Origin of the sequence: Brachybacterium sp. NBEC-018 (assembly GCF_024860185.1) — a bacterium.
Lineage (GTDB): Bacteria > Actinomycetota > Actinomycetes > Actinomycetales > Dermabacteraceae > Brachybacterium > Brachybacterium rhamnosum.
Genome location: NZ_CP100650.1, coordinates 901,595 through 1,360,077, shown reverse-complemented (window position 1 = coordinate 1,360,077; position 458,483 = coordinate 901,595). Strand labels below are relative to the sequence as shown.

General features: G+C 73.4%; 380 protein-coding genes, 2 tRNA genes, 1 other RNA gene, 1 pseudogene and 1 riboswitch (1 of these 385 cut by a window edge). Of the genes and pseudogenes, 178 read left to right on the top strand and 206 right to left on the bottom strand.

All coding sequences use genetic code 11. The features are described from left to right. Positions 1-6: 6 nt before the first annotated feature. The 4 genes from NLU66_RS06020 to NLU66_RS06005 all read left to right on the top strand — a co-directional run bounded on the left by NLU66_RS06020 (position 7) and on the right by NLU66_RS06005 (position 3,390). A complete protein-coding gene (locus NLU66_RS06020; RefSeq protein ID WP_259362039.1) occupies positions 7-735 on the top strand; it encodes a cell division protein CrgA in 729 nt (242 codons plus the stop codon). Between the two features lie 170 nt (positions 736-905). Next, positions 906-1,991 carry a FeoB-associated Cys-rich membrane protein gene (locus NLU66_RS06015; RefSeq protein ID WP_259362038.1) on the top strand — a complete coding sequence of 362 codons (1,086 nt, stop codon included), beginning with the start codon at positions 906-908 and terminating at the stop codon, positions 1,989-1,991. Between the two features lie 140 nt (positions 1,992-2,131). Further along, a tRNA-Arg gene (locus NLU66_RS06010) sits at positions 2,132-2,204 on the top strand. 244 nt (positions 2,205-2,448) lie between these two features. Beyond that, a complete protein-coding gene (locus NLU66_RS06005) occupies positions 2,449-3,390 on the top strand; it encodes a sulfite exporter TauE/SafE family protein (protein ID WP_259362035.1) in 942 nt (313 codons plus the stop codon). Positions 3,391-3,500: 110 nt separating this feature from the next. On the opposite strand, the gene NLU66_RS06000 is transcribed toward NLU66_RS06005, so the two are convergent. The 7 genes from NLU66_RS06000 to NLU66_RS05970 form a co-directional block, all read right to left on the bottom strand. Continuing rightward, the gene (locus NLU66_RS06000; protein WP_259362034.1) at positions 3,501-4,745 is read right to left on the bottom strand and encodes a Gfo/Idh/MocA family protein; all 1,245 of its coding nucleotides are present in this window, start codon (positions 4,743-4,745) and stop codon (positions 3,501-3,503) included. Next, positions 4,735-5,514, bottom strand: coding sequence for a ThuA domain-containing protein (locus NLU66_RS05995; RefSeq protein ID WP_259362033.1), 780 nt, complete (start codon positions 5,512-5,514; stop codon positions 4,735-4,737). Before NLU66_RS05995 ends, NLU66_RS06000 begins: the two co-directional genes overlap by 11 nt. A 310-nt stretch (positions 5,515-5,824) precedes the next feature. After that, positions 5,825-6,262 carry a hypothetical protein gene (locus NLU66_RS05990; RefSeq protein ID WP_259362031.1) on the bottom strand — a complete coding sequence of 146 codons (438 nt, stop codon included), beginning with the start codon at positions 6,260-6,262 and terminating at the stop codon, positions 5,825-5,827. A 10-nt stretch (positions 6,263-6,272) separates the two neighbouring features. Continuing rightward, positions 6,273-6,878: a histidine phosphatase family protein gene (locus NLU66_RS05985; protein WP_259362030.1), complete on the bottom strand. Its 606-nt coding sequence runs from the start codon at positions 6,876-6,878 to the stop codon at positions 6,273-6,275. Positions 6,879-6,894: 16 nt separating this feature from the next. After that, positions 6,895-8,607, bottom strand: coding sequence for an FAD-binding oxidoreductase (locus tag NLU66_RS05980; RefSeq protein WP_259362029.1), 1,713 nt, complete (start codon positions 8,605-8,607; stop codon positions 6,895-6,897). Beyond that, entirely contained in the window at positions 8,604-9,410 is an 807-nt protein-coding gene (locus NLU66_RS05975; RefSeq protein ID WP_259362028.1) for a lysophospholipid acyltransferase family protein, read from the bottom strand. Before NLU66_RS05975 ends, NLU66_RS05980 begins: the two co-directional genes overlap by 4 nt. 2 nt (positions 9,411-9,412) lie before the next feature. Then, entirely contained in the window at positions 9,413-10,189 is a 777-nt protein-coding gene (locus NLU66_RS05970; protein ID WP_259362027.1) for an SDR family NAD(P)-dependent oxidoreductase, read from the bottom strand. 152 nt (positions 10,190-10,341) lie between these two features. Between NLU66_RS05970 and NLU66_RS05965 the strand changes: the two genes are divergently transcribed. Continuing rightward, a complete protein-coding gene (locus NLU66_RS05965; RefSeq protein ID WP_259362026.1) occupies positions 10,342-12,615 on the top strand; it encodes an HAD-IB family hydrolase in 2,274 nt (757 codons plus the stop codon). Positions 12,616-13,033: 418 nt separating this feature from the next. Here NLU66_RS05965 and NLU66_RS05960 read toward each other — a convergent pair whose 3' ends face one another. The 9 genes from NLU66_RS05960 to NLU66_RS05920 all read right to left on the bottom strand — a co-directional run bounded on the left by NLU66_RS05960 (position 13,034) and on the right by NLU66_RS05920 (position 23,904). Next, the gene (locus NLU66_RS05960; protein WP_323374491.1) at positions 13,034-13,912 is read right to left on the bottom strand and encodes an amino acid ABC transporter ATP-binding protein; all 879 of its coding nucleotides are present in this window, start codon (positions 13,910-13,912) and stop codon (positions 13,034-13,036) included. Next, positions 13,912-14,889, bottom strand: a complete 978-nt coding sequence (locus NLU66_RS05955; RefSeq protein WP_259362025.1) for an amino acid ABC transporter permease — start codon at positions 14,887-14,889, stop codon at positions 13,912-13,914. The genes NLU66_RS05960 and NLU66_RS05955 overlap by 1 nt, the downstream gene beginning before the upstream one ends. After that, entirely contained in the window at positions 14,886-15,818 is a 933-nt protein-coding gene (locus tag NLU66_RS05950) for an ABC transporter substrate-binding protein (protein ID WP_259362024.1), read from the bottom strand. Before NLU66_RS05950 ends, NLU66_RS05955 begins: the two co-directional genes overlap by 4 nt. Before the next feature lie 174 nt (positions 15,819-15,992). Next, complete coding sequence (locus NLU66_RS05945) at positions 15,993-18,077, bottom strand: ABC transporter ATP-binding protein (protein ID WP_259362023.1); 2,085 nt, start codon at positions 18,075-18,077, stop codon at positions 15,993-15,995. Continuing rightward, the gene (locus NLU66_RS05940) at positions 18,077-19,813 is read right to left on the bottom strand and encodes an ABC transporter ATP-binding protein (protein ID WP_259362021.1); all 1,737 of its coding nucleotides are present in this window, start codon (positions 19,811-19,813) and stop codon (positions 18,077-18,079) included. Before NLU66_RS05940 ends, NLU66_RS05945 begins: the two co-directional genes overlap by 1 nt. 234 nt (positions 19,814-20,047) lie before the next feature. Then, the gene (locus NLU66_RS05935) at positions 20,048-20,719 is read right to left on the bottom strand and encodes a DUF6318 family protein (RefSeq protein ID WP_259362020.1); all 672 of its coding nucleotides are present in this window, start codon (positions 20,717-20,719) and stop codon (positions 20,048-20,050) included. Positions 20,720-21,018: 299 nt separating this feature from the next. Further along, a complete protein-coding gene (locus NLU66_RS05930; RefSeq protein WP_259362019.1) occupies positions 21,019-21,930 on the bottom strand; it encodes a class I SAM-dependent methyltransferase in 912 nt (303 codons plus the stop codon). Next, on the bottom strand, positions 21,927-22,709 hold the full coding sequence (locus tag NLU66_RS05925) for a hypothetical protein (RefSeq protein ID WP_259362018.1): 783 nt from the start codon (positions 22,707-22,709) through the stop codon (positions 21,927-21,929). The genes NLU66_RS05930 and NLU66_RS05925 overlap by 4 nt, the downstream gene beginning before the upstream one ends. A gap of 139 nt (positions 22,710-22,848) precedes the next feature. Beyond that, positions 22,849-23,904 (bottom strand): zinc-binding dehydrogenase, encoded by a 1,056-nt coding sequence (locus NLU66_RS05920; RefSeq protein WP_259362017.1) that lies wholly within the window; start codon positions 23,902-23,904, stop codon positions 22,849-22,851. Positions 23,905-24,164: 260 nt separating this feature from the next. On the opposite strand from NLU66_RS05920, the gene NLU66_RS05915 reads away from it, so the two are divergent. Next, positions 24,165-25,091, top strand: a complete 927-nt coding sequence (locus NLU66_RS05915) for a helix-turn-helix domain-containing protein (RefSeq protein ID WP_259362016.1) — start codon at positions 24,165-24,167, stop codon at positions 25,089-25,091. Here NLU66_RS05915 and NLU66_RS05910 read toward each other — a convergent pair. Then, positions 25,076-26,008, bottom strand: coding sequence for an aldo/keto reductase (locus tag NLU66_RS05910; RefSeq protein ID WP_259362015.1), 933 nt, complete (start codon positions 26,006-26,008; stop codon positions 25,076-25,078). The two genes, NLU66_RS05915 and NLU66_RS05910, sit on opposite strands and share 16 nt — an antisense overlap. Before the next feature lie 79 nt (positions 26,009-26,087). Next, positions 26,088-26,924 (bottom strand): aldo/keto reductase, encoded by an 837-nt coding sequence (locus tag NLU66_RS05905; RefSeq protein ID WP_259362014.1) that lies wholly within the window; start codon positions 26,922-26,924, stop codon positions 26,088-26,090. 74 nt (positions 26,925-26,998) lie between these two features. On the opposite strand from NLU66_RS05905, the gene NLU66_RS05900 reads away from it, so the two are divergent. Then, complete coding sequence (locus NLU66_RS05900; RefSeq protein ID WP_259362013.1) at positions 26,999-27,955, top strand: LysR family transcriptional regulator; 957 nt, start codon at positions 26,999-27,001, stop codon at positions 27,953-27,955. Here NLU66_RS05900 and NLU66_RS05895 read toward each other — a convergent pair whose 3' ends face one another. Beyond that, positions 27,956-28,468, bottom strand: coding sequence for a DUF456 domain-containing protein (locus tag NLU66_RS05895; protein WP_259362012.1), 513 nt, complete (start codon positions 28,466-28,468; stop codon positions 27,956-27,958). 79 nt (positions 28,469-28,547) lie between these two features. Continuing rightward, the gene (locus tag NLU66_RS05890) at positions 28,548-29,540 is read right to left on the bottom strand and encodes a beta-ketoacyl-ACP synthase III (protein ID WP_259362011.1); all 993 of its coding nucleotides are present in this window, start codon (positions 29,538-29,540) and stop codon (positions 28,548-28,550) included. A 133-nt stretch (positions 29,541-29,673) separates the two neighbouring features. Between NLU66_RS05890 and NLU66_RS05885 the strand changes: the two genes are divergently transcribed. Continuing rightward, entirely contained in the window at positions 29,674-30,351 is a 678-nt protein-coding gene (locus tag NLU66_RS05885) for a VanZ family protein (protein ID WP_259362010.1), read from the top strand. A 51-nt stretch (positions 30,352-30,402) separates the two neighbouring features. On the opposite strand, the gene NLU66_RS05880 is transcribed toward NLU66_RS05885, so the two are convergent. Together NLU66_RS05880 and NLU66_RS05875 are read right to left on the bottom strand one after the other, a co-directional pair. Beyond that, positions 30,403-30,729: a branched-chain amino acid transporter permease gene (locus NLU66_RS05880; RefSeq protein ID WP_259362009.1), complete on the bottom strand. Its 327-nt coding sequence runs from the start codon at positions 30,727-30,729 to the stop codon at positions 30,403-30,405. After that, positions 30,722-31,639 carry an AzlC family ABC transporter permease gene (locus tag NLU66_RS05875; protein ID WP_323374481.1) on the bottom strand — a complete coding sequence of 306 codons (918 nt, stop codon included), beginning with the start codon at positions 31,637-31,639 and terminating at the stop codon, positions 30,722-30,724. The genes NLU66_RS05880 and NLU66_RS05875 overlap by 8 nt, the downstream gene beginning before the upstream one ends. Positions 31,640-31,713: 74 nt before the next feature. On the opposite strand from NLU66_RS05875, the gene NLU66_RS05870 reads away from it, so the two are divergent. Next, positions 31,714-32,193, top strand: coding sequence for an Lrp/AsnC family transcriptional regulator (locus NLU66_RS05870; protein WP_259362008.1), 480 nt, complete (start codon positions 31,714-31,716; stop codon positions 32,191-32,193). 18 nt (positions 32,194-32,211) lie between these two features. On the opposite strand, the gene NLU66_RS05865 is transcribed toward NLU66_RS05870, so the two are convergent. The 3 genes from NLU66_RS05865 to NLU66_RS05855 form a co-directional block, all read right to left on the bottom strand. Continuing rightward, a complete protein-coding gene (locus NLU66_RS05865; protein WP_259362007.1) occupies positions 32,212-35,340 on the bottom strand; it encodes an AAA family ATPase in 3,129 nt (1,042 codons plus the stop codon). Next, on the bottom strand, positions 35,337-36,494 hold the full coding sequence (locus NLU66_RS05860) for an exonuclease SbcCD subunit D (RefSeq protein ID WP_259362006.1): 1,158 nt from the start codon (positions 36,492-36,494) through the stop codon (positions 35,337-35,339). The genes NLU66_RS05865 and NLU66_RS05860 overlap by 4 nt, the downstream gene beginning before the upstream one ends. Before the next feature lie 65 nt (positions 36,495-36,559). Next, positions 36,560-37,387, bottom strand: coding sequence for an HAD family hydrolase (locus NLU66_RS05855; RefSeq protein ID WP_259362005.1), 828 nt, complete (start codon positions 37,385-37,387; stop codon positions 36,560-36,562). Between the two features lie 77 nt (positions 37,388-37,464). Between NLU66_RS05855 and NLU66_RS05850 the strand changes: the two genes are divergently transcribed. The 3 genes from NLU66_RS05850 (at position 37,465) to NLU66_RS05840 (ending at position 40,695) form a co-directional block, all read left to right on the top strand. Further along, the gene (locus NLU66_RS05850) at positions 37,465-39,030 is read left to right on the top strand and encodes a dihydrolipoyl dehydrogenase family protein (protein ID WP_259362004.1); all 1,566 of its coding nucleotides are present in this window, start codon (positions 37,465-37,467) and stop codon (positions 39,028-39,030) included. Between the two features lie 149 nt (positions 39,031-39,179). Beyond that, positions 39,180-39,875, top strand: coding sequence for a hypothetical protein (locus NLU66_RS05845; protein WP_259362003.1), 696 nt, complete (start codon positions 39,180-39,182; stop codon positions 39,873-39,875). A 73-nt stretch (positions 39,876-39,948) separates the two neighbouring features. Then, entirely contained in the window at positions 39,949-40,695 is a 747-nt protein-coding gene (locus NLU66_RS05840) for a class I SAM-dependent methyltransferase (RefSeq protein WP_259362002.1), read from the top strand. A gap of 4 nt (positions 40,696-40,699) precedes the next feature. On the opposite strand, the gene NLU66_RS05835 is transcribed toward NLU66_RS05840, so the two are convergent. From NLU66_RS05835 to NLU66_RS05815, 5 genes are all read right to left on the bottom strand, one after another. Beyond that, positions 40,700-41,359 carry an SRPBCC domain-containing protein gene (locus NLU66_RS05835; protein ID WP_259362001.1) on the bottom strand — a complete coding sequence of 220 codons (660 nt, stop codon included), beginning with the start codon at positions 41,357-41,359 and terminating at the stop codon, positions 40,700-40,702. Position 41,360: 1 nt separating this feature from the next. Then, entirely contained in the window at positions 41,361-41,720 is a 360-nt protein-coding gene (locus tag NLU66_RS05830; RefSeq protein ID WP_259362000.1) for an ArsR/SmtB family transcription factor, read from the bottom strand. A 38-nt stretch (positions 41,721-41,758) separates the two neighbouring features. Continuing rightward, on the bottom strand, positions 41,759-43,078 hold the full coding sequence (locus tag NLU66_RS05825; RefSeq protein WP_416232183.1) for an APC family permease: 1,320 nt from the start codon (positions 43,076-43,078) through the stop codon (positions 41,759-41,761). A 66-nt stretch (positions 43,079-43,144) separates the two neighbouring features. Continuing rightward, entirely contained in the window at positions 43,145-45,841 is a 2,697-nt protein-coding gene (locus NLU66_RS05820) for an ExeM/NucH family extracellular endonuclease (protein ID WP_259361999.1), read from the bottom strand. 108 nt (positions 45,842-45,949) lie between these two features. After that, complete coding sequence (locus NLU66_RS05815; protein WP_259361998.1) at positions 45,950-48,502, bottom strand: 5'-nucleotidase C-terminal domain-containing protein; 2,553 nt, start codon at positions 48,500-48,502, stop codon at positions 45,950-45,952. Between the two features lie 466 nt (positions 48,503-48,968). On the opposite strand from NLU66_RS05815, the gene NLU66_RS05810 reads away from it, so the two are divergent. After that, positions 48,969-50,351 carry an NAD(P)/FAD-dependent oxidoreductase gene (locus tag NLU66_RS05810; protein ID WP_259361997.1) on the top strand — a complete coding sequence of 461 codons (1,383 nt, stop codon included), beginning with the start codon at positions 48,969-48,971 and terminating at the stop codon, positions 50,349-50,351. Positions 50,352-50,684: 333 nt separating this feature from the next. Here NLU66_RS05810 and ribH read toward each other — a convergent pair whose 3' ends face one another. The 8 genes from ribH to NLU66_RS05770 all read right to left on the bottom strand — a co-directional run bounded on the left by ribH (position 50,685) and on the right by NLU66_RS05770 (position 57,139). Then, on the bottom strand, positions 50,685-51,152 hold the full coding sequence (gene ribH / locus NLU66_RS05805; RefSeq protein ID WP_259361996.1) for a 6,7-dimethyl-8-ribityllumazine synthase: 468 nt from the start codon (positions 51,150-51,152) through the stop codon (positions 50,685-50,687). Then, positions 51,149-52,630: a GTP cyclohydrolase II gene (ribA, locus tag NLU66_RS05800; protein WP_259361995.1), complete on the bottom strand. Its 1,482-nt coding sequence runs from the start codon at positions 52,628-52,630 to the stop codon at positions 51,149-51,151. The genes ribH and ribA overlap by 4 nt, the downstream gene beginning before the upstream one ends. After that, positions 52,627-53,262: a riboflavin synthase gene (locus tag NLU66_RS05795; RefSeq protein ID WP_259361994.1), complete on the bottom strand. Its 636-nt coding sequence runs from the start codon at positions 53,260-53,262 to the stop codon at positions 52,627-52,629. The genes ribA and NLU66_RS05795 overlap by 4 nt, the downstream gene beginning before the upstream one ends. 106 nt (positions 53,263-53,368) lie before the next feature. Then, on the bottom strand, positions 53,369-54,538 hold the full coding sequence (gene ribD, locus NLU66_RS05790) for a bifunctional diaminohydroxyphosphoribosylaminopyrimidine deaminase/5-amino-6-(5-phosphoribosylamino)uracil reductase RibD (protein WP_323374470.1): 1,170 nt from the start codon (positions 54,536-54,538) through the stop codon (positions 53,369-53,371). 107 nt (positions 54,539-54,645) lie between these two features. Beyond that, positions 54,646-54,773, bottom strand: a riboswitch (FMN riboswitch). Positions 54,774-54,948: 175 nt separating this feature from the next. After that, entirely contained in the window at positions 54,949-55,317 is a 369-nt protein-coding gene (locus tag NLU66_RS05785; RefSeq protein WP_259361993.1) for a DUF202 domain-containing protein, read from the bottom strand. After that, on the bottom strand, positions 55,314-55,676 hold the full coding sequence (locus NLU66_RS05780; protein ID WP_259361992.1) for a YidH family protein: 363 nt from the start codon (positions 55,674-55,676) through the stop codon (positions 55,314-55,316). The genes NLU66_RS05785 and NLU66_RS05780 overlap by 4 nt, the downstream gene beginning before the upstream one ends. Then, a complete protein-coding gene (locus NLU66_RS05775; protein ID WP_259361991.1) occupies positions 55,673-56,653 on the bottom strand; it encodes a formylglycine-generating enzyme family protein in 981 nt (326 codons plus the stop codon). Before NLU66_RS05775 ends, NLU66_RS05780 begins: the two co-directional genes overlap by 4 nt. A gap of 120 nt (positions 56,654-56,773) precedes the next feature. Then, the gene (locus NLU66_RS05770; RefSeq protein WP_259361990.1) at positions 56,774-57,139 is read right to left on the bottom strand and encodes a VOC family protein; all 366 of its coding nucleotides are present in this window, start codon (positions 57,137-57,139) and stop codon (positions 56,774-56,776) included. 92 nt (positions 57,140-57,231) lie between these two features. On the opposite strand from NLU66_RS05770, the gene NLU66_RS05765 reads away from it, so the two are divergent. Then, on the top strand, positions 57,232-58,239 hold the full coding sequence (locus tag NLU66_RS05765) for a helix-turn-helix transcriptional regulator (RefSeq protein ID WP_259361989.1): 1,008 nt from the start codon (positions 57,232-57,234) through the stop codon (positions 58,237-58,239). A gap of 65 nt (positions 58,240-58,304) precedes the next feature. Here the strand turns inward: NLU66_RS05765 and NLU66_RS05760 are convergent, their stop codons facing one another. Genes NLU66_RS05760 through NLU66_RS05750 form a run of 3 tightly spaced genes read right to left on the bottom strand, consistent with a single transcriptional unit; the run spans position 58,305 to position 63,249 of the window. After that, entirely contained in the window at positions 58,305-60,869 is a 2,565-nt protein-coding gene (locus tag NLU66_RS05760; RefSeq protein ID WP_259361988.1) for a DUF3488 and transglutaminase-like domain-containing protein, read from the bottom strand. Further along, a complete protein-coding gene (locus NLU66_RS05755; RefSeq protein WP_259361987.1) occupies positions 60,866-62,197 on the bottom strand; it encodes a DUF58 domain-containing protein in 1,332 nt (443 codons plus the stop codon). The genes NLU66_RS05760 and NLU66_RS05755 overlap by 4 nt, the downstream gene beginning before the upstream one ends. Beyond that, entirely contained in the window at positions 62,194-63,249 is a 1,056-nt protein-coding gene (locus NLU66_RS05750) for an AAA family ATPase (protein ID WP_259361986.1), read from the bottom strand. Before NLU66_RS05750 ends, NLU66_RS05755 begins: the two co-directional genes overlap by 4 nt. A gap of 130 nt (positions 63,250-63,379) precedes the next feature. On the opposite strand from NLU66_RS05750, the gene NLU66_RS05745 reads away from it, so the two are divergent. The 3 genes from NLU66_RS05745 (at position 63,380) to NLU66_RS05735 (ending at position 66,839) form a co-directional block, all read left to right on the top strand. Continuing rightward, the gene (locus tag NLU66_RS05745; RefSeq protein ID WP_259361985.1) at positions 63,380-64,516 is read left to right on the top strand and encodes a hypothetical protein; all 1,137 of its coding nucleotides are present in this window, start codon (positions 63,380-63,382) and stop codon (positions 64,514-64,516) included. Between the two features lie 51 nt (positions 64,517-64,567). Next, positions 64,568-65,164, top strand: a complete 597-nt coding sequence (locus NLU66_RS05740; RefSeq protein ID WP_259361984.1) for a MarR family winged helix-turn-helix transcriptional regulator — start codon at positions 64,568-64,570, stop codon at positions 65,162-65,164. A gap of 85 nt (positions 65,165-65,249) precedes the next feature. Next, a complete protein-coding gene (locus tag NLU66_RS05735; RefSeq protein WP_259361983.1) occupies positions 65,250-66,839 on the top strand; it encodes an SDR family oxidoreductase in 1,590 nt (529 codons plus the stop codon). Here NLU66_RS05735 and NLU66_RS05730 read toward each other — a convergent pair. Beyond that, entirely contained in the window at positions 66,822-68,984 is a 2,163-nt protein-coding gene (locus tag NLU66_RS05730) for an MMPL family transporter (RefSeq protein WP_259361982.1), read from the bottom strand. The genes NLU66_RS05735 and NLU66_RS05730 overlap by 18 nt on opposite strands. Before the next feature lie 216 nt (positions 68,985-69,200). On the opposite strand from NLU66_RS05730, the gene NLU66_RS05725 reads away from it, so the two are divergent. From NLU66_RS05725 to NLU66_RS05665, 13 genes are all read left to right on the top strand, one after another. After that, a complete protein-coding gene (locus NLU66_RS05725) occupies positions 69,201-69,713 on the top strand; it encodes an Asp23/Gls24 family envelope stress response protein (RefSeq protein ID WP_259361981.1) in 513 nt (170 codons plus the stop codon). A gap of 55 nt (positions 69,714-69,768) precedes the next feature. Then, positions 69,769-69,945 (top strand): hypothetical protein, encoded by a 177-nt coding sequence (locus NLU66_RS05720; protein ID WP_259361980.1) that lies wholly within the window; start codon positions 69,769-69,771, stop codon positions 69,943-69,945. Position 69,946: 1 nt separating this feature from the next. After that, the gene (locus NLU66_RS05715; RefSeq protein WP_259361979.1) at positions 69,947-70,321 is read left to right on the top strand and encodes an Asp23/Gls24 family envelope stress response protein; all 375 of its coding nucleotides are present in this window, start codon (positions 69,947-69,949) and stop codon (positions 70,319-70,321) included. Further along, positions 70,318-70,866 carry a DUF6286 domain-containing protein gene (locus tag NLU66_RS05710; protein WP_259361978.1) on the top strand — a complete coding sequence of 183 codons (549 nt, stop codon included), beginning with the start codon at positions 70,318-70,320 and terminating at the stop codon, positions 70,864-70,866. Before NLU66_RS05715 ends, NLU66_RS05710 begins: the two co-directional genes overlap by 4 nt. Positions 70,867-70,877: 11 nt before the next feature. Further along, positions 70,878-71,519, top strand: a complete 642-nt coding sequence (locus NLU66_RS05705; protein ID WP_259361977.1) for a hypothetical protein — start codon at positions 70,878-70,880, stop codon at positions 71,517-71,519. Beyond that, the gene (locus NLU66_RS05700) at positions 71,516-72,094 is read left to right on the top strand and encodes an RNA polymerase sigma factor (protein WP_259361976.1); all 579 of its coding nucleotides are present in this window, start codon (positions 71,516-71,518) and stop codon (positions 72,092-72,094) included. Before NLU66_RS05705 ends, NLU66_RS05700 begins: the two co-directional genes overlap by 4 nt. Positions 72,095-72,099: 5 nt before the next feature. After that, entirely contained in the window at positions 72,100-72,606 is a 507-nt protein-coding gene (locus tag NLU66_RS05695) for a hypothetical protein (RefSeq protein WP_259361975.1), read from the top strand. Next, the gene (locus NLU66_RS05690) at positions 72,599-72,928 is read left to right on the top strand and encodes a hypothetical protein (protein ID WP_259361974.1); all 330 of its coding nucleotides are present in this window, start codon (positions 72,599-72,601) and stop codon (positions 72,926-72,928) included. Before NLU66_RS05695 ends, NLU66_RS05690 begins: the two co-directional genes overlap by 8 nt. A gap of 43 nt (positions 72,929-72,971) precedes the next feature. Then, the gene (locus tag NLU66_RS05685; RefSeq protein WP_259361973.1) at positions 72,972-74,372 is read left to right on the top strand and encodes a PQQ-like beta-propeller repeat protein; all 1,401 of its coding nucleotides are present in this window, start codon (positions 72,972-72,974) and stop codon (positions 74,370-74,372) included. Between the two features lie 71 nt (positions 74,373-74,443). Next, on the top strand, positions 74,444-75,001 hold the full coding sequence (locus NLU66_RS05680; RefSeq protein WP_259361972.1) for a YdeI/OmpD-associated family protein: 558 nt from the start codon (positions 74,444-74,446) through the stop codon (positions 74,999-75,001). A gap of 182 nt (positions 75,002-75,183) precedes the next feature. Further along, on the top strand, positions 75,184-76,860 hold the full coding sequence (locus NLU66_RS05675; RefSeq protein WP_259361971.1) for a polysaccharide deacetylase family protein: 1,677 nt from the start codon (positions 75,184-75,186) through the stop codon (positions 76,858-76,860). 43 nt (positions 76,861-76,903) lie between these two features. Then, positions 76,904-77,944: a patatin-like phospholipase family protein gene (locus tag NLU66_RS05670; RefSeq protein WP_259361970.1), complete on the top strand. Its 1,041-nt coding sequence runs from the start codon at positions 76,904-76,906 to the stop codon at positions 77,942-77,944. Positions 77,945-78,096: 152 nt separating this feature from the next. After that, complete coding sequence (locus tag NLU66_RS05665; protein WP_259361969.1) at positions 78,097-79,806, top strand: sensor histidine kinase; 1,710 nt, start codon at positions 78,097-78,099, stop codon at positions 79,804-79,806. A 59-nt stretch (positions 79,807-79,865) separates the two neighbouring features. Here NLU66_RS05665 and NLU66_RS05660 read toward each other — a convergent pair whose 3' ends face one another. After that, positions 79,866-80,423, bottom strand: coding sequence for a DJ-1/PfpI family protein (locus NLU66_RS05660; protein WP_259361968.1), 558 nt, complete (start codon positions 80,421-80,423; stop codon positions 79,866-79,868). 149 nt (positions 80,424-80,572) lie between these two features. Between NLU66_RS05660 and NLU66_RS05655 the strand changes: the two genes are divergently transcribed. After that, the gene (locus tag NLU66_RS05655; protein WP_259361967.1) at positions 80,573-82,465 is read left to right on the top strand and encodes a glycosyltransferase; all 1,893 of its coding nucleotides are present in this window, start codon (positions 80,573-80,575) and stop codon (positions 82,463-82,465) included. Positions 82,466-82,476: 11 nt separating this feature from the next. On the opposite strand, the gene NLU66_RS05650 is transcribed toward NLU66_RS05655, so the two are convergent. The 3 genes from NLU66_RS05650 to NLU66_RS05640 are packed head-to-tail and all read right to left on the bottom strand — an operon-like array spanning position 82,477 to position 84,412. Next, on the bottom strand, positions 82,477-82,845 hold the full coding sequence (locus NLU66_RS05650) for a response regulator transcription factor (RefSeq protein ID WP_259361966.1): 369 nt from the start codon (positions 82,843-82,845) through the stop codon (positions 82,477-82,479). A gap of 47 nt (positions 82,846-82,892) precedes the next feature. Then, positions 82,893-83,633, bottom strand: coding sequence for a FadR/GntR family transcriptional regulator (locus tag NLU66_RS05645; RefSeq protein WP_259361965.1), 741 nt, complete (start codon positions 83,631-83,633; stop codon positions 82,893-82,895). Then, on the bottom strand, positions 83,630-84,412 hold the full coding sequence (locus NLU66_RS05640) for an SDR family oxidoreductase (protein WP_259362546.1): 783 nt from the start codon (positions 84,410-84,412) through the stop codon (positions 83,630-83,632). The genes NLU66_RS05645 and NLU66_RS05640 overlap by 4 nt, the downstream gene beginning before the upstream one ends. Positions 84,413-84,486: 74 nt before the next feature. On the opposite strand from NLU66_RS05640, the gene NLU66_RS05635 reads away from it, so the two are divergent. Beyond that, positions 84,487-85,275, top strand: a complete 789-nt coding sequence (locus NLU66_RS05635) for an SDR family NAD(P)-dependent oxidoreductase (protein ID WP_259361964.1) — start codon at positions 84,487-84,489, stop codon at positions 85,273-85,275. Positions 85,276-85,291: 16 nt separating this feature from the next. Here the strand turns inward: NLU66_RS05635 and NLU66_RS05630 are convergent, their stop codons facing one another. Beyond that, the gene (locus NLU66_RS05630; RefSeq protein ID WP_259361963.1) at positions 85,292-86,335 is read right to left on the bottom strand and encodes a hypothetical protein; all 1,044 of its coding nucleotides are present in this window, start codon (positions 86,333-86,335) and stop codon (positions 85,292-85,294) included. Between the two features lie 104 nt (positions 86,336-86,439). Here NLU66_RS05630 and NLU66_RS05625 point away from each other — a divergent pair, with 104 nt between their 5' ends. The 4 genes from NLU66_RS05625 (at position 86,440) to NLU66_RS05610 (ending at position 92,292) form a co-directional block, all read left to right on the top strand. After that, complete coding sequence (locus NLU66_RS05625) at positions 86,440-87,936, top strand: glycosyltransferase family 4 protein (RefSeq protein ID WP_259361962.1); 1,497 nt, start codon at positions 86,440-86,442, stop codon at positions 87,934-87,936. Positions 87,937-87,971: 35 nt separating this feature from the next. After that, entirely contained in the window at positions 87,972-89,666 is a 1,695-nt protein-coding gene (locus tag NLU66_RS05620; protein ID WP_259361961.1) for a heparinase II/III-family protein, read from the top strand. A gap of 333 nt (positions 89,667-89,999) precedes the next feature. Next, positions 90,000-91,253 (top strand): UDP-N-acetyl-D-mannosamine dehydrogenase, encoded by a 1,254-nt coding sequence (gene wecC, locus NLU66_RS05615; protein WP_259361960.1) that lies wholly within the window; start codon positions 90,000-90,002, stop codon positions 91,251-91,253. Positions 91,254-91,446: 193 nt separating this feature from the next. Then, a complete protein-coding gene (locus NLU66_RS05610) occupies positions 91,447-92,292 on the top strand; it encodes a prolyl oligopeptidase family serine peptidase (protein WP_259361959.1) in 846 nt (281 codons plus the stop codon). 21 nt (positions 92,293-92,313) lie between these two features. Here the strand turns inward: NLU66_RS05610 and NLU66_RS05605 are convergent, their stop codons facing one another. The 14 genes from NLU66_RS05605 to NLU66_RS05540 form a co-directional block, all read right to left on the bottom strand. After that, entirely contained in the window at positions 92,314-93,753 is a 1,440-nt protein-coding gene (locus NLU66_RS05605) for a polysaccharide pyruvyl transferase family protein (RefSeq protein WP_259361958.1), read from the bottom strand. Positions 93,754-93,766: 13 nt separating this feature from the next. Further along, a complete protein-coding gene (locus NLU66_RS05600) occupies positions 93,767-96,304 on the bottom strand; it encodes a glycosyltransferase family 4 protein (RefSeq protein WP_259361957.1) in 2,538 nt (845 codons plus the stop codon). A gap of 4 nt (positions 96,305-96,308) precedes the next feature. Further along, complete coding sequence (locus tag NLU66_RS05595) at positions 96,309-97,199, bottom strand: hypothetical protein (protein WP_259361956.1); 891 nt, start codon at positions 97,197-97,199, stop codon at positions 96,309-96,311. After that, positions 97,192-99,852, bottom strand: a complete 2,661-nt coding sequence (locus NLU66_RS05590) for a glycosyltransferase (protein ID WP_259361955.1) — start codon at positions 99,850-99,852, stop codon at positions 97,192-97,194. The genes NLU66_RS05595 and NLU66_RS05590 overlap by 8 nt, the downstream gene beginning before the upstream one ends. Further along, a complete protein-coding gene (locus NLU66_RS05585) occupies positions 99,849-100,343 on the bottom strand; it encodes a hypothetical protein (RefSeq protein ID WP_259361954.1) in 495 nt (164 codons plus the stop codon). Before NLU66_RS05585 ends, NLU66_RS05590 begins: the two co-directional genes overlap by 4 nt. 70 nt (positions 100,344-100,413) lie before the next feature. Beyond that, positions 100,414-101,586: a non-hydrolyzing UDP-N-acetylglucosamine 2-epimerase gene (wecB, locus tag NLU66_RS05580; protein WP_259361953.1), complete on the bottom strand. Its 1,173-nt coding sequence runs from the start codon at positions 101,584-101,586 to the stop codon at positions 100,414-100,416. A 42-nt stretch (positions 101,587-101,628) separates the two neighbouring features. Continuing rightward, positions 101,629-102,663 carry an ABC transporter ATP-binding protein gene (locus NLU66_RS05575; protein WP_259361952.1) on the bottom strand — a complete coding sequence of 345 codons (1,035 nt, stop codon included), beginning with the start codon at positions 102,661-102,663 and terminating at the stop codon, positions 101,629-101,631. After that, on the bottom strand, positions 102,644-103,540 hold the full coding sequence (locus NLU66_RS05570) for an ABC transporter permease (protein ID WP_259361951.1): 897 nt from the start codon (positions 103,538-103,540) through the stop codon (positions 102,644-102,646). The genes NLU66_RS05575 and NLU66_RS05570 overlap by 20 nt, the downstream gene beginning before the upstream one ends. Then, positions 103,530-105,137 (bottom strand): glycosyltransferase family 4 protein, encoded by a 1,608-nt coding sequence (locus tag NLU66_RS05565; RefSeq protein WP_259361950.1) that lies wholly within the window; start codon positions 105,135-105,137, stop codon positions 103,530-103,532. Before NLU66_RS05565 ends, NLU66_RS05570 begins: the two co-directional genes overlap by 11 nt. A gap of 493 nt (positions 105,138-105,630) precedes the next feature. Continuing rightward, complete coding sequence (locus tag NLU66_RS05560) at positions 105,631-107,064, bottom strand: bifunctional dTDP-4-dehydrorhamnose 3,5-epimerase family protein/NAD(P)-dependent oxidoreductase (protein WP_259361949.1); 1,434 nt, start codon at positions 107,062-107,064, stop codon at positions 105,631-105,633. After that, positions 107,061-108,062: a dTDP-glucose 4,6-dehydratase gene (gene rfbB / locus NLU66_RS05555; protein ID WP_259361948.1), complete on the bottom strand. Its 1,002-nt coding sequence runs from the start codon at positions 108,060-108,062 to the stop codon at positions 107,061-107,063. The genes NLU66_RS05560 and rfbB overlap by 4 nt, the downstream gene beginning before the upstream one ends. After that, positions 108,062-108,949 carry a glucose-1-phosphate thymidylyltransferase RfbA gene (gene rfbA, locus NLU66_RS05550; RefSeq protein ID WP_259361947.1) on the bottom strand — a complete coding sequence of 296 codons (888 nt, stop codon included), beginning with the start codon at positions 108,947-108,949 and terminating at the stop codon, positions 108,062-108,064. Before rfbA ends, rfbB begins: the two co-directional genes overlap by 1 nt. A 60-nt stretch (positions 108,950-109,009) precedes the next feature. Beyond that, positions 109,010-110,047, bottom strand: coding sequence for a YdcF family protein (locus NLU66_RS05545; RefSeq protein WP_259361946.1), 1,038 nt, complete (start codon positions 110,045-110,047; stop codon positions 109,010-109,012). A 31-nt stretch (positions 110,048-110,078) separates the two neighbouring features. Then, positions 110,079-111,197 carry a hypothetical protein gene (locus NLU66_RS05540; protein WP_259361945.1) on the bottom strand — a complete coding sequence of 373 codons (1,119 nt, stop codon included), beginning with the start codon at positions 111,195-111,197 and terminating at the stop codon, positions 110,079-110,081. 146 nt (positions 111,198-111,343) lie between these two features. On the opposite strand from NLU66_RS05540, the gene NLU66_RS05535 reads away from it, so the two are divergent. From NLU66_RS05535 to NLU66_RS05525, 3 genes are all read left to right on the top strand, one after another. After that, positions 111,344-112,063, top strand: a complete 720-nt coding sequence (locus tag NLU66_RS05535; protein ID WP_259361944.1) for a GAP family protein — start codon at positions 111,344-111,346, stop codon at positions 112,061-112,063. A gap of 80 nt (positions 112,064-112,143) precedes the next feature. Further along, positions 112,144-113,214 carry an adenosine deaminase gene (locus NLU66_RS05530; protein WP_259361943.1) on the top strand — a complete coding sequence of 357 codons (1,071 nt, stop codon included), beginning with the start codon at positions 112,144-112,146 and terminating at the stop codon, positions 113,212-113,214. Between the two features lie 117 nt (positions 113,215-113,331). After that, the gene (locus NLU66_RS05525; RefSeq protein ID WP_259361942.1) at positions 113,332-115,596 is read left to right on the top strand and encodes a potassium transporter Kup; all 2,265 of its coding nucleotides are present in this window, start codon (positions 113,332-113,334) and stop codon (positions 115,594-115,596) included. A 557-nt stretch (positions 115,597-116,153) separates the two neighbouring features. Here NLU66_RS05525 and NLU66_RS05520 read toward each other — a convergent pair. The 13 genes from NLU66_RS05520 to NLU66_RS05455 form a co-directional block, all read right to left on the bottom strand. Next, positions 116,154-117,449, bottom strand: a complete 1,296-nt coding sequence (locus NLU66_RS05520; RefSeq protein WP_259361941.1) for a glycosyltransferase family 4 protein — start codon at positions 117,447-117,449, stop codon at positions 116,154-116,156. Next, positions 117,446-117,832, bottom strand: coding sequence for a PRC-barrel domain-containing protein (locus NLU66_RS05515; protein ID WP_259361940.1), 387 nt, complete (start codon positions 117,830-117,832; stop codon positions 117,446-117,448). The genes NLU66_RS05520 and NLU66_RS05515 overlap by 4 nt, the downstream gene beginning before the upstream one ends. An 83-nt stretch (positions 117,833-117,915) precedes the next feature. Beyond that, a complete protein-coding gene (locus tag NLU66_RS05510) occupies positions 117,916-118,821 on the bottom strand; it encodes a TetR/AcrR family transcriptional regulator (RefSeq protein WP_259362545.1) in 906 nt (301 codons plus the stop codon). Between the two features lie 2 nt (positions 118,822-118,823). Continuing rightward, entirely contained in the window at positions 118,824-119,942 is a 1,119-nt protein-coding gene (locus tag NLU66_RS05505; RefSeq protein ID WP_259361939.1) for an aspartate-semialdehyde dehydrogenase, read from the bottom strand. Next, entirely contained in the window at positions 119,939-121,306 is a 1,368-nt protein-coding gene (locus NLU66_RS05500; RefSeq protein WP_259361938.1) for an aspartate kinase, read from the bottom strand. Before NLU66_RS05500 ends, NLU66_RS05505 begins: the two co-directional genes overlap by 4 nt. 255 nt (positions 121,307-121,561) lie before the next feature. Continuing rightward, complete coding sequence (locus NLU66_RS17700; protein WP_323374445.1) at positions 121,562-122,248, bottom strand: metal-dependent transcriptional regulator; 687 nt, start codon at positions 122,246-122,248, stop codon at positions 121,562-121,564. Positions 122,249-122,293: 45 nt separating this feature from the next. Then, positions 122,294-123,643, bottom strand: a complete 1,350-nt coding sequence (locus NLU66_RS05485; protein ID WP_259361937.1) for an Nramp family divalent metal transporter — start codon at positions 123,641-123,643, stop codon at positions 122,294-122,296. A gap of 136 nt (positions 123,644-123,779) precedes the next feature. Next, the gene (locus NLU66_RS05480) at positions 123,780-124,442 is read right to left on the bottom strand and encodes a DedA family protein (protein WP_259361936.1); all 663 of its coding nucleotides are present in this window, start codon (positions 124,440-124,442) and stop codon (positions 123,780-123,782) included. A 170-nt stretch (positions 124,443-124,612) separates the two neighbouring features. After that, on the bottom strand, positions 124,613-125,458 hold the full coding sequence (locus tag NLU66_RS05475; RefSeq protein ID WP_259361935.1) for a metal ABC transporter permease: 846 nt from the start codon (positions 125,456-125,458) through the stop codon (positions 124,613-124,615). Further along, positions 125,455-126,315: a metal ABC transporter ATP-binding protein gene (locus tag NLU66_RS05470; RefSeq protein ID WP_259361934.1), complete on the bottom strand. Its 861-nt coding sequence runs from the start codon at positions 126,313-126,315 to the stop codon at positions 125,455-125,457. The genes NLU66_RS05475 and NLU66_RS05470 overlap by 4 nt, the downstream gene beginning before the upstream one ends. Beyond that, on the bottom strand, positions 126,312-127,253 hold the full coding sequence (locus NLU66_RS05465) for a metal ABC transporter solute-binding protein, Zn/Mn family (RefSeq protein ID WP_259361933.1): 942 nt from the start codon (positions 127,251-127,253) through the stop codon (positions 126,312-126,314). Before NLU66_RS05465 ends, NLU66_RS05470 begins: the two co-directional genes overlap by 4 nt. 174 nt (positions 127,254-127,427) lie before the next feature. Next, positions 127,428-129,713, bottom strand: a complete 2,286-nt coding sequence (locus tag NLU66_RS05460; RefSeq protein WP_259361932.1) for an NAD(+) synthase — start codon at positions 129,711-129,713, stop codon at positions 127,428-127,430. A gap of 408 nt (positions 129,714-130,121) precedes the next feature. After that, positions 130,122-131,339, bottom strand: a complete 1,218-nt coding sequence (locus tag NLU66_RS05455) for an LLM class flavin-dependent oxidoreductase (protein WP_259361931.1) — start codon at positions 131,337-131,339, stop codon at positions 130,122-130,124. 154 nt (positions 131,340-131,493) lie between these two features. Here NLU66_RS05455 and NLU66_RS05450 point away from each other — a divergent pair, with 154 nt between their 5' ends. The 11 genes from NLU66_RS05450 (at position 131,494) to NLU66_RS05400 (ending at position 144,931) form a co-directional block, all read left to right on the top strand. Then, on the top strand, positions 131,494-132,504 hold the full coding sequence (locus NLU66_RS05450) for an LLM class flavin-dependent oxidoreductase (RefSeq protein ID WP_259361930.1): 1,011 nt from the start codon (positions 131,494-131,496) through the stop codon (positions 132,502-132,504). 126 nt (positions 132,505-132,630) lie between these two features. Next, positions 132,631-133,866 carry an LLM class flavin-dependent oxidoreductase gene (locus tag NLU66_RS05445; protein ID WP_259361929.1) on the top strand — a complete coding sequence of 412 codons (1,236 nt, stop codon included), beginning with the start codon at positions 132,631-132,633 and terminating at the stop codon, positions 133,864-133,866. Next, positions 133,863-135,236, top strand: coding sequence for an NtaA/DmoA family FMN-dependent monooxygenase (locus tag NLU66_RS05440; RefSeq protein WP_259361928.1), 1,374 nt, complete (start codon positions 133,863-133,865; stop codon positions 135,234-135,236). Before NLU66_RS05445 ends, NLU66_RS05440 begins: the two co-directional genes overlap by 4 nt. A gap of 10 nt (positions 135,237-135,246) precedes the next feature. Then, positions 135,247-136,809 (top strand): MFS transporter, encoded by a 1,563-nt coding sequence (locus NLU66_RS05435; RefSeq protein ID WP_259361927.1) that lies wholly within the window; start codon positions 135,247-135,249, stop codon positions 136,807-136,809. A gap of 146 nt (positions 136,810-136,955) precedes the next feature. After that, positions 136,956-138,035 (top strand): PLP-dependent cysteine synthase family protein, encoded by a 1,080-nt coding sequence (locus NLU66_RS05430; protein ID WP_259361926.1) that lies wholly within the window; start codon positions 136,956-136,958, stop codon positions 138,033-138,035. Positions 138,036-138,076: 41 nt separating this feature from the next. Continuing rightward, positions 138,077-138,931 (top strand): DUF1684 domain-containing protein, encoded by an 855-nt coding sequence (locus tag NLU66_RS05425; RefSeq protein ID WP_259361925.1) that lies wholly within the window; start codon positions 138,077-138,079, stop codon positions 138,929-138,931. Between the two features lie 532 nt (positions 138,932-139,463). Next, on the top strand, positions 139,464-140,327 hold the full coding sequence (locus NLU66_RS05420; RefSeq protein WP_259361924.1) for a carbohydrate ABC transporter permease: 864 nt from the start codon (positions 139,464-139,466) through the stop codon (positions 140,325-140,327). A gap of 11 nt (positions 140,328-140,338) precedes the next feature. Then, on the top strand, positions 140,339-141,178 hold the full coding sequence (locus NLU66_RS05415; protein ID WP_259361923.1) for a carbohydrate ABC transporter permease: 840 nt from the start codon (positions 140,339-140,341) through the stop codon (positions 141,176-141,178). Between the two features lie 116 nt (positions 141,179-141,294). Next, positions 141,295-142,632, top strand: a complete 1,338-nt coding sequence (locus NLU66_RS05410) for an extracellular solute-binding protein (protein WP_259361922.1) — start codon at positions 141,295-141,297, stop codon at positions 142,630-142,632. A gap of 116 nt (positions 142,633-142,748) precedes the next feature. Beyond that, entirely contained in the window at positions 142,749-143,825 is a 1,077-nt protein-coding gene (locus tag NLU66_RS05405; RefSeq protein ID WP_259361921.1) for an ABC transporter ATP-binding protein, read from the top strand. Then, positions 143,825-144,931, top strand: coding sequence for an ABC transporter permease (locus tag NLU66_RS05400; protein ID WP_259361920.1), 1,107 nt, complete (start codon positions 143,825-143,827; stop codon positions 144,929-144,931). Before NLU66_RS05405 ends, NLU66_RS05400 begins: the two co-directional genes overlap by 1 nt. Before the next feature lie 69 nt (positions 144,932-145,000). Here NLU66_RS05400 and NLU66_RS05395 read toward each other — a convergent pair whose 3' ends face one another. The 3 genes from NLU66_RS05395 to NLU66_RS05385 form a co-directional block, all read right to left on the bottom strand. Beyond that, complete coding sequence (locus NLU66_RS05395; RefSeq protein ID WP_259361919.1) at positions 145,001-146,680, bottom strand: hypothetical protein; 1,680 nt, start codon at positions 146,678-146,680, stop codon at positions 145,001-145,003. A gap of 33 nt (positions 146,681-146,713) precedes the next feature. Next, a complete protein-coding gene (gene recR, locus NLU66_RS05390) occupies positions 146,714-147,307 on the bottom strand; it encodes a recombination mediator RecR (protein ID WP_259361918.1) in 594 nt (197 codons plus the stop codon). A gap of 114 nt (positions 147,308-147,421) precedes the next feature. After that, on the bottom strand, positions 147,422-147,811 hold the full coding sequence (locus tag NLU66_RS05385; protein ID WP_259361917.1) for a barstar family protein: 390 nt from the start codon (positions 147,809-147,811) through the stop codon (positions 147,422-147,424). Positions 147,812-148,038: 227 nt separating this feature from the next. Between NLU66_RS05385 and NLU66_RS05380 the strand changes: the two genes are divergently transcribed. Further along, the gene (locus tag NLU66_RS05380; protein ID WP_259361916.1) at positions 148,039-148,569 is read left to right on the top strand and encodes a GyrI-like domain-containing protein; all 531 of its coding nucleotides are present in this window, start codon (positions 148,039-148,041) and stop codon (positions 148,567-148,569) included. A 69-nt stretch (positions 148,570-148,638) separates the two neighbouring features. Here NLU66_RS05380 and NLU66_RS05375 read toward each other — a convergent pair whose 3' ends face one another. Next, the gene (locus tag NLU66_RS05375) at positions 148,639-152,124 is read right to left on the bottom strand and encodes a DNA polymerase III subunit gamma and tau (RefSeq protein ID WP_259361915.1); all 3,486 of its coding nucleotides are present in this window, start codon (positions 152,122-152,124) and stop codon (positions 148,639-148,641) included. 158 nt (positions 152,125-152,282) lie between these two features. Between NLU66_RS05375 and NLU66_RS05370 the strand changes: the two genes are divergently transcribed. Genes NLU66_RS05370 through NLU66_RS05360 form a run of 3 tightly spaced genes read left to right on the top strand, consistent with a single transcriptional unit; the run spans position 152,283 to position 154,724 of the window. Continuing rightward, positions 152,283-153,698, top strand: coding sequence for a hypothetical protein (locus NLU66_RS05370; RefSeq protein ID WP_259361914.1), 1,416 nt, complete (start codon positions 152,283-152,285; stop codon positions 153,696-153,698). Between the two features lie 31 nt (positions 153,699-153,729). Continuing rightward, on the top strand, positions 153,730-154,143 hold the full coding sequence (locus tag NLU66_RS05365; protein WP_259361913.1) for a VOC family protein: 414 nt from the start codon (positions 153,730-153,732) through the stop codon (positions 154,141-154,143). After that, positions 154,140-154,724 carry a bleomycin resistance protein gene (locus NLU66_RS05360; protein ID WP_259361912.1) on the top strand — a complete coding sequence of 195 codons (585 nt, stop codon included), beginning with the start codon at positions 154,140-154,142 and terminating at the stop codon, positions 154,722-154,724. The genes NLU66_RS05365 and NLU66_RS05360 overlap by 4 nt, the downstream gene beginning before the upstream one ends. A gap of 56 nt (positions 154,725-154,780) precedes the next feature. Here NLU66_RS05360 and NLU66_RS05355 read toward each other — a convergent pair whose 3' ends face one another. Then, entirely contained in the window at positions 154,781-156,412 is a 1,632-nt protein-coding gene (locus NLU66_RS05355; RefSeq protein WP_259361911.1) for an ABC-F family ATP-binding cassette domain-containing protein, read from the bottom strand. Between the two features lie 238 nt (positions 156,413-156,650). After that, positions 156,651-157,175, bottom strand: a complete 525-nt coding sequence (locus NLU66_RS05350; protein WP_259361910.1) for a CGNR zinc finger domain-containing protein — start codon at positions 157,173-157,175, stop codon at positions 156,651-156,653. Between the two features lie 25 nt (positions 157,176-157,200). On the opposite strand from NLU66_RS05350, the gene NLU66_RS05345 reads away from it, so the two are divergent. Both NLU66_RS05345 and NLU66_RS05340 read left to right on the top strand, forming a co-directional pair. Further along, on the top strand, positions 157,201-157,869 hold the full coding sequence (locus NLU66_RS05345; protein ID WP_259361909.1) for a LysE family translocator: 669 nt from the start codon (positions 157,201-157,203) through the stop codon (positions 157,867-157,869). Positions 157,870-158,356: 487 nt separating this feature from the next. After that, positions 158,357-158,593: a type II toxin-antitoxin system Phd/YefM family antitoxin gene (locus tag NLU66_RS05340; protein WP_259361908.1), complete on the top strand. Its 237-nt coding sequence runs from the start codon at positions 158,357-158,359 to the stop codon at positions 158,591-158,593. 112 nt (positions 158,594-158,705) lie between these two features. On the opposite strand, the gene NLU66_RS05335 is transcribed toward NLU66_RS05340, so the two are convergent. Then, positions 158,706-159,212, bottom strand: coding sequence for a hypothetical protein (locus tag NLU66_RS05335; RefSeq protein ID WP_259361907.1), 507 nt, complete (start codon positions 159,210-159,212; stop codon positions 158,706-158,708). Positions 159,213-159,288: 76 nt separating this feature from the next. Then, positions 159,289-160,350 carry a hypothetical protein gene (locus tag NLU66_RS05330; RefSeq protein WP_259361906.1) on the bottom strand — a complete coding sequence of 354 codons (1,062 nt, stop codon included), beginning with the start codon at positions 160,348-160,350 and terminating at the stop codon, positions 159,289-159,291. Between the two features lie 187 nt (positions 160,351-160,537). Here NLU66_RS05330 and NLU66_RS05325 point away from each other — a divergent pair, with 187 nt between their 5' ends. The 4 genes from NLU66_RS05325 (at position 160,538) to NLU66_RS05310 (ending at position 164,980) form a co-directional block, all read left to right on the top strand. Beyond that, entirely contained in the window at positions 160,538-161,995 is a 1,458-nt protein-coding gene (locus NLU66_RS05325) for a dicarboxylate/amino acid:cation symporter (RefSeq protein WP_259361905.1), read from the top strand. Between the two features lie 105 nt (positions 161,996-162,100). After that, positions 162,101-162,571 carry an OsmC family protein gene (locus NLU66_RS05320; RefSeq protein ID WP_259361904.1) on the top strand — a complete coding sequence of 157 codons (471 nt, stop codon included), beginning with the start codon at positions 162,101-162,103 and terminating at the stop codon, positions 162,569-162,571. Then, positions 162,568-163,473 carry an EamA family transporter gene (locus tag NLU66_RS05315; protein ID WP_259361903.1) on the top strand — a complete coding sequence of 302 codons (906 nt, stop codon included), beginning with the start codon at positions 162,568-162,570 and terminating at the stop codon, positions 163,471-163,473. The genes NLU66_RS05320 and NLU66_RS05315 overlap by 4 nt, the downstream gene beginning before the upstream one ends. Before the next feature lie 181 nt (positions 163,474-163,654). Then, positions 163,655-164,980: an MFS transporter gene (locus tag NLU66_RS05310; protein ID WP_259361902.1), complete on the top strand. Its 1,326-nt coding sequence runs from the start codon at positions 163,655-163,657 to the stop codon at positions 164,978-164,980. 40 nt (positions 164,981-165,020) lie between these two features. On the opposite strand, the gene NLU66_RS05305 is transcribed toward NLU66_RS05310, so the two are convergent. Both NLU66_RS05305 and ffs read right to left on the bottom strand, forming a co-directional pair. Then, positions 165,021-166,403: a TIGR01777 family oxidoreductase gene (locus tag NLU66_RS05305; RefSeq protein ID WP_259361901.1), complete on the bottom strand. Its 1,383-nt coding sequence runs from the start codon at positions 166,401-166,403 to the stop codon at positions 165,021-165,023. 111 nt (positions 166,404-166,514) lie between these two features. Then, positions 166,515-166,611: signal recognition particle sRNA small type (ffs, locus tag NLU66_RS05300), an RNA gene on the bottom strand. Positions 166,612-166,916: 305 nt separating this feature from the next. Here ffs and NLU66_RS05295 point away from each other — a divergent pair. Next, entirely contained in the window at positions 166,917-168,452 is a 1,536-nt protein-coding gene (locus NLU66_RS05295; protein WP_259361900.1) for an alanine/glycine:cation symporter family protein, read from the top strand. A gap of 81 nt (positions 168,453-168,533) precedes the next feature. Here the strand turns inward: NLU66_RS05295 and NLU66_RS05290 are convergent, their stop codons facing one another. Continuing rightward, on the bottom strand, positions 168,534-169,538 hold the full coding sequence (locus tag NLU66_RS05290; RefSeq protein WP_259361899.1) for an aldo/keto reductase family protein: 1,005 nt from the start codon (positions 169,536-169,538) through the stop codon (positions 168,534-168,536). 118 nt (positions 169,539-169,656) lie between these two features. Here NLU66_RS05290 and NLU66_RS05285 point away from each other — a divergent pair, with 118 nt between their 5' ends. The 4 genes from NLU66_RS05285 (at position 169,657) to NLU66_RS05270 (ending at position 172,705) form a co-directional block, all read left to right on the top strand. Beyond that, on the top strand, positions 169,657-170,133 hold the full coding sequence (locus NLU66_RS05285; protein ID WP_259361898.1) for a DUF779 domain-containing protein: 477 nt from the start codon (positions 169,657-169,659) through the stop codon (positions 170,131-170,133). Between the two features lie 154 nt (positions 170,134-170,287). Continuing rightward, positions 170,288-170,857 carry a dihydrofolate reductase family protein gene (locus tag NLU66_RS05280; RefSeq protein ID WP_259361897.1) on the top strand — a complete coding sequence of 190 codons (570 nt, stop codon included), beginning with the start codon at positions 170,288-170,290 and terminating at the stop codon, positions 170,855-170,857. Positions 170,858-171,012: 155 nt separating this feature from the next. Continuing rightward, positions 171,013-171,801, top strand: a complete 789-nt coding sequence (locus tag NLU66_RS05275; RefSeq protein ID WP_259361896.1) for a phytanoyl-CoA dioxygenase family protein — start codon at positions 171,013-171,015, stop codon at positions 171,799-171,801. Between the two features lie 7 nt (positions 171,802-171,808). Further along, complete coding sequence (locus NLU66_RS05270; RefSeq protein WP_259361895.1) at positions 171,809-172,705, top strand: AraC family transcriptional regulator; 897 nt, start codon at positions 171,809-171,811, stop codon at positions 172,703-172,705. A 61-nt stretch (positions 172,706-172,766) separates the two neighbouring features. Here the strand turns inward: NLU66_RS05270 and NLU66_RS05265 are convergent, their stop codons facing one another. The 4 genes from NLU66_RS05265 to NLU66_RS05250 all read right to left on the bottom strand — a co-directional run bounded on the left by NLU66_RS05265 (position 172,767) and on the right by NLU66_RS05250 (position 178,873). Then, positions 172,767-173,936, bottom strand: coding sequence for an FAD-dependent oxidoreductase (locus tag NLU66_RS05265; protein WP_259361894.1), 1,170 nt, complete (start codon positions 173,934-173,936; stop codon positions 172,767-172,769). A gap of 89 nt (positions 173,937-174,025) precedes the next feature. Beyond that, the gene (locus NLU66_RS05260; protein WP_259361893.1) at positions 174,026-176,062 is read right to left on the bottom strand and encodes an ABC transporter ATP-binding protein; all 2,037 of its coding nucleotides are present in this window, start codon (positions 176,060-176,062) and stop codon (positions 174,026-174,028) included. After that, on the bottom strand, positions 176,059-177,834 hold the full coding sequence (locus tag NLU66_RS05255; protein ID WP_259361892.1) for an ABC transporter ATP-binding protein: 1,776 nt from the start codon (positions 177,832-177,834) through the stop codon (positions 176,059-176,061). Before NLU66_RS05255 ends, NLU66_RS05260 begins: the two co-directional genes overlap by 4 nt. A gap of 208 nt (positions 177,835-178,042) precedes the next feature. After that, positions 178,043-178,873, bottom strand: a complete 831-nt coding sequence (locus tag NLU66_RS05250; protein ID WP_259361891.1) for a hypothetical protein — start codon at positions 178,871-178,873, stop codon at positions 178,043-178,045. 940 nt (positions 178,874-179,813) lie between these two features. Here NLU66_RS05250 and NLU66_RS05245 point away from each other — a divergent pair. Beyond that, positions 179,814-180,347, top strand: a complete 534-nt coding sequence (locus NLU66_RS05245; RefSeq protein WP_259361890.1) for a GNAT family N-acetyltransferase — start codon at positions 179,814-179,816, stop codon at positions 180,345-180,347. Positions 180,348-180,442: 95 nt separating this feature from the next. On the opposite strand, the gene NLU66_RS05240 is transcribed toward NLU66_RS05245, so the two are convergent. The 3 genes from NLU66_RS05240 to NLU66_RS05230 all read right to left on the bottom strand — a co-directional run bounded on the left by NLU66_RS05240 (position 180,443) and on the right by NLU66_RS05230 (position 184,087). Then, on the bottom strand, positions 180,443-180,979 hold the full coding sequence (locus NLU66_RS05240; RefSeq protein WP_259361889.1) for a pyridoxamine 5'-phosphate oxidase family protein: 537 nt from the start codon (positions 180,977-180,979) through the stop codon (positions 180,443-180,445). Between the two features lie 106 nt (positions 180,980-181,085). Continuing rightward, positions 181,086-182,675: an AbgT family transporter gene (locus NLU66_RS05235; protein WP_259361888.1), complete on the bottom strand. Its 1,590-nt coding sequence runs from the start codon at positions 182,673-182,675 to the stop codon at positions 181,086-181,088. A 50-nt stretch (positions 182,676-182,725) separates the two neighbouring features. Then, entirely contained in the window at positions 182,726-184,087 is a 1,362-nt protein-coding gene (locus NLU66_RS05230; protein WP_259361887.1) for a M20 family metallopeptidase, read from the bottom strand. A gap of 248 nt (positions 184,088-184,335) precedes the next feature. Between NLU66_RS05230 and NLU66_RS05225 the strand changes: the two genes are divergently transcribed. From NLU66_RS05225 to NLU66_RS05180, 10 genes are all read left to right on the top strand, one after another. After that, positions 184,336-185,169 (top strand): PTS sugar transporter subunit IIA, encoded by an 834-nt coding sequence (locus tag NLU66_RS05225; RefSeq protein ID WP_259361886.1) that lies wholly within the window; start codon positions 184,336-184,338, stop codon positions 185,167-185,169. Positions 185,170-185,214: 45 nt separating this feature from the next. Beyond that, a complete protein-coding gene (locus tag NLU66_RS05220; protein WP_259361885.1) occupies positions 185,215-186,792 on the top strand; it encodes a PTS ascorbate transporter subunit IIC in 1,578 nt (525 codons plus the stop codon). Between the two features lie 235 nt (positions 186,793-187,027). Next, on the top strand, positions 187,028-188,674 hold the full coding sequence (locus NLU66_RS05215; protein ID WP_259361884.1) for a sodium-dependent transporter: 1,647 nt from the start codon (positions 187,028-187,030) through the stop codon (positions 188,672-188,674). Positions 188,675-188,711: 37 nt separating this feature from the next. Beyond that, a complete protein-coding gene (locus tag NLU66_RS05210) occupies positions 188,712-188,822 on the top strand; it encodes a methionine/alanine import family NSS transporter small subunit (RefSeq protein ID WP_259361883.1) in 111 nt (36 codons plus the stop codon). 257 nt (positions 188,823-189,079) lie between these two features. Continuing rightward, on the top strand, positions 189,080-190,165 hold the full coding sequence (locus NLU66_RS05205; protein ID WP_259361882.1) for an ABC transporter substrate-binding protein: 1,086 nt from the start codon (positions 189,080-189,082) through the stop codon (positions 190,163-190,165). After that, complete coding sequence (locus NLU66_RS05200) at positions 190,162-191,070, top strand: ABC transporter permease (protein WP_259361881.1); 909 nt, start codon at positions 190,162-190,164, stop codon at positions 191,068-191,070. The genes NLU66_RS05205 and NLU66_RS05200 overlap by 4 nt, the downstream gene beginning before the upstream one ends. Then, entirely contained in the window at positions 191,046-191,840 is a 795-nt protein-coding gene (locus NLU66_RS05195) for an ABC transporter ATP-binding protein (RefSeq protein WP_259361880.1), read from the top strand. The genes NLU66_RS05200 and NLU66_RS05195 overlap by 25 nt, the downstream gene beginning before the upstream one ends. Further along, a complete protein-coding gene (locus NLU66_RS05190; protein ID WP_259361879.1) occupies positions 191,837-193,258 on the top strand; it encodes an LLM class flavin-dependent oxidoreductase in 1,422 nt (473 codons plus the stop codon). The genes NLU66_RS05195 and NLU66_RS05190 overlap by 4 nt, the downstream gene beginning before the upstream one ends. Before the next feature lie 5 nt (positions 193,259-193,263). After that, complete coding sequence (locus tag NLU66_RS05185; RefSeq protein ID WP_259361878.1) at positions 193,264-194,403, top strand: LLM class flavin-dependent oxidoreductase; 1,140 nt, start codon at positions 193,264-193,266, stop codon at positions 194,401-194,403. After that, positions 194,393-194,968, top strand: coding sequence for a flavin reductase family protein (locus NLU66_RS05180; RefSeq protein ID WP_259361877.1), 576 nt, complete (start codon positions 194,393-194,395; stop codon positions 194,966-194,968). Before NLU66_RS05185 ends, NLU66_RS05180 begins: the two co-directional genes overlap by 11 nt. A gap of 54 nt (positions 194,969-195,022) precedes the next feature. On the opposite strand, the gene NLU66_RS05175 is transcribed toward NLU66_RS05180, so the two are convergent. After that, entirely contained in the window at positions 195,023-195,370 is a 348-nt protein-coding gene (locus NLU66_RS05175; protein ID WP_259361876.1) for an ArsR/SmtB family transcription factor, read from the bottom strand. A gap of 173 nt (positions 195,371-195,543) precedes the next feature. Between NLU66_RS05175 and arsB the strand changes: the two genes are divergently transcribed. Both arsB and NLU66_RS05165 read left to right on the top strand, forming a co-directional pair. After that, the gene (gene arsB, locus NLU66_RS05170) at positions 195,544-196,593 is read left to right on the top strand and encodes an ACR3 family arsenite efflux transporter (protein WP_259362543.1); all 1,050 of its coding nucleotides are present in this window, start codon (positions 195,544-195,546) and stop codon (positions 196,591-196,593) included. Between the two features lie 26 nt (positions 196,594-196,619). Next, entirely contained in the window at positions 196,620-197,048 is a 429-nt protein-coding gene (locus NLU66_RS05165; protein ID WP_259361875.1) for a low molecular weight phosphatase family protein, read from the top strand. Positions 197,049-197,069: 21 nt separating this feature from the next. Here NLU66_RS05165 and NLU66_RS05160 read toward each other — a convergent pair whose 3' ends face one another. The 4 genes from NLU66_RS05160 to NLU66_RS05145 are packed head-to-tail and all read right to left on the bottom strand — an operon-like array spanning position 197,070 to position 202,418. Beyond that, entirely contained in the window at positions 197,070-197,888 is an 819-nt protein-coding gene (locus tag NLU66_RS05160) for an energy-coupling factor transporter transmembrane component T family protein (protein WP_259361874.1), read from the bottom strand. Next, a complete protein-coding gene (locus NLU66_RS05155; protein WP_259361873.1) occupies positions 197,888-199,672 on the bottom strand; it encodes an ABC transporter ATP-binding protein in 1,785 nt (594 codons plus the stop codon). The genes NLU66_RS05160 and NLU66_RS05155 overlap by 1 nt, the downstream gene beginning before the upstream one ends. A gap of 35 nt (positions 199,673-199,707) precedes the next feature. Further along, positions 199,708-200,634, bottom strand: a complete 927-nt coding sequence (locus NLU66_RS05150) for a cell division protein FtsQ (protein WP_259361872.1) — start codon at positions 200,632-200,634, stop codon at positions 199,708-199,710. A gap of 47 nt (positions 200,635-200,681) precedes the next feature. Further along, positions 200,682-202,418 carry an HAD-IA family hydrolase gene (locus tag NLU66_RS05145; RefSeq protein WP_259361871.1) on the bottom strand — a complete coding sequence of 579 codons (1,737 nt, stop codon included), beginning with the start codon at positions 202,416-202,418 and terminating at the stop codon, positions 200,682-200,684. A gap of 175 nt (positions 202,419-202,593) precedes the next feature. On the opposite strand from NLU66_RS05145, the gene NLU66_RS05140 reads away from it, so the two are divergent. The 8 genes from NLU66_RS05140 to NLU66_RS05105 all read left to right on the top strand — a co-directional run bounded on the left by NLU66_RS05140 (position 202,594) and on the right by NLU66_RS05105 (position 210,329). After that, positions 202,594-203,595 (top strand): LacI family DNA-binding transcriptional regulator, encoded by a 1,002-nt coding sequence (locus NLU66_RS05140; protein ID WP_259361870.1) that lies wholly within the window; start codon positions 202,594-202,596, stop codon positions 203,593-203,595. 162 nt (positions 203,596-203,757) lie between these two features. Then, complete coding sequence (locus NLU66_RS05135; protein ID WP_259361869.1) at positions 203,758-204,315, top strand: flavin reductase family protein; 558 nt, start codon at positions 203,758-203,760, stop codon at positions 204,313-204,315. Positions 204,316-204,424: 109 nt separating this feature from the next. Continuing rightward, positions 204,425-204,509, top strand: a tRNA-Ser gene (locus NLU66_RS05130). A gap of 369 nt (positions 204,510-204,878) precedes the next feature. Continuing rightward, positions 204,879-206,135 carry a hypothetical protein gene (locus NLU66_RS05125; RefSeq protein ID WP_259361868.1) on the top strand — a complete coding sequence of 419 codons (1,257 nt, stop codon included), beginning with the start codon at positions 204,879-204,881 and terminating at the stop codon, positions 206,133-206,135. 208 nt (positions 206,136-206,343) lie between these two features. Next, on the top strand, positions 206,344-207,510 hold the full coding sequence (locus NLU66_RS05120; RefSeq protein WP_259361867.1) for an LLM class flavin-dependent oxidoreductase: 1,167 nt from the start codon (positions 206,344-206,346) through the stop codon (positions 207,508-207,510). Further along, positions 207,507-208,232 (top strand): CE1759 family FMN reductase, encoded by a 726-nt coding sequence (locus NLU66_RS05115; RefSeq protein ID WP_259361866.1) that lies wholly within the window; start codon positions 207,507-207,509, stop codon positions 208,230-208,232. The genes NLU66_RS05120 and NLU66_RS05115 overlap by 4 nt, the downstream gene beginning before the upstream one ends. A gap of 194 nt (positions 208,233-208,426) precedes the next feature. Further along, entirely contained in the window at positions 208,427-209,194 is a 768-nt protein-coding gene (locus tag NLU66_RS05110; protein ID WP_259361865.1) for a sugar phosphate isomerase/epimerase family protein, read from the top strand. 64 nt (positions 209,195-209,258) lie between these two features. Next, a complete protein-coding gene (locus NLU66_RS05105) occupies positions 209,259-210,329 on the top strand; it encodes a LacI family DNA-binding transcriptional regulator (protein WP_259361864.1) in 1,071 nt (356 codons plus the stop codon). 3 nt (positions 210,330-210,332) lie between these two features. Here NLU66_RS05105 and NLU66_RS05100 read toward each other — a convergent pair whose 3' ends face one another. Beyond that, positions 210,333-211,427, bottom strand: coding sequence for a substrate-binding domain-containing protein (locus NLU66_RS05100; protein ID WP_259361863.1), 1,095 nt, complete (start codon positions 211,425-211,427; stop codon positions 210,333-210,335). Positions 211,428-211,617: 190 nt separating this feature from the next. Here NLU66_RS05100 and NLU66_RS05095 point away from each other — a divergent pair, with 190 nt between their 5' ends. Beyond that, a complete protein-coding gene (locus NLU66_RS05095; RefSeq protein ID WP_259361862.1) occupies positions 211,618-212,937 on the top strand; it encodes an ABC transporter substrate-binding protein in 1,320 nt (439 codons plus the stop codon). Positions 212,938-212,941: 4 nt separating this feature from the next. Here the strand turns inward: NLU66_RS05095 and NLU66_RS05090 are convergent, their stop codons facing one another. Next, the gene (locus NLU66_RS05090; RefSeq protein ID WP_259361861.1) at positions 212,942-213,922 is read right to left on the bottom strand and encodes a LacI family DNA-binding transcriptional regulator; all 981 of its coding nucleotides are present in this window, start codon (positions 213,920-213,922) and stop codon (positions 212,942-212,944) included. Between the two features lie 41 nt (positions 213,923-213,963). After that, positions 213,964-216,219, bottom strand: a complete 2,256-nt coding sequence (locus NLU66_RS05085) for a glycoside hydrolase family 3 C-terminal domain-containing protein (RefSeq protein ID WP_259361860.1) — start codon at positions 216,217-216,219, stop codon at positions 213,964-213,966. A gap of 149 nt (positions 216,220-216,368) precedes the next feature. On the opposite strand from NLU66_RS05085, the gene NLU66_RS05080 reads away from it, so the two are divergent. Then, positions 216,369-217,109, top strand: coding sequence for a siderophore-interacting protein (locus NLU66_RS05080; RefSeq protein ID WP_259361859.1), 741 nt, complete (start codon positions 216,369-216,371; stop codon positions 217,107-217,109). A 1-nt stretch (position 217,110) separates the two neighbouring features. Here NLU66_RS05080 and NLU66_RS05075 read toward each other — a convergent pair whose 3' ends face one another. From NLU66_RS05075 to NLU66_RS05065, 3 genes are read right to left on the bottom strand one after another with little or no spacing between them, the layout of a single operon-like run. Beyond that, positions 217,111-217,959: a sugar phosphate isomerase/epimerase family protein gene (locus tag NLU66_RS05075; protein WP_259361858.1), complete on the bottom strand. Its 849-nt coding sequence runs from the start codon at positions 217,957-217,959 to the stop codon at positions 217,111-217,113. Continuing rightward, positions 217,956-219,212, bottom strand: a complete 1,257-nt coding sequence (locus NLU66_RS05070) for a dihydrodipicolinate synthase family protein (protein WP_259361857.1) — start codon at positions 219,210-219,212, stop codon at positions 217,956-217,958. The genes NLU66_RS05075 and NLU66_RS05070 overlap by 4 nt, the downstream gene beginning before the upstream one ends. 5 nt (positions 219,213-219,217) lie before the next feature. Beyond that, positions 219,218-220,387, bottom strand: a complete 1,170-nt coding sequence (locus tag NLU66_RS05065; RefSeq protein ID WP_259361856.1) for a Gfo/Idh/MocA family protein — start codon at positions 220,385-220,387, stop codon at positions 219,218-219,220. A gap of 180 nt (positions 220,388-220,567) precedes the next feature. Here NLU66_RS05065 and NLU66_RS05060 point away from each other — a divergent pair, with 180 nt between their 5' ends. Together NLU66_RS05060 and NLU66_RS05055 are read left to right on the top strand one after the other, a co-directional pair. Further along, positions 220,568-222,076, top strand: coding sequence for a hypothetical protein (locus tag NLU66_RS05060; protein ID WP_259361855.1), 1,509 nt, complete (start codon positions 220,568-220,570; stop codon positions 222,074-222,076). Positions 222,077-222,306: 230 nt separating this feature from the next. Next, positions 222,307-222,759 carry a diadenosine tetraphosphate hydrolase gene (locus tag NLU66_RS05055; protein WP_259361854.1) on the top strand — a complete coding sequence of 151 codons (453 nt, stop codon included), beginning with the start codon at positions 222,307-222,309 and terminating at the stop codon, positions 222,757-222,759. Between the two features lie 16 nt (positions 222,760-222,775). Here NLU66_RS05055 and NLU66_RS05050 read toward each other — a convergent pair whose 3' ends face one another. Then, positions 222,776-223,465 (bottom strand): HAD family hydrolase, encoded by a 690-nt coding sequence (locus NLU66_RS05050; protein ID WP_259361853.1) that lies wholly within the window; start codon positions 223,463-223,465, stop codon positions 222,776-222,778. A gap of 101 nt (positions 223,466-223,566) precedes the next feature. Here NLU66_RS05050 and NLU66_RS05045 point away from each other — a divergent pair, with 101 nt between their 5' ends. After that, entirely contained in the window at positions 223,567-223,734 is a 168-nt protein-coding gene (locus NLU66_RS05045) for a hypothetical protein (RefSeq protein WP_259361852.1), read from the top strand. Positions 223,735-223,760: 26 nt separating this feature from the next. On the opposite strand, the gene NLU66_RS05040 is transcribed toward NLU66_RS05045, so the two are convergent. The 10 genes from NLU66_RS05040 to NLU66_RS04995 are packed head-to-tail and all read right to left on the bottom strand — an operon-like array spanning position 223,761 to position 235,662. Continuing rightward, positions 223,761-224,684 (bottom strand): alpha/beta hydrolase family protein, encoded by a 924-nt coding sequence (locus NLU66_RS05040; RefSeq protein ID WP_259361851.1) that lies wholly within the window; start codon positions 224,682-224,684, stop codon positions 223,761-223,763. Then, positions 224,681-226,039, bottom strand: coding sequence for a pectate lyase family protein (locus tag NLU66_RS05035; RefSeq protein WP_259361850.1), 1,359 nt, complete (start codon positions 226,037-226,039; stop codon positions 224,681-224,683). Before NLU66_RS05035 ends, NLU66_RS05040 begins: the two co-directional genes overlap by 4 nt. A gap of 29 nt (positions 226,040-226,068) precedes the next feature. Continuing rightward, positions 226,069-227,583, bottom strand: a complete 1,515-nt coding sequence (locus NLU66_RS05030; protein WP_259361849.1) for a pectate lyase — start codon at positions 227,581-227,583, stop codon at positions 226,069-226,071. Beyond that, positions 227,580-229,622 (bottom strand): pectinesterase family protein, encoded by a 2,043-nt coding sequence (locus NLU66_RS05025; protein ID WP_259361848.1) that lies wholly within the window; start codon positions 229,620-229,622, stop codon positions 227,580-227,582. Before NLU66_RS05025 ends, NLU66_RS05030 begins: the two co-directional genes overlap by 4 nt. A 50-nt stretch (positions 229,623-229,672) precedes the next feature. Then, complete coding sequence (locus NLU66_RS05020; protein WP_259361847.1) at positions 229,673-230,596, bottom strand: carbohydrate ABC transporter permease; 924 nt, start codon at positions 230,594-230,596, stop codon at positions 229,673-229,675. Next, entirely contained in the window at positions 230,593-231,045 is a 453-nt protein-coding gene (locus NLU66_RS05015; protein WP_259361846.1) for a hypothetical protein, read from the bottom strand. The genes NLU66_RS05020 and NLU66_RS05015 overlap by 4 nt, the downstream gene beginning before the upstream one ends. Beyond that, positions 231,042-232,340 carry a glycoside hydrolase family 28 protein gene (locus NLU66_RS05010; protein ID WP_259361845.1) on the bottom strand — a complete coding sequence of 433 codons (1,299 nt, stop codon included), beginning with the start codon at positions 232,338-232,340 and terminating at the stop codon, positions 231,042-231,044. The genes NLU66_RS05015 and NLU66_RS05010 overlap by 4 nt, the downstream gene beginning before the upstream one ends. Positions 232,341-232,388: 48 nt before the next feature. Next, a complete protein-coding gene (locus NLU66_RS05005) occupies positions 232,389-233,927 on the bottom strand; it encodes an extracellular solute-binding protein (protein WP_259361844.1) in 1,539 nt (512 codons plus the stop codon). 44 nt (positions 233,928-233,971) lie between these two features. Continuing rightward, positions 233,972-234,616 (bottom strand): YesL family protein, encoded by a 645-nt coding sequence (locus tag NLU66_RS05000; protein ID WP_259361843.1) that lies wholly within the window; start codon positions 234,614-234,616, stop codon positions 233,972-233,974. Positions 234,617-234,642: 26 nt separating this feature from the next. After that, positions 234,643-235,662: an ABC transporter permease gene (locus NLU66_RS04995; RefSeq protein ID WP_259361842.1), complete on the bottom strand. Its 1,020-nt coding sequence runs from the start codon at positions 235,660-235,662 to the stop codon at positions 234,643-234,645. A gap of 338 nt (positions 235,663-236,000) precedes the next feature. Between NLU66_RS04995 and NLU66_RS04990 the strand changes: the two genes are divergently transcribed. After that, the gene (locus NLU66_RS04990; RefSeq protein WP_259361841.1) at positions 236,001-237,566 is read left to right on the top strand and encodes a glycoside hydrolase 43 family protein; all 1,566 of its coding nucleotides are present in this window, start codon (positions 236,001-236,003) and stop codon (positions 237,564-237,566) included. Next, entirely contained in the window at positions 237,566-239,554 is a 1,989-nt protein-coding gene (locus NLU66_RS04985; protein ID WP_259361840.1) for a DUF6807 family protein, read from the top strand. The genes NLU66_RS04990 and NLU66_RS04985 overlap by 1 nt, the downstream gene beginning before the upstream one ends. 14 nt (positions 239,555-239,568) lie before the next feature. On the opposite strand, the gene NLU66_RS04980 is transcribed toward NLU66_RS04985, so the two are convergent. Next, the gene (locus NLU66_RS04980; protein ID WP_259361839.1) at positions 239,569-240,435 is read right to left on the bottom strand and encodes a phytanoyl-CoA dioxygenase family protein; all 867 of its coding nucleotides are present in this window, start codon (positions 240,433-240,435) and stop codon (positions 239,569-239,571) included. Positions 240,436-240,490: 55 nt separating this feature from the next. Here NLU66_RS04980 and NLU66_RS04975 point away from each other — a divergent pair, with 55 nt between their 5' ends. Beyond that, positions 240,491-241,333 carry a helix-turn-helix domain-containing protein gene (locus NLU66_RS04975; protein WP_259361838.1) on the top strand — a complete coding sequence of 281 codons (843 nt, stop codon included), beginning with the start codon at positions 240,491-240,493 and terminating at the stop codon, positions 241,331-241,333. 34 nt (positions 241,334-241,367) lie between these two features. On the opposite strand, the gene NLU66_RS04970 is transcribed toward NLU66_RS04975, so the two are convergent. The 4 genes from NLU66_RS04970 to NLU66_RS04955 form a co-directional block, all read right to left on the bottom strand. Then, complete coding sequence (locus NLU66_RS04970; RefSeq protein WP_259361837.1) at positions 241,368-243,056, bottom strand: HNH endonuclease signature motif containing protein; 1,689 nt, start codon at positions 243,054-243,056, stop codon at positions 241,368-241,370. A gap of 393 nt (positions 243,057-243,449) precedes the next feature. Continuing rightward, on the bottom strand, positions 243,450-244,295 hold the full coding sequence (locus NLU66_RS04965) for a DUF1206 domain-containing protein (protein ID WP_259361836.1): 846 nt from the start codon (positions 244,293-244,295) through the stop codon (positions 243,450-243,452). 111 nt (positions 244,296-244,406) lie between these two features. Next, entirely contained in the window at positions 244,407-245,912 is a 1,506-nt protein-coding gene (putP, locus tag NLU66_RS04960; protein WP_259361835.1) for a sodium/proline symporter PutP, read from the bottom strand. Positions 245,913-246,022: 110 nt separating this feature from the next. After that, positions 246,023-246,871, bottom strand: a complete 849-nt coding sequence (locus NLU66_RS04955) for a sugar phosphate isomerase/epimerase family protein (RefSeq protein ID WP_259361834.1) — start codon at positions 246,869-246,871, stop codon at positions 246,023-246,025. Positions 246,872-247,085: 214 nt separating this feature from the next. Between NLU66_RS04955 and NLU66_RS04950 the strand changes: the two genes are divergently transcribed. From NLU66_RS04950 to NLU66_RS04940, 3 genes are read left to right on the top strand one after another with little or no spacing between them, the layout of a single operon-like run. Continuing rightward, complete coding sequence (locus NLU66_RS04950) at positions 247,086-248,339, top strand: DUF3500 domain-containing protein (protein WP_259361833.1); 1,254 nt, start codon at positions 247,086-247,088, stop codon at positions 248,337-248,339. Next, positions 248,339-249,799, top strand: coding sequence for a HupE/UreJ family protein (locus NLU66_RS04945; RefSeq protein ID WP_259361832.1), 1,461 nt, complete (start codon positions 248,339-248,341; stop codon positions 249,797-249,799). Before NLU66_RS04950 ends, NLU66_RS04945 begins: the two co-directional genes overlap by 1 nt. After that, complete coding sequence (locus NLU66_RS04940; RefSeq protein WP_259361831.1) at positions 249,796-250,449, top strand: VOC family protein; 654 nt, start codon at positions 249,796-249,798, stop codon at positions 250,447-250,449. Before NLU66_RS04945 ends, NLU66_RS04940 begins: the two co-directional genes overlap by 4 nt. 63 nt (positions 250,450-250,512) lie before the next feature. Here NLU66_RS04940 and NLU66_RS04935 read toward each other — a convergent pair whose 3' ends face one another. Both NLU66_RS04935 and NLU66_RS04930 read right to left on the bottom strand, forming a co-directional pair. Then, complete coding sequence (locus NLU66_RS04935) at positions 250,513-251,508, bottom strand: SDR family NAD(P)-dependent oxidoreductase (protein ID WP_259361830.1); 996 nt, start codon at positions 251,506-251,508, stop codon at positions 250,513-250,515. A gap of 128 nt (positions 251,509-251,636) precedes the next feature. Beyond that, positions 251,637-252,098, bottom strand: coding sequence for a MarR family winged helix-turn-helix transcriptional regulator (locus tag NLU66_RS04930; RefSeq protein ID WP_259361829.1), 462 nt, complete (start codon positions 252,096-252,098; stop codon positions 251,637-251,639). 109 nt (positions 252,099-252,207) lie between these two features. Between NLU66_RS04930 and NLU66_RS04925 the strand changes: the two genes are divergently transcribed. Next, positions 252,208-253,689, top strand: a complete 1,482-nt coding sequence (locus NLU66_RS04925) for an MFS transporter (RefSeq protein ID WP_259361828.1) — start codon at positions 252,208-252,210, stop codon at positions 253,687-253,689. Between the two features lie 72 nt (positions 253,690-253,761). Here the strand turns inward: NLU66_RS04925 and NLU66_RS04920 are convergent, their stop codons facing one another. Continuing rightward, entirely contained in the window at positions 253,762-254,259 is a 498-nt protein-coding gene (locus NLU66_RS04920) for an SRPBCC family protein (protein WP_259361827.1), read from the bottom strand. Next, positions 254,256-254,642: an ArsR/SmtB family transcription factor gene (locus NLU66_RS04915; protein WP_259361826.1), complete on the bottom strand. Its 387-nt coding sequence runs from the start codon at positions 254,640-254,642 to the stop codon at positions 254,256-254,258. The genes NLU66_RS04920 and NLU66_RS04915 overlap by 4 nt, the downstream gene beginning before the upstream one ends. A gap of 147 nt (positions 254,643-254,789) precedes the next feature. Between NLU66_RS04915 and NLU66_RS04910 the strand changes: the two genes are divergently transcribed. Together NLU66_RS04910 and NLU66_RS04905 are read left to right on the top strand one after the other, a co-directional pair. After that, positions 254,790-255,815: a LacI family DNA-binding transcriptional regulator gene (locus tag NLU66_RS04910; protein ID WP_259361825.1), complete on the top strand. Its 1,026-nt coding sequence runs from the start codon at positions 254,790-254,792 to the stop codon at positions 255,813-255,815. Positions 255,816-255,989: 174 nt separating this feature from the next. After that, positions 255,990-257,648 carry an alpha-N-arabinofuranosidase gene (locus tag NLU66_RS04905; protein WP_259361824.1) on the top strand — a complete coding sequence of 553 codons (1,659 nt, stop codon included), beginning with the start codon at positions 255,990-255,992 and terminating at the stop codon, positions 257,646-257,648. 106 nt (positions 257,649-257,754) lie between these two features. Here the strand turns inward: NLU66_RS04905 and NLU66_RS04900 are convergent, their stop codons facing one another. Further along, positions 257,755-259,272 carry an alpha-N-arabinofuranosidase gene (locus NLU66_RS04900; protein WP_259361823.1) on the bottom strand — a complete coding sequence of 506 codons (1,518 nt, stop codon included), beginning with the start codon at positions 259,270-259,272 and terminating at the stop codon, positions 257,755-257,757. A gap of 141 nt (positions 259,273-259,413) precedes the next feature. On the opposite strand from NLU66_RS04900, the gene NLU66_RS04895 reads away from it, so the two are divergent. The 4 genes from NLU66_RS04895 to NLU66_RS04880 all read left to right on the top strand — a co-directional run bounded on the left by NLU66_RS04895 (position 259,414) and on the right by NLU66_RS04880 (position 263,578). Further along, on the top strand, positions 259,414-260,481 hold the full coding sequence (locus NLU66_RS04895; protein WP_259361822.1) for a LacI family DNA-binding transcriptional regulator: 1,068 nt from the start codon (positions 259,414-259,416) through the stop codon (positions 260,479-260,481). Positions 260,482-260,499: 18 nt separating this feature from the next. Then, on the top strand, positions 260,500-261,303 hold the full coding sequence (locus tag NLU66_RS04890) for a thymidylate synthase (protein ID WP_259361821.1): 804 nt from the start codon (positions 260,500-260,502) through the stop codon (positions 261,301-261,303). Continuing rightward, on the top strand, positions 261,303-261,878 hold the full coding sequence (locus NLU66_RS04885) for a dihydrofolate reductase (protein WP_259361820.1): 576 nt from the start codon (positions 261,303-261,305) through the stop codon (positions 261,876-261,878). The genes NLU66_RS04890 and NLU66_RS04885 overlap by 1 nt, the downstream gene beginning before the upstream one ends. Positions 261,879-262,102: 224 nt before the next feature. Next, the gene (locus NLU66_RS04880; RefSeq protein WP_259361819.1) at positions 262,103-263,578 is read left to right on the top strand and encodes a glycoside hydrolase family 43 protein; all 1,476 of its coding nucleotides are present in this window, start codon (positions 262,103-262,105) and stop codon (positions 263,576-263,578) included. Between the two features lie 69 nt (positions 263,579-263,647). On the opposite strand, the gene NLU66_RS04875 is transcribed toward NLU66_RS04880, so the two are convergent. The 10 genes from NLU66_RS04875 to chvE all read right to left on the bottom strand — a co-directional run bounded on the left by NLU66_RS04875 (position 263,648) and on the right by chvE (position 275,432). After that, a complete protein-coding gene (locus NLU66_RS04875) occupies positions 263,648-264,586 on the bottom strand; it encodes a carbohydrate ABC transporter permease (RefSeq protein WP_259361818.1) in 939 nt (312 codons plus the stop codon). Next, the gene (locus NLU66_RS04870; protein WP_259361817.1) at positions 264,583-265,548 is read right to left on the bottom strand and encodes a carbohydrate ABC transporter permease; all 966 of its coding nucleotides are present in this window, start codon (positions 265,546-265,548) and stop codon (positions 264,583-264,585) included. The genes NLU66_RS04875 and NLU66_RS04870 overlap by 4 nt, the downstream gene beginning before the upstream one ends. A 25-nt stretch (positions 265,549-265,573) precedes the next feature. Beyond that, entirely contained in the window at positions 265,574-266,875 is a 1,302-nt protein-coding gene (locus NLU66_RS04865; protein WP_259361816.1) for an extracellular solute-binding protein, read from the bottom strand. A 264-nt stretch (positions 266,876-267,139) separates the two neighbouring features. Continuing rightward, entirely contained in the window at positions 267,140-268,147 is a 1,008-nt protein-coding gene (locus NLU66_RS04860) for a glycoside hydrolase family 43 protein (protein WP_259361815.1), read from the bottom strand. Beyond that, entirely contained in the window at positions 268,144-268,998 is an 855-nt protein-coding gene (locus tag NLU66_RS04855) for a carbohydrate ABC transporter permease (protein ID WP_240811230.1), read from the bottom strand. Before NLU66_RS04855 ends, NLU66_RS04860 begins: the two co-directional genes overlap by 4 nt. After that, positions 268,995-269,990, bottom strand: a complete 996-nt coding sequence (locus NLU66_RS04850) for a carbohydrate ABC transporter permease (RefSeq protein ID WP_259361814.1) — start codon at positions 269,988-269,990, stop codon at positions 268,995-268,997. Before NLU66_RS04850 ends, NLU66_RS04855 begins: the two co-directional genes overlap by 4 nt. Then, on the bottom strand, positions 269,987-271,249 hold the full coding sequence (locus NLU66_RS04845) for an ABC transporter substrate-binding protein (RefSeq protein ID WP_259361813.1): 1,263 nt from the start codon (positions 271,247-271,249) through the stop codon (positions 269,987-269,989). The genes NLU66_RS04850 and NLU66_RS04845 overlap by 4 nt, the downstream gene beginning before the upstream one ends. Before the next feature lie 227 nt (positions 271,250-271,476). Then, positions 271,477-272,658: a multiple monosaccharide ABC transporter permease gene (gene mmsB, locus NLU66_RS04840; RefSeq protein ID WP_137769642.1), complete on the bottom strand. Its 1,182-nt coding sequence runs from the start codon at positions 272,656-272,658 to the stop codon at positions 271,477-271,479. A gap of 9 nt (positions 272,659-272,667) precedes the next feature. Next, positions 272,668-274,209: a multiple monosaccharide ABC transporter ATP-binding protein gene (gene mmsA / locus NLU66_RS04835; protein ID WP_259361812.1), complete on the bottom strand. Its 1,542-nt coding sequence runs from the start codon at positions 274,207-274,209 to the stop codon at positions 272,668-272,670. A gap of 71 nt (positions 274,210-274,280) precedes the next feature. After that, positions 274,281-275,432 carry a multiple monosaccharide ABC transporter substrate-binding protein gene (gene chvE, locus NLU66_RS04830; protein ID WP_259361811.1) on the bottom strand — a complete coding sequence of 384 codons (1,152 nt, stop codon included), beginning with the start codon at positions 275,430-275,432 and terminating at the stop codon, positions 274,281-274,283. A 358-nt stretch (positions 275,433-275,790) separates the two neighbouring features. Between chvE and NLU66_RS04825 the strand changes: the two genes are divergently transcribed. The 6 genes from NLU66_RS04825 to NLU66_RS04800 all read left to right on the top strand — a co-directional run bounded on the left by NLU66_RS04825 (position 275,791) and on the right by NLU66_RS04800 (position 283,497). Continuing rightward, the gene (locus tag NLU66_RS04825) at positions 275,791-276,813 is read left to right on the top strand and encodes a LacI family DNA-binding transcriptional regulator (protein ID WP_259361810.1); all 1,023 of its coding nucleotides are present in this window, start codon (positions 275,791-275,793) and stop codon (positions 276,811-276,813) included. 87 nt (positions 276,814-276,900) lie between these two features. Then, the gene (locus NLU66_RS04820; RefSeq protein WP_259361809.1) at positions 276,901-278,550 is read left to right on the top strand and encodes a xylulokinase; all 1,650 of its coding nucleotides are present in this window, start codon (positions 276,901-276,903) and stop codon (positions 278,548-278,550) included. Positions 278,551-278,630: 80 nt separating this feature from the next. Beyond that, positions 278,631-279,386, top strand: a complete 756-nt coding sequence (locus tag NLU66_RS04815; RefSeq protein WP_259361808.1) for an L-ribulose-5-phosphate 4-epimerase — start codon at positions 278,631-278,633, stop codon at positions 279,384-279,386. Positions 279,387-279,391: 5 nt separating this feature from the next. After that, positions 279,392-280,900, top strand: coding sequence for an L-arabinose isomerase (gene araA / locus NLU66_RS04810; protein ID WP_259361807.1), 1,509 nt, complete (start codon positions 279,392-279,394; stop codon positions 280,898-280,900). A 1-nt stretch (position 280,901) separates the two neighbouring features. After that, the gene (locus NLU66_RS04805) at positions 280,902-282,173 is read left to right on the top strand and encodes an FAD-binding protein (RefSeq protein ID WP_259361806.1); all 1,272 of its coding nucleotides are present in this window, start codon (positions 280,902-280,904) and stop codon (positions 282,171-282,173) included. A gap of 1 nt (position 282,174) precedes the next feature. Next, complete coding sequence (locus NLU66_RS04800; protein ID WP_259361805.1) at positions 282,175-283,497, top strand: glycoside hydrolase family 27 protein; 1,323 nt, start codon at positions 282,175-282,177, stop codon at positions 283,495-283,497. Positions 283,498-283,538: 41 nt separating this feature from the next. On the opposite strand, the gene NLU66_RS04795 is transcribed toward NLU66_RS04800, so the two are convergent. Beyond that, entirely contained in the window at positions 283,539-285,833 is a 2,295-nt protein-coding gene (locus NLU66_RS04795; RefSeq protein ID WP_259361804.1) for a glycoside hydrolase, read from the bottom strand. Positions 285,834-286,091: 258 nt separating this feature from the next. On the opposite strand from NLU66_RS04795, the gene NLU66_RS04790 reads away from it, so the two are divergent. Next, positions 286,092-288,089: a glycoside hydrolase family 43 protein gene (locus tag NLU66_RS04790; RefSeq protein ID WP_259361803.1), complete on the top strand. Its 1,998-nt coding sequence runs from the start codon at positions 286,092-286,094 to the stop codon at positions 288,087-288,089. A gap of 36 nt (positions 288,090-288,125) precedes the next feature. Here the strand turns inward: NLU66_RS04790 and NLU66_RS04785 are convergent, their stop codons facing one another. From NLU66_RS04785 to NLU66_RS04765, 5 genes are all read right to left on the bottom strand, one after another. Further along, a complete protein-coding gene (locus NLU66_RS04785; protein WP_259361802.1) occupies positions 288,126-289,409 on the bottom strand; it encodes an ROK family transcriptional regulator in 1,284 nt (427 codons plus the stop codon). A gap of 61 nt (positions 289,410-289,470) precedes the next feature. Beyond that, complete coding sequence (locus NLU66_RS04780) at positions 289,471-292,116, bottom strand: beta-galactosidase (RefSeq protein ID WP_259361801.1); 2,646 nt, start codon at positions 292,114-292,116, stop codon at positions 289,471-289,473. Then, positions 292,116-293,024, bottom strand: coding sequence for a carbohydrate ABC transporter permease (locus NLU66_RS04775; protein ID WP_137769630.1), 909 nt, complete (start codon positions 293,022-293,024; stop codon positions 292,116-292,118). The genes NLU66_RS04780 and NLU66_RS04775 overlap by 1 nt, the downstream gene beginning before the upstream one ends. Next, on the bottom strand, positions 293,021-293,995 hold the full coding sequence (locus NLU66_RS04770) for a carbohydrate ABC transporter permease (protein WP_259361800.1): 975 nt from the start codon (positions 293,993-293,995) through the stop codon (positions 293,021-293,023). Before NLU66_RS04770 ends, NLU66_RS04775 begins: the two co-directional genes overlap by 4 nt. Before the next feature lie 7 nt (positions 293,996-294,002). Then, positions 294,003-295,175: an ABC transporter substrate-binding protein gene (locus NLU66_RS04765; RefSeq protein WP_259361799.1), complete on the bottom strand. Its 1,173-nt coding sequence runs from the start codon at positions 295,173-295,175 to the stop codon at positions 294,003-294,005. 439 nt (positions 295,176-295,614) lie between these two features. Between NLU66_RS04765 and NLU66_RS04760 the strand changes: the two genes are divergently transcribed. The 5 genes from NLU66_RS04760 to NLU66_RS04740 all read left to right on the top strand — a co-directional run bounded on the left by NLU66_RS04760 (position 295,615) and on the right by NLU66_RS04740 (position 301,017). After that, positions 295,615-296,925, top strand: a complete 1,311-nt coding sequence (locus NLU66_RS04760; RefSeq protein ID WP_259361798.1) for an ABC transporter substrate-binding protein — start codon at positions 295,615-295,617, stop codon at positions 296,923-296,925. A 227-nt stretch (positions 296,926-297,152) separates the two neighbouring features. Further along, on the top strand, positions 297,153-298,466 hold the full coding sequence (locus tag NLU66_RS04755) for an extracellular solute-binding protein (RefSeq protein ID WP_259361797.1): 1,314 nt from the start codon (positions 297,153-297,155) through the stop codon (positions 298,464-298,466). A gap of 4 nt (positions 298,467-298,470) precedes the next feature. After that, entirely contained in the window at positions 298,471-299,418 is a 948-nt protein-coding gene (locus NLU66_RS04750) for a carbohydrate ABC transporter permease (RefSeq protein WP_259361796.1), read from the top strand. After that, the gene (locus NLU66_RS04745; RefSeq protein WP_259361795.1) at positions 299,408-300,343 is read left to right on the top strand and encodes a carbohydrate ABC transporter permease; all 936 of its coding nucleotides are present in this window, start codon (positions 299,408-299,410) and stop codon (positions 300,341-300,343) included. Before NLU66_RS04750 ends, NLU66_RS04745 begins: the two co-directional genes overlap by 11 nt. Further along, positions 300,340-301,017, top strand: a complete 678-nt coding sequence (locus NLU66_RS04740) for a hypothetical protein (RefSeq protein ID WP_259361794.1) — start codon at positions 300,340-300,342, stop codon at positions 301,015-301,017. Before NLU66_RS04745 ends, NLU66_RS04740 begins: the two co-directional genes overlap by 4 nt. Before the next feature lie 14 nt (positions 301,018-301,031). Here the strand turns inward: NLU66_RS04740 and NLU66_RS04735 are convergent, their stop codons facing one another. From NLU66_RS04735 to NLU66_RS04675, 13 genes are all read right to left on the bottom strand, one after another. After that, on the bottom strand, positions 301,032-301,823 hold the full coding sequence (locus NLU66_RS04735) for a sugar phosphate isomerase/epimerase family protein (protein WP_259361793.1): 792 nt from the start codon (positions 301,821-301,823) through the stop codon (positions 301,032-301,034). Between the two features lie 80 nt (positions 301,824-301,903). Beyond that, on the bottom strand, positions 301,904-303,970 hold the full coding sequence (locus NLU66_RS04730) for a hypothetical protein (RefSeq protein WP_259361792.1): 2,067 nt from the start codon (positions 303,968-303,970) through the stop codon (positions 301,904-301,906). Positions 303,971-304,043: 73 nt separating this feature from the next. After that, entirely contained in the window at positions 304,044-305,336 is a 1,293-nt protein-coding gene (locus NLU66_RS04725) for an ABC transporter substrate-binding protein (protein WP_259361791.1), read from the bottom strand. Between the two features lie 32 nt (positions 305,337-305,368). Then, entirely contained in the window at positions 305,369-306,430 is a 1,062-nt protein-coding gene (locus NLU66_RS04720; RefSeq protein WP_259361790.1) for an alpha/beta hydrolase, read from the bottom strand. A 20-nt stretch (positions 306,431-306,450) separates the two neighbouring features. Further along, positions 306,451-306,810, bottom strand: coding sequence for an L-rhamnose mutarotase (locus tag NLU66_RS04715; RefSeq protein ID WP_259361789.1), 360 nt, complete (start codon positions 306,808-306,810; stop codon positions 306,451-306,453). Then, positions 306,807-307,565: a rhamnogalacturonan acetylesterase gene (locus tag NLU66_RS04710; RefSeq protein ID WP_259361788.1), complete on the bottom strand. Its 759-nt coding sequence runs from the start codon at positions 307,563-307,565 to the stop codon at positions 306,807-306,809. Before NLU66_RS04710 ends, NLU66_RS04715 begins: the two co-directional genes overlap by 4 nt. Further along, positions 307,562-310,216, bottom strand: a complete 2,655-nt coding sequence (locus NLU66_RS04705) for a Tat pathway signal sequence domain protein (RefSeq protein ID WP_259361787.1) — start codon at positions 310,214-310,216, stop codon at positions 307,562-307,564. The genes NLU66_RS04710 and NLU66_RS04705 overlap by 4 nt, the downstream gene beginning before the upstream one ends. Before the next feature lie 9 nt (positions 310,217-310,225). Beyond that, complete coding sequence (locus tag NLU66_RS04700) at positions 310,226-312,265, bottom strand: rhamnogalacturonan lyase (RefSeq protein WP_259361786.1); 2,040 nt, start codon at positions 312,263-312,265, stop codon at positions 310,226-310,228. Positions 312,266-312,333: 68 nt separating this feature from the next. Beyond that, the gene (locus NLU66_RS04695) at positions 312,334-313,212 is read right to left on the bottom strand and encodes a carbohydrate ABC transporter permease (protein ID WP_259361785.1); all 879 of its coding nucleotides are present in this window, start codon (positions 313,210-313,212) and stop codon (positions 312,334-312,336) included. A 9-nt stretch (positions 313,213-313,221) separates the two neighbouring features. Beyond that, positions 313,222-314,220 carry an ABC transporter permease gene (locus tag NLU66_RS04690; RefSeq protein ID WP_259361784.1) on the bottom strand — a complete coding sequence of 333 codons (999 nt, stop codon included), beginning with the start codon at positions 314,218-314,220 and terminating at the stop codon, positions 313,222-313,224. Positions 314,221-314,257: 37 nt separating this feature from the next. Further along, the gene (locus NLU66_RS04685) at positions 314,258-315,793 is read right to left on the bottom strand and encodes an extracellular solute-binding protein (protein ID WP_259361783.1); all 1,536 of its coding nucleotides are present in this window, start codon (positions 315,791-315,793) and stop codon (positions 314,258-314,260) included. Positions 315,794-315,882: 89 nt separating this feature from the next. After that, positions 315,883-316,602 carry a DUF624 domain-containing protein gene (locus NLU66_RS04680; protein ID WP_259361782.1) on the bottom strand — a complete coding sequence of 240 codons (720 nt, stop codon included), beginning with the start codon at positions 316,600-316,602 and terminating at the stop codon, positions 315,883-315,885. Next, on the bottom strand, positions 316,603-317,262 hold the full coding sequence (locus tag NLU66_RS04675) for a YesU family protein (protein ID WP_259361781.1): 660 nt from the start codon (positions 317,260-317,262) through the stop codon (positions 316,603-316,605). Positions 317,263-317,752: 490 nt separating this feature from the next. Between NLU66_RS04675 and NLU66_RS04670 the strand changes: the two genes are divergently transcribed. Continuing rightward, entirely contained in the window at positions 317,753-318,751 is a 999-nt protein-coding gene (locus NLU66_RS04670; RefSeq protein ID WP_259361780.1) for a LacI family DNA-binding transcriptional regulator, read from the top strand. A 15-nt stretch (positions 318,752-318,766) separates the two neighbouring features. Here the strand turns inward: NLU66_RS04670 and NLU66_RS04665 are convergent, their stop codons facing one another. Beyond that, entirely contained in the window at positions 318,767-320,074 is a 1,308-nt protein-coding gene (locus tag NLU66_RS04665) for an MFS transporter (protein ID WP_259361779.1), read from the bottom strand. Between the two features lie 190 nt (positions 320,075-320,264). On the opposite strand from NLU66_RS04665, the gene NLU66_RS04660 reads away from it, so the two are divergent. The 5 genes from NLU66_RS04660 to NLU66_RS04640 all read left to right on the top strand — a co-directional run bounded on the left by NLU66_RS04660 (position 320,265) and on the right by NLU66_RS04640 (position 327,487). Continuing rightward, positions 320,265-321,596 carry an MFS transporter gene (locus NLU66_RS04660; protein ID WP_259361778.1) on the top strand — a complete coding sequence of 444 codons (1,332 nt, stop codon included), beginning with the start codon at positions 320,265-320,267 and terminating at the stop codon, positions 321,594-321,596. A 41-nt stretch (positions 321,597-321,637) separates the two neighbouring features. Then, positions 321,638-322,816: an L-rhamnose isomerase gene (rhaI, locus tag NLU66_RS04655; protein WP_259361777.1), complete on the top strand. Its 1,179-nt coding sequence runs from the start codon at positions 321,638-321,640 to the stop codon at positions 322,814-322,816. 2 nt (positions 322,817-322,818) lie between these two features. After that, a complete protein-coding gene (locus NLU66_RS04650) occupies positions 322,819-324,861 on the top strand; it encodes a bifunctional aldolase/short-chain dehydrogenase (RefSeq protein WP_259361776.1) in 2,043 nt (680 codons plus the stop codon). Further along, positions 324,858-326,375: a rhamnulokinase gene (locus NLU66_RS04645; protein WP_259361775.1), complete on the top strand. Its 1,518-nt coding sequence runs from the start codon at positions 324,858-324,860 to the stop codon at positions 326,373-326,375. Before NLU66_RS04650 ends, NLU66_RS04645 begins: the two co-directional genes overlap by 4 nt. A gap of 122 nt (positions 326,376-326,497) precedes the next feature. Continuing rightward, on the top strand, positions 326,498-327,487 hold the full coding sequence (locus NLU66_RS04640; protein WP_259361774.1) for an FUSC family protein: 990 nt from the start codon (positions 326,498-326,500) through the stop codon (positions 327,485-327,487). On the opposite strand, the gene NLU66_RS04635 is transcribed toward NLU66_RS04640, so the two are convergent. Together NLU66_RS04635 and NLU66_RS04630 are read right to left on the bottom strand one after the other, a co-directional pair. After that, positions 327,435-328,484 (bottom strand): lysylphosphatidylglycerol synthase domain-containing protein, encoded by a 1,050-nt coding sequence (locus NLU66_RS04635; RefSeq protein WP_259361773.1) that lies wholly within the window; start codon positions 328,482-328,484, stop codon positions 327,435-327,437. The genes NLU66_RS04640 and NLU66_RS04635 overlap by 53 nt on opposite strands. Beyond that, positions 328,477-329,148, bottom strand: coding sequence for a GAP family protein (locus tag NLU66_RS04630; protein ID WP_259361772.1), 672 nt, complete (start codon positions 329,146-329,148; stop codon positions 328,477-328,479). The genes NLU66_RS04635 and NLU66_RS04630 overlap by 8 nt, the downstream gene beginning before the upstream one ends. A gap of 142 nt (positions 329,149-329,290) precedes the next feature. Between NLU66_RS04630 and NLU66_RS04625 the strand changes: the two genes are divergently transcribed. Further along, positions 329,291-330,610 (top strand): amidohydrolase family protein, encoded by a 1,320-nt coding sequence (locus NLU66_RS04625; RefSeq protein ID WP_259361771.1) that lies wholly within the window; start codon positions 329,291-329,293, stop codon positions 330,608-330,610. 70 nt (positions 330,611-330,680) lie between these two features. Further along, positions 330,681-332,228, top strand: coding sequence for an SLC13 family permease (locus NLU66_RS04620; protein WP_259361770.1), 1,548 nt, complete (start codon positions 330,681-330,683; stop codon positions 332,226-332,228). A 7-nt stretch (positions 332,229-332,235) separates the two neighbouring features. Here the strand turns inward: NLU66_RS04620 and NLU66_RS04615 are convergent, their stop codons facing one another. Continuing rightward, a complete protein-coding gene (locus NLU66_RS04615; protein WP_259361769.1) occupies positions 332,236-333,243 on the bottom strand; it encodes a LacI family DNA-binding transcriptional regulator in 1,008 nt (335 codons plus the stop codon). Between the two features lie 71 nt (positions 333,244-333,314). Beyond that, entirely contained in the window at positions 333,315-334,610 is a 1,296-nt protein-coding gene (locus tag NLU66_RS04610; RefSeq protein WP_259361768.1) for an ABC transporter substrate-binding protein, read from the bottom strand. A 227-nt stretch (positions 334,611-334,837) separates the two neighbouring features. On the opposite strand from NLU66_RS04610, the gene NLU66_RS04605 reads away from it, so the two are divergent. Then, complete coding sequence (locus NLU66_RS04605; RefSeq protein WP_259361767.1) at positions 334,838-337,165, top strand: glycoside hydrolase family 78 protein; 2,328 nt, start codon at positions 334,838-334,840, stop codon at positions 337,163-337,165. 33 nt (positions 337,166-337,198) lie between these two features. Here NLU66_RS04605 and NLU66_RS04600 read toward each other — a convergent pair whose 3' ends face one another. After that, positions 337,199-338,188 (bottom strand): LacI family DNA-binding transcriptional regulator, encoded by a 990-nt coding sequence (locus NLU66_RS04600; RefSeq protein WP_259361766.1) that lies wholly within the window; start codon positions 338,186-338,188, stop codon positions 337,199-337,201. 278 nt (positions 338,189-338,466) lie between these two features. On the opposite strand from NLU66_RS04600, the gene uxaC reads away from it, so the two are divergent. Then, positions 338,467-339,894: a glucuronate isomerase gene (gene uxaC / locus NLU66_RS04595; protein WP_259361765.1), complete on the top strand. Its 1,428-nt coding sequence runs from the start codon at positions 338,467-338,469 to the stop codon at positions 339,892-339,894. Positions 339,895-339,979: 85 nt separating this feature from the next. Here uxaC and NLU66_RS04590 read toward each other — a convergent pair whose 3' ends face one another. The 6 genes from NLU66_RS04590 to NLU66_RS04565 all read right to left on the bottom strand — a co-directional run bounded on the left by NLU66_RS04590 (position 339,980) and on the right by NLU66_RS04565 (position 348,528). After that, a complete protein-coding gene (locus NLU66_RS04590) occupies positions 339,980-342,580 on the bottom strand; it encodes a glycosyl hydrolase (RefSeq protein WP_259361764.1) in 2,601 nt (866 codons plus the stop codon). Positions 342,581-342,630: 50 nt separating this feature from the next. Next, complete coding sequence (locus NLU66_RS04585) at positions 342,631-343,863, bottom strand: Gfo/Idh/MocA family protein (protein WP_259361763.1); 1,233 nt, start codon at positions 343,861-343,863, stop codon at positions 342,631-342,633. Beyond that, positions 343,860-345,221, bottom strand: a complete 1,362-nt coding sequence (locus NLU66_RS04580; protein ID WP_259361762.1) for a Gfo/Idh/MocA family protein — start codon at positions 345,219-345,221, stop codon at positions 343,860-343,862. The genes NLU66_RS04585 and NLU66_RS04580 overlap by 4 nt, the downstream gene beginning before the upstream one ends. Positions 345,222-345,286: 65 nt before the next feature. Then, complete coding sequence (locus tag NLU66_RS04575) at positions 345,287-346,210, bottom strand: carbohydrate ABC transporter permease (RefSeq protein WP_259361761.1); 924 nt, start codon at positions 346,208-346,210, stop codon at positions 345,287-345,289. Beyond that, positions 346,203-347,141, bottom strand: coding sequence for a carbohydrate ABC transporter permease (locus tag NLU66_RS04570; RefSeq protein ID WP_259361760.1), 939 nt, complete (start codon positions 347,139-347,141; stop codon positions 346,203-346,205). Before NLU66_RS04570 ends, NLU66_RS04575 begins: the two co-directional genes overlap by 8 nt. Before the next feature lie 64 nt (positions 347,142-347,205). After that, positions 347,206-348,528 carry an ABC transporter substrate-binding protein gene (locus NLU66_RS04565; protein ID WP_259361759.1) on the bottom strand — a complete coding sequence of 441 codons (1,323 nt, stop codon included), beginning with the start codon at positions 348,526-348,528 and terminating at the stop codon, positions 347,206-347,208. A gap of 375 nt (positions 348,529-348,903) precedes the next feature. On the opposite strand from NLU66_RS04565, the gene NLU66_RS04560 reads away from it, so the two are divergent. From NLU66_RS04560 to NLU66_RS04545, 4 genes are read left to right on the top strand one after another with little or no spacing between them, the layout of a single operon-like run. Continuing rightward, a complete protein-coding gene (locus tag NLU66_RS04560; protein ID WP_259361758.1) occupies positions 348,904-349,536 on the top strand; it encodes a DedA family protein in 633 nt (210 codons plus the stop codon). Next, positions 349,533-350,594 (top strand): Sir2 family NAD-dependent protein deacetylase, encoded by a 1,062-nt coding sequence (locus NLU66_RS04555; RefSeq protein ID WP_259361757.1) that lies wholly within the window; start codon positions 349,533-349,535, stop codon positions 350,592-350,594. The genes NLU66_RS04560 and NLU66_RS04555 overlap by 4 nt, the downstream gene beginning before the upstream one ends. After that, positions 350,591-351,349: a LamB/YcsF family protein gene (locus NLU66_RS04550; protein WP_259361756.1), complete on the top strand. Its 759-nt coding sequence runs from the start codon at positions 350,591-350,593 to the stop codon at positions 351,347-351,349. The genes NLU66_RS04555 and NLU66_RS04550 overlap by 4 nt, the downstream gene beginning before the upstream one ends. Beyond that, complete coding sequence (locus NLU66_RS04545) at positions 351,346-353,331, top strand: urea amidolyase family protein (protein WP_259361755.1); 1,986 nt, start codon at positions 351,346-351,348, stop codon at positions 353,329-353,331. Before NLU66_RS04550 ends, NLU66_RS04545 begins: the two co-directional genes overlap by 4 nt. On the opposite strand, the gene NLU66_RS04540 is transcribed toward NLU66_RS04545, so the two are convergent. Beyond that, positions 353,312-354,001, bottom strand: a complete 690-nt coding sequence (locus tag NLU66_RS04540; RefSeq protein WP_259361754.1) for a hypothetical protein — start codon at positions 353,999-354,001, stop codon at positions 353,312-353,314. The two genes, NLU66_RS04545 and NLU66_RS04540, sit on opposite strands and share 20 nt — an antisense overlap. 113 nt (positions 354,002-354,114) lie before the next feature. On the opposite strand from NLU66_RS04540, the gene NLU66_RS04535 reads away from it, so the two are divergent. Next, complete coding sequence (locus tag NLU66_RS04535) at positions 354,115-354,606, top strand: NUDIX domain-containing protein (protein WP_259361753.1); 492 nt, start codon at positions 354,115-354,117, stop codon at positions 354,604-354,606. Positions 354,607-354,702: 96 nt separating this feature from the next. Beyond that, positions 354,703-356,064: an MFS transporter gene (locus NLU66_RS04530; RefSeq protein WP_416232182.1), complete on the top strand. Its 1,362-nt coding sequence runs from the start codon at positions 354,703-354,705 to the stop codon at positions 356,062-356,064. 262 nt (positions 356,065-356,326) lie between these two features. Here the strand turns inward: NLU66_RS04530 and NLU66_RS04525 are convergent, their stop codons facing one another. Beyond that, positions 356,327-359,869, bottom strand: a complete 3,543-nt coding sequence (locus NLU66_RS04525) for an efflux RND transporter permease subunit (protein ID WP_259361751.1) — start codon at positions 359,867-359,869, stop codon at positions 356,327-356,329. A gap of 182 nt (positions 359,870-360,051) precedes the next feature. On the opposite strand from NLU66_RS04525, the gene NLU66_RS04520 reads away from it, so the two are divergent. From NLU66_RS04520 to NLU66_RS04495, 6 genes are all read left to right on the top strand, one after another. Beyond that, a complete protein-coding gene (locus NLU66_RS04520; RefSeq protein WP_323374444.1) occupies positions 360,052-361,434 on the top strand; it encodes an MATE family efflux transporter in 1,383 nt (460 codons plus the stop codon). A 130-nt stretch (positions 361,435-361,564) separates the two neighbouring features. Further along, on the top strand, positions 361,565-362,641 hold the full coding sequence (locus NLU66_RS04515) for an ABC transporter substrate-binding protein (protein WP_259361750.1): 1,077 nt from the start codon (positions 361,565-361,567) through the stop codon (positions 362,639-362,641). After that, entirely contained in the window at positions 362,638-363,693 is a 1,056-nt protein-coding gene (locus NLU66_RS04510; RefSeq protein ID WP_259361749.1) for a FecCD family ABC transporter permease, read from the top strand. Before NLU66_RS04515 ends, NLU66_RS04510 begins: the two co-directional genes overlap by 4 nt. Continuing rightward, positions 363,690-364,451, top strand: coding sequence for a heme ABC transporter ATP-binding protein (locus NLU66_RS04505; RefSeq protein WP_259361748.1), 762 nt, complete (start codon positions 363,690-363,692; stop codon positions 364,449-364,451). The genes NLU66_RS04510 and NLU66_RS04505 overlap by 4 nt, the downstream gene beginning before the upstream one ends. Positions 364,452-364,520: 69 nt before the next feature. Next, positions 364,521-365,741: an alpha/beta hydrolase gene (locus tag NLU66_RS04500; RefSeq protein WP_259361747.1), complete on the top strand. Its 1,221-nt coding sequence runs from the start codon at positions 364,521-364,523 to the stop codon at positions 365,739-365,741. A gap of 85 nt (positions 365,742-365,826) precedes the next feature. Then, positions 365,827-366,438: a short chain dehydrogenase gene (locus NLU66_RS04495; protein WP_259361746.1), complete on the top strand. Its 612-nt coding sequence runs from the start codon at positions 365,827-365,829 to the stop codon at positions 366,436-366,438. A gap of 28 nt (positions 366,439-366,466) precedes the next feature. On the opposite strand, the gene NLU66_RS04490 is transcribed toward NLU66_RS04495, so the two are convergent. Beyond that, entirely contained in the window at positions 366,467-367,318 is an 852-nt protein-coding gene (locus NLU66_RS04490) for a PHP domain-containing protein (protein ID WP_259361745.1), read from the bottom strand. A 114-nt stretch (positions 367,319-367,432) separates the two neighbouring features. Continuing rightward, entirely contained in the window at positions 367,433-369,055 is a 1,623-nt protein-coding gene (locus NLU66_RS04485) for a GTP pyrophosphokinase (RefSeq protein ID WP_259361744.1), read from the bottom strand. 272 nt (positions 369,056-369,327) lie between these two features. Here NLU66_RS04485 and NLU66_RS04480 point away from each other — a divergent pair, with 272 nt between their 5' ends. Beyond that, positions 369,328-370,233 carry an endonuclease domain-containing protein gene (locus tag NLU66_RS04480; protein WP_259361743.1) on the top strand — a complete coding sequence of 302 codons (906 nt, stop codon included), beginning with the start codon at positions 369,328-369,330 and terminating at the stop codon, positions 370,231-370,233. Between the two features lie 324 nt (positions 370,234-370,557). On the opposite strand, the gene metE is transcribed toward NLU66_RS04480, so the two are convergent. The 4 genes from metE to NLU66_RS04460 form a co-directional block, all read right to left on the bottom strand. Next, complete coding sequence (gene metE / locus NLU66_RS04475) at positions 370,558-372,891, bottom strand: 5-methyltetrahydropteroyltriglutamate--homocysteine S-methyltransferase (protein ID WP_259361742.1); 2,334 nt, start codon at positions 372,889-372,891, stop codon at positions 370,558-370,560. Beyond that, positions 372,888-373,841, bottom strand: a complete 954-nt coding sequence (locus NLU66_RS04470) for a methylenetetrahydrofolate reductase (protein ID WP_259361741.1) — start codon at positions 373,839-373,841, stop codon at positions 372,888-372,890. The genes metE and NLU66_RS04470 overlap by 4 nt, the downstream gene beginning before the upstream one ends. Before the next feature lie 193 nt (positions 373,842-374,034). Next, on the bottom strand, positions 374,035-375,102 hold the full coding sequence (locus tag NLU66_RS04465) for a transglycosylase family protein (protein ID WP_259361740.1): 1,068 nt from the start codon (positions 375,100-375,102) through the stop codon (positions 374,035-374,037). 308 nt (positions 375,103-375,410) lie between these two features. Next, a complete protein-coding gene (locus NLU66_RS04460) occupies positions 375,411-376,841 on the bottom strand; it encodes an MFS transporter (protein WP_259361739.1) in 1,431 nt (476 codons plus the stop codon). A 182-nt stretch (positions 376,842-377,023) separates the two neighbouring features. Between NLU66_RS04460 and NLU66_RS04455 the strand changes: the two genes are divergently transcribed. Next, a complete protein-coding gene (locus NLU66_RS04455) occupies positions 377,024-378,862 on the top strand; it encodes a M48 family metalloprotease (RefSeq protein ID WP_259361738.1) in 1,839 nt (612 codons plus the stop codon). 91 nt (positions 378,863-378,953) lie between these two features. Here the strand turns inward: NLU66_RS04455 and NLU66_RS04450 are convergent, their stop codons facing one another. After that, positions 378,954-380,408: an aldehyde dehydrogenase family protein gene (locus NLU66_RS04450; RefSeq protein WP_259361737.1), complete on the bottom strand. Its 1,455-nt coding sequence runs from the start codon at positions 380,406-380,408 to the stop codon at positions 378,954-378,956. 73 nt (positions 380,409-380,481) lie between these two features. Here NLU66_RS04450 and NLU66_RS04445 point away from each other — a divergent pair, with 73 nt between their 5' ends. Beyond that, positions 380,482-381,555: a TlpA family protein disulfide reductase gene (locus NLU66_RS04445; RefSeq protein ID WP_259361736.1), complete on the top strand. Its 1,074-nt coding sequence runs from the start codon at positions 380,482-380,484 to the stop codon at positions 381,553-381,555. A gap of 85 nt (positions 381,556-381,640) precedes the next feature. Here the strand turns inward: NLU66_RS04445 and NLU66_RS04440 are convergent, their stop codons facing one another. After that, positions 381,641-383,287 carry a choice-of-anchor G family protein gene (locus NLU66_RS04440; RefSeq protein WP_259361735.1) on the bottom strand — a complete coding sequence of 549 codons (1,647 nt, stop codon included), beginning with the start codon at positions 383,285-383,287 and terminating at the stop codon, positions 381,641-381,643. Between the two features lie 342 nt (positions 383,288-383,629). On the opposite strand from NLU66_RS04440, the gene NLU66_RS04435 reads away from it, so the two are divergent. After that, positions 383,630-384,199, top strand: coding sequence for a hypothetical protein (locus NLU66_RS04435; RefSeq protein WP_259361734.1), 570 nt, complete (start codon positions 383,630-383,632; stop codon positions 384,197-384,199). On the opposite strand, the gene NLU66_RS04430 is transcribed toward NLU66_RS04435, so the two are convergent. From NLU66_RS04430 to manA, 3 genes are read right to left on the bottom strand one after another with little or no spacing between them, the layout of a single operon-like run. Beyond that, positions 384,162-385,340, bottom strand: a complete 1,179-nt coding sequence (locus NLU66_RS04430) for a hypothetical protein (RefSeq protein WP_259361733.1) — start codon at positions 385,338-385,340, stop codon at positions 384,162-384,164. The genes NLU66_RS04435 and NLU66_RS04430 overlap by 38 nt on opposite strands. After that, positions 385,337-385,645: a PqqD family peptide modification chaperone gene (locus NLU66_RS04425; RefSeq protein WP_259361732.1), complete on the bottom strand. Its 309-nt coding sequence runs from the start codon at positions 385,643-385,645 to the stop codon at positions 385,337-385,339. The genes NLU66_RS04430 and NLU66_RS04425 overlap by 4 nt, the downstream gene beginning before the upstream one ends. Next, entirely contained in the window at positions 385,642-386,844 is a 1,203-nt protein-coding gene (gene manA, locus NLU66_RS04420; RefSeq protein WP_259361731.1) for a mannose-6-phosphate isomerase, class I, read from the bottom strand. The genes NLU66_RS04425 and manA overlap by 4 nt, the downstream gene beginning before the upstream one ends. A 69-nt stretch (positions 386,845-386,913) precedes the next feature. Between manA and NLU66_RS04415 the strand changes: the two genes are divergently transcribed. After that, the gene (locus tag NLU66_RS04415; protein WP_259361730.1) at positions 386,914-387,804 is read left to right on the top strand and encodes a nucleotidyltransferase family protein; all 891 of its coding nucleotides are present in this window, start codon (positions 386,914-386,916) and stop codon (positions 387,802-387,804) included. Positions 387,805-387,850: 46 nt separating this feature from the next. Here NLU66_RS04415 and NLU66_RS04410 read toward each other — a convergent pair. Together NLU66_RS04410 and NLU66_RS04405 are read right to left on the bottom strand one after the other, a co-directional pair. Then, positions 387,851-388,039 (bottom strand): annotated as a pseudogene (locus tag NLU66_RS04410) (VanZ family protein); the annotation flags it as partial. Between the two features lie 239 nt (positions 388,040-388,278). After that, positions 388,279-389,778 carry a sugar transferase gene (locus tag NLU66_RS04405; protein ID WP_259361729.1) on the bottom strand — a complete coding sequence of 500 codons (1,500 nt, stop codon included), beginning with the start codon at positions 389,776-389,778 and terminating at the stop codon, positions 388,279-388,281. 326 nt (positions 389,779-390,104) lie between these two features. Here NLU66_RS04405 and NLU66_RS04400 point away from each other — a divergent pair, with 326 nt between their 5' ends. Genes NLU66_RS04400 through NLU66_RS04385 form a run of 4 tightly spaced genes read left to right on the top strand, consistent with a single transcriptional unit; the run spans position 390,105 to position 393,881 of the window. Then, entirely contained in the window at positions 390,105-391,076 is a 972-nt protein-coding gene (locus tag NLU66_RS04400; RefSeq protein ID WP_259361728.1) for a glycosyltransferase family 2 protein, read from the top strand. Continuing rightward, entirely contained in the window at positions 391,073-392,035 is a 963-nt protein-coding gene (locus NLU66_RS04395; protein WP_259361727.1) for a glycosyltransferase family A protein, read from the top strand. The genes NLU66_RS04400 and NLU66_RS04395 overlap by 4 nt, the downstream gene beginning before the upstream one ends. Beyond that, the gene (locus NLU66_RS04390) at positions 392,032-393,042 is read left to right on the top strand and encodes a glycosyltransferase family 1 protein (protein WP_259361726.1); all 1,011 of its coding nucleotides are present in this window, start codon (positions 392,032-392,034) and stop codon (positions 393,040-393,042) included. Before NLU66_RS04395 ends, NLU66_RS04390 begins: the two co-directional genes overlap by 4 nt. Next, the gene (locus NLU66_RS04385) at positions 393,039-393,881 is read left to right on the top strand and encodes an alpha-1,2-fucosyltransferase (RefSeq protein ID WP_259361725.1); all 843 of its coding nucleotides are present in this window, start codon (positions 393,039-393,041) and stop codon (positions 393,879-393,881) included. Before NLU66_RS04390 ends, NLU66_RS04385 begins: the two co-directional genes overlap by 4 nt. Before the next feature lie 12 nt (positions 393,882-393,893). Here the strand turns inward: NLU66_RS04385 and NLU66_RS04380 are convergent, their stop codons facing one another. The 12 genes from NLU66_RS04380 to NLU66_RS04325 are packed head-to-tail and all read right to left on the bottom strand — an operon-like array spanning position 393,894 to position 408,924. Further along, entirely contained in the window at positions 393,894-395,741 is a 1,848-nt protein-coding gene (locus NLU66_RS04380; protein ID WP_259361724.1) for an ABC transporter ATP-binding protein, read from the bottom strand. Further along, the gene (locus NLU66_RS04375) at positions 395,738-396,868 is read right to left on the bottom strand and encodes a glycosyltransferase (RefSeq protein WP_259361723.1); all 1,131 of its coding nucleotides are present in this window, start codon (positions 396,866-396,868) and stop codon (positions 395,738-395,740) included. The genes NLU66_RS04380 and NLU66_RS04375 overlap by 4 nt, the downstream gene beginning before the upstream one ends. Then, positions 396,865-397,824 (bottom strand): glycosyltransferase family 2 protein, encoded by a 960-nt coding sequence (locus tag NLU66_RS04370; RefSeq protein WP_259361722.1) that lies wholly within the window; start codon positions 397,822-397,824, stop codon positions 396,865-396,867. Before NLU66_RS04370 ends, NLU66_RS04375 begins: the two co-directional genes overlap by 4 nt. Then, positions 397,821-398,879 (bottom strand): glycosyltransferase family 4 protein, encoded by a 1,059-nt coding sequence (locus tag NLU66_RS04365; protein WP_259361721.1) that lies wholly within the window; start codon positions 398,877-398,879, stop codon positions 397,821-397,823. The genes NLU66_RS04370 and NLU66_RS04365 overlap by 4 nt, the downstream gene beginning before the upstream one ends. Then, a complete protein-coding gene (locus tag NLU66_RS04360) occupies positions 398,876-400,024 on the bottom strand; it encodes an ABC transporter permease (RefSeq protein WP_259361720.1) in 1,149 nt (382 codons plus the stop codon). Before NLU66_RS04360 ends, NLU66_RS04365 begins: the two co-directional genes overlap by 4 nt. After that, positions 400,021-401,121, bottom strand: a complete 1,101-nt coding sequence (locus tag NLU66_RS04355; RefSeq protein ID WP_259361719.1) for a glycosyltransferase — start codon at positions 401,119-401,121, stop codon at positions 400,021-400,023. Before NLU66_RS04355 ends, NLU66_RS04360 begins: the two co-directional genes overlap by 4 nt. Then, on the bottom strand, positions 401,112-403,358 hold the full coding sequence (locus NLU66_RS04350; RefSeq protein ID WP_259361718.1) for an N-acetylneuraminate synthase family protein: 2,247 nt from the start codon (positions 403,356-403,358) through the stop codon (positions 401,112-401,114). Before NLU66_RS04350 ends, NLU66_RS04355 begins: the two co-directional genes overlap by 10 nt. Further along, positions 403,355-404,065: a cytidylyltransferase domain-containing protein gene (locus NLU66_RS04345; protein ID WP_259361717.1), complete on the bottom strand. Its 711-nt coding sequence runs from the start codon at positions 404,063-404,065 to the stop codon at positions 403,355-403,357. Before NLU66_RS04345 ends, NLU66_RS04350 begins: the two co-directional genes overlap by 4 nt. Continuing rightward, positions 404,062-405,216: a hypothetical protein gene (locus NLU66_RS04340; protein ID WP_259361716.1), complete on the bottom strand. Its 1,155-nt coding sequence runs from the start codon at positions 405,214-405,216 to the stop codon at positions 404,062-404,064. The genes NLU66_RS04345 and NLU66_RS04340 overlap by 4 nt, the downstream gene beginning before the upstream one ends. Continuing rightward, positions 405,204-406,250, bottom strand: coding sequence for a CgeB family protein (locus tag NLU66_RS04335; protein WP_259361715.1), 1,047 nt, complete (start codon positions 406,248-406,250; stop codon positions 405,204-405,206). Before NLU66_RS04335 ends, NLU66_RS04340 begins: the two co-directional genes overlap by 13 nt. Continuing rightward, complete coding sequence (locus NLU66_RS04330) at positions 406,247-407,203, bottom strand: glycosyltransferase family 2 protein (RefSeq protein WP_259361714.1); 957 nt, start codon at positions 407,201-407,203, stop codon at positions 406,247-406,249. Before NLU66_RS04330 ends, NLU66_RS04335 begins: the two co-directional genes overlap by 4 nt. Further along, the gene (locus tag NLU66_RS04325; protein WP_259361713.1) at positions 407,203-408,924 is read right to left on the bottom strand and encodes a polysaccharide biosynthesis tyrosine autokinase; all 1,722 of its coding nucleotides are present in this window, start codon (positions 408,922-408,924) and stop codon (positions 407,203-407,205) included. Before NLU66_RS04325 ends, NLU66_RS04330 begins: the two co-directional genes overlap by 1 nt. Positions 408,925-409,300: 376 nt before the next feature. On the opposite strand from NLU66_RS04325, the gene NLU66_RS04320 reads away from it, so the two are divergent. Continuing rightward, positions 409,301-410,251 (top strand): amino acid oxidase, encoded by a 951-nt coding sequence (locus NLU66_RS04320; RefSeq protein WP_259361712.1) that lies wholly within the window; start codon positions 409,301-409,303, stop codon positions 410,249-410,251. 87 nt (positions 410,252-410,338) lie between these two features. Here the strand turns inward: NLU66_RS04320 and NLU66_RS04315 are convergent, their stop codons facing one another. From NLU66_RS04315 to NLU66_RS04305, 3 genes are all read right to left on the bottom strand, one after another. Next, positions 410,339-412,081, bottom strand: coding sequence for a pyruvate dehydrogenase (locus tag NLU66_RS04315; protein WP_259361711.1), 1,743 nt, complete (start codon positions 412,079-412,081; stop codon positions 410,339-410,341). Positions 412,082-412,142: 61 nt separating this feature from the next. After that, the gene (locus NLU66_RS04310; RefSeq protein WP_259361710.1) at positions 412,143-413,462 is read right to left on the bottom strand and encodes a hemolysin family protein; all 1,320 of its coding nucleotides are present in this window, start codon (positions 413,460-413,462) and stop codon (positions 412,143-412,145) included. Positions 413,463-413,630: 168 nt separating this feature from the next. After that, the gene (locus NLU66_RS04305; protein WP_259361709.1) at positions 413,631-414,575 is read right to left on the bottom strand and encodes a serine hydrolase domain-containing protein; all 945 of its coding nucleotides are present in this window, start codon (positions 414,573-414,575) and stop codon (positions 413,631-413,633) included. A gap of 324 nt (positions 414,576-414,899) precedes the next feature. Here NLU66_RS04305 and NLU66_RS04300 point away from each other — a divergent pair, with 324 nt between their 5' ends. The 3 genes from NLU66_RS04300 to NLU66_RS04290 are packed head-to-tail and all read left to right on the top strand — an operon-like array spanning position 414,900 to position 418,008. Then, complete coding sequence (locus tag NLU66_RS04300; protein ID WP_259361708.1) at positions 414,900-416,027, top strand: efflux RND transporter periplasmic adaptor subunit; 1,128 nt, start codon at positions 414,900-414,902, stop codon at positions 416,025-416,027. After that, entirely contained in the window at positions 416,024-416,803 is a 780-nt protein-coding gene (locus tag NLU66_RS04295; RefSeq protein WP_259361707.1) for an ABC transporter ATP-binding protein, read from the top strand. The genes NLU66_RS04300 and NLU66_RS04295 overlap by 4 nt, the downstream gene beginning before the upstream one ends. Continuing rightward, complete coding sequence (locus tag NLU66_RS04290; protein ID WP_259361706.1) at positions 416,800-418,008, top strand: ABC transporter permease; 1,209 nt, start codon at positions 416,800-416,802, stop codon at positions 418,006-418,008. The genes NLU66_RS04295 and NLU66_RS04290 overlap by 4 nt, the downstream gene beginning before the upstream one ends. Before the next feature lie 64 nt (positions 418,009-418,072). Here NLU66_RS04290 and NLU66_RS04285 read toward each other — a convergent pair whose 3' ends face one another. The 3 genes from NLU66_RS04285 to NLU66_RS04275 are packed head-to-tail and all read right to left on the bottom strand — an operon-like array spanning position 418,073 to position 421,715. Next, positions 418,073-419,710 carry an extracellular solute-binding protein gene (locus NLU66_RS04285; protein ID WP_259361705.1) on the bottom strand — a complete coding sequence of 546 codons (1,638 nt, stop codon included), beginning with the start codon at positions 419,708-419,710 and terminating at the stop codon, positions 418,073-418,075. Positions 419,711-419,766: 56 nt separating this feature from the next. After that, the gene (locus NLU66_RS04280; protein ID WP_259361704.1) at positions 419,767-420,729 is read right to left on the bottom strand and encodes a carbohydrate ABC transporter permease; all 963 of its coding nucleotides are present in this window, start codon (positions 420,727-420,729) and stop codon (positions 419,767-419,769) included. Next, a complete protein-coding gene (locus NLU66_RS04275; protein WP_259361703.1) occupies positions 420,726-421,715 on the bottom strand; it encodes an ABC transporter permease in 990 nt (329 codons plus the stop codon). Before NLU66_RS04275 ends, NLU66_RS04280 begins: the two co-directional genes overlap by 4 nt. Positions 421,716-421,975: 260 nt before the next feature. On the opposite strand from NLU66_RS04275, the gene NLU66_RS04270 reads away from it, so the two are divergent. Together NLU66_RS04270 and NLU66_RS04265 are read left to right on the top strand one after the other, a co-directional pair. Next, positions 421,976-422,998, top strand: a complete 1,023-nt coding sequence (locus tag NLU66_RS04270; RefSeq protein ID WP_259361702.1) for a LacI family DNA-binding transcriptional regulator — start codon at positions 421,976-421,978, stop codon at positions 422,996-422,998. A 19-nt stretch (positions 422,999-423,017) separates the two neighbouring features. Beyond that, the gene (locus NLU66_RS04265) at positions 423,018-424,484 is read left to right on the top strand and encodes a sulfatase-like hydrolase/transferase (RefSeq protein WP_259361701.1); all 1,467 of its coding nucleotides are present in this window, start codon (positions 423,018-423,020) and stop codon (positions 424,482-424,484) included. A gap of 42 nt (positions 424,485-424,526) precedes the next feature. Here NLU66_RS04265 and NLU66_RS04260 read toward each other — a convergent pair whose 3' ends face one another. The 3 genes from NLU66_RS04260 to NLU66_RS04250 all read right to left on the bottom strand — a co-directional run bounded on the left by NLU66_RS04260 (position 424,527) and on the right by NLU66_RS04250 (position 426,975). Next, complete coding sequence (locus NLU66_RS04260) at positions 424,527-424,763, bottom strand: hypothetical protein (RefSeq protein ID WP_259361700.1); 237 nt, start codon at positions 424,761-424,763, stop codon at positions 424,527-424,529. Between the two features lie 102 nt (positions 424,764-424,865). Continuing rightward, positions 424,866-425,774, bottom strand: coding sequence for a sigma-70 family RNA polymerase sigma factor (locus NLU66_RS04255; RefSeq protein WP_259361699.1), 909 nt, complete (start codon positions 425,772-425,774; stop codon positions 424,866-424,868). An 88-nt stretch (positions 425,775-425,862) separates the two neighbouring features. Beyond that, positions 425,863-426,975: a type II CAAX prenyl endopeptidase Rce1 family protein gene (locus tag NLU66_RS04250; protein WP_259361698.1), complete on the bottom strand. Its 1,113-nt coding sequence runs from the start codon at positions 426,973-426,975 to the stop codon at positions 425,863-425,865. Between the two features lie 256 nt (positions 426,976-427,231). Here NLU66_RS04250 and NLU66_RS04245 point away from each other — a divergent pair, with 256 nt between their 5' ends. The 3 genes from NLU66_RS04245 (at position 427,232) to NLU66_RS17695 (ending at position 430,753) form a co-directional block, all read left to right on the top strand. Then, complete coding sequence (locus tag NLU66_RS04245; RefSeq protein ID WP_259361697.1) at positions 427,232-428,494, top strand: sensor histidine kinase; 1,263 nt, start codon at positions 427,232-427,234, stop codon at positions 428,492-428,494. Continuing rightward, positions 428,479-429,255, top strand: coding sequence for a response regulator (locus NLU66_RS04240; RefSeq protein WP_416232181.1), 777 nt, complete (start codon positions 428,479-428,481; stop codon positions 429,253-429,255). The genes NLU66_RS04245 and NLU66_RS04240 overlap by 16 nt, the downstream gene beginning before the upstream one ends. 82 nt (positions 429,256-429,337) lie before the next feature. Further along, positions 429,338-430,753 (top strand): hypothetical protein, encoded by a 1,416-nt coding sequence (locus tag NLU66_RS17695; RefSeq protein WP_323374443.1) that lies wholly within the window; start codon positions 429,338-429,340, stop codon positions 430,751-430,753. Positions 430,754-430,784: 31 nt separating this feature from the next. On the opposite strand, the gene NLU66_RS04230 is transcribed toward NLU66_RS17695, so the two are convergent. Continuing rightward, positions 430,785-431,777 (bottom strand): aldo/keto reductase, encoded by a 993-nt coding sequence (locus NLU66_RS04230; RefSeq protein ID WP_259362540.1) that lies wholly within the window; start codon positions 431,775-431,777, stop codon positions 430,785-430,787. Between the two features lie 143 nt (positions 431,778-431,920). Further along, entirely contained in the window at positions 431,921-432,451 is a 531-nt protein-coding gene (locus NLU66_RS04225) for a hypothetical protein (protein WP_259361695.1), read from the bottom strand. Between the two features lie 201 nt (positions 432,452-432,652). On the opposite strand from NLU66_RS04225, the gene NLU66_RS04220 reads away from it, so the two are divergent. The 3 genes from NLU66_RS04220 (at position 432,653) to NLU66_RS04210 (ending at position 434,715) form a co-directional block, all read left to right on the top strand. Next, a complete protein-coding gene (locus NLU66_RS04220) occupies positions 432,653-433,114 on the top strand; it encodes an acetyltransferase (protein ID WP_259361694.1) in 462 nt (153 codons plus the stop codon). 93 nt (positions 433,115-433,207) lie between these two features. Further along, the gene (locus tag NLU66_RS04215; protein ID WP_259361693.1) at positions 433,208-433,774 is read left to right on the top strand and encodes a DUF2087 domain-containing protein; all 567 of its coding nucleotides are present in this window, start codon (positions 433,208-433,210) and stop codon (positions 433,772-433,774) included. 47 nt (positions 433,775-433,821) lie between these two features. Further along, positions 433,822-434,715, top strand: a complete 894-nt coding sequence (locus NLU66_RS04210; RefSeq protein WP_259361692.1) for an ornithine cyclodeaminase — start codon at positions 433,822-433,824, stop codon at positions 434,713-434,715. 43 nt (positions 434,716-434,758) lie between these two features. Here the strand turns inward: NLU66_RS04210 and NLU66_RS04205 are convergent, their stop codons facing one another. Then, on the bottom strand, positions 434,759-437,425 hold the full coding sequence (locus NLU66_RS04205; RefSeq protein WP_259361691.1) for an FAD/NAD(P)-binding protein: 2,667 nt from the start codon (positions 437,423-437,425) through the stop codon (positions 434,759-434,761). A 157-nt stretch (positions 437,426-437,582) separates the two neighbouring features. On the opposite strand from NLU66_RS04205, the gene NLU66_RS04200 reads away from it, so the two are divergent. From NLU66_RS04200 to NLU66_RS04165, 8 genes are all read left to right on the top strand, one after another. Further along, entirely contained in the window at positions 437,583-438,686 is a 1,104-nt protein-coding gene (locus NLU66_RS04200) for an amino acid ABC transporter permease (RefSeq protein WP_259361690.1), read from the top strand. Continuing rightward, a complete protein-coding gene (locus NLU66_RS04195; protein WP_259361689.1) occupies positions 438,683-439,621 on the top strand; it encodes an amino acid ABC transporter ATP-binding protein in 939 nt (312 codons plus the stop codon). The genes NLU66_RS04200 and NLU66_RS04195 overlap by 4 nt, the downstream gene beginning before the upstream one ends. Further along, a complete protein-coding gene (locus NLU66_RS04190; protein ID WP_259361688.1) occupies positions 439,618-440,628 on the top strand; it encodes a transporter substrate-binding domain-containing protein in 1,011 nt (336 codons plus the stop codon). Before NLU66_RS04195 ends, NLU66_RS04190 begins: the two co-directional genes overlap by 4 nt. Then, positions 440,625-441,644: an LLM class flavin-dependent oxidoreductase gene (locus NLU66_RS04185; protein WP_259361687.1), complete on the top strand. Its 1,020-nt coding sequence runs from the start codon at positions 440,625-440,627 to the stop codon at positions 441,642-441,644. Before NLU66_RS04190 ends, NLU66_RS04185 begins: the two co-directional genes overlap by 4 nt. Continuing rightward, entirely contained in the window at positions 441,641-443,011 is a 1,371-nt protein-coding gene (locus tag NLU66_RS04180; RefSeq protein ID WP_259361686.1) for an LLM class flavin-dependent oxidoreductase, read from the top strand. The genes NLU66_RS04185 and NLU66_RS04180 overlap by 4 nt, the downstream gene beginning before the upstream one ends. Positions 443,012-443,135: 124 nt before the next feature. Continuing rightward, on the top strand, positions 443,136-444,488 hold the full coding sequence (locus NLU66_RS04175; RefSeq protein WP_259361685.1) for a hypothetical protein: 1,353 nt from the start codon (positions 443,136-443,138) through the stop codon (positions 444,486-444,488). Between the two features lie 54 nt (positions 444,489-444,542). Next, positions 444,543-445,457: a LysR family transcriptional regulator gene (locus tag NLU66_RS04170; RefSeq protein ID WP_259361684.1), complete on the top strand. Its 915-nt coding sequence runs from the start codon at positions 444,543-444,545 to the stop codon at positions 445,455-445,457. 25 nt (positions 445,458-445,482) lie between these two features. Next, entirely contained in the window at positions 445,483-445,980 is a 498-nt protein-coding gene (locus NLU66_RS04165) for a hypothetical protein (RefSeq protein WP_259361683.1), read from the top strand. A gap of 29 nt (positions 445,981-446,009) precedes the next feature. Here NLU66_RS04165 and NLU66_RS04160 read toward each other — a convergent pair whose 3' ends face one another. Continuing rightward, positions 446,010-446,297: a YciI family protein gene (locus tag NLU66_RS04160; protein WP_259361682.1), complete on the bottom strand. Its 288-nt coding sequence runs from the start codon at positions 446,295-446,297 to the stop codon at positions 446,010-446,012. A 139-nt stretch (positions 446,298-446,436) separates the two neighbouring features. Here NLU66_RS04160 and NLU66_RS04155 point away from each other — a divergent pair, with 139 nt between their 5' ends. Continuing rightward, positions 446,437-446,988 (top strand): hypothetical protein, encoded by a 552-nt coding sequence (locus tag NLU66_RS04155; protein ID WP_259361681.1) that lies wholly within the window; start codon positions 446,437-446,439, stop codon positions 446,986-446,988. Between the two features lie 34 nt (positions 446,989-447,022). Here NLU66_RS04155 and NLU66_RS04150 read toward each other — a convergent pair whose 3' ends face one another. Next, positions 447,023-447,808 (bottom strand): alpha/beta hydrolase, encoded by a 786-nt coding sequence (locus NLU66_RS04150; protein WP_259361680.1) that lies wholly within the window; start codon positions 447,806-447,808, stop codon positions 447,023-447,025. 187 nt (positions 447,809-447,995) lie between these two features. On the opposite strand from NLU66_RS04150, the gene NLU66_RS04145 reads away from it, so the two are divergent. The 10 genes from NLU66_RS04145 to NLU66_RS04100 all read left to right on the top strand — a co-directional run. Beyond that, a complete protein-coding gene (locus NLU66_RS04145; protein ID WP_259361679.1) occupies positions 447,996-449,480 on the top strand; it encodes an alpha-amylase family glycosyl hydrolase in 1,485 nt (494 codons plus the stop codon). Between the two features lie 72 nt (positions 449,481-449,552). Then, complete coding sequence (dhaK, locus tag NLU66_RS04140; protein ID WP_259361678.1) at positions 449,553-450,551, top strand: dihydroxyacetone kinase subunit DhaK; 999 nt, start codon at positions 449,553-449,555, stop codon at positions 450,549-450,551. A gap of 10 nt (positions 450,552-450,561) precedes the next feature. Next, entirely contained in the window at positions 450,562-451,206 is a 645-nt protein-coding gene (dhaL, locus tag NLU66_RS04135; RefSeq protein ID WP_259361677.1) for a dihydroxyacetone kinase subunit DhaL, read from the top strand. Further along, the gene (dhaM, locus tag NLU66_RS04130; protein WP_259361676.1) at positions 451,203-451,628 is read left to right on the top strand and encodes a dihydroxyacetone kinase phosphoryl donor subunit DhaM; all 426 of its coding nucleotides are present in this window, start codon (positions 451,203-451,205) and stop codon (positions 451,626-451,628) included. Before dhaL ends, dhaM begins: the two co-directional genes overlap by 4 nt. A gap of 137 nt (positions 451,629-451,765) precedes the next feature. After that, on the top strand, positions 451,766-452,935 hold the full coding sequence (locus NLU66_RS04125) for a Fic family protein (protein ID WP_259361675.1): 1,170 nt from the start codon (positions 451,766-451,768) through the stop codon (positions 452,933-452,935). Between the two features lie 10 nt (positions 452,936-452,945). Then, positions 452,946-453,293, top strand: a complete 348-nt coding sequence (locus tag NLU66_RS04120) for a hypothetical protein (protein ID WP_259361674.1) — start codon at positions 452,946-452,948, stop codon at positions 453,291-453,293. A gap of 206 nt (positions 453,294-453,499) precedes the next feature. Beyond that, positions 453,500-455,410 (top strand): ABC transporter ATP-binding protein, encoded by a 1,911-nt coding sequence (locus NLU66_RS04115; protein WP_259361673.1) that lies wholly within the window; start codon positions 453,500-453,502, stop codon positions 455,408-455,410. Next, on the top strand, positions 455,407-457,224 hold the full coding sequence (locus NLU66_RS04110) for an ABC transporter ATP-binding protein (RefSeq protein WP_259361672.1): 1,818 nt from the start codon (positions 455,407-455,409) through the stop codon (positions 457,222-457,224). The genes NLU66_RS04115 and NLU66_RS04110 overlap by 4 nt, the downstream gene beginning before the upstream one ends. Before the next feature lie 204 nt (positions 457,225-457,428). Then, positions 457,429-457,941: a lamin tail domain-containing protein gene (locus NLU66_RS04105; RefSeq protein ID WP_259361671.1), complete on the top strand. Its 513-nt coding sequence runs from the start codon at positions 457,429-457,431 to the stop codon at positions 457,939-457,941. Positions 457,942-458,143: 202 nt separating this feature from the next. After that, a protein-coding gene (locus NLU66_RS04100; RefSeq protein ID WP_259361670.1) for a cation:proton antiporter crosses the window boundary here: on the top strand, positions 458,144-458,483 show its 5' portion. 1,292 nt of this gene lie beyond the right edge of the window; only the first 340 of its 1,632 coding nucleotides appear in the window; the start codon lies at positions 458,144-458,146; its stop codon lies beyond the right edge, outside the window.

The window sequence follows — 458,483 nt, the reverse complement described above, 5'->3', positions numbered from 1 at the left end:
CGCCCGATGGCGAGGAGCACGAGGAAGCAGTCCGCCCGCGCGAAGGCGAAGGCGAGGACCGCCGCCCCGGCGCCGGAGGAGCAGGACGCCCTCACGGCCGACGCCGAGGACGCTGCCGCGGGCGCTGCCGACGGCGGCGCCGAGGGCGCGGGCGCGGGCGGCGAGGCGAGCACGACCTCCCCTGCCTCCACCGCCGCCTCCGCCAAGGATCCCGTGCGCCGCGGCCGCCGTCGTGCGACGGTCGCCGAGGACGCCGCCGGCTCCGACGACACCGTCGACACTGCTGCCCCGGCCGCCGATGACGTGGACACCGACGAGGTGGACGACCTCGCCGAGACGGACGAGGACGCGGAGAAGGACGCCGCGACGGGGACGGGCGCGAAGGCCGCGAAGTCCACGGGGGCGAAGAAGGGCAAGGGCGCGAAGAAGGCCAAGGACCGCGCCCCCGTCCCCGAGGTGCCCGAGGAGGCGAAGGACGCCACGCGCTCCTCCTCGCCCCGCCGCAGCGCCGCCGCGGAGACCGCCCGCACGAACCGACGCCGCGTCGCCGCCGTGGCCCCGAACCCGGTGTGGCTCGCGCCGACGGCGGTCGTCCTGCTGATCCTGGGCCTGCTCTACCTGGTGGTCTACTACCTGTCCTCGGCGACACTGCCCCTGCCGATCGGCGACTGGAACCTCGCCGTGGGCTTCGGCGTGATGCTCACCGGCGGCGGCATGCTCATGTTCTGGAAGTGATCCCGGGCGCTCAGGGTCCGGCCCTCCGCGGCCGGCCCGGGGCCCTCTCCGTGGACACCTGTCCATGATGGGGAGTTCTCCCCAGGGCGAAGTGGCGCGTCTCTCGCTAGGCTGAGGCTGCGGCCGCCGCTCGGCGCGTCCGTGCCGACACCTTTCCCCAGGGGCTCCTCATGCACACCCTCACCTCACGCAGGCGGTGGCTGGCCGCACTGCTGATGCTGCCGTTCCTCCTGCTTCTCGCCGGCTGCGGCAAGATCGACGCGACCTTCGACGTCAAGGACGTCGACACGATCGACGTCTCGATGGACCTCGCGATCAACACCGACGTCATCCAGGAGTACTACTCCTCGGCGGAGGAGTTCTGCGCGAGCTCGGAGTCCGAGGAGTCCGGCGGCTTCGGCACCGCGACCTGGGAGCCGTACGAGAAGGACGGCATGTGGGGCTGCACGATCGAGGGCACGCTCACCCGTGACGACTTCGGCTCCGACTTCGAGCTCACCGAGGAGAGCGGCGAGCTGCACTTCGTCATGAGCCAGGCCAGCGGCGGCATCACCGAGGAGGACCTCGCGGTCTTCCCCGAGGCGGACCAGCTCCAGGTGAACGTCGTCTTCTCCTTCCCCGGCGAGGTCACCAGCTCCCAGGGCGGCACGATCGACGGCAACACCGTCGTCTACACCGACATCGTCGACCTCTCGCAGGGCGTGGACATCACCGCGAAGTCCGGCGGCTTCCCGTGGTTGGTCGTCATCATCATCCTGGTCGTGCTCGGCTTCCTCGCCCTGCTCGTGATCGCGGCGATCGTGTTCTTCGTGGTCCGCTCGCGCCGCAAGAAGAACGGCGGCGGCAACGGCTCCTCGCAGGCCCCCGTGGCCCCCGCGGCCTTCGGCGCCGCCGCCTACCCGGGCGCCCCCGCCGCCCCGGGCTCCCCGGCCGTGGGCCAGGGCTCGGGCCAGGGCTCCGCACCGCAGGCACCGCAGGGTCAGCAGCCGTGGGGGCAGCCGCCGCAGCAGGGCGGTCAGGACCAGTTCGGCCAGCAGGGCGGGCAGCAGCCCGGCCAGCAGGGTGGCCAGCAGCCGTTCGGCCAGCAGCCCGGCCAGCAGGGTGGCCAGCCCTGGCAGCAGCAGGGCGGCCAGCAGTCCCCGCCGCCGGCCCCGCAGCAGCCGTGGCAGAACCCGCCCCAGCCGGGCCAGGGCGGCGACGCCCCGGGCGGGAGCGGTCAGCAGGGCGGGAACGGCCGGGGCACCTGGGGCTCCTGAGCCCCTCGGCCGCCTCCTGAGCGGTCCCGACGACGCGTCGGGACCCGGGCGGCGCCGCGGATGTGAGCCGACTCATGGCCGCTCAAGTGGCGCCGCCCCGGGCGGGCCGGTAAAGTGTTCCAGGTCAGCGCAGCTGGCAGGCGCCCGTAGCTTAACGGATAGAGCATCTGACTACGGATCAGAAGGTTGGGGGTTCGAATCCCTCCGGGCGCACCGAAGGAGAGCCCGGGACATCGGCGACGATGTCCCGGGTTCTCTGCATTCCAGGTTCTCTGCATTCCAGGCTCTCTGTATTCCGGGTCCTCTGCTCTTCGGGCCCGCTCCGCACGCGAGGCGCCGCGCCGCACGCCCCCATCAGCGTTCTTTATGACGCGCCATGTCTGCACTATTGTCCTATCGGGCCGCATCGAGGAGACTCCCTCGAGTGGACAGCTCTCGCCCCGGAAGGACCTGATCGATGAGACGACTCATCCTGCTCGCCCTGGTAGGGCTCGGCGCCCAGCTCGTGGACGGCAGCCTCGGCATGGCCTACGGCGTCACCTCGACCACGCTGCTCCTCGCGATCGGCACCAATCCGGCCTCCGCCTCCGCGACGGTGCACCTCGCGGAGATCGGCACCACCCTCGCCTCCGGCCTCTCGCACTGGAAGTTCGGGAACGTGGACTGGAAGGTCGTGCGCCGCATCGCGCTGCCCGGCGCGATCGGCGCCTTCGCGGGCGCCACGTTCCTCACCTGGCTGTCCACCGAGGTCGCCGCCCCGGTCATGTCCGGGATCCTGCTCGCGCTCGGCGTCTACGTGCTCGTGCGCTTCACGTTCAAGGGGCTCGACCGCAGCAACCTCGGCAAGCCGCTGCGCCGGCGCTTCCTCGCCCCCGTCGGCCTCGTCGCCGGCTTCATGGACGCCACCGGCGGCGGCGGCTGGGGCCCCGTCGGCACCCCGGCGCTGCTCGCGAGCGGCCGCATCGAGCCCCGCAAGGTGATCGGCTCGATCGACACGAGCGAGTTCGTCATCTCGGTCGCCGCCTCGCTCGGCTTCCTCGTGGGCCTCGGCACCGCGGGCATCGACCTCACCTGGGTGCTCGCGCTGCTCGCGGGCGGCCTCGTCGCGGCCCCGATCGCCGCCTGGCTCGTGCGGCTCGTCCCGCCGCGCGTGCTCGGCTCCCTCGTCGGCGGCATCATCGTGCTGACCAACGTCCGCACGATCCTCCGCAGCGACCTCGTCGACGCGCCGGACGACGTGCGCCTGCTGTCCCTCGGCCTGATCGTCGTGCTCTGGGCCGCGGCCGTCGTGCACTCGGTGCGCGCCTACCGCCGTGAGCTCGCCGCCGCCCCGCCGGCCGACGCCCCCGGGGCCCCGGCAGACGAGGACCGCGAGAAGGCCCTCGCGACCGAGGGATGAGCACCGCGCGTCCCCGACGCGCTCTCCGTACCGCACGCGGGCCGGGACCCCGAGAGGTCCCGGCCCGCGGCCGTCGGGAGGCGAGACGCAGCCCGCGCCCAGCAGTTCCGTCAGCGGGCCGTGAGCGCCTCGCGCACCGATCCCCAGCCCTGCATGATCGCCCGGGCGTCCGGATCGACCTCCGCGGCGATCGCCTCCGCGCGGGCCTCCTCGAGCAGCTCGTCGATGACCACGCGGGTGCCGCGCTCCACGGAGGCCACCGCCGCCTCGACCATCGCGAAGCTGAGGATGTTCTCGTGCACCTCGCACAGGGGCGTGCGGCCCTCCCGCAGGGCGGTCGCGAACTCGATGATCGAGGCGTCGATCTGGTCCGGCTCCGGGGTCGCGAGCGCCTGTTCGAGGGCGGCCTGCAGCTCGCGCGTGCGCTCCTCGTCCTCCGTGCCGAGCACGGGCGCACCGGTGCCGTCCCAGGTCGCGGATCCGTGCTTCGCACCGATCCGCCACTCGCTGTTCCAGTAGGTGGGCAGGCCCCGCGCGTTCCACGACCCGTTGTAGACGAACAGCGAGCCCGTGCCGTCCTCCCCCGCCATCTCGAAGGTGCAGGTGACGGTCGCGTCCCCGGCGTAGACGCTCCACGACGGGTTCGCCCCGTGCGCGGTCACCGCGACCGGGTCGGTGCCGGTGATGTAGCGCGCGGTGTCGAAGGCGTGGATGCCCATGTCCCGCAGCAGCGGGTGCTGCTGCTGGGCGCGGAAGCCCTCGTGCTCGGTGAACAGCGAGAAGAACGCGCTCGTGAGGACCGTCGGCCCGTGAGCGGCGACGAAGCGGCGCAGCTCGCGCACCTGCGGGAAGAAGCGTCGGGACTGGGAGACCATGAACGGCACGCCCGTGAGCTCGCTGTGCGCCATGAGGCTCAGCGCCTCCGGGAGCGTCTCGGTGACGGGCTTCTCCCCCAGCACCGGGATGCCCGCGTGGAGGGCCTTCACGGTGACCGGGTGATGGGCGACGGGGACCGTGGGGTTGATGAGGACGTCCGCTCCGACCTCGAGCGCGAGGTCCACGCCGTCGGTGCCGACGGCGACCGCGGAGGTGTCCGGGACGCCGGACTGCGCGATCGACTCCTCGGGCATGCCGGGGACGAGGTCCGCGACGCCCACGAGCTCGGTCATGGGGCTGTCGTGGATGACGCGCGCCCACCATCGGCCCATGCCGCCGGCGCCGACGACGACCGCGCGCAGCGGCTCCTGCCCCGCGGCGGCGGCGAGCGCGGCGTTCGGATCCGCCTCGGCGGAGCGGGTCGACGTGGGGGCGGCCGCCCCGACGCGGGCCGCGTGCGCGGTGCTCTCAGATGACACGGGTGGTCTCCTCGTCGCGGTACCAGTCGCGCGGCGCATTGGCGATCTTCACGGGGGCGATCTCGCGGGGCTCGGGGCGGGCCCACTGCACGGCGTTGGCGAGCACGCGCTGGATCTCCGCCTGGTGGTAGACGGGGTACTCCTGGTCGCCGGGGCTGAAGTAGAAGACCTTGCCCTTGCCGCGGCGGAAGCAGCAGCCCGAGCGGAACACCTCGCCGCCGCTGAAGGAGGAGACGAAGACGAGCTCGTCCGGGGCGGGGATGTCGAACATCTCGCCGTACATCTCCTGCTCGGGGATGACGATCGGGTGCGGCACGCCGCGGGTGATCGGGTGGGAGCCGTTCACGGTCCAGACCCGCTCCTCGTCGCCGTCGTTGCGCCACAGCAGGTTGCACGAGGTGCCCATGAGGAGGCGGAACACCTTGGAGTAGTGGGCGGAGTGCAGCGGGACGAGCCCCATGCCCTCGCGCACGCGGCGGGCGACGCGCTCGGCGATCTCGTCGGGCACGTCGTCGTGGGCCATGTGGCCCCACCAGGTGAGGACGTCGGTCCGGGCGAGGGCCTCCTCGGAGAGGGACTCCTCGATGTCGTCGAGCAGGGCCACGCGCACCTCGGCGTCGACGCCGTCGGCCGCGAGGGTGCTGCGCAGCGCCTCGGCGATCGTCGTGTGCATGCCGTCGGGATAGAGCTCCTGGACGCGCGGGTCGACCTTCTCGTGCCGGTTCTCGCCGAAGACGGCGACGCGCAGGGTGGTGCTGCCCTGAGTCATGGGGGATGCCCTTCGTGATGGGGTCCGGGGCGCGGCATGCCCGCGCCGATGCGGTCCGATCCATCGTAGGGGCGGGCGGCGCCGCGGCGCGCGACACGCCGGGGCGGATTCCCACGTGCACCAGAAGTCGGGACCCGGGGCGCACGACGACCGGGGAGGATGGACGGGCCGCCCTTAAATGACCAGGTGGTAACGGAAAACGTGACCGTGGTGTGACCTGGTTCGCATCGATCCTGGTCTATGGTCATCCGGAGGTTCCCTCAATGGCGAGGGAACCTCTTCCTCTTCCCCGGGCGCTCGTCCCGGACACTCAGCCCTCGCGGCGCACCCGCACCAGCAGCCCCTGCTCGCGGAGCGCGGCCTCCAGCTCCTGCGAGAGCTCCGCGTGGGCGTGCGCCGCACGGGCCCGGCCCAGGGTGCCGCCCAGCACGAGACCGGCTCCGGCGCCCCAGCGGTGCTCCACGAGCGTGCCGCCCTCCCCCGCCCGGGTGCCGATCCTGGCGCTCAGGTAGAAGGCGCGGCCCGCGAGGGAGCCCAGGACGATCGTCCGGCCGCGGCTGCCGCGCTCGAGCAGCAGCTCCTCCCCCGGCGGGTCCGTGACCCGCCAGCCGCGCTCCGCGACGAAGGCGGCGATGCGAGCGCGCACCTCGTCCACGTCCCCGCGCACCACCAGCAGGGCCCGGCCCGCACCGCCCGCGCCGCTCCCACCGCCGCTCGCAGCTCGACCGGCCGGCGTCGGCACGCTCATCACCGCGGGCTCACGGTCGCGCCGGCGCGTCACCCGGGACCGGACGCGCCATGCCCAGCTCCCGCAGCTCGGCGTTGCCCAGGTGCGGCACCTCGCGATGCTCGTGCGGGTCCCGTCCCTCCCCGAGGGCGAGGGCGATCTGGAGCACGTCCCCGTGGGCCACGAGCACCACGGAGCGGCCGTCGGCGGCGAGCGCATCGGCCTCCGCGAGCACCGCGCCCACCCGGCGGGCCACCGACGCCACGGGCTCGACCCCGTGCTCGCCGCTGCGGCCGGCGGCGTCCGCCGCCCAGATGTCGTCGTAGGCGGAGGCGGGCCCCTCGTCGAAGGGCCCGAAGTCCCGCTCCCGCAGCCGCGCATCGATCCGCGCCCCGCGGGCGCCGAGCTCCGCGGCGAACACCGCGGCGGTCTCCGCCGCACGGGCGAAGTCGCTGCTCAGCACGATGGTGCCGGCGTCGAGGCCCGCATCGCGGGCACGTCGGCCGGCCTCCGCGGCCTGCTCACGGCCGCGGCGAGAGAGCCCCACCTCGGTGAGCGCGCGCGCCCCCGGGGAGGAGACGATGACGCCCTCCACGTTCGCCGTGGACTCGCCGTGCCGCAGCACGAGCACGCTCATCGCCGGGCCCCCGCGCTCAGGACGCGACGATCTTGCCGGGGTTGAGGTTCCGCCCCGGGTCGTTGTCCGCGAACAGGCCCTCGACCATCCGCACGCCCACCTCGCCGATGTCCTCGGTGATCCAGGGCCGGTGCTCGACGCCCACCGCGTGGTGGTGGGAGACCGTCGAGCCGAGGTCCACGAAGGTCTGCTGCACGGCCTCCTTCGCGCGGTAGTACTGCTCGAGCGCCTGCTCCTCGCTCGAGTAGGGGAACGCGAAGGTGAAGTAGAGGCACGCGCCGGCGTGGTAGCTGTGGGACATGTGGCAGAACATGAAGCCCGGCAGGTCCTGGGCGCGCTGCACCTCCTCGAAGGCCTCGTAGACCTTCGTGTGGACCTCATTGATGCTCGACCAGGTCGCCCCGGTGTCGCACACGTCGCCGAAGACCTGGTGGCCCAGCAGGAAGTCGCGCAGGTAGGGGGTGTCGAACTTCTTCTGGTCGTAGACCTTGCCGACGCTCGCGCCGAGGGTCACGCCGCCGTTCGCCTTGACGATCCTCTTGACGATCGACTTCTGCTGCTCGACGGAGGCCTTCGATCCCTCGAAGCAGACGTAGCTCAGGCACATCTCCTCGGACGTGTCCCAGCCCTGCGAGCGCAGGTAGGCGAACAGGCCGTCCTGCACCTTCGCGGAGACCTTCGCCTTCGTCGTCGTCGGCGTCTTCGAGGAGAGGGCGAGGGAGAACTTCGTCTCGGGCCCGTCGGAGAGCCGGGTGAAGGTCGGGGTGACGTCGGTCGAGCGGGCGATCGCGTGCATGCCGCGGATCCCGTGCTCCCAGTCCGGGTACATGTAGCCGATCACCTGGCGCACCGGCGCGGAGCGGTGCACCTGCACGGTGACCTCGGTGATCACGCCGAGGCGACCCTCCGAGCCGAGGATCATCTCGTGGACGCTGGGGCCCGAGTCGCGGCCCGGGATCGCCTTCGTGACGGCGACGCCGTCGGGGTGCACGAGCCGCAGCCCGCGCGCGATGTCCTCGATGTCGCCGTACTTGTCCGACTGCATGCCGGAGGAGCGGGTCGCCGCCCAGCCGCCCACGGTGGAGAAGGTGAAGGAATCCGGGAAGTGGCCGACGGTCCAGCCCTTCTCGTTGAGCTCCGCCTCCATGTCCGGCCCGTACATGCCGGCCTGCACCCGCGCGAGGCCCGAGGTGTCGTCGATCTCGAGGATCCGGGAGAGCCGGCCCAGGTTCATCGTGAGGATCGGGCGGTGCTCCTCGGCGTCGGGGGTGACCGAACCGGAGATGCAGGTGCCGCCGCCGTAGGGGATGAGGACGAGGTCGTGCTCGAGGACGATCCGCAGCACCGCGGCGACGTCCTCCTCGCTCCCCGGGTAGACCACGGCGTCGACGAGGCGCTCGAAGGCGCCCGTGCGCACGCGGAACAGGTCCGGCAGCGAACGGCCGAAGGAGTGCAGCACCCGGTGCTCGTCGTCGTCCCGGATCGCGTCCTCGCCGAGGGCCTGCGCGAGCTGCTCGCGCACCGCGCCGGGGAGCCGCGTCGCGGGCACCTCGTGGTCCGTGAGCACCGGCGCCACCGGGTCCGGCGCGTTCGCGAGATCGATGCCGATCTCGTTGCGCGCGAGGTCGATGAAGGCCGGGCGGTTCGTCACGGAGAAGGCGACGTCGTCCTGCCCCCATCCCCACCACTTGTGTCGGGTGACGTCGGCGGCGGCGATCGGTGCGGTCATGCGGACTCCTCTGTCCCCGGGTGCGGATGCCCCAGGATCTCCTCGTAGTTGTCGTCGTACAGCGACTGCACCCGGTCCCGGATGCGCGCGGTGAACGCGACGGCCGACTCGCCCTCCTCGGCGAGCATCGGCTCCCCGTAGACCACGCCGACGGGCGGGCGGCCGGGGACGGGCCAGCTGCGCCCCTTGGGCATGGCCTCGTAGGCGCCCACCATCGCGGCGGGGATCACGGGGACCCCCACGCCGATCGCGAGCGCGGCGCCGCCCGGCTTGAAGGAGCCGATGCGGCCTGTCTGCTGGCGCGTCCCCTCGGGGAACACCAGGATCGGCACCCCGGAGCGCAGCAGGCGCCGGGAGAAGCCGGAGTTCTTGCGCGAGCCGTCGCGGTCGATCGGGAACGCGTTGAACAGCGCGCGCACGAAGATCCGCCGGTACCAGACCCGGAAGAAGTAGTCCGCGGCGACGCCGGTGGAGAGGTAGCGCGCCTGCGCCCAGGGCAGCCCCTGGGCGAGCATCGGCGCGTCGGTGTGGCTCGAATGGTTCGCGACCAGCACGAACGGGCCGCGCACGGTGCGCACGCGGCGGTGGACGATCGTGCGCGGCGTGATCGCGGCGCCCACGACGAGGCGGAACACGCCGCGCTGCAGCACGAAGCGCAGGGCCGAGCGCGTGCGCGAGCGGTACTTGGCGATGTCCCCCTCGGGGGCCTCCCAGCCCTCGCCGCGGGAGCGGGCGGAGAGCGAGGCCAGCAGGCCCGGCTTCCGCTCGCCGCGGGGGTCCTGGCGCGGGCCCTGCTCCGCCATGCTCAGCGCTCCTTGTTGCGGCGGTGGGTGAGCAGCGAGCTGAGGTTCGCCACGAGGCCGCGCGGGGTGGTGCGCAGCACGGCGACGATCGCCTTCCACCGGCGGCTCGGGATCGAGACGGGGCGCCCCCGCGCCACGTCACGCAGGCACTGCTCGACGAGGTAGTCCGCGTCCAGCCACAGCGGCCCGGGGATCGAGGAGCCCTTGATGCCGGCGCGCGAGTGGAACTCCGTGCGCACCCAGCCGGGCATGAGGCAGGTGACCTTCACGCCGGTGCCGGCCAGCTGCACGCCGAGGGACTCGGAGTAGTTGCCCACCCAGGCCTTGATGGCCGAGTAGTTGTTCTGCGTGACGAGCGAGCTCACGGAGCCGACGTTGATGATCCAGCCGTGGCCGCGAGCGCTCATGCCGCGGCCCGCGGCGCCGCCCAGCTTGAGGACCGCGCGGATCATGACCTCGAAGCCGAGGTCGTGCTGCGAGAGGTCCTCGTCGAGCAGGGAGGAGCGCACGGAGAAGCCGGCGTTGTTGACGAAGACGTCCACCGGATCGGCCGCGGTCTCGAGGCGATCGGCGACGCGCTGCTGCGCGTCGCGATCGGAGAGATCCGCGGCGATGGTCTCGACGTGCACGCCGTAGGTCTCGGTGAGAGAGGCGGCGGCCTCCGCGAGCCGATCGGGGTGCCGGGCGACGAGGACAAGGTCCGTCCCGCGCGCCGCGAATGCTCGTGCGAACGCGGCCCCGATGCCTGCGGTGCCGCCGGTGATCAGGGCCCTGTGCATGGCGGCTACGATACACTAGACCCGCCCTGACCTGCGCAGGGATGACCTGCACCAACGCTTCTGACGGGCGTGTGAGGGCGCAGGACCGCCGCCCCCGGGAACGCCGGGTGGCCGCCGCGCCGCACACGTCCCACCGTCCACCGAGGGAACCCATGCCGAACACCACCCCCGCCCCCGCCGCGACCGCCACGGCCGGCGATCCGACCACCGGGAAGCGGAGGATCCTGCTCACGGGTGTCACCGGGTTCCTGGGCCAGGCCGTGCTGCGCAGCCTCCTCGAGTCCACCGAGGACACGCACGTCACCGCCGTGATCCGCCCTAAGGGCTCGGTCCCCGGCGCGAAGCGTCTCGAGGGCCTGCTGCGCAAGCCCGTCTTCGCCACGTGGGTGGAGAAGGTCGGCGGCGGTGACCGCGAGAAGGCCGCCGAGGTCTTCCGCTCGCGCGTGGACGTGCTCGAGGGCGACCTCACCGACATGCCCGCGATCGACCGACCGCTCGACGTCGTGATCCATTCCGCGTCCTCGGTCTCCTTCGACCCGCCGATCGACGAGGCGTTCCGCACGAACGTGGGCGGTGCCCGCAACCTCTACGAGGCGCTCCTCGCCTCCGGCCAGGACCCGCACGTCATCCACGTCTCCACCGCCTACGTGGGCGGCGCGGCCAAGGGCCTGCGCCAGGAGGGGAGCCTCGACCACACCGTCGACTGGCGCACCGAGTTCGACGCCGCCCTCGCGGCCCGCGAGCGCGTCGAGGCGGAGAGCCGCCGGCCCGAGACGCTGCGCAGCCAGATGCGCAGCGCCCGCCTGCGCGACGGCCGCATGGGCCCCAAGGCCGTCGCCTCCGCCGCGGAGGACGCCCGCAGCGCCTGGGTGGACGAGCGGCTCGTGGACTTCGGCCGCACCCGCGCCCAGTCCGTGGGCTGGACCGACATCTACACCTTCACGAAGGCCATGGCCGAGCGCGTGGCCGAGGAGCTCTGGGCCGGGAACGGCCACCGCCTCTCCGTGGTGCGCCCCTCGATCATCGAGTCCGCGCTGCGCAGCCCCCACCCGGGCTGGATCGACGGCTACAAGGTCGCCGACCCGCTGATCATGGCCTACGGCCGCGGCATGCTGCCCGAGTTCCCGGGCCTGGCCGACTCGATCCTCGACGTCATCCCGGTGGACTTCGTCGTCAACGTGATCGTCGCCCTCGCGACGCAGGACGTCTCCCGCCGCGGTGACGACGCCTATTACCAGGTGGTCTCCGGCGCCTCGAACCCGCTGCCGCTGCACGTGATGTTCTCCGCCGTGCGGAGCTACTTCCTGGAGCACCCCCTCGAGGACGAGAAGGGCGAGAAGATCGCCGTCCCCGAGTGGAGCTTCCCCGCGGTGGAGATGATCGAGCAGCGCTTCCGGATCAAGGAGCTCAGCGCCAAGGCGGGAGCGGCGGTCGTCGCCCAGCTCCCCGCCACGACGCGGACGCGCGCCTGGACGACCCAGCTGCACAAGGCCACCTCGGGCCTGACCACGCTGCGCAAGTACATCGAGCTGTACCGGCTGTACACGAAGACCGAGATGGTCTTCGACGACGCGAACACCCGCGCGCTGCGCGAGGAGCTGCCGGCCGACTTCCTCGCCGAGCACGACTTCGACGTGCACGACATCGACTGGTCGGACTTCTTCCGCAACCACCACCTCCCCGCCATCACGGAGCTCACGAAGGCGTACTCGCGCCGCAAGGCCGCCCTGCGCAGCCGTGCGGGCCGCCCCGTCGAGATCACGGTCAAGCCGGGCGCCCTCGCCGTCTTCGACCTCGACGGCACGGTCATCGCGTCCAACGTGGTGCGCCAGTACGTCGACGTGGTCCGGGCGACCCGCCCGCGCCGCGAGTGGCCCGGAGAGATCGCGGCCGTGCTCGCCTCGGTGCCGGGGTACCTGCGCGCGGACCAGCGTGACCGCTCCGAGCTGATCCGCATGGTCAACCGCCGTTACAAGGGGTACCGCGCCGAGGAGCTGCGCTCGCTCATGCAGGGCGAGCTGGGCACCCGCATCCGGGCCTCGATCCGGCCCGAGGCCCTCGAGCTCATCGAGCGTCACCGCGCCGCGGGCCACCGCACCGTGCTCGTCTCCGGCGCGCTCGACCTGCTCGTCGAGCCGCTGCGCGACCTCTTCGACGACGTCATCGCCACCCCGATGGACGCCGACGCCGACGGCGTGCTCACCGGCTACCTCGCCACTCCCCCGCTGGTCGACGAGGCCCGCGGGAACTGGCTGCTGAAGTACGCCGACGGGCAGGGCGCGGATCTCGCCGTCTCCTCCGGCTACGGCGACTCCCTCGCGGACGCCGCCTGGCTCGAGCTCGTGGGCACCCCCACCGCCATCAACCCGGACCTGGGCCTGTTCTCGCTCGCGAAGAAGAAGCGCTGGCAGATCCTCGAGTGGTGACCATCGGGGCCTGAGAGGCCGACGGGTCGAGCTTCGGCTCCCGGCCACCGGTCCCGACCGCCCCGGTCCCGATCTCCCCGACGCCCGCCGTCGGCCCTCCGCCTCGCAGCGGCGGGGCCCGCGGCGGGCGTCGTGCATCCGCCGCCGCCCACCCCAGGGCGGGGCGGTCGGAGAGGGCGGGAGAACAGGGACGGCTCGGGGCGGCGCGGTGCCGAGCGCGATGCCGTCGGCCGGACGGGGCCTCCCCCGAAAAAGCGGGTCATCATGTACATGATGACCCGCTTCTCGAAAACACGTGCCGGCCTCGGGCCGGGTCGTGACGCGGCTGCGTCCAGGGCGGAGACCGGTCGACACGCGGCGGGGGTCCAGGGCGGAACCCCGCGGCCGACGCGCGGCGCGGCCCCGTCGGAGGATCGTGTCAGAGGACGGAGGCGAGGAAGCCCTTCAGGCGCTCGGAACCGGGATGGTCGATGACCTGCTCCGGGGTGCCCTGCTCGACGATCAGGCCGTCGTCCATGAACACCACCTGGTCGGCGACCTCGCGGGCGAAGCCCATCTCGTGGCTCACGACGATCATCGTCATTCCACCCTCGGCGAGCTCCTTGAGCACGGAGAGCACCTCCGCCACGAGCTCGGGATCCAGCGCCGAGGTGGGCTCGTCGAAGAGCATCAGCTCGGGCTCCATCGCCAGGGCGCGGGCGATCGCGACGCGCTGCTGCTGACCGCCGGAGAGCTCCGAGGGGTAGTGGTCCGCGCGGTCGCCGAGGCCCACGCGGTCCAGGAGCGCGAGCGCCGCCTCCTTCGCCTCCGCCTTCCCCCGGCCCAGCACCTGGATCGGCGCCTCCATGACGTTCTCGAGCGCCGTCATGTGCGGGAAGAGGTGGAAGCGCTGGAAGACCATGCCGATCCGCGAGCGCTGCCGGGCGATCTGCGCGGAGGGGAGCTTCTGCCAGCGGCCGTCCGCGAGGGGCTCCTCGGCGTAGCCCTGGGTCACGCCGGCGATGCGGACACGGCCCGCGGTGGGCTCCTCGAGCTGGTTGATGCAGCGCAGCAGCGTCGACTTGCCGGAGCCCGAGGGGCCGATCAGCACCGTGACCTCACCGGCCGCGACCTCGAGGTCGCAGCCCTTGAGCACGTGCAGGTCGCCGAAGGCCTTGTGGATGCCCTCGAGGCTGATCAGCGGGGTCGGCGTGATGCTCGCCGCAGGGGTCGCCCCGGCGGCGGGAGCGGTCCTCGCCCCGTCGGCCGACGGGGACGGACCGTTCGAGGACGGGGTGTTCTGGGGCGCGGTCGTCATCAGAGCTCCACCTCCGGGAGCGAGTCCTTGGGGGTCGTGCCGGCGCGGTTCACCGCGGACTGGCGGGAGCGCTTCGCGGCGGGTGAGCCGGTGCGGTCGTCGAAGCCGCGGCCGAAGTACCGCTCCAGGAAGTGCTGGCCCACCATGAGCACGCTCGTGATCGCGAGGTACCACAGGGCCGCGACGATGAGCAGCGGGATCGGCGCGTAGAGCTTGTTCGCGATCGCGTTCGAGGCGAAGGTCAGATCCAGCGTGAAGGGCACCGCGAGGACGAGCGAGGTCGTCTTCAGCATGCCGATGGTCTCGTTGCCCAGCGGCGGCACGATCACGCGCATGGCCTGCGGGATGATGATGCGCCGCAGGATCTTCCCGTTGCTCATGCCGAGCGCCTTGGACGCCTCCGTCTGCCCCTTGTCCACCGAGTTCAGGCCCGAGCGGATGATCTCCGCGAGGTACGCGCCCTCGTTGAGCGCGAGGCCCACGACCGCCGCCCAGAAGGCCGGGAAGTAGTCACGGGTCGAGAACGAGAACAGCTCCGGGCCGAAGGGCACGCCGAGCGCGAGCTTGGGGACGATCACCGTGAACAGACCCCAGAACACGAGCTGCGTGTACACGGGGGTGCCGCGGAAGACGAATATGTACGCCCAGCTCACGCCCCGCAGCACGGGATTCTCGCTGCGGCGCATGATCGCCGCGGTGAGCGCGATCGCGGTGCCGAGGATCATCGACAGCACGGTGATCAGCAGCGTCCAGCCGACGCCCTGGACGACCTTGACGTCGAGGATGAAGGTCGCGACGGTCCCCCAGTCGAAGACGGGGTTCGTGACGAGGAAGTTCGCGAGGCCCAGCACGAGCAGTGCGACGATCACGGCGCTGATCCAGGTGCCGGGGCGCGGCGGCCGCTTGGCGCGGATCTGGCCCGGGATCGGATCGGCGGGGCGCCGGGCGGCGGGGGCGGCGGGGGTCTGTGTGCTCACTGCTGCGGGTCCACTTCCGAGGTCTCGATCATGCCGGTCTCGTTGCCCCAGGCCGCGAGGATCTCGCGGAGGGCGCCCGAGTCGATGAGGTGCTGGACGGCGCCGCGGATCGCCTCGGCCAGCTCGGGCTGGTCCTTGGCGACGACGATGCCGTTGAGGGCGGCGTCCTCGATCTCGCCCACCTGCTCGAGGGTGCCGCGCGAGCGGTCCACGGCGTAGGCGACGACGGGCGAGTCGCCGATGAGGACGTCGGCCTTGCCGCCGGCGACGGCGGTCGCGGCGTCCGCGTTGCCGACGTAGGGCTGGTCGACGATGCCCTTGCCGCCGCCGTCGCGGCACTCGGCGTCCCGCTCGACGACGACGTCGTCCATGTAGGTGCCGACCTGGTGGGCGACGCGCGTGCCGCACAGGTCCGGAGGGGTGATCCCGTAGGGGTTCCCGGTCCTCACCGCGTAGCTCATGCCGGCGGCGAAGTAGGACACCATCGTCACCTGCTCGAGGCGCTCGGGATTGATGGTGAAGCTCGAGATGCCGACGTCGTACTTCGAGCCGATCGAGGGGATGATCTGCGCGAACACCGCGGACTCCGTGCGGGTCGTCAGGCCCAGGACCTTGCCGACCGCGGCGAGGACGTCCATGTCGTAGCCGACGGCCTGCCCGTCGGAGCCGACGAACTCGCCGGGGGCGTAGTTCAGCGCGGCGCCGTTGACGAGCTCGCCGCGCTCACGGATGGCGGAGGGGACGAGCTCGGCGAGGTCCTGCTGCTCCTCGATGCCCGAGAGGTCGATCGAGGGGATCGCGTTCGACTCGGCGTCCAGGCGCACGGAGGCGTCGGTGCAGGCGGCGAGCGCAGGCGCGAGGGCCGCGCCGCCGAGGGCGAGGGGCAGCGCGCGGAGGAGGCTGCGCCGCCGGGGTCGAGTGGGGATCACGGATGGAACCTTATGCATAAGGGTGCATGACGACAAATCCGTGAGGCCTGTGCCTCACGGCCCGACGTCGCGCGGGGACGGCCGACGCTACCGTCGGCCGTCCCCGCCGTCCGGCGCTCCCCCGCGCCGAGACCGCACCGTGATCCGTGACCGGGTGCGCCCCCTCCCTGTCGCTCAGAGCGCGGGCGCGATCCCGCCGGTCGTCGTCGGCACCTCGCCCGTGACCGGGGCCGGCTCCGTCGCGCCCGTTTCCCCCGTGACCGGGACCTCCGCGTCCGGATCCGACGTCGCTCCCTCGAACTGCGAGCGGTACAGACGGGCGTACGCGCCGCCCGCCGCGAGCAGTTCCTCGTGGGAGCCCTGCTCGACGATGTCCCCGCTCTCCATGACGAGGATCAGCTCCGCGTCGCGGATCGTCGAGAGGCGGTGCGCGATGACGAAGGAGGTGCGACCCTCCCGCAGGCGGTTCATCGCGTTCTGCACGAGCACCTCGGTGCGCGTGTCCACGCTCGAGGTCGCCTCGTCGAGGATCAGCAGGCTCGGCCGGGCGAGGAACGCGCGGGCGATCGTCAGCAGCTGCTTCTCGCCCGCGGAGAGCGACGTGCCGTCGTCGTCCACGACCGTGTCGTAGCCCTCCGGCAGCTGCCGCACGAAGTCGTCGACATGGGTGGCGCGGGCCGCCTCGAGCACCTCGTCGTCGGTCGCGTCGAGCCGGCCGTAGCGGATGTTCTCCCGGATCGTGCCCTCGAACAGCCACGTGTCCTGGAGGACCATGCCGGTGCGGGAGCGCAGCTGGGCGCGCGTGAGATCGCGGATGTCGACGCCGTCGATCGTGATCCGGCCGCCGTCGATCTCGTAGAAGCGCATCACGAGGTTCACGAGGGTCGTCTTCCCCGCGCCCGTCGGCCCCACGATCGCGACCGTGTGCCCCGGATCCGCGACGAGGGACAGGTCCCGGATCAGCTCACGCTCCGGCGTGTAGGAGAAGCGCACGTGCTCGAACTCGACGCGGCCCTCGCGGATGCCGGCGACGGCGCGGGGATCCGCGGTCTCCGGCTCCTGCTCCTCCGCGTCCAGCAGCTCGAAGACCCGCTCCGCGCTCGCGACGCCGGACTGCAGCATCGTCGCCATCGAGGCGACCTGGCTGAGCGGCTGCGTGAACTGGCGCGAGTACTGGATGAACGCCTGCACGTCGCCGAGGGTCATCTGCCCCGAGATGATGCGCAGGCCGCCCACAATCGCGATCGCGACGTAGGACAGGTTCCCCACGAACAGCATGAACGGCATGATCAGCGAGGAGACGAACTGGGCGCCGAAGGTCGCCTTGAACAGGCGGCCGTTGGACTGCTCGAACTGCTCGGCGACCTCGCGGCGCCGGCCGAACACGGTGATCAGCTCGTGGCCCGTGAAGGCCTCCTCGACCTCGCCGTTCAGCGCGCCCGTCGCGTCCCACTGCTGGGCGAAGAGCTTCTGCGCGCGCTTGCCGACGACGGCCGTGATGAGGAACGCCACCGGGATCACGGCGAGCGCGATGAGGGTGAGCCGCCCCGAGATCGTCAGCATCATGACGAGCACGCCGATCACCGTGAGGATCGAGTTCACGAGCCCCGTCACGGTGTTCATGAGGGTGTTCTGGATGTTGTCGATGTCGTTGGTGACGCGGGAGAGGATCTCGCCGCGCTTCATCCGGTCGAAGTACGCGAGCGGCAGGCGGTGCAGCTTCTCCTCGACCTGACGGCGCAGCCGCGAGACCATCCGCACCAGCAGCCGGTTCAGTGCGACGCCCTGCAGCCACATGAGCAGCGAGGCCGCGATGTACAGGCCGGTCGCGAGCGCGAGCACCTGGTAGAGCGCCGTGAAGTCGATGCCCTGCCCCGGCGTGAGCGTCATGCCGGAGAGCATGTCCGCCATCTTCTCCTCGCCCGAGGCGCGCATCTGGGCGATGACCTGCGCCGGATCGGCGCCTGCGGGGAGTTGCCTCGAGATCAGCCCGGAGAAGATGAGGTCCGTCGCGCGGCCCAGGATCTTCGGTCCCACAACGTTCAGCGCCACGGAGACGACGCCGATGGCGATCGCGAGGACGAGGTACTTCCGCTCCGGTCCGATCTCCCGGACCAGGCGCTTCGCGGAGGGCCAGAAGTTCTTCGCGCTCTGCCCCGGGCGCAGCCCGCGCGAGGCGTCCTTCTCGCTCGCGATCTCCGCGGCGACCTCGGCCTCGTCCCCGGCCGCAGGGGCGGATGCGTGCTTCTGCTCGCTCATCACGCCACCTCCTCCTCGACGCCCTGGGAGCGCACGATCTCGCGATAGGTCTCCGAGCCCTCGAGCAGCTCGGCGTGGGTGCCCTGCGCGACGACCCTCCCGTGCTCGAGCACGAGGATGAGGTCGGCGCCGGTGATGGTGGTGACGCGCTGGGCGACGATGAGCACGAGCGCGTCCCGGGTCTCGGGGGCGAGCGCGGTGCGCAGGCGGGCGTCCGTCGTGAGGTCGAGCGCGCTGAAGGAGTCGTCGAAGAGGTAGATCGACGGCTTCGCGGCGAGCGCGCGGGCGATGCACAGCCGCTGCCGCTGGCCGCCGGAGACGTTCGTGCCGCCCTGGGCGATCGGCGAGTCCAGCTCCTGCGGCATCGCGGCGACGAAGTCGCGGCCCTGGGCGACGGTGAGCGCGTGCCAGAGCTCCTTGTCGCTCGCCTCCGGGCTGCCGAAGCGGAGGTTCGAGCCGACGGTGCCGGAGAACAGGTAGGGGCGCTGCGGGACGAGGCCGATCCGGTCCCAGAGCACCTGCGCGTCGAGCTCGCGGATGTCCACGCCGCCCAGCAGGACCCGCCCGGAGGTGACGTCGGACAGCCGCGGGACGAGGTTCACGAGCGTCGTCTTGCCGGCGCCGGTGCCGCCGATGATCGCGACGGTCTGCCCGGCGCGGGCGCTGAAGGAGATGTTCTCGAGCACCGGGCGCTCGGCCCCCGGGTAGGTGAAGGAGACGTCCTCGAAGGTCAGCTCGAGGGGGCCGCTCAGCTCGCGCACGCCGTCCTCCCGCTGCACGACGGTCGTGGTGGTCTCGAGGACCTCGCCGATGCGCTCCGCGGAGACCATCGCGCGCGGCACCATCATCGTCATGAAGGTCGCCATCATGACCGCGATGAGGATCTGCATGAGGTAGGCGATGAAGGCGGTGATCGAGCCGACCTCCATCTGCCCGGAGTCGATGCGCGGCGCCGCGACGAGCAGCACGACCACGGTGGACATGTTGAGGATCAGCATGATGATCGGCTGCATCGTGATCATGAGCAGGCCGATCCGGCGGTTCAGGTCCGTGACCTCGTCGTTGACGACGCCGTAGCGCTCCCGCTCACGGTCCTCGCGCACGAAGGCGCGCAGCACGCGGATGCCGGTGATCTGCTCGCGCAGCACCCCGTTGATCTGGTCGATCACGCCCTGCATGCGGCGGAACAGCGGGGCGGCGCGCGCGATGATGAACCCGACGGCGAGCAGCATGACCGGCACCATCACCGCGATCAGCCACGCCATCCCGGGCTCGACGCGCAGCGCGAGCACCACGCCGCCGATCCCCGTCACCGGCGCCTGCACCAGGAAGTTCAGCGAGAAGAAGACGAGCATCTGCACCTGCTGCACGTCGTTCGTGGAGCGGGTGATGAGCGAGGGCGTGCCGAAGCGGTCCATCTCGCGCGGGGAGAACGTCGCGACCTGGCCGAAGATCTTCCTGCGGAGGTCCTGGCCCACGCGCATCGCGGAGCGGGCGCTGAAGAAGTTCGCGGCGACGAGCGCGACGATGTAGCCCAGCGAGATCACGAGCATGATCCGCCCGAGCTCCCAGATCCGGTCGACGTCGGCCTTCGCGACGCCGTCGTCGATGATGTCGGCGTTGAGGGTGGGCAGGTAGAGCGAGGCGAGCACGCCGATGATCTGGAAGACGACCACCAGCGCGATCCAGAGCCAGTAGGGGCGCAGCGAGCGCAGGACGAGACGGAGCAGCGGCACAGGGGTTCCTCTCACGCGTCGTGCGTGCGCACGCACGACCCCGCCGAGCCTACTGACATCCGCGTGCGCTCGCTGAGGGAGCGCTGGGGATTCGAGACAGGTGTCCGGCGGAGGCCGTCGGAGGGAGGACGGGGCGCGGCCGACGGGGCGGGGTCGACCGGGGCGGCGTCGACCGGGGCGGGGGCCGACCGGGGCGGGGTCGACCGGGGCGGTCGCGGCCGGCGGGGGTGGGGCTCAGCCGGCGGAGCCCGCGTCCGACGCGCCGCCCGCGTCGGAGGCGGCGGAGTCCTCGTCCGGGGTGAGGGACATGTCCGCGACGCGCCAGCTGCTCCCGTCCCAGACCAGCTTCGCGCTCAGCTGCCCGGAGACCGACTCGAGCGAGTACGGCACGCGGGAGGGGTCGTCCACGAGGGTGCTCTCCGCCTCCTCGAAGTCTGCGACGACGGTGCCGCTCGCGGGCGGCTCCCCGGTGCCCTCGAAGGTCGTGCCATGCACGGTGAACTCGCCGCCCACGAGGTAGCCGTCCTGCTCGTGCAGGGTGGTCGCGTTGTCGAGGAAGGACGTGCACACCGAGCAGTCCTGGTCGATCGACGCCTCCCAGAGCGACGTGTCCCCCGTGGTCATCATGTACGTGTACGAGTCCAGGAGGTAGGTGAGCGTGGCCTGCGCGCCCTCGGCGGTCTGCTCCTTCATCACCGCGGGCGCCTCGGGCTTCGCGACCTCGGGCCGCGGGGTCTGATCCGCCGGGTCCATGGTGGGGCGCGGGTCCTCGGTGGTCGCCGTCGCGGTCCCGGCCGTGGGATCGCCGTCGCCGCCCGTCAGCTGCCCGATGCCGAGGATCCCGGCGGGGATCACGAGCAGCAGGGCGAGGACGACGATGACGATGCGCTGGAAGGGACGGTTCACGCGGGCCAGGGTAGCGGGCCGAGCCGTGCGCGCCCTCCACGGCCCCGGTCGGGCCGGACCGGCCCGCCCGCCGGGAGCGCCGTCCGCCGTCCCGCCGTCAGCCCGTGTCCGATTGCGCACCTGAGTTCCACGAACGGAACGGGGGCGCGCAATCGGACAGGCGGAAGGTGCGGGGCGGGGATGGCGACGGGACCTCTTCGCGCACATCCCTCGCGATTCGAGGACTTCAGCGCGAGGACGTCCCGTGCCCCCCGGGGCGGCCGCCGCCGGCGCGCGGGCCGACGGCGCGCGTGCGGGGCTCAGGCCACGCGGTAGAGGAAGAGGTCGGTGCGATAGGGCAGGCCCACGGTGCTCCCCCGCTCGTGGCCCAGGTGCTCGTGCACGTACCAGTCGAGGTTCGCGAGCACCTTCTCCCGCCGCTCCTCCTCCGCGGTGATGACGTAGCTGCGGGTGCGGGCGAGGTCCACGAGGTCCGTCGTGGTCATCGGGTCCTCCCAGCGCAGGTCCGCGCGCTCCACGAGGGTGAGGCCGCCGGTCACGGGCGGGTCGAAGTCGTCGCGCTGGACGTCCCCGGCGTGCATGATCCGCGAGTAGCGGTGCACCCAGGGGACCTGCACGTCCAGGGTGTTCCACAGCAGGGCGAGCACCCCGCCGGGGCGCAGCAGGCGTCGCACCTCCGCGCTCGCGGTGTCCACCTCGAACCAGTGCCAGGCCTGCGCGGCGGTGACGAGATCCGCGCAGGAATCCGGCAGGCCGGTCGACTCCGCGGTCCCCACCACGCGCTCGACGCCCGGGTCCCGGAGCGCGTCGAGCATCGAGGCGGCGGGGTCCACCGCGGTGACGGCGAGGCCGCGGGCGGCGAGGGCGGCGGAGAGCTTGCCGGTCCCCGCGCCGAGGTCCACCGCGGTCCGGCGCTCGACGGCGGCGCCGGCGGCTCCGGCCGGCAGTTCCTCTGGGGCGGACGGGGTGGTCGCCGCGGCGGCCTCGGGCGCGGTCGGGGGCGCAGGTGCAGCCGGAGCCGCGGCGGGCAGGGCGGCGAGGATCGCGTCGAGCGCCGCCTCGGGATAGGCCGGGCGCAGCCGGTCGTAGTCCGCGCCGGTGCGGGTGAAGGCCTCCGCGAGCTCCGCGCGCCGCTCGCGGGAGCGGAATCGCGGCTGGGAGCGGCGGGACACGGGCGGGACCGGCGGGTGCTGGGGGTCGTCGGTGCTCACGCGGGAGAGCCTAGGTGACGTGCTCCGCGCTCGACGGCGCGGTCGCCGCGCCCCCTCTCGCTGCGCTCCCCCTCGCTGCGCCCTGCCGCGCCCCGCCCGCCACGGGCGAGGTAGCCGATCGCGACGGGCGCGAGCACCACGGGCCAGGCGGCCGCGGCGAGATAGCAGGCCAGGCAGAGGAGGGACCAGGCGTCGGCCGGCTGCCCCGCGAAGGGGTCCACGCGGTCCCAGGCGAGCACCGAGAAGACGACGATCGCGGCGAGCAGGAGGGCGCCCAGCAGGCCGACCCCGCCGATCAGCCTCGGGAGCGCCCGCCCGAGCCGGGGGCCCAGCAGGGACGGCGTCACGCGGCGCACGTCCACGGCGAGCAGCAGGCAGCAGGCGGCGGCCGCGAGCTGCACCGCGGAGAGTCCGAGGACGTAGCCGGTCCCCTCCCCCGGCAGGTGCTGGAGGGCGCGCCACGCCTCCGGCGTGCCCAGGTCGAGGCCCAGGCCCGGCAGCGCGCGCCAGATCACCGTGGGCAGGGCGAGCAGGAAGGCGAGGAACGCGCCCGCGGCGATCGGCCACGGCATCCACCGCCGCGTCACCGGGCGGGCCGGCGAGGACGGCGGGGCCGACGCGGGCGGGAGGCCAGCGGTGGCGCGGCGGGAGGCGGCCGGTGCGGCGGTGGCGGCCGGCGCGACGGAGCCGACCGGCGCGACGGCGGCGGCCGGTGCGCCGGAGGCCGGCGCACCGGCGGGGGCGACGGGCGAGGAGGGGACGGGAGATGAGGTGCTCATGACCCCGAGCCTCCCCGCCCGGGCCGTGCCCGGCATCCGCCCTCCCGCCATCGTCCCTCCCCCGCGCGGGGGACGGGACGGGCGGGCGGATGACGCGGCGGAGCGATCCGGCGGCGAAGCCTCCCCGTCGCCTCTCGGCTCAGAGGCGCGGGTCCACCATCACCTTGAGCACCTCGCGGGCGTCCATCGCCGCGTAGCCCGCGGGCACGCCGTCCAGGCCCACGGTGCGGTCGAACACCTTGCCGGGCTCGATCTCGCCGCGCAGCACCTGGCCGATCGCCTCCTCCTGATAGGCGCGCACGGGAGCGGGGCCGCCGGCGAGGCGTGCGTTCTTCCCGAACAGGGAGCCGAAGCCCACCGGCGCCTCCTCGTACTGCGGCACGCCCACGCGGGAGATGACGCCGCCCGCGCGCACCACGCCGTAGGACTGCTCGTAGGCGGGCATGTGGCCCACGGCCTCGAGGACCGCCTCGCTGCCGAGGCCGCCGGTGAGCTCGAGGACCTCCGCCACGCCCTCCTCGCCGCGGGCGGAGACGACGTCGGTCGCACCGAACTCGCGACCCAGGTCGGTGCGGGCGGTGTGGCGGCCCATGAGGATGATCCGCTCCGCGCCGAGCTGCTTCGCGGCGAGCACCGCGGAGAGGCCCACGGCGCCGTCGCCCACGACGGTGACCGTCTGGCCGGGGCGCACCTGCGCCATGTACGCGGCTTGATAGCCGGTGAGGTAGACGTCGGAGAGGGTCAGCAGGGAAGCGAGCAGCGACTCGTCGGCCGTATCGGCGTCCACGTCGGGGACGGGGACGAGGGAGCCGTCGGCGAGGGGGATGCGCGCGAACTCGGCCTGCAGGCCGTTCGTCTCCGGCGTCGCGTAGAAGCCGCCGTGCGGGCAGGCGGTCTGGAAGCCGTCGCGGCAGATCTCGCAGGTGTTGTCGGAGAAGGAGAAGGGCGCGACGACGAGCTGGCCGGGGCGCAGCGAGGTGACCTCGGCGCCGATCTCCTCGACGACGGCGAGGGACTCGTGGCCCATCGACTGGCCGTGCTCCTGCGCCTCCATCGAGTGATAGGGGTGCAGGTCCGAGCCGCAGACGCAGGTGCGGACGGTGCGCACGATCGCGTCGGTGGGGCGGAGGATCGTGGGCTCGGGGACGTCCTGGACGCGGACGTCGCCCGCGCCGAACATGAGGGTGGCCTTCATGGCGGATCTCCTGTGAGGTCAGGGTCGGGACCCGTCGGCGGGACTCTGCCGGCGGGGACCTCACCAGCGTGCGGTCACCGGCCGACGCCCGGGAGTCCGGGGCGAGAGGTGTACTGCGAGAGCCCCCCAAGGACGAGGATGACGGGGACGGGGACGACGGGGACGAGGCCGACAGGGACGGGGCCGACGGGCCCGGGGCATCGGTGCGGGGTACTCACGAGACCTCCCTCGCCGTCGCCGGCGCCCCTACGCTCGGAGGCATGAGCCAGAAGGACGAGGTGCGCGAGTTCCTCATCAGCCGCCGTGCGAAGGTGACCCCCGCGATGGTGGGCCTGCCCCCGGGCGGTCCACGCCGCGTGCCCGGGCTGCGCCGCGGGGAGGTCGCGGTGCTCGCGGGCGTGAGCGTCGAGTACTACACGAAGGTCGAGCGCGGTGACCTGCGCGGCGTCTCCGACGAGGTGCTCGGTGCGATCGCCACGGCGCTGCGGCTGGACGAGGCGGAGCAGACGTACCTCATGAACCTCGCGCGGGCCGCGAACGCCGGCCACCGCGCCCGGGCGCCGCGCCGCCAGGAGCAGGGGATCCGGCCCAGCCTGCTGCATCTCGTGGACTCGATCTCCGAGGGCGCGGCGGTGCTCGCGAACCCGCGCAGCGAGATCCTCGCGACGAACCCGCTGGCCCGGGCGCTGTACGACCCGCTGTTCCGCTCCCAGGGCGAGCGTCCCGGCTACGGGCGCTTCATCTTCCTGGACCCTGCGGCGCGGCAGTTCTACCCCGACTGGGAGATGATCGCCGACGCCAACGTGGCGTCCCTGCGCACGGTCGCCGGGCGGAACCCCTTCGACCCCTCGATCACGGAGCTCGTGGGCGAGCTCTCCACCCGCTCCGAGGAGTTCCGCCGGCGCTGGGCCCGGCACGACGTGCGGCTGCACATCGAGGGTCTGAAACGCCTGAACCATCCCGTCGTGGGACTCGTGGAGCTCGAGTACAACGTGCTGGACCTGCGGGCCGACGACGGCGCCGATCTCACCGTCTACACCGCCGCCCCGGGCTCCGAGAGCGAGGAGAAGCTGCGGCTGCTCGCGAGCTGGTGGGCCTCGGAGCGTGCGGCCGACGCCGCCTCCCCCGCCCCGGGGAGCGTACTGCCCGGGGCGGGAGGGGCGGTGCGGGATCAGGGGACGGTGTAGCCCGCCGCCCGGAGGATCTCGTACCACTCGGCGCGGGTGAGCGGCAGGTCCGATCCCGCCGCGGAGTCGGTGACCCGCTGCGGGGTCGTGGTGCCGAGCACCACCTGCATGTTCGCCGGGTGCCGGGTGATCCAGGCGACCGCGATCGCGGTGGTCGTGACGTCGTACTGCTGCGCGAGGCGGTCCAGCACCGCGTTCAGCTCGGGGTACTTCTCCGACCCCAGGAAGGGCCCGTCGAAGAAGCCCGCCTGGAAGGGGGACCAGGCCTGCAGCGTGATGTCGTGCAGGCGGGCGTGGTCGACGAGGCCGTCGTCCCGGCTGATCGACTGGTCGAGCCCCTGCATGTTCGCGGCGACGCCCTGGGCGATGAGCGGCGCGTGCGTGATCGAGAGCTGCACCTGGTTCGCGACGATCGGCTGGCGCACGTGCTTCCTCAGCAGGTCGATCTGCCGCGGCGTGTGGTTCGAGACGCCGAAGGAGCGCACCTTGCCGGCCTCGTGCAGCCGGTCGAAGGCGTCCGCCACCTCCTCGGGCTCCACGAGGGCGTCCGGGCGGTGCAGCAGCAGGATGTCGAGGTAGTCGGTGCCGAGCGCGGCGAGGGACTCCTCGACGGACTCGACGATGTGCTCGGCGGAGAAGTCGAAGTACGGGCCGGGGTGGCGGATCCCGGTCTTGGTCTGCAGGGTGATCTGCTCGCGCTCGGACGGGGTCAGCCGCATGGCCTCCGCGAAGCGCCGCTCGCAGCCGTGGGTGGAGCTGCCGTAGACGTCGGCGTGGTCGAAGAAGTCGATGCCGGCGTCGCGGGCGGTGCGCACCAGGGTGCGGACCTCGTCGTCGGACTTGTCCTGGATCCGCATGAGACCGAGGACCACGTTGGGCGCGGTGATCTCCGTGCCGGGGAGGGTGAAGGTGCGCATCGTCGCTGCTCCTGTGCTGGGGTGAGGGGGCGGAGGGCCGGCGGCGTGCGTCGCCGGCCCTCCGGTCGTGGGGTGGGGGTCAGTTGACGTCGAGCGGGTGGGAGCCCACGCGGCCGGAGCCGTCGCCCGGGTCGAGGGCGTCGATCGCCGCGACCTCGGCGTCGGTGAGCTCGAAGCCGAGGACGTCGAAGTTCTGGGCCTGGCGCTCGGGGCTCGAGGACTTCGGGAACACGATGAAGCCCCGCTGGAGGTGCCAGCGGATGACGACCTGGGCGGGCGTGACCTCGTGCGCGGCCGCGGCATCGGCCACGGCGGGGTTCTCGAACAGCGGGTACTTCCCCTGGCCGAGCGGGCCCCAGGACTCGATGAGGGTGCCGTGGGCGGCGGCCCACTCGAGCACGTCCCGCTGCTGGAGCGCGGGGTGGAGCTCGATCTGGTCGACGGCGGGGACCACGCCCGTGGCCTCGACGATGCGGTCCAGGTGCTCGGGCAGGTGGTTGGAGACGCCGATCGAGCGGGTCAGGCCCTGGTCGCGGATCTCGACGAGCTTCTCCCACGCGTTGACGTAGGTGTCCTTCTCCGGGGTGGGCCAGTGGGTGAGGTAGAGGTCCACGTACTCCAGGCCCAGCTTGTCCAGGCTCTCCCGGACGGCCTCGTGCGGCTGCTCGCCGCTCTGGCGGTCGTTCCACAGCTTGGTGGTGACGAAGAGCTCCTCGCGGGGGATGCCGCTCGCGGCGATCGCGGCGCCGACGCCCTCCTCGTTGCGGTAGATCGCGGCGGTGTCGATGTGGCGGTAGCCGATCTCGAGCGCGCTCGAGACGGCGGCCTCGGCCTCGTCGGCCGGGACGAGGAACACGCCGAAGCCGAGCTGCGGGATGGCGTGGCCGGAGTTCAGGGTGAGGGTGGGGATCGTCATGGTGCGACGATAGGACGCGCTGTTTCAGAATTCCAACAGCATGGACCGATGTGCGTCATGAGGAGGACCGATCAATGGATCTGCGGCAGATGGAGTACGTGCTCGCGCTCTCCGAGGAGCGCCACTTCACGCGGGCCGCGGCCCTCACCGGGGTGTCGCAGTCGGGGCTGAGCAGCGCCATCCGCAGCCTCGAGTCGGAGCTCGGCACGCCGCTGTTCGACCGGACCACGCGCCGGGTGGAGCTCACCGCCGCCGGGGAGGCGCTGCTGCCGCACGCCCGGGCGATGGTCGACGAGGCGGCCCGTGCGCGTGACGCCGTGGTGCGCTCGACCCGGACCGTGAGCGGCTCCCTGCGGGTGGGGGCCGAGCAGTGCCTGGGGCTCGTGGACGTCTCCACACTGCTCGAGCGCTTCCACCGCCGCTACCCGGGCGTCGCTACCGAGTTCGCGCAGTCCGGCTCCCACGAGCTCGTCGACGCAGTGCGCGGCGGGACCCTCGACGTCGCCTTCGTCGCGACCACGCGCCCGCCGACCTCCCTGCGCCACCAGCCCCTGGGCGGGGAGCCGCTCGTGCTCGTCGTCCCCGCGGACAGCGACCTCGCCTCGCGCACGCCCCTGCGCTGGGGCGACCTCGCGGGCCGCGACTTCGTGGACTTCAGCCCCTCGTGGGGTGTGCGCACCCTCAACGACGAGCTGCTCGCCGCGCATGCGGTGACGCGCCGTGTGCGCTGCAGCGTGAACGACGTCCACACCCTCCTCGACCTCGTCACCCGCGGCCTGGGCGTGGCGATCGTCCCCCAGCACGTGGCCGCCAAGCCGCAGGCGGCGACGCTGCGCACGATCCCGCTGCCCGGAGCGGAGTCCCCGGAGTGGACGGTGGGCGCGGTGAGCCCGATCAGCCCGCGCGCCGACGTCCCCGCCGTGCTGCTGCTCGAGCTGCTGGGGACCCCCTCCCCCGGCACGGCCGAGGCGGAGGCCGGGACCACGGCGCCCCCGCTCCCGGGGGCGCGGCCGCTCGTCCCGCTGGGGTGATCAGCGGGTCACGAAGTGGACCGTCACCGCGATCGCGAAGGTGATCGTGGAGAGCATCGCGAGCGAGAACTCCACGAGGATCCCCGTACCCAGGGCCTTCACGGCGACCCAGGCGCTGGTCAGGCCGCGGCGTGCGTCCTTCAGACGCAGCGCCTCGGAGACGTACAGCCCGACGATGAAGCCGATCGGCAGGCCCAGGAACGGGATCACGAAGATGCCGACGATGCCCGCCGCGATGCCGACGAGCAGCGGCCAGGTGGGCACCTCGTGCGCCTTCAGCCTCCGTCCCGTGAGCACGTAGCTGCAGGTCATCCCGATCGCGCCGAGCACCAGCACGATCGCGAAGGCGACCCAGGCCGGCCAGCCGCCGATGACGATCGCCCAGACGAGCGTCGAGATGACGATGAGGATCGTGCCCGGCAGCACCGGCACGATGATCCCCATGAGCCCCACCGAGTAGGCGAGGGCGACGAGCACGGTCACCACGACCTGGACGGTCAGCGAATCGACCACGGGGACCTCCGGGTGCGGGGACGGACGGGCGAGCAGCAGGCGGGCGCCATCCTATGCGGCCGCCCCGGACGTACCCGGCTCAGGGCAGGCGCACGACCTGACCGGCCCAGGAGAAGCCGCCGCCGAAGCCGACGAGCAGCGCGGTCGCCCCGGAGGGGATCCGGCCGGCCTCGCGGAGGCGGGAGATCGCGAGCGGGATCGTCGCGGCGGAGGTGTTGCCGGAGGTGACGATGTCGTCCGCGACGATCGCGTCCTCCCGCAGGTCCAGCGCGGCGGCGAGCGGCTCGATCATCCGCAGGTTCGCCTGGTGGGGCACGAACACATCGATGTCCGACATGGTCAGGCCGGCGGCCTCGACGATGCGGCGGGAGATCTTCGGGGCCTCGCGCAGCGCCCAGCCGAGCACCTTGCGCCCCTCCTGCGCGAAGGCGGGGCCCTCGCCGTTGATGGTGACGGCGTCCGCGAGCTCGGGGACGCTGCCCCAGACGACGGGCGAGATGGTGGGCTCGTGGCTGGGGCGCAGGACCATCGCACCGGCGCCGTCGGCCGTGAGGATGCACGTGGTGCGGTCGGTGTAGTCGGTGACCTGGGAGAGCTTCTCCGCACCGATGACGAGCGTGGTGGTCGACGTGCCGGAGCGGATCGACATGTCCGCCACGGCGAGCGCGTGCTCGAAGCCGGAGCAGGCGGCGCCCACGTCGAAGGCGGCGGGGTCGGTGAGGCCGAGCAGCTGGGCGACGCGGCCCGCGGCGCTCGGGGAGCGCTCGAGGTTCGAGCAGGTGGCGACGATGACCTGGGTGACCTCGGAGGGGTCCACGCCGGCGTCGGCGAGGGCCATCCGGCCGGCCTCCGCGGCGAGGTCCGCGACGTCCTGGTCCTCCGCGGCGATGCGGCGCTCCTCGATGCCGGTGCGCTGGACGATCCACTCGTCGCTCGTCTCGACGAGCTTCTCGAGGTCCGTGTTCGTCATGACGCGCTCGGGCCGGTAGTGGCCGGTCCCGACGATCCGGGAGCCCGCCGCGGGGGCGGGGTGGGCGAAGGCGCGCGGGGCGGCGCCGGGCGTGGTCGTCATGGTGGCTCCTGCCGTCGGGGGGACGAGGAGATCGTAGAACCCTGCGCGCCCGGGCGGGCGGGGACGCCCACCCGGTGTGAGCTACCTCGGGCCTGCGGGACAGTTCCCAGCGGGCGGCCGTAGCGTGCCCGGCGTGAACGAGCTGGCGCGACTGGCCCTGGTGGGCGTGGTGGGCGGCCTCGGGGTGTTCGTGCTGATCAGCCCCGTGGCCGTGCTGCTGCAGCGCCGCCGGTTCGGCCGCTGGCGCCCCCTGCGTCTGATCGGCGTCGCCGCGATCTGCGTGTACACGATGGCGCTCGCGGGTCTCACCGTCGCCCCCGCCTACGAGGTCGCGGTCACCTGCAGCCGGCGGGTGGGCGGGGAGCTGCGCGCGGTCCCCTTCGACGCGATCGCGCAGATCCTCGACGCCTACCGCGCGGGCGCGACCGGCATCGGCCTGCTCATCGCCTGGCCCACGCTGCAGCTGATCGCCAACATCGTGCTGTTCGTGCCGCTCGGCGCGATCCTGCGGGGCGTGTTCCGCCTGGACGTGACGACGGCGCTCGCGATGGGCGTCATGCTCTCCGTGCTCATCGAGGCGACCCAGTACACGGGCGCCTGGGGCCTCTACCCCTGCGGGGTGCGGATCGCGGACATCGACGACGTCTTCTCGAACTCGCTCGGCGCATGGATCGGCGCGATGCTCGCCCCGCTGCTCACGCGGCTCGGGGTGCCGCTGTTCGGCCGCGAGGAGCGGCACTGGTCGCGCACCGGCGAGATCGACGTCCTCGAGGACATCGCCGGGCGGGACGACTCCGGGCGCCGGCGCTGACCTGCCGACCGTCGGAGCCGACGGCCTGTCGGGTCGCGGGCCCGTCGCCGCTCAGGTCAGGTTCGCGAGCAGCACGAAGGTCGCCGTCCCGGCGCCGACGCTCAGCAGCGTGCGGCGCCCGCCGATCAGGTGCACGAGGACCGTCACGGCCGTCGCGACGGCGGCCGGGAGCACGTGCGCGAGGTCCGCGCCGATCGAGCTGCGCAGGGTCGACACGGCGAGGATCGCGAGGATCCCCACCGGCATCCAGCGGGACATCTGCGCGACCAGCGGCGAGTCGCGCAGCGGCTGCAGGATCACGAAGGGCACGGCCCGCAGGGCGAAGGTGATGCCGAAGCCGATCACGATCACGGCCAGGAGGTAGGTGGTCTCAGACATGCGCGGCCTCCGGGTCCGACGGGTCCTGCAGGTCGTGCGCGGCCGACGGGGCGGGGCCGCCGCGGCGCCGCGCGAGCAGGGACCGCAGCAGGAGCAGCACCATGAAGCCGGTGAGCGCGGCGAAGAGGGCGGCGCCGGGGACCAGCACGAGCGCGAGGGAGAGGGAGAGCCCGGCGAGCAGCAGGGAGGGCACCTGCGCCCGGGAGCGGCAGGCGTCGAGCGTGAGGGTGAGGAACAGGGCGCAGAGTGCGAACTCGAGCCCCTCGACCGGGCCGGGGAGCACGGAGGCGAGCAGCACGCCGATCAGCCCGCCGCCCACCCAGTAGGCGTGGAAGGAGACCTGCAGGCCCAGCAGCCGCTTCGCCGTCCAGGTGCCCGGGCTCGAGGCGGTCACCGCGTACGCCTCGTCGATGAGGGCGTGCACCGCGTAGAAGCGGGCGAGCGGGTGGCGCACCACGTGCAGCGGGAAGGAGAAGGCGTAGAACACGTGGCGCAGGTTCACCAGCAGCACGGTCACCGCGATCGTCGCGAGCGGCGTCGCGGCCGCCATGAGCCCCACGAGCAGCAGCTCGACGGAGCCGGCGAAGACCAGGGTCGACAGGCCCGGGGCGACCCACCAGGGCAGCCCGGCCTGGACCACGAGCATGCCGAAGGCGACGCCGATCGGGATCATGCCGAGGCCCGCGGCGAAGGAGAGCCGCATGCCGGTCACGAACTCGCCGCGCGGGCTCGTGGCCGGCGGAGCGGCGTCGGGCACGGCGACGGCGGCGGCCTCGGGGACGACGGCGGGATCGAGGACCGGATCGGGATCGGTGTCCGAGGCGACGTCGAGGGAGGTGTCGCAGGAGGCGGCGCCCGGGGCGTCGTCGGGGGCCGACCGTCGGCCCACCGAGTTCAGCATCTCTGTCATACCGGCAATCATTCCAGCGGAGGCCTGCGCCGCGATTGCTTAGTTCGCTGCGCCGGAGCACTACAGTGCAATGTATGCAGCTGGATGAGACGAATCGCGCAATCATCGATCATCTGCGCCGGGACGGGCGGCTCTCGAACGTCGCCCTCGCCGACGCCGTGCACCTGACGCCGGGCCCGTGCCTGCGCCGCGTCCAGCGGCTCGAGGCGGAGGGCGTCATCCAGGGCTACACCGCGCAGGTGGACCCGGGGGCGCTGGGCCAGGGCTTCGAGGTGATCCTCGACGTGGAGCTCACCGCGTACGACCGCGGGACCGTCGAGCGCTTCGAGACGACGATGCAGGGCTTCGACGAGGTGGTCGAGCTGTACCGGCTGTTCGGCTCGCCCGACTACTACGTGCGGGTGGCCGTCGCGGGCCTCGAGGCGTACGAGCACTTCCTCACCGAGGAGGTCATCACGATCCCGGGCGTCTCGAAGATCTCCTCCCGCTTCGCGATGAAGGTGCTGAAGAGCTGGCGGCCCACGGCGGCCGCCCCTGCTACCGCGACGCGCTGAGCGGCAGACGCCCGCCGCTCAGGCGGTGATCGTGAGCGTGGAGCGGCTGCCCTCCCCGCGGCGCACGTGGATCTGCTCGGCGATCTGCGCCTTCATGTCGCCGACGTGGCTGACGATCCCGATGGTGCGGCCGCCCTCCGCGAGGCGCCCGATCTCGCGGACCACGGTCTCGAGCGTCTCGGGGTCCAGGGAGCCGAAGCCCTCGTCGATGACGAGGGTCTCCATCTGCACGCCGCCCGCCTCCCCCATGACGATGTCCGCGAGGCCCAGGGCGAGCGCGAGGGAGACGAAGAAGGTCTCGCCGCCGGAGAGGGTCTCGGGCACGCGCACCTGATCGGTGCGGCGGTCCATGACCAGCAGGTCCAGGCCCGTCTTCCGGGCGCCGCGGGCGCCGGTGTCGCGCAGCAGCTCGAGCTCCGACCCGGAGAACAGGGCCAGGCGCGCGTTGGCCGCCTCGACCACGGCGTCGAGCCGCCACTTGAGCACGTAGGTGGACAGCTGCACGCGCTCCCCGTCGGCCGAGCGGCCGGTCGCGAGATCGGCGACGCGCACGATCACGCCGGCGCGCTCGCTCACGCTGCGCACCTCGTCGATCGCGCGGTCCAGGGCGGCGCGGGCGGTGCGGCCGCGCTCGGCGACCGCCTCGAGGCGCGCCGCGGCGGCGCCGTCCTCCCGGGCGGCAGCCTGGGCGGCGGTGAGGGCCTGCGCGGTCGCGGTGACCGCGGCCCGCGCCTCCTCGAGGGCGGCGTCGGTCGTGGGAGCGCCCGCGACACCCTCCTCGGCGAGGCCGTCGGCGAGGCGGGCCTCGTCCACGGCGCGGGCCTCGAGGAGCGTCGCGAAGCGCTTCCGCTCGGCGGGCTCGAGCACGGCGGCGCGGGCCTGCTCGTCCGTGGCGATCGCGGCGGCGGCGAGGGTGCGGGCGACCTCCTCCTCCGCCTCGCGGGCCCGCTCCTCGGCCTCGGTGCGGGCACGCAGGGCGTCGCGCAGCGTGGTCGCGGCGGCGGCGCGCGCGAGGTGCGCGCGGCGCCGGTGGCCGACACTGCCGTCCTCCCCGCGGGCCTCGGCGATCCGCTCCCGGTCCGTCCCGATCGCGGTCGCGGCGGCCTCGAGGGCCGTCTCCGCACGGGAGAGGGCGAGGGCGTCCGCCTGGCCGCGCCGGGTGAGCTGCTCGGTCTCGGCGTCGTGGGCGGTGATCCGCTGCTCGAGCCGGGCGGCCGTCTCCTGTCCCGCCTGCGCGACCTCCACCCGGGTGGTCGCGGTCTCGACGGCGGCGCGGGCGGCATCGGGCTCGAGCCCACCCGCGGCCTCGCGCAGGCGCGCGAGCTTCTCCTCGGCGAGCGCGTGGGCCTGCTCGGCGCGGGACCGTGCGGCCTCCGCCTCGACCCGGGCGGCCTCGGCGGCCTCGACCTGCTCGGGGCTCACGGCATCCTCCGCCGGATCCGCCCGGTGGGGATGCTCGAGGGCGCCGCACACCGGGCACGGGTCGCCGTCCTCGAGGGCGACGGCGAGCTCGGCGGCGATCCCGGCGTAGCGACGGCGACGCAGCTCGGCCTCCGCCTCGGCGGCGGCGGAGGCCGTGGCGAGCGCCGCCTTCCGGGTCTCGAGGGCGGCCTGGATGGCGGCGGCCTGCTGCTGCGCGGCGCGGGCGGCGGTCGCCTGCTCCGTCGCGGCGGACTGCGCGAGCCGTGCGTCGGCGAGGTCGGCGGCGCGGGTGCGGGCCTCGTCCCGCGCGGTGACGAGCTCCTCCCGGGCGGCGGGCCGCGTCTCGAGCAGAGCGGTGGCCGAGGCCAGGGCGGTGCGGGTGGCGGCGACCCGCTCGCGCTCCTCGTCGAGGGCCTTCTCCCGGGCGGGGAGCCCCGTCTCGAGGGCGACGAGATCGGCGAGGGCGCCGGCCGCGGTGGTCGACTCCTGGACGGCGGCGGCGAGGGCGGCGTCCGCCTCCGCGGCCCGGGAGCCGTCGGCCGTCCCGTCGGCCCCGGCAGCGCCGTCGGTCCCGGCGGCGCCGTCGGGCAGCAGCGCGAGCAGGTCGGGGCGCTCCTCGCCGGTGCGGGAGGCGAGGTCGGCGAGCGACTCGATCGCGCCGGCGGCGCGGGCACGGGCCTCCTCGCGACGCCCGAGCGCGGCGACGACCGGGCGGGCCGCCTCGTCGCGGGACAGCGCGGTGCGTGCCCCGTCGACGGCGGGCTCCTGCTCCTCGAGCCGTGCGGCGAGCGACTGCAGCTCGCGGCGGCGGTCGATGCGGCGGGCGGCGAGGGCGGCGGCCTCGGCGGCGGTGCGCGCCGCCTGCTCCGCCTGCTGCGTCGCGGCCGCGCGGGTCGTGGCCTCCTGCGCGCGCGTCGTGACGCCGGCGAGGGCGGCGTCGGCCCCCTCGGCGAGCGCCTCCGGGCGCAGGGCCTGCGCCTGACCAGTGAGGGCCGCCTCCTGCTCCCCCTCGACGCCGGTCGCCTCGACGAAGCGCGCGAGCGCTCGACCGAGCGTCTCCCTCGCGGCGGTGACCTGCTTGTTCGCGTCGACGCGCATCTCGGCGAGGCGCTTCTCGACCTGCTCGTACAGCTCGGTGCCGAAGACCCGCTGCAGCACCTGCTGGCGCTCGGCCGTGCCCGCGCGCAGGAACCGGGCGAACTCGTTCTGGGGCAGCAGGACCGTCTGCGTGAACTGCTCGCGGCTGAGGCCCACGGCGCGCTGGATCTCGCGGCCCACCTCGTCCATGCGGGTCGCGACGACCTCGAGGCCCGCGCCGGCGCCGGCGGAGTCCGCGACCACGGCGGGGATGAGCTCGGGTGACCCGATCCGCCAGAGCACGGCCTTGGCCTGCTCCTTCGTGGTGCCCGTCCCGCGCTGCTTGGGGCGCTGGAACTCGGGGCTGCGGCGCACCCGGAAGATCCCGGCGCCGGTCTCGAACACGAGGTCCACGACGCTCGGCTCGGTGGGGCCGGCGAACTGGGAGCGGATGCGGTCGGTGCTCGTGGCGCTGCCGGCGACCTGGCCGTAGAGGGCGTAGACGATCGCGTCGAGGATCGTGGACTTGCCGGAGCCGGTGGGCCCCTCGAGCAGGAACATGCCGCTCGCGCCGAGGGCGGCGAAGTCGACGTCGACGGTGCCGGCGAAGGGACCGATCGCGGTGAGGCGCAGGTGGTGGAGCTTCACGAGGCGGCCTGCTCCTGTCGCACGTGCGCATAGGCCTGCTCGAGCACGTCGTGCTCCGCGGGGCTCGGGGCGCCGCCCGTCGCATCGGCGAGGAACTGGTCCATCACCTCGAGCGGATCCGCCTCGCGGCGCACGACGGGGGCGGCGGCGCCCTGCTCGCGACCCTCGGGCGCGTACTCGGTGAGCAGCAGCTCGGGGAACGCCTCCCGCAGCCGCTCCTGCAGGTGGGCGGGGCGGGCGGGGTCCGTGACGACGGCCTTGACCCAGTCCCCGCCGTGCTCCTCGCCCTCGGCGAGGATCTCCTCGAGCGTGCCGCGCAGCTCGGTGAGGCGCCGCGGCACGGGGGTCGCGAGGCGCTCGACCTCGACCTGTCCCCGCTCCCCCAGCTTCACGAGCAGCACGGCCTTGCGGTGGCGGCGCTCGGAGAAGGAGAAGGCGAGCGGCGACCCGGAGTACCAGGCGGGGGCGCCGACGGTCGCCGTGAGGTCCTGGCAGCCGTGGAGGTGGCCGAGGGCGAGGTAGTCGATGCCGCTCAGCACCCCGGCGGGCACGGAGTCCACGCCGCCCACGGAGAGGTCGCGCTCGGAGTCGCTGCCCTCGCCGCCGGTGACGAAGGTGTGGGCGAGGACCACGGTGCGCGCCCCGGGGTGCGCGGCCGCCCGCTCCCGCACCTGGTCCAGGGCCGCGCGCGTGACGGCCTCGTGGCTGCGGGCGAGCGGCGCCTCCTCCTGGCCGACGAGCGCGGTGCGGGCGACGTCCGGCTCGAGGTAGGGCAGACCGAAGAAGAGCACCTCGCCGTGCTCGTCCTCGACGCTCACGGGGTGCTCGATGCCGGGGAGGTCGGTGAGCAGGTGGATGCCCCCGCGCATGAGCTCGCGGCCGAACCCGAGGCGGTCCGCGGAGTCGTGGTTGCCGGGCGTGATGATCACGGTGGTGTGCTCGGCCAGGCGTGCGAGCGCCCGGTCCAGCAGCCGCACGCTCGAGACGGCGGGGACCGCGCGGTCGTAGACGTCGCCGGGGACGACGACCACGTCCACGGCGCGCTCGACCGCCGTCTCCACGAGCCAGTCCAGGAACGCGGCCTGGTGCTCGTGCAGGTCGACCTTGTGCAGGGTGCGGCCCAGGTGCCAGTCCGAGGTGTGCAGGATCCTCATGACCCCGAGCCTACGAGCGGGGGCCGACGACCGAGGACCACGGCGGCCGCTGTGGACGGCCCGTCTCAGCGCCCGAACGCGCCGCCGACCAGCAGGCGCTCGAGGACCCGCGCGACGCCGTCGTCCTCGTTGCTCGCGGTGACCTCCGCCGCGACCTCCCGCACCTCGCCCGCGGCGTTGCCGACGGCCACGCCGTGCCCCGCCCACGCGACCATGTCGCGGTCGTTCGGGGCGTCGCCGAAGGCCAGCACCTCCTCCCGCGCCACGCCCAGCGCGTCGCACAGCCGGGCGAGCGCGGCTCCTTTCGTGATCCCGGCGGGCTGCACCTCGAGGAACGGCGCGCCCGAATGGGTGAGCTCCACGCCCTCGACGCCCAGCGACCGCGCCGCCTCGAGCAGGGCGTCGGCCGGCAGCGCGGGGTGGCGGGCGAGGAACTTCAGGCTCGCCGTGCCGGTGACGAGGTCCGCCCCGGCCGGGATCATCGTCGCCGGGTCGCGCTTGTGGTCGGCGTAGCGGACGCCGGCGATGTAGTCCTGCTCGGCGACGAACACCTCCCCCCGGTCCCGGACGCTCGCGAACAGCACGCCGGGGACCGCCCGCCGCAGGGCGTGGGCGAGCTCGAGCTGCGCGGCCACGGCGACCGTCTCCTCCCAGAGGGTTTCCCCCGTGCCCAGGTCCACGCACAGCGCCCCGTTGCTGCACAGCACGCGGCCCTCGAACCCCGCCCCTGCCGCGATCGCCCGCACGCCGATCGGCTGCCGGGCCGTCACGGGGATCACCGCCGCGCCGGCGGCGCGCACCGCGTCGAGAGCGGCCCGGGTGCGGGGCGCCACGGACCCGTCGTCGCGGAGCAGGGTGCCGTCGAGGTCGGAGGCGACGAGTCGGAAGGTCACCCTCGGAGAGTACCGGCGTGCGATGTCCCCCTCTCCCCGCCCCACCACGGGCCCGCCGGCGCGCGTAGCGTGATGCCATGAGCACCGCCGCGCAGGGCCCGTCCACCACCGCTACTGAGAACGCCATCCCCGGGGAGCACCCCGACCCGCAGGCCGTCACCGCGGACGTCGTCGTGATCGGCGGCGGCCCGGTGGGCGAGAACCTCGCCCAGTACGCGATCGAGGGCGCGGACCTCACCGCGGTGATCGTCGAGCGCGAGCTCATGGGCGGGGAGTGCTCCTACTACGCGTGCATGCCCTCCAAGGCCCTGCTGCGCCCGATCGACGTGGCCCACACGGCCGCGCACCTGGACGGGCTCACCACCCCGCGGATCGAGCCGGCGGGTCTGCTCGCCCGGCGTGACGCCTGGGTCTCCGGCTACGACGACGCCGGCCAGGTCTCCTGGGCCGAGGGCGCCGGGATCCGCGTGGTGCGCGGGCACGCCGTGCTCACGGGTGAGCGGGAGCTGCGGGTCGGCCCCGGCGAGGGTCCGGCGGCCGATGCCGATGCGGTCACCGTGCGCGCCCGGCGCCGGGTCGTCATCGCGACCGGCTCCGTCCCCAGGATCCCGGAGGCCTTCACGGGTCTCGAGCCGTGGACCTCGCGGGATGCGACGGGCGTGGTCGAGGTGCCCGCCTCGCTCGCGATCGTGGGCGGCGGCGTGGTCGCGGTCGAGGCGGCGACCTGGATGGCGGCGCTCGGCAGCGAGGTGACGGTGATCGTGCGGGGCGAGGGCCTGCTCGGCGCGGAGGAGCCCGTCGCGGGCGTCCACGTGCGCGAGGCGCTCGAGGCCGCGGGCGTCACCGTCCTCACCGGGACCACCGTCGCGTCGGCACGGCGCGACCGGGCGGAGGCGACGGGCCTGGGCCGCGTGCACGGCGGCGAGGTGACGCTCGAGCTGAGCGGCCGCGGCACGGCAGGCGAGGCGCGCACGCTCACCGCCGCGGAGGTGCTCGTGGCGACGGGCCGCCGCCCGCGGCTGGACGACGTGGGCCTGGACGCCCTCGGCCTCACCCCGCAGGACGTGACCTCCGGTGGCCTGCCGGCGTGGCTGGCGGCCGTGGGCGATGCGAGCGGGGAGGCGCCGCTGACGCACTGGGGCAAGTACCGCGCCCGCGTGCTCGGCGCCGCGATCCGCGCGGAGGCGCTGCGCGAGCGGGATCAGCCCGACGGGGTCGACGGAGCCGACGGGGTCGGCGGATCGGACGGGGAGGAGCCGGTCCCCGAGGCGGTCCCCGTCCCGCAGGTCGTCTTCACCGACCCGCAGGTCGCCCGCGTGGGGCTCACCGAGCGGGCCGCGCGGGAGGCGGGCCACGAGGTGGTCACGGCGCAGGTGCCCTTCACCGGCGCCGCCGGCACGGCCCTGCTGCGGGACGACGCCGCCGGGACCGCGCAGATCGTCGTCGACGCCGCCACCCGGACCCTGCTCGGGGCGACGCTCGTGGGCCCCGAGGCCGGGGAGCTCATCCACGCCGCGACCGTCGCGATCGTGGGCCGGGTGCCGGTCGCCGTGCTGCGGCACGCGGTCCCCAGCTACCCGGCGGCCTCGGAGATCTGGCTGCGCCTGCTCGAGGAGCTCCCCCGCGAGTACCGGGTGCGCTGAGGGGCGACCAGGGTCGGTGGCGGCGGCTGCGCCGTGTCCGACCTTCGGACAGGATGCCCGCGTGGCACTGGCCATCGGCGGCGCGACCGGGTGGGATGGGAGCGGCCCTCCCCCCCCCGGGACCTCGCCCCCACCATCGGAGCACCTCCATGTTCGACAATCACCGCCGACGACGCCGCGAGCGCCGCGTGCGCCCCGGGGACGGCCGCGCGCTGAAGCCCTTCCGCACCTGGCAGCTGCTGCATCGGACCCTGTTCCGCCTCGACCTCGAGGAGCCCGACGGCGCCGTGCACCGCTACGAGGTGGACGTGCACCACCTCGCGGACGAGCTCTCCGGGAGCCTGGACCCCGAGGAGAAGGACCCGACGCCCCCGATGGCGCTGTACCGCGACGGCCGCCGCACCCACGTCGCGAATCCGCCCGCCGCATTCCCCGTGCCCGGCGGGGTGATCGAGGTGGCGCGCACCAGCTACGGCCTCTCCCGCATGCACCACGTGCCCGACGGCGGCGAGGCGCGCCTGCTCACCCCGCACCCGCGCTCGGCCGAGGGGCTGCGGGCGCGGCTGGGCCGGCGCTTCCCGCTCGCGAGCCGGGTCCTCGGCGCCATCGCGATCGTCGTGCTGCTGGTGAGCCTCGCCGTCACGATCCCGCAGATCGTGGAGCTCGTGACCTCGGTCGAGGTGATCGCGGCGCGCGTGGGCACCTTCACGTCCCCGATCAGCCTGAGCGCCGAGCTGAACACCGCGCTCGTCATCGCGGGCGCCCTCGCCGCGACCGAGCGGGCGCTCACGCTGCGCAACCACTGGCTCATCGACGCGGACACCACCTGGACGAGCTTCACCTGACGTGGGCCGTCCACAGCAGCGCGGCCCAGAAAACCGCTGGTCACCTGCCGGGCGGGCACCCTAGCCTCGCCCCATGAGCACCGCCGCCCCGGATCCCGCACCGGATCAGATCTATGCCGACCCCCGACTCGCCGCCTGCTACGACACCTTCGACGGCGAGCGCGACGACCTCGACCACTACGAGGCGCTGATCGACGAGCTCGGCGCCCGCACGATCGTGGACGTGGGCTGCGGGACCGGCTCGCTCGCGGTACGGCTCGCCGCGCGGGGTCTGACGGTGACCGGGGTGGACCCGGCCGCCGCCTCCCTCGACGTCGCCCGTTCCAAACCCCACGCCGAGGCGGTCACCTGGATCCACGGCACCGCCCCGGACCTCCCGCCGCTCGGCGCGGATCTCGCGGTGATGACCGGGAACGTCGCCCAGGTGTTCCTCACGGACGAGTCCTGGCTGCGCACGCTGCGAGGGATCCGCGCCGCCCTGCGCCCCGGCGGATGGTTCGTCGCGGAGTCCCGCCGGCCGGAGCGGCGGGCCTGGGAGGAATGGCAGGCGGACACGGATCCGCAGGTGCACGAGGTGCCCGGCGTGGGCCACGTGCGCAGCCGAGCGCGGTTGGTCGAGGTGGCGCTGCCGCTGGTGACCTTCACGGATGACTTCCGCTTCGAGGACGGCGCCACGCGCTCCTCGACCTCGACCCTCCGCTTCCGGACCGAGGTGGAGCTGCGCGCCTCCCTCGCGGAGGCCGGGCTCGAGGTCCGGGACATCCGTGAGGCGCCGGACCGGCCGGGCCGCGAGTACGTGCTGCTCGCCCGCGCAGTCTGAGCTCTCAGGCCCCGGTGCCCGTGTAGAAGCCGTAGGTCGCGTCGGCGTTGCGCTGGGCGACCTCGGGCTCCTCGCCGGAGGCGGTGTGGGCGACGGCCCAGCCGTCGGCCGCGCCGCGATAGAAGGAACGTCCCTCCTCGGTGCCCGCCCAGGCCTCCGCCTCCGACGGGGCGAGCGAGCCCTCGACGGCGCCGAGGTGCAGGGCGAGGCCCAGCAGACCGCCGTCCCAGCCCACGCCCGTGGCACCGGGGCCGAAGGTCTCCCACATCTCCGCGGGGACGTCGGCGACCTTGCTGCTGTGCTCGAGCTCGAAGCGGGTGGACTCCTCGGAGACCGCCTCGAGGCGCACGGTCACCCAGGAGACGCTGCCCATGGCCTCCCAGCTCACGGAGTAGGCGGCGGCGCCGTCGGCCGGGGGCTCGCAGCTGAGCACCTCACCGCCGGCCTGCCCCTCGAACTGGTAGCGGCCGCCCTCGCGCAGCTCGCCGGAGATCGGGAGGAACCATCGGGCGATGCGCTCCGCGGTCGTGACGGCCTCCCAGACGTCCGCGAGGGCGGCGGGGTAGTCCTGCTCGAGGGTCTGGACGTGCTGGGGCTCGCCGTCGCGCTCCTCGACGCGGTAGGCACGGGTGACGGAGGTGAGCTGGGTGGGGACGTCGACCATGTCAGGTCTCCTTCTCGTGGGGTGGGGTCGCGAGGCGGCGCTGCCGCTTCCCGCGGGCGATCTCGGTGCCGAGCGCGTCGAGCTTCGGGAGCCAGAAGCGTTCGAATGGGGTGAGCCACTGCCGGGCCTCGGCGGGCCCGCGCGGGTCCACCGCGTAGAGGCGGCGCCTGCCCTCGGGGCGGACGCTCGCGAAGCCGTGCTCGCGCAGGACCTTCAGGTGCTGGGAGACGGCGGGCTGGCTGATGGCGAACTCCGCCTGGACCACCTCGCCGATCTCGCCCGCGCTGCGCTCCCCGTCCGCGACGAGGAGCTCGAGGATCCGTCGCCGCACGGGATCGCCGAGGACGTCGAGCGCGTGCACGCGGCCATCCTGCCCATCCGCGTCATATAAGTCAATGCTTATTCGGTACGGGAGCGGACCAGCAGCCGCACCAGGATCCCGGTGGCGACGACGCCGAGCCCCGCGAGGAGCGTCAGCCGCGGGAGCGCGGCGACGAGCAGCACGCAGCCCGCGAGCCCCACGATCTGCAGCCCCCGCGGGAACATCCGGTCGCCGCCCCTCTGGGTGAGCGCCGCCGCGTTCGCGACCGCGTAGTACAGAAGCACCCCGAAGGACGAGGCCGCGACGGCCGTGAGCGCGCTCGGCACGAGCAGCACGAGCGCCACCACGATCGCCCCGACCGTCACCTCCGCCCGCCACGGCACCCCGAAGCGCGCCGAGACCGCCGCGAGCGGGCGCGGCAGATCCCCCTCGCGCGCCATCGAGAGCATCGTGCGGGAGACCCCGGCGACGAGCGCGAGCAGGGAGCCCGCCGCGGCGGCCGTCGCCCCGACCGTCACGACGAGCGTCCATGCGCCGCCCGCCCCGACGGCGTCGAGCGCGGTGACGAAGGGCGCCGGGCCCCAACCGGCGGCGTCCGGAGCAGGGCCGACGAGCACGAGCAGCACCGCGAGCAGCACGTACAGCGCGAGCACGATGCCGAGGGCCAGCAGGATCGCCCGCGGGATGGTGCGGCGCGGCGCGGTGACCTCCTCCCCCAGCGTCGCGACCCGGGCGTAGCCCGCGAAGGCGAAGAACAGGATCGCCGCGGCCTGCAGCACCGCGAGGACCACACCGAGCGAGCCGTCCGGCACGTCCGCGAGCGGTCCCGGGACCGCCGCCGCGAAGCCCGTGGCCGCGCTCCCGCCGGTGGCCACGGCGTCCCCCTCGGCCGCTCCCCCGATATCGCCCGCCCCGTCGGCCCCGACCACGGTGCCGGGGACGACACCCACGGCGAGGCGGACCGCGGTGAGCAGCAGGGCACTGAGCGCGACGGCGACGAGCACCCGGGCCAGCGCCGCCGTGCGGGTGACGCCCACGAGGTTCACCGCCGTGAGCACGAGGACCACCCCCGCGGCGACGGGCCGCCGCCAGGCCTCCTCCGGCACCAGGTACGCCGCGACCACGAGCGCCATCGCCGCGCAGGAGGCCGTCTTGCCGATGACGAAGCACCAGCCGGCGAGGAAGCCCCACCCGTGCCCCAGCTGCTCACGCCCGTAGACGTAGCTGCCGCCGGAGGTCGGGTAGCGAGCGGCGAGCTGGGCGGTCGAGGTGGCATTGGCGAGCGCGACGACGGCCGCGAGCAGCAGCGCCGCGAGCACGGCGGGACCGGCGAGATCCGCCGCGGCGCCGAGCGAGACGAACACGCCCGCGCCGATCATCGCGGCGAGGCCCACCACCACGGCATCGGCCAGGCCGAGGCGCCGCGAGAGCGCCCCGGCCTCAGCACCGGTCGGGGTCAGGGCTCAGCCCTGCCGGCCCTTGCCCTTGCCGATGCCGCTGTTGCTGCCACCGGGGGTGCCGTTGTTCTTCCCGGGCCCCTTGTTGTCGTTGTCCCGGCCGTTCCCGTGGCCGTTGCCGTTCCCGTTCCCGCCGCCGGAGGCCGGGGCGAACTCGGCGTCCAGGCCGGTGATCATCGGGTTGTGGTCCGAGGAGGCGAAGGGGCCCTCCTGGCACAGCTCGGTGACGTTGGTGTTCGCGCGGCTGTACAGCGCGAGCGGGGACTCGGCGCCGTTGATCGACCAGTCCGTGGCGCCGGTGATCCGCTCGCGGGCGGAGTCGTTGGCGAGCACGTGGTCCAGGGAGCCGGTCATGCCGTCGAAGCTGTAGGACCAGCCGTCCTCGTCGAAGGTGGAGCCGAGGTCCGTGTAGCCGGCCTCGTAGAACACCTGCAGCGGATCCTCCTGCGTGTAGGCGTTGAAGTCGCCGCCCAGCAGCACGTCCTCGACGCCGAGCGCCTCCTGCTGCTCCTGCACCCATGCGTTCAGGGCGTTCGCCTGCGCGAGGCGGGAGGTGCGGGAGTTGCCCTGCACCGGATCCGCGGGGAGGGAGGCGTCCGCGGCGTCCTTCGAGCCCTTGGACTTGAAGTGGTTCACGGCGAAGAAGAACGGCTCACCCTGCACGGCGCGACCCTCGCTGTCCTCGCCGACGGGCGCGAACACCTGGCCGAGCGGCTCACGGGCGTTGGCGAAGGCCGGGTCCTCGGCGAGCACCACGGCATCGCCCTGCGGGGCGGCCGCGGCGGGCTTGTAGATCAGGGCGCTCGAGATGACGTCCTGGCCGGCGTCGGATCCGGCGGCCTCGTAGGCCGCGGCGGTGGGCACGTACGCCCAGGTGCCGGCGCCGTCCTCCTCGTTCAGCGCGGCGACGAGGGTCGCGGTGGCCTCGTCGGCCTCCTCCCCGAGGCGCGCGGAGTTCTCGATCTCCATGAGGCCCACGACGTCGAGGCCGGAGGTGGAGATCGCGTCGACGATCTTCGACTGCTGGCGGTCGAGGTCGTCCTGGCCCCAGGCGCCGCGCGGGTCGCAGCCGCCGCGCACCGAGGTGCCCTCCCCGGCGCGGTCGGTGTACGGCTCGCAGCCGGGGGTGTCCTCGCCGAGGGTCGTGAAGTAGTTGAGCACGTTGAAGGTGCCCACCTGGAGGTCGCCGCCCACCTCGTCGGGCGTCGCCTGGCGGGTGTCCTCGAAGCTGATGCCGTCGGTCGCGGAGGACTCCCACGGGGTCGTGGGCTGGAGGCGCCAGGTGTCGAAGGAGTAGGAGAGCACGACGGGCTCCTCGAAGCCGACGCCGGCGCCCACGCGCACGGGCTCCTCGGTGGAGAGGTAGGACAGCGGCACGTCCGTCGCGGTGGAGAAGTTCGTGGTCCTCCCGTCGTCCAGCAGGATCATGTCGTCGAGCTGCTGCTGGCAGAGGGCGGTCGCCTCTGCGCCGGGGCGCAGGGTCTCCGCGGGCTGGCGGTAGGCCTGGTCGCCGATCGCGAGGCCCACCTCGCCGTACTTGTTCGTCTCGTAGACATCGGTGACGGTGAGGTCGCCCTCCGCGGGCAGGATCAGCATGCTCTCGAGCCGCTCGCGCTGCTCGGGATCGGTGGGGAACCCGCCGGTGAGGACGGCCGGCTCGACGGGCGCGAGCTCGGCGTCCGGGGTGGTGAGGCCGCCCGCGGCGACGGAGATCTGGGTCGCCTCGTAGTACTCGGAGACCTGACCGGTGACCTTCACGCCCTGGCCGATCTCGACGTCGCCGACGGTGGCGGGCGAGTGCACGAACAGGCCCTGCGAGGCCTCCGCGGTCGCCGGGTCGATGTCGCCGCCGGTGCCGCCGGTCTGGATGACATAGCCGTTCAGGCCGCCCGTCGCGTAGACGGCGGTGACGACACCCTCGGTGGTGACGGTGGTCCCCGCGAGCGGGGAGGCCGCGCCGGTGCCCTGGATCTCCGCGATCGGGACGACGGCGCCCGGCTCGACGGGGCCCGTGGGATCGGTGGGGTCCGTCGGATCGGTCGGGTCCGTCGGATCCGCCCCGGAGGACTGCGGGGTGGGAGCGCCCGCGGTGAAGTCCGCGGCGTTGTCCCCGGTCTCCGCGGTGCGGGAGACGGAGGTGGCGTTCGTGGTCGCCGCGGCGGGGGCGGTGCCCGCGAAGGTCGCGGCGCCGCCCCAGCCGAGCAGGTCGACGACGGCGGTCTCGCCCGCGCAGGTCTCGAACTGGCAGGTGAGGGTGCCGCTCGCGTTCGACAGCGCGACGACGCCGCCGGTGCCGGAGAGGGCGAGGCTCCCGGTCTGGTCCGGGGTGGGGAGCGCCTCGGTGCCGCCGCTGCCCTGGGCGAGCTGGACGAGGAAGGTGCCGCCCGCGGGGACGGTGCCGGTCAGCTGGAGGGTGTTCCCGGTGGAGAAGGCGCCGGCCTTCGCGGCGTACTGCAGGGACCAGCCGTCGAGGCTGATCGGCGCGTCGGAGGTGTTGCGCAGCTCGACGAAGTCGTGGGTGTAGGTGGCGCCGGAGTTGCCGCCGCCGCCGTAGACCTCGCTGATGCGGAGGTCGCCCGGGGGCAGCAGATCGGCGGCGCGGGCCGGGGCCTCGAGGGCGGGCACGAGGCCGGCGCCGAGGGCGAGGGCGGCCGCGCCGCGGGCGAGGCGGCGCAGCGGGAGGACGGTGCGGGCGGGGCTCATGGGGGCTCCTAGCAGGGACGACGCAGCGGAGGGGAGGTGGCGTGACGCGAGGAGGGCTCCCGGGGGCGGGCCGGCATGGCGGCCCGCCCCCGGGAGCCGGGGCGGAGGTCAGTCCTCGACGTACTCGATGCCGGCGTCGTCCATGCGGTGCATGAACGCGGCCATCGCGTCACGCTTCATGGGGCTCAGCGGGCGGTACGTGCCGTCGCTCCAGCCGGTCGAGATGCCGGTGGACTGCAGCCAGGCGATCTCCTTGGCGTACTTCCGCGACGCGGAGACGTCCTCGAAGGGGCCCTTCACCGGGTCCGAGTAGCGGGGCTCGCCCGCGTAGCGGTACAGGAACGCGGCCATCGCGTCACGGGCGATCGGGGTGGTGGGGCGGAAGGTGCCGTCGCTCCAGCCGGTCGTGATGCCCTGCTGCTGCGCCCACACGATCGCCGTGTAGTGCTGGTCCGTGGGCGTCACGTCCGTGAACGGGGACGTCTTCGGCAGGGTCACGGCCGGCTCGCCCGCCATGCGGTAGAGGAAGGCGGCCATCGCGTCGCGGTTCACGTCCTGCAGCGGCCGATAGGTGCCGTCGCTCCAGCCGGTGACGTAGCCCTGGGCGGCGGCCCAGGTGATGTCCTCGGAGAACTGCATGCCCGCGGGCACGTCGGAGAAGGAAACCGGCTCCGTCTCGAGCGTGATCGGGAAGGTGATCGAGGTGCCGGTCACCGGGACGGCGGTGACGGTGCCCTCGTGCTCCCCGGCGGGGAGGGTGACGCGCACATCGGCGCCCCACTGGCCGTCCTTGTTCTGCTTGTACGGGGCGGAGAAGGTCTCGCCGTCGATCTCGAGCGTCGCCGTGCTGATCTGCGGGGCGCCGAGGGAGCGGGACTCGAGGCCCGTCAGCCGCACGATCGAGGATCCGGTGCCGGCCGTGATCTGCACGCCGATGCCGCGCTGGGAGTAGTCGGCCTTGAGGCCGCGGTGCTTGCCGAGGTAGCTGATCCACGCGTCACGGTCCAGCAGGCCCGTGTCCTTGGTGTTCGTGCCCTTGGCGAAGGTGTGGAAGTTGTCGCCGCCGGCCACGAGGAAGCTCGCGGCGACGAGGCTGTAGGAGGCCTCCGGGTCCAGGGGCTTCCCGTCGATGCTCACCGAGGTGATGTGCTCGCCCTGCGCGGCGGACTCGTCGAAGGTGTAGTCGACGTTGCCGGAGAGGCCGAGCTGCAGGTACCCGCGGGAGGGGACGTTGCCGTCCGCGTCGAGCTGCCACTGCTCCTCGAGGAGGTCCTTGAACTGGGCGCCCGTGAGGGTCGTGGTGGAGAGGTTGTTGACGAAGGGGACGATGTTGTTCGCCTCTCCGTAGGTGACCACGCCGTTGCCCTCGTCGCCGGAGGGGGCGTAGGCGAGGTTGTCGCGCACGCCGCCGGGGTTCATGACGCCGATCGTCGCGCGGTCACCCGAGTAGGAGTCCTGCTGGGTGGCCCAGACCATCGAGTCGGCGAGCTCGTCGGAGAGCGCCGAGGAGCTCCCGCGGTCGTCGCCGCGGCCGGTGTAGCCCGTCTTCTTCGTCCAGACGCCGTCCACGTACTCGGCGCCGTCGGGCGCGTAGGCGGTGGTGACGTCGGTGTCGATGTCGCCCACCTCCTTCTTCGCGGCCTCTTCGCCGGCGGCGGCCGCGTCGTCCGCGATCGTCGCGGCGGAGTCGTAGGCGGCGTCGCCCGCGCAGGCGTCGAGGTCCGCACCCTCGGTGGGGACGAGCGCGGTGGCGTCGGCGACGACGTCCCAGTCGCCGTCGGAGGCCTTCTCGAGGGTGACCTTGCCGAGGTTCTCGCCGTAGGAGCCGGTCTGCACGACGGGGCGGGTCTCGCCGGACTCGCCGGGCACAGCCGCCTGGTAGACGTAGGACTGGTGCGTGTGGGCGGTGAAGATGACGTCCGCCGCGGCGGAGGTGTCGTCCACGAGGTGCGTGAAGACGGGCGTCGGGGTGGGCGCGCTGCCGGCGTCGGAGGAGCCCGACGAGCCCTCGTGGTACTCGACGGCGAGCACGTCGTACTGCTCGCCGGAGGCCTGCAGCTCCTCGATCGCGGCGTTCACGCCGTCCACCGGATCGCCGAACTCGACGCCCTGCAGGCCGGCCGGGGAGGTGAGCCCCGGGGTCTCCTGGGTGACGGCGCCGACGACGGCGACCTTCACGTCACCGGCGTCGACGATCGCATAGGGATCGGTGGTGGGCGCGCCGTCCTTGGTGACGTTCGCGGCGAGGTAGGGCCAGTCCGCCCGCTCCTGCACGCGGTTCGTGAAGTCGTCGTAGCCCTTGTCGTACTCGTGGTTGCCGGCGGCCGACGCGCCGAGGCCGAGGGCGTTCAGGTAGTCGATCGTCGGGTTGTCGTCGTCGATGTAGGACGCGAACTCCGAGGCGCCGATGTTGTCCCCCGCGGAGAGCAGCGCCGAGTTCGGCGCCGCCTTCTCCTCGGTGACGACCGTGCACGCGAGGTCCTTCGCGGTCGAGGAGATCCGGCCGTGGAAGTCGTTGATGTTCAGCAGCGTCACCTGGTCGCCCGTGCCCGCGGCGAGGGCGGGGACCCCCGCGCCGAGGAACGTGGTGAGGGAGACGGCGGCGATGCCGAGCCCGGCGGCGGTGCGGCGGGCGAGTCGGCGCGAGACCGAGGGGGTCATGGAGAGGCTCCTGGCGCGGGGAGAGACGGGGACGGAGGGGTCGGCACCACGGCGGCTGTGGCATGGGCCTCGTCCATTCAAGCCGCCCCGGGGTCGCCCCGGATCCGTTCGCCGAGGTGGTGACCGGAGCGTTATCAAACGTTCGCCCGGATGCCGCCTTCACGACAGCCGGGTGTCGCGGTCGGCGCCCGCCCGGTCACCCCGCGGGCCCGCCGCGTCCGGAGCGCCGGGCATCGCCGGCCCTCCGCTTCCGTCTCCTCAGCCACATCGCGGGCCTGCGAGGATGGGCCCGGGAGCCCGGATTGGGTAGCATCGATGCGACTTCCCGCGGAAGGGCGTCCGGCGCCCCGTCCGCGGTGCTCCAGACCGCCGTCCCGCCCTACCGACCGTCACCCCCTCGACGATGGGCCCGCCCGACGCGGCACGCTCGGACCGGCTCCCGCCGTCATCCCGAAGGAGCTCCCCCATGGTGTTGCCGTTCCTGGCACGTCGCCCCACCGTCCCCGCGAAGGACGGCGGGAGCTGGCCTCACGTGGTGATCATCGGAGGCGGCTTCGCAGGGGCCAACGCGGTGCTGGGCCTGCGGGACGCCCGCGTGCGCGTCACGCTCATCGACCGCAACGTCTACAAGACCTTCCAGCCGCTGCTCTACCAGGTGGCGACCGCGGGCCTGAACCCGGGCGACGTCACCATGTTCCTGCGCGGCCTCTCGCTCAAGGTCCCCAACATGCGCTACCGCCAGGGCGAGGTCATCGGCGTGGACCCCGAGCAGAAGGTCGTCACCCTCGACGAGGGCCAGCGCGGCGAGAAGCGCCTGCGCTACGACTACCTCGTGCTCGCCAACGGCGCCACCACCACCTACTTCGGCACCCCGGGCGCCGAGGAGCACGCGATGCCGATGTACACGCGCTCCCAGGCCCTCGCGATCCGCGACCGCGTGTTCTCCGAGCTCGAGCGCGCGAGCCGCGCCCGCGACGGGGACCTGCTGCACGTCTCGATCGTGGGCGGCGGCCCCACCGGTGTCGAGATCGCCGGCGCGCTCGCGGACTTCCGCCAGCAGGAGCTCGACATCCTCTACCCGGAGATCGACCCGGGCACCCTGCGCATCCGCCTCGTGCAGCGCGGCGACGAGCTCATCAAGGAGTTCCGCGAGGAGTTCCGCGAGTACGCGGCGCACGAGCTCGAGGACCGCGGCGTGCACCTGTGCCTCGGCCACGGCGTGAAGTCCGTGGGCTACGACTACGTGACCCTCGACGACGACACCGTCCTCGAATCCGACATCACCATCTGGGCCGCGGGCGTCGCCATCGCCGACGTCGTGAAGACCTGGGGCCTGCCCCAGGACAAGCGCGGCCGCCTCGACGTCGACGAGAACCTCGAGGTCAAGGGCTTCCCGGGCGTGTTCGCCGCGGGTGATATCGCCGGCGGCGACGACGCCCTCCCCCAGCTCGCCCAGCCCGCCATCCAGGCCGGCCGCGCCGTGGCCCGCGCGATCGCGGCCGACGTCGCCGGCAAGGCCAAGAAGCCGTTCCGCTACGTCGACCTCGGCACCATGGCGACCATCGGCCGCCACGCCGCGATCACCGAGATGCCGGAGCTCCCGGGCGTCGGCTCGATCGGTCTCAACGGCACCGTCGGCTGGTTCGCGTGGCTCGGCGTCCACGTGACGAAGTTGCTCGGCCACCGCAACCAGCGCGCCGTCGCCATGAACCTGCTGTCCCTGTACAGCGGCACGCGCGCCACCCACCAGCCGAACCCGGTGGTGGGCGAGGTCGACTCGCTGCGCGCGGCCCGCGAGTTCGAGGAGCAGGCCCCGCACCGCAAGTTCGGCGCCGACCACCAGGCCTGAGCGCCCCACGACGGGGGCGGGAGCCGGGGCAGATGCCCTGGCCCCGCCCCCGTTCGCATGCCCGGGGACCGGAGACCGGTGAGCGGTGCCCGGGGCTCGGTGCCCGGTGCCGCCCGCCCGTTGGGCCTGGACCTGGACCTGGACCCAGGGTCCTGGCCTGGGCCTCGGTCCCGGGTCCACCTGGATGTCCGTTTGCGCGCCCCAGTTCCAGAAGGGGAACTCAGGCGCGCAATCGGACAGCGGCTCCCTCCCGGACCATGTCCGATTGCGCACCTGGCTTCCGAAAATGGAACTCAGGCGCGCAATCGGACAGGGAAGAACGCGCCCGGCGGCTCAGGCGGTGGGGGCCGGGAGCGCGGCGAGCAGGGCGATGACGGCCTCCGCGGCCTCCGCGCCCTTGTCCTCGCTCGAGCCGGGCAGGCCCGAGCGGTCGAGCGCCTGCTGCTCGTCGTCGCAGGTGAGCAGCCCGAAGCCGACGGGCTTGCCCGTGCGCAGCGAGACGTCCATGAGCCCCTGGGTCGCGGCCTGGCAGACGTACTCGAAGTGCGGGGTGCCGCCGCGGATCACGGTGCCGAGGGCGACGACGCCGTCGGCCCCCTCGGCCGCGCGGAGGGCGCCGAGCGGCAGCTCGAAGGAACCGGGCACGCGCAGCAGCTCGTGGGTGGCGCCGGCGGCGTCGAGGGCGCGCTGCGCACCGGCGACTAGGGCATCCATGATCGTGTCGTGCCAGCTCGCGGCGACGATGACGACGTGACGGCCGTGGCCGTCGGGGGTGAGGGCGGGGGCTCCGGCCTTGCTCATGAGTGGGGTCCTTCCGTGGGGGTGGTGGTGTCGGGAGTGGTGGTGTCGGGTCGAGGGGTGTCGGGGGTGGTGATGTCGGGGGTGGTGGGGCTCGAGGGTCCGGTGGGGCTCGAGGGTCCGGTGGGGCTCGAGGGTCCGGTGGGGCCGAACAAGTCGGGCGGGAGGCGGTGGCCCATCTCCTCGGCCTTGGTGCGCAGGTAGGCGGCGTTCTCGGGGACCACGCCCACCACGAGCGGCGAGACCTGCTCGACGCCCACGCCGTGCTCGGTGAGCTGCGCGGCCTTGTCCGGGTTGTTGGTCAGCAGGTCCACGCGGGTCGCGCCGAGGTCCTGCAGGATCGCGGCGGCGGCGCCGTACTCGCGGGCCTCGGCGGGCCAGCCCAGCTCGAGGTTCGCGCTGACGGTGTCCCGCCCCTGGTCCTGCAGGGCGTAGGCGGCGATCTTCTCGGCGAGGCCGATCCCGCGGCCCTCGTGGCCACGCAGGTAGACGACCGCGCCGCCGTCGCGGGCGATCGTGGCGAGGGCGGCGTCGAGCTGGGGGCCGCAGTCGCAGCGCAGCGAGCCCAGCGCCTCCCCCGTCAGGCACTCGGAGTGCACGCGCACGGTCGTGACGGCGTCGGGTCCGATCTCCCCGGCCACGAGGGCGAGGTGCTCGGCGCCGGTGCGGCGGTCGCGGTAGGCGTGCACGGTGAGCGCGCCGTGCCGGGTGGGCAGCTGGGCGGTGGCGACGCGGTGCACGCGCGGGGCGGGCTCCGCGGCGCCGGGCACGGGCACGGCGGCGCGGGTCGCGGCGGTCGCCCGGGCGTCGAGGTCCGCGGCGAGATCGGCGATCGTGATGAGGGCGAGGCCGTGCTGCTCGGCGAGGCGCTCCGCCTCGGGCAGGCGCATGACCTCGCCGTCGTCCCGCACGAGCTCGCAGATCATGCCGATGGGCGGCAGGCCCGCGAGGCGGCACAGGTCCACGGCGGCCTCGGTGTGGCCGGGCCGCTCGCGCACCCCGCCGGCGACCGCGCGCAGCGGCAGCACGTGACCGGGGCGGATGAGGTCCTCGGGTCCGGCGTCGGCCGCGGCGAGGGCGCGCAGGGTGCGGGTGCGGTCCGCGGCGGAGATCCCGGTCGTGACGCCCTGGGCGGCGTCGACGCTCACCGTGTAGGCGGTGCGCAGCGGGTCGCGGGTGCGCGGGACCATGAGCGGCAGCTCGAGGCGGTCGGCGAGCTCCGCGGGCAGCGGCGCGCACAGGTAGCCGGAGGAGTGCCGGACCGTCCAGGCGACCCAGTCGGGGGTGGCGAGGGCGGCGGAGAGGATGACGTCGACCTCGTTCTCGCGCTCCGCGGAGTCGGCGACGAGCACGGGGCGGCCCTCGCGCAGCTCGGCGAGGGCGCGGGCGATGCGGGCCGAGCGCTCGTCGTCCACGGGCCCGGGGGCGGGACCTCCGACGGGGGCGCCGTCGGTGGGGCGGGTCGTGCCGTGCTCGGTCATCGTCCCTCCCCCTCCGCGGCGCCGTCGGCGGTGCTGCTGGTGAAGCCGGTGAGGCGGGCGACGTAGCGGGCGATGACGTCGACCTCGAGGTTCACGGCGTCGCCCTCGCGGAGCGTGCCGAGGGTCGTCGCCTCGAGCGTCGCGGGGATGAGGGAGACGCCGAAGGAGTCCGCCCCGGCGGAGGTCACGGTGAGGGAGACGCCGGAGACGGTCACGGCGCCCTTCTCCGCGACGAGCGGCGCGATCTCCGCGGGCAGGGAGAACAGGAGGTCCTCCCAGCGGCCTTCGCCGCGGCGGGAGAGGAGGCGGCCCACGCCGTCGACGTGCCCCTGGACGATGTGGCCGCCCAGGCGGGAGTCGGCGCGAAGGGAGCGCTCGAGGTTGACGGGGGCGCCGGCGGCCTTCTCGCCGAGCGCGGTGCGGCGCAGGGTCTCCGGGACGGCGTCCACGGCGAAGCTGCCGTCGCCGGGCAGGTCGACGACGGTGAGGCACACGCCGTCCACGGCGATCGAGTCGCCGAGGCCGGCGTCGGAGGCGGCGAGCGGGCCGGTCAGGAGCAGGCGGGCGGAGCCGTCGGGCTGCGGGGTGAGGGAGGTGAGGGTGCCGATCTCCTCGACGATGCCGGTGAACATGGGGTCTCCTTCGGTGGGGTCGGGCGGGGTGGTGGTGGGGCGAGCTGTCGGTGGTGGCGGATGGCGGGGCCGACGGGCCGGTCGGACCCGACGGCGGCGCGGGGTGTCAGGGGTGGCCGGCGGCGGGGTCGCCGGTCGCCGTGCGGGCGATGAGCAGCACGTCCTCGCCGAGGCGCTCGACGTGCTCGGTGCGCCAGCGCAGCGCCTCGCCGATCGTGGTGACGCCGAGGTCGCCGACGGCGGCGGCGCCCGCGCCGAGGTGCACGGGGGCCAGGTAGGCGTGGAGCTCGTCGACGGCGCCCGCGCGGAGGAAGGCCGTCGCGAGCTGCGGGCCGCCCTCGAGGACGAGGCGGCGCACGCCGCGGGCGGCGAGGTGGGCGATCACGAGCGCCGGGTCGTGCGTGGTCACCTGCAGGAAGCGGCCGTCGGATCCGCGGATCCGCGCCGTCGCGGGCACGGGCCGGCGGCCGACGGCGACTCTCAGCGGCCGGTGCGGTGCGTCGGGCTCACCGGACGGCAGGGCCGACGGTGAGCCGGGGGCGATACCGGGCTCCCCGGTGGGGCGGGCGGTGAGGGCGGGGTCGTCGGCGAGGACGGTCCCGGTGCCCACGACGATCGCGTCGACGCCCGCGCGCACCCGGTGGGCGTGCTCGCGGGCGGCGGGGCCGGTGATCCAGCGGCTCGTGCTGTCCGCGGCGGCGACGCGGCCGTCGAGCGTGGTCGCGGTCTTGAGGATCACGTGCACGGCAGGCCGGGCGGCGCGCGCGTACCAGGGGCCGATGAGGTCGAGGGCCGATTCTGCGAGCTCCTCCCCCACGGCCGCGGGGCCGCCGGCGACGTCGATGCCGGCGGCGGCGAGCTCGGCCCCGCCGCCGCCCTCGGCCGCGCCCGGATCGGGCAGGGCGAAGACGACGCGGGCCACGCCCGCCTCGCGGAGGGCGCGGGCGCAGGGGCCGGTGCGGCCGGTGTGGCGGCAGGGCTCGAGGGTGACGACGGCGGTGCCGCCGCGGGGGTCGTGGCCGCGGGCGGCGGCGTCCGCGAGGGCGTCGGCCTCGGCGTGCGGGGTGCCCGCGCCGCGGTGATGGCCCTCGCCGAGGGTCGTCCCGTCGGGGGCGAGGAGCACACAGCCGACCTGCGGGTTCGGGGTGTCGGCGGGGCCGCGGGCGGCGAGCTCGAGGGCGCGCCGCAGCGCGGCGTGCTCGGCGGCGGGCAGCACGGTGGCGGGCAGCGGCGCGGTGCCTGCGGCGGCGGGCTGCGGAGGGTGCGGGTCGTGCACGGTCGTCCTCCCGGAGTGCGGTCCGGGGAGATGGCCTGGAGCGTGCACAGGGCCATGGACGACGCCGGGGGTCGACGCAGGGTGCACCAGGCGTCGCCTGGGCGACGCCACATCTCCTCCCATCCGGACTTTCACCGTCGGTCCTGGAGTTCCACCAGGTCAACCAGTTCCCGAAGGAGCTGGGTCGCGGACTGTCACCGCCGGCTCAGAGTTTCACTGACCCCGGAGAATGTGGTTCATTCGCCGGACACGTTAGCACCGGCCGGGAGCCGGCGTCGCGGCGGTGTCGGCCGATGAACATCCGATCGCCCGCGGGCGGGCGGGACGACCCGCGGAACAGGGCCGACGGGGCCGCCCGCGGACCGGCCCCGATCGCGACCGGGCACCGTGCCCGCGCGGGACGGCGACGCTCAGCCGCCGAGGCCGCCGTGCACCAGGAAGGCGGCGCCCATCGCCCCGATCGCGAGCACCGCGAGGGTCGCGAGCAGCATCGGCAGGCCGCTGCGGGTCAGCGCCCCCTGCGCGGTGAGCGAGCGGTGCGCGCGGCGGTACCCGGTCGCGGCGAGCAGGTAGGCGAGCACCGAGAGGGCGGCGCCGAGCACACCGCCCACCACGGCGAGCGGGCCCAGCGCGTCGAGCGCGAAGCGCATGGCGACGAGGCTGCCCACGGCGAAGGAGAGGCAGGTGCGGCGCCAGGCGAGGAGGGTGCGCTCGGGCTGCAGGCCCGGGTCGAAGACGGCTCCCGCGGCGTCCCCGGGAGCGTCGCCGCTCCTGGTCACACCCACATCCCGAGGGCGACGAGCGCGGCGGCGAGCACGACGCCCGCGACGAGCACGCCGCCCGCGCCGAGCCCCGGCAGCGGGAGGCCGCGGCGCAGGGCGCGTTCCGTCTGCCGCCATCCCCACCAGGCCTGCAGCGCGGCGATCGTGCCGAGCACGAGGAACACCGCGGCGGCGGAGGCGCGCCACACCATCGGCTCGGGGATCGCGAGCGCCTCGAGGGCGAAGGCCCCGGCGTAGAGCGCGAGGGCGGTGCGCACCCAGGCGAGGAAGGTGCGCTCGTTGGCGAGGCTGAAGCGGGGATCGGGCTCCTCCCCCTCGCGGTACACGGAGGCGGGGAAGCGGCGCTGGTCGGTCATGAGTCCTCCCTGCTGGGGGCGTCGGTCGGGCGGAGCGCGACGGTGCGGAACCCGGCGTTGCCCATCGAGGAGTCCGGGGTGTTCCGGGAGCGGGCGGCGTTGCGGTACCGGTTGCAGTAGGAGTCGTGGCAGAGGTAGCTGCCGCCGCGCAGCACGCGCTCCTCGCCGTCCTCGGGGCCGGTGGGGTCGACGATCTCCCCGCTCTGCCCGGGCCGGCGGTAGGTGGCGGGGTGGAAGCGGTCCTCGCACCACTCCCACACGTTGCCCACGGGCTGCCAGAGCCCGTAGCCGTTGGGCTGGTAGCTGCGCACGGGGGCGGTGGTGAGGTGGCCGTCCTCGAGGGTGTTGATGCGCGGGAACTCGCCCTGCCAGATGTTGGCGCGCCAGCCGCCCTCGTCCACCTCGGCGTCGCCCCAGGGGTACTTCGCGCCGTCGATGCCGCCGCGCGCGGCGTACTCCCATTCCGCCTCGGTGGGCAGGCGGCGCCCGGCCCAGTCGCAGTAGGCCCGGGCGTCGTTCCAGCTCACGTGCACGACGGGGTGGTCCTCGAGGCCGTGGAGGCTCGACCCGGCGCCGCCGGGACGGCGCCAGGTCGCGCCGTGGACACCGCGCCACCAGGGGGTGCCGGCGGCGGGCGGCATGAGGTCCTGCTCGGGCGCGGTGATCGCGAGGTGGAAGACGGCGGAGTAGCCGAAGACCTCGGCCTCGGTGCGGTACCCGGTCGCGTCGACGAAGCGGGCGAAGTCCGCGTTGGTGACGGTGGTGGCGTCGATCTCGAAGCCGCTCAGGCGCACCTCGTGGCGGGGCACCTCGCCGTCGGCCCGGTTCCGGTCACCCGAGGAGTCGCCCATCGTGAAAGTCCCCGCAGGAACGGTGGCCTGCGCGATCCGATGGCGGCCCGGGGCGGGGGTGCCGGAGGGGGCGGCGGCCGACGGGGGCCTCTCACCGATGCCGAGGGACTGCTCCCTCGACGGCATGCCGCAGCCGCATCCGCATCCTCGCGTGTCCTCCACCTGCACCGTGCTCCGTCCCTCGCGATTCGTCACGCCGCAGACTACTCGGCGCGGCGGCTCCCGCGAGGGACGGCGGAGCCCTGGTCAGTCGATCGGGCTCACGCGGATGAGGTTGCCGTCGGGGTCCGCGACGACGAAGGTGCGGCCGAAGACCTCGTCGGTCGGGGGCTCCACGCTGCGCACACCCTGGGCGACCCACCGCTCGTGGAGCTTGTCGATCTCCGCGGCGGGCCCGGGCAGCATCAGCCCCACCTCGCTCGTGCGGGGCGTGCCCGGGACGGCGTGCTCGCTGCGGCCGGTCCAGAGCGCGAAGAGCACGCCGGGCGTGACCTCGAAGGCGACGTAGCGGGGGCTCGTGAAGACGGGCTCGATGTCGAGCAGGTCGCGGTAGAAGGCGGTGGACCGCTCGGCGTCGCGGACGTAGAGGAGGAAGAGGTTGGGGGCCGTCATCGGGTGCTCCTGTGGTGTCGGGTTCGGTGCACGGCCCACAGCACCACGGAGAGATGACAGTTCCTGTCTCCTTCTGCGGGAGGATCGTCGCCATGAAGTCCTCCCGCCTCATGTCGACGCTGCTCCTGCTGCAGACCCGCGGGTCCATGACCGCCGAGGAGCTCGCGCAGCGGTTCGAGGTCTCCCGCCGCACGATCCTGCGGGACGTCGAGGCGCTCTCCGAGGCCGGCGTCCCCGTCCACACGGAGCGCGGTCGCGGCGGCGGCATCGTCCTGGACCGCCGGGCACGGCTCGACCTCAGCCGGCTCGAGCCCGCGGAGCTGCAGCTCCTCGCCGCGGCGGGACTGGATGCGCGGCAGCTGGACGCGGTGGGGCTCGGGGACCTCGGCACCCGCGCGCAGGAGAAGCTCGAGGCGGCCATGCGCGGGCCGCTCGCGCCGGCCGTGCCGCTCGCGGACGTCCTGCGGATCGACTCCGCAGGCTGGTTCACGGCCAGGTCCCACGGCGGATCCGACGGTGGGTCCGACGGTGGTCCCGACGCCGATCCCGGCACCGACCTCACCGCGCTGCTCGACGCGTGCCGTGGGCGCCGACGGGTCGAGCTCGCCTACCGGCGCAGCGGGGAGAGCGCCGCCCGGCGCCTGACGGTCGATCCGTACGGTCTCGTCAGCAAGGCCGGCTCGTGGTACCTGATCGGCGACGTCCAGGGCACGGCGCGGATGTTCAACGCCGCGCGGATCCGGTCGCACACCGCGCTCCCCGAGCCGGCGCTGCTGCGGGACGGTGAGACGCTCGCGAGCGTGTGGACGGCGCTGCTCGAGCAGTTCTCCCCCGCCCCGGCCCTCGAGGTGCGGGCGCTGCTGCGAGCGAATCGGCTCGACCTCGCCCGGCGCATCCTGGGCGCCCGGCTCATCGGCGTCTCGGAGCCGGAGGGCGATCGGGTCACGATCACCGTGGCCTGCGAGGAGCTCGAGGGCGTGCGCCAGCTCCTGCAGTTCGGGGACCACCTGCAGGTCGTGGACCCGCCGGAGGCCGTGCAGCGCGTGCACGAGCTCGCGCAGCAGCTGGCGGCGGCGCATGCGCCGGCGGCGGAGGGCTGACGGGTGCCGTCGCTGCCGGCCGGCACCTGAGCACTCGCCGGCGGCCGCCCCCCTGCTCGCGCGCCCTACCGCGCCCGTCGCACGAGCTCGACGAGCAGGTCGCGGTCCGGTCGCAGCGCGCGCCGCTCGACCTCGCCGGGAGCCGTCCCCTCGGCGGCACCGCCGTCGTCGACACCGCCGTCGGCCCCGCCGCCGTCGGCCCCTCCCCCGGTTCCCGGGGACTCCTCCCACAGCGCCGGGTCCACGGGCACGGCGTAGCGGGCGTCGGAGACGGCGTCGCCGATCCGCGCGGCCGCCTCGCGGTGCTCGTCCGTGACCTGGGCCCAAGAGCCGGTCTCGATGTCGTCGAGCAGCGCGTCCAGGGCGGCGGCGGGCGGGCGGGCCGGGTCCAGGCGCAGGTGCAGCGGCGGCCGGCCCCAGAGCCCGGTCCAGCCCAGCCAGCGCACCGCGGCGGCCCGGCCGCGCAGCTCCGCCTCGAGGTCCTCCCAGGCCACGAGCCCGGAGGCGCGGCGCCACAGCTCGCTCTCGGCGGGCCCGCCGCGCACCATGTCCCCGGAGGAGACGCCGTCCGCGCGCGCCAGCTCGAGCATCCGCTCCCAGCGGGCGGTGCGGCGCGCGTCCCGGCGGCGGCGCAGCAGCACCACGGCGGCCGCGGCGAGCAGGCCCGCGACGAGCGCCGCGCCCACGAGCACGGCGACGGTGCGCAGGAGGTCCCCGGCCACCTCGGCGCCGGTGCGGGAGACGCCGCCGGTGCCGGCGTCGGAGGCCGTCTGCGACTCCTCCGGCGTGGTCGTCTCCTCCTCCGTGGTGGTCTCCTCGGTGGTGGGCTCCTCGGTGGTCGTCTGCGCGGCGCTCGGCTCGGAGCTCGGCGCGGTCTCCTGGGACGCGTCGGTCACGGAGGGCACGTCGATGCCGTTGTTCGCGGCCGACGGCGTGGGCTCGAAGCGCACCCAGCCGTGCTCGGGGCCGAACCACACCTCGGGCCAGGCGTGCGCGTTCGTCGAGGAGACGACGCGCTGGTCGCCGTCGACGTCCCCGGCCGTGAAGCCGATGACGACGCGCGTGGGATAGCCCTGCGAGGTCATCATCAGCGCGAACACGGAGGCGAACTGCTCGCAGTAGCCCACGCGGTCCGCGAGGAAGGACTCGAGCGGGTCCTCCCCGGGAGGGGTGGAGACGGTGAGCGAGTAGTCGAAGGAGTTGTGGAAGTAGTCCTGGAAGGCGACGGCGGTGTCGAAGGCGTTGCTCGCCCCGGAGCTCTCCACGAGGGAGTCGGCGAGGTCCGTCGCGGCGGCGGGCACGTCGCTCGTGCGGAGGTAGCCGGAGTCCAGCGGCTCGGAGAGCACGGAGGGGTCGACGTCGCGCAGCTGCTGCGCGGTCGCGGGGTTCTCCTCGGCGACGACCTGGTAGTCCATGCCGGTGAGCAGTCCCGAGCTCTCCCCGGCGCTGATCTCCCCGCTCGTCGCGTCCACGGCGATCCGGGAGTCGAGGGAGGCGTCGGTGCTGCTGACCTCGCGGACGTCCGCCGGGGCGGGGAGGCGGTCTCCCGCGAGGTCGGTGACGGTCACGGAGTACTCGGAGAGCAGGGAGTCGTCCCCGCTCACGGCGTTCCCGTCGTCGCGGCCGTCGGAGAACGCCTCGGAGCCGGAGGCGGCGGTGTCCGGGTCGCCCTCCGCGAAGGTCTCGCCGTCGAAGCGGGTGAGGGTGCGCAGGCGCAGGTAGGAGGGGTCCTCGGCGTCGGTCGTGTAGCGGAGCACCTCGACCGGGTCCTGCTGCAGGAGGGAGCGGCGCACGGAGACGGAGTCGTCGACCATGACCGAGCCGAGATTCGCCTGGTCCTTGTTCCGCCAGGCGTTGACGACGTCCATGTCGAGCGCGACCCTGCTGGGCGCGACCTGCGGCAGCAGCAGCGAGGCGGGCACGGTGAGCACGGCGACGAGCAGCACCACGAGGCTCGCGGCGAGCGCGGTGCGGCCGGCTCCGGCGAGCGGCCCGGCCTGGGGCCGCGGGTCCCGCTGCGCGAGCACGGGATCGGCGTGGAGGGTGCGGGAGGCGAGCACGATCGCCCCGGCGAGGATCGGCAGGGCGACGGTCCACCAGGCGCCGCCCGAGGGCTGCTGCAGCGCGGGCACCACGATGAGGCCCATGAGCACGAGCGCGGTGGGTGTGTGCCAGCCGAGGTCGAGGTACATGATGTCCAGCAGCAGGGCGACGAGCGCCATGAGCAGCACCACGAGCACCGTGCCGCGGGCGCCCACGGTGACGGGCGCGAGCGAGGCGGTCAGATCCGCGACGGCGGTCGGGAACAGCCGCACCTGCTCGGTGACCAGGGAGGCGGGGCCGCCGGAGAGGTCCACGACGCCCTGACGCAGCTCGACGACGATCACGGTCGCGATCACGACGAGCACCTGCACGGTGGGGACCAGCGCGGGCAGCGGCAGCAGCTTGCGCAGCACGATCCCGGAGAGGATCACGGGCGCGGCGCCGATCAGGGTGAGGGTGAACCAGTCCGTGCCGGTGATGAGGATCGACAGCGGCGTGACGGCGAGCATGAGCGCGACGAGCAGCAGCACGCCGCGCACGGCCGCGTGGCCGGCGGGGAGGGAGGGACGTCCCAGCAGCGGGCTCATCGCAGGCCTCCGTCGTCCGCGGCGGCGGCGAGCAGCTCGCCCACGGGCTCCGCGCTCGTGCCCCGCACGAGGGTCCAGGCACCGAGGCGGGAGACGGCCGGGGCCGCCTCTCCCTCTCCCCCGCCCTCCCTCGCGCCGTCGCCGGCGCAGCGGAGGGCGAGGGCGGTGCGGTGCGCGGCGCGGCCGGCGAAGCGGTCCAGGTCGAGGCCCGAGAAGGGGTCGCCGTCGTCGGCGCCGAGGGCGATCGCGAGGGCGGTGTGGCCGGCGGCGTGGTCGCGGCCCGCGGCGAAGGAGGCGGGGTCGTCGTCGAAGCCGACGTCGGCGAGGGCGAGCAGGGCGGCGCGGCGGGCGCCGGCATCCGCCTCGAGGCCCAGCGGGGAGGCGCCGAGGGTCGCCATGCGGCGCTCGGTGCGGGTGATCTCGTCGCCGCTCGCGTCGAGCAGGCGCACCTCCCAGCCGTGCGCGCCGAGCGCCTCGAGCACGGAGGCGGCGTGGGAGACGAGGCGGTCCTCGAGGGCGGTGCGCTGCGGCTCGGCGATGCCCTCGCGGCGGCTCGTGTCGAGCACGAGCACGGCGCTGTGGCCGCCGGCGGGCTCCTCCTCGCGGGTCATGAGGCGGCCGGTGCGTGCGGAGGCGCGCCAGTGCACGCGGCGGATGTCGTCGCCGGGCTCGTAGACCCGCGCCATGGCGCCGATCTCGCCGATGCCGCCGGTGACGGCCCGCCCGGCGCCCTCGCGGCTGATGCCGGCCGCGGCGAGCGCGAGCGGCTCCACGGTCTCCACGCGGGGCAGCCCGGCGATGCGGGCGCCGTCCTCCGCGGTGACGGTGAGGCGGAACATGCCCAGCACGTCCTCGACGACGATCGAGAAGGGGCCCAGCGCGTGGGCGCCGCGGCGGGGGACGGCGAGGGTGTGGGGCATGCGGCGGGCGAGCGGGAGGTCGCGGCGGCCGCCGAGGGCCTCGGGCAGGTGCTCGCGCAGCACGCCCCGGCCCAGCGGCAGCGCCGGGAACAGGGCGCCGTCGGCGAGGCGCACCTGCACGCGGGCAGAGCTGCCCAGCGGCACGGCGTCGTCGATGAGGCTGCGCCGGGCCCGCAGGCCGATCCCGCACAGCAGGATGCACACGATCCCCGCGAGGAGGCACAGCAGCAGGCCCGCGGCGAGGGAGCGGGCGGGGGTGAGCTCGGTGAGGTCGCCGATCACCCACAGGAGCACGGCGGCGAGGGCGACGACGATCCCGCGCGCGGTGGGGCGCAGCCGCCGGCCCGGGGCGGGCGTCCGCTCGGTGCCGCGGCGCCGGTGCCCGGCGGGCGGGGAGGGTGTGGTCACGACAGCGGGGTCGCCGCGAGCACCTGGTCGAGGACCTCCCCGGTGCTCGCGCCGCGGGAGAGGGCCTGCGGGGTGAGGTGCAGGCGGTGGCGCCAGACGGGGCCGATCACGGAGCGGATGTCCTCCGGATGGGTGTGGGGGCGGCCGTCGAGCGCGGCGCGGGCCTTCGCGGCGCGCACGAGGTGCACGGCGGCGCGGGGCGAGGCGCCGAGGGCGACCTGCTGGTGGGAGCGGGTCGCGGTCGCGAGGCGCACCACGTACTCGAGGAGGCCGGGGGCGATGTGCACGCGGCGGGTGGCGCGCACGTGCGCGGCGATCCGCTGCGGGGTGGTGCGGGCCCGCACGGCGTCGATGACCTCGCGGGCGCCGCCCTGGACGGGGCCGGTCTGGGCGGCGAGCATGCGGGCCTCCGCGCCGGCGACGGGGTAGCCCATGGAGGTCTGCGCGAGGAAGCGGTCCCGCTGCGCCTCGGGGAGGCGGTAGGTGCCCTCCATCTCGACGGGGTTCGCGGTCGCGACGACCATGAACGGCTCCTCGAGCGGGTAGGTGACGCCGTCGACGCTCACCTGCCGCTCCTCCATCGCCTCGAGCAGGGCGGACTGGGTCTTCGGGGAGGCGCGGTTGATCTCGTCGGCGAGGAGGACCTGGGTGAACACGGCCCCGGGTCGGAACTCGAACTGGGAGGTGGCCTGGTTGAACACGCTCGCGCCGGTGACGTCGCCGGGCAGGAGGTCCGGGGTGAACTGGATGCGGTGGCGGGTCGCGCCGAGCGCGGCGGCGAGGGACTTCGCGAGCATCGTCTTGCCGACGCCCGGGATGTCCTCGACGAGGAGGTGGCCGCCGGCGAGGAGGACGAGCAGGGCGAGGTCCGCGACCTCGGGCTTGCCCTCGACGACGGTCGCGATCTCGGCGGTGACGGCGCGGGCCTCCTCGGCGATCTCGATCGCCTGGGCCTCGGTGAGCGGGCCGGTGGCCTCGGAGGCGGCGGGATCGTCGGAGGTGGTCCCGCCGGGGAACTCCTGCGCCGCGAGGGGCGTCTCGTACTCTGACATCGGATGCTCCTCGCCGTGGGCCGGTGACCGCTCTCACCGACTGCCCGCCCCGGAACGTGACCTGGGCGACGTCGCTCCACGCGGTCGTTCCCTAGAGTATGGCGGGTACCCCCGTCCCCGAGGAGCCTCTGTGCCGATCCGCCTCCCGACGATCTCCGTGCGCCTGCTGGCCGCGGCGATGCTCGTGGTGACGGCGAATCTCGCGCCGGGGGCCGTGATGGCGGACCCCTCGCCCGGCACCGCGGAGACCCAGGAGGGCGTGTGCCGCTCGCCGAAGGTGAGCGCGAGCCCCTCCGAGGTCGCACCGCAGGCGCAGGTCAGGGTGACCGGTTCCTGCCTCGCCACGACGCGCGGGAGCGTGACGCTGCAGGTGGGCAGCGAGCCTCGCGGCTCCGTGACGACCGGGGCGGACGGCGAGTTCAGCACGAGCCTGGAGGCGCCGGCGGAGGAGGGCAGCGCGGTCATCGCGGTGATCGACGACGGCCGCACCGTCGCCTCGACGACGATCACGGTCGTCGAGGAGGACGCCCCGACGGAGGATCCGACGTCGGCGCCGACGGAGGATCCGTCCTCGCCCGCCGAGGAACCGCCGACGGACCGGACGAGCGATTCGACGTCGGCCCCGTCCTCCACCACGTCGCGGGCACCCTCCGCGGAGCCGACCACCGCTCCTGCGACGAGCCGCAGCGCGGATCCGTCCCCGAGCCGCTCGCAGGAGCCCACCGCGTCCGCGACGCCGAGCGAGGAGCCGACGGCCGGCGGCTCGACCTCGTCCTCCGGCTCCACCGGCGATGGCACGACCCGCACCGCGACCGCCCCCGAGGAGCCGACCCGCTCCGCCGGTGACGATGCCTCCCGCGGCACGGGCGGCTCGGGCCGCACCGGTCAGGCGGAGGAGCCGGGGCCCGGCGCCTCGACGACGCCGAGCCGCGCGGGTGAGGAGGCCACCGCGAGCGCCACGCCGACGACCCCTGCCGCGCAGTCGCCCACGACGGACGGCCCGACGACGGAGATCAGCACTCCCAGCACCTCCGCCTCCGCCACCGCCGCGGACCCGGCGGATGAGAGCACCCCGGCGAAGGACTCGGCGAGCGGCACCGCGGCGGCCAGGGCCGCCTCCGACGGCGGCGAGGGCGAGCAGCAGGCCACCTCCCGCCCGGCGGCCGGCGGCGCGATGGTCACGGCCGTGGGCTCCGTGTCCGCGGTCGCGCTGCTGGGCACCGCGGGCGTCGTCCTCCTGCGTCGCCGCGGCGACGGTGGCGGCTGATCGGCCGCTGCGCTCCACCGGGCACGCCTGCGCCCTCGGTAGAGTGATGCCATGACGCGTCCCTCCGACAGCTCGCCCCGCGCGGCATGGAGGCCGTTCGACATCGACGCGAACGACCCGCACGGGGAGCTCGTGGACCGCTCGTCGCTCAGCTCCGAGGAGATCAGCGAGATCGATGCCCTGATGGCCGCCCTGGTGGGGCTGCGGCAGGTGGAGGAGCAGCTCTCTCGCGCGTCCCAGGAGTACATGAAGCTGAACTCCACGGACATGCGAGCCGTCCATTTCCTCATGATCAGCGAGAACCGGAGCGAGTTCACGACTCCGGGCATGCTCGGCGCCCACCTCGGCCTGTCCTCGGGCGCCACGACCAAGCTCATCGATCGGCTGGAGGCCTCGGGCCATGTCCGCCGCACTCCCCATCCCCACGACAGGAGGAGCCTGGCTCTGACGGTCGAGCCTGCGACGCGGGAGGCGGCGATGTCCACCATGGGACGGCAGCAGGCCGGCCGCTTCCGGGCGGCCGCGGCACTGTCCGGCGAGGAGCGCTCGACCGTCACCCGCTTCCTGCTCCACATGGCCCAGGAGATCTCGCCCGCGTCCCAGGAGTGGGCCGACCCGCGGGTTCGGGGCGAGACCGGCCGAGCATGAGCTCCGCGGTGCGCGCGCAGGGACCGCTCGGTTCGCAAGCGCCTCACCGGTGGCGCCCGCGTGTCCCGTGAGCGACGATGTCGGGGTGATCTCGACCCAGGATGAGGAAACACGGATCTCCGACGAGCGGAATGATGCCGAGCGCGTGCTCGTGACGGGGGCGACCGGTTATGTCGGCGGTCGGCTCGTCCCCGAGCTGCAGGCCGCGGGAGCACGGGTGCGCGTGTGCGGGCGGGATCCCCGGCGGCTCGCGGCGCAGTCCTGGGCGGGGGAGGTCGAGGCCGTCACCGCGGACCTCTCCGACCGCTCGGCGGTGCGCCATGCTCTGGCGGAGGTCCAGGTCGTCGTCTTCCTCGTCCATGCGATGGGCGGCGGCTCCGGCTTCGAGGAGCGGGAGGCGCGGATGGCGCGCGTCATGGCGGAGGAGGCTGCACGCGCCGGCGTGCGGCGCATCGTGTACCTGTCGGGCCTGCACCCCGACGACGAGCCCCTGAGCACCCACATGCGCTCGCGCGAGCGGGTGGCGCAGATCCTGCGGGAGGGCGAGGTGCCGGTCGTCGTCCTCGAGGCGGCCACGGTCATCGGAGCCGGGTCGGCGAGCTTCGAGATCATCCGCCATCTCTCCGAGCGGCTGCCGATCATGCCGGCGCCGCGGTGGGTACGACATCGCATCGAGCCCGTCGCCGTGAGCGACGTCCTCCACTACCTCGTCGCGGCGGCCACCGCCCCCGGCGAGGTGTCGGGCACCCTCGCCGTGGGCAGCGGCGAGTCCGAGCTGCGCTTCGCCGATCTGCTGACGATCTACGCGGAGGTGGCGGGACTGTCCCGGCGCCGTGTGCTCGCCCTGCCCTTTCCCGCGCCCGGGCTCTCCGGCCTGTGGATCGGCCTGATCACCCCCGTCCCCCGGGCGATCGCCGCACCCCTGGCCCACTCCATGCAGCATGATGCCGTGGCACGGCGCCCGCTCGCCGCGGAGGTCCTCCCCCCGCCTCCCTCCGGCCCCACGTCCTATCGCGCGGCTGTGCGGACCGCCCTCGATCATCAGCGCGAGGGGGAGATCGCCACGAGCTGGGAGGCGGACGTGCGCCGGGACCTCGCCCCGGAGGCGCCCCTGCCGGAGGACCCTGACTGGGCGGGGCAGACGGTGTACACGGACGAGCGGGAGCTCGTGGCGACGGATGTCGCCCCGCCGGAGGTGTGGCGCGTGATCGAAGGGATCGGAGGAGCATCGGGGTGGTACTCCACCCCACTGCTCTGGACGCTGCGCGGCCTGGCCGACCGGGCGGTGGGCGGTCCGGGCCTGCGACGAGGACGCCGTGACCCTCGGCGGCTGCGGGTGGGCGACGCGGTCGACTGGTGGCGAGTGGAGAGCATCGAGGAGGATCGGGTCCTCACGCTCCGGGCCGAGATGCGCATGAGCGGGCGCGCCTGGCTGCAGCTGCGCGTGGACCCGGCTGAGGAGGGCGGTTCCCGCTATCGCCAGCGGGCCGTGTACTTCCCGGACGGACTGCCGGGACGGCTCTACTGGTGGGCGATCTCCCCCTTCCACGCCCTCGTCTTCCCTGCGATGGCCCGCAACATCCTCGCAGCCGCCCGGCGGGGCGAGAATGCCCCGGCGGCCCGCGCCGCGGGCGGTTCCGCGGCGAGGGGGAGCAGCTCAGCCCCAGGGGTGTGACCCGCGGGACAGCCTCGAGGGCCACCAGATGCGGTCACCGATCATGGTCGCGAGGGCGGGCACCAGGAAGGTGCGCACCACGAGCGCGTCCATGAGCACTCCGAGCGCCACGATGATCGCGAGCTGCAGAAGGAACTGGATCGGGATCACGAGCAGTGCGGCGAAGGTCGCGGCGAGCACCACGCCCGCGCTCGTGATGACGCCGCCGGTGAGCGACAGGCCGCGCAGGGTCCCCTCCCTGGTGCCATGACCGAGCGACTCCTCCCGCACCCGGGTCATGAGGAAGATGTTGTAGTCGATCCCCAGCGCGACGAGGAACACGAAGGCGTAGAGCGGCACCGACGGGTCGGAGCGCTCCTGGCCGATGAGGTGGAAGACGATCGCGCTGACGCCGAGCGCCGTGCCGAAGCTGAGCACGGTGGTCAGCAGCAGCACCACGGGCGCGATCAGGGACCGCAGCAGCAGGGCGAGCATGAAGGTGATCGCGACGAGGACGATCGGGATGATCAGGGCGCGATCGTGGGCGGATGTCTCGTTCGTGTCGAGATCCACCGCGGTGGAGCCGCCCACCTGGGCGCCCTCGGGGCCGACGGCGTCACGCAGGGCCGTGACGACGCGCTCGGCCTCGAGAGAGTCCGAGGGCGCGTCGAGGGTGACGGAGAACAGCAGCTCCCCGCCGATCTCGGTGGGTTCGACTCCCGCGAAGGGTCCGGCGGTCGCCTCGGGGGTGGTCTCCCCGTCGGCGCCGACGGGGATGCTCCCCGACGGCGAGTCCTGGGAGACGAGGGCGAGGGCGTCGACGCCGTCGGTCGCCGCGATGCTCCGGGCGACCTCGGCGCGGCGGTCCGCCGGGGCCAGGACGTAGGTGGGGGAGCCGGAGCCTCCCGCGAAGTGGCGGTCGAGGGCCTGCTGACCGTCGCGGGCCTGGCTCGCGCCGAGCACGAACTCGCTCTGGGGCACACCGTCGGCCTGGAGGAGCACGAGCCCGCCGCAGCCGATCACGAGCAGCGCGACGACCGTGCCGGCGACCCGGCGCGGGGCGGAGGCGACGAGGCGGCCGGCGCGGGCGAAGGGACCGCGGGCGTCAGCTCCGATGAGCTGGGGGTGGGGGCTCCCATGGCGGGGAGCGCGGGGCCAGAAGGCGGCCCGCCCGACGAGCGCGAGCAGCGCCGGGAGGAAGGTGAGCGAGGTGAGCATCGCGCACAGGATGCCGATCGCAGCCACCGGCCCCAGGGCGGCGTTCGATCCGAGGTCGGAGAGCAGCAGGCAGAGCAGGCCGACGATGACCGTGCCGCCCGAGGCGAGGATCGGTTCGAGCACTCCGCGCAGTGCACGCCAGGAGGCGCGGGCAGCAGAGGCGTGGTCGCGCAGCTCCTCGCGGAATCGGGTGACGAACAGCAGCGAGTAGTCGGTGGCTGCGCCGATCACGAGGATGAACAGGATGCCCTGCACCTGGCCGTTGATGGTCACCAGACCGGCCTCTGCGAGGCTCACGTTGAGGAGGATCGCTGCGCACAGCGCGGTCATCGAGCTGAGGAGCACGAGCAGCGGCAGCAGCGGCGAGCGGTAGACGATCACGAGGATCAGCAGCACCACGGCGAGCGCAACGACCAGCAGGATTCCGTCGATGCCGGCGAAGGCCGCCTGGAGGTCAGCCGTGAAGCCGGCGGGGCCGCTCACCCAGGCGCCGAGGCCGGGCGGGAGATCCTCGAGTCCTGCCTCGAGGGCCTCGACGGCGCCGCCGGCGTCCTCGCCGGACGGGATGGACACCACGACCTGGGCGGCCTCACCGTCCTCGGCGGGGATGACCGGGGAGGCGGTGGCGCCGGGAACGGCATCGCCAGCGTCCCCGACGAGATCCTCGAGCGCGGTGAGATCAGCGTCCTCGAGACCGCCGTCCCGCTCGATCACGAGGATCGCGGGGACCGCGTCCGAGCCGGTGAACTCCGCGATGCGGTTCTGGACCGCGGTGGACTCAGCGCTCGCGGGGAGGAACGAGGCCCGGTCATCGGTGGCGACGTCGCCGATCCGGCCGAAGCTGGCGCCTCCCGCGCCGAACACCGCGATCCAGAGCACGACGAGCAGGGCGGGCAGCAGGGTTCGCAGCAGGAGCGGAGGGCGGAGGAAGGGTTCTCGAGTGGCCACGAGCCAACTCTCTCTTCAGGAAAGAAGAAAATCAAGTGAGAGATTCGGCCTTGTCCGACGAGGGCCCCTCGTCACGAACTGTCCGACCACCCGTCGGGCGCGAAGTGACACAGATCACTCTCCCGTGCTCGTGAGGACAGGCCCGCTCGCGTCGTCTTCCTCGTGTCCGCATCGAATGGCACCGGCTTCGGACCGGGCACGAACGAAGGAGCACCCATGACCAACGCATCGATCCCGCAGACCGGTCGTCAGAAGGACGCCGAGTCCGCACGCGCCGCCGAGCAGCACGACGAGCTCGCCGTCTCGCCGGCCCCCCGCGGGCCTCTGCAGACCGACCACGGCGTCACGACCCTCGAGGAGACCGTCGTCGCGAAGATCGCTGGCATGGCCGCCCGCGAGGTGCCGGGCGTCTACGACATGGGCAACGCCGTCCGTCGCGCGCTGAGCGCCGTCACCGGCCGCATCCCCAGCAGCCAGACCAACGTCACCGGCGGCATCAGCGTCGAGAAGGGCGAGACGCAGGCCGCTATCGACGTGGTCGTGGTGGTGGAGTACGGCGCCTCGATCGTGGAGGTGGGCAATGCGATCCGCCGCAACGTGATCGAGCAGGTGGAGAGCACGACCGGCCTCGAGGTCATCGAGGTGAACATCAACGTGGCCGATGTCCACCTCCCCGGCGAGGACGACGAGACGTCCTCGCCGGCACCTCGCGACACCGACCTGAAGTGACCCGCCCGGGCGCGGTGCTCTTGACGACATCGCGCCCCTCCCCCGAGGAGTCCGCATGAAGACATCACAGTTCGCCCTGTTGGTGGGCCTGCTCCTGGGCGCTGCCCTGGCGTTCGGGTCCTTCGGCCAGTTCTTCCTGGTCCTGCTGTTCGCCGCGATCGGCCTCGCCGTGGGCCTGACGATCGACGGACGCATCGAGATCAGAGGCCTCACCGACCGCTGGAGGCGCTGAGATGACAGCCTCGACCGTCACGCCCGAGCACCGGGGCACGACGAGCATCCCCTCATCCGCGGTCGCACGCATCGCCGCGCAGGCCGCCTCGGAGGTGCCCCACGTCGGGTCCGATGCGGGTGGAGTCCTCGGCATGGGGGCCCGCCGGGACTTCGACTCTCGCCCCGGCGCGAGCTGCGAGCTGTACGGTCGCAGCGCCGTCCTCCACCTCGACGTCGGCGCGGAGTTCCCCGCCCCGCTGCCGCCGATCCTGCGGGCGCTGCGGGAGCATGTGCAGCAGCGGGTCGAGCAGCTCACCGGCCTCGAAGTGGGAAGGCTCGACGTGAAGATCTCCTGGCTCCATCCGGCCACGAACGGACGGAGGGCCGTGCGATGACCTCCACTCCTCGTCGGCTGGACCGGCGGCCCTCCCGCACCGTCCCCGCGTCCCTCCTGGCGCTTTTCCTGCTCGTGCTGGGTTTGCTGGGCATCGGAGTGCTCGGCGCGCGGATGGTCGACGGTGCCTGGCCGGCATGGACCGCCCCGTCGATGGACGCGGCGGGCGATCTCCGGCTGGACTCCGCCCCCGTCGCGACCGCCGCCGCGGTGCTCGTCATGGTGGGCGTCCTCCTGCTGCTCGCCGCCGCGCTGCCCGGCCGCGCGGCGCGGCGCCTGGTCCTCGCCGACGAGACCGTCGGGGAGACCGCCGTCTCCCAGCGCGATCTGGGCCGCCACGTGAGGCGCCGCGTCGAGCGGGCCGACGGCGTGCAGTCCGCCCGTGTGCATGTCACGCCCCGCCGTGTGGAGGTGGACGTGCTCTGCCCCCTGGACGATCCTGAGCCCGTGCGGCTCCACGTCGAGCAGGCCGCCCGCGACGCCGTCGACACCCTCCATCCCGTCCCCGCTCCCCGTGTCCGCGTGCGGATGCGGAGGGCACGCTGAGAGGAGACACCATGCGTTCGATCTCCGGAGCCAGGAACCGCCTGGTGCTGATCGTCGCCTCCGTGGTGGCGCTCGCCGCCGCCGCGTGGCTGGGCGTCGCCGTCCTCGACCTCACCGCTCGGTGGCCGCAGGCGGAGGCGCTGCTGCCCCATGCCGACTCGACGCTCGCGGCGATCGCAGCCCATCACCGACAGTGGTTGCTGCCCGCCGCCGTCGCCGTGAGCCTGCTCGCGGCGGCGGTAGGGATCGCGCTGCTGCTCGCCCAGGTGCCCTCGCGGCCCGCGGCCACGACGCTGCGCATCCTCGATGCCGATGGCACCGAGCTGGGGTCGCTCGAGCCCGCCGTGCTGGAGCGGGTTCTCGTCGAACGCCTCGAGGCGCTCGCCGGGATCACCGACGCCTCCGTGCGGATCGGTGGCGCGGCGAGCTCGCCATGGCTGCAGGCCAGGGTGACACTGGCCGACGATGCCGAGGTCGAGCGCGCCGCCGGGGAAGCCCGGCGGATGCTCGCCGAGGACACCTCCACGGTGCTGGGCACTGCCGTGCAGCGGGTGGACCTGCTGCTGCGTTTGGGCGGTACCGCCGCTCCGGCTCACACCACGGTGGAGCCCGCCGCCCCGGGGACTGCCGCCGCGGAGCCGGCACCGGCATGACCGATCCTGTATCGATCGATGAGCGCACGCTCGTCCTGCGCGCCCAGGACGGGGACGTCGCAGCCTTCGAGCAGCTCGTGGACCTCCACCAGGGCCGGCTGTTCCGGCTGGCGTACATGATCCTCGGCGACCGCCAGGACGCGGAGGACGTGGTGCAGGAGTCGCTCGTGCTCGCCTGGAAGCGGCTGCACCTGCTCGAGGACCCGTCGTCCTTCCGGGCCTGGACCTCTCGGATCTGCACCAACGGGGCCACCGACGTGGGGCGGCGCCGCTCCCGGCGCCGCACCGAGGTGGCCGAGGACCTCGCCCTCGAGGACCGACGGGCCCAGGCCGTCGGTGCGGGTCGGGCCGACGACCCGGCGCACGAGGCGCTCGTGAACGCGCAGCTGCAGGCGCTCAGCAGGATCCTCGCCGATCTCGAGCCCGGTCTGCGCACCTGTTGGGCGCTGCGGGAGATCGACGGCATGTCCTACCTCGACATCGCCCGGGCGGTCGATGCGACAGAACCCACGGTGCGCGGCCGGATTGCCCGGGCGCGCACCCGCATCGCCCAACGCATGCAGGAATGGAGGTGAGAGCGATGAACGAGAGCACGAGTCCCCGGGACCCGCTGGACGGCGCCGCCACGGCGGCCTACCTGGACCTGATCCGCTCCGTGCACGAGGAATGGGACCGGCTCGAGGTGAGCGGTGACGGGTCTGTGCAGATGTCCGCGGGAGCCCTGTCCACCATCAAGGAGTCGGTACGGGCGGATGCCCGCCATGGCGCGCCGGTTCAGTTGCCCCCCACACCTGCCGGCCCGTTCACGATCACGGAGCTGGCCCTGCGCACCCTGGTGCGGGCCACCGTCGACGCCGTGCCCGGAGCGCGAGCGCTGCGGACCGCCGTCACCTTCGCCGGGGCCGGGATCCCCCGCACCCGTGGCCTGCCCATCCGCCTGAACTGCCGCGTCTCCGCAGCCCGGTCCACGCGCAGCCTGCCGGCACTCGCGGAGAAGGTGCGCGAGGACGTGCGCCGTGCCTGCCGGATCGAGCTGGGGCTCGAGGACCTCCCCATCGACATCCACATCGAGGATCTCCATGACTGAGCGCCCCGTCCCTGCACCGGTCCCCGTCACAGCAGCCGACCTCGTGGAACTGGTGCGCGCCGTGCCCGGCGTGGCCGGGATCGAGCCCGGCATCGGCACCACTCTGCGGACCATCGACGCGCGGCTGCGTCGCTCCGGCACGGCCGCCGTCAGCTACGGCCTGCACGTCGACCCCAGCACGGGGGACGTGGTCGTCGAGATCGCCCTGAATGGGCCCCGTCCCGTGCGCGAGGTGGTCGAGCAGGTCCAGCGTGCGGTGCTCGCGGCCCTCGGAGGGCCTGGGGGCGTCGTGCTCGTGCGCGTCCAGTCCCTCTCCCGCTGAGGACGGCGCACCCTCGGCACCCCGCTCTGCCACACTGACGCGCATGGACCAGGAGGAGAGGGCCGGCTGGGCCCGACGCAGGCGGCGCCGCCGCGCGCTGATCGCCGGCTCCGTCGCGGCCGCGGTGCTCGTGGCCGGCGGCGTCGTGGTCGTGGCGCGCAGCGAGTGGGTGGACTGCCGGCGCGACAGCACCGCCTCCCGCGAGACGGTCATCGACTACCGCACCGACGGCCCCGCGGGACGGACGGAGCTCGCCGCCTCCCTCGGCGCGCTGCCGGGCGTGGGCGAGGCGCTGGGCTCCGCCTCGCTCGACGGCGACGTGCACCTCGCCGCGGGAGCGGGCGGCTCCCTGCTCATCGCGGACGACCCCTACGTCGCCGACGTGTCCGTCGACGCCCTCGAGGCGCTGGACCCCGCGACCGGCGAGGCCCTCTGGACCCGCCACCAGGCCGGGCAGGCCGCCGCCCCGGCGCTCGCGGGCGAGTCCGTGGTCTCCGTCGCCGCGGTGGAGGGCGGGCACTACCGGGCGACCCTGCTCGACGCGGGCAGCGGCCGGGTGCAGCGCTGCCTGTCCGTGCCGCGCGAGGACGACGACGGGATCGGCCGCGCCGCCTCCCTGCTCTCCCCGGGCGGTGAGCAGATGCTGATCGCCCGCCGCGCCGGGAACGGGACCGAGCTGAGCGCGCTGCCGCTGAGCGGCGGCGACGGGGCGTGGACCGCGGAGCTCGACGGGCAGGTCGCCGTGCTCGTCGCCGCCGGGGACCGGGTCATCGCGGGCGGCGTGGACACCTCCGCCGGCACGGCGGATCTCGGCGATCCGGGGCCGCGCTGGCAGGGCGGGGACCGGGTGTCGCTGCGCGCCGTCGACGCCGCGACCGGCGCCGCCGCCTGGACCTGGCCGGCGGACGTCTCCGACACCGCGACCCCGCAGGTCGCCGCCGTGGTCCCCGCCGTCCCTGCAGCGGACGGGGAGGCGGCCGCGGCGCCGCCGCTCGTGATCGCCTCCGTGGTCGCCGCGACGGACGATGCCGACGGGCGGACCTCGGCGCTCGTGGCCCTCGACCCGGCGACCGGCGAGGAGGTGTGGCACTTGGACGCCCCGACGACCGTGCGCGCGGTGACCGTCGAGAACGTGATCCTCGCGGACGACGGCGAGCGCACCGGCGCGGTCGACCTCGCGACGGGGACCTGGCGCTGGAGCGTGCCCGCGCAGCCGGAGGACCTCTCGCAGCGCCTCGAGATCCATCGGGCGCTGCCCTTCGGCGAGGACCTGCTCGTCCCCACCCGGGACGGCGGCCTCAGCGTAGTCGACGCGGCCACCGGCGAGATCGAGGGCCATGCCGCGAGCCCGGACGGCGCCCTCGAGCCGGCCCTCACCGCGGGCGCGCTCGCGGTGACCGTGGCCGGGGAGGAGCTGCTGGTCATGGGCCGGGAGGGCGCCTGACCGGAGCCCGGCGCCCTGCGCCGCTCCCTCTACGCTGTCTATCCCCACCCCCTCCCGCGAAGGAGCCCCTCATGGCATCGAAGACCCCGGTCACGATCTCCGGCACGGCGACGGTGCGGGAGATCGGTGAGCGCCTGATCCTGCTGCTTCCCGAGGAGGCGAGCGCGCAGCTCCCCTCCCGCGGGCAGGTCGCGGTGACCGGCGCGCTCGGCGAGCACGAGCTGTCCACGGTGCTCGAGCCGGACGGCCGCAAGGGGCACTGGGTCTCCCTGGATAAGGAGGCCCTCGCGGGGCTCCGCTCCGCCGATCTCGCGTGGGACGGCGCCGAGGTCACCTTCCAGCTCACCACCGCCGCATCCTGGCCGGAGCCGGAGATGCCGGAGGATCTGGGCGCGGCGCTCGAGGAGGCCGGGGACCTCGACGAGCAGTGGGCGAGGATCACGCCGATGGCCCGCTGGGAGTGGGTGCGCTGGGTAGGCGCGACGAAGAGCGAGGCGACCCGGGCGAAGCGCGTGGACGTGTCGATCGACAAGCTCCGCAAGGGCTCGAGCCGGCCCTGCTGCTTCGACCTGTCCTCGTGCACGGACCCGGAGCTCGCGAAGAGCGGGAAGCTCATCGGCCTGGAGTGACGGAAGGGCCGTCCACCTGCCGGGGGACCCGTCGGCCGCCACCCTCCGTCGAAAGTCGGATCCCGGGTCCGCCGGTCGTCGATGACCAGCCCTTTTGGTGCGCCCTTGACTCCACATTGGTCGTAGTCTGACCCAGGCGCGGCACGAGCCCGCCGATCCGTGCGGAGAGGGCAGATCGACTGATGCGGCAGGACCACGAGGGGCGCACCCGCCACCGTCACCTCAGCAGGGCGGAGCTGCGGCGCCGCCGATTCCTCGCCGGGGGGATCGCGGCGCTCGGGCTGGGGGGCCTGGGCGTGGGCGGCGCGGCCCTCCTGCATCCGAGCGGCCCGCAGGGGCCCGCGGGTCACGGGCGGGATCGCGGGCACCGCGCGCACGGCCCGCTCACCGACCTCCCGGACCTCGCCGCGCACGTCCCCCAGGCGGCGATGCAGAAGCTCACGGCGCTCGCGCCGGCCACGGTGGAGATCCCGCACCTGCCCACCGCGCCCGGCCTCGACGCGGCGATCGGCATGAGCCTCGCGAAGCTGCTGCGCGAGCGCGCCGTGCGCGGGGAGGACGCGACGCTGCAGGTCGCCGGGCGGATCATCGCGAGCTCCCCGCACGCGCTCGGGGTGCTGCTGGACGTGCACGAGGAGGAGGGGGTCTCCACGGCGCTGCTCTGGTACCGGGCCGAGGGCGACCGCGCCTTCACCTCCCCCGGCCTCGTGGATGCCGAGCACTGGCGGGCCTTCGTGAGCGCCGTCCGCGAGCTCGCGGGGCAGGAGCGGGGCGTGGACGTCGAGGAGGTGACGGCGCTGCTGCAGGAGCAGCCGCGGCCGTGGGGCAATGGTCCCGCGCTGCTGCCGCGGGCCGACGGCAGCCTCGACGTGCTCCTGCCGACGGTGGGCCGCGGGGACGACGCCCGCGAGCTGCTGCTCACCGTGCCCGAGGACACGGCCGGCGCGCTGCTGGGCGAGGACGGCCTCGCCGTGCGCGCGGCGATCGCGGAGCCCTCCGACCACGACCCCGAGGCCGTCACCGTTCCCGATCCCGGCGGCTCCGTGACGACGACCGAGCACCCGGGCACGGGCGGCGCGGCCCGGGCGGCGGCCGCCCGCGGGCCGCGCACCCAGCTCGCCCCGCTCGCACCGGAGGGTGAGCGCCCCTCGCCCGTGACCGCGCCCGATGCGCGGCTGCTGCGGGCGATCGCGCTGACCTTCGACGACGGCCCCAGCCCGACGCTCAACGCGACCCTGCGCGAGCAGCTGCTCGCGGAGCGCGCGGCGGCGACCTTCTTCATGATCGGCCGCAGCGCGCAGGGCTCCCCGGCGCTCGTCGCGGCGACCGCGGCGGCGGGGCACGAGATCGGCAGCCACTCCTGGTCCCACCGGGAGCTCTCGACGCTGCAGGGCTCCGCCCTGGGCGACGAGGTGGACAAGCCGGCGACCGCGCTCGAGCAGGCGATCGGGAGGGCGCCGTCGATCATGCGACCGCCCTTCGGCGCCCGGAACCGCACCACGGACCGCGCCGCCGGGGCGCTCGGCGAGGGCGTGGTGCTGTGGGACGTGGACACGCTGGACTGGAAGACCCGCGACGCCGCGAAGACGCTCGCCGCCGTGCAGGAGAATGCGCATCGCGGCTCGATCATCCTCATGCACGAGATCCACGAGCAGTCCGTCGCGGCGGTGCCGAGCGTGCTCGCCTGGCTCCGGCAGGCGGGGCTGACGACGCTCACCTGCCAGGAGATCGCGCAGAACAGGCTGCACCCGGGCCAGCGGATCTCCCACGGCGCGGAGCGGGACGGCGCCGCGTCCGCGCAGGGCACGGGGGCGGCGACGTCGGGCGCGGCGGCGCAGCTGCGGGGCGCCGCCCGCTGACACGGCCCGTCGGGGCGTGGGCGCCCGCCCCTACGGTGGGGCGATGACCCCTCCCCCGCCGATGCTCCCCGCCGATCCCCCGCCCGCCGATCCGTCCCGCCGCGTGGACCTCGTGCTCGAGGGCGGCGGGGTGAAGGGCATCGCGATCGCGGGCGCCCTCGAGGTGCTCGCCGAGCGCGGCTACACGGTGAACCGGGTCGCGGGATCCTCCGCCGGGGCGATGGCGGGGGCGCTCGCGGCGGCCGGGGTGCCGGCGAGGACGCTCGTGGAGATCCTGCGCGGCACCGACTACCGCGCCTTCCAGGACGGCGGCTGGTGGACTCGGACCCTGCCGGGGATGGCGCTCGCGATCGCGCTGCGCAACGGCGTGCACCCCGGGAAGCGGCTCGAGTCCTGGACGCGGGAGCAGCTCGAGGCGCACGCCCCGAAACCGGTGCGCACGTTCGCGGATCTCGCCTATGCCGATCCGGACGGCGAGGAGATCGCCGGCCCCGCCACGCGGCTCACGGTGACCGCCTCGGACCTCTCCGCGGGGCGCCTGCGGTTCCTGCCGGAGGAGGCCGACGCCTACGGCCAGGAGCCCGGGGCGATGGACGTGGCGCAGGCGGTGCGGGCCTCGGCCTCGATCCCCTTCGTGTTCCGCCCCGCCCGCTTCACCGACGCGTTCGGCCGGGCGGCGTGGCTCGTGGACGGCGGGCTGCTCTCGAACTTCCCCGTGGAGGTGTTCGACCGTCCTGGCGGCCGCGCCCCGCGCTGGCCCACCTTCGCCGTGAAGCTCTCCGAGCGACCCACCGAGGCGGCGGGCCCGGTGCATCGGATCCGCGGGCCGCTGAGCTTCGCGAAGGCCGTGGCGGGCACCGTCACCGGCTTCTACGACCGGATGCACATCGAGTCCTCGCACGCGGTGGCGCGCACGATCTTCATCGACACCTCCGCCGTGAAGCCCACCGAGTTCGACCTCTCCGAGGGGCAGCGGGAGCACCTGTACGCGGAGGGGCGGGAGGCGGCGATCCAGTTCCTGGACGGGGACGCGACACACACGGCCTGGGACTTCGCACGCTACGTGGAGCGTTTCCGCTCCTGAGCCGGGGAGATGGCGGCCGACGGCGCGCGATCACGGTGGCGGAGCCGGCTTGCCAGACCCGTCTGACGGCACCAGACTGCAGTCGGTGGAGCACAGCGGGGGCCTTGCTCCTCTGCCCCCAGTCGTCGGAGGCCCCGGAGAAGGATGTGGCCGTGGACGTCGCCGCTTCGCTGTCCCGTCGGCTCGCGAAGGTGGTGTCCCCAGCCTCCGGCACTGCGGAGAAGCAGTTCTACTTCCTCGCCTTCTTCCTGACATTCACCGTCGTCGTGGCGATCTCCGGGGAGTCGTTGGTCCTCGCGCCGACCTATCTCACGGCGCTCATGCTGCTGCTGGTCGCGACCGTCCTCGCCTATGTGGTGCCGTGGGAGCGGGCATCTCCCCTCTGCGTCGTGGTCGTACCGCTGCTCGACATCGCGGCGATCGGTCTGGTGCGCGACCTGATGCGTGAGGTGGGGACGGCCACCTCGCTGCTCACACTCATCCCGGCGCTATGGCTCGCCGCCCGCCTGAGAGCCCGCGGCGCCGTCATCGCGACCGTGAGCGTGGCGTCGGCGATCACGGTGCCGACACTTCTCCGTGCCGATCCCATCGACTCCGTCACCCTCGCCCACGCGGCGCTGCTCCCCTTCACGGTGCTTCAGGTGGGGCTCCTCGTCACCGGCGCGCTGTCGGTGCTCGATCGACAGTCCGATCGCGTCAGCACCACCCTTGCGGAGAAGGAAGCTCTGCTCGACGCGGCCGACATGTGGAAACGGCGTCTCGAGAACATCATCGACAGCGTCGACTCGGGCATCGTGGTGGTCGATCGGGACGGGCACGATCTTCTGATGAACCGGGCGCAGCGGAGCATCCACATGAGCGCCTCACCACCCGGCCTCGACGATCCGGACGAGTCACAGCTGCTGCTGCACTACTCGGGAACCGCACAGCCCATCCCACCCGATCGCAGGCCGGTACGGCGCGCCGTGCAGCAGGAATCCTTCAGCAACTACGTGATCTCCGTGGGGCCGGCGGGGCCCGGGGGAGCCGCCTACTCGACCTCCGCACGTCAGATCATCGACGTCCGCGGGGAGCGGGACGGCGCCGTGGTGGTGTTCACCGACGTCACTCAGTACATCGAGTCCGCACGGACTCAGGATCAGTTCGTCGCCACCGTGTCCCACGAGCTGCGCACGCCGCTCACGTCAGTGATCGGCTACCTGGAACTCGCCCGTGACGACCTCGACCTGTCCCGCGAGACCGCCTCCTTCCTCGACGTCGCGAATCGCAACGCCGATCAGCTGCTCACGATCGTCGAGGAGCTGCTGCGGGATCAGGCCGCGAGGTCGAGCTCCGGCCTCCTCGCCCTACGCGCGGGACGCATCTCGGATCTCCTGCGCGAGTCCGTCGAGTCCGTCGCCCTCCGCGCCGGCGAGCTCGGGCTGACCATCGAGCAGGACCTCGAGGAGACGCCTCTGCAGCAGATCGATGCCTCTCGGATGAGGCAGGCCATCGGGAACCTGATGTCGAACGCACTGAAGTACACCCCGCGCGGCGGGACCGTGCGCGTGCACACGTGCTTCGCCGAGGGCAGCGTCGAGCTGGCCGTGACGGACTCGGGGATCGGCATCTCGGATCAGGAGCAGACGGATCTCTTCACCGACTACTACCGCACCCGGACCGCACTGGAGAGCGACATCCCGGGCCACGGGATCGGCCTGGCCCTCACACATCGCATCGTCCTGGCCCACGGCGGTCAGATCAGCGTGGTGTCGAGCCCGGGAGCGGGGTCCACCTTCACGATCAGGCTTCCGATCGGCGAGATCGCCGACGGTCTCCGTGCGTCCGCTCCCTCCACGTCGGGCGGGAGCGCCTCGGCCTGAGCCACCTCGACCCGGGGCGGGATGCGCGTCGCGCGAATGCACCGGACACGCAGAACGGTTCAGGCGAGGTGCTCCCCGATCGCAGCGGTGAACTGCTCGAGGTCCTCCGGCGTGCGTGAGGTGATGAGGGTGAAGGACCCCGTGTCATCCACCGCGACCGGCTCGTCCACCCAGCTGCCGCCCGCGTTGGAGATGTCGGTGCGGAGGGAGGCGTAGGAGGTGAGGGTCCGCCCTTCGACGAGGTCGGCCTCGACGGCGAGCCAGGGCCCATGGCAGATCGCGGCGATCGGGGTCCCCGCCTCGGCGAAGCCCTTCACGAGGCGGAGCGCGTCGGCGTCCAGTCGGAGGGAATCCGCGTTGAGGGTGCCGCCGGGGACGACGAGCACCGCGTGCCCTTCCACGTCGACGTCCGCGAGGGTCGAGGTCGCAGGGACGGTGGGCCCGGGGTCCTTGTCCGAGACGAGGGTCCGGATGTCCTCCCCGTCGGGGGTCGCGACCGTGACGGCGTATCCGGCGCCTTCGAGGTACCGCTGCGGGGCGAGGAGCTCATTTGCCTCCACCCCGTAGGACGTCGCGATGATGAGGGCGCTCTTCTGGTCAGCGTTCTGCTCGTTCATGACAGGGCCTTCCTTCCGGTTCGATGTCCGTCGACTCTAGGAGAGCGCCCCGATCGCGCAACCCCCGGCCTGCACCGAACGCACGGCAGCCCGCTCTGGGCTACCATCGCGCGAGGGCACCGGGCCCTCTCGGCGGAAGGGATCCCCCCGTGAGGTCTGCTCTGATCATCGTGCTGGCGTCGGCGTACGGCCTTCTCGCCGTCTTCGTGTTCGGCATGTCCGGGGCGTTCACGCGGTTCGGCACCATGCTGTGGAAGGACGTCGCCGTCCTGCTGCTGACGGTCGTCGCCGCCTGCGCTCTCACCTACGTGTCCTTGCTGCTCATGACCTTCCTGCGCGAGATCCGCGCACCCCGCAGCACGGCCGGCGATCCGGATGCGCTCTCCTGGCACCTGCTGGTGCCATGCCGCGACGAGGAGAACGTCATCGCGGAGACCGTCTCCGCCGCGCGGACCTCCTTCCCGGGCGCCCACGTCTGGGTGATCGACGACGCGAGCGAGGACAGAACGGCGGCGGTGGTCCGAGACCTCATGGTGTTCGACCAGAAGGTCCATCTCGTCTCCCGGGTCGCGCCCGAGGCGCGCACGGGCAAGGGCGACGCCCTGAATGCCGCCTACCGGATCGTCTCGGAGCACGTCGGCGATTCCCCCGCGGACCGTCACCGGACGATCGTGGGCGTGCTGGACGCCGACGGCTTCCTCTCCGACAACACGCTGACGCTGCTGGCCGGGCCGGAGTCCTTCGGCGATGACGAGATCGGCGCGGTCCAGCTCGAGGTGTGGATGAAGAACCGAGGGGACCGCCGCCCGCGCCCCGAGGACGGGCGGCTGGCGAACCTCGTGGGCAGGGTGCTGGTGCGCATGCAGGACCTGGAGTTCCGCACGACCAACTCGGCGATGCAGGTGCTGCGGGTGCGCACGGGGACCGTCGGCATGGGCGGCAACGGCCAGTTCACCCGGCTCACGATCCTGGACACGCTCGCCGAGGAGCACGGACGCCCCTGGGGCAAGAAGCTCTGCGAGGACTACGAGCTGGGCCTGAACATCCTCACGATGGGGATGCGGAACCATTACGTGCGCGATGCGCACGTCTCGCAGGAAGCGCTGCCCTACACGCGCCGGCTCATCCGCCAACGCACCCGCTGGGCGCAGGGCAACATGGAATGCGCCTCGGCGCTGCCCGTCCTGCGGAGGAGCCGGAAGCTGAGCGCCGCCGGGCTGCTGGAGATCCACTACTTCATGCTGCAGCCGCTGGTGATGATGCTGAACCTGGTGCTGGTGCCGCTGCTGCTGGCCGTGGGGGTCGCCCAGGGGGGTGCGGGGTTCTGGCGGAGCACGGATCTCGTGCTGGTGCTGTGCGCCGCGGTGTTCTTCCTGATCCTGCCCTATGCCGTCTGGGGGCTCGTGTACCGGCGGGTGAGCGGTGGCGAGGTCTCCGTGGCGGGGGCGCTGGGCCTGGGCCTGCTGAACCTCGTGTACGTCTACCTCACCTACGTCTACTACGCACAGGCGGCGTGGCGGGCCGTGACCGGGCGGACGGGGTGGGCGAAGACGCAGCGCAACGCCGATGGTCGGGTGCTCGCACCGGTCGAGCTGAGCCCGGAGCTGCAGGCGCTCGCGCTGATCCTCCCCTCCCGGATCGAGGATCTCGTCGAGGAGCTCGAGGGCCGCTCGGACCTGGGCATGGACTTCGTCTCGGGCTGGGCGATCATGTGGCCGACCCGGCAGTCGCGTCTCGAGCGCGCCGTGGCGGCGGAGGTCCTGGCTCCCGCACGGGACGCGATCGGCTCGATCAAGGTGTCCTCCTCGATGGTGGGCGCCGAGCGTCTGGAGCGCGCCGCCGCGCAGCTGGAGGCGGCCCTCGTCGACCGCGACATGGAGGCGGCGCGCGCGCTCGTGCCCGTGGTCACGGCGATCGGCCGGGACAGCGTGGACGTGTTCCGCCAGGAGATCTCGTTGCGCCGTGCGCTGCAGAGCACGGCGCACACGGTGGAACCGGAGACCGTCACCGAGACGCAGATGGTGCCCGTGCGGCGCCGGTGATCGGCCGCGGGCTAGGCAGGGTCTCCGCCGCCGAGGATCCGGCGGAGGTCCTTGCGCAGCTGCAGGGGTCGGAACGGCTTGGTGAGGTAGGCATCCGCCCCGACATCCAGGCCTGCCTGGATGTCGGCATCCTGGGTGCGGGCGCTCAGCATGACGATGCGACCGGAGATCTCCGCACGTGCGCGGCGCACCACCTCGTAGCCCTCCATGTCCGGCAGGCCGACGTCGACCAGGGCGAGATCGGGCAGGGCGGTCGTGAGGGCGGCGATCCCGTCGGTGCCGTTCGCGGCGGTGGTGACGGTGAAGCCCTCCTGCTGCAGCACCACCTCCAGGAGGCGACGGATGTCGTCATCGTCCTCGATCACGAGCGCAGCGGGCATGGTTGTCCTCCCCCGGAAGTCGACATCGGTCGGGATCGACCGTCTGCTCACACCCTAGTTGTCTGGTCTGTCCCCGCGGGCGGCTCCGTGCGATCCACGATCTCCGCCATCGCGACGCGGGCCGGCGTCTCCTCCCCCGCGATGATCGCGCGGGCGACCTCGCGGTGCAGGGCGAGGTCGTGAGGATCGGGTGGGAGGTCCGCCCGCTCATGGAGGGCGCGGCTTCGCAGGGCCTCCTCGATCACGCCGCCCAGGCGCACGAACATGCCGTTGCCAGAGAGGGCGAGCACGGCGGCGTGGAGGGCGCGGTCCGCGGCGAGGAAGCCGCCGGGGTCGTCGGCCCCGGCCGCCGCCGCCATCGCCTGCGCGGCGGCGAGCGCCGCGACCTGCTCCTCGTCACGGCGGCCGACGGCGCCTGCGGCGGGCGCTGCTCCGTCGCGGCCGACGGCGCGTGCGGCGGCGGCCGCGGCCTCCGGCTCGACGGCGCGGCGCAGGGCCCGCAGCTCCTCCACCTGGACGGCGCGGTCCGGCCCGTCGAGCCGCCAGCGGATGACGTGCGGGTCCAGCAGCTCCCAGTGCTCCTGGCCGAGCACGCGCAGGCCCACGCGCCGGCCGGCGCTGAGCATGCCGAGCGCGGTGAGCACGCGCGTCACCTCGCGCACCACGCTGCGGGAGGCGCCGGTGCGGGTGACGAAGCCGTCCACCGTGTCCGCGTGGCCGGCGGGCAGGTCGCCGCGCGCGATCGCTCCGCCCAGCTGGTCGAGGGCGCGGGCGAAGGCGGTGCTCATGCCTGGGAGACGGGTGAGATCACGAGCTCGTCCACGCGCACGTGGGCGGGGGCGTCGAGCACGTGGAGCACGGAGGCGGCCACGTCCTCCGGGGTGAGCATGACGGCGCGGGCCTCGGCGCCGGGCACCTCGGGGCGCTGCTCGAGGAAATCGGTGGCGACGTCGCCCGGGCACAGGTGGCAGGCGCGCACGCCGTGGTGGGCCTCCTGCTGGTTCAGCGTGCGCACGAGGGAGCCGAGCGCCGTCTTGCTCGCGGAGTAGGCGACGCCCGCGCCGGGCTGGAAGGACCAGCCGGCGTAGGAGGAGATGACCACGGCGATCCCGGCGCCCGCGGCGCGCAGGTGCGGCAGCGCCGCGTGGAGGGCGCTCGTGACGGCGCCGAGGTTCGTGGCGAGCACGGCCTTGACCTCACCGAGGTCCTGGTCCTCCCAGCGGCGGCGGGGCGTGTTGAGCCCGGCGGCGAGCACCACGCCGTCGAGGCGGCCGCAGCGCTCCACGACCTCCGCGGCGGCGCGGACCACGGCTGCGGCGTCGGTGACGTCGAGCGGGAGGGCGGTCGCGATGCCGCCTGCCGCCTGGATCGTGGAGACGACCTCGGCGAGCTTCTCCTCGCGGCGACCGGAGACGGCGACGGTCCAGCCGCTGCGAGCGGCGGCGATCGCGGCGGCGGCACCCATGCCGCTGCCGCCGCCGGTCACCCAGAGCACGCGGGCGGGGCTGTCGCCGATGGAGGCTGCGTCGGGCACGACGGTGGGCTCGGGGGCGGGGCTGTTCGTCATCACGCGGCCAATAGTATGCTTTTTCGCGGGGCGGTCACCAGGGCGCTCCGAGGCAGCCGACGGAGGGTGGAGCGATGGAACTGGATCTGCGGGACCGGGTCGTGGTGGTGACGGGCGCGGCCCGCGGGATCGGCGCCGTGATCGCCGGGCGCTTCGCCGCCGAGGGCGCACGGGTCGTGGCACTCGACCTCGCCTTCCCCGAGCCCGCCGCCGGCGCGGAGCTCTCCGAGGTGGGTGCGGATGCCGCGCACGTCGAGAATCTCACCGTGGACGTCACGTCGCCGGAGTCGGTGCAGGCCGCCGTCGGCACGATCGTCGAGCGCCATGGCACCATCGACGTGCTGGTCAACAACGCCGGCATCAACGTCGACGGGCCCGTCGCCGACCTCGGCTGGGACCGCTGGCGCGCCTGCTTCGACGTCAACGTGGGCGGCGTGTTCCTCATGAGCCAGGCCGTCGCGGAGGTCATGAAGACCGCCCGACGCGGCCGCATCATCAACGCCGCATCGTTCGCCGCGATCGTGCCGAGCGTGGGCAGCGCCGCCTACGCGGCGTCGAAGGCCGCCGTCGTGCAGCTGACCCGCGTGCTCGCCTCGGAGCTCGGCCCGTACGACGTCACCGTCAACGCCTACGCCCCCGGCATGGTCCCCACCGCCATGAACGGCTTCGCCGAGATGCCGCCCGAGGCGCAGGACCGCCTCTTGGACACCCTGTCCCTGCGACGCTGGGAATCGGCCGACGACGTCGCCGACCTGCTCATCTTCCTCGCGAGCGACCAGGCGGGCTACATCACCGGCACCCTCGTGGACGTCTCCGGCGGCAAGCTCGCCACCCAGATCCCCGCGCGGGCGTACGGGCGCTGAGCGGGGCCGCGCCGGCTCACGCCGCGACGACGAGGGAGGAGTTCGAGCGGTGCACGACGAGCGGCGCCGGGCCGTCGTTCGTCACGGCGACGTTCACCCGCACCGTCGTCCCGCAGGGCTTCTGCGGCACGGCGATCTCGAGCTCCACGGGGATCAGCCGGTGGTGGCGGTACTCGTCGATGTGGTCCGGCTTCGTCGTCGCCGTGTCGAGCTTCTGGCACACCTCGCCGCTCGCGTCGAGCAGCTGCGCCGTCGCGGTGAGCTGTACGGTGCTGCCGGCCTCGTCGAGGTCCGCCTCGTCGCACCATGCGCGGCCGTCCTCCCGGGAGCCGTTGACGATCGTGCAGGTGGTCAGGTGCAGGGAGGTGAGGGCGCGGAGGTCGGCGCCGGCCTCCACCGGCGCCTCGGTGCTCAGGACCGCCTGGGCCGGCCCCGGATCCACCGTGCGGGGCAGGCCGTCCGTGGAGGCCTCCCGGGCGTCCGCCCCGGCGACCGTGGCGCGCCAGGTGCCGTCCACGTCGAAGGTGGTGCCGTTGGAGGCGACGTCGTCGTACGGGGCGGAGAGCTTGATGCTGCAGTCCACGGGGCCGTCCTCCGCGACGGTGACGAGGCCCTGGTTGCGGTAGGTCGTCTCCTCACCGGTGAGCATGTTCTGGGTCCCGCCGGCGGTGATCCCGGGCCCGCCCGCCTGCGGTGAGCAGCTGAGCGTGACGCCGAGGTACATGGCGTTGCCGCCGCTGCCTTCCGGCTTCTCACTCGTGACGTCGACGGTGACGAGGTACTCCTGGCCGGCGCGCGCCCAGAAGGTGCCCTCCGCGAAGCGGGGCTCCTCCGGGACGGTGAGCCTCGCGTGGCCGGAGACCGAGGCGGGCGCCTCGGGGAACGGAGGCGGCGTGGGGGCGGCGGTCGTCGGCGCAGGCGACGGTGCCGTGGGGGTGTCCTCACCGCCTCCGCGCAGGGTCACGGCCGCCACGATCACGGCGAGCACGAGCAGGAGGCCCAGCCCCGCCAGCAGGAGGGGTCGTCGGGACGACGATCGCGGGGAGGTCTCCTCGGGCATCGCGGTCCTTCACTGCAAGCGTGGTCCTGGCCACCGCCACAGTACCGAGACTGCGCAGACCCTAGGATGAGCCCGTCCCCGCCGCCTGCCTGGAGGTCTCCCTCGTGCCCGATCCGCTGTCCTCGAGCGTGACGACTCTGCGGAAGGCGCTGTGGCACCTCCGCCACGGCGGCATCGCCGAGCTGCGGCTCTGGTGGAGCCGGCAGGAGTCCCGACGCGCGAAGCCCTCGACGCTCACGCACACTCCGCAGGCGCCCTCGGCACCCACGAAGCCAGGCGAGAAGAAGGCCCCCAAGCCGGTCGTGGTCCGCAACTCGGATCTCGCCCGGGACGGCTTCCCGCTCCCGTCGATGCGAGACGAGCCGGAGTATCAGCCGCGCCGTGACCACGTGCTCTACCTCCTGCACAACGCACTCCCCCACCACTCCGGCGGCTACGCGACGCGCACCCACGGGCTGCTCACCGAGCTGAACCGCAACGGCTGGGACGTGGACGGCGTGACCCGCCTCGGCTACCCCTACGACATGCCGAAGATGGCGGACGTCCCGGACCTGCCCGAGCAGGAGCTCGTGGGCGAGGTGGACTATCACCACCTGCTCACCGGGCGGCAGATCGAGAAGAAGAACCCGATGCACGACTACGTCGCGCGCTACACGGATGCGCTGCTGCCGCTCGCCCGCGCCGAGCGCCCGGCGATCCTGCACGGCGCCTCGAACCACTGGAACGGCCTCGCCGCCGTGCAGACCGGCCGTCTGCTCGGCATCCCCTCCGTGTACGAGGTGCGCGGCCTGTGGGAGGTCACCCGCGGCTCCCGCGACCCCGAGTGGGCCCGCAGCGACCAGTACCAGTACATCGCCCGCATGGAGGCCGACGCCGCCCGCGGCGCGACGAAGGTCCTCGCGATCACTCAGGCGCTCAAGGACGAGCTCGTCACCCGCGGCGTAAACGAGGAGAAGATCGTCCTCGTCCCCAACGGCGTGGACTCCGAACGCTTCACCCCGCTCCCCCGCGACGAGGAGCTCGCCGTGCAGCTCGGCGTCACCGGCAAGACCGTCATCGGCTACGTGGGGACCGTCGTGGACTACGAGGGGCTGGACCTGCTCCTCGAGGCCGCGCGCACCCTGCGTGCGACGCGCGAGGACTTCCACGTGCTGATCATCGGTGACGGCGCCAAGCTCGAGGAGCTGCAGGCCCTCGCTGCGGAGCAGCAGCTGGGCGATGTCGTCACCTTCACCGGCCGCATCCCGCATGAGGAGGTGGAGCGGTACTACTCGATCATCGACGTCACCCCGTTCCCGCGGCTCCCGCTGCCCGTGTGCGAGATGGTCTCCCCGCTCAAGCCCTTCGAGGCGATGGCCATGGGCAAGGCCGTCATCGCCTCCGACGTCGCCGCGCTCGCGGAGATCGTCACCCCCGGGATGAACGGTCTGCTGCACACCAAGGGCGACGCCGCCTCGCTCACCGAGCAGATCATCACGCTCCTGGACGACCCCGAGCTCGCAAGCCGCCTGGGCGTCCAGGCCCGCGACTGGGTGGTCGCCGAGCGCGACTGGAAGCAGCTCGCCGCGGTCGTGGCCGGCGTCTATGCGGAGATCGCGTGAACATCTCAGGGTCAGGCGACTCAGAGAGTCGCCCCGTGCCCAGGGGGCTCGATATCGAGGCCGCACGCCGCCAGACGTTTCAGCACTCCGTCAACACCGGGGAGGTAGGACGCCTCCTCGAAGGTCGGCTGACCATGCCCCCTCACGCCGAATGGCAGCTTCCCCACGAGCCGACCTGGACGGAGGACCCGTTCCAGGATCGGAACTGGTGCTTCCAGTTCCACACGCTGCGCTGGCTCGAGCCGATCCGCCGGGCCGCGGCGAAGGGCGACGCGGCGGCGCTGTCGATGTGGCTGCATTACACCGAGGACTGGACGACGAAGAACCCCCGCAGGAACCCCGCGTCGACCTGGGCATGGGTCGACATGGCCGACGGTCTCCGTGCGCAGCAGCTCTGCCTGGGCATCCCGCTCGTGTCGGAGCACGCTCCTGAGCAATTGCCGTGGCTCGAGTATTCGATCCGAGACCATGCCGAGCATCTCGCGGACCCGAAGCACGTGGGCAAAGCGAACCACGCGCTGCATCAGGCGGAGTCACTGTTCGTGTGCGGGAGGGTGCTCGGAGCAGAGTCACACTGGGAGCTCGCCGCGCGAAGGATGAGTTCACTCCTGAAGGAGCAGTACGACGAGCAGGGGATGAACGCTGAAGGCGCGACCGCCTATCACTACAACAACTTCCTCTGGTGGGAGAGGGCACTTCGTCGCTTCGACGCCGAAGGGCTGCCGCGGCCCGACGGCGCGGAGCGCCACCTGAACGCCCCTGAACAGATCGCCCACGCCACGAAGCCTGACGGCTATCTGGTCTCCATCGGCGACACCGACACGCAGAGCCCCCAGAAGATTGCACACCAGCACACGGACTACACGACGAGTAACGGCACTCGAGGCGCCGCCCCCGAGCAGGCCGTCGCGATCTACGACGCCGGGTACGTCTTCGCGCGCAGCGGCTGGGGCGACGATGACCGGCCCTACTCGGAGCAGACCTACTTCACACTGCGGTTCGGTCCCTCTCGTCGGGTGCACGGGCACCAAGACGGCACGTCGATCACCTATTCCTCCTCCGGGGTCAACTGGCTCGTGGACCCAGGGAAGTACGAGTACGGAAGCAGCACACCCCGCCTGCACGTGATCTCTCGTGCAGCTCACAACGTCGTGACCGTCGAGGGGCGGCGATTGCTCAAGGACTCCGACGTCGAGCTCCTCCGGCGCGACATCACGCCACGCCATCACGACTACGTGCTGGCGGACCCGAGCTTCGACCGGGTCTCGCTCACTCGGCGCGTCATCCACTCCGTCCGGGGTGAGTATCTGGTGGTCATCGACGAGATCTCCGGTCCTCGACGCCTCACCGCTGAGCAGCGATGGCAGCTGGGGCCCGAGGTCGAGGCGGAGGCCGTCAACAGGAGCGTGGCGCTCTCCTCCGGCAACCAGCACGCGATGCTGTGGTTCGACGGCGAGTCCGCCGACGTGAGGACTGTACGGGCACAGGACGACCCCTTCGACGGCTACGTCTCGGTCGGGTGGAAGAAGCTGGCCCCGGCCACGGCGGTCATCGTCCGGAAGAAGGGAGCGCGGCTCCGGTTCCTCACGGTCGTCGCCACGGGCGGAGAGTCACAGCCTGCGGTGGAGCGCGTGCAGACCGTCTCTCGGGATGATGTCGGGTTGCTCGTCACCACCTCGCACGGCACGGAACAGATCACGATCTCACCGGACGACGTCGTCTTCCCCTGACACCGCCATCGGTGACGACGCGCTGGGAACGCCTCGGCGCGTGACTGCATGCGGGGCCTATGCACATGGCAGCGCGTCCGCGGTGAACGGACTGTGCCACCGCCAGAGCCCGACCTGGCCATGCCGGTCCGCAACGGAGCGTGAACGGCGAGTGACCGCAACTTCAACATCGCGCGCCCGCAACTGCAATTTTCGTGGCATGTGACAAGAACTGCGCCCTGCAACGTCACGACGGGTGATCAACCGTCGCGACCGAATGGTCGTACCCGCTACCGTAGGACCGACCTCGACCGCCAGGTCACATACTTTCCCCTCCCCCTCAGGAGTCCCCGGATGAGCCCCAATGTCCCCCTCGACACCGTCGCCGTCATCGGCCTCGGCTACATCGGCCTGCCCACCGCTGCCGTGCTCGCTCAGGCGGGCAAGACCGTCATCGGCGTGGACGTGAAGCAGTCCAACGTCGACGCGATCAACGCCGGCACCGTCCCCTTCGTCGAGGAGGGCCTGGAGACCGTGGTCGCCGGCTGCGTCGCGCAGGGCAAGCTCTCTGCGCAGATCGAGACCCCGGAGGCGGATGCGTACATCGTCTCCGTCCCCACCCCCTTCAAGGGCGACCACGACGCGGACCTCTCCTACATCGAGGCGGCCGCGAAGGGCATCGCCCCGAAGCTCTCCGGCGGCGAGCTCGTGGTCCTCGAGTCCACCTCTCCCCCCGGCGCCACCGAGTTCATGGCGGATGTCATCCTCGGGATCCGCCCGGAGTTCACCAAGGAGCCCAACCTCCCGAACTCCCTGTACTTCTCCCACGCCCCCGAGCGCGTTCTGCCGGGCCGCATCATGATCGAGATGGTCGAGAACGACCGCATCATCGGCGGGCTCTCCGACGAGGCCGGCGAGCTGAACCGCGCCCTCTACGCGAGCTTCTGCTCCGGCGAGCTGCTCGTCACCGACGCCCGCACCGCGGAGATGGCCAAGCTCACCGAGAACGCCTTCCGCGACGTGAACATCGCCTTCGCCAACGAGCTCTCCATCATCTCCGAGCGCCAGGGCATCGACGTGTGGGAGCTCATCGAGCTCGCCAACCACCACCCCCGCGTGAACATCCTCCAGCCCGGCCCGGGCGTGGGCGGCCACTGCATCGCCGTGGACCCGTGGTTCATCGTCTCCGCGGACCGCGAGTACTCGAACCTCATCCGCACCGCCCGCGAGGTCAACGACTCCAAGCCGGAGCTGGTCCTCGAGAAGGTCCTCGAGAAGGCGGACAAGCTCAAGAGCCCCGTCGTCGCGGCGCTCGGCATCGCCTTCAAGGCGAACATCGACGACCTGCGCGAGTCCCCCTCCAAGGACATCGCCGTGGCGCTCACGGACCGCCTGGACCACGGCACCGTGCTGGTCGTGGAGCCGAACATCGAGGAGCTCCCCAAGGAGTTCGCCGGCAAGTCCAACGTCGAGCTCGCCGAGCTCGAGGACGCCGTGGAGCGCGCGGACATCGTGCTGCTCATGGTGGACCACGACCCCTTCAAGACCTTCGACCGCGAGAAGCTGCAGGAGAAGGTCGTCATCGACACCAAGGGTCTGTGGCGCTGACGAGGTCTGCCACGTCCCGTGCCGGTGGCGCTGCCCGCCGGCACGCAAGGACAGGACCGTGATCGCTGCCGTGTCCCGGAGATCTCCGGGACACGGCAGCTCCTGGTCAGAGCGCGAGATGCCGCGGCCGTGCTCTAACACCCATGGCTGGACACACCAAGCGACCGCCGCCAACGTCGTCGGAGGAGAATGCATGAGACGCCCACGCCGTGAGAACCCGGCGGCCCACGATTACGCGTCACTCGATGCCCTCATCGGGGTCGATCACGTCCCCGAAGGAGACCTCACGATCCACCACCGCGGTCTCCCGATCGACGTGAGGGTCGAGTCCCGCGGCTTCGACGCCACGACGATCTTCTTCCATGCCGCACTCACCTCGTCGAAGGTCCCCTACCCGACGTTCGCCGGGGTCGCGCTGTCCGAGGACCTGCCGACGAATCGGATCCACATCTCCGACCCGAGTCTTCATCTGGACAGCGCGCTCGCCGTCGCATGGTTCGCCGGCAATCGACATCAGCCTGATCTGCAGGACACGATCATCGCGATCCTGCGCCGGCTCCTCCCCGACGGGCAGCGCCCCGTCTTCTTCGGAGCCTCAGGCGGCGGATTCGCGGCGCTCCGCTACGCCGCCGAGTTCGCCGGGTCGACAGCGATCCCCGTGAATCCTCAGACCGACATCACGCGATACACGCCCGCCCATGTGGAGCGGTACGCCCGAAAGGCGTGGGCGCTCTCCTCCGCGGACGAGCTCGACTCGCTCCCCGCCGTCACCGACGTATCCACCATCTACCGGGCCCCCGTGCCGAACCGCGTGCTCTACCTGCAGAACACGGGCGACACCTCGCACGTCGACGACCACATGACGCCGTTCGTCGACGCCCTCCACCCCGCGAACGACGCCACCCTTCTCCAGCTCGATGCCGGCAGCGGGCACGTCCCACCGCACAAGTCGGTCATGAAGGAAGTGCTGTTCCGCGCCATCACCGATCAGCCGCCCCCAGGGGCCGAGGATCTCGCCGCCCTGCAGCTGTCCTCCTGAGGACGTCCTCGCGTCGAGCTGTCAGGCGTCGGTCGCGGGCTCACCCTCGGGCAGATCATCGTCCGCGACAGCCGCACGCACCTCGTCCACCTGATGCGACAGCTGGGTCACGGCAGCCGTGAGCTCCCGAAGGCTGTGGTCCGTGGAGAGGTCGAGTGCCCGTGACACGAGAACCGCCTGAGCACGGCTCCTCACAGGATCGAGGGCCGTCTGGGGGCGGGGCCCTGCCTCCAGGGCCTCCCGCAGCCAGCGCCTGGTCAGGGTGCGCAGCGAGCGAATCCTCGTCCTAGTCTCCTCGATGCTCTCCACGACGCCGACCATGGCCTCCCGAACCTCGGCGGCGACGATCGTGGGGTCGCGTTCGTCGAGACGGATCGCCCCGTCCGGGATCCGCAGCAGGTCGAACAGACCGGGCATCTTGTGCCCGTGCGAGGACGAGTACACGCCGACGGCGGGAACGCCTTGGGCAGAGGCGAGGATCACCGCGTGGAAGCGTGAGGTGACCAAAATCCGCTGAGCGCGCAGGGCCGCGAGGAAATCCCGCATCCGCGCCGGGTCATCCAGAATCACGCGATCGTCCCCGAACTCAGCAGCGAGGCTTCGGTGGAGGGCCTGGGAAACCTCTCGGTCCGCCCGCGTCTGGACGATCACCGTGACGGTGGACGCGCCGTCGAGCAGTGCAGTGCACGCGACCTCTCTGAAGAGGGAGAACGCCTGCGACTCCTGGAAATCGGACCCCTGGTGCTTGCGCTGGACGAAGGCGCTGCGCTGTGCTCCAGGTCGCAGGCCCACATCCTCGAGGCGCATCACGATACCGATGCTCCCCGCACCGCGCTCGGCCTCCTCAGCAGCCTTCAGGCCAGGAGTGAAGAATCCCGGGTCCAGGACGGTGCGGAGCCGTCTCACCGCGTCGGACTGGGCAAGCGCACCGGACTCGGTCTCCCTCAGCGCGGAGGTCGCCGGGTCGAAGGCGATGAGCTCCTCGATCTCGGCACCAAACGGCGTGCGGAAGGGCCCGAGGGTGACCGGAAGACTGATGACCTGTTTCCCCAGCTCGATCGCAGCCAGCGCAGGCAGGATCCTCCAGATGAGGTCGAGGGTGTTCTCCCCGCGGCTCGTCTCGAAGAGATGCTCGCCGGAGTTGAGGACGACGACGTCGAACTCCTGCATTCCCACTTCGTGGGCGAATCGTCGAGGATCCGCGAGGTAGGAGCTCAGCAGTGCGATCTCCTCTCGCCCGCCCTTCGGCACGTCGTCCAGCTGGAGCGAGAGAGGGCGCAGGCCCTTCATCGTGCTCGCGGCCTGCCGGGAGAATGCCTCGGAAGCCCTGAGCGTCACCACAGCGGACCCCTCGAGGTCGATCCCGGCCTCCCGGAAGAGCGCGATAGCGCCCGCGTTGATCGCGAGGTCACCCCAGTTCGAGGCCACATGGCCGTAGCAGAGCAGAGCTCGCAGAGTCATCGGTCGTCCTCCTTCAGCGTTCATCAGCAGCGCCCACCGCGTCGTGCAGCGCCTCCTCGATCTGTGCGGAGAAGGCCTGGCCGACGGCCGCCCAGCTGCGCTCCTCCTGCACCCATCGCTGGCCTCGTTCCCGCATCGCCTCCGTCGTCTCCGGCCGCACGAGCGTCTCCTCGAGAGCCTCGGCGAGGCCCTCGACGGATCCCGAGGCGAACACGCGGGCACGGTCTCCGCCACCGGCGATCTCCACGAGTGCCGGCACGTCGGAGACCAGCACGGCCTTGCGCGAGGCGAGCGCCTCGAACGGTTTCAGCGGCGAGACCGCGACCGTCGCAGGCGTCAGGCGTCGAGGGTAGGCGCAGACGTCGACGAGCGAGTAGTAGCGCGCGACGTTCTCATGCGGGACCCTGCCGGTGAAGTGCACGTGCGCGTCGGAGAGCCCCAGCGAGGCCGCGAGATCACGGAGCCGCGCCGACTCGGCGCCGTCGCCGACGAGAAGGGCACGGTACTGGAGCCCGCGGTCACGCAGGGCGGCGAGCGCGCGCAGCAGGATGTCGAGGCCTTCGTACTGGACGAAGCTCCCGACGTAGCCGATCACGGGCACCTCCGGCGGCCAGCCGAGCTCCGAGAGGAGGCTCTCGTCCTTCTCGAGCTCGTGGAAGGTCCCGACTTCGACCGCGTTCGGGACGATTCTCACCGGGCGACGGAGTGCTACCCGCTCCTGGATGATGTCGCCCATCGCAGAGGTCAGCGTCGCCACAGAGTCTGCGGCAGCGAGCACGGCGTTCTCCAGCCGGACCGTCCGGGCCCTGCGACCCTCCATCCGCGCCGCGTTCGCCGCTTCGTAGACGAGCTCCCACATACCCGACACTTCGTAGACGACAGGGAGTCCGAAATGCTTGGCTGCGATCAGGCCCGGTAGCGCGGAGACATAGGTCGACCTCAGGTGCACCACGCTCGGCTTCTCCCTGCGTATGACCTCGAGGTATCGATCCAGGGACTCCAGCATGTAGCCGTACTCCCCATCAGCCCGTTGGCTGCTCGTGCCGATCCGGCGATAGTCGATTCCCCCGTGGGGGACGACGGTGGTCTCACCCGGCGCGAGATCGAGCACTCCGTCCGGGAAACCGGGACGCGTATAGGGGACGACATCGAAACCGTGCGCCGCCAGCTGCACGAGGACGCTGTGGGCGCGCACCGCGTAGCCGCCGCTCTGGTCGGGCTCGCTCGCATGGAGGATCGACAGGATGCGGCGATCCACGGACTCGATCTTCTCCTCGGGGTGATCCACCACCTGGTCGAGTCGTCGCAGCAGCGTCATCGCGGCCTCGGCTTCGGCGAATTCTGCCCGCTCAGACTCGTACGGCTTGGCCCGGAGCCCAGTGTCGAGAAGCTCCTCAAATCGTGCGGTGCCGAATCTCGCCCGACCGAGATGGACAGCGTGCGCACGGGACCTGGATGGGCCGGGCACACCGTTGAGGACGGAGTACGCCTCCTCGAAGAATCCGACCTTCACCAACAGCCCGCCCAGCTCCAGACGGAGCGGGGCCGTACCGCGAGGAGTGCCTCGGAAGCGAAGCGCGCGGTCGATGGCCCCGCCCGCGGACTGCAGCGGGAAGAGCTCCGAGTTCTCGTTCCGGAACGCACCGACGACTGCAGTGCGATGGGATGCCAGCGCAGGGGCCGTGACGACCTCAAGCAGTCCGAGCGCAGCGGTGGAGGAGGCGAGTGAATCGCCGTGCAGCGCTCCGGAGGCTTCGACGTCCTCGAGGGCGCCGCCGCCGGAGGACAGGAGGCTGAGCACTCCCTCGGCATCTCGATGGACGACGAGAGGTCGCACATCTCGCAGGTGTGCGGCGTCCGCGGCGGTCAGGAGGCGTACTCCGTGATCGACGCTGTTGAGGACCACGGCAGGGGTGACCGGCAGCAGGCGGGCGACGAGGAGGATCCGCTCCAGGTCCGCCCACTCGGCGTCCTCGGCGACCTCAAGGATCAGAGCATCACGGTGGATCCCGACACCTTCGGTCTCCAGGTCCGACACCAGTTCCTCGAGCCATGCCCCATCCGGGCTGTGGGCCGCGCTGACGTGATCGGTGCCCCGGCCGCGGGAGCGCACGCCGTCCGAGCTGAGCTCGAGGAGATGAGCGTGCCGCTGTCCGATCGGCTGCGGAGACGTGACCTGGGCGCTCTTCAGCTCCCCGAGACGCCGTCGCTGCCACGGCTGCATCGTGGACTCGAGCGCCTGCTCTGCGAGGAACCTCGCCATCCACCGCTCGCCTTCGCGGGACAGCACCTCCGCGACGAAGCGCGAGCGGGTCGGGCTGTTCTCGACGAGAGCGAGCTTGAAGTACAGGCGCTTGACCAGCGCGCTGGAGGCGAGGTCCCTGAAGACCGTGCTGAGGCGCGCGGAGGTCCGCGCCGGTCCATCGCCGTCCGTGAGCACGGCCAGTGCCTCCTCGAGGGCCGCTGCGATCTCCCGGGCCCCGGGCGTCGTCCTGCCGACGGCCCCCGCCGCCGGGGAGCTCACCTCGTCGTGTTCCTCGGTCGCGGTCATCGGTTCACTCCAGACTGTCGAGGGCACGGTTCACTTCGCGCACGCTGCGAGGACGGGACAGGGGCATGTGCCCTGCCTTCTTGTCGTAATAGGCCGCGACCTCGATGCGGGGAACGGCCGCCGCTCCGGCGACGCGCCCCAGTCGCTCCAGAAGCGCTGGAGCCTGCAGAGCGAGATCGTTCTGGCTCCCGGTGTTCAGCAGGTACCGGACCTGCGGAACATGATCGAACTCGGCGAAAGCGTCGACGACCGACACCCGATGCGGCGTCTGCTCCGTGATCTCCTCCGGAGTCTTCCCTCCGAAGGCATGACTGCAGATCGTGTTGACGTACGGGGTGAAGTACCGCGTCCAGTCGATCTGAGCGTTGTTCACGAGAACCTGCGACCCTGCGTCGCGCGCCGCCACCTGCAGGGCCTGGAACCCTCCAGCGCTGCTGCCGTAGTACAGCCGTTTCGACGACGCGATGCCCAGCTCCCGCGCGACGAACTGGGCCGTCGCAGCCATCGCGGGGAGCGCGAACGCGCCTTCTGTGCCCTGTCCCCATCCGATGGAGATCCGATTGTGCGGCTGGAGCGTCGGATCGGCGATGAACAGTGCACTTCCACGGAAGTCATCGACCCAGGTGCGGCGCTGAAAGGTCTCCAACGGAGACTTCGTCGCCCGTCGGGCGACCGCACCGTTGAACGCGACGAGGAGCTTCTCCGGGAAATCCGGGTGCACCCGGAGTAGTGCCGGCACGACCACGGTCCCGACCAGAAGATCGAAGCGCAGGAGGTCCCCTTCACGGGCCTTCAGGGACGCCCCCGCGGTGAGGACGCCGAGACGCTGGAAAGGGTCCTCCGTCTCGACGCCCTCGGGGGCTTTCCCACCGTCAGGGATCACCTGCTCATTCATGCTCGCGCCCCTCGGCGAAGAACGCGGTCAGCTCGGGGTCGTTCCAGGACTCCTTGTCGAACATCGCGACGAGCTGCCCGATCAGCTGACGGCACCGCTCGGCGTCCTCCGGCGCGACCTGCGCGAGCTTCTGGACGTACCACCCCTTGACGAAGCGCTCGAGACGACGCTCGTTGTAGTCCTCGAGCAGGCCCACGGACCTCAGCCACGCCGAGCGGTCCTCCTCCAGCGGAAGGTACTTCTCGTAGAACCGTGGGCTGATCGCGTTCACGGTCGAGTTGGCCACACCGGCGTAGTAGGTGTGGATCGGAAGCTTCGTGATGGCGATCTTCGTCGCGTGATACAGCATCTGCTGGAAGAAGTAGGAGTCCTGGCCCACTGCCCCCACCGGCTGATAGATCCCGATGTTGCGGAGCCACGCGGTGTCCGCCACCAGCGCCTGGATGCTCATGGGCTGGTAGTTGACGAGGGAGAGGGCATTCTCCTCGAGCGATCCGTCGTCGTGGACCACGTCCTTCAGGACACGATGGTTGTGGATCGTCGCCCGCTTCCACTTGAAGCGGATCATGTCGCCGATCGCGAACTCGAGACCGCCCTCCCTGACGGTGTTCAGCAGGACCTCGAAACCGTCATTGGTGAGTTCGTTGTCGGGGTCGAGGTATGTGATGTACGGGGCTGTCGCCATCTCGAGCCCCTTGTTCCGGGGCCGTGAAGCACTGCCCGAGCCACCCTCGGGGAAACGATGCACCCGCACGTTGGAGTACCTGGCGTCAAGCTCGTCGACGATCCAACGTGTCTCGATGTCCGTCGATCCGTCGTCGACCAGGAGGATCTCCGCATGGTCGAACACCGATGAGCGCCGCAGCGATTCGAAGCACTTGAACTTCAGATGACGACCGTTGTTGTACACCGGCACGACGATGGAGATCTCAGGCTCCCAGTCCTCATGCCGTCCGACGATGACCGTCTCACGCGAGGAAGTCTCCACCTCGCCGGCGATCAGCAGCCCGCGGCCACCGTCGACGGAGGCGTCGTGGACAGGCCGGTCCGCCTCCACCCAGCTCGCACGGACAGCGCCCGGCGCGGATCCTGCCGTCGCGTACTCGTAGAGCGGATCCGCGTGGTCGATCCCGTGGACCGTCACTGCATCCACGTCGGCGTACCGGAACGCATTGACCACGTCGCGCACGAGGTTGGGGCCGATCTCGCCGGCGCCCTGCGGAAGGTCGATGACGATGTCGCCGTCGGCGGAGGCGCGCGTCTGGTCGCCGTCCGTCTCGTCGATCCGGTGCAGCCCGGTCGTGTAGGTCTGCGCCGCGGAGAACTTCCGGAACTCCTCCTCCGAGAGGCCCCGGACGTGCACGGCGTGATGGTCCGCCTTGTCGCCGAGTCCGACGGCGCTGACGATGGTGTCGATCCGGTCGAAGGCCGTGTTCTCGGAGAAGGCGCTCCGGATGCCCGCCACCTGGGCGTCGCGGATGCTGTGGCGCGTGAGCGACTCGTAGAACTGCTGGGCGTCGAGTCGGCTGTCAGGGATGACGATCTGGGGGAACAGCGAGTTCACGCCGGCGCTGTAGTTCGAGAGCATAAGGGTTCCCATGGCCTGCATCTCGATCACACGGTTCGCGAACATGGTCTGGCTGCTGCCCACTGAGTTCAGGTTGATCCCGACCGGCAGAAGGCGCTGCATCCCCAGGAGAGTCTCGTGGTCGACGGGTCCGTGCAGGTGGGGCAGATAACGCTCCGGGTACAGGTACCTCGATGCCTGCGAGAACTTCGACTCGTCGATGTCGAGGTTCCGGTCGATGATCGTGAGGTCGGCGCCGGCATCCAGGAGTCCGTCGAAGATCTTCTGCGCCGCGACTCGCCTGTCGACGTACTTGTGCTCGAACCACGACCCGGCGAAGACGAACTCCCGCCCCTCGTGCCGCATGCTCCCGAGAGGATTGTGATGGCGGTAGTTGACCGCGAAGGGCAGAACTCCCACGGGCACGTCATCGCCGAGGAGATCGTGGTATTTTGCCACGCTCTCGATCGCCGACGTGAAGACGAAGTCCGCGAGCTTTGCCAGTCCGGAGAACTTGGCGAAGTTCGGCGGGTCCTCCTTGGAGTAGAAGACGACCGGGACGTCGTTCCTTCGAGCGGCAGGGAGGATCCCCTCCTCGAGGACTTGCCGGGCCGCGGATCCCTGGTCCGCGATGTTCAGCCATTCGTCCTCGAGCCCACGCCAGGCGGAGGTCACGAGGAGGATGTCGATGTCCCCGATCTGCTCCTCGTACCTCGAGGGGTGGAGCGGGACCAGATGAGCAGCGGCTTCGAGGCTGTCGAAGAGGAAACGATCGGCGATGATGCCGATCCGCACGTCCCGGCGACGGTCCCAGCGCTGGCTCTCGACGACAGGAAGCGTCGACGACTCCTCGATCAGGGATGCGACGCGGTCCGCGACGGGCGCGGCGTAGTGCGCATGGCGCTCGAGGTACGTCGCACGGTCCTTGGCCAGAGTGACGTAGGGCCCGTTCCCGCTCAGCGCATCGCGGAAGTAGTCCGAGCGCACGTGGTTGTGGTACTTCCGGTAATGCCCTCGAGTCGCCTTGATCTCGGCGATCCGCTCCGCGATCTTCTCCTCGCGCTTCAGGATGTCCTTTTCCTTCACGATCCCTCTCCATCCCTCGTCCCGGAGGAGCGCCCGCGACGGCGCAGATCCCAGTACACGCGCTGTGCCTTCATGACCTTCGTGCCGAGCAGGCGCTCGAGTCGCTCCGTGAGCTCAGCATTCTGCTTCTCGAGCCGTGCAGTCTGCGACGCGAGCCGGGAGCGGTCCCGCTTCGCCTCCTTCAGCAGCTGCTTCAGCTTGTCGATGTGGTTCCCTCGCCCCTCATACACCGTCCGGGTCTGCTCGATCAGCGCCTCGAGGTTCGCGACGCGAGTCTGCAGCGCCTTCACACCCTCGGGGTCCCCCGCCTGCTCGAGAAGCGACTGCCGGAGCTCCGCGATCAGGGCCTCCCGCTTCCGGATGCCGCTCAGGAGCCGGGCTTCGCGCTCGTAAAGTCCGATCAGATCGGATGCGAAGACATCCACCGCGTCGGTCAGTTCGTCGACGAGCTCGATCGCGCGCTCGTGGACGAGGGCGTCGACCCTGGTCACCTCGGCGCTCTCCGCGGCATCGTCGGCCGTCGCCGACGGCGTCGTCATATCGTTCCTCTCCACGGCGCGGTCAGCTCGCGTGCCCGCCGAAGTCCTCGGGGCGCGTTCCCCCGGCGAACTTCCAACGGATCGCGGCGACGGTGCGCTCGGCGGCCTCGCCGTCGCCGTAGGGGTTCACGGCGTTAGCCATGCCGGTGTAGGCCTCCTCGGAGTCCAGCAGCAGGGAGACCTCGTCGACGAGGCGCTGCTTGTGGGTGCCGATGAGCTTCACGGTGCCGGCCACGACAGCCTCGGGCCGCTCGGTGTTCTCGCGCATGACGAGCACGGGCTTGCCGAGGCTCGGGGCCTCCTCCTGGACACCGCCGGAGTCGGTGAGGACCACGTCGGCGAGGCTCAGGGCGCGGGTGAACTCCGCGTAGGCGAGCGGCTCGATGAGCAGCACGTTGTCGAGCCCCTCGACGGCGGGCCGGATCGCGGCGCGCACCTTGGGGTTCTTGTGGATCGGGAAGACGATCGTGAGATCCGGGTACTTGGCGGCGATCTCCGCGACCGCGGCGCCGATGTCCTCCATCGCGGAGCCCAGGTTCTCGCGGCGGTGCGCGGTCACGAGGAGCACACGACCGGCGGTGCCGGCCTCCTTGGCCTTCTGCAGGGTCTCGAGCCGCTCGTCCTCGAAGTGCACCTCGAGGTTCGCGGTGGCGAACATGAGGGTGTCGATCACGGAGTTGCCGGTGATGACGATGTCGTTCTCGCTGACGTCCTCACGGGTGAGGTTCGACTTCGAGGTGTCGGTGGGGGCGAGGTGCAGCGCGGCGATCTGGCTGGTGAGCTTGCGGTTCGCCTCCTCCGGGAAGGGCGAGTTGATGTCGCCGGAGCGCAGGCCCGCCTCGAGGTGGATCACCGGGATCTGGCGGTTGAACGATGCGACCGCGGCGCCCATGACGGTGGAGGTGTCGCCCTGGACGATGACGGCGTCCGGCTTCTCGTCCTCGAGGATCTGGTCCACGCCGGAGATCACCTTGGCGACGATCCCGTTGAGGGTCTGCCCGCTGGCCATGATGTTCAGGTCGTGATCGGGGACGATCTCGAACATCGTGTTCACCTGGTCGAGCATCTCGCGGTGCTGACCGGTGACGACGGTGATGCTCTCGAGATCCTCGGCGGCCTCGATGGCCTTGATGATCGGGGCGACCTTGATCGCCTCGGGGCGGGTGCCGTAGATGGTCATGATGCGCAGTGCCATGGGGAGACTCCTGTCGTCGGGTGGGGAGGGGGAATGGGGGGGTCATCTGTCGGAGTCGGCTGGGAGGACCGCTCCGGGGAACTGTTGGGCCTTCATGTCGCGATCGAAGATCTGGGCGAACGGGTCGGGCTCGAGCTCCGGGATGCCGTCCGGAGGAGGGGGCGCCTCCGGCTCGGGGAGGGTCAGCATCGCGTTCGCACGCTGCGCGGCCCCGTCCATGATGCATTCACGCAGGTGGGCGGCGGCCTCCTCCTCACGTTCCTTGGCGAGGAGGTAGGCGAAGGATCGATATCGGCTCGACACTTCTTTGGTGTCGCCGTCGAGGACGATGCGGCCCTTCTCCATCCAGATGACCCGTGAGCAGATGTTCTCGATCGTCCTCGGAGCGTGGTTGACCATGAAGACGGTGCCGGCGCCCTCCAGCAGCTCGTCCATCTTCTTCGTGGACCGCTCCGCGAACGCGGCATCGCCCGTGGAGAGGGCTTCGTCGATCATCAGGATCTTCGGGTCTGCCATCACGGAGATGGCGAACTTGAGCCTCGCGGACATGCCCGATGAGTACGTCCGCATCGGCAGGTCGACTGCGTCGCCGAGAGCTGACAGCTCGGCCGCCTCCTCGAACTTCTCGTCCGCCTCCTCCGGGCTCATGCCGAGAGCGAGGAATCCCAGCCGGATGTTCTCCGCGCCCGTCAGATCGCTGAGCAGCGCGGCGCTCACCCCGAGCAGCTGGGGCCGGTGGCTCGCCAGCACGAGCCCCGAGGTCGGCGGTTCGACACCGGCGAGCATCCTCAGGAGCGTCGACTTCCCCGACCCGTTGCGTCCGATGATGCCGACGAACTCTCCCTGGCGGACCTGAAGGTTCACGCCGCGGACGGCGGACACGGAGACCATGTGCTTGCGCGGGAGGAGCTTCCCTGCGAGCCCATGCCGAGGCGCCCGATCCGTGCGGGGCGCCTTGTAGCGCATGCTGACGCGGTGCGCGACGACGGAGAGCGGTGACGTCTCGGGGGCGACCCAGAGAGTGCTCTCGGCCGGGTCCTCGGACGGCGAGGTCGTCTCAGCGAAGCTCTCGGCCATAGCTCTCCTCCCCTCGCCAGAAGAAGAGGAACCCGACGAGCGGAAGCAGGACCGCCCACGCGGTGACGACGACCCAGGAGGACAGTGCCGGGACCGACCCGTCGATCAGAGCGACGCGGGCCATGTCGATGATCTGGTAGAGGGGATTGAAGGTGACGATCGCTCCGATGATCGGGTTGTCGATGAACTGCGTGATGGGAAAAATGACCCCGGATCCGTACATGAGGAATCGAGTGACCATGTTCATCATGTTCGACAGGTCGGGGAAATGAAATCCGATCCGAGCGGTGATGAAGGTGACGCCGAGATTGAGCAGCGTCTGCAGGAGGAAGATGGGGATGATGAGCGCCCACGTCACCTGAGGGAGCGCGTGCGGCGGGACGATGATGATCGCGATGCACATCGCCAACATGGTGAAAACAGCGGTCAGGGCACTCTGGAGGACATTCGATATCGGCACCGCGGCCCTGGGGAACGAGAACGCACGGAGCATCGCCTTGCTCGCGCGCATCGAACCGACACCCGCTGAGATCGCTCCGTTCGTCGACCGGAACATCAGGACCCCGATGAGGAGGAACGCCGGGAAGTTCGGAAGACCCCGGTTGACTCCGAGGAGAAGCCCGAAGATCACGTAGTACATCGCGGCATCGACCATCGGCCGGAGCATCAGCCACACGTTGCCGAGCCGATTGCGGGAGTTCTGCGTCGCGGCACGGCGCTGCGAGTCGAACCAGATGAAGTGCCGGCGCGACCAGAGCTGCTCGATGTAGAGCCTCAGTGGCGGGCGCGTCCCGATGACGGAGAGCTCGCTCGCGTCCAGTTCGCGTGACTCGAGCGCATGTCGGAGATCGCTGACGCTCTTCACCTCATTCGCCATGTCCAGGCCCTTCGGTCGCATGCGCCACGGCGGCACGGTACAGGAGCTCATATCGCCGCATCAGCGTCGTCCAGCTGCGGTCGATGACGGACGCGCGTGCGACCTCCGCCGCTCGGTTCCGTGCCTCCGAGTCCTCGAGAAGGCTCCCGAGGGTCGACGCGAGAGCGTCGGCGTCGTCAGGTGGCACGAGCACGCCGAGCAGTCGACCGTCCTCGGCCGTGACCGTCTCCCTCAGCGCGGGGAGGTCGCTGACCACCACCGGGCGCCCCAGTGCCATCGCCTCAGCAGGCTTCTGCGGCGTCACGGTCCGGGAAACCTCGCGGTCTCGCCGTGGGACGACGACGACGTCCAGAGCCTGAACCCAGGCGCGAGCGCTCTTGGGGGCCACCGCTCCGGGCATCACGAGACGGTCCTCGATTCCCAGTTCACGTGCGAGCTCCGACAGCGCCGGCGCCGCCACCCCGTCACCGACCAGGAGCACGCGCAGTCGCGCCTTCACGCCCGGCGGAGCGCCCGCATCGGAGATCAGCGCCGCCACGGCTCGGAGGAGCACGTCGAGCCCTTCGTAGTCGACGATCGCCCCGACCGCACCGACGACGAGATCGTCGGCATCGAGCGGAGCTCCGATCTTCGCGCGGGCCTCAGCGGGTGTGAGCCGCTCCTCGAACAGCACCGGATCCACCCCGTTGGGCACCAGCGTGATCCGCTCCGGATCGACGCCCCTGGAGACGAGGACATCCGCCATAGTCCGGCTCAGCGTCACGACCTCGTCAGCCTCGCGGGCGAGCGAGGACTCCGCCGCGATGATCCTTCGGGTCCTCTCGGAATCCGCCGCGATCCGTCGCGAGGTCTCACTGCGATGCGAGGCGATCCACGTCTGCTCCATGAGACCTCGGACCTCGAAGACCCACGGGATGCCGGTCGCCCGGCTCACAGCCTGGGCGACGAGAGCGTTGCGGTAGTCGGTCGTCGCGTGGAGGACATGGGGGCGGAACTCGTCGACCAGACGGAGCGCCTCGGAGACCTCCTGGTCGAGCCTCTCCTCCGGGGTATCACCGAGAGAGCGCGGGAGTGTCCGCCGGTACCTGATCCCGTCGACCAGATCCTCGTCCTCACACAGCGCCTTTCCCACCATCACCGGATAGCCCGTGCGTGTGAGCGCAAGAGACTCCACCCCGGTCGAGGCGAGAGTGGTGAGGATGTTATGTGTCCGCAGCGCGTATCCGGACTGCGTATGCGGAAGAGAATTCGTGATCAGGTGGAGCACACGGAGCCGGTCCCCGGGCGGGTCCCCCTTCCGGATCGCCCCACCCTCCGAGGTGGACACGCGCAATCGACGCCCCTCTTCGAGGAGTGCGAGCTCGCTCCGGAGGCGGCGTGCCTGAGAGGTCTGCGCTCGGCCGTGGTCCTCGAGGATCCTCACAGCCTGGGAGAGATCGCCGCGAGCCCACAGCGCCCGAGCACGGGTGCTCGCCGGCGTCGATGAGCTGAGGTACTCCTCCTGGTCGAGCAGCACGGCGACCTCACCTGCGATCCGCGACGCTGACGCGCCCTCGGCACCGAGGTGCTCTCTTGCACCCGACTCGTCTCCGGCCATGAATGCTCCGAGGGCTGCGATGCCTCGCCCTCCCAGAGCTCGGGAACCGGCGCCCTGCAGGACCTGCCCGATGCGTCGTCGCGCGCCGATCGGAAGTCGTCGACTCACCTGGATCACTAGCAGCGCCGGATCATCACGCAGGTGCTGCGCCGCGGCCTGCGCGAGCAGACGCGCGTTGCGGACCAGGCGCGGCGATCTCGGCACGATGCTCCGTTCGGGGTGACTAGTTTGAGTATCAGGACCTCCGGAAGGATACCTATCCCCCGCAGCCCGTGCCCCTCACGGCCTCCTGCACCGAGCGTCTCGCCACATCACCTACGGATCCGTCACCGAACCGCCGTGGTGCCGCTACCCCACGTTCACCTGTGAGAACGCATGCACGTGACACCCCGAGCGTGACCTCACCGCGGATGCGCGATCTCAGGGAGGTGCCTCGCGCTTCCGACTCCTTGCCGCGTGAACATTTACTGCCAGCCGCCGGGCCGACCCGCCCTCAGCCCTCCAGGTACTCCCGCAGCGCCTCGTCCTGGTCGCGCACCGCGAAGCCGGTCGCCTCGATGCGCGCGAGGTCGAGCACGGAGCTGCGGGGGCGGGGGGCGATGCTGCCGTCGCCCTCGGCCTTCCCCTGGCCGGCGTAGTAGTCCGCGGTCGCGACGGGGGTGACGCGGGCGGGGTCGTGGCCGGTGAGCGCGAAGACGCGCTGGGCGATGCCGGCCCAGGAGCGGGCCTCTCCCCCGGCGCTGAGGTGGTACACCCCGGCCTCGGGGCGCGCGTCGAGCAGGTGCTCGATCGCGGCGGCGAGGTCGCTCGTGAAGGTGAGGCGGCCGGTCTGGTCGTCCACGACGCTCGGGTCGATGCCGCGCTCGGCGAGGCTCGCCATGGTGCGCACGAAGTTGCCGCCCTCGCCCACGACCCAGCTGGTGCGGAGGATGTAGTGGCTGGGCAGGGTCGCGACGATCCGGTCGCCGGCGGCCTTGGTCTGCCCGTAGACGCCGAGCGGGCTCAACTGCTCGTCCTCGGTGTGCACGGCGGTCGCGCCGTCATACACGTAGTCGCTCGAGACGTGCACGAGGGTCGCGCGCTGCGCGCGGGCGGCCTCGACGAGGCGGGCCACCCCGTCCACGTTCACGGCCCACGCCTGCGCGCGCCCCTCGGGGGTCTCCGCGGTGTCCACGGCGGTGTACGCGGCGGCGTTGACGATGGTCCCGTAGGGCGAGAAGTCGAAGGCCTCGACGGAGGCGGCGTCGGCGAGGTCGAGCCGGTCGCGGGAGACGAGGTCCACGTCGGCCCGCTCCGCCCAGCGCGCGCCGAGCGCGCGGCCCAGCTGGCCGTTCGCGCCCACCACGAGGGTGCGGCGCGGCGGCACGGGGGTGACGTCCGCGAGGCGCGGGTGCGCCACGTCCTTCGCGGAGAGCTCCGCCTTCTCGAGCGGGATGGGCCACGGGATCGCGACGGTCTCGTCGGCCAGGTTGAGGAAGGTGTACTGCTCCTGCGCCCCCTCGGACCAGTGGTCGTTGACGAGGTACGTGTACGCGGCGGGCGCGCTGATCGTCTGGAAGGCGTTGCCCACGCCGCGGGGCACGAAGATCGCGGTCTCCGGGGTGATCTCGTGCCAGTAGGCGGTGCCGAAGCTGGGCCCCTCGCGCAGGTCCACCCAGGCGCCGAACACGGCGCCGGTCGCGACGGAGATGTACTTGTCCCACGGCTCGGCGTGGATGCCGCGGGTGACGCCCTCCGCCTGGTTGAAGGAGATGTTGTTCTGCACGGGGCCGAAGTCCGGCAGCCCCGCGGCGGTCATCTTGGCCCGCTGCCAGTTCTCCTTGAACCAGCCGCGGTTGTCCCCGGGCACGGGGAGGTCGATGACGAGCAGCCCCGCGATCGGGGTCTCGTGGACGACGAGCGTGCGCTGCTGGCCCGCCGCGGTCACTGGCCCACCTTCGCGTACTTCGCCTCGGTGGCCGCCTTCTGCGGGCGCCACCAGGCCTCGTTCTCGCGGTACCAGTCGATGGTCGCGGCGAGGCCCGCCTCGAAGTCCTGGAAGGAGGGCTTCCAGCCCAGCTCCTCGCGCAGCTTCGTGGAGTCGATCGCGTAGCGCATGTCGTGGCCGGGGCGGTCGTTGACGTGGTCGTAGTCGCCGGCGTCGTGGCCCATGAGCCGCAGGATCGTCTCGACGACGTCCTTGTTGGACTCCTCGCCGTCCGCCCCGATCAGGTAGGTCTCGCCGATCCGGCCGGAGTCGAGGATCGTGAGCACGGCGGAGGAGTGGTCGTCCGCGTGGATCCAGTCGCGCACGTTCAGGCCTGCGCCGTACAGCCGCGGCTTCACCCCGTCGATGAGGTTCGTGATCTGGCGGGGGATGAACTTCTCCACGTGCTGGCGGGGCCCGTAGTTGTTCGAGCAGTTCGAGATCGTCGCCTGCACGCCGAAGGACCGCGCCCACGCCCGCACCAGCAGGTCCGAGCCCGCCTTGGTGGAGGAGTAGGGGCTCGAGGGGTTGTACGGGGTGTGCTCGGTGAAGCGCGCCGGATCGTCCAGCTCGAGGTCGCCGTACACCTCGTCGGTCGAGATGTGGTGGTACCGGGTCCCGTGCTTGCGGACCGCCTCGAGCAGCGTGAACGTGCCGAAGAGGTTGGTCTGCAGGAAGGGGCTCGGGTCCTCGAGGGAGTTGTCGTTGTGGGACTCCGCGGCGTAGTGCACCACGGCGTCCGCCTGCTCCACGAGCGGGTCGACGGTCGCGGCGTCCGCGATGTCGCCCACGACGAGCTTGACGCGATCCTCGGGCAGGCCGGCGAGGCTCGCCTCGTTGCCCGCGTAGGTCATCTTGTCCAGCACGGTGACGGTGTCATCCGTGTGCTCGACGACGTGGTGCACGAAGTTGCTGCCGATGAAGCCGGCGCCGCCGGTGACGAGAAGGTGACGGGACATCAGTGGGTTCCTCCGGGGGTGGTCTCACGGTCGAGGACGTCGAGCAGGTAGCGGCCGTAGCCGGACTTCACGAGGGGCTCCGCGCGCTCGCGCAGCTCGTCGTCGGAGAGGTGGCCCATGCGCCAGGCGATCTCCTCCGGCGCGCCGACGGACAGGCCCTGGCGCTTCTGGACGGTGCGGATGAACTCGCTCGCCGCGGCGAGGTCGTCGAAGGTGCCCGTGTCCAGCCATGCGGTGCCGCGGGTGAGCACCTCGACCTGGAGCGTGCCGTCCTCGAGGTAGGTGCGGTTCAGGTCGGTGATCTCGAGCTCGCCGCGGGGCGAGGGCGTGAGGGCCTTCGCGCGCTCGGGGACGGTCTCGTCGTAGAAGTACAGGCCGGGGATCGCGAGGTTCGAGCGGGGCTGCGCGGGCTTCTCCTCGAGGGACACGGCGCGGCCGTCCTCCCCCATCTCGACGACGCCGTAGGCGCGCGGGTCGCTCACCCAGTAGCCGAACACGGCCGCGCCCTCGACGTCGGTGTAGCGCCGCAGCTGCGAGCCCATGCCCTGCCCGTAGAAGAGGTTGTCGCCGAGCACGAGCGCCGCCTTCTCGCCGTCCAGGAACTCCTCGCCGAGGACGAAGGCCTGGGCGAGACCGTCCGGCGAGGGCTGCACCTTGTACTGCAGGCTCACCCCGAACCGCGACCCGTCGCCCAGCACGCGCTGGAAGGCGGACTGGTCCTCCGGGGTGGTGATCACGAGGATCTCGGTGATCCCCGCGAGCATGAGGGTGCTCAGCGGGTAGTAGATCATCGGCTTGTCGTAGACCGGCATCAGCTGCTTGGAGACGCCAATGGTCAACGGATGCAGTCGCGAGCCCGTGCCGCCCGCCAGGATGATTCCGCGCATGCTGGTCATTATGGCAGTGGGCCGGTACCGCGCCGACCGCCCCGGGGGCGGGCCTCGGGCTCAGGCCGAACCGAGCGAACCGATCACCAGTGCGCCCAGCACCGCCAGCGCCAGCCCCGTCCCAGCGAGCACCGCGTTGAGCACGACATGCATGCGCAGGACGGCGATGAACTCACGGATGTAGGCGCTCGGCACGAAGTAGCGGGCGGTGGGGGCACCGACGACGTCCGCGTCCACACCGACTGCGCGGGAGAGCAGCGCGGCGCGCGGCACGTGGTAGCCGTTCGTCACCACGAGCAGCTGGCGCCCCCGCGCCCCCTCCTGCTCGCCGGCGAGATGCTCGTCCGCGAGGCGCCGGCTGAAGCGGAGGTTCTGCTCGGTGCTGCGCGAGACGGTCTCCGCGAGCACTTCGCCGCTCGTGTACCCGGCGTCGCCCAGGAGGTACTCACGCATCGCGTCCCCCTCGGAGCGCGGTTCGTCGGGCCCCTGCCCCCCGCTCGTGATGAGCACGGGCACGGAGCGCGCCGCGATCTGCTCAGCCGCCTGTCGACCACGGTCGAGGCGACTGCGCAGCAGCGGGGGCACCTTCCCGCGGATCAGCCCGGACCCCAGCACCACGACGGCGTCGGGGTCGGGGCGGGGCGGGCGGCGCTCGTAGAGCGCGCTGAAGGTGTAGAAGACCAGGAACTGCACGCCCAGCTGCGCGGAGCCCCACAGGATCAGCAGCGCGAGCCCCCAGGCCACGGGATTCAGGGTGATCATCAGCAGCGGAGCGGCCGGAGGCAGCACGAACAGGGCCGCTCCCACCAGCAGCGAGAGCGAGTTGCCGAGGGAACGGCCCTCGCGGCGGCGCATGCGCAGCCCGTTGCGCACCAGCATCCCCGCGAGCACGAACACGGACAGCGGCAGCAGCACCGCCACCAGGAGCACGGCGAGCCCGGCGCCGGGGATCAGGTAGGTCACCACCTCCACCGCCGCGGAGAGGCCGAAGAAGCCGGCGAGGAGGGCGAGCACCGCCGCCAGGAGCCGGCGCGGCTCCCGCTCCCAGACGCGCCGGAACCAGAACCAGCATCCGACAGCCAGGATCGCGCTCACCATGCATCAATCCTGACATGCCCGCGGCGCACGGTCAGCCGACCTCGACGACGGTCCCGTCGGCCGTCGCGTCCAGCGAGCCCGAGCCGTAGTCGGTGCTGAGGTACACGCTGATCCCGACCGCGCCCGCCGTCGGGTCCCGCCGCACCCCCGCGTGCTGGGTGTTCCCGCGCAGCTGCGCGTCCGAGTAGCCGAGCGCGTCCTGCGCGGTCGCGAACAGCCCCGCGATCACGTCCCAGTCCACCTCGTCGAGATCGAACTCCTCCGCGGGCTCCGGCTGGATCGTCGCGGGCTCACCGCGCGAGACGTGAGGCCCACGCACTTCGAAGGAGTCGTAGGTGCTCGCACCGGGCGACGTGGGCGCGATGATCGAGGTCCACCGGTCGTACAGCAGCACCTCGGTGACGGTGCTGCCCCGCTCCCCGCGGAACGCCTCGACGGCCGCGCGGGCCCGGCCCTCGCCGCGCACCGCCGACGCGTCGTGCCCGCGGGTCACGAGGTCGCGGCCGGAGAGCAGGAGGTCCTCCCGGTAGGGCCACCCGACGACGGCTGCCGCCCCCACCGCGACCAGCGCGAACACGCCGCGCCGGGCCACGCGGGTGCGCGGGCCCGTGGGGACGATGCTGCGCGGGAGCCCCGGCACGCGCGCCCGCGGGTCCCGCTCCCACACCGGCACCGCGTGCCCGTCGCCCGCGTACCGCAGGGGCGGCGGGTCGTCCGCCACGATCACGACATCGGGAGTGTCCTCGCCGAGTCGCACCACCGCGATCACGCTTCCCACCGCGAAGCGGGGCATCTCGGCGGGGTCGATCCGGCGCCGCAGGCTCGTGCGGTACACGGGACGGTCCGCCGGCTCGACGAGCAGGTCGAGCTCGTACACCGTCACGTCGTTGACCCGCACCCCGGTGGCCCGCAGGCCCAGCACCCCGGCCGGGGCGAGCCGGCCCGCCTGCCGGGCGGCGCCGACCGCCGGGGCCGAGTCCGCCACCTGCCCTCCGAGCAGCGGCATCATGCCGACGGCGACCAGGATGATCGGCAGCAGCGTCACCGCGGGGATCGCGATCCACATCCTGCTGTAGTCCCCCACGAGGACGATGACGAGAACGGCGGCGAGCCCGGCGCCCAGCAGGGCGGAGGCGAGGAGTCGGAGCACGTCCCCATCCTTCCAGAGCGGGGACCGCCCGGTCGGGCCGGGAGACCGCCGCACACCGTGACCCCGCGCACGGGGGAGAACCCCCGCCCCGGCTCTGCAGGGCGCCCCGTCGCCCGCCTCTCCCCCGGCCTCGTACCCTCGAGCCCATGACCTTCGCCGGGATCCTCGCCTTCCTCGGGCTCGCCGTGGTGACGATGGACGTGCTCGGCGGCGTCATCGCCACCGGCGTGCTCCTGCGCGGCGGCGCCGTGCGCCACCTCCTCGCCTTCCTCGGCGGGTACACCGTGGTCGTCACCGCCGCGACCCTCGCGCTGCACCCCCTCCTCGCCTGGCTGAGCTCCTTGCTGCGCCCCGTGCTCGACTCGAACAACGCGATCGGCACCGTCGAGATCGTCGTGGGCCTCGCCCTCGCCGGCATCAGCGCCCACCAGTTCCACGCCGTGACCCGGCCGCAGCAGAAGCACGGCCGCATCGAGGAGCGCTCCACCCCCACCCGGCTCGCCGCGACCCCGCTCGCCCTCGCCGGCGTCGCCTTCTCCGTGACCGCCCTCGCCGATCCCTCGTTCACGATCGCCGTGGGCATGGCCTCCCAGGAGCGGCACCTGTGGGCGCACATCGCCCTGCTGCTGCTGTGGAACGTCGTCTACCAGCTGCCGCTCGTCGCCGTGACGATCGCCGCCGCCTTCGGCAGGCACGAGCAGCTCGTGGAGCGGGTCATGGCGGTGTTCGGCCCGCGCCGCCGCGCCCTGCAGACGGCCCTCGCGATCCTGCTCGCCCTCATCGGCCTCGCCGTGCTCGGCGACGGCATCTATGCGCTGATCAGCGGTCACGTGCCCTGGCTGCGGCAGCTGATCATGCTGCGCTGAGAGAGGGGAGGGCGCCGCCGCGTCGCACAATGGTGCCCTTCCCCGTCGCTCGCCCCGCACCCCAGGATTCCGGAGTCACCATGCCGCTCACCCCCGCGCAGATCCGCTCGCTCCCCACGGCGGTCCTCCACGACCACCTCGACGGCGGCCTGCGCCCCTCGACCGTGCTCGAGCTGTGCGCGGAGCTCGGCATCGACCCGCCCGCCGCCACCGCGGGCACCGTCGCCGACTGGTTCTTCGACGCCGCGGACTCCGGCTCCCTCCCCCGCTACCTCGCGACCTTCGACCGCACCATCGCGCTCATGCAGCGGCCCCAGGACCTCCGGCGCGTGGCCCGCGAGTTCGTCGAGGACATGGCGGCCGACGGCGCCTGCTACGCCGAGACCCGCTGGGCACCCCACCAGCACCTCGAGGGCAGGCTCCGCCTCGCCGAGGCCGTCGACGCCGTGCAGGCGGGGCTCGAGGAGGGCATGGCGATCGCCGCCGAGGCCGGCCGCCCGATCCTCGCCGGCCAGCTCCTGTGCCACCTGCGCCACCTCCCGCCCACCGAGGAGCTCGTGCGCCTCGCCGCCGACCGCCGCGACGCCGGCGTGTGGGGCGTGGACCTCGCCGGCCCCGAGGCCGGCTTCCCCGCCTCCCTCTACGCGGGCCCCTTCGCCCTCGCCCACGAGCTCGGCGTGCACGTGACCATCCACGCCGGGGAGGCCGACGGCCCCGCCTCGATCGTCGGCGCCCTCGCGCAGGGCGCGGAGCGGATCGGCCACGGCGTGCGCCTCATCGAGGACATCGGGGCCGACGGCGCCCGCGGCCCCGTCGCCGAGGAGGTCCACGCCCGGCAGATCTGCCTCGAGGTGTGCCCCAGCTCCAACCTGCAGACGGGCGCCGCCCCCTCGATCACCGCGCACCCCGCGGGCCGCCTCCTCGCCGGCGGCTTCGCCGTCGCCATCAGCAGCGACAACCGCCTCATGTCCCGCACCTGCACGAGCCGCGAGCTCGAGCTCCTCGCCGACGCCCACCGCTGGGAGCTCCCCGAGCTCGAGCGGATCACCCACGCCGCGCTCGGCAACGGCTTCGCCCCCGCGGAGCAGCGCGAACGGATCCTCGAGGAGATCGTGCGGCCCGCCTACGCCGCCGCGCGCGACGCCGGCTGAGCGGGACGACGCCGCGCCCGCGCATCGGCCACCGCACGGCGCCCGGTGACGGAGCAGACAGTCCACCGCGCCGCTCCGGGCTTGCGCCGGGAGCGAACAGTGGCAGGATTGCCGCTCGTGTCGAAGCACGCCCAGGGCGCCTCCCCCGTCGGAGAGCCCGCACCGACCCCGTCGGACCCCTCCTCGGAGCGGCCCGCGCCCGCCGCACCGGCGGGCGCCGGCGCACCGAGCGCCCCCGTCGGCGATCCCGCCGGTGCGCCGCACAGCACCCCCGTCGGCCCCGCCGCCGGCGCCGGCGCCCCTGTCTCCGCCACCGCGCCCGCGGTGACCGCGGAGATCCCGGGCATGGCCGGCACCCGGCTCTCCCACCTCCAGCCGCGCTCCGCCCCCGGCCACGCGCACGACGAGCACACCCACCGCGGTCTCGGGCCCAGCGGCACCCCGCGCGGCCACAAGCCGCTGCCGCTGCTCATGCTCGGCGCGCTCGGCGTCGTCTTCGGCGACATCGGCACGAGCCCCCTGTACTCGCTGCAGACGGTCTTCTCCACCCACCACAACGCCGTCGCCCCCACCGAGGGGGACGTGCTCGGCGTGATCTCCATGGTGCTGTGGTGCCTCATCGTCATCGTCACCGTCAGCTACATCGGCCTCATCATGCGCGCCGACAACCAGGGTGAGGGCGGCATCCTCTCCCTCACCGCCCTGATCCTGCGCAAGCTCGACTCCGGCCACCGCCGCGAGATCGCCGTCGCCCTCGTGCTCGGCGTGATCGGCGCGAGCCTGTTCTACGGCGACTCCGTCATCACCCCCGCGATCTCCGTGCTCTCCGCCTTCGAGGGCATCGAGGTCACCGGCTCCGTGCCCAACGAGGTGATCATCCCCGGCGCCGTCATCGTCCTCACCGTGCTCTTCGCCGTGCAGCGCTGGGGCACCGGGCGGATCGGCGGCGCGTTCGGCCCGATCATGGTGCTCTGGTTCCTCACCCTCGCCGCGATGGGCCTGCCGCAGATCCTCGGCAACCCCGCGATCCTGCGCGCCGTCTCCCCGCACTACGCGCTCGCCTTCATGATCGACCGCCCGCTCGTCGCGTTCATCGCCATGGGCGCCGTGGTCCTCACCATCACCGGCGCGGAGGCGCTCTACGCCGACATGGGGCACTTCGGCCGACGCCCGATCTTCCTCGCCTGGACCTGCCTCGTGCTGCCCGCCCTCGCCATCAACTACTTCGGCCAGGGCGCGCTGATCCTCGCGGACCCGACCGCCGTCGTGAACCCCTTCTTCTCCCTCGTGCCGGACGCCCTGCGCCTCCCGCTCGTGGTGCTCGCCGCCGCCGCGACCGTCATCGCCTCCCAGGCCGTGATCTCCGGGGCCTTCTCCGTGTCCCGCCAGGCGACCCGGCTGTCCCTCCTGCCGCGCCTGAAGGTCACGCAGACCGACAAGCAGCACGGCGGCCAGATCTACATCGGCCGGATCAACACGCTGCTGTTCCTCGGCGTGCTCGCGCTCGTGCTGATCTTCCAGCACTCCTCCGCCCTCGCCGCCGCCTACGGGCTCGCCGTCACCGCGACGATCATCCTCGTGCTCGCCCTGTTCCTGCTGCTCGCCCTGCGCATCTGGCACTGGCCGCTGTGGCGCGTGGTGCTCATGGCCGTCATCGTGGGCGGGCTCGAGCTCGTGCTGCTCGCCGCGAACATCGTCAAGGTGCCCGCGGGCGGCTGGCTGCCGCTGCTCATCGCCGCCGTGCTCACCACCATCATGCTCACCTGGAAGAAGGGCTCGAAGCTGCTCTTCGGCCGGCGCCGCGCGATGGAGGGCCCGATCGACGAGTTCGTCAGCGGCCCCGCCCGCGAGGCGGCCCGCGTGCCCGGCCTCGCCGTCTACCCGCACGGCGACCCCACCACCGTGCCCCTCGCCCTGCGCACCAACGTCGCGATGAACCACGTCATCCACGAGCACGTCGTCATCGTGACGATGAAGCACCGCGGCGTGCCCCACGTGCACCGCGACGACCGCGTCTTCGTCGACGCCCTCGGTGACGAGTCCGACGGCATCGTCCACGTCTCCTACCAGGTGGGATTCCACGACAGCCAGGACGTCCCCGCGGCGCTGCGCACCGCCGTCGAGCAGCTCGGCCGGCCCCATGCGCCGGACGAGGTCGACTGCTCCACCTGCACCGCCCACGCCCCGGAGCTCGCCGTGGACCCCGAGCAGGCGATCTACTTCCTCTCCGTGTTCCGCATCGAGCCGGGGGCCGATGACTCCCTGCCCCGCTGGCAGAAGGGGCTCTTCCGGATGCTCGAGCGGGCCTCCGCGAACCGCACCCAGGTGCTGCACCTCCCACCCTCCCGCACCGTGGTGATGGGCGCCGAGACCGAGCTCTGAGCCGGGGGCGGGGCGGCCCCGGCGGCCCCGTCGGCACCGTCGGCCCCGTCAGCCCCGTCGGCCCCGTCAGCCCCGTCGGCCCCGTCGGCCCCGTCGGCCCCGTCGGCCCCGTCAGCCCCGTCAGCAGTCGGCTGCGGGACCTCTTCGTACGGGTCCCCCCGCCATGGCGCCGACCCGTACGAAGACGTCCCGTACCCCACCACCCGCGCCGGCCACCCACCCCGGCGGGCCGCTACGGGACGTCACCGCGCACATGTCCCCCGAAACGGCCCCACCTGCGCGATGACGTCCCGTCCCTCCCGGGCGCCGGCGGGGGCAGGGAGGCGGGGACAGGCGGGAGGCGGGCGGCCCCGTCGGTCCCGACAGCAGTCGGCTGCGGGACCTCTTCGTACGGGTCCCCCCGCCATGGCGCCGACCCGTACGAGGACGTCCCGTGAGTCCTCGCAGACCGGGGCGGTGGCAGGGACAAGCGGCCGCGGGACGGTGGGCCAGGCCAGCCTGGACGGCGGGCGCGCGAGGGACGGCGGGGCGGCAGGCGGGGCGGCCGCGCGCCCGGCTCAGGCGGGGTGGCGGGCGGTGACGCGGTCGAGGATCTGGAGGTAGCGCTCGGCGAGGAGGTCGTCGTCCGCGTTGGAGGCGACCCACGCGCGGCCCGAGTCGCGGACGGCGAGCAGCGAGCGGTCCGCGGCGAGGCGACGCCACAGCGTGACCAGCGCGGCCGTGTCCTCCGGGGCGAGGACGTCCCCGGCGTCGGCCGCGCGCACGACGTCCGCCGCCTCGCCCGCGACGAGCGCGGTGATGTGGCGGCCGGTGGCGAGCAGCTCGTAGAGCTTCGAGGGGATCGTCCAGGCGAAGGGCTCCCAGTCTCGCAGGGAGACGACGACCGTGTCCGCCCAGCGGTACTGCTCCCCCACCTCGTGGTGCTCGATGCGCGGCAGCACCTCGACGGGGGCGCCGAGCTCCGCGGCGAGCAGGGTGAGCCGCCGCGCCTCGACGCCGTGGCCGATCATCCGCACCCGCAGGGGCACGCCCTCCTCGCGGAGCACGAGCGCGGCCCGCACGAGGGTCTCGAGGCCCTGCGAGCGGCCCATGTTGCCGAGGTACAGCACCCGCAGCTCCGGGTGGTCGCCCTCGGGGTGGTCCGCCATGCGCGGCACCCGGGCGAGGTCGGTGCCGTTGCGCACCACCTCGCTGTCGCCCACGCCGCGCTCGCGGAGCACGTCGGCGAAGCGGGCGGTGGTCGTGACGACGACGGCCGCCTGCCGCTGCCACAGCGTCACCCCGCGGTGCACGCGCCCCTTGGCCCGCGCGATCCCCCAGCCGATCACCTCGCGCGCCGTGCCCGGGTCCGGGGAGTGGGCGACGTCGGCCGGGAGCGCGGCCTTGGGCCCCACATGGGTGACGAGGTCCGGCCAAGCGTCGCGCATCTCGGCGACGAGCGGGACCTTCCAGCGGGCGGCGAGCATGCGGCCCACCATCAGGGTGGGGATCGCGGGCGCCGTCGCGATGACGACGTCGGGGCGGTCCCCGGGGCGGCGGAACCGGTCCAGGGACCGGCGCAGGGTGTCCCCCGCGGTGACGAGGTGGTCGGCGGTGCGGGAAGCGATGTCCGGGCCGTGGAGCAGGTAGGCGGTGCGCACCACGGTCTCGCCGTGCACGCCGTGCTCGACGGCGCCCACACGGTGGGCGCGGCGCTGCTCCGGTGTGGGCCGGCCGTCCGGGTAGTGCGGGACGGGGGCCATCACGGTGACCTCGTGGCCGGCTGAGAGGAAGCGCTCCACGAGCGCACCCCATCGGCGCTGCGGGGCCCCGAACTCGGGGCCGTAGTAGTGGCTGAGCAGCAGGATCCTCATCCCTGCGGCGCCTCCTCGGAGCCCTCAGGCAGGAGGGCGAGCTCGGCGCGGCGCAGGTCCGCCGGGGAGAGGTGGCCGGTGGCGGGCGGCTGTTCGGCGGCGCGCGCGGCGCGGGCGGGGACGCTCAGGCGGATCGGCGCCGTGTGCTCCTGCTCGTGCTCGCCGGTGTGCGGCCGCAGCGTCTCCTCCAGGACGACGGCGGCGGGCACGAGCACGGTGGTCGTGGAGAGGCGGCCGCGGGTCACGCCGAGCGCGGCGATCCGGCCGTCGCGGTCCGCGAGGTACACGTCGCGCACCCGGCCCACGGCGGCGCCGTCGGAGCCGACGACGTCGACCCCGCTGAGAGAGGCCGCCTCCGCGGCCGTCAGCATCACGCTGCCCATCGTGTCCTGTCCTCCCGGTGGGCGCCGAGGAGCACCGGGACCGGATGGTCGGGCACGACACGACGCAGCGGCCCCACTGATGGTCAGCCGTTCAGGAAGTGTTGCACAAAGGTGCGGACATCCTCCACCGGTTCGCCGCCGGATGAGGACTGCAGCGCCCGCACGGACCTCTCCCGCACAGCGAGGCTCAGGAGCAGCGAGAACACGGCGCGGGACAGGAACACCGGATCTGTGCCGGGCGTCAGCAGGCCGCGCTCCGCGTAGGCGGCGAGGACCTGCTTGAGGATGTGCTCGTGCACGAGGCGCAGCCGCGACATGCGGTAGCGACCAGGGTGCTCGGGGTCCACGATCTCCGCGCTCAATGTCGCGATGAGCGTGATCGGCGGGCGACCCGGGTGCCACGGTCCCGCGAGCGCGGCGAGCAGCTGGGCCGGTGAGGTGGACAGCGCCTCGACCGAGTCGAGCAGGCCCTGGGCATGCGCCTCGAGCCGGTCGATCACGGCGTCCAGGAGGGCCGGCTTCGAGGAGAAGTGGTGCAGCATGCCCGGGTGGGAGATGGCCACACTGCGGGAGATCTCCCGCAGGCTCGAGCCGTGGTAGCCGCGCTCCGCGAAGAGCGCCGAGGCGCCGTCGAGGATCTGCTCGCGGCGGGCCGCGCCCTGGCTGGTCTCCCCGGCGGCCTTCGCCTCGGGGGCCCCTGCCGCGGGGTCGAGCGCCTCGACGGTCTCCCCGGCGATCGGCGCGGCCGGGCCGTGCCCGTCATCTGCGGCGTCGGAGCCGACGGCGGCGTCGTCGGCCTCGGTGCGCGAGGCCTCCTGCACGGCGGCGTCGAGCGAGTCGAGCGAGCGCACCGCGCCCCACAGGGGGCCCGGGGTCACGGCGGTCGCGGTCGAGCGGGCGTCGTGGGACTCCTCGCCGGCGCGGTCGGAGAGGCTCAGCGCGAGCGGCGCCGGGCCCTGCCCGGACACGCCGCCCTCGGGGCTCAGCATCTTCACGCCTCCGCCCCTGCCACGAGCAGCTCGGCGATCTGCACGGCGTTCAGCGCCGCGCCCTTGCGCAGGTTGTCCGCGACGGCGAAGAGCACGAGGCCCTTGCCGTCGGGCACGGACTGGTCCTGACGGATCCGGCCGACGAAGGTGCCGTCCTTGCCGGCCGCGTCGAGCGGGGTGGGGACGTCCACGACGGTCACGCCGTCCGCCTGCTCGAGCAGCTCGCGGGCGCGCTCCGGCGTGATCGGCCGATCGAACTCGGCGTGGATCGCGAGGGAGTGCCCGGACATGACGGGCACGCGCACGCAGGTGCCGGCCACGGCGAGGTCCGGCAGGCCCAGGATCTTGCGGGACTCGTGGCGGAGCTTCTGCTCCTCGTCGGTCTCGCCGGAGCCGTCGTCCACGAAGTTCCCCGCGTGGGCGAGCACGTTGAAGGCGATCGGCGCGGCGTAGACGCCCGGCTCGCCGAGGTCCACGGCGCTGCCGTCGAGGGCGAGCTCCTCCATCGAGTCGGCGCCCGCGCGCACCTGCTCGGCGAGCTCCTTGACGCCGGCGACGCCGGAGCCGGAGACGGCCTGGTAGGTGGCGACCTTGAGCCGGGTCAGGCCCGCCTCGCCGTGCAGCGCGCGGAGCGTGGGCATCGCGGCCATCGTGGTGCAGTTCGGGTTCGCGATGATGCCCTTGGGGCGCTCGGCGGCGGCCTCGGGGTTCACCTCGGAGACCACGAGCGGCACCTCCGGGTCGCGGCGCCAGGCCGAGGAGTTGTCGACGACCACGGCGCCGGCCGCCGCGAAGCGCGGGGCGAGGGCCTTCGAGGTGGAGCCGCCGGCGGAGAACACGGCGACGTCGATCCCGCGGCCGTCGGAGGTGATGTCCGCGGTCTCGGCGTCCTCGACGACGATCTCGAGGCCCGCGTAGCGCACGGTGCTGCCGGCGGAGCGGGCGCTCGCGAAGGCGCGCACGGCGGAGTGGGCGACGGCGCGCTCGGCGAGCAGCGCGAGCATCACGCGGCCCACCTGGCCGGTCGCGCCGACGACGCCGATCACGGGGCCGCCCTCGACGTAGCCGGGGGTGCCGCTGAAGTCGACGGCGCTGGTGGTGGTGCTGGTGCTGGTGCTCATCGTCCCGTCCCTCCGTAGACGACGGCCTCGGTCTGCTCGGCGTCCAGGCCGAAGGCCGTGTGGATCGCGCGGACGGCGGCCTCGAGGTCGCTCTGCGCGGTGACGACGGAGATGCGGATCTCCGAGGTCGAGATCATGTCGATGTTGATGCCCGCCTCGCCGAGCGAGCGGAACAGCAGCGCGGAGACGCCCGGGTGGGACTTCATGCCCGCGCCGATCAGCGACACCTTGCCGATCTGGTCGTTGTAGCGCACCTCCTTGAAGCCGATGGCCTCCTTCGCCTTCTCGATCGCGTCGAGGGCGGCGGGGGCGTCGGACTCCGGGAGGGTCAGCGAGATCGCGACCGTGTCATCGGTCGTCGAGGTGTTCTGCACGATCATGTCGATGTTCGCGCCGGAGTCGGCGACGACGTCGAACAGGAGCGCGGCGCGGCCGGGGACGTCCGGCACCTCGACGACGGTGATCTTGCCCTCGCTGCGGTCATGGGCGACGCCGGAGATGATCGGGGCCTCGAGGCCGGGGTCAGCGTGCTCGTCCACGGGGAGCTCCTTCGTGGGATCGGCCGCGTCGCGACGGGCGACGTCGGCGGCGGGGATGGTGACGGTCGGGTCGACGGGGACCACCCGGGTGGGATCGTCGGTGACGATCGTGCCCAGGCGGCCCGAGTAGGAGCTGCGCACGTGCAGCGGGACCCCGTAGCGGCGCGCGTACTCGACGCTGCGCACCATGAGGATCTTCGCGCCGTTCGCGGCCATGTCCAGCATCTCCTCACAGGTGATGAGCGGGACGCGGCGGGCGGAGGGGACGATCCGGGGGTCCGCGGTGAACACGCCGTCCACGTCGGAGTAGATCTCGCAGACGTCCGCCTCGAGGGCGGCGGCGAGGGCGACGGCGGTCGTGTCCGAGCCGCCGCGGCCCAGCGTGGTGATGTCCTTGGTGCTCGCGGAGACGCCCTGGAAGCCGGCGACGATCGCGACGGCACCCTCCTCGAGCGCGCTGCGCACGCGGCCCGGCGTCACCTTGAGGATGTGGGCGCGGCCGTGCTCGCCGTCCGTGATGAGGCCGGCCTGGGAGCCGGTGTAGGCGCGCGCCTCGACGCCGACGGCGTTCAGCGCCATCGACAGCACGGCCATGGAGATCCGCTCGCCGGCGGTGAGCAGCATGTCGAGCTCGCGGGGCGGCGGGGCGTCGGTGATCTGCTCGGCGAGGTCGATGAGCTCGTCCGTCGTGTCGCCCATCGCGGAGACGACGACGACCACCTGGTGCCCGGCCTTCGCGTACAGGGAGATGCGCTCGGCGACGCGCTTGATCGACGCGGCATCGGCCACGGACGATCCCCCGTACTTCTGGACGACCAGGCTCATCTGACGGACTCCTCGGGTTCGGGCGGCGCCCCGGGGGCGCGCCGCTCGGTCGGTGCGGCGGATAGCGTCGCACGGCGCGCGACGCCCCCTCGACCGTCCGTTCGGGACTGGACAGGGGCCGGTCCACATTGTATGGACGATGCGCCCTGCGCGCCGTGACGTCCGTCGCGGCCAGGGCATCCGGGCGGGGCTGCCTGCGGGCCCGTCGAGCGCTCCCGGCCCCCGAGGGCGCGAGATCACAGGAGGGGCGGCCGTCTAGGCGGTCGGGCCGGAGGGGACGACGAGGGTCGCGGCGGCGAGCTCGGCGCCCACCTCGAGGGGTGCGCCGCCCGGCGCCCGCACCGCGCGCGTGCCGTCCGGGCCGCCGCCGAGCTCGATCTCGAGCTCGGCACCGGGGACGACGCCCAGCTCCCGCGCCCGCTGGAGCACGGCCGGATCCGCGTCGCTCACCCGCAGCACCCGGTACGCCCCCGCGGCCTGCACGGCGGCGAGGGTCAGGGCGTCCTCGGGATGGGAGGAGCGGTGCCCGGCGTCCGGGATCGGGTCGCCGTGGGGATCCGCCGTCGGATGGCCCAGCGCCTCGTCGATGCGGGTCACGAAGTCGTCGCTCACGGCATGCTCGAGGCGCTCGGCCTCGTCGTGCACCTCGTGCCAGCCGTAGCCGAGCTTCTCGACGAGATAGGTCTCCAGCAGGCGGTGCCGGCGCACCATGGCGACCGCACAGCGCAGCCCCACTTCGGTGAGGGCGACCGGCTTGTAGGGGACGCGCTCGACGAGGCCCTGCGCGTCGAGGCGCTTGAGGGTCTCGGTGACGTTGGCGGCGCTCGTGCCGAAGTGCTCGGCGAGGTCGCCGGTGGTCATCGGGTCCGCGCCCCACTCGGTGCGGGTCCAGATCACCTTGAGGTAGTCCTGGGCCACGGGGCTCAGCTGGTCCGGATGCACTCCGGCATCGTAGCCGGGGCGCCGGCGAGCGGGGACGGCACGGGCTCAGGCCCCGCCCGCGCCGAGCACCACGAGCGCGACGTTCAGGGCGACGATCAGCGCGACGACCACCCAGGCGACGATCGCGAGCGGCAGCGGGTTCGCCCGCTCGCCCAGCAGGGAGCGGCGCGAGGTGAGCACCACGAGCGGGATCAGCGCGAAGGGAAGGCAGAGGCTCAGCACGACCTGGCTCATGACGAGCGCGCCGGTGGGCTCGGCGCCCGCGGCGAGCACGAGCAGCGCGGGGATCAGGGTGAGGGCGCGGCCCAGCATGAGCGGCACGCGCACCTTCAGCAGGCCGCGGATGATCTCCGCCCCGGCGTAGGCGCCCACCGAGGAGGAGGCGAGGCCGGAGGCGAGCAGGCCGATGCCGAAGAGCACGCCGATCACGGGGCCCTGCGCGGCGGCGATCGCGGCGTGGGCGCCCTCGATCGTGTCCGTCCCGGGGATGCCGGGGAGGGCCTCCGCGGCGAGGACGAGCATCGCGATGTTCACGAGGCCCGCGACGCACAGCGAGAGGACCACGTCGAGCCGGGCTCCGCGCAGCAGCAGCCCCACCCGCTGCGAGGACCCGCCGCCGCCGTGGCGGTCGCGCATGAGCCCGGAGTGCAGGTAGATCGCGTGGGGCATGACGGTCGCGCCGAGCATGGAGGCGGCGAGGAGCACGGTCCCGGCGCCGTCGAAGCGGGGCACGAGGCCGGAGGCGACGGCAGCGGGCTCGGGCGGGTCGACGACGAGGCCCGCGAGGAAGCCGACGGTGATCACGGCGAGCAGGCCGATGACGACCGCCTCGAAGGGGCGCTGCCCGCGCCGGGACTGCACGGCGAGCAGGGACAGGGAGACGAGGCCGACGATGACGCCGCCCAGCAGCAGCGGCAGGTCGAAGAGGATGTGCAGGGCGATCGCGCCGCCCACGACCTCGGCGACGTCGGTCGCGATGGCCATGGCGGCGGCCTGAGCGAAGTAGAGCAGGCGGGCGCGGCGACCCAGGGAGGCGCCGAGCAGCTGCGGGAGGGTGCGGCCGGTGACGGCGCCGAGCTTCGCGGAGAGGTACTGCACGAGCATCGCCATGAGGTTCGCCGCGACGAGCACCCACAGCAGGAGGTAGCCGTGGCGGGCGCCCGCGGTGATGTTGGCGGCGATGTTGCCGGGGTCCACGTAGGCGATCGCGGCGACGAAGGCGGGGCCCAGCAGGCGCAGCACGTGACCGCGTCCCGGCGCGACGGCCGCACCGCCGGCGGCGCCGGCGGGTGCCTCCGCGGGACGGGCGGCGGCGGGCGCGGGGGCAGGCTCGACCGGGCCGGCGGCCCTCTCGAAGGGGGCGGCGGGCGCGGGGGTGCGGGTCTCGTCGGCCATGCGGTTTAACGTACCTTAAAACTCTCCCGGGCGGGAGACGCGACACAACGACGGACGCCCGCCCGGCGCATGGCCGGACGGGCGTGATCGGGGTGCTGCTGCGGGGCCCGACCCCGGGAGGTCGGACCGGCCGCGCTCAGAGCGCGGCGTCCTCGCGCTCCGCCTCGAGCTCCTTGGGCATGCGGGAGGCGCGCATCCTCCGGCGCAGCGCCTCGAGCGCCATCGGCAGCACGGAGACCGCGACGAGCAGCAGCACCGCCGCCTCGAGGTGGTCGCGGATCAGCGCCACGCCGCCCAGGCCGTAGCCGAGCATCGTGATCAGCACGACCCACAGCACGGCACCCACCGCGGACCACGTGTAGAACACACGGCGCGGCATCTGGCCCACGCCCGCGACGACCGTGATGAAGGTGCGCACGATCGGCACGAAGCGCCCCAGCACGAGGGCGCGGCGGCCGTAGCGCTCGAAGAACTCGATGGTCTGGTCGAAGTACTTGCGCTTGAGGAAGCGGCCGTCCCGCTCGTAGAGCGAATGGCCCACCCCGCGGCCGATCTCGTAGCCCACCACGTTGCCGGCGAAGGCGGCGACGATCAGGGTGATCAGCGAGACGCCCAGCGGCGTCGTGAGCTCCCCGCCGTGGGAGAACATGCCGATCGCGAAGAGCAGCGAGTCGCCCGGCAGGATCGGGAAGAACAGCCCGCACTCGATGAAGACGATGAGGTGCGCGACCCACCAGAAGGCGGTCCCGAACTGCGCGAGCAGCTGGGCGGGGTCCATCAGCAGGTGGATCAGATCCATGGGGGCGGGGCCTTCGTTCGACGGGACGGGCGACGGGCGCGGGGCGCCTGCCGGGCACGACGATCGGCGCCCTCCACATCATCGCCCTGGCCTCCCGATTCTGCGAGGCCTCGTGGTGCAGACATCATGCGAGGCCTGTGGAGGTGCTGTGCGCACGGGCGCCCGCCCGCTCATCGGGCCACCGCACCCCGGCCGGCGGAGACCGCCCGGCACACGAGGTAGACGGCGAAGGAGATCGTGGTGACGAACGGGCTGATCGGCACCGAGCTGCCGGCCGCGAGCAGCACACCGCCCACGGAGGCGAGCAGGGCGAACAGCACGGACAGCGCCGTCACCCGCAGCGGGGAGGTGCTCAGGCGCAGGGCGGAGGCCGCCGGGGTCACCAGCAGCGCGAGCACCAGCAGCGCACCGACCACCTGGACGGAGACGGCGACGGCCGCACCCAGCAGCGCCATGAAAACGATCGAGAGCGCCCGCGTGGGCACGCCGCGCGCGGCGGCGACGGCCGGGTCAGTGGAGGCGAACAGCAGGGGCCGCCAGACGATCGCGAGCCCCACCAGCACGACGGCGCAGATCACCAGCAGCGAGACGATGCGCGTGCGGTCGATCGCGACGATCTGCCCGGTGAGCAGGCCGAACTTGTTCGAGGCGCGCCCGTCGTAGAGGGACAGGCACAGGATCCCCAGACCGAGGCCGAAGGGCATGAGCACGGCGGTCGCCGAGTTGCGCTCCCGGGCGCGGGACCCGAGCACGCCGATCACGAGCGCGGCGAGCATCGACCCGAGGAGCGACCCGGGCACCACGCCGACGCCCAGCAGCAGCCCGGCGGAGGCGCCCGCGAAGGACAGCTCGCTGATGCCGTGCACGGCGAAGGCCATGTCCCGCATCATCACGAACACCCCGACCGCGCCGCCCACGAGGCCGAGCGCGACGCACGCGATGATCGTGGTGCGCAGCAGCGGCAGCAGCTCCGCGTAGTCGGAGAAGTCGACGATCCCGTGGAGCACGTCGGTCATCGGGCACCTCCCCGGTGGTCGTCGGCGGCGACGGGGGCGAGACCGGCGTCGTCGTCGTGGTGGCGGTGGTCGGGGACGCCGGCGACGAGCACGCGGCCGCGATGGTGGAGCACGTCGACCTCGGCGCCGTAGAGCTCGCTGAGCACCTCGGAGCGCAGCACCTCGGCCGGCGTGCCGATGCGGAACCGCTCCCCGGCGATGTAGAGCACGCGGTCCACGATGCCGAGGATCGGGTTGATGTCGTGGGTGACGAAGAGGACCCCGAGGTCCAGGCGGCGGCGGGCCTCGTCCACGAGCCGCGCGACCATCGCCTGGTGGGTGAGGTCGAGGGAGAGCAGCGGCTCGTCGCACAGCAGCAGGTCGGGATCCCCGGCGAGCGCCTGGGCGATCCGCAGCCGCTGCTGCTCCCCGCCGGAGAGGGTCGAGACGGGCGCCTCGGCGTAGCGGGTCGCGCCGACGGCCTCGAGCAGGGCGTCCACGCGGGCGCGGCGACCGCGGCGGGGCAGCGGGAGACCCCAGCGGTGGCCGTCGACGCCGAGCCCCACGAGGTCCCGGCCGCGCAGGGGGAGGCCGTCGTCGGCGAGGCGCTGCTGGGGGACGAGGCCGATCCGCCGGCTGCCCCGCCGGACGGGGGCGCCCAGCACGGTGGCGGTGCCGCCGGTGAGCGGCTGCAGGCCGAGCACGGCGCGCAGCAGCGTGGACTTCCCGGAGCCGTTCGCGCCGAGCACGGCGACGAGCTCGCCGCGGGCCAGGTCGAGGTCGACGTCCTGCCACAGGGTGCGCTCCCCCAGCCGCATGGTCACCCCGCGCAGGGAGAGCACGGGCTCGCGGTGCTCCGTCGCCGGGGCCGGCGTCATGCGCCGAGCGCCTGGGCGAGCGCGTCGAGGTTCGCACCCATCCAGGTCACGTAGTCCTGGCCCTTCGGGAGGGTCTCGGTGAACGGGACGACGGGGATGCCGGCGTCCTCGGCGGCCTGCTGGACCTGCTCGGTCTGCGGCCCGGCGGCCTGCTCGTTGTAGGCGAGAAGGTCCACCTGGCGGTCCTCGAGGAGGGCGAGCACCTCCTGCAGCACGGTGACGGAGACGTCCTCCCCCTCCTCGACGGCCTCGCTGAACTCCGCGGGGGTGCGGTTCTCGAGCCCGATGGCCTCGAGCATGTAGAGCGGGACGGGCTCGGTGATGGCGACGCCGCGACCGCTGCCGGCGCCCTTCAGCTCGTCCTCGCGGTCGAGGAGCTCCCCGACGCTCGTCTTGAGCGCGGCGCCGTTCCTCGCGAAGTCCTCGGCCTGCTCCGGCAGCGCCTCGGAGAAGGCGGAGATCAGGCGGTCGATGACCTTCTGGACGGTCGGGAGGTCGTACCAGACGTGCTCGTTGAGCTCCTCGCCGCCCGTCGCGGTGCGGCCGGAGATCTCCACGGCGTTCAGCACGGTCGCGGAGCTGTCGCCGGCGGCGTCGAGCATGCGGTCGATGAAGTCGTCGTAGCCTCCGCCGTTGGCGATGACGACGGCGGCCTTCGACACGGCGAGCTGGTTGCGGGTGGAGGCCTCGTACTCGTGCGGATCCGCCTCCGGGTCGGTGATCAGGGAGGTCACCTGCACGTGCTCCCCGCCGACGCTCGCGGCCACGTCGCCCCACACGTCGGTGGAGGCGACGACGGCGAGGCCCCCTCCGCCGTCGCTCGCCCCGGAGGCGCCGTCGGACGCCGAGCCTGTCCCCGCGGTGGCGCCGGCGCCGCAGCCGGCGAGGGTCAGGGCGGCGGCGATCGAGGTGGAGACGAGCAGGGTGCGACGGTTCATCAGGGGTCCTTCAGGGAGCACGAACGTGGGCGCCGGGCATCCACCCGACTCTGCACACGATAATCATTCCCATCAAGGGTGGAGAACCCCCGGGCGCCGATGTGGCGCACGGAACCACGACGCAGGCTCGTCGGCCGGCGCGGCGCTCGCGACGCCGCCGCCGGCCGGGAGCGGTTACTCCCCGGGCACGTCCCGCTCGATCTCCGCGAGCCACGCCTTCGACGCGGCGTCCGAGGGCATCCGCCAGTCCCCGCGCGGGGAGAGCGAGCCGCCCGCGAGCACCTTCGGCGCGTTGGGCAGGGCGGAGCGCTTGAACTGGTTGGAGAAGAAGCGCCTGGTAAACACCGTGAGCCAGTGCTTGATCTCCTCGCGGGAGTAGGCGCGATGGTCCTCCGCCTTGTAGCCCGCGGGCCACTCCCCCGTCTCCTGGTCGCCCCAGGCCTGATGGGCGAGGTAGGCGATCTTGCCGGGGCCGTAGCCGCGGCGCAGCACGTGGTAGAGCGTGAAGTCGTGCAGGGCGTAGGGGCCGATGGAGTCCTCCGTGGACTGCGCCTTCTCCCCCGCCTTGGTGGGGATGAGCTCCGGGGAGATCTCGGTGTCCAGCACCGCCTGGAGCACGTCGGCCGTCGAGGAGTCGAACAGCCCTTCCGCGATCACCCAGCGGATGAGGTGCTGGATGAGGGTCTTCGGGACGCCGGCGTTCACGCCGTAGTGGGACATGTGGTCGCCCACCCCGTAGGTGCACCAGCCGAGCGCGAGCTCGGAGAGGTCACCGGTGCCCACGACGATGCCGCCGTGGTGGTTGGCGAGGCGGAACAGGTAGTCGTAGCGCATGCCGGCCTGGACGTTCTCGAAGGTCACGTCGTAGACCTCCTCGCCCGCGCCGAAGGGATGGCCCATGTCCGTGAGCATCTGCGTGGAGGCGGGGCGGATGTCGATCGTCTCGAAGGTCGCGCCGATCGCCGTGGAGAGCAGCTCCGCGTTCGAGCGGGTGTGCTCCGTCGTCGCGAAGCCGGGCATCGTGTAGGCGAGGATCTCGGAGCGGTCCCGGCCCAGGCGGTCCATGGCCTGCGCGCACACGATCAGCGCATGCGTGGAGTCGAGGCCGCCGGAGACGCCGATGACGGGTCGCGCGCCGCCCGGCTTGTCCCCGCCGATCGCGCTGAGCCGGCGCACGAGCCCCGCGACCTGGATGTTGTACGCCTCGTAGCAGTCCTGGGCGAGGCGGGCCGGGTCGTCGGGCACGAAGGGGAAGCGGTCCTGGTGGCGGCGCAGCGGGCCGGTCGCGGGCCGCGGCCGCGGGGCGAGCTCGCCCCTGTCCTCCTCGGAGAGCGGCGCGTACGCGAACCAGCCCACCGATCGCTCGTCCCCGTCCTCCACCACGGTGGAGCCCTCGGGCAGCGGCTCCGGATGCTGGTGGAACCCGTCGAACTCCTCCTCGAGGTCCTCCATGAAGGGGCCGAACAGCCGCACCTCGGGCCAGGTCGTGAACGTCTCGATCGCCTCGGCGTGGGTGCGGCGGTTGTCGTCGAAGGTGTTCTGGCGCCGACGCTCCGCGACGATCCGGTCGAGGTCGACGTCCACGATCGTGTGCCGCACGCCCTGCGGGAAGCGCTCGGACTCCCCGAGCAGGTCACCGCACTCGTAGACGAAGGTCTGGCCGTCCCAGGCGAGGTCCGTCGTCGACTCCCCCTCCCCCGCGGCGGCGTAGACGTACGCCGCCTGGCAGCGGGCCGAGGCGGAGCGGGCGAGCAGCTTGCGGTCCTCCGCGCGGCCGATCGTGATCGGCGAGCCCGAGAGGTTCACGAGCAGCGTCGCGCCGGCGAGCGCGGCCTGGGCCGAAGGCGGCACCGGCACCCACATGTCCTCGCAGATCTCGACGTACAGGCGCAGACCCGGGACGTCCTCGACGGTGATGATGCCGTGCGGGGTGAGCGCGTGCTCGGTGCCGCCCAGGCGGACGGTCTCCCCCTCGGCGTCGTCCCCCGGCGCGAACCAGCGGCGCTCGTAGAACTCGCGGTAGGTGGGGAGGTTCTGCTTCGGGGAGATGCCGAGGACCTCGCCGCGGTGGATCGTCACGGCGCAGTTGAAGATCCGCGAGCGGTCCCGGGCGCGCAGCGGCACCCCGACCACGATGATCGGGAACAGCTCGCGGCTCGCCTCGAGCAGCGTCAGCACGGCCTGCTCCGCGGCGTCCAGCAGCGGCTCCTGGAGCACGAGGTCGTCGAGCGAGTAGCCGGTGAGCGAGAGCTCGGGGAACACGGCGACGCCCACCTGCTGCTCGTGCAGGTCGCGCAGCACCTCGAGGTGGCGCTCGGCGTTGGTCGCCGGATCCGCGAGGGCGACCGGGAGGGTCACCGCGGCCACGCGCACGAAGCCGTGGTCGTAGATGCTCGCGTGGGGATCGCGGGCCTCGTCGGGCTCGGCGTCGGGGACCTCGGTGGCGGGCGCAGCACTCATGCGCCCGAGCGTAGTGGAGGCACGCCCGGCCCGGGCACGTGCTGCTCCCGTCCTTCTGGTGGCCGGGCATGGAGGGGAGACCGGTGAACGGCAGGGGTGGTGCGCACTCGTTCCAGGAGTGGCCTCGAAACGAGCCGGTGGACCGGTCATCGAGGGATTGGCTCCTTTCGCGACCATCTCTGGAACGCCGCCGCGGCACACCGATGGCTCCGCGTCGAGATCTCGTCCGCCGCGCACCGAGCACAGCCGTACCGGCTCACCGGGTCACGGCGTCCGTCGAGGGAGGTGGCCGCCGACGGGACGTCGGCCGCACCCGCCCTGTCCTCTGCCGGGCACGTGCTGCTCGCGTCCCGTCCACGGACGGAGTCGACGGGCCGGGAGGGCCGGCGGGTCGAGGAGGGCCCGCGCTCAGAGCCCCCAGGCCTCGGCGAGCAGGGCGAAGGAGCGCAGCTGTGCCTGCTCGTCGTGGGTGACGGTGGTGAGCAGCAGCTCGTCCGCCCCCGTGACCCGCTGGAGGGTGCGGAGGTGCGCGGCGACGGTCGCCGGGGAGCCCACGAAGCGGGTGTCGAGGCGGTCCTGCACGAGCGCCTGCTGCGCGGGGGTGAGGGGCGCCGCGGCGGCCTCCTCCGGGGACGGGTAGGGGATCGCGCCCTGGCCGGCGCGGATGCTGTGCACCCACTGTCCGTAGCCGGCGGCGAGGTGCCGGGCCTGCGCGTCGGTCTCCCCGACGACGACATCGGCGGAGACGATCACGTGCGGCGCGTCGATCCGGCCGGGGCGGAAGCTGCTGCGGTACTCGGCGACCGCCTCGAGCACCGCGGAGGGCGCCACGTGGTAGTTCGCGCCGAAGGGCAGGCCGAGGCGGCCGGCGAGGCGGGCGCTGGGCCCGGCGGAGCTGCCGTGGATCCAGGGCTCGATGCCGGAGCCCTCCGCGGGATGGGCGTGGACGGTGACGCCCTCGGAGGTCGCGACCGTGCCGTCGAGCAGGTCGAGCAGCTCCTGGACGTCCTCCTCGAAGCCCTCTCCGTCCCCGGGGGTGCGGCCCAGCAGGCGGCCCTGGAGCGCGAAACGGGAGGCGACGGCGGGCGCGGAGAGCAGCGCCCCGGCGCCGCCCCGGGAGGGTGGGACGACGAGCCCGTCGACGATCCGGTTCGCGGGCGGCGCCGCCGCGGGGGCCGACGTCGCTGTCCCCGCCGCCGTCGGCGACCCTCCGCTCGTCACCTTCCCCGCCGCCGGCGAGCCGCCGGCGCCCACCGAGCCGCCGACCCCCGGCGGCCGCGCCCCCGAGCGGCCGATCCCGAGGTCCACGCGCCCCGGATGGAGGGTCGCGACGATCCCGAGGTCCTCGAGCACCCGCAGCGGCGTGGAGTTCCCGAGCACCGTCACGGCCGTGCCCAGGCGGATCCGCTCGGTGACGCCCGCGAGCACGGCGAGCAGCACGTGCGGGGCGGAGCCGGCGATGCCGGGGTTCAGGTGGTGCTCGGCGAGCCAGTAGCGCGCGTAGCCGAGGCGCTCCGCGTGCCGTGCCTGGGCGATCGTGCGGCGCAGGGCGCCCTCCGGGGTGCCGCCGGTGGGGAACGCGGAGACGTCGAGGACGGACAGGGGGACGGCGCTGCTGGACGTCACGGTGCCTCCGCGGTGCGAGGGGATGCGGCTGGTCCTCGCACCGTAGGCGCCGCGCCGCGCGACCCGCCCGTCGGGCGTCACACACCGTCACCGCGGCGGGCGGGCGGCCGGGGACGCGCCTAGCGTCGGCCGCACCCGCACCAGGAGGAGAACCATGACCCACGTACCCGCCGCCGGCTTCATCCTCGCCGGCACCTATCCCGAGGACGACCCCGCCGGCGGCCTCGAACAGGTGCTGCGGCTCATCGAGTTCGGCGAGGAGCTCGGCCTCGACGTCGCCGGGGTGCGCCAGCGTCACCTCGAGCGCGGGATCTCCTCCGCCCTGCCGTTCCTCGCCGCCGCCTCCCAGCGCACCACCCGCATCCATCTCGAGACCGACGTCGTGCCGCTCGGCTTCGAGAACCCGTTCCGCCTCGCGGAGGACATGGCGACCGTCGACGCCCTCGCCCAGGGGCGCCTCCACGCCGGGGTCAGCAGCTCCGCCCCGCACGCGGACCTGCTCGCCGGCCTGGCCCGCCCGGACGCGGACCCGGCCACCGACCCCTACGAGCTGATCGCCCGCTTCCTGCAGGCACTCACCGGGGACGCCCTCGCCGAGGAGCCCGTGCCCACCCCGTACGGACCGCAGATCCCGCGCGTGCAGCCGCACGTGGCCGGGCTGCGGGAGCGGATCTGGATCGGCGGCGGCTCCGTGCGCTCGGTGCGCTGGGCCGGCGAGCAGGGACTGCACCTCCTGCTCGGCAACATCGGCGACGGCACGATCGCGGAGACCTTCGAGGAGGCCCAGCGCCTCCACGTGGACCTCTACCGCGCCGCGCACCCGGACCCGGCGAGCGCCCGCGTGGCGACCGAGCGGGTGATCATCCCGACCGACTCCGCGACCGCCGCGCAACGCGCGCACTACGCGGACTACGTCGCCGCCCGCACCCCGCGCACCCGGCAGCGGCAGCAGCTGGGCGCCCGCACCGTGCTCATCCAGGCGGACCTCCACGGCACCGCGGAGCAGATCGCCGAGCGGATCGCCGCGGACCCCACCTTCGACGGCGGCACCGAGCTGCGGCTGTCCCTCCCCTACGGCTTCGAGGACGCCGAGTACCGCCAGATCCTCACCGATGCACGGGAGCGCCTGCTGCCCCTGCTGGGCTGGGAGCCGCCCCGCGGATGACGCGGGATGACCCTGCGTGACCTGCGGTGATCCTTCGTGACCGGAGGGGTGACAGGCGGCGCGGCGGGGTCCAGGGTGGGCGCCACCACGGCAGCATCCGGCGTCCGCGACCCAGGAGGCACCCTCATGACCGCTCCTCGCAGCATCCAGCTCGGCATCGCCCTGGACGGCGCCGGATGGCATCCGGCCGCCTGGCGAGAACCCCACTCCCGCCCCACCGAGCTGTTCACCGCGCAGCACTGGAAGGTCCTCGCCTCGGAGGCCGAGCGCACCGGCGCGGAGCTGCTGACGATCGAGGACGCGTTCGGCCTGCAGACCGCGGAGCCCTTCGCCGAGGACGAGCGCACCGACGAGGTGCGCGGCCGGCTCGACGCGGTGCTCGTCGCCTCCCTGCTCGCCCGCACCACCACGGGGATCGGCCTCGTGCCCGTCGCGACGACGACCCACACCGAGCCCTTCCACCTCGCCTCCGCCCTCGCGACCCTCGACCACGTCTCCGAGGGCCGCGGCGGCTGGCAGGTGCGGGTCTCCGTGCTGCGCCGCGACGCGCTGCTCACCGGCCGCCGCGAGGTCCCCGCGATCGACGGGCCGCAGGACCCGGCCGCGGCGCCGCTCACCCGCGAGCTCTTCGCGGAGGCCTCCGCGGTCGTGGACACGGCCCGCGCACTCTGGGACAGCTGGGAGGACGACGCCGAGATCCGCGACGTCGCGACCGACCGCTTCCTGGACCGCGACAAGCTCCACCGCGTGGACGCCGAGACCCCCTGGTTCTCGGTGCGCGGCCCCTCGATCGTGCCGCGACCGCCGCAGGGGCAGCCGGTGGTGCTCGCCCTCGCGCACGCCCACGAGCCGTACCTCTTCGCGGCGCGCTCCGCGGACCTCGTGGTCGTGACCCCGCAGGACCGGGCCGACGCCGCGCGGATCCGCGGCGAGGTGCGCGCGGCGGAGACCGAGGCCGGACGCACCGGCGAGCCGCTCCGGCTGCTCGCGGATCTCGTGGTCCTGCTCGACGGGCCGACGGAGACCGGCGCCGCCCGTCTCGCGCGGCTGGACGGACTGGCCCGGCCGCTCACCTCCGACGCCCGCGTGGTCGCCGGCTCCGCCGCCCAGGTGGCGGACGTCATCGGCGAGCTCGTGGAGGCGGGCTACGACGGGGTGCGGCTGCGTCCCGGCGTCGCCGCCGACGACCTCCCCCGGATCGCGGACGACCTCGTCCCCGAGCTGCGGCGCCGGGGCCTGCGCGATGCCACCTCGCCCACCGCGCCCACAGCGCCGTTGACGGATACATCCCTGCGGGCCCGCCTGGGCCTGCCCACCACCGTCCCGAACCGCTTCGCCACGACCACCCGGAGGGCCTCATGAGCACCGCGGACCGCAAGCAGATCATCCTGGCCGCCTACGTGGGCGGCGTGAACGAGCACACCCTGTGGGAGCACCCCGACGCCGGCAGCCAGATCGACGTCTCCACCTTCGAGCAGGTCGCCCGGACGGCCGAGCGCGGCCTCTTCGACTACTTCTTCCTCGCCGAGGGGCTCACCCTGCGCGAGCGGGACGGGGAGGTGTTCGACCACGACATCGCCGGCCGCCCCGACACCCTCTCCGTGCTCGCGGCGCTCGCCGCGGTCACCGAGCACATCGGCCTCGTGGGGACGCTCAACGCGACCTTCCACGAGCCCTACGAGCTGGCCCGGCAGCTCGCGACCCTCGACCACCTCTCCGGCGGCCGCGCCGGCTGGAACGTCGTCACGAGCTTCGACGAGTTCACCGGCGGGAACTTCCGGCGCGGCGGATTCCTCCCCCGGTCGCAGCGCTACGAGCGGGCCGCGGAGTTCCTCGCGCTCGCGCGCGAGCTGTGGGACTCGTGGGGTGAGGACGCGATCGCGGCGGATCCCTCCACCGGGCGCTTCCTCGCGGATCCCCGCGCGGGGGCCTTCTCGCACACGGGCCCGCAGTTCGACGTCTCCGGCCGCTTCACGGTGCCCCGCAGCCCCCAGGGCCATCCCGTGATCGTGCAGGCGGGGGTGTCCCCGCAGGGTCGAGACTTCGCGGCCGCGAACTCCGACCTCATCTTCTCCCCCTACAGCCGCCTGCCCGAGGCCCGCGAGTACTACGTGGACGTGAAGCGGCGCGCGGCCGGGTTCGGCCGCGACCCCGAGCACCTGAAGATCATCCCGAGCATCGGCTACGTGCTGGGCGGCACCGAGGCGGAGGCCCGCGCGAACGCCCGCGACATCCAGGACCGGATCCTCACGGAGAAGACGATCCGCGTGCGCTTCGAGCAGGTGTGGAACCGGGACCTCTCCGCGTACGACGTGGACGGCCCGCTCCCGGACCTCGAGCCGGACGAGGCGGCCCCGCCCTTCATCCAGGGCCGCGCCTTCCACCTCCAGGACCGCGCCCAGGCCGTGCGCGAGTGGCGCGAGCTGGCGAGCACCAACGGCTGGTCGCTGCGGGAGCTCGCGGCGGAGGTCTTCGCCCGGCCGCAGCTCGTGGGCACGCCCGAGCAGGTCGCCGATCAGCTCGACGAGTTCGTGCAGCAGGACGGGGCCGACGGGGTGGTGCTCGGCGGGCACGTGACCCCGCACGGCATCGACGACTTCGTGGACCAGGTGGTGCCGCTGCTGCAGGCCCGCGGCTCCCTGCGCACCGAGTACACGGGCTCGACGCTCCGCGAGAACCTGGGACTGCCGGCGCCGGAGCGGGCGGCGGCGCCCGCCGTGGCCGCCCGATGAGCGCCGCCCCGTGACGGGCACGACCTGCGGGGCCGGGAACGCGGTGGTCGACACCCCGGTGGTCGACACCCCGGTGGTCGACGCCGTCGCGGCCGTGGGCCCCGCGACCGTCGAGGCCGCCCCGGCCGCCCCGGTCGGTCCGGAGGCTCCGCACGAGGAGCCCGCCGGGGCGACCGGGCGCCGCGAGCGGGCTGCGCTCGCGGCCTGCCTGCTCGCGGGGTTCGCGACGCTGTTCGACTCCGCGGCGATCACCTACGCGACGCCGACCGTCTCGGCGAGCCTGGGCGGCGGCACGGCCGGGGTGCAGTGGCTGCTCGCCTCGTTCTCGCTGACCTTCGGGCTGGGCCTCGCGCCCGCGGGCCGGCTCGGGGACGCCTACGGCCGTCGGGGCCTGTTCGCCCTGGGCATGGGCCTGTTCGTGGCGGGCGGCCTCGCGAGCGCGCTCGCCCCGGGCATCGAGGTGCTCATCGGTGCCCGGCTGCTGCAGGGCCTCGGCGCCGGGGTGATCAGCGCGCAGGTGCTCGGCGCGATCCAGGACCTGTTCCGCGGTCCGCGCCGGCTGCGCGCCCTGGGCCTGTACACGGGCGCCGGGGCGCTCGCGGCGCTGCTGGGTCCGCTCGGGGCGGGGCTCGCCCTGGGAGCCCTCCCGCCGGAGCTCGCCTGGCGCGCGGTGCTCGCGCTGCCCGTGCCGATCGGCGCCGCGGCGCTCGTGCTGGGCCTGCGCGGGCTGCCGCGCACGGAGCCCCGCCCCGACGGCCGACGGGCGGGCCCGCGGCTCGACCTGGACCTGCCGGCGGTCGCGCTGCTCGCGGTGGTCGTCGTGCTGCTGACCCTGCCGGTCGTGGAGACGGGGATGGCGCGGCCGCTCGCCCTGGCCCTCGCGCTCGCGTGCCTACCGGCCGTCGCCGCGCTCGCCCTCTGGGAGCGGTCCTACGGCCGCGGCGGGCGGCTGCCGCTGTTCGCGCGCGAGCTCGTGCGCTCCCCCGGCTTCCTCGCGGGGAACGCGGTGGCGCTGCTGTGGTTCGGCGCGAACCTCTCGGTGACCTCGGTGGTGACGATCCATCTGCTGCAGGTCTCCTCGCTCACCCCGCTGCTCCTCGCCGCGGTCCTCGCCCCGGCGGCGCTCGCCCGGCTGGGCTCCTCGCTGCTCTCCGGGCGGGTCTTCGCGGCGCTGGGCCCGCGGGCGGTGCTGCTGGGCCTCGGGGTGCAGACCGCGCTGCTGGCCCTCCTCGCGCTGCTCGCGCCGGGCCTCGGCGCGGGCGCGCTCACGGCCGCCGTCGCGGCGACCCAGGTGGGGATCGGGCTGTGCGGCGGGATCATCGAGCCGCCGCTGCGGGTGGTGACGCTGTCCTTCGCGACCGGCCGCACGCACGGCGTCGCGGCATCCTTCCTCCAGCTCACGCAGCGGCTCTCGGCGACGTACCTCATCGCGCTGACGACGGGGATCCTGCTCGGCGCCTCCGCGACGGCGAGCGGGGCGGGGCTCGGCGCGGCGCTCGGCGTGTGCGCGCTCGCCTCGGGTCTCGCCCTGCTCGCGAGTCTGCATCCTGCGCTGCGCCGCTGGGGTCGGTGACCGGTCAGCACCGCACACGGCCGTCCGCGTCGCCCCGGGCCCTGTCACATACCGCCACGCTGTGCTTATGCCACCCCCTAGCAGGACTATGGTCATGAGGGACGGCGGGCCGGTCCCGCCGCAGAACCGTCCCGAGGGAGCAGTGCATGTCCATCTCCGAGCTCATCGGCGCGACCCCGCTCGTCCCGCTGCGCCGCCTGTTCCCGGCCGACGGCCCGCGCGTGCTGGTCAAGGCCGAGTTCCTCAATCCTGGCGGCAGCGTCAAGGACCGCATCGCCCGCGAGATGGTCGATGCCGCGGAGGCCGCCGGTGAGCTCGTCCCCGGCAGCACCATCGTCGAGGCGACCTCCGGGAACACCGGGGCCGGCCTCGCGCTCATCGCCGCGGAGCGCGGCTACGACGCCGTCTTCGTGTGCGGCCCCAAGGTCTCCGACGAGAAGGTCGGCGTGCTGCGCGCCCACGGGGCGACGGTGATCCGCTCCCGCGGCGACGTCGCCCCGGAGCACCCCTCCTCGAGCCGCTCGATCGCGGAGCGACTGCTCGAGGTCATCCCCGCCGCCTGGAGCTCCCAGCAGTACGACAACCCGCACAACCCCGCCGCCCACCGCCGCACCACCGGTCCGGAGATCTGGGAGCAGACGGGCGGCGCGATCACCCATCTCGTCGCGAACGTCGGCACCGGCGGGACGATCAGCGGCACCGGCGCGCACCTCAAGGAGGTCAGCGGAGGCGCGGTCACGGTGATCGGTGCGGACCCGGCCGGCTCCGCCTACTCCGGCGAGGTCGAGCCCTTCCTCGTCGAGGGGGCTGGCCGCATCTACGCCGACCGCGCCCTCTGGCCCTCGACCTACGACGAGTCCGTGGTCGACCACCTCGAGGCCGTGGCCGACGCGGAGTCCTTCGCCTGGGCGCACCTCGCCGCCCGCCACGAGGGCCTGCTGCTGGGCGGCAGCGCCGGCACCGCCCTCGCCGCCGCCTCCCGCTGGGCGCCGCGGCTCACGGCGGAGCACACGCTCGTCGTGATCCCCGCGGATTCCGGCCGGAGCTATCTCTCCAAGGTCTACGACGACGCGTGGCTCGCCGGGCAGGGCCTGCGGGACGAGGTCGAGCGGATCATCGGCGTGGTCCGCGAGCGCCGCGGCCTGCGCGCCCCGGCCGCCCTGCCCCTCGACGCCCTCCCGGAGGACGTCCGCCCGGGCGCGGGAGCCCTCCAGCCCACCGCCTGACCGCCCGCACCCGACGACCTCACCAGCACCAGGAGCCCACGATGACCACCTCCCCCACCACCGCCGCCTCCGTCGCGCCCGTCCCGCCCGAGCAGGCCGGCGCCCCCGCGGAGTGGCTCGCCTTCCGCCACCACCGCGAGGAGCAGCTCGCCGTCTCCCACGGCGTGCTCTCCCAGGTCGCCCTGCACTGGGTGGACCCCGAGGCCGCCGAGCAGACCTTCGCGGGCCTGCCCGGGAGCTGGAGCGTCGAGGACGGCCTGCTCACCGTCCGCTGGCGCGGCGCGGAGCTGACCGTGCTCGCCGGCTCCGCGGACGTCACGACCGACGAGGTCGCCGACGTCGACGGGACCGTGCACCGCGCCACGGTCACCACCCCCGGGGACGTGCGCCTCGCGGCCTTCGCGGAGGACGTCCAGATCGACGTCATCCGCCGCGGCGGTCGCACCGGCCTGCGCGTGCTGGACCCGCAGGCCCCGCGCCGCACGGCCTTCACCCACGTCCCGACGGCGCCCTACGACCCGTCCCTCGTGCTGAGCGGCACCTGGCGCGAGCAGCCCGCGACGGTGACCGTCGGCTCCGCGCTCCCGTGGCTCGAGCAGCACCTGGACTCCCCCGGCGTCGCGACCCTCGAGATCGACGGCCGGCCCGTGGAGCTCGTGCTCACCGGCACCGCGAACATCCTGTTCACCGACGAGGCCTCCGGCTCGAGCACGCCGGACTGGCGGGTCGTCACCGCGGAGATCGACGGCGACCGCCTCACCGTCGACCTCAACCGGGCCGTCGCCTTCCCGGCCGCGTTCAGCGCCTGGGCGACGTGCCCGCGCCCGCCCGCCGGCAACCACCTGCCGATCGCCGCCCTGGCCGGGGAGCTGCGCGTCGAGCGCACCGAGAGGTGAGCAGCAGGGTCGTGTGACGGCGCACAAGAGCATTGATCCCGTCATAGGCAGGGCACGCGCTGCTCTCTTCGTTCCGGCAGCCGGTCAGGGGCGGGACGCCGGAGCACGGCAGGCGTCGCCCGCACTCGATCCAGGCGTCGCCCGCACTCGATCCAGGCGTGGTCTGCACACGTTCCAGGCGTGGTCCGCACTCGTTCCAGAAGTGGTCCCGAAATGAGCCGTTGGGCCCGTCGTGGGTGCATCGGCTCGTTTCGCGACCATCCCTGGAACGCCGCCGCAGCACGCCCATGACTCCGCGCCGAGATCTCGTCCGCCGCGCACCGAGCACGGCCGCACCGGCGCACCGACGCACCGACGCACCGGCGCGCCGGGCCACGGCGTCCGTCGAGAGAGGGGCACCGCCGACGGGACGTGAGCGGCATCTGCCCTGTCCTCTGCCGGGCACCGGCGCCGTATGGCATCGCGCCCCACCGTCCGACGGCGCCCTGCTATACGTTGAGCCGGTGGTGACGGACCGACCGGGGAGGATGCGATGAGCTCGAGGCGATCCCTGCTGGGCTGGATGCTCGTGGCGCCCGCGACGATCGGCGTGGCCTGCTTCCTGATCCTGCCCGTGCTGCTCGCGCTCGGCGTCTCCTTCTTCGACTGGGACCTGCTGGGCACCCGCGACTTCGTGGGGCTCGAGAACTACCGCTCCCTGCTGGCCGACGGCGCGCTCCTGAACTCCCTGCTGGTCACGGCCGTGTTCACGCTGCTCTCGGTGCCGCTGTCCCTCGCGCTGGGGCTGATCCTCGCGACCCAGCTCGTGCGCGCGCTGCCCGGCTCCGCCGTGGTGCGGGTGATCGTCGTGATCCCGTGGGTGTGCGCGCCGCTCGCGCTCGGCGTCGTCTGGACCTGGATCTTCCAGCCCTCCACGGGCGCGCTGAACACGCTGCTGGGCATCCGCGTCGAATGGCTCACCGATCCGACGCTCGCGCTGCCCGCGGTCGCCTTCGTCGCGATCTGGCAGAACGTCGGCTACATCAGCCTGTTCTTCCAGGCGGGCCTGGGCCGGATCCCCGACTCGATCTACGAGGCCGCGCGGCTCGACGGCGCCGGCCCGTTCCAGACGCTGCGGCACATGACGATCCCGCTGCTGCGCCCCACGACCTTCTTCCTCGCGATCACCCAGGTCGTCGCGAGCTTCCAGGTGTTCGACATGGTCTACGCGCTCACCGGCGGCGGCCCCCGGCACCGCACCGAGGTCATCGCCTCCCTCGTCTTCCACGAGGCGTTCCAGAACTCCCACCTGGGCCGCGCGAGCGCCGTCGCCGTCATCCTGTTCCTCCTCCTCGTGGTGATCACGGTGGTCCAGCAGCGCTGGTTCTCCTCCCGCATCACCTACGACATGAGCTGAGCGGAGGCCCCGTGAAGAAGAACCTCGCCCGCCGCGTGCTCGGCCACGGCGCGACCTATCTGGTGCTGCTCGCCGCGGCCCTGCTCACGCTCGCCCCGTTCACCGTCTCCGTGCTCACGTCCCTCACCTCGCCGCGCCAGCTCGCCCAGCAGGGGCCGCTGCACCTGCCCGCCCCGCCCACGCTCGAGAGCTTCTCGACGCTGCTCTCCTCGGTCGACGGCTTCGTCACCCCGGTGGCGGTGACCGTGCAGATGGTCGCCGTGATCCTCGTGGGCCAGATCGTGTTCTCGGTGCTCGCCGCCTACGCCTTCGCGCACCTCCGCTTCCCCGGCCGGGACCTGCTGTTCTGGGTGTTCGTGGCGACGCTCATGGTGCCGCAGGTGGTGGTCGTGGTGCCGCTGTACCTGATGCTCAGCGAGGCGGGGCTGCGCAACACCTTCTGGGCGCTCGTGCTGCCCTTCGTGCTCGGCTCGCCCTACGCGATCTTCCTGCTGCGGGAGAACTTCCGGCAGATGCCGAGCGAGCTCATGGACGCCATGCGGATCGACGGCGCCGGCACCCTGCGCCTGCTGTGGAACCTCGTGGTGCCGCTGAACCGGCCGATCATCATCACGCTCGTGCTGATCACCGTCGTCACCCACTGGAACAGCTTCATGTGGCCGATGGTCATCACCTCGGGACCCGAGTGGCGCACGATCACCGTCGCGACCTCGGCGCTGCAGTCGCAGTACTCGAGCAACTGGACGCTCGTCATGGCCGGGACGACCCTCGCGATGCTCCCGCTCATGCTGCTGATGATCGTCTTCCAGAAGCAGATCACCCGCTCCGTGGGCGGCACCGGGCTGCGCTGAGGCTCCCGGGCGCCTCGCCCGTTCACACCCGCCCCGGCCCGGAGCGAGACGACCATAATGGACAGGAGCCTCCCCGCGGCCCCCGTGGCCGCGTCCGTCGGACGAAGGAATCCCCCGTGAAGCGTCGCAGCCTCCTCACCTCCCTCGCCGTGACCGGCACCGTCGGTGCCCTCGCGGCCTGCTCCCCCTCCTCCTCCGGCGGTGGTTCCGGGTCCGGGTCCGACGGCGGCGGCGACGGGAAGACCCTCACCTTCCGGCTCTGGGACGAGACCGCGGTGGACGCCTACACCGAGTCCTTCGCCGCCTTCGAGAAGGAGTCCGGCTGGACGGTCTCGATCGACCTCGTGCCGTGGGCCGACTACTGGACCCGCCTGCCGCTGGACGTCGCGAGCGGCGACGCGGCGGACGTCTACTGGATGAACTCCGCCAACTACGTGCTCTACAAGGACTCCGGCGACCTGCTCGACATCACCGACGTCGTCACCGAGGGCCGTGACAAGTGGGAGAAGGCGGTGGTGGACCTCTACACGCGCGACGGCGGCCTGTGGGGCGTGCCGCAGCTGTGGGACTCGATCGCCCTGTTCAGCAACTCCGACCTGCTCGAGAAGGCCGGCGTCGATCCCACGACGCTGAGCTTCGACCCGGCCGCGGACTCCGACCCGCTGCGCGAGGCCGGCCGCGCCCTCACCCTCGACAAGGCCGGCAAGCACCCCGGCGACGACGGCTTCGACGCGGACTCCCGCACCCAGTTCGGCGTGAACTCGCAGGCGGACCGGCAGGCGATCATCGGCCCGATGCTCGCCGCGAACGGCGCCCAGTGGCAGAAGGACGACGAGTACGTCTTCGCCTCGCCCGAGGGGATCGCCGCCTTCGCCTACATGGCGGGCCTGGTCAACACCGACCAGGTCGCCCCGAGCGCCGCGGACACCAACGCGAACGGCGACGTCACCCGCGACCTGTTCACGCAGGGCAAGCTCGGGCTGTTCCAGTCCGGCCCCTACAACCTCAAGACCATCGCCGAGGGCGTGGGCGACAGCTTCGCGTGGACGCTCTCCGCGCCGATCGCCGGCCCCGAGGGCCCGAAGTCGCTCGTGCACGGCGTGGTCGCCGTCGGCAATGCGAAGGCCGACGACGCGAAGCAGGAGGGCATCGCGCAGCTGCTCACCTGGCTGGGCTCCGCGGAGGGCCAGAAGCCGATCGGCGCGCAGGGCGTCGCCTTCCCCGCCCACGCGGATGCGCAGGCGGACTTCCAGAGCTACTGGGAGGACAAGGGCGTGGACGTCACCCCCTTCGTCGACGCCGCGAAGAACGCCGCCGAGGCGGACACCGGCGCCAAGGCCAATGCGGGCCTCGAGGCCGCGATGCCGATCTTCCAGGAGATCTTCATCGGCCGCACCCCCGCGGAGGAGGGCGTGCCGCAGGCCCAGGAGGAGGGCAACGCGGCGATGGCCTGATCCCTCCACCGGATCCGCCCGCCCGTTCGGGATCTTCACAGGGCGCACACGGGATACGTCCGGAACGTGCGCGCAGAAGCACTGGTCAGGGCGCCGCATCCGGGGAAGATGGTGCCATGAGCGAGAACAGCAGCCTGGACCCCGCGGCGCCGGGGCAGCCGCAGCCACCGGACCCGTCGACACCCGCCGGGCTCCCCCCGCTCGGGGGCGGGTCGTCGCCGGGGCCCGTCCCGCGGCGGCCCGAGGGCCCCGGCATCGTCGCCGAGGGCGTGAGCCGCGCGTTCGGCAGCGTGCAGGCGGTGCACGGCCTCGACCTCACGGCCCCGCGCGGCGCGGTGACCGCGCTCGTGGGCCCCAACGGCTGCGGCAAGTCCACGCTCATGCTCATGCTCGCCTCGCTGCTCGCCCCGGACTCCGGCCGCGTGCTCGTGGACGGCGTGGACCCGGCGGTCGACTCCCCCGCCGTGCGGGCGGCCGTCGGCTGGATGCCGGACCAGTTCGGCGCCTGGGACTCGCTGCGGGTCGCCGAGGTGCTCGAGACGATGGGCCGCGCGTACTTCCTGCCCCCCGGCCAGCTGCGGGAGCGGGTCGCGCACCTGCTCGAGCTGCTCGACCTCGTGCCGCTCGCCCAGCAGCCCGCGCACGTCCTCTCGCGCGGGCAGAAGCAGCGTCTGGGCCTCGCCCGCGCGCTCGTGCACTCCCCGCGCGTGCTGATCCTCGACGAGCCCGCCTCCGGTCTCGACCCCGCCTCCCGCCGCCGCCTGCTGAGCGTCGTGCGGCAGGTCGCCGCGGAGGGCGCGACCGTGCTGGTCTCCAGCCACATCCTCGGCGAGCTCGAGGAGATGGCCGACCACGTCGTGTTCATGGACGCCGGCCGCGTCGTCGACGCCTCGAGCGTGCGCGAGCTCGCGCAGCGGCCCCGCCCCTGGCGGATCACGTCGCTGGACGAGGCAGCCCTGCGCGCCGCGCTCGGCACCCTCGGCGTGCGCCACGGCGACGTGGTCCCCGCGGCCGCGAGCACGAGCGGTCACGCGGAGGTCCTCGTGCACCTGCCGGACGAGTCCCGCGCCGCGCGCCTGCTCGCGGACCTCGTCGCCCAGGACGCCCGCGTGGCCTCCTTCGCCCCTGCCGCCGGCCGCCTCGAGGCCGCCTACCTCGCCTCGGACGCCGCGCGCCGGGAAGGAGCCCTCTGATGAACGCCACCCGTCGCACCGGCACCCTCCGACTGCGAGGCCGCGGGCTGTGGCTCGTCGCCTCCCTCGAGCTCAAGCAGCGCCTGCGCTCCCGCGCCTGGGTGGTCGCCCTCGCCGTGTGGATGATCGTGCTGCTGGGCATCGGTGCCCTGGGCCTCGCCCCGGTGCTGCTCACCGCGCAGTACGACGGCGTCGAGCAGGTCTCCTCGATGATCTTCAGCGCCCAGATCGTCTTCGTCATGTTCGCGATGCTGCTCGTGGTGCCCGCGCTCTCCGCGGGGGCGATCAACGGCGACCGCAGCGCGGGGACCCTCGCGACGCTCCAGGCGAGCCTGCTCTCCCCGGCGGAGATCGTGCTCGGCAAGCTCCTCGCCGGCTGGTCCACGGGGCTCGCGTTCCTCGTGCTCGCCCTGCCCTCGCTCGTGCCGATCGCGGTGCTGGGGCACGTGGACCCGCTGTACATGCTGCGCCTGCTCGCGGTGATCGTCGTGCTCACCGCCTGCGTGACCGCACTGGGTCTGGGGCTCTCCGCGCTCACCCGGCGCACGCTGAGCTCGGTGGTCCTCGCCTACGTGCTCGTGATCGGCGTGACGGTCGTGCTGCCCGTCGCCTGGGGCGTCTCCGGCCTCGTCATCACCGACGAGAAGGAGGTCACGGTCTACTCGACGCGGTACTCGGCGGACGGGGACGTGGAGGCCGACGAGCCGATGACGTGCGAGGCCCGCAGGGAGACCCGGCAGATCTCGCGCCTGGACCTCACGATGCCGCTCATGTGGGGCAACCCGGTGGTGCTGCTCGCGGAGACCGCGCCGACGGTCACCGCGGACCGCTGGCGGACCGGGGAGGACGAGGGCCTCGACCTGCTCAGCACGCTGAAGTTCGGGATGCGCACGGCCGCGCACCCCCTCGCCCCGTCGAACTTCAACGAGTGCTGGATCGAGGACCGGGGCTACCCGGCGCATCTCGACGACGGCTCCGACGGCGCCCCGCTGTGGCCGATGGGTCTGGGGCTGTGGGCGATCGTGGGCATCGCCGCGGTGACCCTCGCGATCCGGCGCGTCGCCGTGCCGGTGCGCCACCTGGGACGCGGCGAGCGCATCGCCTAACCCCCGCCCGCGCCCTCGACACCGGTCCCGGTCCCGACCACTGCGGTCGGGGCCGGGGCCGGCGGCCGCTCAGGGCCTCGGGAGGCGGGTGACGGTCTCGGGGATCTCGTAGGCGTCCTCGCCGGGCGCGGAGAACGGCGAGCCCTCGCCGCCGAAGTCCGGCAGCCGGCCCTGCTCGACGTCCCCCGGCCGCACCTCCGCGGCCCGCGCACCCGGCTGGGAGTCGTCCACCCAGAGCCGGTCCCCGGCCTCGGCGTCGAGGTCGCGGAGGCCGAAGGGGTCCCCGCCCTCCGCCGCGATCCGCCGGCGCATCTCCGCCCGCACCGCGGGATCCGCGGCCCGCTGCGCCCGCGTGCCGCGGGAGGGGGCGACGAGCCGGAACGGCGTGGCGCGCCGCGTGTACCGGCCCGCGGGGCCGTAGAGCACGGTGCGGGCGTCACGGCGCAGGGCCGCGGCGACCGTCAGCCCCGCCATCGGCACCGCGAGCAGGAGCAGCACCACCGCGCCGGACCACGTCATGGCGCTGTGCAGCCCCGTCACCGCGAGGATCGTCGTCGCGACGGCGATCCCCGCGGCCACGACGCCCGCGCCGAGCCAGCCGCCGATCGCGACGAGCCCGGACTCCCAGGGGTTCACGCGGGCACGGTGCGACCAGTCCTCGTAGGTGCGCAGGTCGCTCACCGCGCCGCGCCGCCCCTCGACGAGCCGCGCCGCGAGGCCCGGGACGGGAGCGAGCGCGAGCGCCGTGAGCGCCGCGACGGGCAGCATCACGGCGGCCTGCACGGGGCCGAGCGGCGAGGGCACCGCGGTGAGCTCGGTCGCGGCGAGGCCGGAGAAGGTGAGGACCAGATCGGCGACGGAGAAGGTGAGCCACCCGCCGGCCAGCAGCGCCGGCCAGAACCAGCGCCGGGACGCCCCACCGATCGCGGCGAGGGCACGCAGCATCCCGGCCCGGGTGAGCGCTGCGCCGTCGGCCTCCGAGCCCGGGGTGGGCGGGAGGTGGCGACGGTCCGTGGCGAGCAGCTGCGCCGCCGCCTCCCGGCGGGCACCGGGGTCCTGGCCGATCAGCGCGGTGCGCCGCAGGTCGCCGACGGGGCTCACGCCCAGCAGCCGCGGGGCGCCCAGCCAGCGCCGCACCCCTGCACCGGTGGCCTGCACGGCGAGCAGGGCCAGGCAGACGGCCATCAGCGGGCCGGCACCCAGGCCGTTCCACGGGATCGGGCCGTCCACCGCGCCGAGCACCGCGGTGAGGGCGATGACGGCCACGACCGGGGCGAGCAGCGTCGAGCTGATCCGGGAGGCGACGGCGCGCTGGAAGTCCTGCTCGGAGAGCTGGGCGGCCGGGTCGAGCGCGGCGACCCTCCCGGCGGCGAGCGGCAGGGTCGCGAGGCTCAGCAGCGGGGCGAGCAGCGGGACCAGCAGCACGGAGAGCCCGAGCGCACGGCGGGAGAAGCCGAGCGCGGCGACGGTCTGGTTCAGCAGCATCGGCTCGGCGAGGCCGAACAGCAGCGACAGGGTCCACATGGTCGGCGCGGAGCCGATCACGAACAGGCACCACAGCACGAGCCACAGCGCCACGAGCAGCAGGGCGGGCACCCACGCGGCGCGCAGCAGGCGCAGGGTCAGCTCCCGCCGGGAGTCGAGCATGATCTGCGCGGGTGGGACCAGCTCCGGGTCCTCGAGCGGGAGCCGGCGCGGCGCGGGCAGATCCGTCAGCGGGGGCAGGGCTCGGGCGTAGGGGCTGGTCACGTCGGCTCCTGGTGGCGGGTCCGGCTGCGGGGCTCAGACGCTGCGACGGCCCAGGAAGGCGCGGCCCAGGGTCATCTCGTCGGCGTAGTCGAGGTCGCCGCCCACGGGCAGGCCGGAGGCGAGGCGGGTCACGGAGATCTCGAGGGAGGAGAGCAGGCGCGAGAGGTACGCGGAGGTCGCCTCGCCCTCGATGTTCGGGTCCAGGGCGAGGATGACCTCCTGGGTCTCCCCCGTCCCGAGGCGGGTCATGAGCTCGGTGATCCGCAGGTCGTTGGGGCCCACACCGCCGATCGGGTCGATCGCCCCGCCGAGCACGTGGTACCGGCCCTTGAACTCGCGGATACGCTCGATGGCGACGATGTCCTTGGACTCCTCGACCACGCAGATCACCTCGTCGGTGCGGCGCGGGTCCGCGCAGATCCGGCAGGTGGTCTCCGCGGAGACGTTCCCGCAGGTCTCGCAGAACTTCACGGTCTCCTTGACGGTCACGAGGACCTCGGCGAGCCGGCGCACGTCGGACTCGTCCGCGTCGAGGAGATGGAACGCGATCCGCTGCGCTGACTTGGGGCCGATCCCGGGAAGCTTCCCGAGCTCGTCGATGAGGTCCTGGACGATGCCTTCGTACACCCCTCCACTGTAGTGGCCAGGCAGGACGTGCAGACGGCGGGGCGGCGTGCGCTCGGGCACGCCGGGCGGGCGGCCCGCGAGCCGCGAGGGGTGCTGCGGCGGACGGCGGCGCCCTCAGGCGAGCTCGAGGTGCAGCGCGGGCCTGTCGCCGAAGATCTCGAGCACGGTGTCCATGTAGGTGGGGCCGCCCTCGGCGTCGAGCCGCTCGAGCCGGCGGGTGATGAGCGCGGCGTCGTAGCGCTCGGGCTGCGCGAGCTTCTCGAGCAGCTGCGCCCGCGTGGTCGCCACCCCCAGCGCCGCCGCGGAGTGCGCGTGGTCGTGCCAGACGACGCGCGCCTCGTCGTGGCCGTGCAGGGCGCCGAACCCGCCGCGCAGCATGTCCTCGAGGGCGTCGAGGCTCGGCCCCAGCTGCCAGTCCATGCCGGTCATGAACACGCGGTTGATCTCGTCGTAGAAGCTGGGGATGTCGTGGACGCGGGAGCCGTCGATCTCGAGGGTGAGCACGTCGGGCACGCTACCCGCCGGCGGGCGGCGGCTGCGGTCGACCCCGCCCCGAGGCCGGTCCGGGTCCGGGGCCGGGGCCGGGGCCGGGGCCGGGGCCGGGGCCGCGCATCCTGCCGCGAACCGTCCCCCGGGTTCCCGGGCGGCTCGCGGGGCGGTGGGTTAGCGTCTGCCCATCGGGGACCGCCCGCCGGTCGCCCGGACACCGCTGCTCCCAGGAGGATCCGACGATGACGACCCTGCCCTCGCCCTACGACGCCGACGAGCCGATCCCCGCGGGCACCATCGCCACCGCGCCGCTCGTGCACACCGCTGTGGTCTCCCGCACCGACTTCCCCATGTACGAGATGCCCTCGCTCATGGACGGCACCTTCTCCCACCTGGTGCCCGCGCTGGAGGAGGCGGGGATCGCGCCGATCGGCCCGGCCTTCTCGCTGCACCGTCGGATGCCCGTGGACACCGCCGACCTCGAGGTCGGCTTCCCCGTGGACGGCCACCTCGCGCAGACCCTCACCCTGCCCAGCGGCTTCGAGGTGCGCGCCTCGGTGCTGCCGGCGGGGCGCGTCGCGGCGGCGAGCCACGTGGGCGGCTACGACGGTCTCGCGGAGGCCTGGGGCGCGTTCACCGCGCAGCTCGGCGAGGCGGGCGAGCAGATGGCGTTCCCGTTCTGGGAGTTCTACGTGACGGCGCCGACGCCGGACATCGATCCGGCCACGCTGCGCACCGACCTGTTCACCCTGCTCGCGCCGCGGGAGGGCTGAGATCCGCGGAGCCGCCGGGCATCACCGGGCTGCCGAGCACCGCGGTGGTGCTCAGCGACGCGGAGGGCCTCAGCGCCGCTCGCCGGTCTCGTCGATGACCTCGAGGACGCGGCCGCCGAGCACGGACTCGATGACCTGGCGGCCCGAGCGGGTCGCGACGACGGCGTCCTCGTCGTCACGGGAGGCGCCGCCGGTGGGATCGACATCCTGCTCGGGGGCGGGAGCCTCGTCGGGCCGTCGGCTCTGCGCCTGCTGGCGACGGTCCGCGGCCGCGGCGCGCGCGGCCTGCGAGGCCTGGCGTGCGAGAGCGGCGCCCGTGCGCGGGGCGGATTCGTCGGCCGCCTGCTCGGCGGACGGAGCGACGGCAGACGCGGCTGCGGAGGGTGCTGCGGAGGCCTGCGTGCGCGGGGCCGACGGACCGCCGGTCGGGGCGGCGTCTCCCCACGCGGTGGTCGGGCGGGTGGTGGCAGGGCGCGCGGCCTGGGACGGCCCGGGCGCGAGCGGGGCGTCGGGGCGTGTCCCCGCGTCCTCCGCGGACCGGCCCGGGAATGGGGCCTCCCTCGCCGCGCCGACCTCGGCCGCACCGACGGGGCCGTCCTCGCCGGAGGCCGAGGGGTAAGCGGCCGACGGGGCGGAGGGGTCAGAGGCCGACAGGGCGGAGACGTCGGAGGCGGAGACGGTGTCAGGGCCGGAGGCCGATGGCGCGGCCGGGTCGGCCGCAGCGCCTGAGGCGGCGGAGGCGGTGTGCGCGGCGGGGCGGGAGCGCACCACACGCCCCTCGGCGATGGCGCGACGGATCGCGGCCTGACCGTAGGTGCGGGGCTCACCCTCGGGCACGCTGTCGCGGCCCTCGTCCTCGACGACCGGCACCTCGCCGGCGGGGCCGGCGGAATCGGCGGAGCTCGGCGCCGACGCCGGGGCGCCTCCCGCGGAGGGCAGTGCATCGGACCAGCGACGGGAGGGGCCGCCCTCGTTCGAGCCGCGCGGCGCGGCGGACGAGGACGCGGAGGACATCCCGGCCGGGCCTCGGTGCGCGGACGTCGCGGAGGAGCGGGGAGACGACGGCGGGGCGGAGCGGTGGTCCTGAGGATCCGGCGGGAAGGAGTCCTCCGGGTCCGGCGGGAACTCGTCGTCGTCGGGCTCCGGCGGAAGGTCGTGATCGTCGACGACGGGACGCGGACGCCCGGACGGACCGGAGGCCCCGGCGAGGTCGCCCCACGGACGGTTCCCCCCGCGGGCGGGACCGGCGGCGGCCCCGGGCTCGGGCTCGGCGTCCTGACCGGCGGAGGCCTGCGGGGACTGCCGTCCCTGCTGCTCGCGACCTTCCCGGTCGCCGGAGCCCGCGTCAGCGTCGGAGCGCGCGGGCGTGCTCTGCGCGCGGGGAGCGTGGGCGCCGCCGGGCGCCGTCGGCCCGGCGTCGCCGCCTCGAGGAGCGGAGCCGCCGGGGCGGCCGTATCCGGCCTGATCGCCCGGACCGGCCTGGCCGCCGGGGCCGCTCTGGCCGCCGCGACCACCCTGCCCACCGGGGCCGCCCTGCCCGCCAGGACCGCCCGAGCCACCGGGACCGCCGGAGCCGCCTGGGCCGTCCCCCACGACGGCCTGGACGGTCACCTCGACGTGCATGATGCGGCGCACGGCGTCGGCGAGGTTCTCCGCCGCGGTGCCGCGGTGGAAGGCGGCAACGAGCCCGTCGGTGCGGAACCCGATCACCAGGTTCGACCCGTTCATGGCGTTGAGCTGGGCGTTCTGTGCGATCAGCGCCCAGCTGGGACGGCGGATCTGGGCGAGCTCGTCCATGATCGCGGACCAGTTGCCCTGCACGTCGGCCGTCGACGGGCCGCCCGCCGAGGCCGCGGGGGCGGCGGCAGGCTCCGGGGCGGACTCCGCGGGAGCCTGCGCCGGCGCGGCCTGCACTGCCGGGGCCTGCGGCGCGGCCTGACCCGAATCTCCGCCGACCGGAGCCGCGTCCTCCCGGGCGGGAGCGCGGTCCTGGTCCGCCGCGGGGGCAGGGTCCCAGGTCGTCGCGGGCCGGCTGCCGCTCGGGCCGGACGAGCGCTGGGCGGCGGGCTGCTCCTGCTGCTGCGCGGGGGCCTGCTGCTGCGGGGCAGTGGCCTGACCCTGCGCGGGCGACTGCTGCGGGGCGGCGCCGGCGTCCTCACGTCGGTCGTCGGGCCGGGTCGCCCCGGTGCCGCCGCGGGTGCGACGCGACGCCTCCGCGCGCTCCTGCGCGATGCGACGCGCCTCCTCGCGGCCGCTCCCGGCCACGGGAGCCCCTGCCGCCGGTGCGACGTCGGCGCCGCCCTGCGCGCCCGGGCCGTTCTGAGGCGCCTGTCCGCTCTGCGCGGCCGGTCCGCCCTGGCCACGGGCACCCGACTGCTGACCACCACGGGGTGCCCCCGGACCGGACTGCGCCCCCTGGGCGGCCTGCCCGCCCTGCGCCGGCGCGGCGGCCCGCTCGTCCCGCAGCACCAGGCGCGCGGCGAGCAGCTCGAGGTGGAGACGCGGGGAGGTGGCGCCGCTCATCGTGGAGAGCGTCTCGTGGATGAGGTCGCCGCAGCGGGAGAGATCCGCCGGGGCGATCGAGGCGGCCTGCTCGCGCATCGACGCGAGCTCGTCCGCGGGGACCTGGGGCAGGAGGTCCTCGGCGCGCTCGGGCACCGCGGCGAGCACGATGAGGTCCCGGATCCGCTCCAGGAGGTCCTCGACGAAGCGGCGCGGCTCGTGACCGGTGGCGAGCACCTGCTCGACGGCGTCGTAGAGGCTCGCGGCGTCCCGGGCGGAGATCGCCGTGATCGCCTGGTCCAGCAGCGCGGTGTCCGTGAAGCCCAGCAGCGCGATCGCCGTCGCATGGTCGAGGCCGTCGTCCCCGGCGCCGGCCATGAGCTGGTCGAGCACGCTCATCGTGTCGCGAGCGGAGCCGCCGCCGGCGCGGACGACGAGCGGCAGCACGCCGTCACCCACGTGCACGTCCTCCGCGGCGCACACCTGCTCGAGGTACGGGGTGAGGATCTGCGGCGGGATCAGACGGAACGGGTAGTGGTGCGTGCGGGAGCGGATGGTGCCGATGACCTTGTCCGGCTCCGTGGTCGCGAAGACGAACTTCACGTGCTCCGGCGGCTCCTCGACGAGCTTGAGCAGCGCGTTGAAGCCCGCCGAGGTGACCATGTGCGCCTCGTCGATGATGAACACCTTGAAGCGGTCCCGCACCGGGGCGAAGGAGGCACGCTCGCGCAGCTCGCGGGCGTCGTCCACACCGCCGTGGCTCGCGGCGTCGATCTCGACCACGTCGAGGCTGCCGGCCCCGCCGCGGGCGAGGTCACGGCACGAGTCGCAGGTCCCGCACGGGGTGTCCGTCGGCCCCTCCGCGCAGTTCAGGCAGCGGGCCAGGATGCGCGCGGAGGTCGTCTTGCCGCAGCCGCGGGGCCCGGAGAAGAGGTAGGCATGCCCGATGCGGCCGTTGCGCAGCGCGCGCCGCAGGGGCGTGGTGACGTGGTCCTGGCCGATCACCTCGGCGAAGGACTCCGGGCGGTATCGACGGTACAGAGCGGTGGCCACCCCCACAGGCTAGTGGAGGTGGCCGACGTCCACCGCCCCGGGCGGTGGACGAGCAGGCGATGGGGAGGGATCGGCGACATCCCCTCCCCCGGGCGCCCGGGTCCACAACCTCCCGCGAACGGTTCCCCCGCGGGCGGGCAGCTGGAAGGATCGCCGGGATGAGCGCCAACCAGCCCCCGGACCGCGAGCCCCGTGCGCCCTCTGCCCTCGGGTCCCGCTCCGGCTCCGACGTCGGCACGGGCGCCGGCACCGGTGTGCCGTCGGAGGCCGCGACCGGCCCGGTGATGCTGCAGCGCATCGTGGTCGCCGCGCTCGTCCTGCTCGTCGTCCCGCTGCTCACGTTCGCGATCGCCGTGGTGCTGGGTGACGAGACCGCCCTCGCCTTCGCCCTGATCTGCGTGGTCCACGTGCTCCTGCTCGCCTATGCGGGCGTCGTGACCGTCGGCCAGTGGCGGGCGCGCACCCCGCCGCGACCGGCCGAGGCGGTGCCTCCGCTCGCCGCGCTCCTCGCCGCCCTCGCGACGCTCGGTCTCGCGCAGGTCCTCGCCGATGCCGAGGGGATCCGCACGAGCGCCGTGCCCCGACTCCGGCACGGCATCCCCCTCCCGGAGGACGTCCCGTTCGTGCTCTCGGTGCTCCTCGCCGCTCTCGCCGCCCTGGTCGCGATCGCGGCGCTGCCGCTGATGATGCGGCGCACCCGCGCGGTGCGGGCACTGCCCGGTCGGATCGGCGAGGCGGCCTGGAAGCTCGGGGACACCGCCGACGACGCCGACTCTCCTCGCACCCCGCGACCCCCGGTGACGTCCGCGAAGGACCCGCTGCCGCGACGGCTGCTCTCCCCGGCCTCGAGGGTGCTGCTCGTGCTCGGCTCGGTCGCCGCCCTCGCGGGGACGCTCGTGTTCGCCCTCGCGGAGCTCCCGCTGCCGACGGCCGAGGCGCTGAGCTACGCGATCGTGCTGTGCCCCGCGCCCGCGATGCTGTGGGCGGTGCTCTCCTCGCTGTGGCGGCGCGACGCGGAGCTCGGCATCCTCATGGCGGCGCTCTACCGCACGATGGCGGTGCCGGTCCTCGGCGCGGTCGTGGGACTGCTCCCGGCGTTCCTCGCGTTCCTCGTGCCGCCCGTCGGGAACGGGTTCGCGGAGCAGTACCGCGCGGCCGTCGGCGACAGCGGGATCGTCCCCGAGGACTCCCCGCTGGTCATGTTCTTCGTCCTCGGCGCGCTGCTGTCGCTGCTGGTGGGCATGCTCGGCGGGCTCGCCCTGAGCATCGCGGTGATCATGCCGCTGCTCACTCTCTTCCGCCCCGAGCAGCTGGTCGGCGAGAACGGGCTCAGCACGAACCGTGCGGACCGCCGGCGGAACGTCGCCGCGATGCGCCTGATGTCGTTGCTCGTGATCCTGATCTTCGTCTTCGCCGTACTCATCGCCGACGCTGACGCGGGCGAGCCCCGCTTCACCTGGGCGATGGTCACGCTCGCGGTGCTCGTCGTCCTGACGGCCGCGATCGTGAGGCTCCAGCGCAAGAAGGGCGACCGCCGCCCCGACAGCCCCTCCTCCGAGGACGATTCCCGTTGACCCACGGGCCGCACCCGGTGAGACTCGCCTGATGAGCGTCCTCATCTCGCACACCACGATCGACTGCCACGACGCGTTCGCGCTCTCCGAATGGTGGCGGGCGGTGCTCGCCTACGAGATGGACCCGGAGGACCCGAACCTCCCCGGCCACGAGGAGTGCCCGATCCACGACCCGGAGACCGGGCACACGATCCTGTTCCTCGAGGTGCCCGACCCCGAGCTGCCCGAGAAGCGGATCCACTTCGACGTGCGCCCGCGCGAGCGCACCCAGGCGGAGGAGGTCGCGTGGCTGCAGGAGCGCGGCGCGAGGATCATCGCCGACCACCGCGGCATCCACGGCCCCGGCAGCGGCTGGGTGACCTTCGCGGATCCCGAGGGCAACCAGTTCTGCGTGCTGCTCTCCCCCGCCGAGCGCGAGACGTACCTCGCCGCCCACCCGCGATGACCTCACCCGGCGAGGCCTCGACCGATCCCGCCTCCGGCGACCGCGGGCCCTCCGACGACCGCGTGTCCTCCGACCACCGCGCGTCCTCCGACGACCGCGGTTCCTCCGGCCCAGCCTTCTCCGCGACGGGCCGGCCCGACGACGCCGGCGGCCAGGAGCCCTCGCTCGTGCCCGAGCTGCTCGTCGACGACCTCGACCGCAGCCTCGGCTTCTGGCGGGACCTGTGCGGCTTCACGATCCGCTACGCCCGCCCCGACGAGGGCTTCGCCTACGTGGTCCGAGGCTCCGCGCACGTGATGCTCGAGCAGCGCGGGAGGGGCAGGAACTGGCTGACCGGCGAGCTGGAGCCGCCGTACGGTCGCGGGCTGAACCTGCAGATCTCCGTGCCGGATCTCGAGCCGATCCTCACCACGCTCCGCGCGCACGACGTCCCGCTGTTGCTGCAGCCGGAGACCCGCTGGTACCGGATCGACGAGGAGGAGGCGGGCGTGCGCCAGTTCCTCGTCACGGATCCCGACGGGTACCTGCTGCGGTTCCAGCAGTCGCTCGGCCGCCGGGCCTACGGCTCCCGGGGCGCGTAGCGCGGCCATCGGCCCGGAGCGGCGCCGACGACGGACGACACGAGGCCCGCAGCACGTCAGGACGCGATCGGGAGCGCGAACGGGCGGACGCAGCGCCAGCTGCGCCGGGCCCGGATGTCCTCGAGGAACTGCGGGTCGTGGCTGCTGACGAGCAGGGCGCCCTGATAGGCGCCGAGGGCCTCGGCGAGCTCGTCGGCGCTCGCGATGTCGAGGTTGTTGGTGGGCTCGTCGAGCATCAGCAGCTGCGGCGCCGGTGAGGCGAGCAGCGCGGAGGCGAGGGCCACGCGGGCCCGTTCCCCTCCGGACAGCTCGCGGACGTGCTGGTCCCCCTGGCGGCCGCGGATCAGCAGCCGCGCGAGCTGCGCACGGACGTCGTTCTCCGTGCGCTCCGGGGCGGCGCGGCGCACCTGATCGACGACAGTGAGGTTCGGGTCCAGGGTGCTGAGGTGCTGGTCGAGGTAGGCGAAGGGCACGGTGGGGCCCTCGACGGTCAGCCCGTCGCTCCCCTCCGGGCGTGCGGCTCCCCCGGGGCGCTCCCTTCCGGCGACGAGGTCGAGCAGGGTCGTCTTCCCGGCACCGTTGCGGCCGGTGAGCGCGATGCGCTCGGGGCCGTCGACGGTGAGGACCTCCGCGCCGCGGCGCAGGGTCAGGAGCCGCTTGCCGCTGGGGACGGCGGTCTCCGGGAGGTCGATGCGCACGTGCGCGTCGCGCTGGGCGCGCAGCTGCGCCTCGGAGAGCTCCTGCCGGGCGTCGTCGACCTTCCCCTCGTGGAGGAGCTTGTACTTCCCGGCGCTGACCTGGGCTTCCTGCCGGCGCTGGTTCATGATGACCTTCGGCCTGCGCTTGTTGGCGTGGTCGTTGTCGGCGTAGCGCCGGCGCCGGGCGAGGGCGACCTGGGCGTCCGCCTTCTGCTTCTTCTCCCGCTTCAGCTGCTCGGCGGCGGCGCGCACGTCTCGGTCCGCGGCCTCCTGCTCGATCTCCTTCGCGGCCAGGTGGTCGGTGTACGTGCCGCCGTAGAGGGTGATGCCGCCACGCCGCAGCTCGGCGATCTCGTCGACGCGCTCGAGGAGGTCGCGGTCATGGCTGACGACGACGAGGACGCCGGTCCAGTCGTCGAGCAGCTCGTACAGCCGGCCGCGGGCGGCGGCGTCGAGGTCGTTGGTGGGCTCGTCGAGCAGGAGGATGCCGGGCTCCGCGAGCATGACCCCGATCAGGCAGGTCAGGGTCCACTCGCCGCCGGAGAGGGTCGTCGCGGGCCGGGCCAGGTCCTCGATCGTGTCGACGAGGCCGGCGCGGGCGAGCACCGCGGTGGCGCGCTCGGGCAGGTCCCATCGGCCGTCGAGGGTCGTGAAGTGGGCCGGGTCGGTGCTGCCGGACTCCACGGCGGCGCGGGCGGCGAGCACGTCGGCGAGGTCGAGGGCGTCCGCGACGCTGCCCTCCTCCCGGCGGCGGCCCTGGGGGAAGTAGCCGATCTCGAGGGTGGTCGTGATCGTGCCGCGGGTCGGGGCGAGCTCCCCGGCGATGAGGCGCAGGAGCGTGGACTTGCCCGTGCCGTTGCGCCCGATCAGGCCGGTGCGCCGTGCGCCGAGCACGACGGAGAGATCCTCGAGGACGGTGCCCCCGTCGGGCCAGGAAAAGGAGAGATCGGTGAGGGTGATCGCCGCGTCGGCGGGCGTCCGGCCGGTCATGAGCAGGCTCCTTCGCCGTGGTCGAGCAGCACGTCGGCGAGCAGCACGACGTCGTGCGGCACCGTGGTCGAGCCGACGCCGCTGCCAGCGTAGGGACGATGCCGCGGCCGCGCCACGGGTTAACCCGAGCCTGCGGTCACGCGGCCCGACGGCCCGACCGCAGGGGCGGGGCGGCCATGGCAGGCCGGGCGACACGGTGCACGGGCCGGACCGGGCACGGACGGCACAGGACGATCGATCAGGCGTGGCGGGCCCGTGCGCGGTGGCGTCGGACGGCGTCCCTGGTGGCGCATCGCGGTGAGCAGTAGCGCTGGGTGCCGTTGCGGGAGACGTCGACGATCACCCTCCGACAGGGCGTGCCGGCGCAGCGCCCGAGGCGGGTCATGCCGCGCGTGGTCAGGTGGAGCGCTGTGCCGACGGCGATCACCGACTGGAGGACCATCGGGAGGCTGTCGTCGGTGTCGCGGTAGTGCAGGTGCCACCCCTCGCCGTTGTGGTCGGTCAGGCGCGGAAAGGCCGCTGCGGCCGCCATCTGCTCGTTCAGCAGAGCGGCCCGACGATCGGCGCTCGTGGCGTCGACGACCTCGAGCCACTGGTCGACGACCTCCCTGCAGCGGGCGTGGTCCTCGGGGTGCTCGGGGAATCGCATGGTCATGCCGTGGTCGCGCGTGCGGGCGACGACCCCGGCGCGATCCGCCGGCCAGTCGTCGGCCAGGGATCGGGCGAGGAGGACCGCATACTCGCCGTAAGGGTTGAGATGCATGAAGCCATTACATCAGAGTGCCGTCATGACGAATCTGCTGACGGCGTTCCCGGTCTCCGCCCCGGCCGCGCTCGGGATGGCCGCCGCGGCGCTGGCGATGGTGCTCACGCCGGGGCCGAACATGATGTACCTCGCCTCGCGCAGCGTCGGGCAGGGGCGGCGCGCGGGACTGGTGTCGCTGGCCGGGACGGGGGCGGGCTTCGTGATCTACATGCTGATGGCCAACCTCGGCCTCGCGATCGTGTTCGTCGCCGTGCCGTGGCTGTTCATCGGGTTCAAGGCAGCGGGGGCCGCGTACCTGGCATGGCTGTCGTGGCAGGCGCTGCGCCCGGGCGGCGCAGGCGTCTTCGACGTGCGCGACCTCGCCGAGGACAGCGACTGGCTCCTGTTCCGGATGGGACTGTTCACCAATCTGCTCAACCCGAAGGTCGCGATCATGTACCTCACACTGATCCCCCAGTTCATCGACCCGGACCGTGGGAGCCGTGTCGCCCAGGGCATCACCCTCGGGATGCTGCAGATCGGCGTCAGCATGACGGTCAATGCGCTCATCGTCATCGGTGCAGCATCGATCGCCCGCCTCCTGGCGAGCCGCCCCGATCGGGTCGTGCGGCAGCGACGCATCACAGGAGCCCTGCTCGGAGGCGTCGCGGTCCTGCTTGCTCGCGAGGTGCCGTCCCGCGCCCACGTCTGAACCGCCACCTCCCACGCCGCGACGCCCACTCCGGCCAGGCGACCTCAGCGCCTGGGCAGGCACTGCGGCCGGGCGGCTGGGCGCCCTGGCGGGAAGAGCAGGCCAAGCGGGCCGAGCGGGCCGAGCAGGCCGAGCAGGTTGAGCGGGCCGAGCAGGCTGAGCGGGCCGAGCAGGCCGAGCAGGCTGAGCGGGCCGAGCGGCTGTCCGTGTTCAAGATTCGCTGGTCATCATGTACATGATGACCAGTCTTTTTCAGGGAGGCCCCCTCCCTGGCGCGCTCTGCCCGCACGCGCGGACGAGCCGACGGGCCGACGGGCAGGTGAACCAGGCAGACCGATAGATCGCCGGATCGCCGGATCGCCAGATCGCCGGATCAATGGAACGACGAGCTGAGGTGCCGGGCGGGTCTTCTCCTCCCGATGCCCCCTACGTCCACAATCCTCAGCGCACCCTCGCGAGTCCATGGCCTCGATGCGAGGGTCCGCGTATGGCCACCGTCTCCTGCTCCCGCTTCCGCACCCGGCTCAGCGAACACCTCGAGCTGTCCCGACGCGAGCCCATCACGATCTCGAGCCGCGGGGTGCGCCGGCGAGCGGTCCTCGTCTCCGCCGACTTCTTCGATCGCGCGCTGGACGCCCTCGGCGACGAGCCCTACGCCCCGCCCGCCAGGACACCCGAGCAGGAGCTCCGGGACGAGACGGACCGCTTCCTCGGGTTCTTCTGAGCCCCTGCCGCATCGACAGTTCGCTCCGGCGGCCGGTATGCAAAGGAGACCTCAGAGCCTGCCTCGAGGACCTCCCCGATGTCGGGAGCGAGCGTTCCGCGGGCGTCGACGATCAGACGAACCGTTCGAACAGCACGTACTCTTCGGCGCTCGGGTCGATGCAGGCCACCAGCACGTCGTCGCCGTCCTGGACGAGCTTCTCCTTGCAGGTGAGCGACTCAAAGTCGAGATCGCCGTTGGGTACGGCGGCGCCCGCGGCGACGGACTCCGCGGTGGTGCGGTCCGCGCCGGCGAGAGGCGCGGTGAACTCCTCGGGGAGCCAGAGCCCCGTGCGCTCCGCAGCAGGCAGATCCAGCTCCCAGACCTCGTCCCTCTCCCCGTGCGGACCGACCTCGCCGTAGCGATGGGACACGACCCGGGTGTCATGAGGTACGTCGATTCCCCAGGACTCGTGCAGCTCCTGCGGGTCGTCGCCGAGGGCCGGAGAGCGCTCGGCCCGGGCAATCTCCTCGACCGCCGCCCCGGCTCCGCGCACCGCTCCGACCACGGGGACGGCGATGACGAGAAGCAGCACCCCCGCGACAACCGCCGCGATCCGCGCCGACCTGACCTCCGACATCACAACCCTCCCCCTGGCACCCGACGGGCACTTCAAGGTCGACGCTATGCACCCTCCGAGGATCCGATCGCCAGCTTCACGACGTCTCCACGGAATCCTCGCCATCGGAAGCATCCTCGGCGTCGTCCTTCTGCGCGGCCGCACGCTTCTTCTCGCGCTCGTCCGGGGCATCGGTGGACCCGCCGGGCTCCTTCCGCGCCTCCTTGAGCGCGGCGCTGCGCCGTCGGATGCCGCTGAGCGTCGCGCTGAACACCAGCAGGACCACGATCAGCGGGACCACGACGTCGGGCACCCACTCCGGCACGGAGAAGGGCAGGGACAGATCCGGGATCCAGCCCAGCAGCAGGTCACGGAGCCAGTCGCGCGCTCGGGCAACCGGTCGCAGCACCGCGGCCAGCAGGTCCCCCACCGGACGGAGGAGGTCCCCGATCACCTCGAGCACCGGATTCACGACGGCGCCGACGGCCTCCGCCACCGGCCGCAGCAGCGAGGCCACCCACTCGCGCACGGGGCGCAGGATGTTCGAGAACAGGGCACCGAGCCCCAGCAGCGGGATCAGATAGCCGGCCGCCCGACGCACCGCGGCGAACGCCGCGAACCACGTGGGGTGCGCGGCGCGCTTCTCGTCCCGCAGCGCGGAAGGGCTCCCCTCAGCCGGGATCAGCGGATCGGTGCGCGGCCCCCGCGAGACCTCCACCTCGCCTGCGCCGCCGAGGCCTGCGGTGCGGACGGTGACCAGCTCATGGTCGGTGTGCTCCCCGTCGGAGTCCCGACGGATGACGGTGCAGCGCAGCGTCGCGAAGCCGTCGTCGATCCGGAAGCGGAGGTCGTCGGCGCCCGTCGGCCCCTCGTCCCCTTCCGCCGCCTCGTCCCCCTCGGGCCCGTCGATCTTCTCCGCGGCCTTGAGGGCCTTCTCCTCGGCGGCGGGATCGTGCGGCACCCCGTCGATCTCGAGGAGCAGGCTCGTGTCCAGCAGCCGGTGGCGCACCCTCGCCACGTACTCGTGCCCCTGAGCGCGACCGCGGTACTCGACGTCCGCGCCGAAGCGGTTCGGCTCCCGCTCGCCGAACGCCGCCTCGTCCTCCGCATCGGGCGCGGGGTCGCGGGGCGCGGCGTCGGCGGGAGTGCTGTCGGTCATGGGCCCAGCCTTCCAGGCAGAGCACGCCGCGCCCCTCCGCCTTCGGTGGACGTTCCTCTCCTCCGCTGGTCGCAGGGGCCCTGGACCGCACGGCCTATGACCCATCACCCATGCCCTACGCATACTTATGTGACCGCATAGCCATCCTGTTGAAACCTCAACGGAGCCGCGCGTAGCGTCGAGACACGTGAGCACCTCGACCCCCTCCTCCCCCACCCGCAACCCGTTGCGCGCGCTGGCCCGGATCCCCTTCGGCTGGCAGGTCCTCATCGGCCTCGTGCTCGGTGTGGTCCTCGGCCTCGTCGCCGCGCAGATCGGCCCCGTCGCCGTCACCGAGACGAACCCGGACGGCGCCAACTGGCTGACGACCCTCCTCCACACCATCGGCACGATCTTCGTGACCCTGCTGAAGGCCCTGGTCCCGCCGCTGATCTTCCTCGCGATCGTCACCTCCATCGCGAACCTGCGCGGCGTCACCAACGCCGCCCGCCTCGCCGGCAAGACCCTGCTCTGGTTCGCGATCACCTCGCTCATCGCGGTCTCCATCGGCATCACCCTGGGCGCGCTGACCAGCCCGGGCGCGAACTCCGGCGTCGATGCCGGCACCGCCGAGGCCTCCTCCACCCAGGGCGGCTGGCTCGACTTCCTCGTGGGCCTCGTGCCCGCGAACTTCCTGGGTCTCGAGGGCTCCGCCGGCGACGACGGCTCGGTCTCGCTGACCTTCAACGCCCTGCAGATCCTCGTCATCTCCATCGCCGTGGGCATCGCCGTGCTCTCCGTGGGCGAGAAGGCGGAGCCGTTCCTGCGCTTCACCGGCTCCGCGCTGGAGATCGTGCAGAAGCTGCTGTGGTGGGTCATCCGCCTCGCCCCGATCGGCACCATCGGCCTGCTCGGCAACGCGGTCGCCTCCTACGGCTGGACCGCGATCGGCCAGCTCGGCGTCTTCACCGCGGACGTCTACATCGGCATGCTGCTCGTCCTGCTCGTCGTGTACCCGGTACTGCTGAAGATCAACGGCCTGGGCGTCGGCTCGTTCTTCCGCGGCGTGTGGCCGGCGACCTCGCTGGGCTTCGTGTCCCGCAGCTCGCTGGGCACCATGCCGATGACGCAGACCGTCACCGAGCGCATGGGCGTCCCTCGCCACTACGCCTCCTTCGCGATCCCGCTGGGCGCGACGACCAAGATGGACGGCTGCGCCGCGATCTACCCCTCGCTCGCCGCGATCTTCGTCGCGAACTTCTACGGCGTGCCGCTGAGCGTCACGGACTACCTGCTCATCGTGCTGGTCTCCGTGCTGGGCTCCGCCGCGACCGCCGGCATGACCGGTGCGACCGTCATGCTCACGCTGACCCTCTCCACCCTGGGCCTCCCGCTCGAGGGCGTGGGCCTGCTGCTCGCGATCGACCCGATCCTCGACATGGGCCGCACCGCCCTGAACGTCACCGGCCAGTCGCTGGTCGCCGTGATCGTCGCGAAGCGGGAGAAGATCCTGGACCGCGCGACCTACGACGCCGCGAGCCGCACCTCGTTCCAGGCCATCCAGGCGGAGCAGGCCGGCACCGCGGAGCAGACCGCGCAGGCCGACGCCGCAGACGGCGGGGAGACCCCGACCGACGAGCGCGAGAAGGCCGGCGCGACCGCCTGACCGCACCTCCGCTCCGCCTCGAGGCCCGTCCCGGATCCGTCCGGGGCGGGCCTCGCCGCACGGGCGCGACGCTCCCGTGACCGCCCGGCCCCGTACGGTGACGCCATGAGCGAGCACCGGCACGACTACGACGTCCGCGTCACCTGGACCGGTGACCTCGGCGAGGGCACGCGCCGCTACCGCGGCTTCTCCCGCGACCACGAGGTGGGGGCCGACGGGCCTCCCGTGATCCTCGGCTCCGCCGATCCCGCCTTCCGCGGCGACCCGGACCGCTGGAACCCCGAGCAGCTGCTGCTCGCCTCCCTCGCGCAGTGCCACATGCTCTGGTACCTCCACCTCGCGAGCAGCGAGGGGATCGTCGTGACCGGCTACGAGGACGCCGCGCACGGGGAGATGCGCACCGACGCGAGCGGCGCCGGGGAGTTCACCCGGGCCGTGCTGCGGCCGCGGGTGCGGATCAGCGCCGGGGACCCGGTGCGCGCCCGGGAGCTCCACGGCGAGGTGGGGCGGTTCTGCTTCATCGCCCGCTCGGTGCGCTTCCCCGTCGAGCACGAGCCGGTGATCCTCACCGCGTGAGCCCCACCGCCCTCGCCCTGGTGCTCGTCGCCGCGGTCCTGCACGCCCTGTGGAACCTCGCGGCGAAGCGCGCGAGCGGCGACGGCTACCTCTTCGTGTGGTGGTACAACGTGGCCTCCGCGGTGCTGTGGCTGCCGGTGGGGCTCGTGGTGCTGGGGCGCGCGGGCTGGCCGCTGGGCTGGGAGCTGCTGGTGGGTCCCGCGGTCTCCGCCGTCTTCCACATCGCCTACCAGCTGTCCCTGCAGGCGGGCTACCAGCGGGCGGACCTCGGCGTGGTCTATCCCGTGGCCCGCGGCACGGGTCCTCTGCTCACGGTGCTGTTCGCGCTGCTCGTGCTCGGCGAGCGCCCCGGCGTCGTCGCCGTGGCGGGCGGCCTGGTGGTGATCGCCGGCATCGTCGTCGTCGCGACGGGCGGTGCCCGCGCCCTGCGCCATCGCGCGTCCACGGGCATCGCGTGGGGCGCGCTGACCGGCGCCGGCATCGCCGCGTACACGCTGTGGGACGACCATGCCGTGACGACGTGGGCGCTCGTGCCCGTCACCTACTTCTCCCTGGGCTGCACCCTGCAGGCCCTCGCGATGACGCCGGGTGCCCTGCGCCGCTCCCGCACCGGCGCGGTGACGGCGGGGGCGGCGGGCACAGGACCCGCGGCGACGGCGGGATCGGTGCTGCGGCGCAGCGGCCGGGAGATCGCGATCGTCGCGGTGCTCTCCCCGCTCGCCTACGTGCTCGTCCTCGAGGCGATGCGCACCACCCCGGTGGCGCTCGTCGCCCCGGCCCGCGAGTCCGGGATCGTGGTGGGCTCGCTGCTCGCCTGGTGGCTGTTCCGGGAGCCCGATCCGCTGCGGCGGCTGCTGGGCGCGGCGATCGTGCTCGCGGGGATCACGATGATCGTCGCCTGAGCGGGGCCGTGCGGGCGCAGGGCCGACGGGCGCTCGTGTGAGCTCCGCGGGGTCCTCCGGCGAATCCCTAGCGGGCGCGCACGCGGCTCGTTAGCCTGGAGGCGTCCCATCCCGCAGTGCATCTACCTCGGGTCCTCTCACGGATCGTCCAAGGCGGCACCACCCGTCCAGGAGGATCCCCATGACCTCGTCGCACACCGACCGGCAGAGCACCGACGCCCCGCACGGCGCCCCTTCCGAGCAGGGGACGACGCCGGCCCCCTCGCTGCTGCGGCTCGCGGGACCCGCCTACTTCCCGATCGCCTTCATCGCCCGCTTCCCCTTCGCGATGATGGTCGTGGGCACCCTGACGCTGGTCGTCGCCGCGCGCGACTCGATCGCGCTGGGCGGGCTGAACTCCGCCGTCGTGGGACTCGGCTCCGCGCTCGTGGGCCCGCTGCTGGGCGCCGCGGCGGACAGGATCGGCCAGCGCCCCGTGCTGCTGGCCTCCGGTCTCGTGAACTCGCTCGCGCTGCTCGCCCTCGCGGCCGTCGCCTTCAGCGATCTGCCCGACGTGGCCGTGCTCGCGGTGGGCTTCGTGCTCGGCGCGTCCTCGCCGCAGATCGGCCCGCTCTCCCGCAGCCGGCTCGTGCAGCTGATCCTGCGCCGCATGCCCGCGGATCGCCGCGCCCGCAGCATGAACGGGACGATGGGCTACGAGTCCGCGGCCGACGAGACCGCCTTCGTCTTCGGCCCCGTCGTGGTGGGTCTGCTCGCGACGACGATGAGCCCGGCGGCGCCGATGATCGGCGCCGCGGTGCTCACGCTCGTCTTCGTCACCGCCTTCGCCCTGCACCGGACGGCGACGGTCGAGGCGCCCGCCTCCCACGAGTCGGTGGTCCAGGCGCCGGCGCGGGAGCTGCGCACCCCCGGGGTGCTCGTCATCGTCGCGGGCGCCCTCGGGGTGGGCCTGTTCTTCGGCACGGTCCTCACCTCGCTCACGGCCGTGCTCTCCGAGGCGGGCCATGGGGAGTCCGCGGGCCTCGTCTACGGGGTGATGGGCGTCGGCTCCACGATCCTCGCGCTCAGCACCTCCCTGTTCCCGACGCGGTTCTCGCTGCGCGCCCGCTGGCTGACCTTCGGCGCGCTCATGCTCGCCGCGATGCTCGCCTTCGGTCTCGCCGGCGGCGCGCTGCCGATGATGGTCGCGGCGATGGCCATCGCGGGGATCGGCGTGGGGCCGACGGTCGTCACGCTCTACAGCCTCGCGGCGGAGCGCTCCCCGCAGGGCCGCTCGGCGACCCTCATGACGATGCTCGGCTCGGCGACGATCGTCGGGCAGTCCGCGGCCTCTGCGCTGACCGGGTCGGTCGCGGAGAGCGCCGGGGCGGGGACCGCCGTGCTGCTGCCGATCGCGGCCGCGGCGCTCGTGGTGCTCGCCGCACTCAGCAACGCCCTGCTCGGTCGCGGGCCAGCCGCCGTCGAGGACGCCGTGACCTCCACCGAGGCGCCTCCCGCCACCCTCTGAGCCGGGACGCTCTGACCCGGGACGCACTGATCCGGGACGCTCAGCGCCACAGCACGTGGTGCAGCGCCTCCTCGATCCGCGGGTGCTCGAACCGGGCGCCCGCCTCCTGCAGCCGCGTCGGGTCCACCCGCTGGTCGGCGCGGACCAGCTCGCGCGCCGCCTCCGCCCCCAGCAGCAGCGCGGGACCCGCCGCCGGGACGGGCACGACGGCCGGTCGGTGGAGGGTGCGACCCAGGGCGCGCACGAGCTCCGCCTGGGTGACGGGATGCGGGGCGACCGCGTTCAGCGGGCCCTCCGCGCTCGAGGCGAGGGCCACGGTCGCGTAGGCGCGCACGAGGTCGTCGAGCGTGATCCACGAGGTCACGGCATCGGGCGGGGCGAGGCGGCCGCCCACCCCGGCGAGCAGCAGGGGCAGCTGCGGCAGCAGGGACCCGCCGCCGTCGGAGAGCACCACGCCCGTGCGCAGCTGCGCGACCCGCAGGCCGGCACGAGAGGCGGGGGCGGTCGCGGCCTCCCAGTCCCGCACGAGGTCCGCGAGGAAGCCGGTGCCGGCGGTGTCCTCCTCGGTGAGCAGCTCCCCGGGTCGCTGCGGGCCGTAGACCCCGATCGCGGAGGCGGTCACGAGGGTGCGCGGGCCGTCGGCCATCCCGGCGAGGGTGCGGGCGATGAGCGCCGTGCCCTCCACCCGGGAGTCGCGGATCTCGCGCTTCGCGGCGGCCGTCCAGCGGGTCGCGATCGAGCGGCCCGCGAGGTGGACGACGACGTCGACGCCCTCGAGGTCCCGGGGGTCCAGCTCCCCGGCGCGCGGGTCCCAGCGGATCTCCCCGGGCCCCGGGCGGTCGCTGCGCACGAGGCGGCGCACCGTGTGCCCGCCGCTCTCGAGGAGCGCCGCGAGCTGCGTGCCCACGAGCCCCGAGGCGCCGGTGATCGCGACCGTGCGGCGCGGGACGGCGGCGAACGCGGTGTGCAGCGCGAGGTCATGGCGCAGCTGGCGCGCACGGAAGGCCAGCAGGCGGCGCACGCGGCGCTCGAGGGCCGCGTGCACGGGCGCCGATCGCTCGAGGCCGCCGGGCAGCTCGACCTCGATCCTGTCGACGAGCAGGGTGGCCGACGGATCCGCAGGATCGGCGACGATGCCGTGCTCGTGCCGCCAGGTGCGCCAGGGGCCGCTGACCTGCTGGTCGACGAAACGATCGGCCGCAGTGGCCTCCGCGTGCCGGAGCACCCAGGCGGGCCGGAGCGGCAGAGCGGCGGGGCCCATGTGGGCGCCGACCACCCGCCCCACTCGCATACCGCCCGCGGTGGGGTCGTCGATCGTGGCGAGCCCGGGCGGGGTCAGGCGCACGAGGGCGCCGGGCCGCTCATGCCAGGCGAGCACCTCGGCGTGCGGGCTCTCGATGCGATGCGTGGCGACGATCCTCATGGCGGGCCCTTCCCGGTCAGCTCGCCCCGATCGTACCGACGTTCCCGGGGAGCGGGGGTCGGCGCGAGGCCGGCTCGCCACATGCCCGGGGGCATCCGACCGTCCCGGGCATGAGACGACCCCTCGCGCACCTGCCAGAGCCCACCTGCCCTTGCTGCCGTCAGGCCCTGGGGGAGTTCAGCGAGATGACACCGCACGAGGGGTCGCGGACGAGTCTAGCGAAGTCCGGGCGCTCTGCCGAACCGCGGAGCGGTGATGTCACGGGCCTCACCCCCGGCGACACGCCGCGCGCCGGCGGCCGATCGTGCACGACGGGCGGCACCACGTCGTGCCCGGCGAGGGCGCCCTTCGCGCGGCCGACGGGGTTGCGGTCGGATAACGGACGACGCTTGACGCCCCGTGGAGGACCGCTCCTCGCGCTACTGTTCCCCCCACGGCGTCACGGGTGACCGTGCTCACATCGTCGCGCCCCGACATCCGCTCCTCCTCGTCCCCTTCCCCGCTGGAGACCCCATGTTCTTCGACAACCTGATCACCGGGGCCAACAACCTCGTCTGGTCGCTCCCCCTGGTCGGCCTGCTGCTGATCACCGGCCTCTACTTCTCGCTGCGCACCGTGTTCCTCCAGGTGCGCTGCATCCCCGACATGCTCGCCCAGCTGAAGAAGGGCGAGTCCTCCCCGGACGGCACCTCCTCCTTCCAGTCGCTCATGATGTCCCTCGCCGGCCGCGTCGGCATGGGCAACATCGGCGGCGTCGCGACCGCGATCGCGCTCGGTGGCCCGGGCGCCGTGTTCTGGATGTGGCTGATCGCCTTCCTCGGCGCGGCCACCTCGTTCATCGAGTGCACCCTGGGCCAGATCTACAAGGAGAAGGACAAGGACACCGGCGAGTACCGCGGCGGCCCCTCGTACTACATCGAGAAGGCCTACAAGCACACGACGGCCGCCCCCTTCTTCAAGGTCTACGCGATCGTCTTCGCGATCGTCACCGTCTTCGCCATGGCCTTCTTCCTCCCGGGAGTGCAGGCCAACGGCATCGCCAGCTCGATCGAGCTCGCCTGGTCGCTCCCCACCTGGGTCACGGGCGTGCTGATGGCGATCCTGCTCGGCGTGATCGTCATCGGCGGCGTCAAGCGCATCGCCCAGTTCGCGGTCATCGTCGTGCCGATCATGGCGATCCTCTACATCCTCGCCGCGGCGATCGTCTTCTTCATCAACGTCGACCAGATCGGCCACGTGTTCGGCCTGATCTTCTCGAGCGCCTTCGGCGGCCACGCGATCTTCGGCGCGATCATCGGCAAGGCGATCGAGATGGGCGTCAAGCGCGGCCTGTACTCGAACGAGGCCGGCCAGGGCACGGGCCCCCACGCGGCGGCCGCCGCCGAGGTCTCCCACCCGGCGAAGCAGGGCTTCGCGCAGTCCTTCGCGGTCTACATCGACACCCTGTTCGTCTGCACGGCGACCGCGTTCCTGCTCATCTCCACCAACGCCTTCCACGTCACGGACCCCGAGGGCAACGTCATCTACGAGGGCATCACGGACTCCTCCGTCGAGGCCGGGCCAGCCTTCCCGCAGATCGGCTTCGACAGCGTGTTCCCGGGCTTCGGCCCCAGCTTCGTGGCGCTCGCGCTGCTGTTCTTCTGCTTCACGACGATCGTGGCGTACTACTACATGGCCGAGGTGAACCTGACCTACCTCATGCGCTGGGTCCCGAACCGCACCGTGCGCCGCGTCCTCGTGCACGCCCTGCAGGTGCTGATCCTCATCGCGATCATGATCGGGTCGACGTCGACCTCGGCGAGCGCCTGGGCGCTCGGTGACATCGGCGTGGGCACGATGGCGTGGCTGAACGTGGTGGCGATCCTGATCCTCCAGGGTCCCGCGCTCAAGGCCTTCAAGGACTACCAGCTCCAGAAGAAGGCCGGGGTGGATCCGCAGTTCGACCCGCGCCCGCTCGGCATCAGGAACGCCGAGTTCTGGGAGCTCCGGGCCGACGGCCGGACCGCCCGCCCCACCGGCGGCGAGGAGCTGGCCGGCCGCTCCCGCTGACCCTCCCCCACGGACGACGAACGCCCGACCTCCTCGGAGGTCGGGCGTTCGTCATGGGCGGCCCGTCGGCCGCGGCGGGTCTCAGGCCAGGCGCTGCGCCGGGGAGAGGGTGAGCGCCGGGTCGGTCTCGGGGAGGTCCCCGAGCACCTCGTCGATCCGCGCCTTCACGTCGGCGTCGAGGGTGACGCCGGCGGCCTGGACGTTCTCGGTGACCTGCTCGGGGCGGGAGGCGCCGATGATCGCGCCGGCGACGTTGTCGTTGCTGAGCACCCAGGCCACGGCGAGCTGCGCCGGGGTGAGGCCGAGCTCCTCGGCGATCGGCAGCAGGCCCTGCACGGCGGTGAGGGTCTCGTCGTCCAGGAAGCGCTTGATCATGTCCGCGCCGCCCTTCTCGTCGCGGGCGCGGGAGCCCTCGGGGACCTCGGCGCCGGGCTTGTACTTGCCGGTGAGGATGCCCTGCGCGACCGGGGACCACACGATCTGGGAGACGCCCAGCTCCTGGGAGGTGGGGACCACGCGCTCCTCGATGACCCGCCACAGCATCGAGTACTGGGGCTGGTTGGAGACGAGCTGGATGCCGAGCTCACGGGCGAGCTGGTGGCCGGCGCGGATCTGATCCGCGTTCCACTCGGAGACGCCGATGTAGAGGGCCTTGCCGGCGCGGACGACCTCCGCGAAGGCCTGCATGGTCTCCTCGAGCGGCGTCGCGTAGTCGTAGCGGTGCGCCTGGTAGAGGTCGACGTAGTCCGTCTGCAGGCGGCGCAGGGAGCCGTCGATCGACTCGCGGATGTGCTTGCGGGAGAGGCCGGTGTCGTTGTGGCCCTGGGGGCCGGTCGGGAAGTAGACCTTGGTGAGGATCTCGAGGGATTCGCGGCGCTCGCCCTTCAGCGCCTCGCCGAGCACGACCTCCGCGGCCGTGTTCGCGTAGGTGTCCGCGGTGTCGAAGGTGCTGATGCCGGCGTCGAGGGCGGCGCGCACGCAGGCGCGGGCCCGGTCGTCCTCGACCTGCGAGGCGTGGGTGAGCCAGTTGCCGTAGATGATCTCGCTGATCTTGAGTCCGCTGCGTCCCAGGTGGCGATGTTCCATGCCGTGGAGCCTAGGCCCGCTCCCACGGCGTCGACTGCGGGGCGGGCGTATCGTGGTGACGCGCGCCACACGGCCGTGGCGCCTCGCCGCGCGCACCGCGCGGGAAGGAGGAGGACCCATGACCCCGCTCCCCACGAGCCCCGCCCGGCAGCCGGGACAGCCGCCCGCCCCGGACCTGCCCGAGCCGACGGAGAAGGACGACGTCCTCGAGCTCGAGCCCACCGTCGAGGGCGAGGACTTCTCCCGCGTCGCCTTCACGCAGGAGGCGGTGGGCATGCTGCAGCGGCTCATCGACCGCAACGGACCGCTCATGTTCCACCAGTCCGGCGGCTGCTGCGACGGCTCCTCCCCCATGTGCTACCCGGAGGGCGATTTCATCACCGGCGATGCGGACGTCCGCATGGGGCACGCGGAGGTGCCGCTGCCCGGCGGCGGCACGAGCCCGCTCGACTTCTGGATGAGCCGCGAGCAGTTCACCTACTGGCGGCACACGCACCTCACGATCGACCTCGTCGACGGCCGCGGCGGCGGCTTCAGCCTCGAGTCGCCCGACGGCAAACGGTTCCTCACCCGCTCGCGGATGCTCGAGGGCTGAGCCCGAACCCGGCAGCATCCCCTCGACGGGAGCCTCGCCCAGTGCTCGCACCACGGACGTAAATCCGTGGCGCGGTGCCGCGTCCCCTGGCATCGTCGCGACCACCCCAGGCGCCGTGGCACGTCGCGGCGCTCCGCCCGGAGCAGGGAGTGACATGCGAGAGCTCGTGTACTACGTGGCCGTGAGCCTGGACGGCTGCATCGCCGGACCCCAGGACCAGTTCGACGCCTTCCTCGTCGAGGGCGACCACATGGAGGGCATCAACGAGGAGTTCGGGGACGCGATCCCCACCGACATCGCCGCCCACCTCGGCATCCCCCAGAGCGGCGAGCGGTTCGGGACGGTGCTCATGGGGGCGACCACCCACGCGATGGGCCTGCCGGCCATGCCGAGCCCCTACCGCCACCTCGAACAGATCGTGTTCACGCACCGCGAGCTCCCGCCCGCGGAGAACCTCCGCACCACCACGGAGGACCCGGTCGCCGTGGTGCGCGCGCTCAAGGAGCAGCCCGGCGCGGACATCTGGCTGTGCGGCGGCGCGCAGCTCGCGACCCAGCTGCGCGGCGAGATCGACCGGCTCGTGCTCAAGCGCCAGCCGCTGCTGTTCGGCGCCGGCGTCCCGCTGTTCGCCCCGGGGGACTACGAGCCAGAGCGGTTCGCGCACGTGCGCACCCGGACCTTCGACTCCGGGGTGTCCCTGACGGAGTACGTGCGGGAGCGCTGACCCCGGTGCGATGACAGGGACCGACGGGGGCGTGTCCGTCCTGCGAACCTCCGCGTCCGCCCCGGGCATGGTGGGGCCGACGGCGGCTCCGTAGTGTCGAGCGCAGCGATCGCCCCACCGCACTCCCCCGCCCCACTCAACGCCGAAAGGTCACCATGACCACGCTGTCCAGCTCCCGCACCGACACCGATCCGCACGCCGACTCCCTCGCCGACGCCTACGACGCCCAGGGATACGTCCTCGTCAAGGGCCTGCTCACCAAGGAGGAGGCCGCCGCGTACCGCCAGCGCAGCCATGAGCTGATCGCCGCCCTGGACCGCGGCGACGACCCCACCTGGGACGCCGCCTCCGAGGTCGCCATGGGCCGTGCGACGAGCCTCCAGCACCTGCACGACGCCCAGTTCTACGACGCCGCCTTCACCCGGCTGCTCGTCGACCCGCGCTTCACGGACGTCGCCGCGGCCGTCCTGCGCACCCCGAACGTGCAGCTGCACCACACGAAGATGTTCATCAAGCCGCCGGAGAACGGCTCCCCGTTCCCGCCCCATCAGGACCACCCGTTCTTCCCTCACACCCATCACCGGGTGGCCGCCGCGATCTTCCACTTCGACGACGCCCCCGACGCGAAGGGCTGCGTGCGCATCGCCCCCGGCAGCCACCTCGCCGGGCCGCGCGAGCACGACCCGGAGGGCAGCTTCCACCTCCCCGACTTCCCCGTCGAGGAGCTCGTGCCGATGGAGGCGGAGGCCGGCGACGTCCTGTTCTTCACCTACCTCACCGTGCACAGCTCCGGCGTCAACGTGAGCGACGAGGCCCGCACCACGTGGCTCGTGCAGTTCCGCGACCCGGCGGACCTCCCGCTCACGGACCAGCACACGCACTCCCTGGGCCAGGGGCTCATCCTCGCCGGCACCGACCCCACGGGGCGTGCGGGCCGGGCATGATGACCGGATGACCCTCGCCGCCGTCGCCGAGGCGGCGACCTTCGTGGACCTCGCCGGCCTGCTCGTGGCCGGCGAGGTCGACGGCATGGCGGTGGACTACCTCAGCTGGGGCTTCTACACGCCGGCCGTCTGGCGCAACACGCCCCACACCCACTCCTTCCACGAGGTGTGCCTGGCCTACGCGGGCTCCGGCACGTTCACCGTGGAGGGCACGGCCCACCCGGTCGCTGCCGGGGAGCTGTTCGTCGCCCGCCCGGGCGAGGTGCACGAGATCGTCTCCCATCCCGAGGCGGGCCTCGGCATCGCCTTCTGGGGGTTCGCCCTGGACACCACCGCCCTGCCCGAGGGCCCCGGCTGGTGGGACGGCCTGCTGCGCCGCGAGCGCCCGCTCGTCTCTCCCCGGCTCGGCTCGCTGCCCGCGATCGTCTCCGCCCTCGCCGCGGAGGCCGCCGCCCCGCGATCCGGTGTGGACGCGCAGGTCACGGCGCTCGGCTCGGCGCTCGTGATCGAGACGGCGCGGGCCTTCGCCGCCCCCGAGGACCTCACGGTCACCCTCGATCCCGGGGCGCGCGCCACCTCCGCCGTCGCCGCCATGCGCCGCTATCTCGCGGACAACCTCGCCCGGCCGATCCGGGTGGAGGACGTCGCCGCGGTCGCGCACCTCTCCGATCGTCATGCCGCGCGGCTGTTCGCGCAGGAGACCGGCGCACCGATGATCGGGGAGCTGCGGCGGCTGCGACTCGCGCACGCGGCGCGGCTGCTGCTGGAGTCCGAGCGGCCCGTCGCCCAGGTGGCCCGGGAGTGCGGGTACCCCGAGTCGCGGCCCTTCATCACCGCGTTCCGGCGCCGCTACGGGCAGCCGCCCGGCGCCTTCCGCTCCCGGGGCGGCACCCTGCACCTGTGACCGGCGAGCTCCGTCGGCCCGTCGGCCCCCTCCGTTCTCGAGGCCCGGGCGCCTCCCCGCCTCAGGCGGCGATGAAGGAGCGGGCGAGCAGCCGGCTCACGCCGGGGAGCCCGACGGCCCGACGGGCGATCTGCTGGGTGCGGAGCCGCAGCATCGTCGACGGGATGAACGCCCCCGCGCTGAGCCGGCCGGAGCGGGCGATCCTCTCCGTCGTGGGCCGCCAGGCGCGCTCGTACTCCTCGAGCCCCACCTCGACGTGGGGGCCGGCCGCGCGCAGCGAGCGGGCGAGCACCTCCGCCCCCGCGATCGCGAGCGAGGTCCCCTGGCCGGCGAGCAGCGACGGGGCATGGGCCGCGTCCCCCGCGAGCACCAGCCGGCCGCGGCTCCAGCGCGGCGCGCTGCTCTGCGCGACGAGGTCGTCGTAGTACTCCCCCGCGGCGGGGACGTGCTCGAGGGCGGCGTCGATCTGCGGGTGCAGCCCCGTGAAGCGGCGACGCAGGTGGTCGGGGTCCGGCTCGGGCCGGCGGTCCTCGTGCGGGTCCGTGCGCTCGGAGAGCATGACGCCCACGCGGGCGGCGTCCGCCGCATACAGCCAGCCGACGCGCCCCACGGTGTCCGTCATGAGCATCCGGTCGCCGAGCTCCGCGGCGAGCGCCGGGCCCTCGACGAGGTAGCAGGCGACCCGGTAGCCCATCGGCACGATGCCGCCGTGCCCGGGAGCGACCTGCTCGCGCCAGGCGGAGCGGACGCCGTCGCAGGCGACGACGAGGTCGGCGGCGATCTCGGAGCCGTCCTCGAGGGTGACGACCGCGCCGTCGGGAGTCCCGGACGCCGCGCCCTCCCGGTCGCGCACGGCGACGGCTAGGGCTCCTCGCCGCAGCTCCACCTGGCTCGGCAGCACGGCGAGCAGGCCCTGCTCCACGTCGGGGCGGAGGATCGAGAAGTAGCGGCCCCCCGCCGCCCGCACGAGGGGCGCCGCGTCGATGCGGCCGGTCTCGGCGCCGTCGGGTCGCCCGTAGCGGACCCCGTCGAAGGCGCGGCCGCGGCGGCGCAGCTCGTCGATGACGCCCATCCGCTCGGCGGCTCGGAACCCGGGGCCGAAGAAGTCGATCATGTAGCCGCCGCCGCGGGGCCCCGGCGCGGATTCGAGCACCGTCACCCGGTGGTCGGGGGCGAGCTCGTGCGCGAGGGCCAGGCCGCTGATGCCGCCGCCGATGATCGTGACGTCCATGCCCTAGAACCTATCCGGGGCGGACGCAGGACGCGACCGGTCCGATCGGACCGGTCGCGTCGCTGCTGCTCAGGAGTTGCCGCCGTGAGTCACTCCGCGGCAGGTCGCTCCGCGGCCGGCTGGTCGTCCCCGCTCACCGCGGCGAGCTCGCCGGTCGCGGTCGCGGAGGCCTCGAGCACCGCGGCCTCCTCGTCGGGGTCGGTGCCCTCGGAGAACTGCGACCAGTACAGGCGGTGGTAGGCGCCCTCCGCCGCGAGCAGCGCATCGTGGGAGCCCTGCTCGACGATGTCGCCGTGCTCCATCACGAGGATGACGTCGGCGTCGCGGATCGTGGAGAGCCGGTGCGCGATGACGAAGCTCGTGCGGTCCGTGCGCAGCGCCGCCATCGCCTCCTGAACGAGGACCTCGGTGCGCGTGTCCACGCTCGAGGTGGCCTCGTCGAGGATCAGCAGCGCCGGATCGGCGAGGAAGGCGCGGGCGATCGTGATGAGCTGGCGCTCACCGGCGGAGACGTTCGCGCCCTCGTCCTCGATGACCGTGTCGTAGCCCTCGGGGAGGGTGCGCACGAAGCGGTCGACGTAGGTGGCGCGGGCCGCCTCGACCACCTCCTCGTCGCTCGCCCCGAGGCGCCCGTAGCGGATGTTCTCGCGGATCGTGCCGCCGAACAGCACGGCGTCCTGGAGGACCATGCCCACCCGGCTGCGCACCGCGCCGCGATCCAGCGCCCGGATGTCCACGTCGTCGAGGCGGATCTCGCCGCGGTCGATCTCGTAGAAGCGCATCACGAGGTTCACGAGCGTGGTCTTGCCGGCGCCCGTCGGCCCGACGATCGCGATCGTCTGGCCGGGCTCCGCGACGAGCGAGAGATCCGTGATGAGCGGCTTGTCAGGGCTGTAGGAGAAGGCGACGTGCGCGAACTCGACGCGGCCGCGCACCTCGGCGGGGGCCGCCGCGGGGGCGATCGCCCGCTCGGCGACGGTGCCGTCGGCCTGCTCATCGGCGACGGTGATCCCGCCGTCGGGCTGCTCCTCCTCCGCGTCGAGCAGCTCGAAGATGCGCTCGGCGGAGGCGACGCCGGAGATCAGCATGTTCGCCATGCCGGCGACCTCGCCGAGCGGCGCGTTGAACTCGCGGGAGTACTGGATGAACGCGACGACCGCGCCGAGGGACATCTGGCCGCTCGCGACGCGCAGGCCGCCCACGACCGCGATACCGACGTAGCCGAGATAGGTCACCCACTGCATGATCGGCATGATCATCCCGGAGAAGAACTGGGCCTTGAAGGCGGCTTCGAACAGCTCCTCGTTGCGCTCGTCGAAGGTCTCCCGCATCGCGTCCTGGCGGTCGAAGACGGTGACCAGGTCGTGCCCGGTGAAGGACTCCTCGACGTGGCCGTTGAGGCGGCCGGTGTTGCGCCACTGGGCGGTGAACAGCTTCTGCGAGCGGGAGCCGATGATGCCGACGACGACGCCGGAGATCGGCAGCGCCACGAGGGCGATGAGCGCGAGCTGCCAGGACAGCCAGAACATCATCACGGTGATGCCGATGATCGTCAGCACCGCGTAGACGAGGGAGGCGAAGGCCTGCTGGAGCGCCGTCTGCACGTTGTCGACGTCGTTCGTGGTGCGGGAGAGCAGGTCACCGCGCTGGCGGGTGTCGAAGTAGCGCAGCGGCAGGCGGTTGATCTTGGCCTCGATGCGCTCGCGCAGGCGGAACACGATCCGCATGACGATGTCGTTGAGCACGCGGCCCTGCAGCCAGTTGAACAGGGACGCGACGACGTACATCGCGAGGACGACCACGAGCAGGCGGCCGAGCGCCCCGAAGTCCACGCCGTCCCCGGAGGCGACGCCGTCGACGATGACGTCGATCGCGTCGCCGAGGATCGTGGGCGCCCACACGGTGAGCACGGTCGCGATGAGGCCGAAGGTGAGGACGACGGCGAGGCCGAGCTTGTGGTCGCCGAAGGAGGAGAACAGCCGCTTCGCGGTGGGCCAGAAGGCCTTCGCCCTGCGGGGCGGGCCGCCGCCCCACTCGCTCTCCATGGAGCCCTGCATCTGGACGATCTCGTCGTCGGTGAGGTCCTGGGTCGCGGCGTCGGCCGGGGTGGGGGTCTTCTCGCTCATGCCGGCTCCTCCACGGTGATCTGGGAGTCGACGATCTCCCGGTAGGTCTCCGAGGAGCCGAGCAGCTCCTCGTGGGTGCCGCGGCCGACGATCCGCCCCTGGTCCAGGACGAGGATCTGATCGGCGTCGGTGATGGTCGAGATGCGCTGGGCGACGATGAGGACCGTCGCACCCGCGGTGTGCTCGGCGAGCGCCGCGCGGACCTTCGCATCGGTGGTGACGTCGAGCGCGGAGAACGAGTCGTCGAAGACGTACACGCGCGGCGCGGCGACGAGGGTGCGGGCGATGCACAGGCGCTGGCGCTGGCCGCCGGAGACGTCGGTGCCGCCCTGCGAGATCGTCGAGTCCAGGCCCGTCGCGGCGGCGTCCCCGCTGCCGGTGGTGCGATCGCGGACGAAGCCGGAGGCCTGCGCGACCTCGAGCGCGGCGTGCAGGGTCTCCTCGCGCGCCGTCGGGTCGCCGAAGCGGAGGTTCTCCGCGACGGTGCCGGAGAACAGGTAGGGACGCTGCGGGACGAGGCCGACGGCGGCGCTGAGCGAGGCCCGGGAGAGGTCCGTGACGGGCACGCCCTCGATGCGCACCTGCCCGGAGGTCGCGTCGTGCAGGCGCGGGACGAGGCTGACGAGGCTCGTCTTGCCGGAGCCGGTCGCGCCGATGATCGCGGTGGTGCGGCCGGCGGGGGCGGTGAAGGAGACGCCGTCGAGCACCGGGGACTCGGCTCCCGGGTAGGAGAAGCTCACGTCGCGGAACTCGACGCTCGCGCCGACGGCGGCGCCGGGGGCGGGCACGGGCAGCTCGCGCGGGGCGGTGGGCTCGGCGAGGGTGGGCGTGGTCTCGAGGACCTCGCCGATGCGGCGCCCGCCCACGACCGCACGCGGGAACATCATGACCATGAAGGTGCCCATCATGACGGCCATGAGGATCTGCAGGAGGTACTGCATGAAGGCGGTCAGCGAGCCGACCTGCACGAGGCCCGCGTCCACGCGGTGACCGCCGAACCACAGCACGGCCGCGGTCGCGAGGTGGAGGACGACGGTGATCGCGGGGCCCATGAGCACGAACAGCCGGCCGATCCGCACGGAGGTGTCGGTGAGCAGCTGGTTGGCGTCGGTGAAGCGGGAGGACTCGTGCTGCTCGCGCACGAAGGCGCGGACGACGCGGATGCCCATGAGCTGCTCGCGCATGACGCCGTTGATGCCGTCGATGTTGTCCTGCATGCGCTGGAACAGTGGCATGAGGCGCACGACGAGCAGGCCGACGATGACGAGCAGGACGGGCACGGAGACCCACACGAGCCAGGACAGGCCCGGGTCCTCGCGCACGGCCATGACGATGCCGCCGATGGACATGATCGGCACCATGACCATGAAGTTCAGGCCCATGAGCACGAGCATCTGGACCTGCTGGACGTCGTTCGTGGCGCGGGTGATGAGCGTCGGGGCGCCGAAGCGGCCCATCTCCTCGGTGGAGAAGCGGTCCACGCGCGTGTAGACCGCGCGGCGGATGTCCCGGCCGATGCCCATGGCGGCGCGGGCGCCGAACCAGACGGAGGCGATCGCGGTGACGACCTGGACGAGGGCGACGACGAGCATCACGCCGCCCACGCGCCAGATGTAGTTGGTGTCCCCGGTCGCGACGCCGTGGTCGATGATGTCCGCGTTGAGGCTGGGCAGGTACAGGGTGGCGAGCACGGTAGCGAGCTGCAGCACGAGCACGGCGCCGACGTGCGGGAGGTAGGGCCGGCCGTGGCGGCGCAGGAGGGTCCAGAGCATGAGGATCCTTGGGATGGAGGGTCCGGATGAGGGGTGGCGGCGGCTGGAGCGGCGGGCCGTCCCGCCGTCCCGAGCGTAGGTAGGGCTGAGGACAGGTCCTGTCCTCGAAGCCGGATTCGCCGCGCGGGGTGCGCGCGACAAGGCGTCCCATCCTGCACCGGGGAGGGTGCCCGGCGCACCCGACTTTCGGTGGAGATCGGACGTCCGCTCAGGCCGCGTCCGTCCCGTCACCGGCGACGGCAGAGGCATCACCAGAGGGATCGACATCGGCATCAGCTTCGGCACGGTCGAGAGCGAGATCGAGATCGAGATCGATATCGAGATCGCGATCGCGATCAAGAAGTGCGCTCGGATCGGCGCTCAGCCACGACGCGGTGCGCGGCACGAGCCCGTTCCGGAGCGATTCGAGGCCCGGGGTGGTTCCCGTGCGACGCTCCCACTGCCGCACCATCCGTCGGACGCGATCGCCGATGTCGCCGATCCGTTTCTCCCCCGGGTGCCGGGAGTGTGGCAGCCGGAAGGCAGGACCGTCCGTGGTCAGGCGCGCCAGGAGCTGCGGGCGCACGTCCAGGACCGTCAGCCGCCACAGCAGGGCCTTGAGGTCGACGTCCGTGAGCCGTGGGGAGAGCTCGCGCACGGCGGTCTCCAGGGGGGAGACGCGCAGTCCCTGCGGGCTCTGCTCCCAGCCCTCGTCACCGTGGTGCATGTGGGTGTGGGCGGAGGCGCGACGCCGTGGGCCGCGCGGGAAGCACAGATGGATCCGGTCCCCGAGCCGCCAGTGGAGGTCCTCCGGGAGGGGGAGGCCCCAGAGCTGCGCGGCGGTGAGGTGGCTGAGCACGGCGCCGGGCCAGAGCCGCTCCTGGGCGAAGCGGCAGATCTCGACGAAGGATGCCGGATGGTCGGTGAGCGTGTGCGCCCCGGTGAAGACCGTCGTGAACTCCTCGGAGGCGACCCGACGGGTGTGCACCCCCATCGCCAGCAGCTCCGCACGCAGGAGGACCCGCCCATGAGGGACGGGAGTGGCGGCGCGCAAGTTCATGCGCCGACGCTACGGGCGGCGACGACGCGAGAGCTGCGGGAGGGCGGAGCTGTGGACGACCCTCCCTCCCCAAGCAGTCGATGCCGGATCCTGCGGGTCACCGACGGCGAGTCACCGGTGGGGTGCGGCGGCGCTCCAGGAATGGTCGCAAAACGAGCCATGGGACAGCCACGCCCGGAGCCGACGTCGAGCACGGCCGGTCGCCGGCGGCCGAAAGCCGGGAGCGGCCGCCTGGCTGGGTGGTGCGGCGGCGCTCCAGGAGTGGTCGCAAAACGAGCCACAGGGCGGCGACCCCCGCCCCTGCACCCGTTCCCGCTGGTCACCCGCTCATGTCGCCTCTCCTCACGACGCCCCTCCCATCGCACACCCGATGCCGCCTTCCGCCCTCCGCCCTCCGCCCTCCGCCCTCCGCCCTCCGCCCTCCGCCCTCCGCTGGGCACTCTCCTCGCACCACCCTGCATCTCGCTCTGCGCTTCACGGACCCTTCATCCCTGAGCCCGCGCTCCTCATCCCTGAGCCCGCGCTCCGCTCCGGATCCCCCGCCCCTCGCCTCGCACCCTGTGCCCACACCCGCATCCTTCACCTTTTCGCCCCTCGCTTCTCGCCCCGGAAAGATGGCTCATTTCGCGACCATCCCTGGAGCATCTCGACCACCCCTGCGACCTCGCTCCGGGAATGGCTCATTTCGCGACCATCCCTGGAGCGCCTCGACCACCCCTGGCACGTCGCGGAGCAGAGCACGAGAGCGACCCGCGATCCACGTTCAAGGGCGGCCACGGACGGGCTCGGTGACACCACCGACTCGCCGACGTGGACAGCGACTCCCAGGACCCGGGGCACGGGGGACGTGAGCCAGAGCCGGGTCCGGGGCCGGGGCCGGGGCCGGGGCCGGGGAAGAACCTGCTCGACGTCGAGGATCGTCGCCGGAGACACTGAGCCCATGAGCCTGCGCTTCCCCCTCCGCACCGCGCGCCTCGACCTGCGCCCCTTCACGGTGCAGGACGTGCCCGCCGCGGCTGCCGTCTACGGGGACGCCGAGGTCATGCGGCACGTGGGCGAGGGCGGAGCGGTCGGCGCCGACGAGGCGGCCGCCATGGTCGCCGCCTACATCGCCCATCAGCGCGAGCACGGCCTCGGATTCTGGGCGGTGGTCGACAGGGCCGATGGCGCGCTGATCGGGGATGCAGGTTTCGAGCTCACCGAGCACGGGCTCGAGCTGGGCTACACGCTGCGCCGGGACCGCTGGGGCCAGGGGCTCGCGACCGAGGCCGCACGGGCCTGCCTCGAGGCGGCGAGCGAGCTGCGCCAACGCGAGGTGGTGGCGCTCGTGGATGCGGCGAACCCCGCCTCCGCGCACGTGCTCGAGAAGCTCGGCTTCGCCGAGGGCGGCGAGGGCGCTGCCGACGGCGAGAGCGCCGGCACCGTCACGTCCTACGGCCGGCCGCACCGGCTCTTCCGCCTCACCCTGCGCTGAACCTGCCACGGGCCCGCCGACGGACGAGTGACCGCGGGAAGACGAGGCCGAGGGGGTCGGGGCGCGGGAGCGCGGGAGCGCGGGAGCGCGCGATCTCAGCGCCGCCAGCCCTCCACGTCCCGGTGGTAGCGGACGACCACGTGCCGGCGGTCCTCCCGGGCCTGCATGACGATGACCTCCGCAGGCTGCAGGGCGTAGACCTGCCAGTCCGGGTTCGGCGCGCCGTCCGAGGTGGGCCGTGCGAGCCAGTCCTGCTGCGAGGCCTCCTCGCCGAGCGCCGTCACCACGCCGCTCACGCGCAGCTGCCGCCCGGACTCCCGCCAGAAGAAGGTCATCGCGGCACGGGGATCCACGGCGAGCTGCCGACCCTTCGCGGAGCTCCGCGAGGTCGCGACGTGCAGGCCGTGCTCATCGATGTCCTTGAGGACGAGCGTGCGGCCGTCGGGCGCTCCGTCCTCCCGGATCGTCTCGAAGGTCATCGCGTGCGGCTGCCGGGTGCCGCGGGCGATCTCCTCCTCGAGCCAGCGGAGGATCAGGTCCCGCGGGTCCTCGGGGAGATCCACGGGGTCGAGGGAGGGCATCTGATCGGGGAAGCCGGGCAGCGCCCGGAGGCGGTCACTCAGTGGGCTCATGCCGCGATCCTCGCACCGGGCGCAGGATCACCACCGCACGGATCCGGCCGGGCCCCGCACGGCTCGCGCCGCCCGTCGGCCGCGGTCGCCGACGCCCCGCCGCCTGTCACTGCCCGAGCATGATCCCGGTGCCGGGGCCCAGCGGGAGACCGGCGAAGAAAAAGATCGCGAGGATCGCCGTCCACACCACCCAGAACGGGACCACGAAGGGCAGCATGCGCGCGAACATCGTGCCGAGGCCCGCGGCGGGCTCGTACTTCCGCAGCATGCCCAGCAGCACCACCATGTACGGGTTCATCGGGGTGATGACCTGGGTGGCGGAGTCACCCACGCGGAACGCGGCCTGCGTGAACGCCGGCTCGTAGCCGAGCAGCGCGAACATCGGCACGAACACCGCGGCCATGATCGTCCACATGCCCGAGCCGGAGATGATGAAGAGGTTCAGGCAGCTCGCCAGCAGGATGAACCCGATGATCGCGGGGAATCCCGTCAGTCCGATCCCCTCGAGGCCCGCGGCGCCCGTCACGGCGATCCAGGAGCCGATGCCGGACCAGTTGAACAGCGCGATGAACTGCCCCAGCACGAACGCGAGCACGATGAAGGGGAGCATCTCCTTCAGGGCGTCGGTCATCATCCGCACGCCGTCGGCCGTCGAACGGATCGTGCCGACGACGATCCCGTAGGCGAGACCCACCACCACGAAGTACGCGAAAACGAGGAACACGATCGAGTCCAGCAGCGGCGAGGAGGGCAGGAAGCCACCCTCCTCGTTGCGCCACGGGGAGGCGGGGACCAGGGTCGCCACGAGCACCACGGCCGTGAGCACCACACCGGCGAGCACGGCGACGAGCAGGCCCTTGTTCTCCTGCGGGGTGAGGGCGGCGCGCATCTGCTCGGCGTCGGTCCCGCCGCTCCCGGACTCGCCGTCCTCCACGGTCTCATCGCGCGGGACGTCGGTGCGCACGAGCCGCGGCTCGAGCACCCGGTCGATGACGACGCCCGCGACGATGCCCAGCACGAGCGAGGAGGCGATGTTGAACCACCAGTTCGAGACCGGGTTCACCGGCGTCGCGCCGAGGCCCGGCAGCGCCTCCATCACGGAGGTGGTGATGCCCGCGAAGAGCGCGTCGAGGCTCGTGGGGAAGATGTTCGTCGAGTAGCCGGCGCCCGCCGCGGCGAAGCCGCCGAGCAGACCCGCGACCGGGTGACGGCCCGCCGCCTTGAACACGAGCGCGGCGAGCGGCGGGACGACCACGAAGGCGGAGTCCGCCATGATCGAGGAGATGACGCCGACGAAGCCCACGACGTACGGCAGCATCCAGCGCGGCGAGGAGCCGAAGGTCTTGCGGATGATCGCGGCGAGCATGCCGGAGTGCTGGGCGACGCCGATCGCGAGCAGGATCGGCATGACCGTCTTCAGCGGCGGGAAGCCGATGTAGTTCTCCCCGAGGTTGCTCGTGAGCCAGGTGAGGCCCTCCGCGGTGAACAGCCCCTTGATGACCGTGGCCTCCTCCGCGCCGGGCACGGAGACGGTCACCCCGACCGCGGCCATCGCGGTCGAGACGATCCCGGTGATCGCGAAGAGGATGAGGAACAGCATGAACGGCTCGGGGAGCTTGTTCCCGAGCCGCTCCACCCCGCCGAGGAAGCGGTCGGTGAGGGGCGGGCGGCCGGTGGGCGTCGTGGCGGTGCTCATGAGAAGGGCTCCAGACGGGCGTCGGGGACGGGGAGAGGAGAGGGACGGGGTCAGTCGAAGTAGGAGGGCACGTCGATCGCGCCGCCGGCCGCCGCGAACTCGCCCGCGACCTCCGCCGCGAGCGCCGGGTCGTGGAGCACGTCGAGCAGCGTCGCGGCGAGGCCGTAGGCGCCGTCGGCCGCGGCGGCGCGCGCGATCGGCCCCGTGGACTGCGCGGCGAACTCGCGCGTGTGCAGGGCGGCCTCGGCGTCGGAGGTCTGGATCAGCGGGTGCATGCCGGGCAGGCGGTAGCTGACGTTGCCGAAGTCCGTGGAGGCGGCGAGCGAGGGGGACACCACGCCGAGCGGCAGCGGGTCGCGACCGCGGCGGCGCTGCGACTCGACCCAGCGGCCGGTGAGCGCCTGGTTGGTGCGCACGGGCAGCGAGGGCGGATGCTCGTCCCAGTCGATGCTCACGCCCACGCCCGCCATGAGCGCGGCGCCGCGGGCGACGTCCTCGACGCGGCGCGAGAGGTCCTTGAGGGTCTCGGGCCGCTGCGAGCGCACGTACATCTCGACCACGGCGGTGTCCGGGATGACGCTCGCGCGGTCCCCGCCCTCGGTGATGATCGCGTGGAGGCGGTCCGACGGCGGCGTCTGCTGCCGCAGCAGGCCCACGCCCTGGTACATGAGGCTCGCGCCGTCCAGGGCGTTGCGCCCCATGAAGGGCTGCGCGGAGGCATGGGCGGTGTGCCCGTGGAAGGTGACCTTGAGGGTGCGCCGGCCCAGCCACACCTGGTCGGCGAGGTCGTAGGCGGGGTAGCCGTGCGCCATGACGGCGGCGTCGAGGCCGTCGAAGGCGCCCTCGCGGGCCATGTATTCCTTGCCGGTGTGGCCCTCCTCGGCGGGCGTGCCGAGGTAGACGACGGTGCCGGGCACGGCCGACGGGTCCTCCTGCGCGAGCGCATGGATCGCGAGGAAGGCCCCGAGCCCCATGACGGCGATGACGTTGTGGCCGCAGCCGTGGCCCACGCCGGGCAGGGCGTCGTACTCGGAGAGCACGGCGAGCGTGGGGCCCTCGCCCTCGCCGTGGATCTCCGCGCGGATCGCGGTGTCCAGGCCGTGCACGCCGAGCTGCGCCTCGATCCCGTGCTCGGCGAGGATCGCGACGATCGCGGCGGCGGAGCGGTGCTCCTCGAAGGCGACCTCGGGGTGCGCGGCGAGGTCGACCATGAGGTCCACCATCGCGCCGGCGTCCGCCTCGACGGCCTGCTCGAGGCGGGTCAGGAGCGCCTCGGGCGCGCCGGCGAAGGCGGAGCCGGGGTGACGCTCGGTGGCGACGGCCGAGGCCTGCTCCTCGTGGAGCTGGTCGAGGTAGGCGTGCGAGGGCGTGGTGGGGGTCGCCTCGTCGTGGGGCGCGCGATGGGAGGACATGCGCTCCAACGTAACGGTTCCCGGCCAGGTCACCGACCGATCCGGCGAGGTTCCCGGGACGGGGGCCGCGGAGCTGGGCGGATGCCGCCGCGAGGCCCGCGCGGGCAGGCCTTCCGTCAGGTCGGTCTCCTCCCCCGGCCGCGCCCACGACGCGGGCCGCGGCACGGTCCTACACTCGGCGCGGGCGTCCCCCCGCGCCGGTCCCCCGGTCTGCCGCCCGTCCCGCACCGTCCCCCGAGGAGGACCCCGTGTCCCAGCTGAGCGATCTCGTCGACCCCGCCGCGATCAGCCTCCAGAACCCCGCCGCGACCTGGCGCGATGCGATCACCGCCGCCGGCGCCCTGATCGAGTCCACGGGCGCCGTGGATCCCGCGTACACCGCGGCGATGATCCGCAGCGTCGAGGAGCACGGCCCGTACATCGTCATCGCGCCCGGCTTCGCGCTCGCCCATTCCCGGCCCGACGCCTCCGTGCACCGCACCGCGATGTCGGTGCTGCGCCCGCAGGCCCCGATCGTCTTCGGACACGAGAGCAACGATCCGGTCACGCTGGTCGTCGCCCTCGCCGCCGCGGACCCCTCCGCCCACCAGCAGGCGCTCGCGGCCCTCGCAGGGATCCTCGCGGACCCCACCCGCCGCGCGGCGCTCGACGACGCCGCGACCCCGGAGCAGGTGCTCGCGGTGCTCGGCGAGGAGCGCTCGGCCTCTGCGACGGCCCCGTCGGCCCCGGCCGCCACGACCGCCATGACCGCCACCGCGACGTCCGCCGTCGACCCCGACGAGCCGACGGTCCCCTCGAAGAACCTGCTGCTGACCGTGTGCGGCAACGGCCTGGGCACGAGCCTGTTCCTCAAGAACACGGCGGAGACCGTGCTCGGCACCTGGGGCTGGGGCTCGCTGCTCTCCGTCGAGGCGACGGACACGATCTCCGCGAAGGGCCGCGCCAAGGAGGCGGACGCGATCCTCACCTCCGGCGCGATCGCCCAGACCCTCGGCGAGGTCGGCGTGCCCGTCCACGTCATCGAGAACTTCACCTCGACCGCGGAGGTCGACGCCGCGCTGCGCCGCCTCTACGCCGTCTGACCCCTCCCTCTCCCCCGTCCCCACCGCAGCATCGGAGGCATCCTCGTGACCGTCCTCGTCGCGATCGCCCAGTTCCTCGTCAACGAGATCCTCAGCGTCCCCGCGTATCTCATCGGCATCATCACCGCCATCGGCCTCATCGCCCTGCGCCGCAGCGTCGGCCAGGTCGCCGGCGGCGCCATCAAGGCCGTCCTCGGCTTCCTGCTCATCGGCGCCGGCGCGACCCTCGTCAGCGCCTCCCTCACCCCGCTCGGGGCGATGATCCAGGGCGCGCTCGGCGCCCAGGGCGTCGTCCCCACGAACGAGGCGATCGCCGGCATCGCCCAGGAGGAGTTCGGGGCGCAGGTCTCCTGGCTCATGATCCTGGGCTTCGTCGTCGCGATCCTGCTGGCCCGCTTCACGCCCCTGCGCTACGTCTTCCTCACCGGCCACCACCTGCTGTTCATGGCCACCCTCATCACGATCGTCATGGCCTCCGCCGGCATGCCCTCGCCCGTGGTCGTCGTGCTCGGCGCGGTGCTGCTGGGCGTGCTCATGGTGTCCCTGCCCGCGCTCGCCCAGCCCTGGACCCGCCGCGTCTCCGGTGACGACTCGATCGCGATCGGCCACTTCGGCACCGCCGGCTACATCGCCGCGGGCGCCGTCGGCCGGCTCGTGGACCCGAAGGGGAAGAGCCGCTCGACGGAGGACATCCACGTCCCCGAGGGGCTGCGCTTCCTGCGCGACTCGATGGTCGCGACCGCGCTGTCCATGGTGCTCATGTACGTCGTCGTCGCCGTGCTGTACGTGGTGCGCGCCGGCCAGGAGACCGCCTTCGGCGCCTTCGAGAACGGCGCGACCGGCATCGGCAACTACCTCATGCAGTCCGTGACCCAGGGCCTCCAGTTCGGCATCGCGGTCGCCGTGATCCTCTTCGGCGTGCGCACGATCCTCGGCGAGCTCGTGCCCGCCTTCCAGGGCATCGCCGCGAAGGTCGTCCCCGGGGCGATCCCCGCGCTCGACGCCCCGATCGTCTTCCCGTACGCGCAGAACGCCGTGCTCATCGGCTTCCTCTCGAGCTTCGCGGGCGGCCTGCTGGGCCTGCTGCTGCTCGGCGTGTGGCTGGGCCCCGCGCTGGGCCTCGCGCTCGTGCTGCCGGGCCTCGTGCCCCACTTCTTCACGGGCGGCGCGGCCGGCGTGTACGGCAACGCGACCGGCGGCCGGCGCGGCGCCGTCGCGGGCGGCCTCGTCAACGGCCTGCTCGTCACCTTCCTGCCGGCGCTGCTGCTCAAGGTGCTCGGCAGCTTCGGCTCGGCGAACACCACCTTCGGCGACACGGACTTCGGCTGGTTCGGCATCCTCATCGGCTACGGCGCCCGCACCGGCGTGGTGAGCGGCATCGTGCTGCTCGTGCTCATCGGCGCCGCGGTCCTCGGCGCGGCGCTGCTCGTGCAGCGTCGTGTGGTGGACGCCGGCTGGGACCCCGCCCCGGCGCGCGCCGCGGCCGGCGAGGGTGCGGCCCCCGGTGCTCAGGCCGCCCCGAGCGACCGGTCGGCGGGCGCCGCCACCACCGGCGCCGCCGCCCACCCGCGGGTCGCGCCGCCCGTCGGCGCACCCGTCCCGCCCCCGCCGCCGGAGTCCTGACCGGGCGGCGGGCGCGCCAGGGCACTAGCATTCCCCCACGGCCACACCCCGGCCGCCCGCCGCTCCCCCGTCCGGGCCACACCCCGGCCCGACGGTCCCCGCGGCCCGCCGACGCCCGCCGTCGGCCCACGACCCTGCCCCCGGGCAGGGCCCGTGCGATCCGCGAGAGCGGCGCCGCATCCCCGTCCCTGTTCCTCCTGCGCCCGCGGGCGCAGATCCCCCGGAGGCGATCTCCTTGACCGCACACTCCCCCGCCCCCGCCGAGGCCGGCGCCCGCGCCGACCGCGGGGCCTTCGCCGGCCGCACCGCGTTCATCTTCGCGGCGATCGGCTCCGCCGTGGGCCTCGGCAACATCTGGCGCTTCCCCGCCGTGGCCTACGAGAACGGCGGCGGCGCGTTCATCCTGCCGTACCTCGTCGCGCTGCTCACGGCCGGGATCCCGCTGCTCTTCCTCGACTACGCGATCGGTCACCGCTGGCGCGGCTCCGCCCCCGCCGCGTGGCGCCGGTTCCGCCGCTGGACCGAGTTCATCGGCTGGTGGCAGGTGCTCATCGCCCTGGTCATCGCGCTGTACTACGCGCTGATCCTCGCGTGGGCCACGAACTACGTGTTCTTCTCGCTCGACCAGCGCTGGGGCGACGACCCGGCCGGCTTCTTCGGCGAGTACACGCAGGCCCTGGGCGGCGCGGACGTGCACATCTCCTTCGACGTCGTGCCCGCGGTGCTCGTCTCGATGATCCTCGTGTGGGTCGCGACGATCGTCGTCATGGCGCTCGGCGTGCAGAAGGGCATCTCCGCGAGCTCGGTCGTCTTCATCCCGCTGCTCGTGGTCATGTTCGTCATCCTCGTGATCCGCGCGCTGTTCCTGCCCGGCGCGATCGACGGCCTCGAGGCGCTGTTCCGCCCGCACTGGGCCTCGCTGCTGCAGCCGGGCGTGTGGGTCGCCGCCTACGGCCAGATCTTCTTCTCGCTGTCCGTCGCCTTCGGCATCATGCTCACCTACTCCTCGTACCTCAAGAAGCGGACCGACCTCACGGGCTCCGGCCTCGTGGTGGGCTTCGCGAACTCGAGCTTCGAGATCCTGTGCGGCATCGGCGTGTTCTCCGCGCTCGGCTTCATGGCGCAGGCGCAGGGCGTGCAGGTCTCCGAGGTGGTCTCCTCGGGGATCGGCCTCGCGTTCATCGCCTTCCCGGCGATCATCTCCGAGGCGCCCGCGGGCGCGCTCATCGGTGTGCTGTTCTTCGGCTCGCTCGTGCTCGCCGGTTTCACCTCGCTGATCTCGATCGTCGAGGTCGTCATCGCCGCGATCCAGGACAAGTTCGGGCTCTCCCGCATCTCCTCCACCCTGTGGGTGTGCGTGCCGCTCGCGGTGGTCTCCACCGCCCTGTTCTCCACGACGATGGGCCTGCCGCTGCTGGACGTGCTGGACAAGTGGGCCAACGAGTACGGCATCGTCGCGGCGGCGCTGGTCTCCACGATCGTCGTCACCTACGTGGTGCGCGGCCTGCCCACCCTGCGCGACCACCTCAACCATCGGGGCACCTTCCCGATCGGCCGCTGGTGGCTCGTGTGCGTGGGCCTCATCGCGCCGATCGTCCTGGGCGTCTCGCTGATCTCCTCGACGATCTCGCTGGTCACCTCGCCCACCACCTACTCGGAATACCCGGGCTGGTTCGTGGTGGTGTTCGGCTGGCTGATGGCGCTCGCGCTGCTCGTGGCGGGCATCGTCCTGTCGCTGCTGCCGTGGCCCGCGACCTCGAACCTCTTCAAGGACGACTCCGACGGCGACCCGATCGCCCCGGAGGTCGTCGCCGGGAAGGGCCTCGAGGCCCGGGCCGACGCCACCACCCCGCACGAGCTGCGCTCCGCGGCCCGTCGCTGATCGTCCCGCTCCCCCGCTCCGACCGAAGGAGGACCCCGTGTCCGCATCCGCCGTCGTCATGATGATCGTCGCGATCGTCACCGTCTGGGGCGGCCTCGTCGCCGCCGTCGTCAACATCGTGCGCCACCCCGAGGCGACCGAGGACTGACCTCACCCCCGGCGGCGCCCGATCCGGCGCCGCCGCCCCACGGAGGACGTGAGGAGCACCTGCCCTGTGCATGACAGGGCGCGTGCTCCTCACGTCCTTCTTGTGTGTCGGGACCGGGCACGGGCCGGCCAGGCCGTATGAACCCCGCGAGGTCTTCCGCCGTCACAGACGTGACGCGACCTCACCCTCCCCCTAGGGTTCCTTATGTCGCCCCAAAGCCTGACCATTGTCCGGGCGGCCCGTCCCCGAGGAACCCGATGAGCAGACGACACCCGTCCCCCGCCGGCCCACCGCTCCACCCGACCCGCCGCCACGCCCTCGCGCTCGGCGGGGTGATGCTGTCCCTCGCCGGCTGCGCCTCCTCCCGCTCGGAGGCCTCCGGGTACTCCACCTCCGCGCCGATCCCCACCGGCGCGCCGTCGGCCGACACCGTGCTGCGGGTCGCCGGGCGCACCACCCAGCTGCAGCTCGAGGCCGCCGGCGACGCGATCGAGGGCCCCGCCTTCACGATCGGCGAGTGGGTCAACGTGGGGGCCGGCCCGGACGTCATCCAGGCGTTCCGCGCCCAGTCCCTCGACCTCGCCTCCAACGCGATCATCCCGCCGATCACGGCGCGCGAGATCGGCTTCGAGGCCCAGATCGTCGCCGTGCTCGAGCGGCCCGACCCCTCCTACGTGTTCGCCACCGCCACCGGCAGCGGCATCACCGAGGTCGCCGACTTCACCGGGAAGCGCATCGCCTTCTCCCAGGGCCAGTCCCAGGGCGACACCGTGCTGCGCACCCTGCAGGAGGCCGGGATCGCCTACACCGACGTCGAGCTCGTGGACCTCCCGAGCACGCAGTTCCTCACCGCCCTCCAGGGCGGGCAGGTGGACGTGGCCCCGCTCAGCGAGCCCCAGGTCACCAAGTACATCGACCAGTACGGGGCCGACGGCGCGATCGCTCTGCCCTCCGAGGTCCCCGACCTCCTCACCGTGCTGTGGGCGCCCACCACCGTGCTCGCCGACGAGGCGAGCGTGCTCGCGATCCGCGACTACGTACGGGTCTGGGCGCAGGGCCAGGTGTGGGCCTGGGAGCACGCGGAGGACTGGAAGCAGTTCTACTACGTCGACACCGAGGGCGTGACCGCCGAGGACGCCGAGCGCATCTGGTCCCGGATCGGCGCCCCGCGCTTCCCGCGCAGCTGGGACGTCGCCGTGGAGTGGGCCCGCTCCTCCCAGCAGCTGCTGGTCGACGGCGGGTTCATCACGGGCGACTTCGACGCGGAGGACCTCTTCGACCGCCGCTTCGAGGACGTCGCGGTCCAGGCCGTCGGCGCCGACTACGTGGAGGAGCCGTCATGACCGGCACGCTGAGCCCCGCCCTGACCCGCGGGCGCGCCGCCGCGCCGGCGGTCGCGGGCCCCGACCGGGCGACGGAGGCCTCCGCCCCCGCGGCGCTCGAGGCCCCGCGCATCTCACCGCAGTCCCGCTGGCGACGGCTCGGCCGGGGACGCCTGTTCCCCGGCGCGCGCCTCGCCGGGCCGCTGCTCGTGCTGCTCGTGTGGCAGGTCGCCGCGAGCGCCGGGCTGCTCGACCCGCGCCTGCTCACGGGACCCGACGTCGTCGCGGTCACCGGCTGGGGGCTGCTGCAGGACGGCACCCTCGCCACCCACGTCGGCGCGTCCCTGGGCCGGGCGGTGCTGGGGCTCGCGCTCGGCACCGTCGCGGGCGTGGTGCTCGCCGTCGTCGCGGGGCTGACCCGCGTCGGCGAGTCCCTCGTGGACGGCACCCTCCAGGTCAAGCGCGCCATCCCGAACCTCGCCCTGATCCCGCTGCTGATCCTCTGGCTCGGCATCGGCGAGGAGTTCAAGGTGACGATCGTGGCACTGGGCGTGCTCATCCCGATCTACATCAACACCTACAGCGCCCTGACCGGCATCGACACCAAGCACATCGAGCTGGCGGAGTCGCTGGGCCTGACCCGCTGGCAGTACGTGCGCTCGGTGCTGCTGCCCGGTGCGCTGCCCGGCTTCTTCGTGGGCTTCCGCCTCGCGGTCGTCGGCTCCTGGTTGGCGCTGATCGTCGTCGAGACCATCAACGCCACCTCCGGGATCGGCTACATGATGTCGCAGGCCCAGCTGTACGCGCAGTCCGACATCATCCTCGTGGGGCTCGTGGTCTACGGGATCTTCGGCTTCACCTCCGACGCCCTGGTGCGTCTGCTCGAGAGGAGGGTCCTCTCATGGCGACGCACCCTCGCGAGCTGACCGCGCCGCGGCCCGCCGCGGCGGACCGCCCCGCCGTGCTGCGCACCACCGACCTGCGCCGCTCCTTCGGCGAGCGCCACGTGCTCGACGGCGTGGACCTCGAGATCGGCCGCGGCGAGTTCGTCGCGCTGATCGGTCGCAGCGGCTCCGGGAAGTCGACCCTGCTGCGCGCCGTCGCCGGCCTCGACGACACCGTCGACGGCTCCGGGGAGGTGCTCGTCCCCGAGCGGGTCTCCCTCGTCTTTCAGGACTCGCGGCTGTTGCCGTGGCTGCGGCTGCTGGACAACGTGGTACTGGGCCAGTCCGGCACCGCCGCCCGCGAGCGCGGCCGGGCGATGCTCGCGGAGGTGGGGCTCGCCGGCCGCGAGCGCGCCTGGCCCCATGAGCTCTCCGGCGGCGAGCAGCAGCGCGCGGCCCTCGCCCGCTCCCTCGTGGGCGAGCCGCAGCTGCTGCTGGCCGACGAGCCCTTCGGGGCCCTGGACGCGCTCACCCGGATCCGGATGCACGCGCTGCTGCGCACCCTGCTGCGCACCCACGGACCGGCCGTGCTGCTGGTGACCCACGACGTCGACGAGGCCGTGCTGCTCGCCGACCGGGTGCTCGTCATCGAGGACGGCGCGTTCTCGCTGGACCTGCGGATCGACCTGCCCGCCGAGCGCACCGCGGAGCATCCCGACGTGCCCCGGTACCGGGCGCGGCTGCTCGCCGCCCTCGGCGTCGGCGCCCCCGTCCCCTCCCCCGCCTCCCCCTCCGGAAGGACCTCGTCATGACCGCCTCTCCCCGCCATCCCCGTTCGACCGGTGCGCCCCGCCGGCTCCACCTCAACGCCTTCCTCATGACGGGCGGCCACCACGAGGCCGCCTGGCGGCTCCCCGGGGCGGATCCCCGCGCCGGGACCGACGTGGACCACTTCATCGACCTCGCCCGCACCGCGGAGCGCGGCACCTTCGACGCGATCTTCTTCGCCGACTCCCCGGTGCTCGGCGGGGAGGTGGGGCGCCGGCCCTCCGGCGGTCTCGAACCGCTCACCCTGCTCAGCGCGATCGCCGTCGCGACCGAGCGGATCGGTCTCATCGCCACCGCCTCGACCAGCTACAACAGCCCCTACAACCTCGCGCGGCGCTTCGCCTCCCTCGACCACATCAGCCACGGCCGGGTGGGGTGGAACATCGTCACCACCGCGACCCTCGACGCGGCGCGCAACTTCGGTCTCGAGGAGCTGCCCGCGCACGAGGACCGCTACCGGCGGGCCGAGGAGTTCCTCGACGTGGTGCGCTCGCTCTGGTCCGGCTGGGAGGCCGACGCCGTGCTCGCGGACCAGGAGGCCGCCGTCTGGGGCGACGCCGCGAAGGTGCACGCCACGGACCACGTCGGGACCTACTACCGGGTCGCGGGCCCGCTGAACGTGCAGCGCAGCCCGCAGGTGCATCCGGTGCTCGTGCAGGCCGGCTCCTCCGAGGCGGGCCGCGACCTCGCCGCCCGCACCGCCGAGGCGGTGTTCACCGCCCACCAGCGGCTCGAGGACGCCGTCGCCTTCGCCGCCGATGTGCGCCGCCGCGCGGTCGCCCATGGGCGGGACCCCGAGGGGGTGAAGATCCTGCCGGGGCTGGTGCCGGTGATCGGCGCGACCGAGGCGGAGGCGCGGGAGAAGGAGCGGGAGCTCGACGACCTGGTCCACCCCCGCTACGCCCTCGCCCAGCTCACCCGCACCCTGCGCCTGCCCGAGGGGTCGCTCGGCCTCGACGACCGCCTCCCGGAGGACCTGCCCACGGAGGACCAGATCGAGGGCGCGAAGTCCCGGTACACCCTGATCGTCGATCTCGCCCGTCGCGAGGACCTCACGGTGCGCGAGCTGATCGGCCGTCTCGCCGGCGGCCGCGGCCACCGCACCCTCGCCGGCACCCCGGAGCAGATCGCGGACGCCCTGCAGTCCTGGTTCGAGGCCGGTGCGGCCGACGGCTTCAACATCATGCCCGCCGTGCTCCCCTCGGGCCTGACCGAGTTCGTGGACCAGGTGGTGCCGATCCTGCGGGAGCGGGGCCTGTTCCGCACCGAGTACGAGGCCACCACGCTGCGCGGGCACTACGGTCTGGGACTGCCCGCGGAGCCCGAGCGCACCGCCGCCCCGTCGGCCGCACCTCCCGCACCCGGGTTCGGCCGCCCGCTCGCCGAGGCCGGGACGCGGTGACGGCGATGTCCGAGGAGACCTACCTCTGGTACGTGCCCAACCAGATCGACCCGGGCCACCGCGGGGACGAGGTGCGCGAGGACCACGACAGCCTCGACACGCTCACCGAGCACGCGCTCGCGGTGGAGCGGGCGGGGTTCGGCGGCGCCCTGATCGGCACCGGCTGGCACCGGCCCGACACGCTCACGGTGGCGACCGCCCTCGCGGCCCGCACCCGGACCTTCCGCCCGCTCGCCGCCGTGCGCCCCGGCTACTGGGACCCCGCGCACCTCGCGGCGTCGGCCGCGACGCTCGACCACCTCTCCGAGGGGCGGGCGCTGCTGAACATCGTCACCGGCACGGACTCCGTCGCCGAGTACGGCGACCCCGTGACCGCGCGGGCGGACCGCTACGCCCGCACCGAGGAGTTCCTGCAGGTGCTGCGCCGCCTGTGGACCGAGCCGTCCGTCACCCACCACGGCCGCTTCTACTCCCTGGACGGGGCGCGGCTGTCGCGCCGGCCCGTGGTGCGCGGCGAGCGCACGCACCCGACCCTGTACTTCGGCGGGGCCTCCCCCGAGGCCGAGCGGGTCGCCGCCGCCCAGGCCGACGTGCAGCTGTTCTGGGGCGAGACCTACGACGCGATCTCCGCGCGGATCGAGCGCCTGCGCGCGCTCGGCGAGGAGGTGGGCCGCGAGCACGCGCCGCTCGAGTTCGGGCTGCGGATCACGGTGCTCGCCCGCGACACCGCCGAGGAGGCCTGGCAGGAGGCTCGCCGCCGGGTGCGCCGGATGGAGGCCGCCTCGACGGTCGACGGCCACGACGGCGGCCGCGGCGGGACCGATGCGCTGTCCCAGGAGGCGTCGGTGGGCCAGTCCCGCCTCCACGCCCTCGGCGCCGGCGAGGACGTGCTCGACGACAACCTGTTCACCGCCCCGTCCCGCGTGGGCGGCCGCGGCGCCGCGACCACCTGGCTCGTGGGCTCGCATCAGGAGGTCGCCGCGACCCTGACCACCTACCGCTCCCGGGGGATCACCCACTTCATCCTCTCGGACACCCCGTACCTGCAGGAGGTCGCGCGCCTCGGCGAGCACCTGCTGCCGCTCCTGCCCGGCCGCTCCACCGCCACCACCACCGCATCGAGGAGGGAACTCCATGTCGCCTGAGCCCACCACCATCACCACTGCCACCACCCCGACCCCGAGCCCGAACCCGAACCCCGCCGAGCGTCGGCCGACGGACGCCGACGGGCTCCTGGACCGCGAGACCTTCGCGGCCCTGTTCCGCCGGCACCCCGCGGGGGTCGCCGTCATCACCCTGACCGACGGGGTGCGCCCGGTCGGGTTCACGGCCACGTCGGTGATCTCGGTGTCCGCGCAGCCCGCGGTGCTCGCCTTCTCCATCAACGACACGTCCTCCGCGTGGCCCGCGCTGTCCCGTTCGGCGACGGTCACGGTGAACCTGCTCGCCGCGGACCAGCGGCAGCTCTCGACGGTCTTCGCGACCTCCGGGATCGACCGCTTCGCCCAGGTGGACTGGCACCAGCTGCCCACCGGGGAGCCGGTGCTCTACGGCACCGCGGGATGGATCAGCGGCCGGATCCTGGAGCGGGTCCCCGCCGGCGGCAGCCACGTCGTGATCGTCGCCGCGGACAGGGCGCAGTTGTCCAACGAGGAGCCGCTGGTGTACCGCAACCGCACGTACCACCGGCTCCTCGAGTACGAGATCTGAGGGAGCCGAGCGGTGATCCCGCCTCGCCGATCACGCCAGGCGGGGCGGGCCTGCTCAGCCGAGGTCGAGCACGCGCCGCAGCTCGCCGAACGCCTCGGGCACGACCGTGTAGCGGGCGCGCCTGCCCTGCTGCTCGCGCACCAGGAGGCCCGCGTCGACGAGCCTGCTCAGGTGATGGCTCACGGTGGGCTGGCTGATGCCGAGCGCCTCGGTGAGATCGGAGGCCGCGACCTCCTCGCAGCCCTGCGCGGCGACATGGGAGAGCACGCGCAGGCGCATGGGATCGGCGAGCGCCTTGAGCATCACGGCCAGGCGCTCGGCGTCCGGGGCGCCGAGCGGGCCCTCCCCCAGGGCGCAGCAGGCCGGGGAGACGTCGCGGAGGGGCAGGATCGTCGTGGCCATGCCTACGAGCATACATTGACGGGCATCGATATCTGGTCCTAGTATTCATATCGACACTCATCGATAGGAAGGCTGGACGCATGCCGGACCGGTCCGCAGCAGACACCACTGTCCCGGAGCGGCAGGGCTCCCTGCCCGCCACGACTCCCGCTCCGGCGAACGTCCTGGGCGGCATGTCCGTGCTCGACCGCTGGCTGCCCGTCTGGATCCTCGCCGCCATGGCCCTCGGCCTGTTCCTGGGGCGCACGGTGCCCGACATCGGCGCCGCGCTGAGCGCCCTCGAGATCGGCGGGGTCTCCCTCCCCATCGCCGTGGGCCTGCTGGTGATGATGTATCCGGTCCTCGCGAAGGTGCGCTACGACGAGACCGCCCGCATCACGGGCGACCGGCGCCTGCTCCTCACCTCGCTCCTGCTGAACTGGATCGTCGGCCCCGCGCTCATGTTCGTCCTCGCCTGGGCGCTCCTCCCGGATCTCCCCGAGTTCCGCACCGGCCTGATCATCGTGGGCCTCGCCCGCTGCATCGCCATGGTGCTGGTGTGGAACGACCTCGCCTGCGGGGACCGCGAGGCCGCCGCGGTGCTCGTCGCCCTCAACTCCGTGTTCCAGGTCGTGGCGTTCGCCGGGCTGGGGTGGTTCTACCTCCAGGCGCTGCCGTCATGGCTGGGGCTGCCGACCAGCTCCGCCGCGTTCTCGCTCGGCGCGATCACGCTCAGCGTGCTCGTGTTCCTCGGCATCCCGCTCGTGGCCGGCGTCCTCACCCGCGGGTTCGGCGAGCGCACCCTCGGCCGTACTGCCTACGAGGAGCGGTTCCTCCCGCGGATCGGCCCGCTCGCGCTCGTGGGCCTGCTGTTCACCATCGTGCTGCTGTTCGCGCTGCAGGGGGACGCGATCCTCGCCGCACCGCTCTCCACCGCGCGGATCGCCCTGCCGCTGCTCGCCTACTTCCTGCTCATGTTCGGCCTCGCCCTCCTGACCTCCCGGGCCGTGGGCCTGGACTACGCCCGTTCCGCGACCGTCGCCTTCACCGCCTCGGGCAACAACTTCGAGCTCGCGATCGCCGTCGCCATCGGCACCTTCGGAGCGACGTCCGGGCAGGCGCTGGCCGGAACGGTGGGGCCGCTGATCGAGGTGCCCGTGCTGGTGGCGCTCGTCGCGGTCGCCCGTCGCCTCGGCCCACGCCTCTTCCCCGGCGACCCGACGCTCCCCGTCCCTGCCCGCTGAGCATCATCACCCGAGAGGACCCCGCCATGACCACCACCCGACCCTCCGTGCTGTTCGTCTGCGTGAAGAACGGCGGCAAGTCGCCGATGGCGGCCGCCCTGATGGAGCACCGCGCCGCCGGCGCGGTCGAGGTGCACTCCGCGGGCACCGCTCCCGGCAGCTCTGCGAACGCGCTCTCCACCCAGGTCGTCGGCGAGGCCGGTGCGGACATGTCGCAGCATGTGCCGGGGCCGATCGATCCTGCCCTGCTCGCGCGGGTGGACCGCGTGGTGGTGCTCGGCGAGGAGGCGCACGTCGACCCCGTCCCCGGCATGCGCGGCACCATCGAGACCTGGGTGACCGACGAGCCCTCGCGGCGCGGCATCGAGGGCGCGGAGCGGATGCGCCTGGTGCGGGACGACATCGACGCCCGGGTCGTCGGGCTCCTCGCCGAGCTGCTCCCCGGCAGGAGCTGACCGCGCCGGGCCGGCCCGGGCTCAGAGGGGCAGCATCGCTCCGAGCCGGTAGGCGGCGAGCACCGCCACGACGCTCACCACGAGCACCACCCAGTCCAGGCCCTCGGTGCGCAGGGAGGCCAGACGCAGGCGGCGGCCCGCGGGGTTCGCGGCGGCGTAGGTGAAGCCGCGGGTCTCGAGGGCCTCGACCGTGGTGCGCACGTTCTTCGCCGTGTTGAGCATGATCGGGTAGAACGCGGTGACCGCGAGCGTGCACCACTGCAGGATCACCCGCCAGCCCAGCAGGCCCGGCCGCTCCACGGGGGCGTGGCGCAGGCGCTGCCCCTCGAAGACGGTCACGTACTCGTCCACGAGGATCGGCAGCATGCGGTAGCCGTAGGAGACGCCGAAGGCGAGCAGCTCCGGGGCGCGGAACCACAGCAGCGCGTCGGAGAGCTTCTCCGGGTCCAGGGACACGAACGCCGCCATCGAGGCCATCGACACGGCGCCGAGCTTGAGGTTCAGCTCCGCGAGCGCCACGAGGGTGCCCAGGTCCCCGCCGAACAGGAACGAGGCGGCGAACAGCCCCACGACGTTGCCCAGCAGACCGATGAGGAACAGGCCCAGCACGAGCGGGCCCACCCGGGCGAGGGCCACGGAGACCGCGCCGAGCGCGAACAGCAGGGCGAGCACCCCGGTGGAGTGGGTGAACCAGGGGGCGAGCGCCATGAGCAGGTACCAGGCGAGGACCACGCGCGGGTCCATGCGGGAGAAGAGGCCGCCGCGGGTGGAGTAGGCGGTGCGCAGCAGCTCCAGGCGCACCCATTCCACGCTGAGGACGTCGTGGGTCGTGCGGGCCATCAGTGCTCCTGGGTGGGGTCGGCGTCGACGGTGCGCAGGTGCTCGCGCAGCGCCGTCGCGGTGAGCGGCAACGGGTCCAGGCCCAGCTCGAGGGCGATCCGGGCGGCCTGCGGCGGGGTGAGGCGGGCGCGGCCGGTGATCTCGGGCCGGGCGAACAGCTCCTGCGGGGCGGCGTCGGCGAGCACGCGCCCCTGGTCCAGGACGATCACGCGGGTCGCCCAGGCGGCGACGAGGTCCATGTCGTGGGTCGCGACGACGGCGCAGCGCACGGTCTCCGCGAGCGCGGCGAGCATGGCGGTGACGTCGTCGCGGGAGCGGATGTCGAGGCTCGAGGTGGGCTCGTCGAGCAGCAGCAGGCGGGGCCGCATGGCGAGGCCGATGCCGAGGGTCGAGCGGCGCTGCTGCCCGCCGGAGAGGGTGCGGCCGTCCCGCCCGGCGAGCTCGGTGAGCCCCACCTCGGTGAGGATGCGGTCCACGATCGCCTCGGCGTCGGGCACCTTGCGGCCGTGCGGGAAGAGCGCGACGTCCTCGCGCACGGTGTCCTTGAGGAACATGCGCTGGGGGTGCTGGTCGAGGTAGGAGACGTGGTCCGCGAGGCGGGAGGCGGAGCGGGTGCGGGTGTCGATGCCGTCAACGGTGACGGTGCCGGCGCGGGGCACGATCAGCCCTGTCAGCAGGCGCATGAGCGTGGACTTGCCGGCGCCGTTGGTGCCCACGAGCGCGATCCGCTCCCCCGCGCGGAGCTCGAGGGAGAGGTCGTCGAGGACGGTCGAGAGGGAGCCGTCCACGCCCCGGTAGCCGTGGCTGACCCCGCGCAGGGACGCGACGACCTCTGCGGGGGCGGGCTCGGGGGCCGGGTCCGGGACGGGGGCCGACGGGCCGCTCCGCTCGGCCGCGGGCCGGAGATGCTCTCGCAGCACGGTGACCGCGGAGGGGACGTCGAGGGCGACCCGCTCCGCGCCGACGGCCGCGGTGAGCGCGACCGCATCGGGGGCGGGGATGCCGTGGGCGCGGAGGTCGCCGTGGCGGTCCATCGCCTCCTGCACGGGGAGGTGCCAGACGGGGGCGCCGTCGGCCATGAGCACCACCGAGCGGGCGAACTCGGCGACGAACTCGGCGTGGTGCTCGATGGTGACGACGGTGATGCCGTGGCGCGTGTTGAGCTCCCGCAGGCGCAGGTAGATCTCGCGGGCGCGGGCGGGGTCGAGCTCCGCGACGGGCTCGTCGACGACGATCACCTCGGGGCGCAGGGCGAGCACCGCGGCGAGGGCGACGAGGTGGGCCTGGCCGCCGGAGAGCTGCCAGACGAAGCGGTCCGCGAGGTGCGTGATGCCGAGCGCCTCGAGGGCCTCCTCGGTGCGCTCGCGGTGGTCGGCGTGGCCGAAGTTCAGGGGCCCGAAGGCGATCTCGTCCCGCACGGTGGGGCGCACGAGCTGGTTCTGGAAGTCCTGGTAGACGTAGCCGACGCGGCTCGAGAGCTCCGCGACGGAGGAGTCCCAGGTGTCCACGCCGTCCACGTGCACGGCGCCGGCGAAGTCGCCGTTCCAGTAGTGCGGGACGAGGCCGTTGAAGGTCTTGCACAGGGTGGTCTTGGCGGAGCCGTTGCCCCCGACCACCGCGACGAAGTCGCCGCGCTCGATCGTGAGATCGACGTTGCGCAGGGCGTCGCGGTCCGTGCCGGGATAGCGGAAGGACAGGTCCTTCACGACGATCGCGGGCGGCGCGGCATCGGCCGATGGGGCGGCGGGGGCCGGCACGGCGAGGGTCGGGGGCAGGGCGGTCATGGCGCTCCGGGGTCGATGGCGAGGGGTCGAGCGGATCAGGAGCCGGCGGTCTCGGCGGCCCGGCGCGAGAGCCGGAACAGGAGCACGGCGACGGTGAGCACCACGGCGATCGCGGCGACGGCGACGAGCAGGAAGCCGTTGCCGAACCGGTCGATGAAGTCCGGCTCGAAGGCCCCGGCGGAGATGTCGAAGGCCTCGAGGAAGGCGAAGCCGAAGCTCGCGACGCTCAGCAGCAGCGCGCCGCCCACGAAGAGCGGGGTGCGCGGGGCGGCGCCGGGGATCGGCTCCCCGGGGACGCGGGGGCGCATGCCCATGAGCGGCTCGATCTTCCCGTGCAGGGCGGGGATCAGCCACATGGCGGGGATCGCGCCGAGCAGCACGCCGCTCATGATCACGTCCACGCCGAGGCCGATCGTCTCGAGGGCGAGCATCGACTGCGGCAGGCCCTCGACGAGCTCGGCGTCCTCGACGCCGATCCACACCTTGGAGAGGTCCACGACGGCGGAGAGCACCTTGTCCACGAGCACCAGCACGACCGAGGCGATCGCGATCTGCACGCGGGAGCGGGGGTTGCGCACGAGGGAGCCGGCGATGAACACGGCGAGGAACATCTGCAGGAAGCCCTCGACCTCGGCGAGGCCGGAGAAGTCGCCCATGAGCAGGTCGGTGAAGACGATCTCGCCGAGCGGGGCGCCGAGCGCCGCCCAGAACGGGGAGAACAGGGCGGCGACCGTGAGCGGCACGAACACCATGTAGGAGACGGAGACGTCGACGGGGCCGATGGAGGGGTCCGGGATGATCTCGAGGATGATGTTCGAGAGCCCGAACAGGGACATCGAGAGCACGAAGATCATGAGCTTCTGCGAGGTGGACAGCTCGGTGCGGCGGATGCCGTCGATGGTGCCGCGGAGGGCGCCGCGGCGCTCGTCCTCGGCGGGGCGCGGGGGGACCTGGGTGGACATGGGGTGCTCCTCGGGGGTGGGGCGGACCGGATGCGGGGAGGGGAAGCTCAGGGGGCGGTGGTGAGGGCAAGGCGTGCGGCGAGCACGTCGATCACCTGCGCCGGGGAGTCGAGGACGTGGTCGGCGTGGCCGTCGGCGAGGGCCCGGGCGAGGGCGGGCTCCTCGTCCTTCCCGCCGCGCAGCAGGCACACGGCGCCGAGGCCGGCCCCGGTGCCGCCGCGGCCGTCGTTGACGGCCTTGTCCCCCACGTAGACGACGTCGGCGGGGAGGGTCTCGAGGCCGGCGAGCGCGGCCTCGAAGATCGCGCGGCCGGGCTTGCGCACGCCGACCTCGTCCGAGTACGCGGCAGGGCCGATCATCCCGGCGACGCCGTGGCGCTCGAGGATCTCCCGCACGCCGCGGCCGGAGATCGTGTTCGAGACGATGCCGACGACGATCCCGTGGTCGCGGGCCCATGCGATGAGCTCGAGGGCGCCGGGGCGCAGGGCGGGCTCCGACTTCGCGCGGTGCAGCGCGAGGGAGAGCTCCGCGGCCTCGAGCCGCAGCGCGGGGCGGAGGGCCGTGGGGAGGTCCTGGCCCACGAGGTCGCCCCAGAGCTCGGCGGCGGGGATCTCGGCGTGGGTGCCGTCGCCGTCCGCGTCCCGCTCGTGTTTGCGGGCCCGGTGGCGGTCCCATCCGGCCTCGACGGCGGCCGTCGCCTCGGACGGCTCGAGCGGCACGCCCACCTGCGCGGCGAGGGCGGCGATCCGCTCCCCCATCCGGGTGAAGCGGTCGGGGGCGGGGGTGGAGAGGGTGATGACGCCGCCGTGGTCGAGCAGCAGCGCGGGCCGGCCCGGCGCCGGGGCGAGGGCGGACGGGGCGCCGGCCGACGGGGCGGCGGAGGCGGAGGGCGCGACGGAGGCGGAGGACGCGGCGGAGGCGGAGCCGCCGTCGGCCGCGTCGCGCAGCGCCCGCAGCATCGGCGCGAGCAGCTCCTCGGGGCTGTCGAGCTCGAGGTCCGGGCGGTCCGTGACGGCGAAGGGCGGGTGGTCGGTGCGGTGGTCGCGCGTGATGACGAGGGCGCCGATCCCGGCGCGGCGACCCGCGGCGACATCGCGGTCGTAGGTGTCCCCCACGTACCAGGCCTGCTCGGGGCGCACGCCGAGGGCCTCGGCGGCGAGGTGGAGCATGCCCGGGTGCGGTTTGCGGATGCCGACCTCGTCGGAGTAGATCTGCACCGCGAACGCGTCCGCGAGGCCGGCCTCGGCGAGGATCGCCCGGTGGGCGCGGCCGGAGTGGGCGTTGGAGACGATCGCGAGGCGCACGCCGTGCTCGCGCGCGGCCTCGAGCAGGGCGGGGATGCCGGGTCGCACGTGGTGGTCCGCGACGATCGGCGCCATGGCCTCGAGCAGCTCCCCCGCCTCGAGGGCGAGTCCGTGGCGGAGCGCGTCGGGGAGATCCGCGAGCAGCATCTCGGCGACGATCTCGCGGGCGGTGAGCTCACGCGGCTCGGGGCGGCGGGAGGAGGCGTTCTTCCACAGCGAGAGCGCGGTGCGCCCCGCCCGCAGCGAGGCCTCGACCTCGCCGTGCTCCGCCGCGAGGCCCATCGCCGCGGCGCGCCGGACCACCTCGGCGGCGAGCTCGCGCGCCCAGCCGGCCCGCGGGGTCGTCGTGACGACCACGCCGCCGAAGTCGAGCAGCAGGGCGCGGGGCGCGGGCAGGGCGGTCGCGGGATCGGCGGCGGCGAGCGCGGCGGCGTCCGTCGGGTCGGCGTCGGTCGCGGCGGGTCGGGTCGTGGTGGACACGGGGCTCCTCGGGGCGGGGCCGAGGGGCGGGTCCCGATCGGCATCCCCGACGCTACGGAGGCCGCGCGGTCCGATCGTGAACAGCGGATGAACCGTCGCCCACCGTTCGGCCAGGAGTGCTGAAACTCTTCAGACCGGGCTCTGACCTGGGCTCCCGCGGGTGTGAGATCGGGGCATGACCCTCGACCCCCGCTCCTCCCGGCCCACGCTCGCGCAGGTCGCCCGGGCCGCGGGCGTCTCCCCCGGCTCCGCCTCGATGGCGCTCAACGACCGCCCCGGCGTCTCCCGCGGGACGCGGCTGCGGGTGCTCGAGGCCGCGCGGCACCTGGGCTATCGCCGGCGCGGGCGGGGCAGCGGGCTGATCGGCGTGCTCCCCACGGACCTCGGGAACCCGTACCACACGGACGTCATCGCGGGCATCGAGGGGCAGGCCGATGCGCTGGGCCTCGGCGTCGTCATCGCGCACGGGCGGCGGGACCCCGAGCACCTCGAGGCGCAGCTGCAGCGCCTGCTGGACCTCGGCGTGGACGGCATCGTCGCGGTGACGACGTGGCTGCGGCCGTCGGCCCTCGAGAGGGCCGTGCAGGTGGTCCCCGTGACGGTGATCGGGCGGATGCAGGACGCGGTGCCCGGCACGGACGCGGTGCGCACGCACGACGAGGCCGGTGCGGCGCTCGCGGTGCGCCACCTCGTCGAGCTCGGGCACCGCCGCCTCGCGCACGTGACCCTCTCCTCGCGCCCGGGCCCGGCGGGCCGCCGCACCGGCTTCCTCGCCGAGACGGAGCGGCGCGGGCTGCGGGGCACGGCGACGGTGATCGGCCCGGACCGTGCGGAGGACGGCATCACCACGCTGCTGCGCTCCGTGCGCCGCGGCGACGCGGACGCCCCCACCGCGGTGTTCACCGCGAACGACATGGCCGCGGTCTCCGTGCTGCACCGCGCGGCGGACCTCGGGGTGGAGGTCCCCGGGCAGCTGAGCGTCGTGGGCTACGACGGCTCCGCGGTCGCGCTCACCGTGCGCCCGCACCTCACGAGCGTGCACCAGCCGCGCGGCGAGATGGGCCGGCTCGCCGCGCGGATGCTGCGCGAGCGCTTCGAGGGCCGCGGCCACGACACCTCGAGCGTCGTGGACCCCGTGCTGCACGTGCGGGCGTCGACTGGGCCGGCGCCGGGCTGAGCGCGGGGCCCAGGACGCATGTGGTCATCTGGCGTCACGAACATGACGGCGGCGCGGCACCGCTCCTACTGTCGACGGAACGCCCCTGTCGACGGGCCCGTGTCGACCCTGCATCTCGTGTCCGCACGGCACCCGATTCCACGGAGCACCCGAGGAGAACCGATGACCACCGCGCCCCACCCGTCCGAGCCGGACCACGACGTCGCCCATCCCGCCGAGGCCGCGCCGCCGCTGGACGGCGCCCTGGACCGGGAGAGCTTCGGCGCCCTGTTCCGCCGCCACCCGGCGGGCGTCGCCGTCATCACCCTGCTGGACGACGGCGTGCCCGTCGGCTTCACCGCGACCTCCGTCATCTCGGTCTCCGCGCAGCCGGCGGTGCTCGCCTTCTCGATCAACGACACGTCCTCGTCGTGGCCCGCGGTCTCCCGGGCGGAGTCGGTGACGATCAACCTGCTCGCGGCGGACCAGCGCCAGGTCTCCACGGTGTTCGCGACCTCCGGCGTGGACCGCTTCGCCCAGGCGGACTGGCAGCAGCTGCCCACCGGCGAGCCCGTGCTGCGCGGCACCTCCGGCTGGATCAGCGGGCACGTGCTGCAGCGCGTCCCGGCGGGCGGCAGCCACCTGGTGCTCGTCGCCGCGGATCGCGCACAGGTGTTCGACGCGGAGCCGCTCGTGTACCGCAACCGCGCCTACCACCAGCTGATCGAGTACGAGATCTGAGTGGGGGCGGTGCGGAGGGGGCCGACGACGGCGCGGATGTGACCTGCGCCCGCCCGGTTCGCCCCCGACCCGGCCTTCGGGTACGCTGTTGCCTGCTCTTACGAGCGCTGGAGGATTCGCCTAGCGGCCTATGGCGCACGCCTGGAACGCGTGTTGGGTGCAAGCCCTCGGGGGTTCAAATCCCCCATCCTCCGCCGAATGATCGCCCCGGAACCGCATTGCGGATCCGGGGCGATCTGCATGTCCGCCCCCGCCGCGGTGCGAACGATGACTCGAGACAGGTGCGAACGATGTCCTGAGAGCCGACACCCCGTCCTCCGCCCTCGATCGACAGGCCCCGGTGTGCTGCGCTGGGCCCCGCCCCGCCTGCGCACATGCGCGGCGATGGTCCGACTCCGTTCCGGATCGGCGCCTGCGGGGGAACGGAATCGGACCATCGCCCGCGGGGAGGCACACGCCCCCGGGTCACCATCCGGTCTCCATCTGCGCGGCGACGGTGACCTGCGCGACAGGCCCGGATATCCTTCCGCGAACGCCGAAATCGACGAATCACGGGGGCAAGGATGTCGCAGTCGGGCTGGGGCGGCCAGGGGCCGTCCTCTCAGGACGGATCGTCGCAGCAGGGCTGGGGCCAGAACCCGCAGGGCCAGCAGGGCTGGTCCCAGCAGCCCGGCCAGCAGGGCGGGTGGGGTCCGGCGCCGCAGCAGCCGTCCCCGCAGCAGTCCCCCGCATGGGGGCAGCCCTCCCCGGGCGGGGCGCCGCAGGGCGGCCCGTACGGCGGCTCCCCCGCCTACGGTGCGCCGCAGCCGCCCACGCCGCCGCGCAAGAAGTGGCCGCTGGTCCTCGTGGCGATCGGCTGCGTGCTCGCGCTGCTCCTCGGGATCGGCATCATCACCGCGACCGTGCTGCTGAACCGCAGCGGCGGGGACATCGAACCCACGGCCGCTCCGACCACCTCCGGGAGTCCCACGGAGGAGCCCAGCACCGAGGCGACGACGGAGGCCCCCACGGTCTCCGGCTCGTCCGAGGGCGCCGTCTTCGAGCCGGCCGATCCCTACGGCGAGTCGCTCAAGACCCCGGACGAGATCTGGTCGATCCTCGAGGACAACCCGATGGCCTCCGGCACCGTGAGCACGATCGGCAGCTGTGAGCTGCCGGGCACGCCGAAGGAGCCCTCCGACGAGCAGCTGCAGGCCACGCTCGATGCCGCGGGCGGATGCCTGAGCTCGGTGTGGTCCACGGCGAGCTCGGACCGCGAGCTCCCGTGGTCGAACCGCTCGCTCGTGGTCTACCACCACCCGGACGTCCCCTCGAGCGCCGTGTGCGAGCCGGACTCCTTCGACGCGGAGACCCCGCGCGTGTGCAATATCGACGGGACGATCTACTGGCCCTCCGGCTCCGGCATCGCCCACGAGATGGGCGCCTCGGGCGCGGTGGGTGACGAGGCGGAGCTCTCCACCGCCTACCTGTGGGACCTCTCCTACAGCTACGTGAACGCAGGCTGGTGGGACAGCACGATCGGCATCTACTACAGCCAGATGTCCCAGGGCCTCGAGGACGATCCCGACCGCCAGGCGGAGGCGAAGCGCCGCTACGCCTCGCAGAACATCTGCGTGGCGAGCCTGATGTCGATGCGCGTCCCGACCGCCGCGCAGCCCAGCGAGACGGTGCGCGGCATCCTCTCCGACCCGAAGACCTGGCAGGACGGCCCCGCGGTCACCGCGGAGACCCACGCCCGCTGGATCAAGAAGGGCCTCGAGGCCGACGGCGACCTGGCCGCGTGCAACGCCTGGAAGGCCCCGCTCGACGAGGTCGCCTGAGCTCGATCCGCAGGGGTGCCCCGGCCTCGTCCGCGAGGTCCGGGGCACCCCTGCGGGCGACCGGCGCCACAGAGGCTTGCGCACGCCCTCAAAGTAGTTTAATTTCGAACTATCAGTCGGAGGGGCGCCGCCCACGGCACCGCAGACCCGCGGCACCGCGGCACGGCCCTCCCGCCGACGGCACACGACGAGTCGTCAGGAGCGCATCATGCAGTTCGGAATCTTCACCATCGCCGACATCACCCCGGACCCCACCACCGGGCGCGTCCCCACCGAGCACGAGCGGCTCGAGCTCATGGTCGAGGAGGCGACCCTCGCCGAGCAGGTGGGCCTGGACGTCTTCGCCCTCGGCGAGCACCACAACCCGCCCTTCGTGACCTCCTCCCCCACCACGACGCTCGCGTACATCGGCGCGAAGACCCGCGAGATCATCCTCTCCACCGCGACCACGCTGATCACCACCAACGACCCGGTGAAGATCGCCGAGGACTACGCGATGCTCCAGCACCTCACGGACGGGCGCGTGGATCTCGTCATGGGCCGCGGCAACACCGGCCCCGTCTACCCCTGGTTCGGCCAGGACATCCGCAAGGGCATCGAGCTCGCCGTCGAGAACTACGAGCTGCTGCACCGCCTGTGGCGCGAGGACGTCGTGAACTGGGAGGGCCAGTTCCGCACCCCGCTGCAGCAGTTCACCTCGACCCCGCGCCCGCTCGACGGCGTCGCACCCTTCGTGTGGCACGGCTCGATCCGCTCCCCGCAGATCGCCGAGCAGGCCGCGTACTACGGCGACGGCTTCTTCCACAACAACATCTTCTGGCCCATCACCCACACGAAGCAGATGGTCCAGCTCTACCGCGAGCGCTTCGAGCACTACGGCCACGGCACCGCCGACCAGGCGATCGTGGGCCTCGGCGGTCAGGCCTTCATGCGGAAGAACTCGCAGGACGCGATCACCGAGTTCCGCCCCTACTTCGACAACGCCCCCGTCTACGGCGGCGGCCCCTCGATGGAGGACTTCACGCGGCAGACCCCGCTCGTCGTCGGCTCCCCGGAGCAGGTGATCGAGCGCTACCTGACCATGGCGGACCACGTGGGCGACTACCAGCGCCAGCTGTTCCTGCTCGACCACGCAGGCCTGCCGCGGAAGACGGTGCTCGAGCAGATCGAGCTGCTGGGCACCGAGGTGGTGCCCGTGCTGCGCAAGGAGCTCGACGCCCGCCGCCCCGCGACCGTGCCCGACGCCCCCACCCACGCCTCGCTCGTCGCGGCGGCTGAGGCCGAGCGCGGCGCGTTCGACACGACGTACAGGTTCGAGACCGGCGACAACTGGACCGGCCTGCGCGCCGAGGACGCGAAGGAGGGACGTCGATGACCACCCCGACCAGCACCGCTTCTGATCCCACCGTCGAGCCGCTGCGGCTCGTGGTGCTCTCCGCCGGGCTCTCCACGCCGAGCTCGACCCGCATGCTCGCGGACGAGCTCACCCGCGCCGTCACCGCGGAGGCAGGCGGCCGCCCCGTCTCCACCGTCGTGGTGGAGCTGCGCGAGCACGCCCACGAGATCACCGATCTGATGCTCACCCGCTTCCCCGGGGAGCGGCTGTCCCAGGTGATCGACGCGGTGCGCCGGGCGGACGCCGTCATCGCCGTCACCCCGGTGTTCAACATCGGCCCGTCGGGCCTGTTCAAGATGTTCGTCGACGCCGTGGACAAGGAGATCTGGAACGGCCGGCCCGTGCTGCTCGGCGCGACCGCCGGCACCGCCCGCCACTCCCTCGCGATCGACTACGCCCTGCGCCCGATGTTCGCCTACCTCAAGGCAGAGCTCGCGCCGACGGCCGTGTTCGCGGCCTCCGCGGACTTCGGTGCGGACACCGAGGGCCAGGGCGACGAGCAGCCGCTCGCCGCGCGCGTGCGTCGCGCCGCCCGGGAGCTGCTGCTGCTCGTCGCGGGGGCCTCCGGGGCCGACGGCGGTGACGCGGCCGACGCCGACGGGACCCCGGCGGGCCCCGCCGTCCCCGCGCGCACCGTCGCGGTGGGCCTGGACGACGAGTTCGCGGACTTCGTGCCGATGGGGTCGCTGCTGGGTCGCTGATCCGCTGACGGCGACGGGCGCACCGCCTACGCTGGGCGCGGGACCTGCGGGGTCCCGCGCCCGGGGCCGTCCCGGGGCCCGCTCCAGGAGGAGATCCCCATGACGTACATGCTGATCATGCGCGCGGAGGCCGAGGCCGCCGAGCAGGGCAGCGCCGCCGGCGATCCCCGCCCCGGCGTCTGAGCGGCGCCGCCGTGATCCGCCCCGGTCTGTGCTCGGTGACGCTGCGCGCGCTCGAGCCCTCCGCCGTCGTCGAGCTCGCCGCCGCGGCGGGCCTCGAGGCGATCGAATGGGGCGGTGACGTGCACGTCCCGCCCGGGGACGTGGAGCGCGCCGGGCAGGTGCGTGCGCTCACGGAGGGGGCGGGCCTCGCCGTCGCCTCCTACGGCTCCTACCTGCGCTGCGAGGGCCCCGCCGCGGCCGTCGAGCAGGAGACCCGCGCGGTGCTCGCCTCCGCCGCCGCCCTCGGCGCCCCGCGGGTGCGGGTGTGGGCCGGGACCGCGGGCTCCGCCGATGCCGCCCCGGACGCCCGCGAGGACGTGGTGCGGAACCTGCGCCGGGCCTGCGAGCTCGCCGCCGCGCAGGGCATCGAGCTGGGCCTCGAGTTCCATGGCGGGACGCTCACCGACGAGGTCGGCTCGACCCTGCGCCTGCTGGAGGAGGTCGACCATCCCGCGCTCACCACCTACTGGCAGCCCCACCAGGACATGCCTGCCCCGGAGGCGATCGACACCCTGCGCCGGGTGCTGGACCGCGTCTCCACCGTGCACGTGTTCTCGTGGTGGCCGGGCTCGGAGCGGCTCGCGCTGTCCGAGCGGTCGGATCTGTGGCGCGAGGCCTTCGCCACGCTCGCCGCGCACGGCGGGGACCACGACGCGCTGCTCGAGTTCGTGCCCGGCGACGATCCCGCGCTGCTGGCTCGCGAAGCGGGGACCCTGCGCGAGCTGCTCGCCGTATCCTGAGGCTCCCGGGACAGCGGTTGCCGTCCCGCGACCCGCGCCTGTCCCCGACCCCCGAGGAGCTCCCATGCCGGCGATCCGGCTCAGCGACGTCGCCGCGGATGCGGGCGTCTCCCTCGCGACCGCCTCCCGCGTGCTCAACGGCTCCTCCCGGGTGCCCGGCAAGGACGTCGCCGAGAAGGTGAAGGCCTCCGCCGCGAAGCTCGGCTACGTGCCGAACGCCCAGGCGCAGGCCCTCGCCCGCTCCCGCTCGGGGCTCATCGGCCTCGTCGTCCACGACATCGCGGACCCCTACTTCGCCGCGATCGCACGCGCCGTGCAGCAGCAGATCTTCGCCTCGGACTCGCAGGTGCTGCTCACGCAGACCGACCGCGACCACGAGACCGAGGTGCGGGCGCTGCGCTCGCTCATCGCCCAGCAGGTCGACGCCCTCGTGCTCGTGGGCTCGCACCGCTACGGCGGCGACGCGGACGCCGCGATCTCGACCCTGCTCGAGGGCTTCAGCCGCAACGGCGGCACCGTCGTGGGCCTCGGCCAGTCCCTCGGCGTGGGCCGCACGATCGTCCCGGACAACGCGGAGGCCGCGGAGGAGCTCGCGACCTCGCTCGTCGTCGAGGGCCACCGTCGCTTCGCGGTCGTCGAGGGCATCGCGGGGATCCCCTCCGCCGGGGACCGCACCGGCGGCTTCGTGCGCGGCCTGACCCGCGCGGGCATCGAGCCGGAGCTCACCCTGCGTGCCGAGCTCACCCGCAGCGGTGGCCACGACGCCGCCGCCCGGGTCGCCGACCATCTCGCCGCGGCTCCGTCATCGTCGTCGGTCCCGTCGGACCCGCTGCCGCTGTGCCTCTTCGCCCCGGCGGACGTCATGGCCCTCGGCGCGCTCGGCGAGCTGCGCCGCCGCGGGCTCGACGTCCCCGGCCAGGTCGCCGTCGCCGGGTTCGGCGGCGTGCCCGACGCGGCCGACGTCGCCCCCACCCTCTCGACGATCGCGCTGCCGCTGGACGACATGGCCCGCACGGCCGTGGACTGGGTCCTCGGACGGGGCGACGCGGGGCAGGAGGCCCCCGCCGCGGCGGAGGTCCACGTGAGCGGCGAGGTGCTGCTGCGCGAGTCCACGCAGCTCACCGCCGCCTCCTGAGGCTCAGGGCGACGGCTCCCCCGCCGGCGTCGACCGCCGCACCTCGAGGTGCGGGAGCACCTGCACGTGGCGCGGGGTCCCGGGCTCGCCGTCCTCGGCGCGCAGGCGGTCGAGGATCGTGCGCAGCGCGAGGGCCCCGATCTCCCGTCCCGGGGGCGACACCGCCGTGAGCGGGACGATGCAGAGATCCGCGAACTCGTCGTCGTAGGCGACGACGGCGAGGTCCTCGGGGACCCGCAGGCCGCGGTCCAGGGCGATCTCGACGAGTCGCGAGGCGTGGAAGTCCGTGTGCACGAGCGCCGCGCCGACGCCCTGGTCGAGGCAGTCGTCGAGGAAGGACTCGAGGGCGCGCACGGCGGGGTCCTCCGCGCCGTCGTCGTCCTTGGGCAGGGGGCGGGTGGGCGCCGGGCGCAGGCCGAGGTGCGCGACGGCCCGCCCGTAGCCCTCGCGCAGGGCGCCGGCCGTCGGGGTCCGCTCGAGCCAGGCGAGGCCCACCGCGTGGTGCCCGGCGCCGGCGAGGTGCTCGAGGGCCAGCAGGGCGCCGCGCCCGTGGTCCGTGCCCACCCAGTCGCGGCCGGCGAGCGCGGCCGATCCCTCCAGGCGGCGCTCCACGATGACCACCGGGACCGGCACCTCGGCGAGCATGGCGGTGAGATCCGCCGCGGAGCGATCGCGCAGCGTGGGGGCGATGATGAGGCCCTCCACGCCGAGGTCCACGAGCCGCCGCACCTGCCGCCGCTCGACGTCCGCCCGGTAGCCGGTCGTCGCGAGGACGGCCCGCACATGCTGACCCGCGGCGGCCGCGTCCACGCCGCGGGCGATGCCCGGGAAGTGCGAGCCGGTGCCGGGGAGCACGACCCCCACGGGGATCCGGGCGGGCACGGGCCGCGCGGCGCCGAGGACGGGCACGGCCCCGCCGTGCACCCGCACCAGGTGCCCGCCCTCCGCGAGGGTCGTGATGTCCCGCCGGATCGTGATCTCGGCGACGCCGAGCCGGGCGGCGACCTCGGAGGCGCGCACGCTCCCCCGCAGCTCGAGCTCGCGCAGGATGCGGGCGTGCCGGGCGCGGGCGACGGGGCGCGACGGTGCGGGGTCCACGGGCCTCCCTGCTCTCGAACCGTTCCGCCGGCCAGCGTAGGCGGTCGTGCTCGTCGAGGTCCGCGAATGTTCGTTCCTGATCGTTTCCGGTCCCCGGAGCCGACGGCTCCCGATCCTGGTCCCGCGGCCGGTCCCGCACCCGCCGCCCGCCCGCTCTCCCCTGTCACCGTCGCCATGAAGGAGATCCCCGATGTCCCTGCACGCCCCGCGCCGCCGCTCCGCGCTCGCCCTCGGCGCCCTCGCCCTCACCGCCCCGATCGCCGCCGGGCTCGCCGGCTGCGGCCCGAACAGCCGCTCGGGCACCTCCGCCGCGTCCGACGGCGGCGCCGCCCTGCGCATGACCTGGTGGGGCAGCGAGACCCGCACCGCGCTCACCACGAAGGTCATCGACGCCTACGCGGCGCGCGTCCCCGAGGTCGCGATCACCGCGGAGCCCGCGGAGTTCTCCGCGTACTGGGACAAGCTCGCCACGCAGACCGCGGCCCGCAACGCCCCCGACATCATCCAGATGGAGGAGGCCTATCTCGCCGAGTACGCCGAGCGGGGCGCCCTGCTGGACCTCTCGACGACCTCGCTGGACACCTCGGGCTTCAGCGAGGGGCTCGCGGCCGCCGGCGTGGTGGGCGACGCCGGGCAGGTGGGGATCCGCGGCGGCTCGAACGCCCCCGTGATGCTCGCGAACAGGTCGCTGTTCGAGGCGGCGGGCGTGGACCTGCCGGATGACACGACCTGGACCTGGGACGAGTTCGTCGAGGTCGCCGAGGCGATCACCGCGGGCAGCCCCGAGGGCACCTACGGGGGCACGCAGCTCGTCACCAACCCCGTCGTGCTGCGGCTCTGGCTGCGCCAGCACGATGCCGCGATCTGGCGGGACGGCGACCTCGGCTTCGACGAAGCGGCCGCACGCGACTTCTTCGCGTTCGGCGAGCGCCTGCTCTCCTCCTCGGGCTTCGCGCCGGGCCCCGCGGCCCTCGAGGACGCGGCCTCCCCGCTCGAGCAGTCGCTCATGGCGACCGGCCGGCAGGGGCTCAGCGTCGCCTGGTCCAACCAGGCCGTCGCCGTGAGCGCCGCGCTCGGCGAGGAGCTCGCGCTGCTGCGCCTGCCCTCGGCCCCCGGCTCCGCGGGCGACTCCCGCTCCTGGCTGAAGCCGGGCCTGTTCTGGTCGATCGCCGCCACGAGCGCCGCGCCGGATCAGGCGGCGGCCTTCCTCGACGTGCTGCTGAACGATACCGAGGTCGCCTCGCTGCTGGGCGTCGAGCGCGGGGTGCCGCCGAACACGGAGGTGCGCGAGGCGGTCAAGGCCGGGCTCGAGGGGGTCGAGCTCGCGACCGTGGAGTTCGTCGAGGCGGTCTCCGGTGAGGTCGGGCCGGATCCCGAGCTCGCCCCGCAGGGCGGCTCCGTGCTCGAGTCGCTGCTGCAGCGGGTCGGCGAGGGCGTCGTATCCGGGGATGCCGACGCCGCGTCGGCCGCCTCCCAGCTGGTCGAGGAGCTGCGCTCCGCGATCGCGTGAGTCCTCAGACGCTCCCGCGCTCGACGACCCGGAAGCGCGGGGCGGCGCCGTCGAGCACGGCGCTCCCCCGCAGCGCAGCCGGGTCGATCACCGCGAGCCCCTCGGCGAACACCGCACGGGCGAGGCCGGCGGGGTCGTGGTCGATCGTCGTGAGCGGCGGGTCGAGGTGCGCGGCCATCGGCTCGTCGTCGATCCCGATCACCGCGAGCTCCCCGGGCACGGCCACATCCTCCTCCCGGGCGGCGTGCAGCAGCGCGGCGGCCCAGAGGTCGTTGTAGCAGGCCACGGCCGTGACAGGCGGCTCCGCGGCGCGCCACTCGCGCAGCAGGGCGCGCAGCTCCGGGAGCGGCGCCGCGGCGGCGATCCGTGCGCTGCGGGGCGCGGGCAGGGCCGCCGCCGCGCACGCGCGCTCGATCCCGGTGCGGCGCTGCGCGTCGAGCTCGGCGAGCTCCGGGTCCTCCGCGCCGAGGTAGGCGAGGTGCTCGTGCCCGGCCGCGCGGAGGTGCCGCACCTGGAGGTGCGCGACGGGGTCACCGTCCTCGCCCCCGGGGTAGGAGCCCGGGGCCGGCGCGGTGGGGGTGCGGGCCGCGTCGAGGACGGTCCGCTCGGGGGCGGTGAGCACGGCGAGGGCGAGCACGAGCTGCGGCTGGAGGTGCTGGAGCGCCGCCTCGAGCGCGCCCGCGTCCCCCGCGCGCAGCGACACCAGCGAGTAGCCGTGCTCGCGGGCGAGGGCGGTCAGCGTGTCCGTCAGGACGGCGAGGTTCCGCCCGTGCGGCAGCGCGGGGGACAGCGCGAGGATCACGGGCGGGAGCTTGCCGCGCAGGGCCCGGGCGCTCTGGTTCGGCACGTAGCCGAGCTCCCGGGCGGCGTCGAGCACCTTGCGGCGCGTGGCCTCGGGCAGGGGCCGGTCGGGCCGGTCGTTGAGCACGTAGCTCACCGTCGCGCGCGAGACCCCGGCGTGCTGGGCGACGTCCGTGCTGGTCACGCGCCGGTCGCGCTCCGGGGCACCCGGCCCCTGCCCGTCGGTCACGACCGGCCGTCGCCCGCGTTGACGCGGTCCAGGAACTCCTGGATCTGCTCCGGGGCGAGCCCCGCGAAGCCGGTGAGGCGGCCCACCGGGATCTGCTCGAACATCTTCACCATCTCCGGGTCCTGGAAGAGCGGGCTGTCGCCCACGAGCTCCTGGAGGGCCTCGGTGCCGCCGGGGATCGCGGCGAGCTCGAGCGGGGTGGTGGAGAAGGTCGCGGGGATCCGCGGCTCGGTCCCCTCGAGCGCGACCTCGGCGGAGAGGGGCAGGTCCCGGCTCGAGGCGCCCACCTCGACGCGGTAGGTGCAGGCCTCGACGGCCCACTGCCCGGAGCGCACGTCCCAGTACTGCAGCTCGGTCTCGGGGATGTCGATGCGCACGGCGGCGGAGGCGCCGGGCGCGAGGGTGACGTCGGCGAAGCCCTTGAGCTCGCGCGGCGCGCGGGAGATGGCGCTGCCGGGGACGGCGACGTAGGCCTGCACGACCTCGCGGCCCTCCCGCTCGCCGGTGTTGGTGACCTGCACGGTGACCACGAGGCCTCCATCCTGCTCGGTGACCTCGAGGCCCTCGTGGGAGAAGGTCGTGTAGCTCAGGCCGTGACCGAAGGGGAAGGCGACCTCGGTGCCGCGCTGGTCGAAGCCGCGGTAGCCCACGAAGAGGCCCTCGCCGTAGGTGACGCGGCCGTGCTCGCCCGGGAAGTACGGGGTGGAGGGGACGTCCGCGAGGCGCAGCGGGATGGTCTCGGCGAGGCGGCCCGAGGGGTTCGTGCGGCCCAGCAGGACCTGCGCGGTGGCCTCGCCGCCGGCCTGGCCCAGCAGCCAGCCCTCGAGGATCGCGGGCGCCGAGCGGAGCGTCTCGGAGAGGCGGATCGCGGAGCCGTGGGTGAGGACGACGGCGGTGCGCGGGTTCGCCTCGAGGACCTCCTCGAGCAGGCGCTCCTGCTCCGCGGGCAGCTCCATGTCGGTGCGGTCGAAGCCCTCGGACTCGACGTCCTCGCCGAGGCCCAGGAAGAGGACGACGGTGCCGGCGGTGCGGGCGAGCTCGACGGCCTCGGCGCGCAGGGCGTCGGGATCCGCGGCCTCGTCGGCCCCGGCGGAGAAGCCGCGGGCGAAGGGCACCTCGCCGAGCTCCGCGCGCAACGCCTCGAGGGCGGGGGTCACGCGGGTGGCGTTGACGTGGGAGGACCCGGCGCCCTGGTAACGCGGGGTCTGCGCGAAGTCACCGATGACGGCGAGGCCCGCGGCGGCGTCGCCCTCGAGGGGCAGCAGGCCACCCTCGTTGCGCAGCAGCACGATCGCGCGGCGGGCGGCCTCGAGGGCCACCTCGTGGTGGGCGTCCGCGTCGTAGGTCGCGGCGGGGTCGCGGTGCGCGGCGCCCTGGCGCAGGAGCCGGGCGACCTTGCCGGCGGCGCGATCCACGGCGGCCTCGTCGACCGTGCCCTCCTCGAGGGCGGCGGCGAGGGCCTGCTCGGCGCCCGGATCCGCAGGCATCTGCAGGTCCAGCCCGGCGGCGACAGCGGCGGGACGGTCCACGACGGCGCCCCAGTCGGAGACGACGGCGCCCTCGAAGCCCCACTGCTCGCGGAGCACCTCGGTGAGCAGGAAGCGGTTCTGGGAGACGAGGGTGCCCAGCACCGAGTTGTAGGAGCACATGATCGTCCAGGGCTGCGCGCGGGTGACGACGGAGCGGAAGGCGCGCAGGTAGATCTCGTGCAGGGTGCGCTCGTCCACGGAGACGTCCACGCGCATGCGGTCCGTCTCCTGGTTGTTCAGCGCGAAGTGCTTCACGGAGGTGCCGACGCCGCGGTCCTGCATGCCGTCGACGTAGGCGACGGCGAGCTCGCCCGCGAGGTGGGGGTCCTCGGAGAAGTACTCGAAGTTGCGGCCGCACAGGGGCGAGCGCTTGATGTTCATGCCGGGGCCGAGGACGACGGAGACGCCCTCGGCGAGGGCCTCCTCGGCGATCGCCGCGGCGACGGCGGCGGCGGTCTCGCGGCTCCAGGTGGCGGCGAGGCCGACGGCGGGCGGGAAGCACGTGGCGGGCACGGAGTCGTTCAGGCCCAGGTGGTCCGCCTCCGCCTTCTGGGTGCGCAGTCCGTGCGGGCCGTCGCTCGTCATGATCGGCTCGAGGCCCAGGCCGGGGGCGCCGTGGGTGTACCAGAAGTCCTGGCCGCCGGTGAGCGCGACCTTCTCCGCCGCGGGCAGTGCGGCGACCTCCGCCGCGTCGACCGTCGTGCTCGTGCCGTCCTGGCCCATGTCGTGCTCCTCTGCGAGATCCGTGCCTGCTCCGGGCAGGTTACTCGTGTCAGCCGGGTCGTGGGAGGACGTCCCTCGGCGCGGCCTGGCCGCCGCCGCCCCACCCGGGTAAGGTCACCCTCACCGAATATCGACAGGAAGGCCTTCCCGTGGTCGCCGAACCTCATCCGGACCCGCGCACGAGCGCCCCCAAGCGCGGCATCAACGGCGCGATCGTCCGCGTCTGGGGCGGGAAGGACCTGAGCCTCACGGTCCTCGAGCGGGAGGACCCGGCGGAGGACCTCGTGCGCCTGCGCGTGGACCTCGACGGCCTGCTCGCGCGGGACGACGTCTACCCCACCTACTGGCTGCGCCTGTGGTTCACGGCGCCCTCGGGCAAGGGCCACCAGCGGGCGTACACGCTCGTCTCCCCCGACGCCGAGGCCGGCACCGCCTGGCTCGAGTTCTTCCTCCACGAGGGCACCGCCTCGGACTGGGCGCGCGGCTCCCGCCCCGGGGACCGGATCGAGGCGACCGTGCTCAACGGCCGCGACCCCGTCGCCGGCTCCCCCGCCCACCTGCTGCTCGTGGGCGACGGCGCCTCCTTCCCCGCGATCGCGGACACCCTGCGGCGCCGTCCGGGGATCCCGGCGACCGTGCTCCTCGAGGACGCCGGCGGGCAGGATTGGATGGCGCTGCCCGAGCGCGAGGGGCTCACCGTGCACCGCCTCGCCCCGGGCGGGGCGATCGTCGAGGAGGCGCTCACCGCGGCGGGCACCGCCCCCGCGGGGACCGTCGCCTTCGTGGCCCTCGAGGGGGCGCCCACGCGGGCGCTCTCCTCCGGCCTGCGGCGACGCGTGGGCCTGCCCAGGGAGCAGGTCCACGCGCTCGCCTATTGGAAGCGCGGCTGAGTCAGGCGGAGGGCAGCACCAGCTGCTCGAAGCGCTCGCGCACGATCCGCACGGCGTCGTCCACCGGGGTCGCCCAGACGTCCTCGTTGAAGATCTCCACCTCGATCGGGCCGGTGTAGCCCGCGCCGGCGACGAGCCGGGTCACGGCGGGGAAGTCGACGAAGCCGTCGCCCATGTAGCCGCGGGAGTGCAGGGTCTCCGCGGCGAGCGGCAGGTTCCAGTCGCACACCTGGTAGCCCATCAGCCGCCCGCTCTCCCCCGCGCGCGCCACGGACTCGGCGAGCTGCGGGTCCCACCACACGTGGTAGGTGTCCACGATCGCGCCGACGGCGTCCGATCCCACCGCCTCGGCGATGTCGAGCGCCTGCGCGGTGGTCGAGACGACCCCGCGATCGGCCGCGAAGATCGGGTGCATGGGCTCGATCGCGAGCCTCACGCCGGCCTGCTCCGCATGCGGGGCGAGCGCGGCGATGTTCTCGACGACGCGCTCGCGGGCCGCGACGAGGTCCTTGTCCTCCCGGGTGAGCCCGCCGACGACGAGCACGAGCACGTCGGTGCCGAGGCCCACGGCCTCGTCGATCGCGCGGCGGTTGTCCTCGAGCGCGGCGGCGCGGTCGGTCGCGTCCGCGGCGGTGAAGAACCCGCCGCGGCACAGGCTCGTCACCGCGAGACCGGCGTCGTCCACGCGCCGGCGCAGGGCGTCCAGGCCGATCTCCGCGACGTCCTGGCGCCACAGGCCGACCCCGCCGATGCCCTCGGCGACGCACGCCTCGAGCAGGTCCTGCAGCGGGGTGGTGCGGCAGGTCCAGCGGTTGATCGAGAGCCGCGGGACGGCGACGGGGGCGCTCATCGCGCGGCTCCGTCGTCGGCGGGGACCGCGAACCCGTGCAGAGACAGCAGCGCATGCCAGCGCGCCGCCGCGAGCGGCGGGTCCTCGAGGTTGCCGGTCGCCGCGGCCAGCTCGACCGTGCGGGAGAGGTGGGGCAGGCTGCGGGCGGCGTGCATGCCGCCGACCATCGAGAACGCCCGCTGATGGCCGTTCAGCCAGGACAGGAAGGCGACGCCGGTCTTGTAGTGGAAGGTGGGCGCGGAGAACACGTGCCGGGCGAGCCGCTCTGCGTCGTCGAGGATGCGACGGGCCTCGGCGCGGTCCCCGCGGTCCAGGGCCTGCACGGCCGCGGAGGCCGCCGGGGCGGTCGCCGCGAAGGCGCCGAGCAGGGCGTGGGAGAAGGTCCCCTCCTGCTGCGCGCCGCCGTCGGCCCCCTCCTCGCCGACGATGAGGTGGGAGAAATGGAAGTCGTCGCCCGTGAGCATGCGGACCCCCTCCGGGAGCTGCTCGCGCACGGCGACCTCGGCGGCGTCGTCGAGCAGGCTCATCTTCACGCCGCGCACGCGCGAGGGGTCCTCGCCGATGATCCGCAGCAGCGTCGCGGAGGCCTCGGCGGTGTCGGTGCTGCCGAAGTACCCCTCGAGCTGCGGGTCGAAGGCCGTGCCCAGCCAGTGCAGGACGACGGGCGCGGTCGCGGCGTCGAGCACCCGGCGGTAGACGCTCTCGTAGTCCGCGGCGGAGCGGGCCGCGCGGGCGAGGTGCCGGGAGGCCATGAGCACGGCGCCCGCGCCGGTGGCCTCGGTGGCCGCGAGCTGCTCGCGGTAGGCGTCGACGATCGCGTCGAGGCTCAGCTCCGCCTCGGGGCGCTGGTCGGTGGAGACCCCGGCGACGACGAGGTCGCGCACCTCGGCCCCCGCCGGGAACAGCGGGGCGATCGCGGGATCGGCGAGGGCCTCGCGGGCGGCGCCCGCGGTGCGGGTGATGAGCTCGCGGGTCGCCGCGGGGTCCAGGCCCATGCCCCGCTGCGCGGTGTCCATGGCGTCGGCGACGCCGAGGCCGCGCCGCCACATGCTGCGACGGAAGGCGAGGGTCGCCTCCCAGTCGAGGTCCGCGGGGGCGCCGGGGGCGGTGTCCGAGGCGGGGCGGGGGATGACGTGCACGGCGGCGTAGACGGTGCGCGAGCGAAGCGGGCCGCTCGGCGGGGCGAAGGCCGCCGCGGCGCCGAGCTCGACGGTGCGCAGCGAGCCGTCCTCGTCCAGGAGGTGGAGGTCCATGCCGATCACGCCTCCGTGAGCGGGTCGAGGGCGATCCGGCGACCCTCGGCCGCGCTCGCGAGGCCCGTCTCCGCGAGGCGCACGCCGCGCGCGCCGGCGAGCAGGTCGTAGGGGTACTCCGCCCCGCGGCCCTCGCCGACGTGGCGCAGGAAGTCCTCCCACTGGACCTTGAAGCCGTTGTCGAAGCCGGCGGGGCCCTGGTTGTCCGGGACCTCGATCCAGTCGGCGCGGTAGTCGTGCCCGTCCTTGACGTCAGGGTTCCACACGGGCTTCGGGGTCGCCTCGCGGGGCTGGATCCATGCCCCGTGCAGGCCCACCACGGCGGAGCCGTCGGTGCCGTCGATCTGGAACTCGACGAGCTCGTCGCGGTGCACGCGCACGTCCCAGCTCGAGTTCATCTGGACGACGGTCCCGCCCTCGAGGCGGAACACGCCGTAGGCGGCGTCGTCGGCCGTCGCGGTGTACTTCTCGCCGTTCTCGTCCCAGCGCTCGGTGATGTGGGTGGCGGTCTGGGCGTAGACGTCCTCGATGCGGCCGAACAGCTCCTCGATGACGTAGTTCCAGTGGGGGAACATGTCCGCGACGATGCCGCCGCCGTCCTCCGCGCGGTAGTTCCAGGAGGGGCGCTGGGCGGGCTGCCAGTCCCCCTCGTAGACCCAGTAGCCGAACTCGCCGCGCACCGAGAGGATCCGGCCGAAGAAGCCGGAGTCGATCAGGCGGCGCAGCTTGAGCAGGCCGGGCAGGTAGAGCTTGTCGTGGACCACGCCGGAGACGGCGCCGGCGGCCTTCGCGAGGCGGGCCAGCTCGAGGGCGTCCTCGAAGGTCTCCGCGGTGGGCTTCTCGGTGTAGATCGCCTTGCCCGCGGCGATGGCCTGCTTGAGGTTGTCCAGGCGCCTGCTGGTCACGAGGGCGTCGAAGTAGACCTCGTAGTCGTCGTCCGCGAGGGCGGCGTCGAGGTCGGTGGTCCAGTTCTGCAGGCCGTGGCGCTCGGCGATCTCCGCGAGCTTCTCCTCGTTGCGGCCCACGAGCAGGAGCTCGGGCAGCAGGCGGTCGCCGCCCGCGAGCTCGACGCCGCCCTGCTCGCGGATCGCGAGGAGGGAGCGGACGAGGTGCTGGCGGTAGCCCATGCGGCCGGTGGCCCCGTTGACGATGATGCCGATGCGTCGAGTGGCCATCGGTGACTCTCCTCCGAGTGCGTGGTGCGTGGTGCGTGTGTGCGGTCGCGGTCGGCCCCATTGTCGGTAACCGCTTTCCATCGGTCTCAGTAGAGCACGCGGACGGCGCATCTTTCAAGCAGGGATCCTCGATGCGTCCCGGACGACCGCCCGGACGCCGCCTCCCCTAGGGTGGAGGCCATGCCCCGCCCCTCCCGCCGCTCCCTGCTGCGCGGCGCCGCTCTCGCGGCCGGCGCCGGCATGACCACCGCCGGGCTCGGCGCCTGCTCGCTGCTGCGCGGGGACGGGACCGTCCGCACGGTCGGCGACGTCCCCGCCTCGACCGTCCTGCCCGCGGAGGACGCCTCCGCCGGGACCCTCGCGCTCTCCGCCGCGCTGCTCGAGGCGGCGGACGTCGTCGTCCTCGCCGACGAGGCCACCGCCCCCGCCCTCGCCGCGCTCACCGGCCCCGCCGGGATCCCGCTGCTGATCGGCACGGGCGACACCGTCGCGGCCGAACTGGACCGGCTCGGCGCCGGCACGATCGGCGCGCCCGCCGGCCTGGACACCGGCTCCCTCGCCGAGGGCCGCACCCTCCACGAGATCGACCTCGCCACCGAGCACCCCCTCGAGGACCTCCCCACCCCGCGGCTCGAGCAGCCGCTCGAGGAGCTCACCGTGCTCGTGGACCCCGAGCGGTCCCCCGCCCTCGCCTCCGCCGCGGGCGCGCTCGCCCGCGCCGCCGGCGCCCGGACGCTCCGCACTCCTGGCGGGGACCCCGGCCGCAGCGCGCAGAGCGTCGCCGCCGTGAAGGAGGCCGCGGGCGAGGACCCGTCCACCGGGCTGCTCGCCCTCGGGCCGGGCTTCGGCGCGGCCGACGCCTGGGAGGCCCGGCTGCAGCGCGTGCTCACCGTGCCCGAGCTGCCCGGCGGCGGGCAGACCGTCTTCCCCGGCCGCCGCATGGTCGCCGCCTACGGCACCCCCGGCGTCCCGTCGCTGGGGATCCTCGGCGAGCAGGACGTCCAGGCGAGCATCACCCGGGTCCAGGAGCTCACCGCGCAGTACCAGGCGCTCACCGACGAGGTCGTCGTCCCCGCCTTCGAGATCATCGCGACGCTCGCCTCCTCCCAGCCGGGGGCCGACGGCGACTACTCGCGCGAGCTCGGCATCGACGGCCTGCGTGAATGGGTCGACGCCGCCGGCGAGGCCGGGGTGTACGTGGTGCTCGACCTGCAGCCCGGCACCGAGTCCTTCCCCTCCCAGGCGAGGCTCGTCGAGGAGCTGCTCACGGCGCCGCACGTGGGCCTCGCCCTCGACGCGGAGTGGCGGCTGGAGCCCGGCCAGAAGCACCTCGAGCAGATCGGCTCGGTGAGCGCCGCCGAGGTCAACGAGACCGCGCAGTGGCTGGCCGAGCTCACCGCCCGCCACGACCTCCCCCAGAAGGCGTTCGTGCTCCACCAGTTCACCCGCTCGATGATCACCGACCGCCAGGACCTGGACACCACGCACCCCGAGCTCGCGATGATCGTCCACGCCGACGGCGCCGGCGCGCCGGACGACAAGCTCAAGACCTGGCGCGCCCTCCAGAAGGACCTGCCCGCCGGGATCGTCATGGCGTGGAAGAACTTCTACGACGAGGACGCCCCGATGTTCACCCCCGAGCAGACCTACGACGTCGAGCCGCGCCCCTGGTTCGTCTCGTACCAGTAGCCCGCCGGAGCCGCATGAACGACGACGAGGTCATCCACGCCATCCGCGCCGCCTTCGCCGCACGCATCGGCGCCGGCGCCGACGGGAACCGCGCTCTGCACGAGGTCGCGCTCGAGCTCGAGCTGAGCCTCGACGACTGCGCGACGGCCGTCGGGCGCCCTGATCTCCTCCCCCGCGGTCGCGGCGGGTGGACTCTGGGAACCGCCGGGACGCGATGGCAGGAGGACCGCGTGGGCAGTGCCCTCGCCGGGGCGAACCCGACCGTGATGGCCCACCTTCCGGGAGGGTTCGCCGTGATCGGTGACGTGCAGTTCCTCCCGGGGTACTGCGTCCTTCTCACCGACCGTCCCGGCACTCGGCGCCTGTCCGACCTGCCACGGTCCGAGCGCGTCCGGTTCCTCGACAGCATGTCCGTGCTCGGCGAAGCGGTGGAGACGGTCTGCGCCGATCATGACCCCGGATTCCGCCGGGTGAACCTGGAGATCCTCGGCAATACCGACGACTTCCTGCACGCCCATGTCTGGCCGCGGTTCGATTGGGAGCCGCCGGATGTCGTCACCCGGCCCGTCTGGCTCCACGACCGCCGGAACTGGAGCGATCCCGCGACGGCGCTCGGCCCTCAGCACGCGCAGCTGCGCGCGGCGCTCACGTCCACGATCACGGCGCTCGCTGCCGGAACGTGAGCCGGCCCTCCGTCGGTCACAGATGCCCGAGGACCTCTCGCAGGCCGCTGATCCGCCACGGCGCGTCGGGTTCTTCGTTCCGCCTGTCGAGGTGGAGGGCGCGCAGCCCGGCGTCCCGCGCCCCGATCAGATCGTTCCCGAGATCATCGCCGATGTGGAGCACGCCCTCCGGCGTGACACCGAGGCTCTCGCACACCGCCAGGTAGCAGTCGGGGTCAGGTTTCCTGAGACCGAGCCGTTCACTCGTCCAGACCCCCGTCACCCAGGGGCGGAGTCCGAGGACATCGGCCTTGCGCTGCTGACGCTCCTCGGGGCCGTTGGTCAGGATCGCCGCGGGAACATGCCGGTTCCCGAGCTCGCGCAGCAAAGGAACTGCATCGTCAAAGGCGACCCAGGAGCTCTCGTAAAGGTCCACGAACCTCGCGTAGAGACGGTCGGCCAGATCATCCGGAACCACCTCTGCCTCTCTCGACCGGCCCAGCTCTCGCAGGAGGATGCGGACTCGCTCTCGTCGATAGCCCTGACGATCGAGCTCTCCGGCTAGTCGCAGCACGCTGAGCTCTCCGGCCGACCGCTCCCACGCCTCAAGGACGCGCTCGTCGGCCTTCCCGTGCAGCTCCTCGATCAGCCAGGAGACTCCGCGACGCGCGGAGGCCCGGTGATCGAACACGGTGTCGTCGAGGTCGAGGACCACTGCTCCGATCATGAGGTGACTCCTTCCCCAGGACCTCAGTATCCCGACCGTCGACCCTCCATCACCGACCATCGGCCCTCCCCCTCCCCGGCGCGGTGCGCCAGGGTGGGGCCATGACGAGCTTCAGCATCGGTGACGGAGTCCGGGTCAAGGACGGCCCCCTGCAGCACCAGTACGGGGTGGTGGTCTACGTCCGGGAGGACGACGGCACCTACCTCGTGCGGTTCGGGGCCGCGCAGCAGATGTACTACCGGCCCGAGGAGATCGAGCCCTGGCGGTGATCACGCCGGGCTGAGCAACTCTGCGATCAGAGCCGCGCGGCGAGCATCTCGAGGGAGCGCGCGCCGCGGAAGGCGTGGCCGCCCTCCTCGACGACGAGCTGCGGGGCGGGCCCGCCGGTCGCCTCCCACACGGGGCCCAGCGCGGCGAAGGCCTCCCGGGTCGCCTCGATCGGGAAGATCGGGTCCTGCTCGCCCGCCTCGATGACGAGCGGGCGCGGGGCGACGAGGGCGGCGATGTCGGCCATCTCGAGCTCCGGCAGCAGCCCGGGGATGATATTGCACGGGCAGTGCCGGATCGAGGCGATCGACGCCGCGAAGCTCGAGAAGTAGGTCGCGACCAGGGCTGCTGCGATGCTCGGGTCCACGGCGGCGAGCAGCAGCGCGACCGCTCCCCCGCCGGAGCCGCCGGCCACGCCCACCCGCTGCGGGTCCACGCCGGGCAGGGTGCGCAGGGCCTGCGCGGCGGCCCGGGCGTCGGCCACGCGGGCCCCCATGACGGGGGCGCCGCGCAGCAGGTGCCGGGCGGCGTCGATCCCGCAGGTGCTCTCCGCCGGGTCCTCCGGCACCGCGCCGCCGGGGCGCGCGTAGCGGCGCCGGCCGAAGCTGATCATCTCCGGGCACAGCACCGTCATCCCCGCCGCGACGAGCTTGCGGGCGAGGGCGTCGTGGTAGCCGTCGGGCTCGACCAGGTCGTCGATGCCGCGGCCGTGCCCGGCGACGAGCACCAGGGCGGCGCCGCTCGCCCGCGCCGGCTCGGGGCGCAGCAGGAAGGCGGGCGCGCCCTCCTCCTCGCCGGGCACGCGGATCTCCACGGACTCGGCGCCGTCGGGCGTCCGGTCGTCGGGGCGGGGCGCGAGGTGCGCCGCGCCGGGGGTCTCCTCGGTCAGGCCGAGCAGCGCGCGCAGGCGGTCCCGGGAGGTGGAGGCGGCGAGGGTGGCGGCGGTGCTCATGAGCGGCAGTCTGCCCCGATCCGGCCGGGTGCGGCACCGAAGCGGGGACCGGACCAGGCCCCGACCACCCCGGCGACCTGCTGGACCCTGTCCCGGCAGCTGCGCAGCGCGGGCTCCCAGGAGGTGTCCTCCGTGAGCTGCTCCGCGGCGGGCCGGCCCGCGTTGTAGGCGGCGCGGAGGTCCACCCGGCGGTGGTCCACGAGGTTGTCGCGCGCGGAGACCTCGGTGCCCTTCAGCACGCTGATCAGCGATCCCGCCTCGACGACGCCGCCGGTGTCCACGGCATTGGACTCGATCCGCAGGTGCGAGCCGTACCCGACGCCCATGAGGTACCCGAAGCCCACGACCTGGTCCTCCCGGATCACGTAGCTGTTGTTGTAGACGTCGACCTGGCCGAAGCGCACGCGCGGCGCCCGTTGCCCCACCCCGTCGTAGAGGTTGTGGTGGAAGGTGACGCGCAGGTGCCCGGGGTCCCCGCGGTCGGGACTGTCGGTGGAGCCGACGAGCGTGAGCTTGTCGTGGTCGCGGAAGGTGTTCCAGCTGACGGTCACGAGGTCGGAGCCGTTGGTGACGTCGAGGGCCCCGTCGTGCCGCTGGAAGGTGCGGCCGAAGTAGGTCGGGAGCTGGTCGTCCGTCATCGGCGCATCGGTGAAGGCGTTGTGGTCGACCCAGACGTGCGTCGCGCCGTCGACGATGCGGACGCTGTCGTACTCGCTGTTCCAGTTCCCCTCGGCGCCGTCCGTCGGGTCCCAGGCCGGGAAGCAGTCGTAGGTGTCCGCGAGCACGAGGTTCCGGATGATGACGTCGTCCACCCCGCGGATCGAGAGGCTCGCGCCCACGAGGCCCGCGCCGGGCTCCGCCCCGATGATCGTGGTGTGCGCGGGGACGTCCACCTGGATCAGCGCGCGCTGGCGCTGCGCGGCCGCGGCCCGCGCGTCCTCCTGCTCGCCCTCGGGCTCGCGGTCGGTGCCCCAGGTCTCGGGGTCGTACGCCTCGAGGTAGGCGTCGAGGTCGTAGCCGGTGCCCTCGGCGATCTCCTCGCAGGTGATCGGCTCGCCGTCCTCGTCGGCGTTCATGGGGATCGAGCCGTGCACGCGGATGATCGAGGGTGCGTCGCCGGAGGCGGCGAGGGCCGCGATCAGCTCGGGCCGGGTGCTGACGTCGTGCACGTCGCCCGGGGCGGCGTCGGCCCCGCCGGTGGTGCCGCCCTCGGCGCTCGCCCAGCCGTCCCCGGCGGGGAGCGTCTGGCGCTCGGTGATCGTCGGGACGGGCGGTGCGGCGAGGGCGCCGCCGGGCAGGGCGAGCGCGAGCACCGCGACGGCGATCGCGGCGGTGCGGGCGAGGGTGCGGGTCATGATCGTCCTTGATCGTGAGGGGGCGGGGGTCAGTCGCGGGGGTCGGAGATCCAGTGCTCGCCACCCACGAGGCGCACGTCCTGAAGGCGGAGCGAGTCGTCCGCGGAGCGCAGCGGGGCGGCGGGCCGCTCGTCGCCGTCGGCCCGCTCGAAGGCGTTCTCGAGGGTGAGGGCGGCGAGGGTCACGTCCGGGGCGAGCACGGTGAGGGTCGCCCAGTCGTCGGCGGGCTTGTCGTAGGTGAGGACGACGTCCTCCGGCCGGCCGGTGGCGCCGCGGATCACGAGACCCTCGGCGCCCGGCCAGACGGTGACGACCTCGCGGTACGTGCCGGGGTGGACGCGGATCTCCACGGGGTGGGCGGCTCTCGCGGCGGCGCCGACGGCCGCGTGGACGGAGAGCACGTCCCCGCTGCCGTCCTGGGCGACGTCGATCCGGCGCGGGACCCGCTCGGTGCTGCCGTGGGGCCCGGCGTGCCGGGTCAGCAGGGAGCGGACCTCCTCCACCGGGTCGAGGGCGTAGTCGTAGCAGTCCGCGGGGTCGAGGTCGATGCTCGTGTCCTCCCAGCTCCCCCAGCACCCTTCCCGCAGGTTCCCGTTCTGGGCGACGCGGGACTCCGGGTCGCTCACGCCGATCGGGTTCCGCACGGTGTCGAAGACGCTGTGCTCGACGAGCAGCTGGGAGGCGCCCCGGGAGGCCATGCCGTAGGAGCTCACGCCCTCGAGCCAGCAGCAGTGGACGTGGCAGAGCGCGACGTTGTCGATGCTGCCGTTGCGCTGATGCGTGTTGGAGAAGCGGGTGTGGTGGATCGTCAGGGTGGTCAGGACGTTGTCCGTCCAGCCCACGCCGAGGGTCTTGTCGTGGTCCCGCAGGAGGCACCAGGAGACCGTGACGTGTGTGGAGTCCTTGCGGATGTCGACCTGTCCGTCGCCGAGGCGGGCGAACTCGCAGTGGTCGATCCAGATGTGGTCCGAGGTGTCCACGCGGATGCCGTCGTTGTCGTTCTCCTCGCTCTTCCCGTCCCAGTCGCCGGCGATGAAGCTGTCGCGGAAGAGGAGGTTCCGCAGGATCACGTCGTCCACGGAGGGCAGGCGGAACCCGCCGCCCACGATCTCCGCGCCGGTCCCGAGTCCGAGGATGCTCGTGCGGGAGGGGATGTCGACCATCGTCCCGAAGGGCAGGTCGATCCGCCCGTCGACGAGCAGGATCCGCGGCGCCGGGGCGAGGAGGGCCGCGGTGAGCTCGGCCGCGCTGCGCACGGTGACGGGGCGTGCGCCGAGCCCGCCGACGGTGCCCCGGGGGTGGGAGTCCGTCGCGACGCCGGCGAAGCCCGTGGCCCGCGGGGACCACACGGGTCCGGCGGTGGTCGCTGCGCCCTGGGGCACGCGCATGCGGCGCAGCACCTCCGCCGGGTCCTCGAGGGTGGGCGACGCGGGCGCGGAGGGTACCGCGCCGGCTGCAGGGACGATGCCGGTCACGGCGGCGGCCGCCAGGCCCATGACGGGCAGCGATCGACGGCGGAGGGTGGGCGGCGTGCTGCGGTTCATGACCAGGGGCTCCAGTCGTCGTCGCCGTGGAGGTAGGTCTCGCGGGTGTGGAGCGCGGCCTCCTCGGCGGTGAGCTGCGGGCGGTCGGGGTCCTCCTCGCCGGCGGGTGCCGCGCCGGGGCCCGTGTTCGCGTGCTCGCGCAGGAAGTCCTCCCGCCAGGGCCAGCCGCTCATGTCCGACCAGGCGGGGGTGCGGATGTGGGCGCCGAGGTGGGACTCGCGGATCACGGCGGAGGGCTCGACGGCCGGGTCGCTGCTGGGGTGCCAGGGGCGGCCCAGGTGCACGGTCCCCGCGGCGGCGCCGGAGGTGAAGCGGCAGCGCACGAACAGCAGCCCGCGCCGCCCGCCCGCGGTGCTCGGCGCGCACACGTAGCCGTTGTTCGCCTCGCCGCGGTCCAGGGAGCGGATCTCGCTGTCCTCGAGGACCATCGTCGCGCGGCCGTAGATGAAGTCGACGTCCCCCTCGATCGTCGAGCCGGTGACGTACACGCGGGAGAGGACGTCCTTCGCAGGGGACTCGGCGAGGAAGGTATCCTGGTTGCCGAGCAGGCGCACGCCGTCCAGCACGATCCGGTCCCCGACGGTGCGCAGGGCCTGCGCCTGGCTGCCGCCGTGGGCCGCCTCGTCGTAGGCGTTCTCGATCGTGAGGTCGGCGAGGGTGACGGCGTCCGCGAGCACGGCGAGGGTCGCCGCACCCGTCGCGCCGAAGCTGCCGCCGTAGAACTTCTCGGTGCCGGCGGCGAGGTCGTAGGTGAGGGTGACGTCGGCCGCGTCGCCGCTCTCGCCGCGGATCACGAGGCCCTCCGGGGTGCCCGGGAGGATCCGCACGATCTCCCGGTAGGTGCCGGGGGCGACGACGATCTCCACGGGGTGCGGGGCGCGGTGGGCGGCGCCGACGGCCGCGCCGATGCTCGCCATGTCGCCGGTGCCGTCGAGCGCGACGCGGAGCCGGCGGCCCGTGCGCTCGCGGCGGGCGTGGGGCCCGGCGTGCCGCTCGAGCAGGGCGGTGAGCTCGTCGAGCGGCTCGGCCGTGTAGGCGTAGTGGTCCGACGGCTCGAAGGTGGGGCCGGTGTGGTCCCTGCGGCCCCGGATCCGGGTGAAGCGGTTGCCGCGGGAGTCGACGGCGGCCTCGGGGTCCTTGACGACGATGGCGTCCTCGCCGTCCTCGTAGAGGCAGGCCTCGATGACGACCTGGGCGGCGCCGCGGGCCATGGTGCCGTACTGCGCCTGCCCCTGGAACAGGCAGCTGTGCACGTGCGCGGCGGCGGCGTTGTCGATGCTCGCGTTGCGCTGGTAGGTGTGCGAGAAGCGGCTGTGGTGGAGGGTGAGCGTCGTCGTGACCTCGTCCGTCCAGCCCACGCCGAGGGTCTTGTTGTGGTCGCGGAACACGCACCAGGAGACGGTGACGGCGGTCGAGCCCTTGCGGATGTCGACGAGGCCGTCGCCGAGACGGGCGAACTCGCAGTGGTCGATCCAGACGTGGTCCGAGGTGTCCACGCGGATGCCGTCGTTGTCGTTGTCCTCGCTCTTCCCGTCCCAGTCCCCGGGGACGTACGAGTCGCGGAAGGTGAGGTTGCGGATGACGACGTCCTGCACGCGGTCGAGGTGGAACCCTCCGCCCACGATCTCCGCCCCGCGGCCGACGCCGAGGATGCTCGTGCGGGAGGAGACCTTGAGGTTCGTGCCGAAGGGCGTGATCTCGAGGGTGCCCTCGACGAGCACCGTCGTCGGCTCCTCGCGCAGGACCGCCTCGGCGAGCGCCGCGGGGTCCCGCACGACGACCACCGCGCCGCCGCGGCCGCCGACGGCGCCGCCCGGGAGGGCGTCGGTGGGGACGCCCGCGAAGCCGGTGGGCCCGGGGGACCAGACGGGGCCGTCGGCGCAGCGCGGGCCGCGCGGGACGCGCATGCGGCGGAGGTCCTCCGCTCCCCCGTCGGCCGTGGTGGAGGGGTCGGCGAGGGCCGGGGCGAGCGGGGTGAGGGCGACCGCGGAGGCGGCGCCGAGGGTGGTGGTGAAGGTGCGTCGGGACAGCGTGGGCATGATCGTCCTTGATCTCTGCGAGGGATGCTGCGAGGGGGGTGAGCGGGAGGTCAGCCCTTCACGGAGCCGATCATGGCGCCCTTGACGAAGTAGCGCTGCACGAAGGGGTACACGGCGAGCATCGGGAGCGTGGCCACGGCGATCACGGCCATCTTCACGGACTGCGCGGGCGGCACGACGTCCACCGAGGTGGCGTCCGCGTTCATGCCGCTCGAGACGATGACGACCTGCCGCAGCAGCACCTGGATCGGCCACTTGGAGGAGTCGTTGATGAAGAGCACCGCACCCATGTAGGTGTTCCAGTAGGTCACCGCGTAGAACAGGCCGATCGTCGCGATCGAGGCCATGGACAGCGGCAGCACCACCCGCAGGAACACGCCGATCTCGGAGCAGCCGTCGATCCGCGCGGCCTCCTCGAGGCTGTCCGGGATGCCCTGGAAGAAGTTCCGCATGATGACGAGGTTGAAGGCGTTCACGGTGACCGGGAGGATCAGCGACCACAGCGAGTCCAGCAGCCCCAGCTTCGAGACCACGATGAACGAGGGGATCATCCCGCCGCTGAAGAGCATCGTGAACACGACGAGGAAGTTGATGGAGCGCCGCCCCGGCAGGGTGGGCTTCGCGAGCGCGTAGGCCATCATCGCGGTGACGACGAGGCTCAGGAAGGTGCCCACGACCGTCACGAACACCGAGACGCCCATGGCCCGGAAGATCGTGGGCGTCGAGAGGATGTACCGGTAGGCGGCGAGCGACCACTCCCGCGGGACGATCACGAAGTTGCGGGTCGCGAGCTCGCCGGGGGTGGCGAGGGAGCTGCCGATCACGTGGAGGAAGGGCACCAGGCAGATCAGCGCGAAGCCGGTCAGCAGCACGACGTTCACGACGGAGAAGATGCGCTCCCCGGGGGTGCGGCGGCGGGCGCCGCGGCGCCGGCGGGGCGCGGGGCGGTCGGTGGGGATCGGGGTGGTGGTCATCGAGGACTCCCCTCGGGCAGGGGCCGCAGCGCGACGAGCGCGGCGGCCAGGAGGAACAGGAAGGCGACGGGGTAGAGGACGAGCTGGCTGCCCAGCAGGCACACGAGCCCGGCGGCGAGGAACCACCAGGCGGGGGTGCGCCGCCACGGCCGGCTCCGCGCGAGGGCGATCCCGGCAGCGCTCAGCAGCAGCAGGAGCACGAGGGAGACCCCGAACCAGGCGGCGAGGGTGTCGCCGGCCTCGCGGGCCGCGAGCGGGTCGAGGGCCGTGTCCCCGCCCAGCAGCGCGGGCATGACGACGGCCTCGAAGGTGGCCTGGTCCACCTGGTTCATCACGAGGGTGAAGCCGCCCATCGTCACCACGGCGGCGATGATGCCGAGGCCCACGAGCACGATCTCGAGGGTGCGGCGGCCCCTCACGGGAGCAGCGGTTGCGGCGGCCGCGCTCATCGCTCCGTCACCTCCGCCCGCAGATCGGGGCTGCCGTCCACGAGCAGCGGCTCCCCCTGCGCCCCGCGGATCCGCACGCCGCTGAGCACCCCGCCGGCCACGGCGGAGACCCGCAGGCCCTCCCGGGTGACGGGGACCAGGCCGGAGGCCATCTCGGGGGCGCCCGCGCGGGGCCGCTCCGCGAAGGTCACGGAGAGGTCCTCGATCGTGAGGTCCTCGATCGGCGCCTCGGGGAGTCCGGCGATGTGGCCGGCGCTCGCGTGCACGCGGGTCGCGGTGAGGTGGGCGAGGTGGATCCCGCGCAGGCGCGGGGTGCCCGCGTCCACGGGCCGCGGCCCGCGGTCGCCGACGGCCTCCGCCTTCCCCTCCTCCCCGCAGAAGTAGAAGGAGTTCACGGTGACGGGGACGAGCACGTCGTCCATGACGACGTTCGTGACGCGGAGGCCCTCGACGAGGCCGCCGCGACCGCGGCGGGTCTTCAGCCGGATCCCGCGGTCCGTCCCCTGGAGCACGCAGCTGCTGACGACGACGTTGCGCACGCCGCCGCTCATCTCGCTGCCGATCACGACGCCCCCGTGGCCGTGGACCATCGTGCAGCCGGTGACGACGACGTTCTCGCAGGGCACCGCGCGGCCCTCGACCTGGGTGCCGGCCTTGATCGCGATGCAGTCGTCGCCCACGTCGATGTGGCAGCCGCTGATGAGCACATCGCGGCAGGACTCGGGGTCGATGCCGTCGGTGTTCGGGGAGTCGGCGGGGTTGCTGATCCGGATCCCGCTGATCGTCACCTGCTCGCACAGCGCCGGGTGGACGGTCCACGCCGGGGAGTTCTGCAGGGTCACGTCGCGCAGGGTCACGCGGCGGCAGCCGTGCAGGCCCACGAGCGTGGGACGGGGACGCTCCCCACCCCCTTCCCGCTGCCGGTCCCACCAGGGCCCGCCGCCGCCGTCGATCGTGCCGAGGCCGGTGATCGCGACGTCCTCCTCGTCCTGCGCGTAGAGGCACGGGGAGTGGACGGGACGCGTCGCGCCCTCCCACCGCGCCTCGACCACGGGGTACAGCGCCGGATCCGGCACGAACTGCAGGAGCGCGCCCGCCTCGAGGTGGAGCTCGACGCGGGAGCGCAGGCGCAGCGCCCCGGTGCGGTGCACGCCGGCGGGGACGGCCACGCGCCCGCCGCCGCGGGCGGCGGCGTCGTCGATCGCGGACTGCAGCCGCGCGGTCGCGAGCTCGCCGGCGGCGGCGCGGGCGGTGTCGGGACCTGCGGGCAGGTCACGGGGAGGGCTGAGGGTCACGGCGGGGTCCTTCCGGAGGGCGGTCGGGGCGGCGGCGAGCGGGGCTCGTCAGCCGACGGCGTCGTGCGCCTCGGTGAACTCGGCGATGATGTCGTCCAGGCCCTGCGAGCGCAGCGACTCCACGACCCCCTCGTAGTCCGCGAGGGAGGTCTGGCCCACCATGAAGGTGTTGTAGGCGTCGTTGATCGCGGTCTCGATCGTCGTCCACTGGGTGTCGAAGGTGGCCGAGGTGAGCGACTGGGCCGGGTTCGTCACGGCGTACTCGTCGTTCTCCGCCATCTTCTCGTTGGCCTCGTTCACGTACGGGTTCGTGGACTTGTAGACCTTGACCTGGTCCGACGGCCGCGAGCTCGAGTACGGCTGGACCTCCTGCTCCCAGAGCGCCTCGTCGGTGATGGTGATGGCGCCGTCCTCCTCGACCTTGTAGTGCGTGCCCTCGACGCCGTTGGTCATGAGCTGGAAGGCGGGCTCGTCGAGCAGCTTGTCGGCGAGCTGGAGGCCGCGGCGGAGGTCCTCCTCGCTCTTGAGGGTCTGGGTGTTGAAGGCCATGAGGCCGCCCATGCCGCCGGAGGTGTCCGAGACGATCCGACGGGGCACGTCACCGTGGGTGATGTCGTTGATCAGGGCCCACTCGACCTCGGAGTCCTTGTTGATCGACTCGGCGAGGGCCATGTAGTTCTTCGCCTCGAACAGCCCGGTGACGACGATGCCGCCCTTGTCCTGCGCGATCGCCTGCTGCTGGTTCTGCTTCTGGACGGTGACGAACTCCTGGTTGATCCACTTCTTCTCGAAGGCGCCGCGGTACCACTGCATCGCCTCCTTCCAGGCGTCGGTGGTGCAGGTGGGGACGATCTTCCCGCTCGCGTCGAGCTCGAACTTGTCCCCGGCGCCGAAGTAGCCGGCGAGCGAGCGGAAGCCCACGGCGAAGCTCTCCTGGCGGTCGATGAAGCCCGTGACCTTCGCGCCGGTGCCGGTGGGGTCGCCGTCCACGAAGGCCTGGGCGACCTCGCCGAGCTCGTCGATCGTGTGGGGCACCTCGAGGCCCAGGCGGTCCAGCCAGTCCTTGCGCACGAGCACGCCGTAGCGGGCGAGCGGCTTCTGGAAGGGCACGCCGTAGAGGGCGCCGTCCAGGCGGGCGGAGTCGATGATCGTGGGGTTGATGGCGGCGAGGTTCGGGTAGTCGGCGAGGAACTCCTCGACGTCCCAGAACATGCCGGACTTCAGCGGCTCGCGCACGGCCGCCATCGACTGGTTCAGGCTCGTGATGTCCGCGATCGCGCCGGAGGCGAGCGCCGCGTTGATCTTCTCCTCCTTGGAGGCGTCCGGCACCCACTGGAACTCGAAGGGGACGCCGGTGTGCTCGGCGAGCGCGGTCATGATCGGGCCGTCGGCCGCGGGGGTGGTCGGCGTGTGCAGCATGGCCATCCAGGTGAGGGGGCCGCCGCCGTCGGAGGCGCCGGAGCCGCCGCTGCCGCCGCACGAGGCGAGGGTGCCGGCGCCGGCGATCCCGGCCGCCGCGAGGGGCAGGGAGCCCAGGAACGATCGGCGGCGGAGGCTGCGGGGCGTGGTGGTGGTGCGCGGGGTCATGGGAGGGCCTTTCGTCATCGGAAGGTGGGGTGGAGCGGGGTGGGTCAGCTGGGGGCGGGCGCGAGGGCCCGCGGCTCGTCCGCGGTGGGCGCGGTGAGCTCGGTGAGCACCGGCCGCAGGATCAGCGCCACGGCGAGCGCGGGGAGCACGGCGCCAAGCAGGGGCAGGAGGGCCACGGCGAAGCGGGCCATGAGCAGCTCGAGGACGATCACGGCGGCGGCGCCGAGGATCGTGCGGTGCAGGGAGCCGAGGCCCAGCAGCAGCGCCGCGCTGATCCGCCGTCGGACGCCCCTGACCTCGGTCGAGGCCATGACGGCGAAGACGAAGCCGCCGATCAGCAGGAGCACGCCGAGGGCGAGGTGGTTCGCGGCCCGCAGGTACCAGTCGGTGAGGCTCAGCAGGTTCACGCCGATCACGGCGCCGGCGCCGAGGAGCAGGGCCCCCATGGCCATGCTCGCGGGCAGCTGCTCGCGGGCGTCGCGCCAGAAGGTGCGCACGGTGGGCGGGGTCTCGCCGTGGCGGATCCAGCGGTCGAGGTACCGCGCGAGGGCGTAGCTCGCGGGGCCGATCCCGAGGACGCCGAGGCCCAGCAGGGTCACGCCGGTCCACAGGAGGTTCAGGAGGATGAGCCGCCACAGCCCGCCGAGCAGGCGGTTCAGGGCGGTGAACTGGTCGAAGGAGAAGAGCATGGGTGACCTCCTGCCGGCGGCGCCGGTCAGTACACGCCTTCCTCGCCGAGGCGCTTGGCGATCGAGTTCGCGCCGATCACGAGGATCAGTCCGACGAGCCCCTTGAACAGGCCCACGGCGGTCGCGAAGCTCAGCTGGCCGTTCTGGATGCCCGCGGTGTAGACGAAGGTGTCGAAGATGTCCCCGACCTCGCGGTTCATGGAGTTCAGCAGCAGGAACATGTGCTCGAAGCCGAGCTCGAGGAAGTCGCCGATCGAGAGGATGAAGAGCACGATGATCGTGGGCCGGATGGCCGGCAGGGTGATGTGCCAGGTCTGTCGCCAGCGGTTCGCGCCGTCGATCTCCGCGGCCTCGTAGAGGTTCGGGTCCACGGCGGTGAGCGCGGCGAGGTAGACGATCGTGCCCCAGCCGGCGGTGCGCCAGATGTGCTGGAAGACGTACATGGGGCGCAGCCAGTCCGGGTCGGTGAGGAAGCCGATGCTCTGCCCGCCCAGGGAGACGATGAGGTTGTTGATCGCCCCGCCGTCGGTGGTGAGCATGACGTAGAAGATCGACACGACGATCACCCAGGACATGAAGTGCGGGATGTAGATGATCGTCTGCACGGTGCGCTGGAAGAACCGGCTGCGCAGCTCGTTGAGCAGGAGCGCGAGGACCACCGGCACGGGGAACGAGATCGCCATGAGCAGCAGCGAGAGCACGAGCGTGTTGCGCAGCAGCCGGAAGAACGTGTCATCGGTGAACAGGCGCACGAAGTGCTCGAAGCCCACCCACGGGCTGCCGAGGATCCCGAGGAACGGCTTGTAGTCCTGGAAGGCGATGATCAGCCCGCCCATCGGCACGTACTTGAAGACCAGGAAGTACACGATGCCGGGGACGGCCATGAGGTAGAGCGCCCGGTAGCGCCAGAGGCGTGCGGCGAGGGGCCGCTTCCGGGGCGTCAGGCGGGGTGCCGCACCGGCGCCGGGGGCGGAGGGGCCGCCGGGCGCGGCGGCGGCGAGGTCCGTGCCGGGGGCACGGAGGTCGGTCACGGGATCGGCCACCATCGGCGTTCCTTGCTCCTCGTCGGATCGGGCGCAGGGTCGCGTCCCTCTCCGGGAAACCGCTTCCTCGCGTCGCCACAGTCTGGGGCGCGCCACCGGGGCTGTCAACGGTCGGATCGAAGTTTCTGCGCCGACGCCTCCACGTCGACCTCGCGACGCACCGACATCGATGCAGGTCATCACTGCCGCCGGCGACTGCGAACAACCGGGAACTCCCCCCGCCCTCGCCTGCAGCACGCCGCGAGCGCCTGCTACTGTCGGCGCTCACCGCGAGAGAAACCGATTCCCGATCGTTCTCGCCCGCGTCCCCATGACCGCCCCTCTCACGCCCAGGAGTCCGCGTGGAGCACCGTTCCAACCCCGTCCTCGACGCCGACTGGCCCGACCCGGACGTCATCCGCCTCGGCGACGAGTTCTGGATGATCGCCTCGAGCTTCCACCGCTCCCCCGGGCTGCCCGTGCTGCGCTCCCGGGACCTCGTGGACTGGGAGCACGTCACGAACGCGCTGCCCTCCCCCGTGCCCGCCGAGCACTACGCGCTGCCGCGTCGCGGGAGCGGCGTCTGGGCGCCGAGCCTGCGCGCCCACGGCGACCACGTGCACCTCGTCTACCCGGATCCCGACCATGGGATCCTCGTGCTCGACGCCCCGCACCCGGCCGGGCCGTGGAGCGCGCCGCGGCTGCTGCTGCCGGGCCGCGGCCTCATCGACCCCTGCCCGCTGTGGGACGAGGACGGCCGCGCCTACCTCGTGCACGGCTGGGCCCGCTCCCGCGCCGGGGTGAAGAACCGGATCTCGCTGCTCGAGGTGACGCCGGAGCTCACGGCCCCGCTCTCCGCGACGCGCACGATCATCGACGGGGACGCGATCCCCGGCATGCGCACCCTCGAGGGGCCCAAGGCCTACCGGTTCGACGGCTGGTACTGGATCCTCGCGCCCGCCGGCGGCGTCGCCGAGGGCTACCAGGTCGCCTTCCGCTCGCGGGACCTGCACGGGCCCTACGAGCACCGGATCGTCCTCGAGCAGGGCGGCACCCCCGTCAACGGCCCGCACCAGGGCGCGCTCGTCGACGACCCGAGCGGCGCCCGCTGGTTCGTCCACTTCCAGGACCGGGACGTGTTCGGCCGGGTCACCCATGTGCAGCCCGTGACCGTCGGCGAGGACGGCTGGCCGCGCATGGGCGCGCCGATCGACGCGACCCGCGGCGAGCCCGTCGCCGTGGTCCCCGTCGAGCGTGGCCACGACGCGCTCCCGTGGACCGAGCCCGCCCGCTCCGATCCGTTCACCACCGCCGAGCTGCTCCCCCGCTGGCACTGGCAGGCCGCGCCGGGACCGGACCAGCACCGCACCGGGCACGGCGGCCTCGACCTCGCCTTCGCCCCGAGCCCCCGCGGTGACCTGCGGGATCTGGGGCCCGTGCTCGCCCAGCAGCTGCCCGGGCAGCCCTCCACCTGGCAGGTGGAGCTGACGCTCCCCGCCACCGCGGCCCGCCCCGACGAGGGCGTCGAGCGGGCCGGGATCGTCGTGCTCGGCCTCGCCTACGCCTGGGCCGGGCTGCGCCGCGATGCGGAGGGCATCGCCCTCGTGCACGGCACGCGGGCCCAGGACGCCGCCGAGGAGGAGACCGCCGTGCACCGCCTGCTCACCGCGGATCCCACCGCCGCCGCCTCGGTGCGCCTCGTGCTCGAGGTCGACCCCGCTGGCCGCGTCGATCTCTCCGCGAGCATCCTCGGGGAGACCGCCCCGGCCCTCCCGCTGCTCTCCGGCTGGCAGGCCGTGAAGGGGCACTGGGTGGGGGCGGAGGTCGGCCTGTTCGCGACGGTCACCGGCATGGTGCACCATCGTCCCCAGGATCGCCGGGCCGCCTTCGGCCCGGTGACGGTGCGACGCGAAGGACGTGAGATCTGATGGCACGCGGTGGTGGCGGCCCCACGATCACGCAGGTGGCGGAGGCCGCCGGGGTCTCCCGGGCCACGGTCTCGCGGGTTCTCAACGGCCGCACGAGCGTGGACCCGGTGATCGGCGCCCGGGTCAAGGACGCCGCGGACCGCCTCCAGTACCGCCCGAACCTGCTCGCCCGGAACCTCTCCACCGGGAAGACCTTCACCATCGCCCTCGTCATCCCCGACCTGGGGAACCCCATGTTCCAGTCGATCCTGCGCGGGCTCTCCCGCTCCGCGGAGGCCGCCGGCTACGGGGTGCTCATCGCGGAGGCCGGGACCCCGGAGAAGGAGGCCGGGATCGCGCGCGACGCCCGGCGCCAGTGCGACGCCGTCGTGCTCGTCTCCCCGCGCATGGACGATCTCGCCCTCGAGGAGGTGCTCCCGCAGATCGAGCCGGCGGTCGTGCTGAACCGTCGGCCCCGCTCCGCCGCCGCGGCCTCGGTGGGGATCGACTACGCGAGCGGCATGCGCCAGCTCGTCCAGCACCTCACGCGACTGGGGCACCGGGACCTCGTCTACGTCGCGGGCCCCTCCCGGAGCGCCGCCCACCGCGAGCGCCTCACCGCCCTGAACGCCCTGCTCGACGCGGATCCCACCCTCACCCTGCGGGTGCTGCCCGGCGGCGCCGGAATGGACGCCGGGTACCGCTCCGCGGAGGCCGTGCTCGACACGGGCGCGACGGCGGCCCTCGCCTTCAACGACCTCGTCGCCTTCGGCCTGCAGTCGCGGCTCACGGAGTTCGGCGTCAACGTGCCCGGGGACATCTCCGTCACCGGCTTCGACGGCATCGAGCTCTCCCGCTTCGCGGTGCCGCGGCTGACGACGGTGGGCCAGGAGGAGCTCGACGCCGGATCGGTCGCCTGGCGCCTGCTGCGCTCCCGGATCGACGGCGGCGCGGCCTCCCCCGATGCCGAGGGCGCGCCCGGCGGGCTGCTGCTCGAGCCGCTGCTCGTCGTCGGGGACAGCACCGACCGGGTCCCCCCCTCGCGGGTCCCCGCGGCCGTCCGCTCCCGCTCCTCGAGCGCGGCGTCCCCGTCGGACCTCGAGCACGCCCCGATCGGCTGGGTGCGCGAGGGCACGGACTGGACGCTCCTGCGCGGCGGGGAGCTGCTCACCGCGGCGCTGACCGGGGCGAGCATGCCGCTCGTGCACAGCCCGCGGCCGCACCTGCATCCCGTGCGCACCCTCGCCGGCCGCGCGATGACGGTGACGAACCCGCTGGACCACCGCCACCACTTCGGCCTCTCGCTCGCCGCGCCGGACGTCAACGGCACCACCTACTGGGGCGGACGCACCTATGTCGAGGGGCGCGGCTCGACGCTGCTCGCGAACCACGGTCGCCAGGTGACGAGCGGGGCCGACGTCGCCGCGACCGGCCGCGACCTGCGCTCGACCGTCCGCTGGAACGCGCACGACGGCGCGCCGCTGCTGCTCGAGGACCGCCGGCTCGGGGCGTTCGTGCTGCCGGGCCACCCGGGCTGGGGCCTCGCCTGGCGCAGCCGGCTCGAGGCGGACTCGGTGCCCGTGACCCTCACGAGCCCCGCGAACAAGGGCCGCTTCGGCGCGGGCTACGGCGGGCTGTTCTGGCGCCTCCCCACGGCGGACGAGACCCGGGTGATCGTCGAGGGCGGCCAGGGGGAATCCGCCGCGCACGGCTCCACGAGCCCGTTCCTCGTCGTCCAGCGGCGCCACGGCACCGACTGGACGAGCCTGCTCATGGTGCAGGACGAGCAGGCCCAGGGCCGGATCGATCCCTGGTTCGTGCGGGTCACCGACTACGTGGGCGTCGCGACGAGCCTCGCCTGGGACGCCCCGCGGGAGATCCCGCTGGGCGACTCGCTCCCGGTCGTGGTGCGCGCCGCCGTGTTCGACCATGCCGTGGAGGCGGGCGAGGTGCCCGCGATCATCGCGGAGATGCCGGAGCCGGGGTCCTTCGACGACGCGGAGGGCTGAGCCCGCACCGCCGATCAGTGGTTGCTCGGGATCCAGCCCTCGCCGCAGGTGCCGCCCATCTCCGAGGCGTCGATGCGCACCTCCTCGCCACGGGCGTCGAGCAGCGGCTGGTAGCTCGAGGCGACCTCACGGCTGCCCTCGGGGATGTAGTGGAGGATCAGCGAGCGGCGGAACCGGTCCGTGCTCGTGTTCGGCTTCGAGCCGTGCACGAGGCTGCCGTGGAAGATCAGCATGTCGCCGGCGCGCATGTCCGTCTGCACCACGCGGAGGTGCTCGGGGATGGAGACGGTGATGGTCGTGAACGACTCGGCGGCGTCGGCCTCCTCGGGGCACTCGATGTCGTAGCGGTGGGTCCCGGGGACCACGCCGAGCGCGCCGTTCTCCCCGTCGCAGTCGTCCACCGCGATCCAGGCGGCGATGCAGGTCTCGGGGTGGGACTGCAGGAAGTAGTTGTCCTGGTGCATGGCCTGGCCGCGGGCGCCCGGGGGCTTGAAGTAGAACATCGACTGCGCGGCCCAGACGGGGCCGACGGCCTCCTCGACGCGGCCCATGACGCGCCGCTCGAGCAGCCACTTCCGGGCGAGGCGGCCGGGGGCGTGGTCGTCGCGGTGCGGCTGGATCATGCGGGGATAGGCGTGGAGGGGGTCGTCCTCGGGGGTCTCGTGGAAGGCGCCGCCGGTGCCGTCCTCCTCGATGTGCCGCGTGTAGGTCTCCCGCAGCTCGGCGATCTCCTGGGCGTCGAGCACGCCGCGCAGGTGCACGGCGCCGCTGCGCTCGTAGGCCTCGGCGAGGACGGCGGGGTCGAGGCCGGCCGCGTCGACGATCAGGAGGTCGACGTCGGGGGCCGGGGTGGTGGAGGGGCTGTCGGAGAGCGTCGTCATGGTGCGAGTCTTGTCATGGCGACCGTCGGCGACCAGGTGATCGGAGGGTGGGGACATGGACGATCCTGCTGCTCGGCCCCAGGCGCCTGCTGTCGAGGTGCCTCCGCCGGAGTTCGGCCGGGTCGTCGCCGGGGAGCACGACGAGGGCGCCGGGTACCACGTGCGCCGCTCGCGGGGCACGCAGGACTGGCTGCTGCTGCACACCGTCGCCGGGGCAGGGCTGCTGCGCCCGTCGGCCGGCCTGCCGCTGCGTCTGGGGCCGGGTTCGGCGGCGCTGATCGCGCCGGGCACCGTCCACGACTACGGCACGGATCCCGTGGCCGGGCGCTGGCGCCTGCTGTATGCCCACGTCCATCCGCCGGCGAGCTGGACGGCGCTCCTGGACTGGCCGGAGGCCGCGCCGGGGACGGGTCTCATCACGCTCGGGGCGGAGGTCGAGGCGCGCGTGCTGCCCTCGCTGCGCTCCGCCGCGCGGGCGACGCGCCTCGAGGTGGGGTGCCCGGAGCTGTTCGCGCTGAACGGGCTCGAGGCGGCGCTGCTCTGGTACGACACGCAGAACCCGCGCCGGCACCGGATCGACGAGCGCCTGCTGCGCGTGCTCGAGCACGTCGACGCGCACCTCGCGGAGGACCTCTCGCTGCGCCGGCTCGCCGAGGTGGCGCACCTGTCCCCCTCGCGGTTCTCGCACCTGTTCTCCGCGCAGGTGGGGTCGGCGCCCGCCGCGTACGTGGAGGCGCAGCGCCTCGAGCTCGCCGCGCACCTGCTCGAGCTCACCCCGGATGCGGTCGCCCGGATCGCGAGGCGCGTGGGCTACGAGGACCCGCTGTACTTCTCGCGGCGGTTCCGCGCCCGGCACGGGGTGAGCCCGCGCGAGCACCGGGCGCGCCGGCGCGCCTGACCCACGGCGCATTCCCGCGCATCCGTGCATCCGGTCAGAAGGGTGGGTCCTGGAACTCGGGGAACTCCGGTGGTGGCGGGTCGACGCCGGGCGGACCGTCCCAGGTCGCGTAGTGCTCCTCGTGGAAGGCGTGCCAGCGCTGCCACATCGCGTCCTCCTCGGGAGTGGGGAAGCAGCACTCGCGCTCCATGCGCTCCCACACCGGGGCGTACCGCTTCTCATCCAGGTGGAGGTCCCAGAGCCGCTGGTACTCGGCGGCGAGGGTCGCGGTGACGAGGTCCCGGTTCGTGGTGACCTCGCTCCAGGCGGTCCCGTCGACGGACCAGCGGGTGGAGCGGCCGCCGTCCGTGCGCTCGGGGTCGAGCCGGCCCCGCGTCTTCGCCGCATGGTGCCGCCGACACAGGCCGTGGAGGTTCTCCGGGGCGGTGGGACCGCCCCGGCGGGGGTGGAGGTGGTCGAACTCCTCGATGTGGTCGACCTCCCCCGCGTCGACGAGGGTGCGGGTGCAGCCGGGGACCGCGCAGACCGTGTCGACGAGCCTCACGTGCTCGAGCATCGCCCGCGAGGGCCGGTACTGCTGCGCCGCGACGGGCAGGAACTCCCCGCTGATCGGATCGGTCAGCACGCGGTGCCAGACCGGCGCGTCCCCGCACAGGGCGCGCGCCATCTCGGCGGGGACCGGGATCGTGCCGTCGAGTGTGCCCGGCGCGTCGCTCACGCCGAGGAGGGACAGGACGGGGACGACGAGGTTCAGCCGCAGAGGCATCCGCGGCACCGGCACCCCGGCCGTGTCGATCGTCGAGCGGGTGAGGAGGAGGTAGCGGATCGCGCCGAGCGTCATGTGCCGCCCCGCGGCGGCGAGGTCGCCGTCCACGTCCCAGGGGATCTCGACGTCCTGCGCCCCGGCGGCGATCCGCTCGAGGGCGCGGCGCTGCGCGTCCTGCACCGCGCGGGCCGCCACGTCCAGGCGACGGCCGAGGCCCAGGATCTCGGGGATCGGCCCCGTCACGCTCAGGCACGCGGTCGCATCGGCGTTCACGTCGATCCGCACGTCCCGCTTCGACTCGGGGGAGCCGTCCGCTGCGGTGCGGCCGAACCAGAGCACGAGCGTGCGCAGCAGGGTCCAGAAACGGTCCGGGGACAGGGAGTCCAGCTGCCAGCCCGCGACCTGCTCGTCCACCAGGTGCCGCTGCTCGGCGGTCAGATCCCGGACCGAGCGCAGGACGTGGTCGAACCATTCCGTGGGGAGCGCGCCGGTCTCGACCTCGCCGAGACAGCGGGGCAGGTCGGTGACGCCGACAAAGGCATCGCGCTGACGGGTCGTGGCGCGGCCGATCCTGGAGCGCAGCACCATCCCCACCGCCGCCGCGTTCACGTCGCCGTCCTCCTCCCCCGCCTTCTCGTCCCACAGGGCGGCGAGGTCCCGCAGCTCCGCGACGTAGAGCGCCGCGAGCACGGTGCGCCGCCGGTCCAGGAGCCGACGGAGGAGCACGGCATCCTCGGACTCCTCCTCCAAGAGCGCGAGACCGGCGATGGTCCCCGCCGTCACCGCGCTCCGGCCCTTCACCGTTCCCCGGAGGACGCGCGGGAGCGCCTGCTCCGGCTCCCCCGGCCGGCGCGCGCGGACGGCAGCCGCCCCCTCAGGGAGGAGCGCGGGCGTGGGAGCGGGCGGCGGCGGGGTCTTCTCGCCGCGCGGCGCGGGCTCGTGCGAGAGCGTCGACATCACCCACCACCTCCCTGCATCGGACCGGAATCTGCATGCGGAGGGGCGGGGACTCGCCAGCGATTCCCGCCCGTCACGTTCCCCTCATTTTAGAACAGACGATCGACGATCACCAGGGTTCGTCGAGAACTGCCGGAGAATGTGGACAACCCTGCACTGGGGAGGAACGATCGGCGACACGACCTGCGCGGACACCTACCCGAACCCACCCATCGTCGGGACGACGCTAATCCCCAGGAAAGAAGAAGACACCATCCGCACCGATCACGATTCTCGGGCAGTGCAAGATGTACATGATGTACGCGATTTTCTGGATGCACCGTCGGCCGCCGCGCCGCAGGCGCCGGAGAAGAAGGGCCGAAAGGGCCGGCAGTAACGCCCCTCCCGCCACCCTCACATGTCCGCGTAGCGGGAGCGCAGGATCGAGAAGACGCCGAAGAGGATGAGACCCCCACCCACGAGGACCAGCAGCACGGTCCCGGCCGGGAGGGACGCCATCGTGGAGAGCGCGGCATCGAGACCGCCGGCCTTGTCCGGGTCCGCGGTGATCGCCGCCCAGCCGAACAGCGCGCCCACGGCCACGAGCGCCACCCCCTTGGCCACATAGCCGGCGGTGCCGCTCACGGTCACGGCCCGGGAGATCGTGCGGTGACGTCGACCCTCGAGCTGCTTCTCGAAGCGGCGGGTCACACCGGCGACGACGTGGTAGATCCCGATCCCGATGATGACGAGGGCGACCACGCCCACGAGCACGCGCCCTCCGGGGCTCGCCATGAGGCTCGCCGTGAGCGAGTCCGTCTGCTGCTCGCTCGAGCTCGCGGCGCCCGCCGCGAAGCGCAGGGTCGTCACGGCGAGCGCCGCGTAGACGATCGCCTTGCCGAGGGTCTTCACGACGTGCCGGACGGCGTCCCCGCGATCGTCCGCCTCCCGGGCGCCGAACCAGGCCTCCGCGACGTGCCACAGGGCGAGGGCGACCATCGCCGCTCCCCCGACCCCGAGCAGCACCGGGCCGCCGGGAGCGGAGGCGATGGAGCGCAGCGCCCCGGACTGGTCCGCCTCGCCGCCGGAGCCGAACGCGATCCGCAGCGCGATCGCGCCGATGAGCAGGTGCACGAGCCCGCTGACGACGAAGCCGGCGCGCGCGAGGCCCTCGAAGACGGGGTGCTCGGCGACCTCCTCGGCGGCGTCCTCGGCACGGCGGGCGGCGCGGCGGGCGTCCTCGGGCTGGGGCAGGTCCATGGCCGCAGGATAGGGGCCCCGGACGCCGACGCGCCCCGGCACCGAGGACGGTGGCGGGGCGCGTCGGGGGCGTGGGGATCGCTCCCCAGGCAGCGGAGGTGCGGCGAGGGCTCAGGCGCCCGCGCGGATCTCCGCGACCGCCTGGTCGAGCTCGTCGATGGCCTCCTTCGGGGGCTTCGGCGTCACGAGGCTCACGAGCACCGCGACGGCGAGACCCACGGCGAAGCCGGGGATGATCTCGTAGAGGCGGTCCGGCAGCAGGCCGAACAGCGTCCCGAGCGGGGTCTGGCCCCACACGAAGGCGACGAGGGCGCCGCTGACCATGCTCGCGAGCGCACCCATCGCGGTGAGGCCGCGCCAGAAGAGGCTCAGCAGCACCACGGGGCCGAAGGCGGAGCCGAAGCCGGCCCAGGCGAAGCCCACGAGGTCGAGCACCGAGGCATCCGGGTTCAGGGCCAGTAGCAGCGCGAACACCGAGACGGCGAGCACGCCCGCGCGCCCCCACCACAGCTTCGCCTTGGGCGAGGTGGCCTTGCCGGCGGCGCCGAGCAGGTCCTCGACGAGAGCGGAGCTCGTGACGATGAGCTGCGAGGAGATCGTGGACATGATCGCGGCGAGCACCGCGGCCAGCAGGAACCCGGCGATGAGCGGGTGGAAGAGGATCTGGGACATGTCCAGGAACACCGACTCGGCGTTCTTCGTGTCCGTGAGGGACTGGTCCGGATGCTGCTGCATGTAGGCGAGGCCCGCGATCGCGGTGAGGATCGCGCCGAGCACACAGATGACCATCCAGCCGATGCCCACGGTAGCGCCGTACTTCGCGTCCCGGGCGGAGCGCAGCGCCATGAAGCGCACGATGATGTGCGGCTGACCGAAGTAGCCGAGGCCCCAGGCCACGTTGCCGACGATCGCGACGATGCTCGCCCCGGCGACGAGGGAGCCGAACTCGGGGTTCTCCACGAAGGCGGAGTGGAACATCTGCGCGGGGCCGCCGGTGACGACCATCGCGACGATCGGCACGGCGATGAGCGAGACCATCATGATCAGGCCCTGGACGACGTCCGTGTAGCTCGCGCCGAGGAACCCGCCGAAGAGGGTGTAGACGATGGTCACGCCCGCCACGAGGAGCATGCCGACCACGTAGGAGCCGCCGAAGGTGGACTCGAAGAAGAGGCCGCCGGCGACCATGCCGGAGGAGACGTAGAAGGCGAAGAACACGAGGATCACGAGGCCCGCGGCGATGCGGAGCAGGCGCGTGCGGTCTCGCAGGCGGTTCTCGAAGAAGCTGGGGAGCGTGATCGAGTTGCCCGCGATCTGCGTGTGCTGACGCAGCCGGGGGGCGACGAAGATCCAGTTCACGGCCGCGCCGACGGTGAGGCCGATCGCGATCCAGACCTCGACGAGACCAGAGAGGTACAGGGCGCCGGGCAGGCCCATCATGAGCCAGCCGGACATGTCCGAGGCGCCGGCGGAGAGCGCGGCGGTGAACGGGTGCAGGTTGCGCCCGCCGAGCATGTAGTCCTCGCCGTCATCGGTCTTGCGGTACGCGTAGAGACCGATCGCGAGCATGGCCAGGAAGTAGATCCCGACCGCGATGAGCTTGAACGTCAGGTCCATGGGTCCTCCGAGGAGCGGGGGTGGGGAAAAGCGGGGAGAGAGGGGTGGAGGGCGGGGGGCCTGTCGACCGTAACGATCAGCGAGACGGGGCGCACATCGGCGCGGAGGGCTCAGACGGCGCCGATCGCGCGGTCCGTGCGCTCCCGGATATCCGTGAGGACCTGCGCGATCGGCTGCTCGGCGAGCTCCTTCATGAAGGGCTCGACCTTGACCGGCCCGGTGTAACCGGCGTCACGCACAGCGCCCATGAAGCCGTCGAGATCGATCACGCCGGTCGCGAAGGGCAGGCGTCGGTCGAGGTCCATCTGCTCGTCGCGCTCGCGGTCGTCGCGGGCATCGTTGATGTCCACGGAGACGACGTCGGCGTCGGTGAGCCCGGCGAGGTCCTCGACGCTCTCGCCGGCGGTGTACCAGTGGTAGCTGTCGAGGATGAGGCCGACGTTCCCGGCGCCCGTCTCGGCGATGAGCTCACGGGCCTCGCGGATGCCGTGGATGAAAGGGAAGCGCTCGGTGGACCAGAAGGTCTTGGGGCCGATGTACTCCAGGCCCAGGCGGAGGCCGGAATCCGCGAGGAGCTCGGCGACGAGGGCGAGGCGGCCCACATGGAGGCGCCAGTTCTCGCGGTGGTCACGGTCCTCGTGCATGGGGCGGATCCAGGTGCCGACGGCGCTCACGCCCGCGGCGGTGAGCAGGTCGAGGGCGTCGGGCAGCTGGGCGAGGGCCTGGCGGAACTCCTCGGCGGGGGCGTCGAGGCCGATCGGCAGGCCCGCGATCCCCCAGCGCAGCCCCTTCTCGCGCACCGCGTCGCCGTGCTCGACGACGGCCTGGCGGCTGGGGAGGGAGGCGAAGTACGAGGGATCGGGGTCGACGCCGCCGAATCCGTGGACGGAGGCGAGGTCGACCGCGTCGGTGTGGTCGAGGGACAGCCCGAGGGCACCGGGCGAGAGGCAGGAGAACATGCGCTCGAGCCTACGGGGACCTTGTGGCCGCGGTCACGTGTTCCGGGCAGGCAATCGCGCTCGACGCCTCGAACCGCGGGAGGCAGTCCCACTCACCCTGCCCCGGCCGGCTCCGTGCCTGGTCCCTGGCGCTCGGCTTTCCGTCTTCTGTGCAGGTCCTGTGGGTGTGCCGCCGGACCTTCTCCGCTCGTCCCCCCGATGTCACTCTCGTCCCATGAACGAACGGAAGCCCCCTCTCGCCCCGTCCCGCCGCCTGTTCGTGGCGGGCACCGTCGCCGCGGTCTCCGTCACCGCGCTCGCCGCCTGCTCGGACTCCTCGGACTCGTCGGATTCAGCCACCGGCTCGACCGCGTCGGACGCGGAGGTCACCGCCGTCGCGGACGGTGAGGCCGCCGAGGGCAGCGTCGCCGCGCTCGCCCAGGCCTTCTACAACACCCTCGACGAGGACCAGCAGGCCACCGTGCTGCTGGACTACGCGCTGAGCGACGCCGAGCGGTGGTCCAACCTGCCCGAGGGTCTCCTCACCGGCGGCGCGGGCGGAGGGATGCCGAGCGGCGGGGGCATGCCGAGCGACGGCGGCGGCGAGATGCCCTCCGGCGGCGGCATGACGGCCCCGTCGGACGCCGGCGGCGCGACCTCCACCGGAAGCAGCTCGAGCGGCCGCCCCGGCATCGACCTCGGACAGCTGGACGACGACCAGCTCGCCGCCTTCGACGCGCTCCTGAAGGCCGCCACCGGGACCACGGAGGGCCTCGGCTACGACGAGATCCAGACCCACCTGTACGCGGACGACTACCTCGCCGAGAACGGCGGCGGCGACACCTACGGCCGCGGGAACTTCTACGTCGCGATCCTCGGCAGCCCGCAGGACTCGGGCACCTGGGAGTTCATGTTCGGCGGCCACCACCTGGCGGTCTCCAACACGTACGTCGACGGGAAGCTCGCGGGCGCCACCCCGTCCTTCCGCGGCATCGAGCCGCTGGGCGACTTCGAGCTCGACGGCACCACCTACAACGCCTTCAAGACGAAGACCGACGCGTTCACCGCCCTGCTAGCCACGCTCGACGACACCCAGCTCGCCGCGGCGGAGCTCGCCGACACCTACTCCGACCTCGTGCTGGGCCCCGGCAATGACTGGGCCTTCCCCGAGACGAAGGAGGGCCTGCAGGTCTCCGAGCTCTCCGAGGACGTCCAGGGGCTCCTGCTCGACGCGATCGCGACCTATGTGGACGATGTGTCCGACGCGGAGGCGGCGACGATCCTCTCCGGGTACGAGTCCGAGCTGCCCGACACCTATCTCGCCTACTCCGGCACCACCGCCTTCACCGAGAAGGACGACTACATCCGGGTCGACGGCCCGTCGGTGTGGATCGAGCTCTCCCTGCAGAGCGGGATCGTGCTCTCCGGGAACCACCCGCACACGGTGTGGCGCGACCGCACCACCGACTACGGCGGCACGCAGAGCTGATGACCGCCCTCACCACCCGGGCGCCGGGCGGGGCCGTCGTGGCCCTGCCCGGCCCTGCTCCCCGCCGGGCGCTCCTCACGGTGCTCGCACTGCTCGTCGCGGCCGCGGCGCTCCTGCTGCCGATGCAGCTCGCCTCCGCGCACGTCGTCCCGTACACGACGGTGCAGCTCTCCGTCACGGAGGAGCAGGTCACCGCCGAGGTCTCCGTCCCGCTCGACGACGTCGAGGCGGCGACGGGGACGGACCTCGGCAACCAGCAGCAGGCCGACGTCGACGCCGAGGCGGAGACGATCACCGACTACCTCGCCTCCACGATCGCGCCCACGACGGCCGACGGGGAGGCGTGGGACGTGAGCATCGGCGACCTCACCGCCTCCACGACGGGTGACGCGGCGACGACCGGCTACTACCAGCAGCTCACCACGACGCTCACGCTCACCCCTCCGGAGGACGCCTCGACCTCGCAGTTCGATCTGGGCTGGACGGCGATCGTCGACTCCGTCGCCACGCACCAGGTGCTCGTGGTCCTCGCGGCGGACGCGACCGACCCCGACTTCTCCGGCGCCCGCCAGCTGGGCGTCGTCGCGCGGGACACCGTGACCGGTGAAGTGCAGGGGCTCACGGTGGACCTGCAGGACGGCGCCACCGCCCAGGAGTCCGGCTTCACCGCCATGGTGGCCCTCGGCATCAGCCACATCGCGGAGGGCACCGACCACCAGCTGTTCCTGCTGACCCTGCTCCTGCCCGCGCCGCTGCTCGCCGCCGCGGGACGCTGGAGCGGGACGATCGCGCCGCGCCGGACGGTCCGACGGATCCTCTCGATCACCCTCGCGTTCACGGTGGGGCACTCGCTCACGCTCGCCCTGGGCGCGCTCGGCCTGCCGGTCCCGCAGGCGCCGATCGAGGCGCTGATCGCCGTGAGCATCCTCGTCGCGGCCGTGCACGCGATCCGCCCGCTGTTCCCGCGAAGGGAGGCGCTGATCGCCGGGGCCTTCGGGCTCATCCACGGGCTGGCGTTCTCGGAGACCCTGCGGGACCTCGACCTGACCGGCGGGAGGCTCGCGGCCGCGCTGCTGGGCTTCAACCTCGGGATCGAGATCATGCAGCTGATCGTCGTCGCCGTCGTGCTGCCGCCCCTGGTCGTGCTCGCCCGCGCCGGGAACTACCGTCGACTGCGGCTCGTGGCGGCGGTGCTCACGGGGATCGCTGCGATCGGCTGGCTCCTCGCACGACTGGGGATCGCGAACCCGGTCGCCGATCTCGCGGACCGGCTCGGGACCGTCTCGATCCCCGTCGTCATCGTCCTGTGGGCGGCGGCGCTCGTGATCGGGCTCCGCGCGCGCTCCGCCCGCCGCCGGGTACCGTCGTCGGCATCGACGACGGCGCGCCGCACGGCGCCGTCGACCGCCCGCCGCCAGGTCCCGGTGACCCCGGGGCCCCGATCCGAGGAGCCCTCATGAGCATCCCCCGCCTGCTCGACCACGTCGTCATCGCCGGACCCGACCTCGCGCAGCTCGTGAACTGGTTCCGCGAGCTGACGGGCGTGACCGCCGCCCCCGGCGGCACCCACCCCACCGGCACCGCGAACGCCCTGGTCGCCCTCACGGTCGACGGTGAGCCCGGCCCGCGCTACCTCGAGCTGATCGGCCCCGATCCGGAGCGCGAGAGCGAGGAGCTGCCGAAGACCTTCAGCATCAACCGCCTGAAGAAGCCCACCCTCATCACCTACGCCGTGCACCCCGAGGACATCGACCAGGTCGTCGAGCACGCCCGCGCCGAGGGCGTCGACCCCGGCGACGTGCAGGGCCTCTCCCGCCGCACCGCGGACGGCGCCGAGCTGCGCTGGAAGCTCACCCAGGCGAAGGCCCCGCGCAACTACGCGATCCCCTTCCTCATCGACTGGGGCGACACGCCCCACCCGGGGCTCGACACCGGCCTGCCCGCGGTCGAGCTGGTCTCCTTCGAGCGCATCGAGGTGAACCCCGCTCCCCAGCAGAAGGCGCTCGACGCCCTCGGCCTCGGGGACGGCGTCACGGCGATTCGTGAGGCCCCCGGCTCGCGCTTCGTGCTGCACGTGCGCACCGCGGACGGCCGCGACGTCGAGATCTGATGCGGCTTCCAGCCGCCGCATCTCGATCTCCCGCTGGCGCACGGAGCCTCTCGGGCTCCGCGGTCACTGGACCGACCATCCGCCGTCGGAGGGCAGGATCACGCCGCTCACGTTGCGGGCGTCGTCGCTGAGCAGCCAGGCGATCGAGGAGGCGAGCGTGTCCGCATCGGTGACGGGCGGGATCATCTGCAGGAACGGCCCCAGGCGGGCCCGGGAGAACTCGGAGGCGAAGGTGCCCTCGATGCCGGTCGCGACGGGCCCCGGCGCCACGGCGTTCACGCGGATGCCCTGGGGCGCATAGAGGAAGGCGGCGCTGCGGGTGAGGCCCACGACGGCGTGCTTGGAGACGGTGTAGGCGGTGCCGGCGGCGCTGCCGCGCAGGGAGGCCTCGGAGGCGACGTTGACGATCGCGCCGCCGCCCTCCTCGAGCATGCCGGGCACGAGCGCGCGCATGAGGCGGAAGGGGCCGTCGACGTTGACCGCCATGACCCGGCCCCAGACGTCGTCGTCGGTCTCGTGGAGGGGGCGGTGGCCGTCGGTGATGCCGGCGACGTTGGCGAGGCCGTGGACGGGTCCGTCGGTCGCGGCGAGCACGGCGTCGATGCCCTCGGCGGTGGTGACGTCCGCGGTCACGGGGACCACGGTCCCCTCGGGGTGCGCGGCGGCGAGCTCGGCGAGGGCGCCGGCGTTGATGTCGAGGGCGATCACGCGGCCGCCCTCGGTGAGGATCCGGCGGGCGGTCACGCGGCCGATCCCCGAGCCGGCGCCGGTGACGACGGTCGTCCGCCCGGTGAAGCGCTGCGCGGTGGGGGCGGGGGCCTCCTCCTCGACGAGCTCGCCGCCGTTGGCGCCGCGCACGAGCTGGTCGACGACCTCCTGGGTGAAGCGGCCGCGGCTCGCCTCGACGAGGTTCGCGAGCGGCAGCTGCCGGGCCGGGGCGAGGCTCGACTCGTCGATCCCGCCCTGCTCGAGCAGGCCGCGCAGCAGCGGGCCGCCCACGGGGCTCGCGAGCCACTGCTCGATCGTCGATCGTCCGGTGAGGGGCGTCGTCGCATCCAAATGTCCAGGTCCTCTCTCGGTGCCGCCAAGGCGGCGTCTCTCGGGTGAAGCCAGTGTTCTGCGGGGCCGCGGCGGCGGCATCTGCCGATCGCGGTGGTTCCGGTACTGCGAGCGCAGTACGCGGGGGCTCAGGACCGCTCGCCGGCGAGATCGCCGTAGGCCTCCAGGAAGCGGTCCATGAGGGTGAGCAGCTGCTCGGCGTCCTCGTCGCCGAGGGCGGCGAGCGCCTCCTCGTAGGCGCCGAGGGAGAGCTGGACGTCCCGCTCGAAGACCTCGGTCCCCGCGTCCGTGCGCAGCACCCGGTAGGGGCCGCCCTCCTCAGGACGCACCTTCTCGAGCCGGCCGGCGACCACGGCGGCGTTGACCTGGCGGTTCACGGTGGACTGCTCGAGGCTCAGCTGCTGGGCGATCTCCTTGAGCGTGCGGGGGTCGCCGTCGGAGAGCAGCCAGAGGATCCGCAGGTCCGCGGTGCCGAGCTCCATGCTCTGCTGGTGGTGGCGGCGGTGCCGCTCGAGCAGCGCGTACATGCCGGCGAGGCGGCGGCCGCGCTCGACACCCGCTCCGGTGGCGACGCTCTTCCTGGTTCCCATCGCGTTCCTCTCCTCACGGTGTGTTGTGGTGCGGACCCACTCTATGTAATCTGCATATCGCTCGATGTGTAGTTTACACATCGCTTCGATCCTCCCCCGGAAGGTGCCCATGCCCACCGAGCCCGAACAGCCCGCGCCGCCCTCCGGCGGCGTCCGCCACCCGATGCTGATCCTGCTCGTGGCCGGCTTCTCCAGCCTGTGCGCGGCGCTCATGCAGTCGCTCGTCATCCCGATCCAGCCCGAGCTGCCCACGATGCTCGGCACCTCCGGCTCCAACGCCGCCTGGGTGGTCACCGCGACCCTGCTCGCGGGCGGCGTCGCCATGCCCGTCACCGGCAAGCTCGCGGACCTCTACGGCCGCAAGCCCGTCCTCGTGGTCTCCGCGATCATCCTGCTGATCGGCTCGCTGACCTGCGCCCTCGGCGACTCCCTCGCCCCGGTCCTCGTGGGCCGCGCGCTCCAGGGCTTCGCCATGGGCTACATCCCCGTCGCCATCAGCTTCGTGCGCGAGCTCATGCCGCCCCACCTGCGCAACACCGCCGTCGCCGGCATCAGCGCCACGCTCGGCGTGGGCGGCGCGCTCGGCCTGCCGATCGCCGCCGGCATCGCGCAGTCCTACGACTGGCACGCCCTGTTCTGGCTCGCGAGCGTCCTCGCGCTCGTCATGGTCGTCGCGACGATCGTCGTCATGCCCCACCGCCCCGCTGCGCAGTCCGGGAAGCTCGACGTGATCGGCGCCCTCGGCATGGCCGTCGGCGTGGTCGCCGTGCTCGTCGGCGTCTCCAAGGGCAACGACTGGGGCTGGACCAGCCCCGCGACCATCGGCGCGATCCTGGGCGGCGTCGTCGTGCTCCTGCTCTGGGGCCGCTTCGAGGTCACCCGCGAGAACCCGCTCGTGGACCTGCGCACGACGGCCCGCCGGCCGATCCTGCTCACGAACATCGCCGCACTCATGGCCGGCTTCGGCATGATGGCGCAGTCCATCGTGGTCCCGCAGCTCCTGCAGGCCCCCGAGGCCACCGGCTACGGCCTGGGCCAGACCATGCTCCAGGCGGGCCTGTGGATGGCGCCCGCCGGGCTCATGATGCTCGCCTTCACCCCGATCTCGAGCCGCATGCTCACCGCCCTCGGCGGCCGCATCACCCTCGCGACCGGCATGACGGTGCTCGCCGCGGGCTACGCCGTCGCCTTCTTCCTCACCGCGGCGCCGTGGCAGCTCATGCTCGCCTCGTGCATCTCCTCCGCCGGCGTGGGCATCGCCTACGCGGCCATGCCCACGCTCATCATGGAGAACTCCCCCGCCTCCGAGGCCGGGGCCGGCGTGGGCGTGAACGCCCTCATGCGCTCCATGGGCACGACGATCGCGGGCGCCGTCATGGCGATCGTGCTCACCTCGATCACCACCACCCTGGGCGGCACCGAGCTGCCCACCGTGACCGCCTTCAAGGTGTGCTTCGCCCTCGGCGCGGTCGCGGGCCTCGGCGCCGCGGCCGTCACCCTGGCGATCTCGACGCGGCCCCGCGACGAGGACGGCGCCACCGGCACCGAGGCACTCGCCCCGGCCGCCGAGCCGGCGGTCGCCGGCTCCTGAGCCCGGTCACCCCGCACACGACGAGGCCCCGATCCACCACCGGCGGATCGGGGCCTCGTCGCGTGGGTGACGTCAGCCGGCGAGGAGCGCGTCGAGCTTCTCGTAGCCCTCCTGCACCCCGACCTCCATCCCGGACTCGAGCATCATGCCGCGGGTCTCGAAGGAGTCGAAGAGCGAGGTGGAGTGCATCCGGGTGCGGCCGTCGCCGAGGTCCTCGAGGCGCATGGTCTCGAGCGAGACGCCCTCGGGGTAGCCGTCGAAGGTGAAGGTCTGGACGATGCGGGCCTCGTCGACGTCATGGAAGCTGCCATGGAAGGAGTACTCCTCCCCGCTCTCCCGGTCGATGTTCGTGAAGGCCCAGGAGCCGCCGGTGCGGGCGTCCCAGCGGTCGATCCGGGTGTCGAGGCTGTGCGGCCCGCACCAGCGGGCGTACTGCTCGGGGTCGGTGTGGGCCTGGAGGATCCGCGCGGGCGAGGCGCGGAAGTCGCGGGTGATGCGGATCAGCGGGAGGTCGGGATCGGCCTCGATGGTGGCGGCGGGGTGGTCGGCGCTGCGGGCGGCGGTGGTCATGACGGATGCTCCTCGGTCTCGATGACGGCGTCGGCATCGGCGCCGACGGCGGGGTCCTGCAGCAGCGCGTCGAGGCGGGACAGGCGGGCCTCGGCGGCGGTGCGGTGACGGTCGATCCAGTCGGTCAGCTCCCCGAGCGCCTCGACCTCGAGGTGCACCGGGCGGCGTTGTGCGTCGCGCCGGCGGGTCACGAGGCCCGCCAGCTCGAGGACCGTGAGGTGCTTGCTCACGGCCTGCAGGGACATGTCATAGGGGGCGGCGAGCTCGCCGACGGCGGCGTCGCCGAGGGTGAGGCGGGAGACGAGGTCGCGCCGGGTGGGATCCGCGAGGGCGGCGAAGGCCCTCGAGAGCTGCTCGGCGTCCACGGCTTCCTCCTCAACCATCTGGTTGAGAAGAACGCTACGCCGACGGGAACGCGTAGTCAACCATCTGGTTGCGAAAGGCATCGGGGCTGCGCCGCGCGACGCGGCCCCGAGGGCGCACTCCGGTACCCTGCGCTGGAGGCTCACGGGCCGGGCAGGAGGTGCGCGATGGCGCAGCGGATCACGATGGCGGCCGTCGCACGACGGGCCGGCGTCTCGCCGATGACCGTCTCGAACGTCCTGCGGGGGAAGGCCAGCGTCGCCCCCGAGCTGCGGGCCCGCGTCGAGGAGGCCGTGCGGGAGACGGGCTACCGCGTGAACGTCTCCGCGCGCACCCTGCGCTCCGGCCGCAGCGGCGTGATCGGCCTGCTCGCCCCGGGCACCGACTCCCCCTTCTCCTACTACGGGATGCTCGGCGGCCTCATCGCGCAGGAGGCCCGGCGCCACAGCCTCTCGCTCGTCACGGAGACCCCCGAGGCGGATCTGCTCGCGGAGGTCGCCGCCGTGGAGCGCGCCCGCACCCTCGCCTACGACGGTCTGATCATCACCCCGCTCGCGCTGCGCCCGGAGGACGCCGGCCTGCTGCCCGCGGATCTCCCCGTCGTCGTGCTCGGCGAGCGGCCCGCGCCGACGGGCACCGCGCACATCTCCCTCTCCAACCAGGAGGGCATGTTCGCCGCGACCACGCATCTGCTCGAGCGCGGCTGCCGATCGATCGCCCTGCTGGCCGGGGACGGCTGGCCGGAGACGGATCCGCTGGCCCGTCGCATCGACGGCTACCGCGACGCGCTCGCCGCCTGGGGCGGGGAGGCCGGCGAGCCGATGCTGATCCCGGTCGCGGGCCTCACCGCGCAGGCCGGGCGCGAGGCCGCGCGGGACTCCGTGGACCGGGGTCTGCGCCCGGACGGCTACGTGGGCGTGACCGACTCGGTCATGCTGGGCGCCGTGCGCGGCCTCGCCGACAGGGGCCTGCGGGTGCCGGAGGACGCGCTCGCGATCGGCTTCGACGGCCTCCCCGAGGGCGAGTTCTCCCTCCCCTCGCTCTCGACCATCAGCCCCGACCACCGCTGGATCGCGCGCCGCGCCGTGGAGCTGCTGCAGGAGCGGATCGACGCCCCCGCCCCCGCGGAGCTCGGCGGCCTCGAGATCCGGGCGCCCTTCACCCTCGTCGAGCGCGAGTCCACGCGCCGCTGAGGCGCGGCCGCGCCTCGACCAGGTGCCTCACCCACGTCCCGTCGCCCTCTTGACTCTGGCGGTGTATCGATACACGATGGAGCCGACGCGCGCGGGCCACCGTCGGCCCCGCGCTCCCGCATCAGGCATCACCCCCCTCTCAGCCCGGCCCCGGCCGCCCTCCCAGGAGCACCCATGACCAGCAATCGCCGCCGCTCGCTGTCCACAGCGCTGACCTCCGCGCTCGCCGCGCCCGCCGCCTCGGAGGCCCCCGCCCCGAGCGCCGCCGGCGCATCGGGCACCCCGGCCCCGCCGCCCGCGCCCGCCGGCCCCGCGCAGGTGACCGTCGACCTCGACCAGGGCGGGGACACGATCAGCCGCCACGTCTACGGCCACTTCGCCGAGCACCTGGGCCGCTGCATCTACGAGGGCTTCTTCGTGGGCGAGGACTCCGAGCTGCCGAACACCCGCGGCATCCGCGACGACGTCGTCACCGCCCTGCGCGCCCTGCAGATCCCCAACCTGCGCTGGCCCGGAGGCTGCTTCGCGGACGAGTACCACTGGAAGGACGGCGTGGGCCCCCGCGAGGAGCGGCCGCGCATGGTCAACTCCCACTGGGGCGACGTCGTCGAGGACAACTCCTTCGGCACCCACGAGTTCATGGACCTCGTGGAGCTGCTGGGCACCGAGGCCTACGTCAACGGCAACGTCGGCTCCGGCACCGTGCAGGAGATGTCCGAGTGGATCGAGTACCTCACCCGCTCCGACGACTCCCCCATGGCCGCCCTGCGCCGCAGCAACGGCCGCGACGAGCCCTGGAAGGTGCCCTTCTTCGGCATCGGCAACGAGGCCTGGGGCTGCGGCGGCAACATGTCCGCCGAGGCCTACGCGGACCTCGCCCGCCAGTACTCGACGTACGTGCGCAACCACGCCGGCAACGAGGTCACCCGCATCGCGGCCGGCGCCCACGACGGCGACACCCACTGGACCGAGGTGCTCATGCGCGCCCTGGGTGAGGACCTCGGCCGGCAGGCCGACGGCGACCCCGCGCCCTTCCAGGCCGTCTCGCTGCATTACTACACGATGACCGGCCCCTGGACGGACAAGGGATCGGCCACCGAGTTCACCGAGGACGAGTGGTACGCGGCGCTCTCCCGCGCCTCGTACATCGACGAGCTGCTCGCCCGCCACAGCACCGTCATGGACCGCTACGACCCGTACCGCAAGGTGGGCCTCGTGCTCGACGAGTGGGGCACCTGGTGGAACGTCGAGCCGGGCACCAACCCGGGGTTCCTGTACCAGCAGAACACCCTGCGGGACGCGCTCGTCGCCTCGATCCACTTCGACGCCTTCCACCGTCACGCGGGCCGCCTGCTCATGGCGAACATCGCGCAGACCGTCAACGTCCTCCAGGCCATGATCCTCACGGACCCGGAGACCGGCGCGCTCGTGCTCACGCCCACGTACCACGTGTTCGCGATGAACGCGGGGCACCACGACGCCGCCGCCCTGCCGGTGCACGTGAGGCTGCCGGAGGCCGCGGCGAGCGTGGACGGCCGCGAGCTGCCGCTGCTCTCGGCGAGCGCCTCGACGAAGGACGGCTCGGCGCTGATCTCGCTGTCGAACCTCCACGCGACCGAGGCCCGCACCGTGGTCCTCGACCTGCGCGGCGCCGAGGTCACCGCGCACCGCGGGCAGGTGCTCGCGGCGGAGTCCACCGCGGCGCACAACACGCCCGCCGCGCCGGATGCCGTCGCGCCGCGCGAGCTGACGACGATCCGCCCGCACGCGCGCGGCCTCGAGGTCGAGCTGCCCGCGGCGTCCTACGCGACGATCAGCCTCGACCTGGCCTGACCCCGCCGGAGCACGCAGCGGCCGCCCCTCGCAGGAGGGGCGGCCGCTGTGCGTCAGGGGGTCGGCCCGGCCGGGGGACGCTCACCCGGCCGGACCGCGTCGGGGGTCAGGCCCGGCGGGCGAGCCGGACCAGGGTCCAGGAGATCGCGGGCAGGTCACCGGTGAGGTGGCCGTCCGTGAGGGTCACCGAGTCGTTGGCCGCGGGGACCACGGTCTCGGGGGCGTCCTGGGTGTTGGCCGCGTAGGGGTCCTCGTGGTGCAGGGTGAGGGCCTCGACGAGCTCGAGGTCGCCGAAGCCGGTGAGGTCGGCGTCCAGGGCGAGGGAGTCCTCCGCGCCGCGGTTGACGACGAAGAGGGAGAGCGCGCCGCTCTCCTCGTCCCAGGTGGCGACGGAATCCGCGGCGGAGCTCTCGCCGAACCGGGGGTTCTCGAAGCTCGGCGCGGTCAGGCGCACGTCGAGCACCTGGCCCACCGCGTGCTTCGAGGTGAGGGCGAAGGGGTGGAAGGTGGTCTGCTTCCAGGCGGGGCCGCCGGGCGCGGTCATGATCGGGGCGATCACGTTGACGAGCTGGGCGAGCGAGGCGGAGGCCACGCGGTCGCTGTGGCGCAGCAGGGAGATCAGCAGGTTGCCGAACACCACGGCGTCCATCGCGTTGTAGGTGTCCTCGAGCAGCACGGGGGCGACGGGCCAGTCGTCGCCCTGGGGCGGGCGGGACTCGGCGCGGTGCTGGTACCAGATGTTCCACTCGTCGAAGCTGATCATGATGCGCTTGTCCTTCTTGAGCTTCGCGCGCACGTGATCGGCGGTGGCCACGACGGAGTCGATGAAGTGGTCCATGTCGTCGGCCGAGGCGAGATAGGAGGCCTGGTCGCCGTCCTTCTCCGCGTAGTAGGCGTGCGCGGAGATCATGTCGACGTAGTCGTAGGCGTCGGTGAGGACGATGTTCTCCCACGCGCCGAAGGTCTCCATCGAGGAGCTCGAGGAGCCGCACGCGACGAGCTCGAGGTCCGGGTCCTCCTGGCGCAGCAGACGCGCGGTCTCGGTCGCGATCCGCGCGTACTCCTCGGGCGTCTTGTGGCCGGCCTGCCAGGGGCCGTCCATCTCGTTGCCGAGGCACCACATGCGGATGCCGTAGGGGTCGGGGTGGCCGTTGGCGGCGCGCTGGTCGGAGAGCGCGATGCCCTGCGGGGCGTTCGCGTACTGGAGGACGTCGAGCGCCTCCTCGATGCCGCGGGTGCCGAGGTTCACGGCGTACATCGGCTCGACCTGGGCCTTCTCCGCCCAGGTCATGAACTCGTCGAGGCCCACGGTGTTGGGCTCGGTGGAGTGCCAGGCGAGGTCGTGGCGGGCGGGGCGCTCCTCGACGGGGCCCACGCCGTCCTCCCAGCGGTAGCCGGAGACGAAGTTGCCGCCGGGGTAGCGGACGCTGCTCACGCCGAGCTCGCGGGTCAGCTCGAGCACGTCGCCGCGGAAGCCGTCGGCGTCGGCCGTGGGGTGGCCGGGCTCGTGGATGCCCGTGTAGACGCAGCGGCCGAGATGCTCGACGAAGGCGCCGAAGGTGCGCCGGCGCACGGGGGCGACCGAGAACGCGGGGTGGAGGGTCAGGGTGACGGTGGCGGACATCGGTGTGCGCATCCTGTCTGCAGTGGGGTGGGGGCACAGGGGTGCCGTCCGCGGGTGCGGAGCGTTTCTACAACGTTGCAGATATCCCACCACGTCCGCCCCCGCACGTCAATGCACGCCGGTCGGTGCAAGAATCTGCCCATGCCGACGCCGCCCCGACCGCTCCCGCAGCGTCCCCCGACCCTGCGCGACGTCGCCGAGATCGCCCAGGTCTCCATCAAGACCGTCTCCAACGTGGTCAACGACTACCCCTACGTGAAGCAGGCGACCCGCGATCGGGTGCTCGCCGCGATCGCCCAGGTGGGCTACCGCCCCCAGGCCGCCGCCCAGCAGCTGCGCACGGGCGCGAGCGGGCTCATCACCCTCGCCCTGCCCTCGCTCACCTTCACCTACTACTCCGACATCGCCCAGGCCTTCATCGACGAGGCCCAGCGCCGCGGGCGCACCGTCGTCCTGCACACGACCTCCGCCGGGCCGGAGGCGGAGCGCACCGTGCTCCAGGGCTTCGAGCGGGTGCTCGGCGACGGCGTCATCTTCAACCCGCTGCAGCTCTGGGAGGAGGAGCTCGCGCGCATGGAGCGCACGAGCCAGCCCACCGTCTTCATCGGCGAGCACCTCCCCGAGCAGCTGCCCCGCGGCTGCGACTACGTGAAGATCGACAACGAGGGCGCCTCCTTCGAGGCGACCACCCTGCTGCTGGACCAGGGGCGCCGCCGCCTCGCCTTCCTCGGCGCGATCCCCTCCGCGCACGGCGTGCAGCCCCACAGCTCCGGCACACTGCGCCGCGACGGCTTCCTGCGCGCGCTCGCCGCCCACGGCCTCGACCCCTCCGCGGCCACCGTCCAGGAGGTGGGCGACTGGCACCGCCAGGACGGGGCCGACGGCGCCGACGCCCTGCTCGAGCGCCTGCCCGAGGTCGACGGGATCGTCTGCGGCAACGACGACCTCGCGATCGGCGTGCTCTCCCGGCTGCGCCGCCACGGCCGCCGGGTGCCCGAGGACGTCGCCGTGATCGGCTACGACGACACGCCCGACGCCCCCTTCACCTCTCCCCCGCTCACCACCGTCTCCCCGGACAAGCAGGCCCTCGCCACCACGGTGCTGGACCTGCTCATCGAGCGGATCGGCGGCTACGACGGCCCGCCCCGCACCGTGATGACGCCCTACGACCTCGTGGTGCGCGAGAGCACTGCCCCGCTCCCCGCCTGAGGGGTGAGAATGGACCCGATGAACATCGCGACCCCGTACGAGGACCTCCTGCGCGACGTGCTGGCCACCGGCACGCACAAGTCGGACCGCACCGGCACCGGCACGCGCAGCGTGTTCGGCCGTCAGATCCGCTTCGACCTCTCCGAGGGGTTCCCGCTGATCACCACCAAGCGCGTGCACTTCCGCTCGCTCGCGATCGAGCTGCTGTGGTTCCTGCGCGGCGACACGAACGTGCGCTGGCTGCAGGAGCGCGGCGTGAGCATCTGGGACGAGTGGGCGGACGCCGACGGCGAGCTCGGTCCCGTCTACGGCGCGCAGTGGCGCAGCTGGCCCACCCGCGACGGCGGCGTCATCGACCAGATCTCGCAGGTCGTCGAGCAGATCCGCACGAACCCCGATTCGCGCCGGCACATCGTCACCGCCTGGAACCCGGCCGACGTCCCCGACATGGCGCTCGCCCCCTGCCACGCCCTGTTCCAGTTCGAGGTGCACGAGGGGAAGCTGTCCTGCCAGCTCTACCAGCGCAGCGCGGACATGTTCCTCGGCGTCCCCTTCAACATCGCCTCCTACGCCCTGCTCACCCACATGGTCGCCCAGCAGGCGGATCTCGAGGTGGGCGACTTCGTGTGGACCGGCGGGGACGTGCACATCTACGACAACCACGTCGAGCAGGTGGAGCGGCAGCTGGCGCGCGAGCCCTTCGCCCCGCCGCAGCTGCGGATCACCCGCCGCCCGGACTCGATCCTCGACTACGAGTTCGAGGACTTCGAGGTGGTGGGCTACGAGCACCACCCGGGGATCAAGGCCCCGGTCGCCGTCTGATGGCCGAGCACGCGCCGCGCATCGGCATGATCTGGGCGCAGGCCCGGGGCGGCGTGATCGGCGCCGGCGGCACCATGCCCTGGCACCTCCCGGAGGACCTCCAGCACTTCTCGCGCACCACCGCGGGCGCCCCCGTCGTCATGGGCCGCCGCACCTGGGAGTCCTTCCCGCCGCGCTTCCGGCCCCTGCCGGGGCGCACGAACATCGTCATCACCTCCGATCCCGGCTTCGCGGCCGACGGCGCGCTGCGCGCGGGCTCGCTGGACGAGGCGCTCGACCTCGCCCGGGAGGACCTCGCGGCGCGGGCCTCCGCGGCCGACGGCGCGGCCGCCGAGGAGCCCGGCACGATCTGGGTGATCGGCGGCGGTCGCGTGTACCGCGAGGCGATGGACCGCGCGGACCTCCTCGTCGTCACCGAGATCGACCTGGACGTCGAGGGCGACACCCTCGCCCCCGCGATCCCCGCGGGCCTCACCCTGCGCGCCTCCGAGCCCGCGGAGGGGTGGCACGAGAGCAGGTCCGGCCTGCGCTACCGGATCCTCACGCATCGCCGCACGATCCCCGCCCTCCCCTGAGACCGCCCCCCCCCCCTGACGCCCGCCCCTCCGCCGGCACCCGTCCCTCCTGTGTCCCGGGCACCCCTGGCCCCCACTTCTGCAACGTTGTAGATTGCTCGTGGCAGCGACGCCGACGTCCTGCCGCAGTGCCCCGTGCGACCACTCGCACGCACCCCTCCCCCGGGCCCGCAGCACCGGCGACCCCGTCACCGGCGCCGGCCCGGACCGACGAAGGAGTCACCATGAGCACGCTCTCCCGCCGCACCCTGATCGGCTCGACCGCCGCCCTCACCGCCGCCGGGGCCGCGGCCCTGACCGCCCCGGGCGCGACCGCCGCCCCACCACGGCGCACGCTCCCCGACCCCGCGTTCGCCGAGATCTCCGTGCACGACCCCTCGATCGTCGCCGCCGGCGACGAGCTGTACGTCTTCGGCTCCCACCTCGCGGCCGCCCGCACGCCGGACCTCCTGCGCTGGACCGGCGTCGCGGATCTGGTCACCCCGGAGAACCCGCTCTTCGAGGACGTCACCGTCGAGCTCGCCGAGGCCTTCGCATGGGCGAACACCACCACGCTCTGGGCACCGGACGTGCACCGGGCCGACGACGGCCGCTTCCGCATGTACTACTGCGCGTGCGAGGGCAGCTCCCCGCGCTCCGCGCTCGGATCCGCCGTGGCCGACGAGATCACCGGCCCCTACCGCGACGAGGGCATCTTCCTGCGCTCGGGCCAGTGGGACCAGGAGAGCGAGGACGGCACGATCTACGACGCGCTCGTGCACCCGAACGTCGTGGACCCGCAGGCCTTCGTCGACGCCGAGGGCGTGCTGCGCCTCGTCTACGGCTCCTACTCCGGCGGGATCTTCCTGCTCGAGCTGGACCCCGCGACCGGCCGGCCCGTCCCCGGCCAGGGCTACGGCGTGCACCTCGTGGGCGGGAACCACTCCCGCATCGAGGCGCCGTACATCCTGCGCTCCGAGGAGAACGGCTACTACTACCTCTTCGTCACCTTCGGCGGGCTCGACGCCGATGGCGGCTACAACGTGCGCGTGGGCCGCTCCCGCTCCGTCGAGGGCCCCTACCTCGACCATGCCGGGCAGGACCTGCGCGAGTGCCGCTCCGACCCCTCCCTGCCGCTGTTCGACGACGCCTCGATCGAGCCCTACGCCGTGAAGCTCCTCGGGAACCACCGCTTCACGCAGCGCGACGGCGCCGAGGGCCAGGGCTACGTCTCCCCCGGCCACGTCTCCGCCTGGACCCGGCCGGGGACCGACGAGTCCTTCCTGATCCTCCACACGCGATTCCCGGGCCGCGGCGAGGAGCACGAGGTGCGCGTGCACCGCCTCCACCTCACCCGCACGGGCTGGCTCGTCCCCTCCCCGCACCGCTACGCCGGGGAGCCCGCCGCGACCGCTCGCGAGGCCCGCCTGCGCCGCGACGAGATCGTGGGCGACTGGCAGCTCGTGGACCACGGCCGCGCGATCTCCGCGGAGGTCACCGACTCGGTCCCCGTGACTCTCGGGGCCGACGGCACCGTCACCGGCGCCGTGCAGGGCCGCTGGCGCGCGGAGGGCTCCGGGCGAGCCGTGATCGAGCTGGACGGCGTGCGCCTCGACGGGATCTTCACCCGCGGCTGGCACGACGGCCTCGACGCCTGGACCCCGACCTTCACCGTGCTCGGGCCCGACGGCCGCGCCCTCTGGGGCAGCCGCGAGGTCTGAGCGGGCCGGACGCACGGCGGCGGCGCTCCCCGCGTGGGGAGCCCCGCCGCCGCCTGGGAGGACCGGGGATCAGGTGCCGGCGATGCCGGTCGTCGAGATGCCCTTGATGATCTGGCGCTGGAAGAACAGGAACACGATGATCAGCGGCAGCGCCGCGAGCATCGCCTGGGCCATGTTCTGCGCGTACTGGATGCCGTAGGCGCTGATGACCGTCTGCAGGCCCGTCGGCAGGGTCATGAGGTCCGCGTCGTTGACGACGATGAACGGCCACAGGAAGTTGTTCCAGGCGCCGATGAACACGAAGATCGAGACGGCGCCGAGGATCGGCCGCGACAGCGGGAGCACGATGCTCCACAGGATCCGCAGGCGGCTCGCGCCGTCCATGAGGGCGGCCTCCTCGAGCTCGCGCGGGATCTGGTCGAAGAACTTCATGAGGATGAAGACCATCGGCGCCGCGACCACCTGCGGGAGGATGATCCCCCAGTAGGTGTCCACGAGGTTCAGCCCGAGCATGAGCTGGAACAGCGGGACGATGAGGATCTGCCCCGGGATCATGATCGAGGCGAGGATCAGCGCGACGATCGCCTTGCGGCCCACGAACTCCATGCGGGAGAGCGCGTAGCCGGCGAGCGCCGAGATCACGACCGTGATGAACGTGATCGCGGTCGAGGTCAGCAGGCTGTTCCATGCCCACCGCGGCACCTGGCCGGAGGTCAGCGTGGTGACGTACGCGTCGAGCGTGAAGCCGCTCTCCGGCACGATCGTCACCGGCAGCGCGGCCGCCTCGGCCTCCGTCTTGAAGGAGGTCAGCGCCGCCCACAGGACCGGCACGAGCCACGCCAGGGCGAGGACCAGCAGGATCACGAAGGCGACCACGCGGGCGGGGTCGGTGCGGCGCCGTCGTCGGCCGGCGGCGGTGGTCGCCGCGGCGCGCTCGGCGGCGTCGGCGCGGCGCTTCCCGCGGGTCGCGGGGAGGGCGGGGCTGGTGGTGGGGTTCGCGGCGCTCATGCCTTCACGCTCCGTCGGGAGGAGATCACCATGTACGCGAGCGAGACGATGATGATCAGGAAGAAGAAGATGTAGGAGATGGCGGAGGCGTAGCCCAGGCGGTAGCCCGTGAAGCCCACCTCGTAGATGTACAGCAGGACCGGGCGGGTATCGCCGCCGGGGCCGCCGGAGGTCATCTGGTAGATCTGGTCGAAGACCTTCAGCGAGGCGAGCAGCTGCAGCACGAGCACCAGCACGGTGGTCGGGGCGAGCTGCGGCACCGTGATCGAGCGGAACTTCCGCCAGCGGCCCGCGCCGTCGAGGCTCGCGGCCTCGTAGAGCTGGTCGGGGATGTTCTGCAGCGCGGCGAGGTAGAGCAGGAAGTTGAAGCCGATGGTCCACCACACGGTCGTGATGACCACGGAGATCATCGCGGTGCTCGGATCCTGCAGCCAGGCCGGGCCGGTGATCCCGAACCAGCCCAGCACCGTGTTCACGAGGCCCAGCTGCGGGTTGTACATCCAGTTCCAGAACTTCGAGACCACCGTCGAGGCGAGCAGGAACGGCAGGAAGAACGCGAGGCGCCAGAACCACTGCCCCGGCAGGCCCACGTTGACCAGGATCGCGAGCCCCATGGCGATGAGCACGAGCGGGATCGAGGAGAGCACGGTGAACACGGCGGTGTTGGCGAGCGACGTCCACACGTTCGCGTCGCCGAGCGCCTCGGTCCAGTTCGCGAGGCCCACGAAGCCGGTCTTGGTGCCGGCGAGGCTCGTGCCCGTGAAGCTCATCCAGAGCCCGTAGATCGTGGGCCAGATGAGGAAGAGCCCGAAGGCGATGAGGAAGGGCAGGCAGTAGACCCAGCCCCGGATGTTCTCGGCGCGGCGGCGCCGGCGGCGGCCCTCGCTGATCGGGCCGCCCGTGAGGGCGGCGTTCGGGCGGGGGCTGGTGCGGGGGACGGTCACGCCGTCAGCGGTCGTCATCTCACGTCTCCTTCGACGAGGCGGATCACATCGGGCTCGGCTTGGCGAGCAGGTCGTTGATGCGGGCGACGAAGGCGTTCCAGCCCTCGAGCGGGGAGGTGCGGCGCGCCCACACGTTCTGCATGTCGTTGCCGAAGTAGGTGTGGAAGTCGCTGCCCGAGCCGGTGAACCAGGCGGGCGGGTCGTAGACGAGGTGGTCGATCGCGTCCGCGTAGTGCGACTGCGGGATCAGCTCCGCGTAGGCCGGGTCCTGCACGACCGGGGAGTACGCCGGGATGTGGCCGGCGCCCGCCCAGGAGATCGAGTTCTTCAGGAGGTAGGCGACCATCTCGTGCACGGAGCGGCGCTTGGCCTCGTCCGGGCTGCTCTGGTGGGGCAGCACGAAGGAGTGGGAGTCGGCGTAGGCCGCGGGCTCGCCGAACACGCCGGGGATGACGGTCATGTCGAAGGGGACGCCCTCGTTGCGGTAGCTGCCGGACTCCCAGACGCCGCCGTAGAAGGCGCCGGTGCTGCCGGTCGCGAACTCGGAGATCGCGGTGCCGCCGTCGTTGCCGGGGTTGCCGACCTCGCCGTCGATGAGCGAGAGGATCCACTCCGCCGTCTGCACGACGAGCTCCTCCTGGTACTGCATGGTCCCGCCCTCGGGCAGCTCGATCGTGCCGCCGAGCTGCGTGTAGTAGGTCGAGAACATGCGCCACTGGTTGGAGCCGTCGCCGAGGTAGCCCCAGGAGAGGCCGTAGCCGCTGGGGGACTTCGCGCCGAGCTCGAGGGCGAGCTCGCGGAAGTCCTCCGGGGTGTCCGTCGGCAGCAGCAGGCCGTCGCTGCCGAGCACGCCCGCGGCGTCCGCGATGTCGGTGTTGTAGTAGAGGACGAAGGGGTGGGAGTCCAGGGCGATGCAGGTGAGCTTGTCGTCCACGACCATCTTGTCCCAGATGAGCTCGGGGAAGTCCTCCTTCTTCACCCCGAACTCGCCGAGCAGGTCGAGGTCCCACTCGTCGAGCAGGCCGCCGGGCGCGTAGCCCGGGACGCGCGCGGCGTGCATGACGGCGAGGTCCGGGGCGCGGCCGCCGGAGGAGGCCATGGCGAGCTTCGTGTAGTACGGCGCGCCCCAGGCGAGCACGGTCTGCTTGACGCCGGGGGCGCCGTCGGTCGCCGTGTAGCCGTCGACGAGCTCGGTCATGGTGACGCCGTCCGGCCCGGAGAGCAGGTGCCAGTAGGCGAGGTCGCCGACGCCCTGCGCGCCGGCGCTGCCGCACGCGGCGAGGGAGCCGGTCGCGCCGAGGGCGCCCAGGCCGCCGAGGCCCTGGAGCATCGAGCGGCGGGTCATGCGAGGACGAGGTCCTCCTGCGGCCCTCCGTGGGGAGCCTTGGTTCATCGTGTCCACCTCTTCGTGGGGCGCCGTGGGGGGAGCGAGCTGCTCCGCCCGGTCGACGCGGGGTGTCAGGTGCGGCGTGTCGAGCGGGGAGCCGCGCGCGGTCGTCGTGCACGGCGGTCCCTGCACCGCGTGCGAGAATCTACATCGTTGTAAAGTGACGGTCAACACCCGCGCGGATCTCCCGCACGGGCCTGCGGCGACCCCGCGGGCGGGCCGTCACCCGGCCGCGCCCGCCGGGGCGCCGACGGGCCCGCCCACGCGCAGCCCCGGACCCGCCGGGTCCACCTCGAGCTCGCGCAGGTGCATGAAGCGCGCCGTGCCCGCCGCGTCCCACGCGTGGAACGCGATGACCGCGGTGCCGTCCGGCCCCACGGTGCACGAGTCGTGACCGGGGCCGACGAGCTCGGCGTCGGTCGCGAGGAGCACGTCCTCCCCCGCCGGGGGCACCGTCCACGGCCCCTCCGGCGCGGTAGCCCAGGCCCACGCGGTGCGATAGCCGGGGCCCTGCCACGAGCCGCCGGAGAAGGTGAGCAGCAGCCGCTCCCCCGCGAGCACCGCATGCGGCCCCTCGAGCGTGTGCCAGTCCAGCACCTGCCCGTACATCTCGCGGCCGTGGGCGAAGACCTGCCAGTCCGCGTACGGGGCGAGCACCTCGTGCACGGGGCCGAGGGTCGTCGGCGTCAGCAGCTCCGCGCCCGCGAGGTGCGTGCCGGGCCGCTCGTGGTCCAGCACGTCCCGCGCGAACCACAGCCACCAGCGGCCGTCGGGCAGGCGGCACGGGGAGGCGTCGATCGCGAAGCGCTCGTGCGGGGTGAGCACGAGGCCCTGGTCCCGGAACGGCCCCTGCGGGACCTCCGCCCGCGCCACCCGGATCAGGTGGCCGCGGTCGCCGTGGCCCACGGAGTAGTACATCCACCAGGCGCCGTCGCGCTCGCACACCTCCGGCGCCCAGTAGGACTCCCCCGCCTCCGGCGCGAGCGCCTCGAGCACGTGACCGATCCCCTCCCAGGTCACGAGGTCGCGGGAGAAGGCGGCGGGCACGGCCCGGCCGTCCTCGACCGGGCCCGTGCCGTAGGCGATCCAGCCGCCCGGGACGCGCACCACGTCCGGGTCCGCGAGCGGCTCGCTCCACGCGGGCACTGCCGGCACTGCTGGCGCTGCTGACACCGCCGGCACCGCCGGGGCGGAGCCCTCCGCGGCGGATCCCGCCGTCGGCCCGCTCATCCCTTGAGCCCCGTCGCGGCGATGCCCGCCACGAGGAACCGCTGGAGGATGAAGAACACGAGCAGCACCGGCAGCAGGCTGATCGTCGCCGCCATGAACAGGCCCCCGTAGTCGAAGGTCTGCGCGGTGAGGAAGGAGGAGAGGTAGATCTGCACCGTCATCGCCCCCTGCCCGTTGCCCGCGACGACGAGCGGCCACAGGAACGCGTTCCACGAGCCGATCAGCCCCAGCACCGTGAGCGCGGAGGCGAAGGGCAGCGTGTTGGGGAAGACCACCGTGAAGAAGGTGCGGAAGAAGCCCGCGCCGTCGATGTACGCCGCCTCCTCCACCTCGCGCGGGAAGCCCAGGTAGAACTGCCGGAACAGGAACACGTTGAACGCGCTGAACAGGCCCGGGATGATGAGGCCGCGCAGGGTGCCGATCCAGCCCAGGCTCGCCACGATGATGAAGTTCGGGACGAAGGCCGTGGTCGCCGGCACCAGCAGCACGATGATCACCAGCATGAACATGGGCTTCGCCGCCCGGTGCGGGATCCGCGCGAGGGCGTAGCCGGCGAGCGCCGCGATGAGGATCGACAGCGAGGTCGAGACCGCCGCCATGATCGCGGAGTTCCGCAGCGCCGCGAGGAACAGCGGATCGGCGAACAGCTCCGGGATCCGCTGCCACTGGGGGTGCGCGGGCCAGAGCGTGAACTCGCTCGTGTAGATCTCCTCGTTCGTGGACAGCGCCGTCTTCACCATCGCGTAGAACGGGATGAGGAAGACGAGCGCGAGCACCGAGGCGACCACGTAGCGCAGCACGAGGCCCGTGCTGCGGCGGCCGGAGCCGACGATGTGCATCTGGGCGGTCATCGTGCGCTCCTCCCGCCGCGGCGCAGCCGCAGGGCGAACCGCCGGCGGCCCTCGTCGTTGCTGCCGAAGCCCAGGAGGCCCGTCTGCAGCAGGCCGGCGACGACCATGATCGCGGTGAGCACGAGCGCGCCCGCCGAGCCGGTGCCGAAGTCCTGCTGGGAACCGAGCGCGATGTTGTAGAGGTACACGAGCGGGGGCCTCGTCTCGGGGTTGTTGCCGGTGAGGTTGTAGAACTCGTCGAAGGCCTGGAAGGCGGCGATGAGCAGGAGCAGCAGCACCGCCGCGAAGGTCGTGCGCAGCTGCGGGAGGGTGATGAGACGGAACATCCGGAAGCCGCCGGGGCTCAGGCCGTCCACCGCGGCGGCCTCGTAGAGCTGCGAGGGGATCGCCTGCAGCCCCGCGAGGAACAGCAGCATGTAGAAGCCCACCTGCAGCCACAGGCGCACCGAGACCAGCACGATCCACCAGTACGGCGAGGCGGAGAGCCACTGCGAGATCGCGTCCAGGCCGAACGCGCCGAGGATCTGGTTGACGATCCCGGACTCGAGCCCGTTGAACAGCGACAGCCGCCACACCACGCAGGCCACGACGTAGCTGCACGCCGTGGGCAGGAAGAACACCGAGCGGTAGAAGGACTGGAAGCGCGGCAGCCCGTTGACGAGCACCGCGAGGCCCAGGGAGCAGACCATCGTCACCGGCACGATGAACAGCGCGAAGACGGTGAAGGTGCGCAGGGATTTCAGGAAGGCCGTGTCCACGAGGAAGTGGCGGAAGTTCGCGAGGCCCACGAAGTCCGTGGGCAGCACGGTGCCCTTCGCCTCGAACAGGCTCAGCGTGGCGCCCCAGATCAGGGGCACGATCGTGAAGACCACGAGGCCCACGAGGAAGGGCGTGAAGAACAGCCAGAAGGCGAGGCCGTTGCCCTTGATGCGCGTGGGGCCGGTGCGGTCCGGCGCGCGCCCGCGGGCGCGCGCCGGGGCCTGGACGCTCACGACGCCATCGCCTCGTTGCTCGCCTTCTCCGCCTTCGCGAGCTCCTCGGCGGGGTCGGCGCCGTTCTTGAGGATGTTCGAGACGGCGTCGAGGCGCGGGGTGTCCATGGCGCCCGTCCACTCGGGGGTGCCGGTCACGCCGATCTCCTTGGCCATGGTCGCGATCTCGAGACCGTTGCCGGTCTTGAGCGCCTCCGCCTGGTCCGCGGTCGCGGTGACCGGCGGGATGTGGAAGCCGTAGCTGAGCGACCAGTCCGTCTGGTGCTCGGTCTGGTCGATCCACAGCCACTTCACGAACTCCTTGGCCGCCTCGATGTTCTCCGAGTTGCCCGCGACCTGCGCGTTCCAGCCGCCCATGAAGGCGACCTCCTTGCCGCCGGAGCCGACGGCCGGATGCGGGAACACGCCGATGTCGTCGTGCGCGGCCTCGAGGGCCGGCAGCGCCCAGCAGCCGCCCCAGGTGATCGCGGAGAGACCGGAGGAGAAGGCCGCCGGGTCGGTCCAGTCCGAGGGGGCGCCGGTGAGGAGCACGCCGTCCTTCTGCATGGTGTGGATCGAGCCCAGGCCCTCGGCGTAGCCGGGGGTGTTGTAGGCGACGGCGTCCTTCGCCTCGTTCAGCGGAGAGCCGCCCGCGGCCCAGACCATCGCCCAGGCGTTCGCGTCGAAGTTGTTCCCGAGGAACAGGCCCTTCTGCTTGTCCGTGGTGAGCTCGGTGGCCGCGGCGACGAGGTCCTCCCAGGTCGTGGGGACCTCGATGCCGGCGGCCTCGAAGAGCGACTTGCGGTAGTAGAAGTGCTGCGGGTCCACGATCATCGGGACGCCCCAGATCTTGTCCCCGATGGTCACGGGGCCCAGCGAGGCCTCGTTGAAGGAGCCCTTGGCCGGCTCCATGATGTCGGTGAGGTCCACGTAGCGGCCCTGCTCGGCCTGGTCCACGGCGATGCCGTTGTTCTCGAAGACGTCGACCCCGCCGCCGGAGAGCAGGGCGGTGGAGAGCTTCGTGGCGTAGTCGCCGGTCACCCAGTTCACGGTGACCTTCGCGCCCTGGTAGTCCGCGGCGTAGGAGTTCGCGGCCTGCTGCGTGCCCTCCTCGCCGTACTGGTGGTACCACTGCGAGAGCGCCCCGCCCCCGCCGTCGCTGCCGCCGCCCCCGGTGAGGCCGCCGGTGTTGCCGCCGCAGGCCGCGAGGCCCGCCGCCGCCATGGCCGCGCCGCCCAGGGCGAACGCGCTGCGTCGGGTGATCCGGTTCTTCGTGGACATGGCCATCTCCCTTGATGAGTTCCCACTGCCGCGACCCTGCGGCTGAGGCGAGTTTCTCACGTTGTCATCGCTTCCGCCGTCACGATCGGGTCACGGCGCGTCGCGCCTGGTCACCAGCCACTCCGGCGCGTCATCCGCGCACGACGGAGCCCGCCCGTCGGCACGGGTGGTCCGATGCCGACGAGCGGGCTCCGAGGGGGCCGTGCGGGGAGCGCTCCCCGCACGGGTCACGCGCCGGACTGCGAGCGCTTCTTGTTCCAGACGTCGAAGGCCACGGCGATCAGCAGCACCACGCCGCGCACCACGGACTGCGTGGACTGGTCGATGCCCATGATCTGCATGCCGTTGGACATGACCGCCATGATCAGGCCGCCGATGATCGCGCCGTGGACCTTGCCCACGCCGCCCGTGACCGCCGCGCCGCCGATGAACGCGGCCGCGATCGCGTCGAGCTCGAACATGTTGCCCGCGCCCGGCTGGGCGCTGTTCGAGCGGGCCGAGTAGACGATGCCCGCGACCGCGGAGAGCAGGCCCATGTTGACGAACAGCCACATGTTCACCCGCCGCGTCTTCACGCCGGAGAGCTGCGCGGCCTGCAGGTTGCCGCCCATCGCGTAGATGTGCCGGCCGAAGATCGTGCGCTGGCTGACGAAGCCGTAGATGAGGATCAGCGCGGCGAGCAGGATCAGCACCACCGGCAGACCGCGCGAGTGCGCGAGCTGCCAGGCGAAGGCCATGACCACGAGCGCCACGGCCGCGGTCTTGATCCAGAAGAGGAACTGCGCCTCGACCTGCTGCTTGTACGTGAGCTTCGCGAGGCGGCCCCGGTACTGCTGGACCGCGTAGACGACGATCAGCGCGGCCGCGAGGAACAGGGTGAAGGCGTCGAAGCCGTTGCCGCCCAGCAGCCCGTTGAGGAAGCCGCCGGAGATGTACTGGTACTCGCGCGGGAACGGCGAGAGCGAGACGTTGCCGAGCACCTGCATCGTGAGGCCCCGGAAGATCAGCATGCCGGCGAGGGTGACGATGAACGCGGGGATGCCCACGAACGCGACCCAGAAGCCCTGCCACAGGCCCACGAGGGCGCCCGTGCCGAGCGCGGCGAGCACGCCCACCCACCAGGGCAGGCCGTTCCCGATCACGACCACGGCGGCCACGGCGCCCGTCAGCGCGACCACGGAGCCCACCGAGAGGTCGATGTGCCCGGCCACGATGATCAGCACCATGCCGATCGCGAGGATGAGGATGTAGGAGTACTGCAGCACGAGGTTCGTGAGGTTGCCCGGGCTCAGCAGCTGGCCGCCCGTGAGGATCGTGAACAGCACGATGATGAACACGAACGCGATGTAGATGCCGCTCGAGCGCATGTTGCGCGTCAGCAGCTCCCTGATGTCAGAAGTTCCGGCCATGAGGCGCGCTCACTCCCTCTCCATGGTCATGAGCTCCATGAGGCGCTCCTGGGTGGCGTCGCGGGCGGAGACCTCTCCGGTGATCCGGCCCGCGGACAAGGTGTAGATGCGATCGGCCAGGCCCATCACCTCGGGGAGCTCCGAGGAGATGACGAGGATGGCCTTCCCGGCGGCGGCGAGCTCGTTGATGATCGTGTAGATCTCGAACTTGGCGCCCACGTCGACGCCGCGCGTGGGCTCGTCGAGGATGAGGACGTCGGGCTCCGTGTAGAGCCACCTGCTCAGCACGACCTTCTGCTGGTTGCCGCCGGAGAGCTTGCCGACGGTGGCCATCACCGTCGGGGTCTTGATGTTGAGCGAGGAGCGGTAGCGCTCGGCGACCGCGATCTCCTCGTTGCCGTCGATCCAGCCGCCCCGGGTGACCTTGTCCAGGGCCGCCGCGGTGACGTTGGTGCGGATGTCCTGGATGAGGTTCAGCCCGTACTGCTTGCGGTCCTCGGAGACGTAGGCGATGCCGGCGTCGATCGCGTCGGCGACGCTGCGCAGGGCCACCTCCCTGCCGTGCACGAAGGCGCGGCCGGTGATGTCGCGGCCGTAGGAGCGGCCGAACACGCTCATGGCGAGCTCGGTGCGCCCGGCGCCCATGAGCCCCGCGATGCCCACGACCTCGCCGGCGCGCACGTGCAGCGAGGCGCCGTCGACGACTGTGCGGCCGGCCTGCGTGGGATGGCCGACGTGCCAGTCCTCGATCCGGAGGACCTCCTCGCCGATCTCCGCGGTGCGCTCGGGGTAGAGGTTCCCGATGTCGCGGCCCACCATGCCCTTGATGATGCGGGGGATGAGCGTGGGGCGCTGCTCGTCGGGGACGTGCATGTCGATGGTCTCGATGGTCGAGCCGTCGCGGATGACGGTCGTGGCGTCCGCGACCGCGGCGATCTCCCCGAGCTTGTGGGAGATGATGATGCTGGTGACGCCCTCGTCGCGGAGCCCGCGGATGAGACCGAGCAGGTGCTCGGAGTCGTCGTCGTTCAGGGCCGCGGTGGGCTCGTCGAGGATCAGCAGGCTCACGTTCTTCGTGAGCGCCTTCGCGATCTCGACGAGCTGCTGCTTGCCCACGCCGAGCTGGCCCACGGGGGTCACGGGCTTCTCGCGCAGGCCCACGCGCTCGAGCAGCTCCGCCGCGCGCGCGTTGGTCTCGTGCCAGCTGATGATGCCGCCCCGGGCCTGCTCGTTGCCGAGGAAGATGTTCTCCGCGATCGAGAGGTGCGGCACCAGGGCGAGCTCCTGGTGGATGATGACGATCCCCTCGGCCTCGGAGTCGTTGACGCCGGAGAAGCTGACGGGACGGCCGCGGTAGCGGATCTCACCGTCGAAGCTGCCGGCCGGCTCGACGCCGGAGAGCACCTTCATGAGGGTGGACTTGCCGGCGCCGTTCTCGCCGCAGATGGCGTGGATCTCGCCCTCGTCGACGGTGAGGGAGACGTCCTTGAGGGCGACGACGCCGGGGAATCGTTTGGTGATGGACCGCATCTCGAGGATGTGCTCGGCCACGGGACCTCCTGGGGTCGGGGGTCCCGGCGCAGGGCGCGCCGGGACCCCGTCGGATATCGCGGGGCTGCGGCTCAGAGCTGGCCGGAGCTCACCTGCTCCTCGGTGTAGTAGCCGGAGTCGACGAGGATCTCCTTGTAGTTGCTCTCGAGCACCATCTGGACCTCGAGCAGGTACGAGGGCACGACCTTCACGCCGTTGTCGTAGGTCTCGGTGTCGTTGGCCTCGGGGTCCTCGCCCTTGAGGATCGACTCCGCGGCGACGATGGCCTGCTCGGCGAGCTGGCGGGTGTCCTTGAAGATCGTCGAGGACTGCACGCCGTCGGCGATGAGCTTGATCGAGGCGATCTCCGCGTCCTGACCGGTGACGACGGGCAGGCCCTCCTCGAGGGTGGGGCCCAGGCCCGCGTTCTGCAGGGCGTTGATGATGCCGCGGGAGAGCGGATCGGCGGGGGCGAGCACGCCGGCCAGCTCCTCGCCGCCGTTGTAGTGCGTGGTCAGCAGGTTCTCCATGCGCTTCTGGGCGGTCTCCTGCTCCCAGCGCTGGGTGGCGGCCTGCTCGATGTCCATCTGCCCCGAGAGGACTGTGAGGGTCTTGTCGTCGAAGTAGGGCTGGAGGGTGTCGATCGCGCCCTTCCAGAACAGGTGGGCGTTGTTGTCGTCGAGGGAGCCGGCGAAGAGCTCGACGTTGAGCGGGCCCTTCGGGGCGTCGGCGGCCTTCTCGAACTTCTCGTCGAGCAGCCCCAGGCCGAACAGCAGCGCGTTGGCCTGGTTCACGCCCACCTTGTAGTTGTCGAAGGTGACGTAGAAGTCGACGTTCTCGCTGTCGGTGAGCAGGCGGTCGTAGGCGATGACCGGGATCCCGGCCGCGGCCGCGGCGTCGAGCTGCGAGGACAGCGAGGCGCCGTCGATCGAGGCGATGAGCAGGGCGCTCACGCCCTTGTTCACCATCTGGTCGATCTGCTGCTGCTGGGTGGGGATGTCGTCGTCGGCGTACTGCATGTCGACGGTGAACCCCTTCTCCTCAAGGCCCTTCTCGATGTTGTTCCCGTCGGCGACCCAGCGCTCGTAGGTCTGGGTGGGCATCGCGACGCCCACGGTCTGGTCGCTCGGGGCGGCGTCGGTGTCGGGGCCGCCGGAGCCGGCTCCGCTGCCGCCGCACGCGGCCAGTCCCAGGACGGCCGCCGCGGCCGTCGCCCCCACCAGGAAGTCTCTGCGGTTGTACATGGCTTCTCCTCGTTGATTCGCCGTCTGCTGCCGTGAGCAGGTCATGCCCCTCCGGTGCTCCTCGCGGTGCCGCGCGGCGACCGTGCCGGGCGGCGCCCGGGGGCGTCGGTGGAGCCTGGGCCCGTGCCGGGCCCGTCAGGTGGTCCGTGCGCCGTCACGGCGCTCCGCCGACGGTGGCGGGGACCGCTCGAATGCTAACGTTCACATCCAGGCACGTGTCGCACATCCCCCGCACGACGGGTCACGAATCGGCAACGACGCCCACCGCGGGCCGCCCCCGGCAGGACGGGACGGGCCGGTGGATCAACGCTGGTCAGAACGCGATTCCCGAGCACCGGACGAGTCAGGAGAGGGAGCCATGAGCAGCACCGCGCGCCGCCCCTCGATGGGTGACGTCGCCGCGCGCGCCGGGGTCTCGTACCAGACCGTCTCGCGCGTGCTCAACGAGCCCGCGATCGTCCGGCCGGACACCCGCGACCGGGTGCTCGCGGCGATCACGGAGCTCGGCTACACCCGCAACCGGGCCGCCCGCGCCCTCAAGACCTCCCGCTCGTCCCTGATCGGCGTGCTCACCGACGGCTCCTCGCTGTTCGGCCCGGCGGAGACCACGACCGCGGTGGAGACCGCGGCCCGCGAGGCGGGCTACGCGGTCGTGCTCACGTCGATGCCGCCGGAGTCGGCGGACGCCCAGGAGATCGGCGCCGCGCTGATCGGCTCCGGGGCGGACGGCATCCTCGTCATCGCCGCGCACGACGGCATGGCGCCCGCGGTCGCGGCGGTCTCCGGCAGCGTGCCTGTGGTCGCGATCTCCGCCCAGTCGCCGCACGAGGCCGGCGTGGACGTGGTGGGCATCGACCAGGCGCACGGCGCGCACCGGATCGTCGAGCACCTGCGGCGCACGGGGGCGCGATCGGCCGTCCACCTCGCCGGGCCCGAGGGCTGGTTCGACGCCCGCGCGCGTCGCACCGGCTTCGAGGAGGCGCTCGAGGGGCAGGGGCTCGACGGCGAGGTGGTGCGCTCCGCGGACTGGACGCCGCGCTCCGGCTACGAGCTGACGACGCAGCTGCTGCGCTCCTCCCGGCCCGAGGCGATCTTCGCGGCGAACGACATGATGGCGATCGGCGTGATCCACGCGCTGCACGAGCACGGCCTGCGGATCCCCGAGGACATGGCGGTGGTGGGTTTCGACAACACCCTGGGAGCCGAGTTCCTGATCCCGCCGCTGACGACCGTCTCGCAGCCGTTCGCCGAGGTGGGGCGGGTGGCGCTGGGGCATCTGCTGGGGCTCATGGGCGAGGCCGACGGCGAGGGCGCGTGCCCTCCCCCGCTGCTCCCGCGGCTCGTGGTGCGCCGCTCGACGCGGCCCGAGCGCACGCACTGAGCGCGCTCCGAGCGGCCGCCGCACGGGCACTGCCCATCCCGGATGTGAACGTTGACATCCGCTCGGCCCAGGTGATGGGATGCCCCCATGACTCACGATGCCGTGACCCCTGACGACCGTACCGCGGAGGACGCCGCCGCGCAGGCCGCCTCCCTCGCCGAGGGCCGCGCGCACCTCGGCATCGAGCTCGGCTCGACCCGCATCAAGGCCGCCCTCGTCGACGACGCGGGCGCCGTCCTCGCGACCGGCTCCCACGCCTGGGAGAACACCCTCGCGGAGGACAACTGGACCTACGCCCTCGAGGACGCCGAGGCCGGCCTGCAGGCCTGCTACGCCGATCTCGCCGCGCAGGTGCGCGAGCGGCACGGCGCGGAGATCACCGAGCTCGCCTCGATCGGCATCTCCGGCATGATGCACGGCTACCTCGCGCTCGACGCCGAGGGCGAGCAGCTCGTCCCCTTCCGCACCTGGCGCAACACCTACACCGAGGACGCCGCCGCGGAGCTCTCCTCGACGCTCGGGCTGAACATCCCGCTGCGCTGGAGCGTGTCCCACCTGCTGCACGCCGCGCGCGGCGGCGAGGAGCACGTGGACCGCCTGGGCGCGATCACGACCCTCGCCGGCTGGGTGCACCGCCGCCTCACGGGCCGGCACGTGCTCGGCGTGGGCGACGCCTCCGGCATGTTCCCGATCGCCGCGGACGGCACCGGCTACGACGCCGAGCTGCTCGAGCGCGCGGGCGGCCTCGAGGCCTTCCGCGATCGCCCCTGGTCGCTGACGGACCTCCTCCCCGAGGTGCTCGTCGCCGGCCAGGACGCGGGCGAGCTCACCGAGGAGGGCGCGCGGCTGCTCGACCCGAGCGGCACCCTGCGCCCCGGCGCCGTCGCCGCCCCGCCCGAGGGGGACGCCGGCACCGGCATGGTCGCCACGAACGCGGTGGGCCCGCGCACCGGCAACGTCAGCGCCGGCACGAGCGCCTTCGCGATGGTCGTGCTCGAGGGGCCGCTCTCCGGCCCCCGCGAGGAGATCGACCTCGTCACCACGCCCGCCGGGCACCCGGTCGCGATGATCCACACGAACAACTGCACGGGCGACCTCGACGCCTGGCTCGGGATCTTCGCGCGGTTCGCGGAGCTCTCCGGCTCCCCGGTCCCCGCGGAGGAGCTCTACTCGACCCTGTTCCGCGCGGGCGCCGAGGGCGAGGCCGACGCGGGCGGCGTGCTGAGCTACAACTACCTCTCCGGCGAGCACCAGACCGGCGTGCCCTCGGGCCGCCCGCTGCTGGTGCGCGAGCAGTCCGCCCGCTTCACGCTCGAGAACCTCATGCGGGCCCAGCTGCACGGCGCCTTCGGGGCGCTCGCGGTGGGCATGCGCGCCCTGCTCGTGGACGAGGGCGTCCAGCTCGACGTCATGCACGCCCACGGCGGCATCTTCCGCACCGCGGGCGTGGCCCAGCAGGTCCTCGCCGACGCGATCGACACCCCCGTCGCGGTCGGCGCCTCCGCCGGCGAGGGCGGCGCCTGGGGCATGGCCCTGCTCGCCGCCTACGCCCGCCGCCGCCGGCACGGCGACGGGGACCTCTCCCTCGCGGACTTCCTGGACCAGGAGGTCTTCGCGGGTGAGGACCAGAGCGTGCTCGATCCCTCCCCCGAGGGCGTGGCCGGCTACGCCCGCTGGCTCGAGGCGTACACCGCCGCACTGCCCGTCGAGCGGCTCGCCGGCGAGACGCTCGCCTGAACCTCCCCTCCCCCGACGGGCGCACCGCGCGCCCGTCGGATCCCCCGCACGTCCTGCTACAACGTTGAAGGAGAGCCCCCGTGCCCCTCGTCCTCGCCGACCTCCCCGCGCCCGTGCGCGAGGCCGTCGCCGCCACCCGTGAGCGCGTCGCCGCCCTGCACGCCGAGCTGCCCCGCAACGGGCTCGTCGTCTGGACCGCCGGCAACGTCTCCGAGCGCGTGCCCGGCCTGCCCGCCGACCTCCCGGGCCTGTTCGTCATCAAGCCCTCCGGCGTCTCCTACGACGACCTCACCCCGGAGTCGATGGTCGTGTGCACCCTCGACGGCGCGAAGATCGAGGACGGCACGCCCGACTCCCTCTCACCCTCCTCGGACACCGCCGCCCACGCCTACGTGTACGAGCACCTCGACCACGTGGGCGGCGTCGTCCACACGCACTCCACCTACGCGACCGCCTGGGCGGCGCGCGGCGAGGAGATCCCCTGCGTGCTCACGATGATGGGCGACGAGTTCGGCGGCCCGATCCCCGTCGGCCCCTTCGCCGTGATCGGCGACGACTCGATCGGCCGCGGCATCGTCGAGACCCTCCGCGGCTCCCGCTCCCGCGCCGTGCTCATGCAGAACCACGGCCCCTTCACGATCGGCTCCGACGCCCGCGACGCGGTCAAGGCCGCCGTCATGTGCGAGGAGGTCGCCCGCACCGTGCACATCTCCCGACAGCTCGGCGAACCGCTGCCGATCCCCCCGGAGCTCGTCGACTCCCTCTTCGACCGCTACCAGAACGTCTACGGCCAGAGCGCCGCGACCCCCGCCGACGACCAGCCCCAGGAGGCCTGAGCACCATGCAGAACCCCTTCGAAACCCGCGAGATCTGGTTCCTCACCGGAAGCCAGGGGCTGTACGGCCCCGAGACCCTCGACCAGGTCGCCGAGCAGTCCCGCACGATCGCCGAGACCCTCGACGCCGCCTCCGACATCCCCGTGAAGATCGTCTGGAAGCCCGTCCTCACCGACCGCGACGCGATCCGCGAGGTCGCGCTGGCCGCGAACGCGGACCCGGCCTGCGTCGGCGTCATCACCTGGATGCACACCTTCTCCCCCGCCAAGATGTGGATCCAGGGCCTCGACGCCCTGCGCACCCCGCTGCTGCACCTGCACACCCAGGCGAACGTCGCCCTACCCTGGGGCACGATCGACATGGACTTCATGAACCTCAACCAGGCCGCCCACGGCGACCGCGAGTTCGGGTACATCGCCACGCGGCTCGGCGTGGACCGCAGGACCGTCGTCGGCCACGCGAGCGACGCGGGCGTGCAGGCGAAGGTGGGCCGCTGGGCCCGCGCCGCGACCGGCTGGGCGGAGATGCACTCCCTGAGGCTCGCGCGCTTCGGCGACAACATGCGCAACGTCGCCGTCACCGAGGGCGACAAGACCGAGGCGGAGCTGCGGCTCGGCGTCTCCGTGAACACCTGGGGCGTCAACGACCTCGTCGCCGTGGTCGACGCGATCGAGGACTCCGCGATCGACGCCCTCGTCGCCGAGTACGAGGAGCTCTACGACGTCGTCCCCGAGCTGCGCGCCGGCGGCGAGCGCCACGAGTCGCTGCGCTACGGCGCCCGCCAGGAGCTGGGCCTGCGGCGCTTCCTCGAGGAGGGCGGCTTCGGCGCCTTCACCACGAACTTCGAGGACCTCGGCGGGCTGCGCCAGCTGCCCGGCCTCGCCGTGCAGCGCCTCATGGCCGACGGCTACGGCTTCGGCGCGGAGGGCGACTGGAAGACAGCGATCCTCGTGCGGGTCGCCGCCGTCATGGGCCACGGCCTGCCCGGCGGCGCCTCCCTCATGGAGGACTACACGTACGAGCTCACCCCCGGGAAGGAGAAGATCCTCGGCGCGCACATGCTCGAGGTCTCCCCCTCCCTCACCACCGCCCGCCCCTCGCTCGAGATCCACCCGCTCGGGATCGGTGACCGCGAGGACCCGGTGCGCCTCACCTTCTCCGCCGACCCCGGCCCCGCGGTCGTCGTCGCGCTGTCCGACATGCGCGAGCGGTTCCGCCTCGTCGCGAACGTCGTGGAGGTCGTCGAGCCCGACGAGGAGCTCCCGAACCTGCCCGTGGCCTGCGCGGTGTGGGAGCCCGCCCCGGACTTCGCGACCTCCGCGGAGTGCTGGCTGACGGCCGGCGCCGCCCACCACACGGTCATGAGCTCCGCGGTGGACCTCGAGACCTGGGAGGACCTCGCGACCATCGGCGACCTCGAGCTCGCGATCATCGACGAGACCACCACGGTGCGCTCCTTCGCCCAGGAGCTGCGCACCAACCAGGTCTACCACCGCCTCGCGCAGGGCTTCTGAGATGGCCTTCTCCGCACCGGGCCGCAGCTGGTCCGGGACCGTCGACTACGGTCCCGGCCCGCTGCACTCCCCCGCCTCCGTCGCCGAGCTGCAGGAGCTCGTCGCCGCCTCGCCGCGGCTGCGGGCGCTCGGCACCCGCCACTCGTTCTCCGAGGTCGCGGTCTCGAGCGGTCCGCTCGTCACCCTCGCCCGGATGCCGGCAGACATCGAGGTCGACACCGCCGCGCGCACCGTGCGCGTGGGGGCGGGGGTCCGGTACGGGGAGGTCGCCGTCGCCGCCCACGAGGCGGGGCTCGCGCTCGGCAACATGGGCTCGCTGCCGCACATCTCCGTGGGCGGCGCGAGCGCGACGGGCACCCACGGCTCCGGGGACGGCCACCGCTCGCTCGCGAACGCGGTGCGCCGCATCGAGCTGGTCACCGCGGGCGGGGACCTGCTCACCCTGGACCGCGAGGCGGATCCGGAGGTGTTCGGCGGGGCCGTGCTCGCGCTCGGCCTGCTCGGCGTGGCCACGCACCTCACCCTCGACCTCGTCCCCGCCCACGACATGGCGCAGACGGTCCACCTCGACCTCCCGGCCGCGGCGCTCGCGCAGGAGGAGCTCTCCGCGATCCTCGGCGCCGGGGACAGCGTGAGCCTCTTCCACCACTGGGACGGGACGATCGCGCAGGCCTGGGTGAAGCGTCGGCTCGGCCCCGAGGGACAGCCCGCGCTGCCCGAGCGCTGGCACGGCGGGACCCGGGCCCCGCGGCCCGTGCACCCGCTGCCCGGCATCGGCGCGGAGCCCTGCACCGACCAGAGCGGCGAGCCGGGGCCCGCGCACGAGCGGCTCCCGCACTTCCGTCTCGCCTTCACCCCCTCGAGCGGGGAGGAGATCCAGTCGGAGTACTTCGTGGCCCGGGAGGACCTCGCGGCCGCGCTCGCGGCGGTCATGCCGCTCGGCGAGCGGATCCGGCCGCTGCTGCACGCCTCCGAGGTGCGCACCGTCGCCGCGGACGAGCTCTGGCTCTCCCCGGCCCATCACCGCGACAGCGCCTGCGTCCACTTCACGTGGAAGCAGATGCCGCGCGAGGTCGACGCGCTCCTGCCGGAGATCGAGGAGCGCCTGGCGCCCTTCGCCCCGCGCCCGCACTGGGGCAAGGTCTTCACGACCGACCCCGCCGTGGTGCGCGACCAGTACCCGCGGCTCGCGGACTTCCTGGCGCTGCGCGACCGCCTGGATCCCGGCCGCACCTTCGCCAACGCCTACAGCGACCGCCTGCTCGGGGAGTGACATGACCACCACGACCGCCGCCGTCCCGCCCCGCGGCTGGAACTCCTGGGACTCCTACGGGACCACCGTCACCGAGGAGGAGGTGCTCAAGAACGCCCGCTTCCTGGCCGAGCACCTGCTCCCCCACGGCTGGGACACCGTCGTCGTCGACATCGACTGGGCGGATCCGTCGGCCCGCTCCCACGGCTACAACGCGGACGCCCCGCTCGTCATGGACGGCAACGGCCGTCTCCAGCCGGACCCGGGCCGCTTCCCGAGCGCCGCGGGCGGCGCCGGCTTCGGCCCGCTCGCCGAGCAGATCCACGCGCTCGGCCTGCGGCTCGGCATCCACGTGATGCGCGGGATCCCCCGCCGCGCCGTCGCCGCGGACCTCCCCGTGGCCGGCTCCTCGCTCACCGCCGCGCAGATCGCGGATCCCACGAACGCCTGCGAGTGGAACCCGGACATGGTCGGCATCGACCACACGGTGCCCGGCGCGGGCGCCTACTACGACTCGGTGCTCGCCCAGTACGCCGCGTGGGGCGTCGACTTCCTCAAGGTCGACGACATGCTCTGGCCCTACCAGGCCGCGGAGATCGAGGCCTTCGCCGGGTCGATCGCGCGCAGCGGCCGGCCGATGCAGCTGAGCCTCTCCCCCGGCCGGGACCTGTCCCTCACCCGGCTCCCGCACCTGCGCGAGCACGCGACCATGTGGCGGATCTGCGACGACCTCTGGGATTCGTGGGAGGACGTCGAGGCGAACCTCGCGCGCTTCGCCCGCTGGGCCCCGCACGCCGGCCCGGACGGCTGGCCCGACGGCGACATGCTGCCGCTGGGCCGGATCGGGATCCGCGCCGAGCGCGGCGAGCCCCGCGACGACCTGCTCACCCCGGAGGAGCGCCGCACCCTGATGACCCTCTGGGTGATCGCCCGCTCCCCGCTCATGGTGGGCGGGGACCTGCCCACCTCCGATCCCGCGACGATCGCCCTGCTCAGCAATGCCGAGGTGCTCGCCGTGCAGGCGGAGGCGACCGCGAGCCGGGAGGTGTTCCGCGAGGACCCGCTCGTGCTCTGGACGGCCGACGCCGCCGACGGCCGCACCTGGATCGCCGCGTTCAACGTGGGCGAGGAGGAGCTCGAGGTGTCGCTCGACAGCCAGGACGTGGGCCTGCCCGGCCGCGGCCTCGGCGAGGTCACCGAGCTGTGGAGCGGGGAGCCGGCACCCCTGCGGGAGGTCAGCGTGCAGTCCGACGACGCCCGCGGCGTCGCCCCAGGCTCCACCGCGATCGACGTGCGGATCCCCCGCCACGGCGCGGTGCTGCTGCGGCACACGCCGCGCGGCTGAGGCGGGGCGGTCGGCCCCGGGAGGGACCGACCGCCTCCCGGTCACGGCCGCGGCGCGGTGAAGGTGGTGACGGAGCGCGCGGCGAGGGTCACCGTGCCGCGGGCGGCGCCGTCGTCCCCTCGGTGCAGGACGATCGCCTCCCCCTTCGCGAGCGCCTCCTCCTCGGAGGTCCGCCAGGGCGTCAGCCGGAGCTTCGGGGAGCGCACGGGGACGGCGATCTCCACGGCCTGCTCGCTCGCGGACTCGTTGATCGCGACGACCACGAGCGTGCCGGTCTCCTCGTCGAGGTAGGCGGAGGCCCGGACCTCGACCACGCTCGCCGGGGTCCAGGCGAGGGCCTCGGCCTGGGTCATGCCGTCCGGGACGAGGAGGTCGAGGATGTTCGGGTCCTCGTGGCCGTCGGATCCGCCGCCGAAGTTCCAGTCCGTCGCCTCCCTCAGCACCTCGCGCACCCGCAGGGAGTCGGACTCCGCGTTCCCCTCCGAGCCGGTGACGACCACCTGGATCGCCCAGCCCGGCTGCACGTCGCCGAGGAACGCCTTGGGCACACGGATCGTGAGCGTGTCCCCCTCGACCTGCTGGGCGTCCTCGAGCGCGACGAGGAGCCGCTCCTGCATCTCCGGGGAGACCTTCGCGGCGACATCGGCCGCGATGACGTCGGTGCGCCCCGAGGCGAGGACGGCCCGGTCCCAGGCGAAGCCCTCGGCGACCCGGGCGCGGCGCCCGGGGAGGAGATCGGTGAAGCCGCCCTCGGCCCCCGCGTCGACGTAGAGGTCGATGTTCACGAGGTCGTGGCCGACGGGCGATCCGCCCCAGGGGTCCACGAGATCGGCGCCGAGCCGGACGGCGACGAGCACGTCCTCGCCGTCGTCGATCATCTCGACCGAGCGGAGGTCGAAGGTGCCCGGCGCGAAGACGGCGTTCCCGGGATAGGTGACGGCGCCCGGGCCGGTGTCGTCCCCGGCGGGGTCCTCGATCCTCAGGATCCGCTCCCCCGTCGCCGTGCCCGCGGTGATCTCGGGGCGCACGAAGGGGATGGCCGCCATGACCCCCTCCTGCGGCGCGGACTCCGTGAGCGCGAGGTCGATCCGGCGCGCGCCGGGGCGGAGGAAGCGGCTGTAGTTCCCGAGCGCCCAGAGCCGGCGCGTCTCCTGCACGGTCTCCTCGTCACCCGGTTCGACGTAGTCGGTGTAGAGCAGGCCGTCGTGGTAGTCGTATCGGCTCACGGCGATCCAGTACTGCCAGCTCGTGGCGCCGGCGAGGGTGAGATCGGCGTGGACGGTGCGGGCGAGCACGAGGGCGGAGTCCATCCCGGCGTCGCGCCCGCCGACCATCTCGCACCACTCGGTCATGGCGAGCGGGACCTCGGGGTGCGCGGCGAGATGCTCCGCGGCGAGCGTGCGCTGCTCGTCGGTCGACCAGTACGAGTGGGTCGCGAGCTCGCCGAGGCCGGCGCGGAGGTCGGGATCATCGAGCAGCACGTCCGTATAGGACTGCCCCGAGTAGAGCGCCTTGTACTCGCCGGACTCGGGGGCGGAGACGACGGTGTCGAGGTCGCTGTCCGCGAGGGCGTGCACGACGGCGGCGGTGAGGTCATGGACCTGCTCGGGCTCGTAGTGGCAGCCCTCCTGGCCCGGACCGTCCCAGGTCCACTGGGGCTCGTTGATCGGGCTGAGGGTGCGGAAGGCGATGCCCTCCTCGTCGCGGAAGTGCCGGAGCACGTCGAGGAGGTAGGCGACGAACTCCTCGTGGTGCTCGGCGGGGAGGTTCGAGGTGCCGGGGTCGCCGTAGGTGTGGCCGTTCGCGGTGAGCCGCCGGGGCGGGGAGTTCACGAAGGCGATGAGGTCCTCGACGCCGTGGTCCGCGGCGGCGCGGAGGAAGCGGCGGGCGGCCGCGTCGCGGCTCCAGTCGTAGGTGCCGGGTCCGGTCTCGAAGCCCTCGGCGGTGCGCCAGGGATCGGTGATGGTCTCGTCGGTCCCGCCGCCGATGTTGTAGCGGTACTGGGACAGGCCGATCCCCTGGCTGCGGGAGAAGAGGAGGCGGGCGACCTCGTGGCGGCGCGGCGCGTGCCAGGCGCCGAGCTTCTGCGCCCACCAGGCGCCGGAGGCGCCGAAGCCCTCGATCCGCTGGTGGCGGACGGTCGGGTCGATCGTGATGGCATAGGCCGGTGCGGCGGGGGCGCCCTCCGCACGGGCGGTCCCTGCTCCGGTGACGGCGCCGACGGCGGCCCCGGCGGCGACGGAGCCGGCCAGCAGCGCGCGCCGGGTGGGGCGGACGAGCCCGGGGCGGTGGATCGGGGAGCGAGCGCTCCACGGCGTGGGGGATGCGGTGGACATGGCGCCTCGTCTCCTGGTGCCGCACGACGTCGAGCAGCTTTTGGTGACCCTTAGGGTAAGGGTGTCGTCACGTGAAGTCCAGGCTTTCCCGGCATCCGGCCGGACCCCTTCCCTTCGTGCGTCGGCCCGGCTACGGTCGACCCACCGCACTTCTTTCGAGGGGTGCGATAAGGGTGGCCGGAGCACGCGGACGTGCCCGGCGCCCATCGGCCCCGCGACCGCGCCGGCCGCTCCCGCACGACTCGACGAGGAGTCCCCGTGCCCGCTCCCCTGCCTCCCCTCCCCCGCCGCAGCATGCTCCCCCGCCGGCGCAGCGTCCTGGCCGCCGCCCTCGCGGCGCCGCCCCTGGCCGCGCTCGCCGCCGCCCCCGCCCTCGCCGAGGGCACGACCACCGAGGACGCGCCGGCGGACGCCGACGCACGCACCGCGTTCACCCCCGGCGAGCCCTGGCTCGACACCGCCGGCAACGTCATCCAGGCGCACGGTGGCCAGGTCGTCGTCTCCGAGGACGCCGAGGGCCCGCTCTACCTCTGGTACGGCGAGGACCGGAGCAACGGCTACGGCTCCTCCCCCGGCGTGCACGTCTACTCCTCGCGCGACCTCTACACCTGGACCGACGAGGGCCTCGCCCTGCGCGCCCTCACCACCGCGGAGGAGATCGACACCGACCCGTACTTCACGGCGCTCTACGAGGGGTACACCGAGGAGCAGAAGGCCGCCGTCGTGCGCGACCTGCAGACCACCGCGACCCCCGGCAGCAGCGCCCCCGCCGCGATCCTCGAACGGCCCAAGGTGCTCCACAACGCCGCGAAGGGCACCTGGGTCATGTGGGTCCACGCCGACGGCCCCTCGGAGACCTCCACCGCCCAGTACGCGAAGGCCCGTGCCGGCGTCGCCGTCTCCGACTCCCCCACCGGCCCCTTCCGCTGGATCGACAGCTACCGCCTGCACCACGCCCCCGAGGGCGAGCCCGACTGGCAGCCCGACAACCCCGGCATGGCCCGGGACATGACCCTCTTCCTCGACGACGACGGCACCGCCTACATCATCTACTCGAGCGAGGAGAACTACTCCCTGTTCATCTCGAGGCTCGACGAGGACTTCACCCAGCTCGCGACCCCCGCGGAGGACGCCGTCAAGGGCGTGGACTTCATCCGGCCCTACATCGGCGCCCACCGCGAGGCCCCGGCCCTGTTCAAGCGCGCGGGGACCTACTACCTCATCACCTCCGGCGCGACCGGCTGGGACCCCAACCCCGCCCAGTACGCGACCGCGACGGAGATCCTCGGCGAGTGGACCGACCACGGCAACCCCGTGACGGGAGAGGGCGGCGGCGGTGGCGCCGGGGACACATTCCGCTCCCAGTCCACGAACGTCATCCCCGTGGACCCGGAGCGCGGCACCTACATCTACATGGGTGACCGTTGGACCCCCTCCGACCTCAAGAACGCGCCGTACATCTGGCTGCCGCTGCGCTTCGGCGAGGGCACGCAGACCTCGCTCGTGTGGGAGGACTCCTGGCGCTGGGAGGACCAGCCCGCCCAGCCCGCCTTCACCGTCGACGTCGCCCTGCCGGAGTCCGTGCGGATCGGCGAGACGCAGCGCCTCCCCCGCCACGGCACCCTCCGCCTCGCGGACGGCACGAGCGAGAAGCGCAGGATCACCTGGGAGGCGACCCTCGACCGACCCGGGAAGGTCGCCGTCACGGGCACCCTCTCCGGTCCCGAGGGCCTCACCGTGCGGCGCGAGGTGCTCGTGGTCCCGCAGCACATGGTCTACCTCGTGAACGCGGGCGGCGAGGAGACGAGCGACTACCTGGCCCTGCGTGAGCACGCCCAGGGCCGCGGCCTGCGGAACTCCGTCGCGGACCAGCCCTACGGCGCCGATCCGGCGACGGGGAGCGTCTGGGGCTACGAGGGCCGCTCGAAGAGCGCCGGCAGCGGCACCGACTCGATCGACCGCACGCTGCGCTACGCCACGGACCACGACGACCTCACGTACCGCTTCGCGAACCTGCCCGCCGGCTCGTACACGGTGCACGTGGGCTATTACGACCCGTGGCCCTGGGCGAACCGCGCCGCGCAGGTGAGCATCAACGACGAGGTCGTCGCCGACGAGCAGCTGTTCACCGCGACCCCCGAGGCCGCGGCCTACGGCGGGGTCGAGGTGGGCGAGGCCGGGGAGATCCGCCTCGTCCTGCACCCCACGCGCTCGCCCGACGTGCAGGTCAGCTGGGTGGCGATCGTCGCCGAGTGACGGGAGCGGGCGGCCGACGGGGACCCCGTCGGCCGCTCAGCCCTCGCGCTGCGGGACCGCCCAGCCGGTGCGCGGGCCGCGCCCGGCGGCGGGCACCACGGGGGTCGGGGGGCTCGACGGGCTCGGCAGGCCCACCCGCTCGAGGAACCCCTCGAGGGCGAGCACCGCCATGCCGAGGCTCACGCCCTCACCGTCCGCCTCGGTGAACTCGATGCTCAGCGCGGCGGAGGGGCCCGGCAGGCACTCCTGCGCGATGCGCTCGCGCACCCGCTCCTGCAGCTCCCAGCCCGCGTACCGGGTGATCCAGCCGAGCACCGAGACGTGCTCGGGGTTCAGCAGGTTCACGAGGTTGCCGACGGCCGCCGCGAGGTAGTCGCCCGTGCGCAGCAGCGCCTCGCGCGCTGTCTGGTCCCCGGCGGCCTCCGCGCGCATGAGCCGCTCGACGAAGTCCCGGTGATGGGGCACGGCGAGCAGCTCGTGCTCGGGGTCGATCTCCGCGACCGTGGCGCGGATGCCCTCGACGCCCACGTACGCCTCGACGCAGCCGGAGCGGCCGCAGCGGCAGGCGCGCCCGCCCCAGACGAGGGTCGTGTGCCCCCATTCGCCGGCGGAGTTCCCGGGGCCGCGCAGCAGCTGGCCGTCGACGATGATCCCCGCCCCCACACCGGTCCCGAGGTTCACGGCGACGAAGTGGCGGAAGCGCCGCCCGGCCCCGAACCACAGCTCACCCGTCGCGAGCGCCATGAGCGGGTTGTCGATGCGGACGGGCACGGGGACGGCCTTCTCGAGCTCCTCCATGAGCGGCACCTCGTGCCAGTCCCAGTTGGGGGCGAAGACGTCCACCCCGCGCGCCGGGTCCACCTGCCCGGGCAGCGAGATGCCCGCGCCGAGCACCTCCCCCTCGAGCTCCGGGTGCCGCGCGAGGATCACGGTGATGCAGCCGCCGATCCGCTCCGCGATGGTGGCGATGCTCTGCGTCCCCGGGGCGAGGTCCACACGCTCCTGGTCCACCCGCACGAGGGACGCGTCGAAGAGGTCCACGCGCACGTAGGTCTCCGCGACGTCGACCGCGAGCAGCGCGCCGCGCGCGGGGTTCGCCTGGAACGTCGAGGTGGGCCGCCCGCCCTGGGAGGAGATCCGGCCCGCCTCACGCAGCACGCCCTCCTCGACGAGCTCGCCGACGAGGGTCGTGACCGTCGCCGGGCTGAGCCCCGTCTCGGCGCTCACCTGGGCACGGGTGACCGTGCCGCGCGCGTAGACCGTGCGCAGCACCATGAAGCGGCTCTCGCTGCGGATGTCCTTGGACGTCTTCGTGGCCACGGCTTCCCTCCCGGTCGTGGGGCCTGCGGGGGCGACCCGCTCGTGGCCGTCCGGTGACCGCTCAGCGCGGAACGGCGGCGCGGCGGGCGCCCCCGAACATACCGCCTCCCGCGCCGAGCGCCTCGACGAGCAGGAGCACGTCGTCGGGATCACCGTCGGACCATCCCGCGGGGATCCACGACCGGTGCGCGTCGCCGCCGGAGACGGCGGGGGCGCCGAGCACGTGGCGGGAGACCCGCCGGCCGCCGACGAGGACGGTCACCTCCACGTCCTCGCCGGCGAGCTCGAGGAGGCGCCCCGGTCCCGCGGGCGCCGGGGCGGCGTCGAGCCGCACGAGCAGCCGCTCCCCCGCGTCGAGCCGCAGCCCCTCCCGCGGCAGGGGCGCGCCGGTGCCCGCCGCCGGGGCCCGCTCGGTGAGGCGCGCGGCGAGATCCTCCTCGCGCGCGGTGCGCAGGGCGGTCACGCGCGGCGGCCGCACCGCGAGCAGCTCGACCCGCTCGAGCAGGCCGCCCGGCACGTGCGGGGCGAGGACCTCCACCTCCGCAGGGCCGCCGGAGGGCAGGAGGACGACGGGCGATCCCGGCGTGACGAGCTGCTCCGCCTCACCGCCGACGGCGACCCGCACCGGCTCGGTGAGCCCGTGCAGGACGAGCACCTGCGCGTTCCCCTCGGCGGGGGCCGGGAGGGTGCGGCCGTAGCGGACGGGCCGGCCGGGGTTCGCGCTCGACCAGCCGCCGAGGCCGCGCAGGGGCGGCTGGTCGAGGCGGCCGCGGGCGCGGCGGTCCGGCAGCTCCCGCACCTCCCAGAGGTCGGTGAGGTCGGTGCTCCCGTGGATCGCGAGCACCGTGCCGAGGCCGCGGCCCGCGCCGAGGCGGAGGGCGGGCAGGCGGGCGTCGTCGAAGTTCGCGCGGCCCCAGATCTCGGCCGTGACCTGCACCCGGTGCGCAGAGGCGGGGCCGAGGGGCACCCGGATCGGGGCGCCGTGGGTGCCGTGCACGGCGCGATGACCACCGGTGCCGTCGGCGCTGTCGACGACGACGCGCACGAGGTCCGCGGCACCGAGCAGCAGCAGCCCGCTCGCCCCGGCGGGCACCTCGAGCTCCGCGGCGACGCGGCCGTCGGCCAGTCCGAGCGCCTCGGCGCCGGGCAGCGCCCCCTCCGGCACGGGGCGCGCGTCGAGGAGATCCTCGACCGCCGGCGCCGGGAGCAGCTCCCCGCCGGCGGCGTGCAGGACGGGCTCGGGGTCCGCGAGACGCGGGCCGGGCTCGCTGATGCGGACGCTCACCGCGTGCGCGGCCCGCACGGTCGCCGCGCGGCCGGGGCCCCGCAGCTCCAGCAGCTCCTCGCCGCCGCCCGCGGTGGGCACGGCGAGGCGGACCTCCGCGGAGTCGCCGCCGGTGAAGCTGAGGGTGAGCCCCTCGGGGCCGGACTCGACCCCGGTGAGCTCCGCGGTCGCGACGCGCAGGGTGCCGGGGGCGCCCCAGGGGTCCAGGGGCACGTCGAGCGCCCAGAACGGGCAGGCGCCCGCGGGGACGCCCGCCGTCAGCTCGATCCCGCTCGCGGAGCGCAGGCGCACGGGCAGCTCCTCGGCGCCGAGGGCCGCGGGGCCCACGATCGTGCCGCCGCCGGGCAGGGCGAGCGCACCACCCACGACCGGCTCGCCCGCCGCGTCGGTGACCGCGGAGGCGTCGAGCGGCACCGGCGCGGCGGCCGCGAGGCGCCCGCCCCAGGCGGTCAGGGTCGCGGTGAGGTCCCGGGCCTCGTCGTACTCGGGGCGGCGGCGGCCCTCGGGCGTGAGGTACCCGTCGAAGTCGTAGTCGTGGGTCATGAGGTTCCCGGGCTCGCCCCAGTTCCCCGCCGAGGGCAGCACCTGATGATCGAAGCCGGAGGTCTGGAGGTACGGGGCGACGAGCCGGGCGCCCGCGAGGATCTCGCGGCGCAGCGTGCGATGCACGCGGTTGGTCTCCGTGACCAGCAGCGGGAGGTCGCGGTCCCCGAGCACGCGGGCGTAGTGACGGGTCTCCTCGTCGAAGGTCGTCGAGGAGTCCGCGGGGTAGAGGTTCACGGTGGGCACCACGCCCGGGGCGTCGCCGGAGGCGCCCGCGAGGTCGCCCTGGCCGGCGCAGGCGATGAGCGGCACCTCGATGCCGGCCTCGCGGGCGCGATCGGCGAGGTGGGTCATGTACGCCTCGGGGTCCGGGCAGTCGAAGAAGTCCAGCTCGTTCTCGATCTGCACGAGCGCCACCGGACCGCCCCGGGTGGTCTGGGCGTCGGCGAGCACGGGCATGACCGCCCCGAACCAGCGGTCCACCGCGGCGAGGTAGTCCGGGTCGGTGGTGCGCAGGGCCGACGGCGCCGTCGGAGCGTCCCCGTGCAGCCACCAGGGCAGGCCGCCGCCGTCGGTCTCCGAGCAGATGTACGGCCCCGGCCGCGCCATGACCAGCAGCTCCCGCTCCTGGGCGAGGTCGAGGAAGCGGCGCAGGTCCCGCTGCTCGGAGTCGAGATCGATGACGCCCGGCTCCTGCTCGTGGAAGCCCCAGTGCACGTAGAGGTCGATCATCCGGTAGCCGGAGTCGCGGACGAGGTCCAGGCGGTGCTCCCACTGGTCCGCGGGGAGGCGGAAGGGGAACACCGAGGAGCACAGGAGCACCGCGGGCGTGCCGTCGAGCTCGAGCCGCGACGAGGAGAGGTCGATCCGGGAGGTCATCACTTGACCCCCGCGCTGCCGGCGGAGAGGTTCATCTCGTACATGTATTTCTGCCCGAAGTAGTAGATGACGATCATCGGCAGCGACAGGAAGATCGAGCCGACCATGATGAGGTTCCACGGGGGCGTCTGCAACTCCTGGCTGGTGGAGGTCAGGTACTGCACGCCGAGGGCGAGCGGCATCTTCTCCTCGGAGTTGATGTAGATGAGCGGCCCCATGAAATCACCCCACATCGCGGTGAGGGTGAAGATGGCGATGGCGATCAGGATCGGAGACATCATCGGCAGGATGAGCCGGACGTAGATGCCGAAGAACCCCAGGCCGTCGATCGACGCCGCCTCGTCCATCTCGTAGGGGATGCGCGTGACGAACTGGCGCACCAGGAAGATGTTGAAGGCGTTGGAGAAGAACTGCGGGACGATGAGCGGGAGGAACGTGTCCACCCAACCCAGCTCACTGAAGATCCAGAACTGCGGGATCATCGTGATCTGGGCGGGGACCATCATCGTCGCGATGACGATGAGGAAGAGCCCCTTCTTGCCCGGTGCCCGCAGCCTCGCGAACGCGTAGCCCACGAGGGAGCTCGAGAGCACCTGGCCGATCGCCGAGGTGACGGCGATGATCACGGAGTTGATCATGAAACGGCCCACGGGGAGGCTCGTCCGGAAGATCTCGACGAAGTTCGAGAACTGCCAGTCCCTCGGCAGGATCGTCAGCTGACCGGTGGACACCGTGGAGTCCGAGGCCAGGGCGATCGAGACGACGAACACCAGCGGCACCATGAAGATCGCCGAGAGGATCACGAGCATCCCGTAGGTGAACGGGCCGCCGCGGAACGCGCTGAGGGTGCGCGGCCGCGTACGCCGGGCGGCGCCGCTCGCCGCGGGAAGAGTGGTCGTGGCGCTCATGAGCGCACCTCCGATTCGTAGAAGACCCAGCGTCCGGAGGTTGCGAAGGCGATCGCGGTGAAGATCATGATGACGACGAAGAGGATCCAGGCGATCGCCGAGCCGTAGCCCATGTGGTAGAAGCGGAACGCCTCGTCGAACAGCATGGGGACGGCCATCTGGCTCGCGTTGTCCGGCCCGCCGCCGGTGAGGATGAAGACCTGGGCGAAGACCTGGAACGACCCGATGATCCCCATGATGAGGTTGAAGAAGATCACCGGGGTGAGCTGCGGGAAGGTCACCGACCAGAACTGCCGGAACCCGGATGCGCCGTCGATCTCCGCCGCCTCGTACAGCTCCTTGGGGATGCCGTTCATGCCGGCGAGCAGCAGGATCGTGCCGCCTCCGGCCTGCCACAGCGACATGAGGATCAGAGCCGGCTTCACCCAGCGCGAGTCCATGAGCCAGTTGGGCCCCTCGATGCCGATGAGGGCGAGCGCCTGGTTCAGCGGCCCCGCCTCCGGGGCGAACACCATCTGGAAGATGAGCGCGACGGCCACGATCGGGATCAGGTGGGGCAGATAGACGAGCGTGCGGAACAGCTTCCGGAAACGGACCTTCTTGTTGAGCAGGTTCGCGATGAAGAGGGAGACCACCATGCCGAGCGGCACCGAGATCAGCGAGTAGAACGCGGTGTTGCCCATGACCTTGAGGAAGATCGGGTCGTCCGTGAGCAGGGTGATGTAGTTGTCCAGGCCCACCCACACGGGAGCGGTGAACGAGTCCCAGTCGGTGAACGAGAGATAGAACGAGAAGATCATCGGGCCGAGCAGGAAGACCAGGAACCCGATCGCCCACGGTGAGATGAACAGGTAGAAGAAGAGGGCCTCGCGACGACGGTGCGGAGCCAGACGGGGACGGGGCCGGCGCCGGCCGGGAGCGGACTCCCGACCGGCGGCATCAGCGGCCACAGGGGCGACGGCGGTGGTCACAGGGTGCTCACTTCGTCGGCTTGATGACGCGCTCGAGACGTCCCTGGAGGTCGTCGGCCGTGGCCTGGGCGTCGGACTCGCCGAGCCAGAAGGAGGCCATCGCGTCCTCGATCGCCTTCTGCATCTCGTTCCACTCGGGGATGAACTTCGGGGTGAAGATCATGTCGGCGGAGTCAGGGAACGCCTGGAGGTCGACGTCGGCCTCGAGCCATTCGGGGTCCAGGAAGGTGTCGCTCTCCTGGAGCTCGAGGTTCGCGGGGACGTCCTGGCCCTTGTCCGCGATCGGTGCCTGCCCCTCGGCGGAGGTCAGGAACTGGATGATCTCGAAGGAGCCCTGGGGGTTCTTCGCGGCCGTGGGGATGACCAGCGCGGAGCCGAAGGCGCTCACGGCCTGCTGCGCGCCGTGGAAGAACGGCGCGATGTCCCAGTTGAGGCCCTCGATGGCGGCGTTTCCGCCCACGCCCCAGAACCCGGTCGCGTTCATCGCGACGAGACCCTGCTGGAACGCGCCGTCGGCGCCCATGTCGGGGCCCATGTTCGAGTAGTCCACGGAGGTCGGGGCGACCTTGTGGGTGAAGTAGAGGTCGTAGGCGAACTGCAGCGCCTCGACGGCCTCCGGCGAATTCACACCCGGTGCACCGGTCTCGGGGTCCAGGACGTTCCCGCCGTTCTGAGCGACGAGGGAGAACCACTGGGGCCACCAGCCCACCCCGCCGAAGCCGAACTGGCCCTTGGCGGGATCGGTGAGCTTCTTCGCGGCGTCGAGGAACGCGTCCCAGTCCCAGTCCGCGCTGGGGTAGTCCACTCCGGCCTCATCGAAGAGGTCCTTGTTGTAGTAGAGGACCATCGCCCCTGACCGGTCCGGCACGCCATAGGTCGCGCCGTCCCAGGCGTAGTTCGCGCCGACGGGACCGAAGGTGCTCTCGAGATCGAGCCCGCCCTGGCTCAGGTAGTCGTCGATCGGGACGAGCTGCTTCTTGGAGGCGTAGACGTTCACGTTCTCCGCGACCTGCATGATGTCCGGCCCGGTCTTCGACGAGATCATCGTCTGGACCTTCTGCTCGTAGTTCTCCGAGGGGATGAGCTGGAGCGTGATCGTGTAGTCGGGGAACTTCTCCTTGGCCAGGTCGATGCGCGCCTGGTAGGCGGCCTTGTCCGCCTCGCCGCCCCAGACGGTCATGACGAAATCCTTGTGGCTCTCGTCGGACTTCGGGGTCGCGCCGGATTCGCTTCCGGACCCGCAAGCGGCCAGGCCGAGCGCTGCGCCGGCGGCACCCATGCCGGCGAGGAGTCCACGACGGGGGAACGGGGAGGAGGTGAGGCTCATCATCGCGCCTTTCATCTGGTCACGGCTTCAGCCCTGCTCGACATCACTGATCGGAGAGGTGGCGGGCTCCGCTGCCCGCCGTTCGTGACCCACTTACCGTAACCCTTGCGATAAGAGGTGTCGAGATCTGCCCCGGACACGGAACGGTCACGGTGCGCCGCCGCGACCCTCCTGTCGCGGCCGAGGCCTGGTCGCGCGGCCCCGTGCTGGGCTAGCGTTTTCCCACCTGGCCCCGCTCCCCTGCGCCGCGGCCCGGATGCACAGCACCGTCGCTCATCCACCCGGAGGCCCCATGTTCACCCGTCGTCAGACGCTCGCCCTGCTCGTCGCCGCCGGCGCCGTGCCCGCCCTCGCCGCCTGCGGCCCCAACGCCTCCCGCGGCGGCTCCGGGGAGGACGGCGCAGGAGGCGCCGTGCGCATCTACTGGTGGGGCGGCGACCTCCGCCTGGGCCTCACGCAGGACGCCCTCGCCCTCTTCGAGAAGGCCCACGCGGACATCCCCGTCGAGCAGGAGTACAGCGAGTGGACGGGCTACTGGGACAAGCTCGCCACCCAGACCTCCGGCGGCGACTCCCCGGACCTGCTGCAGATGGACGAGGCCTACATCGACTCCTACGGCACCCGCGGGGCGCTGCTGGACCTCGAGACGATCTCCGACGTCCTGGACCTCTCCGCGATGGACGCCAAGATCCTGGACACGGGCCGCCTCGCGGACGGCACCCTCGTCGGCGCCCCGCTCGGCATCGGCATCTTCTCCGTGGGCGTGAACGAGGACCTCCTGAAGGAGTCCGGCGTCGAGCTGCCCGAGGACACCGCCTGGACCTGGGAGCAGTTCCAGGAGGCGGCCACCGAGATCAGCACCTGGGGGAAGGACCAGGGGATCGTAGGCCTGGACGGCTTCGGCCAGGGTGCCGCGGAGCTCGCCGCCTGGGCGCGGCAGGCCGGCCAGCAGCTCTTCCCGCGCGAGGACGAGACCCTCGTGGACGTCGCCACGATCCAGAAGTACCTCGAGTTCAGCGCCTCCCTCATCGAGTCCGGCGCCACCCCCGGCCCGGACGCCCAGATAGAGGACGCGGGCGCCGGCGTGGAGCAGGGACGCTTCGGCACAGGGAAGTCCGTCTTCCACTTCCAGTTCCACACCCAGCTGCAGACCTTCGCGAGCGCCGCGGGCGCGACGATGACCCTGCGGCGGCTGCCCGCGATCACGAGCGGCGACCACCAGATGGTCAACAAGGCCTCGATGTACTGGTCGATCGCCGCGAAGTCCGCGGTCGCGCAGAACGCGGGCACCCTCATGAGCTTCCTGCTCACCGACCCCGAGGCCGCGAAGGTGCTGAAGATCGAGCGCGGCGTGACCGCCTTCCCCGAGGTGCAGACGGCGATCGAGGGCGAGCTCGACGAGGTCGAGACGACCTGCCTCGACTTCGCCCGCGACATGCAGGCCGAGGTCGCCCCGGCGCCGCTCGTCACCCCCGCGGAGGGCGTCGGCTTCGGCGACGAGCTCACGCGCATCGCCCAGGACGTCTACTTCGGCAAGAAGGAGGCGGCGGCCGCCGCGCAGGAGATCCTCACGGCGCTCGAGGGCATGCAGCCGGCGACCTGAGCCTGACAGTCCGGGGCACGCTGCGGCAAACCACGGCAACTGTGAGCGGCGTCACCGGGCACGGGCTTTCCTGACGGGACCCTGCGGCCGACGCCCTGACGAGCGACGGCCACCCCCTCGGCCCGGTGCCGGAGGCGCGTCCCCGCGCCCCCACGCGCACACAGCACCGGCCGGGGAGGGCGGGCCCGGTCGCGACGAGGCGACCGGGGACCGTCGAGAGGACAACGATGCCCGTCTCCCGCCGTACCCTCCTCACCGCCTCCGGGGCGATCGCCGCGGGCGCCGCGACGCTCACCGCCGCCGCCTGCGGCTCCGGGGGCGAGATGGACCCCGAGGAGCCCGTGGACCTCGACGTCCCCGACTCCGCGCTGACCGGCTCCATCGGCCTGCTCACCCCGGACTTCGTCGGCGACGCCCGCGCCCCGCTCGACGAGGAGATCATCGCCCCGTTCACCGAGCGCACCGGCGTCTCCGTCTCCGTGGACCAGGTGGACTGGAACAAGCTCAACGAGAAGATCTCCACCGGCATCGCCGGCGGGATCATCGCCGACGTCATCATGACCGGCGTCGGCTGGACCCAGCCCTTCGCGGAGAAGGGCATCTTCGCGGAGATCCCCGCGGACTTCATCGAGAGCCTCGGCTTCGACGAGAGCGTCCTGGTCTCCACCCGCTTCGAGGGGAAGTACTACTCCCTCCCCCAGGCCCTGGACCTGCGGTTCCTGGGCACCCACCCGGACCTGCTCGCCGCCCGCGGCATCACCGAAGGACCTGCCTCCCTCGACGAGCTCGCCGCGATGGCGCTCGAGCTCACCGGCGACGGCGTGGTGGGCCTCGACTACCTCTCCGGCAGCGCCGGCAGCGCCCGCCAGGCCTTCGTGTTCCTGCTCTACGCGTTCGGCGGCCGCATGTTCAGCGAGGACGGTCTCACCCCGATGCTCCACGAGGAGCCCGGGCGCCTCGCCCTGCAGTGGATGCTCGACCGGATCTCCGAGGGCTCCATCGACTACGACCTCCAGGCCGCGGAGGGCCAGCCCTCCCCCTTCCAGCAGAGGAAGGCCGCCATCTCCCTGGTCTCCACCGGGAACTGGGTGACCTGGACGCAGATGACCCCCGAGCTGTGCGAGGAGGGCGCCGTCGACCTCCACCTCATGCCGTCCGGGGCGGGCGGCGACCCCGTCATGTTCCAGGGCGGCACCTTCCTCTCCCTCTCCAGCCTCTCCAAGAACAAGGACGCCGCAGGAGCCTTCATGAAGCACATGCTCGACCCCGAGATCCTCGGCATCGCGAACGCCGCCACCGGCAAGGTGCCGCCCACACCGGACATCCCGCCGAACGAGCAGATCGAGTCCAGCCTGCTCACGCAGTTCGGCCTGCAGAACCTGCCCTACGCGGGCGCCACGGAGGGCGGCTCCGCGGCGTACATGGAGGTGCGCACGAACCTCGACGGCATCGTCGAGACCTGCCTGACCGGCCGCGCGAGCGTCCAGCAGACCCTCGACGACATGAAAGCGCTGTGCGACGGCGCGATCAGCAGGATCTGAGCCGATGACCACCACCGACCGTCTCCCCGCCGCCGCGCCCGTCGGCCGCACCGCCCCGCGCGGGACCCGCCGCCGCGCCTCCGTCCGCACCGCCGAGCGGCGCTGGGGCCTGCTCCTCGCCGCCCCCGCGACCCTGCACACGCTGCTCTGGATCGGCGTGCCGATCGTCGTCGCGTTCGTCCTCAGCTTCACCGCCTACGACATCATCCACACGCCCGAGTTCGCGGGCCTGGACAACTACGCCACCATCCTCGGCGACGGCCTGTTCTGGCGGTCCGTGCTGCACAACGTGATCATCGCGGCGATCGGCATCCCGGTCTCGATGTTCCTCGCGCTCGTGCTCGCGGTGATGCTCAACCGCGCCGTGCCCGGCCGCGGGATCTTCCGCGTCATGGTGTTCCTGCCCCACATCACCGCGACCGTCGCCGTCGCGATGATCTGGCTGTGGATCTACAACCCCTCGGAGAACGGGCTGCTGAACATCGTCCTCGGCGTCGTGGGGATCGGCCCGCTGCCCTTCCTCACGAACCCGGACCTCGCCCTGGGCTCCGTCATCCTCGTGACGATCTGGCAGGGCATCGGGCTGAAGATGCTCATCTACCTCGCCGCGCTGCAGGGGGTCGACGGCCAGCTCTACGAGGCGGCGGACCTCGACGGCGCGGGCGTCGTCCAGAAGTTCCGCCACGTGACCGTGCCGATGCTGCGCCCGGCGACCTTCTTCATCCTCATCACCTCGCTGATCGGCAACTTCCAGACCTTCGACCTCATCTACATCCTCACCGAGGGCGGCCCCGCGAACTCGACGTCCGTGGTCACCTACCGCATCTACCAGACGGCCTTCCAGGAGTTCCGCGTGGGGCTGGCGAACGCCCAGTCCGTCGTCCTGCTGCTGATCCTGGTGGTCCTCGCATTCCTCTCCCGCCGGATCGTCGGAGGCACCGATGGCGACTGACACCCTCACCCCGCGCACCCCGGCCGCCCCGGCCGCGCGCCCGCCCCGCAGCACGAGCCTGCGGCGCCAGAAGCGCCTCGCCTCCGGCGGTGTGCTCGCCGTGCTGATCATCGCCTCGCTGCTCATGGCGGCGCCGTTCCTGTGGATGGCGCTGTCCTCGATCCGCGACCCCACGGAGCTCGCGAAGGTCCCGATGCCGCTGATCCCGCAGGACCTCCGGCTCGAGAACTACAGCGAGGCGCTCTCCCGGGCCCCGTTCGGCATCTACGCGCGCAACAGCCTCATCCTCGCGACGGCCGCGGCGGTCCTCAACGTCGCCTTCGGCTCGGCGTGCGGCTACGCGCTCGCGAAGATGCGCTTCCCGCTCGCCCCCGCGGTGTTCGGCTGGATGGTCGCGTGCATCATGATCCCGTTCTACGCGACGGTCATCCCGGTGTTCCTCATGGTGCGGCACATGCCGCTGTTCGGCGGAAACACGATCCTCGGTGCGGGCGGCACCGGCTGGATCGACACCTGGTGGGCGCTCATCGTCCCCGGGGCGATCTCCCCGTTCATGGTGTTCCTCTTCCGCCAGTTCTACGTCGCGACCCCCACGGAGCTCATCGAGGCCGCGCGGCTGGACGGCGTGGGCGAGTTCGGGATCTATACCCGGATCGTCACCCCGCTCATCAAGCCCGGGCTGCTCACGGTCGCCCTGCTGAGCTTCGAGGCCGGCTGGAACAACTTCCTGTGGCCGCTGCTCGTGACGACGTCGGACAGCCTCCGCGTCATCCAGGTGGGCATCTCCTCGTTCCGCCAGGAGGCGGCGACGGACTGGCACCTGCTGATGGCGGGGACGACCCTCGCGGCGGTGCCGATGATCATCCTGTTCCTCGTGTTCCAGCGGTACTTCGTCGAGGGCTTCGCGGCCTCGGGGATCAAGTGACCGCGGCCCGGGCGGAGCGCCCCACCGGCATCCTGCGCTTCTTCGTGGTGCCGGGGGCGGTGATCGCCGCGAACACGGCGACGCTGCTGGGCGTGGCCTCCGTGGTGCTCGCCGTGCCCGTGCTCGCGGGCTGCTCGCGGGCGCTCGGGGACCTCGACGCGCACGGCGACGAGGCCTTCCGCTCGGTGCTGCGGCACGCCCGTCGCACGTGGCGGCGGGACCTGCCGGTCACCGTGCTGCTGTGGCTCGTGCTCGCGGCGGTCGCGGGGAACGTCCTCGCGCTGCCGGCGCTCGCCCCGGGCGTGCGCACCTTCACGGTGGGGATGCTCGTGCCGCTGGGCTGGGTGGTGATCGCGTGGCTGAGCGCCTACGTGGTCCTCGCCGCCCGCACCGGCGCGGAGCGCGGCGACCTGGTGCTGGGGGCGACCTCGCGGCTGCTCCGCTCCCCCGGGCGGGCGCTGCTCGCTCCCCTCGCCGTGATCGCCCTGTCACCGCTGTGGCTGCTCGCGCCGCTCACGATCGCGGGCGGCCTCGCCGTCCCGCCGTTCCTGCTGCGGGGCCTGTGGGGCGCGGGTCCCGGCGACGACGCGGGATCCGACGGTGGACCGGCCGACGCACGACCGGCCGACGGCGCCGTCGCCGCGTCCGACGCGGCACCGTCCGACCGCGCCTGATCCCGCGCCGCTCCTCAGGCGGCGGTCGCGGGATCCGCGGCGCGCAGCACGGCGAGGGCGTCGCGACCCTCGGCGGCGATGTCCTGCCAGATGAAGCACTCGATCGAGACGTGACCGCCGTAGCCGCCGTCCCGCAGCGCGGTGAGGAAGCCAGCGAGCGGCCAGTCCCCCTGACCGGGCGGGCGGCGGTCCGTGTCCGCGACGTGCGCATGGCCCACCCGTCCCGCGTGCTCGCGCACCACGGCGAAGGGCTCCTCCTCGAGCATGACGTGGAAGAGGTCCGCGACGACCCGCACCTCGGCCAGGTCGTGCGCGTCGAGGAAGGCCACGGCCTCACCGATCGTGGTGACGAGGTCCGTCTCCCCGCGGTGCAGGGGCTCGAGCAGCACCTCGAGGCCGCGCTCGGCGGCGAGATCCCGGGCGAGGCGCACCGTGGCCGCGAGGCGCTCCTCCCCCGCGGCGCGCTCGACACCCTCGGGCAGGCGGCGTGCGGCGCCGCTGCCCAGCACGATCGTCGCCCCGGGCCGGGCGTGCGGGGCGAGGGCCGCGAGCGCGGTGCGCAGGTGCTCCTCGGTCTCCGCGAGCGGCACCGACGGGTCGGAGATGCGCACCGTCGCGGGGAAGAGGATCGCGAAGGAGGGCGCCGGGGCGAACTCCGGGACCTCCGCGGCGCGGTGCCAGGTGCCGCCGGCCCCCTCCTCGAGCAGGGAGCCGACGATCGTCGCCTCGAGATAGTCGGCGCCCGCCGCGCGGACGGCGGCGGCCTGGGCGGCGGGGGCGATGATGCCGTGCTGGATCGTGGTCATGACGAGGGGTCCTGTCCTGTGCTGTGCGGTCGGATCGTGCGGGGCGGGTCGGTGGGCGGGGTCTGCGGGGTCGACGGGGGTCAGCGGGGTCCGGGCAGCGGGGTGATGCCCTCGACGCGGGCTCCCCAGTCCCCGGGCAGCCCGGGCGCGGGGCCGCCGCCGTCCCAGCCGGCGGCCATGAGCGCGACGGCGATCGCCGTCCCGCCGTTCGCCGGCAGGTAGACGGGCAGGGTGTCCCGCTGGAAGCAGTGGCCGGAGGCGTCGTGGCGGTTCTTCGGGGTGTCCCGGAGCAGGAGGTCCACCGCGGTGTCGGGGAACCCGAGCCGGGTCGCCGTCATCGCGGCGGCTGGGCAGTCCCAGCCCCAGGTCGAGGACCAGTCCCAGCCCTCGAGGACGTCCTCGAGAGCCTCCCGCGCGGCCGCGGCCGGCACCGCGGCGCGCGGCGGGACGAGGCCGTGGGCGAGGAGGTGGGCGGGATGGTCGGAGCGCTCCATCGCCGGTCCGGCGCGGAAGGTGCGCAGCCGGCCGTGCGCGTCGAGCGGGGCATGGACCCGACGGGCGGTCGCTTCCAGCTCCCCCGCGTCCCGGGCGCCGCGGCGGTGGCGCCACTCGTCCGCGATCTCGAGCGCCCAGGCCGTGTAGGCGAGCTCGAAGGCCGGGTCCTCGAGCTCGGCGCGACGCCCCACGTGCCGCTCCTGGGCGCCGACGATCGGCGGGCCGAGGCCGAGTCGGCCGTCGTCCTCCCGCAGCACGTCCCGCAGGAACAGGGCGGACTGCTCGACGATCTCCTGGAGCTCCGGGTCCTGCCCGGCGCGGGGGTCGGTGCGCCGGCACAGCTCGGCGAGATGGATCGGGTGGGGCTGCTGCCACAGGAGGAAGGGGCCGATGTCGCTCGGTGACTCGAGGCCGTCGGGCCCCACCTGCTTGGGCCAGCGGGCGCCGCGGCAGCCCTGCCGTCGGGCCGTCTCCCGCGCTGTCGGCAGCAGGGCGGTGTAGAAGGACAGGCTGCGGCGCAGGGACGGGACGTCGCCCCACACGGGGAAGTGGGCCGCGTGCCACCAGTGCATCTCGAGGTGCATCCGGCCGCGCCACGAGTTCTGCAGGAGGCCCGTCTCCGCCGGGGGCAGCCGGCCCGCGGCGTGCACCCGCTGGAGCTGCCGGGAGAGCACGGTGCGCCGCTCGACCTCGTGGGCGCGCGGATCGTCCGTGCCGGAGAGGTCGATCGTGCCGGTGCTCTCCCAGTGCTCGCGCCAGAACCGGGCGGAGCGCTCCCGGACGGACGCGGGGGTGCGTGAGCCGTCGCCGGCGGGAGCCGCCGCACGGGGGCCGACGGCCACGGGCAGATGAGGGCTCGCGAGCGGCCGCAGCGCGAGCACGACCTCCGCGCGGGGACCGTCCGGGTCCAGGACCACCCGGTGCGGCGCCGTCCGCCGCGGGGTGGCCCCGTGGACGGTGATCTCGTGGACCAGGTCGTCGAGCTCGCGGCGGATCCGCGGGCCCTGCACCGTCGTCGTGTGGCGGTCCGGGCGGTCGAGGTCCTCGGAGGCGTCCCAGCGCTGCGTGCCGTAGCCGAAGCGCAGGGCGAGGGCAAGCGCGGGATGGGAGACCTCGACGGCGAGCGCGTCGACCTCCGGGTCCGCGGCCGTGAGGACCGTGCACTCCTCCCCGTCCACGAGGAACGTCGAGGTGACGACGCCGGTCGTGAGGTCCAGCCGCTGGCGCCGCGGGAGGATCCGCTCCGGCGCGATCGGGGTCCCGGTGGCGCGGTCCACGAGCAGGAGGCCGAACAGGCTCACCTTGTGCGGGTTCGCGCGGAACCATCCGGCGGGGCCCTCCTCCGCCCCGGCCTCGGAGGGGCCCTGGAGGTCCATGTAGGGCACGGGGTCGCGCGGGGAGTCGTAGCGGCGCTCGTGGTCCTCGCGGCGGGCGGCGGGATCCTCCGCGGGGATCGTGTGCCACCCCCATTCGGCGAGCGCCGTCGCGGTCGCCCCGCCGGGGACCGTGCCGAGGGTGTGGGTGCCCGTGCGGTCCAGGCCCACGGCGACGCTCCCGTTGCCGACGCTCAGGATCCCGGCGTCCTCGGGGCCGAGGGTCGGGGAGTGGCGGGCCGCGACGGCGACGCGGTCGATCGCGCGGGGGCCGCTCATGCGGGGGCCGTCCGTGCGGTGGTCGTCCGTGCGGTGGTCGTCCGTGCGGTGGTCGTCCGTGCCGGGGGTGCGGTCATGAGGCCCCGATCGCGGCGGTCGCCTCGTCGAACCAGCCGTCGGCCGCCTCCGCCGCGGAGCGACGGCCGAAGAGCACCTCCTGCTGGTAGCGGGGCGTGATCTCCTCGATCGCCGTGGAGCCCTCGGGGCCGATCCAGGTGGGGGCGAGGGTCATCCCGGCGAGCTGCTCGATGTAGTCGACCTCCGCGCTCGCCGTCGCGGAGAGCTCGCCCGCGATCGCCTCGCGCTGGCTGCTCACGGCGGGCACGCCGCGGTCGGTGAGCACGAGCTTCCCGGCCTCGGGGTCGGTGAGCAGGAAGCCCACCAGGGTGACGGCGAGCTCGGGGTAGGCGCTGCGCGCGGAGACGGTGTACATCTGCGAGGGCTGGAGCCAGGCGCCGGGCCGCTCCGCCTCCCCCGGCAGCGGGACGATCCGCAGCTCCTCGCCCAGCGCATCGGAGAGCGCGGTCAGCGAGCTGGACCAGGTGGCCATGAAGGCGGCCTTCCCGGTGCCCATGAGGGTCTGCTCGGTGCCGGCGTCGGCGAGCTCGACGAGCTGGTCCGCGCCGGGCGCGGCGCCGGACTCGACGAGGGTCGCCGCGAGCTCGAAGAAGCTCTGCACCGTCCCCTTCTCGAGCCCGAGGGCGCCGTCCTCGGTGTAGAGGTTCTGGCCGTGCTGGCGGGCCCAGAGGTCGAGGGAGTCGTGTGTGAGGATCGTCCCCGAGCCGTAGGTGCCGTCCTCGGTCCCCTCGGTCACGGCGCGGCTGACCTCGACGTACTCGTCCCAGGTCCAGGTCGCCGTGTCCGGCATCGCGACGCCGGCGGCCTCGAGCACGGCGGGGTTCACGATCATCGCGGGGGCGTTGATGCCGGTGGGGACGCCCACGACGGCGCCGTCCACCGTGCCCGGGGAGAGGGCGGAGTCGTCGATCACCGCGAGGTCGAGCTGCTCGGTGAACTGCCCGAGGTCCAGGAGCAGCCCGCGCGCCGCGTACTCGGCGGGATAGGCGCCGCCCATGGTGATGACGTCCGGCTCGTCACCGGCGGCGACGGCCGTGCTGAGCCGGTCCCAGTAGGCGGAGATGTCCCCGGGCTCCCCGGAGACGGTGAACTCCGGGTGCGCCTCCTGGAAGAGGGCGAGGACGGCCTCCGTCGTCGCCTGGCGGTCCGCGTTGCCCCACCAGGAGAAGCGGATCTGGTTCATCGTCCCGCTCCGCGTCCCCGCGTTCGGGTTGCAGGCGGCCAGGCCCGCGGCGGCGGCGAGCGCGAGCGGCCCGCCGAGGATCATGCTGCGTCGTGCGAGGGACATCGTCGTCCTCCAGGGGTGGGGGTGGGGAGCTCTCAGAGCTCGCTGATGATCGCAGCGAGGCGGTCCCAGGACCGGGCGGCCTCGGCGAGGCCCACCTTGTTGAGGTGGCCGTGGGTGACGCCGGGGCGCACCGCGTACTCGACCTCGACGCCGGCCTCGGCGAGCTGCTCGGCGTAGCGGCGGGCGCCGAGGCGCAGGTCGTCGAGCTCGTCCGCCTCGAGGTAGGTGCGGGGCAGCACGGCGAGCTGCTCGGCGGTGCCGAGGCCCGGGAAGTCGTGGGCGGTGGCCTGCTCGAGCGGGCCGCCCAGGTAGTTCTCCGCCATGCGGCGCATGCCCGCGGGGGTGAAGCGGAAGCGGTCCGGGACGCCCGCGAGCGCCTCCGCCTCCTCGGCGGTGGCCTCGGGGTTCAGCGGGTGGGTGACCGGGTACATGAGCAGCGACGCGGCGGGCGCCCGGCCGGCCTCGGCGAGGCGCAGGCTCGCGGCGGCCGCGAGGTTCCCGCCGGCGCTCGCCCCGCCGAGGGCGAGCCGGGCGGGGTCGACGCCCAGCTCCTCGGCCTGGGCGCGGGTCCAGTCCACGGCGGCGATGACGTCGTCGCAGGGGATCGGGGCGCGCACCTCGAGCGCGGGATCGGTGCCGGGGATGACCCGGGCGGGGTTCCCGCCGGGCGGCTCGTCGCACAGCCGGTAGTCGACGGAGACGACGACGGCGTCCGCACGGCCGGCGACGCCGCGAGCGGTCGCGTCCCCCTCGGGCATGTCGAGGTCGCCGTGCTGGAAGCTGCCGCCGTGGCAGAACACGAGCACGGGGCGCGGCCCCGCGGCGGGGGCGGCCGGGGTGTAGACGCGCACGGGGACGGGGCCGTGGGGTCCCGGCGCCTCGCGGTCCTCGACGTGCAGGTCCCACGCCTCGGCCGGGCCGTAGGGGGCGTCCCAGGCGGCGTCGTCCTCCGCGGTGAGGGGGCCGCGCGCGGCGGCCTCGGCGAGGACCTGCAGGCGGCGGGCCATGGTGCCGGGGGTGTCACGGCCGACGGCGGTCGCGGAATCGGTGCCGGGCTCGATGCTGTGCTCGGTGCTGGACTCGATGCTGTTCACGGTGCTCCGTATCAGGGGGTTCAGGCGAGGTGGAAGTAGGCGGGGAGGATCTGCTTCTCGCCGCCGCCGGGGGCGAAGTACTCCCCCATCGCGGCCTCCCAGCGGGGGCTGATCGCGGCCTCGGCGATCGCCTGCTGCGCGGCATCGACGTCGTCGGCCTCGAAGTATCCGACCACCATGCCGTCTTCCGGCCGCAGGAACAACGAGTAGTTGCGCCAGCCGGCCTCGCGGAGCGCCTCGCGCATCTCCTCCCACACGTGCTGATGCGCCTCGACGTAGTCGGCCAGACGCTCGGGCCGCACGTGCAACAGGAAGCAGCAGCGGTGCGGGCTGCGCGCCTCGCTGGTCGCGAGGAGGGTGTCGAGCTCGGGGGCGGTCATGGGTGCTCCGTTCGGGGTGCGGTGGTCATGAGGGGTCCGGTGGGGCCGACGGCGGCTTCCGTCGCACCGGGGCGGTCGATGGCCGGCTCCGCTCGCGGGTCCCCGGCGGCGGGCAGGTGCCCGTCCCGCCGCTCGATCCCGCGCAGGCCGCGGCCCACGAAGGCCGCGATCCGACGGGCGCCCGCCTCCCGGAAGTGGGTGTCGTCGCGCAGGCCCTCCGGCCAGCGCGCGCTCTCCCCCGGCGCGAGGTGGCAGAAGAGCCCGGCGGAGGCCGCCTCGCCGAGGTCCTCGTACCACCAGGCGGTGAAGCCCTGCAGGTCGATCAGGGGGACGCGGAGCTCCGCCGCGAGGTCCCGCACGGCGTCGGGGTAGTCGCCGTGGCTCGGCACGAGGCGCCCCTCGCGGAAGCGCCGGCGCTCCACCGAGGTGCACAGCACCGCGCGCCCGCCGCGCGCGTGCACCGCCTCGACCATGCGGCGCAGGCGGCGCGTGTAGCCGCCGCGGGCGCCGAGGGTGAGCGGCTGCTTCTGATCGTTGTGGCCGAACTGGAGGAGCACGGTGTCCCCGTCGGCCACGCCGTCCAGCAGGGCCGGCCACACGTCCCGCAGGCAGGACTCGGTCGTGCCGCCGCCCACGGCGCGGTTCACGACGGGGGCGTCCACGTGCTCGCCGAGGAACGCGCCCCAGCCGGACATCGGGGCCTCCTCGGGCGGGCAGGCGGCGACCGTCGAGTCACCCGCGAGGAGATAGGTCATGACCTGCCCTCCGCGCCCGCGAGATACGGGATCTGCTCGGGGAGGTCGTCGCCGATCAGCGCGAGGTTCGCGATCGCGGAGAGCCCGTACTGGGCGGCGCCGTTCGTGCCGAGGAACGCCGCCTCGTCGACCGGCTCGAGCACGGAGGGGCCCTCGACCCGGGTGATCGACCAGTCGGCGCGGCCCACCATCGAGTCGGTGTTCACCTGGTCCCCCTCCCCCATCAGGAACGCCCGCCAGGCGCGGGCGGCGAGCGCGCGGTCCCCGGTGCGCGCGGCATGCATCGCGAGCAGGCGGCTGTAGGCGGGGATCAGGGAGATGCCGGTGAGCGGCGCCCCGAACCTCTCCGTCTGCTCCTCCGGCGTGGCGAGGTAGTAGCGGCAGTACTCGTCCCAGGCGTGCGCGAAGCCGGGATCGTCCACGAGATCGAGGAGCTCGGCGACCACCTCGACGAGGCCGAACACGGCCGCGAGGTGCGAGACCCGCACGCGGTCCCGGGAGGTGTCGAAGCGGCGCTCGTCGAGGTCCCACAGCGCCTCCCCCGTGAACAGCCCCTGCGGCAGCTCCCCGATCCCGGCGAGCGCCGAGCGCAGCTTCTGCTCCGCCTCCGCGTCGCCGTGGCGCTCCCACGCGGAGAGCCAGGCGCCGAGCAGCGCCCCGAGGTCCGTGCCGAGGCCGATCGCGAGCGCCCGGCGGTCCGGGGCGTAGACGTCCTCACGCACCTTGCGGGTCGCGTCCACGCGCAGCAGGGCCTCCTCGGAGGCGGCGACCTCGTCGAGCAGCTCGCCGGTGCGCTCGTCCGCCGTGAGGAGGTGGAGGTGGCGGCGGTAGAGCGCGCTCGAGACCCGCAGCTGCTTCGCGCTGCACCCGAAGTGCTGCACGTTGTGGCGGGTGCCGAGGCCCGCGAAGCGCCCCACGTGGTACTGGTCCACCTCACCGGTGTGGCGGGTCATCGCCTCCGCGAGGCGGAACGCGCCCGCGTCCCCGCTGCGCAGGAAGTCCTGCCAGAGCCAGAGGTCCGGGGACAGCTCCGAGTTGTCCCAGGCGTAGCCGCCCACGTCGTAGCGCCACGTGTGCCGGTCGACGTCGTAGGTGTGCATGACGTCGCCGTAGTCCCAGAAGCCGTACCAGCGGCGCTGCTCGACCTGGGCGCGGTAGTGCTCGCGCAGCAGGACGAGGCGGTCCTCGAGGTGCGCGCGCTGCGGGGTGGAGCGGTCCACCGGCGCCCAGAGCCCGAAGACCCTCGCCGCGTGGAGCCGCTCCGGGGCGACCATCGGCTGCGGCGGGAGCGCGCACGCGGCGGCGAGGGAGGAGAGCTCCTCCCCCGTGGGCGTCGCGGGGAAGGCGTCGACCACGAGCTCATGGGTGCGGGCGATGCCGCGGGCGTCGCCGAAGCCCGGCTCGTAGTCCTCGTAGGTGATCTCGAGGGCGTCGAGCTGGTCCGCGAACGTCTCCTGCCCGAGACCGTCGTGGTAGAAGCGCAGGTCCATGGGCTCGGCGGTGGGTGCGTACATCCAGGCGGTGAGCTCCGCCGTGTCGCCGCGGGCGCCGGCGACGTCGAGCTGGGTGGGGATCAGCTTCCAGAAGTCCCGCAGCCCCGCGCCGATCCCGCCGTGCACGTCCCCCACATAGGCGTAGCCGCGGCTGCGGGTGCCCGCGCCCGCGGTGATCCACGGCCGGTCCGGGGCGGTGCGCTTGGCGACCGTGTAGCCGTCCGCCGTGGGCTGGCGCAGCGTCCACGCGTCCCAGCAGGGCACCCAGCCCAGGCGGCCGGAGACCGTGGGCGCCCAGGTGGAGGTCTCCGGCGTCCGGCGGCCGGCGACCTGAGCGGCGCGCACCTCCGCCCCGGGGTCGCGGCGCAGGCCGGTCACGCCCTGCACCGCCTCGGTGAGGAAGCCTCCCTCGCCGCCGGCGAGGCGCACGTGGCGGTCGTGCGGGGCGGCACGCAGCGGCACCTCGAGGCGCAGCCCCAGGGAGGTGAGGAAGAGGCGCTCCGGGTCCGCGTCCCACACGATCGAGTGGAGCACGCGGATCCGCGGGGAGCCGGCGGTCACGACGAGCCGCAGCACGAAGGGCAGCACCCGCTCGCGCTGGCCCTCGTCGCCGATCTCGTGATGCCCCTCGAGGCGCAGCACCGCCTGCTGCTCCCCGCGGCGCTCGATCCGCACCCCCGTGGTGCGCACCGTGTGCTCGCGGCGCGGGGCGGCGGGATCCGCGCCCGTCGCCGAGGAGGCGACGATCCGCCCACGCAGCCCCACCTCCCGCCCGTCCACCACGATCCGGCGGATCGGGGCGGCCGGATGCGGGGAGACCTCGAGCAGCAGCGATCCCGCGTCCACGGTGACGGCGCCGTCGGCCCCGGTCCCGATGCGCAGGGGCGCGACCTGCCCGGGGGCGCTCCCCCGCTCCACGAGCTCGCCGTCCCCGGCGGGGGCGAGACCCCCGTGTCCGCTCCACTTCACGGAGCCGTCGGGCCAGCGGGCGGTGACCCACGAGTCCACCGGGCGGCGCCGCTCCCCCTCGCGCAGGTCGAGCTCGGGCAGCTCGTGCACCGTGCCGCGCGGCCACGGCACACCCCACTGGACGGGCACGGGGGCGTGCCCCTCGCGGGGTTCGAGCAGGTGGATCCCGGTGGTGGGGAGCGTCGTCATGGGGTCCTCTCAGCCGCGCTCGGCGGCCGTCAGCGGCTGGGCGCCCGCGGCAGGAGTCGTGTACCGCAGCGCCGGCGCCGCGGGGGTCTCCATGCCCTCGCCGAGGAAGTAGCTCGTGTGCGGGGGCTGGTTGTAGGCGACGTTCTGCCAGGCGACGGCCAGCCGGTACTGGGGGTCGGAGAGCAGGGTGCGCAGCCGGTGGTCGGTCACGTCCGTGGTGGTGAGGATCCGCAGCGCCGTGGAGTCCTCCGTGCGGTACACGAGCTCCTCGCGCCAGTCGCCCAGCAGATCCGCCTGGAGCGCCGGGTTGCCCTTCGTGTCGTTGTTCGTCGCGGTCCCCTCGAACCGCTCGATCTCGACCGCGGAGCCCTGCTCGGGATCCCACTTCGCGACCGTCGGCACGCCCGTGCGGGCCGTGGTGTCGAACTCGTGGTCCACGATCTCGCTGAGGAGGTCGCCGTCCCACAGGGCCGTGAAGTTCGCGGCCGGGATGTCCGTGCCGATCAGCTCGCCGGAGGCGGAGCGCAGGGAGCCGACGGGCGAGTCCCACTCGGCGTCGTAGCCCACGTTCCAGCCCTCCGCCCCCGCGTACCGGGGGTCGATGTCGGCCATGGCGCCGCGGCCCGTGTCCTTGTTCGCGGGGACGGACCACAGCACCTCGCCGGTCGCCGCGTCCCGGAAGGTCGAGCCGATGCCGCCGTTGCCCTTGACGTCCTCGTGGACGGCGAACACCTCGAGGCCCGGCCGGGACGGGTCGAAGTCGCTCACGTGCATCGCGTCGCCGTGGCCGAGCCCGGTCGTGTAGAGGCCGGTGCCGTCGTCGTCGATCGTCGCGGAGCCGTAGACGATCTCGTCCCGCCCGTCGGCATCGACGTCCGCGACGGTGAGGTTGTGGTTGCCCTGGCCGGCGTAGCCGCCGTCGCCCTCGTGGTCGGAGTCGAAGAGCCAGCGCTCGGTGAGGTGCTCGCCGTCGAAGTCCACCGCCCAGAGGGTCGCCCGCGTGTAGTAGCCGCGGGCGAAGACGGCGGAGGGGTGCTCCCCGTCGAGGTAGGCGGTCGCCGAGAGGAAGCGGTCCACGCGGTTGCCGTAGCCGTCGCCCCAGTCGGTGACGGTGCCGCGCGGCACCCCGTAGTCGATCGTGTCCACCGCGGCGCCCGTGCCGCCGTCGAAGACGGTGAGGTACTCGGGGCCCTCGAGCACGTAGCCGGCGTCGTTGCGATGGTCCGCGTCGGCATCGCCGATCACGGTGCCCGCGCCGTCGACGGTGCCGTCGGCCGTCTTGACCATGACCTCCGCCGTGCCGTCGGAGTCGAAGTCGTAGACCTGGGGCTGGGAGTAGTGGGCGCCCGCGCGGATGTTCACGCCCAGGTCGATCCGCCAGAGCTTCTCGCCGTCGAGCTCGTAGGCGTCGAGGTACACGGTGCCGGTCGCCCCGGGGCGGGAGTTGTCCTGCGAGTTCGTCGGGTCCCACTTGACGACGAGCTCGAGCTGCCCGTCGCCGTCGAGATCCGCGGTCATCGTGTCGTTGGCCCGGTAGGACTGGGCGGTGCCGTCCACGGCGGTGAAGTCCGCGGGCTTGTCGAGCGGCACGTCGAGGTGCTGCTCCGCCCACGGGGTGAACTCCTCGCTCGCCCACTGCTGGCTGTGGCCGTTCGCTCCCTTCTGGATCGCGATCCGGTACACGGAGTCGGCGTCGCCCTCGGCGTCCAGGAGGTTCGTGGAGTCGGTGATCGGCTTCTCGGTGATCCGCTCGCCGTCGCGGTAGACCACGAAGCGGGTGCCCATGGCCTCGTCGCCGAGCAGCCGCCAGGACAGGAACACCCCGTCCTCGGTGACGGCGGCGACGGCGCCGCGGTCCAGCCGCTCGGCGTCCCGGAGCAGCGGGGCCGACGTCGGCGCGGCGGTCGCGGGCTCCGCGCTCTGGACGACCGCGACGCCCGCGCCGCCGAGGGCGAGGGGAAGGGCGAGCAGCAGCGCGGCGGGCCGGCGCAGGGCGCGCGACCAGGGCCGGGTGGCGGGCGAGGTGGGGAGGGGGCTGTGCGGGGGCATCGTCGCTCCGATCGACAGGCAGGGGCGGGAGGAGAGGGAAGGGGGTGGCGGGATGGGGAGGGGACGCGTCAGCCCTTGACGGAGCCGATCATCACGCCCTTGGCGAAGTGCTTTTGGAGGAAGGGGTAGATGCACATGATCGGGAGGGTCGCGATGACGATCACCGCGAACTTCAGACCCTCCGCGGGTGGCACGTAGTTCGGGTCGAGGTTGCCGATCGTCGTGGACGGGTCGGTCGAGATCGTCACCTGGCGCACGAACATCTGCAGCGTCCACTTCGAGCTGTCGGAGATGTACAGCAGCGGGGACATGAAGTCGTTCCACAGCCCCACCGCGTAGAACAGCGAGAACGTCGCGATGACCGGCTTGGACAGCGGCAGCATGATCCGCCAGAAGGTCGTGAACTCGTTCGCGCCGTCGATCTCCGCGGCCTCCCGCAGCTCGCCGGGCAGCTGCTGGAAGAAGGTGCGGATGACGATGAGGTTGAAGGGGTTGATCGCGAGGGGCAGGATCAGCGCCCAGTACGAGTCCAGCAGCCCCAGCTGCTTGATCACGAGGAACAGCGGGATCATGCCGCCGGAGAACAGCATCGCGAACAGCACCAGGCGCATGATCAGCCCGCGGCCCACGAGGTTCGGGTCGGAGAGCGGGTACGCCATGAGCAGCGTCATGACGATCTGGACGACGGTGCCGACGACCGTCACCCCGATCGTCACGAGCAGGGAGCGGACGAAGGTGTCCGTGGAGAAGATGTAGCGGTAGGTCTCGAGCGTGGGGTTCTCGGGCCACAGGAAGAACGGCCGCGCGGCGATCTCCGACTCGGTCGCGAAGGACGCGGCGAGCACGTAGAGGAACGGCAGGATCGTGAGCGCCGCGAATCCCAGCAGGATCACGATGTTGACGCCGTCGAACACCCGGTCCTTGGCGGTGGTGTGGTTGAGGGGCATCACGGGCTCCTAGAACAGCGAGGAATCGGTGAACTTCTTCGCGAGCCAGTTCGCACCGAGAATGAGGACGAGGCCGACGAGGGACTTGAACAGCCCGATCGCCGTGGAATAGCTGTAGGCGCCGTTGGTGATGCCCATGAAGTACACGTAGGTGTCGAAGACGTCCGCCACCTCGCGGTTCAGCGAGTTGGTGAGCATGTAGATCTGCTCGAACCCGGTGTCGAGGAAGTTCCCGATGTTGAGGATCAGCATGATGATCACCGTCGGGACGATCGCGGGGATCGTCACGTGCCGCAGCTGCTGCAGGCGCCCGGCGCCGTCGAGCATCGCCGCCTCGTAGAGGTTCTTGTCGACGCCGGCGAGCGCGGCGAGGTAGATGATCGTCCCCCAGCCGGTGCTCTTCCACAGGGTCTGCGCCATGATCAGCGGCCGGAACCAGTCCGGATCGGCGAGCACGTTGACCCGCCCGCCCAGGAGGTCGTTGAGCAGCACCGTCACCGGGCCCACGTCGAGCGCGAACAGCAGGTAGGTGAGCCCCGAGACGATCGCCCAGGAGAGGAAGTGCGGGATGTAGATCGCCGTCTGGATGAACTTCTTCAGCAGGTGCTGGCGCAGCTCGTTGAGCATGAGCGCCACGACGATCGGGGCGGGGAACGCGATGAGCACGTTGAGCACGGCGAGGATCAGCGTGTTGCTGAGCAGGCGACCGAAGTCCGGCCCGCTGAACAGCCGCTCGAAGTGCTTGAGCCCCACCCACGGGCTCCCCTCGACGCCGAGGAAGGGCAGGTAGTCCTTGAACGCGATCGTGATCCCGTACATCGGCGCGTACTTGAAGACGGCGAAGTAGATGATCCCGGGGATGAGCATCAGGTAGAGCACCGGGGCGCGGCGCAGCCGCTTGAGGATGCTCCGCCGACGGCGGGGCCCGCCGGCGAGCGGCGCCGGCGCGTCCGGGGCGGCGGCGGCGGGGAGGGCGGCGCCGGGCGCCGCGGGAGGGGTCATGACCATGGCCGCGCCTCCTGGAGGAGGCGGCGGCCCGGGCGGCTCACTGCCCGCCCTTCTGGAACAGCTCGTTCATCTCGTCGACGACCTGCTGGCCGCCGCTGCTGGTCCAGCGCTCGAGCTCCGCGGTGAGGCCGGCCTCGTCGAGCTGCCCGGCGAGGTACTTCAGCCGGGCGTCGACGACGATCTGGTCGAGGATCGCGCCGCTCTGGAGGTAGGTCTCCGACATGTACGCGGCACCCGGGTTGAAGACCGCCTTCGTCAGGTCCGACTCGTGGAAGGCGAGACGCTTCTCGTCGAGCGCGGCCTCGGGCTCGCCGGCGGGCTGGGAGGGGTAGCCGAGGTAGCCGTTGGACTGGCTGCCGATCTGGGCGAAGGCGGAGACGTCGCTGCTGACGACATTCGCCTCCTCGCTGTCGATCGCGACGCTCTGGCCGTCCTCGACGGTGTAGTTCACGCCCTCGAGGCCGTTGTTCAGGAGCCGCTGGCCCTCCTCGGAGGAGAGCTTGTCGAGGGCGGTGAGCACGGTCGCGAGCTGCTTCTCCGAGGGGACGGAGGAGCGCGGGATCGTGAGGTAGCCGGAGTAGCCGGGGGTGGGTAGGGCCCAGAGGGTGCCGTCGGGGTTGGTCAGGTTGCCGACCATCGTCACCTTGTCGCCGTAGCCCTCCGGGTCCTCGTCCTTGAACAGGCCCATCAGCTGCCCGCCGCGGGAGGAGACGTCGGCGATGATGCCGCCCTTGCCGGTGAAGAAGGGGTCGTTCCAGGTGGCGGCGTCCATCGTGGCGAAGTCGGCGTTGACGTGGCCGGCCTCGACCATGGCGCGCATCGAGCGGTTCGCGTCGAGGAACTCGGGGGCGAGGAAGGCCGGGGAGAGCTTCCCGCCCTCCTCCTTCCACACGTTCGCAGTGCCGTGCCAGGTCTCCCAGAGGTCGTAGGGGCCGTTGTTCCCGTAGCCGCTCCACGCGGGGATGATCAGGCCGGTCGTGGCGGAGCCGTCGCCGTTGGGGTCGCCCTCGGTGAAGGCCTTCGCGATCTCCTGGAGGTCGTCGGTGGTGGTGGGCTCCTCGAGGCCGAGCTTCTCGAGCCAGTCCTTGCGGAGGATCACGGCGGCGCGCATCGCGTCGCGCAGGCGGAAGATGCCGTAGGTCTTCCCGTTGATGCTCGCGCCGTGGGCGACCTCCTCGTTCTCGGGCGTGAGGTTCGGGTAGTCGCCGAGCACGTCGGTGAGGTCCCAGTAACCGCCCGCCTGGGCGGTCTGCGCGAACTCGGCGCTCTTGCCGGTGTGGACCATGACGTGGGGGATGTTGTCGGAGGCCATCGTCACGGTGACCCGGTCGCTGTAGCTGGAGTTGGGGACCCAGGTGATCTCGAGCGGCATGCCGACGAGCTCCTCGACGGCCTTCTGGAGCTTGCCGGCGGGATCGGGGGCGGTGTCGGAGAGCAGCGGCGCCATGATCTTCAGGGAGGTGATCTCCTCCCCGGAGTCGGCGGCGGATCCGCCGGAGCTGCCGCACGCGGCGAGGGAGAGGGCGGTCGCGCCGGCGGCGGCGCCGCCGAGGAGGGTGCGTCGGGAGAACATCGTCGTTCCTTTCGAAGGGGGACTGCACAGGGGTGGAGCGGGTCCGGGTCCCGGGGCGTCGGCGCCGAGGGGCCGGAGGTCGGTGGGGATCAGGCGGGGGTCGTCCGGCGGGCGGCGGTGGGGTGGCCGGCCTGTCGGGGTCGGGGTGCCGGGACGGGGCGGGGGGCCGCCTCGGGCCGGGGTGTCGCGTCAGCGGGCCGCGGCGGATCGCCCGCGACGGCGAGCAGCTCCTCGTTGCGGTCGATCGAGTGGCCCACGAGGTGCTCCGCGACCAGCAGCGGGACCGCCGCGCCGAGGAAGGGGACGAGGCCGGGGACGGCGGCGAGGATCCCGCCCCACAGGGCGAGGGCCGCCGCGAGGACGAGGGTCATCGGCGCCTGCGCGAGGGCGAGCGCGGCAGCGCGCCCCAGCACGTCACGGGCGCGCAGGCGGTAGCGCAGCTCGACCGCGGGCACGTGCAGCAGGACCGCGAGCACGAGCAGCGCCCCGATCCCGGCGAGCACCCGCACGGCGAGCGGGACACCGGTCGCGAGCAGCGCCGTGAGCGAGGGCAGCAGGAGCAGGGCGGGCAGCCCCAGCACGAGCTGGGCGCGCAGCCACTGCTCGCGCCACACCCGGGCGACGCCGCGCAGGGTGATCGGCTCGCCGCGGCGGGCTCGGGCGGCGGCGTCCACGGCGGCGAGGGTCGCCGGTGCCCAGCCCAGGACGATCCCGCCCGCGAGGGTCCCCGCGATCCAGATGCCCTGGATGATCAGCGCGCGCAGCACGAGGTCGGTGCCGGCGCCGAGCGCGTGGACGGCGCGGCCCATTCAGATCGCCTCCACGAGGAGGTCGGAGTACTCCGCGACGAGCGGCGCCATCTGGCGCAGGCCGATCCGGCCGCCGCGGCGTGCGGGGCCGCCGACGCCGCCGTCGTCCGTCCAGCGCAGGCAGACGAGGCCCGCGACCTCGACGGTCAGCTCGGCGCCGCGCCAGGTGAGCTCGATGCGGTGGTCGCCCTCCGCGTCGATCGCGGCAGGGAGCGGGTCCGGGCCCTGGGCGACGAGGTGGAAGCCGTGGCTCTTGCGGACGTTGAGCGTGTGCAGCGCCCGCTCCGAGGGCCACATCCGGCGGTAGTAGGAGAGGTGGTAGGCGTCGATCGCGCCGGAGTGGTACTGCTCGTACTCGCCGCTGCGGGTGGGGAGCGCGGGGTCGAGGACGTCCTGCCCGTCGCGGCCGCGGGCGGCCCAGAAGATCATCGCGAGGCCGGGCTCGTGCAGGGGCCGGAAGCTCCACGAGATCCGCACGTCCCCCTCGTGGGTGACGGGCAGCCAGGCGACGACGTTCGCGGCCTGGCCCTCGCCCGGGTGGGCGCCGCTCTCGAGGCGGAGCCGACCGGCGGGGAAGGACGTGACGGCGGGCCCCTCGAGGTGCCAGCCGGCGAGGTCGCCCGGCCCGGAGAGGGCCGAGCGGTGGATCGTGGTGGTCATCGCCGGGCTCCCTTCCGGTCCTCGTCCTCGAGTGCGGCGCCCGGCCTCGGGCGCGCCGTCCGGCGCCCGGCCTCGGGCGCGCCGTCCGGCGTGCGGCTGCGGTGCCGGCGCCGTGTGACTGCCGTCATCTTGAATCGTTCCAGGACGCTCGTCAACCGCTTTCCCGAAACTCGTCCGGGACGCTCGGACGGCCGCGGGGTCCGGGGGGACGAGTGACCGTTCACCCGCCACGGGCCACCGGCCGCGGCCGCCCCCGCCGGCGGGTCCACGCCACCGCCATGACCAGGGAGCATGGATCCTCGGACCGTTCGTCGATCGCGACCTGCGGCCGTGCGATCCTGTCACTCGACGACGTCACCGTTCTCACGGATGAACGGTCACACGTGATCCGATCGTGATACACCGTGACCGGTGAACCGCATCCCGCGAACACCCTCCGCGCATCACTCGGAGACCCCGCCCGCGCCCCTCCCTCGCTCCGGAGCAGCCCATGACCACCGTCCGCCGGCCCACCATCCGCGACGTCGCCCGCCTCGCCGGGGTCTCCCACCAGACCGTCTCCCGCCGCCTCCGCGGCGACCCCACCGTCTCCCCCATGCTCGCCGCCCACATCGACAACGCCGTCGCCCAGCTGGACTACCGGCCGAACCTCGTCGCGCGGGCGATGCGCTCCCGGAGCACGGGTCGCCTGGCGATGGTGCTCCCCGTCGGCGATGCGACGAGCTCGCTGCAGCTGCTCAGCGGCGCGTACGAGGCGGCGCAGGCCGCGGGGTTCGCCGTGGAGGTCGTCTCCCTCCCGGCGACGGAGCTGCACGGGAGGCGCGTGGTCGAGCTCGCCGACTCCGGCCTCTACGAGGCCGTGCTCGCCCTGACGGACCTGCCCCCGCAGCACCGGCGCAGCACGGACGGCGCCCCCATCGTCTCCGCCCCCGTCTACGACGAGCGCATGCGCGGCATCGGCCCGCTCTCGGAGGCCTCCCGCATGGCCGAGCTCGTCGCCCACCTCGCCGAGCACGGGCACCGCGAGCTCCTCCACCTCACCGGGGAGACCGACCATCCGGCCTCGGTGCGGCGCCGCGAGGCCTTCGAGCGGGCGGTGCGGGAGCTCGACCTGCGCTCGGCGGGCGTCGTGGACTGCCGCTGGGACCCGGCCATCGCGGCGAGCGCCGTGCGCGACCTCCCCCGGGACACCGGCGTCACGGCCGTCCTCGCCGGGAACGACACCCTCGCCGCGGGCGCCGTGCGCGGCGCCGCCGAGCGCGGCTGGTCCGTGCCGGGGGACCTCAGCGTCACCGGCTGGGACACCCAGCCGCTCAGCGCCGCGATGCTGCCGGCGCTGACCTCGGTCGCGATCGATCACAGCCGGCTGGGGGCCGACCTGCTCACCGAGCTGCTGCGCGTCATGGGCGGCGATGCGCCGGAGATGGACCGCCCCTCGATCACGCAGATCGTCTGGCGGGAGTCCACCGGTCCCGCGCGCGACCGGTGACGCGCCGGCACCGCGTCACCGGGACGCCGGCTCCCCGTAGCGCTCGCGCTCGATCCGCTCGAGGCTCTTGCCCCGCGTGTCCGGCGCCCCGATCACGCCGACCAGGAGGGACACCACCAGGAAGGCGATCATGAGGACGCCCACGAACGGGACGCCCCGGGTCTCCAGGAGCACCGGGAAGAAGTAGCTCAGCACGCCCACAAGGATGCGCGCGACGAAGAACAGGACGCCCTGCGCCGTGGCCCGGTACCGGGTCGCGAACATCTCCGCCGTCCACAGCGCATAGAAGGCCTGCGCGCCGATGCCGGCCGAGGCACCCCACAGCACGGCGAAGAGGATGAGCAGCGGCATGGTCACGTGGGCGAAGACGAGCACGAGCCACGCGGCGATGCCGAGCGCGGCGCCGATGCCGTACAGGACGCGGCGGTCCATGCGGTCACCCAGCAGCATGAAGCCGACGTAGGTGACGACCACCGTCACCGTCCACAGCAGCACCTGCAGGAGGTTCTGGCTCGCCGGGCTCTCCACGCCCGCCGTGGCGTAGACGCGGGGCATGAAGATCCCCATCTGCCCGGCGACGAGGTTCCACAGCGAGTAGACGCCGACGAGGAACAGCAGCGCCGTGACGTTCCGCCGGTTCGAGAGCAGCTCGCGCACGCCTCGCCGCTGGACGGGCCCACCGGCGGCGACGGCCTCGTCGTGCCGCCGGCGCTGCGCGGTCCAGATGTCCGACTCGGCGAGGCCGCGCCGGACCCACCAGGTGATGAAGGCGACCACGAAGAGATGGGCGAAGACGATCCGCGAGCCCAGCAGGCCGAGCGGCACCAGCGCGGTCGCGATCGCGAAGACGATCGCCGGCCCGAGCGACCAGGCCAGCTGGGCGGTGCCCACGTGGCGGGCGCGCTTCTCGTGCGGCGCCTGCTCGGCGATGTACGTCCACGCGACGGGGACGCCGGCCCCGACGGCGATGCCGGTCAGCACGACGCCGATCACGAGCATCGCGGCGTGGGTCGCGAACACGACGAGCAGCGTCCCGAGCATGTAGAGGACGAGGTCGTAGGTGTAGATGAACTTGCGCCCGTAGCGGTCGCCGAGCGGCCCGCCGATCATGGCGCCGATCGCGGCGCCGAAGGCGTTGGCGGAGATCGCGGCGACGAGGCCGACCATCCAGCTGGAGAAGCCGAAGAACTCCTGCCAGAAGGTCAGGCTGGTGGCGAGGGCGATGATCGAGCCCGCCTCGATGTAGTTGGACATGGCGACGGCGATCGTCGCCTTCCATCCGCGCACGCGTCCGCGCGCGGGTGCTGCGGGGTGGGTGGACATGGGATGCGGTCTCCTTCGACGTGCATCGGGCCGGGCGGTCACCGTTCGACGCCACGTCCCCCTCGGGCGCTTGTCGACCGGCACGACTGATGCTAACGTTTCAATTGAGTCGTTTCAAGGTCCGTCGGCCGTTCGTTCCCCTCAGGGTCGATGCCGCCCCGCCGCCCCGGACGTTCGAAGGAGAACCGTCATGTCGGCTGTCCCCGCCCCCACCCGGGCACCGCACCTCTGGTGGGTCGCGACCGTCTGCGGCATGGCGTCGTTCATCGACGCCGCCGCCATCGTCAGCTCCGGCATCGCGCTCGTCATCTACCAGCAGACCATCGGCCTCACCGACGGCCAGCTCGGCGCGCTCTCCGCCGCGCTCACCCTGAGCATCGCGATCGGCGCCATCAGCGGCGGCCGCCTCGGCGACCGCTTCGGCCGGCGCGCGGTGTTCCTCGTGACGATGGTGATGGTGATCATCGGGGCCACGCTGCTCGTGCTCGCCGGCGGCTTCGCCTCGCTGATGGTCGGGACGATCCTCCTGGGCCTCGGCTCCGGCGCGGACCTCCCCGTCTCCCTCGCCACGATCTCCGAGGCCGCGACGGACGCGAACCGCGGCAAGCTCCTGGGCTTCTCGCAGATCCTCTGGACCGGCGGCATCCTCAGCTCCACCGCGATCAGCGCGATCGTCGGGGGCATGGGCCGCCTCGGCGGCCAGCTGCTCTTCGCCCAGGTGGGCGTCGCCGCGCTGCTCGTGCTGCTCGCCCGGCTCACGATCCCCGAGTCCGCGTCGTGGTCCGCCGCGCACAGCGAGCGGAAGGCCGGCGCCCGCACCGTGCGCGCCGAGCGCACCGGCCTCAAGGACCTCCTGGGCGACCGGCTCTACCTCATGCCCTTCCTCGCCCTGCTCGGCTTCTACACGCTCACGAACCTCGGCGCGAACACGGGCGGCCAGTTCGGCACCCTCATCGCCGTGAACGCCGTGGGCATCAGCGTCCAGCTGAACTCGACGATCGGCCTGGTGCTGTTCCCGCTGGGCTTCGTGTGGGCGCTGCTGTTCATGAGGATCGTCGACACCCCGCGCCGGATGACCTGGTTCGTCATCGGCGCCGTCGCCCTCGCGGTCTCCTACCTGCTGCCCGTCGTCCTCGGCTTCAGCCTCCCCGTCTGGATCGCCATGCAGGTGATCAACGGGTTCGGCGGCGCCTTCGCCTTCGAGGCGATGATGAAGGTCTGGTCCCAGGAGTCCTTCCCGACCCTCATGCGCTCCTCCGCGCAGGGCACGGTCATCGCCGTGGCGCGCGTCGTCGCCGCCGGCGCCGCGACCGTCACGCCCGTCCTCTCCCACACCCCGCGGGTGCTCTACCTGTGCATCTTCGCGGTCGCGTCCATCGGCCTCCTCATCGGCCACCTCGGCTTCCGCAAGGGCCGCGCGAACCTCTTCGACGTCGAGGCGAAGGACCTCGCCGAGGCGCAGGTCGAGCTCATGGCCCAGGGCCTCCGCCGGGACGCCCCGGCCTCGGCCCGCCTCCCCTGACCACCCCTCCCCCACCGACCCCGCACACGAAGGAGCACCCCATGCCCCCGCTCACCGAGCTCCCCTCCGACATCGCGCGCGACCTGCGCGAGTTCACGATCGAGGTCCCCAGCTGGGCCTACGGCAACTCCGGCACCCGCTTCAAGGTGTTCGGCACCCCCGGCACCCCGCGCGACCCCTTCGAGAAGATCGCGGACGCCGCCCAGACCCACGCCATGACCGGCTCCTCGCCGCGCGTGTCCCTGCACCACCCCTGGGACAAGGTCGAGGACACGGCCGCCCTGCGCTCCTACGCCGAGGACCTCGGCGTGCAGCTGGGCATGATCAACTCCAACACCTTCCAGGACGACGAGTACAAGTACGGCTCGCTCACCCACTCCGACCCCGCGGTGCGCCGCCGTGCGATCGACCACCACCTCGAGTGCCTCGCGGTGATGCGGGAGGCCGGCTCCCACGAGCTGAAGATCTGGCTCGCGGACGGCACCAACTACGCGGGCCAGGACTCGATCCGCGCCCGCCAGGACCACCTCGCCGACTCCCTCGCGGAGATCTACGCGGGCCTGCAGGAGGGCGAGCGGATCGTCCTGGAGTACAAGTTCTTCGAGCCGGCCTTCTACCACACGGACGTCCCGGACTGGGGCACGAGCCTGCTGCACTGCCTGGCCCTCGGCGAGCAGGCGATGGTCGTGCTCGACACCGGCCACCACGCGCCGGGCACGAACATCGAGTTCATCGTCGCGCAGCTGCTGCGGCAGGGGCGCCTGGGCGCCTTCGACTTCAACTCCCGCAACTACGCCGACGATGACCTCATCGTGGGCGCCGCGGACCCGTTCCAGCTGTTCCGCATCCTCTTCGAGATCGTGCAGCAGGACGCGCACCGGCCCGCCTCGGGCGTGAACTTCATGCTCGACCAGTGCCACAACCTCGAGTCCAAGATCCAGGGGCAGATCCGCTCCGTGCTCAACGTGCAGGAGACCCTCGCCAAGGCGCTGCTCGTGGACCGCGAGGCGCTCGCGGACGCCCAGGCCCGCCACGACGTGCTCGAGGCCAACGCGATCCTCATGGACGCGTTCTGGACCGACGTGCGGCCCGCGCTGGCCGCCTTCCGCGAGGAGCAGGGGCTCCCCGCGGATCCGTTCGAGGCCTTCCGCGCCTCGGGCTACGAGGAGAAGGTCGCCGCCGAGCGCGTGGGCGGGAACCAGATGGGATGGGGAGCCTGAGCATGAGCACCGCACGTCAGACCGTGGACGCCCTGATCGCGCGATCGAACGCGCTCGGAGCGGATCCGACGACCACCAACTACGCCGGCGGCAACACCTCCGCCAAGGGCACCGACACCGATCCCGTCACCGGGCAGGAGACCGAGCTGCTGTGGGTCAAGGGCTCCGGCGGTGACCTCGGCACCCTGCAGGAGAAGGGCCTCGCCGTGCTGCGCCTGGACCGCGTGCGCGCCCTCGCGGACGTCTACCCGGGCGTCGAGCGCGAGGACGAGATGGTCGCCGCCTTCGACCACTGCCTGTTCGGGAAGGGCGGCGCCGCGCCGAGCATCGACACGGCCATGCACGCCCTCGTCCCTGCCGCGCACGTGGACCACCTCCACCCCGACGCGGGGATCGCCCTCGCGACCGCCGCGGACGGCGAGCGCCTCACCCGCGAGATCTTCGGCGAGGCCGTCGTGTGGGTTCCCTGGCGCCGCCCCGGCTTCCAGCTCGGCCTCGACATCGCCGCGATCAAGGAGGCGAACCCCGAGGCCATCGGCTGCATCCTCGGCGGGCACGGGATCACCGCCTGGGGCGAGACCTCCGAGGAGGCGCAGGAGCGCTCCCTGCGGATCATCCGCGAGGCGCAGGCGCACCTGGACGCCCACGGCGCCGCGGAGCCCTTCGGCCCCGCCGACCCGGGGCGCGCCCCGCTGCCCGAGGCGGAGCGACGGGCCCGGGCCTCCGCCCTCGCCCCCGTGATCCGCGGGCTCGCCTCGACCGACGCCCCGATGATCGGTCACTGGACGGACTCCGAGGACGTCCACGAGTTCCTCGCGGGCGAGAAGCTCGCGCAGCTCGCGGCGCTCGGCACCTCCTGCCCCGATCACTTCCTGCGCACGAAGATCCGCCCGCTCGTGCTGGACCTGCCGTCGGCCGCCGGGGTCGAGGAGCAGATCGCGCGGCTGCAGGAGCTCCACGCCGCCTACCGCGAGGAGTACAGCGCCTATTACGCGCGCCACGCGACCGAGGACTCCCCCGCCCTGCGCGGCGCGGATCCCACGATCGTGCTGGTGCCCGGCGTCGGCATGTTCTCCTTCGGCAAGGACAAGCAGACGGCACGCGTGGCCGGCGAGTTCTACGTCAACGCCATCCACGTCATGCGCGGCGCGGAGGCCGTCTCGACCTACGCCCCGATCGACGAGGCGGAGAAGTTCCGCATCGAGTACTGGGCGCTCGAGGAGGCGAAGCTGCAGCGCATGCCCGCCGAGAAGCCTCTCGCGCGGCGGATCGCGCTCGTCACCGGCGGCGGCTCCGGGATCGGCAAGGCGACCGCGACCCGGCTCGTCGCCGAGGGCGCGTGCGTGGTCATCGCGGATCTGAACCTCGAGAACGCGCAGCAGGTCGCCGAGGAGCTCGGCGGGCCCGACCGCGCCGTCGCCCTGCGCGCGGACGTCTCCGACGAGCAGGCCGTGATCGACGCGGTCGCCGAGGCGGTGCTCGCCTTCGGCGGCCTCGACCTCATCGTCAACAACGCGGGGCTGTCGCTGTCCAAGCCGCTGCTGGAGACCACGGCGAAGGACTGGGACCTCCAGCACGACGTCATGGCGCGCGGCAGCTTCCTCGTCTCCCGGGAGACGGCGCGGGTGATGATCGCCCAGGACATGGGCGGGGACATCCTCTACATCTCCTCGAAGAACTCCGTGTTCGCCGGGCCCAACAACATCGCCTACTCGGCGACGAAGGCGGACCAGGCGCACCAGGTGCGGCTGCTCGCGGCGGAGCTCGGCGGGCACCAGATCCGCGTCAACGGCATCAACCCCGACGGCGTGGTGCGCGGCTCCGGCATCTTCGCCGGCGGCTGGGGCGCCTCCCGCGCGAAGGTCTACGGCGTCGAGGAGGAGAAGCTCGGCGAGTACTACGCCCAGCGCACGCTGCTCAAGCGCGAGGTGCTGCCGGAGACGGTCGCGAACGCGGTGTTCGCGCTGACCGCCGGGGACCTCTCGCACACGACCGGCCTGCACGTCCCGGTGGACGCCGGCGTCGCGGCCGCGTTCCTGCGATGAGCGCTCCGGGCATCACGGCCACCGGCGTGGCGGCCGACGGGGGCGCCGCCGTGAGCGGCGCCCCCGGGGCGGTGGCCGTCGCCGCGGTGGACCTCGGGGCGACCTCGGGCCGGGTCATGCTCGGTCTCGTCGAGGACGGGCGGATCACCCTGCTGCCCGCGCACCGTTTCGAGAACCGCCTCGAGGAGCGCGACGGGCACCTGACCTGGGACGTGGGCGCGCTCTGGGCGGAGATCCGCCACGGGCTCACCCGGGCCTCCGTGCTCGCCCGCGAGCAGGGCCTGCCCGGGCTCTCCTCGATCGGCGTGGACTCCTGGGCGGTGGACTACGGGATCGTCGGGCCGGGCGGGGACCTGACCGGCGAGGTGATCGCCTACCGCGACCACCGCACCGACGGCGTGGCCGACGCCCTCGCCGCGCGCGTGCCCCGCGAGCGGCAGTTCACGCTCACCGGCATCGCGCAGCAGCCCTTCAACACGCTCTACCAGCTCGCCGCGGAGGACCGCCTCACGGACCTCCCCGCCGGCTCGGGCGTGCTGCTGGTCCCGGACCTCGTCGGCCTGCTGCTCACCGGCGAGCGCCGCACCGAGCGCACGAACGCCTCGACCACGGGGGCGCTGCTCGCCGCCGGGGACGGCTGGGCGAGCGAGCTGCTCGACGCGGCCGGGGTGGACCCGGCCCTGCTCGCCCCGCTCATCGCCCCGGGGGAGCAGCTCGGCACCGTGCTCCCCGGGCTCGCCGGCGAGCTCGGGATCGGCGAGGTGCCGGTGGTCGCCGTCGGCTCCCACGACACCGCCTCCGCGGTGCTCGCCGTCCCCGCCCGCGAGGAGGACGCGCCGGTCGCGTTCATCTCCTCGGGGACCTGGTCGCTGATCGGCCTCGAGCTGCGCGCCCCCGTGCTCGACGAGGCGGCGAGGGAGGCCGGGTTCACGAACGAGGGCGGGGTGGACGGCACCGTCCGGTTCCTCAAGAACGTCTCCGGGATGTGGCTGGTCAGCGAGGCGATCCGGCAGTGGGAGGAGGACGGTGCCCGCGTGGAGCTCGAGGGGCTCCTGGCGGCGGCGGCCCACGCGCCCGCCGACAGGTTCCGGATCGACCCCACCGACCCCGCGTTCCTCGCCCCCGGGCGGATGGCGGACCGCGTGCGCGCGGCCGCGACGGTGCTCTCCGGGGACGACCGCTCCCCGTCCACGCCCGCGGAGCTCGTGCGCTGCATACTCGAGTCCCTCGCGGAGACCTACCGCGACGAGCTCACGGCCGCGTGCCGCCTCGCGCGGGCACCGCTGCCGCTGCGGCTGCATGTCGTGGGCGGCGGCTCCCGCAACGCCCTGCTGAACCAGCTCACCGCCGATGCCCTCGGCGTGGAGGTCGTCGCGGGGCCGATGGAGGCGACCGCGCTCGGGAACGTCGCCGTGCAGGCCCGGGCGCTCGGCGCGATCGGGCCGGAGCCCGGCGACATCCGCGCCGTCATCCGGGAGAGCACCGCGCTCGAGGTGTTCGCGCCCTCCCGCTGATCACCGCCGGGACCCCGGCGGTGATCACGGCTGGGGTCCCGGCGCGGCCGGTGGCACGATGGTCGCGCCGGGCGCATCCGCGGTCCGGGACCCCATTCGCACCGGACCCGGAGGCACAGGGCATGACGGCACGGTCCGAGGACGGCACGACGCGCACCCCCTCCCCGCTCGTGCGCTGGGTGCTCCTGCCCGCGGCGGTCCTCGTGCTCGCCCTCATCCCCGTGGGACTCGCGCTGCTGCTCGTGGGCCCGCTCGCCGCGGAGTCCGTCTACGTCGGCATCGTGCTCATGACCTCCGTCGTCACCGCGATGGACGGCCGCGACCGCCTGCTCGCCGCCGCCGAGTTCACACTCGTCGCCACGGCCGGCGCCGCGATCGGCGGCCACCTGGGGCTGCTGCTGCTCGCCGTCGTCGCGACCTGCGCGCTGCAGATCCCCTTCACCCGGCGCAGCGCCCGCGCGGTGGGCGCCCTCCCCGCGATCCTCGTGCTCTTCTCGCTCTCCCCGGGCGGCGGGGCGGGCGTCGTCACCGTCGCGATCGGCGTCGCCGCCGGCTCCCTGTTCATGATCGGCGTCGCCCGCCTCGCGCGGATGAGCCCTGCCCCGGATCCGGTGCCGCTGCGGGACGCCGTGGTGCACGGCGCGGTCCTCGCCGCCGGCTGCGGGATCCTGCTGCTGCTCGTGATCGCCCTGGACCTGCCGCGCCCGCACTGGGCGCTGCTCGCCTTCTGCCTCATGGTCGCGCCGGCCCGGAGCACGTGGCGCTCCGCCGCTCGCTACGCCGGGGCGACCGCGGCGGGGGCGCTGATCGCGACGGCGCTCGGGGCGCTGGTCCCGCCCGCCGGGGAGGTCCTGCTGCTGCTCGCGGCGATGATCGGCACGGTCGCCCTCACCCTCGCGGGCCGCAAGGAGCTCTCGGTGGTCCCGCTCGTCGCGGCCGTCGTGCTGCTGGGCACGGTCCTCTCCGGGGAGGCCTCCGCCGCCCTCGCCCTCCAGCGCACCGGCATGGCCCTGCTGGCGCTGCTCGTCGCCGCGGCTCTGCTCGCGCTCGCGCAGCTGGTCACCCGGCAGGAGCGGGCCGCGGGGCCCGCCGCCACAGCACCACCGCGATGAGCCCCAGCAGCAGCGGGCCGGCGACGGTGACCGTGCGCCACACGAGCACCGCGGCGAGCGCCGGCTCCACCATGCCCGGCCCCGCCGTCTCGGAGATCGAGGCCAGCAGCGCCGTGTCCATGACGCCGAGGCCCTGCGCGGGGAACATCGTCAGCGGGAAGGCGAACGCGTAGGCGGCGACGAGGTCGACGAGCGGCAGCGCGCCCCCGTCCACGCCCATCAGCCGCAGGCACAGCGTGAGGATCGTGAGATCCGCGAGCAGCACCCCACCGCTCGCGAGGAGCGCCCGCGGGAAGCGCGCGCCGAAGCCCTCCGCCACGTGCCGCTGCGAGCGGCGCAGCGCGAGCGACCAGTCCTCCGGGACCGTCGAGCGGCGCACCGTGCGCACGATCCGCCCCAGCCGCTCCCCCACCTGCGCGGCCTGCTCCTCCCCGCGCACCACGAGCAGCGCCAGCAGCACGAGCACCGCCGCGAGGGTGAGGCTCGCGAGGTCCAGGAGCCGCAGCCCCGGCCCCACCCGCAGCAGCGGGAGCAGCAGGAAGCCCAGCAGCGGGGCGGAGAACCGGGCGATGAAGAAGGTGACCGCGTTCATCGCGGTCGCGACCACGGCCCGGTCCGTCCCCACGCCCCAGGAGCGGAACATCGCGACCCGCAGCACCATGTCGCTCGGCGCGGGGGCGAAGGCGGCGGCCGTCGAGGCGCCCAGGTCGTTGACCGTCGCCCGGTACAGGCCCGTCCCCGGGAGGAAGATCGCGAGCGGCAGCGCGTTGAGCACCTGCCGCACGAGCAGGAGGGCCAGCAGCACGGCGGCGCTCCACCAGGGCATCCGGCCCAGGGCGTCCAGCACGGCCTCGAGGTCGAGCCGGCGGAAGGAGCGCACGATCGCGACGACGACCAGCACGATCACGAGGATCAGGGCGGCGCGGCCGGCGAGGCGCCGCCACCGCGGCGCGGCGGGCGGAGGAGCGGCCGACGCCGGCGGGGCGGGCTCAGTCAAGGAGGCCGATCCCCTCGCCGAGGAAGTAGGCGCCGAGCACCACGAGGACCACCACGGTCACGGCGGTCATGTTCGCGCCGAGCCAGCCGCGGGTGCGGGCGAGGGCCGGCTGCAGCCGCTCCCCTCCCGCGGCGGCGACCCCGAGCGGGACGAGCACGCCGAGGGAGGAGACGACGACGAACAGCAGCAGGGCGACGGCCGCCTCGCCGCGCGCCAGATCCGCCTCGCCGAGCCGTGCCCCCGCGCCGACGGCGAGCGGGATGTTCTTGATGACGAGGAAGCCCTGGGCGAGACCCATGACGAGGGCGCCGCGGGTGCTGAGGCCGTCGAGCCGGTCCAGGATCCCCTTCCTCGGCTCCTGTCCCTCGCGCGGCCGCTTGAGCCAGGCGAGCACGGCGAGGCCCAGGAACAGCGCGCCGAACACGAGCTGCAGCACGTCCACCCCGGCCTCGGTCGCCGCGGGGGCGGCGGCGTCGGCCGCCTCGACGAGGAGCTCCGCGATCGTGGCGAGCACGAGCAGCGCCACGAACCAGCCGGCGCCGAACAGGGTGGTCTTGAGCTTCCCGACCTGGCCCAGCAGGAGGATCACCGCGGTCGCGATCGCGGCGGGGCTGAGGGCCAGTCCCACGGCCAGGGGCAGGGTCTCACCGATCGCGGTCCACACGTCTTCTCCTCACAGGGGCGGGCCCTCATCCTCGCCCCGCCGCCCGGCGCGCTCAAGCGGCGTCCGCGTCCGCTCCGCCCACCTGCCGGACACATGTCGGCGAGCGCTGGACGACCGCCCACCACGGCGAGAGGATCGGGGCATGAGCACGCCCTTCGCCCTCACCCACGTCTCCGTCGTCACCGGGGACACCGCCGGGACGGTCCGTCCCGACCAGACGATCGTCGTGGACGCCCACGGCCGGATCGAGCTGGTGGGCCCCACGGCGGAGGTCGAGCTCCCCGCGGGCCTGCTGCGCGTGGACGGGACCGGGAAGTTCGTCTCCCCCGGTCTCATCAACGCCCATGCCCACCTCTTCGCGGACGGCAAGCCGCTCCCCGCGATCTACACCCGCCCGCGCACCACCCGCTACGTCGCATGGTTCATGCGCTCCCCCGCGGGCCAGGCGCTGCTGCGCAAGCGCGCCCGCGAGAACGCCACCACCCAGCTGCACACGGGCGTGACGACGATGCGCACCGTCGGCGACGTGATGTACGAGGTCGTCACGACCCGCAACGCGATCGAGAGCGGCGAGCTCACCGGGCCGCGGCTGCTGCCCTCCGGCCCGCTGATGGCGATCACGGGCGGTCACGGGGCGCCGACGATCGCCCTCATCGGCGACGACGCGCAGACCGCCCGCGCGAACACCCGGAGGAACCTCCAGCACGGGGCGGAGGCCATCAAGATCTCCGCGACCGGCGGCGTCACCGACGCGATCGCCGTGGGCTACGCGGGCAAGCCGGAGATGCCCGAGGCCTCGATGCGGGCCGTCTGCGAGGAGGCCCACGAGGCCGGGGTGCTCGTCGCCGCGCACGCCCAGAGCACCGAGGGTGTGCGCGCGGCGCTGCGCGCGGGCGTGGACACGATCGAGCACGGCTCGAGCATGGACGAGGAGCTCATCGGCCTCTATCTCGACAACCCCGCCTCCCTGCGGGGCCGCTCCGCGATGATCCCGACCCTGCAGGCGTGCCTCCCGCTCGTGAAGCTCGACCCGTCGATCAGCGGCGCCACCGAGATCGTGCGGGAGAACGCGAAGCTCGTCCTCGAGGAGATGCTCTCCGGCATCCGCTCCGCCGCGGAGCACGGGATCCTGCTGGGCGTGGGCACCGACTCGGGCGTCAGCTACGTGACCCACTCGAACTTCTGGCGCGAGATGGACCTGACCGCGCGCTACGCGGGCCTCGACCCCGCGGCGGTGCTCTCCGCCGCAACCCGCGGCAACGCCGAGATCCTCGGGCTCACCCAGGTCACCGGCGAGATCACCCCGGGCAGGGATGCGGATCTCGTGGTGACGGAGGCGAACCCGCTCGAGGGCTTCCGCACCTTCTCCGCTCCGTGGATGGTCGTCGCCCGCGGCGAGCGGATCGTGCACCCCGAGGTCTCGCGGATCGCGGAGATCGACGCGCACCTCGACACGCTCTGACCCGGGCCCGGCCCGTCCCCCTCCCCCGCCGTCCACCCGCGCCCCTCGGCGCCCCCTGGAGCTGCACCCCGTGCTCATCACCCTGCTCGTCCTCGCCGCGGCGGTCATCGCCTTCCTCTCCAACCGCCTGCCCGCCCCGATCATCGCCCTCGCCGTCGCGCTCGCCCTGTTCCTCACCGGGGTGAACGACCTCGGGGAGACGCTCGCCGGGTTCGGCGACCCGATCGTCGTCTACCTCGCCGGGCTGTTCGTGGTGAGCGAGGCGCTCGACGCGACCGGCGTGACGGCCTGGGCGGGCCAGCAGCTCACGCGCCGCCTGGGCGAGGGACGCTCCCAGGTGCTCGTGGCGCTCATGCTGCTCTCCGCCGTGCTCACGGCGTTCATCAGCGTCAACGGCGCCGTCGCGGCGCTCGTGCCGGTGGGCGTCATGCTCTCCGCCCGCACCGGCACCCCGCCCTCGCAGATGCTCATCCCGCTGGCCTTCGCGGCGCACGCCGGATCGATGCTCACCCTGCTCGGCACCCCGATCAACCTCATGGTCTCCGAGCTCGCGCAGGACGCCGGGGCCCGGCCGTTCGGCTTCTTCGAGTTCGCGCTCGTGGGCGTGCCGCTGCTCGTGGGCGTCATCCTCATCGCCGTGCTGCTCGGGCCGAAGCTGCTCCCCCACCGCCATCCCGAGAACGCGCCGCGGGACCTCAGCCGCTTCGCGGAGACCCTCGCCGCGGAGCACGGGCTCACGGGCGGCGAGACGGACCTGTCCTACGAGGAGGGCGTCGTCGAGATCGTCGTGCCCCCGCGCTCGGAGCACCTGGGGGACGAGGTGCACCCGGGCATGCTCACCGAGTCCGGCGACCTGATCATCGCCTCGGTGACGCGCGGCGGCCGGCACCTCGACCATGCCTCCCTCGCCGTGGGCGACGTGCTCGTCCTGCGCGGCGCGTGGGACGCCCTCGAGCGGCGCACGAAGGGCGCGGGACTGCTGAGCGTCGAGGAGCCGGACCAGATCCGACGTCAGTCCGTGCACCTCGGGCCGCGCGCGTTCGTCGCCGTCGGCGTGCTCGTGGTGATGTGCCTGGCGCTCGTGCTCGAGCTGCTGCCCTCCGCGATCGTCGTCATGCTCGCGGCCGGGCTGCTCGTCGCGACGAAGGTCGTCCCGCTCGAGCACGCGCAGCGCTCGATCTCGCTGCCCACCCTCGTGATCGTCGCGGGGATGATCCCGATGTCCACCGCGATCCAGACCAGCGGCGTCGCGGACCTCGTCTCCCACCAGCTCATCGAGACCTTCGGCGCGGGGTCCCCGCGCCTGCTGCTCGTGTGCATGGTCGTGATCGTGCTCGTGCTGGGCCAGTTCCTCAGCAACCTCGCGACGGTGCTCATCGTCGCCCCGGTCGCCGTGGCCGTCGCCGAGGGCGCGGGCGTCTCCCCGCTGCCGATGATGATGGGCATCACGATCGCGGGCGCCGCCTCGTTCCTCACGCCCGTCGCGACCGCCGGGAACCTCATGGTCCAGGAGCCCGGCGCGTACCGCTTCGGCGACTACTGGAAGCTGGGGCTGCCGTGCATCCTGCTGTTCGGGATCGTCGCGACGGTGCTGGTCCCGGTGATCTGGCCGTTCTGAGCCGGGATCAGGTGGCGGTGGACTCCCGCTCCACGAGCGAGGGCCGGAAGCTCACGTGGCGGCGCGGGGCGTCCGCCTGCGCGATCTCCTCCTCGAGGAGCGCGAGGGCCGTGCGTCCCATGAGCTCCGCGGGCTGGGAGACGGAGGTCAGCGGCACCACGGTGGAGCGGGCGAAGGCGATGTCGTCGTAGCCGACGATCGCGATCTGCTCCGGAACGGCGATCTGGTGGCGGAACGCGAAGGCCTGCAGCACGCCGACGGCGAGCAGGTCGTTCACGCAGAACACGGCGTCGGGCCGCTCGGCGGCGCTGCGGGCGACGATCTGCTCCCCCGCCGTGCGTCCGGCGAGGACGGTGAGGTCCTCCGCCTCGATGACCTCGATCTGCGCCCCGGCCTCCGCGGCGGCGCGCTGGGCGCCGCGCAGGCGGTCCGCGACCTGCCGCAGGTCCTGGCGGGAGACGATCACGCCGATCCGGCGCCGGCCGATCCCCGCGAGATGGCGCACGGCGATCTCGCCGCCGGCGACGTCGTCCACGCTCACGGAGGAGCCGCCCGCGGTCTCCCGCTCCACGAGCACGACGGGGGTGCCGCGGCCGCGGATCGCCTCGATGAGCTCGGTGGTGCCGCCGGTGGAGGCGAGCAGGATGCCGCGCGCCCGCTGCTCCTCGAAGAGCTGGAGGTACAGGCGCTCGCGCCGTTCGCGGTTGCCGGAGCTGCCGGAGATGACGACGAGGTCGGAGGCCTCCGCGGCGGCCTCGATGCCGCCCACGAGCTGCGTGTAGAAGGGGTTCCCGGCGTCGAGGACGACCGCGCCGACGGTGCGTGAGCGGCCCAGCTTGAGCTGCCGGGCGGCGTCGTTGCGCACGTAGCCGAGCTCCGCGATCGCCTGCTCGACCCGCTCGCGGCGGTCCGGGGAGACGACGTCGGGCCGGTTGAGGACGTTGGAGACGGTGCCGACGGAGACCCTCGCCGCGGCCGCGACGTCCTTCATGCTCACCAGGCGCCCGGAGGCCATGCCTCTCCCCTCGTCGTGCCGGTCGGGACCGCTTCCCGCCTGCGGTGACTGTATCGTGCGGCGGCCCGCGCTCAGCCGAGCGCGCCGGACGCCTCCTGGAGCACGGAGCTCGCGGCGTCGGCCGCCTCGACGCGGCCGAAGAGCACGTCCTCCATGCCCCGCTGGAGGGCGTCGCCGACGGCGCTGCCGCCGGGCGGGGTGATCGAGGGCTGCTCGCCGAGCTCCTCCGCGATCGCCTCGATGAAGTCCGCGGCCTTGAGATCGGACTCGGTGAGCTCGGGGAGGATCGCCTCCCGCACGTCGAGGTTCGCGGGGACACCCCGCTCGGCGAGCAGGATCCTCCCCGCCTCCTCGCTGTTGACCAGCCAGTCCACGAGGGCGACGGCGGCCTCCTGCTGTCCGGAGCGGGCGGAGACGGCGAAGTACATGGAGGCCTTGTACCAGAGCTGGGCCTGGTCGGCGGCGCCGGCGAGGGAGGGCATGCGCAGCACCGTCACGGCGCCGTCGAGGGAGGCGTCGAAGGTGACGACCTGGTTGGACCACTGCGACTGGAGGCCGCACTTCCCGGTCGCGAAGAGCGTCTGGTCGACGGCCTGCCCGGCCTCCTCGACGGCGACGTCCGCGGGCGGCGCGGCCTTCGAGTCCTGCAGGCGCAGGGCGAGCTCGAACCAGGCCAGGAGGTGCTCCTCGGTGAAGCCGAGCGCGCTGCCGTCGAACTTCTGCGCCCCCTGCTGGCGCAGGTGCACGGAGAAGGTGGGGTCACCGGCGATGCCGAGCTGCTGGACGCCGTAGGTGCCCTCCTCGGTGCCCTCGGTGATGCGCGTGGCGATGTCGACGAGGTCGTCCCAGGTCCACGTGGTGTCGTCGGGGAGGTCCACGCCGGCGGCCTCGAAGACGGCGGGGTTCGCGAGCAGCACGGGGGCGTTGATGCCGGCGTTGACGGCGACGAGGGATCCCTCGACCTTCCCGGCGTCCAGGGCGGTGGGGTCGAAGCCGTCGGTCGTGAGGGCGCTGTCGCCGAGGTCCGCGAGGATGCCGCGGGAGCTGTACTCGGCGAGGTAACCCTCGTCCATCTGGAGCACGTCGGGCACGTCGCCGCCGGCGACCTGGGTGGCGAGCTTGTCCCAGTAGCTGCTCCAGTCGGTGGTCTCGGGGCTCACCGCGGCGCCGTCGTGGGCGGCACTGTAGGTCTCGAGGGCCGTCTTCGTGAGCTCGTCGCGCTTGGCGTTGCCCCACCAGGCGAAGCGGAGCGCGGCGCCGTCGGAGGCGCCGGAGCCGCCGGGGGCGTTGGGGCCGCAGGCGGCGAGACCGCCGAGCAGCAGGGAGGCGGCGAGGATGCTGCGGCGGGGAGCGCGGGGGGTGCGCATGGAGGCGATCTCCTTCGATCGGTGTCACTGCGCGGCGAGCGTAGGCCGCGGGGCTTGAAACGTGCAAGCGCTATCCCGCCGTCGTGGACACCCGGATCGGCGCTCCATGCGGACCACCAGCGGGAATCACCCCTGGATCCGTTGAGTCGTTTCACCTAGAGTCGAACCCGCAGCACCGGACCCACCCGTCTCACCCGCACCACAGAACCCCGATGACGAGGATCGACGTGACCACCTCCCCCACCGCGACCACCCCCGCGACGCCCTCCACCACGGCGGATCCCGACACCGCCGCCCGCTCCCTCGAGACGGCCACCGCCATCACCGCCGCCGGGACCGACGGCCGCACCCCCGTGCTCGCCACCCGCTTCACCGCGGGCGCCGCCGCCGGCGCCCCCGCGATGGCGCGCGCCGAGCTGATCGCGACCGCCCACGGCGTCTACGAGGCCCGGATCGACGGCCGCCCCGTGAGCTCCTCCGTGCTCGACCCGGGCTGGACCGTCTACGAGTCCCGCCTGCAGGTCCAGCGCTTCGACGTCACCGAGCTGCTGCGCCCCGGCACCGAGCAGGAGCTCGCGGTGACCCTGGGCCGCGGCTGGTGGAACGGCGACCTGGGCTTCGCGGACGCCCACGCGAACTACGGCGACCACCAGGCGCTGCTCGCCGCCCTCGAGATCACCTTCGCGGACGGCACCGTCCAGCGCGTCGTCACGGACGATTCGTGGACCGCGACGGACTCCCCCATCACCTTCGCGACCCTCTACGACGGTCAGCGCGAGGACCGCCGCCTCACCCCGGGCGATCCCCGGCCCGTCGAGACCACACAGATCGACCGGGGCACCCTCATCGAGCAGGCCTCGCCGCTGATCGTCCGCCACGAGTCCCGCCGGCCCGAGAGGATCTGGACCTCGCCGTCGGGGAGGACGCTGCTGGACTTCGGCCAGAACCTCGTGGGCTGGCTGCGCTTCACGGTCACCGGACCCGCGGGCACCGAGATCACCCTGCGCCACGCGGAGGTGCTCGAGCACGAGGAGCTCGGCACCCGCCCGCTGCGCGCCGCCGAGGCCACGGACCGGATCGTCCTCGCGGGCGACCCGGCCGGCGAGACCTTCGAGCCCACCCTCACCTTCCATGGCTTCCGCTACGCGGAGATCACCGGCTGGCCCGGGGAGCTCACCGCGCAGGACGTCGAGGCGGTCGTCGTCGGCTCCGACATCCGCCGCACCGGCTGGTTCGAGTCCTCCCACGCGGGCGTGAACCAGCTGATCAGCAACTCGATCTGGTCCCAGCGCGGCAACTTCCTCGCCGTCCCGACGGACTGCCCGCAGCGCGACGAGCGTCTGGGCTGGACCGGTGACATCGCGGCCTTCGCCGCGACCGCCGCCTACCAGTTCGACGTCCAGGACTTCCTGCACAACTGGCTGCTGGACCTGCGCGCGGAGACCGCCGCCAACCCGCACGGCTGGGTCCCCTTCGTGGTCCCGGACCTGCTCAAGCTCGCCGCCTTCCCGAAGGAGGACGAGGTCGAGGCGGCGGACGCCTGGAAGGGCGCGACCGCCATCTGGGGCGACGCCGCCGTCTGGGTCGCGCAGGCGCTCTGGACCGCCTACGGCGATCTCGACCAGCTGCGCGCCCAGTACCCCGGCATGGTGCTGCACCTGGAGTCCGTGGAGAAGGCCCTGTCCCCGAGCGGGCTCTGGGACCAGGGCTTCCAGTTCGGCGACTGGCTGGACCCGGACGCCCCGCCGGAGGACGCGGCCGCCGCGAAGGCGGACAGGTACGTCGTCGCGACGGCGTGCCTCGTGCGCTCGGCCCGCTTCGCCGCCGAGGCCGCCGCGCTGATCGGCGAGGAGGCCGGCGCCCGCCGCTGGCAGGAGCTCGCGGACCGCACCCTCGCGGCGTTCACCGCGGCGTACGTGCAGGAGGACGGGACGATCACCTCGGACTGCGCGACCGTCTACGCGCTCGCGATCGCGTTCGACCTCCTCGACCCCGCGACCCGGGAGAAGGCCGCCGCGCGCCTCGTCGAGGTGGTCCGCGCCGCGGAGTACAAGGTCTCCACGGGCTTCGCGGGCACCCCCTTCGTCACCTGGGCGCTCTCGGAGACCGGCCACACGGAGGACGCGTTCCGCCTGCTGCTCGAGGAGGGATGCCCCTCGTGGCTGTACCCCGTCTCGATGGGCGCGACGACGATCTGGGAGCGCTGGGACTCGATGCTGCCGGACGGCACCATCAACCCCGGCGAGATGACGAGCTTCAACCACTACGCCCTCGGCGCGGTCGCGGACTGGATCTACCAGGTCGTCCTCGGCATCCGCCCGGCGGCCCCCGGCTACGCGGAGGTGCTGCTGCAGCCCACCCCGGGCCCGGGCATCGACTGGGCGAAGGGCGCCTACGACTCGGTCCACGGCCGGATCGAGGTCGAGTGGTCCGCGGCCGAGGGCGGCTTCTCCCTCGCGGCGACGATCCCCTCGGGCGTGCCGGCGCGGGTCGTGCTGCCGGACGGCTCCGAGCAGCAGGTCGTCGGCACCGGGGAGCGGGTCACGCTCGCCTGAGCAGGGGCGGAGGGCGGCCGTCGGCGCCGGGGCTCAGTCCCCGGCCCGGCGGGCGCGGCCCGTGGAGCCGCGGGCCACGAAGGCGGATTCGAAGCGCCAGGTGAGACCGTCCTGGTGGGCGGCCGGGTCCTCGACGAGCGCGTCGATCGCCGCCGCGCCCATCTCCCGCCGCGGCACCCGGATGGTGCTGAGCGGCGGGTCGGTGACGGCGGCGAACTCGATGTCGTCCCAGCCCACGATGCTGATGTCCTGGGGGACGCGGAACCCGGACTCGCGCAGCGCGGCGAGCAGGCCGATCGCCATGACGTCGTTGTAGACGAGCACGGCGCCCAGCTCGAGCACGAGCACGCTCTCCGCGGCGGCGCGCCCGCCCTCGACGGTGGGCGGGAAGTGGCCGACGTCGACGACCTCGACGTCGAGCTCGTCCGCCGCGCGGGCGATGGTCCGACGGCGGCGCCCCTCGGACCAGCTGCGGGCGGGACCGCCGACGACCCCGATCCGCCGGTGCTCGAGGGAGCGCAGGTGCCGCAGGGCGCCGCGCACGCCGCTCAGCGCGTTCGGGGCGACCGCCTCGAGATAGGTGTGGGTGCGGTTGACCAGGGCGATCCGGGTGAGCCGGGCGGCGGCGTCGAGCTCCTTGGCGCCCATCCGCGGGGAGCACAGCAGGATGCCGTCCACCTGCGGGGCGAGGGTGCGCACGAGCGGCAGCTCCCCCTCGGGGGTCTCCTCCGCGTCGGCGAGCAGGAGCTGCACCCCGTGGTGGCGGGCCCGCTCCTGGGCGCCCTTGAGCAGTGCGGGGTAGAAGGGGTTCAGGAGATCGGGGACGACGACGCCGAGCACACCGGTGCGGCCCGTGATGAGCGTGCGGGCGCTGCGGTTGGGGCTGTAGCCGAGCTCGTCGACGGCCTGCTGGACCCGCTCGCGGGTGGTGGTGCTGACCATGGCGGGCTTCTGCAGCGCCCGGGAGGCGGTCGCCACCGAGACGTCCGCACGGGCGGCCACGTCGCGCAGGGTGATGCCCACCGCGCCTCCTCTCCTGGGCCCGTCGTCCCGGGTCCCGACTCCGCCGGGCCGCCGTCCAGCGGGACCTCGTCGCCGCCGGTGCGGACCGGGCGGAGCCCCATCGTGCGGTGCGGGGCCCCATGAATGCAACTGTTTCACCGCCGCTGACCCGGAAACCTGACGGGAGAACGCTTGCCGGGCAGGCGTCGGTGTGCAATCGTTTGCAGCACAGCGGGCGGCACCGGCCCCCGCCCTTCGCTCCCCCTCCCGGGAGCACGGAACGCTCGAGGAGGAGCCCCGTGGCACGACCGCTGACCCTGCACCCCCACCGCGCCCTGCCCGCGGATCCCGCCGTGCGCGCGATCGCCGTGCGCATCCTCGAGCAGACGGCGCCGCTGCCGCTGATCTGCATGCACGGGCACGTCGAGGCGGAGGCGTTCGCCCGGGACACGCCCTTCGCGGACCCGGCGCAGCTGCTCATCGTCCCCGACCACTACGTGACCCGCATGCTCGCCTCCCAGGGGGTCGACCTCGCGGACCTCGGCGTCCCGCGCACGGACGGCGGCGCGGTCGAGACCGACTCCCGCACCATCTGGCGCCGCTTCTGCGAGAACTGGCACCTCTACCGCGGCACGCCGTCGCGCTACTGGCTCGAGCACGAGCTCGTCGAGGTGTTCGGGGTCCACGAGGCGCCGTCGGCCGACTCCGCCGACCGTCTCTACGACCGCATCGCCGAGGCCGTCGCCGATCCCGCCTTCCGGCCCCAGCAGCTGCTGGACCGCTTCGGCATCGAGATCATCTCGACGACCGACCCGGCCTCCTCGGACCTCTCCCACCACGCCTCCCTCGCTGAGCAGGGACTCGGCGAGCGGGTCGTCCCCACCTTCCGCCCCGACGCCGCGCTCATGATCGGCCGCGACGGCTGGGCGCAGGAGGTCGAGGCCCTCGGCGCCGCGGCGGGCCGCGGGATCGGCGACCTCGCCGGGCTCCTCGACGCCCTGCGCATCCAGCGGCGGCGATTCGTCGCCGCCGGGGCGCGCGCGACGGACCACGGCCACCTCAGCGCCGCCGCCGCGCCGATGGACGAGGCGGCCGCCGCATCGCTCGTGGCCTCCGCCCTCGCCGGCACCGTGCCCACCGCGGAGGAGGCCGCCGCCTTCGAGGCGCACATGCTGCTGCAGATGGCCGCGATGAGCTGCGAGGACGGCCTCGTCATGCAGCTGCACCCCGGTGTGCTGCGCGACCACGCGGGCGGGATCCTCGAGCGCCACGGCCGCGACAAGGGCTACGACATCCCCGTCGCGACCGAGTACACGCGCTCGCTGCGCCCCCTGCTCGAGCGGTTCGGCCACGACCCGCGCTTCCACCTCGTGCTCTTCACGGTGGACGAGACCGTCTTCTCCCGCGAGATCGCGCCGCTCGCCGGGGCCTACCCCTCGGTGCGCTACGGCGCGCCCTGGTGGTTCCTGGACTCGCCCGACGGCATGCGCCGCTTCCGCGAGGCGGCGACGGAGACGGCAGGCTTCTACAACTCCTCCGGCTTCGTGGACGACACCCGCGCCTTCGCCTCGATCCCCGCGCGCCACGACCTCGCCCGCCGCATCGACGCCGGCTACCTCGCCCGCCTCGTCGCCGAGCACCGCCTCGAGGAGGACGAGGCCACGCAGACCGCGATCGACCTCGTCACCACGATCCCCCGCGCGGCCTACCCGCCCCTCGCCCGCTGAGAGTGGCGCCCGGGAGCGCACGCGCGGCGACCGCGGCGGTGCGCCCAGCGCCGGGGAGGCGGTGCGCCCCTGCGCCGGACGGGGGTCAGCCGCGGCGGAGGACCGGCACGATGCCGAGGCCGAGGGCGACCCCGTCGAGCATCCGCGGCAGCTCCTGCTGCTGGAACCGCTCCCCGTAGGCCGCGTGCGCGGAGGCGATCTCCTGCGCCGCGGCCTGCGCGTTCGCCGGATCCGCTGCCGCAGGGGCGGTGGTGCCGCGCACCTCGAGCCGCAGGGTGCTCGTCCCCTGCCGGAGGCGGCCGGTGAGGTCCAAGCGGAACGGCGCGCGCCACAGCAGGCCGGCCGCCTCCCCGTCCACGCTCACCGCGGCGATCTCCCGCACGGGCGGGGCGAGCAGGGCCCGGTAGCCGCTGCCGGCGCCATCGTCGGGGAGCACCGTGCCCGGGCCGAGGTCCAGCACGAGCGGCCCGCGGGCCTGCTCCGCGTCGAGGGTCACCGTGCACTCGTAGGCGAGCCAGGGCAGCTCCGCGGCGTCCTCTCCCGGGACGAGGTGGGGCAGCGTGACCGGGCGCGGGTCCTGTCCCGGCGCCTGGAGGGTCCAGGGCCCGTCGAGCGGGAGCACCGTCCCGGCGGGCTCCGTCGTGGATTCGGCGCCGGTCACGGCGAGGCCAGGGTCGTCGGTCGCGAGGAGCAGGAGCGCCTGGTAGGGGTGCAGCTCGAGGCTCCCGCCCCCGGCGGGGAGCGCGCGGCGCTCCCCCGTATCCGGGTCCACGAGCAGCAGGGCGGCGCGCGGCTCGCGCACCGTGAGCTCGATGCGGCGCAGCTCCGGGCCCGTGTTCGCGAGCAGGAACAGGTCGCCGTCGGCCAGGCGCCGGCGCAGCACGCCCACCTCGCCGCCGGAGCCGGTGAGCGCGAGCGGCGGCGGCAGCACCGATCGCAGCGCGGCCTCGAACCCGCCCTCCGTGATCGGAGCGGGGTGGGGTGACGGCTCCGCCGCCGGAGCCGCGGTGGTCATCCGTGCATCAGCAGGCGCGGTGATGGTCGGAGGTGCGGCACCGCCCACGGCGATCACGTGGCCACCGGCTTCGCGCACCCGGTCCAGCCAGGCGGCGGTCGCGGCGGGCACGCGGGTCACGTGCGGGAGCACGACGACCGGATAGGCGGCCGGGTCGAGCCCGGCGCTCCCCTGCTCGCCGGCGAGCGCGTCGTCGTCGACGAGGTCGTAGTCATAGCCCGCGCGGCGGATCGCCTCGGGGATCGCCGGCCCCACGTGGTCGCGGCACGCCCGCCACAGGTCGTGGCCGGCGCCGCGGGCGGCGCGCACGTCGCCGTAGGGGAGGTAGAGGGCGACGTCGGCCCCCGGCTCCCCGCGGCGCAGCACGGTGCTCAGACGCGTCAGGTGCGCCAAGAGCTCCGGCATCGCGGGCCACCAGGCATTGCGGTCGTCCAGCGCGCCCGCGGCGTAGAAGGTCCAGCCGAGGCCCGCGGCGTCCGGCGCGGTGTAGGGCCAGCCGTGGCCCACGAGGTGGGTGATGCCGAGCAGCAGGTGCTCGTGCGCCTCGCCGAGCAGGTCCAGGGGCGCGGCGCGGAAGGAGGGCGAGTGCACCCAGGTCCACACCTCGCTCGAGACCACGTCGCGGCCGTCGAGGTGCGCGGCGGAGGACGCCCAGCGGGACTGCGTCATCCCCGTCCAGCCGGCACCCTCGCCCTCGATGAGGTGCGCGCCGCGCTGGGCGGAGAGCGTGATCGGCGGCTCCCCGTAGCCCTGCAGGCGGAACCGCGTGCCGTGCTCCTCCGCCCAGTCCCGGCAGGTCGCGACGAAGCCCTCCGCGACGAGCTCGGAGAGGGTGAGGCCGTAGTCCTCGCGCAGCTGCTCGGCGCCCTCGCCGCCCATGTGCAGCAGCGGGAGGCGCTCCAGCAGGTCGTAGCCGCGACGCTCCGCGAAGTGCGCGGGCAGGCCGGCCGTCCATCCGGCCTCGTACACCTCGAGGCTGTCGCTGAACACGGAGCCGAGGAGCTCGGCGGGCACCGCCTCGAGGATCGCGCCGCCCACCACGTCGAGGTGGTGGCGCACGGCCTGCGCGCTCAGATGGTCCACGACGGGTCCCTCGCTGCCGGCCGCGGCGCGCTTGACCTGCTGCCCGGTCACCTCGGACCACGCGAGCAGCACGGTGCGCGGGCCGCGCCCGGCGGGGAGGACGAGCGGACCGTGCTCCGGGGGCTCGAGCCGCTGCCAGGCCGAGGGCGGCAGGCCGTCGCCGAGGTGCACGGCGATGAGCTCGTCCTCCGGCCAGCGCGGGCTGAGGTCCACGGTGAGGGGCTGCGGGCCCAGGTCGCGCCGCTCCCAGCGGATCCGCCGCGAGGCGTGCTCGGAGCCCACGTGCGCCCCGCCGTAGGACCATCCGCTGCCGAGCGTCACGTCGCAGCGCAGGCCGCGCGCCCGGGCGGCCTCCGCGGCGAAGCGGAGGTGGCCCTGCACCTCCGGGGAGAGGTAGTCCGGGGCGCCCGGGCGCAGCGGGTACACGAGCGCGATCTCCACCCCGCCGATCCCCGCCGCGGCCATCGCGTCGAGCTCCCGCTCGAGCTCGCCGCGTTCGACGTCGGGCCCGAACCACCACCAGCGCATCATCGGCCGGGCGGCGGGATCGGGGCGGGCGAGGTCGGCGAGCACCTGGGCGGTGGTCATGGATCTCCAGGATCGGCGGGTCGGGGACGTGCAGGCGGGGCGGGCGGGCCTCAGGCGGTGGGCGGGGTCCAGGTGCCCACGGCGTCGGCGCGGGCCCAGGGCACCGCCCCGTCCCCGTCGAGCTCGCTGAAGGGACGCCCCTCGTCGAGGGAGCGCAGCAGCACCGCCTCGATGTCGTCGACGACGGGGTGGGCGGCCTCCCCCTCCCCCTCCCAGGTCACGCCCGCCTCGATGGGCAGCGGATCGGGGACGGACTGGATCGCCTCGAGCACCGCGGAGAACGCGCCGGAGTCCTCGAGCGGGCTGATGAGCGCCACCGAGCGGTCCCGCACGTGCGCGAGCAGGTTCTGCACGAGATCCGTGCGGGCGTACTCGCTGCGGGTCACGGTGCCCGCCGCGTCGACCCGCTCGGAGCGGTCCGCCGTGTACCAGAGCCGCACGCGGCCCTTCTCGGCGAGCACCTCGACCCACGGCTCCGAGGAGTCGGGGGCGACGGTCGTGAGCGCGGCGAGGACGGGCGGGCCGTCGCCGGCGGGGGCGACCCGCAGGAAGGTCGTGTCGTCGGCCTCGATGTCGTGGGCGCGGCGCAGCTCGGTGGTCACGCCGGCCACGTCCTCGATGCGGCGCAGGCCCGCGATCGCGAGGGCCGCGTGCACGGAGTGGGCGAGGGGGTTGGTGGCGACGCCGTCGGCCACGCGCCGGCCGTCGAGCCGGCGCCGGCCGGCCCAGCGGGAGCGGTGGTAGTAGGCGCGGTCGCGCACCCAGGCGCCGTAGGCGCGCACCGCGGTGACCTTCCCCAGCGTCCCCGCGCGGACGATCTCGCGGAGCTCGTCGATGCCGGCGCCGCCGCGCGCCTGGAAGCCCACCTGGATCGTGCGGTGCGCGGCATCGGCCGCCTCCGCGAGCATCCCGAGGTCCGTGAGCGCGGGGACGGGCGGCTTCTCGAGGTAGACATGGCTGCCGGCGGCGAGGGCCTCGAGGGCGAGCGGCACGTGCGTGTCGATCGGGGTCGCGATGATGACGACCTCGGGGCGCCGCTCCTCGCCGAGCGCCTCGAGCAGGCCGCCGAGCGTGGGGTGGTGGATCGCGGCGAGCTCTGCGGGCGGCTCGGCGACGTCGACGACGCCCACGAGCTCCGCGAGCCCCTCCCCTACGAGACGGTCGAGGTTCACCAGGTGGTGGGCGCCGAAGCCGCGGGTGCCGACGAGGGCGACCCGCACGGGCGCCGCCCCGGCCGTCCCCTCCTCCGTCGTGACGGGCGCGCCGGCCGTGCGGACGCTCATCGTGCCGCTCCCGCCGGGGCGGGCACGCGCGAGAGGTCGAGGCCCAGGAACTCGGCGACGTCCACCGGGGCGCCGGTCGCGAGGGACTCGTTGCCGCAGATCCCCACGCTGATCGCGCGGAGGCCGTCGGTGTGGTCGGAGGGCCGGCCCAGGCCGCTCGCCTCCTCCTCGGTGGGGCCGACGAACACGTCCCGCAGGAGCAGGGCGTCGCCGCCGCCGTGACCGCCCACGCCCTCGGGGATCTCGACCTCGCGGGCGGGTGCGAAGTGATGCTGGACGACGAGTCGCTCACCGCGCTCGCGCACGCCGGAGTCCTCCGTGGTGACGGCGACGGCGCTCGGGTCGACGTGGGCACGGCCGTCCTCGTCCTTCGCGACGACCTCCGCCCGCTCGATGACCTCGAGCTCGGCGCGGCCGCGGGTGCCGTTGACCGCGACCCGGTAGCCCTCCCAGGGGCTGTGCGCGTTCAGGGCGTAGGTGAGGACGGGCCCGCCCGCGTAGTCGACGATCGCGGTGAGGTTGTCCTCGGTGGTGATGCCCCGGTCGAAGACGGAGCGGTCGCGCTGGTAGCCGTCGTGCCGCTCGGCCTCGAGGTACAGGGCCTCGAGCCGCTCGTCGGAGCGGAGGTCCAGCTCGAAGGGGTCGTGCGGGCCGTCGTGGGTGCCGCGCTCGGGGAGGGCGGCCTGGCCGCGCTCGGCGGCGGCGTCGGCCCCGTAGAAGCGCAGCCCGCCGCGGGCGTAGACCCGCGCCGGGGTGTCAGCGAGCCACCAGTTGACGAGGTCGAAGTGATGGGCCGCCTTGTGGATGAACAGGCCGCCGCTGTTGGTCTTGTCGCGGTGCCAGCGACGGAAGTAGTCCGCGCCGTGCTGCGTGTCCAGCACCCACTCGAAGACCACGGAGACCACGTCGCCGATCTCGCCCGAGGCGATGACCTGCTTGAGCGCCGTGTTGCGGGGGCTGTAGCGGTAGTTGAAGGTGACGACGACGCTGCGGCCGGTGCGGTCGATCGCCTCCTGGATCGCGCGGGCCGAGGGGGCGTCGATCGTCAGCGGCTTCTCGACGACGACGTCGGCCCCGGCGTCGAGGGCCCGCACCACGTGCTCGGCGTGGAGGCGGTCCACGCTCGTGACGATCACGCGGTCCACCGCGAGCTCGGTGATGACCTGCTCGAGCTCGTCCGGTCCCGCGAGGCGCACGTCCGCGAAGGCGGGGACGCGGTCGCGGTGGAACTCGCGCCGGGCGGGGTTCACGTCGAGCAGGGCGACCAGCTCGGCGACGTCGGCGTGGGGGCCGGCGATCGCGTCGAGGTACATCTGGGCGCGATGGCCGGATCCGATGAGGGCGTAGCGGGTGCGCATGGGGCTTCTTCCCTGGGTCGCGGGGCGGGGGTGCGGGGTGGCGGACTGCATGGTGAGGGGCGGGGTCATTTGATGCCGGTCGTGGCGAAGCCCCGCACCAGGAACTTCTGGCCGAAGAGGAACACCAGGAACAGCGGCACGAGGGACAGGATCGACATGGCGAACATGGCGCCCCAGTCGGAGGAGCCCTGGCTGTCGAGATAGGACTTCAGCGCGAGCGGCACCGTGAAGTGGTCCGGCGTCGTCAGGTAGATGAGCGAGCCGAAGAAGTCGTTCCAGGTCCACATGAAGGTGAAGATCGTGGTGGTCGCGAGGGCCGGCGTCATGAGCGGCAGCACGATGCGGAAGAAGATCCGCAGGTGGCCGCAGCCGTCGATGCGGGCGGCCTCGTCGAGCTCCCGCGGGATGCCGCGGATGAACTGCACCATGAGGAAGATGAAGAACGCGTCCGTGGCGAGGAACTTCGGCAGGATGAGCGGCAGCATCGTGTTCACCCAGCCGGTCTGGGAGAACATGATGTACTGCGGCACGATCACGACGTGGATCGGCAGCATGAGGGTCATGAGCATGACCGCGAAGGCGATGTTCCGGCCCCAGAACCTCAGCCGCGCGAAGGCGTACGCGGTGAGCGTGCAGGCGAAGAGGTTGCCGATCACGCAGCCCACCACGAGCAGCGTCGAGTTCAGGATGTAGTGGCCGAAGTCGAAGGACTGCGCCGTCCAGCCGCGCACGTAGTTGTCGATGTCGAAGGACAGCGGCCACAGGCTCGCGTTGCGGAAGATCTCCTCGTTGGGGCGCAGGGAGGAGACGACCATCCACAGCAGCGGGTAGATCATGATGATGCTCGCGACGATCATCGCCGCGTGCTTGAGCACGGCGCGGCCGCTGCGGCCGGCGCTGCCGCCGGTGGCCCTGCGGCGGGGAGCGGTGGGGGCGGGGGTCGCCGGGCGGCCCGGGACCTCGGGGGCGGCGGTGGAGAGGTCAGTCATCGTAATGCACCCAGAACTTGGAGACGAAGAAGTTGATCGCGGTGAAGATCGCGACGATGACCAGCAGCAGCCAGGCCATCGCGGAGGCGTAGCCCATGTCGAACTGGGTGAAGCCCTTCTGGTACAGGTACAGCGTGTAGAAGAGCGTCGAGTCCGACGGCCCGCCCGTCCCTCCCGAGACCACGAAGGCCTGGGTGAAGGTCTGGAACGCGTTGATCACCTGCAGCACGAGGTTGAAGAAGATGATCGGCGTCAGCAGCGGGATCGTGATCCGGAAGAACTGCGACACCTTCGAGGCGCCGTCCACGCTCGCGGCCTCGTAGTACATCTGCGGGATCTGCCGCAGGCCCGCGAGGAAGATGATCATCGGCGAGCCGAAGGTCCACACGTGCAGCAGGATGATCGTCCACAGCGCCGTGTCCGGGTTGGACACCCAGCCGGGCAGGTCGGTGAACCCGAGCATCCCGAGGAAGCGGTTCACGAGGCCGTCGGCGCCGAACATCTGTCGCCACAGGATCGAGATCGCGACGGAGCCGCCCATGAGCGAGGGCAGGTAGAACACCGAGCGGTAGAAGGCGAGGCCCTTCATGCCCTGGTTGAGCACCACGGCGAGCAGCAGCGCGGCGATGAGCTGCAGCGGCGTCCCCACGATCACGTAGGTGAAGGTGACCACGAGCGAGTGGTGCAGGCGGGTGTCGCCCAGCATCTCGCGGAAGTTCGCGAGGCCCACGAACTCGGGCGGGGCCAGCAGGCTGTAGTCCGTGAACGAGAGCGCGAAGCTCGCGATCATCGGGATGATCGTGATGCCCAGGAGGCCGATCAGCCAGGGGGCCATGAACACGAGCGAGATCTTGTTGTCCGGGTGCTTCTCGCGCACCCCGCCCTTCTGGCGGCGGGACACGATCTGGGTGAGCTCTCCGACAGCGCTCATCGGGTGTCTCCCTTCTGTGGGGCCGGGCTGCGGGGCGGGGTGCCCCGCAGCGCGGCCGGGTCGGTCAGGACAGGGCGGAGTTCAGCTCGTCCAGCAGGCGCTGGCCGGCGTCGGCGGGGGTGATCGTGCCGAAGAGCATGTCCTGCCCGGCGCGGGTGAGGATGTCCTCGAACTCGCCGCCGCCCTGCGGGGTGATCTCCGGCGCGGCGCCGAGCTCGGACTCGATCGCGTCGAGGAAGTCCACGGCCTTCTTGCTGGACTCGTCGAGGTCCGGGGTGATCGCCTCGCGCACGTCGAGGTTGCCGGGCACGCCGCGCTCGACGGAGAGGATCTTCCCGGCGTCCGGGGAGTTCACGAGGTAGTCGACGAAGGCGACCGCGGCCGCGGAGTTCGCGGACTTCGCGGAGACGGCCCAGTACATCGACGCCTTGTACCAGAGCTGCGCCTCGGCGGCGGAGCCGGAGGTCGACGGCGGCCGCAGCACCTGCAGCTTCCCGTCGTGCAGGGCGTCGTTGGCGACGACCTGGTTGGACCAGGCGACGGTCATGCCGATCTTGCCGGTGCCGAAGAGCGACTGGTCCATGGCGGCGGTGGAGTCCTCGACCGAGGCATCCGCGCCGGGGCCGGCCTTCGAGTCCTGGATCTTCTTGGCCCACTCGAACCAGCTCGTGGCGGCGGCCGCGTCGAAGCCGGCCTTGCCGTCCTTGTACTGGTCCTGGCCGGCCTGGCGCACCCAGAGCTGGAAGAGGCCCTGCACAGTGCCCATCTGGGTCATGCCGTAGGTGCCGTCCTCGGTGGCCTCGGTGATCTGCGCGGCGGTCTCGATCATCTCGTCCCAGGTCCACGTGGTGTCGTCCGGGACGTCCACCCCGGCGGCCTCGAAGACGTCCGGGTTCACGAGCACGGTGAAGGCGTTCAGGCCCGCGTTGATCGCGGCGAGCCCCACGTCCTTGACCTCGCCCACCTCGACGGAGCCGTCCACGAACTTCGAGGTGTCCAGTCCCGCGCCGGCGAGGTCGAGGAGGGCGCCGCGGCCCGCGTACTCGGCGAGGTACTTCTCGTCCATCTGGACGACGTCGGGGAAGTCGCCGCCGGCGGTCTGGGTGGCGAGCTTGTCCCAGTAGCCGCTCCACTCGCCGGGCTCCGGGGAGATCGTGACGTCGGGCTTCTCCTCCTTGTAGGCGGCGATGACGTTGGTGGTGTTCTCGTTGCGGGTGGGGTTGCCCCACCAGGCGAGGCGGAAGCTGCCGGAGTCGGCGGAGCCGCCGTCGCTGCCGCCGGAGCCTCCGCCGGAGGTGGCGTTCGGGCCGCATGCGGCGAGGCTCGCGAGGCCGGCGAGGCCGGGGACGGCGAGGCCCAGGGTGAGGGCGGTGCGTCGGGTGAGCATCAGATCTCCTTTGATCCTGTGGGCGGGTGCTGCCGGGTGCTGCTCTGCTGCTGGGGGCGACGGTGGGCGGTGGTGGGGCGCCGATCCGCTGCGATCGGTGCACGCCTGTTTCTGAAAGGTTTCATTCGCGTGTTGCAGTGCGCGGGTGATCCATCGACGACGAGGGAGGACCCTGTGGTGCGGCACACATAGGAAAGCGCTAACCGGCGTCGATGTCAATGCCGTCCACGACCCGGCGCCGGATCGACGCCGGGTCGTGACCTCCGCGGCCGACGCCGCCCGTTCACCCCCTCGCCATGCGCGGGCGCTAGCCTCGCCGCGCACGGCCCGGGCGGTGCCGGGCACGGGCAGGGCGGCGAGCACGGAGGGGGAGCCATGGACATCGCCGGATTCGCCATCCACCTCATGGAGCTCCTGGGCGGCCCCGGGATCGCGCTCGTCATCGCCGCCGAGGCCCTCTTCCCGCCGGTCCCCGGCGAGGTGCTGCTCCCCTTCGCCGGCGTGAGCGCCGCGGCCGACGGCCAGCACGTGCTCGTGCCGATCGCGTGGACCACCGCCGGCTCCGTCCTCGGCGGGCTCGGCGTCTACGCCGTGGGCCGCACCCTGGGCCTCGAGCGGACGCGACGGCTCGTGCGGCGGCTCCCGCTGCTCGAGGACAAGGACGTCGACATGGCGGTGCGGTTCTTCGACCGCCACGGCTTCCCCGCCGTCGCCCTCGCCCGCTTCGTGCCGATGGTGCGCACCTTCATCTCGCTCCCCGCCGGCATCGAGCGCATGCCCGTGGCACTGTTCGCCCTGGCCACGGGGCTCGGCTCGGGGATCTGGAACGCCGTCTTCGTCGTCGCCGGATACCTGTTCGGCACCGCGGGCGGCGAGACCCTCGAGGCGTTCGTGCGGGTCTACTCCTCGATCGTGGCCGGCATCGGGATCCTCGCGCTGCTGGGCCTGCTCACCCAGCGCCTGCGCTCGCGCCGCCGCAAGGACGGCCCGCCTACGCTGGAGGGGTGAGCATCCCCGCCGACGGCCACCGTGCCGGGCCCGCGGCGGACGTCGGCCGCTGGTTCTCCACCGCGGCGGCGCCGGCGCCCGCCCGGGCCCTGCCGCGCACGCCCGCCTGGGGCCCCGTGGACGGCGCCGAGTACGGCCGCAGCAGCGGGCCCGACGAGCTCGAGGCGGCGCTCGACCTGCTGCGCGAGGGCCCGGTCGCCGTGCTCACCGGGGCGGGCATGTCCACCGCCTCCGGCCTGCCGGACTACCGCGGCCGCCACGCCGTGCCCCGTTCCCCCATGACCTTCCAGGAGTTCACCGGCTCGGACCTCTCGCGGCGCCGCTACTGGGCGCGCTCCACCGTCGGCTGGACGCAGTTCGGCCGGGCCCGCCCCAACCGCGGCCACCTGCTGCTCGCGCGGCTCGGCGCCGGCCCGCTGCCGCAGAGCGCCGTCATCACCCAGAACGTGGACGGCCTGCACGGCCGCGCCGGCTCCGACCCCGTCATCGACCTGCACGGACGCCTGGACCGGGTGCGCTGCCTCAGCTGCGGCACGCTGAGCTCCCGCTCCGCGCTCCACTCCCGGATGCTCGCCATGAACCCCGAGCTCGCCGCCCGGATCGAGGAGCTCGCGGCGGACGCCGCGCAGGCGCCCGACGGCGACGCCGAGGTGGACCGCACGAGCAGCTTCCGCTACCCGCCGTGCCCGCTGTGCGGCGGGATCCTCAAGCCCGACGTCGTCTTCTTCGGCGAGGCGGCCCGCCCCGAGACCGTGCAGGCGGCCTTCGCGGCGCTCGCGGCCGCGCGGTCCCTGCTGGTGCTCGGCTCGAGCCTCACCGTGCAGTCCGGGCTGCGGTTCGTGCGCGCCGCCCACCGCGCAGGCCAGGGGATCGTCATCCTCAACGACGGCCCCACCCGCGGGGACGGGCTCGCGACGGTGCGCCTGCACGGCCGGATCGAGGACGTGCTGGGCGCCTGGGCGGAGCGGCTCGGGGCCGACGTCGCCCCCTCCGGACCCGCCGTCGGCCCCACCCCCGATCACCACCCCCGACGCAGCACCGAGGAGACCCGAGCGTGAGCACGATCGACCTGAACGCGGACCTCGGCGAGGGCTACGGCGACTGGCGCCTCGGCGACGACGAGTCGCTGCTCGACGTCGTCACCACCGCGAACGTCGCCTGCGGCGGCCACGCCGGGGACCCCACGACCATGCGCGCCGCGCTGAGGGCGGCGGCCGCCCGGGAGGTCGCCGTCACCGCCCACGTGGCCTACCCGGACCTGCAGGGCTTCGGCCGGCGCTTCCTCGACATCGCCCCCGCGGAGCTCACCGACCAGATCCTCGCGCAGACCGGTTCCCTGCAGGCGCTCGCCGCGGCCACCGGCACCCGCGTGCGCGGGGTGAAGCCCCACGGCGCGCTCTACAACGCGATCGCCCACCACGAGGCGCAGGCCGCGGCGGTGGTCACGGCGCTGCAGGAGCTCGGCGGGGAGCTGGCGCTGCTCGCCGCGCCCGGCTCCGCGGTCGCCGCCCTCGCCGCGCGCGCCGGCCTGCCCGTGCTGCTCGAGGGCTTCGCGGACCGCACCTACACCCCCACGGGCACGCTCACCCCGCGCCGCGAGGCGGGCGCCGTGCTCACCACCCCGGAGGAGGTCACCGCCCAGGCGCTCTCCCTCGCCCGCGACGGGCAGGTGCGCACGACGGACGGCACCGTGATCGACCTGCCCGTGCGCACCCTCTGCCTGCACGGGGACACCCCCGGCGCGGTGGCCCTGGCCCGTGCGGTGCGCGAGCGGCTCGAGGCGGAGGGCATGACGATCCGGGCGGCGCTGTGAGCCCCGGGGAGCACCTCCCGCCGCCGCAGGATCTCCGCCCCGCCGGGGAGGCCGCCGTGCTCGCCGTCTACCCGGACATCGCCGCCGTGCTCGGGGCCGCGAGCGCGGTGCGCGCCCTCGCCCCCGCCGCGCTCGCGGACCTCGTCCCCGCCGAGCGCACCCTGCTGCTGCGCGGCACGAGCGGCGCCGACGCCCTCACCCTCGCGGCGCTGCTCGCGCACCTCCCTCCCGCCCCGGCCGAGGACGCCGCCGCGCAGGAGGTCGAGATCCCCGTGGTCTACGACGGGGAGGACCTCGCCGAGACCGCCGCGCTGCTGGGAATCGAGGTCCCCGCCCTGGTCACGGCGCACACGGGGACCGTGTGGACGGCGGCGTTCGGGGGCTTCGCGCCCGGCTTCTCCTACCTCGTGCCGGAGGCGGAGGGCGAGGGCCCGCGCTGGCAGGTGCCGCGCCGCTCCTCCCCGCGCACGGCCGTCCCGCCCGGCTCGGTCGCGCTCGCGGCCGGCTACTGCGGCGTCTACCCGCGCTCCTCCCCCGGCGGCTGGCAGCTCGTGGGCCGCACCGACGTGACGCTCTTCGACCCCGAGCGCACCCCGCCCGCCCTGCTCGCCCCCGGCACGCGCGTGCGCTTCCGGGCCCGGCGCGACCGCGTCCTCACGGGATCGGCGGCAGGTCCGACGGCGGCGCCGGCAGGTGCGCGCCCCCGCGGCCTCGCCGGCACCCCGGTGGGTGCGGCGGCGACGAGCGGCGCCGCCACCGCGCTCGAGCTCGCCCGGCGGGAGGCGGCCGCCGCCCGCGAGCGCCTCGCCGCCCTCCGCGCCGCTCCGCGGAGACCGGAGGCGGGCGACCCCGGGGGCCGGGACGCGACCGGACGGGAGGCCGCGCGCGGGTCCTCTGCGCGCTCCGCCGGTGTGCGTCCGGGCGCGGCCGGCCCGTCGCTCGAGGTGCTCGCGCCCGGGCCGCTGCTGCTCGTCGAGGACGCAGGACGACCCGGCCGCGCCTCGATCGGCGTGAGCAGCTCCGGGGCCTTCGACCGGGGAGCGCTCGTCACCGCGAACCTCGCCGTCGGCAACCCTCCGCACGCCGCGGCGCTCGAAGGACTGCTGGGGCCGCACCGGCTGCGGGCGTCCGCCCCGCTCGTGATCGCCCTCGCGGGGGCGCCGGCACCGGTGACGATCCTGCGCGGCGACCCGGACGAGGAGGACCAGGAAGTCCCGGCCTACGCGTCCGACGGCCGGGCTCTCGCCCTGGACGCGGGGGACGAGCTCACGATCGGGCCCGCCGGCTCGGGCCTGCGGATCGTGCTCGCCGTGCGCGGCGGGATCACCGGGGTGGTCGGCGCCGGGGACGGTGAGGCACAGGGGCCCGTGCTCCGCTCCCTCTCCCGGGACACGCTCTCCGGGCTCGGACCGGCGCCGCTCGGCGCGGGCGATCAGCTGAGGATCGGCCCCGAGCGCGGCCTCGACGCCGTGCCGGCGCCCGGCCCGGGACCCATCGCCCGACCCGAGTCCGGGCCCGACGCCGGCTCCGCCGTCGGCCCCGCGTCCGGGACCGAGCACGATGACGACATCGACGACGACCCCGCTGCCGGCTCCGGCCCTGCGCCCCGACCGCCGCTCGAGGTGCCCGTCGTCCTCGGCCCGCGGGACGCGCTGCTCGGCGAGGCCGCCGTGAGGGCGCTGCGCACCACGACCTGGACGGTGCGCAGCGACTCCGACCGGGTGGGCGTGCGCCTGGACGGGCCCGCGCTGCCCGTCCCCGAGGGCGCCGCGACCCTGCCCAGCGAGGCGATGCTCCCGGGCGCCGTGCAGGTCCCGCCCTCGGGCCTGCCCGTCGTGTTCGGGCCGGACCATCCCACGACCGGCGGCTACCCCGTGATCGGTGTGGTCACCCGGGCCGGGCTCGACCAGCTCGCCCAGGCCGCGCCGGGCACGCGGCTGCGCCTCGTCGCGGTGGAGCCGCTCAGGGCGCGAAGCCGTTGATCCGGGCGCGCGCCTCGTCCCGGGAGGCGCCCACCCCGCGCTCGGGCAGCGCCGCGCCGGGCAGCGCCTCCGCGAAGGGCACGCCGACGCCCACCATGCCCCGGTGCATCACGGCCAGCAGGTCCTCCGGCCGGCCGCGGTAGGCGAAGGCCCACAGCTTCCCGCCGCGCACCGTGTCCGGCGGGGAGTCGAACATCGACGCGAGCGCACCGCTGCGACGGCGCACGGCCTTCGCAGGCGGGCCGTCGAACAGCAGCCCGCGGCGCGACTGCGGGAAGTAGAACAGGGTCGAGCCGAACTCGCGGCCCGAGACCTTCGAGAAGCGGCCGACGTCGCTCACGCACGTGACCCCGCGCGGCTCGATCGCCCCGTACGGGATCACCGACGGGGACAACAGCGGGAAGAAGCGGCCGATGACGACGCCTCCCTCGCACAGCACCAGCCGCACGTCCGTCAGCAGCCACCACAGCACCAGCCCCACGAGCAGCGGGATCGCTGCGCCCCACGCCTTCGTCAGTACGTCGAGGTTCTGGTTCACCCCCACCGAGACGAGGATGACCAGCGCCATCGCGATCCACAGCAGGTGCCACCACAGCGGGAAGGACTGCCGGTAGGTGCGCAGGGGACGACCCAGACCGTGACGGCGGGCCAGTCGGGCGGCCTTCCCCATCCTTCTCCTCCCGTCCACCCGCAGCGCCCCCGCGGATCCTGCGTCGCACCCTACGGGAGGCGTCGCCGCCGGACGGCCGGGAGAACTCCCCGCCCGGGTGACACGATGGGCGCATGCCGCGACTGCTGCCCGATCCCGCCTACTTCGCGACCCTGCCCAAGGTCATCACCTCCGCCGCGGTGATCCTGCGCGACGAGCACGGTCGCTTCGTCATCGAGAAGCCGAACTACCGCGACCACTGGCTGCTGCCCGGCGGCGGCGTCGACCCGGGCGAGGACCCGCGCGGCTGCGCCCGCCGCGAGGTGCAGGAGGAGCTGGGCCTCGACGTCGAGATCGGCCGCCTTCTCGCCCTGAACTGGGTGCCCTCGCGCGCCGCCGCGGGCGCCCCGATGGGCGTGCACTTCGTGTTCGACGCCGGGGTGATGCCCGCAGCGGAGCTCGAGGCGCGGATCGTCCCCCAGGAGGCGGAGCTCGACGGCTGGCGCCTCGTCGAGGAGTCCGAGGCGCACCTGCTCTCCCCGTGGGGTGCCGCCCGCGCTGAGCGCGCCCTCGCCGTGCTGCGCGGCGAGGCGGAGGTGGACCTCCTCTCCCCGCCCGTCGGCTGAGCCGCCCCCCGCAGCCTCACTGTGGCCGGGGTGCGCGCGGAGCGCGGTGATGCGGGATCATGGCTTCCGGCCTGCCCCTCCCCTCCTCCGGAGCCGATGATGTCCCCGACCTCCGCCGCCTCGAGCGCCGCGCCCCTCACCCGGGCCGAGCGCCTCGACCGTCTCCCCTTCACCCGCCGTCACGGCCGCCTGCTCGGCGCATCCGGCATCGGCTGGGCGCTCGACGCGATGGACGTCGGCCTCGTGTCCTTCGTCATCGCCGCGCTCACCGTGCACTGGGGCATCGACAAGGCCGACGGCTCGCTCATCGCCTCCGCCGGCTTCGCGGGCATGGCGATCGGCGCGACCGTCGGCGGGCTGCTCGCGGACAGGATCGGCCGGCGCAGCGTCTTCGCGCTCACCCTGCTGGTCTACGGCCTCGCGACCGGGGCCTCCGCCCTCGCCGGCGGCCTCGCCGTGCTCATCGCCCTGCGCTTCGTGGTGGGCCTGGGCCTCGGCGCGGAGCTGCCGGTCGCCTCGACCCTCGTCTCCGAGTTCGCTCCCCGCCGGATCCGCGGCCGCGTGATCGTGTGGCTCGAGGCGTTCTGGGCGATCGGCTGGATCCTCGCCGCGCTCATCGGCACGCTCGTCGCGGCGAGCGGCCCCTCCGGCTGGCGCTGGGCGCTCGCGATCGGCATGGTCCCGGCGCTCTACTCGCTCGTGATCCGCGTGGGCATGCCCGAGTCGGTGCGCTTCCTCGAGAGCCGCGGCCGGCATGCGGAGGCGGAGCAGGTGGTGCGGCAGTTCGAGGAGTCCGCCGGGTTCACGGACGCCGACCTCCCCACCGAGGAGGACACCTGGAGCGCGGGTGCGGAGGCCCCCGCCCCGCCGCACGAGAGCATCTGGAGCCGCGGCCTGCGCGGGCGCACCGCCGCGCTGTGGACGGTGTGGTTCTGCATCAACCTCTCCTACTACGGCGCCTTCATCTGGATCCCGACGCTGCTGGTGGAGCGCGGCTTCGACCTCACGAAGTCCTTCACGTTCACGCTGATCATCACGCTCGCGCAGATCCCCGGCTATGCGGTCTCCGCCTGGCTCATCGAGCGCCTGGGCCGCCGCTGGACGCTGACGATCTTCCTCGCGGGCTCCGCGATCGCGGCGGTCGCCTACGGCTCGGCCGGGTCCGAGGCGGCGATCATCGTCGCGGGCTGCCTGCTGAGCTTCTTCAACCTGGGCGCCTGGGGCGCCCTGTACGCGATCGGCCCGGAGCTCTACCCCACCGCGGTGCGCGGCACGGGGACGGGCGCCGCCGCCGGGTTCGGCCGGATCGCCTCGCTCGTGGCGCCCTTCCTGGTCCCCGTGCTCGTGGTCGCCGGGAGCACGGTGCTCGCCTTCGCGGTGTTCGCGGCGGCCTTCGGCGTCGCGGCGCTCGCGGCCTTCACGCTGCCCGAGCAGCGGGGGGTCGCCCTCGAGGACTGATGACCCGGCGCGGGGCGCGGAGCGGAGCGCGGCGCGGCCCACCCCGGTCGGGACCGGCACGGCCCGGCACGGCACGGCCCGGCACGGCACGGCACGGCACGGCACGGCACGAACTATTGGCGCGGCACAGACGATTGGCACCTCAGGGAGCATGTCGCGCAGGACATTCTCCCTGAGGTGCCATTTCTTTCGCGCGTCCCGGGGCGGCGCCCGGTTCAGCGGCGCCGCAGAGTTCCCGGACCCGCGCCGCAGGCTCCCCGGCTCAGCGGCGGAAGCGGCGCCGGAGGATGCCGACGATGCCGCCACGCTCCTTGAGGCTCGCGCGTCGGCCGCGCTCGGCACCCGAGGCCGGCGACGACGGACGCCCGACGGCCGGCGTGCCCGTCGCGGGCGTCGCCGCCCGTCGGCCATGGGCAGCACCCGCCGCAGGGGCTGATCCCGCCGCGGCGGACCCGGTCGAGCCGTTCCCTGCCGCAGCAGTGCCGGTCGAGGCAGTTCCGGTCGTGCCCGTCGAGGTCGTGCCCGTCGAGGCCGTGCCGCTCGAGGCGGGGGCCGGGGCGGTCGGCGCCGCGGCGACGTCCTCGCCCGTCGTCGCGCTCTCGCTGCGGTGGCGCTCACGGCGCTCGGCGTCGGCCGCGTCGCGCTGTGCCCGCTGCTCCGTCTCCTGGGCCTCGCGGCGCAGGCGGCGACGCTCCCCCGGGCCCTCCACCATGCGGTAGAGCACGGGGACGATCACCAGGGTCAGCAGGGTCGAGGAGACGAGGCCGCCGATCACGACCACCGCGAGCGGCTGGGCGATGAAGCCGCCGTTGCCGGTGAGGCCCAGGCCCATCGGGATGAGCGCGAAGATCGTCGCGGCGGCGGTCATGAGGATCGGCCGCAGTCGCTTCGAGGCGCCCAGGTGCAGCGCCTCGTCCAGCGCCATGCCGTCACGCCGGTACTGGTTGACGAGGTCGATGAGCACGATCGCGTTCGTGACGACGATGCCCACGAGCATGAGCAGGCCGATCATCGAGGGCAGGCCCAGCGGCACGCCCGTGATGACGAGCAGGCCGAACGCGCCCACCGCGGCGAAGGGGATCGAGACGAGCAGCACGAGCGGCTGGATGAGGGACTTGAAGATCCACACCAGCAGCACGTACACGAGCAGGATCGCGGCGGCCATCGCGAGGCCCAGCTGCCCGAAGGTCTCGTTGATGTCCGCGGAGGTGCCGCCCAGGGTGGCCTCCGTGCCCTCGGGCAGGTCCGCCGCGTCGATCGCGGCGTTCGCGGCCTCGGAGACGGTGCCGACGTCGTCCCCGGCGGGGGTCAGCGCGATCGTCACGGTCTCCACGCCGTCCTTGGTGGAGATCGACGGCCGGGAGTTCTGCTCGGAGACCTCGGCGACGTCCGTGAGCGGCAGGCCCGGGGCGAGCTCGAGGTCCTTCAGCTGGGTGAGGGTGTCGACCTTCTCCCCCTGCTCGACGTAGATGTCGAGGTCGGAGTCGTCCAGGGCGATGGTGCCGATCGAGCCCGGGTAGAGCTGCGCGGCGACCATGCCGATCACGGCGTTCTCGGTGAGGCCCTTCTCCGCGGCGGCCGTGCGGTCCACGGTGACGACCGCGGTGGGCTCGTCGCCCTCGAGGTCGCTCGTGACGTCGGTGACGCCGGAGGGCAGCGGGTCGAGCTCGGCGAGGATCGCGTCGTTCGCGCTCTTGCGGTCCTCGGCGGTGGGCCCGGTGATCTCGATGTCCACGGTCGAGGAGCCGGTCGCGGAGCCGACGTCGGAGGACTCGACCTCACCCGCATCGGGCAGGTCCTTCAGCGTGTCCACGAGCTTCTCGGTGAGGGCCTGCTGGTCCTCGACGTCGGTCGCCGTGGTGATCGAGTAGCTGATCGTGTTCTCGCCGCCCGCGCCGCCGCCGAGGCCGGCCTGCGCGCCGCCCCCGCCGATGGTGGTCTGGACGGTCTCGACGCCGTCGACGTCCATGAGCGCCTTCTCGGCGTCCGTGGCCTTGTCCGAGGACTGCTCGAGGCTCGTGCCGGCGGGGAGGGTCTGCGTGATCGAGGCGATGTTCTGCCCCGTGTCGCCGAGGAAGTTGACCGTCATCAGCGGGATGAGGAAGCCGGAGCCGATCAGCACGAGGATCGCGACGGCCACGGTGCCCAGGCGCCGCGGCAGCGAGTCGAGGGTGAGGTGGAGGATCGGCGCGTAGAGGCGGTGCAGCCAGCCCTTCTCCTCCTTCGCCTCGGCGTCCTCGCGGACCTTCGCCTGCTGGGAGGGGTCGTCGGGATCGGTGATCGCGGCGGCCGCCTTGGGCGCCCGCAGGAACCAGTAGGCGAGCACCGGGACGATCGTCAGCGACACCAGCAGCGAGGAGAGCATCGCGATCGCGACGGTCAGCGCGAAGGGTCGGAACAGCTCCCCGGCCATGCCGGCGACGAGCGCGATCGGCAGGTAGACGACGACCGTGGCGAGCGTCGAGGCGGTCACCGCGCCCGCGACCTCCCGCACGCCGTCGAGGATCGCCCGGCGTCGCGGCTTGCCGTAGGAGAGGTGACGGGTGATGTTCTCGATGACGACGATCGAGTCGTCGACGACGCGGCCGATGGAGATCGTGAGCGCCGCGAGGGTCAGCATGTTCAGCGTGTAGCCGGAGACCAGCATGCCGATGAACGCGATGAGCAGCGACGTCGGGATCGAGATCGCGGTGACGACCGTCGGCCGCACGCGGCGCAGGAACAGCAGGATCACGCCGATGGCCATGAGCAGGCCCAGCGCGCCCTCCTCCGCGAGCGCGACGATCGACTCCTGGATGAACGGCGCCTGGTCGAAGACGACGTCGCTCTTCGCGCTGCCGCCCACGCCGGGGAGGAGGTCCGCCATCGTGTCCTCGACGTCCTGGGAGACGTCGACGACGTTGCCGTCGGCGGTTGCGGTGACCATGAGGACGAGCGACTCGCGGCCGTCGGTGCGGGAGATCGAGGTGGCGTCCTGGGTGGTGCGCTCGACCTTCGCGACGTCGCCGAGGGTCGTGACCTCGGGGGTCTGGCCGAGGGTCTGCGCGGTCGCGTCGGAGGACTCGGCGGGCATGAGCACCATCGACTCGAGGTCCTTCAGGGAGCTCATGGACTTGCCGAGCACCACGTCGAGGCTGCGGTCGGAGTCGGTGACGGTGCCGCCGGGGGCGGAGAGGCCGTTGTCGTCCAGGGCGGTCTTGATGTCGTTGTCGGTGAGGCCCTTGGCGGTGAGCTCGTCCTCGTCCGGGGTGATGCGCACGATCTCCTCGGGGGCGCCGATCACGGCGACGGAGGAGACGCCGTCCACGCGCTCGAGCTCCTTGACGACCTGGGAGTCGAGGCGGTCGGCGAGCTCAGAGGGGTCGAGGTCCGAGGAGACGGAGAGGACCACGGCGGGGATGTCGCCGGAGCCGCCGGCGATGACCTGCGGGTCCGTGCCGTCGGGCAGCTGGTCCTCGATGCGGGTGAGCGCGGCGTCGACCTGGTTCGCGGAGCGGGAGACGTCCGTGCCGTAGGTGAGCTCGAGGGTGACCATCGAGGTGTTCGCCTGCGAGGTCGAGGAGGTCGACTCGACGTTCTCGATGCCGCTCACGGCCTGCTCGATCGGGGAGGAGATCCGCTCCTCGATCTGCTCCGAGGTGGAGCCCTGGGAGGTCGTGACGATCTGGATCTGCGGCAGCGAGACCGAGGGGATGAGCTCCTGGCGCATCGTCGACATGGAGAACACGCCGATGATCGAGACGGCGATGCACACGAGCGCGATGAAGGCCCGGTTGTTCAGGCTGAGGTGGGCGAGACGATGCATGGCACTCCCTGGGACTGCGGCCGACGGCGGCGACGCGACCGCACGGCCGCGACCGGGGGTCACGGCTCCGGAGGCCCCCGCCGGGTACTGTTCCACAGCCCGATGCGCCGCTGTATCCGACGTCGGTAGGGGGTTCGGTCACGATCCGCTGTGACGTTCCGGGGAGCCGCCACAATGGACGGGTGGCGCCACCTTCCTCACCCTCCTCCCCCGCTTCCCCGTCCCCCTCGCCGGGCGACCCCCGCGCCGCGCGCCGCGCGGTGGACCGCGACATCCTGCGCCTGGCCGTGCCGAGCCTCGGCGCGCTCGTCGCCGAGCCGCTGTTCGTCATGGCGGACTCCGCGTTCGTCGCCCGGGTCTCGACGACCGCGCTCGCCGGCCTCAGCATCGCCTCGACGGTGCTCATGACGGTCGTGGGGCTGTCGATCTTCCTCGCCTACTCGACGACGGCCGCCGTGGCCCGCGCGATCGGGGCGGGCCGTCGTCGGGAGGCGATCTCCCGCGGGGTGGACGCCTCCTGGCTCGCCCTGCTCATCGGGACGGTGTGCGCGCTCCTGCTCGCCGTGATCGGTCCATGGCTGCTGGCCCTGTTCGGCGCGAGCCCCGAGGTGACGGCGCAGGCGGTGATCTACCTGCGGATCTCCGCCTTCGGCCTGCCGGCGATGCTCGCTGTGCAGGCGACGACGGGCCTGGTGCGGGGCATGCAGGACGCCCGACTGCCGCTCGTCGTCGCCGTGGGCGGCGCGATCCTCAACGTGCCGCTGAACGCGCTGCTGATCCTCGGCCTGCAGCTGGGGATCGCGGGCAGCGCGATCGGCACGATCATCGCGCAGTGGCTCATGGCGCTCGTGCTGCTCGCGGCCGTGCGTCGCTACGCGCGGGGCGCGGGGGTGAGCCTGCGGCCGGACCTCCACGGGGTGATGAGCACGGGCCGGGAGTCGGTGCCGATGCTCGTGCGCACCCTCAGCCTGCGCGTGGTGACGATCGTGACGGTCGTCGTCGCGGCGCGGCTGGGCGACGTGCAGCTCGCCGCCCACCAGCTCGCGACCACGGTGTTCATGCTGCTCTCCCTCGCGCTGGACGCCCTCGCCATCGCAGGGCAGGCGCTCACCGGGCGCTACCTCGGTGCGGCGGACACGACGACCGTGCATGCGGTGACCCGCCGGCTGACCCGCTGGGGCGTGGGCGGCGGGGTCGTGGTGGGGCTCGTGCTGCTCGCGGCGAGCTACGCGGTGCCCGGGGTGTTCAGCCCGGACCCGCTCGTGCAGGAGAACCTGCGGGCGGCGCTGTGGGTGCTCGTGGTCGCCCAGCCGATCGCCGGGTACGTGTTCGTGCTCGACGGGATCCTCATGGGCGCCGGGGACGCCCCGTACCTCGCGCGGGCGGGGATCGTCGCGGCGGCCGCGGTGATGCCGGGCGCGATCGCGGTGGGCGTCGTCGCCCCGGCCGGGCCGCTCGGCACGGCGCTGCTGTGGGTCGCGACGAACCTGCTGTACATGATCGCGCGCGCGATCACGCTGGGCCTGCGCACGCGCGGCGACGCCTGGATGCGCACGGGGGCCTGAGCGCACGGCTCCCCACGAGCGGGCCGAGGGATGGACGGCGGGGACCGGCACCCCGCCAACAAAGTAAGGTCACCCTCACCTATTAAGCGAAGCATGACTTTGCGTTCACCGCTCCTCGGAGGCCCCCGCCGTGCACCTGCCCCGCCGCACCCTGCTCTCGACCGTCCCCGCCGCCGGAGCGCTGCTCGCGCTCAGCGCCTGCGGGGGCGGCTCCGCCGACATCGCCGCGGAGGCCGCCGGGGCCTCCGACGCCGGCGGAGCGGGGACGAGCGGCGCGGGCTCCCCGAGCGGAGCGCCGTCGGACCTCCCCGAGGGCTGGACCTGGGTCGAGGGCACCGACGTCCCCACCACCGCCGCGACCCCGACGCTCCCCGTCACCCTCACCGACGGCACGGGCACCGAGGTCACCGTCGAGGACGTGTCCCGCACCATCGTGGGCGGCGAGGACGTGGCGGACATGCTCGCCGCCATGGGCCTCCAGGACGACGTCCACGCCGCCCCCACCGGCTCCGTCGCCGCCGCCGCGCTCGCCGCCCCCGAGCAGTTCGAGTTCAGCCGGTCCACCGGCACCGAGGGCCTGCTCGCCGTCGACGGCACCTTCTTCCTCGGCAACAACACCAAGCGCCACGGGGACGTCGCCGCCCAGTTCCGGGCGGCCGGGATCTCCGCCGCCGTCATCGACGACCAGCAGAGCGTCGCCGACAAGATCCGCGCGGTCGCCGCCCTCATCGGCGACCCCGACGCGGGCGAGGAGCTCGCGGTCGCCGTCGAGGACCAGCTCGCCCGCGCCGCCGCGGCCAGCGGCGACGCCGTCGCCGCACTCCGCGTGCTCGTCGTGACCTCCTCCGGCGCCGGCGGCGCGAACGCCGTGGTCGGCACCGGCACCGCCGCGGCGGACATCATCGAGGCGATCGGCGCCGTGAACTGCGGCGTCGAGGCGGGCCTGCGCGGCTACTCCGTCGAGTACAGCGACGAGGGCCTGCTGGACCTCGCCCCGGACGTCGTCGTCACCGGCACCGGCGACCTCGAGGAATGGGGAGGCCTCGAGGGCTTCCTCACCGCCTTCCCCACCCTCGCCCAGACCCCCGCCGGGCAGTCCTCGCACTTCCTGCTCATGCCCAGCGAGCAGATCAAGGTCTCCGGCACCGCCGTCGGCGCCGGGGCGCTCGCCCTCGCCACGGCACTCGCCGAGCTCCCCGCCGCGTGACCCGCGCCCGCACGGAGCGGACCCGCCGCATCCCCCCGTCCCTCGCCCTGCCCGTCGGCGGGGCGGCACTCCTGCTCGCCGTCGTCGTGGGCATCGGCACCGGCCCCATCGGCCTTGACCCGCGCACGGTGCTCGCCGTGCTCGGCCACGAGCTGCTCGGGATCGGCGCGGGCCGCGACGCCCTCGAGACCACCGTCGTCATGCAGCTGCGGCTCCCGCGGGTGCTGTTCGGCGTGCTCACCGGGGCGGCGCTCGCCGTCTCCGGGGCGAGCCTGCAGAGCCTCTTCCGCAACCCCCTCGCCGATCCGGGCATCATCGGTGTGAGCGCCGGCGCCACCACCGGCGCGGTCGCCGCGATCGTGCTGCTGCCGCCGCTGACCAGCGCCCTGCTCGCCTGGGCGCTGCCCGCGGCGGCCATGGCCGGCGGCTTCCTCGCGACCGGGCTCATCTACCTCCTGGCCCGCCCCGCCGCCGGCGGCGGCACCTCGCGGCTGCTGCTCGTCGGCATCGCGATCGGCTCCGCCTTCGCCGCCGTCACCGGCTTCCTCACCTTCGCGGCCGACGACGACGAGCTCGAGACCGTCGTGTTCTGGCAGATGGGATCCCTCGGCTCGATCGACGCCCTCCGCCTCGCCCTCGCGACCGGACCCGTGCTCGCCGGCATCGTCGTGCTCGTGCTGCTGTCCCGGCGCCTGGACCTGCTCACCCTCGGCGAGCGCCAGGCCCGCCACCTGGGCCTCGACGTGAACGCCACCCGGCGCCTGGTCATCGTCATCACCGCGGTGCTCACCGGGGCGAGCGTCGCCTTCGCGGGGACCATCGGGTTCATCGGCCTGGTCGTCCCCCACATCGTGCGGCTGCTGTGCGGGCCCGGCCACCGCGCCCTGCTGCCCGTGAGCGCGGTGCTCGGCGCGCTCCTGATCGTCGTCGCGGACACCCTCGCGAGGATCGTCGCCCCGCCCGCGGAGGTCCCCATCGGCCTGTTCACCGCCGCGATCGGCGCCCCCTTCTTCCTCCTGCTCGTGCTGCGCTCCCGGGCGGTGCACGGATGAGCGGGGACGCGGTCGTCGTCGAGGGGGTCAGCTTCTCGATCGGCCCGGCGCGGCTCCTGGACGGCGTCACCCTCACCGCCCGCCGGGGCGAGCTGCTCGCCCTCGTGGGCCCCAACGGCGCCGGGAAGTCGACGATGCTGGGCCTGCTCGCCGGGGACATGGCACCGGCGAGCGGCCGGATCACCCTGAGCGGCCTCACCCCGCACCAGGCGCCGCCGCGACAGCTCGCCCGCCTGCGATCGGTCATGACGCAGCAGCACCAGCAGGCGTTCTCCTTCACCGTGCAGGAGCTCGTGGAGATGGGCCGCGCACCGCATGAGGCCTCCGAGGTGGACGACACGATCGTCGGGACGGCCCTCGCGGACGCCGAGGTCGCGCATCTCGCCGGCCGCGACGTCACGACCCTCTCCGGCGGGGAGCTCGCCCGCGCGGTCCTCGCCCGCACCCTCGCCCAGGACGCGCCGATCGTGCTGCTCGACGAGCCGACGGCCGCCCTGGACCTCCGCCACCAGGAGAGCGTGCTGCGCCGCGCCGCCGGGCTCGCCCGGGAGGGCCGATGCGTGCTCGCGGTGCTCCACGACCTCTCCCTCGCCGCGCGCTTCTGCGACCGGGTCGCCATGTTCGACGCCGGGCGCCTCGCCGCGCTCGGCACGCCGGAGGAGGTGCTCACGGCGGAGCGGATCGCGGAGGTCTACGGGCAGCAGGTCGCCGTGCTCGCCCATCCCGTCACCGGGCGGCCGCTGATCGTCCCGGTCTAGTCCTCCCGTCTCGCCCCCGTCACCGACCCGTTCTGTCCCGACCCTCCCGCCCGCGACGAAGGAGCACCCGTGCCCGCCGACCAGCTCACCGATCTGCTCGACCCCGCCCGCTGGGAGCCGCTCCCGCACCCGCCCGCGATGGAGGACCCGCTCCCGGTACGCCGACGCGACCCGCGCACCCTGACGCCCGCCCCCGCGACCGGCAGCGCCCCCGAGGTCCTCTCCCGCGGCGCGGACGGCGTGCTGCTGCGCCTGCGGCACCGGGCACCCCGGGCCCGCGCCGTCGCCCTCCACGCCTCCGGCTGGTGGCGGCCGCAGCCGGCCGACGCCCTCGACCTCGTGCCCGCCGGGGACGGCTGGTGGGAGATCGTGCTCGAGGCGCCCGCGGACTGGCGCGCGAGCTACGGCTTCGTCGAGCACGACGGGCCCGGCGATCCGCCCTGGTGGGAGGCGGGGCTCAAGGCGCCCGGCGCGCCCGTGCACCCCGACGCCCTGTGCGCGCACCGCCACGGCGCGGCCCGCGGCGGCGCCGAGCGCTCCGTGCTCTCCCTCCCCTTCGACGGCCTCTTCCGCGCCGGCCGCGACGACGCCGAGACCCCTGCCGAGGTGCACGAGCTGCCGCTCGGCCCGGACGCTCCCCGCGTGCGCTGGTGGGTCCCGGAGGAGGCGGGGCCCGCGCCGCTGCCGCTGCTCGTCGTCACCGACGGCGCCGAGCACGTGGAGCAGCTGGGCACCCCGGAGCGGCTGCGGCGCGGCGTCGAGGCCGGCGTCCTGCCGCCCCTCGTCGCCGTCTTCGTCGACGCCGGGGAGCATCGCGGCGACGTGCTCGGCGTGCCCGGAGGGCAGGCCGCATGGATCGCCGAGGAGCTCGTCCCGCAGCTGCGCGCCGCAGGCCTCACCGCGCCCGGCGGCCGGCGCCTCGCCCTGACTGACGACCCCGCCCGCACGATCATCACCGGAGCCAGCTACGGCGGCCTCACCGCTCTGTTCACCGCCGCCCGCGCCCCCGGCACGATCGGCATCGCGATCGCGCAGTCCGTCTCCCTGTGGCGCTACCCGCGCGGCGCGCTCGTCGGCCCGCTGCGGGAGGCCGCCGGCCGCGCCCCGCTGCGGCTGCGGCTGCACGCCGGCCGCTTCGAGGGGACCATGTCCGCCGACGCCCGCGCGCTCGCCGACGCCCTCGACGGCTGCGGCGCCGAGGTCACTCTCGACCTGCACAGCGGCGGCCACGACTGGGCCTGGTGGCAGCCGGCGCTGCTCCACGACCTCGCCGCCGAGCTCGGCCGCTGATCCCAGGCACGGTGCCCAGGCGGGCGGTGCATGCTGGGGGCACGGCCCGATCCCGGGCCATCACCTCAGCGAACGGAGCCCCCGCATGACCACCCAGCGAGTCCTCGTCGTCGGCGCGAGCGGCCTGATCGGCGGCGCCGTCGCCGACCTCCTCGAGCAGCGCGGCCACGAGGTCGTGCGCGCCTCCCGCTCCACCGGCGAGCAGGTCGACCTGACCGACGAGGCCTCCGTCGCGGACCTCCTGCGCCGCGTCACCGCCGCCGGGCCCCTCCACGCCGTCGTCGCGGCGACCGGCAAGGTCCCCTTCAAGCCCGCCGCGGAGCTCACCGTCGAGGACTACCGCGCCGGTCTGCTCGACAAGGCGCTCGGCCAGATCGCGCTCGTCGTCCACGGCGCCCCGCTGCTCGCCGAGCGCGGCTCCTTCACGCTGACCAGCGGGATCCTCTCCCACTCCCCCGTCCCCACGGGCGCCGCGGCCTCCGTCGCGAACGGTGCGGTCGAGGGGTTCGTGCGCGCGCACGCGGCGACCCTCCCCGGCGGGGCGCGCATCAACGCGGTCAGCCCGAACGTGCTCGCCGAGGCGGAGGGCTACCACCCGAGCTTCCCCGGGTTCCTGCCCGTCCCCGCGGCCGACGTCGCCGCGACCTACGTGCGCGCCGTCGAGGGCGTCGAAACGGGCCGCGTGCTCGACGTCTGAGCCCGCCGCCGGGCGTGGCGCCGCGCGCTCAGCGGCGCCACAGCTCCCGGGGTTCGCGGCCGGGCCGGAAGCCGAAGGACTCCACCATCGCGGCCGCCTCCGGGAAGCCGTGGGCGAGGGCCGCGGGCACGTGCGCGTCGCTGCCGAAGCTCACGGCGCGCCCGCCCTCCTCGCTCCACCACTGCGGCATCCACGGCCACAGCCGGCGCGTGTTCATCTCGAGCGCGCGGCCGCTGCCCGCGATCGCCCGCATCGCCGCCCGGATCTCCCCCTCGACGCGGCGCGGGTCCACCGGGCCGTGCTCCTCCTCGGGCCAGTAGCGCAGCGCGTAGTCCAGGTGGGTGACGACCTCGAAGGGCTCGTCCCCGGCGACCAGCGCGGGCACCTCCGCGAGGTAGCGGCGCAACACCTCCTCCGGGGGCAGTCGGCGGAACAGGGTGTTCGGCTCCGCGCGCCGGCCCTCGTGCTCGAGCGTGTGCAGGGAGCCGATGATCCGGTCGAACAGGCCCAGGTCCAGCTGCTGCCGCGCCGCCGCGGTGCGCAGGTGCGGCTGACCGAACTCGAGACCCGTGCCGATCCGCAGCTCCGGGAACGCCGCCCGGCAGCGCTCCACGCTCTCGAGGTAGCCGTCCACGTCGAAGCGCGGGACGGCGACGATCCCGTCGGCCCCGAGCAGGTGCTTCTCGTGCTCGTCGAAGTCCTCGTCGTCGCTGAACCAGGCGTCCTCGAGGTCGAGGTGCTCGGTGAAGAACAGCGCCGGGAGGCCGATCCGGACCGCGCGGGCGCAGGTCGCCTCCATCGTCCCGGCGGCGGCGGAGCCGGTACCGCCGGTGTCCCAGGAGAACTCGCTGTGCACGTGGCTGTCGGCGGGGAGGATCATGGCACGAGCCTGCCACGGCGCGGCGGCGCCGACGGGTCGTGTCCGACGTCGGCCTCACGGCGATCCGGGCCGCCGTCGGGCGGGACCCGTCGCCGTCGGCCGACCCGCCGCCGCTCAGCCGCCCGTGGCCAGCGGCTCGCCGTTGCGCAGCACCCGCACGTCCGTGCGCTCGGCGCCGTCGAGGAGGTCCTCGAGCAGGCGCTCCGCGGCCCGTCGGCCCAGCGCCGTCGCGACCCAGAGCGTGGTGCCGTCCGCCAGGCGCACGGGGCGCGCGCGGGCCTCGAGCGGGAGGTCCTCAAGGCGGCTGATCGCCCCGTCGCGCACCACCTGCGCGGAGCCCTCGACCGTCGCGACGATCCGGGCGACCTCCCGCACCGCCCGCACCGCGGGGATCGCATGGCCCGTGAGATCGGCGGGGACGTCGGCCCCGAAGAGCTGGTACGTGACCGTCCGACGGCGCACCGTGACCTTGCCGCGCAGACGGTCGTACCGCCATCGCAGCTGGTCACCGCGTCGCGAGCCGTTGCCGATGCTCGCCGTGCGCTCGATGTACTCCTCGCCGAGCACCGCGAGCAGCTCGTCGTCCAGGCGGCGCACGCGCGTGACCGTCGTCGACGTGTCCATGAGCCGGCGCACCTCCGCACCGTCGATCGCGGAGAGCTCCGCGTCCAGGCCCCGCACCGTGCGCAGCCCGCAGGCCTGCACGAGCTCGAGCGCGAAGGCGACGCCCCGCTCCGAGCCCTCGGAGTCCTCGGGGAAGCGGTGCGCGAGGTACGCGGTGAGCGCCTCGACGTCGAGCAGCTCGACCTCCGGCGCCGTCGTCTCCTCCTCCGCACCGTCCTCCGCGGCATCGGCATGATCGGACTCGGCGGATCCGGCGGGGTTCGCGAGCACCCGGTCGATCGCGACGAAGATCTCGTCGAGTGCGTGCCGGGCATCCGCCGCCGCCCCGAAGAGCTGGTCGATCGTGAGCCGGTCCAGATCGCCGACGGCCTTGTAGCCCTCGCCCTTGTACCGGCGGGAGTGCTCGAACTCCGCCCAGGCGTGCGCGGCGACCGTGCGGATCTGGATCTCGAGCCCGCCGAAGGTGCGGAAGTAGCGGTCGAGGCTCGACCCGCGCGGCGCGACCGGATGCTCGGCGTCCTCCCGCTCCGCGATCGCCACGAGGTGGGTCGAGTCGTAGCCGCGGCGAGAGGGCGAGACCGTGTCCCGCTCGCTCGTGTCCAGATCCTCCGCGAGCTCGAACCGCTCCCTGACCAGCTCCGACGCCCGCTCGCGATCCGTCGCCGAGTACATGATCAGCCGCACCGCGACCGTGTCCGTCACCTGCCGCAGCGGCTCTGTGTAGCCCTTCTGACGGCACTTCTCGACGAACGACTCGTAGCGCTTGGCGCGCGCCGTCACGTCATGGGCGTTGATCGACGCCTCGGAGAGCAGCCCCCGCAGCCCCACCTCGACCTCGTGCGCCGCCTGCGGCAGCCATTCCCAGAGCGAGGCGTCGACCGGCGCCGCGGCCCTGCCCGCCGTGCCGCCGGCGGCGGTGGTGCCGCCGTTGCCGGCAGCGTCGCGGTTGCCGGCCGCGCCGCGATTGCCGCCCGGGCCGTTGACGGCCACCTCGCGGTTGCCGGCCGGGCCGTTGACGGCCGCCTCGCGGTTGCCGTTGCCGGTGGCGCCACCGTTGCCGGCTGCGTCGCGATTGCCGTTGCCGGCCGCGCCGCCGTTCGTCCGTCGTGCCATGCGGTCCCCCCTGTGCGTCTGCGCCCACCCTAGGCCCCCGCCCCGACGTCGCCGCGACGGGGCACGGGACGTCTTCGCGCAGATGTGGCCCGAATCGGGGGCACCTGCGCGATGACGTCCCGTGCGCTCGTGACGGTTGGCGGCGGAGTCAGTCGAGGGGCCCGAGATGCCGGAGCGCCGGCGGCCACGCGTCGTCCCTCCCCACCCCGTCGCCGTCCACATCGTCAACACTCGCCCGGATGCGCCGAGCCACCAGATGATCCCCTCCCTCCATGCTGATCACCGGCGTCACCCATCACCGCGCCCTCCGACCAGGGGCCCACGCGAAGCACCTCACCGCTGCCCTCGACGGCGGCACCGCGCACCGGATCGGGCCCTGGATCGTCGAGGACGGCGCGCCGGCCGATCTCGTCGCCCTGCTGACCATGGGTGTGCGCCCCACCTGCCTCGACGCCGCCTCACTGCACGGCCTCTGGGTGCCCCCTCGGCTCGAGGCGGTGCACGTGTTCCGCCCGCGGGTGGGACGGGGCACCCGCCTGCCCGACGGGACGGTGCCGGCCACGACCGCGATCCCTCTCCGTCGGCGCCAGGGCCAGCCCGTGTCGAAGCTCCAGGAGAAGAGACTGCCGCTGCTGTTCCACGGGCCGGCAGCCCGCGCCTGGCCGGGCACCGATCCGGTGCCGAGCCTGACCCTGGTGCTCGATCATGCCGCGCGGTGCCTGCCCTCGATGGAGGCGGCGATCCTGTTCGAGTCCGCGATCGAACGGCGGCGCCTCACCCTCCGTGATGCGCGTCGGATCGTCGCCGACCTCCCGCACACCCCGCGCCGCACCCTGGCTCGGATCCGTCACGACGCCGGCTCGGGCACGGAGACACGGGTGCGCTGGTGGTGCGAGGCGCAGCGGATCCCGGTGCGAAGCCAGGTCGTGATCCCGGGCGTGGGTCGAGTGGACCTGGTGGTGGGAGAGTCCTGGATCATCGAGTGCGACAGCCGCGAGTTCCACGACTCCGAGGACGCCTACGAGCGCGACCGGGCCCGGGACCTCGCGCTGCGCACTCGCGGATACGTCGTCACCCGGCTCACGTGGAAGCAGGTGTTCCTCGAGTGGGCGGAGACCGAGGCCATGCTGCGCACCGTGCTCCGACGCGGCGATCACCGGCGAAGCCCCGCCGCCTGACTGACGGATCCGCGCGCCGGCACCCGGGCCGGGACGCCGCAGGAGGACGGGACGTCACCGCGCGGATGCGCCCCGAAACGGGGAGACCTGCGCGATGACGTCCAATGGGCCGGCGGGGCCGGGCCGGGCGGGCGAGGTGCCGCGCGGGAACAGGGCATCAGGGGCCGGGGCCGAGCGGTCGGCGACCACATGAGGACGGGACGTCACCGCGCAGATGTGCCCCGAAACGGGGGGACCTGCGCGATGACGTCCCGTGGGCCGACGGGGCCGGGGCCGCGGGCCGTGGGCCGGGCCGACGTGAGCCGACGCGGGCCGGCCGGGCGGTCAGACGGCGGCGGGGACCTCTGCGTCCTCGCGGGCCGCGCGGGCGGCGGCGACGAGGTTGCGCAGGCTGGCCTCGGTCTCCGCGTAGGCACGGGTCTTGAGGCCGCAGTCCGGGTTCACCCAGAGCCGGCGGGCGCCGACCACGGCGCGGGCGCGGCGCAGCTGGTCCACGATCTCCTCGGTGGTGGGCACGCGCGGGGAGTGGATGTCCCACACGCCCGGGCCGATGCCGCGGGGGAAGGCATCCGGGTCCACGGCCTCGAGGATCTCGCCGCGGGAGCGGGCGGACTCGATGGAGGTGACGTCCGCGTCCAGGGCGTTGATCGCGTCGACGACCACGTTGAACTCGGAGTAGCACAGGTGCGTGTGGATCTGCGTGGTGTCCTCGACGCCGGAGGTGGCGAGGCGGAACGAGCGCACCGACCAGTCGAGGTAGGCGGCGTGGTCCGCGCGGCGCAGCGGGAGCAGCTCGCGCAGCGCCGGCTCGTCGACCTGGATGATGCGGATGCCGGCGCTCTCGAGGTCGGCGACCTCGTCGCGCAGGGCGAGGCCCACCTGGTCGGCGGTCTCGCCGAGCGGCTGGTCGTCGCGCACGAAGGACCAGGCGAGGATCGTCACCGGGCCGGTGAGCATGCCCTTGACGGGGTGCGGGGTGAGCGACTGCGCGTAGGTGGCCCAGGGGACGGTGATCGGCGCGGGCCGGGACACGTCGCCGAAGAGGATCGACGGGCGCGTGCAGCGGGAGCCGTAGGACTGCACCCAGCCGTGCTCGCTGACCGCGAAGCCGTCGAGGTTCTCGGCGAAGTACTGCACCATGTCGTTGCGCTCGGGCTCGCCGTGGACGAGGACGTCCAGACCCAGCTCCTCCTGCAGCGTGATGACGCGGGCGATCTCGTCCTTCATCGCCTGCTCGTAGCCGGCGGCGTCGAGCGTGCCGCGGCGGTGGGCGGCGCGGGCGCGGCGCACCTCCGTGACCTGCGGGAAGGAGCCGATGGTGGTGGTGGGCAGGTCCGGGAGGCCGAGGGTCTGGCGCTGCGCCTCCTCGCGCACCACGTGGTCGGTGCGGGTGGAGTCCGCGTCGGTGACGGCGGCGGCGCGCTCGCGCACGGCCTCGTCGCGGACGCCCGCGAAGGTGCGGGGCACGGAGCGGGGGCCGTCCACGGAGCCCGGGGCGACCTGGCCGGCGGCGAGCTCGACGATCTCGGTGATCTTCTCGTCGGCGAAGGCGAGGGTCGCGACGAGCTCGGCGGGGAGGGAGGTCTCCCGGTCGAGGGTGTGCGGCACGTGCTGGAGCGAGACGGAGGAGGAGACGGAGACGTTCTCGCCGTCGCCGCCGGCCTCGGCGATGCGGGAGCGGAGCTCGGCGAGGCGCGCGGCGGCGGTGGGCAGCTCGGTGCGCCACACGGTGCGGCCCTCGACGAGGCCCGCGACGATCCGGGTGGTGCCCACGCCGGCGAGCTGGGCGACGCTCGGCAGGTCACCGCGGGTGAGGTCGAGGTGCACGGCCTCGACGCCCGTGGCGAAGGCGGCGGCGAGCAGGTCGCCGATGCCGCCGTAGGGGGTGGCCAGGAGGATCGCGGGGCGGTCCTCGGAGGCGGCGAGACGGCCGACGGAGCGCTGCAGGGCCTCGGCGAGCTGCGCGGCGTCGAGGCGCTGGTCGGCGGCGAGCACCGGCTCCTCGATCTGGACCCAGGGGGCGCCGGCCTCGCGGAGGGCGGAGAGCAGCTGGGCGTAGACGGCGACGAGCTCGTCGAGGCGGTCCAGGGGGTCGAAGCCCTCGGGGGCATCGTCGGCCGGCTTGGACAGGAGCAGGAGGGTCAGCGGGCCCACGAGCACCGGGCGGGTGCCCTCGCCGTCCTCGAGGCTCTCGCGGAAGAGGTCGACGACCTGCGTGGACGCGACGTGGAGGTCGGTGTCCGGGCCGATCTCGGGGACGAGGTGGTGGTAGTTCGTGTCGAACCACTTGGTCATCTCGAGGGGGCCCTGCTCGGCGGTGCCGCGGGCGAGCTCGAAGTAGCCGTCGGTGCCGACGGTGCCGTCCGCGCCGAGCACGCCGGCGAGGCGGGTGGGGACGATGCCGGTCGCGACGGCGGCGTCGAGGACCTGGTCGTAGAGGGAGAACGACTCGGGTGCGGCGGAGGCGCCGGCGAGGCCCAGCTCGGCGAGGCGGGCGCGGGTCGCGCGGCGCAGGGTGCGGGTGGCCTCGGCGAAGCCGTCCGCGTCGAGCCGGCCGGCCCAGTAGGCCTCCTCGGCCTTCTTCAGCTCGCGGTCGGGGCCGATGCGCGGGTAGCCGATCGGCAGGGCAGCGGGGAGGGCGGGGACGGTGGGGGTCATCGGAGATCTCCTGCGGTGGGTGCGGACCAGCGGTCCAGGTCGAGGGCGTCGAGCACGTCGAGGGCCTCGACATGCCGGTTGAAGGTGAACAGGTGGAGGCCGGGGGCGCCGGCGTCGAGCACGCGCGCCGCGAGACCCGCCGTGTGCGCCACGCCGATGCGGTGGCGCTCGGCGTCGTCCCGGGCGGTCTCGAGGGAGTGGAGCAGCTCGCGGGGCGCCTGCACCCCGGAGAGCTCGGCGAGCCGGGCGAGCCGGCGCGGGTTCGTGGCGGGCACGAAGCCGGGGACGATCGGCAGGCCGATGCCGGCGGTGCGGGCGCGCTCGACGAGAGTCTCGTAGGCGGCCGGGTCGAAGAAGACCTGCGTGATCGCGAAGTCCGCGCCGGCGCGCTCCTTCGCCATGAGCACCTCGAGATCGTGCTGGGCGGTGGGCGACTCGGGGTGGCGGTGCGGGTAGGCGGCGACGCCCACGCTGAGGCGGCCGCCGGCGAGCGCGGCGGTGCGCTCCCGCTCGACGGCGCGGATCAGCTCGACGAGGGGCCGGGCGAAGGGGACCTCGTCGTCGTCGAGCCGGTGCCCCTCGGGCTGGTCGCCGCGCAGGGCGAGCACGCCGCGCACGCCGCGGTCCAGGAGCGCGCCGACGATCGCGGCGAGCTCGGCGCGGGTGGAGCCGATCGAGGTGAGGTGGACGAGGGGGCGCAGGGTGGTCGCGCCGAGGAGGTGCTCGGTCACCTCGAGCACCCGGTCGAGGTTGCCCTGACCGGTCTTCGAGGTCACGGAGACGTAGTCGGGGGCGGTCTGCTCGAGGGCCGCGATCGTGGTGCGCAGGCGCTCGAAGGACACGTCGCTGCGCGCCGGGAACAGCTCGTAGCTGAGCGCGGGCCGGTGGCGCGCGGGCGCGAGGGGCGCGCCGGCGGGCTGCGGGGCCGGGAGGATCGAGGTCGCGGACATGGCGGCGAACCTACGAGGCGCGCGGGCCCCGGGGGAAGGAATGTGACGGCCTGTGCCGAAGGTGGCGCGGTGCGTCGTCGTGTGACGTGCGGGCTCCTTCATGAACTCGCTGGTGACGGGCCCGGACAGTACGACGCGCCGGCCCCCGACGGGGACCGGCGCGTCCTGACCTGCGGCGCGTGGCCGCTCCGGGTCAGCGGTTGTTGAGGTAGGTCTGCAGCGCCTTGGTGGTCGCGTAGGAGGTGCGGAAGTCCCACACGCCGTTCTTCTTCAGGCCCATCTTCTGACGCAGCTTGGCGGTGGTCTCGGAGCCGATCTTGCCGTCCGCCGTCGCACCGACCTTCTTCTGGAGGGCCTTGATGTCCGAGGTCGACAGCGAGCCGTCGGCCTTGACGCCCACCCAGCTCTGCAGGGCGGAGGTGGTCTTCGCACCGAACTTGCCGTCGACGACGAGCGTGCCGGAGGAGCTGGAGGAGCCCCCGGAGGAGGACGAGCCGCTCGAGGAGGAGCCGCCGCCGTTGAGGAACGACTGCAGGGCCCTCACGGTGGACGAGTCGTAGCGGAAGTCGCGGGCGCCGTTGGAGGAGACGCCGATCGCGGCGCGCAGCTTCGCGGTCGTCTTCGCCCCGATCTTGCCGTCGGCGGTGGTGCCGACCTTCTTCTGCAGGACCTTGACGTCCGAGGAGGAGAGCGAGCCGTCCGCCTTCACGCCGATCCAGCGCTGCAGCGCGGAGGCGGTCTTGGGGCCGAACTTGCCGTCGACGGCGAGCGCGCCGGAGACGCTCTCACGATCGTCGTCACGGCTCGCCGAGCCGGAGCCCGAGGACGACCCCGAGGGCTGGGCGTTCGCGTCGGCACCGCCGCTGGAGCGGGTGAGACCGGCCTTCTTGCCGCACACGGGCCAGGCGCCGGGGCCCTGCGCCTGGAGGGTGCGCTTGGCGACGGCGATCTGCTCGGCCTTGGTGGCGAGGTTCGCGGTGGAGGCGTACTCCGTGCCGCCGAAGGCCTTCCAGGTGGACTTCGAGAACTGCACGCCACCGTAGTAGCCGTTGCCGGTGTTGATGGACCAGTTGCCGCCGGACTCGCACTGGGCGACCTTGTCCCACACGGAGTCGTCGGCGCTCGCGATGCCGGCGCCGCCCACGGAGAGGCCGGCGGCGATCACGGCGCCACCGGTCGCGGCCGCGACCTTGGGCGCCACGCGGGCACCGCGGAAGTAGACGGCGCCGCCGTCGGCGCGGTGAGTGTTCGTGGTGGCCATGGGAGGACTCCTCGGGGAAGCGGCTCGGGGAAGCGGGGGAAGGGCGAGCTTTGCCGGGGGATCAGATGCGCGGGCTCATGACCTGCGCGCCTGCGGCGGGCTCCCGTCAAGGGTGCAGGTCACGCACCTCGGGATCCAGGCCTGGTGACCTATTCCGAATCCACACTTTGCCAAACTTTTACCGGTTGAGCGCGGCGCGGCACCATTTCCGCGAATCACAGCGGTGTCATTCTCTGCGGTTTCCCGCGCGAGCTCCCCGCCCGCCGCTCAGCCGCAGACGAGCACCGTCGGCCCCCGCCGCCGCGCCCTCACAGCGCTCCGGGAGCGGACTTCTCGCGGTTGCGGTCGATGATGCTGACCCCCATCGCGGCGAGGGTGAGCACCATGATGATCACGGCGACCATGATGAACGCCTCGAGCCACGAGGTCCCGGACTCCGTGAGGGAGAAGAGGATGCCGGGGATCATCGCGGTGCCGATCGCGGCGCCCACGCGCTGGCCCAGCTGCAGGATGCCGCCGGCGACGCCGCCGTAGCGGGGGTCCACGGCGTTGAGGGTGAGGGTCTGGTTCGGGGAGATCGTCATGCCCTGGCTGACGCCCATGAGGGTGAGCGGCACGGCGAGGAACCAGAACGGCAGCCAGCCCCATTCGACGGGCCCCACGGCGAGGGCGGTGCCGAGCAGGCCGCAGAAGGCGACGGCGAAGCCGATGATCACGAGCCGCCGGCCCATGGCGAGAACGCGACGACCGGCGACCTGGGAGCTGATCGCGGCGGCGATCGAGGAGGGCAGGCCCAGCAGCGAGGCCTCGAAGGCCGTGTGGTGCAGGTGCATCTGCAGGTACAGCGGCACGATGATCCACACGCTCGTCGCGCCCAGGAAGTAGATGGAGACGATGAGGATGCCGTTGCGGAACGGGCGGCTCGCGAAGATCGCCGGGTCGACCATCGGCGGCCGGCCCCGGGAGCGGTAGCGGTGCTCCCACATCCACCACAGGCCCAGCACCACGAGCCCCACGGGGAAGGTCAGCCACACGAGGGCGTTCGCGCCCCGCTCGAGGAACGGGAACATGACGCCGAGGATCGCGAGGGTCAGCAGCGCGGTGCCCACGGGATCGAGGTCCGGCAGCCGCTTCGAGCGCACCGAGTCGCCCGGGATGATGAGGAGCGCGCCGATGATGCCGGCGACGCCGATCGGCAGGTTGATGAAGAACATCCAGCGCCAGCCGGTGTCGTTCCCCAGCAGCTGGATGAGCGCACCGCCCAGCACGGGGCCGAACGCGGTGGCGACGGCGACGGCGGTGCCCAGCAGCGCGAAGGCGCGGGCGCGGTCGTGGCCGCGGAAGTGCTTCTGGATCAGCGCGACCGTCTGCGGGTTCAGCAGGCCGGAGCCGATGCCCTGCAGGATGCGGGACACGTTGAGCACCTCGATGCTCGGCGCGAGCCCGCTGAGCAGGGAGCCCACGGTGAAGATCGCGACGCCCGCGATGAAGATCCGGCGTCGGCCGGTCGCGTCGCCGAGGCGGCCCGCGGGCACGAGCAGCACCGCGAAGGCGAGGGCGTATCCGGAGATGACCCACTGCAGGGCGCCGCTGTCCGCCTCGAAGCTCGTCCCGATCGCGGTGAGCGCGACGTTGATGACGCTCATCGCCACGAGGGCCATGAAGAGCGGGGCGATGAGGACGGCGAGCAGGGCCTTGCGGCGCACCGGAGGGGTCGGCGCGCTGGGATCGGGTATCACCACAGAAGCATAGGCCGGGCGGCGTCGGTCCCGGCAGGCCCCTCCCCCGGTCCCTCGCGCGTCGGACCCGATCGCGTCGAAGGTCGACGAGGTCCGTCCGCAGGTCGGGACCGTCCACAGCGCTCTGTGAGCATGCACCTCGCGGCGGTACCGTCGAGCCGTCCACGTTCGAAGGAGCAGTCATGAGCGTCCCGCCGTCCTCCGGCCCCCAGTGGGATCGGCCCGCCGTCCCCACGCCCTACGGGCAGGGTCCCGCCGCCGGCTCCCCCGGCGCACCCTCCGGTCCGTACGGCCCCGGCGGGCCGGGCAGCTCGTCCGGTCCCGGTGGGCCCGCGGGCCCCGGCGGTCCCCTCGGTCCGGGCGGTCCGACGGGCCCGGGCGGTCCTCCCGGCCCGCAGGGCGGGGGCCGCACCGAGGCCCCGAACCTCATCAACGGCGCGACGACCCACGGGGTCATGGGCCGGCGCGGCATGCGCCACCCGTGGGAGATCCCCATGGTCGTCATCGCGGCCGTGATCTCGGTGCTCACCGTCCTCGCGCTGCTCTCGATCGGGATCATCACGATCTGGCTCGCGGCCCGCGGCGACGACTGGGAGTCCCTGGGCTTCAACCCGCTCGTGGTTCAGATCGCCGCGATCGTGCTGTCGCTGCCGCTGCTGCTGTGGATCCAGCGCGCCCTGATCTACGCCCAGATGCGCGTGTTCGGCGTGCGCATGTCCCCCACCCAGTTCCCCGAGGGGTACCGGATGGTCGCGGAGGCGGCGCAGGAGTTCGGCCTGCGGCGCGTGCCGGACGCGTACGTGCTCGCCGGCAACGGCACGATCAACGCCTTCGCCTCCGGCCACGGGTTCCGCCGCACGGTCGTCGTCTACTCGGACCTGTTCGAGGTGGGCGGCACGGTGCGCGACCCGGAGGCGCTGCGCTTCATCATCGGCCACGAGGTGGGCCACCTGGCCGCCGGCCACGTCTCCTACTTCCGACTGCTGTTCACGCAGCTCGCCTACCAGATCCCCTTCGTGGGCATGGCGCTGTCCCGCTCGCAGGAGTACACGGCGGACAACTACGGCTACCTCCACACGCCCGAGGGCTCGTGGGGCGTGATGGGGGTGCTCGCGGGCGGCAAGTACCTCAACGCCGAGGTCAACGTGCACGAGCTCGCGGATCGCGCCGCGAGCGAGAAGGGCTTCTGGGTGCACCTGACCCAGTGGCAGTCCACGCACCCGGTGAACACCTGGCGCGCGCACGCCCTGCGTGACCGCTCCGCGCCCGGCCGCATGTTCATCCGGCCCGGGAAGCGCCTGTTCGAGGGCCCGCTGCCCGCGGGCTCGACCTTCTCCGGTCCCTACCCGACGCCCTCGGAGGCGCTCGGCATGCTCGCCCAGGCGGATGCCGTCCGTCCTGCGGGCAGCGGGGACCAGTGGGGCCGCTTCGTGGGCGGCGACTACTCCGCGCGTCCCTCGATGCGGCAGATGCAGCAGGCCGCGCCGCTGCTCGCCCGCCGGGTGGGCTCGATCGCTCCGGAGGGCCCGACCGGTCCTGCGGGGCCGACGGCGCCTCCGACCGGGCCCGGCGGGCCGACGGGCGGGCCGACGGGCGGGCCGACGGGAGGCCCTGCCGGTGGCCCGACGGGCGGTCCCTTCGGCGGTCCGTCGAACGGTCCCGCTCCCACCGGCGACGCTCCTACCGGCGGATACGGTGCGGCCCCGGCCGGCGGCTACGGGCAGCCGTCGGCGACCTCCGCCCCCGCGGGCGGCTACGGTCAGCCGTCCGCTCCTGCCGCCCCGGGCGGCGGGTACGGCCAGTCGTCGGCCCCGGCGGCCCCGGAGGACGACTCGATGTACGGCGCCACCCGGATCTCTCGTCCCGGCGAGGGCACGGATCCGTACGGCCAGGGCACTGACCCCTACGGGCAGGCGCGCCCGTCGGACCCGTACACCCAGGGCCCGCAGAACGGTGAGGACCCGTACGGCCAGGGCCCCGGCCCGTCGGCCCCCTCCGGTCCGGCGCCCTACGGCGGCTGAGCACCGGCCCGGATCGGGCACAGCACGACGGTCCCGTCCCTGCATCGGCAGGGGCGGGGCCGTCGGCGTGAGGAGCGGTGCCGGGCGGCGGTCAGCGGAAGAGGCGGCCCAGGATCCGCCGGCGGGGCGCCCGGTAGGGCGGGTAGACGGTGCGCAGGGTGTCCGGTCGCAGCGGCTTGCGGACGATCGGCTTGGCGTGCGTGAACGCCTCGAAGCCGGCCCTCCCGTGGTACGCGCCGTGGCCGGACTCCCCCACCCCGCCGAAGGGCATCGCCGTGGTGCCCAGGTGCGCGAGGGTGAGGCCCAGGGCGAGGGAGCCGGAGGAGGTCTGCTCGGCGAAGCGCTCCTCGACCTCGTGGGACGGGCTGAACACGTACGCCGTCAGCGGCTTCTCGCCGGCGTTGATGCGGGCGATCGCCTCCGCGGGACCCTCGACGGGCAGCAGCGGCAGGATCGGGCCGAAGATCTCCTCCGCCATCACCGGGTCGTCCCAGCTCGCGCCCGCGAGGATCGTGGGGGCGAGGTAGCGCTGGCGGCGGTCCGCGCCGGCGGTGCCGCCCACGACGGCGAGGTCGTCGTCGACGAGGGAGCGCAGGCGGTCGAAGTGCCGCTCGGAGACGATTCGCCCGTAGTCCGCGCTGCGCATGGGGTTGCGGCCGTACATCTCCCGCACCGCCTCCCGCAGCTCGGGGACGAGCGCCTCGAGCGTCGCGGGGGTCGCCATGAGGTAGTCGGGTGCCACGCAGGTCTGGCCCGCGTTGGTGAACTTGCCCCACACGATCCGGCGGGCCGCGGTCGCGAGGTCCGCCCCCTCGTCCACGAACACCGGGGACTTCCCTCCGAGCTCGAGCACGGTCGGGGTGAGGTGCTCGGCGGCGGCGCGCGCGACGATCCGGCCCACCGTCGCGTTGCCGGTGTAGAAGATGATGTCGAAGCGCTCGGCGAGCAGGTGCGTGGTCTCCTCGACGGCGCCCTCGACCACGCGCACCCACGCCGGATCGAGGTGCTCCTCGATGAGGCTGCGGATGACATGGGAGGTGGCGGGGGCCAGCTCGGAGGGCTTCAGCAGCACCGTGTTGCCGCCCGCGATCGCCGCGACCAGCGGGGACAGGGTGAGGTTCACGGGGTAGTTCCAGGGCGCGATGATCAGCGCCGTGCCGAGCGGCTCCCGCACGATGCTGCCGCGCGCGGGGGCGAGCAGGGCCCCCGGGGAGAAGCGCGCGGGGCGGGCCCAGGAGCGCAGGTTCTTCACGGCCATCTGGATCTCCGCGAGGACGGGGCCGATCTCCGTGACCGACGATTCCGTCGCGGACTTGCCGAGATCCGCCGCGAGGGCCCGCTGCAGGTCCCGGCGGCGGGCGCGGATGCCGCGGCGCAGCGCCTCGAGCTCCGTGACCCGGGCGGCGACGGGGCGCGCGAGGCCCTGGGCGGCGGAGGCGCGGAGGGCGGCGACGTCGGCCGTGATGCGGGAGGCGACATCGGCGCGGAGGGCCGGCGCGTGCTGGTCCGGGGAGGTGGCGGGGGCGTCGTCAGCAGGGGTCGACATGTCACCAGCCTAGGCCGCGCCAGGGGGTCGTGGAGGTGGCGATAATGGGGAGGTCGAAGACGAAGGGAACCCGATGAGCATCCTGGTGGCAGCGCCGATCCTGCTGTCGATCATCCTGCTGGTGTCCGGTATCGCGAAGCTCGGTGAGCGCCGCGGCACGCAGGACGCCATGACCTCGCTGCGCCTGCCCGCGCGCGGCACGCACCACCTCGTCGCGGCCGTGCTGCCGGCGGCGGAGATCGTGCTCGCGCTGCTGCTGTGGGTGCCGCTCGTGCCGCTGCAGGTGGTGCTCGCCGTGCTCGCGACGCTGCTGATGGCGGCGTACCTCGTGATCATCGCCCGGGCGCTGACCTTCGAGGAGAAGGTGGAGTGCTCGTGCTTCGGCTCGCTCGCCTCGCCCACGGTGTCGAAGGCGACGCTCGCCCGGAACGTGCTGCTCACCCTCCTCGCCCTCGTGACGGTCACCGCCGCCGCCCGCGGCCAGATCGCCGATGCGCTCGTGCGCGCCCCGCTGTCGCTGCTCACGCTCGTGGTGGTGCTCGTGGTGGCGATGGCGCTCGTGGTGCTCGTGCTCGGCGGGGTGGAGCGCACGGCGGAGCCCGGCGCCTCGCGCGCCCCGACCCCGGCGCCGCACGAGGGCGACCAGCTGGTCACCCCCTCCGGTGAGGCCGATGACGAGGAGCTCGAGGACTACGAGCGCACGGCGATCCCCGCGGCGATCCTGCAGCGTGAGGACGGGGAGCTCGTGTCCCTGCGCCGCCTCGTCTCGACGCGTGCGGCGCTGCTGGTGTTCGCGACGGAGGGCTGCGGGCCCTGCGAGCGGGTGCTCGACGCGATGCCCGGATGGATCGAGACCCTCGAGCCGATCATGCTCGTGAGCGCCGTGTTCGGCCGCCCCGTGGAGAACCTGCGCCCGCGCACCCTCGAGCGGGTGCCCGGCCATGCGCTGCACGATCCGGACTTCACGGCGCGTGAGCAGCTGGGCGGTCGGGGCGCGCCGATGGCGGTGCTGCTGGGGGCCGACGGTCAGCTCGCGGGCGGACCGGTGACGGGCGGCGAGCAGGTCATCTCGTTCGTCGAGGAGATCATCGAGCAGATCGAGGAGGCCCGCGCCGCCGGCGAGCTCGCCGCGGCCGAGCCGTCCTGATCCCTGCCACCCACGACACGACGCGCCCCGCGCCGGTCCTCCTGAGGGAGGCCGACGCGGGGCGCGTCCGTGCGTGCGCCGCTTCTCAGAGGCGGGGCAGGTTCTCGCCGACGGAGCCGCGGGCGAGGGAGAGGTTCAGCAGGTTCAGCGCGCCGAGCAGCTCGATGTGGAGCGCGGCGACGTCGTAGCGGCCGTCCGGCGAGATCGAGGAGTAGGCCGCGGGCTCGACGCCCGAGGAGGCGTTCTGCGCGTTCACCGTGATCCGCAGGACCCCCTCGAGCACCGTGAACAGGGCGGTGAGCACGCTGCCCACGGCGTCGAGCGCCGTGTTGACGACGGCGTTGTCGTTCAGGAGGGTGTCGAGGGTGCCCTGGACGACTCCGCCGATGCTCGCGAGCAGCGGGTTCAGGAGAGCCCCCAGGTTGACGGGAATCCCGAGCAGGACGAAGGTCGCCGTCGCCCCGCCCTCGAGGAACTGCCGCAGCGAGCCCTGGATGAGCAGGCCCGTCGCTCCGAGGCCGGTTACGCTGCCGGCGCGAACGGTGACGGTGATGAGGTCCTTGAGCCGCTCGACGAGCGAGTCCACCCAGGTGTCGAGCAGGGAGGTGACGGCGTCGTTCGGCAGGCCGGCGTCCACGAAGAGCCGCGTGTTCGGGGCGAGCTCGTTGAGCCAGGTCGAGATGTCACCGGTGTAGGCACCGCCCAGCAGGCTCGCGAGGTCGATGAGGATGGTGCCCTCGCCGAGGTCCAGCTGCAGCGCCGCGTTCTCCTCGTCGGGGAGCGGGGAGCCGGTGAGCTGGGTGAGGTCCACGGTCGCGGTGACCTCGAGGGCGCTCTCCCCGAGGGCCGCGAGCAGGCTGCCGAGCAGCGGGACGCCTTCGAGGATGTCCCAGACGGCGGAGGTGCTGACGTCGAGGCCGCCGTCGAGCGCGTCGGTGAGGCCGGAGAGCAGGCCGCCCACCGTGTCGCTCTCCACGAGCAGGCGGAGGTAGGCGAGCAGGTAGTCGCGCTGCACCTCGTCCGCGCTCGCGGTCGCCAGGGTCGGGGCGACGCACAGGGAGTCCATCTCCGCGATGCCCGCGGCGGCGCCCACGTCGAGGGTGAGGTCGCTGATCGAGGCGACGAGCGCGGAGACGCCGCTCAGCCCGGTCGCGTTCTGCAGCAGCGAGTAGAGGTTGATGTGCCCCAGAGCGGGCGGGTTCGCCGAGGAGGTGTCCAGGGTGACCGCGCCGTCGTCGCCCACGGCGCCGGAGGAGCCGATCTCGGCGGTGTTGGTGCCGCCCACGGCCTCGTTGGCGTAGGCGTACTGGCCGACGACGCCCGCGTCCTGACCGGCGACGAGGTCGAGGATCGAGGAGAGGGTGCCGGCGACGCCGCCGAGGTCGATCGTCAGCGCGCTGAGCGCGGTGACGGAGAGCGGGTTCGCGTCGGTGTCCGAGACGGTGCCGTCCGCGCCGGGGGCCGCGGGGTCGAAGGCCTGGGCGTGGACGCCGTTGACCTCGGCGATGGTGTCGAGGTCGATGCCGGCGATGCCGCCGCTCACGAGCATGCCGCGCGACTGCGCGTCGAACAGCGTGCCCTCGGGGAGGCAGGTGGCGGAGACGGCGAGGGCCGGCGCGGACACGGCGGCCGCGGCGACGGGGACGGACCAGGCGGCGCCTCGCATGAGGGCGCGACGGGAGGGGGCGGGCCGGTGCGCGGGGCGCGGCTCGACGGAACGGGGGACGGGCACGAGGACCTCTTCTCACACTGGGGCGCCTCCGGCCTGCGGGCAGGACGGGGGTCGGTCTCGACAACGACGGGACATGCTCCGCAGGCCCTGGGAAGGGACCGGCGCTGGGGGTTCGATGCGGCCGCGACCAGGAGCGTCCTCGTGCCGACCATCTGGTTGGAATGCTGTCACGCGCCCGCGTGGGGTATCCGACATAACGGACAGGTCCGAGATTTCGTCATCCACTTGTGACCTTACCTGTCGGTAGTGGCTCATGCCCTCCCGGCCTGGGACGCAGGGTCGTTCACACGCCGTCACATTCCGTGATCACCGCCGCCCGTCGGCCGTCGTAGCCTGGTCCGCGTGACCCCGCACGCCGCCCCGCCCCGCGCCCGCGCGCTCCCCCGCGTGCTCGTCGTGTGCACCGGCAACGTGTGCCGGTCCCCCTTCGCCGAGCTGCTGCTGCGTTCCCGCGTCCCCGGCCTCGAGATCGCCAGCCGCGGCATCGACGCGCTCGAGGGGAGCCCCATGGAGGGGCAGATGCGCACCCTGCTCGAGGGACGGGACGTGGACGCCTCCGGCTTCCGCGCGCGCCAGGTCGACGCGGCGGATCTCGACGCCGATCTCGTCCTGACGATGTCCGCCCGGCAGCGGGCCTACCTCCTGGACGAGTTCCCGCAGGTCGCCCGGCGCACCGGCCTGCTGGGCGCCGTCCCCACGCTGCAGGGGATGGCGGAGGAGGAGGGTGGGCTCAGCCCGTCACTGATCGCGCAGTGGACCCGACGGCCCGTCACCCGGCAGCACGAGGTGCCGGACCCGTTCCGGCGTCCGCTCGAGGAGGCCCGCGCCACGGCCGATCTCCTGGAGCGGCACGTGGAGTCGCTCGCCGCGCTGCTCAGGCCGTCGGCCCCCGGCTCACCCAGCCCGCGCTGACCAGCTGCTCGATCGCGTCCTCGACGAGCTCACGACTGCGCGGGTGCGGTCCGATCTGCTCGGCCACCTCCGCCTCGAGCTCCCCCGCCTCGAGCCCGCCGGCCTCGCACAGCAGCTGCCAGACCAGGCCCAGCAGGCCCGGCATATGCACCACCTGCCCGGCGGTGAGCACGACGGTGCCGTCGGCGGTGGCGACGGCGTCCGCGAAGGGGACGACCCGCACCTCGCCGGGCCGCGGGGATCCCTGCCCCGCCGCCGCGATGATCGGCATCCAGGGCTCCTCCTCGCCGGGAGGTGCCTGGTCGAGCAGCGTCGTGATCGACTCCGCCTCCCGGTAGCGCAGCGCCAGGGCGCCCCCGCAGCGGGTGAGCAGCTCCGCGATCCGCTGGAGTCCGCCGCCCTCGACGCGCCACAGCGAGGAGGACTGCTCGGCGAGGGCGACGAGCGCCTCGTGCAGCGGGGCCCGCACCGCCGCGTCCTCGGCAGGCTCAGCGGGCTCGACGGCCGACGAGGCCGCCCCGGGGGCGCCTGCTCCGGCGTCCTTCACGCGGCGCAGGAGCAGCACCTGTGCCGGCGCCGCGGCACTCGCCTGCGCGCTCAGGCCCAGGCTCGCGAGCGACAGGTCCCGCTTCCCGAGCCCCGGGGTCCCCGGTTCCACGCGGGAAACGGGCTTGGGGTAGCCGGTGACGGCGAAGGTCTCCGGGTCCAGGATCCCGAGCTCGTCGGAGAGGTACCCCGCGCCGCGGGCGAGCACGCTGGTCGCCGTCGACTTCCCCGCGCCCGACGGCCCCACCAGCAGAAGCGTGCCGTGGCGGGGGTGGTCCACCGCGCCGGCGTGCAGGAGGATCCGGCGGCCGATCAGGTTCTCGATCACACGCCGCGTGATCAGCCCGGAGACCTCGTAGGCGGCGCCGGGACCGGGACGGATCCGGCTCGCTCCCGCGCTCCCCGTCTCCTCCGGGGCGAGGAGCTCGAGGCGCAGCAGGTCGTCCGTCGCCGCACCGCCGGCATCCGCCGGGTCGAGGAGCTGCGGGGCCCAGAGCTCACGCAGCTCGGCGGCGAGCGCGGCATGGCCCTCATGGAGGACGAGCTCGGCCTGCAGCCCGCCGACGGCGAGGCGCAGCGGGGCGGGGTCCGTCATCGGCCCTCCTCGGGAAGGCTCTCGACGAGGCCGGAGAGGACGAGCTGGTCGAGGAACTCCCCGATCGACGCCTCCGCGTCCTCCGGCATCCCCTCGATGCTCGCGTGCAGGTGGGCGGCGATCTGCGCGGGGGTGAGCGCCGCTCCGTCACCGGTGCGACCGCCGTCCTCCCAGGCGCCCAGGGTCTCGAGCACGAGCTCGCCCACGCCGCCCACGTGCACGATCGGACCGTGCGGCAGCGCGCCGATCCACACACCGTCCTCGTCCTGCTCGAGCACGTGAGGCCGCAGCCGGAAACGGGTCACGGGACGCTCGCCTGCGCGAAGCGCCCCGCGCCGCCGGCCCGCAGCACCCCGGCCGTGGCCGGCACGAACACGGCGCGCCCCGCAGGGAGGCGGGAGCGGCCGGAGTCCGTCTGCAGGAGCACCTCCCCCTCGAGGCCCAGCACGATGCGGGGGCCGCCGCCGGGGACGAGGTGCCGGGGCTGGAAGCGGCCCGGGGCGTCCTCGAGGTCCGTGATCGACAGCTCGAAGTCGTCCACCGGCGCGTAGTAGGCGACGCTGCGCGGGGTCTGCCGCTCCGGGGCGACGCGCAGCGGGGGCGCCGCGGCGACGCGCACGCACTGCAGCATCTCCTCGGCGTCGACCTTCTTCGGCGTCAGGCCCGCGCGCAGCACGTTGTCGCTCGCGGCCATGATCTCGAGACCGACGCCGTGCACGTAGGCGTGCAGGATGCCCGCGGGCACGAACATCGCCTCCCCCGGCTGCAGCGTGACGGGGTTCAGCAGCAGCGCGGCGACGACGCCCGCGTCCCCGGGATGGTGCTCGGCGAGGGTGACGACCGTGCGGTCGATGCGCGGGGACGGGGAGGTGCCCGCGTCCAGCCGTGCCCGGCAGGCCTCGACGACCTCGTCCACGGCGGAGGCCGGCGGGCGCATCGAGGCGGCGATGAGCGTCCGGAACGCGGCGCGCATGCCGTGCGCGGTCGGGTTGTCCACGAGCAGCCGGTGCAGGCGGTCGGTGAGCGGGGTGCCGAGACCGTCGAGGATCGCGGCGGCGCGGCGGGGCGTGCGGAACCCGCACAGCGCGGTGAAGCGGGTCAGCGCGACGACCATCTCCGGCTTGTGGTTCGCGTCGCGGTAGTTGCGCAGCGGCGAGTCCAGCGGCAGGCCCGCGGCGGTCTCCGCCGCGAAGGACTCCGCGGCGTGCTCGCGGGTGGGATGCACCTGCAGGGACAGCGGCTGCTCCGGCGCGATGACCTTCAGCAGGTAGGGCAGGGCGTCGCCGAAGCCGTTGCGCACGCCGTCGCCGAGCATCCGGTGCGGGTCCGCGGAGATGATCTCGTCCAGCCGGGCGCCGCCGCCGAGGTGCGAGGGCGCGAGCGGGTGCGCGCCGAACCAGACCTCCGCCCACGGGGTGCCGTCCGCCTCGCGGCCCAGGAACTCCGGCAGCGCGGTCGTGGAGCCCCATGCATAGTGCTGCACGTGCCCGTCGAGCTCCCACATGCCGCGCCCCGGCCTCCTCTCGCTCCCCATGTCGCCCAGTGTGGCGCATCCGCTCCTAGACTCGGCCGGGTGAGCACGAGTCTGGAGGTCCCCGATGCCGTGCGCCTGCGTCTGGCGCACGGGGTCCTGCAGCATCATGCCGCCCGCCTGGGCGCCCGGATCCTCCATCTCAAAGGTTCCGCCCTGCACCCGCTGCTCGCGGAGGGCCGCCGCTCCTCGACCGACTGCGACGTGCTCGTCGACCCCGGTGACGTGCCCGGCTACTGCCGCCTGCTCGAGGGGCAGGGATGGGCGCAGGTGACGAGCTTCGAGCACGGCAGCGTCTTCGGCCATGCCGCGACCTTCCACCATCCCCTGTGGGGCACCGTCGACGTCCACCGCTCCTTCCCCGGCGTGGACCGGGACCCGGCGCAGACCTTCGAGACGCTGTGGGCGGCCCGGGAGACCCGGGACCTCGGCGGTGTGGACTGCGCCGTCCCCGCGCTCCCCGCGCAGCGCCTGCTGCTCCTCGTCCACGCCGCCCGGGACTCGATGGGGAGGGCCGGTCACGACGTCCGCGTCTCCTGGACCGACGCGAGCCCCACCGAGCGAGCGGAGATCGACGCCCTCGGCGAGAACCTCGGCGCGCGGGTCCCCCTCGCCCTGGTCACCGACCGCCCCGAGCGGGCGCGCGGCGGCGCCGGGGAGCACCTGTGGACGGCGACCCGCGCGGGCGCCGGCCCCACCCAGATCTGGATCGCCCGGCTGAAGGACGCGCGGGGGCCGCGGGAGCGGGCCGCCCTGCTGGTCGCCGCGCTCCACGTCAACCCCGACCATCTGGCGCTGAGGCTGGGCCACGATCCGAGCCCGCAGGAGCTCCGCCGGGAGAGCCGGGACCGGTGGTTCCGGGCCGCCCGGCAGCTCCGGGGGATGCTGCGTCGCCGACTCCCGGGCCGGCGGTCGCCCCGCCCGAGGCCCTGAGGCGACGCCGGGCCAGCACGGCCCGTCGGACCGCCCACCCCAGCAGCACGCCGAGCGCCGCGCCGGCGGTGTTCGCGAGCACGTCCCCGATCGACGCCTCCCGGGTCCCGAGGGAGAGCTGATGCAGCTCGACCGCCCCGGAGACCGCCGCCGCGGCGAGCACCCACCACCAGCTCGGCACGAGCACGGCGAGCGCCGCGAACACCGGGACGAAGAGCAGGACGTTCGCGAGCACCGCGAAGTCCTCCGGGGAGACCGCGCCGCCGAGGCCCAGCGGCACCACGGTCGCCTGCCAGACGGCGACGTTGGCGCGGTTCACGGCCCAGCCGTCCGAGGTCAGCAGCAGCACCCCGCCGGCCGCGGGCACGGCGAGCAGGACGAGCAGGGCGAGGGCGATCAGCCACCGCGGCAGGCGCGCGGGGGCCCGGCCGGCGTCACCCTGCGGGGCGCCGCGGGACGCGCCCGCCGCCACCGTCAGTACGCCCCGGAGGAGGCGAGCACGGCGCGGACCGTGCGCACGAGGATCTGGATGTCCTGGATGAAGGACCAGTTGTCGACGTAGTAGAGGTCCAGGCGCACCGTCTCCTCCCAGGAGAGGTCACTGCGGCCGGAGACCTGCCACAGGCCGGTGATGCCGGGGCGGACGTCGAGCCGGCGGCGCGCGTCGTCGTCGTAGACCGCGGCCTCCCGCGGCAGGGCAGGGCGGGGGCCGACGAGGCTCATGTCCCCGCGCAGCACGTTCCACAGCTGGGGCAGCTCGTCGAGGGAGTAGCGGCGCAGGAACCGGCCCGGACGGGTGATCCGCGGATCGTTGCGCATCTTGAACATGACGGCGTTGCCGCGGTCCTGCACGGCGCGCTCCGTCATCTCCACGCGGATCGCCTCGGCGTCGGTCACCATCGTGCGGAACTTCAGGAAGCTGAACTCGACGCCGCCGCGGCCCACCCGCTGCTGGCGGAAGATCACGGGGCCGCCGTCGTGCCGGTGCACGATCACCGCGGTCACCGCGAGCACGGGCGAGAGGATCACCAGCAGCACCGAGCTGACCACCACGTCGAAGGCGCGCTTCGTCCAGCGCAGCGCCTCCCGCGAGCGCGGCAGGTCCATGTGCACGAGCGGCAGGCCCGCGACCGGGCGCATCTGCACGCGCCCCGCGGAGATCTCCGAGAGCGCGGGCGCCACGATGACGCTGACCTCCTGGTCCTCGAGCTGCCAGGCGGTGCGCCGGAACTCCTCCGCGCTCGAGTGCGCGCCCGCGGTGAACAGCAGGACGCCGGGCTTCACCACGTCCACGATCCGGAGCAGGTCCTTCTCACGGCCCAGGACGGGGATGCCGAGCGTGGAGGCCGGCTCAACGGCACCGTCGTGCGTCACCGCGCCCACCACGTCGTAGCCCAGCCAGCTCTCGCGGTGCAGCGTGCGGGCGATGCCGTCAACATGGCCGATCCCGCCCACGGCGATCACGCCCTGACGGAAGCGGCCCCGGCGACGCATCGAGTTCAGCGCCCGGCGCAGGATCACCCGCGTGAGCAGCAGCAGCGGCGGGCCGATGAGGAACAGGGCGACGAAGAACGCGCGGGACAGCTCGATCTGCACGAGGTAGACGAGCGCGCCCACGAGGCCGGCCGCGGCGGCGGAGGCGTGCACGACGTTCGTGTACAGCTCCGTGCCGGAGGGGACGAGCCGGGCGTCGTACCCCCGGAAGAACACGATCGCGAGCAGCCAGCCGATCCCGATCACCCAGGCGGAGTCCGTGACGTTCTCGGAGAGGTCCCCGGCACGGCCCAGCAGCGCCTGCCGCACGGCGAAGGAGCCGAGCACCGCGACGAGGATCGCGAGCGCATCGCTGAGCACCATGATGAGGACGAGCCGGCGGCGCAGCACGCGCGCGCCCGGGGAGGCAGGGAGCGGCGAGGGGGCCTCGTGGAGGTCTCCGGCCGGGGAGGTCGTGACGGAGGGACGTGCGAGCGACATCCGGCTCCTCCCCTTCCCATGACGACGCGGCAGGGTGGACCGGGGCGGCCACGTCGTCGTGCCGCCCTTCCCCACCCGAGGTTGATCGTAACGCCCGGTTTCCAGGGAAAACAACCGATTCGTGGCCGGCTGCACGCGGCTCCTGCACGAACCTGTCAAGTGACCGACCGGTACGTCGGGAGGGGCGCGCACGAGGGGTGCTCGCGCTCCCTCGCGACGGCGCGCCGCCGGCGACCCCGACCGGGCGAATCGCCCGGTATCGTTCCGTCGAGCGGGCCGAACACCCTGCGCACGACCGAGAGAGACCTGCCCGGAGGAGCTCGAGCATGCCGGCGACATCGACATCCGCGGGGGCGACCACCGTCCTCGTCGTCGCCTACCGTCACGCGGACTTCGTCGTCGAGTGCCTCGACAGCATCCGCACCCAGAGCGCGCCGCCGGAGCGGGTGATCGTCGCGGACGACTGCTCCGGCGACAGCACCCCCGACGTCATCGCGGACTACCTCGCCCAGCACCCTGGCTTCGGAGAGCTGCACCGCAACGAGACCAACCTGGGCCTGAACCGCACGCTGAACCTCCATCTCGCGACGGTGCGCACCCCGTTCTTCACCTACATCTCGGCCGACGACCTCATGGCCCCGCAGCGCATCGAGCGCCACCTCGCGCTGCTCCGCGAGGCTCCGGACGCGATCCTGGCCTACAGCGACGCCGAGGTGATCGACCGCGACTCGCGCCGCGTCGCCGAGTCCTCGAAGGACGAGTTCCCCTGGCCGGACTCCCCCTCTGTCCGGGAGCGGCCCTTCGCCGAGCTGATCCACCGCAACTGGATCCCCGCCGCCTCCCTGTTCTTCCGCACCCCTGAACTGCAGGCCGCGGGCGGATATCGCGAGGACCTGTTCTACGAGGACTTCGAGCTGCTCGTCCGCCTTTCGAAGGCGCACACCTTCGCCTGGACCGACGAGAAGCTCGTCGCCGTGCGCCGGCTCGAGACCTCGCTCGGCGCCACCGGCTTCGCCGCCACGAGCCCGCGTTTCCTGACCGCGCTGGACGCCGCACTTCAGCACTACTCCGATGCCGAGCCGGAGCTGCGCGCGCTCGCCCTCTCGCGGCGATGGGAGCTCGCCAAGCGCGCGTCCCGCAGCCCGATGGACGCCCGCACCTCCGGCCGGATGCTCTGGAGCGCCCGCGGCGGGGCCTCGAGCAGGCCCGCCCTCGCCCGCCATCTGCTCGCCTGGGCCGCAGGCTCGGCGAAGCGCCGTGTCCGGCGGCCCCGCACGAGTACCCCCGGGACGCCATGAACGCGCCCCCGCCCCAGGTCAGCGTGATCATCCCGTGCTTCCGTGCCGCGGAGACGATCGGGCTCCAGCTCGCATCGCTGAGCGACCAGATCGACCCCCCACCGTTCGAGGTCGTCCTCGTCGACAACGACCCTGCCGGGGACCTCGAGAGCGCCGTCGAGCGGTTCCGGTCCTCGCCCGCCTTCGAGCTCCGCATCGTCCCGGCGCACGAGCACCAGGGCTCCTCCTACGCGCGAAACGTCGGGATCGCCCACGCCCGCTCCGAGTCGCTGCTCTTCTGCGACGCCGACGACGTCGTCTCGCAGACCTGGGTGCGCAACGGCGCGCGCACCACGGAGACCGCAGCCCTCTGGAGCGGCTCCGCCATCCCCCTCGCGCCGACGTACTTCACCCATGGTCCCGGCCCGGTGCGCGCCGAGATCGACGCACCTCCCCCGAGCTGGGAGGCACCCCTCGACGACCAGCGCACCCCTTTCCCCATCCTCATGGCAGGCAACTTCGGCGCCCGCCGCACGACGCTCATCGAGCTGCGCGGTTTCGACCAGTCGTTCGCGCACTTCGGGGACGACAACGACCTGGCGTTCCGCGCGCGCCGCGCCGGGCACCGGATCCCGATCTCGAAGTGCGTGCGCATCGGGTACCGAGGTCGGACGAGGTTGCGCACCCGGCTCAGGTACGCCTACAGCGCCGCCGAGGCGAAGCGCGTCCTCCTCGCCCGGCACGACGCCGCCGACCTCTCCACGGTGCTCCCCTGGCACGAGGACCTCCTCCGCACCGCCGCCGCGAGCGCGCTGCTGCCCCTACGGCGATCCGCCACGGTCGAGGAGATCCTCCTCCGGTGGGCCTACGCGCTCGGCAACACCCGTGGCTCGTTCCGAAGGGGGCCGGCCGACGCTCCACGGGACCTGCTCGGCGCGGGGCTGCCCGCCCCCTCGTCCATGGAGGATCAGGAACGATGACCGGCCATCTCGACGTGCTGTACATCCGGGCGGGCGGGCAGGGCTGGGGTCCGGTGGACGAGCTCGCCGCCCTCACCGCGCGCCTCCTCCGGGGAGAGCTGCGCATCCTCGAGGACCGCGGCGAAGTCCCCACGATCCGGAAGCTCGCCGCGTCGCTCCCCCGGCGACGCTCCCCGCACCGATCGCTCCTGGTGATCGCCCCGAGCCCCGCGCACCTCGCCTACACCGCCCGGGTGCGTCACTGGCTCCCGGGCCACGACGTCTCGGTCGCCTGGGTCATCGACTCCTTCTGGACGGATCGGATCTCGCGGATCGCGCGCCGCGGCGTGCACTTCGATCATCTCTTCATCACGGACCAAGACCTCGTGCAGGAATGGCGCGCCACCACCGGCACGCCGGTCAGCCCGGCCCCCTGGGGGACCGACACGCTCCGCCTCACCGGTGACCCGATCGACAGGACCGTCGACCTCGTCCGGATCGGTCGGCAGCCCCCGGCCTGGGACGACGACGACCGCACCCGGGCGCTCGCGGAGAGCCGCGGCCTGGTCGTCGAGGGCCGTCCGCCGTTCCATCCCGATCCCGCGCGCAACCAGGACGAGGTGCGCTCCGCCCTCCGCCGGTCCAAGTTCGTGCTCGCCTTCTCGAACCTCGTCAGCCCCGCGCCCTACACTCATCCCACCCGCGAATACTTGACCGGACGGTGGACCGATGCCCTCGGCGCCGGGGCGACGGTCGCCGGGCTCGCCCCCGCCTCGGCCTCCGCGACGCTCTGGCCCGGGGCGACCGTGGACCTCGATCCCCACGACCTCGAGCACGGCCTCGATCAGCTCCGGGACGCCGTGCGTGCGTGGACTCCGGACACCGCGAGGGCACAGTCCGCGCAGGCCAGGGCGAGGCTCGACTGGCGTTGGAGGATCAGGGACATCGCCGCCGTCCTCGGCCGGACCGATCTGGACACCCTGCACGAGGAGATCGAGATGCTCACCGCGACCGGAGGGCCGTCGTGACCGCCCGGGGCCTCGACGGGGCCGTGCGCGCGGCGCTCGACTCGGCGAGAGAGCGCCTGGGTCGACGCACCGTCCAGGACTCCTCGGACGCGATCCGCGGCGGCAACAACCTCTACCTGTGGCAATGGGCGTTCCTCGAGCGTCAGGCGGGGAGGAGCGCTGCCGTGGTGCGCTCCGCGACGATGCCGGACTGGCTCGCGGAGTTCCCACTGCTCGGGGAGCTCACGATCGACCGGGCGGACCTCCGGTTCCTGGACCGGCGCCGCTTCGCCACGCGGTTCGTCTTCGACCTCGACTTCGACCGTCGGCAGTGCGCGCTGTTCTGCCGGGCGCTGGTGGCGAGCAGCCCGGACTTCCGCCGTCGCATCGCGGCGGCCGAGGAGCAGGTGGGGCCGGGGACCGTCGTGGTGAACGTCCGCCGAGGCGACTACTACTCCGTCCCGGAGTTCTCCCGGCGCTTCGCGCTCGACATCCCCCATCACGTGACCGAGGCGCTCACGATGCTGAGGGCGGAGGGTCGGGACACCACCGATGTCCTCGTCGTCTCCGACGACGTCGACTGGTGCCGCCGGGAGCTCGCCGAGATCCTCGGTCCGTTCCGGACGCTGCGGGGCAGGACGTCGATGTTCGACGACCTCGCGGCACTCGCGGCCTCGCGCACGCTGGTCCTCGCGAACTCGACCTTCTCCTACTGGGGCAGCTACCTCGCGGGCTCCCGGGACATCGCGCACCGGGCGATCGCGCCCTCGCATCACGAGATCCTCCCCGACGGGCAGCGGGTCGCGCCGATGCTCGACCCCGCGTGGCCGCGCACCGGGTTCCGTCCCCTCCCGCGCTAGCGGCCGCAGGGGTCAGGTTGCGGGCACTCCGCCCTCCCCGCCCAGGTCACCGAGCTCGACCAGTCGCCGGAAGCCCGGGCTGCGATCGCGGAGATCGTCGAAGGACCCCGCCGCGGAGACCTTCCCGTCCTCGAGGTACGCGACCGTATCCACGCCGCGCACCGTGGAGAGCCGGTGCGCGACGACGACGACGGTCACCTCGCCGTGCAGGCTCTCGATCGTCTCGGTGATCCGCCGCTCGGTCTCGTTGTCCAGGGCGGAGGTCGCCTCGTCGAGCACCAGCAGGGAGGGCCGGCGGTACAGGGCACGGGCGATGCCGATCCGCTGCCGCTGCCCCCCGGAGAGCCGCGCGCCCCAGTCGCCGACGTCGCCGTCGAGACCGCCCGGGAGCGCGTCCACGACGTCCTGGAGCTGCGCCCTCCCGACGGCCTCCTGGAGCCGTTCCTGGTCCGCCTCCTCGGGCGCGACGTCGAAGAGGACGTTCTTGCGCACGGTGTTCTCGGCGACGAAGACGTCCTGCGCCACCATCGCGCAGGCCCGCTGCCAGTCCTCGATGCGCGGCGCCAGATCCGTGCCGTCCGCGAGGAGCCGGCCCGAGCAGGGCTCGAGCAGTCCCAGCATCACGTCGACGAGGGTGGTCTTCCCGGCACCGGAGGAGCCGACGAAGGCGATCGAGCTGCCCTTCTGGATCACCAGGTCGATCCCCCGGAGGACGTCCTCCGTCGCACCGGGGTAGCGGAAGCGGAGGTCCTCAATCCGGAGCTCCTCCTCGAAGCGGATCGGCTCCGAGCCGGCAGGGGTGGGCTCCGCCCGGCCCGCCGACGCGGAGAGCTCGCGGGCGACGAGGTCGATGGACGAGCTGCCCATGCGGAAGGTGTTCACCGCGGCCACGAGCCCTGAGATGTTCGGCAGGAGGCGGAAGCCCGCCGCGACGAAGACGGCGAGGGAGCCCACGGCCGCTCCGGCGGACCCGGTCGCGAAGCTCTGGAGGAGCAGGGCGCCCACCCCGAGGATGAACAGGATCTCGAGCAGGTACTTCGTGATCGAGCTGAAGAAGTTGCCCTCCCTCGCGGCGTACTCGTTCGTGGAGAGTCCGTCCCGGTAGCGGTCCACGAAGTACCCGGCGGAGTGGCGGAGCTTGACCTCCTTGAAGCCCTGGAGGCCCTGCATCCCGGCGATCGTCCACTCGCGGGACCCCTCGAGGATCGCGTCCCCCACGGAGTTGACACGGGGGCGGACCACGCGGAGGTAGAGCAGCGCGGCGATCCCGAAGTAGGCGATCGCCAGGAGGGCCTGCAGCGGCGTCGTCACGAGCAGCGCGGCCATGATCGCCAGGACGGTGAGGCCGGCGGCGACGAAGGTGATGATCGCGTTGACGGAGGAGAACACCTGGCCCACGGCCGCGCTCATCGTGCGCATGGCCTCGCCGATGTTCCGGTGCCGGAACTCGGCGAAGGGCTCCCGGAGGAATCCTCGGAAGAGCGCCGTCGACATCTCGACCCGCTTCGCCGCCACGAATCCGGACTGCCACCAGGCGAAGACCATCGCGAGCACGTCCTTCGCGATGAAGAGGCACACGACGACGATCACCAGCATCAGCCCGAACGCTCCGCGCTCGGGCTCGCCCAGCAGTCGCCAGACCGTGCCCACCACGCCCTCGTCCAGGGGGGCGCCGGTGGCGATGCTGACGAGCGGCAGCACCATGACGATCGCGACGGTCTCGAGCAGCGCCAGAAGTCCGGAGACGACGGCGGCGAGCGCCAGGCGCACGCGGCTCGGCCGGTCCAGGAGCCCCAGGAGCGTGCGGAGGGAACCGCCCTTCCCGGCCGGCTCGCGGGGGTTCTCGCTCGCGGGCGTCATGCCTCACTCCTTGTCGGGATCATCTCGTGCAGCCGGTCGGCGAACCTGTCTTCTGCGAACTTTCCGGCGTGCTCGCGGATCCGCTCCGGGTCCCAGTCCGCATCCACCGATCGGCCGACGGCGGCGGCGATCGCCTCCGGCTCGGCGCGGTCGAAGAACAATCCGCTCACGCCCTCGCGGACGGTGTCGAGGTAGCCGCCGGCCCGGAGGGCGAGCGTGGGCACGCCGTGGGCGCCGGCCTCGAGCGGGGTGAGGCCGAAGTCCTCGTGGCTCGCGGCGATCAGATCCCGGGCGTGAGCGTAGGCCCAGCGCATCTGCGCGTCGGAGAGCCCCTCGACAAGCCGCACGTTCGGGCCGGCGAGGGCGTGGAGGCGGTCCCGCTCGGGGCCGCGGCCGATCACGAGCAGTCGCTCCTGCGGGAGGGCGTCGAAGGCCCGGATGACGGCGTCGACGTGCTTGTAGGGCTGGAGACGGGAGACCACGAGGTGGTGGCCGCCGGCCGCGCCGTCCTCCCCCGCCCAGCCGGCGAGCGCGGGGATCGGCTCCTGCACGCCGTCCACGAGGTCCGGGCTGAACGGCGGGAACAGGATCTCCGCCTCGCGGCCGTAGACCTGCCGGATCCGCTCCTGGACCACGGTGGAGTTCGCGAGGTAGACGTCCCCCTTCGCGGCGGCCCGGCGATCCCAGGGCGTGAGCACCGGGGTGAGGGCGGTCAGGGCAAGGCGCTTGGGGTCCCAGTGGCCGGCGTCCCCGAGGTAGTCCTCCGGCAGGTAGAGCCAGCGCGCGGGTGAGTGGCAGTAGACGATGCGCCGGCCCTGCGTGGGGAAGGCGTGCGCCCACCCGGAGGAGGAGGCGATGACGACGTCCGCGTCGATGCGCAGCGCGGCGGAGGCGGGCGCCAGCAGGGGCAGCGCGAGCCGCGGGTCCCGCCGCAGCGGCCCGATCCGGTTCAGCGGGCCGGTGCGGATGTCCATGTCGCGGAACTCGGGGTACGTCTGCTCCGGGGCGTAGAAGTGCGTGTGGATGCGCGCCTCGGGGAAGGCCCGGGCGAGGGACAGCACGACCCGCTCGGCGCCGCCGCGCTGGGTGAGGTAGTCGTGGGCGATCGCGATGCGCGGGCTGCTCATGAGGTCGCTCCTGTCTCGCGTGATCCGGTGCGGGTGCCGGCGAGGCCCGCCGCCTCGACGGCCAGAGCCACGAGCTTGCGTCCCACGGGGACGGGGACGCGGGGCAGCAGACGGTCCGCGATCGTGCCGGCGCGCTCGGCGGCACGGGCGGAGGTGAGGCCGCGCGCGGTCACGCGGACGGCGGCCCCCCAGGGGCCGTGGCCGGCGCTCGGCGCGGGGAGCGGGGCCTCGGGGTGGAGGTGGAGGAAGGTCGCCCGGGCGGCGCCGGATTCGAAGGCCTTGCGGGCGCGCGCGGCGGCAGTGCGGGCAGGGCCGTGGTGCTCGGCGGTCGCCCCCGGCGCGAGCAGGATCGGGATGCCGGCGTGGTGCAGGCGGTACCCGTAGTCGATGTCCTCCCAGCCGTAGGCGCGGTAGCGCAGATCGTAGCGGCCGATGCGCTCCCAGGTGGAGCGGCTGATCGAGCAGCTCGCCGCCCAGAGCCTCCACCGCTCGCCCGCGGGGCGGGCGAGGGCGCCGGCGGAGGACCGTGCGGCCGCGTCCTCGCCGTAGGCGCGGGCGTAGGGCGAGGGCTGGTGCACGTCCCGCGTCAGGCCGACGACGCCGACGCTCTCGCCGGCGGGGTGCGCCTCCATGTGGGCGACGACGTACGTGGGCGGGACGACGAGATCGTCGTCGCAGCGGATCAGCACCTCCCCGCGGGCGGCCTCGAAACCCGTGTTCAGGGCCGTGACGCGGCCGCGGTTCTCCGGGAGGAGGATCGATCGCAGCGTGAGGCGCCGCTCCGCCTCGAGCAGCGCGACGGAGCCGTCGTCCACGCCGTCCACCACGACGATCACCTCGAAGGGCGGGGTGCCCTCCTGCTGCGCGGCGAGGGAGTCCAGGAGCGCGGGCAGGCGATCGACCCCGCGGTAGCTGGGGACGACGATCGAGGCGACGGGATCGGGCCCGGCGGTCATGCCTGCTTCTCCTGCGGGACGGGGAACGGGGCGCCGCAGGCGCGCAGCAGCGCCCGCACCCGGTCCCTGCCGGCGGCCGGCGAGTAGCGCTGCTCCCAGCGGCTCCGAGCGGCGGAGGTGGCGGTGCGCTGCTCGTCCTCGGAGGCGTCGAGCGCGCGGGCGATCTGCCGCGCGAGGTCCTCGGCGTCGCCGGCACGGGCCACATAGGGGTGGCCGGTGCCCACGACCTCGGGCAGGGCGCCGGCGTCGGAGACCACGAAGGGCGTGCCCGCCCCCATCGCCTCCGCGGCGACCATGCCGAAGCTCTCCGGCACCACCGAGGGGAAGGCGGCGACGTCCACCTGGTCCAGGAGCTCCTGGGGGGAGGTCCAGCCGAGCAGCTCGACCCGGTCCCCGAGCCGGGCGAGGGCCTGCGCGGCACCGTCGCCGTCCGCGGCGAAGCGCGCCTCTCCCGCGACCACGAGACGCAGGTCCCTGCCCTGCTCGAGCAGGATCTCGACGGCGCGGGCGAGCACGTCCGCCCCCTTCTCCTCGGTGAGCCGGCCCAGGAATCCGATCCGTGCGGGGACGTGCAGGGGCGCGTCGGCCCGCAGGGTGAGGTCGTCGGTCCAGTTGGGCAGCACCCGGGCACCCGGAATCAGGCGCGCGAGCAGCTCCGAAGGGACGACCACCTGCCGTGCTCCGACGGCGGCGAGGCGGGCGGCGGCCCGCTGCCCGCGGCTGGAGGGCACGCGGTGCAGGTGCACGATCCGCGGGCCGATCCCTGCCGTCGCGGTCGCGGGGAGCAGCCCGTTGCACCACAGCGGGAGGTCCCGGTGCGCGAGGCGCCAGCGCAGGAGCGCCGCCGCGTAGCCCCGTCGGCCGCGGCACTCGAGCTCCGTGACGGCGAGGCCCTCCTCCCGCGCAGCAGCGGCCAGGTCACCCGGCGTCGACGACGTGAGGACGAGCGGCTCCACGCCGAGCGCACGGAGCGCCCGGGCGATCCGCAGCAGCATGATCTCCCCGCCGCCGAGGTCCCCGTTGTTCGTGGCGATCGCGAGGGCGGTCGGGTTCACGCGCTCACCCCTCCGCCGCGCCGGGCCTCCGGCGACGACATCTCCACCTCGCCCTCCCTGGGCTGCTGGTTCGCGAGCAGCTGCTGGAGCGCGACACCCATGGCGATCGCCCAGTACGTGGTCATGAAGACCTCGCCGAGGCGCCATGCGCAGATGAGGATCGCGACGCCCACGCCCTGGATGAAGAACTGCCGCGCCGTGGCGATCTTCGTGAACGGCCGCACGATGATCAGCACCGTGACGCCCACGACGACCACGAGCCAGGGCCAGCCGCCCTCGACGAGGGCGGTCCAGTACGAGTTGTGGAAGAACCAGGTGCGGTCCTGCAGATCGACAAAGGCCTCGCCGAGGCCCTTCCCCCAGAACCCGGCGTCCTGCACCTTCACCTCGGACGCCGCATCGATGCGGGCCCGCAGCTGATCGCTGCCCTCACGGTTCGAGAACACGCCGATCCGGGAGTAGTCCTCCGAGAGCAGGTCCACGGTGACCACGGTGACCACGCCGAGCACCCAGCGCCCGATCACCGGGAGCCTCGGCGCGAGCAGCGCCCACACGATCGCGGCGCCGAAGGCCGTGATCGAGGTGCGGGAGCCGGTGAGCCACAGGCAGGCGGCGAAGACGAGCCCCCAGGTCACCCGCCACGGGGTCGAGCGCACGTAGAGCATGACGAGCAGGCCGATCACCGCGTAGGCGAGGCCCGCGACGTTCTTGTCCCCCACGAGTCCCGTGAGGTAGCTCCCGTACGGGGACGGCACGATGCCCGCGTAGAACAGGGGCACGTTGAGCAGCAGGGTCGTCGCGACGCCGTACACGAGGGAGCGCCCGTCGATGCGTCCGGTGCCCACGACGAGCACGAGCAGGGAGATCGCCATGAACCGCAGCAGGCGGGTCTGCCAGTCCGCCGCGCCGGGGCTCGCGACCGCGAACATCGAGTGCACGCCCAGGTAGAACAGCGCCACCAGGCAGAGCGGCACGAGCAGCTCGTAGCGGCCCAGCCGGTGCTGCGGGTTGCGCAGCAGGCCGAGGGCCACGAGCGCGGCGACCACCAGGTTGTCCAGCGGGAAGCCGACCTGCGGCAGCGGGGCCAGGCCGATGCCCACGAGGAGGAACCCGAGCAGGTAGTCGAGCAGCTTCACGTCCCTCATCGCAGCACCTCCCCGTAGACCGTCGCGATGCCCGCGCACATCGCCTCGACGCCCTGGGCGGTGCCCGGGACGGGCCGTGCCGCGGGGTCGAGGCCCTGGCGCACGATCGCCGCGGCGACGTCGGCCGGGTCCTCCGCGTCGACGAGGCACGCGGGCGGGACGATCTCGGCATTGCCGCCGACGTCCGTCGCGACCGCTCCGAGCCCGTGGGCGACAGCGTCCAGCAGCGTGTAGGAGAGGTTCTCCCACACGGAGAGCTGGGCGACGACGTCGTGCCGGACGAGCGCCTGCTCGGCGTCGAGGTGCCCGGGCAGGTCCACGCGGCCGGTGAGCCCGAGCTCCTCGACGAGGGCGCGCAGGGTCTGCTCCTCGGGGCCGGCGCCGGCGATCGTGAGCGTCGCCTGCTCGTGCTCGGCGGCGACGAGGGCGAAGGCGCGCAGGAGCGCGTCGATCCGCTTCTCCGGGGAGAGCCGGGCGAGGGACAGCACCCGCAGCCCCGGCGCGGGGGCGGGCGCCACGGCGGGGGCGTCGACCCCGTTGCGGATCACGCGGATCCGCTGCGCGCCCCACTGCTCGCGCAGCTGCTGGGCGGTCGAGGAGCTCACGGCGATGACGGCGTCGGTGGCGCGCAGGCGGGCGCGGTGCGCGAGCGCCTTGGCCGTCGCGGAGGCGCGGCCGGACTGGTAGTAGCCGGCCACCCCGGAGATGCCGTGCTCGGTGGTGACGAGGCGGATGCGCCGGCCCCGTGCGGAGCGCAGACCGCGCACGGCGGCGACCCCGGTGAGGTCCGCGAAGGCGAGGTGGGTGTGCAGGACGTCCGGTCGGAGCGCGCGCAGGGTGCGTCGGATCGCGGCGACGGCGGCGCGGGGGCCGTCGGCCGGGGAGACGGGACCGGTGAGCACCGCCTGCCCGCGCGCACGGAGCTCCGCGGCGAGCGGCCCCTCGGGGCACAGCACGACGACGCGGGTGCCGGGCACCCCGGCGCTCGTCGCGTCGAGGACGTGGCGGGCCACGCCCCCGCGCTCCGCGACGGGGACGCACCACAGGGCCGTCACCGCGCCGGCGGCGCCGTGCCCGCCCGGGGAAGTCAGAACCATTCCTGCAGCCGATCCAGGGCCGTGAAGAAGCCCTCGCCGGTGTTCACGTGGCCCATCCAGATCTCGGGGATGAACGGGGCATCCGGGGCGAGGCGGTCCATGCGCTCGGCGAGGTCCTGGAAGTCGACCTCGCCCTCGCCCACCTGGACGCCCTCGCCGTCCACGCCGATCGAGTCGACGATGTGCAGGTGCTCGGTGTACAGGCCCATCGCCTCGATGTACTCGCTGAAGGGGCGCTGGAAGAAGTTCGCGGCGAGCTTGGAGTGGGAGACGTCGAAGGTGAGGCGGCGCCCGTGCTCCTCGCAGAAGGCGACCGTGTCCTCCGGCTCCATGAACAGGTTGTGGTACTGCTGGCCGCCCATGAGCCACGGGAACGGCGGGAGGGTCTGCGCGGTGAGCCGCACGCCCTCCTCGTCGACCCGCTCGAGGCCGCGGGCCACGCGCTCGTACAGGGGCGCGCGCTCCTCGGGCCGCAGGTGGCGGTCCGGGAGGAAGCCGCCCATGGTGACGATGACGATCGGCTCGCGCTCGCTCGTGAAGTGCTCGCGCAGGTCACGGGCGAGGTCGACGACCCGCTGGACCTCGCGCACGGAGCGCTCCCAGATCGCGTCGTCCGGGGAGGCGAGGTCGATGAGGAAGTCCCCGGGGTACAGGTCCGGGGCGTGGACGGTGAAGAAGCCGTCGACCTTCCCGCCGGTGAAGAACGGCGCCGGGTCGAGGTCCATGTCCTTCGCGGACTGGTGGAACTCGAGGAAGTCCGGGGTGGAGACCTCCAGCAGCGAGCGGAAGTCGTGGAAGCGCACGGGCAGACCCCACGGGCGGCGGAAGTCGTACGCGCCGCGGGTGCGGGGGCGGCCGGCGAGGTCGCCGGGGTAGAAGAAGTCGCCGGCGGGCACGTCACGCTGCAGGGTCACGCCCAGCAGGGCGTCGCGGCGGTCGGGCTGGAGGCCGCGGCCGGGGCTCTTCACGTCGACGTCGGCCGCGGTGACCACGTCCCCGGGGCGCAGGTCCCGGGTCGCGACGAGGGACTTCGCGAGGTTCACGCGGTTCATGAGCTCACCGGTGGAGAGCTCGCGCGGGCGGTCGCTGCCCAGGGCCTCCTCGACCTCGCGGATGCGGCGCACCATCTCGGCGAGCTCGTCCGGCAGCAGGGAGACCTTGTGGTCGTTGCCCTCGAGGGTGCGGTCCACGGTCACGTGCTTCTCGATGATGCTGGCCCCGCGGGCGACGGCGGCGAGCGGCACGTGCCAGCCGCGCTCGTGACCCGAGTAGCCGACGAGGCAGTCGCCGAGCTCCGCGAGGCGGTCCATGTAGCGCAGGTTCACGTCCTTGAAGGGCGCGGGGTACGTGGACTGGGTCTGCAGGAGCGCGAACGGCGCCCCGTGGCCGCGCAGCACGCCCACGGCGCCCGTGATCTCCTGCTCGGTGCTCATGCCGGTGGAGACGATCATCGGCGCGCCGAGATCCGCGACGTGCGCGAGCAGGTCGTGGTTCGTGAGGTCCGCGGAGGCGATCTTGTAGGCGGGGATGCCGTAGCGGGCGAGAGCGTCCGCGGAGGGCACGTCCCACGGGGTGCACAGCACGTCGACGTCCCGCTCGGCGCAGTGGTCGAACACCCGGTACATGTCCTCCACGGAGAGGGAGTACTTCGCCAGCAGGTTCATCGTGTACTGCGGGCCCAGGTCCTCCCCCGCGCTCGAGGAGCTGCCCGAGCGGTACAGGGAGGCCATGTCCCGCAGCTGGAACTTCACGGCGTCCACGCCCGCCTCGACGCAGCGGTCCACGAGCGTACGGGCGAGGTCCACGTCGCCCTGGTGGTTGTTCCCGATCTCGCCGATGACCAGCGCGGGCCGCCCCTCGCCGAGGGTGCGCCGGCCGATCCGCAGCGTGCGGTCCCCGGGGATCGCGACGGCCACGAGCCGGCCGCGCTCGTCGACGACGGGGATGCGGTCGATGCCGCGGCCGAACAGCGCGGTGATCTCCTCGACCGCGGTGCCCTCGCGCACGGAGACGGCGGAGGTGTTCGCCGCCTCGATCGCGGGCGTGGCGAGGTCCGGGCTCGTGTGCCCCACGAGCCAGCGGCGCACGTCGCCGTCGCTGAGGGCGCCGCGCAGCGTGCCGTGGGCGTCCACGAGGAACACCACGCGCGCGCGGTTGTCGTTGATGCGGCCGAGCGCCTCGAGCACCGTGGCCTCGGCGTCCACGACGTAGGGGGCGGTCACGCGGTCCAGGATCATTCGGTCCTCCATCCGAGGCGGGCGAGCATGCTCTCCGCGGCGGCGACGTCGGCCAGGGTGTCGATGTCCACGCCCTCCACCTCGTCGAGCACGAAGAGATCGACCCGGCCGCCGATGCGGTTGCCGTGGTCGCGGTAGATCGACGGCGCCGTGACGTACAGGCTGCCGTTCTCGAAGTAGTGCAGCTGCTCGGGGCGCAGCTCCTGCCGGCGGGGCCGCGCGGTGACGTCGTACGCCGCCTGTGCGCTCTCCCCCGGGGCCGACGGCAGCCGCCAGAAGAACGGCGACTCGCCGACGACGCCGACGAGGGAGTCCGCCCCCGAGGCGCGGAACTGCGCGAGGGCGCGCGGGATCGTGTGCGGGCGGCGCACGGGCGAGGTCGCCTGGAGCAGCACGACCGCGTCGAGCACGGTCCCCTCCGCCTCGATCACGTCCATCGCGTGCAGCACGGTGGGCTCCGTCGGCGCGGTGTCCGTGGCGAGCTCCGCAGGCCGCTCGATGACGAGGGCGCCGTGGGCGGCGGCGACCTCGGCGATCTCGGCGTCCTCGGTGGAGACCGCGACGATCACCTCGGCGCCGTCCTCCTGCGCCTCGAGGGCCTGTGCGATGGTCCACGCGATGAGCGGCTTCCCGCCCACGGGCAGCAGGTTCTTGCGCGGGATGCCCTTGGAGCCGCCGCGCGCGGGGATCACGACGAGCGCGGTCACAGGGCCTCCTCGAGCACCTGGACGATGCGGGAGGCGGGCTCCTCGGCGTCGCGCACGGGCGAGGGCGTCGGCTCCCCGCCGAAGCGCCGCATGTCGTAGCGCTCCCACAGCTCGTGCACCCAGCCGGGCGCCCCGGGCGCGTACACCCAGGCACGGCTGCCGCGGGCGGCGGCCTCGAGCACGCCGGTGGAGAACACGGAGACCACGGGGTGGGCGAGCTCCCGCAGGGGCACGTCGGTGCTCGCGAACTCCATGCCGCGCCGCTGCCACAGGCGGTGCTGGGCGCGGGAGATCATGTCCACCTCCGCGGGGTGGGGCCGGTACAGGCCGTCGTGCTCGCGGCAGAAGCGCACGGCGGCGCCGCCGGTCACGCGGCGGGACAGCTCCGCGCCGTGCAGCTGGCCGAGGAACACAGGTCGCTGCGCGTCCATGACGGCATCGACGTCCTGCGGCTGCGCCTCCGCCTCGTGCGCGGACTGCCACAGCAGCTGGGAGCCGACGGTCCGCGTGGTGACGTCGCTGCGCCCGCTGCGCCAGAACTCGGCGTCCGCATCGGACCAGGCGAGCAGGGTCGCCCCCTCCGGCAGCGGCGGGGCGAAGGGCGTGAGCGCCCCGTGCTGGACGACGAACTCGGGCAGGTCGTGGCGGCGCGCGAGCTCGTGCGCGGCGGCGCCGGCCCGCAGGTGCTGGCCGATCGAGACGATCGCCCCGGTCGCGGGGCCGACGGCCTCCTCGGGGCTGCGCAGGGCGCGGGTCTCCCACTCCGGGCCCTCGGTCTCCGGCAGGTGCACCCCGGCGGGGGTGAGCACGTCGATCCCGGCGCGGTGGTAGAGCAGCCCGCTCAGCAGGGAGGCGCGGGAGGTGGGGGTCGAGGAGTCCGCGGCGACGAGGATCCGTCGGTCCGTGCTCCCAGGGTCGGTCCCGCCGTCGGCCCCGTCCCCCGCGACGTCGGAGGGGTCCGCGGCGCGGGAGCGCAGCACCCACGGCAGCTCCTCGGGGACCCTGGGCTGCTCGGCCTCGGGGGATCCGGGGCGGCGGCGCAGGCCACGGGCCCGCTCGGTGACGGCGTGCTTGAGGCGCTGCGGGCGGCGGCGCGATCGCGACCACGCCTCCCACATCTCGATGCTCTCGGGGTGGTTCAGTCCTGCCACAGGGAGTCGACCTCCTGGATCCGGTGATCGAAGGTGTGCTCGGCGAGGGTCCGACGCCGTCCTGCCTCGCGCATCGCCTCGCCCCATGCCCGGTCCGTGACGGCGCGCCGTCCCAGCTCGGCCAGCTCGTCCTGATCGTGCCACACGGCGACCTCGGTGCCCACGTCGTAGAACTGGTCGACGTCGTCGCGGTCCACGAGCTGCACCCCGCCCATGCCGGGGATCTCGAAGGTGCGCATCGCGTGCCCGTTCTGCAGGCCGTGCACGGCGATCGCGGCGGCCCCCTCGGCGTGGATCTGGTACGCCCGCTCGAGCGGCACCTCGCGGGAGGCCCGGATCGGCGGCCGCGACCAGGAGAACGTGCGCGCCCGGTCCACGACGTGGCGGGAGAAATCGCGGCCCCAGGCGTGCACGGGCAGGCCCTGCTCGGCGAGGCGGGTGAGGATCTCGATGCGGTTCGCGTAGCCCGAGCCGATGAACACGAGCTCCCCGGTGCGGCGGCCCGTGGGCCGCGCGCGGTGCGGGTCGAAGGCGTTGGGCACGAAGTGCGCGTCCACGCCCATGGCCCGCAGCAGCTCCGTCTCGGAGCGGGCGTAGTCGACGACCGGGCCCACCTCGCGCAGGAAGTCCTCGGTGTGGTCGTGGCGGTGGAGGTCGTCGTAGAGCCAGAGGATCCGCGGGGTCCCCTCGAGCGCGTCCCAGAAGCGCCCGTCCAGGCCGTCGCCCTTGATGACGACGACCCGGTCCGGCCGCTGTTCGCGCAGCGCGGTGATCGCGGCCTCCGTCATCCGGGCGCGCTCGGCGGTGCGGCGCTCCCCGGGCAGGTGCAGCCGCTCGGGCAGCTCGACCGTGGCCTTGAGGCGGAGCTTCTGGCCGACGGTGTCGTAGGCGTCGTAGCGGTGGACGGCGACGGTGTGCCCGCGCCGCTCGAAGGCCTCGGCGATGCTGCGCCAGTAGCCGTGGAAGGCGGGGGTGACGAGCAGCAGCCGGCCGGGGCGGTCGCTGCGGGCGCCGTGGGGCGCGGTCGCGCTCATCGGGGCAGGTCCTTCCCGGCACGGTGCACGAGCGCGAGCTCCTCGCGGGCCGTGTCGAGGGGATGCACGTCCCGCCCCGCGAAGCGACGCCCGGAGTTCCAGGCGAGGTTCGCCATGCTCGCGGCCGTGAGCCCGGCGCGCAGCAGGTGCACGTGGCCGTGGCGGCGCGCGTAGCGCATGCGGGCGCCCACGAGCCAGCGGCGCCGCCGCGCCTCCCCGCCGGAGGAGCCGCCGCCCGCGTGCACGACGGTGAGGTCCGCGTCGAGCAGGGAGGGGATCCCCGCGCGGCGCAGGCGCAGCTGGAGGTCCACCTCCTCGGTGTACATGAAGTAGCCCTCGTCGAAGCCGCCCACGGCGAGCACCTCGGCGATCGGCAGCAGCAGCACGGCGCCGGAGACCCAGTCCACGGGGACCATGCCGTGGCCGCGCTCCGCCTCGAGGTCGTGGCCCACGGCGCGGTGCAGCACGTCCCGGTGGCGCTGGGAGGCGAGCGGCACGAGCCATTCGACGACCTGGTGGCCGGTGGTCGGGAAGCGGCGCGCCGCGTACCCGGAGCGGCCCTCCGCATCCTCCGCGCGGCAGCCGACGACCGCCGGCATCCACGGGGCCGCGTGCTCGGTGATCGCGGCGGCCAAGCCCGCGGGGATCGTGAGGTCCGAGTTCAGCACGAGCGCCGTGTCGATCGCGCTGCCGCCCTCACCGTCGCGCAGGGCGCGCAGGCCCGTGTTCACCGCGGCGCCGAAGCCGCCGTTGCGCTCGCGCCGCACGAGCTCCACCCCGGCGGGCAGGGAGTCCCCCGGGACGGGGCGCGGTGAGGCGTCGTCGACGAGCAGCACCCGTGCGGGCCGCTCCGCCTCGGGCACGCCGGGACCCGCGAGGGCGTCCAGCAGCGGGAGGACGGGCTCGAGGTCCCCGTGCACGGGGACGATCGCGCCGAGGCGGGTGAGCGGCATCAGGAGTCGCGGGGATCCGCCGCGCGGCGGCCCCGGGCGGTGCGGGCCGCGCGCCCGGCGGGGCGTGCCGCGTCGGCGGCGTCGGGGGTGGCCTCGGCGGGGGCGTCCACGACGGAGGCGGTGCCGACGGTCGTGGCCCCGTCGGCCGTGGCGCCGTCGGTCGTCGGCGCGACGGACGATGCCGGCGTGCCCGCGACGGCGGCGGCGCCCGCGGAGCTCCCGGCCCCGGTCGCACCCGCGCCGGAGGCCGGCTCCGCGGCGACCACGGGGGCCTCCGCCAGCGCGCCCTCGTCCGGCACCGTCTCGACGCCGTACCCGGTGAGCCCGTAGCCCTTGCGTCCGTAGCCGTAGGCGTACCCGTAGGCGGTGTCGCCGTAGGCGATGCGGGTGAAACGGCTCGCCGAGGCACGGTTGAGGACCACGCCGTGGACCTTCGCGCCCACGGTGCCGATCGCCTCGACGGCGCGCTCGAGCGCCTGCCGGCGGGTCGTGCCGGCGACGGCCACGAGCATCGCGCCGTCGGCGTGACGGGAGAGCAGCTGGGCGTCGGTGACCGCGAGCACCGGCGGGGCGTCGAGGATGACGAAGTGGTCGCGGGAGAGCTCCTCGAGGAGCTCCTTCATGCGCCGCGAGCCCAGGAGCTCCGAGGGGTTCGGCGGGACCTGGCCGGCAGGGAGCACCGTGAGGTTGCGGGTGGGGGTGGTCGCGACGGCGTCCTCGATGCTCACACTCCCGGCGAGCAGCTGCGACAGGCCCACCGCACCGTCGATCCCGAACTCCGAGGCGATCATCGGGCGGCGGAGGTCCGCGTCGACGAGGATCGTGGGCTGGCCCGCGCGGGCCATGACCCGGGCCAGGTTCGCCGCGACCGTCGACTTGCCCTCGCCGGGCGCGCTCGAGGTGACGACGATCGAGCGGGGCGGGTTGTCCACGTCGATGTAGCGCAGGTTCGTGCGGAGCTTGCGGATCGCCTCCCGCGTCGCGAAGGCCTTCGGCTCGCCGAGCGTGCCGTTCTTCGCGCGCTGCATCTCCTTGCTGTCCGGGAGCATGCCCAGCAGCGGGAGGTCGAGGCTGTCCGTGAGGTCCTTGGCGGTGCGGATCCGCGAGTCGTTGCGATCGCGCAGCCAGGCGAGGCCGAGCGCGATCAGCAGGCCGCCGGCGGCGCCCGCCGCGAGGTACTTCTTGCGGTCCGGGGAGACCGGCGCGCCGGGGACCAGGGCGTTCTGGTACGGCGTCAGCTGCACCGAGACCTGCGCGTCCTCCGATCCGCCGGACTCCAGCTCACGGGCCTCCGCGGCGGTCGCCTCGACGGCGGCGTCGGCGATGTCGGAGGCCTGCTGCGGGTCGCCCGCGAAGGCCGTCACGGTGATGATCGGAGCGTTCGGGTCCAGCGTCGCCTGCAGGGAGCCGGCGACGGAGTCCGGGCTCTGGTCCAGGCCCACCTCGCCCACGATCCGCTCCCCCACCGCGCGGGTGCCGAAGAGCGGCAGGTAGGACTGCGCCTTGGAGTACTGGAAGTCCATGTTGCCGCTCGCCTGGCTGATGGCGTTGCCGTCGGCGTCCGTCTGCGCGCTCGCGGAGACGTAGCCGAGCGCCGTCGCCGAGTACACGGTGGGACGCGTGAAGGAGAGCCCGAAGCCCGCCGCGGCCCCGAGGACCGTGACCACGATGAGCAGGAGCAGGTTCCGCAACAGGAGGCGGAGGAAGTCTTCGATCGTCACGCGGAGAACCTTCTCGCAGGCAGGGTCAGGACCCCGTCATCGTAGTGCTTCCAGCGCGAAGTTGATCCCATACGTCCGGTTCGCGCTGCCGACCCTCAAAGTTTCCGATCGGTCACCGTGGCAGCGGCCACCCGCGCCCGCCCGGGAGCCCGGTCCCGCCGCGCCGACGGCACAGCTCACGGGCGCGGTCAGCACGCCGGCGAGGCCTCCGTCGGCGATGTGACCTGCACCGACAGCCCCCTCGTCTCGGGTCGGGAACTCACAACCTCCCCGTTGCGCGGTCACGAGCGTCGGGCCAGGATCTCTGCTCGCGGTCACCGCCTCCGTGTGACGCGCCGCGTCCACCAGGACGCGCCCACCGCCGCGAAAGGCACCCATGGCCCCCGTCCAGCAGCCCACCCGCCGTGCGCTCCTCCGCGGCGTCTCCTGGGCGGTGCCCACCGCCGCCGCCGCCGTCGCCGCGCCGGCCGTCGCCGCCTCCTCCCCCGAGGTCTACAGCGGCGGGGAGTACGGACTCTTCGTCTCGACCCAGTACAACGGCGGCTACGTCGGCTACTCGAACTCGAACGACTCCGTGGCCACGGTCTCGGCGAAGACCCCCTCGGCCTACTTCTCCGCCAGCCCGAGGCCGGAGAGCGACATCAGCTGGAACGACGCGGGCACGTGCCGCACCAACTCCTCCCTCTACGTGAACGGCGAGGGCTCCTTCACCCCGGTCACGAACTCCGCCAGCGGGGCCGCCGGCTCCTACGGCTCGGCCTCGGGCTTCTGGTGGTCCGTCCCCACCACGAGCCCCGGCACCGGCAGCGGCTACATCCCCAGCTCCACCGCGACACTCAAGAGCGGGGCGACGTTCGTGACCCAGGTCGAGGTCCTCATCCCGGCGGGGTCCAACGCGAGCTGGACGGCGAACAACATCAGGGTCGCGGGGTCGACCTGGACGAAGGCACTCAGCGGGACCCTGGACTCGAAGACGGCGACGGCGACCTACCTCTCCGTCGGTGCCGTCGCCGGTACGTGGTCCATCACCGCCCCGACCATCACCACGCTCTCCAGCGGCGCCTACCGGGTCACCGGCACCATCACGTTCACCACGACGGCCGATGCGAAGGTGACCCAGAGCGGGACCAAGTACTACGGCCAGGCGATCATCATGCCGGCGACGCTCCAGGTGAACCCCTCGTACGGGTGGACCAGCGTCTCCCTCACCTCGTACGTCAAGTCGGCCACCATCGCCTACACCGGCCAGAAGACCGGCATGCCGTCCTCGACGACGCTCACCGACCGGCTGACGACCACCTCGACGCTCCTCAACGACGCCTGCTGAGGCAGCCGATCCCAGGACGCGCAGCGGCCCCTCCCGCCGAGGGCGGGAGGGGCCGCACGCCTGCACGGACGCCCGCGCGAGGCGGGATCAGCGCGGCATGTTGCGCAGGTTCGCGGAGGCCATGTCGAGCATCTTGCCCACGCCGCCCGCGAGCACGATCTTCGTCGACGCCGTCGCGAAGCCGCGGATCTGCTGCGGGCTGATCTTCGGCGGCATCGACAGCGCCGCCGGGTCCGTGACCACGTCGATGAGCACGGGGCCCGGGGTCGCGAGCGCCTTCTCCATCTCCTTGCGCAGCTTCTTCGGGTCGGTGATCCGCACCGAGGTGATGCCGGCGCCCGCCGCGATCGCCGCGAAGTCGACGCCCTCGTGGTCGGTGCCGTAGTCCGGCAGCCCCTCGACGAGCATCTCGAGCTTGACCATGCCGAGGCTCGAGTTGTTGAAGACGACGATCTTCGTGTCCAGCTGGTGCAGCTTCACGGTGAGCAGCTCACCCATGAGCATGCCGAGGCCGCCGTCGCCGCTCATCGAGATGACCTGCCGGCCGGGGAACGCCTTCGAGGCGCCGATCGCCTGCGGCAGCGCGTTCGCCATCGTGCCGTGGTGCCAGGAGCCGAACAGGCGGCGCTTCCCGTTGGGGGTGATGTAACGGGCGCCCCACACGTTGCACATGCCGGTGTCCACGGTGAACACGGCGTCCTCCGCGGCGAGGTCGTCGAGGGTCGCGGCGACGAACTCGGGGTGGATCGGCTTCATCCGCTCGACGTTCTTCGTGTACGCGGCGACGACGCCCTGCAGCGCCTTGTGGTGCGCCTTGAGCATCTTCTGCAGGAACTTCGCGTCCTTCCTCCCCTGCAGCAGCGGCAGGACGGCCTGCAGGGTGAGCGCGACGTCGCCGTGCAGCGCGAGGTCGAGCGGAACGCGGCGGCCCAGGCGGGAGGCGTCCGCGTCGATCTGGACGATCCTCGCCCTCTCGTTCTGCGGGAGGAACTCGCTGTAGGGGAAGTCCGTGCCGAGCAGGATCACGAGATCCGCCTCGTGCATCGCGTCGTAGCAGGCGCCGTAGCCCAGCAGCCCGCTCATGCCGACGTCGTACGGGTTCTCGTACTGGATCCACTGCTTGCCGCCGAACGCGTGCCCCACCGGTGCCTTCGTCGCCTCGGCGAGCGCGAGCACCTCCTCGCGGGCACCCTCCACGCCGGCCCCGGCGAAGAGCATCACGGAGCGGGCCTCGTCGATCATCTCGGCGAGCCGGCCGACGGGCCCCGCGGCCGGCTGCACGGCGCCCAGCTCGACGGCGAGGTCCTTCGTGAGCGGGCCGTCGACCTCCTGGTCCGCGACGTCGCCGGGGACCACGAGCACGGAGACGCCGCGCTTCGCGATCGCCGTCTGGATCGCGATGTGCAGCAGCGTCGCGCCGTGCGGGCCGGAGTTCACCATCTCGCAGAAGTGCGAGCACTCCTGGAACATGATCTCGGGGTGGGTCTCCTGGAAGAAGCCGGTGCCGATCTTCTCCGAGGGGATGTGGGAGGCGAGGGCGAGCACGGGGGCGCCGTCGCGGTGCGCGTCGAAGAGCCCCTGGATCAGGTGCGTGTTGCCGGGGCCGCACGAGCCGGCGCACACGGCGAGCTTCCCCGTCAGGCGGGCCTCGGCGCCGGCGGCGAAGGCGGCGGCCTCCTCATTGCGCACGTGCACCCACTCGATGCCCTCGGTGGTGCGGATCGCATCCACGACGGGGTTCAGCGAGTCGCCGACCACCCCGTAGATGCGCTCGACGCCGAGGTAGCGCAGCTGGGTGACGAGGAGGCGGGCAAGACTGGTGCGGGCCATGGTTTCTCCTGGGGTCGACGGCGGAGCGGCCCGCGTCCTGCAGGCCGCGATGGGATCGAGCCTAGCCCTCCTCGCCCGGCTCCTCCGGGGTCGGGGTCTCGTCCCTCACGAACCTGACGGTCTGCACGCGCCGCTCGTCGACCTTCGTCACCTCGAGCCGGCCGCCCTCGATCGGCACCGTGTCACCCTCCACGGCGATCCGGCCGAGGGACGCCATGACGAAACCGCCCACCGTCTCGTAGCCGCCCGTGTCCGGCAGCTCGATCCCGGTGTGCGCCTCGAACTCCTGGAGGATGAGGCCGCCGTCGACCTCGCCGTCCGCGAGGCCCGGGTGCTCCGGGTCCGCGCCGCGGGGATCGGCGTCGAACTCGTCGTAGATCTCGCCCACGAGCTCCTCGAGCAGGTCCTCCAGGGTGACGATGCCGTCGGTGCCGCCGTACTCGTCCACGACCACCGCGATCTGGTCCGCCTGGGCGCGCATCCGGTTCAGCGCCCGCAGCACGGCGACCGTGCCGGGGACGTGCTCGATGGGGCGGGTGATCGAGGAGACGAGCGTCGCCTCCGGCTCCTCGACATGCAGCAGGTCCCGCACGTGCACGAAGCCCAGCACGTCGTCCATGTCCTCGCCCGTCACCGGGTAGCGGGAGTGGCCCGTGTCCAGCACGATCGCCCGCACCTGCGCGACGGTCGCCTCCCCCTCGAGGAAGTCGACCTGGTGGCGGGGCCGCATGACCTCGACGACCGTGCGCTCGGAGGCGTCGAAGACGTCCGCCAGCACCCGCGACTCGGCCTCCTCGAGGGCGTCGGAGTCCCGCACCATCGCCTTGATCTCCTCCGCGGAGACCGCCTCGCGGTTCGCCTGCGGGTCACCGCCCAGCAGCCGCACCACGAGGTTCGTGGAGACGGACAGCAGCCAGATCACCGGCCGCATGAGCCGTCCGAACACCCCGAGCGGCGGGCCGACGATCTTCGTCAGGCCCAGCGCGTTCTGCATCGCGAGGCGCTTCGGGGCGAGCTCACCGAGCACGAGGGAGAGGAACGCGATGAGCAGCGTCATGACGATCAGCGCCGTCGTGCTCGCCGCCGAGTCGCTCATCCCGAGTCCCGTGAGCACCGGGGTGAGCACCGGCGCGATCGTCGAGGCGCCGTAGGCGGAGCTCAGGAACCCCGCGACCGTCACGCCGATCTGCACCGCGGAGAGGAAGAGGTTCGGGTCCCGCACGAGGCGTGCGGTCGCCTCCCCGCGGGGCCCCGTCTCCTCGAGCTGGCTGATCTGGGACTCGCGGAGGTTCACGATCGCCATCTCCGTGCCTGCGAACACGCCGCCGATCAGCACGAACAGCAGGACGAGGACGATGTTCACGATGACGGAGGGATCCATGCGCCCACGCTACCGGCCGCGCCTGCGCCGAGCCCGGGGGCGTGCGGGTGGCGCTCACCCCACTCCTCATCCGGACGGGCTCGGGCCTACGGGACGTCTTCGTACCGATGTCCCCGGATACGGCCACATCTGTCCAAGGACGTCCCGTACCCGTCGGGCGGGCCCGGGTCAGAGCAGCGGGATGAGCTCCTCGCGCACGGCGGCGAGCACCCAGTTCGCGCCGCCGTTCTCGATGTGGGAGGTGATGGCGACGAGGGCCTCCTGCTCGGGGAGGACCAGCAGGAACTGGCCGTAGGCGCCGTCGGCCCGCCACGCGCCGTCCGGCTGGCTGGCCCAGACGCCCAGGCCGTAGCGGGCGTTGTCCGGGTCCGGCCAGGCGGTGGGGACCCAGGTGTCCTCCGCGTGCATGAGGTCCACCCACTCGGCGGGGACGAGCTCGGCGCCGTCGACGGTGCCGCGGCCCAGCAGCACCTCGCCGATCCGCGCCATCTCGCCGCTCTTCAGATGCAGGCCGGTCGCGCCCCAGCTGTGGCCGTCCACGGTGGTGTGCCACTGCGGGTTCACGATGTCGAGGGGCTGGAAGAGACGGGGTATGAGCCAGTCGCGCAGGGTCTCCCCGGTGCGCTGCTCGATGATCCGGGAGAGCAGGAAGGGCCCGCCGTTGGAGTACTCGAAGGCGCTGCCGGCCTCCCGCACGAGCGGCGTCTCGAGGTACAGCGAGGTGAGATCGCGGTGGTCGCGCTCCTCCTGGGCGAAGGCGGTGACGGGCGAGCCGGAGGTCATGGTGAGCAGATGGCGGATCGTCACGTCCCCCACGCCCTCGCCGTAGCGGCCCTCCGGGGAGGGGAGGTGGTCGACGGCGCGGTCCTCGAGGTCGAGCAGGCCTTCGGCGCGGGCGATGCCGACGCCGAGCGCGGTGACGGTCTTGGAGACGGAGTAGACGTTCTCGGCGGTGTCGTCGACGAAGCGGTGGACGACGTCCTCCCGGCCCGGGCGGATCACGTGCACGGCGCGCACCGCGAGGGAGCGCTCGGTGAGCCGCTGGCGCAGCGGGAGCAGGAGCAGGGGATCGGGGATCGCGGCTTCAGGGGTGCGAGGGGCGTCGGCGCTCATGCCCGGAAGGCTACGCGCGCCGTTCGGCCCCGGTCACGGGCGGTCCAGACACGACCCGTGACCGGCGGAGGGGAGGGACGACCTCTCCCACGCGGGGGACCGCCCCGGCGACGACGTCCCGGCCCGCGAACCTCATACTTTTCCCACGCGCGGGGGATGACCGGCGGGCAGGCGTCGGCCAGACTGACCTCGCGACGGCCATGGTCGGCGACGACCTGCGCCGTCGCGACCGTCCCGACCTCCGGTCGCCACGTTCCGCATCACCGGACCACACCTTCCCCGCCTCCTCGGCGCCCCGCCGCCGAGCCGATCGAAAGTCCTCCGATGGCCGCACTGCGTCGCTACGTCTTCCCCCTGTTCTGGATGCTGATCCTCGGCATCATCGCGATCTCCCTCGCCCGCCTGGCCTTCTTCCCCGGGGAGTCGAGCGCGGCGGAGGAGGATCCGATCAGCCCCAGCGCCGACTTCGACCAGTACGCCACGGCCGCCGTCTCCCGCGCGGACATCAGCTCCGAGCTCGTGCTGCCCGCGACCGTCGCCCCGGACGAGGGCACGCCGCTCAAGGCGACCGCCGCCGGCGAGATCAACAAGGTGTGGGTGAAGGACGGCGACGAGGTCCAGGAGGGCACGAAGATCCTGCAGGTCCGCGTGCCCGTCGAGGCGGATCCCGTCGAGATCGCCGCCACCGAGGACGCGGCCGCCACCGCCGACGGCACGGACGGCGCCGAGGACGGGACGGGGACCGAGGAGGTCGCCGCCCCGGCCGCGCCCGCCACCTCCTCCCCGCAGGAGTACCGCTACCTGACGCTCGTGGCCGACGGCCGCGGGATCGTCCGCGACCTCACCGCCGTCGAGTGGGAGACCGTCTCCGTGGGCGACACCGTCGCGACCCTCTCCCCCGGCACCTACTCGATCACCGCGGACCTCACCCCCGAGCAGCAGCTGTCCCTGCTCGACGTCGACATCGAGGCGACCGCGACGCTGCCCTCCCTCACCGACCCGATCCCCTGCTCGCGGCCCGCCGTCACCGAGGACGACCCGCCGGCCGACGACGACCAGGCCCCCAGCAGCGAGGGCGCCTCCATCGAGGTGAACCCGATGACGGGTGAGGAGATCACCCCCGAGACGACGTCCGCCCAGCTCAGCTGCGCGATCCCGGACGGCACCCGCGTCGTCTCCGGGCTCACCGGCGAGGTGAGCGTCGCGCTCGGCACCGCGGAGGGCGTGCTCACCGTCCCCACCACCGCGGTCGAGGGCGAGGGCGAGGCCGGCACCGTCTACACGCTCGACGAGGCGACCGGCGAGCCCACCCCGATCGAGGTCGAGCTGGGTCTGCGCGGCGACGGCGTCGTCGAGGTCCGCAAGGGTCTCGAGGAGGGCCAGGAGGTCCTTCAGTACGTGCCCGGCGTGGACAACGCCGAGTCCGGCATGGACGGGATGGAGGTCTGGTGACCGCCGCGGAGCCCCTGCTCCACCTCGAGGGCCTGCGCCGCTGGGTGCGGCTGCCCAGCGGGGAGGACCTGCACATCCTGCGCGGCGTGGACCTCGAGGTCGACGCCGGGGACCACGTCGCGATCGTCGGCCGCTCCGGCTCGGGGAAGTCGACCCTGCTGAACCTGCTGGGCCTCATCGACCGGCAGAGCGACGGCGTGCTCCGCTTCGACGGCCAGGACGTGCACCGCCTGCGGGACGCCCGACGGGCCCGCCTGCGCGGCGCGTCGATCGGCTTCGTCTTCCAGCAGTTCAACCTGCTCGACGGCCGCACCGCCCTCGAGAACGTCATGATGCCGCTGCTGTACGGGGACGCCCGCCAGTTCTGGCATCGCGAGAAGCTCGCCCGGGAGATGCTCGACCGGGTGGGGCTCGGCGACCGCGCAGACCAGGTGCCCGCGCGGCTCTCCGGCGGTGAGCAGCAGCGCGTCGCCGTGGCGCGGGCGCTCGTGCGCCGGCCGCGGCTGATCCTCGCCGACGAGCCCACCGGCGCCCTCGACGTCTCCACCGGGGAGGCGGTCATGGCGCTGCTCGACGAGATCGCCCGCGACTCCGATGCCGCGCTCGTCACGATCACCCACGACCTGCAGGTCGCGGCCCTCTCGCAGCGGGCGTACCTGCTCGACGAGGGCACCCTCCACGACATCGGCACGCTCGACGCCGCCGGCACCGCGGAGGCGCGCACCGCGCTCGCCGCGACCGCGGGCCTGCGGGCGGGGCGGGAGGCCGTCGCATGACCGGGCTGATCGCCTCGATCGTCGAGGCCTACGGGGAGCTGCGGGTCCACAAGGGCCGCATCATGCTCTCGCTGATCGGCGTCGCCTTCTCGGTGTTCGCGCTGACGGCGGTGCTGGGCGGCGGGGGCATGCTCTCCGGCGCGCTCGAGCAGTCGATGGAGCGCAGCGGCGGCCGCGACGCGACTCTCATGATCTCCTCGTTCGGCGGCGCCGAGTCCGTGACCCCGCAGGAGCAGGACGAGGCCGTGCTCGAGGAGATCGACCGCCTCGGCATCGACCAGCGCACCCGCCGGATGTACACCGACGCGCGGGTGCAGACCACCGAGGGGGTCAAGTTCACCCAGCTGATGGGGGTGGACCCGGCCTACGGGGACATCTTCCGGACTCAGGTCGCGCAGGGCCGGTGGCTCGCCGATTCCGACCAGCACCGCCTCGCCCCGGCGATCGTCGTCAACCAGCCGCTGTACGAGGCGCTCGGCCGGCCCGCGCTGGGCACCGAGCCCGTCACCCTCTACGGGGAGAGCGGGGCCTCGGAGTCCGGGCAGGCGATCGTGATCGGCGTGCTCGCCGCGGATCCGAACCTCGACTGGGACCTCGCGGCCTTCGCCCCGGCCGACAGCGTCGCGCAGCTCCCCGGGAAGACCCCGGAGACGACGATGACCTCGGAGTACCTCGTGTGGGTGCCGCCGGAGCAGGCCGACGAGATCCGGGCGCGGCTCGCACAGACCCTCGCCGGCGCGGGAGTCGGCACCTTCGACGTCTCCCCCAGCTCGTTCTCGCTCGAGGACCAGGGCTTCGGCGCGATCACCCTCGGCGTGGTCGTCGTGGCGCTCGTGATCCTGCTGCTCGGCGCGCTGGGCCTGGTGAACATCTCCCTGGTCACGGTGCGGCACCGGGTGCGGGAGATCGGGATCCGACGCTCCTACGGCGCGACCGGCGCACGGATCTTCGTGGGGGTGCTCATGGAGTCCGTCGTCGCGACGGTGCTCGCGGGGGCGATCGGCGTGGCGTGCGCGGTCGCGCTCGTGAAGGCGCCCTTCGTCACCGACTACTTCCGGGAGCAGGGCCTCGTGGACCTGCCGCCGTTCCCGGTGACGGCGGTGCTGCTGGGCCTGCTCGCGGCGACCGCGGTGGGCGTGCTCGCGGGCGCCCTGCCGGCGCTCATCGCGACCCGCATCAAGGTGATCGACGCGATCCGCGGCTGAGGCCACCGCGCGCACGCGGAACGGGCCGGCACCCTCGCAGGGGTGTCGGCCCGTGCCGCGTCGGTCACGTCAGGGAGTCGCCGCGGTCCGCGAGCGCCTGCTCGAGCTCGTCGCGGATCCGGTCGCCGCCGGCGTCCTTCCAGGTGGCGACGCCGCCCGCCCAGGCGTCGACGCCCTGGCGGCCCTGGAGGATGTCGCCGGTGAGATCGTCGATCCGCCCGGTGATCGCGCCGCCCACCTGGGAGCTCGTCTCGGAGTAGAGCCCGCGGGCCGGATCCGTCACGCCGTACGAGACGGTCGACTTCTGCCCCTCGTACCAGCTGCGCGTGGACTCGGGATGGCCGGGCACGTAGATCGGCCAGGGGGCGTCGGTGAGATAGCGGAACCCGAGCGGGGTCTCGCTGCGACCGCGGTCGGTGAGGACGGGGTCGGTGCCCTGGAGCTCGTGCTGCTCCCCCGCCGTGCCGTACAGCCGGAACAGGTACTCCTCCGTGCCGAAGGGTGCGGCGAGCCAGTTCAGCATCCCGAGCAGCGCCTGCACGCGGTCCCCGGCGTCCTTGCGGATCGCGGAGATCCCGAAGGTGGGGTTCGCGAGCCAGGAGACCGCCTGCGAGGCGTCGCCGTCGTAGCCGGGGGTGCGGACGACCCGCATCGCGAAGTCGTCGCCGGAGGTCTGCTCGCGATGGAACTGCGGCCATGCGGAGAACGTGTCCCAGGTGAAGAGGGAGCGGCCGGAGCCGAACCAGTTCTTCACGTCGTTGCCCTGCGCGGCGAAGGTGTCCGGGTTCAGCACGCCCGCCTCGACCATGCGGCGGGCGGCCTCGAGCGCCTCCTGCTGCTCCTCGGCCTCGAAGCTGCGGGTGAGGGCGCCGTCCTTCTCGACCCAGCCGTTGGGGATGCCGAGCATCTGGCGGATCAGGTCGAGCGGGACCGAGCCCATCGCCCAGGTGTTCTCCGAGGGGGCGGTGACCTCCTGGCAGAGGGCGAGGAACTCGTCGAAGGAGGTGGGGTCCTCGGTGATGCCCTTGCGCTCCAGGAGGTCCTCGCGGGCGTAGAGCACGCTCGTGCTCATGACCCCGCGCGGGATCGGCACGCCCATGATCTTGCCGTTCAGGGCAGCGGGGCCCCAGGTCTCGGTGGGGATGTTCGCGAGGAAGGGGTAGTCCGCGATGGCCTGCCCGGAGAGGTGCGGGGTGAGGTCCAGGGCGGAGGCCTCGATGAACTGCGGCAGCTGCGGCATGCCGCCGTCCACGAAGAAGATCTCCGGCAGGACCCCGCCGGCGACGGTCGTCGCGAACTTCTGCCCCCAGTCCGGCCCGGGCACGATGTTGATGCGCAGGTCCGATCCCAGGCGCGCGTTGAGCTCCTGCCAGAAGCGGTTGCGCGTGACGTCCGGTGGGACCGGTGAGTCGGTGCGCACCAGGGAGACGACCTCCTTCCCGTCCCCGGGCACGCCCGTGCTCGCGGCGACGGGGGACTCCGGGTAGGCGAGGAAGCCGTCCATGAGCCCGGTCGCCGGGTCTCCCGGGAGGTCCGGGGTGACGCCCTCGAAGGGCAGGTGGGCGGGTAGCTCGACGGGGGCGTTCGCGAACTTCGCGGGGATCCCGCCGCGCCCCTCGTTGCTGCAGCCGGTGAGGGCGGCGACGCCGAGCCCGGCGCCCAGGCCGGCGCCGAGGATCGTGCGGCGGGTGGGTGCCGGCATGGCGGGGCCTCCGAAGGGTCGCGGGCGGTGGGCGGGGCGGGGCTGCGGGCTCGGGCTCATCCCTTCACCGCCCCGGTGAGCATCCCCTTGGCGAAGTGCCGCTGCAGGAACGGGTAGACCACGACGATGGGGATGATGGAGATGACGAGGATCGCCATCTGGATGGTGGTCTGCGGCGGGGTGGACTCGACGACGGTGCCGAGGTCCGTGCCGCCCAGCTCGGTGCCGTTGACGACGTAGGTGCGCAGCACCATCTGCAGCGGCCAGCGCGAGGAGTCGTTGAGGTAGAGCAGCGCGTTGAAGAACGCGTTCCAGTAGCCGACTCCGTAGAACAGGCCGACGACGGCGAGCACGGCCCGCGAGAGCGGCAGCCCGATCCGCAGGAAGATCTGCGTCTCGGAGGCGCCGTCGATCCGGGCGGCCTCGAGCAGCTCCGCGGGCAGGCCCACGAAGAAGGAGCGCACGACGATCACGTTGAAGGCGCTCACGGCGGTGGGGATGATCAGCGCCCAGTAGCTGTCGATGAGGCCGAACTGCCGCACCGCGAGGTAGCTGGGGATGAGGCCCGGGGAGAACAGCAGGCTGATGAGCACCAGCAGCAGCATGGCCCGGTTTCCGACGGTCCCCCGCCGGGCGAGCGCCCACGCGAGCATCGTCGTGAGGGTGAGGCTGAGCAGGGTGCCGATCGCGGTCACGCCGATGCTGATGAGCAGGGCGCGGGCGACGACGCCGCCGGAGAGGATCGAGCGATAGGCGCTGAGGTCGATGTCCCGGGGCAGGAGGACGAAGCCTCCGGCGTCGGTCACCTGGTCGGCGGGGGCGACGGAGGTCGAGACGATGCCGATGAAGGGGATGATCACGAGCGCGCAGGCGATCGTGAGGACGACGGCCTTGACGGTCTTCTCGACGGGTCCGGCGGTGTCGGAGAGCCGGCGACGGCGGGGCGTCCTGCCGGGCCGCTCCGGTGCGGCGCCGCTCCGGGTGGGGTCGGTGCGGGTGGGATCGGTGGTGGCGGTCATGCCTTGTACACCCCCTGCTCGCCCAGCGCGTGGGCGATCTTGTTGGCGGTCAGCACGAGGACGAGCCCGACGACGCTCTTGACGAGGCCGACGGCTGCGGCGGTGCCCCATTGGCCGCCCGATATCCCCTCGTTGTAGACGTAGGTGTCGAGCACCTCGCTGGCCTCGGTGCCCACGGCCTGCTGCTGCAGGATGATCTGCTCGAAGCCGACGGTGAGGGAGCTGCCGAGCTGGAGGATGAAGAGCATGACGATGATCGGCCGCATGCCGGGCAGGGTCACGTGCCACATCTGGCGGGCGCGGGAGGCGCCGTCGACGGAGGCGGCCTCGTAGAGGCTGCGGTCGATCCCCGCGAGCACGGCGAGGAAGAGGATCGTCGCCCAGCCGGTGTCCTTCCAGATCACCTGGGAGGTGAGGAGGACCTTGAAGAGGTCCGCGCTGCCGATGATGTCGAGGGTGGCCAGGCCGTTGCTGCGCAGCAGGTTGTTCACGAGGCCGGAGCCGCCGAGCATCTGCTGGAAGATCGCGACGACGATGACCCAGGAGAGGAAGTGCGGCAGGTACAGGATCGACTGCACGAGCTGGCGCATCCGGGTGGACATGAGGCTGTCGAGGATCAGGGCGAGCACGATCGGCAGCGGGAACACGAGCACGGCCTGGATGAGCGTGAGGATCAGCGTGTTGCGCAGGGCGCTGAGGAAGGCGGGGTCGCCGGTGACGAGGATCCGGAAGTTGTCGAGGCCGGACCACAGGCTCTCGGAGATGCCGAGGTAGGGCTGGAAGTCCTGGAAGGCGATGACGTTGCCCAGCAGCGGGTAGTACTGGAAGGCGATGAGGACGAGCATCCCGGGCAGGGCGAAGAGCAGGACGGTGCGGTCCCGCACGACGCGCTGCCACCAGGACTGACGGGGGCGGCCCGGGGCGGGCGCGGCGCCGGCGGGGTCCTCGTCGCGGAGGACCGGGCGCTGGGCGGTGCCCGCGGTCATCGGGTTCTCACCCGGTCGCGGGCGAGGGGGTGGTGGGGCGCCGTCGGGGCGCCCGGTGTTCGTGGAGTTCGCACGATCTGCTCCGTTGCATAGTGATCGATCACGGTGGGATTCTCACGTTAGATCGTGATCGATCACACCGCAAGGGCCGACCGCCGACGAGCCGTGCGATGACTCGCGCCGGCCCGCCCCCGCGCTGTGCGACGATCACCCGGACCGGGGCAGCTCGCCCCTGAACTGCTGCTCGGCGAAGGAGCACCATGGCCGCACCCTCGGAACCCCGCGCCGCCCGCGGCGGCGGTCGCTCGACGATCTGGCAGGTCGCGGCCGCCGCCGGCGTCTCGCACCAGACCGTCTCCCGCTACCTCCACGGCGAGTCGCTGCGCCCAGAGAACCGGGAGCGGGTGGCCCGCGCGATCGAGGAGCTCGACTACCGCCCCAACCTCTCCGCCCGCTCCATGCGCACCCGCCGCACCCAGCGCGTGGGCGTGCTGCTGCCCGCCGTCAGCAGCTTCCAGGCGACGACGCTGAGCGGCGCGATCGACGCCGCGACCGAGGCGGGCTACGTCGTCGAGGTCTCGAGCGTGGACGGCGACGCCCGGCTCGCCTTCGACCGCGCCCTCGCCCTCGCGGACTCCGGCCAGGTGGACGGCGTGCTCGCCCTCGCCCCGCTGCCCCCGGAGACCCAGGACCGCTACCCCGGCCGCGCCGCGATCGTCGCCTCCGCGGACTACGACGACCAGGCCCACAGCACCGGCGCCATGGCCGACGGCGCGTGCCTCGCCGAGCTCGTCGAGGGGCTCCATGCCCTGGGACACCGGCGCTTCCTGCACGTCACGGGCGATCTCGAGTACGCCTCGGCCCGCAGCCGCCGGCAGGTCTTCGAGGAGACGATCCGGCGCCTGGGCCTCGGCGAGCCGCGCGTCCACGAGGGGATCTGGAACGCGGAGTCCGGCCGCTCCGCGATCATCCCGCTGCCCGAGGAGGACCGCCCCACCGCCGTGATCGCGGGGAGCGACGCGATCGCCGCGGGCGTCATCGAGGGAGCCCGACAGCGCGGATGGCGGATCCCGGAGGACCTCTCCGTCACCGGCTGGGACGACCTCCCGCTCGGCGCGCACATGCAGCCCACGCTCACCACCGTCAAGGACGACCGCCGCCGGCTGGGGCGGGAGGCGATGCTCCGCCTGCTCGCCGCGATCCGCGAGGAGCCGCTCCCCCAGGAGCAGCCCTCCCTCACCCATGTCATCTGGCGGGGCTCGACGGGCCCCGCACCCCGCTGACGTCGAGGAGGACGCCGCGATGCCCACCGCCACCCCGCAGGACCCGCCCGCCCCGCCGGACGTCGTCGTGATCATGACGGACCAGCAGGTGGTCGGCTGCACGGCCGCGAGCGGCGGCCCGGACACGATGCCCCGCACCGATGCGCTGCTCGCCGGCGGCACCCGCTTCACCCGGGCGCGCACGAGCTCACCGCTGTGCGTCCCGGCCCGGGAGTCCCTGCTCACCGGGCGCTTCCCGAGCGCGCACCGGGTGCGGCAGAACAGCACCGCCCGCCATGCGCTCTACGGCACGGACCTGCTCGACGTGCTGCGCGGCTGCGGCTACTCGCTGCACTTCAGCGGCAAGCCGCACATGCACCCAGGCCCGTCGGACTTCGACTCCTTCACGGGCCCCTTCCTCCACGACCACGGGCCCGGCGCCGCGGTGGACGGCTTCGCCGCGTGGCTGCGCGCGATGGACCACGGGGTCGCACACGCGCCCACCCCGTTCCCCGTCGAGGACCAGTTCCCGCACCGGATCGTCGACGGCGCCCTCGCCTCGCTCGAGGCCGCCCCGGAGGACGCCCCGCGGTTCCTGTGGGTGTCCTTCCCGGAGCCCCACAACCCCTACCAGGTGCCCGAGCCCTACTTCTCGATGTTCGAGGACGAGGTGCCGCCGCGCGCCACGGACACCTCCGTGCTGGACGGCATGGACTGGCGCTTCCGGTGGCTGCACCGCCTGTTCGAGGAGAAGCGGCCCGGCTTCGACGACGACTGGCGGCGGTACCGGGCGAACTACCTGGGCATGCTGCGGCTGATCGACGACCAGATCGGCCGCGTGCTCGACGCGATCGCCGCGGCCGGGCGGGACACGATCGTGGTGGTCCTCGCGGATCACGGCGACTTCCTCGGCGAGTACGGGCTGCAGCGCAAGGGCGCCGCCATGCCCGATGCGCTGATGCGGATCCCGCTGGGCTTCGCCGGCCCCGGGATCGCGGCGGCGGAGCGGGAGGAGCTCGTCTCGATCGTCGACGTCCTGCCCACCCTCGCCGAGCTGCTCACCGGGCAGATCCCCGCGGGGGTGCAGGGCCGCTCGCTGCTGCCGCTGCTGCGCGGTGAGCCCGCGCCGCAGGAGGAGTTCGGGTCGATCCTCGGGGAGCTCGGCTTCGGCGGCGTCTCCTACGACGAGGACGCCCGCCCGCCCCTGCACTTCCCGTACGAGGGGCGCTCCCTGGACGAGCTGAACTCCGTGACCATGGGCGGGGAGATGCGGATGCTCGTGCGCGGCCACCACAAGCTCGTGGTCGACGACCGCGGGCGGGACACCCTCCACGACCTGGAGGCCGATCCGCTCGAGATCCACGACCTCAGCGGCGACCCCGATCGTCAGGGGCTCCGCGCGGAGCTGCACCGGGAGCTGGTGCGATGGATGATGCGCGTCGCGGACGATCTCCCCGAGGGCGACTACGTGCCCCGCACGCGGCCCCACCACTGGCGCTGGGCCTGAGGCCCGGAGCCCGGGGCTCCGGGCCTCGGCGCCGTCGGCCCCTCAGTCCTCCGGGAGGTCCGCGAAGGCGGCCTTCATGTCGTTGTACCAGCCCAGCGACTGCTTGGGGTGCAGCCAGCGGAACCTCATCTCCTGGCGGGCGGGCTTGTGCGCCTCGTCGCCGGCCTTCACGGCCTCCTTGAGGTGCTTGTCCTGGGCGTTGATGACGTCGTCCGCGCTCTCGCCGCGGTGGGCGAGCTCGCAGGGGCCGCCGAGCTGCTGGCAGGTCATGGTCTTCATGGGGTGCTCCTTGATCGGGTTCGTGCTGCTGTCATGGTGATGACGCGCGACGGGGCGGGAGTGTGACAGCCCCGCCGCAGTCGGATCGGGATCGGTGGGCGGTCAGCGAGGATCGGCGCCGTCCCGGCGCACCACGCGGGCGAGCAGCTCGGGCCGGGCACGGAAGTCGATGCGGGTCACGCGGCCGCCCGCGACGGTGAAGTCGAACAGGACCATCGCCTGCCCGCGGTGGTACCAGGCGGAGCCGGGCCGGCCGTCCACCGCGACGGGGAGGGCGGCGTGGGCGGAGCCGTTGAAGAAGGCCGCGACGTCCTCGCGGCCGTCGATCGCGGCGGGGGTGCCGGTCGCGATCGCCTCCTCGTCCCCGCGCACCACGGCGTCCGGGGCGAGCAGCGCGATGAGCCGCGTGAAGTCGCCCTCGCGCGCGGCGGCCATGAACGCGTCCACGACCTCCCAGTCCGCGAGCGGGTCCTCGCCGCGCGGCTGGGCGACCTTGGCACGGGCGCGGGAGGCGAGCTTGCGGGCCGCCTGCTCGCTCGTGCCGAGCGCGGCGGCGATGATCCCGAACTCGAAGCCGAAGCTGTCGTGCATGACGAAGGCGATGCGCTCGTTGGGGCTCAGCCTGTCCAGGACCAGCTGGAGAGCGGTGCCGACGGTGTCCGCGAGGGCCATGTCCTCCGCGGGGTCCGGGGCGCTCTCGCCGGGGTCGACCGTCTCCTCCGGCACGGGCACGCGGCGCCGCAGCCGGTCCAGGCACAGCCGGGTGGTGACCGTGGTGAGGAAGGCGGGGAGGCTGTCGATCTCCTCGCCCGTGCCGTCGCCGGTGCCGGCGAGGCGCAGCCAGGCCTGCTGGACGACGTCCTGCGCCTCGGCGTGGTCGCCGAGCACGCGGGCGGCGAGCGCCTCGAGCCGCGGCCGCTCGGCCTCGAAGCGCCGGGCGAGCTGCTCGGCGTCGTCGCCGGGGAGACCGTCATCGGGCAGCGACGGGGCCGACGGGTCGATGAGAGACATGAGCTGATCCTTCCGTGCGGGCCGACGGCGCGTCCACCGGCTCTCCACCCCTCTGACGCGCCGGGGCGCGGAGGTGTGACGGGAAGGGTCAGACGTGCAGGGTGTCCGGGACGCCCTCGGAGGCCTCGCGGCCCACGGGCTCGAGGAAGCGCACGCTCTCCCGGGTCCCGATGACCTGCATGACCACCGCGGTGACGACGAGCAGGGCGAGGGCTCCCGCCAGGCCGCCGGCGAGCGCGGCGTTCCCGGGGGCGGTGACGGAGGCCGCGTCGAGGGCCGCGCCGGAGGTGCCGGGGGCGGCGCTCGCGGCGACGAGCGGGGCGATGCCGGCGCCCGCGGAGGTCCCGGCGAGCAGCGCCGCACCGATCAGGCCGAACACGCCGACCCCCGCGGTGAGCAGCATCGGCACCTCGAGGCCGCCGCTCTTCCAGGTGAGCACGGCGGCGCACAGGGCGAGCACCACGGCGGGGATCAGCACCGCCACGTGGAGGTCGCGGCCGATCAGGGCGATCAGCGCGGTCACGGCGATGCCCGGCCAGGGCAGGGCGAAGCGCGCGCCGAGGGTCTGCAGCACCACGCCGCGCAGGGCGAGCTCGATCCCGACGGCCTGCAGCGGGGCGAGGAGCAGCACCACGAGGATCACGGCGATCCGTCGGCCCGCGCCGCGCGGGGCGGCGTCGGCCGGATCCGGCCAGACGGCGTCGGGGCCGGCGAGACCGGCGGCGATCGCGCCCGCCCCGCCCGCGACGGCGACGACCACGAGCGCGCCGAGCAGCATCCAGGGGGCGCCGCCGCGGAGCATCCGGCGGCGGAACCGCGTCGAGACGGACCAGGCCGTCGCGAGGGGCCGCCAGCCGCCGAAGCGCACGCCCACCATCCCGGCGGGCACCCAGAGCGCACCCATGAGCAGGGCGAGGCCCACGTCGAGCGGGCTGGTGGGGTCGCCGCTCGTCACGCCGAGGGCGACGTTCATGCCGGGGGCGAGGGCGAGCACCAGCACGGCGGCCACGAGCAGCGCCGACGCGAGGATCACGTACGCAAGGAGCGTCGCGAGGATCGTCAGCAGCGCCCGCGAGCGGGTGGACCACTCGGGGCGGAGGGTGGCCATCCGGTGGTACGGCACGGGCTTCGCGGCGTGCAGGGCACGGCAGCGACGCGCGGCGTCGGACCGCCCGGTGGCGGGATCGATGAGTCGGCGCATGGCCCGCTCACTCTAGGCCTCCGGGCGCAGGTGCACCACCGGGGCCGCGGTCACGCCCGTCACAGCCGGGAATCCGCCCAGGACCTGCGGCGTCGCGGCGCGATGTGAGCAACGACCCGGTCCCGTGCGCCGCCCTGCGCCGCGGTGGGCCCCGCCGGATCGATCCCGCCGAGGGTCCCGGGACGGGCCATCCGCCGCGCGGTCCTCGACCGTGCGGCTGATCCTGCGCCCGCCCCGCGCTCCCTACGCTGTGCCCATGGCCTATCCGCATCCCGACGACGCGCCGTCCTCGCGCAGCTCGCGCGAATGGGCGATCGCCGCCGCGCAGACCATCGTCTGCCTCGTGCTCGGGATCGCGCTGTGGTTCATCTCGACCGGCCTCACGCTCACCGAGTACCAGAACGCCCCGCCGCTCGCGCTGCGCACCTTCACCCTCGGCGAGCTCGTCGTGGGACTCCCGATCGCCCTGGTCATCGGACCGCTGCGGTTCCTGCGCCCGGGTCGTCTGCACACGGTGCTGCACATCGTCCTCGCGGTCGTCGGCTCCGCGGGCACGCTCGGCCTGCCCGCGGCGACCCTCGCGCTCGTGCGGATCGGTCGGCGCCGCCAGCTCGCCCCGGACGCCGTGGTCCTCGCCCTGCTGTGCGCGCTCGGCGTGGCCCTCGCCGCGCTCGACCACGCCATGCGCTCGACCGCCGGCACCCGGGTCGACGCGCTGCTGCCGATCGTCGTCATGGCGCTCGCGGCGATCCCCCTGCTCGTGGGGCACACGCTCGCCACCCGCCAGATCCTCGTCGCATCGCTGGGCCGGCAGGCCGTCGCCGCGCAGAGGGCACGGGAGGCCGCGGAGCGCGAGGCGGGCGCGCTGCGCCGCGAGCGGGACGCGGAGATCGAGCGGGTGCGCGCCGAGGAGCGCGCGGCGCTCGCCCGCGACATGCACGACAGCATCTCTCACCAGCTCGCGACGATCGCCATGCACGCGGGCGCCCTCACCTACCGCGAGGACCTCTCCCCCGCCCAGGTGCGCTCCGCGGCGGGCACCGTGCGGGACGCCGCGCAGGTCGCGAACCAGGAGCTCAAGGAGGTGCTGCTCGCCCTGCGCTCCACCGAGGGCGCCGTGCCGCTGCCCACCGCCCCCACGCTCGACGAGATCGTCGACCTCGCCCGCGAGAGCGGCCAGGACGTGACGCTCACCTGGGACGGCGTGACGCCCGCGGAGCTCGCGGCCCGCAGCCGCGGCACCGTCGTCGCGATGGCGCGCATCCTCTCCGAGGCCGTCGCGAACGCCGCGAAGCACTCCCCCGGCCCGCCCGTCGCCGCGTCCCTCACCCGCACCGGCCACCGGCTCGTGCTGCACGTGCGCAACCCGCTCCCCGGCCCGCCCGAGGAGCCCCATGACGCGCCCTCGACGGGCCACGGCCTGATCGGCATCCAGGAGCGGGCCCGCCTGCGCGGCGGCGACGCGACGACCCGCCGCGAGCAGGACTCCTTCGAGATGGAAGCATGGGTGCCGTGGTGACCGATCCCGACCTCCCCCTCCGCGCCGATGCCGCCCCCGGCGGGGCTCCCGACGGCGGCCCGCGCGTGCTGCTCGTGGACGACGAGGCGCTCATGCGCTCGGGCCTGCGCCTGCTCATCGACGGGGCGAGCGGCATCGAGGTGGTCGGAGAGGCGGGCGACGGCCAGCAGGCCCTCGACGAGGCCGCCCGCCTGCACCCGGACGTGATCCTGCTGGACGTGCGCATGCCGCGGATGACGGGGCTCGAGGCGCTCGCGGCGCTGCGCGAGCGCGGCGACGAGGCCCGGGTCGTCATGCTGACCGCCTTCGACACCGACGACTTCCTGCTCACGGCGCTGCGCGGCGGCGCGGTGTCCTTCCTGCTCAAGGACTCCCCGCCGCAGGAGGTCGTCGACGCGGTCCTCGACGCCGCCGCGGGCCGCGCCCGCTTCTCCCCGGAGGTCCTCTCCCGGCTCGTGCGCCTCGCCGCCGGGACCGGGGACGACGGCACCGCTGCCGACGGCGGATCCGTCGGCCCCGACGAGACCGAGGGCGCCGCGTCCCCGTCGGCCCCCGTCGAGACCCCCGTCCCCGACGGCCTCACCGCCCGGGAGTGGGAGGTGGGGCGGCTCGTCGCGCAGGGCCTCGGCAACCCGGAGATCGGGGAGGCGCTGTTCCTCTCGGTCGCCACCGTGAAGACGCACCTCGGCAAGCTCTACGACAAGCTGCAGGTCACCAACCGGGTCCAGCTCGCGATCCGGGTGCTCGAGCTGGGCGGCTGAGCCCTGCCGAGTCGCGCGCGGGGACGGCGGACGGCGCGATAAGCGATGGCCGCGACGGCCGCCGGCTCGTAGCATCCGGGCCATGCCTGCCTTCCCCGACCTCACCGTGCTCGATCCCGTGGGTCCCGCGACCCGCTGGCGGGAGGTCGAGCGGCGCCTGCTCGAGAACGGCTGGACGCCCTGCGGCGCCGGGGACTGGGCGTTCGCCCTCGCCTCCCCCGACGGCGGGACCGTCGCCCGGATCAGCCCCTTCGACCCCGTGGGCCCGTGGACCGCGCGGCTCTACACGGAGGCCGCCGCGACCGGGAGGGTGCCGCGCCTGCACCTGCATCGGCGCCTCGCCGGCGGGGCGGATCTGCAGGTCATGGAGCGCCTGGACCCCGTCCCGGAGGCGGAGGCCGCTGCCTTCCTCGCCGGGTTCCGCGACCGGCATCCCGCGCTCGCGGAGGTCGTGGACCGTGTGCACGCCGCGGCGCTCGAGCAGCTCCCCTGGTGCGGGCCGCTGGACACGAACCCGTCGAACGTCATGCGCTCCGCGGGCGGGGACCTCGTCACGATCGACCCCTACTACGCGGACGGCCCCGCGCTGTACGCGGCCGCCGCGCAGGAGCCGGACCGCTTCGTCCGCGCCCTCCCGCCGGAGGAGCGCCAGCACCTCACCGAGATCCCCCTCGACTGCTCCGGCCCCTGGCCGCAGGAGGAGCGGGACGCGCTCGCCGCGCGGGTGCGGCAGGCGGATCGCGACCGGCCCGCCGAGGAGCTGATCGCCGAGGCCGCCGCCGCGGACGTCTCCGGCTGGGGCTTCACCTGGCTCGAGGGCCGCGCCACGGAGGAGCGGCCGCCGTGGCGCTACTCCCGTCTGCTCGCGGAGGCCGTCGGCGCCGCGGGCGTGGCGGTCGACCTCGACACGGGCGGCGGGGAGGTGCTCGGGGAGAGCCCCCGCCTCGCCCGGGAGCAGCACGTCACCGAGTCCTGGGCGCCGAACGCGGCCCTCGCCCGCGAGCGGCTCGGCCCGCGCGGCGTCACCGTCCACGAGATCGCGCCCGGGGCGCCGATCCCGCTGCCGGACGCCTCCGCGGATCTGGTCACCGCCCGCCATCCCGTCGCCCCGGACTTCGAGGAGATCGCGCGGGTGCTCGCCGCGGGCGGCGAGTACCTCGCCCAGCACGTGGGGCCCACCTCGGCGTTCGAGCTGATCGAGGCCGTGCACGGTCCCACCACGGCGGTGCAGCGCCGCGGCCGGCACCCGGAGGACGAGGCCGCCCGGGCCCGGGAGGCGGGGCTCGAGGTGGTCGAGCTGCGCACGGCGCGCCTGCGCATGACCTTCCACGACATCGGGGCGGTGGTCTGGATCCTCCGCAAGTGCCCGTGGTGGGTGCCCGGGTTCTCCGTGGACACCCACCGCGCGCCGCTGCTCGAGGTGGACCGGATCATCCGCCGGGACGGCGCGTTCGTCGCGCACTCGACCCGGCACCTGATCCGCGCCCGACGGCCCTGAGCGACGGCTCAGGGCCGGCCGGCGGGCCCGCTCAGGAGGGCTCGGGGAGCGCCCCGACCACCGCGTGGGGGACGTAGGGCTCCTCGAGGGAGGCGATCTCCTCCGCCGTGAGCTCGAGGTCCAGGGCGCCGAGCGCCTTGTCGATGTGCTCCTTCTTCGTGGCGCCCACGATCGGCGCGGCGACCGGGTCCTGCGCGAGCAGCCAGGCGAGGGCCACGTGCACGCGCTCCACGCCGCGGTCCTCCGCGATCTCGGCGACACGCTGCACGATCGCGCGGTCCGTGGACTCGGTGGAGTCGTACTTCGAGCGGGCGGTCGCATCGGTGCGGGCGCGGTCCGTCTCCGCGGTCCAGTCGCGGGTGAGGCGGCCGGCGGCGAGCGGGCTGTACGGGGTGGAGCCCACGCCCAGGCGCCGCAGCAGCGGCATCATCTCCCGCTCCTCCTCACGGTAGAGGAGGTTGTAGTGGTTCTGGAGCGAGATGAAGCGCGTCCAGCCGTTCACCTCCGCCACGTGCTGCGCCTCGAGGAACTGGTGGGCGAACATCGCGGAGGCGCCGATGTAGCGCACCTTCCCCGAGCGCACGAGGTCGTCGAGGGCCTGCATGGTCTCCTCGATCGGGACCGCGTAGTCCCAGCGGTGGATGATGTAGAGGTCGATGTAGTCGGTGCCGAGGCGCCGCAGGGACGCCTCCGCCTCGTGCATGATCGCGGCGCGGGAGAGGCCGGCGCCGTTGGGACCCGGGCGCATCCGGCCGTGCACCTTCGTGGCGAGCACGACCTCCTCGCGGCGGGCGAAGTCGTTCAGGGCCTTGCCCACGATCTCCTCGCTGCGGCCGATCGAGTACACGTTGGCCGTGTCGAAGAAGGTCACGCCGGCGTCGAGGGCGTGCTGGATGACCGGGCGGGCGGCGTCCTCCTCGAGCACCCACGGATGGATCCACGCCTCGGGGTCGCCGAAGCCCATCGTCCCCATGCACAGGCGGGACACCTCGAGGCCGCTGCGGCCCAGGTTCACGTACTCCACTGTCGTCTCCCTCATCGGTGGTCAGGTGGTTCGCACCGAGCCTGGCACCGCGGGACGCTTGCTGGGAGGTTCAGCCAGTCCCCCCTTCGCCGGCGTCGTCGCCGGGAGCGGGGCCGACGGGCCGACGGGCCGACGGGCGGGGGTCAGCGCCTGCGGAACATCTTGCCCACCGCGATCGCGATGAACATGACCACGAAGATCATGCCGAACGAGCCGAAGTGCGAGCCGCCCATCCGCCACCAGAACCCGAGGAACACGAGCGGGACGATGAGTCCGAGGGCCCGCTGCAGCACCTGCGGCCAGCTCAGGGGGCGCCGCCCCGACCCGGATCCGTGCTCCGGCTGCCGCCCGTCCGTCGCGCCGAACTGCGGGGCCCACTCCTCGCCCTGCCCGGGCATCGGCCCCTCGTGCGGGGCGCTCCCCTGCGGCGGGGCGCCGTCCCGCATCGGCGCGGGCTGCGGTGCGGAGCCTGCGGTGAAGTCCGAGGTGAAGTCGGAGTCGGCGCGCGGGGCAGCACCTGCTCCCCCGCGATCGGTGCCGTCCGGCGGCCTGCTCCAGCCCTGCGGATCGCTGCCGCCCTGTGCGTCGCCGCTCCGGGCACCGCCCGAGGCGGCGCCGTCGCGCCAGCTCCGGTCCCCACCCAGGAAGTTCCCGCTCTGATCCCCCGTGCTCATGCGCTCACCGTAGCGGGGCGTGCCGCACGGGTCAGGACCTTTCCGCGGTCGGCCCCGCCCAGGCCGCGTGCGTCCGCATCCGGCTCCGCGGCCCTCGCCCTCCGGGACAGGCCGTGCCGCTGGGCGGGCGCGGGCGACCTCCTCTCGCGTCGTCGTGCTCTCTGGGAGGATCGGCGCATGCCACTGCGGAAGGAGCCGGTCATGCCTGAGGTGAGTGTTCGTCCCACGATCGGAGCTGCGGAATACCCGGCGCTCACCGCGATCTGGCGCAGCGCGGTGGACGCGACGCACGACTTCCTCGCGGAGGCGGATCGGGACGAGATCGAAGCCCGGCTGCAGTCCGACTACTTCCCGGCGGTCGTGCTCTCCGTCGCCGAGCTGGGCGGTAGGCCGGTGGGCTTCGCGGGCGTGCTCGACGAGTCGCTGGAGATGCTGTTCGTCGACGCGACGCAGCGCGGAGGAGGAGTCGGTACGGCCCTTCTCGCCCATGCGATCAGGGAGCACGGCATCATGACAGTCGATGTCAACGAGCAGAACACCTCGGCAGCAGGCTTCTACGCCCGCCGTGGCTTCGAGGTCGTCGGACGCAGCGCGACGGACGACGCCGGTCGGCCGTACCCGCTGCTCCACCTGAGGCTCCGTGAGGCCGTCCCGATCCGCTGACCCCGACGCCCTGGACGTCTCGACCGACAATTCCCTGGGCCAGCGAGACCGCCCGTGGCACGCTGGCCGGATCTGCGACCGAGGAGAGTGAGAATGACCGAACAGAGCTCCGACACCACCGCCACGCCCGCGACCGCCGGCGCGGGCGAGGACGCCGCGCAGGAGGTCGACGCCGCGCTCCGCGAGGCGCGGATGCTGCTGTCGATGCTCTCCGCCCCGGCGCTGCGCACGGGGATCGGCGCCGCCCTGCAGGGCGAGACGCCCACCGATCCGGCGGTCGCCGGCCCGCTGTCGCGTCTCACCTGGCTCACGGCCGACGGCGCCGTGGACCACGCCCTGCTGCGGGCCCGCGTGGACGCGCTCGGCACGCTGCTCGGGGACGGCGCGATCCTCTCCGCGCGGCGGCTCAGCTCGCTGCCCGTCACCGAGGAGGATCGGCGGGAGCTCGCGGGGCGGATCGTGCGCCTGGCGTGGGAGCGCCTGGGATCGCCGCGCTTCGTGACGGAGCCGGAGCTCACCGCCGCGCTCGCCATGTTCTCTGCCGATGCCGCGCTCGTGCGGCGCGCCGCGGTGGATGCGGGGGCGCTGCGCCGCACGCCGGACGGCGCCCGCTACGAGCTCGCCGCCACGGCGCCCGAGCCGCACGCCGACCCCGCCTGAACCGGCCCGACCGTCGGACCGCCGGGGCGGCACGCTACGGTCGTCGGATGCTCTTCCTCGACGATGACCAGGTCCGTGACCTCCTCCCCTCCCCCGCCGAGGCCGTCGCGCTCATGCGCGAGACGCTGCTGGCCCTCGCGGACGGCTCCGCCTCCGTCACCCCGAAGTCGCAGGTGGTGCACGAGCAGGGCGGCTTCGCGAACGCCATGCCGGCGGCGTGGCCGGAGCGGGGCCTGCTCGGCATGAAGTGGGTGACGGTGACGCCCTCGAACCGGGAGCGCGGCCGGGAGATGATCGACGGCCTCATGGTGCTCTCCGCGCCGGACGGCTCGACCCGGGCAACGCTCGCCGCGGCGGAGCTCACGGCCCTGCGCACGGCCGCCGTGAGCGGCGCGTCCCTCGCGCTCGACGACCGCTCGGTGACCCTGCTGGGGACGGGCGTGCAGGCCCGCTCCCACGCGCGGGCGCTCGAGGCGCTGGGCCGCGGGCCGCTGACCGTCTGGGGCCGCCGGCACGAGGCCCTCGACGCGCTGAGCGCCTGGTGCGCCTCGCACACCCCGGATCTCGAGCTGCGCACCACGACGGACCGCGCGGCCGCGCTGGCCGGCGCGGGCGTGATCATCAGCGCGCTCCCGATCGGTCTCGACGGCCACGCCCTCGCCCCGGACGAGGTCACCGCCGACGCCCTGCTGCTGCCGCTGGACTACGCCTCCGTCGCCGGCGCGGGGATCGCCCGCACGGCCACGCTCGTCGCGGACGACCCGGTCCAGTTCGAGGCTCTGCGCCCGGTGAAGCTCGGCGCCGACTATCCCTCGCCGACCGGCGCGACCGGCGACCTGCTGCGCGACGGACGCCCGGAGGGCCTGGTCATCGCCCAGAACCTCGGCTCCGGCCTCGGGGACGTGGTGCTCGCCGACGCCGCGGTGCGCGCCGCCGGCTGACACAGCGCCGCCGCCTGACGGACCCCGCTGACGCGCCGTCGGCTCAGGCCACCCGCGCCCGGGGACTCGTGGGCGCCGCACCCTCGGCGGCCCCGTCGGCCGCAGGGGCGGAGGCGCCGCCCAGGGCCGTGAGCTCGGCGTGCGTGCGCCACCCGGAGAACAGGCCGCCCGCGGGCTCGAAGCGGCGGCCGTCCGCGAGGGAGCCGGCGCGCACGGCGTCGTAGCCCAGGCGGTGCAGCAGCGCCGCGGCGAGCTCGGCCGCCCGCTCGTGGTCCGTGGCCAGGGCGATCGCCCGGCGGTCCTCGGCCCCGGCGGCCCGGCCGTGGTCCTCGAGGTCGTGGTAGCCGATGTGGTTGAGGGTCTTCACGACCTGCGCGCCGGGCAGCGACGCGGCGAGCAGCTCGCTCGTGCCCCATTCCTCGGCGCCCTCGACGCGGGAGCGGACGGCCTCGAGGGCGGCCTCGTCCTCGGGTCCCCAGGCGTTGGTCGCGTCGATGAGGACCGTCCCGGCGAGGCTCGCCGGGTCGAGCGCGAGGGCGACGTGCAGCGGCACGGCGAGCACGATGACGTCGGCCTCCGCGCCGAGCTGCTCGACCCGGGTGCGGTGGGAGCCGGGCAGGCGGCGGCGCAGCTGCTCGGGCTCCTGCCGGGAGGCGACGACGACCTCGACCCCGGCGCGCAGGGCCGTGCGGGCGAGCGCCGTGCCGAGCTTGCCGGGGCCCAGCAGGCCCAGCCGCGGCGGGCGGGAGGCGGCGCGGGCGGGCAGCGCGGTGCACGCGGCGGCCGGTGCGTCCCCGCTCTGCTGACCGTCCCGGGCGTCGGCGACGGCGGCGGCCTCGCGCAGCAGCGCGGCGGCGACCCGGTCGTTGCGGCGGAATGCGGGGGCGTTCGTGAGGGGGCGGGAGAAGGCGCCGACGGGCAGCTCGGAGGTCCAGGGGCCGACGGCCCACAGGCGCTCGTGCGGGGCGCCGTCCGGGCCGAGCACCCGGTGCTCCTCGTCCACCTCGAGGCGGCCGGGGGCGATCTCGCAGTCGCGGCCGACGGCCGGACGGCCGGCGCCGCCGGTGACGAGGTCGCGCAGCAGCGGGTTCGCGGAGTCGGAGAGGGTCTGCTCGGGCAGGAAGGCGTCCAGGAGGGCGGGCGTCTGGACCTCGACGCCGCTCGCGGAGCGGGCGCGGAAGCGCCCGGTGGCCTCGTCGGCCTCGACGCGCAGGCCCGGGCCCAGGAAGGAGACCACGCCGGCGCGCTCGAGGGCGAGCAGCTGGTGGAGGCGGTGCGGGGGCGGACCGGAGGCGATGAAGCTGAACAGCGAGTGCCACCAGCGGGGATGGTCGCCATGGGCGCCGCCGCGCACGCGGTGCGCGGGCAGGAGGTCCACGAGCGCGCCGTGCAGGCGCAGCAGCAGCTGGAAGAGCACGCGGGCCTCGAGGGTGCGCTCGAGCCGCGGGATCTCCGGCGCCTCGGGGGCGCCCGGGCCATGGCCGGTGCGGGCGCGGAGGTCCGCGGCGATGTGGTCGAGCACGGCGCGGCGGGTGCCCTCGGCGCCGGCATCGGCACCGAGCTCCCGCAGCGGGTCGTGCAGCCAGTCCAGGGGCGCCTCGCCGGGGGCGAGCGGCCGGCCCTCCGCCCCGCCGGGGACGGTGGGCAGGGCGCGGGCGATCTCGGCGGCGACCAGGGGCAGCACGTCACCGTGGAGGTCCACCTGGCCGTGCTCGTCCTCCCGCTCGCGCAGGGCGGCGTCGGTGAGGTGGACGAGGTCCAGCGGCCCCACGGGCGCGGCCTCCTCGTGGACCTTCGAGTGGTACGGGATCCCGCGGCGCGAGCCGGCCCACAGGTGCGGCTCTCGGCCCGAGGCCTCGTAGCGCAGGCGGTCCGGGTCGCCGGGGGCGGGATCGGCGACGAAGCGGCCGCCGCGGCCCTCGGTGACCAGGGCGAGCAGGTCGATGAAGGCGAGGCCCATGCCGCGCACGATCACGTCCTGGCCGGGCGCGAGGGCGTCGACGTCGGCGTCGCCGGCCTGGGCGGGGGCGACGTGGACGCCGCCGTGGCGGCGGGCGAAGGCGCTCAGCGCGTGGGTGGAGGTGCCGGGCCGGGAGTCGGTGTGCCCGGCGGCGAGGAGCACGAGGTCCGCCTCGAGAGCGGGGCGGTCCTCGAGCCGCACCTGCCAGGTCCCGGATGCGTCCAGCGCCCGCAGGGCGGTGGCGGTCGTGCGGTGCACGCGCACCTCGACCGTCCCGGGGAGGGCGGCGAGGACCTCGCCGAGGAACCACTCGAGGTAGAGCGCGGCGGTGCGGCGGCTCGCGAAGCTCGTGGGAGTGATCGCCTCGATCTCGGCGAGGCGGTCGGTGCCGACGGTGGGCGCGGCGATCCGGCCCTCGCGGATCCCGCGGGCCCACTCGGCGAGGGAGGGGCCGGCCTGGACGGGGCCGTCCATCTGCACGGTCTCGTCGGTGAAGATCGTCACGTCCGCGGCCCGGGAGTTCATGAGCAGCAGGGGCGACTCGTCGGTGCGCCAGATGCGCCCGGAGCCCGGCATGTGGGGGTCGAGGACGTCGATGCGGAGCGTGCGGCCCTCGAGGAGCGCCGCCCCCTGCGGCGTCCTGGCCTGCGCGCCGAGGCGTTCGAGCACACCGATGGCCCGCGGTCCGCCGCCCACGAGGGCGATCCGGACCGGGGTGTCCCCGCTGTGCTCTGCCGACCGCTGCGCCATCCGACGTCTCTCCTCGCTGCAGGTCATCTGCCTCTGTGTCGCACTGTGGCCGCGCCATAGTGCACTCCTTGGACACCCATTAGAGTCACTTAAGGTCGCGATCCTCGCAACCGATGACCGCGGTGCGGTTCATCTCCCGTCACGGAAGGACGGCCCCATGGCTTTCCCCTCTGCCCTCGAGACGCAGCGCCCCTCGGCGCCCGGCGCCCGGGCGGACGCCGCCTGTGCGCCGCCGTCCGTCGCCGTCGATGCGGCCGCCGATCCGGCCAGCGGCCCGACCGGTCCCGCGACGTCCGTCGGCCCCGGCTCGATCTCCGCGCTGAGCGACGAGGACCTCTCGCGGCTGCGCGTCGTCCCCGCCCGTCACCCCGGACGGGTCGTGCTCGCGGTCGTCGTCACGCTGCTCGTGGCGCTCGTCGCCTGGTCCTTCGCGACCAACCCGCGCTGGGAGTGGGGCGTCGTCGCGCAGTGGTTCTTCGCGGAGTCGATCATCCGCGGCCTGCTCGAGACCCTCCGCCTCACCGCCCTCGCGGGCGCCGTCGGCTTCGGCCTGGGCCTCGTGCTCGCCCTCATGCGGCTCTCGCCGAGCTCGCTCGTCTCCGGCGTGGCCTGGACGTTCTCGTGGGTGTTCCGCTCCACGCCGATGCTCGTGCAGCTGCTGCTCTGGTACAACCTCGGCTACCTCTACGAGCGCGTCACCCTCGGCATCCCGCTCACCGACGTCACCTTCGTCGACGCCCGCACGAGCGACCTCATGACGCCGATGCTCGCCGCGGTGCTGGGCCTGGGCCTGCACCAGGCGGCCTACGCGGCGGAGCTGATCCGCGGCGGCATCCTCTCCGTGGACCAGGGCCAGCTCGAGGCGGCCTCCGCCCTGGGCCTGCCCGCCCGCGACCGCTCCCTGCGGATCGTGCTGCCGCAGGCCATGCGGGCGATCCTGCCCTCCGCGTTCAACGAGGTGATCGGCCTGGTCAAGGGCACCTCGATCGTCTACGTCCTCGCGCACGCCGAGCTGTTCTTCACCGTCCAGCTCATCTACGGCCGCACCCAGCAGGTGCTGCCCATGCTGCTGGTCGCGACGCTCTGGTACGTCGTCATCACCTCGCTGCTCTCGATCGGCCAGTACTACATCGAGCGGCACTACGCGAAGGGCGCCCTGCGCACCCTGCCGCCCACCCCGCTGCAGCGGCTGCGCGCCGGCCTGCGCGGCCGCGGCGCCCGCCCCACGACCATCTCCGCGCGTGAAGGAGCCTCCGCATGAGCACCGCCACCGCACCTGCCGCCGCTCCGGGCGCCACCTCGAGCACCACCCACGCCGCCCCGCGCGGCGGGCTCGTCGAGATCCGCGGGGTCCGCAAGTCCTTCGGCGACCTCGAGGTGCTGCGCGGCATCGACCTCACCGTGCGTCCCGGGGAGGTCACCGCGATCCTGGGCCCCTCCGGCTCCGGGAAGTCGACCCTGCTGCGCACCATCAACCATCTCGAGCCCGTGGACTCGGGCCTCGTCACTCTCGACGGCGAGGTCATCGGCTACCGCCGCCAGGGCGACCTGCTCCACGAGCTGAGCGAGAAGGAGGTGCTGCGCCAGCGCACCCGCATCGGCATGGTGTTCCAGTCCTTCAACCTCTTCGCCCACCGCACCGCCCTCGCCAACATCACCGAGGCGCCGCGCCGTGCGCTCGGCGTGCCGAAGGCGCAGGCGGAGGCCCGCGCCCGGGAGCTGCTCGCCCTCGTGGGCCTCGAGGACCGCGCCGGCGCCTACCCGCGCCAGCTCTCCGGCGGCCAGCAGCAGCGCGTCGCGATCGCCCGCGCGCTCGCCCTGGACCCCAGCGTGCTGCTCTTCGACGAGCCCACCTCCGCCCTGGATCCCGAGCTGGTCGAGGAGGTGCTCGCCGTGATCCGCGGCCTCGCGAGCGCGGGCACCACGCTCGTCATCGTCACGCACGAGATCTCCTTCGCCCGGGACGTGGCGGACACGGTCGTGTTCATGGACCACGGCCGGATCGTCGAGCAGGGCCCGCCGTCCCAGGTGATCGACGCCCCCGCCCACGAGCGCACCCGCAGCTTCCTGCAGCGCATGCGCAGCGGCGGCCCCGAGGCGCCCGACGCCACCGTCGAACACAGCCCCGTCGGGCACGGCCCCGTCGGCCCCGACTCCGCCACCAGCCCCACCGCAGCCCCCGAGGACCACCGATGACCCGCACCCTCCCCGCACTCTCCCGCCGCTCGCTCGCCCTGGGCGGCCTCGCGCTGCCCGTCGTCGCCCTCGCCGCCTGCTCCGACCCGGTCGCCACCGCGACCGGCGGCGGCAGCGGCTCCGGCTCCGACGCGGGCGGCGCCTCCGACGGCGGCGGCGCGACCGGCGGCTCGATCGACACCTCCGGCACCCAGGAGCTCATCCGCTCCACCGCCGACGACGCGATCGCCGCGCTCGTGCCCAAGGAGATCGCCGACACCGGCAAGGTCCGCGTGGGCACCAACGGCTCCGGCAGCGCCCCGCTCGCCTTCCTCGCCGACGACAACACGACCTACATCGGCTCCGAGATCGACATCGCCCGGATCGTCGCGGACAAGCTCGGCCTCGAGATGGAGCTGCTCCAGACCACCTGGGAGAACTGGCCGCTCAAGCTCGAGGCCGGCGAGTTCGACGTCGTCCACTCGAACATCGGCATCAACGCCGAGCGCCTCGAGAAGTTCGACTTCGCCTCCTACCGCGCGGCCTTCATGGCCTTCCTCGCGAAGAAGGGCGCGGAGTTCCAGCTCTCCGACGCGGAGTCGATCAGCGGCCGCATCATCGCCGTGGGCGCCGCGACCAACCAGGAGAACATCCTCAAGGAGTGGAACGCGCAGCTCGAGAAGGACGGCAAGGAGCCGGCCGAGCTCAAGAACTACTCGACCGAGGCGGACACCCTGCTCGCCCTCGGCTCCGGCCGGATCGACGGCTACCTCGCCCCCTTCGCCTCCGTCTCCTTCGTCGCGGACCGCCGCGACGACGTCGAGGTGCAGGGGAAGATCGACGCCGGCTGGCCGGACAAGACCCTCGTCGCCGCGACCTTCCAGCGGGGCAGCGCCCTCGCCGAGGCCTACGCCGCGGCCCTCAACGCCCTCATCGAGGAGGGGACCTACGCGAAGGTGCTCGACCGCTGGCACCTCACTGAGGAGGCCCTCACCGAGTCCACCGTCCACACGAAGGAGAACCCGTGACCACTTCCCGGAACAGCGCAGGCGCGGCCGCACCCGCGCCCGTGCTCGCCGTCGACCTCGTCACCGATCCCGCCGCGCTGCCGGCGCTCGGCGTCCTCGCCCGCGCCCTCGAGGCCGCCGGGATCGGAGCGCTGACCCTCAGCGACGGCGGCCTGCACCCGATCCACGTCGCCGCGCACCTCGCGCCCGCCACCACGGCGCTCGGCCTGCTGCCGCGCACCGACGCCGTCCACGTGGAGCCCTTCCACCTGGCGACCCAGCTCATGAGCCTGGACCACGTGGCCGCCGGCCGCGCCGGCTGGCTGCTCGCCGTCGAGGACACCCCCGAGGCCGCGCACGCCGTGGGCCGCGAGGTGCTCGGCACCGAGGCCGCCGCCCAGGAGGCAGCGGACGTCCTCACCGCCTCCCGCCTCGTGTGGGACTCCTGGGCGGAGGACGCCGAGGTGCGGGACGCCGAGCGCGGTCTCTACCTCGACGCCGCCCGCCTGCAGTACGCGGACTTCGAGGGCGCGACCTTCTCCGTGCGCGGGCCCGCCATCACCCCGCGCTCCCCGCAGGGCGTGCTGCCCGTGCTGCTCGCGGACGCCGACCGCGCCGCCGCCGGGGACAAGGTCGCCGAGCACCTGGCCGACGGCCGCGCCCTCGACGTGGACCTCACGGGGCTCGACCTCACGAGCCCCGACCTCACCGACCCGCAGGCCGCCGGCGAGCAGCTGCGCGCCGTCGTCGCGGGCGAGCTCGAGGCGGCCGTGCGCGGGGACGGCGCCACCGCCGTGCGCCTCGTGCGGCTCGTCGGCCTCGACCTGAGCGGGGACCCGCAGGCCCTCGCCGCGCGTCTCGGCGCGCTCGCCGCGTCGCTCCGCGAGGACGACCTCGTCGCCCCCGTTCCCGCCGCCGGCACCGACCTGCGCGCCCAGCTGGGCCTGCCCGCCGCGGTGCGGGACGCGGACCCGGCCCGCCGCGCGGACCGCGCCCGTCTCGTCGCCGCCGCATCCACCACCGAGGAGAGCCGATGACCGCCGTCCACACCCTGCCCGCCCTCTCCGAGGAGGCCCAGGGCCTCGCGACCGGGCCCGTCGAGCACCCCCTGCACCCCGAGCACACGCCCACCGGGCAGCTGTCCTTCGGCGTGTTCTTCCAGGGCGTGAACTCCTCGACCGTGTGGCGCTCCGAGCGCTCCGGCTCGCAGGTCGCCTGGGAGTCCTTCGAGACCCTCATCCGCACCGCCGAGCGCGGCCGCTTCGCCGCCTTCTTCCTGGGCGAGGGGCTGCGCCTGCGCGAGCACCGCGGCGTGCCGCTCGAGCTCGACGTCGCCGGCCGGCCCGACGCGCAGACCCTGCTCGCCGGCCTCGCCGCGATCACCGAGAGCATCGGCCTGGTCGCCACGCAGAACACCACCTACAACGACCCGGTGGACCTCGCGCGGCGCCTGCAGACCCTCGACCTGCTCTCCGGCGGCCGCGCCGGATGGAACATCGTCACGACGGACAACGCGTGGACCGGCGAGAACTTCCGCCGCGGCGGCTACCTCGACCACGAGGACCGCTACGTGCACGCCGAGGCGTTCGTGAAGGTCGCCCAGCAGCTGTGGCGCGGTGAGCAGATCGACCACCACGGCCAGCACTACGACGTGGCCGCCCGCGGCACCCTGCCGCGCTCCGCGCAGGGCGAGCCGGTGCTCTTCCAGGCCGGGGCCTCCCCCGCCGGGCAGGCCTTCGCGGGCCGCACGGCGGACGTCATCTTCTCCCCGCACGGCACCCTCGCCGCCGCCGCGGACTTCCGCCGCTCGGTGGTCGACGCGACGATCGCCGCGGGCCGCGACCCGCAGTCGGTGAAGATCCTGCCCGGTGCGGAGATCATCCTCGGCGCGACCGACGCCGAGGCCGAGGAGAAGCGCATCTGGGTGCGCGACCACCAGATCGGCCCGCAGCAGGCGATCGCCCTGCTCGAGCAGTACTGGGGCCGCGACCTCTCCGACTTCGACCCCGACGGCCCGCTGCCGGACGTCGAGCCGGAGATCGAGCAGTCCGACGTCACCCGCGGCTCGGGCTTCCAGTTCGCGAAGGCGAAGGAGCTCACGGCCGCCTGGCGCGCCGAGGCGGCGGAGAAGGGCCTCTCGATCCTGGAGTTCGCCCGCGAGAAGTCCGGCGCGCGCCGCGGCGAGTTCGTGGGCAGCTACGACCGGGTGGCGGACCGCCTGGGCCAGTTCGCGGCGCTCGGCGCGATCGACGGCCTGAACATCACGCCGTGGCTCATCCCCTCCGGCCTCGACGACATCGTCGACCACCTGGTGCCGCGGCTCCAGGAGCGCGGGATCTACCCCACGGAGTACGCGGGGACCACGCTGCGCGAGAACCTGGGGCTACCGCCCGTCCAGGGCTGAGCAGCCGAGACGCGCCGAGGGCGCCCGACCCGGGGATCCGGGGCGGGCGCCCTCCTCGCGTCGCAACGAGGACACAGTCACGTCACAATGCAGGACTTTCACGGCGAACGACCCCTCAGATGTCGTGGCCGACCACGACAATCTGACGGACGAGGCAGCGCCGCTGCCCCAGAACCCCGGAGCCTGCGCAGTGACGAACGAGATCGAAGTGATGAGCGACGGGGACGGCCTCGCCGTCATCGGAGAGGCCAATGCGGTCGATGCGTTCCTGACATCGAACGGATTGGTGGGGACGGACCTCGGGCTGAGCCGGTTGGTTGGGAGGGCCACCTTCGGAGCGGCAGCACTCGCCCAAGCAGGCTCGATCGCCGCCGAGCAGTCGGGTCGCTGGCTCAAGCTGACCGACGAGTCGGCGCGCGCGATGAAGACCCTCCCCATGGTCAAGAACGCCACCACCGGCAATCTCCACGCGACGCTCCGCGCCACGAACGGCCAGTTCACCAAGAATCTTCAGTTCGTCCCCGCCGCAGCAGCTGTGGCACCCCCGGCTCTGCTCGCGATGTCCGCAGCGATGATGTCCCAGATGGCGCTGCAGCAGTCCATCGACGAGCTGGGCGAATATCTTGCCGTCATCGACCAGAAGGTCGACGACATCCTGCGAGCCCAGAAAGATGCGGTCCTCGCCGACATGATCGGCGTCGATCTCCTCATCGAGGAGGCCATGGCCGTCCGGGAGGACGTCGGCAGGGTTTCGGAGATCACCTGGTCCAAGGTCCAGAGCGCGGGCTTCACGATCGCACGCACCGAGGCGTACGCCCTGCGACAGATCGACGCCCTCGCGGAGAAGGTCGAGACGGCCAAGGTGGGCGAGGTCGCGAATGCGGCGAAGGATGCCGAGCCGAAGGTGAAGGAGTGGCTCGCGGTGATCGCCCACTGCGTCCAGCTCCAGGACGCGCTCACCGTGCTCGAGCTCGATCGCGTCCTCGACGGCGAGCCGGAAGATCTCGACCGTCACCGACTCGGGCTCAGGTCCGCACGCGAGAAGCGGCTGTCAGCGATCCACCGCACCACCGAGCTGCTGCTCGAGAGGATGAACGCGACGATCCGACGCGCGAACTCCAAGGTCCTGCTGTCACCACTCGCGGCACGATCAGCCGTGACCTCGAGCAATCACGTGGTCACCGACGTCCTCCAGTTCCAGACGGCACTCGAGATCGAGGACGGCCACGACTCCGCCTCGGTGAAGCGCTGGCGCACCGCCGCCGGAGAGATGCGCGACAAGGTCATCGAGACCGGTGTCGGCGGAGCGAACGCCGCGAAGCAATTCGGCGACGACACCGTCGTGCACGTCCGCTCAGGTGCTGGCAGGCTCTCCGGAGGCGTGCGAGCGTTCCGGGAGGCAGTGCGCAAGGACACCCCCACCCCTGCCGACTCACGTCAGGAGGAGCAGGAGCTTCGTAAGGGCGGCGAGGAGTAGACGCCGAGGCCAAAGTCATAAGCACAGCTTGCGTCCCACGCCTACGATGGAGGCATGGACCCCCGTCGACTGCTCATCTACCGCACCGTGGTGCGCAACGGCTCGATCGGCGCCGGCGCGCGCGAGCTGGGCTGGACGCAGCCCGCCGTGTCCCAGCACCTCGCCGCCCTCGAGAAGGAGATCGGCACGACGCTGCTGCTGCGCTCCTCCTCGGGCATCACCCCCACGGAGGCCGGCCGCCGCCTCGCCGCGCACGCCGAGGCGATCGCCGCCCAGCTGCACGCGGCCGAGGAGGAGCTCGCGGACATCACCGCCCTGCGCCGCGGCTCCGTGCGCTTCGGCACCTTCCCCTCCGCCGCCGCGGTGCTGCTGCCGCCCGTGCTCGCGCACCTGCAGGAGACCGCGCCCGATCTCGACGTGCGCTTCGAGGAGCTCGAGCCGCCGGACGCGATCACCCAGCTGCGCGAGGGCGAGCTCGACCTCGCGCTCGTGTTCCGCTACCCCTGCTCGAACATCGACGACGAGGGCACCCTCGAGTGGAGCCCGCTCGTCGAGGACCGCGTGCTCGCCGTGCTCCCCTCCACCGATCCCCGCGCGGAGGACCCGGATCTCACCCTCGCGGACCTCGCGAAGGATCCCTGGATCGCCGGCTGCGAGCGCTGTCGCGCGAACCTGCTGAGCTCCGCCCGCCGCGCGGGCTTCACGCCCACCGTGCGCCACTCGACCGACGACGGCCTCGTCGTCCAGCGGCTCGTCCAGCACGGCGGCGGCGTCGCCCTGCTGCCCGAGACGGTGCTCGAGGCCTCCCACGTCGAGGGCGTCACCGTGCGCACGCTGCCCGAGCTCGAGGCCCGCACGATCGGCCTCATCAACCGCAAGGGCGCCCTGTCGATCCCCGCCGTCTCCGCCCTGCGGGACGCGATCGTCACGGAGGCGAACCAGCGCTCCGCGACCGCGGTGATGATCTGATGCCCGCCCTCGCAGGAGCACGCTGATGGAGGCCCTGGGACGCCGCGCCTGGCTGCGGCCCGCCGCGCTCGCGATCGGCGGGCTGCTGCTCGCCGTGGTGCTCGCCGTGGCCGCGGACCAGCTGCTCGCGGGCGTGCTGCTGGCGCTGTTCGCCCTGTTCATGGCCTATTGGACGAGCCCTCTGCGGCAGGGTCCGCACGAGCCGCTCGCCGAGGCGATGCATCGCCGCTCCGATGCGGTGACGATCATCGTGTGGGCGCCGGGCGATCCGCTCTCCGCGCGCCTGCAGACGGCGCTGCGCACCCCGCGGGAGGACCTCGTGTGGGTCAACGCCGCGAAGGACGAGGACGCCGAGCGCCTCGTCGAGGAGCTGGGCGGCCCGGGGAACCTGCCGGTCGTGATCGTCGGCTCCGAGGTCGCGACCCGCGCCACCGTGGGCCGCACGCTGGATCTGCGCGCCGCCGGCCAGGAGCGGGCGCGCCAGGCCGAGGATCGCCTCGACGGGGATACGCAGGGCGCCTGAGCGCCCCTGGTACGCCCTCGGTCAGCGCCTCAGCGCGCGGGGAGCTCGCCGATGACGACGGTCCACTCGCGCGCCTCGCGCTCGGCGACCGCGCCGACCTTCCGGAACGGGTCCTCGTCGAGCAGGGCGAGCACCGCCTCGGGGCTCTCGCCCTCGAGCACGAGCAGCCCGCCGGCCGGCTCACCGCCGAGGGGACCGGAGAGCACGAGGTGCCCCGCCTCGTGCAAACCGCGCAGGAACGCGCGGTGGTCCGGACGGTGCGCGTCGAGCAGCGCGGCATCGTCGACGTAGGTGTAGCGGACGGCGAAGTGGGCCACGGGAGCTCCTGGAGGTTCGGGGTGGCCGTCGCCGGCCCGGGTGCAGGTCCCATCGTGCCCCTTCCGCGGGGCCGACGGTCGCGCCATCCGCTCCCCGGCCCCGTCGGCCCGTCGGCGAGCACCCCTCTACGCTGACCGCATGACGCAGCCGCCCCTGCCCGTCGAGCCGTCGGGCTCCGATGCGCCGTCCGCCGTGCCCACCTCCTCGGTGCCGGTGCCCCCGCCCTACCGGGTGGTGCCGCCCCCGGCCCATCTGCTGACCCCGGAGCACTTCCCGACCACCGTGACCCGCGACGGACGAATCGCGTGGGCCTTCGGGCTGCTCGGGTTCATCGGGTTCCCGGGCCTCGCCACCATCGTCATGTCGATCACCCTGGTGGTCCTCGGGCTCGTGCAGCGGGGGAAGAACCCCGTGGCCCGTGCCGTCGGGCGGCGCGCAGCGATCTTCGGTGCGATCTCGCTGTTCGCGTCCGTGGTGTTCTTCGTGCTCATGTTCGCCGTCTGGCCGGCGCTCGAGAACGCCGGCATCGTCACCGGAGACCCGATCGCCATGGAGATCATCATGGTGCCGCTCGCGGTGTGGGTGGCGTTCGGCGCACCGATCACCGGGGTCGTCATGGGGATCGTCGCGCTGACGCGGCCCGTGAGCCGGGAGAAGGCGGAGCGGATCTATGCCGCGGCAGGTCGCTGAGCCGCAGCGCTGAGCCTCCCCGGTATCCGCGCCGTCAGCGGCGGATCGGCAGCCAGGCGAGCACGTCCTGGATGCCCTCGTCCCAGAACTCCCAGGTGTGGTCGCCGGGGCGCAGGCGCGAGGTGAGGTCCGCGCCACGCTCCTCGGCGAGCGCGATGAAGCGCTCGTTCGACTCGAGCAGGCCGTCCTCGGTGCCGCAGTCGAGCCACAGCGCCGGCAGGGCGGTGGGATCCGCGGCGCGGAGCAGCGCGAAGAGGTCGTCGTCGGTGCCGGCGGGCCCCTGCTCGCCCCACACGCGCGCGCCGAGCGTGCCCGCCCAGGAGAGGTCGAGGGTGGTGACGTCGAGCGCACCGGAGAGGGTGGCCGCGGCGGCGAAGCGGTCCGGGTGGTGCAGGGCGAGCTTCATCGCGCCGAAACCGCCCATCGACAGGCCCGCCACGAAGGTGTCCTCACGGGCGGTGGAGATGCGGAAGGTGCGGGCCAGCAGCGCCGGCAGCTCCTCGGAGATCCAAGTCCAGTACTTCTCCCCGGTCGCCTCGTCGCTGTAGAAGGAGCGGCGCACCTCGGGCATGACCACGGCGATCCCGTGCTCGGTCGCGTAGCGCTCGATCGAGGTGCGGCGCTCCCAGATCGTGCAGTCGTCGCTCAGGCCGTGCAGGAGGTAGAGGACGGGCACCCCTGCCGCGGCGCCCTGCCCGTCGGCCCCGGCGGCGTCCGCCCCCGTCATGCCGATCCCGGCGGCCTCCTGCGGCATGAGCACCACCGCGGAGGTGCCCATCCCGAGGGATTCGGCGAACAGGTCCAGACGCAGGCGGATCATGGCGGCTCCTTCACAGCGGGACGGGGCCGACGCTCGTCGGCACCGAAGGGCGCGGCCGGGCACGACCGCGGGGCGGCCGACGGGGCCCGTCGGCCGGTCACCTCCCATCCTGCCAAGCCGGCGCCCCGGAGGGGAGCACTGCCCGGCAAGGAGGCGTCGGACCGCCGGCCGGGCCTACGATCGCGCCATGAGCTCCCCCGCGACCTCCCCCGCCGCGCCGCCCGTCCCGGACTGGGTGCGCACCGCGATCTGCTGGCAGGTGTACCCGCTGGGCTTCTGCGGCGCGCCCCGGCAGCGCGAGGACCTCGTCGGCGAGGGCTACGGCGGAGCGGAGGGCGAGAACGTCGTCCACCGTCTCCCCCGCCTGCTCGGCTGGCTCGACCACCTCGTCTCCCTCGGCGCGAACGTGCTCGTGCTGAACCCGGTGTTCGACGCCGTCTCCCACGGCTACGACACGCTCGACCACCGCCGGATCGATCCGCGGCTCGGGGACGAGGAGGATCTCAAGGACCTGCTCGCCGCCTGCCGGGAGCGCGGGATCCGCGTGATGCTCGACGGCGTGTTCAACCATGTCTCCGCGCAGCACCCGGTGGCGCGGCGCGCGATCGCCGCGGGGCCCGGGACCGAGGAGGGCGCGCTGATCCGCTGGTCCGGCGAGCACCCCTACGGCTTCGAGGGCAATGCGGACCTCGTCGAGCTCGACCTCGCCCACCCCGTGGTGCAGGACCGGGTGGTCGAGGTGATGAGCCTCTGGCTCGACCGCGGCGTGGACGGCTGGCGGCTCGACGCGCTGTACGCCGCGGGGCCCGAGGCGTGGGCACCGATCCTCGCGCGGGTGCGGGCCGCGCACCCCGAGGCCTGGCTGCTCGGCGAGGTGATCCACGGCGACTACGCGGCGATCGCGGACGCCTCGGGCGCGCACTCGATCACCCAGTACGAGCTGTGGAAGGCGATCTGGTCCTCCCTGCGGGACGGGAACCTCTTCGAGCTCGCGCACGCCCTGGGACGGCACGAGCAGTTCCTCCGCGAGGCGGGCGGCGCGCATCCGCTGACCTTCCTCGGCAACCACGACACCACCCGCATCGCCTCGCAGCTGCCCGACGGCCGCGACCTCGCCCCCGCGATCGCGCTGCTCGCCCTGCTCCCGGGCGTGCCCTGCGTCTATGCGGGGGACGAGCTCGGCGCGGTGGGCGTGAAGGAGGACCGCCCCGGCGGGGACGACGCCGTGCGCCCCGCCTTCCCCGACGACCCCGCGTCCCTGCTCGGCGGCTCCGACAGGGCTGACGGGGCCGACGGGGGCGGGGACCCCTCGCCGCACCAGCTCCACCTCCTGAAGGCCGGCGCCGCCCCGCGGATCCTCGAGGCGCACCGCCGCCTGCTCGGCCTGCGCCGCCGCGAGCCCTGGCTCGCGACCGCCCACGTCGCCGTCGTCGAGGCGTCGCTCGAGAACACCGCGGTCGAGATCGTCCTGAGCCCCTCCGGCGGCGCCGACGGGAGCACCCCCGGGACGGGCACCCCGGCCCCGCTGCGCCTCGTGCTGAACCTCGGCGACGAGCCGCGGCCCGCCTTCGGCGAGATCCTCGAGGCGGTCGACGGCGCCGCGATGATCGACGGGGTCCCGTCGGCCGGCCCGGGCCTGGTCCCCGCGCACGGCGCCGCCGTCCTCCACTGACCTCCCGACGCCCGCGCCACCGGGACCTTCCGTCTGGTGACGGCGGCCACATTCGCGGGTAGTTTGGCGGGCATGAAGAAGCTCATCGATGCCGTCGACGACGTCGTCGTCGACGCCCTGCAGGGCATGGCCCTCGCCCACCCCAACGCCCTCACGCTCGACCTCGAGCACCGCGTGCTGCTGCGCGCCGAGCCCAAGGAGCAGGGCAGGGTCGCCCTGATCTCCGGCGGCGGCAGCGGCCACGAGCCCCTCCACGGCGGCTTCGTGGGCCGCGGCATGCTGGATGCGGCCTGCGCGGGCGAGGTGTTCACCTCCCCCGTGCCGGACCAGATGGCCGCCGCGATCGCCGCCGTGGACCGCGGCGCGGGCGTGCTCCAGATCGTCAAGAACTACACCGGCGACGTCATGAACTTCGAGATGGCGGCGGAGCTCGCCGCCGCCGAGTCCGGCACCGAGGTGCGCAGCGTCATCACCGACGACGACGTCGCCGTCGAGGACTCCACCTTCACCGCGGGCCGCCGCGGCGTGGGCGGCACCGTCCTCGTCGAGAAGATCGCGGGCGCCGCCGCCGAGGAGGGCCGCGACCTCGACGAGGTCACCGCGATCGCGAGCCGCGTCAACGAGCGCGCCCGCTCGATGGGCGTCGCGCTCACCTCCGTGACCGTCCCCGCGAACGGCAAGCCGAGCTTCGAGCTGGGCGAGGACGAGATCGAGGTGGGCATCGGCATCCACGGCGAGCCCGGCCGCCACCGGGACAAGCTCGTCCCCGCGAAGGACGTCGCCCGTCGCCTGCTCGAGCCGATCCTCGCGGAGCTGCCCGGCGAGGGTCCCGTGCTGCTCTTCGTCAACGGCATGGGCGGCACCCCGCTGCTCGAGCTGTACATCCTCGCCAAGGACGCCCACGAGATCCTCGCCGAGGCCGGCGTCGAGATCAGCCGGCAGCTCGTCGGGAACTACATCACGAGCCTCGACATGGCGGGCGCCTCGATCACCCTGCTGCGCCTGGACGAGGAGCTCACCGCCCTGTGGGACGCTCCCGTCTCCACCCCGGCCCTGCGACGCGGACTCTGAGGGAGGCCCCGTGACCACGACTGCGCTGACCACCACCGAGCTCGAGGACTGGCTGCGCCGCGCCGCCGTCCTGCTCACCGACCACGCCGCGGAGCTCACCGAGCTCGACGCCGCGATCGGCGACGCGGACCACGGCTCCAACATGTCCCGCGGCTTCCGCGCCGTCGTCGAGGCGCTCGACGCGGGCGACTTCGCGGACCCGGCCGCGCTGCTGAAGAAGACGGGGATGACGCTCGTCTCCACCGTCGGCGGCGCCTCCGGCCCGCTCTACGGGACCCTCTTCCTCCGCCTCGCCGGGGCGACCGGCGGCGCCGGGTCCCTCGACGCCGCGGCCCTCGGCGAGGCGCTCGCCGCCGGCGTGCAGGGCGTCGCGGACCGCGGCAAGGCGGCCCCCGGGGAGAAGACGATGCTCGACGCCTGGACCCCGGCCCTCGAGGCCTTCCGCGACGCGGGCGACGACCTCGCCGCGGCCGTCGCCGCCGGTGCCGCGGCCGCCGCGCAGGGCCGGGACGACACCGCCCCGATGACCGCGACCAAGGGCCGCGCCTCCTACCTCGGCGAGCGCTCCGTGGGCCACGTGGATCCCGGCGCCGCGAGCACCGCGCTGCTGTGGCAGGCGCTCGCGGAGGCCGTCAGCGGGGAGGCGGGTCGATGACCGGCATCGTGGTCGTCTCCCACTCCGCGCCGCTCGCCCGCGCCGCCGTGGACCTCGCCTCGCAGATGCTGCGCGGCGACGGCCCCGAGATCGCGATCGCGGCCGGCGTCGCCGACTCGAGCGCCCCGGACGGCCTCGCGCTCGGCACCGACGCCGCCGCGATCGCCGCCGCCATCGAGAGCGCGGCGGACGACCACGGCGTGCTCGTGCTCATGGACCTCGGCAGCGCCGTCATGTCCGCCCACCTCGCCGTCGAGATGCTCGACCCGGAGCTCGCCGGCCGCGTGCGGCTGAGCGCCGCGCCGCTCGTCGAGGGCCTCGTGGGCGCCGCCGTCACCGCCTCCACGGGCGCCGACCTCGAGGACGTCGCGGGGCAGGCGGACCTCGCCGCGGAGGCCAAGCGGATGCAGCTGGAGTCCTGAGGACGCGGCCCGGCGTTGCAAGTCCACAACAAGGAGGACGCAAATCCCCGCCCTCCCACCACACCGCCACAACTTCTATGACCTGCGATTTCGTGCAGGTCGTAGCAAATAGAGTGTGCCCGCCATACCATTGACGGGTGGATGATCACGAAGGACTCCGCGTCCCGCCCTTCCCTTTCGACTCACCTCTCGCCGCCAAGGCCGTCGCTCTCGAACGGCGTCGCGGCGATCTCCCACGCGTCGCCGAGAGCCAGCCGCTGCTCCCGGAGATCGGCGAGCTCCAGCAGCTGATCTCGAGCATCGTCTCGGCAAGGATCGAGGGAAACCATACGACGGTCGTCGACGCCATCGATGGCGCGCAGCTTCGCGAAGAGCAGCCGTCGCTCCCCCTCGACGATTCCATCGAGGAGATCCTGCACCTCCAGGCCGCCGCCGACTTCCTCGACGACGTCATCGCCTCCGGAAGCGCGATCACGCACAGCCAGGTTCGGGAGCTGCACCTCATGGTGACGCGAGGACTCCGTCGCGAGGGAGACCCTCACCCGGGCGCCTACCGCACCGAAGAGGTCGCGATCCAGGGCTCCGCTCACCATCCGCCGCTCGCCTCGACCGTCCACGCGTACATGAGTGATCTGCTCGACTTCGCCAACGCTCCCGCAGATCCCCAGTTCCAGCTCATCCGCATGGCGATCGCCCACCACAGGTTCGTCTGGATCCACCCGTTCACCAATGGGAACGGGCGCGTCGCCCGACTCTTCTCCTACGCGATGCTGCGTGCCTACGGCTTCGCTCCCGAAGTGGGCTACAAGACCGTCAATCCGACGACGGTCTTCGGAGCGGATCGTCGGCGATACTACGAGCGCCTCGCAGCCGCGGACTCCCTCGAGGATGACGCGATCATCGAGTGGGCGGACTTCGTACTCGAGGGCCTGCTCCGCGACATGACGTCCATCGCACAGCTGTCCTCTGGCACGGTCCTGCCCGACCTCGTGGCCCGCGCGGTCGACCGGGCTGGCCGTTCCGGCGTCCTCTCACCGGAGGAGACGGCCGTCATGAGGATCGGAGCCGACGGGCGCGCCTTCAAGTCGGGAGACCTCGTCCCAGCCACCGGCCTTGCCCCCTCGCCCCGCTCCCGCCTCCTGAGTTCGATGTTGGAGCGCCGGCTCATCGGCAGGCTCGAGGCGAACGGCAGGATCTACCGCATCCGTCTCACTCCGAATCCACTCACCTCATTCCTCATCGGTGAGCTCGCCGCGCTCGGCATGCTGCCCGAGATCCTGAGCGACGACCCGAACCGCCCGGCGTAGGCTCGGGCGCATGAGCACCGCGCTGAAGCCCGCCGAATCCGTCCGCACCGCACCGATCGTCGCCGTCGGCCTGATCGGCGGTTATGTCACCGCACGCGAGACCGGGATCCGGCCGCTCGGCGGTGTGGTGCTCGGCGCCGCCGGCCTCTACGCGGGCCGCACCTGGCTGGCCCGCCGCGGCCCCGCGACCGCCGCCGTGCTCGGCGCCGCCTACGTGCTCGGCTTCGGCCTCTCGCACCCGCTCGCCAAGAAGATCGGCTCCTGGCCGGCCGTGCTCACCGTGACCGCCGCCGCCGCGGGCGCCTCCGCCGTGCTCTCCGACGCCGCCTACGGCGAGTGGGAGCCCACCGCCTCCTGACCGGAGCCGTGGCACCGGGCCGGGCACCGAGCCCGGGCTCGGGCCCGGCCGCATGAGCGCGGGGAGCGGCACGACATCTCATCCCCCGGGACATCCGCGATATGTCCTGTCCCTCGTGGGAATCGTTGACTAGGCTAAGTCTCCGGTCCCCACCCCCTCCCCTTCCCGTCCGGGACCCCCGCTCCTCCGCAAGGATGCAACGCCCCATGCTCGGCACCATGAGCCGTCTCTGGCAGACGGTCCGCCCGATCCGTTTCCGTCTCTACCTGGGGCTCCTCAGCGCCCTCACCGCCTCCCTCGTCGCCCTGGGCATCCCCCAGGTGCTCGAGGTCGTGGTGAACCGTCTCCACGTCGGCGCGGCCTCCGCGACCGTGTGGACCGGCGGCGCCGTGGTCCTCGCCCTCGGCCTCGTCGAGGCCGCCCTCATCTGGCTGCGGCGCGTGTTCGCCGTCGCCCCCTCGACCCTCGTCGAGAAGGAGATCCGCGTCCGCTTCTACGCGAAGACGCAGCACATGCCCGTCTCCTTCCACGACGGATGGGGCTCGGGCCAGCTGCTCTCGCGCATGATGAGCGACATCAACACGATCCGCCGCTGGATCGCGTTCGGCATGATCATGCTGGTCACGACGTCGGTGACGATCGTCGTCGGCATGGTGCTGCTGGTGCGCTCCTCGTGGCTGCTCGCGCTGATCTTCTTCCTCGCGGCGGTGCCGGTGACGGTGATCGCCTACCGCTTCCACCGCGAGTTCTCGGTGCTCTCGCGCCTCTCGCAGGACCAGAACGGCGACCTCGCCACGACCATCGAGCAGTCGGTGCAGGGCATCCGTGTGCTGAAGGCCTTCGGCCGCGGCCCGTCGGCCCTCGAGGGGTTCACCGAGCAGGCGGAGGAGCTGCGCCGCACCGAGGTGCGCAAGGCGACCGCCATGGCGCGCTTCGACATGTTCATGTTCATGCTGCCGGAGCTCGCGCTCGGCATCGCCCTGTTCGTGGGCCTGCACCTCGTGGCGGGCGGCTCGATCAGCGTGGGCCAGCTCGCGAGCTACTTCGCGACCGCGACCCTCGTCGTGGGCCCGGTGCGCATGCTCGGCATGCTGTTCGGCCAGATGGTCAACGCCTCCACCGCGCTGGACCGCCACTACGAGGTGATGGACGAGGAGAACACCATCACCACCCCGGAGAACCCGGTCGCCGTGGACACCTCGGCCGCGCGCGGTGCCGTCAGCTTCGAGGGCGTGCACTTCCGCTACGAGGACGCCCCCGGCCATGTGAAGGACGTGCTCGACGGCGTGGACCTCGAGATCCGCCCGGGCGAGACGATGGCGCTCGTGGGCGTCACCGGCTCGGGCAAGTCGACGCTGCTGCAGCTCGTGCCGCGCCTGTACGAGGTGACGGAGGGGCGCGTGCGGATCGACGGGGTCGACGTGCGCGACCTGACCCTCCCGGACCTGCGCACCCTCACCGCGGTCGCCTTCGAGGACGCGACGCTGTTCTCCGACTCGGTGCGGGACAACGTCCTGCTCGGCGCGGATCCGGCGCTCTCCGACGAGGCGGCCGAGGAGCTGCTGCACCTCGCCCTGCGCACGGCGGACGCCACCTACGCGTACGAGCTGCCGGACGGCGTGGACACGCGGATCGGCGAGGAGGGCATGAGCCTCTCCGGCGGCCAGCGCCAGCGCCTCGCCCTGGCCCGCGCGATCGCGGCCCGCCCGGCGGTGCTGCTGCTGGACGACCCGCTCTCCGCGCTCGACACACGCACCGAGGAGACGGTCACCGGCCGCCTCCGCGAGGTGCTCGAGGGCACGACCACCCTGATCGTCGCCCACCGCACCTCGACGGTCGCCCTCGCGGACAGGGTCGCCCTGCTCGACGGCGGCACCGTCGTCGCCGTGGGCACGCACACCGAGCTCATGGCCTCGAGCGCCCGCTACCGCTGGGTGATCGCGAACCAGGAGGAGGAGACGCGCCGCGACCAGGACATCGAGGCGCTCACCGGTGAGCTCGACCTCCGCGAGATCCAGCGCGCCCAGGAGGCGCAGGAGACCCGGGAGGCGGCCGACGGCCCACCCGGATCAGAGGGCACCAGCACGTCCGAGACCGAGCCGGAGGGCGCACGATGACCGCCACCGCGACCCGCGACCGCGCGGGAGACGACGAGCAGAAGGACCTCACCCCGGAGGAGGCGAAGGCCTCCCGCAAGCGCTCCCTCACCCTGCTGGGCGAGCTGATCTCCCCGGTGAAGGGGCAGTTCGCGGTCATGGCCGTCATGGTCGTCATCGCGCAGCTGGCCGTCGTCGCCGGCCCGGCGATCATCGCCTGGGGCATCGACCACGGCATCCCCGCGCTCGCGGCCGGGAACTCGGTGCCCGCGATCCAGGCGGCCGCCCTCCACATCGCCTGCGCGATCGTGGGCGGCGTGCTCACCTACGGCTACGTCAAGCAGTCCGTCGTCGTGGGCCAGCGGATGCTGCTCGCGCTGCGCCGGAAGGTCTTCCGCTTCACGCAGCGCCAGGACCTCGAGTTCCACGAGCGCTACACCTCCGGCCGGATCGTCTCCCGCCAGACGAGCGACATGGAGGCGCTGCGCGAGCTGCTCGACTCCGGCGTGAACATCATGGTGGGCTCGTTCCTCTCGATGGTGTTCACGATCGTGCTGATCGTGGCGATGGACTGGGTGACCGGCGTGGTCATGCTGCTCATGCTCATCCCCTGCCTGCTCCTCACCCTGTGGTTCCAGCGCCGCTCCTCCGTCGAGTACCGCGCGATCCGCACCCACTCGGCGCGGCTGATCGTGCACTTCGTCGAGGCGATGGCCGGGATCCGCGCGGTGAAGGCCTTCCGCAAGGAGGATCGCAACCAGGAGCGCTTCGACACGCTCGCGATGGACTACCGCAACGCGTCGCTGCGCTCGATCCAGGTGTTCGGCATCTACCAGCCCTCGCTGCGCGTGCTCGCGAACGTCACCATCGCGGCGGTGCTCGTGGTGGGCGGCTTCCGGGTGCTCTCCGGCGACCTGCAGGTGGGCGTGCTCGTCGCGCTCGTGCTGTACTCCCGGCGCTTCTTCCAGCCGGTCGACGAGATCGCGAACTTCTACAACGCGTTCCAGTCCGCCGTGGCGGCGCTCGAGAAGATCGCGAACCTCCTCGCGGAGCAGCCGCACGTCAAAGAGTCCGACGCGCCGACGCCCCTGCCGCAGTCCTCCGGGAAGATCGACTTCGACGACGTCGCCTTCCGCTACACGCCGCAGGGCCCGCTCGTGCTGCGGCCGATGGACCTGCACATCCCCGCAGGGCAGACGGTCGCGCTCGTGGGGCAGACGGGCGCCGGGAAGTCCACGGTCGCGAAGCTCATCTCGCGCTTCTACGACGCGACCGAGGGCAGCGTGAAGCTCGACGGCGTGGACCTGCGGGACATCTCCATGAAGGACCTCACCCGCAACATCGTCATGGTCACCCAGGAGGCGTACCTGTTCTCCGGCACCGTCGCGGACAACATCGCGCTCGGCAAGCCCGGGGCGAGCCGCGAGGAGATCGAGGCGGCGGCGAAGGCCATCGGCGCGGACTCCTTCATCGAGCAGCTGCCCTACGGCTACGACACCGACGTGAACAAGCGCGGCGGCCGCGTCTCCGCCGGGCAGCGGCAGCTGATCTCCTTCGCCCGCGCGTTCCTCGCGGACCCGCGCGTGCTGATCCTCGACGAGGCGACGAGCTCGCTCGACATCCCGAGCGAGCGGATGGTGCAGGAGGGGCTCACGAAGCTGCTCGGGCACCGCACCTCGCTGATCATCGCGCACCGCCTGACGACGGTGATGATCGCGGACCGGGTGCTCGTGGTGCACGGCGGCGAGGTCGTCGAGGACGGCTCCCCGCAGGAGCTCGTCGCGGCGGGCGGCCGCTTCGCCGCACTGCACCAGGCGTGGCAGGACTCGCTCTGACCGCAGCCCGCTGACCAGCACGTACGCGCCTCACCGCCCTCCCGGACGGTGAGGCGCGTCGCATCGGGCGGAAACGGGCATCCACGACGGATCCGACGTGTAGATTCCTGCTGCCCGACGGACCTCACGGTCCCCACGGCTCCAGCCGTACCCTCACCACGTCGTCGCCCGGCGCAGCCGCCGGCCGTCCTCCTGGAGTCCTCTGTGATCACTGCCCTCTCCGGCCGCGCCCGGATCCTGATCCTCGCGCTCCTCGCCGCCGCGACCCTCGCCGCGCCGATGGCCATCGCCCCCGCGGCGGACGCCGCAACCGTGAAGCCGCTCGACATCGTCTCCGTGTACTACGACCCGCCGGGCTCCGACAAGTCCACGAACGCCGGGTACACCAAGGAGTACATCGTCCTGAAGAACACGGGACGCACCACGCTCACGCTCACCGGCTACACCGTGCGCGACAACGGCCCGCAGAAGTTCACCTTCCCCAAGGGCTTCAAGCTCGGCGCCGGGAAGTCCGTGACGATCAGGTCCGGCAAGGGGAAGAACTCCTCCTCCACGCTGTACTGGAACACGTCCTCGTACATCTGGAACAACACCGGGGACACCGCCCGCACCTTTACCTCCAAGGGCAAGCTCCTGGAGTCCTGCAAGTACCGCGGCGGCAGCCACAAGGCGACGAAGACGTACGTCCGCACGTCCTCCACGACCGCCTACTGCTGACCCCCGGCCTCGCTCAGCCCGACGGGCCGGTGTCCCTCCTCGAGACGGACGCCGGCCCGTCGGCCGTCGCGCACCCTGCTCCCGGACTGCTCCCGGCATGCCGCGATATTCTGGACACGCACCCGCGTCTCCTCTCCCCCGGCGCCATGCAGCCTCGGCCGGGGATGCGCGCCGCACGCCGCCGAGCCCAGGAGACCGCCGCATGACCACCCTCGCCCTCGTCGTCGGACTGCTCGCGGTGACGGTGGTGTGCGTGGCCCTCGGTGAACGGTGGCGGCTGCCGTACCCGATCCTCATGCTCCTCGCGAGCAGCGCGATCGCCTCGATCCCGGGCCTGCCACACCTGCAGATCGACGCCCACCTGATCCTCCCGCTGCTGCTGCCTCCGCTGCTGTTCGCGACCGCGCAGAAGACGGACTGGTCCGTGTTCATCTCCCGCTGGCGCACCCTGCTCGCCCTTGCCGTGGGCCTCACCGCGGTGACCGCCGCGCTCGTCGCCGGCACCGTGTCCCTGCTCGTCCCCGGGATCGCCCTGCCGCTCG

Excerpts from the sequence above, each read along its gene's own strand:
- NLU66_RS05285 (WP_259361898.1), top strand. The coding sequence starts at position 169,657 with ATGACCCCGCTCCCCACGAGCCCCGCCCGGCAGCCGGGACAGCCGCCC.
- araA (WP_259361807.1), top strand. The coding sequence starts at position 279,392 with ATGCAGAACCCCTTCGAAACCCGCGAGATCTGGTTCCTCACCGGAAGC.
- NLU66_RS04465 (WP_259361740.1), bottom strand. The coding sequence starts at position 375,102 with ATGGCCACCACGAACACTCACCGCGCCGACGGCGGCGCCGTCTACTTC.
- NLU66_RS04320 (WP_259361712.1), top strand. The coding sequence starts at position 409,301 with ATGGCCCCCGTCCAGCAGCCCACCCGCCGTGCGCTCCTCCGCGGCGTC.
- NLU66_RS05015 (WP_259361846.1), bottom strand. The coding sequence starts at position 231,045 with ATGAGCGCGGCCGCCGCAACCGCTGCTCCCGTGAGGGGCCGCCGCACC.
- NLU66_RS05195 (WP_259361880.1), top strand. The coding sequence starts at position 191,046 with ATGGCGACGCACCCTCGCGAGCTGACCGCGCCGCGGCCCGCCGCGGCG.
- NLU66_RS05815 (WP_259361998.1), bottom strand. The coding sequence starts at position 48,502 with ATGACCCCCTCGGTCTCGCGCCGACTCGCCCGCCGCACCGCCGCCGGG.
- NLU66_RS05380 (WP_259361916.1), top strand. The coding sequence starts at position 148,039 with ATGACGACCCTGCCCTCGCCCTACGACGCCGACGAGCCGATCCCCGCG.
- NLU66_RS05545 (WP_259361946.1), bottom strand. The coding sequence starts at position 110,047 with ATGGTGAGCGCGATCCTGGCTGTCGGATGCTGGTTCTGGTTCCGGCGC.
- NLU66_RS04645 (WP_259361775.1), top strand. The coding sequence starts at position 324,858 with ATGAGCGCTCCGGGCATCACGGCCACCGGCGTGGCGGCCGACGGGGGC.
- NLU66_RS05085 (WP_259361860.1), bottom strand. The coding sequence starts at position 216,219 with ATGGGCCAGGACGGCACGAGCACGACGGTCGACGCGGCGGAGGTCGCC.
- NLU66_RS05310 (WP_259361902.1), top strand. The coding sequence starts at position 163,655 with ATGACCTCGTCGCACACCGACCGGCAGAGCACCGACGCCCCGCACGGC.
- NLU66_RS05095 (WP_259361862.1), top strand. The coding sequence starts at position 211,618 with ATGTCCCTGCACGCCCCGCGCCGCCGCTCCGCGCTCGCCCTCGGCGCC.
- NLU66_RS05160 (WP_259361874.1), bottom strand. The coding sequence starts at position 197,888 with ATGGCCCGCACGACCCACGACGTCCTCAGCGTGGAATGGGTGCGCCTG.
- NLU66_RS05245 (WP_259361890.1), top strand. The coding sequence starts at position 179,814 with ATGAGCCTGCGCTTCCCCCTCCGCACCGCGCGCCTCGACCTGCGCCCC.
- NLU66_RS05255 (WP_259361892.1), bottom strand. The coding sequence starts at position 177,834 with ATGCTCTGGACCCTCCTGCGCCGCCACGGCCGGCCCTACCTCCCGCAC.
- NLU66_RS04300 (WP_259361708.1), top strand. The coding sequence starts at position 414,900 with ATGGCCGCACTGCGTCGCTACGTCTTCCCCCTGTTCTGGATGCTGATC.
- NLU66_RS04755 (WP_259361797.1), top strand. The coding sequence starts at position 297,153 with ATGCCCGTCTCCCGCCGTACCCTCCTCACCGCCTCCGGGGCGATCGCC.
- NLU66_RS04480 (WP_259361743.1), top strand. The coding sequence starts at position 369,328 with ATGCTGATCACCGGCGTCACCCATCACCGCGCCCTCCGACCAGGGGCC.
- NLU66_RS05470 (WP_259361934.1), bottom strand. The coding sequence starts at position 126,315 with ATGACGCCGGCCCCGGCGACGGAGCACCGCGAGCCCGTGCTCTCCCTG.
- NLU66_RS04760 (WP_259361798.1), top strand. The coding sequence starts at position 295,615 with ATGTTCACCCGTCGTCAGACGCTCGCCCTGCTCGTCGCCGCCGGCGCC.
- NLU66_RS05185 (WP_259361878.1), top strand. The coding sequence starts at position 193,264 with ATGTCCGAGGAGACCTACCTCTGGTACGTGCCCAACCAGATCGACCCG.
- NLU66_RS04825 (WP_259361810.1), top strand. The coding sequence starts at position 275,791 with ATGAGCAGCACCGCGCGCCGCCCCTCGATGGGTGACGTCGCCGCGCGC.
- NLU66_RS04725 (WP_259361791.1), bottom strand. The coding sequence starts at position 305,336 with ATGTCCCTCGCACGACGCAGCATGATCCTCGGCGGGCCGCTCGCGCTC.
- NLU66_RS05075 (WP_259361858.1), bottom strand. The coding sequence starts at position 217,959 with ATGAGCGCCCCCGTCGCCGTCCCGCGGCTCTCGATCAACCGCTGGACC.
- NLU66_RS05125 (WP_259361868.1), top strand. The coding sequence starts at position 204,879 with ATGTCGCAGTCGGGCTGGGGCGGCCAGGGGCCGTCCTCTCAGGACGGA.
- NLU66_RS04240 (WP_416232181.1), top strand. The coding sequence starts at position 428,479 with ATGGGTGCCGTGGTGACCGATCCCGACCTCCCCCTCCGCGCCGATGCC.
- NLU66_RS05990 (WP_259362031.1), bottom strand. The coding sequence starts at position 6,262 with ATGAGCGTGCCGACGCCGGCCGGTCGAGCTGCGAGCGGCGGTGGGAGC.
- NLU66_RS05440 (WP_259361928.1), top strand. The coding sequence starts at position 133,863 with ATGAGCACCGCGGACCGCAAGCAGATCATCCTGGCCGCCTACGTGGGC.
- NLU66_RS05120 (WP_259361867.1), top strand. The coding sequence starts at position 206,344 with ATGCAGTTCGGAATCTTCACCATCGCCGACATCACCCCGGACCCCACC.
- NLU66_RS04120 (WP_259361674.1), top strand. The coding sequence starts at position 452,946 with ATGAGCACCGCGCTGAAGCCCGCCGAATCCGTCCGCACCGCACCGATC.
- NLU66_RS04330 (WP_259361714.1), bottom strand. The coding sequence starts at position 407,203 with ATGCCGCTCACCCGCCTCGGCGCGATCGTCCCCGTGCACGGGGACCTC.
- NLU66_RS04405 (WP_259361729.1), bottom strand. The coding sequence starts at position 389,778 with ATGTCGCTCGCACGTCCCTCCGTCACGACCTCCCCGGCCGGAGACCTC.
- NLU66_RS05205 (WP_259361882.1), top strand. The coding sequence starts at position 189,080 with ATGAGCAGACGACACCCGTCCCCCGCCGGCCCACCGCTCCACCCGACC.
- NLU66_RS04580 (WP_259361762.1), bottom strand. The coding sequence starts at position 345,221 with ATGCGCACCCGCTACGCCCTCATCGGATCCGGCCATCGCGCCCAGATG.
- NLU66_RS05770 (WP_259361990.1), bottom strand. The coding sequence starts at position 57,139 with ATGACGGCCCCCAACCTCTTCCTCCTCTACGTCCGCGACGCCGAGCGG.
- NLU66_RS05835 (WP_259362001.1), bottom strand. The coding sequence starts at position 41,359 with ATGGTCGACGTCCCCACCCAGCTCACCTCCGTCACCCGTGCCTACCGC.
- NLU66_RS05530 (WP_259361943.1), top strand. The coding sequence starts at position 112,144 with ATGCCGCTCACCCCCGCGCAGATCCGCTCGCTCCCCACGGCGGTCCTC.
- NLU66_RS04775 (WP_137769630.1), bottom strand. The coding sequence starts at position 293,024 with ATGAGCGCCACGACCACTCTTCCCGCGGCGAGCGGCGCCGCCCGGCGT.
- NLU66_RS04400 (WP_259361728.1), top strand. The coding sequence starts at position 390,105 with ATGCCGGCGACATCGACATCCGCGGGGGCGACCACCGTCCTCGTCGTC.
- NLU66_RS05880 (WP_259362009.1), bottom strand. The coding sequence starts at position 30,729 with ATGTCTGAGACCACCTACCTCCTGGCCGTGATCGTGATCGGCTTCGGC.
- NLU66_RS04180 (WP_259361686.1), top strand. The coding sequence starts at position 441,641 with ATGACCGCCGTCCACACCCTGCCCGCCCTCTCCGAGGAGGCCCAGGGC.
- rfbA (WP_259361947.1), bottom strand. The coding sequence starts at position 108,949 with ATGCGCGGAATCATCCTGGCGGGCGGCACGGGCTCGCGACTGCATCCG.
- NLU66_RS05970 (WP_259362027.1), bottom strand. The coding sequence starts at position 10,189 with ATGCACAGGGCCCTGATCACCGGCGGCACCGCAGGCATCGGGGCCGCG.
- NLU66_RS04955 (WP_259361834.1), bottom strand. The coding sequence starts at position 246,871 with ATGTTCTCCTGCCTCTCGCCCGGTGCCCTCGGGCTGTCCCTCGACCAC.
- NLU66_RS04265 (WP_259361701.1), top strand. The coding sequence starts at position 423,018 with ATGCCCACCGCCACCCCGCAGGACCCGCCCGCCCCGCCGGACGTCGTC.
- NLU66_RS04995 (WP_259361842.1), bottom strand. The coding sequence starts at position 235,662 with ATGGTGGCCGATCCCGTGACCGACCTCCGTGCCCCCGGCACGGACCTC.
- NLU66_RS05105 (WP_259361864.1), top strand. The coding sequence starts at position 209,259 with ATGCCGGCGATCCGGCTCAGCGACGTCGCCGCGGATGCGGGCGTCTCC.
- NLU66_RS05660 (WP_259361968.1), bottom strand. The coding sequence starts at position 80,423 with ATGAACGAGCAGAACGCTGACCAGAAGAGCGCCCTCATCATCGCGACG.
- NLU66_RS04670 (WP_259361780.1), top strand. The coding sequence starts at position 317,753 with ATGACCACCGTCCGCCGGCCCACCATCCGCGACGTCGCCCGCCTCGCC.
- NLU66_RS05915 (WP_259362016.1), top strand. The coding sequence starts at position 24,165 with ATGAGCCAGAAGGACGAGGTGCGCGAGTTCCTCATCAGCCGCCGTGCG.
- NLU66_RS05820 (WP_259361999.1), bottom strand. The coding sequence starts at position 45,841 with ATGAGCCCCGCCCGCACCGTCCTCCCGCTGCGCCGCCTCGCCCGCGGC.
- NLU66_RS05400 (WP_259361920.1), top strand. The coding sequence starts at position 143,825 with ATGAACGCCACCCGTCGCACCGGCACCCTCCGACTGCGAGGCCGCGGG.
- NLU66_RS04250 (WP_259361698.1), bottom strand. The coding sequence starts at position 426,975 with ATGCGCCGACTCATCGATCCCGCCACCGGGCGGTCCGACGCCGCGCGT.
- putP (WP_259361835.1), bottom strand. The coding sequence starts at position 245,912 with ATGGACCTGACGTTCAAGCTCATCGCGGTCGGGATCTACTTCCTGGCC.
- NLU66_RS04255 (WP_259361699.1), bottom strand. The coding sequence starts at position 425,774 with ATGTCTCTCATCGACCCGTCGGCCCCGTCGCTGCCCGATGACGGTCTC.
- NLU66_RS04795 (WP_259361804.1), bottom strand. The coding sequence starts at position 285,833 with ATGTCCACCGCATCCCCCACGCCGTGGAGCGCTCGCTCCCCGATCCAC.
- NLU66_RS04565 (WP_259361759.1), bottom strand. The coding sequence starts at position 348,528 with ATGCTCACCCGACGCACCGCCCTCACCCTGGGCCTCGCCGTCCCCGGC.
- NLU66_RS05150 (WP_259361872.1), bottom strand. The coding sequence starts at position 200,634 with ATGTCCACCCAGGTCCCCCCGCGCCCCGCCGAGGACGAGCGCCGCGGC.
- NLU66_RS04920 (WP_259361827.1), bottom strand. The coding sequence starts at position 254,259 with ATGACCACCGCCGCCCGCAGCGCCGACCACCCCGCCGCCACCATCGAG.
- NLU66_RS05320 (WP_259361904.1), top strand. The coding sequence starts at position 162,101 with ATGAGCGAGCACCGGCACGACTACGACGTCCGCGTCACCTGGACCGGT.
- manA (WP_259361731.1), bottom strand. The coding sequence starts at position 386,844 with ATGTGGGAGCTCGACGGGCACGTGCAGCACTATGCATGGGGCTCCACG.
- NLU66_RS05670 (WP_259361970.1), top strand. The coding sequence starts at position 76,904 with ATGACCCCTCCCCCGCCGATGCTCCCCGCCGATCCCCCGCCCGCCGAT.
- NLU66_RS05850 (WP_259362004.1), top strand. The coding sequence starts at position 37,465 with ATGAGCACCGCCGCGCAGGGCCCGTCCACCACCGCTACTGAGAACGCC.
- NLU66_RS04845 (WP_259361813.1), bottom strand. The coding sequence starts at position 271,249 with ATGTCCACGAAGAACCGGATCACCCGACGCAGCGCGTTCGCCCTGGGC.
- NLU66_RS04455 (WP_259361738.1), top strand. The coding sequence starts at position 377,024 with ATGAGCGTCCCGCCGTCCTCCGGCCCCCAGTGGGATCGGCCCGCCGTC.
- NLU66_RS05685 (WP_259361973.1), top strand. The coding sequence starts at position 72,972 with ATGGACCAGGAGGAGAGGGCCGGCTGGGCCCGACGCAGGCGGCGCCGC.
- NLU66_RS05605 (WP_259361958.1), bottom strand. The coding sequence starts at position 93,753 with ATGACTCTGCGAGCTCTGCTCTGCTACGGCCATGTGGCCTCGAACTGG.
- NLU66_RS05780 (WP_259361992.1), bottom strand. The coding sequence starts at position 55,676 with ATGACCGACCAGCGCCGCTTCCCCGCCTCCGTGTACCGCGAGGGGGAG.
- dhaM (WP_259361676.1), top strand. The coding sequence starts at position 451,203 with ATGACCGGCATCGTGGTCGTCTCCCACTCCGCGCCGCTCGCCCGCGCC.
- NLU66_RS05975 (WP_259362028.1), bottom strand. The coding sequence starts at position 9,410 with ATGGCGGAGCAGGGCCCGCGCCAGGACCCCCGCGGCGAGCGGAAGCCG.
- NLU66_RS04380 (WP_259361724.1), bottom strand. The coding sequence starts at position 395,741 with ATGACGCCCGCGAGCGAGAACCCCCGCGAGCCGGCCGGGAAGGGCGGT.
- NLU66_RS05515 (WP_259361940.1), bottom strand. The coding sequence starts at position 117,832 with ATGGGCAGCGTGATGCTGACGGCCGCGGAGGCGGCCTCTCTCAGCGGG.
- dhaK (WP_259361678.1), top strand. The coding sequence starts at position 449,553 with ATGAAGAAGCTCATCGATGCCGTCGACGACGTCGTCGTCGACGCCCTG.
- NLU66_RS05330 (WP_259361906.1), bottom strand. The coding sequence starts at position 160,350 with ATGACCGACAGCACTCCCGCCGACGCCGCGCCCCGCGACCCCGCGCCC.
- NLU66_RS05060 (WP_259361855.1), top strand. The coding sequence starts at position 220,568 with ATGCCCCGCCCCTCCCGCCGCTCCCTGCTGCGCGGCGCCGCTCTCGCG.
- NLU66_RS05965 (WP_259362026.1), top strand. The coding sequence starts at position 10,342 with ATGCCGAACACCACCCCCGCCCCCGCCGCGACCGCCACGGCCGGCGAT.
- NLU66_RS04895 (WP_259361822.1), top strand. The coding sequence starts at position 259,414 with ATGCCGACGCCGCCCCGACCGCTCCCGCAGCGTCCCCCGACCCTGCGC.
- NLU66_RS05465 (WP_259361933.1), bottom strand. The coding sequence starts at position 127,253 with ATGAACCGTCGCACCCTGCTCGTCTCCACCTCGATCGCCGCCGCCCTG.
- NLU66_RS04430 (WP_259361733.1), bottom strand. The coding sequence starts at position 385,340 with ATGACGGACCCCGCCCCGCTGCGCCTCGCCGTCGGCGGGCTGCAGGCC.
- NLU66_RS04590 (WP_259361764.1), bottom strand. The coding sequence starts at position 342,580 with ATGACCACCGCCCAGGTGCTCGCCGACCTCGCCCGCCCCGATCCCGCC.
- NLU66_RS05305 (WP_259361901.1), bottom strand. The coding sequence starts at position 166,403 with ATGAGGATCGTCGCCACGCATCGCATCGAGAGCCCGCACGCCGAGGTG.
- NLU66_RS05705 (WP_259361977.1), top strand. The coding sequence starts at position 70,878 with ATGCGTTCGATCTCCGGAGCCAGGAACCGCCTGGTGCTGATCGTCGCC.
- NLU66_RS04705 (WP_259361787.1), bottom strand. The coding sequence starts at position 310,216 with ATGACGACGCTCCCCACCACCGGGATCCACCTGCTCGAACCCCGCGAG.
- NLU66_RS05680 (WP_259361972.1), top strand. The coding sequence starts at position 74,444 with ATGGCATCGAAGACCCCGGTCACGATCTCCGGCACGGCGACGGTGCGG.
- NLU66_RS04155 (WP_259361681.1), top strand. The coding sequence starts at position 446,437 with ATGACGCAGCCGCCCCTGCCCGTCGAGCCGTCGGGCTCCGATGCGCCG.
- NLU66_RS04610 (WP_259361768.1), bottom strand. The coding sequence starts at position 334,610 with ATGCGCACCCCCCGCGCTCCCCGCCGCAGCATCCTCGCCGCCTCCCTG.
- NLU66_RS04905 (WP_259361824.1), top strand. The coding sequence starts at position 255,990 with ATGACCAGCAATCGCCGCCGCTCGCTGTCCACAGCGCTGACCTCCGCG.
- NLU66_RS04315 (WP_259361711.1), bottom strand. The coding sequence starts at position 412,081 with ATGGCCCGCACCAGTCTTGCCCGCCTCCTCGTCACCCAGCTGCGCTAC.
- NLU66_RS04745 (WP_259361795.1), top strand. The coding sequence starts at position 299,408 with ATGGCGACTGACACCCTCACCCCGCGCACCCCGGCCGCCCCGGCCGCG.
- NLU66_RS04210 (WP_259361692.1), top strand. The coding sequence starts at position 433,822 with ATGCTCTTCCTCGACGATGACCAGGTCCGTGACCTCCTCCCCTCCCCC.
- NLU66_RS05295 (WP_259361900.1), top strand. The coding sequence starts at position 166,917 with ATGTTCTTCGACAACCTGATCACCGGGGCCAACAACCTCGTCTGGTCG.
- NLU66_RS04170 (WP_259361684.1), top strand. The coding sequence starts at position 444,543 with ATGGACCCCCGTCGACTGCTCATCTACCGCACCGTGGTGCGCAACGGC.
- NLU66_RS05050 (WP_259361853.1), bottom strand. The coding sequence starts at position 223,465 with ATGATCGGAGCAGTGGTCCTCGACCTCGACGACACCGTGTTCGATCAC.
- NLU66_RS04575 (WP_259361761.1), bottom strand. The coding sequence starts at position 346,210 with ATGACTGACCTCTCCACCGCCGCCCCCGAGGTCCCGGGCCGCCCGGCG.
- NLU66_RS04750 (WP_259361796.1), top strand. The coding sequence starts at position 298,471 with ATGACCACCACCGACCGTCTCCCCGCCGCCGCGCCCGTCGGCCGCACC.
- NLU66_RS05425 (WP_259361925.1), top strand. The coding sequence starts at position 138,077 with ATGACCACCTCCCCCACCACCGCCGCCTCCGTCGCGCCCGTCCCGCCC.
- NLU66_RS05720 (WP_259361980.1), top strand. The coding sequence starts at position 69,769 with ATGAAGACATCACAGTTCGCCCTGTTGGTGGGCCTGCTCCTGGGCGCT.
- NLU66_RS05290 (WP_259361899.1), bottom strand. The coding sequence starts at position 169,538 with ATGGAACATCGCCACCTGGGACGCAGCGGACTCAAGATCAGCGAGATC.
- NLU66_RS05230 (WP_259361887.1), bottom strand. The coding sequence starts at position 184,087 with ATGTCCTCCCATCGCGCGCCCCACGACGAGGCGACCCCCACCACGCCC.
- NLU66_RS04685 (WP_259361783.1), bottom strand. The coding sequence starts at position 315,793 with ATGTTCTCCCGACGCACCCTCCTCGGCGGCGCCGCCGCCGGCGCGACC.
- NLU66_RS05460 (WP_259361932.1), bottom strand. The coding sequence starts at position 129,713 with ATGAGTGCTGCGCCCGCCACCGAGGTCCCCGACGCCGAGCCCGACGAG.
- NLU66_RS04165 (WP_259361683.1), top strand. The coding sequence starts at position 445,483 with ATGGAGGCCCTGGGACGCCGCGCCTGGCTGCGGCCCGCCGCGCTCGCG.
- NLU66_RS04805 (WP_259361806.1), top strand. The coding sequence starts at position 280,902 with ATGGCCTTCTCCGCACCGGGCCGCAGCTGGTCCGGGACCGTCGACTAC.
- NLU66_RS04245 (WP_259361697.1), top strand. The coding sequence starts at position 427,232 with ATGGCCTATCCGCATCCCGACGACGCGCCGTCCTCGCGCAGCTCGCGC.
- NLU66_RS04875 (WP_259361818.1), bottom strand. The coding sequence starts at position 264,586 with ATGAGCGCCGCGAACCCCACCACCAGCCCCGCCCTCCCCGCGACCCGC.
- NLU66_RS05925 (WP_259362018.1), bottom strand. The coding sequence starts at position 22,709 with ATGAGCACCTCATCTCCCGTCCCCTCCTCGCCCGTCGCCCCCGCCGGT.
- NLU66_RS04730 (WP_259361792.1), bottom strand. The coding sequence starts at position 303,970 with ATGAGCGGCCCCCGCGCGATCGACCGCGTCGCCGTCGCGGCCCGCCAC.
- NLU66_RS05595 (WP_259361956.1), bottom strand. The coding sequence starts at position 97,199 with ATGAATGAGCAGGTGATCCCTGACGGTGGGAAAGCCCCCGAGGGCGTC.
- NLU66_RS04925 (WP_259361828.1), top strand. The coding sequence starts at position 252,208 with ATGCCCACCGAGCCCGAACAGCCCGCGCCGCCCTCCGGCGGCGTCCGC.
- rhaI (WP_259361777.1), top strand. The coding sequence starts at position 321,638 with ATGCCCCCGCTCACCGAGCTCCCCTCCGACATCGCGCGCGACCTGCGC.
- NLU66_RS05510 (WP_259362545.1), bottom strand. The coding sequence starts at position 118,821 with ATGCTGAGCCCCGAGGGCGGCGTGTCCGGGCAGGGCCCGGCGCCGCTC.
- NLU66_RS04375 (WP_259361723.1), bottom strand. The coding sequence starts at position 396,868 with ATGAGCAGCCCGCGCATCGCGATCGCCCACGACTACCTCACCCAGCGC.
- NLU66_RS05725 (WP_259361981.1), top strand. The coding sequence starts at position 69,201 with ATGACCAACGCATCGATCCCGCAGACCGGTCGTCAGAAGGACGCCGAG.
- NLU66_RS04700 (WP_259361786.1), bottom strand. The coding sequence starts at position 312,265 with ATGCCCCCGCACAGCCCCCTCCCCACCTCGCCCGCCACCCGGCCCTGG.
- NLU66_RS04305 (WP_259361709.1), bottom strand. The coding sequence starts at position 414,575 with ATGAGCGCCGACGCCCCTCGCACCCCTGAAGCCGCGATCCCCGATCCC.
- NLU66_RS05875 (WP_323374481.1), bottom strand. The coding sequence starts at position 31,639 with ATGACAGAGATGCTGAACTCGGTGGGCCGACGGTCGGCCCCCGACGAC.
- NLU66_RS04650 (WP_259361776.1), top strand. The coding sequence starts at position 322,819 with ATGAGCACCGCACGTCAGACCGTGGACGCCCTGATCGCGCGATCGAAC.
- NLU66_RS05350 (WP_259361910.1), bottom strand. The coding sequence starts at position 157,175 with ATGCATCTCAACCCTTACGGCGAGTATGCGGTCCTCCTCGCCCGATCC.
- ribA (WP_259361995.1), bottom strand. The coding sequence starts at position 52,630 with ATGACCGAGCACGGCACGACCCGCCCCACCGACGGCGCCCCCGTCGGA.
- NLU66_RS04145 (WP_259361679.1), top strand. The coding sequence starts at position 447,996 with ATGAGCTCCCCCGCGACCTCCCCCGCCGCGCCGCCCGTCCCGGACTGG.
- NLU66_RS04880 (WP_259361819.1), top strand. The coding sequence starts at position 262,103 with ATGAGCACGCTCTCCCGCCGCACCCTGATCGGCTCGACCGCCGCCCTC.
- NLU66_RS05155 (WP_259361873.1), bottom strand. The coding sequence starts at position 199,672 with ATGACCGCCCTGCCCCCGACCCTCGCCGTGCCGGCCCCCGCCGCCCCA.
- NLU66_RS17695 (WP_323374443.1), top strand. The coding sequence starts at position 429,338 with ATGCCTGCCTTCCCCGACCTCACCGTGCTCGATCCCGTGGGTCCCGCG.
- NLU66_RS05190 (WP_259361879.1), top strand. The coding sequence starts at position 191,837 with ATGACCGCCTCTCCCCGCCATCCCCGTTCGACCGGTGCGCCCCGCCGG.
- NLU66_RS05065 (WP_259361856.1), bottom strand. The coding sequence starts at position 220,387 with ATGGCCACTCGACGCATCGGCATCATCGTCAACGGGGCCACCGGCCGC.
- NLU66_RS04900 (WP_259361823.1), bottom strand. The coding sequence starts at position 259,272 with ATGTCCGCCACCGTCACCCTGACCCTCCACCCCGCGTTCTCGGTCGCC.
- NLU66_RS04260 (WP_259361700.1), bottom strand. The coding sequence starts at position 424,763 with ATGAAGACCATGACCTGCCAGCAGCTCGGCGGCCCCTGCGAGCTCGCC.
- NLU66_RS05200 (WP_259361881.1), top strand. The coding sequence starts at position 190,162 with ATGACCGGCACGCTGAGCCCCGCCCTGACCCGCGGGCGCGCCGCCGCG.
- NLU66_RS04625 (WP_259361771.1), top strand. The coding sequence starts at position 329,291 with ATGAGCACGCCCTTCGCCCTCACCCACGTCTCCGTCGTCACCGGGGAC.
- NLU66_RS05845 (WP_259362003.1), top strand. The coding sequence starts at position 39,180 with ATGTTCGACAATCACCGCCGACGACGCCGCGAGCGCCGCGTGCGCCCC.
- NLU66_RS04665 (WP_259361779.1), bottom strand. The coding sequence starts at position 320,074 with ATGTCCACCCACCCCGCAGCACCCGCGCGCGGACGCGTGCGCGGATGG.
- NLU66_RS05840 (WP_259362002.1), top strand. The coding sequence starts at position 39,949 with ATGAGCACCGCCGCCCCGGATCCCGCACCGGATCAGATCTATGCCGAC.
- chvE (WP_259361811.1), bottom strand. The coding sequence starts at position 275,432 with ATGTACAACCGCAGAGACTTCCTGGTGGGGGCGACGGCCGCGGCGGCC.
- NLU66_RS04980 (WP_259361839.1), bottom strand. The coding sequence starts at position 240,435 with ATGACGACGCTCTCCGACAGCCCCTCCACCACCCCGGCCCCCGACGTC.
- NLU66_RS04205 (WP_259361691.1), bottom strand. The coding sequence starts at position 437,425 with ATGGCGCAGCGGTCGGCAGAGCACAGCGGGGACACCCCGGTCCGGATC.
- NLU66_RS04985 (WP_259361840.1), top strand. The coding sequence starts at position 237,566 with ATGGCACGCGGTGGTGGCGGCCCCACGATCACGCAGGTGGCGGAGGCC.
- NLU66_RS04940 (WP_259361831.1), top strand. The coding sequence starts at position 249,796 with ATGAGCATCCCCCGCCTGCTCGACCACGTCGTCATCGCCGGACCCGAC.
- NLU66_RS04570 (WP_259361760.1), bottom strand. The coding sequence starts at position 347,141 with ATGAGCGCTGTCGGAGAGCTCACCCAGATCGTGTCCCGCCGCCAGAAG.
- NLU66_RS04470 (WP_259361741.1), bottom strand. The coding sequence starts at position 373,841 with ATGTCCGCGACCTCGATCCTCCCGGCCCCGCAGCCCGCCGGCGCGCCC.
- NLU66_RS04450 (WP_259361737.1), bottom strand. The coding sequence starts at position 380,408 with ATGTCGACCCCTGCTGACGACGCCCCCGCCACCTCCCCGGACCAGCAC.
- NLU66_RS05600 (WP_259361957.1), bottom strand. The coding sequence starts at position 96,304 with ATGACCGCGACCGAGGAACACGACGAGGTGAGCTCCCCGGCGGCGGGG.
- NLU66_RS05960 (WP_323374491.1), bottom strand. The coding sequence starts at position 13,912 with ATGACGACCGCGCCCCAGAACACCCCGTCCTCGAACGGTCCGTCCCCG.
- NLU66_RS04585 (WP_259361763.1), bottom strand. The coding sequence starts at position 343,863 with ATGAGCGTCCGCACGGCCGGCGCGCCCGTCACGACGGAGGAGGGGACG.
- NLU66_RS04115 (WP_259361673.1), top strand. The coding sequence starts at position 453,500 with ATGCTCGGCACCATGAGCCGTCTCTGGCAGACGGTCCGCCCGATCCGT.
- NLU66_RS05640 (WP_259362546.1), bottom strand. The coding sequence starts at position 84,412 with ATGACGAACAGCCCCGCCCCCGAGCCCACCGTCGTGCCCGACGCAGCC.
- NLU66_RS05115 (WP_259361866.1), top strand. The coding sequence starts at position 207,507 with ATGACCACCCCGACCAGCACCGCTTCTGATCCCACCGTCGAGCCGCTG.
- NLU66_RS05430 (WP_259361926.1), top strand. The coding sequence starts at position 136,956 with ATGTCCATCTCCGAGCTCATCGGCGCGACCCCGCTCGTCCCGCTGCGC.
- NLU66_RS06015 (WP_259362038.1), top strand. The coding sequence starts at position 906 with ATGCACACCCTCACCTCACGCAGGCGGTGGCTGGCCGCACTGCTGATG.
- NLU66_RS05240 (WP_259361889.1), bottom strand. The coding sequence starts at position 180,979 with ATGAGCCCACTGAGTGACCGCCTCCGGGCGCTGCCCGGCTTCCCCGAT.
- NLU66_RS05760 (WP_259361988.1), bottom strand. The coding sequence starts at position 60,869 with ATGAGCCCGCTGCTGGGACGTCCCTCCCTCCCCGCCGGCCACGCGGCC.
- NLU66_RS05715 (WP_259361979.1), top strand. The coding sequence starts at position 69,947 with ATGACAGCCTCGACCGTCACGCCCGAGCACCGGGGCACGACGAGCATC.
- NLU66_RS05445 (WP_259361929.1), top strand. The coding sequence starts at position 132,631 with ATGACCGCTCCTCGCAGCATCCAGCTCGGCATCGCCCTGGACGGCGCC.
- NLU66_RS04690 (WP_259361784.1), bottom strand. The coding sequence starts at position 314,220 with ATGGTCATGACCCCTCCCGCGGCGCCCGGCGCCGCCCTCCCCGCCGCC.
- ribH (WP_259361996.1), bottom strand. The coding sequence starts at position 51,152 with ATGAGCAAGGCCGGAGCCCCCGCCCTCACCCCCGACGGCCACGGCCGT.
- NLU66_RS05920 (WP_259362017.1), bottom strand. The coding sequence starts at position 23,904 with ATGAAGGCCACCCTCATGTTCGGCGCGGGCGACGTCCGCGTCCAGGAC.
- NLU66_RS05165 (WP_259361875.1), top strand. The coding sequence starts at position 196,620 with ATGACCACCACCCGACCCTCCGTGCTGTTCGTCTGCGTGAAGAACGGC.
- NLU66_RS04505 (WP_259361748.1), top strand. The coding sequence starts at position 363,690 with ATGAGCGGGGACGCGGTCGTCGTCGAGGGGGTCAGCTTCTCGATCGGC.
- NLU66_RS05565 (WP_259361950.1), bottom strand. The coding sequence starts at position 105,137 with ATGGCCGGAGACGAGTCGGGTGCAAGAGAGCACCTCGGTGCCGAGGGC.
- NLU66_RS05485 (WP_259361937.1), bottom strand. The coding sequence starts at position 123,643 with ATGGCCGACGAGACCCGCACCCCCGCGCCCGCCGCCCCCTTCGAGAGG.
- arsB (WP_259362543.1), top strand. The coding sequence starts at position 195,544 with ATGTCCGTGCTCGACCGCTGGCTGCCCGTCTGGATCCTCGCCGCCATG.
- NLU66_RS05520 (WP_259361941.1), bottom strand. The coding sequence starts at position 117,449 with ATGAGGATCCTGCTGCTCAGCCACTACTACGGCCCCGAGTTCGGGGCC.
- NLU66_RS04350 (WP_259361718.1), bottom strand. The coding sequence starts at position 403,358 with ATGATCCTGGACCGCGTGACCGCCCCCTACGTCGTGGACGCCGAGGCC.
- NLU66_RS04890 (WP_259361821.1), top strand. The coding sequence starts at position 260,500 with ATGAACATCGCGACCCCGTACGAGGACCTCCTGCGCGACGTGCTGGCC.
- NLU66_RS04660 (WP_259361778.1), top strand. The coding sequence starts at position 320,265 with ATGTCGGCTGTCCCCGCCCCCACCCGGGCACCGCACCTCTGGTGGGTC.
- NLU66_RS04370 (WP_259361722.1), bottom strand. The coding sequence starts at position 397,824 with ATGACCGCCGGGCCCGATCCCGTCGCCTCGATCGTCGTCCCCAGCTAC.
- NLU66_RS04525 (WP_259361751.1), bottom strand. The coding sequence starts at position 359,869 with ATGCATCGTCTCGCCCACCTCAGCCTGAACAACCGGGCCTTCATCGCG.
- NLU66_RS05905 (WP_259362014.1), bottom strand. The coding sequence starts at position 26,924 with ATGACGATCCCCACCCTCACCCTGAACTCCGGCCACGCCATCCCGCAG.
- NLU66_RS04200 (WP_259361690.1), top strand. The coding sequence starts at position 437,583 with ATGGCTTTCCCCTCTGCCCTCGAGACGCAGCGCCCCTCGGCGCCCGGC.
- NLU66_RS04965 (WP_259361836.1), bottom strand. The coding sequence starts at position 244,295 with ATGGACCTGCCCCAGCCCGAGGACGCCCGCCGCGCCGCCCGCCGTGCC.
- NLU66_RS05070 (WP_259361857.1), bottom strand. The coding sequence starts at position 219,212 with ATGGACCTCCACCTCCTGGACGAGGACGGCTCGCTGCGCACCGTCGAG.
- NLU66_RS04855 (WP_240811230.1), bottom strand. The coding sequence starts at position 268,998 with ATGACCGCCCAGATGCACATCGTCGGCTCCGGCCGCCGCAGCACGGGC.
- NLU66_RS04290 (WP_259361706.1), top strand. The coding sequence starts at position 416,800 with ATGACCGGGCTGATCGCCTCGATCGTCGAGGCCTACGGGGAGCTGCGG.
- NLU66_RS05610 (WP_259361959.1), top strand. The coding sequence starts at position 91,447 with ATGAGACGCCCACGCCGTGAGAACCCGGCGGCCCACGATTACGCGTCA.
- NLU66_RS06020 (WP_259362039.1), top strand. The coding sequence starts at position 7 with ATGGCGAGGAGCACGAGGAAGCAGTCCGCCCGCGCGAAGGCGAAGGCG.
- NLU66_RS04270 (WP_259361702.1), top strand. The coding sequence starts at position 421,976 with ATGGCCGCACCCTCGGAACCCCGCGCCGCCCGCGGCGGCGGTCGCTCG.
- NLU66_RS04915 (WP_259361826.1), bottom strand. The coding sequence starts at position 254,642 with ATGGTTGAGGAGGAAGCCGTGGACGCCGAGCAGCTCTCGAGGGCCTTC.
- NLU66_RS05000 (WP_259361843.1), bottom strand. The coding sequence starts at position 234,616 with ATGCTCTTCTCCTTCGACCAGTTCACCGCCCTGAACCGCCTGCTCGGC.
- NLU66_RS04220 (WP_259361694.1), top strand. The coding sequence starts at position 432,653 with ATGCCTGAGGTGAGTGTTCGTCCCACGATCGGAGCTGCGGAATACCCG.
- NLU66_RS04945 (WP_259361832.1), top strand. The coding sequence starts at position 248,339 with ATGACCGCCCTCACCACCCGGGCGCCGGGCGGGGCCGTCGTGGCCCTG.
- NLU66_RS05570 (WP_259361951.1), bottom strand. The coding sequence starts at position 103,540 with ATGGCGAATGAGGTGAAGAGCGTCAGCGATCTCCGACATGCGCTCGAG.
- NLU66_RS05700 (WP_259361976.1), top strand. The coding sequence starts at position 71,516 with ATGACCGATCCTGTATCGATCGATGAGCGCACGCTCGTCCTGCGCGCC.
- NLU66_RS05870 (WP_259362008.1), top strand. The coding sequence starts at position 31,714 with ATGCAGCTGGATGAGACGAATCGCGCAATCATCGATCATCTGCGCCGG.
- NLU66_RS04390 (WP_259361726.1), top strand. The coding sequence starts at position 392,032 with ATGACCGGCCATCTCGACGTGCTGTACATCCGGGCGGGCGGGCAGGGC.
- NLU66_RS05480 (WP_259361936.1), bottom strand. The coding sequence starts at position 124,442 with ATGGATCTGATCCACCTGCTGATGGACCCCGCCCAGCTGCTCGCGCAG.
- NLU66_RS05765 (WP_259361989.1), top strand. The coding sequence starts at position 57,232 with ATGAAGTCCTCCCGCCTCATGTCGACGCTGCTCCTGCTGCAGACCCGC.
- NLU66_RS05710 (WP_259361978.1), top strand. The coding sequence starts at position 70,318 with ATGACCTCCACTCCTCGTCGGCTGGACCGGCGGCCCTCCCGCACCGTC.
- metE (WP_259361742.1), bottom strand. The coding sequence starts at position 372,891 with ATGACCCCCACCGTCCCCGCCCTCCCCGCTGCCCTGCCGATCGGCTAC.
- NLU66_RS04360 (WP_259361720.1), bottom strand. The coding sequence starts at position 400,024 with ATGAGGGACGTGAAGCTGCTCGACTACCTGCTCGGGTTCCTCCTCGTG.
- NLU66_RS04975 (WP_259361838.1), top strand. The coding sequence starts at position 240,491 with ATGGACGATCCTGCTGCTCGGCCCCAGGCGCCTGCTGTCGAGGTGCCT.
- NLU66_RS04675 (WP_259361781.1), bottom strand. The coding sequence starts at position 317,262 with ATGACCACCACGATCCACCGCTCGGCCCTCTCCGGGCCGGGCGACCTC.
- NLU66_RS04445 (WP_259361736.1), top strand. The coding sequence starts at position 380,482 with ATGAGCATCCTGGTGGCAGCGCCGATCCTGCTGTCGATCATCCTGCTG.
- NLU66_RS04800 (WP_259361805.1), top strand. The coding sequence starts at position 282,175 with ATGACCACCACGACCGCCGCCGTCCCGCCCCGCGGCTGGAACTCCTGG.
- NLU66_RS04485 (WP_259361744.1), bottom strand. The coding sequence starts at position 369,055 with ATGGCACGACGGACGAACGGCGGCGCGGCCGGCAACGGCAATCGCGAC.
- NLU66_RS04870 (WP_259361817.1), bottom strand. The coding sequence starts at position 265,548 with ATGACGACCGCTGACGGCGTGACCGTCCCCCGCACCAGCCCCCGCCCG.
- NLU66_RS05265 (WP_259361894.1), bottom strand. The coding sequence starts at position 173,936 with ATGGACGTCACGATCATCGGCGGCGGCATCAGCGGCCTGGCCCTCGCG.
- NLU66_RS04150 (WP_259361680.1), bottom strand. The coding sequence starts at position 447,808 with ATGATCCGCCTGCGTCTGGACCTGTTCGCCGAATCCCTCGGGATGGGC.
- NLU66_RS05030 (WP_259361849.1), bottom strand. The coding sequence starts at position 227,583 with ATGAACCGCAGCACGCCGCCCACCCTCCGCCGTCGATCGCTGCCCGTC.
- NLU66_RS04355 (WP_259361719.1), bottom strand. The coding sequence starts at position 401,121 with ATGGTTCTGACTTCCCCGGGCGGGCACGGCGCCGCCGGCGCGGTGACG.
- NLU66_RS05690 (WP_259361974.1), top strand. The coding sequence starts at position 72,599 with ATGACTGAGCGCCCCGTCCCTGCACCGGTCCCCGTCACAGCAGCCGAC.
- NLU66_RS04560 (WP_259361758.1), top strand. The coding sequence starts at position 348,904 with ATGGACATCGCCGGATTCGCCATCCACCTCATGGAGCTCCTGGGCGGC.
- NLU66_RS04710 (WP_259361788.1), bottom strand. The coding sequence starts at position 307,565 with ATGACCTATCTCCTCGCGGGTGACTCGACGGTCGCCGCCTGCCCGCCC.
- NLU66_RS05020 (WP_259361847.1), bottom strand. The coding sequence starts at position 230,596 with ATGACCACCACCCCGATCCCCACCGACCGCCCCGCGCCCCGCCGGCGC.
- NLU66_RS04285 (WP_259361705.1), bottom strand. The coding sequence starts at position 419,710 with ATGCCGGCACCCACCCGCCGCACGATCCTCGGCGCCGGCCTGGGCGCC.
- NLU66_RS05035 (WP_259361850.1), bottom strand. The coding sequence starts at position 226,039 with ATGACCCGCACCCTCGCCCGCACCGCCGCGATCGCCGTCGCGGTGCTC.
- NLU66_RS04950 (WP_259361833.1), top strand. The coding sequence starts at position 247,086 with ATGAACGAACGGAAGCCCCCTCTCGCCCCGTCCCGCCGCCTGTTCGTG.
- NLU66_RS05045 (WP_259361852.1), top strand. The coding sequence starts at position 223,567 with ATGACGAGCTTCAGCATCGGTGACGGAGTCCGGGTCAAGGACGGCCCC.
- NLU66_RS05775 (WP_259361991.1), bottom strand. The coding sequence starts at position 56,653 with ATGCCGTCGAGGGAGCAGTCCCTCGGCATCGGTGAGAGGCCCCCGTCG.
- NLU66_RS04335 (WP_259361715.1), bottom strand. The coding sequence starts at position 406,250 with ATGAGCGCGACCGCGCCCCACGGCGCCCGCAGCGACCGCCCCGGCCGG.
- NLU66_RS05365 (WP_259361913.1), top strand. The coding sequence starts at position 153,730 with ATGAGCGTCCTCATCTCGCACACCACGATCGACTGCCACGACGCGTTC.
- NLU66_RS05695 (WP_259361975.1), top strand. The coding sequence starts at position 72,100 with ATGAACGAGAGCACGAGTCCCCGGGACCCGCTGGACGGCGCCGCCACG.
- NLU66_RS04910 (WP_259361825.1), top strand. The coding sequence starts at position 254,790 with ATGGCGCAGCGGATCACGATGGCGGCCGTCGCACGACGGGCCGGCGTC.
- NLU66_RS05750 (WP_259361986.1), bottom strand. The coding sequence starts at position 63,249 with ATGTCAGAGTACGAGACGCCCCTCGCGGCGCAGGAGTTCCCCGGCGGG.
- NLU66_RS05575 (WP_259361952.1), bottom strand. The coding sequence starts at position 102,663 with ATGGCCGAGAGCTTCGCTGAGACGACCTCGCCGTCCGAGGACCCGGCC.
- NLU66_RS05740 (WP_259361984.1), top strand. The coding sequence starts at position 64,568 with ATGACGCGTCCCTCCGACAGCTCGCCCCGCGCGGCATGGAGGCCGTTC.
- NLU66_RS04735 (WP_259361793.1), bottom strand. The coding sequence starts at position 301,823 with ATGACCACGATCCAGCACGGCATCATCGCCCCCGCCGCCCAGGCCGCC.
- NLU66_RS05630 (WP_259361963.1), bottom strand. The coding sequence starts at position 86,335 with ATGCCCGAGGAGACCTCCCCGCGATCGTCGTCCCGACGACCCCTCCTG.
- NLU66_RS05535 (WP_259361944.1), top strand. The coding sequence starts at position 111,344 with ATGACCTTCGCCGGGATCCTCGCCTTCCTCGGGCTCGCCGTGGTGACG.
- NLU66_RS05040 (WP_259361851.1), bottom strand. The coding sequence starts at position 224,684 with ATGAGCACCGCCGCCACCCTCGCCGCCTCCACCTCCCGGGACCGCCTG.
- NLU66_RS05005 (WP_259361844.1), bottom strand. The coding sequence starts at position 233,927 with ATGACCCCGCGCACCACCACCACGCCCCGCAGCCTCCGCCGCCGATCG.
- NLU66_RS04680 (WP_259361782.1), bottom strand. The coding sequence starts at position 316,602 with ATGGGCCGCGCCGTCCACGCGCTCGGCGCCGGCACCGACCTCGTGCTG.
- NLU66_RS04195 (WP_259361689.1), top strand. The coding sequence starts at position 438,683 with ATGAGCACCGCCACCGCACCTGCCGCCGCTCCGGGCGCCACCTCGAGC.
- NLU66_RS06005 (WP_259362035.1), top strand. The coding sequence starts at position 2,449 with ATGAGACGACTCATCCTGCTCGCCCTGGTAGGGCTCGGCGCCCAGCTC.
- rfbB (WP_259361948.1), bottom strand. The coding sequence starts at position 108,062 with ATGTCCCGTCACCTTCTCGTCACCGGCGGCGCCGGCTTCATCGGCAGC.
- NLU66_RS05900 (WP_259362013.1), top strand. The coding sequence starts at position 26,999 with ATGGATCTGCGGCAGATGGAGTACGTGCTCGCGCTCTCCGAGGAGCGC.
- NLU66_RS05405 (WP_259361921.1), top strand. The coding sequence starts at position 142,749 with ATGAGCGAGAACAGCAGCCTGGACCCCGCGGCGCCGGGGCAGCCGCAG.
- NLU66_RS04275 (WP_259361703.1), bottom strand. The coding sequence starts at position 421,715 with ATGACCGCGGGCACCGCCCAGCGCCCGGTCCTCCGCGACGAGGACCCC.
- NLU66_RS05985 (WP_259362030.1), bottom strand. The coding sequence starts at position 6,878 with ATGAGCGTGCTCGTGCTGCGGCACGGCGAGTCCACGGCGAACGTGGAG.
- NLU66_RS05270 (WP_259361895.1), top strand. The coding sequence starts at position 171,809 with ATGACCCTCGCCGCCGTCGCCGAGGCGGCGACCTTCGTGGACCTCGCC.
- NLU66_RS05360 (WP_259361912.1), top strand. The coding sequence starts at position 154,140 with ATGACCTCACCCGGCGAGGCCTCGACCGATCCCGCCTCCGGCGACCGC.
- NLU66_RS04930 (WP_259361829.1), bottom strand. The coding sequence starts at position 252,098 with ATGGGAACCAGGAAGAGCGTCGCCACCGGAGCGGGTGTCGAGCGCGGC.
- NLU66_RS05175 (WP_259361876.1), bottom strand. The coding sequence starts at position 195,370 with ATGGCCACGACGATCCTGCCCCTCCGCGACGTCTCCCCGGCCTGCTGC.
- wecC (WP_259361960.1), top strand. The coding sequence starts at position 90,000 with ATGAGCCCCAATGTCCCCCTCGACACCGTCGCCGTCATCGGCCTCGGC.
- NLU66_RS05650 (WP_259361966.1), bottom strand. The coding sequence starts at position 82,845 with ATGCCCGCTGCGCTCGTGATCGAGGACGATGACGACATCCGTCGCCTC.
- NLU66_RS05355 (WP_259361911.1), bottom strand. The coding sequence starts at position 156,412 with ATGACCGGCCGGACGCCCGCCGACGCGGCGATCACCCTCACCGATCTC.
- NLU66_RS05635 (WP_259361964.1), top strand. The coding sequence starts at position 84,487 with ATGGAACTGGATCTGCGGGACCGGGTCGTGGTGGTGACGGGCGCGGCC.
- NLU66_RS04715 (WP_259361789.1), bottom strand. The coding sequence starts at position 306,810 with ATGACCGCCCCCGAGCTCGACACCCTCCTCGCGACCAGCGAGGCGCGC.
- NLU66_RS04780 (WP_259361801.1), bottom strand. The coding sequence starts at position 292,116 with ATGACCTCCCGGATCGACCTCTCCTCGTCGCGGCTCGAGCTCGACGGC.
- NLU66_RS04970 (WP_259361837.1), bottom strand. The coding sequence starts at position 243,056 with ATGTCGACGCTCTCGCACGAGCCCGCGCCGCGCGGCGAGAAGACCCCG.
- NLU66_RS04765 (WP_259361799.1), bottom strand. The coding sequence starts at position 295,175 with ATGACCGTCTGGGGCGGCGAGGCGGACAAGGCCGCCTACCAGGCGCGC.
- NLU66_RS04820 (WP_259361809.1), top strand. The coding sequence starts at position 276,901 with ATGACTCACGATGCCGTGACCCCTGACGACCGTACCGCGGAGGACGCC.
- NLU66_RS05995 (WP_259362033.1), bottom strand. The coding sequence starts at position 5,514 with ATGACTCAGGGCAGCACCACCCTGCGCGTCGCCGTCTTCGGCGAGAAC.
- NLU66_RS05340 (WP_259361908.1), top strand. The coding sequence starts at position 158,357 with ATGGCCACCGTCTCCTGCTCCCGCTTCCGCACCCGGCTCAGCGAACAC.
- mmsB (WP_137769642.1), bottom strand. The coding sequence starts at position 272,658 with ATGGCCGGAACTTCTGACATCAGGGAGCTGCTGACGCGCAACATGCGC.
- NLU66_RS05335 (WP_259361907.1), bottom strand. The coding sequence starts at position 159,212 with ATGTCGGAGGTCAGGTCGGCGCGGATCGCGGCGGTTGTCGCGGGGGTG.
- NLU66_RS04860 (WP_259361815.1), bottom strand. The coding sequence starts at position 268,147 with ATGAGCGGGCCGACGGCGGGATCCGCCGCGGAGGGCTCCGCCCCGGCG.
- NLU66_RS05910 (WP_259362015.1), bottom strand. The coding sequence starts at position 26,008 with ATGCGCACCTTCACCCTCCCCGGCACGGAGATCACCGCGCCCAACGTG.
- NLU66_RS05795 (WP_259361994.1), bottom strand. The coding sequence starts at position 53,262 with ATGTTCACCGGCATCGTCGAGGAGATCGGCACCCTCACCTCCCTCACC.
- NLU66_RS04110 (WP_259361672.1), top strand. The coding sequence starts at position 455,407 with ATGACCGCCACCGCGACCCGCGACCGCGCGGGAGACGACGAGCAGAAG.
- NLU66_RS04865 (WP_259361816.1), bottom strand. The coding sequence starts at position 266,875 with ATGACCCGCCGCTCGATGCTCCAGGGCCTCGGCGGCCTGGGCGCCCTC.
- NLU66_RS04695 (WP_259361785.1), bottom strand. The coding sequence starts at position 313,212 with ATGCCCCTCAACCACACCACCGCCAAGGACCGGGTGTTCGACGGCGTC.
- wecB (WP_259361953.1), bottom strand. The coding sequence starts at position 101,586 with ATGGCACTGCGCATCATGACCATCTACGGCACCCGCCCCGAGGCGATC.
- NLU66_RS05135 (WP_259361869.1), top strand. The coding sequence starts at position 203,758 with ATGACCACCGCGCCCCACCCGTCCGAGCCGGACCACGACGTCGCCCAT.
- NLU66_RS04885 (WP_259361820.1), top strand. The coding sequence starts at position 261,303 with ATGGCCGAGCACGCGCCGCGCATCGGCATGATCTGGGCGCAGGCCCGG.
- NLU66_RS04490 (WP_259361745.1), bottom strand. The coding sequence starts at position 367,318 with ATGATCCTCCCCGCCGACAGCCACGTGCACAGCGAGTTCTCCTGGGAC.
- NLU66_RS05420 (WP_259361924.1), top strand. The coding sequence starts at position 139,464 with ATGAGCTCGAGGCGATCCCTGCTGGGCTGGATGCTCGTGGCGCCCGCG.
- NLU66_RS05890 (WP_259362011.1), bottom strand. The coding sequence starts at position 29,540 with ATGACGACCACGCCCGGCGCCGCCCCGCGCGCCTTCGCCCACCCCGCC.
- NLU66_RS05140 (WP_259361870.1), top strand. The coding sequence starts at position 202,594 with ATGACCCTCGACCCCCGCTCCTCCCGGCCCACGCTCGCGCAGGTCGCC.
- NLU66_RS05860 (WP_259362006.1), bottom strand. The coding sequence starts at position 36,494 with ATGAGGATCCTGCACACCTCGGACTGGCACCTGGGCCGCACCCTGCAC.
- NLU66_RS04535 (WP_259361753.1), top strand. The coding sequence starts at position 354,115 with ATGCCGCGACTGCTGCCCGATCCCGCCTACTTCGCGACCCTGCCCAAG.
- NLU66_RS05250 (WP_259361891.1), bottom strand. The coding sequence starts at position 178,873 with ATGAACTTGCGCGCCGCCACTCCCGTCCCTCATGGGCGGGTCCTCCTG.
- NLU66_RS05345 (WP_259361909.1), top strand. The coding sequence starts at position 157,201 with ATGACGAATCTGCTGACGGCGTTCCCGGTCTCCGCCCCGGCCGCGCTC.
- NLU66_RS05505 (WP_259361939.1), bottom strand. The coding sequence starts at position 119,942 with ATGAGCACCAGCACCAGCACCACCACCAGCGCCGTCGACTTCAGCGGC.
- NLU66_RS05980 (WP_259362029.1), bottom strand. The coding sequence starts at position 8,607 with ATGACCGCACCGATCGCCGCCGCCGACGTCACCCGACACAAGTGGTGG.
- NLU66_RS04280 (WP_259361704.1), bottom strand. The coding sequence starts at position 420,729 with ATGACCGCCACCACCGATCCCACCCGCACCGACCCCACCCGGAGCGGC.
- NLU66_RS05260 (WP_259361893.1), bottom strand. The coding sequence starts at position 176,062 with ATGAGCGAGAAGACCCCCACCCCGGCCGACGCCGCGACCCAGGACCTC.
- NLU66_RS04540 (WP_259361754.1), bottom strand. The coding sequence starts at position 354,001 with ATGGGGAAGGCCGCCCGACTGGCCCGCCGTCACGGTCTGGGTCGTCCC.
- NLU66_RS05945 (WP_259362023.1), bottom strand. The coding sequence starts at position 18,077 with ATGAGCGAGCAGAAGCACGCATCCGCCCCTGCGGCCGGGGACGAGGCC.
- NLU66_RS05180 (WP_259361877.1), top strand. The coding sequence starts at position 194,393 with ATGTCGCCTGAGCCCACCACCATCACCACTGCCACCACCCCGACCCCG.
- NLU66_RS05475 (WP_259361935.1), bottom strand. The coding sequence starts at position 125,458 with ATGACCGACGTGCTCCACGGGATCGTCGACTTCTCCGACTACGCGGAG.
- NLU66_RS05645 (WP_259361965.1), bottom strand. The coding sequence starts at position 83,633 with ATGAGCACCGCCTTCGCCCGCGCCCTCGACCAGCTGGGCGGAGCGATC.
- NLU66_RS05235 (WP_259361888.1), bottom strand. The coding sequence starts at position 182,675 with ATGAGCACCGCCACGACGCCCACCGGCCGCCCGCCCCTCACCGACCGC.
- NLU66_RS05370 (WP_259361914.1), top strand. The coding sequence starts at position 152,283 with ATGAGCGCCAACCAGCCCCCGGACCGCGAGCCCCGTGCGCCCTCTGCC.
- NLU66_RS04530 (WP_416232182.1), top strand. The coding sequence starts at position 354,703 with ATGATGTCCCCGACCTCCGCCGCCTCGAGCGCCGCGCCCCTCACCCGG.
- NLU66_RS04225 (WP_259361695.1), bottom strand. The coding sequence starts at position 432,451 with ATGAGCACGGGGGATCAGAGCGGGAACTTCCTGGGTGGGGACCGGAGC.
- NLU66_RS05810 (WP_259361997.1), top strand. The coding sequence starts at position 48,969 with ATGGTGTTGCCGTTCCTGGCACGTCGCCCCACCGTCCCCGCGAAGGAC.
- NLU66_RS05450 (WP_259361930.1), top strand. The coding sequence starts at position 131,494 with ATGACCCACGTACCCGCCGCCGGCTTCATCCTCGCCGGCACCTATCCC.
- NLU66_RS05500 (WP_259361938.1), bottom strand. The coding sequence starts at position 121,306 with ATGAGCCTGGTCGTCCAGAAGTACGGGGGATCGTCCGTGGCCGATGCC.
- NLU66_RS05275 (WP_259361896.1), top strand. The coding sequence starts at position 171,013 with ATGACCACGCTGTCCAGCTCCCGCACCGACACCGATCCGCACGCCGAC.
- NLU66_RS05675 (WP_259361971.1), top strand. The coding sequence starts at position 75,184 with ATGCGGCAGGACCACGAGGGGCGCACCCGCCACCGTCACCTCAGCAGG.
- NLU66_RS04215 (WP_259361693.1), top strand. The coding sequence starts at position 433,208 with ATGACCGAACAGAGCTCCGACACCACCGCCACGCCCGCGACCGCCGGC.
- NLU66_RS04495 (WP_259361746.1), top strand. The coding sequence starts at position 365,827 with ATGACCACCCAGCGAGTCCTCGTCGTCGGCGCGAGCGGCCTGATCGGC.
- NLU66_RS04615 (WP_259361769.1), bottom strand. The coding sequence starts at position 333,243 with ATGGCCTCCGGGCGCCTGGTGAGCATGAAGGACGTCGCGGCCGCGGCG.
- NLU66_RS04395 (WP_259361727.1), top strand. The coding sequence starts at position 391,073 with ATGAACGCGCCCCCGCCCCAGGTCAGCGTGATCATCCCGTGCTTCCGT.
- NLU66_RS04640 (WP_259361774.1), top strand. The coding sequence starts at position 326,498 with ATGACGGCACGGTCCGAGGACGGCACGACGCGCACCCCCTCCCCGCTC.
- NLU66_RS05280 (WP_259361897.1), top strand. The coding sequence starts at position 170,288 with ATGCGAGAGCTCGTGTACTACGTGGCCGTGAGCCTGGACGGCTGCATC.
- NLU66_RS05025 (WP_259361848.1), bottom strand. The coding sequence starts at position 229,622 with ATGCCCACGCTGTCCCGACGCACCTTCACCACCACCCTCGGCGCCGCC.
- NLU66_RS04190 (WP_259361688.1), top strand. The coding sequence starts at position 439,618 with ATGACCCGCACCCTCCCCGCACTCTCCCGCCGCTCGCTCGCCCTGGGC.
- NLU66_RS04310 (WP_259361710.1), bottom strand. The coding sequence starts at position 413,462 with ATGGATCCCTCCGTCATCGTGAACATCGTCCTCGTCCTGCTGTTCGTG.